Annotated in this window: 378 protein-coding genes, 2 tRNA genes, 3 rRNA genes, 7 pseudogenes and 1 riboswitch (2 of these 391 only partly in view); of the genes and pseudogenes, 199 read left to right on the forward strand and 191 right to left on the reverse strand. The window is 48.4% G+C overall.

Going from position 1 to position 461,373, the window contains the following annotated elements; all coding sequences use genetic code 11:
• The 10 genes from lpdA to VN23_RS10100 form a co-directional block, all read right to left on the reverse strand.
• A protein-coding gene (gene lpdA / locus VN23_RS10055; protein WP_046351230.1) for a dihydrolipoyl dehydrogenase crosses the window boundary here: on the reverse strand, positions 1–77 show its 5' portion. The gene continues 1,360 nt to the left of window position 1, outside the view; the window shows 77 of its 1,437 coding nt (coding positions 1–77); the start codon lies at positions 75–77; the stop codon falls past the left edge of the window.
• A gap of 128 nt (positions 78–205) precedes the next feature.
• Positions 206–1,429 (reverse strand): 2-oxoglutarate dehydrogenase complex dihydrolipoyllysine-residue succinyltransferase, encoded by a 1,224-nt coding sequence (gene odhB / locus VN23_RS10060; RefSeq protein WP_046351229.1) that lies wholly within the window; start codon positions 1,427–1,429, stop codon positions 206–208.
• Between the two features lie 97 nt (positions 1,430–1,526).
• Entirely contained in the window at positions 1,527–4,349 is a 2,823-nt protein-coding gene (locus tag VN23_RS10065) for a 2-oxoglutarate dehydrogenase E1 component (RefSeq protein ID WP_197433101.1), read from the reverse strand.
• Positions 4,350–4,625: 276 nt separating this feature from the next.
• On the reverse strand, positions 4,626–5,912 hold the full coding sequence (gltA, locus tag VN23_RS10070; protein WP_046351228.1) for a citrate synthase: 1,287 nt from the start codon (positions 5,910–5,912) through the stop codon (positions 4,626–4,628).
• Position 5,913: 1 nt separating this feature from the next.
• Entirely contained in the window at positions 5,914–6,192 is a 279-nt protein-coding gene (locus tag VN23_RS10075; protein WP_046351227.1) for an FAD assembly factor SdhE, read from the reverse strand.
• Positions 6,193–6,385: 193 nt separating this feature from the next.
• Positions 6,386–7,087, reverse strand: coding sequence for a succinate dehydrogenase iron-sulfur subunit (locus VN23_RS10080; RefSeq protein ID WP_046351226.1), 702 nt, complete (start codon positions 7,085–7,087; stop codon positions 6,386–6,388).
• Positions 7,088–7,105: 18 nt separating this feature from the next.
• The gene (sdhA, locus tag VN23_RS10085; protein ID WP_046351225.1) at positions 7,106–8,869 is read right to left on the reverse strand and encodes a succinate dehydrogenase flavoprotein subunit; all 1,764 of its coding nucleotides are present in this window, start codon (positions 8,867–8,869) and stop codon (positions 7,106–7,108) included.
• A gap of 3 nt (positions 8,870–8,872) precedes the next feature.
• Positions 8,873–9,220 carry a succinate dehydrogenase, hydrophobic membrane anchor protein gene (sdhD, locus tag VN23_RS10090; RefSeq protein ID WP_046351224.1) on the reverse strand — a complete coding sequence of 116 codons (348 nt, stop codon included), beginning with the start codon at positions 9,218–9,220 and terminating at the stop codon, positions 8,873–8,875.
• A 67-nt stretch (positions 9,221–9,287) separates the two neighbouring features.
• Positions 9,288–9,662, reverse strand: coding sequence for a succinate dehydrogenase, cytochrome b556 subunit (gene sdhC, locus VN23_RS10095; RefSeq protein ID WP_046351223.1), 375 nt, complete (start codon positions 9,660–9,662; stop codon positions 9,288–9,290).
• A 145-nt stretch (positions 9,663–9,807) separates the two neighbouring features.
• A complete protein-coding gene (locus VN23_RS10100; protein ID WP_052746512.1) occupies positions 9,808–10,530 on the reverse strand; it encodes a GntR family transcriptional regulator in 723 nt (240 codons plus the stop codon).
• Between the two features lie 401 nt (positions 10,531–10,931).
• Here VN23_RS10100 and VN23_RS10105 point away from each other — a divergent pair, with 401 nt between their 5' ends.
• Positions 10,932–11,912, forward strand: coding sequence for a malate dehydrogenase (locus tag VN23_RS10105; protein ID WP_046351222.1), 981 nt, complete (start codon positions 10,932–10,934; stop codon positions 11,910–11,912).
• A 111-nt stretch (positions 11,913–12,023) separates the two neighbouring features.
• Here the strand turns inward: VN23_RS10105 and nagE are convergent, their stop codons facing one another.
• The 6 genes from nagE to VN23_RS10135 form a co-directional block, all read right to left on the reverse strand.
• Positions 12,024–14,036, reverse strand: coding sequence for an N-acetylglucosamine-specific PTS transporter subunit IIBC (gene nagE / locus VN23_RS10110; protein ID WP_046351221.1), 2,013 nt, complete (start codon positions 14,034–14,036; stop codon positions 12,024–12,026).
• 585 nt (positions 14,037–14,621) lie between these two features.
• Positions 14,622–14,771, reverse strand: coding sequence for a cytochrome bd-I oxidase subunit CydX (gene cydX / locus VN23_RS10115; protein WP_062654873.1), 150 nt, complete (start codon positions 14,769–14,771; stop codon positions 14,622–14,624).
• Between the two features lie 63 nt (positions 14,772–14,834).
• Complete coding sequence (gene cydB, locus VN23_RS10120; RefSeq protein ID WP_082752722.1) at positions 14,835–15,968, reverse strand: cytochrome d ubiquinol oxidase subunit II; 1,134 nt, start codon at positions 15,966–15,968, stop codon at positions 14,835–14,837.
• A 9-nt stretch (positions 15,969–15,977) separates the two neighbouring features.
• Positions 15,978–17,534: a cytochrome ubiquinol oxidase subunit I gene (locus tag VN23_RS10125; protein WP_197433102.1), complete on the reverse strand. Its 1,557-nt coding sequence runs from the start codon at positions 17,532–17,534 to the stop codon at positions 15,978–15,980.
• 131 nt (positions 17,535–17,665) lie between these two features.
• Entirely contained in the window at positions 17,666–17,866 is a 201-nt protein-coding gene (gene cydP / locus VN23_RS10130) for a cytochrome oxidase putative small subunit CydP (protein ID WP_046351218.1), read from the reverse strand.
• 4 nt (positions 17,867–17,870) lie between these two features.
• On the reverse strand, positions 17,871–18,422 hold the full coding sequence (locus VN23_RS10135; protein ID WP_046351217.1) for a GbsR/MarR family transcriptional regulator: 552 nt from the start codon (positions 18,420–18,422) through the stop codon (positions 17,871–17,873).
• A 212-nt stretch (positions 18,423–18,634) separates the two neighbouring features.
• Here VN23_RS10135 and VN23_RS10140 point away from each other — a divergent pair, with 212 nt between their 5' ends.
• Positions 18,635–19,147: a TIGR00645 family protein gene (locus VN23_RS10140; RefSeq protein ID WP_046351216.1), complete on the forward strand. Its 513-nt coding sequence runs from the start codon at positions 18,635–18,637 to the stop codon at positions 19,145–19,147.
• 149 nt (positions 19,148–19,296) lie between these two features.
• Here VN23_RS10140 and fliJ read toward each other — a convergent pair whose 3' ends face one another.
• From fliJ to VN23_RS10230, 19 genes and pseudogenes are all read right to left on the reverse strand, one after another.
• On the reverse strand, positions 19,297–19,728 hold the full coding sequence (fliJ, locus tag VN23_RS10145; protein ID WP_046351215.1) for a flagellar export protein FliJ: 432 nt from the start codon (positions 19,726–19,728) through the stop codon (positions 19,297–19,299).
• A 25-nt stretch (positions 19,729–19,753) separates the two neighbouring features.
• A complete protein-coding gene (fliI, locus tag VN23_RS10150; protein ID WP_046351214.1) occupies positions 19,754–21,151 on the reverse strand; it encodes a flagellar protein export ATPase FliI in 1,398 nt (465 codons plus the stop codon).
• The gene (locus tag VN23_RS10155) at positions 21,144–22,073 is read right to left on the reverse strand and encodes a flagellar assembly protein FliH (RefSeq protein WP_046351213.1); all 930 of its coding nucleotides are present in this window, start codon (positions 22,071–22,073) and stop codon (positions 21,144–21,146) included. Before VN23_RS10155 ends, fliI begins: the two co-directional genes overlap by 8 nt.
• Positions 22,073–23,068, reverse strand: coding sequence for a flagellar motor switch protein FliG (gene fliG, locus VN23_RS10160; protein WP_046351343.1), 996 nt, complete (start codon positions 23,066–23,068; stop codon positions 22,073–22,075). Before fliG ends, VN23_RS10155 begins: the two co-directional genes overlap by 1 nt.
• A 70-nt stretch (positions 23,069–23,138) precedes the next feature.
• Positions 23,139–24,863, reverse strand: coding sequence for a flagellar basal-body MS-ring/collar protein FliF (gene fliF, locus VN23_RS10165; protein ID WP_046351212.1), 1,725 nt, complete (start codon positions 24,861–24,863; stop codon positions 23,139–23,141).
• A gap of 114 nt (positions 24,864–24,977) precedes the next feature.
• Positions 24,978–25,301: a flagellar hook-basal body complex protein FliE gene (fliE, locus tag VN23_RS10170; protein ID WP_046351211.1), complete on the reverse strand. Its 324-nt coding sequence runs from the start codon at positions 25,299–25,301 to the stop codon at positions 24,978–24,980.
• A gap of 165 nt (positions 25,302–25,466) precedes the next feature.
• The gene (locus VN23_RS10175; RefSeq protein WP_046351342.1) at positions 25,467–26,825 is read right to left on the reverse strand and encodes a sigma-54-dependent transcriptional regulator; all 1,359 of its coding nucleotides are present in this window, start codon (positions 26,823–26,825) and stop codon (positions 25,467–25,469) included.
• A gap of 14 nt (positions 26,826–26,839) precedes the next feature.
• Positions 26,840–27,922 (reverse strand): protein-glutamate methylesterase/protein-glutamine glutaminase, encoded by a 1,083-nt coding sequence (locus VN23_RS10180; RefSeq protein ID WP_046351341.1) that lies wholly within the window; start codon positions 27,920–27,922, stop codon positions 26,840–26,842.
• Between the two features lie 15 nt (positions 27,923–27,937).
• Positions 27,938–28,546 carry a chemoreceptor glutamine deamidase CheD gene (gene cheD, locus VN23_RS10185; RefSeq protein WP_046351210.1) on the reverse strand — a complete coding sequence of 203 codons (609 nt, stop codon included), beginning with the start codon at positions 28,544–28,546 and terminating at the stop codon, positions 27,938–27,940.
• Positions 28,543–29,388 (reverse strand): CheR family methyltransferase, encoded by an 846-nt coding sequence (locus tag VN23_RS10190; RefSeq protein WP_442905454.1) that lies wholly within the window; start codon positions 29,386–29,388, stop codon positions 28,543–28,545. The genes cheD and VN23_RS10190 overlap by 4 nt, the downstream gene beginning before the upstream one ends.
• 179 nt (positions 29,389–29,567) lie before the next feature.
• Positions 29,568–30,692, reverse strand: a pseudogene (locus tag VN23_RS22110) (methyl-accepting chemotaxis protein); the annotation flags it as partial.
• An 846-nt stretch (positions 30,693–31,538) separates the two neighbouring features.
• A pseudogene (locus VN23_RS22115) lies at positions 31,539–32,429 on the reverse strand (PAS domain-containing protein); the annotation flags it as partial.
• Positions 32,430–32,451: 22 nt separating this feature from the next.
• Complete coding sequence (locus VN23_RS10200; protein ID WP_046351208.1) at positions 32,452–32,937, reverse strand: chemotaxis protein CheW; 486 nt, start codon at positions 32,935–32,937, stop codon at positions 32,452–32,454.
• A gap of 36 nt (positions 32,938–32,973) precedes the next feature.
• A complete protein-coding gene (locus VN23_RS10205) occupies positions 32,974–35,142 on the reverse strand; it encodes a chemotaxis protein CheW (protein WP_046351207.1) in 2,169 nt (722 codons plus the stop codon).
• A gap of 32 nt (positions 35,143–35,174) precedes the next feature.
• The gene (locus VN23_RS10210; RefSeq protein ID WP_046351206.1) at positions 35,175–35,540 is read right to left on the reverse strand and encodes a response regulator; all 366 of its coding nucleotides are present in this window, start codon (positions 35,538–35,540) and stop codon (positions 35,175–35,177) included.
• A gap of 123 nt (positions 35,541–35,663) precedes the next feature.
• Complete coding sequence (locus VN23_RS22120; protein WP_052746511.1) at positions 35,664–36,860, reverse strand: methyl-accepting chemotaxis protein; 1,197 nt, start codon at positions 36,858–36,860, stop codon at positions 35,664–35,666.
• Positions 36,861–37,119: 259 nt separating this feature from the next.
• Positions 37,120–38,841 (reverse strand): ATP-binding SpoIIE family protein phosphatase, encoded by a 1,722-nt coding sequence (locus tag VN23_RS10220; protein WP_046351205.1) that lies wholly within the window; start codon positions 38,839–38,841, stop codon positions 37,120–37,122.
• Between the two features lie 8 nt (positions 38,842–38,849).
• Positions 38,850–39,155, reverse strand: a complete 306-nt coding sequence (locus VN23_RS10225) for an STAS domain-containing protein (protein ID WP_046351204.1) — start codon at positions 39,153–39,155, stop codon at positions 38,850–38,852.
• A gap of 85 nt (positions 39,156–39,240) precedes the next feature.
• The gene (locus VN23_RS10230) at positions 39,241–40,422 is read right to left on the reverse strand and encodes a sensor histidine kinase (protein WP_046351203.1); all 1,182 of its coding nucleotides are present in this window, start codon (positions 40,420–40,422) and stop codon (positions 39,241–39,243) included.
• A 235-nt stretch (positions 40,423–40,657) separates the two neighbouring features.
• Here VN23_RS10230 and VN23_RS10235 point away from each other — a divergent pair, with 235 nt between their 5' ends.
• The 6 genes from VN23_RS10235 to VN23_RS10260 all read left to right on the forward strand — a co-directional run bounded on the left by VN23_RS10235 (position 40,658) and on the right by VN23_RS10260 (position 47,135).
• Complete coding sequence (locus VN23_RS10235; RefSeq protein ID WP_046351202.1) at positions 40,658–41,608, forward strand: chemotaxis protein; 951 nt, start codon at positions 40,658–40,660, stop codon at positions 41,606–41,608.
• Positions 41,609–41,637: 29 nt separating this feature from the next.
• Complete coding sequence (locus tag VN23_RS10240) at positions 41,638–42,576, forward strand: chemotaxis protein (RefSeq protein ID WP_046351201.1); 939 nt, start codon at positions 41,638–41,640, stop codon at positions 42,574–42,576.
• Positions 42,577–42,635: 59 nt separating this feature from the next.
• Entirely contained in the window at positions 42,636–43,025 is a 390-nt protein-coding gene (gene cheY / locus VN23_RS10245; protein ID WP_046351200.1) for a chemotaxis response regulator CheY, read from the forward strand.
• A gap of 198 nt (positions 43,026–43,223) precedes the next feature.
• The gene (cheZ, locus tag VN23_RS10250) at positions 43,224–43,856 is read left to right on the forward strand and encodes a protein phosphatase CheZ (protein ID WP_197433103.1); all 633 of its coding nucleotides are present in this window, start codon (positions 43,224–43,226) and stop codon (positions 43,854–43,856) included.
• Between the two features lie 42 nt (positions 43,857–43,898).
• The gene (locus VN23_RS10255; protein ID WP_046351198.1) at positions 43,899–45,806 is read left to right on the forward strand and encodes a chemotaxis protein CheA; all 1,908 of its coding nucleotides are present in this window, start codon (positions 43,899–43,901) and stop codon (positions 45,804–45,806) included.
• A gap of 108 nt (positions 45,807–45,914) precedes the next feature.
• Positions 45,915–47,135 (forward strand): EAL and HDOD domain-containing protein, encoded by a 1,221-nt coding sequence (locus VN23_RS10260; RefSeq protein ID WP_046351197.1) that lies wholly within the window; start codon positions 45,915–45,917, stop codon positions 47,133–47,135.
• A gap of 141 nt (positions 47,136–47,276) precedes the next feature.
• On the opposite strand, the gene adk is transcribed toward VN23_RS10260, so the two are convergent.
• Genes adk through VN23_RS10290 form a run of 6 tightly spaced genes read right to left on the reverse strand, consistent with a single transcriptional unit; the run spans position 47,277 to position 51,003 of the window.
• Positions 47,277–47,933, reverse strand: coding sequence for an adenylate kinase (gene adk / locus VN23_RS10265; protein ID WP_046351196.1), 657 nt, complete (start codon positions 47,931–47,933; stop codon positions 47,277–47,279).
• Positions 47,934–47,958: 25 nt separating this feature from the next.
• Positions 47,959–48,729, reverse strand: coding sequence for a 3-deoxy-manno-octulosonate cytidylyltransferase (kdsB, locus tag VN23_RS10270; protein WP_046351195.1), 771 nt, complete (start codon positions 48,727–48,729; stop codon positions 47,959–47,961).
• Positions 48,726–48,908, reverse strand: a complete 183-nt coding sequence (locus tag VN23_RS10275) for a Trm112 family protein (RefSeq protein WP_046351194.1) — start codon at positions 48,906–48,908, stop codon at positions 48,726–48,728. Before VN23_RS10275 ends, kdsB begins: the two co-directional genes overlap by 4 nt.
• A 16-nt stretch (positions 48,909–48,924) precedes the next feature.
• The gene (lpxK, locus tag VN23_RS10280) at positions 48,925–49,929 is read right to left on the reverse strand and encodes a tetraacyldisaccharide 4'-kinase (protein WP_046351193.1); all 1,005 of its coding nucleotides are present in this window, start codon (positions 49,927–49,929) and stop codon (positions 48,925–48,927) included.
• 33 nt (positions 49,930–49,962) lie between these two features.
• Positions 49,963–50,385 (reverse strand): ExbD/TolR family protein, encoded by a 423-nt coding sequence (locus VN23_RS10285; RefSeq protein ID WP_046351192.1) that lies wholly within the window; start codon positions 50,383–50,385, stop codon positions 49,963–49,965.
• 9 nt (positions 50,386–50,394) lie between these two features.
• Positions 50,395–51,003 (reverse strand): MotA/TolQ/ExbB proton channel family protein, encoded by a 609-nt coding sequence (locus VN23_RS10290; protein WP_046351191.1) that lies wholly within the window; start codon positions 51,001–51,003, stop codon positions 50,395–50,397.
• 507 nt (positions 51,004–51,510) lie between these two features.
• Here VN23_RS10290 and xseA point away from each other — a divergent pair.
• Entirely contained in the window at positions 51,511–52,866 is a 1,356-nt protein-coding gene (xseA, locus tag VN23_RS10295) for an exodeoxyribonuclease VII large subunit (protein ID WP_046351190.1), read from the forward strand.
• A gap of 69 nt (positions 52,867–52,935) precedes the next feature.
• Here xseA and VN23_RS10300 read toward each other — a convergent pair whose 3' ends face one another.
• Positions 52,936–54,108, reverse strand: a complete 1,173-nt coding sequence (locus VN23_RS10300) for a PilT/PilU family type 4a pilus ATPase (protein WP_046351189.1) — start codon at positions 54,106–54,108, stop codon at positions 52,936–52,938.
• Between the two features lie 360 nt (positions 54,109–54,468).
• Between VN23_RS10300 and VN23_RS10305 the strand changes: the two genes are divergently transcribed.
• The 3 genes from VN23_RS10305 to VN23_RS10315 are packed head-to-tail and all read left to right on the forward strand — an operon-like array spanning position 54,469 to position 56,337.
• A complete protein-coding gene (locus VN23_RS10305) occupies positions 54,469–55,398 on the forward strand; it encodes a Nudix family hydrolase (RefSeq protein WP_046351188.1) in 930 nt (309 codons plus the stop codon).
• Positions 55,399–55,401: 3 nt separating this feature from the next.
• The gene (locus VN23_RS10310; RefSeq protein ID WP_052746510.1) at positions 55,402–55,827 is read left to right on the forward strand and encodes a hypothetical protein; all 426 of its coding nucleotides are present in this window, start codon (positions 55,402–55,404) and stop codon (positions 55,825–55,827) included.
• Between the two features lie 6 nt (positions 55,828–55,833).
• A complete protein-coding gene (locus VN23_RS10315) occupies positions 55,834–56,337 on the forward strand; it encodes a YgjP-like metallopeptidase domain-containing protein (protein ID WP_046351187.1) in 504 nt (167 codons plus the stop codon).
• Between the two features lie 97 nt (positions 56,338–56,434).
• Here VN23_RS10315 and cysG read toward each other — a convergent pair whose 3' ends face one another.
• The gene (gene cysG / locus VN23_RS10320; protein ID WP_046351186.1) at positions 56,435–57,817 is read right to left on the reverse strand and encodes a siroheme synthase CysG; all 1,383 of its coding nucleotides are present in this window, start codon (positions 57,815–57,817) and stop codon (positions 56,435–56,437) included.
• 185 nt (positions 57,818–58,002) lie between these two features.
• Here cysG and VN23_RS10325 point away from each other — a divergent pair, with 185 nt between their 5' ends.
• On the forward strand, positions 58,003–58,305 hold the full coding sequence (locus VN23_RS10325) for a c-type cytochrome (RefSeq protein ID WP_046351185.1): 303 nt from the start codon (positions 58,003–58,005) through the stop codon (positions 58,303–58,305).
• A 231-nt stretch (positions 58,306–58,536) separates the two neighbouring features.
• A complete protein-coding gene (locus VN23_RS10330) occupies positions 58,537–59,292 on the forward strand; it encodes a type IV pili methyl-accepting chemotaxis transducer N-terminal domain-containing protein (RefSeq protein ID WP_046351184.1) in 756 nt (251 codons plus the stop codon).
• A gap of 37 nt (positions 59,293–59,329) precedes the next feature.
• On the opposite strand, the gene VN23_RS10335 is transcribed toward VN23_RS10330, so the two are convergent.
• The 4 genes and pseudogenes from VN23_RS10335 to VN23_RS22285 form a co-directional block, all read right to left on the reverse strand.
• Positions 59,330–59,881 (reverse strand): putative metalloprotease CJM1_0395 family protein, encoded by a 552-nt coding sequence (locus tag VN23_RS10335; protein ID WP_046351183.1) that lies wholly within the window; start codon positions 59,879–59,881, stop codon positions 59,330–59,332.
• 232 nt (positions 59,882–60,113) lie between these two features.
• Positions 60,114–62,165, reverse strand: a pseudogene (gene recG / locus VN23_RS10340) (ATP-dependent DNA helicase RecG); the annotation flags it as partial.
• A gap of 93 nt (positions 62,166–62,258) precedes the next feature.
• Entirely contained in the window at positions 62,259–63,635 is a 1,377-nt protein-coding gene (locus tag VN23_RS10345) for an ATP-binding protein (protein WP_052746509.1), read from the reverse strand.
• Entirely contained in the window at positions 63,628–63,750 is a 123-nt protein-coding gene (locus VN23_RS22285) for a hypothetical protein (RefSeq protein ID WP_257722045.1), read from the reverse strand. The genes VN23_RS10345 and VN23_RS22285 overlap by 8 nt, the downstream gene beginning before the upstream one ends.
• Before the next feature lie 863 nt (positions 63,751–64,613).
• Here VN23_RS22285 and VN23_RS10355 point away from each other — a divergent pair.
• Positions 64,614–67,277 carry a TonB-dependent receptor plug domain-containing protein gene (locus VN23_RS10355; RefSeq protein ID WP_052746508.1) on the forward strand — a complete coding sequence of 888 codons (2,664 nt, stop codon included), beginning with the start codon at positions 64,614–64,616 and terminating at the stop codon, positions 67,275–67,277.
• A gap of 151 nt (positions 67,278–67,428) precedes the next feature.
• On the opposite strand, the gene VN23_RS10360 is transcribed toward VN23_RS10355, so the two are convergent.
• The 11 genes from VN23_RS10360 to VN23_RS10410 all read right to left on the reverse strand — a co-directional run bounded on the left by VN23_RS10360 (position 67,429) and on the right by VN23_RS10410 (position 85,471).
• A complete protein-coding gene (locus VN23_RS10360; protein WP_062654875.1) occupies positions 67,429–68,580 on the reverse strand; it encodes an ABC transporter substrate-binding protein in 1,152 nt (383 codons plus the stop codon).
• A gap of 8 nt (positions 68,581–68,588) precedes the next feature.
• The gene (locus VN23_RS10365; protein WP_052746507.1) at positions 68,589–71,453 is read right to left on the reverse strand and encodes an NHLP bacteriocin export ABC transporter permease/ATPase subunit; all 2,865 of its coding nucleotides are present in this window, start codon (positions 71,451–71,453) and stop codon (positions 68,589–68,591) included.
• Complete coding sequence (locus VN23_RS10370; protein WP_082752729.1) at positions 71,446–73,653, reverse strand: NHLP family bacteriocin export ABC transporter peptidase/permease/ATPase subunit; 2,208 nt, start codon at positions 73,651–73,653, stop codon at positions 71,446–71,448. Before VN23_RS10370 ends, VN23_RS10365 begins: the two co-directional genes overlap by 8 nt.
• Before the next feature lie 9 nt (positions 73,654–73,662).
• Positions 73,663–74,931, reverse strand: coding sequence for an NHLP bacteriocin system secretion protein (locus VN23_RS10375; RefSeq protein WP_046351179.1), 1,269 nt, complete (start codon positions 74,929–74,931; stop codon positions 73,663–73,665).
• A 5-nt stretch (positions 74,932–74,936) separates the two neighbouring features.
• Complete coding sequence (locus VN23_RS10380; RefSeq protein ID WP_197433078.1) at positions 74,937–76,433, reverse strand: TolC family protein; 1,497 nt, start codon at positions 76,431–76,433, stop codon at positions 74,937–74,939.
• A 119-nt stretch (positions 76,434–76,552) separates the two neighbouring features.
• The gene (gene lanKC / locus VN23_RS10385; protein ID WP_046351177.1) at positions 76,553–79,270 is read right to left on the reverse strand and encodes a class III lanthionine synthetase LanKC; all 2,718 of its coding nucleotides are present in this window, start codon (positions 79,268–79,270) and stop codon (positions 76,553–76,555) included.
• 142 nt (positions 79,271–79,412) lie between these two features.
• On the reverse strand, positions 79,413–79,595 hold the full coding sequence (locus tag VN23_RS10390; RefSeq protein WP_046351176.1) for a hypothetical protein: 183 nt from the start codon (positions 79,593–79,595) through the stop codon (positions 79,413–79,415).
• A 329-nt stretch (positions 79,596–79,924) separates the two neighbouring features.
• The gene (locus VN23_RS10395; protein ID WP_052746506.1) at positions 79,925–80,956 is read right to left on the reverse strand and encodes an ABC transporter substrate-binding protein; all 1,032 of its coding nucleotides are present in this window, start codon (positions 80,954–80,956) and stop codon (positions 79,925–79,927) included.
• 20 nt (positions 80,957–80,976) lie between these two features.
• Entirely contained in the window at positions 80,977–83,001 is a 2,025-nt protein-coding gene (locus tag VN23_RS10400; protein ID WP_052746505.1) for an MFS transporter, read from the reverse strand.
• 2 nt (positions 83,002–83,003) lie between these two features.
• Entirely contained in the window at positions 83,004–83,663 is a 660-nt protein-coding gene (locus VN23_RS10405; protein WP_156455177.1) for a hypothetical protein, read from the reverse strand.
• 1,208 nt (positions 83,664–84,871) lie between these two features.
• Entirely contained in the window at positions 84,872–85,471 is a 600-nt protein-coding gene (locus tag VN23_RS10410; protein ID WP_046351174.1) for an arylesterase, read from the reverse strand.
• Between VN23_RS10410 and VN23_RS10415 the strand changes: the two genes are divergently transcribed.
• The 3 genes from VN23_RS10415 (at position 85,470) to VN23_RS10425 (ending at position 89,179) form a co-directional block, all read left to right on the forward strand.
• Positions 85,470–86,162: an ABC transporter ATP-binding protein gene (locus tag VN23_RS10415; protein WP_046351173.1), complete on the forward strand. Its 693-nt coding sequence runs from the start codon at positions 85,470–85,472 to the stop codon at positions 86,160–86,162. The genes VN23_RS10410 and VN23_RS10415 overlap by 2 nt on opposite strands.
• Before the next feature lie 82 nt (positions 86,163–86,244).
• On the forward strand, positions 86,245–88,698 hold the full coding sequence (locus VN23_RS10420; RefSeq protein ID WP_046351172.1) for an ABC transporter permease: 2,454 nt from the start codon (positions 86,245–86,247) through the stop codon (positions 88,696–88,698).
• 151 nt (positions 88,699–88,849) lie between these two features.
• Positions 88,850–89,179, forward strand: coding sequence for a hypothetical protein (locus tag VN23_RS10425; protein WP_046351171.1), 330 nt, complete (start codon positions 88,850–88,852; stop codon positions 89,177–89,179).
• Between the two features lie 51 nt (positions 89,180–89,230).
• Here the strand turns inward: VN23_RS10425 and VN23_RS10430 are convergent, their stop codons facing one another.
• Entirely contained in the window at positions 89,231–92,011 is a 2,781-nt protein-coding gene (locus VN23_RS10430) for a M16 family metallopeptidase (RefSeq protein ID WP_082752731.1), read from the reverse strand.
• Between the two features lie 247 nt (positions 92,012–92,258).
• On the opposite strand from VN23_RS10430, the gene VN23_RS10435 reads away from it, so the two are divergent.
• The 5 genes from VN23_RS10435 to VN23_RS10455 are packed head-to-tail and all read left to right on the forward strand — an operon-like array spanning position 92,259 to position 97,331.
• Positions 92,259–92,717: a MarR family winged helix-turn-helix transcriptional regulator gene (locus VN23_RS10435; protein ID WP_046351169.1), complete on the forward strand. Its 459-nt coding sequence runs from the start codon at positions 92,259–92,261 to the stop codon at positions 92,715–92,717.
• Positions 92,714–94,750, forward strand: coding sequence for an FUSC family protein (locus VN23_RS10440; protein ID WP_046351168.1), 2,037 nt, complete (start codon positions 92,714–92,716; stop codon positions 94,748–94,750). The genes VN23_RS10435 and VN23_RS10440 overlap by 4 nt, the downstream gene beginning before the upstream one ends.
• Positions 94,751–94,790: 40 nt before the next feature.
• A complete protein-coding gene (locus VN23_RS10445; protein ID WP_046351167.1) occupies positions 94,791–94,988 on the forward strand; it encodes a DUF1656 domain-containing protein in 198 nt (65 codons plus the stop codon).
• A gap of 3 nt (positions 94,989–94,991) precedes the next feature.
• Complete coding sequence (locus VN23_RS10450; RefSeq protein WP_046351166.1) at positions 94,992–95,909, forward strand: efflux RND transporter periplasmic adaptor subunit; 918 nt, start codon at positions 94,992–94,994, stop codon at positions 95,907–95,909.
• Between the two features lie 9 nt (positions 95,910–95,918).
• Positions 95,919–97,331, forward strand: a complete 1,413-nt coding sequence (locus VN23_RS10455; protein ID WP_442905442.1) for an efflux transporter outer membrane subunit — start codon at positions 95,919–95,921, stop codon at positions 97,329–97,331.
• A 63-nt stretch (positions 97,332–97,394) separates the two neighbouring features.
• Here the strand turns inward: VN23_RS10455 and VN23_RS10460 are convergent, their stop codons facing one another.
• Positions 97,395–97,775, reverse strand: a complete 381-nt coding sequence (locus VN23_RS10460) for a RidA family protein (RefSeq protein ID WP_046351164.1) — start codon at positions 97,773–97,775, stop codon at positions 97,395–97,397.
• Positions 97,776–97,988: 213 nt separating this feature from the next.
• Here VN23_RS10460 and VN23_RS10465 point away from each other — a divergent pair, with 213 nt between their 5' ends.
• From VN23_RS10465 to VN23_RS10480, 4 genes are all read left to right on the forward strand, one after another.
• Positions 97,989–98,492, forward strand: coding sequence for a Spy/CpxP family protein refolding chaperone (locus tag VN23_RS10465; protein ID WP_046351163.1), 504 nt, complete (start codon positions 97,989–97,991; stop codon positions 98,490–98,492).
• 294 nt (positions 98,493–98,786) lie between these two features.
• Complete coding sequence (locus tag VN23_RS10470) at positions 98,787–99,473, forward strand: response regulator (RefSeq protein WP_046351162.1); 687 nt, start codon at positions 98,787–98,789, stop codon at positions 99,471–99,473.
• Between the two features lie 609 nt (positions 99,474–100,082).
• Positions 100,083–101,306: a HAMP domain-containing sensor histidine kinase gene (locus VN23_RS10475; protein ID WP_046351161.1), complete on the forward strand. Its 1,224-nt coding sequence runs from the start codon at positions 100,083–100,085 to the stop codon at positions 101,304–101,306.
• Between the two features lie 256 nt (positions 101,307–101,562).
• Positions 101,563–102,315 (forward strand): PEP-CTERM sorting domain-containing protein, encoded by a 753-nt coding sequence (locus VN23_RS10480; RefSeq protein WP_046351160.1) that lies wholly within the window; start codon positions 101,563–101,565, stop codon positions 102,313–102,315.
• A 71-nt stretch (positions 102,316–102,386) separates the two neighbouring features.
• On the opposite strand, the gene VN23_RS10485 is transcribed toward VN23_RS10480, so the two are convergent.
• On the reverse strand, positions 102,387–102,878 hold the full coding sequence (locus VN23_RS10485; protein WP_046351159.1) for a GNAT family N-acetyltransferase: 492 nt from the start codon (positions 102,876–102,878) through the stop codon (positions 102,387–102,389).
• Positions 102,879–102,881: 3 nt separating this feature from the next.
• Positions 102,882–103,664, reverse strand: a complete 783-nt coding sequence (locus VN23_RS10490; RefSeq protein ID WP_046351158.1) for a substrate-binding periplasmic protein — start codon at positions 103,662–103,664, stop codon at positions 102,882–102,884.
• A gap of 124 nt (positions 103,665–103,788) precedes the next feature.
• On the opposite strand from VN23_RS10490, the gene VN23_RS10495 reads away from it, so the two are divergent.
• The 3 genes from VN23_RS10495 to VN23_RS10505 all read left to right on the forward strand — a co-directional run bounded on the left by VN23_RS10495 (position 103,789) and on the right by VN23_RS10505 (position 106,082).
• Complete coding sequence (locus VN23_RS10495) at positions 103,789–104,325, forward strand: chorismate--pyruvate lyase family protein (RefSeq protein WP_046351157.1); 537 nt, start codon at positions 103,789–103,791, stop codon at positions 104,323–104,325.
• Between the two features lie 152 nt (positions 104,326–104,477).
• Positions 104,478–105,338 (forward strand): 4-hydroxybenzoate octaprenyltransferase, encoded by an 861-nt coding sequence (gene ubiA, locus VN23_RS10500; protein ID WP_046351331.1) that lies wholly within the window; start codon positions 104,478–104,480, stop codon positions 105,336–105,338.
• Between the two features lie 63 nt (positions 105,339–105,401).
• Positions 105,402–106,082 (forward strand): hypothetical protein, encoded by a 681-nt coding sequence (locus VN23_RS10505; RefSeq protein WP_052746503.1) that lies wholly within the window; start codon positions 105,402–105,404, stop codon positions 106,080–106,082.
• 42 nt (positions 106,083–106,124) lie between these two features.
• On the opposite strand, the gene VN23_RS10510 is transcribed toward VN23_RS10505, so the two are convergent.
• The 5 genes from VN23_RS10510 to VN23_RS10530 form a co-directional block, all read right to left on the reverse strand.
• On the reverse strand, positions 106,125–106,673 hold the full coding sequence (locus tag VN23_RS10510; protein WP_046351156.1) for an NUDIX domain-containing protein: 549 nt from the start codon (positions 106,671–106,673) through the stop codon (positions 106,125–106,127).
• A gap of 132 nt (positions 106,674–106,805) precedes the next feature.
• The gene (locus VN23_RS10515) at positions 106,806–109,253 is read right to left on the reverse strand and encodes a glycogen/starch/alpha-glucan phosphorylase (protein WP_046351155.1); all 2,448 of its coding nucleotides are present in this window, start codon (positions 109,251–109,253) and stop codon (positions 106,806–106,808) included.
• Positions 109,254–109,348: 95 nt separating this feature from the next.
• Entirely contained in the window at positions 109,349–110,785 is a 1,437-nt protein-coding gene (gene glgA, locus VN23_RS10520) for a glycogen synthase GlgA (protein ID WP_046351154.1), read from the reverse strand.
• Between the two features lie 294 nt (positions 110,786–111,079).
• A complete protein-coding gene (glgC, locus tag VN23_RS10525; RefSeq protein ID WP_046351153.1) occupies positions 111,080–112,348 on the reverse strand; it encodes a glucose-1-phosphate adenylyltransferase in 1,269 nt (422 codons plus the stop codon).
• A gap of 161 nt (positions 112,349–112,509) precedes the next feature.
• Positions 112,510–114,123 carry an NAD(P)/FAD-dependent oxidoreductase gene (locus VN23_RS10530; protein WP_046351152.1) on the reverse strand — a complete coding sequence of 538 codons (1,614 nt, stop codon included), beginning with the start codon at positions 114,121–114,123 and terminating at the stop codon, positions 112,510–112,512.
• A 721-nt stretch (positions 114,124–114,844) separates the two neighbouring features.
• Between VN23_RS10530 and VN23_RS10535 the strand changes: the two genes are divergently transcribed.
• Both VN23_RS10535 and VN23_RS10540 read left to right on the forward strand, forming a co-directional pair.
• The gene (locus tag VN23_RS10535; RefSeq protein WP_046351151.1) at positions 114,845–116,860 is read left to right on the forward strand and encodes a bifunctional 2',3'-cyclic-nucleotide 2'-phosphodiesterase/3'-nucleotidase; all 2,016 of its coding nucleotides are present in this window, start codon (positions 114,845–114,847) and stop codon (positions 116,858–116,860) included.
• 63 nt (positions 116,861–116,923) lie between these two features.
• Complete coding sequence (locus VN23_RS10540; RefSeq protein WP_052746502.1) at positions 116,924–117,670, forward strand: tetratricopeptide repeat protein; 747 nt, start codon at positions 116,924–116,926, stop codon at positions 117,668–117,670.
• Between the two features lie 60 nt (positions 117,671–117,730).
• Here VN23_RS10540 and VN23_RS10545 read toward each other — a convergent pair whose 3' ends face one another.
• The 3 genes from VN23_RS10545 to VN23_RS10555 form a co-directional block, all read right to left on the reverse strand.
• On the reverse strand, positions 117,731–118,771 hold the full coding sequence (locus VN23_RS10545; RefSeq protein WP_062654877.1) for an IS481 family transposase: 1,041 nt from the start codon (positions 118,769–118,771) through the stop codon (positions 117,731–117,733).
• 235 nt (positions 118,772–119,006) lie between these two features.
• Positions 119,007–119,801: a 2,5-didehydrogluconate reductase DkgB gene (dkgB, locus tag VN23_RS10550; RefSeq protein WP_046352116.1), complete on the reverse strand. Its 795-nt coding sequence runs from the start codon at positions 119,799–119,801 to the stop codon at positions 119,007–119,009.
• Positions 119,802–119,805: 4 nt separating this feature from the next.
• Entirely contained in the window at positions 119,806–121,017 is a 1,212-nt protein-coding gene (locus VN23_RS10555) for an MFS transporter (protein ID WP_046352117.1), read from the reverse strand.
• Between the two features lie 96 nt (positions 121,018–121,113).
• Between VN23_RS10555 and VN23_RS10560 the strand changes: the two genes are divergently transcribed.
• Positions 121,114–121,989 (forward strand): LysR family transcriptional regulator, encoded by an 876-nt coding sequence (locus VN23_RS10560; RefSeq protein WP_046352118.1) that lies wholly within the window; start codon positions 121,114–121,116, stop codon positions 121,987–121,989.
• 57 nt (positions 121,990–122,046) lie between these two features.
• On the opposite strand, the gene VN23_RS10565 is transcribed toward VN23_RS10560, so the two are convergent.
• On the reverse strand, positions 122,047–124,773 hold the full coding sequence (locus VN23_RS10565; protein ID WP_046352119.1) for an ImpA family metalloprotease: 2,727 nt from the start codon (positions 124,771–124,773) through the stop codon (positions 122,047–122,049).
• A gap of 408 nt (positions 124,774–125,181) precedes the next feature.
• Between VN23_RS10565 and VN23_RS10570 the strand changes: the two genes are divergently transcribed.
• A complete protein-coding gene (locus tag VN23_RS10570) occupies positions 125,182–126,642 on the forward strand; it encodes a catalase (protein ID WP_046352120.1) in 1,461 nt (486 codons plus the stop codon).
• Positions 126,643–126,802: 160 nt separating this feature from the next.
• Here the strand turns inward: VN23_RS10570 and VN23_RS10575 are convergent, their stop codons facing one another.
• Positions 126,803–127,249, reverse strand: a complete 447-nt coding sequence (locus tag VN23_RS10575; protein WP_046352121.1) for an SRPBCC family protein — start codon at positions 127,247–127,249, stop codon at positions 126,803–126,805.
• A gap of 85 nt (positions 127,250–127,334) precedes the next feature.
• Positions 127,335–128,336, reverse strand: a complete 1,002-nt coding sequence (locus VN23_RS10580; RefSeq protein WP_046352122.1) for an NAD-dependent epimerase/dehydratase family protein — start codon at positions 128,334–128,336, stop codon at positions 127,335–127,337.
• Between the two features lie 104 nt (positions 128,337–128,440).
• On the opposite strand from VN23_RS10580, the gene VN23_RS10585 reads away from it, so the two are divergent.
• From VN23_RS10585 to VN23_RS10600, 4 genes are all read left to right on the forward strand, one after another.
• Positions 128,441–129,328 (forward strand): LysR family transcriptional regulator, encoded by an 888-nt coding sequence (locus tag VN23_RS10585; RefSeq protein ID WP_046352123.1) that lies wholly within the window; start codon positions 128,441–128,443, stop codon positions 129,326–129,328.
• Between the two features lie 226 nt (positions 129,329–129,554).
• Complete coding sequence (locus VN23_RS10590; protein ID WP_231743239.1) at positions 129,555–130,007, forward strand: disulfide bond formation protein B; 453 nt, start codon at positions 129,555–129,557, stop codon at positions 130,005–130,007.
• Positions 130,004–130,648: a DsbA family protein gene (locus tag VN23_RS10595; protein WP_046352124.1), complete on the forward strand. Its 645-nt coding sequence runs from the start codon at positions 130,004–130,006 to the stop codon at positions 130,646–130,648. The genes VN23_RS10590 and VN23_RS10595 overlap by 4 nt, the downstream gene beginning before the upstream one ends.
• A gap of 137 nt (positions 130,649–130,785) precedes the next feature.
• Entirely contained in the window at positions 130,786–131,223 is a 438-nt protein-coding gene (locus tag VN23_RS10600; RefSeq protein WP_046352125.1) for a hypothetical protein, read from the forward strand.
• Between the two features lie 246 nt (positions 131,224–131,469).
• Here VN23_RS10600 and VN23_RS10605 read toward each other — a convergent pair whose 3' ends face one another.
• From VN23_RS10605 to VN23_RS10620, 4 genes are all read right to left on the reverse strand, one after another.
• Entirely contained in the window at positions 131,470–134,313 is a 2,844-nt protein-coding gene (locus tag VN23_RS10605; RefSeq protein WP_046352126.1) for a DUF4132 domain-containing protein, read from the reverse strand.
• A 3-nt stretch (positions 134,314–134,316) separates the two neighbouring features.
• Entirely contained in the window at positions 134,317–134,721 is a 405-nt protein-coding gene (locus tag VN23_RS10610; RefSeq protein ID WP_046352127.1) for a hypothetical protein, read from the reverse strand.
• Between the two features lie 271 nt (positions 134,722–134,992).
• Positions 134,993–135,277: a hypothetical protein gene (locus VN23_RS10615; protein WP_046352128.1), complete on the reverse strand. Its 285-nt coding sequence runs from the start codon at positions 135,275–135,277 to the stop codon at positions 134,993–134,995.
• A 150-nt stretch (positions 135,278–135,427) separates the two neighbouring features.
• Positions 135,428–136,390 carry a LysR family transcriptional regulator gene (locus tag VN23_RS10620; RefSeq protein WP_046352129.1) on the reverse strand — a complete coding sequence of 321 codons (963 nt, stop codon included), beginning with the start codon at positions 136,388–136,390 and terminating at the stop codon, positions 135,428–135,430.
• A 212-nt stretch (positions 136,391–136,602) separates the two neighbouring features.
• Here VN23_RS10620 and VN23_RS10625 point away from each other — a divergent pair, with 212 nt between their 5' ends.
• Positions 136,603–138,030 (forward strand): MFS transporter, encoded by a 1,428-nt coding sequence (locus tag VN23_RS10625; RefSeq protein WP_046352130.1) that lies wholly within the window; start codon positions 136,603–136,605, stop codon positions 138,028–138,030.
• 260 nt (positions 138,031–138,290) lie between these two features.
• Here the strand turns inward: VN23_RS10625 and VN23_RS10630 are convergent, their stop codons facing one another.
• From VN23_RS10630 to VN23_RS10655, 6 genes are all read right to left on the reverse strand, one after another.
• Complete coding sequence (locus VN23_RS10630; protein WP_046352131.1) at positions 138,291–138,845, reverse strand: hypothetical protein; 555 nt, start codon at positions 138,843–138,845, stop codon at positions 138,291–138,293.
• Between the two features lie 338 nt (positions 138,846–139,183).
• Complete coding sequence (locus tag VN23_RS10635) at positions 139,184–140,683, reverse strand: multicopper oxidase family protein (protein WP_046352132.1); 1,500 nt, start codon at positions 140,681–140,683, stop codon at positions 139,184–139,186.
• A 12-nt stretch (positions 140,684–140,695) separates the two neighbouring features.
• Positions 140,696–141,118 (reverse strand): DUF411 domain-containing protein, encoded by a 423-nt coding sequence (locus VN23_RS10640; RefSeq protein WP_046352133.1) that lies wholly within the window; start codon positions 141,116–141,118, stop codon positions 140,696–140,698.
• Positions 141,119–141,205: 87 nt separating this feature from the next.
• On the reverse strand, positions 141,206–141,520 hold the full coding sequence (locus tag VN23_RS10645) for a hypothetical protein (protein ID WP_046352134.1): 315 nt from the start codon (positions 141,518–141,520) through the stop codon (positions 141,206–141,208).
• Positions 141,521–141,616: 96 nt separating this feature from the next.
• Positions 141,617–142,219, reverse strand: coding sequence for a hypothetical protein (locus VN23_RS10650; protein WP_052746606.1), 603 nt, complete (start codon positions 142,217–142,219; stop codon positions 141,617–141,619).
• A gap of 365 nt (positions 142,220–142,584) precedes the next feature.
• Complete coding sequence (locus VN23_RS10655) at positions 142,585–144,393, reverse strand: pre-peptidase C-terminal domain-containing protein (RefSeq protein WP_046352135.1); 1,809 nt, start codon at positions 144,391–144,393, stop codon at positions 142,585–142,587.
• Between the two features lie 469 nt (positions 144,394–144,862).
• Here VN23_RS10655 and VN23_RS10660 point away from each other — a divergent pair, with 469 nt between their 5' ends.
• Complete coding sequence (locus VN23_RS10660) at positions 144,863–145,459, forward strand: glutathione S-transferase family protein (RefSeq protein ID WP_046352136.1); 597 nt, start codon at positions 144,863–144,865, stop codon at positions 145,457–145,459.
• Positions 145,460–145,732: 273 nt separating this feature from the next.
• Here VN23_RS10660 and VN23_RS10665 read toward each other — a convergent pair whose 3' ends face one another.
• Positions 145,733–146,692, reverse strand: coding sequence for an NAD(P)H-quinone oxidoreductase (locus VN23_RS10665; RefSeq protein WP_046352137.1), 960 nt, complete (start codon positions 146,690–146,692; stop codon positions 145,733–145,735).
• 269 nt (positions 146,693–146,961) lie between these two features.
• On the opposite strand from VN23_RS10665, the gene VN23_RS10670 reads away from it, so the two are divergent.
• Both VN23_RS10670 and VN23_RS10675 read left to right on the forward strand, forming a co-directional pair.
• Positions 146,962–147,870, forward strand: coding sequence for a lipase family alpha/beta hydrolase (locus VN23_RS10670; protein WP_046352138.1), 909 nt, complete (start codon positions 146,962–146,964; stop codon positions 147,868–147,870).
• Entirely contained in the window at positions 147,870–148,790 is a 921-nt protein-coding gene (locus tag VN23_RS10675) for a lipase secretion chaperone (RefSeq protein ID WP_052746607.1), read from the forward strand. The genes VN23_RS10670 and VN23_RS10675 overlap by 1 nt, the downstream gene beginning before the upstream one ends.
• A 328-nt stretch (positions 148,791–149,118) precedes the next feature.
• Here VN23_RS10675 and zapE read toward each other — a convergent pair whose 3' ends face one another.
• Positions 149,119–150,270, reverse strand: a complete 1,152-nt coding sequence (gene zapE, locus VN23_RS10680; RefSeq protein ID WP_046352139.1) for a cell division protein ZapE — start codon at positions 150,268–150,270, stop codon at positions 149,119–149,121.
• 304 nt (positions 150,271–150,574) lie between these two features.
• Between zapE and VN23_RS10685 the strand changes: the two genes are divergently transcribed.
• Complete coding sequence (locus tag VN23_RS10685) at positions 150,575–152,194, forward strand: methyl-accepting chemotaxis protein (RefSeq protein ID WP_052746608.1); 1,620 nt, start codon at positions 150,575–150,577, stop codon at positions 152,192–152,194.
• Positions 152,195–152,241: 47 nt separating this feature from the next.
• Here the strand turns inward: VN23_RS10685 and VN23_RS10690 are convergent, their stop codons facing one another.
• Positions 152,242–152,775: a gamma carbonic anhydrase family protein gene (locus VN23_RS10690; RefSeq protein WP_046352140.1), complete on the reverse strand. Its 534-nt coding sequence runs from the start codon at positions 152,773–152,775 to the stop codon at positions 152,242–152,244.
• Positions 152,776–152,899: 124 nt separating this feature from the next.
• On the opposite strand from VN23_RS10690, the gene VN23_RS10695 reads away from it, so the two are divergent.
• The 6 genes and pseudogenes from VN23_RS10695 to VN23_RS10720 all read left to right on the forward strand — a co-directional run bounded on the left by VN23_RS10695 (position 152,900) and on the right by VN23_RS10720 (position 161,044).
• Complete coding sequence (locus VN23_RS10695; protein ID WP_046352141.1) at positions 152,900–154,063, forward strand: imelysin family protein; 1,164 nt, start codon at positions 152,900–152,902, stop codon at positions 154,061–154,063.
• 192 nt (positions 154,064–154,255) lie between these two features.
• Positions 154,256–155,659, forward strand: a complete 1,404-nt coding sequence (locus tag VN23_RS10700) for a di-heme oxidoreductase family protein (protein ID WP_062654879.1) — start codon at positions 154,256–154,258, stop codon at positions 155,657–155,659.
• Between the two features lie 550 nt (positions 155,660–156,209).
• Positions 156,210–157,202, forward strand: coding sequence for an imelysin family protein (locus VN23_RS10705; protein WP_046352143.1), 993 nt, complete (start codon positions 156,210–156,212; stop codon positions 157,200–157,202).
• Entirely contained in the window at positions 157,162–158,232 is a 1,071-nt protein-coding gene (locus tag VN23_RS10710; protein WP_197432906.1) for a DUF1513 domain-containing protein, read from the forward strand. Before VN23_RS10705 ends, VN23_RS10710 begins: the two co-directional genes overlap by 41 nt.
• 279 nt (positions 158,233–158,511) lie before the next feature.
• Positions 158,512–158,922, forward strand: a pseudogene (locus VN23_RS10715) (DUF1016 N-terminal domain-containing protein); the annotation flags it as partial.
• 88 nt (positions 158,923–159,010) lie between these two features.
• Positions 159,011–161,044, forward strand: coding sequence for a M3 family metallopeptidase (locus VN23_RS10720; RefSeq protein WP_046352144.1), 2,034 nt, complete (start codon positions 159,011–159,013; stop codon positions 161,042–161,044).
• A gap of 258 nt (positions 161,045–161,302) precedes the next feature.
• On the opposite strand, the gene VN23_RS10725 is transcribed toward VN23_RS10720, so the two are convergent.
• Positions 161,303–163,216 carry a S9 family peptidase gene (locus VN23_RS10725; RefSeq protein ID WP_046352145.1) on the reverse strand — a complete coding sequence of 638 codons (1,914 nt, stop codon included), beginning with the start codon at positions 163,214–163,216 and terminating at the stop codon, positions 161,303–161,305.
• 230 nt (positions 163,217–163,446) lie between these two features.
• Here VN23_RS10725 and VN23_RS10730 point away from each other — a divergent pair, with 230 nt between their 5' ends.
• Both VN23_RS10730 and VN23_RS10735 read left to right on the forward strand, forming a co-directional pair.
• On the forward strand, positions 163,447–164,076 hold the full coding sequence (locus tag VN23_RS10730; RefSeq protein WP_046352146.1) for a class I SAM-dependent methyltransferase: 630 nt from the start codon (positions 163,447–163,449) through the stop codon (positions 164,074–164,076).
• A gap of 97 nt (positions 164,077–164,173) precedes the next feature.
• Positions 164,174–165,448 (forward strand): leucine-rich repeat-containing protein kinase family protein, encoded by a 1,275-nt coding sequence (locus VN23_RS10735; RefSeq protein ID WP_046352147.1) that lies wholly within the window; start codon positions 164,174–164,176, stop codon positions 165,446–165,448.
• Between the two features lie 26 nt (positions 165,449–165,474).
• Here VN23_RS10735 and VN23_RS10740 read toward each other — a convergent pair whose 3' ends face one another.
• From VN23_RS10740 to VN23_RS10760, 5 genes are all read right to left on the reverse strand, one after another.
• Complete coding sequence (locus VN23_RS10740) at positions 165,475–166,596, reverse strand: HD-GYP domain-containing protein (protein ID WP_046352148.1); 1,122 nt, start codon at positions 166,594–166,596, stop codon at positions 165,475–165,477.
• 36 nt (positions 166,597–166,632) lie between these two features.
• A complete protein-coding gene (locus VN23_RS10745) occupies positions 166,633–168,996 on the reverse strand; it encodes a response regulator (protein WP_052746610.1) in 2,364 nt (787 codons plus the stop codon).
• Between the two features lie 843 nt (positions 168,997–169,839).
• Positions 169,840–169,953, reverse strand: a 5S ribosomal RNA gene (gene rrf / locus VN23_RS10750).
• Positions 169,954–170,084: 131 nt separating this feature from the next.
• Positions 170,085–172,974 (reverse strand): 23S ribosomal RNA (locus tag VN23_RS10755).
• A gap of 332 nt (positions 172,975–173,306) precedes the next feature.
• Positions 173,307–174,840 (reverse strand): 16S ribosomal RNA (locus VN23_RS10760).
• The 16S, 23S and 5S rRNA genes sit together here, the layout of an rRNA operon.
• A 357-nt stretch (positions 174,841–175,197) precedes the next feature.
• Between VN23_RS10760 and grxC the strand changes: the two genes are divergently transcribed.
• The 4 genes from grxC to VN23_RS10780 all read left to right on the forward strand — a co-directional run bounded on the left by grxC (position 175,198) and on the right by VN23_RS10780 (position 177,448).
• Positions 175,198–175,455, forward strand: a complete 258-nt coding sequence (gene grxC, locus VN23_RS10765; RefSeq protein ID WP_046350868.1) for a glutaredoxin 3 — start codon at positions 175,198–175,200, stop codon at positions 175,453–175,455.
• Between the two features lie 103 nt (positions 175,456–175,558).
• Positions 175,559–176,029, forward strand: a complete 471-nt coding sequence (gene secB, locus VN23_RS10770; RefSeq protein ID WP_046350867.1) for a protein-export chaperone SecB — start codon at positions 175,559–175,561, stop codon at positions 176,027–176,029.
• A complete protein-coding gene (locus tag VN23_RS10775) occupies positions 176,010–176,456 on the forward strand; it encodes an SH3 domain-containing protein (RefSeq protein WP_046350866.1) in 447 nt (148 codons plus the stop codon). The genes secB and VN23_RS10775 overlap by 20 nt, the downstream gene beginning before the upstream one ends.
• Complete coding sequence (locus VN23_RS10780) at positions 176,453–177,448, forward strand: NAD(P)H-dependent glycerol-3-phosphate dehydrogenase (RefSeq protein ID WP_046350865.1); 996 nt, start codon at positions 176,453–176,455, stop codon at positions 177,446–177,448. Before VN23_RS10775 ends, VN23_RS10780 begins: the two co-directional genes overlap by 4 nt.
• 86 nt (positions 177,449–177,534) lie before the next feature.
• Here VN23_RS10780 and VN23_RS10785 read toward each other — a convergent pair whose 3' ends face one another.
• Both VN23_RS10785 and VN23_RS10790 read right to left on the reverse strand, forming a co-directional pair.
• Complete coding sequence (locus tag VN23_RS10785; protein ID WP_046350864.1) at positions 177,535–178,905, reverse strand: DUF1501 domain-containing protein; 1,371 nt, start codon at positions 178,903–178,905, stop codon at positions 177,535–177,537.
• A gap of 8 nt (positions 178,906–178,913) precedes the next feature.
• The gene (locus VN23_RS10790) at positions 178,914–180,707 is read right to left on the reverse strand and encodes a DUF1800 domain-containing protein (protein WP_052746466.1); all 1,794 of its coding nucleotides are present in this window, start codon (positions 180,705–180,707) and stop codon (positions 178,914–178,916) included.
• A gap of 398 nt (positions 180,708–181,105) precedes the next feature.
• On the opposite strand from VN23_RS10790, the gene VN23_RS10795 reads away from it, so the two are divergent.
• The 5 genes from VN23_RS10795 (at position 181,106) to aroA (ending at position 185,415) form a co-directional block, all read left to right on the forward strand.
• Complete coding sequence (locus VN23_RS10795) at positions 181,106–182,026, forward strand: branched-chain amino acid transaminase (RefSeq protein ID WP_046350862.1); 921 nt, start codon at positions 181,106–181,108, stop codon at positions 182,024–182,026.
• An 87-nt stretch (positions 182,027–182,113) separates the two neighbouring features.
• Entirely contained in the window at positions 182,114–182,314 is a 201-nt protein-coding gene (locus VN23_RS10800; protein ID WP_046350861.1) for a zinc-finger domain-containing protein, read from the forward strand.
• A 132-nt stretch (positions 182,315–182,446) separates the two neighbouring features.
• Positions 182,447–183,454 (forward strand): lipopolysaccharide heptosyltransferase II, encoded by a 1,008-nt coding sequence (waaF, locus tag VN23_RS10805; protein WP_046350860.1) that lies wholly within the window; start codon positions 182,447–182,449, stop codon positions 183,452–183,454.
• Between the two features lie 53 nt (positions 183,455–183,507).
• Entirely contained in the window at positions 183,508–183,918 is a 411-nt protein-coding gene (locus VN23_RS21495) for a hypothetical protein (RefSeq protein ID WP_082752741.1), read from the forward strand.
• Positions 183,919–184,125: 207 nt separating this feature from the next.
• Positions 184,126–185,415, forward strand: coding sequence for a 3-phosphoshikimate 1-carboxyvinyltransferase (gene aroA, locus VN23_RS10815; protein WP_046350858.1), 1,290 nt, complete (start codon positions 184,126–184,128; stop codon positions 185,413–185,415).
• A 70-nt stretch (positions 185,416–185,485) separates the two neighbouring features.
• Here the strand turns inward: aroA and VN23_RS10820 are convergent, their stop codons facing one another.
• Together VN23_RS10820 and VN23_RS10825 are read right to left on the reverse strand one after the other, a co-directional pair.
• The gene (locus tag VN23_RS10820) at positions 185,486–186,208 is read right to left on the reverse strand and encodes a substrate-binding periplasmic protein (protein WP_062654881.1); all 723 of its coding nucleotides are present in this window, start codon (positions 186,206–186,208) and stop codon (positions 185,486–185,488) included.
• 194 nt (positions 186,209–186,402) lie between these two features.
• Complete coding sequence (locus tag VN23_RS10825) at positions 186,403–186,813, reverse strand: hypothetical protein (protein WP_156455179.1); 411 nt, start codon at positions 186,811–186,813, stop codon at positions 186,403–186,405.
• Positions 186,814–187,302: 489 nt separating this feature from the next.
• On the opposite strand from VN23_RS10825, the gene VN23_RS22125 reads away from it, so the two are divergent.
• The gene (locus VN23_RS22125; protein WP_231743240.1) at positions 187,303–189,012 is read left to right on the forward strand and encodes a glycoside hydrolase family 19 protein; all 1,710 of its coding nucleotides are present in this window, start codon (positions 187,303–187,305) and stop codon (positions 189,010–189,012) included.
• 156 nt (positions 189,013–189,168) lie between these two features.
• On the opposite strand, the gene VN23_RS10835 is transcribed toward VN23_RS22125, so the two are convergent.
• On the reverse strand, positions 189,169–190,794 hold the full coding sequence (locus tag VN23_RS10835; RefSeq protein WP_046350856.1) for a methyl-accepting chemotaxis protein: 1,626 nt from the start codon (positions 190,792–190,794) through the stop codon (positions 189,169–189,171).
• A 741-nt stretch (positions 190,795–191,535) separates the two neighbouring features.
• Between VN23_RS10835 and VN23_RS10840 the strand changes: the two genes are divergently transcribed.
• Positions 191,536–194,031: an adenosylcobalamin-dependent ribonucleoside-diphosphate reductase gene (locus VN23_RS10840; protein WP_046350855.1), complete on the forward strand. Its 2,496-nt coding sequence runs from the start codon at positions 191,536–191,538 to the stop codon at positions 194,029–194,031.
• A 633-nt stretch (positions 194,032–194,664) separates the two neighbouring features.
• Here VN23_RS10840 and VN23_RS10850 read toward each other — a convergent pair.
• The 3 genes from VN23_RS10850 to VN23_RS10860 form a co-directional block, all read right to left on the reverse strand.
• Positions 194,665–195,261 (reverse strand): hypothetical protein, encoded by a 597-nt coding sequence (locus VN23_RS10850; RefSeq protein WP_156455181.1) that lies wholly within the window; start codon positions 195,259–195,261, stop codon positions 194,665–194,667.
• Between the two features lie 141 nt (positions 195,262–195,402).
• Positions 195,403–197,643 carry a PhoX family protein gene (locus tag VN23_RS10855; RefSeq protein WP_046350852.1) on the reverse strand — a complete coding sequence of 747 codons (2,241 nt, stop codon included), beginning with the start codon at positions 197,641–197,643 and terminating at the stop codon, positions 195,403–195,405.
• 330 nt (positions 197,644–197,973) lie between these two features.
• A complete protein-coding gene (locus tag VN23_RS10860) occupies positions 197,974–198,753 on the reverse strand; it encodes a hypothetical protein (protein ID WP_046350851.1) in 780 nt (259 codons plus the stop codon).
• Between the two features lie 287 nt (positions 198,754–199,040).
• Here VN23_RS10860 and VN23_RS10865 point away from each other — a divergent pair, with 287 nt between their 5' ends.
• The 3 genes from VN23_RS10865 (at position 199,041) to VN23_RS10875 (ending at position 201,553) form a co-directional block, all read left to right on the forward strand.
• The gene (locus tag VN23_RS10865; protein WP_046350850.1) at positions 199,041–199,385 is read left to right on the forward strand and encodes a YnfA family protein; all 345 of its coding nucleotides are present in this window, start codon (positions 199,041–199,043) and stop codon (positions 199,383–199,385) included.
• Between the two features lie 133 nt (positions 199,386–199,518).
• Positions 199,519–200,934, forward strand: a complete 1,416-nt coding sequence (gene aspA / locus VN23_RS10870) for an aspartate ammonia-lyase (RefSeq protein ID WP_046350849.1) — start codon at positions 199,519–199,521, stop codon at positions 200,932–200,934.
• 232 nt (positions 200,935–201,166) lie between these two features.
• Entirely contained in the window at positions 201,167–201,553 is a 387-nt protein-coding gene (locus tag VN23_RS10875) for a VOC family protein (protein ID WP_046350848.1), read from the forward strand.
• Positions 201,554–201,725: 172 nt separating this feature from the next.
• Here VN23_RS10875 and VN23_RS10880 read toward each other — a convergent pair whose 3' ends face one another.
• Positions 201,726–203,768: a S46 family peptidase gene (locus tag VN23_RS10880; protein WP_046350847.1), complete on the reverse strand. Its 2,043-nt coding sequence runs from the start codon at positions 203,766–203,768 to the stop codon at positions 201,726–201,728.
• A 330-nt stretch (positions 203,769–204,098) separates the two neighbouring features.
• Here VN23_RS10880 and VN23_RS10885 point away from each other — a divergent pair, with 330 nt between their 5' ends.
• Entirely contained in the window at positions 204,099–204,632 is a 534-nt protein-coding gene (locus VN23_RS10885; RefSeq protein ID WP_046350846.1) for a DUF2087 domain-containing protein, read from the forward strand.
• 184 nt (positions 204,633–204,816) lie between these two features.
• Here the strand turns inward: VN23_RS10885 and VN23_RS10890 are convergent, their stop codons facing one another.
• From VN23_RS10890 to VN23_RS10900, 3 genes are all read right to left on the reverse strand, one after another.
• The gene (locus VN23_RS10890) at positions 204,817–207,582 is read right to left on the reverse strand and encodes a M16 family metallopeptidase (protein ID WP_156455182.1); all 2,766 of its coding nucleotides are present in this window, start codon (positions 207,580–207,582) and stop codon (positions 204,817–204,819) included.
• Between the two features lie 195 nt (positions 207,583–207,777).
• Complete coding sequence (locus VN23_RS10895; protein ID WP_046350919.1) at positions 207,778–209,178, reverse strand: L-serine ammonia-lyase; 1,401 nt, start codon at positions 209,176–209,178, stop codon at positions 207,778–207,780.
• Between the two features lie 375 nt (positions 209,179–209,553).
• A riboswitch (glycine riboswitch) is annotated at positions 209,554–209,638 on the reverse strand.
• A gap of 171 nt (positions 209,639–209,809) precedes the next feature.
• Positions 209,810–210,247, reverse strand: coding sequence for a nuclear transport factor 2 family protein (locus tag VN23_RS10900; RefSeq protein ID WP_046350844.1), 438 nt, complete (start codon positions 210,245–210,247; stop codon positions 209,810–209,812).
• 355 nt (positions 210,248–210,602) lie between these two features.
• Here VN23_RS10900 and gspG point away from each other — a divergent pair, with 355 nt between their 5' ends.
• The 13 genes from gspG (at position 210,603) to VN23_RS10965 (ending at position 222,261) form a co-directional block, all read left to right on the forward strand.
• Positions 210,603–211,019 carry a type II secretion system major pseudopilin GspG gene (gene gspG / locus VN23_RS10905; protein WP_046350843.1) on the forward strand — a complete coding sequence of 139 codons (417 nt, stop codon included), beginning with the start codon at positions 210,603–210,605 and terminating at the stop codon, positions 211,017–211,019.
• Between the two features lie 19 nt (positions 211,020–211,038).
• A complete protein-coding gene (locus VN23_RS10910) occupies positions 211,039–212,211 on the forward strand; it encodes a type II secretion system F family protein (RefSeq protein ID WP_046350842.1) in 1,173 nt (390 codons plus the stop codon).
• Positions 212,208–213,908, forward strand: a complete 1,701-nt coding sequence (locus VN23_RS10915; RefSeq protein WP_046350841.1) for a GspE/PulE family protein — start codon at positions 212,208–212,210, stop codon at positions 213,906–213,908. The genes VN23_RS10910 and VN23_RS10915 overlap by 4 nt, the downstream gene beginning before the upstream one ends.
• A gap of 174 nt (positions 213,909–214,082) precedes the next feature.
• Positions 214,083–214,865, forward strand: a complete 783-nt coding sequence (locus VN23_RS10920; RefSeq protein WP_046350840.1) for a hypothetical protein — start codon at positions 214,083–214,085, stop codon at positions 214,863–214,865.
• 76 nt (positions 214,866–214,941) lie between these two features.
• Positions 214,942–215,466, forward strand: coding sequence for a hypothetical protein (locus tag VN23_RS10925; protein ID WP_046350839.1), 525 nt, complete (start codon positions 214,942–214,944; stop codon positions 215,464–215,466).
• On the forward strand, positions 215,463–216,008 hold the full coding sequence (locus VN23_RS10930; protein WP_046350838.1) for a hypothetical protein: 546 nt from the start codon (positions 215,463–215,465) through the stop codon (positions 216,006–216,008). Before VN23_RS10925 ends, VN23_RS10930 begins: the two co-directional genes overlap by 4 nt.
• Positions 216,005–216,538 (forward strand): hypothetical protein, encoded by a 534-nt coding sequence (locus VN23_RS10935; protein ID WP_052746464.1) that lies wholly within the window; start codon positions 216,005–216,007, stop codon positions 216,536–216,538. Before VN23_RS10930 ends, VN23_RS10935 begins: the two co-directional genes overlap by 4 nt.
• Before the next feature lie 106 nt (positions 216,539–216,644).
• Positions 216,645–218,600, forward strand: a complete 1,956-nt coding sequence (locus VN23_RS10940) for a secretin N-terminal domain-containing protein (protein WP_156455183.1) — start codon at positions 216,645–216,647, stop codon at positions 218,598–218,600.
• A gap of 2 nt (positions 218,601–218,602) precedes the next feature.
• On the forward strand, positions 218,603–219,097 hold the full coding sequence (locus VN23_RS10945; RefSeq protein ID WP_046350837.1) for a type II secretion system protein: 495 nt from the start codon (positions 218,603–218,605) through the stop codon (positions 219,095–219,097).
• Between the two features lie 316 nt (positions 219,098–219,413).
• Entirely contained in the window at positions 219,414–219,794 is a 381-nt protein-coding gene (locus VN23_RS10950; protein ID WP_046350836.1) for a type II secretion system protein, read from the forward strand.
• Positions 219,766–220,338 (forward strand): type II secretion system protein, encoded by a 573-nt coding sequence (locus tag VN23_RS10955; protein WP_197432907.1) that lies wholly within the window; start codon positions 219,766–219,768, stop codon positions 220,336–220,338. The genes VN23_RS10950 and VN23_RS10955 overlap by 29 nt, the downstream gene beginning before the upstream one ends.
• 173 nt (positions 220,339–220,511) lie before the next feature.
• The gene (locus tag VN23_RS10960; protein ID WP_082752743.1) at positions 220,512–221,156 is read left to right on the forward strand and encodes a glutathione S-transferase; all 645 of its coding nucleotides are present in this window, start codon (positions 220,512–220,514) and stop codon (positions 221,154–221,156) included.
• Positions 221,157–221,232: 76 nt separating this feature from the next.
• Positions 221,233–222,261, forward strand: coding sequence for a LacI family DNA-binding transcriptional regulator (locus VN23_RS10965; RefSeq protein WP_046350834.1), 1,029 nt, complete (start codon positions 221,233–221,235; stop codon positions 222,259–222,261).
• Between the two features lie 186 nt (positions 222,262–222,447).
• Here VN23_RS10965 and VN23_RS10970 read toward each other — a convergent pair whose 3' ends face one another.
• Both VN23_RS10970 and VN23_RS10975 read right to left on the reverse strand, forming a co-directional pair.
• Positions 222,448–223,077, reverse strand: a complete 630-nt coding sequence (locus tag VN23_RS10970; protein WP_046350833.1) for a glutathione S-transferase N-terminal domain-containing protein — start codon at positions 223,075–223,077, stop codon at positions 222,448–222,450.
• Positions 223,078–223,176: 99 nt separating this feature from the next.
• A complete protein-coding gene (locus VN23_RS10975) occupies positions 223,177–223,386 on the reverse strand; it encodes a 2-hydroxymuconate tautomerase family protein (RefSeq protein WP_046350832.1) in 210 nt (69 codons plus the stop codon).
• A gap of 166 nt (positions 223,387–223,552) precedes the next feature.
• On the opposite strand from VN23_RS10975, the gene mutL reads away from it, so the two are divergent.
• The 5 genes from mutL (at position 223,553) to miaA (ending at position 228,362) form a co-directional block, all read left to right on the forward strand.
• The gene (gene mutL / locus VN23_RS10980) at positions 223,553–225,499 is read left to right on the forward strand and encodes a DNA mismatch repair endonuclease MutL (RefSeq protein WP_046350831.1); all 1,947 of its coding nucleotides are present in this window, start codon (positions 223,553–223,555) and stop codon (positions 225,497–225,499) included.
• A 246-nt stretch (positions 225,500–225,745) separates the two neighbouring features.
• Entirely contained in the window at positions 225,746–225,991 is a 246-nt protein-coding gene (locus VN23_RS22130) for an AbrB/MazE/SpoVT family DNA-binding domain-containing protein (RefSeq protein WP_046350830.1), read from the forward strand.
• The gene (locus tag VN23_RS10990; RefSeq protein ID WP_046350829.1) at positions 225,992–226,330 is read left to right on the forward strand and encodes a type II toxin-antitoxin system PemK/MazF family toxin; all 339 of its coding nucleotides are present in this window, start codon (positions 225,992–225,994) and stop codon (positions 226,328–226,330) included.
• Between the two features lie 110 nt (positions 226,331–226,440).
• The gene (locus tag VN23_RS10995; RefSeq protein ID WP_046350828.1) at positions 226,441–227,208 is read left to right on the forward strand and encodes a hypothetical protein; all 768 of its coding nucleotides are present in this window, start codon (positions 226,441–226,443) and stop codon (positions 227,206–227,208) included.
• Positions 227,209–227,426: 218 nt separating this feature from the next.
• A complete protein-coding gene (miaA, locus tag VN23_RS11000; protein WP_046350827.1) occupies positions 227,427–228,362 on the forward strand; it encodes a tRNA (adenosine(37)-N6)-dimethylallyltransferase MiaA in 936 nt (311 codons plus the stop codon).
• Here the strand turns inward: miaA and VN23_RS11005 are convergent.
• The 3 genes from VN23_RS11005 to VN23_RS11015 form a co-directional block, all read right to left on the reverse strand.
• Positions 228,359–228,820, reverse strand: a complete 462-nt coding sequence (locus tag VN23_RS11005) for an MgtC/SapB family protein (RefSeq protein WP_082752745.1) — start codon at positions 228,818–228,820, stop codon at positions 228,359–228,361. The two genes, miaA and VN23_RS11005, sit on opposite strands and share 4 nt — an antisense overlap.
• Before the next feature lie 112 nt (positions 228,821–228,932).
• Positions 228,933–229,607 (reverse strand): MarC family NAAT transporter, encoded by a 675-nt coding sequence (locus tag VN23_RS11010; RefSeq protein ID WP_046350825.1) that lies wholly within the window; start codon positions 229,605–229,607, stop codon positions 228,933–228,935.
• Between the two features lie 76 nt (positions 229,608–229,683).
• Entirely contained in the window at positions 229,684–230,934 is a 1,251-nt protein-coding gene (locus VN23_RS11015) for a 6-phosphofructokinase (RefSeq protein ID WP_046350915.1), read from the reverse strand.
• 235 nt (positions 230,935–231,169) lie between these two features.
• On the opposite strand from VN23_RS11015, the gene VN23_RS11020 reads away from it, so the two are divergent.
• The 10 genes from VN23_RS11020 (at position 231,170) to VN23_RS11065 (ending at position 242,873) form a co-directional block, all read left to right on the forward strand.
• Complete coding sequence (locus tag VN23_RS11020; protein ID WP_046350824.1) at positions 231,170–232,264, forward strand: response regulator; 1,095 nt, start codon at positions 231,170–231,172, stop codon at positions 232,262–232,264.
• A gap of 9 nt (positions 232,265–232,273) precedes the next feature.
• Positions 232,274–234,421 carry a PAS domain-containing protein gene (locus VN23_RS11025; protein ID WP_046350823.1) on the forward strand — a complete coding sequence of 716 codons (2,148 nt, stop codon included), beginning with the start codon at positions 232,274–232,276 and terminating at the stop codon, positions 234,419–234,421.
• The gene (locus VN23_RS11030; RefSeq protein ID WP_052746462.1) at positions 234,418–238,329 is read left to right on the forward strand and encodes a PAS domain S-box protein; all 3,912 of its coding nucleotides are present in this window, start codon (positions 234,418–234,420) and stop codon (positions 238,327–238,329) included. Before VN23_RS11025 ends, VN23_RS11030 begins: the two co-directional genes overlap by 4 nt.
• Positions 238,330–238,598: 269 nt before the next feature.
• Positions 238,599–239,108 (forward strand): GNAT family N-acetyltransferase, encoded by a 510-nt coding sequence (locus VN23_RS11035; RefSeq protein ID WP_046350822.1) that lies wholly within the window; start codon positions 238,599–238,601, stop codon positions 239,106–239,108.
• Between the two features lie 38 nt (positions 239,109–239,146).
• Positions 239,147–239,569, forward strand: a complete 423-nt coding sequence (locus VN23_RS11040) for a hypothetical protein (RefSeq protein ID WP_156455184.1) — start codon at positions 239,147–239,149, stop codon at positions 239,567–239,569.
• 86 nt (positions 239,570–239,655) lie between these two features.
• Positions 239,656–240,501, forward strand: a complete 846-nt coding sequence (locus tag VN23_RS11045) for a GIY-YIG nuclease family protein (RefSeq protein ID WP_046350820.1) — start codon at positions 239,656–239,658, stop codon at positions 240,499–240,501.
• Between the two features lie 79 nt (positions 240,502–240,580).
• Complete coding sequence (locus VN23_RS11050; protein WP_046350819.1) at positions 240,581–240,856, forward strand: hypothetical protein; 276 nt, start codon at positions 240,581–240,583, stop codon at positions 240,854–240,856.
• A 75-nt stretch (positions 240,857–240,931) separates the two neighbouring features.
• A complete protein-coding gene (locus VN23_RS11055) occupies positions 240,932–241,627 on the forward strand; it encodes a DUF2711 family protein (RefSeq protein ID WP_046350818.1) in 696 nt (231 codons plus the stop codon).
• Between the two features lie 183 nt (positions 241,628–241,810).
• Complete coding sequence (locus VN23_RS11060) at positions 241,811–242,212, forward strand: hypothetical protein (protein WP_046350817.1); 402 nt, start codon at positions 241,811–241,813, stop codon at positions 242,210–242,212.
• A gap of 325 nt (positions 242,213–242,537) precedes the next feature.
• On the forward strand, positions 242,538–242,873 hold the full coding sequence (locus tag VN23_RS11065; protein WP_046350816.1) for a hypothetical protein: 336 nt from the start codon (positions 242,538–242,540) through the stop codon (positions 242,871–242,873).
• Positions 242,874–243,695: 822 nt separating this feature from the next.
• Here the strand turns inward: VN23_RS11065 and VN23_RS11070 are convergent.
• Both VN23_RS11070 and VN23_RS11075 read right to left on the reverse strand, forming a co-directional pair.
• A complete protein-coding gene (locus VN23_RS11070) occupies positions 243,696–245,309 on the reverse strand; it encodes a methyl-accepting chemotaxis protein (protein WP_156455185.1) in 1,614 nt (537 codons plus the stop codon).
• 238 nt (positions 245,310–245,547) lie between these two features.
• Positions 245,548–247,011 (reverse strand): amino acid permease, encoded by a 1,464-nt coding sequence (locus VN23_RS11075; RefSeq protein WP_046350815.1) that lies wholly within the window; start codon positions 247,009–247,011, stop codon positions 245,548–245,550.
• Between the two features lie 226 nt (positions 247,012–247,237).
• Here VN23_RS11075 and VN23_RS11080 point away from each other — a divergent pair, with 226 nt between their 5' ends.
• From VN23_RS11080 to tsgA, 3 genes are all read left to right on the forward strand, one after another.
• Entirely contained in the window at positions 247,238–248,551 is a 1,314-nt protein-coding gene (locus tag VN23_RS11080) for a Na+/H+ antiporter family protein (protein WP_046350814.1), read from the forward strand.
• 1,051 nt (positions 248,552–249,602) lie between these two features.
• The gene (locus tag VN23_RS11085; RefSeq protein ID WP_046350813.1) at positions 249,603–250,433 is read left to right on the forward strand and encodes a purine-nucleoside phosphorylase; all 831 of its coding nucleotides are present in this window, start codon (positions 249,603–249,605) and stop codon (positions 250,431–250,433) included.
• 2 nt (positions 250,434–250,435) lie between these two features.
• Entirely contained in the window at positions 250,436–251,632 is a 1,197-nt protein-coding gene (gene tsgA / locus VN23_RS11090) for an MFS transporter TsgA (RefSeq protein WP_046350812.1), read from the forward strand.
• A 107-nt stretch (positions 251,633–251,739) separates the two neighbouring features.
• Here tsgA and VN23_RS11095 read toward each other — a convergent pair whose 3' ends face one another.
• From VN23_RS11095 to VN23_RS11115, 5 genes are all read right to left on the reverse strand, one after another.
• Positions 251,740–253,899: an EAL domain-containing protein gene (locus tag VN23_RS11095; RefSeq protein ID WP_052746460.1), complete on the reverse strand. Its 2,160-nt coding sequence runs from the start codon at positions 253,897–253,899 to the stop codon at positions 251,740–251,742.
• 2 nt (positions 253,900–253,901) lie between these two features.
• Positions 253,902–254,447: a heme NO-binding domain-containing protein gene (locus tag VN23_RS11100; RefSeq protein ID WP_046350811.1), complete on the reverse strand. Its 546-nt coding sequence runs from the start codon at positions 254,445–254,447 to the stop codon at positions 253,902–253,904.
• Positions 254,448–254,667: 220 nt separating this feature from the next.
• Positions 254,668–255,699, reverse strand: coding sequence for an FUSC family protein (locus VN23_RS11105; protein WP_046350810.1), 1,032 nt, complete (start codon positions 255,697–255,699; stop codon positions 254,668–254,670).
• A gap of 82 nt (positions 255,700–255,781) precedes the next feature.
• Complete coding sequence (gene msrB, locus VN23_RS11110) at positions 255,782–256,186, reverse strand: peptide-methionine (R)-S-oxide reductase MsrB (RefSeq protein WP_046350809.1); 405 nt, start codon at positions 256,184–256,186, stop codon at positions 255,782–255,784.
• Between the two features lie 292 nt (positions 256,187–256,478).
• The gene (locus VN23_RS11115) at positions 256,479–257,291 is read right to left on the reverse strand and encodes an alpha/beta hydrolase (protein ID WP_046350808.1); all 813 of its coding nucleotides are present in this window, start codon (positions 257,289–257,291) and stop codon (positions 256,479–256,481) included.
• A 63-nt stretch (positions 257,292–257,354) separates the two neighbouring features.
• Here VN23_RS11115 and VN23_RS11120 point away from each other — a divergent pair, with 63 nt between their 5' ends.
• From VN23_RS11120 to VN23_RS21980, 3 genes are all read left to right on the forward strand, one after another.
• On the forward strand, positions 257,355–257,681 hold the full coding sequence (locus VN23_RS11120; RefSeq protein WP_046350807.1) for a hypothetical protein: 327 nt from the start codon (positions 257,355–257,357) through the stop codon (positions 257,679–257,681).
• 138 nt (positions 257,682–257,819) lie between these two features.
• Positions 257,820–259,721: a molecular chaperone HtpG gene (htpG, locus tag VN23_RS11125; RefSeq protein WP_046350806.1), complete on the forward strand. Its 1,902-nt coding sequence runs from the start codon at positions 257,820–257,822 to the stop codon at positions 259,719–259,721.
• A 301-nt stretch (positions 259,722–260,022) separates the two neighbouring features.
• Positions 260,023–260,160 carry a hypothetical protein gene (locus VN23_RS21980; protein WP_197432908.1) on the forward strand — a complete coding sequence of 46 codons (138 nt, stop codon included), beginning with the start codon at positions 260,023–260,025 and terminating at the stop codon, positions 260,158–260,160.
• A gap of 144 nt (positions 260,161–260,304) precedes the next feature.
• Here the strand turns inward: VN23_RS21980 and VN23_RS11130 are convergent, their stop codons facing one another.
• The 3 genes from VN23_RS11130 to VN23_RS11140 all read right to left on the reverse strand — a co-directional run bounded on the left by VN23_RS11130 (position 260,305) and on the right by VN23_RS11140 (position 262,245).
• Positions 260,305–260,883 (reverse strand): hypothetical protein, encoded by a 579-nt coding sequence (locus tag VN23_RS11130; protein ID WP_046350805.1) that lies wholly within the window; start codon positions 260,881–260,883, stop codon positions 260,305–260,307.
• A 91-nt stretch (positions 260,884–260,974) separates the two neighbouring features.
• On the reverse strand, positions 260,975–262,036 hold the full coding sequence (gene hisC / locus VN23_RS11135; RefSeq protein ID WP_046350804.1) for a histidinol-phosphate transaminase: 1,062 nt from the start codon (positions 262,034–262,036) through the stop codon (positions 260,975–260,977).
• 124 nt (positions 262,037–262,160) lie between these two features.
• Positions 262,161–262,245 (reverse strand) — tRNA-Leu (locus VN23_RS11140).
• Between the two features lie 274 nt (positions 262,246–262,519).
• On the opposite strand from VN23_RS11140, the gene VN23_RS11145 reads away from it, so the two are divergent.
• A complete protein-coding gene (locus VN23_RS11145; RefSeq protein WP_046350803.1) occupies positions 262,520–263,014 on the forward strand; it encodes a hypothetical protein in 495 nt (164 codons plus the stop codon).
• A 181-nt stretch (positions 263,015–263,195) separates the two neighbouring features.
• Here the strand turns inward: VN23_RS11145 and VN23_RS11150 are convergent, their stop codons facing one another.
• Positions 263,196–265,214 (reverse strand): LTA synthase family protein, encoded by a 2,019-nt coding sequence (locus VN23_RS11150; protein WP_082752751.1) that lies wholly within the window; start codon positions 265,212–265,214, stop codon positions 263,196–263,198.
• Between the two features lie 429 nt (positions 265,215–265,643).
• Here VN23_RS11150 and VN23_RS11155 point away from each other — a divergent pair, with 429 nt between their 5' ends.
• Positions 265,644–266,336, forward strand: coding sequence for a DUF502 domain-containing protein (locus VN23_RS11155; RefSeq protein ID WP_046350802.1), 693 nt, complete (start codon positions 265,644–265,646; stop codon positions 266,334–266,336).
• Positions 266,337–266,568: 232 nt separating this feature from the next.
• Entirely contained in the window at positions 266,569–267,720 is a 1,152-nt protein-coding gene (yiaY, locus tag VN23_RS11160; protein ID WP_046350801.1) for an L-threonine dehydrogenase, read from the forward strand.
• 519 nt (positions 267,721–268,239) lie between these two features.
• Here yiaY and VN23_RS11165 read toward each other — a convergent pair.
• The 7 genes from VN23_RS11165 to VN23_RS11195 form a co-directional block, all read right to left on the reverse strand.
• Positions 268,240–268,638 (reverse strand): hypothetical protein, encoded by a 399-nt coding sequence (locus VN23_RS11165; protein ID WP_046350800.1) that lies wholly within the window; start codon positions 268,636–268,638, stop codon positions 268,240–268,242.
• A 627-nt stretch (positions 268,639–269,265) separates the two neighbouring features.
• Positions 269,266–270,072 (reverse strand): Crp/Fnr family transcriptional regulator, encoded by an 807-nt coding sequence (locus VN23_RS11170; protein WP_082752917.1) that lies wholly within the window; start codon positions 270,070–270,072, stop codon positions 269,266–269,268.
• A 786-nt stretch (positions 270,073–270,858) separates the two neighbouring features.
• Complete coding sequence (locus tag VN23_RS11175) at positions 270,859–273,207, reverse strand: catalase (protein WP_046350799.1); 2,349 nt, start codon at positions 273,205–273,207, stop codon at positions 270,859–270,861.
• A gap of 209 nt (positions 273,208–273,416) precedes the next feature.
• A complete protein-coding gene (locus tag VN23_RS11180; protein ID WP_046350798.1) occupies positions 273,417–273,938 on the reverse strand; it encodes a hypothetical protein in 522 nt (173 codons plus the stop codon).
• A 16-nt stretch (positions 273,939–273,954) separates the two neighbouring features.
• The gene (locus VN23_RS11185; RefSeq protein WP_046350797.1) at positions 273,955–274,377 is read right to left on the reverse strand and encodes a BON domain-containing protein; all 423 of its coding nucleotides are present in this window, start codon (positions 274,375–274,377) and stop codon (positions 273,955–273,957) included.
• A gap of 152 nt (positions 274,378–274,529) precedes the next feature.
• Entirely contained in the window at positions 274,530–274,910 is a 381-nt protein-coding gene (locus VN23_RS11190) for a PRC-barrel domain-containing protein (protein ID WP_046350796.1), read from the reverse strand.
• Positions 274,911–274,987: 77 nt separating this feature from the next.
• Complete coding sequence (locus VN23_RS11195) at positions 274,988–275,176, reverse strand: hypothetical protein (protein ID WP_046350795.1); 189 nt, start codon at positions 275,174–275,176, stop codon at positions 274,988–274,990.
• A 496-nt stretch (positions 275,177–275,672) separates the two neighbouring features.
• Here VN23_RS11195 and rlmD point away from each other — a divergent pair, with 496 nt between their 5' ends.
• Together rlmD and VN23_RS11205 are read left to right on the forward strand one after the other, a co-directional pair.
• Positions 275,673–276,977 carry a 23S rRNA (uracil(1939)-C(5))-methyltransferase RlmD gene (rlmD, locus tag VN23_RS11200; protein WP_046350794.1) on the forward strand — a complete coding sequence of 435 codons (1,305 nt, stop codon included), beginning with the start codon at positions 275,673–275,675 and terminating at the stop codon, positions 276,975–276,977.
• Positions 276,978–277,160: 183 nt separating this feature from the next.
• Positions 277,161–277,589, forward strand: a complete 429-nt coding sequence (locus tag VN23_RS11205; protein WP_052746458.1) for an META domain-containing protein — start codon at positions 277,161–277,163, stop codon at positions 277,587–277,589.
• A gap of 136 nt (positions 277,590–277,725) precedes the next feature.
• On the opposite strand, the gene bioH is transcribed toward VN23_RS11205, so the two are convergent.
• Together bioH and VN23_RS11215 are read right to left on the reverse strand one after the other, a co-directional pair.
• On the reverse strand, positions 277,726–278,505 hold the full coding sequence (bioH, locus tag VN23_RS11210) for a pimeloyl-ACP methyl ester esterase BioH (RefSeq protein WP_046350793.1): 780 nt from the start codon (positions 278,503–278,505) through the stop codon (positions 277,726–277,728).
• A 113-nt stretch (positions 278,506–278,618) separates the two neighbouring features.
• Positions 278,619–279,254, reverse strand: a complete 636-nt coding sequence (locus tag VN23_RS11215) for a Vat family streptogramin A O-acetyltransferase (RefSeq protein WP_046350792.1) — start codon at positions 279,252–279,254, stop codon at positions 278,619–278,621.
• 259 nt (positions 279,255–279,513) lie between these two features.
• On the opposite strand from VN23_RS11215, the gene VN23_RS11220 reads away from it, so the two are divergent.
• The 4 genes from VN23_RS11220 to VN23_RS11240 all read left to right on the forward strand — a co-directional run bounded on the left by VN23_RS11220 (position 279,514) and on the right by VN23_RS11240 (position 285,225).
• Entirely contained in the window at positions 279,514–281,394 is a 1,881-nt protein-coding gene (locus tag VN23_RS11220; RefSeq protein ID WP_052746457.1) for a methyl-accepting chemotaxis protein, read from the forward strand.
• A 366-nt stretch (positions 281,395–281,760) separates the two neighbouring features.
• Positions 281,761–283,002, forward strand: a complete 1,242-nt coding sequence (sstT, locus tag VN23_RS11225) for a serine/threonine transporter SstT (RefSeq protein WP_046350791.1) — start codon at positions 281,761–281,763, stop codon at positions 283,000–283,002.
• 224 nt (positions 283,003–283,226) lie between these two features.
• Complete coding sequence (locus VN23_RS11235) at positions 283,227–284,795, forward strand: MFS transporter (RefSeq protein WP_046350789.1); 1,569 nt, start codon at positions 283,227–283,229, stop codon at positions 284,793–284,795.
• Positions 284,782–285,225: a MarR family winged helix-turn-helix transcriptional regulator gene (locus tag VN23_RS11240; protein ID WP_046350788.1), complete on the forward strand. Its 444-nt coding sequence runs from the start codon at positions 284,782–284,784 to the stop codon at positions 285,223–285,225. The genes VN23_RS11235 and VN23_RS11240 overlap by 14 nt, the downstream gene beginning before the upstream one ends.
• A gap of 163 nt (positions 285,226–285,388) precedes the next feature.
• On the opposite strand, the gene VN23_RS11245 is transcribed toward VN23_RS11240, so the two are convergent.
• From VN23_RS11245 to VN23_RS11260, 4 genes are all read right to left on the reverse strand, one after another.
• Positions 285,389–286,516 (reverse strand): MalY/PatB family protein, encoded by a 1,128-nt coding sequence (locus tag VN23_RS11245; RefSeq protein ID WP_046350787.1) that lies wholly within the window; start codon positions 286,514–286,516, stop codon positions 285,389–285,391.
• Positions 286,517–286,770: 254 nt separating this feature from the next.
• Positions 286,771–287,916 carry a trans-sulfuration enzyme family protein gene (locus tag VN23_RS11250; protein ID WP_046350786.1) on the reverse strand — a complete coding sequence of 382 codons (1,146 nt, stop codon included), beginning with the start codon at positions 287,914–287,916 and terminating at the stop codon, positions 286,771–286,773.
• Positions 287,917–288,037: 121 nt separating this feature from the next.
• A complete protein-coding gene (locus VN23_RS11255; RefSeq protein WP_046350785.1) occupies positions 288,038–289,432 on the reverse strand; it encodes a pyridoxal-phosphate dependent enzyme in 1,395 nt (464 codons plus the stop codon).
• A 10-nt stretch (positions 289,433–289,442) separates the two neighbouring features.
• Complete coding sequence (locus tag VN23_RS11260; protein WP_046350784.1) at positions 289,443–290,438, reverse strand: isopenicillin N synthase family dioxygenase; 996 nt, start codon at positions 290,436–290,438, stop codon at positions 289,443–289,445.
• 497 nt (positions 290,439–290,935) lie between these two features.
• On the opposite strand from VN23_RS11260, the gene VN23_RS11265 reads away from it, so the two are divergent.
• The 6 genes from VN23_RS11265 to VN23_RS22140 all read left to right on the forward strand — a co-directional run bounded on the left by VN23_RS11265 (position 290,936) and on the right by VN23_RS22140 (position 294,633).
• Positions 290,936–291,646, forward strand: coding sequence for a substrate-binding periplasmic protein (locus VN23_RS11265; RefSeq protein WP_046350907.1), 711 nt, complete (start codon positions 290,936–290,938; stop codon positions 291,644–291,646).
• A 209-nt stretch (positions 291,647–291,855) separates the two neighbouring features.
• The gene (locus tag VN23_RS11270; protein ID WP_046350783.1) at positions 291,856–292,632 is read left to right on the forward strand and encodes a transporter substrate-binding domain-containing protein; all 777 of its coding nucleotides are present in this window, start codon (positions 291,856–291,858) and stop codon (positions 292,630–292,632) included.
• A 96-nt stretch (positions 292,633–292,728) separates the two neighbouring features.
• Positions 292,729–293,397: an amino acid ABC transporter permease gene (locus VN23_RS11275; protein ID WP_046350782.1), complete on the forward strand. Its 669-nt coding sequence runs from the start codon at positions 292,729–292,731 to the stop codon at positions 293,395–293,397.
• Positions 293,342–293,701, forward strand: coding sequence for an MFS transporter (locus tag VN23_RS22290; RefSeq protein WP_257722026.1), 360 nt, complete (start codon positions 293,342–293,344; stop codon positions 293,699–293,701). Before VN23_RS11275 ends, VN23_RS22290 begins: the two co-directional genes overlap by 56 nt.
• A gap of 59 nt (positions 293,702–293,760) precedes the next feature.
• Positions 293,761–294,243, forward strand: a complete 483-nt coding sequence (locus tag VN23_RS22260; RefSeq protein ID WP_250637122.1) for an MFS transporter — start codon at positions 293,761–293,763, stop codon at positions 294,241–294,243.
• A gap of 21 nt (positions 294,244–294,264) precedes the next feature.
• Positions 294,265–294,633 (forward strand): hypothetical protein, encoded by a 369-nt coding sequence (locus tag VN23_RS22140; protein WP_231743241.1) that lies wholly within the window; start codon positions 294,265–294,267, stop codon positions 294,631–294,633.
• A gap of 25 nt (positions 294,634–294,658) precedes the next feature.
• Here the strand turns inward: VN23_RS22140 and VN23_RS11285 are convergent, their stop codons facing one another.
• Positions 294,659–295,426, reverse strand: a complete 768-nt coding sequence (locus tag VN23_RS11285) for a substrate-binding periplasmic protein (protein ID WP_062654883.1) — start codon at positions 295,424–295,426, stop codon at positions 294,659–294,661.
• A 276-nt stretch (positions 295,427–295,702) separates the two neighbouring features.
• Here VN23_RS11285 and VN23_RS11290 point away from each other — a divergent pair, with 276 nt between their 5' ends.
• The gene (locus VN23_RS11290; RefSeq protein WP_046350780.1) at positions 295,703–296,713 is read left to right on the forward strand and encodes a M14 family zinc carboxypeptidase; all 1,011 of its coding nucleotides are present in this window, start codon (positions 295,703–295,705) and stop codon (positions 296,711–296,713) included.
• Positions 296,710–297,447, forward strand: coding sequence for an alpha/beta fold hydrolase (locus VN23_RS11295; RefSeq protein WP_046350779.1), 738 nt, complete (start codon positions 296,710–296,712; stop codon positions 297,445–297,447). The genes VN23_RS11290 and VN23_RS11295 overlap by 4 nt, the downstream gene beginning before the upstream one ends.
• Here the strand turns inward: VN23_RS11295 and VN23_RS11300 are convergent.
• From VN23_RS11300 to glgB, 5 genes are all read right to left on the reverse strand, one after another.
• A complete protein-coding gene (locus VN23_RS11300; protein WP_046350906.1) occupies positions 297,430–298,155 on the reverse strand; it encodes a 1-acylglycerol-3-phosphate O-acyltransferase in 726 nt (241 codons plus the stop codon). The two genes, VN23_RS11295 and VN23_RS11300, sit on opposite strands and share 18 nt — an antisense overlap.
• Before the next feature lie 302 nt (positions 298,156–298,457).
• A complete protein-coding gene (locus VN23_RS11305) occupies positions 298,458–299,120 on the reverse strand; it encodes an OmpA family protein (RefSeq protein ID WP_046350778.1) in 663 nt (220 codons plus the stop codon).
• 374 nt (positions 299,121–299,494) lie between these two features.
• A complete protein-coding gene (locus tag VN23_RS11310; RefSeq protein WP_046350777.1) occupies positions 299,495–301,120 on the reverse strand; it encodes an alpha-D-glucose phosphate-specific phosphoglucomutase in 1,626 nt (541 codons plus the stop codon).
• A 476-nt stretch (positions 301,121–301,596) separates the two neighbouring features.
• Complete coding sequence (glgX, locus tag VN23_RS11315; protein ID WP_046350776.1) at positions 301,597–303,624, reverse strand: glycogen debranching protein GlgX; 2,028 nt, start codon at positions 303,622–303,624, stop codon at positions 301,597–301,599.
• 330 nt (positions 303,625–303,954) lie between these two features.
• Positions 303,955–306,135, reverse strand: a complete 2,181-nt coding sequence (gene glgB, locus VN23_RS11320; protein ID WP_046350775.1) for a 1,4-alpha-glucan branching protein GlgB — start codon at positions 306,133–306,135, stop codon at positions 303,955–303,957.
• Positions 306,136–306,188: 53 nt separating this feature from the next.
• Between glgB and cysE the strand changes: the two genes are divergently transcribed.
• The 13 genes from cysE (at position 306,189) to VN23_RS11385 (ending at position 317,297) form a co-directional block, all read left to right on the forward strand.
• Positions 306,189–307,016, forward strand: coding sequence for a serine O-acetyltransferase (gene cysE, locus VN23_RS11325; RefSeq protein ID WP_257722051.1), 828 nt, complete (start codon positions 306,189–306,191; stop codon positions 307,014–307,016).
• Between the two features lie 142 nt (positions 307,017–307,158).
• Positions 307,159–307,644 carry a Fe-S cluster assembly transcriptional regulator IscR gene (gene iscR, locus VN23_RS11330; RefSeq protein ID WP_046350773.1) on the forward strand — a complete coding sequence of 162 codons (486 nt, stop codon included), beginning with the start codon at positions 307,159–307,161 and terminating at the stop codon, positions 307,642–307,644.
• Complete coding sequence (locus VN23_RS11335) at positions 307,641–308,855, forward strand: IscS subfamily cysteine desulfurase (RefSeq protein ID WP_046350772.1); 1,215 nt, start codon at positions 307,641–307,643, stop codon at positions 308,853–308,855. The genes iscR and VN23_RS11335 overlap by 4 nt, the downstream gene beginning before the upstream one ends.
• 161 nt (positions 308,856–309,016) lie before the next feature.
• The gene (gene iscU / locus VN23_RS11340; protein WP_046350771.1) at positions 309,017–309,397 is read left to right on the forward strand and encodes a Fe-S cluster assembly scaffold IscU; all 381 of its coding nucleotides are present in this window, start codon (positions 309,017–309,019) and stop codon (positions 309,395–309,397) included.
• An 85-nt stretch (positions 309,398–309,482) separates the two neighbouring features.
• On the forward strand, positions 309,483–309,806 hold the full coding sequence (gene iscA / locus VN23_RS11345) for an iron-sulfur cluster assembly protein IscA (RefSeq protein ID WP_046350770.1): 324 nt from the start codon (positions 309,483–309,485) through the stop codon (positions 309,804–309,806).
• Between the two features lie 198 nt (positions 309,807–310,004).
• Complete coding sequence (gene hscB / locus VN23_RS11350; RefSeq protein ID WP_046350769.1) at positions 310,005–310,538, forward strand: Fe-S protein assembly co-chaperone HscB; 534 nt, start codon at positions 310,005–310,007, stop codon at positions 310,536–310,538.
• Between the two features lie 150 nt (positions 310,539–310,688).
• The gene (hscA, locus tag VN23_RS11355) at positions 310,689–312,545 is read left to right on the forward strand and encodes a Fe-S protein assembly chaperone HscA (RefSeq protein ID WP_046350768.1); all 1,857 of its coding nucleotides are present in this window, start codon (positions 310,689–310,691) and stop codon (positions 312,543–312,545) included.
• A 134-nt stretch (positions 312,546–312,679) separates the two neighbouring features.
• Positions 312,680–313,018 carry an ISC system 2Fe-2S type ferredoxin gene (gene fdx / locus VN23_RS11360; RefSeq protein ID WP_046350767.1) on the forward strand — a complete coding sequence of 113 codons (339 nt, stop codon included), beginning with the start codon at positions 312,680–312,682 and terminating at the stop codon, positions 313,016–313,018.
• A 78-nt stretch (positions 313,019–313,096) separates the two neighbouring features.
• On the forward strand, positions 313,097–313,291 hold the full coding sequence (gene iscX / locus VN23_RS11365) for a Fe-S cluster assembly protein IscX (protein WP_046350766.1): 195 nt from the start codon (positions 313,097–313,099) through the stop codon (positions 313,289–313,291).
• A 250-nt stretch (positions 313,292–313,541) separates the two neighbouring features.
• On the forward strand, positions 313,542–314,513 hold the full coding sequence (locus tag VN23_RS11370) for an HD-GYP domain-containing protein (RefSeq protein ID WP_052746455.1): 972 nt from the start codon (positions 313,542–313,544) through the stop codon (positions 314,511–314,513).
• 202 nt (positions 314,514–314,715) lie between these two features.
• Positions 314,716–315,978, forward strand: a complete 1,263-nt coding sequence (locus VN23_RS11375) for an aspartate carbamoyltransferase (protein ID WP_046350765.1) — start codon at positions 314,716–314,718, stop codon at positions 315,976–315,978.
• A 340-nt stretch (positions 315,979–316,318) separates the two neighbouring features.
• On the forward strand, positions 316,319–316,633 hold the full coding sequence (locus tag VN23_RS11380; protein ID WP_046350764.1) for a DUF2322 family protein: 315 nt from the start codon (positions 316,319–316,321) through the stop codon (positions 316,631–316,633).
• 52 nt (positions 316,634–316,685) lie between these two features.
• A complete protein-coding gene (locus tag VN23_RS11385; protein WP_046350763.1) occupies positions 316,686–317,297 on the forward strand; it encodes a lytic transglycosylase domain-containing protein in 612 nt (203 codons plus the stop codon).
• A gap of 34 nt (positions 317,298–317,331) precedes the next feature.
• Here the strand turns inward: VN23_RS11385 and VN23_RS11390 are convergent, their stop codons facing one another.
• From VN23_RS11390 to VN23_RS11400, 3 genes are all read right to left on the reverse strand, one after another.
• Positions 317,332–318,018 carry a Crp/Fnr family transcriptional regulator gene (locus VN23_RS11390; RefSeq protein ID WP_052746454.1) on the reverse strand — a complete coding sequence of 229 codons (687 nt, stop codon included), beginning with the start codon at positions 318,016–318,018 and terminating at the stop codon, positions 317,332–317,334.
• Positions 318,019–318,054: 36 nt separating this feature from the next.
• Positions 318,055–318,825: an exodeoxyribonuclease III gene (gene xth, locus VN23_RS11395; RefSeq protein ID WP_046350762.1), complete on the reverse strand. Its 771-nt coding sequence runs from the start codon at positions 318,823–318,825 to the stop codon at positions 318,055–318,057.
• A 305-nt stretch (positions 318,826–319,130) separates the two neighbouring features.
• Entirely contained in the window at positions 319,131–319,322 is a 192-nt protein-coding gene (locus VN23_RS11400; RefSeq protein ID WP_046350761.1) for a hypothetical protein, read from the reverse strand.
• Positions 319,323–319,515: 193 nt separating this feature from the next.
• Between VN23_RS11400 and VN23_RS11405 the strand changes: the two genes are divergently transcribed.
• The 4 genes from VN23_RS11405 to VN23_RS11425 all read left to right on the forward strand — a co-directional run bounded on the left by VN23_RS11405 (position 319,516) and on the right by VN23_RS11425 (position 325,355).
• Positions 319,516–319,992 carry a hypothetical protein gene (locus tag VN23_RS11405; protein ID WP_046350760.1) on the forward strand — a complete coding sequence of 159 codons (477 nt, stop codon included), beginning with the start codon at positions 319,516–319,518 and terminating at the stop codon, positions 319,990–319,992.
• A gap of 215 nt (positions 319,993–320,207) precedes the next feature.
• Entirely contained in the window at positions 320,208–323,324 is a 3,117-nt protein-coding gene (locus VN23_RS11415; RefSeq protein ID WP_062654885.1) for a caspase family protein, read from the forward strand.
• Entirely contained in the window at positions 323,321–324,808 is a 1,488-nt protein-coding gene (locus VN23_RS11420; RefSeq protein ID WP_046350757.1) for a caspase family protein, read from the forward strand. The genes VN23_RS11415 and VN23_RS11420 overlap by 4 nt, the downstream gene beginning before the upstream one ends.
• 4 nt (positions 324,809–324,812) lie before the next feature.
• The gene (locus tag VN23_RS11425) at positions 324,813–325,355 is read left to right on the forward strand and encodes an OmpA family protein (RefSeq protein ID WP_052746453.1); all 543 of its coding nucleotides are present in this window, start codon (positions 324,813–324,815) and stop codon (positions 325,353–325,355) included.
• Between the two features lie 236 nt (positions 325,356–325,591).
• Here VN23_RS11425 and gltS read toward each other — a convergent pair whose 3' ends face one another.
• A complete protein-coding gene (gene gltS, locus VN23_RS11430; protein ID WP_046350756.1) occupies positions 325,592–326,794 on the reverse strand; it encodes a sodium/glutamate symporter in 1,203 nt (400 codons plus the stop codon).
• A gap of 282 nt (positions 326,795–327,076) precedes the next feature.
• On the reverse strand, positions 327,077–327,445 hold the full coding sequence (locus VN23_RS11435; RefSeq protein WP_046350755.1) for an Mth938-like domain-containing protein: 369 nt from the start codon (positions 327,443–327,445) through the stop codon (positions 327,077–327,079).
• Between the two features lie 149 nt (positions 327,446–327,594).
• Between VN23_RS11435 and VN23_RS11440 the strand changes: the two genes are divergently transcribed.
• From VN23_RS11440 to VN23_RS11460, 4 genes are all read left to right on the forward strand, one after another.
• A complete protein-coding gene (locus VN23_RS11440; RefSeq protein ID WP_046350754.1) occupies positions 327,595–328,833 on the forward strand; it encodes a pyridoxal phosphate-dependent aminotransferase in 1,239 nt (412 codons plus the stop codon).
• Positions 328,834–328,850: 17 nt separating this feature from the next.
• Positions 328,851–330,161, forward strand: a complete 1,311-nt coding sequence (locus tag VN23_RS11445; RefSeq protein ID WP_046350753.1) for a homoserine dehydrogenase — start codon at positions 328,851–328,853, stop codon at positions 330,159–330,161.
• Positions 330,162–330,592: 431 nt separating this feature from the next.
• Entirely contained in the window at positions 330,593–332,005 is a 1,413-nt protein-coding gene (thrC, locus tag VN23_RS11450) for a threonine synthase (RefSeq protein WP_046350752.1), read from the forward strand.
• 847 nt (positions 332,006–332,852) lie between these two features.
• Positions 332,853–334,568 carry a hypothetical protein gene (locus tag VN23_RS11460; protein ID WP_046350750.1) on the forward strand — a complete coding sequence of 572 codons (1,716 nt, stop codon included), beginning with the start codon at positions 332,853–332,855 and terminating at the stop codon, positions 334,566–334,568.
• 557 nt (positions 334,569–335,125) lie between these two features.
• Here VN23_RS11460 and VN23_RS11465 read toward each other — a convergent pair.
• The 9 genes from VN23_RS11465 to VN23_RS11505 all read right to left on the reverse strand — a co-directional run bounded on the left by VN23_RS11465 (position 335,126) and on the right by VN23_RS11505 (position 344,777).
• Positions 335,126–336,226 (reverse strand): ABC transporter ATP-binding protein, encoded by a 1,101-nt coding sequence (locus VN23_RS11465; protein WP_046350749.1) that lies wholly within the window; start codon positions 336,224–336,226, stop codon positions 335,126–335,128.
• Positions 336,227–336,307: 81 nt separating this feature from the next.
• Positions 336,308–337,147, reverse strand: a complete 840-nt coding sequence (locus VN23_RS11470; RefSeq protein ID WP_197432909.1) for a carbohydrate ABC transporter permease — start codon at positions 337,145–337,147, stop codon at positions 336,308–336,310.
• 18 nt (positions 337,148–337,165) lie between these two features.
• Positions 337,166–338,041, reverse strand: coding sequence for a carbohydrate ABC transporter permease (locus VN23_RS11475; RefSeq protein ID WP_046350748.1), 876 nt, complete (start codon positions 338,039–338,041; stop codon positions 337,166–337,168).
• Positions 338,042–338,135: 94 nt separating this feature from the next.
• Positions 338,136–339,380 carry an ABC transporter substrate-binding protein gene (locus VN23_RS11480; RefSeq protein ID WP_046350747.1) on the reverse strand — a complete coding sequence of 415 codons (1,245 nt, stop codon included), beginning with the start codon at positions 339,378–339,380 and terminating at the stop codon, positions 338,136–338,138.
• Between the two features lie 178 nt (positions 339,381–339,558).
• Positions 339,559–340,821, reverse strand: a complete 1,263-nt coding sequence (locus tag VN23_RS11485) for an ABC transporter substrate-binding protein (protein ID WP_046350746.1) — start codon at positions 340,819–340,821, stop codon at positions 339,559–339,561.
• Between the two features lie 488 nt (positions 340,822–341,309).
• Complete coding sequence (locus VN23_RS11490) at positions 341,310–342,050, reverse strand: GntR family transcriptional regulator (RefSeq protein ID WP_046350745.1); 741 nt, start codon at positions 342,048–342,050, stop codon at positions 341,310–341,312.
• A gap of 21 nt (positions 342,051–342,071) precedes the next feature.
• Entirely contained in the window at positions 342,072–342,950 is an 879-nt protein-coding gene (locus VN23_RS11495; RefSeq protein ID WP_046350744.1) for a BadF/BadG/BcrA/BcrD ATPase family protein, read from the reverse strand.
• 351 nt (positions 342,951–343,301) lie between these two features.
• Positions 343,302–343,985, reverse strand: coding sequence for a phosphoadenylyl-sulfate reductase (locus tag VN23_RS11500; protein ID WP_046350743.1), 684 nt, complete (start codon positions 343,983–343,985; stop codon positions 343,302–343,304).
• 15 nt (positions 343,986–344,000) lie between these two features.
• Positions 344,001–344,777 (reverse strand): sulfite exporter TauE/SafE family protein, encoded by a 777-nt coding sequence (locus tag VN23_RS11505; protein WP_046350742.1) that lies wholly within the window; start codon positions 344,775–344,777, stop codon positions 344,001–344,003.
• 120 nt (positions 344,778–344,897) lie between these two features.
• Between VN23_RS11505 and cysB the strand changes: the two genes are divergently transcribed.
• The 9 genes from cysB to VN23_RS11550 all read left to right on the forward strand — a co-directional run bounded on the left by cysB (position 344,898) and on the right by VN23_RS11550 (position 354,489).
• Positions 344,898–345,833: an HTH-type transcriptional regulator CysB gene (gene cysB / locus VN23_RS11510; RefSeq protein WP_046350741.1), complete on the forward strand. Its 936-nt coding sequence runs from the start codon at positions 344,898–344,900 to the stop codon at positions 345,831–345,833.
• A gap of 84 nt (positions 345,834–345,917) precedes the next feature.
• Positions 345,918–346,736, forward strand: coding sequence for a hypothetical protein (locus tag VN23_RS11515; protein WP_046350740.1), 819 nt, complete (start codon positions 345,918–345,920; stop codon positions 346,734–346,736).
• Positions 346,737–346,825: 89 nt separating this feature from the next.
• The gene (locus VN23_RS11520; protein WP_046350739.1) at positions 346,826–347,371 is read left to right on the forward strand and encodes a GbsR/MarR family transcriptional regulator; all 546 of its coding nucleotides are present in this window, start codon (positions 346,826–346,828) and stop codon (positions 347,369–347,371) included.
• Between the two features lie 110 nt (positions 347,372–347,481).
• A complete protein-coding gene (locus VN23_RS11525) occupies positions 347,482–347,871 on the forward strand; it encodes a thiol-disulfide oxidoreductase DCC family protein (protein WP_046350738.1) in 390 nt (129 codons plus the stop codon).
• A gap of 46 nt (positions 347,872–347,917) precedes the next feature.
• On the forward strand, positions 347,918–349,177 hold the full coding sequence (locus tag VN23_RS11530; protein WP_046350737.1) for an SDR family oxidoreductase: 1,260 nt from the start codon (positions 347,918–347,920) through the stop codon (positions 349,175–349,177).
• A gap of 115 nt (positions 349,178–349,292) precedes the next feature.
• Positions 349,293–349,760: a DUF2269 family protein gene (locus VN23_RS11535; RefSeq protein ID WP_046350736.1), complete on the forward strand. Its 468-nt coding sequence runs from the start codon at positions 349,293–349,295 to the stop codon at positions 349,758–349,760.
• A 23-nt stretch (positions 349,761–349,783) separates the two neighbouring features.
• A complete protein-coding gene (locus VN23_RS11540; protein WP_046350735.1) occupies positions 349,784–351,226 on the forward strand; it encodes a TIGR01777 family oxidoreductase in 1,443 nt (480 codons plus the stop codon).
• Positions 351,226–351,762 (forward strand): DUF4166 domain-containing protein, encoded by a 537-nt coding sequence (locus VN23_RS11545; protein ID WP_046350734.1) that lies wholly within the window; start codon positions 351,226–351,228, stop codon positions 351,760–351,762. Before VN23_RS11540 ends, VN23_RS11545 begins: the two co-directional genes overlap by 1 nt.
• A gap of 279 nt (positions 351,763–352,041) precedes the next feature.
• On the forward strand, positions 352,042–354,489 hold the full coding sequence (locus VN23_RS11550) for a PEP-utilizing enzyme (RefSeq protein ID WP_046350733.1): 2,448 nt from the start codon (positions 352,042–352,044) through the stop codon (positions 354,487–354,489).
• Positions 354,490–354,575: 86 nt separating this feature from the next.
• Here VN23_RS11550 and VN23_RS11555 read toward each other — a convergent pair whose 3' ends face one another.
• The gene (locus VN23_RS11555) at positions 354,576–355,427 is read right to left on the reverse strand and encodes a penicillin-binding transpeptidase domain-containing protein (protein WP_052746452.1); all 852 of its coding nucleotides are present in this window, start codon (positions 355,425–355,427) and stop codon (positions 354,576–354,578) included.
• A gap of 367 nt (positions 355,428–355,794) precedes the next feature.
• Between VN23_RS11555 and VN23_RS11560 the strand changes: the two genes are divergently transcribed.
• The 6 genes from VN23_RS11560 to VN23_RS11585 all read left to right on the forward strand — a co-directional run bounded on the left by VN23_RS11560 (position 355,795) and on the right by VN23_RS11585 (position 364,358).
• Positions 355,795–357,369 carry a hypothetical protein gene (locus VN23_RS11560; RefSeq protein WP_046350732.1) on the forward strand — a complete coding sequence of 525 codons (1,575 nt, stop codon included), beginning with the start codon at positions 355,795–355,797 and terminating at the stop codon, positions 357,367–357,369.
• A 477-nt stretch (positions 357,370–357,846) separates the two neighbouring features.
• The gene (locus VN23_RS11565; RefSeq protein ID WP_046350731.1) at positions 357,847–360,015 is read left to right on the forward strand and encodes a glycoside hydrolase; all 2,169 of its coding nucleotides are present in this window, start codon (positions 357,847–357,849) and stop codon (positions 360,013–360,015) included.
• Between the two features lie 516 nt (positions 360,016–360,531).
• Positions 360,532–361,083, forward strand: a complete 552-nt coding sequence (locus VN23_RS11570) for a cysteine hydrolase family protein (RefSeq protein WP_046350730.1) — start codon at positions 360,532–360,534, stop codon at positions 361,081–361,083.
• Positions 361,084–361,231: 148 nt separating this feature from the next.
• Positions 361,232–362,128, forward strand: a complete 897-nt coding sequence (locus VN23_RS11575; RefSeq protein WP_046350729.1) for an EamA family transporter — start codon at positions 361,232–361,234, stop codon at positions 362,126–362,128.
• 106 nt (positions 362,129–362,234) lie between these two features.
• Entirely contained in the window at positions 362,235–363,179 is a 945-nt protein-coding gene (locus VN23_RS11580; protein ID WP_046350728.1) for a GlxA family transcriptional regulator, read from the forward strand.
• Between the two features lie 420 nt (positions 363,180–363,599).
• Complete coding sequence (locus VN23_RS11585) at positions 363,600–364,358, forward strand: hypothetical protein (RefSeq protein ID WP_046350727.1); 759 nt, start codon at positions 363,600–363,602, stop codon at positions 364,356–364,358.
• Here VN23_RS11585 and VN23_RS11590 read toward each other — a convergent pair.
• Both VN23_RS11590 and VN23_RS11595 read right to left on the reverse strand, forming a co-directional pair.
• The gene (locus VN23_RS11590) at positions 364,355–365,212 is read right to left on the reverse strand and encodes a hypothetical protein (protein WP_156455187.1); all 858 of its coding nucleotides are present in this window, start codon (positions 365,210–365,212) and stop codon (positions 364,355–364,357) included. The two genes, VN23_RS11585 and VN23_RS11590, sit on opposite strands and share 4 nt — an antisense overlap.
• A gap of 276 nt (positions 365,213–365,488) precedes the next feature.
• Positions 365,489–366,064: a 3'-5' exonuclease gene (locus VN23_RS11595; protein WP_046350725.1), complete on the reverse strand. Its 576-nt coding sequence runs from the start codon at positions 366,062–366,064 to the stop codon at positions 365,489–365,491.
• A 256-nt stretch (positions 366,065–366,320) separates the two neighbouring features.
• Here VN23_RS11595 and VN23_RS11600 point away from each other — a divergent pair, with 256 nt between their 5' ends.
• The 9 genes from VN23_RS11600 (at position 366,321) to VN23_RS11640 (ending at position 375,135) form a co-directional block, all read left to right on the forward strand.
• The gene (locus tag VN23_RS11600) at positions 366,321–367,535 is read left to right on the forward strand and encodes an NAD(P)/FAD-dependent oxidoreductase (RefSeq protein ID WP_046350724.1); all 1,215 of its coding nucleotides are present in this window, start codon (positions 366,321–366,323) and stop codon (positions 367,533–367,535) included.
• Positions 367,536–367,608: 73 nt separating this feature from the next.
• The gene (locus VN23_RS11605; RefSeq protein ID WP_046350723.1) at positions 367,609–367,899 is read left to right on the forward strand and encodes a putative quinol monooxygenase; all 291 of its coding nucleotides are present in this window, start codon (positions 367,609–367,611) and stop codon (positions 367,897–367,899) included.
• 217 nt (positions 367,900–368,116) lie between these two features.
• Entirely contained in the window at positions 368,117–368,560 is a 444-nt protein-coding gene (locus VN23_RS11610) for a MarR family winged helix-turn-helix transcriptional regulator (protein WP_046350722.1), read from the forward strand.
• Between the two features lie 153 nt (positions 368,561–368,713).
• Complete coding sequence (locus VN23_RS11615) at positions 368,714–369,133, forward strand: organic hydroperoxide resistance protein (protein WP_046350721.1); 420 nt, start codon at positions 368,714–368,716, stop codon at positions 369,131–369,133.
• 484 nt (positions 369,134–369,617) lie between these two features.
• Entirely contained in the window at positions 369,618–370,346 is a 729-nt protein-coding gene (locus tag VN23_RS11620) for a YebC/PmpR family DNA-binding transcriptional regulator (RefSeq protein ID WP_046350720.1), read from the forward strand.
• Between the two features lie 101 nt (positions 370,347–370,447).
• Positions 370,448–372,259, forward strand: coding sequence for an adenylate/guanylate cyclase domain-containing protein (locus VN23_RS11625; protein WP_046350719.1), 1,812 nt, complete (start codon positions 370,448–370,450; stop codon positions 372,257–372,259).
• A 10-nt stretch (positions 372,260–372,269) separates the two neighbouring features.
• A complete protein-coding gene (locus VN23_RS11630) occupies positions 372,270–372,785 on the forward strand; it encodes an SH3 domain-containing protein (RefSeq protein WP_052746451.1) in 516 nt (171 codons plus the stop codon).
• Positions 372,786–372,787: 2 nt separating this feature from the next.
• Complete coding sequence (locus VN23_RS11635; protein WP_052746450.1) at positions 372,788–373,648, forward strand: M48 family metalloprotease; 861 nt, start codon at positions 372,788–372,790, stop codon at positions 373,646–373,648.
• A gap of 191 nt (positions 373,649–373,839) precedes the next feature.
• The gene (locus VN23_RS11640) at positions 373,840–375,135 is read left to right on the forward strand and encodes an aminopeptidase P N-terminal domain-containing protein (protein WP_046350718.1); all 1,296 of its coding nucleotides are present in this window, start codon (positions 373,840–373,842) and stop codon (positions 375,133–375,135) included.
• Positions 375,136–375,198: 63 nt separating this feature from the next.
• Here VN23_RS11640 and VN23_RS11645 read toward each other — a convergent pair whose 3' ends face one another.
• The 3 genes from VN23_RS11645 to VN23_RS11655 all read right to left on the reverse strand — a co-directional run bounded on the left by VN23_RS11645 (position 375,199) and on the right by VN23_RS11655 (position 377,220).
• Complete coding sequence (locus tag VN23_RS11645; protein WP_046350717.1) at positions 375,199–375,438, reverse strand: DUF2789 domain-containing protein; 240 nt, start codon at positions 375,436–375,438, stop codon at positions 375,199–375,201.
• A 176-nt stretch (positions 375,439–375,614) separates the two neighbouring features.
• Complete coding sequence (rlmF, locus tag VN23_RS11650; protein WP_046350716.1) at positions 375,615–376,598, reverse strand: 23S rRNA (adenine(1618)-N(6))-methyltransferase RlmF; 984 nt, start codon at positions 376,596–376,598, stop codon at positions 375,615–375,617.
• 166 nt (positions 376,599–376,764) lie between these two features.
• A complete protein-coding gene (locus VN23_RS11655) occupies positions 376,765–377,220 on the reverse strand; it encodes a hypothetical protein (protein ID WP_046350715.1) in 456 nt (151 codons plus the stop codon).
• A 584-nt stretch (positions 377,221–377,804) separates the two neighbouring features.
• On the opposite strand from VN23_RS11655, the gene VN23_RS11660 reads away from it, so the two are divergent.
• Positions 377,805–378,305: a DUF3016 domain-containing protein gene (locus VN23_RS11660; RefSeq protein ID WP_052746449.1), complete on the forward strand. Its 501-nt coding sequence runs from the start codon at positions 377,805–377,807 to the stop codon at positions 378,303–378,305.
• Between the two features lie 66 nt (positions 378,306–378,371).
• Here VN23_RS11660 and VN23_RS11665 read toward each other — a convergent pair whose 3' ends face one another.
• The 6 genes from VN23_RS11665 to VN23_RS11690 form a co-directional block, all read right to left on the reverse strand.
• Positions 378,372–378,647 carry a DUF5710 domain-containing protein gene (locus VN23_RS11665; RefSeq protein WP_052746448.1) on the reverse strand — a complete coding sequence of 92 codons (276 nt, stop codon included), beginning with the start codon at positions 378,645–378,647 and terminating at the stop codon, positions 378,372–378,374.
• A 53-nt stretch (positions 378,648–378,700) separates the two neighbouring features.
• Positions 378,701–379,252, reverse strand: a complete 552-nt coding sequence (locus VN23_RS11670; protein WP_052746447.1) for a PqiC family protein — start codon at positions 379,250–379,252, stop codon at positions 378,701–378,703.
• Positions 379,249–380,928, reverse strand: coding sequence for an intermembrane transport protein PqiB (gene pqiB, locus VN23_RS11675; RefSeq protein WP_082752756.1), 1,680 nt, complete (start codon positions 380,926–380,928; stop codon positions 379,249–379,251). The genes VN23_RS11670 and pqiB overlap by 4 nt, the downstream gene beginning before the upstream one ends.
• Before the next feature lie 54 nt (positions 380,929–380,982).
• Positions 380,983–382,206, reverse strand: a complete 1,224-nt coding sequence (locus tag VN23_RS11680) for a paraquat-inducible protein A (protein ID WP_197432910.1) — start codon at positions 382,204–382,206, stop codon at positions 380,983–380,985.
• Positions 382,207–382,426: 220 nt separating this feature from the next.
• Complete coding sequence (locus VN23_RS11685) at positions 382,427–383,026, reverse strand: YSC84-related protein (protein ID WP_052746446.1); 600 nt, start codon at positions 383,024–383,026, stop codon at positions 382,427–382,429.
• A 459-nt stretch (positions 383,027–383,485) separates the two neighbouring features.
• Entirely contained in the window at positions 383,486–384,124 is a 639-nt protein-coding gene (locus tag VN23_RS11690) for a peroxiredoxin (RefSeq protein WP_046350892.1), read from the reverse strand.
• Positions 384,125–384,558: 434 nt separating this feature from the next.
• On the opposite strand from VN23_RS11690, the gene VN23_RS11695 reads away from it, so the two are divergent.
• Entirely contained in the window at positions 384,559–385,884 is a 1,326-nt protein-coding gene (locus VN23_RS11695; protein ID WP_046350714.1) for a YncE family protein, read from the forward strand.
• Positions 385,885–386,029: 145 nt separating this feature from the next.
• On the opposite strand, the gene VN23_RS11700 is transcribed toward VN23_RS11695, so the two are convergent.
• The 3 genes from VN23_RS11700 to VN23_RS11710 all read right to left on the reverse strand — a co-directional run bounded on the left by VN23_RS11700 (position 386,030) and on the right by VN23_RS11710 (position 388,477).
• Positions 386,030–386,713, reverse strand: coding sequence for an amino acid ABC transporter permease (locus VN23_RS11700; RefSeq protein ID WP_046350713.1), 684 nt, complete (start codon positions 386,711–386,713; stop codon positions 386,030–386,032).
• A complete protein-coding gene (locus VN23_RS11705) occupies positions 386,710–387,444 on the reverse strand; it encodes an amino acid ABC transporter permease (RefSeq protein ID WP_046350891.1) in 735 nt (244 codons plus the stop codon). The genes VN23_RS11700 and VN23_RS11705 overlap by 4 nt, the downstream gene beginning before the upstream one ends.
• A gap of 229 nt (positions 387,445–387,673) precedes the next feature.
• The gene (locus tag VN23_RS11710; protein ID WP_046350712.1) at positions 387,674–388,477 is read right to left on the reverse strand and encodes an ABC transporter substrate-binding protein; all 804 of its coding nucleotides are present in this window, start codon (positions 388,475–388,477) and stop codon (positions 387,674–387,676) included.
• A 289-nt stretch (positions 388,478–388,766) separates the two neighbouring features.
• Between VN23_RS11710 and VN23_RS11715 the strand changes: the two genes are divergently transcribed.
• From VN23_RS11715 to VN23_RS11770, 12 genes and pseudogenes are all read left to right on the forward strand, one after another.
• Complete coding sequence (locus tag VN23_RS11715; protein ID WP_052746445.1) at positions 388,767–389,549, forward strand: M949_RS01915 family surface polysaccharide biosynthesis protein; 783 nt, start codon at positions 388,767–388,769, stop codon at positions 389,547–389,549.
• Positions 389,550–389,906: 357 nt separating this feature from the next.
• Positions 389,907–390,527, forward strand: a complete 621-nt coding sequence (locus VN23_RS11720) for a hypothetical protein (protein ID WP_046350711.1) — start codon at positions 389,907–389,909, stop codon at positions 390,525–390,527.
• Positions 390,528–391,329: 802 nt separating this feature from the next.
• The gene (locus VN23_RS11725; RefSeq protein WP_046350889.1) at positions 391,330–391,908 is read left to right on the forward strand and encodes a recombinase family protein; all 579 of its coding nucleotides are present in this window, start codon (positions 391,330–391,332) and stop codon (positions 391,906–391,908) included.
• Between the two features lie 586 nt (positions 391,909–392,494).
• Positions 392,495–392,791, forward strand: coding sequence for a hypothetical protein (locus VN23_RS11730; RefSeq protein WP_046350710.1), 297 nt, complete (start codon positions 392,495–392,497; stop codon positions 392,789–392,791).
• Between the two features lie 715 nt (positions 392,792–393,506).
• Positions 393,507–393,848, forward strand: a complete 342-nt coding sequence (locus VN23_RS11735; RefSeq protein ID WP_156455188.1) for a hypothetical protein — start codon at positions 393,507–393,509, stop codon at positions 393,846–393,848.
• Positions 393,849–393,896: 48 nt separating this feature from the next.
• Positions 393,897–394,202 (forward strand): hypothetical protein, encoded by a 306-nt coding sequence (locus VN23_RS11740; protein ID WP_046350708.1) that lies wholly within the window; start codon positions 393,897–393,899, stop codon positions 394,200–394,202.
• A 257-nt stretch (positions 394,203–394,459) separates the two neighbouring features.
• Positions 394,460–394,720 (forward strand): annotated as a pseudogene (locus VN23_RS22145) (PAAR domain-containing protein); the annotation flags it as partial.
• A gap of 275 nt (positions 394,721–394,995) precedes the next feature.
• Positions 394,996–395,607, forward strand: coding sequence for a hypothetical protein (locus VN23_RS11750; RefSeq protein WP_046350707.1), 612 nt, complete (start codon positions 394,996–394,998; stop codon positions 395,605–395,607).
• Positions 395,604–396,281 carry a hypothetical protein gene (locus VN23_RS11755; protein WP_046350706.1) on the forward strand — a complete coding sequence of 226 codons (678 nt, stop codon included), beginning with the start codon at positions 395,604–395,606 and terminating at the stop codon, positions 396,279–396,281. The genes VN23_RS11750 and VN23_RS11755 overlap by 4 nt, the downstream gene beginning before the upstream one ends.
• Positions 396,268–396,840 carry a hypothetical protein gene (locus VN23_RS11760; protein WP_046350705.1) on the forward strand — a complete coding sequence of 191 codons (573 nt, stop codon included), beginning with the start codon at positions 396,268–396,270 and terminating at the stop codon, positions 396,838–396,840. The genes VN23_RS11755 and VN23_RS11760 overlap by 14 nt, the downstream gene beginning before the upstream one ends.
• Positions 396,837–397,391, forward strand: a complete 555-nt coding sequence (locus VN23_RS11765) for a hypothetical protein (RefSeq protein ID WP_052746444.1) — start codon at positions 396,837–396,839, stop codon at positions 397,389–397,391. The genes VN23_RS11760 and VN23_RS11765 overlap by 4 nt, the downstream gene beginning before the upstream one ends.
• Complete coding sequence (locus VN23_RS11770; protein WP_046350704.1) at positions 397,388–398,014, forward strand: hypothetical protein; 627 nt, start codon at positions 397,388–397,390, stop codon at positions 398,012–398,014. The genes VN23_RS11765 and VN23_RS11770 overlap by 4 nt, the downstream gene beginning before the upstream one ends.
• 392 nt (positions 398,015–398,406) lie before the next feature.
• Here VN23_RS11770 and VN23_RS11775 read toward each other — a convergent pair whose 3' ends face one another.
• Together VN23_RS11775 and VN23_RS11780 are read right to left on the reverse strand one after the other, a co-directional pair.
• A complete protein-coding gene (locus VN23_RS11775; RefSeq protein ID WP_156455189.1) occupies positions 398,407–399,999 on the reverse strand; it encodes a DUF6538 domain-containing protein in 1,593 nt (530 codons plus the stop codon).
• Between the two features lie 62 nt (positions 400,000–400,061).
• Positions 400,062–400,138: transfer RNA gene (locus VN23_RS11780), tRNA-Arg, on the reverse strand.
• A 146-nt stretch (positions 400,139–400,284) separates the two neighbouring features.
• Here VN23_RS11780 and VN23_RS11785 point away from each other — a divergent pair.
• Both VN23_RS11785 and VN23_RS11790 read left to right on the forward strand, forming a co-directional pair.
• Positions 400,285–401,034 (forward strand): c-type cytochrome, encoded by a 750-nt coding sequence (locus tag VN23_RS11785; protein ID WP_046350702.1) that lies wholly within the window; start codon positions 400,285–400,287, stop codon positions 401,032–401,034.
• 222 nt (positions 401,035–401,256) lie between these two features.
• Positions 401,257–401,577, forward strand: coding sequence for a DMT family transporter (locus VN23_RS11790; RefSeq protein WP_046350701.1), 321 nt, complete (start codon positions 401,257–401,259; stop codon positions 401,575–401,577).
• Positions 401,578–401,628: 51 nt separating this feature from the next.
• Here the strand turns inward: VN23_RS11790 and VN23_RS11795 are convergent, their stop codons facing one another.
• Positions 401,629–403,077, reverse strand: coding sequence for an aminoacyl-histidine dipeptidase (locus VN23_RS11795; RefSeq protein ID WP_046350700.1), 1,449 nt, complete (start codon positions 403,075–403,077; stop codon positions 401,629–401,631).
• 818 nt (positions 403,078–403,895) lie between these two features.
• On the opposite strand from VN23_RS11795, the gene rarD reads away from it, so the two are divergent.
• Both rarD and VN23_RS11805 read left to right on the forward strand, forming a co-directional pair.
• Positions 403,896–404,789, forward strand: a complete 894-nt coding sequence (gene rarD, locus VN23_RS11800) for an EamA family transporter RarD (RefSeq protein WP_046350699.1) — start codon at positions 403,896–403,898, stop codon at positions 404,787–404,789.
• A gap of 297 nt (positions 404,790–405,086) precedes the next feature.
• Positions 405,087–407,930, forward strand: a complete 2,844-nt coding sequence (locus VN23_RS11805) for an IPT/TIG domain-containing protein (protein WP_046350698.1) — start codon at positions 405,087–405,089, stop codon at positions 407,928–407,930.
• A gap of 43 nt (positions 407,931–407,973) precedes the next feature.
• Here VN23_RS11805 and VN23_RS11810 read toward each other — a convergent pair whose 3' ends face one another.
• Positions 407,974–408,546, reverse strand: coding sequence for a PEP-CTERM sorting domain-containing protein (locus VN23_RS11810; protein WP_046350697.1), 573 nt, complete (start codon positions 408,544–408,546; stop codon positions 407,974–407,976).
• A 351-nt stretch (positions 408,547–408,897) separates the two neighbouring features.
• Here VN23_RS11810 and VN23_RS11815 point away from each other — a divergent pair, with 351 nt between their 5' ends.
• The 4 genes from VN23_RS11815 (at position 408,898) to VN23_RS11830 (ending at position 415,167) form a co-directional block, all read left to right on the forward strand.
• A complete protein-coding gene (locus VN23_RS11815; RefSeq protein WP_156455191.1) occupies positions 408,898–409,278 on the forward strand; it encodes a hypothetical protein in 381 nt (126 codons plus the stop codon).
• Between the two features lie 435 nt (positions 409,279–409,713).
• Positions 409,714–411,006 (forward strand): lysophospholipid transporter LplT, encoded by a 1,293-nt coding sequence (gene lplT / locus VN23_RS11820; protein WP_046350695.1) that lies wholly within the window; start codon positions 409,714–409,716, stop codon positions 411,004–411,006.
• On the forward strand, positions 410,999–412,114 hold the full coding sequence (locus tag VN23_RS11825) for an efflux RND transporter periplasmic adaptor subunit (protein ID WP_046350694.1): 1,116 nt from the start codon (positions 410,999–411,001) through the stop codon (positions 412,112–412,114). Before lplT ends, VN23_RS11825 begins: the two co-directional genes overlap by 8 nt.
• Positions 412,111–415,167 (forward strand): efflux RND transporter permease subunit, encoded by a 3,057-nt coding sequence (locus VN23_RS11830; RefSeq protein WP_046350693.1) that lies wholly within the window; start codon positions 412,111–412,113, stop codon positions 415,165–415,167. Before VN23_RS11825 ends, VN23_RS11830 begins: the two co-directional genes overlap by 4 nt.
• Before the next feature lie 381 nt (positions 415,168–415,548).
• On the opposite strand, the gene VN23_RS11835 is transcribed toward VN23_RS11830, so the two are convergent.
• The 5 genes from VN23_RS11835 to VN23_RS11855 all read right to left on the reverse strand — a co-directional run bounded on the left by VN23_RS11835 (position 415,549) and on the right by VN23_RS11855 (position 424,208).
• Entirely contained in the window at positions 415,549–416,862 is a 1,314-nt protein-coding gene (locus VN23_RS11835; RefSeq protein WP_046350692.1) for a sodium-dependent transporter, read from the reverse strand.
• Positions 416,863–417,103: 241 nt separating this feature from the next.
• Positions 417,104–418,420: a sodium-dependent transporter gene (locus VN23_RS11840; RefSeq protein ID WP_046350691.1), complete on the reverse strand. Its 1,317-nt coding sequence runs from the start codon at positions 418,418–418,420 to the stop codon at positions 417,104–417,106.
• 456 nt (positions 418,421–418,876) lie between these two features.
• Entirely contained in the window at positions 418,877–420,193 is a 1,317-nt protein-coding gene (locus VN23_RS11845; RefSeq protein ID WP_046350690.1) for a sodium-dependent transporter, read from the reverse strand.
• A gap of 479 nt (positions 420,194–420,672) precedes the next feature.
• Positions 420,673–423,435, reverse strand: coding sequence for a collagenase (locus VN23_RS11850; protein WP_052746443.1), 2,763 nt, complete (start codon positions 423,433–423,435; stop codon positions 420,673–420,675).
• 185 nt (positions 423,436–423,620) lie between these two features.
• Positions 423,621–424,208, reverse strand: coding sequence for a HutD/Ves family protein (locus VN23_RS11855; protein WP_046350689.1), 588 nt, complete (start codon positions 424,206–424,208; stop codon positions 423,621–423,623).
• Between the two features lie 115 nt (positions 424,209–424,323).
• Between VN23_RS11855 and VN23_RS11860 the strand changes: the two genes are divergently transcribed.
• Positions 424,324–424,662, forward strand: coding sequence for a YkgJ family cysteine cluster protein (locus tag VN23_RS11860; protein ID WP_082752761.1), 339 nt, complete (start codon positions 424,324–424,326; stop codon positions 424,660–424,662).
• A 57-nt stretch (positions 424,663–424,719) separates the two neighbouring features.
• On the opposite strand, the gene VN23_RS22445 is transcribed toward VN23_RS11860, so the two are convergent.
• Both VN23_RS22445 and VN23_RS11865 read right to left on the reverse strand, forming a co-directional pair.
• Positions 424,720–424,812 (reverse strand): zinc-ribbon domain-containing protein, encoded by a 93-nt coding sequence (locus tag VN23_RS22445; protein ID WP_082752762.1) that lies wholly within the window; start codon positions 424,810–424,812, stop codon positions 424,720–424,722.
• Between the two features lie 6 nt (positions 424,813–424,818).
• Positions 424,819–425,109 carry a hypothetical protein gene (locus VN23_RS11865; RefSeq protein ID WP_062654888.1) on the reverse strand — a complete coding sequence of 97 codons (291 nt, stop codon included), beginning with the start codon at positions 425,107–425,109 and terminating at the stop codon, positions 424,819–424,821.
• A gap of 133 nt (positions 425,110–425,242) precedes the next feature.
• Here VN23_RS11865 and sbcD point away from each other — a divergent pair, with 133 nt between their 5' ends.
• From sbcD to VN23_RS22295, 6 genes are all read left to right on the forward strand, one after another.
• Positions 425,243–426,466, forward strand: a complete 1,224-nt coding sequence (gene sbcD, locus VN23_RS11870) for an exonuclease subunit SbcD (RefSeq protein WP_046350687.1) — start codon at positions 425,243–425,245, stop codon at positions 426,464–426,466.
• Positions 426,463–429,858 (forward strand): exonuclease subunit SbcC, encoded by a 3,396-nt coding sequence (gene sbcC / locus VN23_RS11875; protein ID WP_046350686.1) that lies wholly within the window; start codon positions 426,463–426,465, stop codon positions 429,856–429,858. Before sbcD ends, sbcC begins: the two co-directional genes overlap by 4 nt.
• A gap of 683 nt (positions 429,859–430,541) precedes the next feature.
• Positions 430,542–431,576 (forward strand): hypothetical protein, encoded by a 1,035-nt coding sequence (locus VN23_RS11880; protein ID WP_052746442.1) that lies wholly within the window; start codon positions 430,542–430,544, stop codon positions 431,574–431,576.
• A 589-nt stretch (positions 431,577–432,165) separates the two neighbouring features.
• Positions 432,166–433,236, forward strand: coding sequence for a ribosome small subunit-dependent GTPase A (gene rsgA / locus VN23_RS11885; protein WP_046350685.1), 1,071 nt, complete (start codon positions 432,166–432,168; stop codon positions 433,234–433,236).
• 157 nt (positions 433,237–433,393) lie between these two features.
• On the forward strand, positions 433,394–433,861 hold the full coding sequence (locus VN23_RS11890; RefSeq protein WP_046350883.1) for a DUF1097 domain-containing protein: 468 nt from the start codon (positions 433,394–433,396) through the stop codon (positions 433,859–433,861).
• Positions 433,862–433,963: 102 nt separating this feature from the next.
• Positions 433,964–434,089, forward strand: coding sequence for a hypothetical protein (locus tag VN23_RS22295; RefSeq protein ID WP_257722027.1), 126 nt, complete (start codon positions 433,964–433,966; stop codon positions 434,087–434,089).
• A gap of 151 nt (positions 434,090–434,240) precedes the next feature.
• Here the strand turns inward: VN23_RS22295 and VN23_RS11895 are convergent, their stop codons facing one another.
• A complete protein-coding gene (locus VN23_RS11895; protein ID WP_231743244.1) occupies positions 434,241–435,347 on the reverse strand; it encodes an extracellular solute-binding protein in 1,107 nt (368 codons plus the stop codon).
• Positions 435,348–436,038: 691 nt separating this feature from the next.
• On the opposite strand from VN23_RS11895, the gene VN23_RS11905 reads away from it, so the two are divergent.
• The gene (locus tag VN23_RS11905; protein WP_052746440.1) at positions 436,039–437,037 is read left to right on the forward strand and encodes a nuclease-related domain-containing protein; all 999 of its coding nucleotides are present in this window, start codon (positions 436,039–436,041) and stop codon (positions 437,035–437,037) included.
• Between the two features lie 420 nt (positions 437,038–437,457).
• Here the strand turns inward: VN23_RS11905 and VN23_RS11910 are convergent, their stop codons facing one another.
• From VN23_RS11910 to VN23_RS11935, 6 genes are all read right to left on the reverse strand, one after another.
• Positions 437,458–438,774, reverse strand: a complete 1,317-nt coding sequence (locus tag VN23_RS11910) for a DUF6531 domain-containing protein (protein ID WP_046350683.1) — start codon at positions 438,772–438,774, stop codon at positions 437,458–437,460.
• 115 nt (positions 438,775–438,889) lie between these two features.
• On the reverse strand, positions 438,890–439,576 hold the full coding sequence (locus VN23_RS11915) for an Imm26 family immunity protein (RefSeq protein WP_046350682.1): 687 nt from the start codon (positions 439,574–439,576) through the stop codon (positions 438,890–438,892).
• A 60-nt stretch (positions 439,577–439,636) separates the two neighbouring features.
• A complete protein-coding gene (locus VN23_RS11920) occupies positions 439,637–440,323 on the reverse strand; it encodes an Imm26 family immunity protein (RefSeq protein WP_052746439.1) in 687 nt (228 codons plus the stop codon).
• A gap of 19 nt (positions 440,324–440,342) precedes the next feature.
• The gene (locus VN23_RS11925; RefSeq protein WP_052746438.1) at positions 440,343–444,809 is read right to left on the reverse strand and encodes an RHS repeat-associated core domain-containing protein; all 4,467 of its coding nucleotides are present in this window, start codon (positions 444,807–444,809) and stop codon (positions 440,343–440,345) included.
• A gap of 72 nt (positions 444,810–444,881) precedes the next feature.
• Positions 444,882–448,217, reverse strand: a complete 3,336-nt coding sequence (locus VN23_RS11930) for a type VI secretion system Vgr family protein (RefSeq protein ID WP_082752764.1) — start codon at positions 448,215–448,217, stop codon at positions 444,882–444,884.
• A 734-nt stretch (positions 448,218–448,951) separates the two neighbouring features.
• On the reverse strand, positions 448,952–450,256 hold the full coding sequence (locus VN23_RS11935; RefSeq protein ID WP_046350681.1) for a MarR family winged helix-turn-helix transcriptional regulator: 1,305 nt from the start codon (positions 450,254–450,256) through the stop codon (positions 448,952–448,954).
• A gap of 816 nt (positions 450,257–451,072) precedes the next feature.
• Between VN23_RS11935 and VN23_RS11940 the strand changes: the two are divergent.
• A pseudogene (locus VN23_RS11940) lies at positions 451,073–451,612 on the forward strand (integrase core domain-containing protein); the annotation flags it as partial.
• Between the two features lie 34 nt (positions 451,613–451,646).
• Here the strand turns inward: VN23_RS11940 and VN23_RS11945 are convergent.
• From VN23_RS11945 to VN23_RS11960, 3 genes and pseudogenes are all read right to left on the reverse strand, one after another.
• Entirely contained in the window at positions 451,647–452,588 is a 942-nt protein-coding gene (locus VN23_RS11945) for a YiiX/YebB-like N1pC/P60 family cysteine hydrolase (protein WP_046350680.1), read from the reverse strand.
• 165 nt (positions 452,589–452,753) lie between these two features.
• Positions 452,754–453,907 (reverse strand): annotated as a pseudogene (locus tag VN23_RS11950) (IS3 family transposase).
• A gap of 71 nt (positions 453,908–453,978) precedes the next feature.
• Positions 453,979–454,329: a hypothetical protein gene (locus tag VN23_RS11960; protein ID WP_156455192.1), complete on the reverse strand. Its 351-nt coding sequence runs from the start codon at positions 454,327–454,329 to the stop codon at positions 453,979–453,981.
• Between the two features lie 291 nt (positions 454,330–454,620).
• Between VN23_RS11960 and VN23_RS11965 the strand changes: the two genes are divergently transcribed.
• The 5 genes from VN23_RS11965 (at position 454,621) to VN23_RS11985 (ending at position 459,390) form a co-directional block, all read left to right on the forward strand.
• The gene (locus tag VN23_RS11965) at positions 454,621–454,872 is read left to right on the forward strand and encodes a hypothetical protein (protein WP_046350678.1); all 252 of its coding nucleotides are present in this window, start codon (positions 454,621–454,623) and stop codon (positions 454,870–454,872) included.
• A 270-nt stretch (positions 454,873–455,142) separates the two neighbouring features.
• The gene (locus VN23_RS11970; protein WP_156455193.1) at positions 455,143–456,192 is read left to right on the forward strand and encodes a cyclic GMP-AMP synthase DncV-like nucleotidyltransferase; all 1,050 of its coding nucleotides are present in this window, start codon (positions 455,143–455,145) and stop codon (positions 456,190–456,192) included.
• Complete coding sequence (locus tag VN23_RS11975) at positions 456,189–457,817, forward strand: ThiF family adenylyltransferase (protein WP_046350676.1); 1,629 nt, start codon at positions 456,189–456,191, stop codon at positions 457,815–457,817. Before VN23_RS11970 ends, VN23_RS11975 begins: the two co-directional genes overlap by 4 nt.
• A complete protein-coding gene (locus tag VN23_RS11980) occupies positions 457,802–458,299 on the forward strand; it encodes a Mov34/MPN/PAD-1 family protein (RefSeq protein WP_052746437.1) in 498 nt (165 codons plus the stop codon). The genes VN23_RS11975 and VN23_RS11980 overlap by 16 nt, the downstream gene beginning before the upstream one ends.
• Complete coding sequence (locus VN23_RS11985) at positions 458,296–459,390, forward strand: SAVED domain-containing protein (protein ID WP_046350675.1); 1,095 nt, start codon at positions 458,296–458,298, stop codon at positions 459,388–459,390. The genes VN23_RS11980 and VN23_RS11985 overlap by 4 nt, the downstream gene beginning before the upstream one ends.
• Positions 459,391–459,688: 298 nt before the next feature.
• Here the strand turns inward: VN23_RS11985 and VN23_RS11990 are convergent, their stop codons facing one another.
• On the reverse strand, positions 459,689–459,907 hold the full coding sequence (locus VN23_RS11990) for a hypothetical protein (protein ID WP_197432911.1): 219 nt from the start codon (positions 459,905–459,907) through the stop codon (positions 459,689–459,691).
• A gap of 377 nt (positions 459,908–460,284) precedes the next feature.
• On the opposite strand from VN23_RS11990, the gene VN23_RS11995 reads away from it, so the two are divergent.
• On the forward strand, positions 460,285–460,824 hold the full coding sequence (locus tag VN23_RS11995; protein ID WP_046350673.1) for a protein-tyrosine phosphatase family protein: 540 nt from the start codon (positions 460,285–460,287) through the stop codon (positions 460,822–460,824).
• 538 nt (positions 460,825–461,362) lie between these two features.
• Here the strand turns inward: VN23_RS11995 and VN23_RS12000 are convergent.
• A protein-coding gene (locus VN23_RS12000) for a Cap15 family CBASS effector (protein WP_046350672.1) crosses the window boundary here: on the reverse strand, positions 461,363–461,373 show its end. 628 nt of this gene lie beyond the right edge of the window; the window shows 11 of its 639 coding nt (coding positions 629–639); its start codon lies beyond the right edge, outside the window; its stop codon occupies positions 461,363–461,365.

A 461,373-nucleotide genomic window follows, 5' to 3' on the forward strand; every position in this document is an offset into this window, starting at 1 on the left:
AGCTGTGAGGCGCGAATCGCAGCCACATAGCCACCAGGGCCGCCGCCGATTACAACAACGTCAAATTCTTTGCTCATGGTTTGGAAACCTTTGAGAAAGAGCAAGGGCGTGATCAACGCCCCGACTCTGTGATTCAATATTTAGCGATATGCCACGGCGGGTTACGCGATAAAGCCGCTAACCCGCCCTACAACATTCACATTAATTAGATATCAAGCAGCAAACGCGCTGGATCTTCAATCACTTCTTTGATGGCAACCAGCGACAACACAGCTTCGCGACCATCAATGATGCGGTGATCGTAAGACTGGGCCAGATACATCATCGGGCGAATCACCATTTCACCGTTTTCTACCACTACACGCTCTTTGGTCGCGTGCATGCCCAGAATGGCAGATTGTGGTGGGTTGATAATCGGTGTCGACATCATCGAACCGAAAGTACCGCCGTTAGAGATGGTGTAAGTACCACCCGTCAGCTCTTCAATGCCCAGCTTGCCGGCTTGCGCACGCTTACCGAAGTCTGCAATGGTTTTTTCGATTTCAGCTAGGCTCAGCTGATCCGCATTACGAATCACTGGCACCACCAGACCACGCGGGCTACCTACGGCCACGCCGATATCAAAGTAGCCGTGGTAAACGATATCGTTACCATCAACGGATGCATTCACAATCGGGAATTTTTTCAACGCGTGAACCGCAGCTTTAACAAAGAAGCCCATAAAGCCCAGCTTCACGCCGTGGTCTTTTTCAAATTTATCTTTGTATTTATTACGCAGATCCATCAACGGCTTCATATTGATTTCGTTGAATGTGGTCAGGATCGCGTTAGTTTGTTGCGATTCGAGCAAGCGCTCGGCCACACGCGCACGCAAACGGCTCATCGGCACGCGTTGCTCCGTACGATCACCCTGCTGCTGTGCGGCAACAGGTGCCGATGCAGGCGCTGCCGATGCTGCTGGTTTTGCCAAATGGTTCTGTACGTCTTCTTTCAATACACGTCCACCACGGCCAGTGCCGCCGACTTCAGCCGGATTCACACCCGAATCTGCGGCCAGTTTTTTAGCCGCTGGCATCACTGCTGTGCCAAAGCCAATCGCGCTGGCTGAAACACCGGCTTCTTTAGCCACTGCATCAACGCGGATTTGCTCGCCCGCTGCTGTAGAAGTATTAACCGGTGCAGCAACAGTCGCTTCAGTATCAATTGTTGCAATGAGTTGCAAGCTACCAACAATTGCACCTTCTTGCTGAACAATCGAAACCAGAACACCCGCTTGTGGCGCGGCGATTTCTAACACCACTTTGTCGGTTTCAATGTCGATCAATTGCTCATCACGGGCAACGGCGTCGCCTACTTTTTTCTTCCACTGTAATAGTGAAGCTTCAGAAACGGATTCAGGCAACTGCGGTACGGTAATTTCGATAATCATTTTGTAACTCCAAGGATCTGGCGAGTAGGTCAGGTGGGTTAAACCACCCTGTTTATCCATTAGATGTTGAATAAGGCGGGTTTTCACCCGCCCTAAATTACAGAGTCATTGCTTCTTCAACGAAGGATTTAAGCTGTGCAGTGTGCTTACTCATATAACCCACAGCTGGCGACGCCGACGAGGTACGGCCTGCATACAGCAGGGTTTGCTTAGGATGCATGCACGCTTCTAAGCGATGGCGAATCTGATGCCATGCGCCTTGGTTACGTGGTTCTTCCTGTACCCACATCACTTCACGTGCGTTCGGGTATTTCTCGATTTCAGCTTTTAGCTCTTCCGTTGGGAAGGGATAAAGCTGCTCGATACGCACAATCGCGATGTCTTTAATATCGCGCTCCGAACGGCCTGCCAGCAGGTCGTAATACACCTGACCTGCACACATCACGACGCGCTTCACTTTCTTCGCGTCCAGATTACCCTGATCGCCAATCACCGAGCGGAATTCACCCTTAGTGAAGTCTTCAATCGGGCTGGATGCCATTTTCGCTTTCAAGAGCTTTTTGCTCATAATGATGATCAGCGGCTTACGGCTTGGGCGCAGCATCTGACGGCGTAGCGCGTGGAACATTTGCGCGGCCTCAGACATCATCAGCACTTGCACATTGTGCTCTGCACATAATTGCAGATAGCGCTCAACGCGGGCTGAAGAATGCTCTGGGCCTTGGCCATCGTAGCCGTGCGGCAACATCATGGTCAGGCCACATAAGCGGCCCCATTTTGTTTCGCCAGAAGTAATAAACTGATCGATCACCACTTGCGCGCCATTGGCAAAGTCACCGAACTGCGCTTCCCAAATCGTGAGCTCATCCGGCGCAGAGCAGGCATAGCCGTATTCAAAAGCCAGCACCGCTTCTTCGTTCAAAATCGAATCAATCACAGTAAAGTTGGCTTGTTTCTCAGCCAGATGCTGCAATGGAATATGAACGCCTTGATCCCACTTCTCACGATTTTGATCGTGTAAAACAGCGTGGCGATGATTAAACGTGCCACGACCGCAATCTTCGCCCGAGATACGCACGGCGTAGCCTTCGGTTAGCAGCGTTGCATACGCTAAATGCTCGGCCATACCAAAATCAACCGGCTGCTCGCCATTCACCATGGCGATGCGCTCCTTAATGATTTTTTCTACGTTTGAGCGCAGCTTGAAATCATCAGGGATTTTGGTGAATTTTTCAGTTAAGCGCAGCAAATCAGCCTGCGGCACAGCAGATGCCACCGGATGACGCCAATGCACGCCCATATAGCGAGAAAAATCAATGGCGTGCGAGCGCTTGTAATCCGTCAGCGTGGTTTGCTCTACATGCTCGCCGCGATCCAGCGCTGCACGATATTCCTGAATCAGGCTATCCGCTTCGTCGCTCGTAACTACCCCTTCGGCAATCAGGCGATCAGCATATTTCTTGCGTGCGCCCGGATGCTGACCAATTTTTTTGTACATCATCGGTTGAGTCACAAACGGATCGTCCGCTTCATTGTGACCAAACTTACGGAAGCACACCAAATCCACCACCACATCGCGGTGGAATTTCATGCGGAATTCCAACGCAGCTTGCATCACCAGAATCACGCTTTCAGGATCATCGCCGTTCACGTGGAAAATCGGCGCTTCAACCATTTTGGCGATATCGGTACAGTAAATCGTCGAACGGGTATCGCGGGTATCGGACGTCGTGAAACCAACTTGGTTATTCACCACCAGATGCACCGTACCACCTGTGCCGTAGCCTCGGGTGTTGGCTAGGTTAAACGTACCTTGGTTGGTACCCAAACCAATAAAGGCCGAGTCCCCATGAATCAGTACCGGCAGCACTTGCACACCCAGCTTATCGCCGCGACGTTGCTGACGCGCACGCACCGAGCCTTCAACTACAGGGTTGACGATCTCAAGGTGGGAAGGGTTAAACGCAAGGCTTAAGTGAATAGGGCCGCCGGGAGTCGGGATATCCGCCGAGAAACCCATATGGTATTTCACGTCACCGGAAGACAAATCGCTGACCGAGCGGCCTTCAAATTCGCTAAATAAATCACGCGGCTGTTTGCCTAGCGTGTTCACCAGCACATTGAGACGACCACGGTGGGCCATACCGATAATCATTTCTTGCACACCCACTGCGCCCGCTCCTTGCACTAAGAAATCCAGTGCAGGGATCATGGAATCGCCGCCTTCAAGCGAGAAGCGTTTTTGGCCGACGTATTTTTTATGCAGGTATTGTTCTAGTGTTTCTGCCGCAGTCACTTTTTGCAGTGTGCGCTTTTTTTGCTCTATACCGTAGGCAGGTGTTGAGCGACGGGATTCAAACCACTGCTGCACCCACTTGCGCTGTTCTGCATTGGTGATGTGCATATATTCCAGACCAATACTACCGCAGTAAGTTTGCTTTAAAAATGCAATCACTTCGGCAAGGGTGGCGCGTTCCATCCCTGCAATATTGGTACCAAAGGTGGTTGCCATATCGGCATCGGTAAAGCCATGGTGCTTGGCATCTAGCTCGGGCAAACGCGCCTGATCCATACGCTGCAAAGGATCGAGACTCGCTTGGCGCGAACCCATAATGCGGTAAGCAGAGATCAGGCGAAGCAGATTAACCTGTTTACGCGTAGCTTCTTCATCGACTGCGCCACCTTGCTGTACATAGCGGGGCTGGCGAGTCAGTTGGCGGAAGGATTCCTCGATTGGTGCTCGTGGAATATCACGATCAACCACACCAGGGCTTTGCTGCATCTTATCGAAGTAGGAGCGCCATTCCTGATCAACCGACTGTGGATCACTCAGGTACTGCTCGTAAAGCTCCTCAACGAAAGGAGCATTCCCGCCAAAAAGGTGGGAATTAGACCTCAACTCTCTCATCATCGCCGTCATCAAATCCAGTAATTTAGCAGGCTTAACACCATGCAAGACCGCCGCCTCTTGGCGAGGCGGCTCAAAACCAATCTATTACAATGTAGGGCGGGTGAACCCCGCGGGGTTTGCCCGCCCTACAAAACTTCCAAAGAAGTTACAAACGTAGCGAGAAGCCCAAGGGCAAGGCATCCGCAAGGGGGGCCTCGGCCACAATCTCGAAAAACCGGAATTTACTTTTGTAAATGAGGATTTTGAGAGATTTTTAACGCAGCCATTGGGGTTCGCAGTAGTTTGCTAGCCGCGCTGATCTGCGGGTACGTAATCACGCTTGGTCGCACCAGTGTATTGCTGGCGCGGGCGGCCAATTTTCATGCCCGGATCCGCAATCATTTCATTCCAGTGGCTGATCCAGCCCACAGTACGTGCCAGTGCAAAGATCACGGTAAACATCGGCACAGGAATACCTAATGCAGACTGAACAATACCTGAGTAGAAGTCGACATTTGGATACAGCTTGCGTTCAATAAAGTAGCTGTCTTCCAGCGCAATTCTTTCTAACTCCATCGCCAGTTTGAATTTAGGATCGTCTTGCAGACCCATTTCATTCAATACTTCGTAGCAAATACGGCGCATCACGCTGGCACGTGGGTCCATATTTTTATATACGCGGTGACCAAAGCCCATCAATTTATGAGTCTTGGCTTTTACGCCTTCCATAAAGGCCGGTACTTTATCGACCGAGCCAATTTCATCCAGCATCAGCAAGACGGCTTCGTTAGCACCGCCGTGCGACGGGCCCCACAGGCAAGCGATACCCGCTGCGATACATGCAAACGGATTAGCGCCGGACGAGCCAGCCAAACGAACCGTCGATGTCGACGCATTTTGTTCGTGATCGGCATGCAGGGTAAAGATCACATCCAAGGCGCGAACCAGCACAGGGTTAGGCACGTATTTCTCGCACGGAGTCGAGAACATCATGTGCATAAAGTTGGCGGTGTAGCTCAAGTCATTACGTGGATAAACGAATGGCAGGCCTTGGTTGTAGCGGTAGCACATTGCGGCAATGGTCGGGATCTTAGAGATCAGACGGAACATCGCCACTTTGCGGTGCTCTTCATTATTGATATCCAAGCTATCTTGGTAGAAAGCGGACAAAGCCCCGACCACACCCACCATCATCGCCATCGGATGCGCATCACGGCGGAAACCGTTAAAGAAACGGGTCAGTTGCTCATGCACCATGGTGTGGCTCATCACGGTCTTATTGAATACAACGCTTTGCTCTGCTGTTGGCAACTCGCCGTTGATGAGCAGATAGCACACTTCCAGATAATCGCTTTGTTCTGCAAGCTGCTCAATCGGGTAACCACGGTAGTAAAGCTGGCCCAAATCACCATCGATATACGTGATCTTGGATTCACAGCTTGATGTCGCCAAAAAGCCAGGATCGAAAGTAAACATACCTGTCTTGGAAAATGCGCGGATATCCACCACGTCAGGCCCAAGCGTACTCGGCAACACGGGCATTTCTAGCGAATCTTTGCCGTCGTTGTAAGTCAGTGTGACTTTCTTTTCCATATCAAATAGCTCCTGGGGTTTCGGTTTGTACCGCTTGTCGTTGTGCGCTTCGTACTTGTTCCAGCATCGGTCTAAGCCGCTCGTCTGGGCATTCTGTCTTGCAATTCAGGTAATCAAGCAGATCGTTATCAGACAGTAAAAGAAGATCCTGAAAAAGAATCAAATCTGCCTTGGATAAAGTCGGAAGCACCTCTTTTACAAATTTTTCCAACTGTAAATCGACTTCTAAAAGGCCACGGCGCGAACGCCAGACTATCCGTTTCAATTCAATTTCATCCATCTAAGCCCACCCTTACCATCTCTTACGATCGAGCATTGGATATTTACAAACACCTAGAAACGTCTGTAGACACAAGACTAGAGAGCACAGCGCCCACTGAGAAATACAAAACCTTCAAGCAAAGAGAAAAACCTTTCCTCTTTTTTTCTCTGTGTTCTCTGTGTCTACAGACCTTTATGTTTTTTACCGCTGATTAGCTCATGCGCTTAATCATTAAATCTTTGATCTTGCCAATGGCTTTGGTTGGGTTGAGTTCCTTAGGGCAAACATCAACGCAATTCATAATGCTATGGCAACGGAACAATCGATAAGGATCTTCCAGATTATCCAGACGCTCGTTGGTTTTTTCATCGCGGGTATCGGCAATAAAGCGGTAAGCTGCCAACAAACCAGCAGGGCCTACAAATTTATCCGGATTCCACCAAAATGACGGGCAAGATGTTGAACAGCAAGCACACAAGATACATTCGTACAGGCCATCTAACTCTTTACGATCTTCCGGTGACTGCAAACGCTCACGATCAGGCGGTGGGTTATCGTTTTGCACATAGGGCTTAATCGAATGATATTGCTTAAAAAACTGTGTCATATCCACGATTAAGTCACGAATCACCGGCAAGCCTGGCAGCGGGCGAATTTCTACCGGTTGCTTCAGGCTGGCAATATCAGTAATACAGGCTAGACCATTTTTACCATTGATATTCATTGCGTCTGAACCGCAAATTCCTTCGCGGCAAGAGCGACGAAAACTCAGGCTATCGTCTTGAGCCTTAAGGCGAACCAGGCCATCGAGCAACTTCTTGTCGGATGGCTCGAGTTCAACGTGAAAATCCTGCATGTATGGCTTAGCGTCCACATCAGGGTTGTAGCGATAGAGCTTGAAATGCATCTTCATCGGGTTCTCTCCTGATGCTTAATAAACGCGTTTTTGCGGTGCGATGTAATCGACCGTCAGCGGCTTGGTATGAACTGGCTTGTAAGACAAAGTGCGTGTTTTGCCATCAAACATCGTGTGCTTCATCCACTCATCATGACGATCAGGGAAATCATCGTGCGCATGCGCACCACGGCTTTCCTTACGTGCTTCAGCACAAATCAAGGTAGCAACAGCCACTTCGATCAAGTTATCCAGCTCCAGCGCTTCAACACGTGCGGTGTTAAATACTTTGGATTTATCTTTAATCTGCGTGCGCTTCACACGCTCAGCCACGGCTTTGATTTCTTCAACGCCCTTGGCAAGGTTCTCTGAGTTACGGAATACACCCGCACGCAGTTGCACCACTTTTTGCATAGCATTACGCACATCCGCCACTTCTTCGCCGCCGGTTTGATTTTCTAAACGAGCCAGACGAGTAAGGGAGAAATCAGCCGCATTGGCTGGCAATGGGCGTAGCTCCGGGCGCTCGTTCTTGATGAAATCAATAATCGAATTACCCGCCGCCTTACCAAACACCACCAAATCAAGCAGTGAATTGGTACCCAAACGATTCGCGCCGTGCACCGAAGCGCAAGCACACTCCCCAGCGGCGTAGAAGCCTTTTACGCGCACTTCCGGATCGTCACCAATCGGCGCAACCACTTCACCCTTATAGTTGGTCGGAATACCGCCCATCTGATAGTGGCATGTTGGCACAACTGGGATTGGGTCTTGAATTGGATCCACACCGGCAAATTTAATCGCAATTTCACGAATACCTGGCAGGCGCTGCTTAATGATGTCCGGACCTAAGTGATCGAGCTTTAGCAATACATGGTCTTTTTCTTTACCACAGCCACGACCTTCCAGAATTTCCAAGGCCATTGCACGGGAAACCACGTCACGGGACGCCAAGTCTTTGGCGTTCGGTGCGTAGCGTTCCATAAAGCGCTCGCCCTCAGAATTGAGCAAGATGCCGCCTTCGCCGCGCACACCTTCGGTAATCAATACACCCGCACCGGCCACGCCAGTTGGGTGGAATTGCCAAAATTCCATATCTTCAAGCGGAATACCTGCGCGCACAGTCATGCCGAGGCCATCGCCCGTATTAATAAAGGCATTGGTGGACGCTGAGAAAATACGACCTGCACCGCCGGTAGCAAACAACACGGCTTTGGCGTGGATAATCGACACTTCACCGGTTTCCATTTCCAGCGCAGTCACACCCACCACTTCGCCTGCTTCATCACGAATCAGATCCAGCGCCATCCATTCCACAAAAAATTGAGTATTGGCGCGAACATTACGCTGATAAAGCGTGTGTAACATGGCGTGACCAGTACGATCGGCTGCAGCACAGGCGCGTTGCACCGGTGTCTTGCCGAAATCGGCCATATGGCCGCCGAATGGACGCTGATAGATTTTGCCGTTTTCCAAACGATCAAACGGCATACCAAAGTGCTCAAGCTCAACCACAACTTCGGGAGCCTGACGGCACATAAATTCGATGGCGTCTTGATCCCCCAGCCAGTCCGACCCTTTAACGGTGTCGTACATATGCCATTCCCACTTGTCTTCCTGGACATTACCAAGAGAGGCGGAAATACCACCCTGCGCCGCAACGGTGTGCGAGCGGGTTGGGAATACTTTAGATAAAACAGCGGTTTTTAGACCGGCTTCAGAGAGCTGCAATGCGGCACGAAGGCCTGCGCCACCTGCACCCACAATGACAGCATCGAATTTACGAATAGGAACGGTCATCGCTTATGCACCCCACACAACTTTAATCATATAAACCAAGCTACCTGCCAGCCATAACAGCGTGAGCACGTGCATCGTTAAACGCAAACCAACATGCTGCAGGTAATCCATCCAGATATCACGAATCCCAACCCATGCATGCCAAAGCAACGCAAACAGGCTGACTGTTGTGACCACTTTTACCCAAGTAAAGGCGAAAAGCTGCTGCCAGGCTTCAAATGAAGCGCCATTGGCCAGCAAAATAAACGCAAGCACACCCAAGGTGTAAACCAGCATAATCACAGCGGTAACACGCTGAACCAACCAATCCCGCAAGCCGTAATGAGCTCCGACTACCTCACGATTAATCATTGCACTCCTCCATCACACAGCACCAGCAAGCCGATCTGGCCGCAATAGGCCCCGACTACTTCATGATTTACCATACCAACGCTCCGATCACGACGGTCAGAGCCAGACTCACAACCAGCACCAATTTTGCGGTGAGGCGTGCAGTTGGAAGATCCAGACCTTTATGAATATCCAGGAAAAGGAATCGTGTACCCGCACAGACATGGTGCAGATAGGCCCACAGAATACCGAGGAGGGCAATTTTCATGAGGGGATGTGAAATACAGGATCTGAATGCATCAAAACGCTCGGCAGAAGACAGGGAGCCTTCCAGAGCGTAGAGCATAAAGGGAATCGCCAGAAACATCAGCGCGCCACTGACGCGATGAAGAATGGAGATAACCCCTGGCAAGGGAAGACGAATCTTCGCTAGATCCAGGTGCTTGGGGCGTGTTTTTTGCATGCGCACTTCCTCTTTAAGTTTTACTACTGTCAGCGAGCATCAAGCAAAAACACTGCCACTCACAACACTGACCGGCCATTTACTAACTGACTGACTCAACAACCAAACTCTACCCTAGGTGGGTTTCACCCTTCCTACAGCTCAACTAGGCTCGCTCAGGCGGCGCCTGAAACGCCAACTGCTCTGATCTAAACCAAGCCACACTCCAAACCTGCGCTTTGCCATCAAAATCTCTGGCTAAACGCACAAGCTGGAGCAAAGGTTCGTGCACTTCAATTTGCAGCAATCTGGCTTCTGCACTAGCGGCAGGAATGGCCCGATAGCGTATTTCGCCATCTTTTAAGCGCATCCCAAAATCACGCCAGCATAGTTCACGCAAATTGCCGCGTAACTCTCTAATTCTGCGCATTTCCAAATTCGGGAAATTGGCTTCTGGCAAAAACATCTCTTCAAGGCCAATCACAGCACCTGCTACGCGTAATAAGCGCCGCACTTGCCACAAGGCTGCACCGCGCCTTAAACCTAAAATCTCTGCTAATTGCTCGCCCGCATGAATCCGCACACAACCGAGCATTTCAATTTTTGGCTTTTCACCGCCGTAGCCAGACAAAGGGACAAACATGGCCTGAGCGAGAAAATCGCTCGCATCAGAAACAAAAGTACCCACACCTTGCCGCCGGTACAGCACACCATCGGCCACCAACACATCTAAAGCTTTGCGCACGGTGCCCTGACTGACTCCAAAGCGGTGCGCTAAATCATTTTCACTCGGCAAACTTTCATCAGTCCCCCACTCACCGGCGTCTACCGCCGTAGTGACTTCACGAATAACCTGACGATAAAGAGGGATGGCTGCAAGTTTGCTCATTGAGGATAGGTTGCTTTTTATCATGTTGTAGCATCATAGTCTACTACAGTCTTATATAAGACAAAAGATACACAACAATATATTTCATCTCTTGGCAAAACGCGCGCAAAGCGTGAAGACGCGTGATAAACTTTCACCGCTAGACTTATGCTGTAGCTAAAACACACTCTAAACCGTGTAAAGATAAGCGTGCGGGGTGTAGTTGCATCGCCATTTAACAAAAAAGCAACACGATCAGCTTGGGTTTTGCACTACAAAGAATAAGGAGTGAACTTATCCAAGCAGCATGCTATTTAAGTGTCTGTTTTTTGTAGTATGAAGCGGTCGTTCTTTCTTTTTTAAAGTAAGAGTTGAATCACCCCTGCATCGCTCACACACAAACCAATATCGGAGTCATCCACATGAAGTCACCTATTCGCGTTGCCGTTACCGGCGCTGCCGGCCAAATTGGTTATAGCCTCTTATTCCGTATTGCATCTGGCGCGATGCTGGGTGCGGATCAGCCTGTGATTCTGCAATTGCTTGATATCACCCCTTCCCTGCCTGCGCTTAACGGCGTAGTGATGGAATTGGATGACTGCGCATTCCCACTATTGCAAGGCATTGTGCAAAGTGATGATCCAAAAGTAGCGTTTAAAGATGCAGACATCGCCCTTCTGGTTGGTGCACGCCCACGCGGCCCAGGCATGGAGCGTAAAGACCTGCTCGAAGCCAACGGTGCAATCTTTACTGCGCAAGGTAAAGCACTGAATGAAGTGGCATCACGTGATGTAAAAGTACTAGTAGTGGGCAATCCAGCCAATACCAACGCTTATATCGCCATGAAGAATGCGCCGGATCTAAACCCGGCCAACTTCACCGCCATGATGCGTCTGGATCATAACCGTGCGCTGACACAGATCGCTCAAAAGACAGACAGCGTAGTCACTGATGTCAACAAGATGATCATCTGGGGCAATCACTCTGCTACCCAGTACCCAGATCTATTCCACGCAACTGTAAAAGGCCAAAGCGCTTCTGCCCTGATCAACGATCAAAAATGGTTAGAAGCTGACTTTATCCCTACCGTTCAGCAGCGAGGCGCAGCCATTATCAAGGCGCGTGGTTTATCGTCAGCTGCTTCTGCTGCCAACGCTGCAATTGACCATATCCGTAACTGGGTACTGGGCACAGCAGATGGTGACTGGGTCACAATGGGCGTACCTGCAAATGGTGAATACGGCTATAGCGATCTGATTTTTGGTTACCCAGTAACATGTAAAGATGGCAAATACACCATCGTTGAAGGCTTGGAAATCAGCGCCTTTAGCCGCACACGTATGGATGCCAGCGCGAAGGAACTATCCGAAGAGCGCGATGCAGTGAAGCACTTGCTCGGTTAATTGAATCTGGCTTCCAACAGGGGCTAGCCCCTGTTGTATAAAGTGCACCGCGTTTAAGTGGTACAAAAAAAGGCGAACCCTCGGGCTCGCCTTTTTGATACCCACTAAAGCTTACTTCGCCTTAATGGTATACAGGGCTGTTTTACCTGCTTCTACATGACCTGTTGCAAAATCAATCACGCTATCAAACTGATCCACATTGCTCAATACAACAGGGCTAATGATAGATACGGCATGTTGGGTCAGGTATTCAAGATCTAGCTCTAGCACAGCATCACCCGCTTTCACGCGTGAGCCTTGCTCAAGCAGACGAGTAAAGCCCTTACCACCCAGTTTCACGGTATCCAGGCCCACATGCACAATCAGCTCAGCGCCGTTATCAGCAATCAATGCAAACGCATGATTGGTATTAAAGATTTTAGCAATCACACCATCCACAGGCGCTACCACCAGCGAACCAGTCGGGCGAATCGCCAAACCTTCACCCACGGCTTTACTAGAGAACGCCGCATCTGGCACTTGCAGTAAAGTCACCACTTCACCGCTCATTGGCGCAAGTAAAACCAAATCGCCCGTTACTTTTTTTGCAATAGCAACCGGAGCAACAACCGCATTGGCAGCGGGCGCTGCTGCAGGTGCCTCAGCACTGATCCCTTTACCTGCTAATAGCTGGCTCATACGCGTTGCAATCAGCTCAGCTTTAGGTCCAACAATAATCTGAATATTTTGCTTATTGAGCTTAATCACACCCGAAGCGCCAAGACGCTTAGCGGCGGCCTCGTCAACAACAGCGGTATCGTTCAGAGTTAAACGCAAACGTGTAATGCAAGCATCAATGGCTACAACATTTGAGCCACCACCAATCAAGCTTACATACGCATGAGCCAGCGAATCTGTATCACCACTAACAGGCGTATCATCTGCTGCCGCGCCTTCTTCTTCATCTTCCTGGCCCGGCGTCTTCAGATTGAAGAACTTGATTGCAAAGCGGAAGCTGAAGTAATAAATAGCGAAGAATGCAAACCCTTGCACAATCAGCATCAGAATATCTTTAGCCAGCGGATTTTTAGTCGACAGCACCAAATCAACCAGACCCGCGCTGAAACCAAAACCAGCAATCCATTGCATGCTCGCAGCAATATAAACAGATACACCTGTCAACACCGCGTGCAGCAAGTAAAGCAAAGGAGCGACAAACATAAAGGAGAATTCAAGCGGCTCAGTCACACCGGTAAAGAACGCAGCAAAAGCAGCCGCAATCATCAGGGATGCAACACGTGCTTTGTTTTGCGGCTTAGCTGCGTGATAAATAGCCAACGCCGCACCCGGCAAACCGAACATCATAATCGGGAAGAAACCCGCTTGATACATACCGGTTACACCCAATACAGCCTTACCTTCAGCAAGGGACTTAGCGCCACCCAGGAAGTTAGGAATATCGTTAATACCCGCAACGTCAAACCAGAACACGCTGTTCAGAGCGTGATGCAAGCCAACGGGAATCAAGAGACGATTAAAGAAGGCGTAAATACCTGCGCCAGCCGGGCCCATGCCCATAATGCTTTCACCGAAATGCACCAAACCGTTAAATACGATTGGCCAGATGTACATCAACGGGAAAGCAACAACCAGCATCACCACCGAAGTGACAATAGGCACTAAGCGACGGCCACTAAAGAAAGCCAAGGCTTTATGCAGCTCAACACCGCTAAAGCGGTTGTAGAGCTCAGCAGTAATTACACCCACCAAAATACCAACAAACTGGTTGTTGATTTTGGCAAAGGCCTTAGGCACTTGATCCAAAGGAATACCTTGGATCTGAGAAACCGCACCGGGAGACAACAACGTTGTCAGTACGTAAAAGCCAACCAAACCCGACAAAGCGGCTGCACCGTCTTTATCTTTCGACATACCGTAAGCAATACCTACGGCAAACAAAATCGACATATTGTCGATAATGGCCGCGCCCGATTTGATCAGGAAAGCAGCTAATGCACTATTGCTACCCCAGCCATTTGGATCAATCCAATAGCCGATACCCATTAAAATGGCGGCGGCTGGCAACGTTGCCACCGGCACCATCAGCGCACGGCCGATTTTCTGTAAATAGCCCAGAATATTCATCACATCCCCTTTTTATCTTGCTCAAGCAACGAGTGTCAGCGTAGCTATAATCGTTGAGTAACCATTTTGAAGTGCAAGGTGGCAAAGTTGCGCAAAACTCGTAAACGAAACTAGTCGATACACCTTACATCGCCAAACATGCTGGATTATTCACTGCACGGTAGTAATTGGCAATCAAAAGATAAACAAGCCGGTACTTTAAAATGACTTGTGTTAACAAATAACAAAAGCATGAAAAAGATTAAAGCTTCACATTAAAATCATCAGGCAAAATTCATTCACATCAAACCAATGCTTTATAAATAAACAACAGCAAAAAACCGCATTATCAATCACTGATTTATGCATATTGAAATCTACAGAACTCATCGTTTATCAGTATTGAGCTAACTCAAATGGCGAGATTATTTCACCCCATACTTACCTTTCTTTACATTAATTCCCTTGTAGCAATACGAATAATGAGCCACTGCAACAAATTATTACAAAGCCATCTGCAACACGCAAAAAGAAACAGCCCGCAAGCGGGCTGTTTCTTTTTAAATACACACATATTTATTTGACATAAAACAAGAAAGACTTAAATCACTTATTTTTTACATATTTTTCAAAGCGCTCCTGCGCTTCGCTCTCTTTCTCACCACCAAAAGCATGGGTGCTTTCAAACCACATCACATTAATCAAGCCAAATGCCAAAGCCAGCCCTACGCCAAGTATCCAAGAAAAATACCACATTATGCCCACTCCTTTGAGTGCATTGCTTCAAACCTCGCCACGGCGAGTGCTTTTGGAAATACATTAATAACTATGCGTATCATTTTGCAGACGCTCAACGGTCACCGGCCCACGCATCACCCGATACACCCAAGCCGTATAGACCATAATAATCGGCACAAAAATGACCACCACAGCCAGCATCACGCCCAAGGTTTTTTTACTTGAGACCGCATCCCATACCGTTAGGCTAGAAGCCGCGTCTAAAGTCGATGGCAAAATAAACGGAAACAAAGCAATCGCTGTAGTACACAGCACACCGATACTCGCTATGCCACTAAGCATAAAGGCCGTGTACTGATATCGCCGCCAGCTAGCGAAAGCCGCCAGAAGAGCAGCAAACACTCCCGCTCCCGGCACGAGCCAAGCCCAAGGATAAAGGTTAAAGTTACTTAGCCATGCCCCTTTCACAATGGCAACCGTTTTATTCAGCGGATTTAACACATCGCCCACCGCCCCCATGCTAACAATCTGCCAAGCGTCTAATTGCTTGAGCCATACCCCGCCCAAGGCAAACAAAATAGCCATTATGCATCCGGTATAGATCGCCACACTGATTGCACGGCTTTGCACGGCATCCCTGGTTTTGACCGCCAGAAACGTTGCACCATGCAAAACCAGCATGGCAATCGCCACTAAGCCGCAATACAAGGAAAAGGGATTTAATAAGTCATAAAAATGTCCTGCGTAACTCACCCTCAAGCTATCGTCAAATTGAAATGGCAAGCCGATAAATAAATTACCAATCGCCACACCAAACACGAGTGTTGGCACAATACTACCCACAAATAAAGCCCAATCCCAACCATTGCGCCAGCGTGGATCGGCTAATTTACTACGGTAATCAAACCCTGCCGGCCTCAAAAATAAAGCAAACAGCACAAACATCAATGCCACATACATCACCGAAAATGCGGCGGCATAAAGCAACGGCCAGGCAGCAAAGAGCGCCGCCCCAACCGTCACCAGCCAAACCTGATTTCCTTCCCAAGTTGGGCCCACTGAATTAATCACCAAGCGGCGCTCATCATCGGTCTTGCCCACAAACGGCAAAAGAATCGCCACACCTAAATCAAAACCACCAGTGAGCGTAAAACCGATGAGTAGAAAAACCATCAGAGCCCACCAGATTAATTTTAATACTTCATAATCAAGCATGATTTTCCCTTAAGCGTGCACAGCAGATTGTTCACCAAAATAGCGGCCCGTATGCAAACTGGCTGGCCCAAGCCGGATATATTTCAGCATTAAATACATTTCAATAAAGAATAATGCTGAATACATTAAAAATAAGCCCGCCATACTAAAGTGCAATTGCCCACTGCTTAGCGCAGATGCCGACATAAAGGTGGGCAATATGCCCGATATGGTCCACGGCTGCCGGCCATATTCAGCCACAATCCAGCCCGCTTCAATAGCCACCCAAGGCAAAGGAATAGACCAAACAGCAAGGTGCAATAACCAGCGCTGTGGTGCGAGATTTCTTCTGGCCAAAAAGTAAAATGACATTGAGAAAATAAAGAGGAATAACATTCCCAATCCAACCATCACGCGGAAAGACCAGAAAATAGGCGCAACATTAGGAATAGTATCGGCAGCTGCTGCTTTAATTTGTGCAGGCGTTGCATCCACCACATTGCTAGTATATTTCTTTAGCAATAAGCCATAACCTAAATCTGCTTTATGTGCTTCAAAATCTACTACTGCCGATTTATCCCCTGCCTTTAATCGCGTTAATGCGGCATAGGCCTGAATACCACTTTTAACTCTTTGTTCATACTCTATTTTTAAATCTTTAATACCGGTTACTTTTTCTGTTGTTGAACGGGTTGCAATTAAACCCAGCGCATAGGGAATGCTGACTTCAAAATCAACACGCTCTTCTTTTTGATTAGGAATACCAAATAAAGTCAACGAAGCAGGCGCAGGCTGAGTATCCCACTGGCCTTCCATTGCAGCCAGCTTCACCTTTTGTACTTCACCAGTGGTGTAGCCCGATTCATCCCCTAAAACAATCACTGATAAAATAGAGGCCAAACCAAAGGCCGAGGCGATGGCGAAAGATCTAAGGGCAAAGCCGGTATCGCGCGCTTTTAATAAATACCAGCTAGAAACGCCCAATACAAACATAGATGCAGCAACATAGCCCGCTGCCACGGTATGCACGAATTTAACCTGCGCTACTGGGTTAAAAAATACCTCTGCAAGATTAGTTAACTCCATACGCATAGTGATGTAATTAAATTCTGCCCCCACAGGATTTTGCATCCAGCCATTGGCAATTAAAATCCATAAAGCCGATAGATTTGACCCCAGTGCCACTAAGAAGGTCACGCCCAAATGCTGCACTTTTGAAAGCCTATCCCAGCCAAAAAAGAATAAACCTACAAAGGTTGATTCTAAAAAGAAAGCCATCATGCCTTCAATTGCCAAAGGTACGCCAAATATGTCGCCAACATAATGAGAGTAATACGCCCAATTGGTCCCAAATTGAAATTCAAGGGTTAAGCCTGTCGTCACGCCCATTGCAAAGTTAATACCAAATAACTTGCCCCAAAAACGTGTCATGTCTTTATATATTACTTTGCCTGTCATGACATAAGCGGCTTCACAGATCACTAAAATCCATGACAAACCCATTGTTAAAGGCACAAATAAAAAATGGAACATCGCAGTTAAACCAAATTGCATGCGCGATAATTCCACCACTTCAGCGGCGGGGATCATAAAAATATCCTATGTATTTGGAGCGCTAAAAAATGATTTCACAATGACTTAAACATGCAGAATCATAAGAACATCTTATTTATTTTAAATACCACGCAATCACACCATCATGACTCAAACAATAAAAGTCATAAATCATCTTTGTAAAGAGATGCAGGGGCTGATGCGGCATTCATAAATCGCTCAGCGATCATGGGCTCCGGAACTAGCATATGCCGGGCAACTGGCTCAGAAAAAAAACTTTTCCAAATCACAAATAACAAGGCCACTTTAATCAGCAGCACGATGGTGATTTCCTGCCATAAAGGTATATGCTTCGCTATTCGCATTGTGTTACTCCCGTTTAGCCGGACGCAGATGCCCGGCAAAGCTCAAGACTTTCTGCACTTTTGAGCCTAAGCGCATTAAGTTTTCCAGGGTTTCCGGTGAAAGATGCTGCACTTCATCAAACCAGCCGGTGGCCAGCTCGATCAGCTCGTGCATTTCACGCATACGTTTTTGGGCATGCCGATCTTCATCGCTCAGTGCCTCATCCATCAGCGCATCACGCAGCAGAGTGAGCGTGGGCTCAATTTCCCGCTTACGCTTCTCTTCTACAAGTGATCTGAAAATCTCCCACACATCCTTGGGCGTTTCAAAGTAATCACGCCTATCCCCCGGCTTATGCACTAACTTGCATAGCTTCCAGGACAGCAGCTCCTTCATGCCCATACTGACATTTGAGCGGGAAAAGCCAAGTTGCTCGGCAATTTCATCGGAATTTAAAGCTTTGGGTGAAAGGAACAGCAGCGCATACATTTGCCCTACCGTGCGGTTCACCCCCCAACGGCTACCCATTTCGCCAAAGTGCAAAACAAAGCGCTCGTTGATCGGTGAGAGGTTCATGAAGTTTTCCAATTTTCAGTAATTACTGAAATTATAAGAACTTCTTTGATTCTACGCAATGCAAAACTCAAGCCACAGGTGCATGCCTGTGAAAAATTCGGACCAAGCCCCAGAAAACCATTCACACATGGCCGTGCTGCAACGCCATCATTCAGCTACAACTAGATCTGTGCATATTATTTACAGGCGTAAGCTTATTTTGGAGACAATCAATGCAAAACCCTGTTGAAGAGATTTTGGAAAGAGTCATTTTTCAGAGCAGATGGCTGCTCGCGCCATTTTATCTAGCGCTGATTCTTGGCTTGCTGGCTCTGTTTGCCAAAATGATCAAAGAGTTATTGGGTATGTTTAATGCGCTGATTAATTCAGATGGCAATCTGATCATTGCCATTTTGGGGATGGTGGATGTAACTTTAGTGGCTAATCTATTATTAATAGTGATTTTTAGCGGCTATGAAAATTTTATTTCCAAACTCGATATCGCCCATAGCTCGGTAGACAAGCCATCATGGATGGGAAAAGTAAGTTATGCCGATTTAAAACTCAAGCTGATTGGCTCAATTGTGGCCATTTCGGCCATTGATTTGCTTAAAGCATTTATGAATATCAAATCCGTAAATCATACTGAGCTGGCATGGCTAATTGGCATTCACCTTACCTTTGTGGTTTCAGGAGTCATGTTTGCCATTATGGATAGAATTGCTGCGGGAAGCCCCAAGCACTAAAATCAAGCGGCTTTATACTTAGCTCAAGCTGTAAAAAAACGACTGCTTAAAAATAAGGCAGCCGTTCTTTTCACTTATTAATCAGAGCGCTCATACACTTATCCACATCTTATCCTTGTTTAAACCGCCTCAAAAGGTGGATAAAAAAATCAACGCGGGCGTGGGCGCGTATTGAACTCATCATTCATGCGCTGCTCATTGCGCAATTCTTTTTGCATTTCTGCTGATAAATGCCGCTGTTTTAAAGCCTCAAATGCTTTTACTTTTTTCTCGCACTCCAGCCATGCATCCCGCTGAGCCTCATACGCTACCAGCAAGCGATCAATTTCTTGTTGCTGTACCAAGGCCACATCATCCAGTTTTGCCAAAAACAATTGAAAATCACGCCACTGGATAATACTCATCCCGCCCTGACCGCTATCCAGCAAGCGCGCACGGTATTCAACGCGGTACTGATCTACCTGATCCAGCTTGCCTTGTGCACCCAGCCAGAGGGCTTGAGCAGTCTGCATCCGACGAGCAGCCTCTTCACGCGCATCAATAGCAAGCTCTAATAAAAAGGCAAAACGAAATTGAGCCACGGCTAAAACTCCTGAAACAAGCAGATCACATCAAGAGCTGATAGAGCTTCATTCTAGCCCCATCATAGCGTTCGCACTCGGCAATACCCTGTTGCAAAAAGGCTTCAAAGCTAGGATTACGCCGAATGGCTTCATCCAGCACCGGATCAGAGCCTGGCACATAAGCCCCTACACTGATTAAATCCCGGCTGCGCTGATAGCGGGAATAGAGATATTTAAAGCGGCGGACCACAGCGAACTCTTCGGGCGAAATAATATCGTTCATCACCCGGCTAATCGATGCTTCGATATCAATTGCTGGGTAATGCCCAGCTTCCGCCAGCTGGCGGCTAAGCACAAAGTGGCCATCCAAAATCGCCCGTGCATTATCCGCAATCGGATCCTGTTGATCATCACCCTCAGATAAAACAGTATAAAACGCAGTAATTGAGCCACCACCTTCTTCGGCATTACCCGCACGCTCTACCAACTGAGGCAAGCGAGCAAAAACGGATGCCGGATAGCCTTTTGTGGCGGGCGGCTCGCCCACAGCCAAGGCAATTTCACGTTGCGCCATGGCATAGCGTGTCAGCGAATCCATAATCAGCAGCACATGCTTGCCCTGATTTCTAAAATACTCGGCAATCGAAGTGGCATAAGCCGCTCCATAAAGCCGTAATAAAGGCGGCGTATCGGCAGGCGCTGCCACGACTACCGAGCGCTTTAAGCCTTCATCGCCCAGAATATTCTCAATAAAATCTTTCACTTCACGGCCACGCTCGCCAATTAGGCCCACCACCACCACATCGGCCGTGGTATAGCGCGCCATCATGCCCAGCAACACCGATTTACCCACACCAGAGCCTGCAAAGAGGCCCAAGCGCTGACCTCGCCCAACCGTTAACATGGCATTAATCGCCCGCACACCCACATCCATCACATGCTTCACTGGCTCACGCGTCATCGGGTTGTAGGGGCGTGCAAACAGCGGCATATAGTCGTCGTGCTCGATCCGGCCTTTGCCATCAAGTGGCCTGCCTAAGCCGTCTAAAACGCGGCCAAGTAGGCCCCAGCCTACCGGCATCTGACGGCCATGATCTTCTAAACGGCGCTGAGGCGGACGCGGATGACCATAATCAGGCACCCACGCTTCAACATCTTCATGCGGCACCACCTGCGCGCCAGGCTCTACACCATAGATTTCGGCAATCGGCATTAAGAAGAGACGATCTTCATTAAACCCCACTACCACGGCTTCTACCGAAGCACCGCTAGGCGTCATCACATCGCAAGATGAGCCAATAGCCAAGCGCAAGCCCACGGCCTCAAGCACCAAACCCGATACTCTGACCAAGCGCCCACGCGGCAGCCACGGGCGCATCCAGCGTACCGCGTCTTTACAATCGGCTAGATACTGGCTGCAGCCATGGAGTGCTTCAGTCATGAGGGTCGGATTCAGTCGATGTTTCCTGAACGGCAGCGGGGAGTTCTTCTGCCAAAGCAAGATCTACTGAAGCAGAAACCTCCTCAGCAGCAAGCGGCGCTGAGACATCATCAGAGGATGCCGCAGGGCTTACTTCCTCAACAAGGGATGCAAGATGCTCCTCGCGCGCATTCCACATTAAATCACCGCGATCGTTGCGACCTAAAACACGCAAGATATTTTGCCAGCGCACCGGCAGGGATAAATCAACCGCAGAATCAGGCGTATCAATCCGGCAACCGCCCGCTTCGATATGCGGATCGGCCAATAAACGCCAAGTATCACTAGGCAGATCGCCCCCCAGCATGCCAGCGATAGCCGTTAAATCTTCGGGATTTAAAAAGACACGCGAAGGGGATCGTGCAGCAGGCAGACTTGCCAGTACTTCACGCAAAATAGGCAATAAACGCTCCGGCGCATGGTTTAATTCTTCTCTCACCATTTGCCGCGCAATCACGACGGCCAGATCAAGCACTTCATTGGACAGCGCCGCTTCTGCTTTTTGCAATGTCATTTCAACGCTGGCCAATACTGCACGCAGGCGATTTGCTTCGTCCTCGGCCACCAAGCGCCCAGCCTCTAAGCCAGCCTCAAAGCCTTCGCTTTGCGCCTGTTGGGCAATCGCTTCTATCTCTTCTGCGGTAGGAAAAGAAACATCGGCACTTGAAACATCGGCCGATTCTGCGGGCAGCTGCTCTTCATCTTCTGATTCAGCGCTTAAATCACCTTCAGCACCTTGCGCTTCGGGCTCATCCAGAGGCTCATCGCTGACTTCTACTTGCTCGATGGCTACGGCTTCAGCCTCTGCCTCGTGCAAAGAAGCTAACTCCCATTTTTCCCAAGCACTTAATTGCTCGCGTGGAATCACGCGTGGATTACTCATTATTCAACTAATCCTTCATCACCCTTACCACCCAGCACAATCTGACCTTCATCAGCCAGACGGCGAACGATTTTAAGGATTTCTTTCTGCTCAGCCTCAACTTCAGACAACTTAACCGGCCCACGCGCTTCTAAATCATCACGCAACATTTCGGCGGCTCGTGAAGACATATTTTTGAAAATCTTTTCTTTAAGCGCCTGGCTGGTTCCCTTAAGAGAAATCACCAAGGAATCAGATTGAATTTCACGCATCAACAGCTGAATACCCCGGTCGTCAATATCCAGAATATTATCGAAGGTAAACATCTTGTCTTGAATTTTTTGGGCCAGCTCAGGATCGTAATCACGCACACTGGCAATCGCCGATGCTTCAACCACACCGCCCATAAAGTTAAGAATATCGGCCGCCATTTGCACGCCACCCATAGCGCTTTTCTTTAGCTTATCGGTGCCTGACATCAATTGAGTCAACACATCATTGAGTTCTTTCAAGGCAACCGGCTGCACGCCTTCTAGCGTGGCAATCCGCAGCAATACATCATTACGCTGGCGCTCAACAAAATAGCTCAGGATTTCTGATGACTGATCTGATTCTAAATGCACCAGAATAGTGGCAATAATCTGCGGGTGCTCGTTTTTAATGAGCTCGGCAACGGCCGATGAATCCATCCATTTTAACGATTCAATCCCGTTATTATCATTGCCTTGCAAGATACGATCGAGCAAATTGGCTGCTTTATCAGTGCCCAGAGCCTTGGTCAATACCGAGCGAATATATTCATCCGCAGCACCTAAATTGGCACGATTTTGCGTTGAAGCAATAAACTCCGCCAAAACCACATCGATCTCTTCACGTTTAACGGCATCCATTCCGGCCACCGCAAAACCCAACTTCTGCACTTCCTTAGGCCCTAAAAATTTAAACACTTCAACGGCAACATCTTCGCCTAAGGTCATCAATAAAAGAGCGCTTTTACGCACTCCTTCTTCACTTATATCGGCAGCCATGGTTTGCTCCTCAAGGCGCTTTAAATATCATAAAACGGCTGCTCTGCTGCAGTTCAGGCTAAGACTTCTTATTAGGATCTCCGCCTTTATCATCCGCATTCAGCATCCATTCGCGCAAGATGGTCGCTACCATACGCGGATCATCTTTGGCCAGCTCTTTAGCCTGCTGCAAGAGCTCGGCGTAAGCGGCCATACGGTTCTGATTTTCATCCTCTTCAGGATTTTGCTCATCCGCACTTAATCTCTCGCCATCCGGTCCAAGCGTCTCGCCAAAATCCAACTCTTGAATACGTGCCTCTTCGCGCGTTTTGGCCATGTCTTTCATCAGCGGGCGCAGCACAAAGAACAGCAAATAAAGCACAACAATGGCAATCAATGCCAATTTACCCACATCGGTGGCATTGGTTTGAATATACGCCAACGCCTTATCCTGCATTTTCTTTTCTTCAAGCGGTAAAGAATCAGCAAATGCCGCATTCACCACATTGACAGAATCACCACGCTCCTTGTTGTACCCTATCGCCTCACGCACCAAATTATTGATTTGCGTCATTTCTTGTGGGCTAAACGGCAGGTAAGTCATCTTCCCTGTTTTATCTTTACCGGGCTTGTAGTTGAGTACAACCGCAGCAGAAAGGCGCTTTACTCCCCCTACCTGTTGCTTTACATGCTGAATGGTTTTATCCACTTCATAGTTAATAGTGGCTTCTTTACGACTGTTGGCCGTGCCCGTAACGCCAGCTTCAGAAGCGCCAGAAGCTGTGGGAGCCGTAATCGGCGCGGCAGCCGCTCCTGGCGGCTGATTCGACAGTGCCCCCGGCACGCCACCGGCTAATTCATTACTGGATTTACCCTGCTGATCAAGCGTTTGCTGACTACGCATCGCCGAGCTATTGGGCGGAGAATTAGGTTTAAAAGATTCTGATGTTTGCTCGACTTCTGCAAAATCAATTTGTGCCGTGATTTCCGCTTTTACATTTTCTTTGCCCACCAATGGCGCAAGAATCGTTTCAACGCGCTCAACGAAGCCTTTTTCTACATGCTGTACATAAAGTAATTGGCGCGGGTCTAAATTGTTCTGGCTCATTTCAGGCAATTTAGATAATAAATTACCGTCCTGATCCACAATGGTCACATTTTTAATCGGTAGCTCTGGCACGCTGGATGAAACTAAATGAATAATCCCCGCCACCTGGCCGCCATCCAGAATTCTTCCCGGATGCAGCGTCAGCATGACAGAAGCCGTTGGCTTTTGCTGATCGCGTAAAAAAACCGTTTGTTTAGGCATGGCCAAATGCACACGGGCTTTGCCCACTGAAGCCACAGTTTCAATTGAACGCGCTAATTCGCCTTCAATTGCGCGCTGATAATTAACCTGTTCTGCAAATTGCGAGACACCAAATTTTTGATTATCTAAAAGCTCAAACCCGGCATTGCCCGATTTAGGCAATCCTTGTGCGGCAAGCTTTAATCTAACGTCATAAATTTTATCGGCAGTAACAGAAATTGTGCCGCCCGGATCCAGCTTATAGGGCACATTCATTTGTTGCAGAGATTGAACGATGGCGCCGCCATCTTTATCGGGGATATTGGTAAAAAGAACCCGATAAGCCGGTTCTTTTGACCACAGCATATTGCCAACAATTAAAGCAATCACAGCTGCGACTGCAATCATCAGGCCGATCCTTCGCCCAGACGAAAGCGCAGCGAAGCGCTCACGCGCCACCCCGAAGCCTCTTGCTGTGATCAGATTATTATCTGCCGCTGCACTTACCTCTGCCATACGTCGAAATCCCATGCAGGCTTTAAAGAGCCTGTCTAAATTCTAGTCTAAATATTTCATCGATGCTTTCACGAAATATTCAGGCCAGCTAAGGCTCTGAACAAAACCCGGGCTTTAGACCTGCATACTCATGACTTCCTGATAAGCACTGACTAGCTTATTGCGCACCTGCACCATCGTTTGGAAAGAAAGGCTGGCTTTTTGTAACGATACCATCACATCTTGCAAATTAGCTTCCGGCGCTCCCGATTGAAACGCGAGTTGCTGTGCTTGAGCATCTTGCTGTACCTGATTCACTTGATCCAAGGAGGATTTAAGCATAGACGCAAAATCCGGCGCGCCCGCAACGGGCTGTGCCTGTGATGCAGCCTGCCCCCCTGCAAGTGCAGACATCGCTTTTAGTTCGCCAAGAACCTGATCGATTCCTTGCACGCTCATGACTTATATCCCCTTTTAAGCAGTTAATCAATTGATCTGGCGATGAACACCAGCCTAAGCCTTGATGTCAGTAAAAAAATGCCAAAAGCCCTTGATTAATGCCTTGTTTTAAATTGTAGGTGCTTAGACTTAGCTACTGCAAGCAATTCCTGAGCCACCTGCGCCTTAAATAGATAAATCCGGGTTTTGTTCGCGATACTGCTGCAATTTATAACGCAAGGTTCTTTCGCTCATCCCCAGCTTTTCTGCGGTCGATTTACGTGCCCCCCCCAGCGACTTGAGTGTTTCCAATATATGCCTTTTTTCCAGCTCTTTGATATCACTCACGACAACCGGCGAATCAGGCAGCGGCAAGACCTCGGCCACAAGCGGTGCACCGGCAATATTTGCCGCCTTACCCGCTCCGTGCTGCGGCAAATACAGATGGTCGACCGCAATTTCGTCCCCAGGGGCCAAAATAAGCGCACGCTGCATCACATTATCTAGTTCTCGGATATTTCCTTCCCACGCATTCGCTAAAAGCGCAATCTCTGCCCCTGATGACAAAACCGGTACACGACGCTTTTGTCTTGCGGCATGCCTTGCCAGCATCGCTTTTGCCAAGGGCAAAATATCACTACGCCGCTCACGTAAACTTGGCAAATGCAAAGGAAAAACATTCAAGCGATAAAATAAATCTTCACGAAAACGACCTGCCACTACTTCCAGCTTCATATCGCGATTAGATGTTGCCAAGACCCGAATATCAATCCGAATCGGCTTACTCCCCCCCACCCGCTCTACTTCACGCTCTTGTAATACCCGTAGCAATTTAGCCTGTAAAGCCAGCGGCATTTCTGAGATTTCATCGAGTAATAAAGTGCCGCCATTGGCCTGCTCAAACTTTCCCAGATGCTGGCTTGCCGCACCCGTAAAAGCGCCTTTTTCATGCCCAAACAAGGTGGATTCTAATAACTGCTCAGGAATTGCAGCGCAATTAATCGCGACAAAAGGGCGGTGCGCCCGCTCGCTATTACGGTGCAAAAATTGCGCCAAAACTTCTTTACCCGTCCCCGACTCTCCCGTAATCATGACGGAAGCATCGGACAGCGCTACACGTCGCGACATTTCTAATAAGTTCAACATGGCCGGATCTTCAGCAATGACTTCTTCATCATCACTATCTGGCAACATGTATTTAGCCACTTCCTGAAGCAGGCGATCAGGCTCAAAAGGCTTAGGCAGATAATGGCAAGCGCCAGAATGCAAGGCAGCCACGGCTTTTTCGATAAGCCCATAGGCGGTCATTAAAATAACCGGCAGATAAGGGTAAAGCAGCTTAATTTCCTGCAACAGTGTTTCGCCATCCATAGGCTGCATTTGCACATCAGACAACACCAAGCCAACACGATTTTTTTCTAACACACTGAGTGCATCGCCGCCTTCTTCGGCCACTAAAACAGCATACCCTCCCAACTCAAGCGTATCGGCCAGCGCTTCTCTCAGGCTATCGTCATCTTCAACAATTAAAATCGGTAAGCTCATCAGGTCTTTCACTTTCAGATTCGTACATTACGCCCGCCATGCAGCGTTAAAAATGCCAGCACACGAGTGGAAATATCTTTAAGCGGCAGTGTTTCATGCACGCCGCCCAGCGCAATGGCTTCTTTGGGCATACCAAACACCACACAACTCGCTTCATCCTGCGCGTAGTTATATGCACCTGCCTGCTTCATTTCCAGCATGCCCACAGCACCATCTTTGCCCATACCCGTCAGAATCACGCCAATTGCATTCTTGCCGGCCAGATTAGCCACCGATCTAAATAAAACATCCACGGAGGGGCGATGTCGGTTGACCGGCTCTCCCTGCGAAAGATGGCAAACATAATTGGCACCAGACACCCCAAGCATTAAGTGAGAATGACCAGGTGCAATATAGGCGTGCCCAGGCAAAACACGCTCGCCGTGCTCTGCTTCTTTAACCGTGATGCTGCATAAAGAATTCAGCCGGTTAGCAAATGATTTAGTAAACATTTCCGGCATGTGCTGAGCAATCAGTATTGCGGGAGCATCAGGCGGCATGGGCATTAAAAATTCTTTAAGGGCTTCAGTTCCCCCTGTGGATGCACCCACAATAATCAGCTTTTCTGTTTTTAATATCGGCCGGGACACTTTAGGCAGGACCACGTCTGCTGAATTATTTGGCATCACATTGCTGCTAAACATGGGCTTCACTTTTGCCTCCGCTGCGCAACGTATTTTTTCCCGAATATCATCGGCATATCCTTGAATTCCACGCACAATATCTAATTTTGGCTTGGCAATAATATCTACAGCGCCTAGCTCTAAGGCGCGAAGAGCCGCTTCTGAACCCTGTTCAGTTAAAGAGGATATCATAATCACTGGTGTGGGCTTAAGCCGCATTAAACGCTCGAGAAATTCCAGCCCGTCCATTTTAGGCATTTCGATGTCTAGCGTAATCACATCGGGGTTTAGCTGGCGAATTTTTTCTCTGGCAATAATAGGATCTGGTGCGGTGGCAATGCATTCTAAATCAGTCGTTTCATTAATAATTTCTGTTAATAGATTCCTCATTAGTGCGGAATCATCAATCACAATCACTCGTATCTTTTTTTTCATGGCTCTATTCCACATTTAAAACAGATCAATATCTCCACCCTGCTTGGCATATTGAAGCCTAGAGCTATAATCTTTTTCCCGCTCAACAATTGTATTGTTATGCACAGCCTTGAGTTTTTTGACTAATACACGACCGGTTTGCGGAAAAAAATAAACTTTACGAGGAAAAACATCAAGCAAATCCTCTGACACCACCGGTATTCTTTCTAAATCTAAAAAAGACCGAACAAAATCAACATTTTTCTGGCCGATATTTGAAACAGTAAAACCGCGTAATACATTTCCTCCGCCGAATATTTTTGCTTCGAGTGAGCTTTTAGATCCACCCATTTTCATAATCTGATTAATCAGCATTTCCATTGCATACGTGCCATAGCGCGTGGCCAAACCTGCCATAGCCGTTGCTTCATCCGCCGCTTCTGGCAACATAAAGTGATTCATTCCACCAACACCGGTTTTTCTATCCCGGATACAGGCAGCCACACAAGAGCCCAATACCGTTACGAGCAGCATATTGCGCCCGGTTACATAGTATTCTCCCGGCAATAATTTAGCGGCATCGATATCAAAGCTTTTATCAAAATAGAGCGTTGGTGCTAAGACCTCTTCATATCCCTTGCTCATTTTGATGACCCCCACTCATGAATCGCCTTATCAGTCAGCCGATATACAGTCTTACCGCAGGAGTGAAACCACTCTGACATATGATGCAGATTTTCTGAATGCCCCACATATAAGAAACCATTCGGTTTTAATAATCGTCCCATTTTTTCCAGCATTACGCGCTGAGTGGCCTGATCAAAATAGATCATGACATTACGACAAAAAATAGCATCAAAATAAGGCAACAATGGCCATGAATGCGCCAGCAAATTAATTTGCTTAAATTCTATCATTTCTCTTAATTCGCGCCTTACTCTGGCCTGCCCTGTATTTTCTCCTTTTCCTTTCAAAAAAAATATTTTGCATCTTTCAGTAGAAACTTTATCCAGTTTATCCATTGAATAAATGCCACTTCTGGCTTTGGCTAGTACTTGGGTATCTAAATCTGATGCAATAATTTCTACATTAGGCTTCAGACTGCCATAAGCCTCAATAGCAGTCATCGCCAAAGAATAAGGCTCTTCCCCTGTACTGGAGGCCGAGCACCAAATACGCACCGGTCCGTGCAGTTTCTGCAATTGATCAGAAAGCATGTCGAAATGATGCTTTTCTCTGAAAAAAAAGGTCAGATTAGTCGTCAGCGAATTCGTAAATTGTTGCCATTCTTCATGTTTGCGATCTGCTTCTAAAAAATCTAGATAGTCACTGAATTTTTCTAAATTCAAGGCCCTCAAGCGTCGTGCCAGCCGGCTATAAACCATTGACTGCTTACTTTCATTGAGCCGGATTCCCGCCCGTGCATAAATAATACTAACCACACGGCGAAAATCAGCATCAGTAAATACAAAATCCTGCTCACGCATATTGCTCATATTGGCGAACTCATCAAATAGCGAGGGGAGGCCGAGAGCACCATCAGCATTTTTCCATCAATGATATTTATTTAATGGGATAGACATGGGCACACAGCTTAATCACCGATCAGGGCATGCAAGAAGGGCTGATCGGCATAATCTGCCCCAAGCTAATGGTGCTTAGTCCATTAAAACTCTTCCCAATCACCATCATCTGCCGTAGGGCTAGGCAATTTTTTCCCTGTACTCGCTAATTTTTTCGATGCGGGTGCCTGGCTAAGCTGAGGCGCTTTAAGTGCTGTGGTGGCACTACGTGGCGCAGCGAGCTGTTTAGTAGCAGCACCTGCATGCTGATAAGCGGCACCTACTTTAAACACAGCAATTGCATCAGCCAAGCTACCTGCCTGCTCTTCCAAACTCTCGGCAGCGGCCGCAGCTTCTTCAACCAGAGCTGCATTTTGTTGAGTGTTCTCATCCATCTGCACCACAGCCTGATTAACCTGCTCAATCCCTGAACTTTGCTCGGCACTTGCTGCAGAAATTTCACTCATAATGTCGGTTACACGGCGCACAGCAGTCACCACCTCCTGCATTGTGCGGCCTGCTTCATCAACCAGCCGGGACCCCGATTCAACTTTAACTACCGAATCGCCAATCAAAGATTTAATCTCTTTGGCTGCCGCCGCAGAACGCTGTGCCAGATTACGCACTTCACTGGCTACCACAGCAAAGCCCCTTCCCTGCTCACCTGCTCTGGCCGCCTCAACCGCAGCATTCAAGGCCAGAATATTCGTTTGAAAAGCAATACCATCAATGACCGAAATAATATCGACGATTTTCTTAGCACTATTATTGATTTCAGACATGGTTGAAACCACCTGCTCAACCACCCCGCCTCCTTTGACAGCGATATCCGATGCGCCAATCGCCAACTGATTCGCTTGTCTGGCGTTCTCCGCATTTTGTTTCACTGTACCGGTCAGCTCTTCCATACTCGACGCGGTTTCTTCCAAGCTGGCGGCCTGTTGCTCGGTGCGGCTGGACAAATTATTATTTCCTGCGGCAATTTCTTGTGATGCCGTATTAATTAAGCCAACTGAATCTTTAATTTGCATCACGATTTCGGATAAGCGCTCGCCAGTTAAATTGCAATCGTCTTTTAACTGCCCCAGCGTCCCTCGGTAATCACCACTAATCGTTTCAGACAAATCGCCTCTGGCCAAAGCACCAAGCACCCTCACCACATCCGCCAAGCCTTTTTCATTAGACGACATCAGTTGATTCATGCCCTCACACAGCTTTAAAGTAAAGCCTTCTTTGCCTTCCATCTTGGCGCGTTTAGAGAAATCGCCATGAATGGCCGCAGCATCAACAATTGCTGCAATTTCAGCCTCAACAGCCACTTCCTCAGTGCGATCCAGCCATTCAACAACCGTGCCTTGCCGCACACCATAATCATCATTTACAGGATTAGCGATTAATTTAAAAATACGCCCGCCCACCACAATTTCAGTCATGTAGGTGCTGCGTAAATGAGTCAGCATATCTCGCTGATGCACAGGATTTTTATGAAAGACATCAACGTTTTGCCCCATTAAATTACTCACATCAAACTGGGGCAACACTTTGCGCAATTCATTTTGCGCCGCACTCAACATGCCCATGACCGATTTATTCATGTAAATAATTTCGCGCTCATTATTGGCAATCATTACATTGGTAGTGCAACCATCCAGTGCCGCCTTGATCCGGGCATTTTCAGCCGCCAGCTGGCTTGCCTTCGTGCTCGCCGCCAGCTCATCAGTAAGATCCTGCCACTCCACCACCGTACCCAGCCTTGATTTAGTTTTAGAAAATACAGGTGTCACCAAAAGCCGGAAAGTACGCCCGCCCAAAACCAATTGAGCCTCGTGCGTTGATTGCAAAGCAGATAGTAAATTTCGCTGATAAGCAGGATTCTTATGGAATATATCAATATTACTGCCGAGCACTTTTGAAGCAGAAAACTGCGGAACATCTTTGCGAATGGCTGATTCTGCATTCATCAGCATTTTGTTCATCGAATCATTGGTATAAATAATATTAAAATGCTCATCGGCCATCATGACATTAGTTGATGCTGCATCCAGTGCAGATTGCAAATTAGCGCTCTCTACCGCCTCAGTCATATCAGATGCATACTTAACCACTTTATACGGCTTACCATTCACATCAAACAAAGGGTTATAGCTTGCCTGAATCCATACCTTTTTACCGCCCTTACCAACGCGTTGATAAATACCCTTATCAAACTCACCCCTTCTTAATTTATCCCAAAAGCTAGTATATTCCTGCGATTGTCGATAAGCAGGGTCAACAAACATACTATGATGCTGATCTTTAATTTCATTTAAGTTATAGCCAAGACAATTCAGGAAATTTTCATTCGCCGTTAATATTCTTCCAGTTAGATCAAATTCAATGACGGCCTGTGCTTTTCCAACCGCAGCATCTTTTGCCTTTAGCTCATTAGCTAGATTAATTAATTCAGTCACGTCAGTGGCAAGTTCAACCACCTTATAGGGCTTTCCATTGCTATCCAGCACGGGATTATAGCTAGCTTGAATCCAAATCTCTTTACCGCCACGACCGATTCTCTTATATGTGCCCGTATCAAACTCACCGCGCCTCAGCTTATCCCAAAAAACGGTGTATTCTGGCGATATTCTTTGTGACGGCTCAAAAAACATACTATGGTGCTGATCTTTAATATCGCTTAAATTATAACCCAGACAGTTCAGAAAATTATCATTGGCAGTCAATATACGGCCAGTTAAATCAAACTCAATCACCGCTTGTGATTTATCAATTGCATTCGTTTTTTCTTTTAACTCTTGTAGTGCTCCCTGCAAACTAATTATTTGTTTTTTATTTTCTTCTTCTTTTGCAGGATCAAATGCCAGCTCAGCCTTCATGGCTCTCGATTTTAATTCCTGTACTTCATCTTGCAAACTAAGAATCTGTCTTTTCGTTGCTTCTTCTTTAGCCGGATCTGAAAAGAAATTAAACATAACATACTCCTTGGGTCATCTATTAAACTGTTACGGCAACATGATCAACCAATGCCATATCACTGCTGGTCATTAATTTCTCAATATCAACAAGGATAATCATGCGTTCCTCTAAGGTGCCTAATCCTTGAATATAGGCAGTATCGAGAACCACACCGAATTCCGGAGCCGGTTTAACGTGATTAGCCGCCAAAGTTAAAACATCTGAAACACCATCAACCACTATCCCCACAGTTCTGCTTGCTACATTAAGAATAATAACAACAGTAAAATGGTCATACATAATATTGCCAAGCCCGAATTTAATTCTTAAATCAACAATCGGTACAATATTGCCACGCAAATTAATCACGCCTTTAATAAAAGCAGGCACATTAGCGATGCTTGTCACTGCATCATAACCTCGAATTTCCTGCACTTTTAAAATATCAATGCCGTACTCTTCATTACCCAGCGCAAATACCAGAATTTCCCGGGCGGTATCTGGGTGATCTAAGCCATTGTCCATCTCTAGCCCTCTTTAAATAAACAAGATTAGAAACACTTAAGCAACTGCCCGAATTAAGCCTTGACTAATATGAACCAACTGCGCCACATCTAAAATAAACGCAACATGGCCATCCCCCATAATTGTTGCACCTGCAACACCCGGCACTTTTCGATAATTAGTTTCTAAGTTTTTAACAACAACCTGATGCTGGCCCAATAGATCATCGACAAACATCGCTACTTTTTCCCCCTCGGCCTCTAAGATAATCACTAAGCCTTCGTGAAAATGAGTCACCTTAGGAGGAACATTAAATATTTCATGCAATGCAATTAAAGGCAGATACTCCCCACGAACGTTAATCACCCGCCCTTTGCCTGCCATTGTTTTCACTTCATCAGGCCTAGGCTGTAAAGACTCAATAATAAAGGCCAAAGGAATAAGATAAATTTCTTCACCTACTGAAATCGACATGCCATCCAAAATAGCCAAGGTAAGCGGCAATCGGATACTCATGGTCGAGCCAATGCCATACATAGAACTAATTTCAATACGCCCACCCATAGATTGAATATTCCGGCGCACCACATCCATGCCTACACCACGGCCGGATACATCGGTTACTTGAGCAGCAGTGGAAAAGCCTGCTTCAAAAATAAGTAACCAGACTTCACCATCGGTCATCGAATCGCTGACCGCAATATCACGCTCTCGTGCCTTAGCCAAAATACGCTCACGATTAAGACCTGCACCATCATCAGCGACTTCGATCACAATATTGCCACCCTGATGAAACGCCCTTAACGTAAGCGTCCCGGTAGGAGATTTACCTTTAGCGATACGCTCATCAGGCAGCTCAATCCCGTGATCTAAGCTATTTCTCACCAAATGCGTTAATGGATCGGATAGTTTTTCAATAAACCCTTTATCTAATTCAGTGCTTTCACCAATCAGTTTTAATTCTATTTTTTTATTTAGTTTTCCGGCTAAATCTCTCACTAATCGAGGAAACCGGCTAAATACAAAAGAAATAGGCATCATACGAATCGACATCACCGATTCTTGCAGCTCACGCGTATTGCGCTCTAGCTGGCCGACACCTGAAAGCATATTTTCATGAATAACCGGATCAAGATTAAGCGCGGTTTGTACCAGCATGGATTGCGTAATCACTAATTCGCCCACTAAATTAAGCAGTTGATCTACTTTCTCTACACTTACCCGTATCGAAGTATCTGCAGCGGCAGCAGAAGGTTTGACTACGGCACTGGGCGATGCTTTAGATTTTGCAGCCTGCGGTTCAGGCTCTTCTGATTTTGCTTCTTTTATAGGTGCACTTGTGGCGGCAGTGAGCACTTGAGGCCTTGGCTCAAAAAAACCATAACCAACACCATCGCTTACCGTTTCAGCAGCAGCTTCAATACCAACTTCTGTAAAGAAACCATAGCCTTCTCCATCCTGAGACACGGGCGCAGGTTTATCATCCGTAAAAAAGCCGTATCCTTCACCATCTACTAAACCAGCCGGTTTAATAGGCTCAATATCTGTAAAGAAACCATACCCCTCTCCATCGCTTAATTGACTGACTTCGGCGGGCGTATTTTCTGATAGTGAATAGGCAATCTGAATTCTTGAAGGCTCAATTGCAAATGCCAAAGTATCGATAATTTCTTGTGGCAACGCGCTACTTAATATTTGATAGGCCCAATTTTTTTCCGCCCCGCCCTCAATGACAGCAACCAATTCCCCATATCCCTCAAGTGCCCTAATCACGGCTTGAGCATCAAATTCATCACCAGCGGCCACGACAATTTGCAGCCCTGATTCTTCGGCTACGGATTCATTTGCAAATTTTTCCAGCAGGCTGGTTATTTCTTTTGCCGCCTCCAGATCAGCGCTACCGCCATCTCGGTGAGCGGATAAAATATTTTGCAAGACATCACCACTGCGCAAAAAAACATCAATCATACCTGCGCGCAGATCAAGCTCATTTTTGCGGATTCTATCCAGTAAGTTTTCTAAGATATGTGTTACAGCGGCTAAATCAGTAAAACCAAAAGTTGCTGCGCCACCTTTAATCGAATGTGCGGCACGAAAAATAGCATTTAAGTCTTCACTATCCGGCTCATCCAAACTCAGCTTAAGCAGAATGGATTCCATCGTTGCAAGATGCTCTGCAGCTTCATCAAAGAAAACTGCAATAAACTGGCTCATATCAATCGCCATACCCCCTCCTTCTGCGACGAGCAGCTAAAACACTAGCCGATCACTTTTCGCACAACTTCGAGCAATTTTTGAGGATCAAAGGGTTTAACGAGCCAGCCTGTTGCACCTGCCGATTTGCCTTGCATCTTCATTGCATCGCTAGATTCGGTAGTCAGCATCAGCATCGGAGTCGATTTATATTGTGGCGTAGCACGCAAGGTTTTAATCAGCGTTAAGCCATCCATTCCCGGCATATTCTGATCAGTTAGAATTAAATCAACTTGCATTTTCTTAGCTTGCTGTACACCCAGATTACCATCACTGGCTTCAAACACATCGTAGCCGGCACTTTTAAGAGTAAACACCACCATTTGCCGTATGGATGCAGAATCATCAACTGTCAGTATTTTTTTAGCCATATACCCTCCAACTATGTATGAGTAGCGATATATTCGTTTAAATAAACAAATATTCATTCCTTATTTTTATATAAATAATTTATACAAAAAATATAGCAGATAGTGCATTTCACTTAAAAAATTTTAAAATAAATCGATATCTCCACTGCTCATATTCTCCTGAGCAACAGGATTTTTATGCATCTCATCGGCAAGTAATATTAACCGCTCGCCTAAAGCCTGTAATTCCGCTATTTTTCCCTTCCACGCTTTAGCCGGGTTTTTCTGATTTGCAATATAGCCATAAATTAATGCAAGCGCCTCATGTATTTCTGATTGTGCAACAATTCGGCCCTTAGCATGCAATAACAATTGATTTACTAAATCTTGAAACTGTAAGCCCCTCACTGCATTAGAAACCCCCGTTTCAACCTGAACCGCAATTTTTGCTAATTCATTCACAACGAATTCAACATTCTTATTCATCTCACCAATACTAGACATGGTTTGCTCAACTTGCACTTTTGATTGCATTGATTTACTCATATCCTGCGAGGCCAATTTCATAATAGCCTCCTCTGCTATAGCTACTGAAGCATGAATTTGCCGCACATTACCGCGAATCTGCCGACTAAAGTGATTTGTGCGCATTGATAGCGTTCTGACTTCATCGGCCACCACGGCAAACCCTCTACCTGCTTCACCCGCCCGGGCAGCCTCAATTGCTGCATTTAATGCCAGTAAGTTAGTTTGTTTAGCAATTGCTTCAATTTCACTTAATACCCCAAGCACTTCTTCTACCACGCGGCCAACCTGCTCCATTTGATCAACAAGGCCCATTGCCGTGTAAGAGTTAGAAATAATACTATCTACAAAGGTCGTTAAAATGCCTGATGTTTCCGTGACAAAACTTTCAAAACCATTGCCTTGTTCTCCTGCTGTATGCTTAAACAAAGATTCTGCCATTTCTTTTTGTAAGCGGGATTGATCAGCAATTTCAACAAACCCCGTAAGTAAAGCAGGAATTGCATCGGCAAATATTTCAATTGCTCTTTTTAATTCATCATCAGCCAGTTTTAATTGAGAAACCGAAAACAACCCCATATCAGACTGCTTTTGCAATGAGCCTCCCATATGTTGTAAATCTATAAATTGCTCTTTTTCTAAATCAACTATGGCGTCTTGCTTGGTTAATTTAATGATCAGCAATGACCCCCAAGCAGCAATTAAGCCAAAACAAGCCAATAACCAGGATGACGGCTGGCTCCATGCAATAAGCAATATGACTACACTTACAAAAAATGCAAATAGAATAAGAATAGTCAGGGGCTTTGTAGTCATAAACAACCTCAGATTCAATACGCGCAAGCAGTACGTCTACCGCTTCGTAGAATAAAGATAGCTTATCTGGCTAGAATTGAAACCCAAACCATTATCAAAACACAAAAATATAGATGGGAAAAAGCGAAGTAAAAAAATAAACTTGCAATAGAAATTTCAGAGAAAAAACAAATATGGCCTTTATTATTTCAAGGCCAAAGAGAGGATGATTTCTATCAAAAGAAGATACAGCAAGGGAGGGATAAAAAAATCAAAACAATTATGCCGCTTCTGTACGGGGAATATAATAGGCAACCACTTCATTGCCTGTACCGTGGTATTGCGCCGAAGCACAAAGTGATCTAACTAATGCAATCCCCCGACCAAATGCAAACTGATGATTTAATACATCACCACTGATATACAACTGAGCCCAATCAAAACCTGGGCCACTATCTTTTACTCTAATTCTAAGCACGTCTTTGCCATCATAATGTAAGCCTGTCAGATCAATTTCTATCCGGCCTTCAGTTAATTTTTCTAAGCGATTGGATCGCTCCAATAAATACTGCTCCATCCCATCAACGCCACGCTTCATCGAAGAATTAAGTCCTAATACTCCATGATCCAAAGCGTTCACAAACAACTCAGTTAAGATCAAAAAAACATCAGACTGGCTAAAAGCTAAAGAACGAACACCGCCAATAAAATTCATCATAAAAGGAACAGTATTAATATGCCGAATCTCATCCACTCCCAATGCCACACTATAGCGCCACGCGCTTTCACCCAAAGCCGCCAAAGTAGAGATATTGACTTCTTCGGCAACGGGAAAAACCCGCTCTTTAGAAACCGGCGTGATCTTATCGCCAAAATAAGCTAATACCAGCGATATATCATCATGATGGGCTTCGCCATCTAAAAATGCAGCCAAATCACCACGGGCATGAACCAGCCGCTGCTCTGCAGGCACTTCTGCCAATACATTGAGTAGTCGATCTAAGCCATAATCTCCTTTACTGGAGTGGCGCGCTTCAATCAGGCCATCTGAATAAGCCACCAAACAAGCAGGCTCATTAAAATAATAACGATCCGTCATCACGTCCATGGCATGCGTGGGCACAATCCCCAGCGGCAGATGAGAGGACTTCCATGCATGTTGCACTTCGCCTGTTGGCGAAATGACATGTACTGACGGCATACCGCCATTCCATACCTCAATACAGCCTGCTGATTCATCAATTGAAATCAACACCAGCGCCACAAAACGACCAACGGGTAAAACTTGCCTGACTTTATTATTCATCTCGATCAAAATATCTGAAATGGTATAGCCCTTTTCTGTCATGGTATAAAAGGGTTGTGTCAGTGGAAGCACATTCAAGGCGGCGGTTAAACCATGGCCGATACCATCTGCCAACATCAAATAAAGAGCCTGCCCAGGGGTGCGTGCCGCAGCAATTAAGTCGCCGGAAAGGCTTTCTGCCGGAGAGAGATAGTATTCAAACTGGGGGTCGTACAGTAATTCGGCATTAACCATTTGCTCCATTAAATGGCTGACCACACGCTTTTCTTCTTCTGCGCGATCATAATAGTCTGCCAATTTAACCGACTGCTCTCTCACTTTTCGGTTTAACTCTAGAGTGCGACTAAAGGCTTTTAGCTTTGCTTCAAGTACACGAAAGTTAACCGGCTTATTGATGTAATCATCCGCGCCCTGTTCAATCGCTTCTGCCAGCTTATTTTCTTCGCCTACACCGGTTACAAACACAATCGGCACCCATGTTTCATTGGCCTCATGTTTAATTGCAACCGCCGCCTCTAAACCTGACATAACGGGCATCATCATGTCCATTAAAACTAAGTCAGGTCGTTCGAGCCGCCAAATTTCTAGTGCTTCCAGCCCGTTGCGAGCCTGAATAGCCTTATGCCCTAGCGCCTCGACAAAGCGAGAGATCAGTAAGAGTACAGATTCAGTATCGTCAACGACCAGAATTTTCATTGTAAGCTTTAACGGATGATGAAAATTTTACCAAAACAGGCAATATCTAAAACCTGTTTGACCGAATCCCTACAATTCACCAGTGCTAAGCTTTTACTGGCAGCACCAATTTTTTCTTTTAACAACAACAGCATGCCCAATGCAGAGCTGTCCAGATAGTTAACATTCTGAAAGTCTACAAGCACTTCTTTAATGCTGGGATTACTAATTAATGTTTCGCACACCTGACGAAACTCGCGGTGCGCACTGAAATCGAACTGTCCGGAGAGGACTACACGGCCCACATCCCCTTCAATCTGCACAGTTGGCGTCATACAAACCTCAACTCCATGAAAGTTACATGTTTAAAATCACTACAAAAAAACAAGATATGGGAAAGATAAATATGCCATCTTGCTTTCATACCTTAGTCGGGCAATACAAAACTGGCAACCGTATCGTAAACGAACTACCGATTCCAAGGTTAGAATTTACGCCAATCTCGCCACCTAAGCGAGCCAGTAGATTGCTAACAATGGCCAGCCCAAGACCTGTGCCCTCTTTTCTAGTGGTAAAAAATGGCTCAAACAAGCGCTCTTGCACCTCTAAAGACATCCCGCAACCTTGATCCTCCACCTTTAACTCGGCCATATTTTCTTGCCTTGCAAGCGAGAGGCGAATAATACCGCCTTGCTTAGAGGCCAGCCGAGCATTGTCAATCAGATTGGTCACACAGCCGAGTAGCTCTTTATGATTGGCATTGACGGCTAAAATTTCATGCTCTGCGGCAATCTCCAAAACACATTTTATTTCACTGGCTTGCAACTGTGGCTGCATTAATTGCTGAGCCTCCCGCAACAAACCAGAGAGTGTCACCGCCTCCATAGGGACATCATGCCCCCTCACAAAGCTCAACATATTCTGAATTAGCACCTCTAAATGCCTGAGACGCGCTAAATTTTTTTGTCCGAATTTTTGCCGGTCGTTGTCACTTAATGCCGGTTTCGCTAGGTGTGTTGAATAAAGCAATGCGGTTGCTAGGGGCGTCCGTAGCTGATGTGCAAGACCTGCAGCCATTTCACCCATTGCGGCTAATCGCTTGTGTTGCGTTAATGCCCGCTGCAATTCCCAAGTATCGCTAATATCATGCACCAGCATGATTTTGCCATATTCTCCCGGCATATCATTCAAAACGATACGAATACGCCGTTCACCCTCCACCGATTGTGACAACCATAAATCGGGAACATTCGTGGGCTCTAAAAACTCACTAACGTACTCTTGCCACACACTGCCCAGCGCTAAGGTTTTCATCATCAAACTGGCGGCGGGGTTAAACTCCACCACCACCCCCTGTTCATTTAATTCGACCACTCCACCCGGTAATCGCTCTAGCAATAGAGATAAGCGCCTGGACAAAGCCGCTTTTTCATCAAGCTCCCGGCGCAAATTACCATTCGCAATTTCCAATTGATCCGTTAAAGAAACAACTTGCTGCTGCAAATCTGCGTAAGCGAGACTAAGCTGATTTGAAGCTTCGGTAAAAAGCGAAAAAGCGCTTTCTAACTCTCGGGGATCAATAGTCATTTTGGGATTGGGCATATAACACCTTTCTTGTTGCTTTTTTGTTTTTACATTATAAAGTGACTAGACAGTCAAGCAAAACAATGATCTACCCACAAATTCATAAACTCAGTCATAATATTAGCGAAAGTTTATTTAGTTCCTGTCTTACGGCTATAATTGCTTCTTTTTTGTGTTTGTACAGCTGCTTCCTAAATGTTCCATCCCACACACAGTCGGTTAAGGATACTTAAACGCAGCTTGGAGCCACTCCGTGTCTGACTTATTAAAAAATATTGATGCTCGCACAAAGCTTGCTGGTACCAACAAGCTAGAAATTCTTTTATTTACTCTCGGACAGGATGAGCGAACCGGCCGAAGGGAAAATTTCGCCATTAATGTTTTCAAAGTTCGAGAAGTGATGCGAACGCCTGAAATCACTAAGGCGCCTGACATGCCTCCCTCCATTGAAGGTATGGTCAGCTTACGCGGCACACTAGTTCCTGTCATTGACCTTGCCAGATATGCGGGCATAGCAACAACAACACGCCCAGAAATTATGATTGTTTCTGAATACAACGGTCATACACAGGGCTTTTTGGTTGAAGCGGTTGACACCATTTTGCGCCTCGACTGGTCACAAATGCGCGTCCCCCCCGATATGCTGATGTCGCAAATGGGCGGCTTGGTTGTAGCCGTCACCGAGCTGGAAAACAACAAGCTTGTCATGATGATGGATGTAGAAAAGGTACTGGCTGAATCTGTGCCTGGCTCGGATAAAATCGACCCCGATACTTTAATTCAAGATCAAAGCCTCACCACAAAAACAGTATTTATTGCAGATGATTCCGTTGTTGCTCGTCGCCAAATTGAAATGACGCTTGATGCAATGCATATCAAGCATGTCTCTACCATTAATGGCAAACGAGCTTGGGATGAATTACAACGCATTGCTCAATCTGCAGATTTACAAGGCAAACTTGTTAGAGACATGATTCATTTGGTACTGACTGATGTAGAAATGCCTGAAATGGACGGCTACATGCTTACCAAATTAATTAAAAGTGACCCACGCTTCTCAGGCATCCCCGTATTAATGCACTCATCGTTATCAGGGGCCTCCAACCAGAAACTAGGGCAGTCAGTCGGTGTAGATGGCTATGTTGCAAAATTTGAAGCACATCGACTATCTGAAGCGATTGCCAATTTTTTACTTAAAGAATAGAGCACCAAGAACAACAGCGGAGGTCATTCATGTCCAGTAATTCGACCAATTTACTTGAAAGCATTGATGCGCGAACCAAGCTGGCTGGTTCCAATAAAATGGAAATCCTGCTGTTTACCTTAGGGACACGCGAAATATTTGGCATCAATGTTTTTAAAGTACGCGAAGTATCGCAAACGCCAAAAATTACCAAAACACCCAATATGCCCTTAGGTGTTGAAGGCGTTCTTTCTTTGCGTGGTAATATTATTCCGGTCATTGCGCTGGCAAAATTTGTAGCAACGCAAGAAACACCATCGGCAGAAGCCACTAGCACGATGATTGTGACGGAATTCTCCAAGCATACTCAAGCGTTTTTGGTTCACGAAGTAGACAGAATTATCCGTGTGGACTGGGATAAAGTCCGCGCACCGGAAACAATGCTGGCGGGTAATCAGCAATTAATTACCGCTTTAACTGAATTGCCCGATGGCAAACTTGTTTCCATATTAGATGTGGAACAAATCTTGGCCAGCGTTATTGGTGAGCCAATTATTCCTGATTTACAACGCGCGGCCATCAACCCGGAAACATTTATGTTTTTTGTGGATGATTCTATGGTGGCACGTAAAGAAATCATTAGTGTACTCGACAAAATTGGCGTGAAATATCATCAAGCCAATAATGGCCGGGAAGCATGGGATAAATTACAAAACTTGGCTAATCGCGCCACACATGACGGCGAACGCCTGCGTGACAAACTAAAAATGATTTTAGTCGATGCTGAAATGCCTGAAATGGACGGCTATGTTCTTACCAAACATATTAAGTCTGATAATCGTTTCCAAGGTATTCCTATCGTAATGCATTCATCCTTGTCCTCAAATGCAAATAGAGCAATGGGAAGCAGTGTTGGCGTTGATGCATATGTGGCAAAATTCGACCCAGTCATTCTAGCCGATACCATCACACCCTTATTGGTTGGTTAGTTTCGGATTAATAAAAACAAGCCGTTTGCACATTAAACGCAAACGACATGGAGTAACACATGGCAGATAGTAACCTGCGTATTTTAGTGGTGGACGACTTCTCCACGATGCGCCGTATTGTGCGTAACCTTTTAAAAGAACTGGGCTTTTCTAATGTTGACGAAGCCGAAGACGGCCAAGTTGCCTTACATAAGCTAAAGAATGGTTCTTTCGAATTTGTGGTTACTGACTGGAACATGCCTAACATGACAGGGATTGAACTGCTGCGCGCTATTCGCGCAGATGCCCAGCTCAAGCACTTACCCGTCATGATGGTGACCGCAGAAGCAAAAAAAGAAAACATTATTGAAGCGGCTACGGCAGGCGCAAACGGATACATCGTAAAACCATTCACAGCCGCCACATTGGATGAAAAACTGAAAAAAGTTTTCGCCAATATGAGCAAGTAGAACAAGAACCCGACAGACGCACCGGAGGCGACTGTGAACGATCATGCACTAAATAGCGGAGATTCCGCTGACCTAGAAGCACTATTCGATAGTATCGTTCATTCCAATCAGGATGGTGAGCCCACGGAGTCTGCTCCAGCGCCGGTTGAAGTTAGCCTTGCTATAGCATCCCCTGCGCACACGTTGACTGCTGAAGAGATGAACGATCCAGCGCGTGCTATGTTTTCCCACATTGGGCAGCTGACACGAAAATTGCACGATACACTCAAAGAGCTTGGCTTAGATAAATCGCTGGAAAAAGCGGCTACAGATATTCCAGATGCACGCGATCGACTTTCTTATATCGCCACGCTGACAGAACAAGCCGCCGATCGAACCCTGAATGCGCTTGATGCAGCAAAGCCTATTCAGGACAAAATCAGTGATGATGCAAAAGCCCTGAGTGGTCAGTGGGATAAGCTTTTAGCCAATCAGCTCTCTGTCGATGAATTTAAAGCACTGGTTGAAAAAACTAGATCGCATTTAAATGAAACGGTGAATGGCTCAGATCAAGTCAGCAGCAAGATGTTGGAAATCATGATGGCACAGGATTTTCAGGATCTGACCGGGCAAGTCATCAAGAAAGTGCTGGATATGTCCAAGCAGATGGAAGCCCATCTGATGGACTTCTTGCTGCTATTTTCCCCGCAAGGCACTGTCCGGCATGATCATCCCAAAGCAGATGATGATGCCTCGCTGCTAAATGGCCCAGTTATCAATCCAGAAGGTCGTACGGATGTTGTAGCCAATCAAGGGCAAGTGGATGACTTGCTGGAAAGCTTGGGCTTCTAGACGCCTTTAAATTGAATAAACGCAACCTTTGGGGGAGCGAAGATGAGCACTGACTTTGGCGGCATGGAAGATCTGCTGCAAGATTTTTTAACAGAAGCGTCTGAGCTCCTGTCTGAAGTCGACAACAAGCTGGTTGAGCTTGAAAAACGACCAAATGATAAAAATCTTCTGAATGATATTTTCAGAGGCTTTCACACGATCAAAGGGGGAGCAGGTTTTCTGAATGTCGATGCCATGGTACGCCTTTGCCATCGCACAGAAAATCTGTTTGATAAGCTGCGCACCCTGGAGCTTGTGCTAACGCCAGAAATCATGGATACCATCATGGCGGCCACAGGTGTGGTACGCGACATGTTTGGTGCCTTGGCCAAAGGTGCATTGCCGAGCAACGCGCCTGAAGAACTGATCGCTGCTCTCGATGCCGTACTCGAAGGTCGTCCGCTTGAAACTGTAATCGCGCATATTGCTCCGGTAGTGGCTGCTGCACCGGTGGCGGTTGCCCATAACCCAGCAGAAGGTCCAGACTGGAACTCGCTTTATAATGCCTTACTGGGCAAAGAAGGCACACCTAGCCCGCAGTCTGTTGAGCCTATTAATGTCGTACAGCATGAGCCTGCAGCCATGGAACAAGTTGTTACTAATCCAATGAATAGCTTAAAACCCGCCCCTGTTGCAAAAGCACCTGCCGCGGTAGCTGCGCCTCAGCAGCAACAGCAGCAAGTTGCAGCGGCCCCCCAAGAAGCCACGATCCGCATCGACACGGTGCGCTTAGATCAGGTACTTAATTTATCAGGTGAAATTGGCCTGACTAAGAACCGCCTGACCACCCTGCGCACTGACATCATGGCAGGGAAGATGGATAGCAACACCCTCAAGGCAATGGATGAAGCCATTAGCCAGCTTGATCTCTTAGTAGGGGATTTACAAAATGCGGTGATGAAAACCCGCATGCAGCCTATTGGCCGCCTCTTTCAAAAATACCCACGTTTAGCACGTGATTTAGCACGTCAGCTTGGTAAAGATGTAGAACTGGTTATTTCTGGTGAAGAAACCGAGCTGGACAAAACCATGCTCGAAGATTTGAATGACCCGCTCGTCCACTTGGTGCGTAATGCCGTTGATCATGGCATCGAAACCATGGAAGACCGCAAAACCAGTGGCAAGCCAGCCAAAGCCATTGTCGAACTCTCAGCCACTCAGGTGGGCGATCATATTCTGATTGCGATTACCGATGATGGCCGTGGTATGCGCCCGGATGTGATCCGTAAAAAAGCCGTTGAAAAGGGCTTGATCGACATCGAAACAGCCAATAGCCTCGATGATAAACAAAGCCTGCAGCTTATTTTCATGCCTGGCTTTTCAACCAAAGATCAAGTTTCCAGCGTCTCTGGCCGTGGCGTCGGGATGGATGTAGTAAAAACCAATATCCAGCGCTTAAATGGTCGGATTGATATTCAATCCATCGTAGGCGAAGGCTCGCGGTTTACCATTTCCTTACCGCTAACCCTGGCGATCTTGCCAGTACTGGTTGTTCGTGTTTGCGGCCAGCCCTTTGCTGTGCCTCTGGCCATGGTGCGGGAAATCATTCCGATTCGTCACGAACAAATTCAGGAAGTGTCGGGCAGAGCCACCATTGTGGTTCGTGACGAAATTCTATCGGTACGCTCCTTAGCCAGCCTGTTGGGCTGGGAAGAGGTACAGATCCCTCAGTTTGGTGTACTGATGCAATCGGCCGAGCACTCATTTATTCTGGCTGTAGACAGCTTTATTGGCCGGGATGATGTGGTGATAAAACCACTCCAAAATATTCGGCCCAAAGGCGTTGCAGGTGCAACCCTATCCGGTGATGGCTCTGTAGTGTTGGTTCTGGACATGGAAGATCTGCTTGGTGCAGCCGATGCAGACAACTCAGCCATCCGCACTTCACGCTTCATTGAAAAAACCACTTAAGTTTTTTTTATCCACAGTTTGGGGGTAACACCCCCCAAACATAGACCGTTGATACTATTGACCAGTGCAAATGTCATTTCGATATCGCGTACAGGGTGTTTCTAAAATATGACGCAAGACCACGCTTTTATCGGCCGCCAGCCTATTCTGAATCGCCAACAAGAAATTATTGGCTACGAGCTATTATTTCGACTAAACAAAGATGCTGTAAGCGCTAACTTTTCCAGTGATATGCAGGCTGGCACCAATGTGCTGGTCAATACCCTGAGTAATATGGGTACAGATTGGTTAGTGGGCAATAAGCTTGCATTTATTAACGTTGCTGAATCAATGCTCGAAAGTAATTTTTTAGAGCTGCTCCATCCAGAGCGCGTTATTTTAGAAGTCGTTGAAACAACAGAAGCAACTCCGCAATTACTTGCTCGTCTGCAAAACCTTAAAGACTTAGGTTTTTCAATTGCGCTTGATGATTTTGTTCTTAGCCCGCAAACCGCCCCTTTCTTAGAATTTGCTGACTATATCAAACTGGATATTCAGTTGCTTGGTATGGCGCAAGTACCTGCGCTTTCCAAAGAATTGCGCTGCTCCAAAGCATTGCAAGTAGCAGAAAAAGTAGAAACTAAAGACGAATTCAAGCAATGCATGGACCTGGGATTCGAATGTTTTCAGGGTTATTACTTTGCGCACCCGGAAACACTCGCCGCAAAAGTCATTAATCCAAGCTATGCCAATATTCTTAATCTGCTGAATATGCTGCGTAATAATGCAGAATTAAAAGACATTGAAAACGCGCTTAAGCGAGATGTAGCTTTGTCATTCAAATTACTGCGATATATTAATTCTGTTGGTTTTGGCTTATCGTGCGAGATTCAATCATTCCGCCATGCAGTTACAATTCTGGGCTATCAAAAGCTCTATCGATGGCTCACCCTGCTGCTTGTGACTGCAGGCGCAGATAATGGCTCACCACCCGCCCTTTTAAAAACGGCGATTACCCGTGGCCGTTTGGTTGAATTATTAGGATCGCATTTGCTTGACGGGCAAGACCGAGATAATTTATTTATTGTCGGTGTTTTCTCTTTGCTTGATGTTCTGCTTGATATGCCGATGGATAAGATCTTGGAAACGCTGATTCTTCCTGAGAACGTAACCGATGCATTAATGACCAGAACCGGTATTTACGGCCCGTTTTTAGCGCTTGCAGAGGCTTGCGAAGATCCAAACATGTCAGAAGTTCCCTTTTTATGTGAACAGCTCCAGCTCACACCTGACATGCTTAATCGCTCACATGTGCAAGCACTTAAATGGGTTGAAGATCTAGGCGTTTAAGTTGCAGCAGGTCTATGCAAAAAAGCCGCGAAAATCGCGGCTTTTTTGTGGCCTGAACCCAATAGCCCAGACAATAAACTAAAGAGAGTGGCTTACTGGCTTAGCCCCAAAAAGGGCCAAGCCAGAGCACACCGCCAGCAATTACTCAGCCAGCGCAGCAAACAACTGATCGCGAATCGCTTCAACTTGGCCTACGCCATTTACTTTCACGTATTTAGGCGCAGTTGCATCGCCGCTGGCCGCCATTTCACCATAGTAACCAACCAATACCTCAGTCTGCTCATGATAAACCGACAGGCGCTTTTTAACGGTTTCTTCTTCATCATCTGCGCGCTGAATCAGCTCTTCACCCGTTACATCATCCTTGCCTTCAACTTTAGGCGGGTTGAATTTAACGTGATAAGTGCGGCCAGAGGCCACGTGCACACGACGGCCAGCCATACGATCAACGATGGCCTCATCAGGGACATCGATTTCTACAACATAATCAATCACCACGCCCGCTTCTTTCATGGCGTCTGCTTGTGGCACCGTACGCGGAAAGCCATCAAACAAAAAGCCATTCGCACAGTCAGCATCTGTAATGCGTTCTTTCACAAGACCAATAATGATGTCATCACGCACCAAGCCACCCGCATCCATAATGGATTTGGCTTCCAGACCCAGCGGTGTTCCCGCTTTTACGGCAGCACGCAACATATCACCGGTAGAGATTTGCGGAATATTGTATTTTTCTTTGATATAAGTGGCTTGCGTACCCTTACCGGCGCCTGGTGCACCCAAAAGAATGAGTCTCATTGTTTTTCCCTAGTGGTTAATATTTTTAGATTTTGGATAAATGGGCAAAAGCATCACGTACGCGCGCTAAGTCTTCAGGTGTATCGACGCCAGCCAGAGGAGCATCAGCAGAAATATGTACACCAATGGTGTAACCATGCCACAGCACACGCAGTTGTTCCAGCGCTTCAATCGATTCGATGCAAGATGGCGACAGTTTTTGGTAAGTACGCAAAAATTCTGCACGATAACCATAAATACCAATATGACGTAAGGGCGCTAATGCCTCGGGCAAGACCGATTGATCTTGCATAAAGGCATCGCGCGGCCAAGGAATAGGCGCACGGCTAAAATACATAGCACGCTGCTTGACATCTAAGACCACTTTTACCGCATTAGGATTCAAAAAATCAGTTGCGCTGGTGATGGCATGACAAGCTGTTGACATCGCTAGGCTATTATCGGCAATCAGCTTAGCAGCAACCGCATCGATCAATAGTGGGTCAATTAAAGGCTCATCGCCCTGCACATTCACGACCACTGCATCATCAGGCAAAGCTAAATGATTAATCGCCTCAGCAAGGCGATCTGTGCCGCTAGGATGATCACCGCGCGTCATAATGGCACGATAACCAGCAGCCTCGACCACCGATCTAATCTGCTCATCGTCTGTCGCCACGCAAACCAAGCTAGCTGATGATTTAAGCACCTGTTCAATCACCCGCACAATCATCGGCTTACCACCAATATCAGCCAAAGGCTTATTGGGCAGGCGAGTGGATTTAAGCCGCGCCGGAATCAGTGCTACAAAACTCACTGCACTTCTTCCAGTGCATCAAGCTCACGCGCTTCTACTTGTAGCATGACAGGAATGCCATCTTTAATTGCAAAAGCCAACCGATCCGCTTTGCAAATCAATTCTTGTTGGCTTTTTACATAAGTCAGCGGGCCTTTGCAGACCGGGCAAACTAAGATTTCCAGCAATTTTGCATCCATTTTATTCTCACTCAATTTACGTATTTTTTTGCATGCGACTCGCCAAAGATTGGGCGATGAGCGTTATTTTATTGCTCAGCCAGCTCGCCAGATCAGGCGTCAAGCTTGCGCTCACCGGCAAAACCCATATTCTAACATCTGCGAGCGCCGCTAGCTTTACCGCATCTTTCTCTGTTACCACGATGACATCCGCATCAGGCAGATCATCAGCGCTAAATAAATGATGGTCTGGAAACGCATGCTCTGTAAACACGAGGTCAAGCGCTTTTAAGCTATCAAAAAAGCGTACCGGATTACCAATACCACAGACGGCCGCCACACGTAAACCATGCCACGACGTTGGCGCAGCCCCCACCAGCGAGTAAATATCCCCAGGCATGAGCGACATCTGAAACGAATGAGCGTGCTCAACCGGCAAACCAGCGCCATTCACAATCACGGCATCAAGCTTGCCAAGCCGCGTCACCGGCTCACGAAGCGGCCCTGCGGGGATCAAAGCACCATTCCCAAAACCACGCGCACCGTCTACCACGCAAAGCTCTAAATCACGCTGCAGGCGGTAATGCTGCAAGCCATCATCGCATAACAACACATCCACTTCCGGATGAGCCGCTAATAGAGCAAGGCCCGCTGCGGCACGATCTTTAAAAACATATACGGGCACATTACTTGCTCTGGCCAGCAAAATAGGCTCATCCCCGCTTAAGCGAGGATCAGTCTCGCTGCTCACGCAAAGCGGAGCCTCTGCCTTACCACCGTAGCCACGAGAAATAATTCCGGGATGATAACCAAGGGCCTGCAAACTTTTTGCAAGATAGATAGTGAGCGGAGTTTTACCTGTGCCACCAGCAGTAATGTTACCTACCACAATAACCGGCACCGGCAAGCGCACGCTCTCTTTTAGGCCTGCACGAAACAAAGCACGCCGGAGCGTGCCAAGCGCAGCAAAAAGCCAGGACAGCGGCCTGAGCAAAAAAGAGAGCGGGTGCCAGGATGTATACCAAATCCGATCAATTAGCATCGGCACCTCACGCCCACTTTTAAAACATGATACCTATTTAGCATTCGTCTGCGTTGCAAACGTCAGCTTGCCATAGCCCGCCAGACGCGCCGCTTCCATGACATTCACCACGCTCTGATGCGCGCTTTTTGCATCGGCATTGATGATAATCATCGGATCCGGGTTTTCACCCGCAGCACGACGCAGCAACAGGGCAAAATCATCTGCCGTACTAAATGTCGCGGCATTGCCATTCACGCTGTACTGGCCATTGGACGACACCGCCACATTAATCGACTTGGGCTGATTGTCTGCCGTTTTTTCAGCATCTGCCGTTGGCAAAGTGATTTTTAGCTCGGCAAACTTGGAGTAAGTCGTTGTTGCCATCAGGAAGATCAAAATCACCAGCAACACGTCAATCAACGGCACAAAGTTAATTTCTGGCTCTTCGCGATTACGGCCTTTACGAAAATTCATGGGATGCCCTTAATTTCGTTCGCCGTGCACAATTTCAACCAGCTTCACTGCTTGCTGTTCCATATCAACCAGATAACTATCTACCTTGGTGCGAAAGAAGCGATAAAAAATCAGTGCAGGTACGGCGACCATAATCCCGAAAGCCGTATTGTAAAGCGCCACAGAAATACCGTGCGCCAAAGCCGCCGGATTCGCCGCGCCTGTAGGCGCCTGTGAGCCAAAAATTTCGATCATACCGATAACGGTACCAAACAGACCCAGCAGCGGCGTAACCGCAGCCAAAGTGCCCAGCATAGGCAAGTAGCGCTCTAATTCATGCGACACTGCACTGCCCGTTTCTTCAATCGACTCTTTCATGATTTCACGGGAGCTGCGAACATTTTTTAAGCCCGCAGACAATACACGCCCTAGTGGGCTATTGGCCGAGAGTTTGGTCAGCATCTCAGCGCTCACACCGCGGCTGCGATATTCCTGCACAACACTCGCCAGCAAACCTTTTGGTAGGATTTGACTCTGACGCAAAGTCAGCAAGCGCTCAATGATAATGGTGACGGTAGCAATAGAAGCGGCAATAATCAGCCAAATCGGCCAGCCGGCCGCTTCAATAATAGCAAGCATAGTAATTTCATCCTGGACGCGATTAGAAGCGCGTCACTTTAACGGGAATCAGGGTCTGGGGGAAGCGCCGCACTCAAGAACGGCTCTTTTCACTAAGAAAAATCAAGATCTGCCCAAGACGGCTTATCAATCAGGACAAGGCTTTGTTTTGTGCGAACATAGCACCCAGACAGCTGAGCGCATTATAAAAAACCAGTCAACAAAACAAGCCAAGCTGCGATTTAAAAGCAGAACTTCCCAAACAATAATATGGCCTAAGCCCGTGATCTAACATGGTTTTTTATTTGTCAATACACTGTGGATAACTTTGTGCACAAAATGCAAAATATGCGCAAATAGATCAGAATCACGGATGTAGGCTCGACTAAACGAGCTACACAACCATTCACTAATAGATAATAAAATCAACAAGTTAAAACAAAATCCTCTACTACAACTCTCACAACCATACGCAAATCGTTAGTTTGCGCCATTTTGTGGATTAAACAGAGCCGAATCGAGATTGTCATGAATTTGTCAAGTACAAACAGCGTCATTTTAACCGTCTCGGAACTCAACCGCCGCGCCAAAACTTTACTGGAAAGTAGTTTTCCTTTGTTGTGGGTAGCCGGTGAGATTTCAAATTTTAAACGTTACGATTCAGGACACTGCTACTTCAGCATAAAAGATACAAATGCTCAAGTAAGGTGCGTGATGTTTAGAAATCGCGCTGCTTTGCTTGATTTTCAGCCCAGAGAAGGGATGCAAGTCGAGGCACGTGCGCTGGTCTCTTTATACGAAGCCCGCGGTGATTTCCAGCTGACCATTGAAGCTTTACGCCCGGCCGGTTTAGGCGCTCTGTTTGCCGCTTATGAAAAATTAAAACAAAAACTGGAAAACGAAGGTTTGTTTGCCTCTGAGCGCAAAAGAGCCTTGCCCGTTTTTCCACGTGCAGTAGGCATTGTCACCTCCCCCGCAGCGGCCGCGCTTTCTGATGTGATTGCTGCACTGCAACGCCGCATGCCCAGTCTGCCAATTATCCTTTACCCCACACCAGTACAGGGGCTGGATGCTGCACCGCAAATTGCCAGTGCTATTCATAAAGCAAGTGAACGCAAAGAAGTAGATGTATTAATTGTGTGCCGGGGCGGTGGCAGCTTAGAAGACTTATGGGCCTTTAATGAGGAAATCGTTGCACGCGCTATTGCCAGCTGCACCATGCCAGTTGTAAGCGGTGTTGGGCACGAAACTGACTTCAGCATCGCTGATTTTGTCGCGGATATACGAGCGGCCACCCCCACAGCAGCAGCAGAATTAGTGAGCCCAAACCGCAGCGAATGGCTGGCAAGACTGGAGCGCCAGCAGGGCCGTATGCACCGCGCTATAGAGCGCCAAATCCAAAGCAAAATGCAGCAATTGGATGGCGTATCAAGACATTTGCAGCATCCGGGCGAGCGTTTACACCGGCAAAAAACACATCTGCAAGAATTAAGCCGCCGCCTGCAACTTGCCCCCGCCCGAACACTGGAAAAAAATCATTACCGCCTCAAACAGCTTTCGCTTAACTTAAGCCACTTAAAGCCTCATCCCGCCCGCCAGCAAGAGCGCCTACAGCATTTATCCCGCCAGCTTTTGCAAGCCATGCCACGCCAGCTAAAACAGCAGCGACAAAAGCTAGCCATGCTCGCTGCACGCCTGGAGCCATGGAACCCGCAATCCGTATTGGCCCGTGGCTACACTCTGGTCACCCGGCCAGACGGGCAGCTTGTGCGCCATGGTGCTCAACTTAAGCATGACGAGCTGCTATTACTGCAATTTGCCGATAGCACTGCGGATGTGCGGGTCATTAAAAACTTAGGGGAGCAGGGAAAGCTGGGAATATAGCCCCAGCGACTTGGCATCGCCCTAGCCACTAAAGTAAACCGACGGACGAATACCTTTTGTAGATGCCGATTACTCGGCCTTGCCCTCATCTTCTTCAGGCTCTGCTTCAGCCACCAAGCTTAAATGCCCTAATTCATCATGAGAAACGCTGGTACTGTCTTTACTTTTTAATTTAACCCGCAAGCGTAATTCATTAATCGAATCGGCATTTTTAAGCGCTTCTTCAAGGCTAATCCGGCCATCTTCGTATAAATGAAACAGCGCCGAATCAAAAGTTTGCATGCCTAATTCTTCAGACTTCAGCATGGCCGTTTTCACACCGCCTACATCACCTTTAAAAATCATATCCGCCACTAAAGGTGAATTAAGCAAAATTTCAATCGCTGCAACCCGCCCTTTTCCATCTGGCGTTGGAATCAAACGCTGAGAAACCATGCCGCGCATATTCAATGATAAATCCATATAAATTTGCGGATGGCGCTCTTCAGGGAAGAAATTAACAATTCGCTCCAAAGCCTGATTAGCGCTGTTGGCATGTAAGGTGCCCATACATAAGTGCCCTGTTTCGGCAAAAGAAAGAGCATATTCCATGGTGTCCCGATCGCGAATCTCGCCAATTAAAATCACATCGGGCGCTTGCCTTAAGGTGTTTTTTAGTGCTGCAAACCAATGCTTGGTATCTCGCCCTACTTCACGGTGAGTCACTAAACAATTTTTGCTTTTATGCACATATTCAATCGGGTCTTCAATGGTAATGATATGGCCGTGAGTATTTTGATTACGATAATCAATCATTGCCGCCATCGTGGTCGATTTACCCGAGCCAGTGCCGCCCACTAGCAGCACCAAGCCACGCTTAGCCAGCACCACGTCTTTTAAAATGGGCGGTAATTTCAACTCATCAAAATCGGGAATTTTGCTGGTAATAACCCGCAGTACCATGCCGACTTTTTCTTGCTGCATAAACACATTAACCCGAAAGCGACCGATACCTTCGGGGTTAATAGCAAAATTGCACTCGTAATCCCGCTCAAATTCTTCAACCTGATCGGGCCGCATGATTGAATAGGCCAAAGCCTTGGAAATCACACCATTTAATTTTTGATTTCCAACCGGTGTTAACCTGCCATTGATTTTCATCGCAGGTGGAAAATCATCAGCAATAAAAAGATCAGACGCTTTATGCTGCAACATCATACGCAGCAAATCATTGATTGTTTTACTGGCTTGTTCTGGAGCCATTTTTAGAACCTTTACACAAAATCGTTTTAGCCCCGCAAGAGGGAAAGGCAAAACTCACAAGAAACACACACTTTCTGATGAGAAGCTGCTGACAGCGTAGTTGCTTCCACGCACCGTTTCTTCCTGAATTAGCAATTAATCAGATAAGACGGCGACATAATACACATGCATTTACTTACAACCAACACAGGTAATGATGCAGGAAACACCCTAGAACACACACTCAACACCTAATTCTTCAGATAAAAAATGGCCGTCCCCTCCCTTGGCCAGCACTCAAAATCCCAGTTTTCACATCGCACACGGCGAGGAGTGATCTTCCTGTAAAATGCGCCCCATCCAAGCCCCATTCAAAGACTTATGCGCAAAATTACTCATGTTGCAGCTGGCATTTTACTGCGTGCCGATGGCTCGTTTTTGCTCGGCAGCCGCCCTGTCGGCAAGCCTTATGCAGGTTACTGGGAGTTTCCCGGTGGCAAGCTGGAAAGCGGCGAGACCGAGCTAGCGGCACTAAAACGTGAATTAGTCGAAGAAATGGGCATCGCCGTCACCGCGGCCACGCCGTGGATCGTGCAAACATTTGACTATCCCCATGCCAGTGTAAGACTGTCTTTTTTCCGGATTAGCGATTGGGAAGGCGAGATCACCGCGCATGAAGGTCAGGAGTTCGCCTGGCAAGTACCGGGCAAGCTGAATGTTTCACCGATTCTGCCTGCCAATGGGCCTATCCTGCGCGGCTTGGCCCTGCCTGACGTAATGACAATTTCTAATGTGGCCGAGCTGGGAGAGGCGGCCTTTTTAGAAGCGCTCGCAAAAAACAAACCACACTGGCTGATTTTGCGCGAGCCGCAGCTTGATGCCGCACAATACCGATTACTCGCAGAAAAAGTGCTCCGTATTTGTAAACACCAACAAACCCGATTGATGCTGCATGACGATGCTGAGCTTGCACTGGCACTGGGCGCAGATGGCGTGCATTTACCTGCACGCGGCCTGCTTAAGCTAAAAAAACGACCTGCGCTCGATTGGGTAGGTGCATCCACCCATAATGCAGCCGAATTAGGCGCTGCCAGCGGCCTCTCTCTCGACTACGCGCTGCTAGGGCATATTAGCGACACCCCTTCACACCCCGATGCCGCACCGCTAGGCTGGGATGGCTTTGATGCACTGCTCAAGCAAGGCTGGCCGTTTCCTGTCTATGCTTTGGGCGGCATGAAGCACAGTGATCTAGCTATCGCCATGCAGCACGGCGCACACGGAGTGGCCTTAATGCGCGCAGCCTGGGTTTAAATCATGAAAATCATTAAAATAACCCTTACTCTGCTGATCGCATTGGCACTCGCTCTGGCGATACTTGGCAATAAATTTGGCTGGTTTACACCAGATAATGAGCCGGAGGCACGGCTCGATTGCCCTGTTTTCAGCGAGGGTTGCGTCTTTCACTTTGAAGAAGAAAATTACAAGGTAAAAAGCCAGGAGCCCCTCAGTGCTAATAAACCAGTGCAATTGCTCGTCACTGGCAAGGCAAAAATCATCCGTGCCAGCTGGCAAATGCAAGGAATGGAAATGGGCCCCAATAACTATCGCTTGCTGAGCAATGATCAGCAGCATTGGCAAGCCCAGACCGCCCTGCCTTTTTGCACCAATAAGCGCCAGGACTGGTTATTAAAACTCGATATTGATGGCCGCCGCATCGCCATTAGCACTGCGAGCAATTAAGCCACAATGAATCAGCTTAAATATTTAGCAGCCTACCCTGCCGCAATTCAAACTCAGGTTCAGCAATTATTAGACAATAACCAGCTTGCGAGCGTTATTTTAAAAAAATACCCAACGGCTCACGATATCAGAACCGACAAAGCACTCTATGACTATGTGCTTGATATTAAAAACGATTATTTACGCAAAACCGAGCCGGTTAGCAAAATTGCTTTTGATAGCAAAATTCATGTGATTAACCATGTGTTGGGCCTGCATACCACCATATCGCGGGTACAGGGCAGCAAACTCAAATCAAAACATGAAATCCGTATTGCTTCGATATTTAAAGAAGTGCCTATTGAGTTTTTAAAAATGATTGTGGTGCACGAGCTTTCGCATTTAAAAGAAAAAGAGCACGACAAGGCTTTTTATAAATTATGCGAATATATGGAGCCGCAATACCACCAGCTGGAATTTGATTTGCGTTTATACCTCACGCAGGTCGAGCGCTATGGGAAATTGTTTTAAAGCGGTGTTTGGATGGGACTTAAAGCTTAGCGTACTGCACCAAATGATCACGGCACATCGTGATCATTTGGTGCAGTACGCCCTACCTTTTCAGATACTAATCCGCCAGCCACTTTAGCTTATCGTGCAGGCTGACAACCTCGCCGATAATAATCAGCGCAGGGGGTTTAATGCCAAGATCAGCCACCTTTTGCGCCAAATCACTTAAAGTACCCACCACCACCCGCTGCTTCGAGAGCGTGGCTTTTTCGACCATTCCGGCAGGGGTGGCTGGGTTTCTTCCGTGTTTGATGAGTTGCGCGCAAATTTTCTCGACCTGCGCTACGCCCATATACACCACCACCGTTTCAGTGGGGCTGACTAAACGCGGCCAATCCAGCTCAACTTCTCCATCACGTCGATGGCCCGTTACAAAAGTCACCGATTGAGCGTAATCACGATGGGTAAGCGGAATCCCTGCGTAGCAAGAAGCACCTGCCGCCGAGGTAATACCCGGCACCACTTCAAAGGCAATGCCCGCGTCGGCCAGCTCTTCGATTTCCTCGCCACCACGGCCAAAGATAAAAGGGTCACCGCCTTTTAGGCGTAAAACTTTTTTACCCGCTTGGGCATAGCGCACGAGCAGTTGATTAATTTCTTCCTGCGGCACGGCATGATTATTGGATTTTTTCCCCACATACACACGCTCCGCATCGCGACGTACCATGTCTAAAATCGGAGCAGAAACTAGATTATCGTAGAGCACCACATCGGCCTGCTGCATCAGCCTGAGGGCACGAAAAGTCAGCAAATCAGGATTACCCGGGCCACAGCCCACCAAATATACCGCTCCTTGTAAGGGCGCATCGGCATCTGCCTTGATGGCCGCACTTAATGCGCGCCGCGCCGCATCATGCTGGCCTGCAAACACCATATCGGGAATGGGGCCTGCCAGCGTTTTTTCCCAAAATTGCTTACGTGCATCTACACTCGTCAGTGTTTGCTTCACTTCCTCACGAAAGTCGCTGGCCATTTGTGCCAAATCACCATAGCCATGCGGAATTAAAGCTTCCAACTGGCTACGCAGCTGCCGTGCTAAAACCGGCACGCCACCCGATGTCGAAATCGCAATCATCAAGGGCGATCGATCCACAATGGCAGGCGTAATAAAGCGGCAGCTGGCAGGATCATCCACTGCATTCACCAAAATACCGCGTGCTTCACAGGCCTCAAACACTTGGCGATTGATCTCCTCACTATCGGTAGCCGCAATCACTAAGCGCATGTTTTGTAGCTGTGATTCATGAAAGCCTGTTGCCTCATAAATCAAGCTCCCTGCTTGTACCGCTAAAGCTAGTTCGTCACAGAGCTCAGGTGCAACAACGGTGATCCTGCCGCCCGCCGCAGCAAGCAGGCGTATCTTACGTGCAGCGACATCGCCTCCACCAATCACCAGACAATATTGATCGCGTAAATTTAAAAAAAGCGGGAAGTAATTCATATACAAATAACCTTAAAATCAATTACTGCTTAGTTTGAGCCAGTCTTTCTATTAATGCAAAATCACTCCCTGCTATACATATGACTTAAATCAAATATAGTGGGGTACAACTCATGTTTAACTAGCGAAGAAAAGCATGCTGTCTGCATTTTCTTTTAAATAACATGCCACAAAAGGCCCTTCCTATGAAAAAAGCCCTGTTATTACTTTGCTTATTCAGCGCCAGCAGCGCTTTTGCGATTAGCCCTGCTGATTTAGCTAAAGCCAAAAATTGCTTCGCCTGTCATGCTCCGGATAAAAAACTGATTGGCCCTGCATACAAAGAAGTCGCCGCAAAATATAAAACAGATGCAAATGCTGTCACCAAAATAGCAGCCAAAATTAAGAAAGGGGGCAGCGGCGTCTGGGGCAGCATGCCCATGCCGCCTAATGCAGTGAGCGATGCTGAGGCAAAAGATTTAGCCCAATGGATACTCAGCTTGAAGTAAGAAACCAGCAGCATAAAAAATGCTCACAACACATACCAGCTGCATAGATCAAATAGAATAAATGGGTAATTTACCTGCTACTACGCATCAGTAGATAACGATAAGATCCGTCTTTCTGAGTATTTCTGCTCAATATTTTAGCCCCCGATCCAGCTAATGCTGGGCGGGGGTTGCTTGTTTTGGCTCAGGTGCTAAACCGAAATATGATTTTTTACTAAAAGAGATTTTCTTATGCGTGCCCTTTTCCTAATACCCCTACTTGCTTTACCCCTATTTGCCCAAGCTACCGTACTCCCACCTGCAGCAGCAATCAGCACAATCGGCAGCCAGCGTATGCTGACACAGCGCATTGTGAAGGCCTATTGCCAGCAAGGACGAGGCATTAACGCCAATGCAGCCAAGCAACAAATTAATAGCTCAATTACTCAGTTCTCCAACCAGTTAGCCAATTTACTTGAAAGCGCCACCGTACCGGAAAGCATTGCCGCAGTAAAAAAACAAGAAACACAGTGGCAAACTTTCCGTGCATTGGCACAAACACCACCAAAAGTAGAAACTGCCAAGCAATTGGATGATCTTGCCGAAAGCATGCAATACGACGCCGGTGAGCTAGCCAAGCGCTTAGAAACGAGCTTTGGTAAGCCACAGGGTAAATTGATCCGCATTGCGGGCAGAGAACGCATGCTCAGCCAGCGTCTGGCTAAAGCAGCCTGCCTGCAAAGCTGGCGTGCTAACCCTGCACTTAAGCTACAGCAAGCTCAGTCTCAAAAAGAATTTGCTGCGGGCTTAATCACTTTACGTGCCTCATCAGAAAATACCCCCGCCACTTTAAAGCAACTGGATCTGGCACAGATGCAATGGGTGTTTTTAGAAAACGCACTCAGCGGGCTGGATAGCGAAGCCGACAACAATATCGCCACAACCAGCGAGCGGCTGCTTGAAGTGATGGATAAGCTCAGCAATCAATACGAAAGACTAGGAAATTAATAAGAAGCTGCTGCGGGCTAAAATAGCCGCAGCACAATTAAGCAGAGAAAGCTAAAGCGCTGTTTGAATATTCATTTTGCCCATAACGAGCCGCGAGTTTTTGCTCTGTGGGGCTGCGTTTAGCAATCTCTGCCTGAGCAGCTTGTGCCATAGCGGCAGCTGCCGCCGCAATGGCGCGATCTGCCCCGCTAGGATCTGCTGGCGCTAAAGCCGCCGCTTGAATGATTCTGGCTTTGCTTAAAGTTTCTTCCGGAGTGCGGCCCGGACTCACATCGATTTTAACCTCGCCCCCTACCGCATAACGCTTACCATCCGGGCCAGATTCCATGGAATACGAAGCCCCGCTCGTTGCCAATCCACCTGCTGCCGCTAAATGAGCTTGCTCGTGCTGGCGAACTTCCCGATCTCGCTTCGCCATTTTTTCAACAGTGGCTAGCTCTGCTTCGCTGAGCAGATCACCATTAGGCTTGGTTTGTGCTGTTTTGGATGGAGTACTAGCGTCTTGCTCTTTGACGTAATCAACACTCGTCCCGCGGCCTTGATTCAGGGCGCTATTAGATGCTGTAGAAACTCCGCTGATGCCGCTCATGATCGTCAGTATTTATGCGATATAAATAAATTATACCCCAGTAAAAACACAAAAATACCAACCTTTGATCAGCCAATGCTTGCAAATTACTTTGAAATTAGAAACAAAATTTAATTCACGCCCCACACAACACAATAACTTGTGCTTCCTACATGGCAATCAAACCTTTAACACATAGGCATGATACTGGCTTAGTTTAATGGCCATGATCAAAAACCGAGCATCACTCGTCCTACACCTTCAGCAGCATTTCCCGCCCTGGCAACCAGCGATCTAAATGCAGCAGTGCCGTTGGCATATGGTGGGCCAGTAAGTCTTCGGCCACGGCCCGTGCTTCTTCGAGCAAATCAGCATCTTTTTCCAGATCGGCAAAACGCAGCATCGGCACGCCCGACTGCCGCACGCCTGCTAGCTCACCTGGGCCACGAATTTCCATATCCTGGCGGGCGATTTCAAAGCCATCGGTATTTTCATAAATCACCCGCAAGCGAGACTTGGCCAGCTCGCCAAGCGGCGTAGTGTAAAGCAACACACATAATGAAGCATGCGCCCCGCGCCCTACCCGACCACGTAACTGATGCAATTGCGATAAACCCATGCGCTCGGCGTGCTCGATCACCATCAGGCTAGCGTTCGGCACATCGACGCCGACTTCGATCACTGTGGTGGCGACCAGAACTTGTACTTCATTCCTTAAAAAAGCCGCCATCACTTCCGCTTTTTCAGCCGTTTTCATGCGGCCATGCACGAGGCCTACAACCATACCCTCTAATTCTTCGGTCAACTGCTGATGCGTATCCACCGCCGTTTGCAATTGCAGGGCTTCAGATTCCTCGATCAGCGGGCAGACCCAATACACTTGGCGGCCTTCTTCAACCTTTGCGGCGATACGTTGGATAATTTCATCCCGCCGCGCATCGCTGACTAGCTTAGTCACAATTGGAGTGCGGCCAGGTGGCAGCTCGTCGATCACGCTGACATCAAGGTCGGCGTAATAGCTCATCGCCAAGGTGCGCGGGATCGGCGTGGCGCTCATCATCAGCTGATGCGGGCTACCACCTTTTTCACGCAGCGCCAATCTTTGCGCCACGCCAAAGCGATGTTGCTCGTCAACAATCGCAAGCCCCAATTTTGCAAAAGTCACGCTGGCCTGAAAAATAGCGTGCGTACCCACCACTAAGGGCGCAGTGCCCAAGGCGGCGTCTTCAATCGCATTGCGTTTTGCTTTTGCACCCAAAGAGCCAGCCAACCAAGCCACTTTGATGCCTAGTGGTGCAAACCATGCGGATAATTTATTAAAATGCTGCTCGGCCAGAATTTCGGTCGGGGCCATTAAGGCCACTTGATAACCCGATTCAATCGCTTGGCAAGCCGCCAGTGCCGCCACAATGGTCTTGCCCGAGCCGACATCGCCCTGCAACAAGCGCTGCATAGGGTGAGGCTGGTTTAAATCGTGGGTGATTTCTTTTAGAACGTTGCTCTGAGCGCCGGTTAAAGCAAAGGGCAGACTCGCAAGTAAGCGAGCAGCCAACTCGCCCTTGGGTGCAATCACCGGCGCGGTACGCTCACGCCTTGCGGCATGGGCGGTACGTAGGCTCAATTGCTGCGCCAACAGCTCATCAAACTTCAAGCGCTGCCAGGCTGGATGCGTGCGCTCGGTTAGTAAAATATTGGGGATATCTGGGGTCGGCGAGTGAAGTAACTGCACGCTGGAGGAAAAATCCGGCAAGTTCAGCGGGTCCGTTACCCATGACGGCAGGGTGTCGCGCAAATCGCAGTGCTTTAGCGCAAGGCGAATCAGCTTGCCAAGCTGCAGTTGATTCAAGCCCGCCGTGGTCGGATAAATCGGCGTTAAGGCTTCGTTCAGGCCCTGCTCATTGGCGGCGCGTATTTTGGGGTGCACCATCTCGTCGCCCAAAAAACCACGCCGAATCTCGCCATAGAGGCGCACGGTTTTACCTACCGCCAGCTGCTTAGCGACGCTGGGATAAAAATTAAGCAAACGCACATTCAGCGATCCGCCCGCGTCGCTCACCCGCGCCACCAGCTGTTTGCGTGGCTTATATTGCACCTCGCACGATTCCACTGTGCCTTCCACCAGCACTGATTGCCCCATCGGTGCGTCGCGCATGGGGTAAAGATGCGTTTCGTCTTCGTAACGCAGCGGTAAGTGCAGCACCAGATCAAAGGGGCGTATCAGCCCTAGTTTTGTAAGGCGGCTTTTTAGTGCTTCGGGTAAGGCGGCTAGATCCATGACTTTTGAACGATCGTTCGATTGAGCGCTACTTTAGGGCATTCGTGGAGTAAGGGAAAGGGAAGATAAGGCAATCTATTAAATAAATACACTCTTTACCCTGCAAAAATCCATAAACAAGGCTTAGATCCCCAAGCGCTGCTCCATCGCATAGAGTGGCAAAATCATTTCAAAAATAGCACCTTCGCCAGCTGGGCTGCTTACGCTGATGCTGCCTCCCAAAATAGACCGAACAATGTTGTAGCTGATATGCATCCCTAGGCCGCTGCCACCCTGCCCAAAGCGCGTGGTAAAAAATGGCTCAAAAATCCGCTCCAAGTGTTCGGCCTGAATACCCCGGCCGTTGTCTTTCACAATCAACACAATATGCTGCTTATCTTTGGGCCGCCCTACTATGCTAATCAGCCCATGCATTTGCCCGTCCAGCCCATGCACAATGGCGTTGATAATTAAATTGCTGAGCACCTGGCCAAAAGCACCGGGGTAGCTATCCATTATCAGGCCATCAGTAATATCAACCTCTAGCTGATGGCCCGCGCCCCGCAGCCGGCTGGATAACATCAGCACCACATCTTCACACCCGGTACGTAAATCAAATGAGCGGCGCAAATCAGAGGTCTGATCGACTGCCAGCTGCTTAAACCGGGCAATTAAATCTGCGGCTTTTACAAGGCAACGCATTAATAAATCTGAAGACTCTGCAGCGCTCTGGCAGTAGCGCTCTAAATCTGAGCGACGCACCGAACTTTGCTGCACTTGTTGCAAAAATTGTGTGCTTTCATCCCGCAATGTGCTGGCAACTAATAAGCTATTGCCAATGGGGGTGTTGAGCTCGTGCGCCACGCCTGCAACTAAAGAGCCTAACGAGGCCAGCTTTTCGCGCTGAATAAGCTCGCCTTGTGTTTGCCTTAGCTCGCTTAAAGCCTGATCTGCACGCCTTTGTGAGGCTTCGGCAGCAGCGTAGGCGGCGGCATTATCAAGTGCAATGGCACCATAAGCACAGAGCGCCAGAAAAATAGATAGCTCACGCTCACCATAAGCATCAGGCAACGAGGTTTGAATCGACATCACCCCCAGTAATCGCTCGCAAACAATTAAGGGTGCATATAACAGGCTTCGTGTATCCAGCGTGCCGGGGATCAAGGTTTTTTGGTCGTTATCAGGCTCTAAATGAATCACAACCGCCTGCTGTTCACGGGCGCAGCGGGCAATATTTGATTCAGGTAAATCCAATGGCACGATAATTTGGGATAAGGGCTGGCCCAGTTCCATGCCAAACACCATATTCAGGGCCCGCTGATCATCATCGAGTAAATACACGACAAAGCTGCTGGCATCCAAAAGATGATGCACATGGCGATGCAAGGCCCCAAAAACATCCTTGATATTTAAACTAGCGGTGATCTCGCGCCCTATCGTGCCTAACGTTTCCAGCGTGGCACTCGTTTCTTTCAGCGCCACAGCCACCCGCCGGTGATGCTCTGTTTCTGCATCAATCACGCTGGCGCAAATGCCATGCTAGGTGAACCAAGGTTTGCAGCCTTGCCAAGCCCGCTTGGAATGCCAGCTGGCTTTCCAGCGCCTTCACATCCTGACTCAGGATAAATAATTCCATTGCGGCTACCTATGCTCACCCCAGGTTGAGGCCCATGTTCTGCATGCACTGCCAGCATTACAGTTTAGGGGTAAGAATTCAAGCCTTTAAGCGGTGGGGCTTTTAAGGGCGGGCAAGCAAAACTATAGCTCTCAGCATCCCTATTTAAGGCATCGCATCGAACAAAGACAGGGCGAGGAAAGGACCAACAAGAAGCATAAAAAAGCAGTCGGCAGAATATGCTTAACAAGCAAAGGTTTGAGGTGGATATATTTCTGATTTATTTAACATACGGCAATTAACTATTTTTACGTTGCAAATAAGCAACACAAAAACAAGGAAAATCCCGCACACCACGAACAAAAAAATAAAACACAACAACAAGTCAATAGCAATTAATAACAAATTAACTTGAAAGCTTAGCATGAATGAATTGTTTTTCATGTTTTTAGTGGCATAAAAAATAAATGCCGTCAAGAAAAAAACCAAAATTCCCCTTCATTTTCTTAAAGTATATTTTCTTCATACTTACCGATATTGAAATACAATCAACACGGAAACAGCAATAAAGCATTAAATTTAAATCATTGATTTAAAACATTAATTTTCAAATAAAACGACAAAAACAACATCACATTATTTTCACAAAAAATAACAAAAATCAGTAAAAACAAACCATAAAACTCAAATCTCCCTACTGGTTTCTTCCAGCTCTTTTGCACTTTGACTCTTGTGCTTTCCTGCTTTTTTCTTGTTACATTTGGTTACATTGTGAAAATTCACAGATGCTAGTTTTCCGATAGTTGCCGCTTGAAAAGTAAATAGACCAGCCACTGTTTCAAACAGTATGCAAAAAAAAATATTGCCAAACTAATGGGGGATACATGATGCAAATGAAAAAAATGGCTATTGCCATCGCCATGATAGGCGCTGGTGCCATCGTCAATGTGCAGGCAGCCGAAACCGTCAACAAAGTTGAACGCGTTGAAGTCACAGGCTCCAATATCAAACGCACCGCTAAAACAGGCGCAACCCCTGTACAGGTGATGAGCCGCCAAGAAATCGCCAAAACCGGTGCCACCACCGTGGCCGAGCTGGTTGATAACCTAGCCTCCAGCAATAATGGCTATGCTCAGGCACAAGCCGTGGGTGACTCGGGCAAGCCCGGTTTCTCTGGGGCCAACTTACGTGGCCTAGGCACATCTAAAACGCTGATTCTGGTCAATGGCCGTCGCATGGCCAACTATGCTTTTGACAGCGCAGGCGTTGATTTGAATTCCATTCCGCTGGGCGTGGTTGATCGGGTTGAAATTGTCAAAGATGGCGCATCTGCCGTTTACGGTACCGATGCCATTGGCGGGGTAATGAACTTTATCCTGCGCAAAAACTTTGTTGGCGCAGATATCGGCGGCGGCATTGAGCAAACGTTTGACGGCGGCGGTGAAGTCAAAAAAGGTAATTTCACTTTTGGCTTCGGTAATTTAGATGAAGATGGTTACAACCTCTTTATGGGGCTGGATGTATCCAAGCAAGAAGCGCTGGCCGCTAAAGATCGCAGCTATTCCAAAACATCTTATATTCCTGATAAAGAAATCAATAAGACATCGGGTAATACCTTCCCTGCCACCATTATTAATGGCCCAGGCGGCAAGCAAGTTAACGTGGGATATTTAACCGGCTGTGATCAACCCAGATCACTGCCAGTAGTAAATCCGAGCTTCGCCACTGGCGGGAATTGCCGTTTTGATTACGCCAGTATTATTGATATTGTTTCACCGCAAGAGCGCCTTTCCTTTTATAGCAAGGGCACTTTAAAAGTAAATGACAACACCCAAGTATTTGCTGATTACTTATTTACCCGCAATGTAGGGACTTATTCCTCTTCCCCTGTGCCTGTTTCAAGCGCCACAACTTTTAAAGGCGATGATTTAATTTATCCAGCGAATGGTAAATATGACCCTTACAAAGGCACACTGGGTGATTTAAAACTGCAATGGCGCGGTATTGATACCGGCGCGCGTGAAAATGAAGCAACGTCCGATCAGCATCGCTTTATTGTGGGCGCCGAAGGCGAACTAGCCGGCTGGGATTATCGTGGTGCCTTGGTTTATGCATCCAATAAAACCGAAGATAACTATACCAATGGCTGGGTATATGAAAGTAAATTACTACCCGCAATGATGACCGGCGTCATTAATCCATTCGGCCCGCAAGATGCAGCAGGAAAAGCCGCACTGGAAGCCACTAAAATCACCGGCAAAGTGCAAAGCGGTGAAACCACAAATAAATCAGCTGATATTCAGTTTTCTAAAGAAATTTATGAATTAGATGCCGGTAAAGTGGGTTTTGCTTTTGGTGGCGATGTGCGCAAAGAAACCTACACCTTCACACCTGAAGCCATTTTATCCAGCGGTGATATTTTAGGCGGCGGTGGTAACCGCCAATCCACCAAGGGCGAACGCCTGGTTTATGCCGGTTTTGCCGAAATGGTTGTACCCATTCTGAAGAACCTAGAATTACAAGCGGCACTGCGTTACGACCATTACGACGATATGGGCAGCACCACCAATCCTAAACTAAGCTTTCGCTATCAGCCGATTGATGAAGTCGTCTTACGTGGCTCGATCAGCACGGGTTATCACGCCCCCACACTGGATGATTTAAACCGCCCGACTAGCAAAACCAATACCGGTGGTAGCTACGACGATCCGGAACGCTGCGCGACCACTAAGAGCGATCTTGATTGCAATCTGCAATTAAATCTAATGCAAGGTGGCAGCAAATCACTAACACCTGAATTATCCGCCAATTACACTTTTGGATTTTTGGTTGAGCCAGTCAAAAATATCTCCTTAGGTATTGATTACTGGAATATCAATATCAAAGACCGGATCGACACTATTTCCGACTCCACCATCATGGGTAATTACGCCAAGTACAAAGATAAAGTGGTACGTAAAACACGCACCGCAGCTGATATTGCAGCGGGCTTGCCTGGCTTGATCGACTACATAGATTCTAAATCACAGAATCTGGGCGAATTACGTACCGATGGGATTGATGTATCTTTCCTTGCTGCAACGCCTAAAACGGAATATGGCACTTTCCGTCTGGGTGTAGAGGGTACATACACCATTACCAATGAATATCAGCGCGAAAAGAATGGCGATTTCTTTGATAGCGTTGGTCAATATATCGACCTAGGCATGAACCCGCGCTGGAGACACAATCTGTCTCTGTCTTGGAATATGGCCGAATGGGGTGCATCACTGACGAATAACCTAACCTCCAGCTATATCGACCAGAATCAAATCACAGATCCAACATCAGGAAATACCGTTAACCGCACTGTTGAGGCTTATAGCACTTGGGGCCTGCAAGGCACGTACCGCACCAAGCACCTCGAGCTGACTTTAGGCGTGAAAAACCTGTTTGATACCGACCCGCCTTTCACTAATCAGGCAGATCACTTCCAGGTGGGTTTCGATCCTAAATATACAGACCCACATGGCCGCAGCTGGTATGCCAAGGCTAATTACAAGTTCTAACTTTTTGATTTAAATCCTTGCTGAATGTAAAAGAGGCACGCCATTCAGGCTTGCCTCTTTTCATTATGTTGCCCCCAAAAAATTCGGTACCTATTTATTCAGACTTCCGCATCAAGCCGCACAGCTTTTTACTTCCCCTACTCTGGAATATTTACTTAGGCGGTGCAGCTTTAAAGTACTCAAACTTCCCCCCACGAACCACCACCTTAGCAAGCCGCTTCCCCACTAGATCACCCTTTGCACTATAGCTATCGACCCCTGTTACACCATGCCAATTTCGAGTAGCGCGAAGCGCTGTTGCCACCTGATCAGGCACCGTGCTATTGGCCGTCTTCATCGCCTGCGCAAGCAGCTTTAAGGTGTCATAGCCTTGCGCCGCAGTGCTATCCGGAAAAGTACCAAATTTCTTTTTAAATCGCTTACCAAACTCAAACACTTCAGGGCGAGGATCATCCATATTAAATAAGGAAAAGACCACCGTACCTTCTGTGCTTTTTCCTCCTAGCTTGATCAGCTCCGGTGAATCCAAACCAGCGCCACCAAATACCGGCACTTTCATGCCTGCCGCACGAATATCATGCAAAATTTGCGCACTCTCTGGCAAAGAGCCAATTAAGAAAATAGCATCCGTTGCTAAAAAAGAGCCCCAATCCGCCAGAATAGCCGCATGATTACCCCCCCCCATATTATAGGAGCGGCGATCAGCAATCGTCATTCCCAGCTCATGCGCCCGCTGCTCAAAATAATTAGCTAAATCAACGCCATAATCATTTTTAATATAATAAATAGCGATTCTTTTATATCTTTGCTCTGCGGCGTAATCAGCAATCTGCCGCCCTTGATCCCGATTACCGGGCAGGCTGCGAAAAGTGTATTTTCCTCCCTGATCCGTTATTTTTTGTACGCTAGCCCCAGGTGTAATCATCACCAAACCTGCCCGTTCGTAAATCTGCGCAGCAGGTGCTGCAATATACGAATTCAGATGGCCAATCACGGCGGCCACATTAATATCATCTGCAATTTCCTGAGCCACTAAGCGCCCCTTAGTCAGAGAAGCAGCGTCGTCCTTTAGCAAAATTTTTACTTTTCTGCCTAATACACCACCACTTTGATTGAGCTCTTCAACCGCCAGATTAATACCATCAAGTAAAGTGGTTTTACTTGAGTTCATTGGCCAAGCCACTGCAATCAGCAGCTCGTTTTTTGTTTCTGCCAACCTTTCAGCCCTTTGCTGAGTTAGATTTTTCTGTTCACAGCCAGCCAGAGCAAGAGCAACCCAAAAAACAGAAATCACTTTTCTCATAAAAATACCTAGGCAATTTGACGTTTGGCAAGGTCAGCAAATAAGCCTTCCTCTCGGATTAACTGCTCGTAATTTCCACTCTGTACAATCTTGCCCTTATCAAGCACATAAATTCGATCGGCATTGATAATGGTGCTAAGCCGATGGGCAATCACCACACGAGTGGCGCTGAGGCGATCCATGCTGGCACTCACCAATGCCTGGCTCTGATTATCTAAAGCACTGGTCGCCTCATCAAAAAAGACAATTTTTGGCTTATTGGCAATCGCTCTGGCAATCAATAAGCGCTGCCTTTGCCCCCCGGATAAAGTGCCACCGCCATCGCTCACGACGGTATGCATTCCCATCGGCATCGCGTTGATATCCTGATCAAGCCCGCAAGCCCTTGCCGCATCCCAAGCATCAGCCAGCTTTAAGGACGTTGAACCAATAATATTGCTAAAAATATCCCCGCTCATTAAGCGGCCACTTTGCAAGACAACCCCAAGCTGACGGCGAATTGCACCCATATCCACATCGGCCAGATGATGATCGTCGTAATACACCCCGCCATGAGTGGGTATTTCAAAACCCAGCAACAGACGCAGCAGCGTTGATTTGCCCGAACCAGAAGCCCCCACCAAAGCAATAAACTCGCCCGGCTTAATGCTCATCGACACATCATCCAGCACCAGCGGCGCATCAGGAGAATAAGAAAAACGCAAATGACTGAGCTCAATTCCGCCTTGCAAAACACCGGGATAAGCCTTGCAATTATCAACTTCTGGCATGGTCTCCAGAATGGGGCGTGTGCGCTCATAGGTAGAAACAATGCCGAGTAAATCAATTCCTGTTTTCACAAGGGACAGTGCCGAGCCCAGAAAAATCGTCCATGCCGCGGAAAAAGCAATAAAATCTCCCGTAGATAATTTAAGGCCCGCTGGCTCTGCCATAGTAAGCGCAAGGCAAGCAAAAATAAGTGCACTTGATGCCACAGGGAATGCGGCACTAAACACACTATTTAGATTAGCCAGCTTACCGGCACGCATGGCCAGCTGCTTTTGCGCGGCAAAACCTGCCGCCCAATTAGCAAAAGCCCGTGATTCAGCGCCGGTCATTCTTAGCTTACTAATGCCGCTTAAATATTCTAAAACCAAGCCAGAAAGCTGGCCATTCACCCCTGCCATTTCACGATTTGCCTGCACACTAAAGTAGCCCACAGCAAAATTAAACAGCACAGCAACCATCACCAGCAGCAGGGCTACCAGCGCCAGTTTTATGCTGTAATAAAATAATAGAAAAATATTTAACACCGAAAACAAGCTGCTAATCAGCGTGGAAATCATCGTTCCCGACAATGCCTGCCGTATCTCATTAATTCCGTTAATCCGCGTCGCCAGATCCCCCGCAGAGTAATCACGAAAAAAGGGCACTGGCAAGGCAAGAACCCGATCCCACACGGCCGCCTGTAAATCACTGCTCGCCCGCCCTTCTATCCTCAGCATGGCTAAAGCACGGGTGGCCTCAAATAACAACGTCACCAAACCCACAATAAAAAGAATAACCACCAGTTGCACCATCTGCCCGTAGTCTGCCGCAGGGAAAACACTGTCAAACAAATGAGCACTGATAATTGGAATAGCCATTCCCAGTAATGCGCTGGCGCAGGCAATGGCCGCTACAATAAAGATATCTTGGCGCACACCCGAAAATACGAAACGCAAAATATCAGCAAGGGCTAGTTTTTTGGAAGGTAAGCCCGCATAAAAAACATAGGCAAAAGGTGCAAGTTGCTCTGCGAACACCGTATTAACTAATGATTTTTCACCGCTCAGGGCATGCACGACCTGATACCCACCACCACGCAATGGCAAAGCCGCAAACATCTCTTTGCTTTCTTCAAAAAAGACCAAAAGCGGGCCATTATCGTGCCGCCACCATTCACCTTTCAGCGCAACAATACGGGTGCGCACACCAGAAGCCTGAGCAATCCCTCGGACAGGGTCTCTAGACTGTGCCGCTGAAGAAGGTGCCGCTTTAAAATCAATACCGATGGTCGCGCCGATTATTTTGCAAGCCCGCAAAACTTGATCATCACGGCTGCCCTCGATGCCATGCAGAGCAGCGGAGCTGAACAAGGATACAAACCGGCTCAGCGCATCACTCATGGCCTTGCTACCCAACGCACTTTTCATTTGCAGCCGTAACAGCTCTTCCTCATCCCTACGCTGTTTTTGCTCTCTAAATGCTTGTATCAGTAGCCCAAAAAAAGCGTGCACCCCTGCCAATAGCGCCTCAGGACGCGCACTAAGCTCATCACTCTGAACAAAATTCAGCTTGCTATCTGCAGTCAGTGCCAAGCAGCTATTAAGGGGCAGAGGCAGTAAAGTGCCACCACTGCATGGGTATTGATTGAAATAAGCGGCCTGGCCTTGAAGCAGCTCAAACCAGACACCCGGTCGATTCACCGCAAGCATTACGCTTTGGTCCTGGCTGTGATAGCTCGCCTCATCCCCCACAACCTGGTAGCTTGCTGGCATTTTTTCACTGAATGCACCTGCCAAATGAGCGAGCAGTGGCTCGAACAAACAGGCGCTAGCCTCTCCCTGCGTCAGCGCGTCCTGCCACACCTCTTTAGCCACGGTCCAGTACACCGCGCCGGGAGCCACCTGAAGCCAGAGCTGTTCCGTGCCCAGACTCGCAAGCGGTGGAAAAATAAGCAGCTCGCCAGCCTCCGCCGAGAACATAAATGTTCTAGCCCCACCTTCACTGGCATACATCACATCTGCACCGCCATCTTCAAGCAAGTAGACCCTCTCAGCCGATACCTGCACCAGCCCTGCCTCGCCTCGCACACCGCGTTGCAGCAACTGCTTTTGCATCGTCTCACTCATTGGCAATTAGCTTCCTGTAATGACCATCCAATTCAATTAATTGCTGATGAGAGCCTCTCTCAATGACTTTGCCCTTATCTAACAAAATGATTTCATCACAATCTCGAATCGAGCTCAGGCGGTGTGCAACAATCAGGCAGCTACAGGCACGGCGGCGCAAATGACTGTCGATCATTTTCTCTGTAAGCGGATCAAGTGCACTGGTGGCCTCATCCAAGACTAAAAGGCGCGGATTAATAGTAAGTGCGCGTGCTATTTCCAGACGTTGGCGCTGGCCGCCGCTAAAATTATTACCCCCTTCAGCCACAACGCTGTCATAACCGCTGGGGCGGCTTGAAATAATGTCATGCACACATGCGTCTTTGGCCGCTTGCACCATATCGGCAAGGGGTGTGGTGTTATCCCACATACTTAAATTGTCACGAATGCTGCCAGAAAAAAGCGCGATATCCTGATCAACCGAGGCGATGGAGTTTAATAACTGCTGGCGCGGCCAGTCATTTCTCGCCTTGCCATCGAATAAGACACTCCCTTCCCAAGGCTCATACAAGCCAACAACTAATTTAGATAAAGTCGATTTTCCACAACCTGATGCCCCAACCAGCGCCACACGTTGCCCGGGCTTAATCGTCAGATTGAAGTTTTCCAACAAAGGAGGCTCAAGTCGGCTATAGCCAAAAGTAAGATTACGCAGCTCTAGATGCCCTTCTAACTTAGCGAATAAAAGTGGCTCACTGGCACGATTCAAGGCCACAATGTCTTCGCATGGATAGCGCATCACATCATCCAGCCTGTCCATATCTCCCTGAAAACCTTGTATTTTTCCACCCAGAGCAACAAGAGCACTCATCGGATTAACAAAGCTGGCGACCAAAGCCTGAAAAGCCAGCAGCATTCCGATGGTCATTTCTCCCTGCATCACACGTGCGCCGCCTATGCCCAGAATCAGCGCACCATTAACAGCAGTCAAAAACTTGGGTAGTAAATCTAAGGAGATCGAAGTGCGGCTCATTTCCTGCATCGAATTCATTAACCGCGCCTGATAACCCGCCCAGCGGCTAAAGAAATCTGACTCTGCGCCGGATGCCTTCAGCGTTTCAATCAACATCAGGCCATTCATTGAGGTGCCCAGCACCTTGCCCCGATCAATAGAGAGCTTCTGATTAAGCTCAATGCGCCGTTTTGACACATAACGCAGCACCAGCACATTAATCAATACGATGCCTATGCTGATCAGGCTCATAGCCACATCGTAAAACAGCATAATCACGGCAAAAAACAGCGCAGTCATCACGCTAAGCAAGGCCGAGACGAGGTCTTCCGACAAAATATTTGCCACCCGATCACTGATGCCCACCCGCCCACCAATATCGCCCGCTGAGCGCTGGTGATAAAAACCAAGTGGCAAACGTAATACATGCCAAAAGAACCTAGATGAAGTGCTTAAAGAAATCCGCATTTCTAATTTCAGCAAATAATACTTTTGCAGTGCGCTTAATACAGCAAGCAGTAAGGCCGTTAGCAGCATTCCGCTAATCAGCGGCCACAACCAGCTGTTGAGTCCCCCGACCAAGACCTGATCGATAAACACGGAGGTAAACACAGGAATCACTAAGCCCGGCACAACCAGCGCCACACCTAATAAAACTAAATAACTGAGTGCAGCCCCCGATCCGCTAAGGCGGCTCTGCAAGCTATCACGCATACGGCGCGGCTGGCCTGAAGGGACAAAATCTGGCCCTGGCTCAAAGGTAAGCACTACACCGGTAAATGACTGATCAAACTCTGCCTCGCTCACCGCACAGCGCCCCTTGGCAGGGTCATTCAAAAGCACTTTATCCTTACTGAAACCATCCAGAACCACAAAATGATTAAAATTCCAGAACAAGATCATGGGCAGGGGCATCGCCCTCAAATCGGCGGGCTCTTTACGAAAACCATTCGCCAGCAAGCCATGCTGTTGCGCGGCCTTCACCACATTAAGCGCTTTGCTGCCATCTCTTGAAACGCCACAATCAAGCCGTAATGTCTCAAGCGGAATATATTTTTTGTAATGGGCCAGAATCATCGCCAATGATGCGGCCCCACATTCCACGGCCTCCATTTGCAACACCACAGGCGTATTTGCCTTACGCCTTGCCGAAGTCGCTTTGCAATATGCAAGCAAGGCCGGCCAGATCGTGCTCAGTTTTTTTAACATGGCGCGTCCTTAATCCAAACCCATGGTTTTTTTAAGAATGGGCAGTACTAAGCTAATGGGCCTTTGCTCAGAAAGCGTAATGGTGGCTGAGCACGATGTACCGCTCTGAATAGAAAATGGCGGTCCCTTGCGGGTAGACCATTCATAGTGACTAATATTTTTTGAAGAAGGCTTAAGTGCCGCCAACACCTGAATCGGCGCCAATGTGCCACTTAATTGCTGAACTAGTTTTTCATTCGCAAACACCCGCATCAAGCCCTGATCTGTGGATGGGTAATCGGCAACCGAAGTAATAAAAGCAGGCAAGAAACCAAACTCTTCACGCTTGGCAGTACTAGGGCTGATTTCTACCTTCATCCCTGATCTGATTTTTTTGCCATCGGCAGCGGGCAAATAGATATAAGCCTCAATCTCGTTAATATCGACACCTGTTGGCTCCACACTAATCAGATGAGTGCCCCGCTCTACCAATTGCCCTTCTGCCGCCTTTACCTCCAGCACACGGCCCGTATAAGGACTGATAATTGAAGTGAAATTTTTAGCATCTCGGTGCATCAAGGCTAGCATGCGTTTTACATCGTCCAACTGATTCATCGTCTGGACAACTTCATGATCACTTTGCTTTTTTCCCTCCAGCCGAGTGACTTCCAACTGCTTAAACTGCCCTTTCACCGTTTCCGCCTCTAACTGAACAGCGGCCAGCTCCAGCTGAGAAGCAATCAAAGTTTGCTTGGTAATTAAGCCCTGCTCAAACAAGCTGCTCTGGCTATCAATGCGCTCTTTCAAAAGCTGAGCCCTTTGCTTGGCTGACGCCAGCTGACGATCCAGATTTTGCACCTGCTGTGCCATTGTGGCTTCAAGTAGTGCCGCGCTTTTACCCGCCATAGCAACGGCCTGTGCATGCTGTGCTTCAACTTCTTTTAAACGTGCCTCACTACCCTTAATTTTTTGTAATAAATCGTATTGCTCTAAACGACCAATAATCTGCCCGCGCGTCACCGTATCTCCTGCCTCTACTGCCAGATCAGATAAACGCCCGCTCGCCGAGCTTGTTTGCACAATAACGCCACCATTTTTTACCAGAATGCATTGCTGCCCAAGCATCTTCGTCGGTAGCACTCCCAAAACAGACCACACCAGTACCGTCACTAATAAGAGGCCTATACCCGCAAGTGCAATCCACCCCTTAAATGAAGTCACCTGCAATAAGCTATCCAGCTCTTCAGGTGAAGATAAACGATTGAGTGCAACCTGCCTGAAAATGCCTTTTTTGATCATGACGTTTACTTGGCTCTCAAGGAGGGAAGAAAAGTGATCAATGGCCCTAAACCCGCCAGATCATTCATATCAAGTGACAACATATCGTTACCCCCTGCTGCAGGTAAAAAAGTCCCTGTTTCAAAGCGCAATCTCGCCAGCGCACTGGCGTAGGCTAGCTGGAGCTGCAAATAATTCACCCTGGCACTCACAAACCGCGCCTCGGTATTGATCACATCAATCAAAGTGGATATGCCATTCTTTTGCTTAATCACTTCCTGGCTCACCGCCAGCTCGTACAAAGACAAACCCTCTTTGGCCAGCTTTATTTGCTCTGCTGTATTAAATAAAGACTGCAAAGCTGTTTCCACTCCAGTTGCAATGCCAATGCTTAAATCCCGCTGCCGCAGCACCAGCTGCGACATCAGCGCCGAGTGCTCTTGCACCGCACCATTGGCTGCATTATTTTGCATAGGGAATTGAAAATTCAGGCGGGCAAATACCGAAGGCGTGGCTTGAAACTGGCCAGATTCCGCCGCAAAACTATAACGCCCCCCACCCTCAGAAGCCTTGGCATAGCCCAGCCCAAGCGTAAGATTCAGCTGCGGTTTTAAACGATCTTGCACCGCCTGCATCTGGCGTTTAGCGGCCTCCAACTGCATGGCCAAGGCCTGAATATCCGGGCGCTGTAGCAAAGCTGCGGCGCTCATCGCATCGACATTCAAAGGGTAGGCAATATCCAGCACAGCAGGCAGTGCATCACTCGGCTCTGGCAATTGCCTAATGCCAAGCGCATCCAGCCCCAGCAAACGACCTAATACCGTTCTTGCTTCAGTGCTCGCCAACACGGCAGCCTGCCGCCGCGCAACCTTGTCACCATGATCGGCCTTGAGCAAAACCAAATCAGCGCGTGGCTTTTCAGCAGCATCGACTAACTTTTGAATAGAGAGCAGCAAGCTCTGGCTGCGCTCTTCACTACTGATCGCCACTTTTTCCAATTCAACGCGATTACGATAATTCCAATATGCCAAAATCGTGTTGTAAAGTGTTTGAGAAATGCGATCGCGCAGCTGATAACGGCTCAGCTCAATATTCAGCTTTGCCACATCCTCCTCTGCTGCAATTCCCTCCGGGCCACTGCCTTTAAGCAGAGGAACAAGCAATGAAATATCTAATTTAAGCTGATTCTGCTGAGCACGCCCCATGCCCTCATCATTCGCCATTGCATCAACACGGCTACTCAGAATCATTCCATTACGCAGTGGCTTGCTTAAGCCTAATTGATAGCCACTATTAATTAACCCGAGATCAGGATTATTAAATTGTGGCGTAATTTTTTTATCGTAATTAAGTAAAGACGATAAAACCCAGTCAAATTGACCTACGGCTTGTAAATGCTGGCCCTGAGCAATAGCAATATAATGTTCTTGAATTTGTATATCTGTATTTTTCTTCAAAGCATGATATACAACATCAAAAATATGCAATTCAGCAGAGCTTGCATTCATATTCAATAAAAACAAAAAAATCCCATTGAGAATAATGTTAATTTTTGTTTTTTTAAAAATCATAATAAATCCCGAAAATCAAGCACTACGTCATCCACAAATGTACTGGATATTGCAGCCTCCGCAGCAAGCATTTAGTCACAGACTGCAACGGGCATATCACCATGCTCTGAAGAAAGATGCTCATAAATAAGCTCATCCATCATAAAGTTAAAATTCAGATCACGTTTTACTAAGCGATTCATAAATAATGCAATGCCAGCAGAACCAGATGAGTAATCAGTGCAAATTTTTGTGGGTGTTAGAAGAGGAAATGAATATCCTTGCTCCCTTTCAACTAAAAATAATTTTAATCCTTCAGCAACCCGATAAGCCAAACCTAGATACGATGCATCATTAAGGAATTCATTCGCATCCAGCATATAATTTCCAAGCCCGGCCAGCCCTGAAAATAAATCAGGTGATATGGTATATTTCTGCGAAACCGCAGGTTTTATTTTTTCAATAAGATCAAAGTATTTTTTATTTTTAGTTATTTTATAGTAACGCAGCACAACACTTGCCACTCCTGCACTACCATATGCCAAATACGGGTATAAAACATGATTAGCCATTACAGTATGACGTGGAAAACCTATTGTCCCTTCGATTTCACGCCCACACGACATATCAAAACTTAATCCGTTTTCGCCAAAAATAAGATAACGCTCATTTTTTGTCACGCAATACATATACAATAAAAACAAAGAAATACCACTAGCCCCCTCCCAAAGCCCCACCCCAATTCCTTCATTGGTGGTGCCATCCCAGGAACATCCATTTTCTTGTGTAATTGCAGCATCACAAATTATATCTGCTATTTTTATTGCCTCATTTTTATATTTTTCTTTTCCAGTTTTTGTCCATAAAAATAAATTACTCAAACCAAAACCAGCCGCACCATAACCAAGAGACATTTTTTGAAATAATAAACGATGTAAACTCGCTGCCTGTATTGCATCTTCTGCCAGTTTTTGATGTCCAAGCTCATAGAGCACCCACCCCATACCACTAGAGCCATTAAGCAATCCCGGCAAATGTCCTCCGGTATGAAACTGACGCAGTATCCAATTATTCAATTCATCCGGAATAGCGCCCTTTACTTTTTTCCATGCATAGGCAACACCAAGTATGCCATTATCTACAGCCATTGGGTCATAGACATTCGTTCCAAGCGGTAAAATTCGCTCTGATTTGGATATGTCCATTATCTGGAAGTTATAATTAAACACACCGTCTACTACTTTAGAACAATAATGATGAATATAATTAATATTGCCTACATTTAAATTAAATCCATGAATATCATCAGATTTTGTATTTTTTAACTGCTCAAGGCAGAAAGACAAATCAATTTTTTCATCAGACATAAGGTATTTAATACAATTAATATATTCAGCAGGCAAAGCAATATCTTTACTTAGCTCTGTCAAAGCCGTATTTACAAAATCATCATTAAGCTCACTTAATGTAATGTTTGGTAAAACCATTGCCATCAGAAAACAAGCCAGCGCATAAAAATCATCAGAAAAATCAATATTCACTTTACTCATACGGGAACGCTTACCAAAGCCAGGTGAAAACATATTAGTCGCTAAATCCACACCTAGCTCGACAGCACCTTCAAAATCAATTAATTTTATTTCCATTGTTACTGGATTTATAATTATATTATTTAATGATAAATCACCAAAAACAATATCATGTTTATGTAGCAATATTATTTGCTCAAACAATTGAGTTGAAATTTTTAAAATATTATCAAACCACTGCCTCATACTGGAATCAGACACCGTAGCATGAATTAATTTATTTGATTGAACTACAAACTGCCGGAGATTTTGTCCTTCAAGGAATGCTTGAACTAAAAAATAATGATCCCATTCCTCAAAGAATCCAATCGCTTCAGCACTAATGCCAGTGCCACTAATTTTTTTTAAAATACGAAATTCTTTTTTTAAACGATCAATTGTATCGACACCTTGATTGTCTATCTCAATATATGGCCTGGCTTCTTTTATAACTACATCCTCTTTGCTCAATATGCTTTTCGCTTGATATACGCCACCTGCACTTGAATATTTAATTACTGAAATAATTTCGTATTCTTCACCAATAATTAAACATTCATCAGTATTTTCTTCATCACCCTGTTTATTTTTAGCAGAGATAGGCAACTGCTTAATAAATCCATCTTTTATAAAATCGGGCAATACAAAATAGGGTGAGCGATGATCTTCAATATATTCAAATTGATCATTAAGAATACACATCTTTTTTTCACCACTCACATTGACCTCAGAAAATGAGCTAATACCACCATAGCGATAAAACAGCACGCTGGAGTCTCGGTATTGCCTATCCGACAAAATATAAGGGCCTTTTTCATTTTCTAATGCAATATAAAGACGCTCAATCAACTGCTCAAAAATAATTTGACTACTTGGATAAATCGTAATGAATTTTCCAGCTGATTGTCGTGCACATCTTTTTCTAAGAAGTGTCCATAAAATATGCGGGTCGCTCGCAAATTTAAATTCAACGCCCTGATCAAGGCAAACCATCGTCACTTTTCCTAAAATGCGTAACGCGGATTCTGGAATTGCAGAGACGTGAATCTTCCACCCCTGAACCGGAAGCACGGCCTTAGGTGATAAAATTTGTGTCCAGAATGGACCTTGGCTTAAGCGCCACATAGGCGGCAGGAGTTTTAATACAGAGTTATAATAAGACATTGAAGGTTTATATGCAGATGTGGGTACAAAAAAATCATCATTATCAATATTTTTTGTATTTTTTAATAAAGAAGTCACTTCTATGCTCCACCCTGCTCTGCTCGTTTATAAACAGCAACAACAGCGCAAAGCATTAACTCTTTGCGCTGCCTAAAATCAGAATTTATTGTTTGAATAAAATGAATAGTTAAACTTTATTCAGAACAACTATTTATTCTGCTTACTGTTGATCGTTGCTACCACAATGGTTGCTCACTGTGCTCCAGTCAGCAACTTGTTTGTCAGCAAGACCAGCACTGATTTCTGCAAGCGCTTGAAGGCTCAAAACCTTAGATTTAATATCATCTGACTTTACTTCTTGTTCTACAGCATCATTATTTTTTTGCTCAGTATTAGCAGTCATTTTAAAGTCCTTTAGTTTTGAAAATGGCATAAGCCGATCAAACAAATGAACGAGCTATTTAATTGCCTTCGTTTATACAATTGAGCCAAGCTCAAATACAATAATCTATTAAAAATAAAATAGCGTCAAGCATTAAATATTATAAATATTAATAAAAAAACACCTGTACCCTTTATGTAACAACACACAAATTTATGTATTAAAATCAATGATTTTAATACATCATATTATTGAAGTTTTTTATAATGTCACGGCTATTTTTTCAAAAAACATATTTAATCAATAAAAATAGCCGCAATTAATATGCGGCCATTAACAACATTAAAATATTACTCTCTTGCATCCCCTGCATCCATAGGCGATATCAGCTCCGCAAATTTAATAACGGCCAAAGGAGGATAAACTCCTAATTTTTTTGCAGCTCCCATATTCACTAAATAGGTAAACCGATTTAAAGAATCAATAGGTATTTTTGAGACACGCTCTTTCTTCAACAATATTTGCTCTGCCTTATACGCGGCCAATTCACCTACGTTAAAATAGGTGCTCACCAGCCCCAATAATGCACCGTCATTTCGAATAGGCGCTTCAGTGGCAGAAAAAACGGGGATTTTTGCAGCTTGTGCAACTTGCACTACCGTCCGAGCATTTTTAATCATAAATGAATCTGATGGTATATATATAAACTGTGGCTTTTTTTCTAATAATGTTTGTGCTGCAATTTTTATTCCTTCCACACTTGGTTTATTATTTTCATCCAAGGCAACTGGGGCTAAATCTAGCGATAATTTATACTTTGCTGCAATTTTTTCTAAACCTTGCACCGCAAGTACCGCATTTTTTTCCTGTGAGTTATAAATCACGCCAATTGTTTGTGTGTTACGCATTTTTTGTAATGCATTCATTTGTGCGCTAAGTGGAACTAAATGTGATGCACCCGTTAAATTTCGCCCGGATGCTTGCATGCTTTTAACCAGCTTTGCTCCTATAGGGTCAGCTACAATATTAAATACAACCGGAATATCAGTAATATGTTTATGTGGATTAACCTGACCGACTAAACCAACTACTTCTGCTGTCACCGTTGTACCAAAGGTATAAATCAAATCTGGTTTTAACTCGCGCGCTTCACTCACAAACTCGGCAATTTTTGTATTATCAGCTTGCGCATCACGAATAATAAATTCAGCAGCAATATGGCGCTGTTTAAAATAGGCAATAAATCCTTTTTCTGCATCGGTAAATCCACGGTAAAGAATCATCATCACTTTATACGGTGGTTTTTCCTTAATTTCAGCTGCTTTTAATTCAAGAGAAAAACAGAGCAAATACGTAAATAAAATAAGGCAACGAAAATACATCTGTGATTCCCTTTATTGCCTCAGCCTGCAAATGCAGTACGGGGTTGATTTAGGTCAAACAAAAAGAACATGACAGTAAAACAAGTTGCACAAATAAAAGACACCATGCCAATTCCAAAAAAAGCACCATTAAAACCAAATTGAGAGATAAGCACGCCCGCAATAATGGGCCCTAACACATTACCAAGACGCTCAATTAACCGAAAAATTCCGGTTGTGGTTCCACCCCCTACTTCTTGCACCACTTCTTTACAGAAGTCATTAATCAGTGCCAGCTGTGGTGATACACCAATAGCGTGGGCAATGCCAAGTAAAGTAATACTTGCCAGTAAACCCGCCGTGCTATCAAAAAAATAAATAATAAACATTGCTGCGGCGGCGGCATAACCACCAATACTCACAAACCATCGTAAATGGCCAATTTTATCGGCCATTTTTGCCACATAAGGAGATAAAACAATAATTGCCAAACCATATGCCATCATGACTCGACCTGTAGTGGATTGATTATTTCCAAGCAACTTTAAGTACAGAGGAACCGAGTAATACAAGAAACCTGTTAATGCAATTTTTGCAGGTACAGCAGCCAGGAAAGTAATCACAACAAATTTTTTATTTCTTAATAAGCACTTAAAATCATTAAGACTTAATTTTTTCTTTACCGCAGCAATGGCATCTGGGTTGCTGCGAAGAAAGCGCAACACAAAAATGGCCGAAGCCGCACTTAAGAGCCCAGACAATAAAATAGTAGCGTTATACCCAAGCCGATCAGCCAGAATCCCGCCAATTGCAGAGCCTGATAAAGAACCTGCAAAAAAACAAGATAAAAAGACCGCCATCCCTCTGGTTCTTTGGGCAATAGGTGTATGACTTGTCACATAGCTTTGAGTTGTAATAAATACAAGCCCATAGCCTAGGGCCGTGAGCGAGCGCCACAGCAGCAAGTCATATAGTGATTGCGCACAGGCAGTAAGAATAAGGCCCAATGTAGTCACCGCTGCTCCAGCAATAAATGCTTTGCGATGCCCTACCCGATCACTCCACATTCCCGCCCATGGCATCGATAGTGCCCAAGTAAACATAAAAATCGATATGGGTAATCCAATCACAATGTTTTTAGAAACCCCCATTTCAGGCGAATAAAACTGCCCAACATAAACGGGGAAAAACGATAAAGACAATGAGTCTGCAAAGATCAACAGAAAAAATGGCCAACGAATATGATCAACCGCAGTGGCATAAAGCGTCTGGCGCTTGCCAGGAGCATGAAACTGAAAGCCTGCCAAGCGCTGGCGAAGTAAAGCCTCCAGCCCGACTTGGCTGGCATGCTGCAACAGAGCCTGATATCGCCGATTCAATTTGGCAACAATCTGATTAAATTGCGCGCTCAATTGGCCTACCCCGCCCAAGTGATCAAAAGGGAGGTAATAGCTGAAATCACCTTGCCGAATTCGCACTAAAAAATGATGCGTCACATCAATAGGGCTTGCAATCACAAACGTTAATACAAAACGCATCAACTCCAATGCAATCAGGCTGGCCACCAACAATACCGTCATCACGTCATAAGCAATTTCTTGCACCTGCTGCTCAACCAATGCCGAACGCTGCCCCAGATGTAATGTCCCAACACGGTGATGCTTAAAAATAAGTGGCACGCTTGTATTAAAGTAAGCACCCACTTTTTGGCTTGCTGGCTCTGTAGCACGGGGTAAATCTGGCTTTTGCTCCAGTGAGTCGTAGGCACTCTGATAAAGTATATTGCCCTGTGTATCGCTCAAAACCATATAGGCGATATCGGGATTCTCTTTACGCACAGCAGTTAAAAACACCTCAACCCCGACCATTTCATCCAGTGGCACACCATAGTGATCTGCTTTTTCTATCACCTCGGCAACTGAATAGCTCACTGCTGCGACGGTCCTTGCCATTTCAGGCGGTAAATCTGTCTCAAAATGCTGCAATGCCAGCCATGATAAAAAGAGGGCCGATATCAGCAGCATGCCCCCCGCTAATAAAACCAGACGCATTTGCAGCTGCTTCACCTCTAGCCCCCTGATTGCGATAAATGGGCAGGAGTAACAGGGGATATTTCCCGCTCCAGCTCAGTCATTTTCTGGGCCAGCTGATGGCTGAGCGTTGTAAAGTCATTAATATCTTGGGCTACACTGCCGCTCAAAACGTGCTCGTCTACCTTAAGTGGGGTTGCTGCGTAGATAGAGCTGTCTATCACGCTGCTCACTTGGGCCAGCTCACCCGCAAACTTTCTAGTCAGGATATACACACCACCTAAAGTCAGTACCGTAAGCAGTACTAAAGTAAGCAACATATCCAGCACTAATTTATTTCGCATTTGGTGAGTGGCACTTTCAATCGCTAATCGGTCGTAGCCAATCACTACAGCGCCTGCCTTGATATTAAAATTATTAACGAACACCATCCCGACTTGAATGGTATCCGAAGTCATTTCTTGCCAGTATTTGCTTTCCAGCGTTTCGTTTATTTTATTTTTATAGGATGAATCATTTTTACCTGAAGCCTGTCCCTCGCCAATCACATCGCCATTTTCATCCATGATGAAAACATAATGAATACCAGAGTGATTCCGTACGAGCTCTTTAATGCTAGGCAATAAATTTAAATTCTCAGAGGGTTTAATGCCAATATTTAAGCCAGCCTCAATACTTTGGCGCAAATCCTTTGCCAAAACGAGATGCCTTGATAAACTTAAATCAAAATAAGTTTTACGATAATTTGAATAGTTAAGAAACGAAATAATTGCCAAGACAAAAGCAATAACCAGCACAAGTAATGCACTTACTCTCCACCATAAAAAATGCCGGTGCTTGTAAATGTCTTTTTCTTGATTGGCTAAAGAGACCATATCGTTTCCAAGGTAAAACCTTTTGTGATATCTATTTTATGTCATCTGTTTTAGGTGCTATGCACACCCAGTGTGCTTGTTCGGTTAAGCAGATCAAGTACTTTCTGAACATTAGCTGACTAAAAACTTAACGAATACATCCTAATCCAACAAGAAAAAACATGTCAATATTCACAACAAAACCATAACAAAAACTTAAAATGCGTGTAAAAATCAAGCATGCTACTGATTTTAAACTACTTTATGACAAAAAAATCACTTACCTTGGCATTCAAAGCCTCTTAGCAATGAAGTAAGCATATTTTAAAAATGCATTCAATTGTCATTTTCACTGTAAGACTCAACACAGGCATAGCACAGCGGTGTGATTTTAAAAAAATTGCACTAAATTCATTTTTTTTACAGAAAAAAACTTGGTAATTAACAAATTTCAACAAAAAAAGCTAAGAAAATAGCATTTAAAGCATTAAATTTAAAAAGATGATATGTAGGAGCTTCAGATAATAGTGTTGCTTTTTATTAAGAATGCCGAGCTAAATTCAAAAAAATACCATTCAAAAAAAATATCACTCCACCTTCAATTTTATTTATTCTTGTATCAAAGAAACGACAAAACACCAAAAACTTAAACATATTTTCATTTAAAACACATCAAGTAAATAAAACAGTTTTTTCAAATAATACTTGAAACGATGAATAAGAAAAACTCAGAAAATATTATCTGCATAATCCTATAAACCGAATGAACATCTATGCGATACACTTCTGTGCTGCGCAATAGAATAAGCATTCAGGACAAAAAACAAGAAAATATAAATGTGAAATCGCTAAGAAATAAAATTTATGCCAGGAAACAAACGAGGAGCTAAAAAAGCTTATTGATGCCGTTAGGCTTATAGACGCCTCCACGCCATGAAATATAGCTGGAGGTATAAGAGTAGAGAGACAAACTTATAGCGAGTTTCTTGGAGCGCTCAGTGCTCAAATAACTCTCTACTTTCAATAGATAGGGAGTTATTTGAAAAAAACCGCTACACCCCCATATCCTTTTCTACCATTTTCATTAACAAAGGCTGTGCTTCAGCCTTAGGGTGAAGCTGATCGGCCTGAAAGAGCGTGGTGTTTTTAATGACAGGTGCGAGTAAAAATGGCGTTAAGCTGATACTGTATTGCTTTGCCAGCCGAGGGTAAATCGCAGCAAAGCCTTGCGTATAGCTTGCACCATAATTAGGCGGCATTTGCATGCCGATCAGATGCACTTTAGCACCGCTGGCTTTGGCTAGTTTTATCATGCTAGCTAGATTTTTTTCCATATCCGCCAGCGGCAAGCCACGCAGGCCATCGTTGGCCCCAAGCTGCAGCAATACCATTTTGGGCTGATGTGTTTTAAGTGCCTGCGGGAACCTTGTAAGCCCGCCAGCTGTCGTTTCTCCTGACACACTGGCATTCACCACCCGCCATGCTTTACCTTGCTTAGCCAGATCTTTATCTAATAATGCAGGCCATGCAGCACTAGCTGCAATACCATAGCCAGCAGACAGACTATCACCAAACACTAGAATTAAAGGCGCTGCGGCCTGAGCCGACGCCATACACACACTAAAACCCAATACGGATACGAAACGCCACATGAATCATCCCTCAGAAATAATGCTGGCCGTGCGCGGTCTGGGTAAGACAGTCAGCACCGCAGTCGAAAAACTCGATCTCTTGCATGATATTGAATTTTCTCTGCCAGCGGGAGCCAGCCTTGCCATCGTGGGCAGCTCGGGCTCGGGCAAATCCACCTTACTCGCCCTATTAGCGGGGTTGGATCAAGCTTCACGCGGGCAAATTACGCTGGCAGGTAAAGATTTAGGCAGCTTAAACGAAGACCAGCGGGCCGAGCTGCGCGGGCAGGTTTCTGGCTTTGTATTTCAATCGTTTCAGCTGTTACCCGAGCTATCTGCCTTAGAAAATACCATGCTGCCACTGGAATTAGCAGGTAAAAAAGACGCCGCAGCCCGTGCTACAGAATGGCTGGAACGAGTAGGCTTAAGCCATCGCCTGGAACATACGCCAAGGCAATTATCGGGAGGCGAGCAGCAACGTGTTGCCTTAGCGCGCGCTTTTGCATCCAATCCGAAAATCCTCTTTGCAGATGAGCCAACCGGCAGCCTAGATGCCGCCACCGGCACGGCCATTGCTGATTTGTTATTTGAGCTAAATCGGGAAACCGCTACCACGCTAGTGCTCGTCACCCACGATGAAAAACTTGCGGCGCGTTGTGGCTGGCAATTAAGACTCTCTGCGGGGACGCAGATCGAGTTTTCAGCATCGTAATTAATTTACACAATTTCCTAGAGCGGGTGTAACCCGCCCTACAACGGCTATTAATCCGACGATTTGCCTTAACGGAAACCCCATGCATAAACTCAATTGGCGTTTGTTTTACCGCAGCTTTCAAGCCGGTGAATATCGCACCCTCTTGGCGGCATTGATTATTGCCATTGCTGCCCTCACCGCCGTGGGGCTGTTATCAGCAAGGATGGAGAAATTGCTGGCGCTGGAAGCCAATGATTTGCTGGCAGCGGATGCCGTCATCAGCTCAGATCACGCCCTCAATGCCAACTACCGGCAGCAGGCAGAACGCCTGGGTTTAAATACCGCAGAAACCGCTGTTTTTCCAAGCATGGCAGGATTTAATGGCCAAGTAATGCTGTCGTCCGTCAAGGCCGTTAGCCATGCCTACCCTTTGCGTGGGCAATTAAAGCTCGCGCCCGATGGCCATGTCAGTACCGCGCCGGAGGCGGGCACTGCCTATGCCGATGCAAGGCTGGCAGCGACTTTAAAACTCAAATTAGGCGACACACTGGAAGTCGGCCAGCTCAAGCTTAAACTCGCCGCCCTGATAGAGCGCGAGCCCGATACCGCCATGGATTTCTCTGGCCTGCAGCCTCGCCTCATGATTAATCAGCAAGACTTAGCGGCCAGCGGCTTATTGGGGTTTGGTAGCCGCGTAAAATACCGGCTACTCGTTGCTGGCCCCCCCGCCACCATTGCCACATGGCATCAGGCGGTGCAGCCCAAGCTGATGCGGGGCGAAAAACTGGAAGACGTGCGCGATGCTCGGCCCGAAGTAAAAACCGCTTTAGAGCGTGCCGAGCGCTTTTTGCGGCTCACTTCCCTGCTTGCGGGCTGCCTAGCGGCCATGGCGATTTTGCTGGCGGCACGCCGCTTTGCCACCCGTCATTTTGATACCGTTGCCCTGCTACGTACCTTGGGTGCGAGCCGTGGCACGGTGCGCACCCTGCTGCTATCGCAACTGGCCCTCCTCACGCTAGCGGCAAGCATCGTCGGCGGCGCGCTAGGTTGGGGAGCGCAAAGCCTGCTGGTGTTCAGCATTCAGCATCGCCTGCCTGCCGCCCTACCCGATGGCACTTTGCTGCCTTGGCTCATCGCCTCTTTATTGGGATTTGTGCTGCTGATGGGTAGCGCGGGGCCGATGCTGCTGGCGCTGGCAAATACCCCGCCGCTACGCGTGTTACGCCATGAGTTAGAGCCCAAAGCCAGCCTGATTTTACAATGGGCACTCACCCTGTTAGCGCTTTTATTGCTGCTCTGGTGGATTGCGGCGGAAGCCAAGCTGGCCTTGATGGTGGGCGCAGGAATTGTGGCAACGCTATTACTCGCTGGCGGCAGCGGCCTTGGCTTACTCTGGCTTTTACCACGTATCTTGCCAGAACACCCGATTAAGCTGGCGCTGCGCCAGTTGCTACGCCGCCCTGGCCTAGCCTTTGCCCAGCTAGGTGCTTTGGCGATTGGCCTCTTGGGCATCTGGCTGCTCACCGTGGTAGAGGGCGATTTACTTAAAACATGGGAAGGCCGTGTGGCGGCCGATGCGCCCAATCATTTCGCCGTCAATATTCAGCCTGAGCAAGCAGCGCAATTTGAACAACGCTTTATTAATCGACACATGCCCATACCTGCGCTGCAAAGCATGATTCGTGGCCGCTGGACCATGCAAAACAAGCAAGCCATCAAGCCGGAAAACTTTCAGGAAGACAGAGCAAAGCACTTAGCAGAGCGCGAATTCAATCTCTCTTGGGGCGATATTATGAGTGCGGACAACCGCATTGTTGCGGGTAAGTCGCTCAATGATAAACAGCCCGGTTTCTCGGTAGAGGCCAAACTTGCCACGACTTTAAATATCAAACTTGGCGATATGCTGAGCTTTGATATTGCGGGCAGCACAGTCACCGCGCCCGTTGTGAATCTACGCGAAGTCAATTGGGATTCCTTTCGAGTCAACTTTTTTGTGGTTGCCAGCAAGGCGCTTGTCGCTGATTTACCCACCAGTCTGATCACTAGCTTTCATCTCAGTGAAGCACAAAAAACCATTGTGCCCGAGCTGGTGCAAGCCCTGCCGAACGTCACGATTATTGACGTAGGCCAGGTGCTGGCCGAAGTGCGGCGGATTTTAGATTTATCTGCGGCAGCGCTGCGTTTGGTGTTTTTATTCTGCATCGCAGCGGGGGTAACGGTGCTGTTTGCCGCGCTTGACACCACCGAATCTGAGCGCGCCAGAGAAGCCGCTATATTACGAGCGCTGGGTGCCACATCGAAGAAGCTGCGCAGCGTGTGGCTATCAGAAAGCCTGCTGGTTGGCGGCATTGCAGGCTTAATCGCGGGGCTGATGGCCAGTGTAGGTGGGGTCGTGATTGGCCAGGAATTACTCGAGCTGCCTGTGGCCTTTAACTACTGGCTGCCTTTCGCCAGCCTGCTATGCGGCGCCGCCATCACCACCTTGGCCGTGCTCAGGCGCTTACATAAGCTCAGCAAAACATCGCCTATGGTTTTGCTAAGGGATGCGGGGTAATCGTGATATAGGGTGTGCAAGTCGTTTTTCTTGCACACCCTTTATAAACAGCCATCCAACTAGCCAACCCATTCATTCCCCAGCCTAAAAAAAACTGCACCCAAGCAATCAAAGGCTATGCTGAATTTAAAACAGCAATGCGGGTGATATCATGGCTTTGTTTCTTGTGTTTACTATGCTGGCCTTAGGCGTTCTTTATGCCGAGCTTTTTCATCGCGCCAGAGCACTTATCTTTCGCCACTACCCAGAATTTGTCTTAGAAAACGAAAAACGCTGGCGGGAACAGTATTATCGCTACCCCGGCATGTTTGTCGGCATTTTCAATAGCGAAGCCAATGGCATTACCGATCTGGTTTACTCCACCAGCTCGCGCCATGCTATTCCGCTCGACGACGTATGGATTTTTGACGCCCTATTTCTCAATGTATTAGCAATCAAATGGACGCTAGGCTTAATGTTTGTGTATGCGATATTTTTTTAAATAAAAAAGCCGACGCATTACGCGTCGGCTTTTGCCCATCTAATCGATGCCTTACTTTTTATTAAAATCGCCCGCATACACCACGGATAATTTTGCCGGGTCGATGTATTTCACCATCACCGCTTTAATCTGCGCCGGGCTTAAGGCTTTTAGCTTGGTTTCAAAATCTGCGCTAAATTGCATAGTTCTGCCCAAGTATAAATTACTGGCCAGAATACCCGCTAAGCTGCCGTCCTGAGTGCGCGATAATTGCATTTGCTGCACAAAACTTTCTTTACCTAGTTTAATTTCCACATCGGTAAAACCATCCTTGCGTACCCGTTCGATTTCCTCACGGATGCCTGCTTCCAGCTTGGCACGGTTTTCCGGTGCATAAATTGCGTAGGTCAAGAAACTACCTGATTCATCCTGACTAGAAACTTGTACGTTCGAGCCCCCACCGTAGCTAATGCCGTCTTTCTGGCGAATACGTTCCAGAATTCTGGAATTCATACTGCCGCCTAAAAGGTAATTAGCAAAAGCTAGCGCCGGGTAATCAGCGTGCGCTTCACCTACAGGCAGCGCAATGCGGCCAATAAAAAAGGCATTGGCTTTATCAGGTGTAGGCTGTTTAATATCTAATGGCTTATTCGGCTGAAAAGGCTCATCTAAACGGGCGTAATCTTGCTTGGCATTCCAGCTGCCATACTGCTTAGCCAGCTGAGCTTTAATCGCTGCTTCGTCAAAATCACCCACTACAGCAACTTCAGCGTGATTGGCTCCGTAAAACTCTGCCCAAAACGCTTTAAGATCTGCAAGTTTAGCGGCTTTTACTTGGGTAATTTGCTGCTCAAGGCTGATATAAGCACGTGGGTCACCCTCTGGCCAGGTATTTAAATGGCTTTTAAGCAAATCAGAAGCAATGGGTTGCGGCTCTTTACGCGATGATTCCAGCTGCGCCAATTCTTTATTAATCAGCAATAAAAACTCAGCTTCATCAAATGCAGGCTGGCGTAAAGCGTCATTAACCAAATCCAATACTTTAGGTAATTTATCTTTTACCGTTTCCACATAAACCGAAAGCTGATTAACATCACCTATTATTTGCAATTTGGCTTGTAATTGATCCAATTGCTCAGCAAATTGCTTGCTCGTTAGTTTCTGAGTGCCTCGATCAAGCATTTCAGCGGTTAAACCTGCAATCAGTGCTTTGCCATGTAGATTTTTTTCATTACCCATATTCAATGACAAACTGGCCGATACTGTATTACCGCGAGTGGATTTAGGCAAAAAAGCGTATTTCATGCCATTGGCAAACTGGCCACTGTGCGTGCGCTTATCAATGTTTTCTGGCGAGGCAACAAAACGTTCACCTTCAGCCATCGCAACACCGGGCTTAAACTGCTTAATTTGTTCGGCCAAATCAACTTTGGCAGGCAGAGGTGCGCGCTGTGGATTGGCTTCAGGAATAAATTCGCCCGTAGTGCGGTTACTGGATTTTAACCAGGTTTGCGCCACACGCTGCACATCGGCTTTGCTTAAGGCTTTGACCCGGTCTCTTAATAAGAATAATAAACGCCAATCGCCATTGCCAATATAATCAGATAAGGCTACACCCAATTGCTCCGGGTTATTAAATACTTTAGCCATATCACTATCTATCTTGGTTTTAGCACGGGCAAGCTCTTCATCACTAATCGGGTTATTTGCCAGATCTTCAATTGTATTAAGCAACACTTTCTTTGCCATAATGATGCTTTGATCATTTTTCTCCAGCGGCAATATGGCATTCTGTTCACTACGTAATTCCACACCAAACAAAATAAAGCCCGGCTCTTCCAAATTGGCCGACCATGAAAATACGCCGGTGCCTAATTTACTTTCTACGAGTGATTTATATAAACGGCCATTAGGCGTATCGCCCAGAATAATAGAGAGCACTTCAAACGCAGCATAATCAGGATGCGCCGCTGGCACCGTATGGTAGGCCGCGCCCACAAACTGGCTCTCGCCCACGCGGCGAATCACCACGCTGCGCTCGCCATCTTGCGCAGGATCTAAAGTGTACGTGTTTTCAATAATGCGCTTAGGACGAGGAATAACGCCGAATTTCTTTTCAATTAATTTCAGCGTTTGCGCGGTATCAAAAGAACCCGCTACCACAAGTACTGCATTATCCGGCTGATAGTACTTTCGCCAAAAATCTTGCAGGCGTTTGATATTGACGTTTTCTACATCGGTACGCGCACCAATCGTGTCTTTACCGTAGTTATGCCATTGATAAGCCGCAGATAAGATGCGTTGAATCAGAATACGTGAAGCCGAATTTTCGTTTTTTTCCATTTCATTGCGCACAACGGAAAACTCGGTTTTTAAATCATCACCCGAGATGCGCGAATTTACCATGCGATCGGCTTCCATAGAGATTGCCCATTCCAGGGTCTCTGGCTTAGCGGCAAACGTCTCATAATAATTGGTGCGATCCAGCCATGTGGTGCCATTAAATTGCACGCCGCGCTGGCTCATTTCTTCCCACAGCCTTGGATGCGCCTTGCTGCCTTTAAACATTAAATGCTCTAACAGGTGGGCCATGCCCGTTTCGCCGTAGTTTTCATGCTTAGAGCCCACACGGTAAGTGATATTCACCGTTGTGATGGGTTTGCTGGCATCCGGCACCAGCAATACTTTTAAGCCGTTGCTAAGCTCATATTCATTCATTCCCTCTACAGAACGAATCAGCTTCAAACCTGAAGCAGTGGCGCTGCTGCTTGCAGGAACCGCCGCCGGGCTAATGGAAGGAAGAAAGGCAAGGGCAAGCGCTAAGCTTAAAAACGTCAGGCGAGGTAGCTTCATAGTTTCCATCTTGTTAGAAAAGATAAGTGGCACATCATGACAAGGCAATAACTTACTTAAGTATGTCCATATTTAAGCATAAATTGAAAGCAATTAACGGGCTCAAACAATACTTAAGCTTGTAAAACCTAATAATGCTTCTTTTTTAGTATATGGATAAGCGGCTTTTCAGGGCATGGCAATAGTGGGAAAGCCAAATACCAAACAATTAGCTACCATGCTAACTATTAGCCATAGAGATAAATACATGGATCCCATTAAAAACCAGCTGAGCATCTCGCTCCCTAACGAGCTAACCCAGCTCTCACGCCTGTATCGCAGTGCAGTAGATCAGTGCGCACATCGCTGCGGTTTAACCCTCGCCAGTGCCTGGCCTCTGGTCTTAATCGGCCGCAATAAAGACATACGCCACGGTGTGCTGGCCGAAATGGTGGGGATAGAAGCCGCATCTTTAATCCGCGTGATTGATCGACTTGTGGCCGATCAACTTGTTTTACGCACGGAAGACCCCTTGGATCGGCGGGCCAAAATACTCTGTTTAACCGAAGAGGGACGCCAGCATGCCGGACAAATCGAGATCCTGCTTGCCGAGCTAAGAAGCCACGTTTTTTCTGACTTGCCCATAGAAGACTTAGAAGCCTGCAACCGTATTTTTAACCATATACGGCTTTCTTTGGAACAGTTTTTAAGTGAGCAAGCCGCGTGAAATTGCCCACATTTGGCGAAATATCTTTTTCGCTCAAAAGCTTTGCCGCCGCCATGCTGGCACTATATATCGCCTTTAGCATGGATTTACCCCGGCCATTCTGGGCCATGCTCACAGCGTATATTGTGGCTCACCCTTTTTCGGGAGCGGTGCGCTCTAAAGCCATTTATCGCGTGATTGGCACGGTGCTGGGCTCGATTGTCACGCTACTGCTGGTGCCCAATTTAGTTAATTCACCCGAATTACTGCTGCTAGCGCTCGCCTTATGGATCAGCCTTTGCATCTACGTCTCTTTGCTTGATCGCACCCCGCGCAGCTATACCTTTTTGCTGGCAGGCTATACCTGTGCCTTGATCGGTTTTCCCAGCGTCAGCATGCCCGGCGCAATTTTTGATGTGGCCCTTGCCCGCGTAGAAGAAATCACCTTGGGCATTGTTTGCGCCACGCTGATTCACAGCCTGATTCTCCCCGTGCCCGTAGGCCCCAACTTGCTAGCGCGGATTGATGAAGCACGGGATAAAGCAAGAACATGGATACTTGATGTTTTAAAAAGCAACAAAGATAACGATAGCGATCGACGAAAAATGGCCGGTACCATTTCTGAACTGCGCCTTTTAGCCACCCACCTGCCCTTTGATACCTCGCGTCTGAGCTGGGCCTCGGGACTAGTCAATGGCCTATGCGATCAACTCGCCTTAGCGCTACCGCTGCTTTACGCCATTGAAGACCGTAAGCTGGCACTGGGCGAGATCCCCCCTGAGTGGCAGGCTCTGCTCAATCGTATCGCCGCCTGGATTGAAGCGGGTACCAATGCCGCACAGGCTGATGCGCTTTATGCAGAAATTGCTGCGATCAAGCCCAAGGCCAGCGCGCAAAGTACCTGGCAAGATGTGCTGCTGATTAATTTGGGCACACGGCTTACGGCGCTAATTCAGTGTTGCACCCACGCAGCAGAGATTCGCCGTGCGATGAATCAGTCATCCTCGGTACTGGGCGCTGATATAGAAAAAATTCTGATCAAAACCAATACAGATAAACTGCACCGAGACCGAGGCCTTGCCTTTAGATCGGCGCTTACGGCCTTTTTGGCCATTACCCTCAGCGGCGCTTTCTGGATTGCCTCCGCCTGGCCATCGGGCATGATGGCACCGGTCATGGCCGCCGTCGCCTGCTCGCTTTTTGCCGCGCTGGATGATCCTGCCCCCGCCATTAAAGCTACTTTTATTCTGGCAGTGGTCACCATTCCCCTCTCTGCTTTTTATCTGTTAGTGGCGCTCCCTGCCACCCATAGCTTTGGCATGCTGGCGATGCTGATGTTCCCTGTGTTTTTTATTTTAGGCATTTTTATGATGCGGCCAGCCAGTGCTTTTCCTGCACTGATGATTACCTTGGTGCTGGCTAGCACACTGGCTTTGCAAGACACCGCTATGGCCGATATGAATACTTTTTTAAATAACAAATTTGGTGAATTAGCAGGTATCGCCAGTGCCCTTGTTGTAACGGGGCTCATTCGATCTTTATCGGGTGAATGGGTCGTTAATCGCCTCCTACTTGCGGGCTGGCAAGATTTAGCCAAGCTGGGTAAGGCAGCAACACCCGATAAAGGCTTTGCCTCACGGATGATAGACAGGCTGGGCTTACTTGCGCCGCGCTTAGCCACCCTGAGCGACCCCGCGCCTGCCGCCAGCGTGCTCAATGATTTACGCATCGGCCACGAAATGACCATCTTGATTCAGTATCAAGATCAGTTGCCCTTGCATATCCAGCCACTACTCACGCAGCTATCGCAATACTTTGCAGGGCGCGCCAAACAAGCGATCCCTTCTGCAAATCTGCTCAGCCAATTAGATAGCACCTTGCGTGGGGCTATTCAGGAAACCGCCTCGGCGGCACAGCTCGCTTTGATTGCCGCCTTAGTCGGTATCCGCCGCGATTTATTCCCAGATACCGTAGCAAATTTATCTCATCAACCCATCGCAGACTTATCGCAACAAGCCATAGCCCTGCCCAATCATCAGGACGAAAAACCATGATTAACCTTGCTTGTTTTCGGCCCGCTCAGGAGCCACAGCAATGATGGAAATTGAATTGTTTGGATTGTTTATGCCGCAGCTCTTAGTGCTCAGCATACTGGCCTTTCTACCTTACTGGCTCACCCGCTGGGTTTTTCAGCGCCTTGGCGTTTATCACTGGGTATGGCACCCGGCGCTGTTTGATACGGCGCTCTACGTCATCCTTTTAGGCCTTATCAACACGCTTCTATCGAGTTAAAAAATGAAAAAAATAATCCAGATTCTGATTACCTTAGCCGTAGTGGCCGCCGCCATTTTTATCGGCATGCGTCTATGGAATCACTATGAAGTAGAGCCATGGACACGAGATGGCCGCGTGCGCGCGCAAGTGATTCAAGTGGCTCCCGATGTGAGCGGCCAAGTTACCGCTGTGGCCGTGCGGGATAATCAGGAAGTAAAAGCAGGCCAGCTTTTATTTGAAATTGACAGAGAGCGATTTGCACTCTCTTTACGTCAGGCCGAAGCCGCCGTACAGGCACAGCGCAGTGCCTTAAAACAAGCGGAGCGTGAAGCCAGCCGTAATAAATCGCTCAGTGGGGTAATTTCTCAAGAAAGCATCGAGCAAACCCTTTCAAAAGTTGAATCTCTGCAAGCCGCAATGGCGCAGGCCGTAGCCAATCATGAAGTAGCCAAGCTTAATCTAGCACGCTCACGCGTCTACGCCTCAGTAAACGGCGTGATCACCAATCTGGATTTGCAAAAAGGCGGCTTTGCTACCGCTGGCAGACCCACGCTGGCACTGGTTGATCGGGATTCCTTCTATGTGGAAGGTTATTTTGAAGAAACCAAACTAGGGAAAATCAAATTAAATGCCCCCGTCACCATGAATATCATGGGGCAAAAAACTGAAATTAAAGGCCATGTAGAAAGCATCGCCGCAGGGATTGCCGATAGGGATCGCGGTGCCAGCAGCAATCTTTTGCCCAATATCAACCCCACTTTTAACTGGGTACGTTTAGCTCAGCGCATCCCAGTACGCGTGGCTATCGATAAAGTCCCGAGCGAAATCCATCTGGTGGCGGGGCAAACGGTGACGGTTAAAGTCCAGCCTGCGGACAAGGAGCATCAGGCTGCGGGGCCAGCGGCAACAGTTAGCTCCCAGCCTGCGGCAAAGAAATAAGAGATGATCATGCTAAAAAAAATACCTTTATTTACCTTGATTACCTTAGCGGGCTGTGCCGCCGTTGGCCCTGATTACCAAGGCCCAACTGCCAGCAAAATAGATAGCAGCACCGCACAAAGTGGGTTTTTAGACGCTAAAAGCGAAGCAGCCCTGCCGAAGAATTGGTGGCAGCTTTACCGTGAGCCCGCACTCAACAAGCTAGTTGAGCAAGCCTTTACCGCCAACACCGATTTACGCCAAGCGGCCGCTAATCTAGCCCGCACTCGTGCCCTCTTGGGTGAAGCGCAAAGCTTAAAATCGCCCAATATCGGCATGAGCCTTGCTCCGGGTTATGGTCGCCCTTCCGCTGCAGCCAAAGGCTTACCCAAGGCTTTGGATGATGATTTTAGCTACGACACCGGCGTGAGCGTGTCTTACCAATTTGATTTGGTCGGCAAAATCAGTAGAGGGATTGAAGCATCGCAGGCCGATAGCGAAGCCGCCAAAGCTGCCTATGATTTAGTCCGCGTCTCTGTTGCTGGCGAAACCACCCGCGCCTTTGCGGATATCTGCTCATCAGGCAGGCAGCTGCAAGTCGCCCAGCAATCAGTTAACTTGCAAAAGCAAAGCTTGGGTTTGGATGAAAAACTCTTTAAAGCAGGCCGAGGCACATCTTTAGATGTAGTTCGTTCACTCGGGCAATTGGCCCAGTTGCAAGCCGCCCTGCCGCCCCTGCAAGCACAGCGCCGTATCGCCATGTATCGCCTTGCCGTACTGACTGGCCATGTGCCTGAAGCCATCGAATCGGTCTTACCTGCGTCGGTTTTACAGTGCAATACCACACCGCAACTGGCCAGTACGATTCCTAGCGGCAAAGGCAGTGATTTACTGCGCCGCCGTCCGGATATCCGCCAAGCCGAACGCAGCCTAGCCGCAGCCACCGCCCGCATTGGCGTGGTCACTGCCGATCTTTATCCTAGCATCAGTCTGGGATTAACCGCTGGGTCCACCGGCGCTTTAGATCAATTTGGCGATAGCAACACCATGCGCTGGGGCATCGGCCCGCTGATTTCTTGGACCATACCCAATACTGGCGCAACCCGAGCCAGAATTGCAGCGGCCACGGCAGGTGCAAATGGCGCATTGGCTAAGTTCGACTCCACCGTGCTCACCGCCCTGCGCGAAGTAGAAAGCGCCCTCACCGTTTACGCTCGCGAGCTAGACCGCAATGCAGCGCTGATCAACGCAAAAAGCGCCAGCACCGAGGCCGCCAAACAAGCGCAGCAATTATATAAATCAGGGAAAACAAGCTATCTCACCGTGCTAGACGCCAACCGTAGCCTAGCCAGCGCAGAAAGCGCCCTCGCTAGCTCGAACGGCGCACTCACCAGCAACCAGATTGCGGTGTTTATGGCTTTAGGCGGGGGATGGGAGGAGTAAGTTTAAGGTGGGCACGGTAAACCGCTTTGCCCACCCTACTATGCTTTTACAAACTCAAAAACCTTAAGCGCGCAGTGCGATCACTTCAATTTCAACCATGGCGTCTTTTGGCAGACGCGCGACTTCTACGCAACTGCGCGCCGGGTAGCTGCCTGTGCCTTCAAAGAAGCGGCTATAGGCTTCATTGACTTCGGCAAAATGGTTTAAATCTTTTACAAATACCGTGGTTTTGATGATGTTGGATGCGTTCAGGCCCGCTTCAAGCAAGATGGCCGCCACATTGGCTAAGCACTGAGTGGTCTGTGCGCCAGCTGCTGCCGGCATTTCGCCTGTAGCCGGATCAATGGGTAATTGGCCGGAAGTAAAAACCAGCTGGCCAATATCTTTAGCTTGTACATAGGGGCCAATCGCTGCAGGGGCATTGCTGGTGTTCAGGTCTTTCATGGGGTGTCCTTTAGTCAAAATAAAAATCAACGCTGTATAGACAATGATAACACCCCAAGCGGCGCGGCTTAAGTGAAGGTTACCCGATGCGTTAAGAACACCAGCTACTACACATAACTTTACACAAACAACACATGCGCTTTACCTCGGTCAACTATTCTGCAGTTGTTGCAAGCCATCTTGCAAAACCAAACTACTCTCAAGGAAATCACCATGTTCAGCGCACTTAAAGCCAAATTTCAACATCGCCAGATGAAACGCCGTGCAGCTATTATTGCTGTAATGGGGCTTTCTTTAGGCGGTTTAGCTTACGCAGCAGCACCAGACAATTGCGGTGGTGGGCCAGGTATGCGTCACGGCAATCCTGAGCAAATGCACAAAATGATGCAGGGCCGCTTAGATAAAGCGCTGAAAGAAGTAGGCGCAACAGATGCGCAAAAAGCCCAGCTGAATCAACTTGCCGAGCAAGCGTTTACGGAAATGAAAACGCAACGGACCGCGATGCATGCTGATAAAGATGAGCTGCGCAAAGCCTTAAGCCAGACCACGGTAGATGCCGCACAGCTAGAAACACTGCGCGCGGCCAAGATCAAGGCAATGGATGAATCATCCCGTAAACTGACGGCGATCCTTGCCGAGGCCAGCAAAATTCTGACTCCGGAACAAAGACTTAAACTAGTTGAAAAAATGGACAGAAAAGGCCGTAAGCACGGTTAATCAGGTTTTTTAAAATGAAACCTGCTTATAAAAATGCTTCAGCTTAAAGCTGAGGGCGCAAAATCTCGAACCACAGATAGCACAGAGGAAACAACAGATTCGATGGTTTTCTCTGTGGACTCTGTGTCCTCGTTTTACTCTGTGGTTCAAGGTTTAGCGCTCGATCAAGACTAATTGAAAAATCTTGCTAATCAGAAGAGCGGTGCGCAAAAAAACGACTGGCACACCCTAGAAAAAAACAGCTTTTTTGCTATGTTTTTGCCTTAACTTGAATCGCATCGCCACAGGAATCACATGTCCAAGCAGCTTTTACTCATCGACGACGATGAACGTCTTACTGCGATGTTGGCCGAATACTTGCGGCTGCAAGGCTTTGCGGTGGACGTGGCGCACGATGGTAAACGGGGTTTAGCGGCCCTTGCCAGCCGCAGCTTTGATGCGCTGATTTTAGATTTAATGCTGCCTGATGTAGACGGCCTTGATTTATGCAAGCAGATTCGCCAGACCCAGCCGCTGCCCATTCTGATGCTCACCGCCAGAGGCGATGTCACCGACCGGATTGTAGGGCTGGAATTAGGTGCCGACGATTATCTTGCCAAGCCTTTTGATGCCAGAGAATTACTCGCCCGACTACGCGCTATTTTGCGCCGCCAAAACAACACAGACAGCAGCAACTCGCTCACTTTTGGCAATATAGAAATCGACGCCGATGCCCGCAGCGTCATGGTTGCGGGGCGAGCGTGCGCCATCACCAGCTACCAGTTTGATTTACTACTCTGCCTCGCCCGCCACGCCGGAAAAGTGCTGAGCCGCGAGCAAATTTTAGATCAGGTACGCGGTGAAACGCTGGAAGCCTTTGACCGCAGCATCGACGTACACATCTCAAAACTCCGCGCCGCGATTGGAGACGATTCCAAAGCCCCCAAACGCATCATCACCGTGCGCGGTGTGGGCTATGTATTTGCTAAAACGGAGGATTAAAAATGCCCCGCTCTGCAATAAAGCCCAAATATTGAAACACAGAGCTCACAAAGAACATGAAGTTTGAGGGAGAAAAACGAGAGCTAAATTAAGTTAATTTAATAGATTTTGAGTATCTTAAAAATGAGCAATCTGGATTCATATCGCAGCTCATAGTACGGGGCTTAAATCTCCCCTTGAAACACGCCGTAGCGAGGAACAAGCGGGGCGGGGTTTCGGCCAGAGGCAGCGAGGCACGAGCGAGTCTCGCCTGCCGCCGACTCGATTGTCCGCAGCGTAGGAGCCTTCGTGTTATTGGTGTTGTGGCTTGGCTTCGTTTCTTGGCCACACAAGAAAGGAAGGTCCAGCGGGACGCCCGCACCTAAATTAACGTGCCGAAGGCACTTAAAAGATCTTTTTGGCTTTGCCTAGCGCCTATGAAATAAAACCCATCGCTTTTGTAGAGGCGGTGCGCAAGAAAAACAAACTTGCACACCCTATAAAAACCAAGCTTTGCCCTGTTAAGTTGCCTGGGTTGGTGAAAAAACCACCAGATACGCACATCAAAAGCTGATAAACATCGGGTTTCCCCCGCCCTACATCAAATATCACCCTGCTAAAGGACTCACCGTGCGGCATAAGCTTTACTGGCAGATTTACTTTACCGTTGTTGGCAGCCTGGTGTTATTTGCACTTCTGGCGGGGCTGCTTTATCAATGGCATGACGATCCGCCGCCCAGACGCTTAATCCATGGCACGGCTAATTTGCTGGCTGCGGCGCTTCCACCTGCTGATCGGCCCATTAGCGAGCAAGCTGCAGTTTTTACCCAGCTGACTCAGGAATTCGATATCCCTATCAGCCTTTATGCAGCGAACGGACAAATGATTGCCAGCGTAGGCGAGCCTTTGGAGTTAAGGCGAGGCAAGCCACGTATTTTTCAATTACGCCTGCCCGACCAGCGCCTGATTCTGGTTGGCCGCCCAGCACATCGTGAAAAAAGCCCCGGCCTATTGGCAGGCTTTGCCATGTTGGCACTGGCCATTGCCATTGCGGCGATTCCATTGGCGCGTAAGCTCAGCCGTCGTTTAGAGGCACTTGCCAATCAGCTTGATGCTTTAGGTGAAGGGAATTTTTCGGTGCGATTGCCTGTACATGGCAAAGATGAAGTATCGCGGCTATCGATTCGCTTTAACCGCGCCGCCGAGCAAATTGCCGAACTGCTGAACGCGCACAAAAATCTACTCGCTCACGCCTCGCATGAATTACGCTCGCCACTGGCCCGTTTGCAAATGGCCGCCACCCTGCTGGGCGATCATGCCCCTGCCCATTTGCAGAAAGAACTCAGCCAGAATATCAGCGAGCTGAATGAGCTGGTCGAAGAGATTCTGCTGATGAGCCGCCTTGATGCAAGGCCAGAAAGCCTGCAAACCCAGCGCCTTGATTTGCTTGAGCTGTGCCAGATTGAAGCCGCACCTTTTCAGGCCAGCGTAGCAGGCCCCAATACCGAGATCGAAGCTGACCCGCGACTCTTAAAACGCCTCATCCGTAATCTATTAGAAAACGCCAACCGCTATGGCGCGGCACCATTAAGCATTCGTATTGATATAGAGGCCGATTGGGTGCGGCTCAATGTGTGCGATCAAGGAGCAGGCATTGCAGCAGCAGCCCAGCCGCATATCTTCGAGCCATTTTACCGCCCACCCGGCACGCCCGAGGGCAAAGGCGGCCATGGCTTAGGGCTGGCGCTGGTTAAACGGATTGCCGAGCATCATGGTGGCAACGTTGAATATCAATCGCCAGCAAGCGGGGGCAGCTGTTTTAAAGTCAGCTTTAAAAGAAGCACTCAAGCTTAATCTGCAATACATACCCATCATTTTCTAAATAGAGCACCCGCTTCTGAAGCACAGCACCTCGCTACTTGCTTTTGAACCTGCTCGCCCGCTTATAACCAACGCGGCAAATATTCTGCATCGCTTTCACAAAGGCATCACCGAATCGTCACGGCCAAGTCACACACTTTCTGCATAGTGGATATCAGTTTATATAGGGCCGAAAGCCTGCCCCGGCACGCTTTCTCTTAATCGCAAAAATTCTTGTAAGGCCATCCACATGCTGAAATCCTCACTCCTTGCACTGACTTTAGTAATCGCTACCCCTAGCCATGCCGGCCTGGCTAGCGGCGATATGGCTTTCACTACCTTTAATGCTGATGAAGATGGCTGGGCCATGGCCACTTTTGTCGATATCGCAGCCAATACCAAAATCTATTTCACAGATAATGAATGGAATGGCGCAGGCTTTAATAAAGGCGAGAGTTTTCATGAATGGCTAAGCGGTTCTGCAAGCATCACTGCAGGCACGGTGATTCGCTTTAGTGCTACAGATGATGCACGCAAGCTCTCGTCTTCCTTAGGTTTATTCAGCCGCAGCAATGTATCTGGCAGCAATAACTTTGGGCTAAGCCAATCTGCCGAAACGGTTTATGCCTATCTCGGTACATCGGCCACTGCCCCCACTACTTTCCTAGCAGCGATTTCTACCGGCGCTTTCAGCAGTGCAGAAGGTGGCTTAACAAATACGGGCTTATCGACTGGCAATGGCGCAATCCAGCTGAGAAATGGTTCTGATTTCGCGGAATACACCGGTTTACGCACTGGCCAAGCACAGATGAGCGATTACAAAGCGCTGGTCAATAACACAGGCAACTGGTCTGATCTAGGCAATGGCAACTTTGCCAATCTGGCCGCAAATACCGGCTCTTTCGGTAAAACTATCACCCCCGTACCAGAGCCTGAAACCTACGCGCTGATGGGGCTGGGCATGATTGCCTTGCTCACGCGCCGCCGTAAGCTGCGAGTGTAAAGCGGGCTATATTTTGAAAACGGGTGCATGCCAAAGCTTGCACCCGTCCTGAAGTTAGCTCCTACCGTGGCTCAATCCGCAGCCAGCCATTGATACATCACCAGCGTATCCACAAAACCCAGCTGCTTATGCCGGTAAGCTTTAGGCACCCTGCCCACCACTTCAAAACCCAGCTTTTGCCACAACGCCACTGCCACAGTATTGCTTGAAACCACGGCATTAAATTGCATGGCCTTAAAACCCAGCGCCAAAGCACGCTGCTGTGAATGCTGGCACAGCGCTTTGGCCACGCCTTTGCCTCTGGCGGCATCTGCCACCATATAGCCGCAATTGCTTACATGTGCGCCCGGTCCGCTGGCATTGGCTTTAATATAATAAGAGCCAAGCACCACGCCATCTTCCACCGCTGCATAGGTTTCGGCAGGCAGTGTGCACCACAGCTCAAATGCTTGCTGCTCGTTTAAATCAGGGTCAAATGCATAGGTTTCTTCTGCTTGAATAATTGCAGAAAATACAGACCAAAACTGAGAGAACAATTCGGGGGTCATTGCAACTATATTCATTGATCACTTCTCGCGTAAATAAACAGGGATGCGCTTTTTAAAAAGCTTATCACGCTCATCCCCAATATTTTTCCAGATACAAATGGCCAGCTTGGGATGCTCGGCATAAAAAGATTTACTAAAAATTAAAAAGTAATCTTTTGTGCTGATATCCGGCTCTAAGCGCTGTATTTTTAATTTTTTATTCTGCTCTAAAAAAGCATCACCCAGATGTTGCTGCGTCGCATAAGCATCAATACGGCCTGCCGTTAATTTGGCAAAGTTATTTTCGATACTAAGCGCCTCTTCATAGGGAATATTTAATCGCTCTAGATCTTTAACAACCGACCACCCCATATTTGCCCCCACTTTGCCCTGCAAACCCGTCAACCCCTTGCCATCCCAAACCAGCTTCGATGCTCGGTTTACAAAAAAAGCATAGCGCAGAGTCGTTAAGCGCTGGCTATGATCGGGCAATTCATCGCGCATAGGATAAACAGCAAAGGCGGCGCGCTCCTCCGTATATGAGAGCATTAACACGCCTTGAATCAAATTACTTTTTAAACTATTCAGTAATCGCAAAGGGGGATAGCGTTCTATCTCTGGCAAAACGCCACACTGTGTTGCTGCAGCACGTGCCTGCTCAATTGCAATCCCTGGCAAAGCCTGCAATTGTAAACTATCGCCCATAATATAAGGAGGAGATGATTGCTGATTCACCCCGATACGCAGCACAATCTCTGCCTGTGCTGCTGCCACTGGCAAGCTCGCCAAGACACCTATTCCAAGAAATTTTGCTTTATTCATTTTTCCAGCTTAGCAGCAAAGCACAAAGACTCCTCTTGCTAATCACATCAAACCGACAATGTGCCTGCACACAAGCAAGCTGACACTGCTTATAATCTAGCCTCTGCTCACCCTGGCCACTTTTATGTCTTTGCCGCAATACTGGCGCACCCCGCTCTGCCTTGCTCCCCGCCCTTTACACCCCTGGCTTACCGAACGCGGCTCTCTTACCGCCATGCTGATGGCGCATTTTCCTGAGATCTCGGTACAAGTGATCTTTCAAGGCTGGCAACAAGCGCATTGGGATGAAGCAGCTTGCTTAAGTAGAACAGCCAACAGACAAAATATGGCCTGCCGCGAAGTCGTCTTAAAAAGCAAACGCACCTCGCTGGTTTACGCACATAGCATCACCACGCCTGCCGCCTTACATAAAGGCTTCCATCTATTTGGCCGTAGTGGCAGCCGCCCGCTAGGTGCCTTGCTATTTGCTGACCCCACTATCTGCCGCTCTGACCTTAGCTGGTGTTGCATCGATCCACGCCATCCACTCTGGCAAAAAGCTCAGGCCGCCGTGGGATCATTACCAAAGAAACTATGGGCAAGGCGCTCGATATTTTATGCAGGCCACGACAAACTACTGGTCACCGAAGTATTTTTGCCTGCACTATTAGACAGCGCTTAATAATAAGATAGCCAAAACCAGCAGCCCACCTTCAGCGCAAAATACCCCCAAGATGTAAGTAATTACTTTCTCTTGCGAAAAGGCCATAAACCTTGACGCCAGCGCTTTCCAGCAGCAAAGTAAGCGCACATTTTTTGAAGCTGACTCACCCTATGCTATCCCGACTTCCTGCTTTCGCCCGCCTGATGCGTATCGACAAACCCATCGGCACTTTATTGCTGCTCTGGCCAACATTATGGGGGCTATGGTTTGCCAGCAATGGCCGCCCCGACCCGATGCTGCTGCTGATTTTTTGCCTAGGCACCTTTTTAATGCGCGCCGCTGGCTGCGTGATTAACGACTATTGCGACCGAGATTTTGATGGCCATGTAGAGCGCACCCATGCTCGGCCCTTAGTCTCTGGCGAAATCAAACCTAAGGAAGCGCTATTGCTGGCGGCTGCCTTAGCACTCACCGCATTTTTACTGGTGCTGCCTTTAAACCGGCTGACGCTACTCCTCTCTATCCCCGCCGTATTTCTAGCGGGCTCTTACCCACTCACCAAACGTTTTCTAGCCTTACCGCAAGCCTATTTAGGCATCGCCTTTGGCTTTGGCATCCCTATGGCCTTTGCCGCCCAAACGGGTGACGTGCCCGCTTTTGCCTGGATCTTACTGCTGGCCAATATTTTATGGACCATCGCTTACGATACCGAATACGCCATGGTCGATCGGCCTGACGATTTAAAAATCGGCATTAAAACCTCGGCCATCACCTTTGGCCGCTTTGACGTGATCGCCATCATGCTCTGCTTCACAGGTTTTATCGCCCTGATGGCATGGCTAGGCATAGAGAGCCAGCGCGGCGTGATTTATTTTATTTCCCTGCTCATCTCAGCAGGCTTAGCACTCCAGCAATACAGCCAGATCATCGCCCGCGAACCAGCAGATTGCTTTAAGGCTTTTTTAAGTAACAACCGAATTGGCGCGGTGATTTTTATGGGCTTGGTTTTAGATTATGGGCTTAGCCACTGATTTCATAGAAAGTAGAGGCCTACCTTTTACGTAATAAGCCCCCTTCTACTGATGGAGACCCCAATGAAAAAGATCATTACAGCACTACTTATCACCTGCCTAAACAGTGCCGTTTTTGCAGAAGTGAAGAATACAAAAGACTTACCTGGCCATTATTATTTGCAAGGGGTACGTGAAGTGGGCTCCGAGCTATTGCTCGGCAAGGATGGTCAGTTTCAATGGATGATGAGCTATGGCGCGGTGGATCAATACGCCCAAGGTACCTGGCTAGTGGACAAGGGCAACGTTTTGCTCGTCTCCACCCCTGCCGCAGAAAACCCCAGCTTTCGCCTGTTTACCGAAGATGAAATGCGTATCCGTAAGCCCGCAAAAGCGGGCACTTGGGTAGCGATTGTAGGTATACCCCAAGTTGGGCCGACACCGGGCGTTGCAGTGAAATTTGAAAGCAAAACAGGTAAGACGCTGACCGCCATCAGCGATGCAAATGGCGATGCCATCGTTGATATGCCTGATAGTGAGGAATGGATGCGAGCAGGTTTACGTGGCGCAAAAAGCAAAAGTGACTGGCAATGGTTTGCGATTCCCGCAGAGCGCAAAAAAGACCGGATAGCTGCTTTTGCAAACAGCGATGAAAGCCAAGCCAGGCCCGCTACCTTTGAAAAGCTACAGCTAAAAATAGAAGAAAAAGGCCTGCGCATCAGCGACCAAGAAGCGATGCCTCGCGGCCTTTATACCAAGCAATAACAACACGTAAGCATAGAGCTTGCCTGCAAGCTCTATGCTTAATCAGCCACGCAGCATCTTCTCTGCCCAGAAAATCCCACTAACCGTTTTACCATCAGTAATCGATCCATCCAGCACACCTGCAATTAGATCATCGAGGCTCACCGCTACGCATTCTACAAACTCGCCTTCGTCGAGCTGAGGCTTGCCCGCCGTGAGATTTTGCGCCAAATAAAAATGAATTTCTTCATTTGTATAGCTAATGATGGGATGGTGAACACCTAGCTTTTGCCATTCTTGCGCGGTATAGCCGGTTTCTTCCAATAATTCGCGCTTGCCGCAAGCCAGTGCATCTTCACCGGCATCAAGCTTGCCAGCGGGGAACTCCAGATACACGCGGTGCATAGGGTAGCGATATTGCCGCTCCATCAAAAGTTTGCCATCGGGCAGCACCGGAATAATCATCACCGCACCGGGGTGGATCACATATTCACGCGTGGCATGGCTACCATCGGGCAGGCGCACGGTATCGCGATTGATATGCAAGAGCGCGCCATCAAACACCCGCTCGCTACTGATTTTTTCTTCGATTAAATGTTGATCTTTTTGCATGGATTCCCAGCGGGTTGATAATTAAAAAGTTCTGTAGACATAGAGGACACAGAGAAAAACGAAGATAAATCACGGTGTTTCTATGGCCTCTTCCCCTTATTTGCCCTCAATCGAACCATACCGCAACAGCGATTACAATTTAACACTGCTGCTATTCCAGATTTTACGCGCATATTCGCTGATGCTGCGGTCCGATGAAAAGCGCCCCATTCCGGCCACATTCAGCAGGGCTTTTTTATGCCACTCCAATGGCTTTAGATACAGCGCATCCACTTTGCCCTGCACTTTTACATAATCTGCAAAATCTGCCAATAATTGATAATGGTCGCCCCAATTGACCAGTAAATCAAAGATAACTCGATAGCGCTCTGGCTCATCGGCACTAAAAAAGCCGGATGCTATTTGATTTAATACTTCATGCAAGACTGGATCGGTCTCATAAATCGCACGGGGGTCGTACGATTCTTGCCGCAGGCGCTGCACATCGTCGCTATTATTACCAAATATAAAAATATTATCTGCGCCCACCGCTTGGCTAATTTCTATATTTGCACCATCCAAAGTACCAATCGTTAATGCGCCATTTAATGCAAATTTCATATTTCCTGTGCCCGATGCCTCAGTACCTGCGGTCGAAATCTGCTCGGATAAATCTGCAGCGGGGATAATGATCTCAGCAAGGCTCACGCTGTAATTAGGAATAAACACCACTTTCAGCTTATCGCCCACTCTGGCATCGTGATTAATTTTAGCGCCCACATCATTAATCAGGCGAATTAATAATTTGGCCATTTTATAAGCCGATGCGGCTTTCCCTGCAAAAACAACCACTCTTGGCACAATAGCGGCATCTGGATTTTTTAGAATAAAGTTATAGCGGGTAATCACATGCAATACATTAAGCAATTGCCGTTTATATTCATGAATGCGCTTTACCTGTATATCAAATAAAGCGTCAGGTGAAACAATACCACCGAGATGCGTAGCGATATAGCGTACTAAGCGCTCTTTATTGGCCCGCTTAGCCACCATAAAATCGCCAATAAAACCCTCATCTTCAGCCAAGGGCTTTAGCTCGGCCAATTCATCTAGGTTAACCCGCCATGTTCTGCCTATTTTTTCGTCAATCAAGGCAGCTAAAGGCCGATTGGCTTGAGCTAGCCAACGCCTTGGCGTAATGCCATTGGTCACATTGGTAAAGCGCTCTGGATAAATCCGCGCAAAATCAGCAAAGATGGTCGATTTCATTAATTGAGAATGCAGTGCCGAAACACCATTCACTTTATGGCTAGCCACTACAGCAATATAAGCCATACGAATTTTTCGCTCGCCTGATTCATCCACCAAAGAAACGCGGCGAATCAAATCTGCATCATCCGCAAAGCGCTGTTTAACCTCAGCGAGAAAGCGCTCATTAATCTCAAAAATAATTTTTAGATGTCGGGGCAGCCAATGGCTAAACATCTCTACCGGCCAGGTTTCCAGCGCCTCGCTCATTAAAGTATGATTGGTATAAGAAAAAATTTTCTGTGTATATCCCCAAGCCGTGCCCCAATCCAAGTGATATTCATCAATTAAAATACGCATTAATTCTGGCACAGCCAATACAGGATGGGTATCGTTTAAATGAATGGCAGTTTTATCGCTAAGTTGATTAAAATCTTCATGGGTAAATAAATAGCGATGCACAATATCTTGCAAAGAAGCCGAAACAAAAAAATACTCCTGCCGCAATCTAAGCTCTTTGCCATGCTGGGTAGAATCGTCAGGATATAAAACTCTGGATACATTTTCGCTATGATTTTTTTCTTCTACCGCTGCAAAATAATCACCCTGATTAAACATATGTAAATTAATACTGCGTGAAGCCCTCGCCGACCAAAGCCTAAGCGTATTGGTAGCCGTCGTTTGATAGCCGGGAATAATATAATCATAAGCCATCGCCAATACATCTTGCGTATCCAGCCAATGCACCACATTACCTCTTGTTTCTATTCGCCCGCCAAATTGCACTACATATTGAATTTCATCCCTTGGGAATTCCCATACATTTAAAGCAGACAACCAGGTATCTGGTGCTTCAACCTGCTGGCCATCAATAATGCGCTGCTTAAACATTCCAAAATCATAACGTATGCCATAGGCAAACCCCGGCACGCCCATTGTGGCCATTGAATCTAAAAAACACGCGGCCAAACGCCCCAAGCCGCCATTACCCAACGCCGCATCAGGCTCGTAATCCAGAATCTCATTTAAATCCACACCCATTTCATCAAGCGCCGCTTTCACCGGCTCGAATAATTCCAGCGCCAATAGCGCATTGGATAAAGCGCGGCCAATTAAAAACTCCATTGATAAATAATAAACCCGCTTTAAATCCTGAGAATACTGCGCCCGTGTGGTGCGCATCCAGCGCTCTACCAGCCTATCCCTTACCGCCAAAAAAGTCGCATTCAACCAGTCTTTAGGCTGAGCCACAATCGGGTCTTTGCCAATAAAAAACACCAGCTTATTGGCAATGGCATGCTTTAAAGCATCGCTATCATTACCGGGAGAATCGTATTCAAAAGAAACCGTCATTGGGTGCTCCTTTAAAAAACGCGTGGAATCGTCGCCCTAGCTTAGGGTGTGCAAGTCGTTGTGCACCGGCTCTCTGTACCTACAGACCTTTTCCCTCATTCATTCATCAACTTTTCATACAAAGCCACATACTGCGCGGCTGCTGCGCTCCAGCCAAAATCGGCCTGCATGGCGCTACGGCGGGTGGCTTTCCAGTCTTTAGGGCGATGCCAAAGGATAAAGGCGCGGCGCAGAGCGCGGGTCAGGGCGGCTACATTAAAATCGTCGAAGACAAAGCCGGTGGCGCTGGCGTCTTCTAAGTTTTCCAAGCTGCAATCAATCACAGTGTCGGCAAGGCCACCAACCCGGCGCACTAGCGGCAAAGCGCCGTATTTCAGGCCGTAGAGCTGGGTAAGGCCGCAGGGCTCAAAACGGCTGGGCACGAGTAGCACATCGGCGGCGGCCATGATGCGGTGCGAGCAATCTTCGTCGTAGCCAATTTGCACGGCAATTTGCGCAGGATGAGCTGCGGCAGCGGCTTTAAATGCATCTTCCAAGGCCGCGTCCCCACCGCCTAACAGCACAAACTGCCCGCCACGCTGGGTGATTTCATCCAGCGCGGCCAGCACCAGATGCAGGCCTTTTTGCTCGGTAAGGCGGCTGACTACAGCAAAGAGCGGCTGATCGCTGCTTGGCTCTAAGCCCATGCGCATTTGCATATCTTGCTTGCACTTAGCCTTGCCCTGCATTTTTTCCACGCTGTAATTAGCGGCGATCAGTGGGTCGAGAGTCGGGTTCCAGACCTGATCGTCTACGCCATTCAGAATGCCTGTCAGATCTGCTTTTCGGGTTCTGAGCAGGCCATCAAGGCCGCAGCCCTGCTCGTCGTGGGTAATTTCGCTGGCGTAGCGTGGAGATACAGTGCTGATATGGTCGCAAAAATACAGCCCTGCTTTCATAAAAGAAATCTTGCCGTGAAACTCGATGCCTTCCAGCGAAAAAAATTCAGGCGGTAATTCTAAGCTGGCAAAGGCCGAGGCCGGAAACACGCCCTGATAGGCTAAGTTATGCACCGTAAACACGCTTTTTGCAGGCCGGCCCGCAGCCACTAAATAAGCGGACACAAGGCCCGCATGCCAATCGTGGGCATGCACCAGCTCTGCCCGCCAATAAGGATCTAAGCCACTGGCAAGCTGTGCCGCCACCCAGCCCAATAGGGCAAAACGCAGATGATTATCGCTATAAGGCTGCTGGCCCACATCGAGGTAAGGGCTGCCGGGTCGATCAAAGCAATGCGGAGCGTCGATCACATACACGGCAATGCCGCTGGCGGTATGACCAAATAAAATTCTAATCGGCCCCGCCATGCTATTCACGGCGGCCACTTCGCCATCAATATTGAGCCCAGCCAGAATCGCCGGAAAGCCAGGCAAGAGCACGCGCACATCACATCCCAAATACCCCAGCGCCAAGGGCAAAGCCCCCGCCACATCAGCCAGCCCACCGGTTTTTAACAGCGGAAACAGCTCGGCACAAACATGTAACACGCGCATAGATGGCTACCCTTGGATTGGTTTTAGCAAACTTCGTAAACATAAAAGCCCCCAAACCCAAATCTTGAACCACAGAGAACACGGAGGACACAGAGAAAACCAAACGATTCAAAGATAATATGTCCGCTTTAAGCTTTGACTAGAGATCAACACAAACAAGGCAAGCCATGATCCCCGAGTGTTTTTATCGGAAATTCAACGAAAATGACGCTATTTCAAAAATAGGACGTATCAGGTTTTCTCCGTGAGACTCCGTGTTCTCTGTGCCCTCCGTGGTTCAAGATTTGGGTTTTATCACAGCTTCGCCAGCATTTCTCTTGTCACCAGCACGACACCGCCTTCTGAGCAGTAAAAGCGGCGCTCGTCTGCGCTGCGATCCTCGCCGATCACAGTGCCCTCAGGGATTTGGCAGCCTCGGTCTATCACACAGCGACGCAAGCGGCTGGAGCGCCCCACAGTGACCGAGGGCAAGATCACCGCCGAATCGATGGTGCAAAAAGAATGCAAACGGACTTTAGAAAACAGCACCGAGTTATTCACCAAAGAGCCAGAAACAATGCAGCCGCCAGAGACAAGGGAGTTGAGTGTCATGCCGTGGCTGCCATTGATATCCTGCACAAATTTAGCAGGGGAAAGCTGCTCCTGATGCGTCCAGATCGGCCAGTTTTTATCGTAAATATCCAGCTCAGGCAGCACCGAGGCGAGGTCTAAATTGGCCTCCCAATACGCGTCTACCGTGCCAACGTCTCGCCAATAGGGGGCAGCACTGGCGTCGCTCGATACGCAGGATGCACTAAATGGATGAGCCAGTGCACGGCCTTCGGCCACAATGCGCGGAATAATATCTTTACCAAAATCGTGGGAAGATTCTTCATCGGCCAGATCTTCGGCCAGCATGCGATTAATATAATCGGCATTAAAAACATATACGCCCATCGATGCCAAAGCTTTATCGCTTTTATTGGGCATGGCGGGCGGATCGGTGGGTTTTTCAATAAAGGCGGTGATTTTTCGCTCTTCATCCACCGCCATTACGCCAAAGGCGGAGGCTTCAACCCGATCGACTTCGATGCAGGCAATCGTGCACGCGGCGTTGTTTTCTACATGATCGAGCAGCATGCGGGAGTAATCCATTTTATAAATATGGTCCCCCGCCAGAATCACCACATATTGCGCTCTGTAGCTGCGGATAATATCCAGATTCTGAAATACCGCATCGGCCGTGCCGCGATACCAGTGTTCTTCGTCCACTCTTTGCTGAGCGGGCAAAAGATCAATAAATTCATTCATTTCATTGCGCAAAAAAGACCAGCCGCGCTGCAAATGCCGAAGCAGGCTATGCGATTTATATTGGGTAATCACGCCAATTCGGCGAATACCTGAATTAAGGCAATTAGACAGGGCAAAATCAATAATTCGGTATTTGCCACCAAAATGCACCGCAGGCTTGGCGCGGTGATTGGTTAAGTCTTTTAAACGAGAGCCACGGCCACCGGCCAGCACCAGCGCCACGGCCTGATTAGGGAGCTGGCGAGCCAAAACCAGCTTATCAATTGCTTCCATCTCACCACTCCCATCTGCCTACTTATATGAATACTAAGCAAGCTTGAGAGTAATTTCTTAGAAAGATGTTTAATCAGGCGCATCAACATGCCCGTGGGCACCAAAGTGCCCACGGTTTTACACCCAATACTGATGTGTTTTACGCTGGTTTTATTTTAGATTTAAGACCGTGTATTCAAAATACTCAAAGCCACCGCTTCGGCAATTTTAATACCATCCACACCGGCAGATAAAATTCCACCCGCATAGCCTGCACCTTCACCGGCAGGGAATAAGCCCTTGGTGTTGATGCTTTCTAGCGTGTCGTTATCGCGCTTAATCCGTACCGGTGACGAGGTGCGGGTTTCTACGCCGGTAAACAGCGCGTCACTCATGCCAAAGCCTTTAATTTGCTTATCAAACGCTGGCATCGCTTCGCGAATAGCGGTAATCGCGTATTCAGGCAAGCAATCGGCTAGGTCAGTTAAATGCACACCCGGCGTATAGGAAGGCACAACCGAGCCAAACTCGGTAGAAGGCTTGCCAGCCAGAAAATCGCCTAGCTTTTGCACTGGCGCTTGGTAAGTGCTGCCACCGGCTTCAAAAGCCTTACTTTCCCACTTACGCTGTAGCTCAATCCCTGCCAGCGGATGACCTGGGAAATCTACTTCTGGCGTAATCCCCACCACAATCGCCGCATTGGCATTGCGCTCATTACGCGAATACTGGCTCATACCATTGGTGACCACACGGCCTGGCTCGGATGCTGCGGCCACCACCGTGCCACCGGGGCACATACAGAAGCTATATACCGAGCGGCCATTGCTGGCGTGGTGAACCAATTTATAATCTGCAGCACCTAAAATCGGATGGCCTGCGCTTGGGCCAAAGCGGGCGGTATCGATCAAGGCTTGCGGGTGCTCTACTCGGAAACCCAGCGAAAACGGCTTGGCTTCCATATACACGCCCTGCTCGAATAGCTTGTAGAACGTATCGCGCGCGCTATGGCCAATGGCCAGCACTACATGTTTGGAATGGATTTTGTCGCCATTGGCCAGCTCAACGCCTTCAACCTGACCATCGTTCAGAATCAGCTGCTCTACCTTGCTAGAAAAACGCACTTCGCCGCCCAGCTCAATAATATTGGCGCGCATGCTTTCAACCATGCTGACTAAACGAAACGTTCCAATATGAGGCTTGCTGACATACATAATCTCGTCTGGTGCGCCCGCTTTTACAAACTCTTGTAAAACTTTATGGCCTAAATGCTTAGGGTCTTTAATCTGGCTGTAAAGCTTGCCGTCAGAAAACGTACCCGCGCCACCTTCACCATATTGCACATTCGATTCAGGATTCAGCTCACCCTTGCGCCATAAGCCCCAGGTATCTTTTGTGCGCTCACGCACCGCCTTACCGCGCTCAAGGATAATCGGCTTAAAGCCCATTTGCGCCAGCAATAGCCCCGCAAATAAGCCACAGGGCCCCGTGCCGATTACCACAGGGCGATCAGTTAAACCTTCCGGCGCGTGGCCCACATATTGGTATTCAATATCCGGCGAGATCATGATGTGGCGATCAGCACTCAAGCGTTTAAGCACCGCAGCTTCGTTTTTGACTTCTGCATCAAGGGAGTAGATCAGCAGAATGGCCGCACGTTTACGCGCATCGTAGCTGCGCTTAAAGATCGTAAAGCTGATCAGATCAGCTTCAGACACAGCCAGCCGCTTGAGCAGTGCTTGTTTTAGCTCGTCCGTCGAATGATCGAGCGGCAGTTTTACTTCGTTTATTCTTAACATTCTGTCTTTCCGAAATTCAAGGTGCGCGTAGGTGCTTGATTTGATTATTTTAGGCCACGCCTGAAATAATCAAACAAAGTCACGCCGCGCGGATTCAACCCGCTATTTTGCCGGTTTTCTGCGCATCGTGCAGAACTATGGCAGCGCAAATAAACCCGTCAGCACATCTGCCCACCCAAAAATGTTAAATCTTTTAAACACACAGGCTTAAAGACCTTGATTTTACGCAGCTCTCTTGCTTGGTAAAAAAGCGTTCCTACAAAATAAGACGGGTGAAAAATGCCAAATAATTGGTGAGAAAAACGGCGGGTTTCACCCCCTACAAAGACTATTTTCCTTAACAAAACGGCTCAAGTTGATACCCATAGAGGCACGTTTATCTTTCCCAACGCTGCAAGCTAGGGTGTGGACGAGTGCGCATAAAACTGCCCCCTAACTTCTGTAGCTTGAGAAATACTATTTCTTTGGGACCGCCTTCTCGCATGAAAAATTAAGAAACTCGTAATTAAAAACTAGAGAGGTGTAAGATCATCGAATAATTAAGTGCTTCTTTTGCTCATTGTTTAGCAAATTTTTGCTTTTTTTGATTGTTTCAAAGCATATCCAACCCAAGGTCACAAAAAATTAACCTAACTGCAACACAAAGATAGTCTTGCTGCAAACTTTAAACCTTACTCTCGCGCCTCAACACAAGAACCCAATAACAGAAGAGAGAAAAGCAATGCGCATCACATTATTAGCCAGCTTAATTTGCAGCTCCTTAGTATTAGTAGCGTGCAATGACAGTGATACAGACACGCCCGTTAGCCCGCCGGCTACGCCAACTGTTGCCGCAGGCACCAAGCTTGATTTAGCGGTACTACAAACCACCGATTTGCACGCCAATGTGCTGAGCTACGATTACTACAAAACCACCGATGACACGACGATTGGTTTTGAGCGTACCGCCACCCTGATCGATGCCGCACGTAAAGAAAATCCAAATAACTTACTCTTTGACGATGGCGACACGATCCAAGGTAACTCACTCTCTGATTTCCAAGCGCAAATCGAGCCAGTAAAGTGCGATTCCCAGCTCGCGATTCATAAAGTCATGAGCCACATGAAATATGATGCAGGAAATATCGGCAACCACGAGTTTAACTACGGCCTGAAATTCCTTGGTCAAGTGACAGGCAATGCCATGAAAACCGGGCCAGAAGCAGGCCAAAACTGTAAAGGGCCGGATTTCCCCTTGATGGTCTCTAATGTGAATAATGCGGGCGATGGCAAACCGCTATTTGCACCTTATGTGATTCTGGAACGCACCTTTAAAACCACGGATGGCAAAGATATCAAGCTGAAAGTCGGCGTAATTGGCTTTACCCCACCAGGCATTATGAACTGGGATAAGCGCAATCTTGAAGGCAAAGTCACCGTCTTACCTGTCGTAGAAGCAGCCAAGAAATACGTGCCACAAATGCGTGCTGCAGGCGCAGATATTGTGGTTGCGCTTTCACACGGCGGTATTTCTGATGCGCCTTACAGCCCAGAAATGGAAAACGCGGTGTATTACCTAGCAAAAGATGTACCGGGTATTGATGCCATTGTGTCTGGCCACTCGCACAGCTTCTTCCCTGATGGCAAAAACTATAAAGACATCAAGAACGTCGACAATGTAAAAGGCTTGGTCAATGGCGTGCCAACTGTCATGGCGGGATTTTGGGGTAACACACTCGGTGTATTGAAATTAAACCTAGAGTTTGACGGCAAAGCGTGGAAAACCAAAAGCTCACAAGGCGAGCTAAAATCGGTTAGCACGAAAGATGCTGCAGGTGTAGCCACCACCGTAGCCGCAAAAACCGAGATTGCTAAGCTGGTAGAAAAAGAACATCAAGGCACAATCAAATACGTGAGTGCTGGGGTGGGTAAGAGCGAATACCGCATCAGCTCTTTCTTCTCGCAAGTGGGCCCAACAGCAGCAATGCGCCTGATTAATCTGGCACAAGCTGACTATGTAGCCAAGTTTGTGAAAGCCAATTTACCGCAGTACGACAAGCTGCCTATCCTGTCTGCCGCTGCGCCGTTTAAAGTCAACTTCCGGGGTACTGGCTTTACCGACATCATGGCCGGTGATGTGGCAATCAAAAATATTGCGGACCTTTACCTTTACCCGAACACACTGCAAGCCGTAAAAATCAACGGTACTGCGGTGAAGCTTTGGCTAGAGAAATCAGCAGAACAATTTAACCAAATTGACCCTGCTAAAACAGCCAATCAAGACTTAATCAACAGCGCATTCCCATCGTATAACTTTGATCAAATCGACGGCATTACTTATGAAATCGATGTGACCAAAGATAAAGGTAGCCGCATTGTTAATCTAAGCCTCAATGGTAAAGCGCTTGATCTAAAAGCCGATTTTATCGTGGTCACCAATAACTACCGTGCCAGCGGTGGTGGTGGATTTGCGGGCCTAGATGGCAGCCAGATCGTGATTGATAGTGGCGGCGATGCCAATCGCGACATCATCGTTAATTACGTCAAAGAGCAAAAAACGCTGACACTGGCAAAACAAGGCCCAGTGGCAAACTGGCGCTTTGCCAAGGTCAAAACAGCAGGCAAAGTGCTGTTTGAAACCTCGGCAGATGCGGCAGCAGCCAGCGTAGCCGCTCAGGACAAAATCAACAATGTTTCGCTCGACTCTACCAAGGCGGATAAGAGCGCAGCGGTATTTAGCATTGATCTGAGCAAGTAATGATTCGCTGATCGTTTGATTTAAAAATCCTCAGGGCGCAAGCCTTGGGGATTTGGAGTTTTTATGAAAGCCTTATCCAAACCCATACTTGCCCTTGTTGCCATCACACTTTTAGCCATTGGCGGCATCGCTATCAAGCAATATCAACAAGGCCAGCAAGCGCGTGACTTAGCCATGCCCGATGAAGCAGTTCAACAATTACGCTTCGATGCAAAGGATGGCAAAGCACGTTTACTTGAATTGGCAACACAAGGGCATCCGCTCGCCGCCAGGCTGATTGCAGAACAAGTAGAAGACAAACACGCCGCCGCCCGCTGGCTAGAGAAAGCGGCCGAAGCGGGAGACTCAAAAGCGCGTTATCTACTCGGCATGGCCTATTTAAAAGGCGATGGCGTGCCTCAAGATGCACAAAAAGCACGGCTCTGGCTAAGCACTGCAGGGGATATTGGCATCTATCGTCTAGGCATGATGACGCTCAAAGGCGAAGGCGGAGCGAAGGATCAGGCTAAGGGAATCGCTATGGTGCAAACCGCTGCAAAAAACCACGACCCCGCAGCAATCTACACCCTCGGTAATTGGCATCGCTACGGCGACTATCTAAAACAAGACGACAAGAGCGCACTCCAGCACTACAGAAACGCGGCCAACTTACAATATGTACCCGCCCTGCAAGAGCTAGCACTTGCTTATGAAATGGGTGAAATGGGCTTAGATATCAACCCCGCCCAAGCCCACAGCCTCAGCGAAATGGCAGGGCATATCAGCCGCTGCAAACAAAACCATGAGCATGAAGTTAAGGTGTTTGATTAAGCTGTAGAAGTTCAGACCTGATCTGACAGTCCCCGTTTTGATTAGTGCCGGATTGTCAGATTAGTTTAGATTGTCGACCTTCTCCTTCCAGAGTGATTTGCCTTCTAACAACGTCTGCAGCGGCGTCCTGCCGCAGCACATTTTCCCTTGATGCGTACGTTGGCGGTTGTAGTAGTCCAGCCATGCATCCAGATCCGTTTGCAGCTCGTCCAGTGACTGATACAGCTTACGCCTGAAGGTCACTTGGTAAAACTCTTGCAGAATCGTTTTATGGAAGCGCTCGCAAATACCGTTCGTTTGTGGATGCCGCACTTTAGTTTTGGTGTGCTCAATCTCATTGATCGCCAGATACAGCTGGTAATCATGCGTTTCGGCTTTGCCGCAATACTCAGTGCCACGGTCGGTCAGAATGCGTAGCATCCCCATTTCCTGCTCGGCAAAGAACGGTAGCACCCGGTCATTGAGTAAGTCTGCGGCAGTGATCGGCGTTTTGGTGGTATAAAGTTTGGCAAAGGCCACTTTGCTGTAGGTATCGACAAAGGTCTGCTGATAAATCCGGCCAACCCCTTTGATGGTGCCGACGTAAAACGTGTCCTGTGAGCCCAGATAACCTGGATGAGCCGTGTCAATTTCGCCATGTGCGACATCATCATCCTGTTTACGTTCCAGTGCCGCAACTTGAGCCTCACTCAGCACGATTTGCTGTTCAGTAACCTGCTTCTCCAGTGCATGCAAACGCTGTTTGAACGAAGCCAAATCATGCCTGAGCCAGATTGAACGCACACCAGAGGCAGAGACAAATACACCGCGCAGCCGGAGTTCGTTGCTGGTGCGTACTTGTCCATGGGCGGGCTGCTCAGTGGCATACGCAATGACGGCGGATTCTGTTGCCTCATCGACTCGGTTCTTGGGATTGGGTTTGCGGCGATTGGCGTCGAAGAGTGCTTCGATGCCACCGTCTTCAACCGCATGTTGATAGCGATAAAAGGTATCGCGCGACAGCCCCATCATTTTGCAGGCTTTGGATACGTTGCCCAGTTCGGTGGCGAGATTGAGCAAGCCGATTTTGTGCTTAATGAAGTTTTGGTTTAGATTAGCCATGGGGTTACTCCTGCGCTTGCGCGCTGTTTTGAATAAAGATTCGCACCTCTATCAAAACGGGTAACCCCACCTACTGGCAAGGCCTACTGTCAGATCAAGTCTGAACTTCTACAATTAAGCCTCCCTCGCCTCTAGCCGTTTAATCTCAAACAGCCGACTTGTAGGAGTGGTTTTAGCCAAGAAAGCGTGATGTATTAGATAACATCAAAGCTAAAGCCACTCCTTATTCCCTGCCTTAATCCCACACTGGCCCAAAATCAGGCGCAACGATGCGCTCGTTTTTATCTAGGCCTGCAATGGCTTGCATCTCTGCCGCCGTAAGCCTCAGCTCGTCCGCTTTTAAATTACTCATCAGATTGCTGCGCTGGGTAGAAGAAGGAATCACACTGATGCCCTGCTGCAATAGCCACGCTAAAGCAATCTGCGCGGGGCTAACTTGATGGCTGGCGGCAATTGCTTGCAATACCGGATCTTGCATTACCTTGCCGTAAGCAAGCGGCATATAGGCGGTAAGCGCAATGCCTTGCTGCTGGCAAAATACCCGCACTTTGTGGTTTTGCAAAAAGGGATGCAGCTCGATTTGCTGATGGGCAATGGCCTCTGCGCCAATCGCATCAATCGCCTGCTGTAAATAGCTCAAAGTAAAATTAGACACGCCAATTTCACGCGTTAAGCCCTGCTGCTTAGCCAGCGCCAGTGCTTCCATATACTCCGCCACAGGCAGTGCATCGGAGGGCCAGTGGATCAAGGTGAGATCAAGCTGATTCGTTTGCAGCTTATCTAAGCTGATTTTTAAACTATCTATCAGCTTGTTTTTGCTCAGATTAGCCGTCCATATTTTTGTAGTCAGATAGAGGCTATCCCGCTGAATGCCGCTCTCTGCAATCGCCTTACCCACCTCGGCCTCGTTTTCATAAATCTGCGCGGTATCGATATGGCGATAGCCAACTTCCAAACCTGTTAATACCGAATCGATAACGATTTGATCTTTCAAACGGAATGTTCCCAAACCAATTTTTGGCATATTCATATTTTTAACTCCAGTTTTTGTAAGCAATTTGTTGATTCATTTCTTTGGCCGTATTGCCAAGTTTTTTATCCAGCACCCCAGACCATGTTGTCAGCGCCAAAGCACCCAGCACCACCACGCCGCCTATCCACGGCGTAGCCAGCAAACCTAAGTGTTCGACAATCAAGCCGCCCGCCCAAGCGCCGCCTGCAATGCCCACATTAAATGCCGCAATATTCAGCCCTGACGCCACATCCACCGCATGGGGCGCATCGCGCTGGGCCTGTTGCACCACATAGACTTGCAAGCCGGCCACATTGCCAAACGCCACTGCGCCCCAAGCCAACACCGTTGCCACCACCAACACAGGCGAATGCACGGTAAAGGTCAACACAAATAACACGACTGCCAGCAGACTAAAGATCATTTGCAGAGCGCGAATGGGGCCTTTCTGATCGGCTAATTTGCCACCCCAGATATTGCCCACCGCCACTGATACGCCATACACCAGCATCACCAGGGCCACACTCGATGGCGCAAACCCCGTGATCTGCTCCATCAGCGGTGCTAAATAAGTAAACGCCACAAATGAGCCGCCATAACCCAGCGCCGTAATGGCATAAACCAAGAGCAGCCTTGGTTTTTTAAGCACAGCCAATTGCGCCAAAATCGAAGATGGGGCCGCCTGTGGCAAGTTGTTAGGCACCAGCAGCAAGCTACCCGCAAAGGCCATCACGCCTAAAATAGCCACCGCTAAAAAGACCGACTGCCAGCCAAATATTTGCCCCAGCCAGGTGCCCAGCGGTACGCCGGTGACCAAGGCAACGGTTAATCCCGAGAACATCAGGGCAATCGCGCTGGCGGCTTTTTCCTTAGGCACAAGGCTGGTCGCCAGCGTGGAGCCAATCGAGAAAAACACCCCGTGCGCCAAACCGGTCAACACCCTTGCTGCCAGCAGCGTGGCGTAATCCGGCGCTTGCCATGCCAATAAATTACCCAAGGTAAACAAGGCCATCAGCCCCAGTAATAAAGGCTTGCGCGGCACGCGGCTCGTTAAGGCAGTCAGCAATGGAGCGCCGATGGCCACGCCCAGTGCGTAAAAGCTGACCAATAATCCCGCCGAGGGCAGCGAGACCTGCAAACTGCCCGCCAGAGTTGGAATCAGCCCAACAATCACAAATTCTGTAGTGCCGATGGCAAAGGCGCTCAGAGTAAGCGCCCAAAGTGCTAGAGGCATTGTGTCTCTCCAATAAATGAATGCACCGATTGTCTACCCTTGCCGCACAGAGAAAAATAGGCTCTACTGACATTCACTTGTGACTGGAAGTCAACAATGCTTCATCTCGATGCCCTGCTTACCTTTGTGACTATTGTCGATACCGGCTCGTTTTCTGCCGCTGCCGAGCGCTTGGGACAAACGCCATCGGGCGTCAGCCGCTGCTTATCAAGGCTGGAAAAACAACTGGGCATCAGCCTGATTAGCCGCACCACCCGCCGCCTTGATCTGACAGAAGAAGGCCGCTGGCTATTAGATAAAGCACGGCAAATCTTAGCCTCTCTGGCCGAAACCGAAGCCACGCTCACCGCCAGCCAAGCCCAGCCCTCTGGCCTGCTACGCGTGAATGCCGCCACGCCGGTGCTTAATCATTTGATCGCCCCACTGGCGGCTGGCTTTATGGCCGCCTACCCCAAGATTCAGCTGGAGCTGATCGGCGCAGAGGCGGTGATTAATTTAATTGAGGAGCGTGCCGATGTGGCGATTCGCATTGGTGAGTTGTCAGATTCCACCCTAAATGCCCGCCGCTTGGGGGAAAGCCAGCTGCGCCTTGTGGCATCCCCCGGCTATTTGCAGCAGCATGGATCACCGCTCAACGAAGACGCACTCACCGCCCACAGTCTGCTTGGCTTTAGCAGCCCTGCCTCACTCAATATCTGGCCGTTAAACGGCGGCAGCGGGATGGCGATCAGCCCCACGATCAGCGCATCCAGTGGTGAAACACTGCGCCATCTGGCCCTCAATGGCGCAGGGATTGCTTGCTTGGCTGATTTTTTAATTGGCAAAGATTTGCAAGCGGGCCAGTTGCAAACCGTGCTGGGCGATGCCTCTTTGCCTTGGAAGCAAACCATTTGGGCGGTATTTTATAAACAAGGCACGCTGGCCCCCAGAATTGCCTGCTTTGTAGATTACTTAGCCAAGGCCTTAGCATAAGTCACCGCCCAATTAAAAAGCCCACGTTCACCGTGGGCTTTTCTCTGCATGCTCCTTTTATTGAGGATAGGCTGGCGTTGCTGAGGCTAAATCTAGCCATTTTCCGCTGGAAACCTGATTGAATTTTTTTTGGGCAAGCGCATAAAACTGCTCTGTGGCGAGCGGCAGTTTTAGATCGGCCACCGAATCAAGCGCGGTCTGGCTTAAAGGCAAACCATACATGGCAAAGATTTTACGCACATCCTGCCCGATAATTTTAGAGCTAAGCACATAGAGCAGCTCATGATTGCTGATGGTGTTATTGGCATAACGGCTCATGCCATATTTATTGCCCGCTTCCCATTCCTTACTCACTAAACGATCGGCCTTTGTCAGCAAGGTGAAGTAATCCATGCTGGCTTGCATGCCAGGCACCGCTTCATTGGCACGGTATTTACTGAAGAGAAACGCTAGCTGAAAATGCACCGCCCGCATCGGGTCTTGCGAATCGCCGCCCCAGAGGCGGCTTTCCATATCAGCGCGTTGTGCCTCACCGCTCTTGCCGCTTTGCCGGTTTTGCACAATATATTGATAAAGAGCAGGGTGATCAGTGATATGCCCATTATCAATTCCTGTAAGGGCGTACTGGCGCATCATATGGGCACTGGCAAGGATGTTGTTATCGCATTCAACCACGCAGCCTTTACCATTTAGCTCGATATGCATCACGCGCTGCACGGTGTTGTGGCCCAACTCGTGAGCGTGTCCCCAGCCTGTGCCGCTGATACCGGCAAAACCATCCGAAGGATTTCCCGAGCACAAATAGCCGCAGGCGGCTATCCAGCCCACAAAATGCTGCACGCCCGGTGCACGGTGGATTGGCCCCTCGCACGTCCAGCCTAGTTGGGTGCATAGCGTGGCGACATTGGCCGACATCGGCATATTGCTATAGCCATTGGCAATATGGTTTGAATCGAACAACATACCTTTGATTTGATCGACGATATAGACTTTAGGGTCCAGATTGCCCATCGCCTCATTGGCATAATTAATGGTCTGCTGAATTTCACCGCCCACAAACTTAGCAGTTTGCCAGCCAAAATCTTTGCGCTTTAAGGCGGCAACCGCCTCGTTAATATCCGCATCGCTTTGCGCCTTAGTGAAGTCAAAATGCGAATATTTGGCCGCGCCACGGATCTTTAGCTTCACACTCTGGCCTGCAGTAGCACCCGCATAATTTAAATAAAGCGGGCCGCCAAAAGGGCTGACCAAGGCTGTTTCACCGCTCGCTTTCAATGGCAAAGTAAACGACTGCGGATGGCGTGGCCGCTTATAACCCTCGCTCACCGCATCGGTCAACGGGTTACCCCAGCTACGCAGATAATTGCTTTGCACGCCCAGCTTGCCGTTGCTTGTCAGCACCTCGATATAAACCGGCTTACCCGGCACAGCAGCACGGCCAATCGCCGTTACGCCATCGGCCTGAGCAATCGTCACTTCAATCGTTTCGGCACTGCTGCTTACCGGCAATTGCTGCGCAGCCTGCGGCATAAAATCACCCTGCCCCGCCTTGGCAACGGTGGTATTCGCCCGGTTAAAAGCCAGCCATGAATCAGAAGCATAGGTACGCAAAAACTCGGCAGGCTGAGTACTGCGATTCATTTTGCCGTACTCGATATCCGGGCGGTATAGATCGGCCCACAAAACCAGCAGCTGATGAAGATCGGCAGTGGCCTCTGCAAACACCTCGCCACCCGTACTTTGCAAGCTCGCCAATTCTTTATGTATCGCCGTAATCGCATCGGCAGATGATGTGTCTTTGCTTAAATCGAGGCTTAAGCTAGTGCTGCCCAGATGCTGGATAGCTTGTATCAACAGCGCTAACTTATCGCCCTGCTTGAGGGTATCGCTCAGCGTGCGCTGGCTGCCTACCGACATCCCTGCCGTGCTTGCAAAGTAATTACCGCCATAGCCGCCCAAATCCATGCCCAAGGCTTGCAATACTTTACGCCCGCCTGCCGAATCACCCCAGTTTGGGTGCATATAGATGATGACTTTGCCGCTTTCTAAATATTTGCGTACCTGGCGGCTTAGCTCTGCATCGTCTTTTACCCCTGCGCCAAAAAACAAGACATCGGCATCTTGCCAACAGCTATTGTTACTGGCGGCTAAATCGCAGGCCACGGCTTGCGGCGTTTTGCCCAAGCGGGTCAGCAGCTTGGTCACAAGCTTGGCATCGTAGCCAGCCGTTGCAAATTTAATCGTGGCGGGCAGTGGCCCAGCCGCTTTGCCCGTCACTGCCCAGTTAAAGGCGCGACTAAACAAGGGGAAATGCTGGTTTTCTTTTGACTGATCGGCCATCCAGGCCAAGACATCAGCGCCATAAGCCAAACCTCTTCCCTTGCCATATTGGCTAATGGCCGCCATGCCCCGGCCCTCATCCGACCAAACTAAAGGGGTGGCAATAGTCGATAGGCTTGGAGTAATTAAATTGCTGTTTTTGCTTAAATTAATCGTTAGATCAAGGCTGGCACTGCCATAAATATCGCTCAACGCGGCATTGTTCTGCTGCTGATAACGCTGGGCCAACACTAAAGCCTGCTGCAATAAAAGCGCGCGATGAGAAACACTTAAGCCCGCCGTACTGCCATTCTTAACTGCAGTCGCAATTAAACTTGCATCGTTGCTACTGATTGGCACGCTGGCTGTGGATGAGGCCGTAGCCGGTGAATCAGAGCCGCCACTGCCGCCACAAGCAGTGAGCATGCCCATGATCAGCATGCACAGAAGAGATTTATATTTCATCAGGGAAAGTGCCTCGTTGAAACTGCGCGATTCGCTCTAGCCCGTAGACAAGAGCGACATTAGATTTTCATGATATTACCAAGCACGTCCAAGCTATGACATTGGTGTTTCTAATCAGCAGAGGTAAAAAAATCACCTGGCACTGCCCTGCATAAAACCCCTGCCGTTTATCAGGCTTAGCCGCCATCTGCCGTAACTTGGTCAAAAGTAATACAGACCATAGGGCATGGCTTGATAAAAACTATCAATCACATTTAAACAATCAATTTGTTTTAGCTATCATAAAAAACCATAATCGGTTTCAACAAGGAGCCACCATGCAGCAACCCACACTCAGGGAACTCTTTTGCGAACTGCTTGCCAGTCTGGTCTGGATGCAGTGATCCCAAATCTAAGAGGAAGAAAATCATGTCATCGAAAAAACTCACCACCCAAGCAGGCGCACCCGTTAGCGATAACCAGCACGCACTAACAGCAGGCCCGCGCGGCCCGATGCTGATGCAAGACGTTTGGTATATGGAAAAGATGGCGCACTTTAATCGTGAAGTGATTCCAGAGCGCAGAATGCATGCCAAAGGCTCGGGCGCTCACGGCACATTTACGGTAACCCACGACATCAGCGCCTACAGCAAAGCCAAGATTTTTTCTGAAATTGGCAAAGAAACCCCGCTATTTATGCGCTTTTCTACCGTAGCCGGTGAGCGCGGCGCAGCGGACGCCGAGCGAGATATTCGCGGTTTTTCTATGAAGTTTTATACCGAGGAAGGCAATTGGGATTTAGTCGGTAATAACACACCGGTGTTCTTTTTACGCGACCCGCTGAAGTTTCCTGATCTAAACCACGTGGTGAAACGTGACCCGCGCACCAATATGTTTAATGCCAATTCACAGTGGGATTTTTTCTCCAGCCTGCCCGAAGCGCTACACCAAATCACTATTGTGATGAGCGATCGCGGTCTGCCAAAAAACTACCGCCAGATGCACGGCTTTGGTAGCCACACTTTTAGCCTGATTAATGCTGAAAATAAACGTACTTGGGTGAAATTCCACTTTAAAAGCATGCAAGGCATTGAGAACTACAGCAATACAGAAGCCGCAGCTGTGGTAGCTAACGACAGAGAAAGCTCGCAGCGCGATTTATACAACAGCATTGAAAACGGCGATTTCCCGCGCTGGCAAATGTGTGTGCAGCTAATGACAGAAGCCGAAGCCGATAACTACGCAATCAATCCCTTTGATCTGACCAAAGTATGGCCACACGGTGATTTTCCGCTGCATGAAGTCGGCATACTGGAGCTAAACCGCAACGCAGAAAACTACCATGCCGAAGTCGAGCAATCGGCGCATAACCCAGCCAATGTCGTGCCCGGCATCAGCTTCTCACCAGATAAAATGTTGCAAGGTCGTTTATTTGCTTACGGCGATGCACAGCGCTACCGCCTTGGCGTGAACCACGGCCATCTGCCGGTAAACGCACCTAAATGCCCATTTCACAATTACCACCGTGACGGGCAAATGCAAATGGGCAATTACAACGGCAGCGCCTATCCAAGCTACGAGCCAAATAGCTTTGGCGGCCCGGTTGAAGACCCAAGCGTGGCCGAGCCGCCTTTGGCCATTCACGGCAGCGCCGATCGATACAACCCGCTGCAAGATCAGCCGGATGATTACATCCAGGCCGGTAATTTATTCCGCTTAATCGGCAAAGACGCTCAAGAGCGCCTGCTGGACAATATGGCCGGTGCGCTCAGCCAGGTTACTGTAAAAGAAATCCAGATCCGCCAGCTGCGCCACTGCTACAAAGCCGATCCAGCTTATGGTTTGGGATTAGCAAGCCGCTTGGGAATTAGCGAGGCTGAGATTAAGTAAGCGGCATAGATTTAAAAACTCAAAGCCGAGTAAAACTTCATCCCACAACATAGCAACTTAGGGCGCACTGCGCCGGGCAAGCTGTATCGCCCGGCGCAGTGCGCCTTGCTTACTACAACATATGAAAAAACAGAACAAACCACATTCAGTTAATGATTCGCTAGCCCGAAATCTCTGGCTCAACCAGTGTTGCCAATTGCAAAAGTGACTCTTGCCAGCCGAGATAGCACATTTCGGTGGGGATCATCGCGGGGATTCCATCTTGCACGATGCTAATCTCGGTACCACATGAGCGCTTGCTTAACACCACGGTTACCTGCATTTCCCCTGGCAAGTTTGGATCATCAAATTTATCGGTGTAGCGAATTCGCTCAAAGGGGATGAGTTCGAGATACTCGCCACCAAATGAATGAACATCCCCAGTCGTAAAATTCGTAAACGACATCCGAAAAGTGCCACCTGCTTTCGCATCCATATGGTGAACCTTGCATGTAAAACCGTATGGCGGCAGCCACTTCGCCATCGCGTCCGCATCCAGAAAAGCCCGATAAACACGCTCTGGAGGCGCACGAAGTACACGATGCAAACGTACAGTGCCTGTAGTCATTTTGATTCTCCAATGGTTAGTGAAAAACGAATAAATCAAATATTCAACGATCAAAAAAAGCAACCCAAGTATCAGATGCAATGAGCTAGTGAGTTTGCGCCAGCTCAGAAGCGATCTGCCCTAAACATCCAAGACCACGCAAGGTTGCTTCGACGGCCTCATCTAAGGGCGTGTGCGGCTCCCGACCTAAAGTTGCCACTAAATTTATGTTGCTCATGCGCACGGGGTGACGCCAAAGATAGCGCATATCAAGCAGCTCACGCAGCGTTTCAACAAACGGTGACATCAGGCGTATAAGCCACCATGGAAAGCGGCGAAGCTTGGGCCGAAGGCCGCCATGAGCTTCGATCACACGGCTAATTGCGGCCGCCATTTGCGTACCATCTGCATCCCAATGCCCTGCCATATGGAAGTTGGCAAAAGGAGCGAGTTTATCCTGACACGCCAGCAGCTCGACCATAGCCCGAGCCACGTCCGGCAGATAAGACCATTGATGGCCGACTCCTTGATCATTTGGCTGCGCAATCGCCATCACCGCCTTCCCCGGTTTGATCAGCCCTTGTGAAAACCAATTATTGCCCACTCTGGGGCCAAAGAAATCGCCGGCTCGCACAATAATGACGCGCGCGCCGCGATGTGTGGCGGCTTGCAAGCGTTGTTCCAGCTCAACACGTATTTCGCCTTTACGCGTCAGAGGACGCTGCGGCGCATTTTCACTTAGCAAGGGGAAGGCATCAAAGCCGTAATTATAGATTGTGCCCGGCAAAACAATAGTTGCGTGTTCAGCCACAGCCGCAGCGATTGTGTTCTCAAGCATGGGCAGCACCAGCTCCGCCCACTTGCGGTAACCGGGGGGGTTCACCGCATGCACAATGGCAGAACAACCTCGTGATGCCTCAAGAACATCATCTCTGTTCAGCGCATCGCCACGAATCCAGCAAATACCATCCTTTAATTCCACCGGCACCGCCATCCCCCGCTTGAGTGCCCGCACCTCCCAGCCTGCATCACGCAGCTGGAATGCGACTTCCCCGCCAATCCCACCTGTTGCACCAAGTACTAAGGCCACTTTATTTGTGTTTACCATGATCGTTCTCCACGTGTTTGAATCAAGTTACGATGGAGGAATTCTGAAGGGGACTGTGTAAAAAAGAAATTGCCTAACTTAGTACAGCTGCTATACATTTATGTATGGACAATAACATTGCTTGGGAGCTCTATCGCTCTTTTCTTGGCGTGCTGCAAGAGGGCTCACTCTCTGGAGCAGCACGCTCCCTGGGTATCACCCAGCCCACGGTGGGCAGGCATATTGCTATGCTTGAGAAATCACTGGGCCTTGCGCTGTTTACGCGCTCACAAACGGGCTTAATACCCACGGAGGCCGCACTTGCCACTCGCGGCTATGCCGAATTAATGAAGAGTGCAGCCGCGGCATTTCAACGAGCCGCCGAAAGTCAGGGTGAAGGAGTAAAAGGGACGATAAGAGTATCAGCCAGCGAGGTGATCGGCGTTGAGGTTCTGCCAGCAATCATTGCAGATCTACAGCAGCGGCATCCCCAGCTAAAGGTTGAGCTGGTTCTGACCAATCGTTTACAAGATCTGCTACACCGGGAGGCCGATATTGCGATTCGTATGACGGCCCCCCAGCAAGCCTCGCTGATTGCACGGCATGTTGGCGCTGTGGCGCTTGGTTTGTACGCTCACCAAAGCTACCTGGAGCAGCGTGGTTTCCCTCAAACGCTTCATGATTTAGCAGAGCACTTGCTCATTGGCTTTGATGAAGAAACGCCCTTCATACGTGCCGCCCGCGTGCACCACCCCGAATGGAAACGCCAGACGTTTTCTCTGCGCACCGATAGTGATATTGGCCAGCTGGCACTGATCCGCTCGGGCTGCGGCATTGGAGTGTGCCAAGCCGCACTCGCTCAGCGTGATCCCTTGCTTATTCGGGTGCTGCCTCAGCTTTTTGAATACAAATTAGAAACCTGGGTCGTCATGCACGAAGACCTGCGCCACAGCCCGCGCTGCAAAGAGACATTTGACGCACTCGTTAAGGGGCTGGCGAGCTATGTTAGCTAACGGTGCATGGCCGACAGCTAAGTGAATCAACAATCTGCATCATCCCAGTTAGTCCAGTTAGTCCAGTTACTTTAGAAAACCTGCCTCGCCGCAAAACCATCAGCAAAGCATGCATCTCGATCAACAAACCTGATCACAAAAAAAACCGGCTACTAAATTGTCTTGAACCCTAAGCCAAAACTCAGGTCTATTCCTTTTTTCCAAACATGCACACAAAAGGAATACTTTGCCTTATCGCCCTTCCACCCCCGCCCACGCTAGCGATCCGGCCTGCTGGATGCTTATTTTTATTGCCTGGCTGATCGCTGCCAGCAGCACACTAGGTGCCTTGTTTTTTGGTGAAGTAATGGGTATGCCACCCTGCACCCTGTGCTGGTATCAGCGGATTTTTATGTTTCCACTGGCGATCTTCCTGCCGCTGGCGCTGTTTCCACTCGACACCAAGGTAGCCCGCTATGCCTTGCCCTTGGCACTAATCGGGCTGGGTTTTGCGGTTTTCCACTGGTTTTTACAGCTGGGTTTTATTTCGCCTTCCGCCAGCCCTTGCGCCCAAGGCTCATCGTGCTCTGAAGTAGAAGCCGAATGGTTTGGCTTTCTCACCATGCCACTCATGTCGGTCTGCGCCTTTGCGCTGATCAGCATTTCTTTATTCGCAACATTTGTTCAGGGTAAAAAATGAAGCAAAAAATTATCTTTATCTCCGCAGCGCTGGCTTTATTGGCACTGTTTGTTGTAAGTACGCTGATATTTAAAAATAAACAGCAATCTGCTGCCCAAGCTCATGTTCAGGTTAATCAAGAAGCCTTAATGCGGATGCATTCGCCCATTATTGGCGCGCAAAATGCAAAAGTGACTATTGTTGAATTTCTTGATCCCGCCTGCGAAGCTTGCGCAGTGTTTTATCCCTTTATCAAAGAGCTGATGGCCAAAAATCCGGAGCAAATCCGCCTTGTAATTCGTTACGCCCCATTGCATCAAGGCGCAGAACAGGTGATTGCCGTATTAGAAGCCGCACGCAAACAAGGCAAATACTGGCCCGCACTTGAAACCCTGCTTGCTACGCAAGATCAATGGACAAAAAATCATCAAGCGAATGTCGATCTCGTTCTACCGCTGCTCGCACCCTTGGGGCTGGATATGGCGCAATTACAAACCGATATGCAATCCAGCGGCATTCAAATACTGATCCAGCAAGAAATAGCCGACGCGCAAGCACTGGGCGTGAATAAAACGCCAAGCTATTTTGTGAATGGCAAGCTACTGCAAAGTTTTGGTTATCAGCAATTGAGTGATTTAGTCGATGAGGCGCTCAAAAAGTAAACAAACTGCACCAAGAAAACTAGCCCTGATGCGTACGCTGGGGCTGGTTTTTTGTGCGTTTTTTGCAACTCACCCCCAAACTGGCCTTTCGAATAAAACGAGCTAAAGTAAATAAAAATACAGCGCTGGAGAGGGTGATGCTTAAACCACTGCAAGAATGGATTTGCGATAGCTGCGGCAAAACAATTACATCGCCTAATGAAGGCTACGTCATCTGGCAGCACGATAGCAATCAGCACGATTTTGATTTTAAAATCATCCATAAGTTTGTGTGCGAGCCGCCATCCTATCCCTCATCCGTCCCCCTGAATGATTTCTTAGGCAGCAAAGGCAGCACCTATTTACTTTCGTTTATTAGCCTTGGCAAAATCAAAGCACGCGGCCAATACCGCAATTATTGCCATGTGCTTGATTTCGACGAATTCGTCGATCTATACCGCCGCGTACAAATCCCCTATTACGAAGAAGCGCGCAAAAAATTTAATAACCCTCAATTACTGGCCGATATGGAAGACGCCAGCGAAGTACACCCCTATCAGGAAGATGTGCTGAAGCTGATTATTGAAAAGTATTGAGGGGTGTTTAAATCAAAAGGCATAAATTGAACTAGATTCCAATTGCCCAATAAAAACTAACCATTAGAAACAAATAAAACACACCCGATATCTATCGAACAAACGCCGCTAAGCATTAGATAGCGGCGTTTGTTTGCGACCTCGCTTTGGGTCTGTTCGGAAATACTTAATATTCAGCGCCAGAAACAATAAATCCCAGAAACAGTAAATCAATTTGCATTCATTTAGCAATGCCCTCCATCCAGACTATTCCCTGCCAGCGCCTTCTCCCACAACACCCTTTATTTGCTGCAAGATGCTTTCGTCTTTGATTTTATCGTCGGCCAGCAACAAGACTATTTTGCTAATAATTTCACTGCTGCGATGATCACTTTCTTCAAAAGGAAGCTGCAGTTTGGCCACACTCTGCCCTGCAGGAATAACACACAAGTAAGAACCCGGCTCAATATGAATATGAGCGCTGGCAAGATTGATACGATAGTTGCTCAAATGCCCTTGCAAATGCACCTGCCGATCTTCGATACGAATGCGCTCGCCGCCTAGTGCTGGCTGTAGCGCTTTAATTAATGCTCTTCTTGCCGCAACCGTTTCGCTGGAGCTGTATTCTTCGCTTCCACTGCTCATTGCACGGGCAATTAATAAATCCAGATCGCGCATCGCTTCACTAAAAATCAGCGGGGGCACTGCAGTTAATGCCAAAGCCTCGCCATTCCGAGTAAAAGTCACGGCGCTCGTTTGCAAGGTATCCACTTCGGTGAAGTAGTGATATTTAAAATCAAAATCAAAATGCGCAGACACATCCCCCACAAAGCGCTTGGTATGCGTTGCTTCTTCAGCCCATCGGGAAGGACGCCAGTTTCGGCTTTTAAATATGCCCTGAGCAATTCGGGTAGATACCCAGCGCCCGGCATAGCGCTGCGATTCCGTAGCGGCTTCAAGCTCAGCGGGGGTAGGCACATAGAGCTCACGAAACACCTGCTTAAAGGGTTGCTGCAGCTTAATCAGAACAGCCCATTCCTGCCATTGTACGAGGCGGCCATTTGCCAGCCATTCGATCGGGTGCGCCAGACGCAGGCCACCTTCAATTATTTCAACACCAGTAGGATGCGCAAGCACTCCAGCACGATAAACACCGCAATGCCCTGCTTCATCCACCCAAACAAGTTGGTGAATAAGTGCGCCCAAAAGCGGATGCTCAATTCCTAGCTCTATTTGTGCAATGCTCAGCCAGCGCTGTTCCAGCAAGTAGGTTTCCAGCACCTGAATAAAGCGAGTGCGCTGTGCTTTGAGCTCCTCCCACAGCTCTTTAAGCTCAAGCCAGGCAGGCTCTTTTTTAATTCCGGCAGGCACGCTGGCGAGGCATTTTCCTTTGCTATTTAAAAAGGCAGGGCCAGAGTCCGAGCCTTTTAACTCGATCCAAACACTGTAATCACCGATTTTTTGCTCTGAGAACAAAAACTGTAAGGCATCACCCAGGCTGGCTTCCATCTGCCATTCCAGCTCGCCAAGGCTACTAAAACCCGCATTACTGGCTAAATTAATCAGCCCGGATTGCACAGCCGCACGCTGATTGCCCTGCCGCTGAGCGCCATATTGATTGGCAAGCTGATAAAGCTCTTTTAGTTGCAGATAACGCGTCCGGCATTCGTCTTCGTTTTTCAGGGGTAAAAGACCGAGCGCCATCATCGGCACATGGGCGTGCTTACTGATTGCGGATTTTTCCAGTGCAGCCGCCCCCTCTCCAACAATGGCTCCGAGTAATTTCGCCAGATCTGCCGGCCAATAGTGCTCTTTTAACCAGGCCCAATCATCAAGGCTCAGTTCGCCAAGCAATGGGCGCGCAGTATGAATATCTATCGTGCCAAATGCCGGTTCAGAATCTGCGTCGTGAGTGGCCAGATAGCTAAAGCACCAATGGCGTAAGGCCTCAAGCTGCGCCTTGCCCAGTGCCTTAAATAATAAAGGCTCTATCAATGCATTCCGGCTTTGCAACAAAATCTGCACAATTTTTGGCGGGTAACTTTGTAAGCGGGTGAGCAACACATCAGCGGTTTCATCAGGATCAAAAGCCGTAATATGTAAGTACCGAGACCAGTATGAACTCAGATTGTTTTGTTCCGGATTGGCCAGCAAATCATCTGCAACCCAGAATAAAGCCCGTGCACTGGCCAGCTCAAAATAGAGCTCCTTATCCTGAGGCTCGGAATAATCCAACATCTCCGCTAAACCGTGCCTGTGCAATAAAGTAAACAGCGTCTCACGCAATAGCAAATAAGCACTCGGCCAATCTGCATAGCGCTGTGCCAACAGCTCCATCGGTGCAAAAGCAGGATCATTCACACAAAAACGCTGCAGATCATCGCACGCCAGCCATTGCTCTTTAGCCGCATATGCCACACAACAGCGAATCCGCCGCATCATGGGGGGCATATAGCTCAAAGACCCAAAATCATCTTTCAGCTCTACCGGCAACACCCGCTCACTGGCTTGCTCCTGCCACAAACCTTCCTCATTAAAGTACAGCTGGCCTGCCACAATTTGCTGTGTAAGCACGGATAACTGAGCATACTCTGGCCAGACATGCTCCTCCCAAAAAGCCGCGCCCAAAGGAATCAGCCCGCGGCGTATACCGCAAGCCACGTAGGCCAGCGTCTGCCTTGCATAATCGCGGCACCACTTTGCTTCAAGCAGATCTAATTTTTCAGATTTTCTCAGGGCATATTTGAGCAACCATACGGTAAGCTGCAGCAATACAGCCTCACGATCGAATAAAGTATCATTCGTTTTTACATAAGCCCCGTCCATTTGAAAGGCACGATGTTGCAGCAGCAAAGCGTCTGCATTTAATGCCGCCAAAGTGAATAGCCGGTCACTTTCCCCACACTGGGCACGCACTGCGGCCTGCCAGTGCATAAAGTGCTCATCCCTGATTGCATCCCAATAAGATTCACACACATCGGCCCATTGGCGGAACTCGCTTTGCGGGCGTTTCACCTGCGCGAAAGCCGCATCAATATCCAGCGCCTGCGCGGTGGCATTAAGTAAAACCGACTGCTGTGCAAATAAAAATTCCGGATTAAATTTCAGCATGGTTTAGCCCCCGACCAAAGGAATGAGCCGGATAAAGAAAATAGCCAATGCAGGGTGGAATGTAATCTCTGTATCAAGCGATTCAATCTGCCTATCCCCCGCCAGCAGCAAAAAACGGCGCTGCTCAAATGCAGCCAACGCCAGCTCAAGCTCGTGCCTTGAATCCAGCTCCACACTTGCCAGCACGGGCAGTGCAATACGCCCACTCTGGTTCATTGCAGCAATCTCCGTTTCAGACAGGTATTGAGGCCGAACAGCGGGCCTGAGCGCCGCCTGACGACACTGCTCCAGCACCGTTTGCCGAATCAGCTCACGCGCACTGAGCGTTGTACCAAGCAAAGCCAGCTGAATTTGGAAATTTGGCGAAGACGGGGTGGTTGATTGAAACTCAACAGTCACATTTTTCATTAGAAAGCTTAGACAGGTTATTTCTAAGCTTGAAACTTAACGGATTAATAAGCGAAAGGGAAGTTATATGGACTGCAATTGTAGGGAACACACATGAGGGCCATCTCATGTGCAGCGACAAAGTACATCGTAAAGCTCAGCGTTGAATCACCAGTAATATACAGCTGAAACTACTTGTAGTATTCACTTCGCGTCATTTCCAAAACCTAACGTTTAACTTAATTCATACCAACACAGCGTCAATTTAAATAGAAAACTAAATACAAGATACTTACAATATTCGAGCGCCATGTAAGTAAAGGCCGATGCGCTCTGCAACATTCACAAAGCTCTCAATCCTAGCACTGCGGTCTATAGAATCTTGGGTGGGGTACAACTCATTTAATAACTCAATCATTACCTGCCTAAAGTCATCCGTCGGTATTGCTGTTCCTAAAACAGAAAAAACACCATGCAGTGCCTTATGAAAACGCCTTTCGTCCAGTGAATGCCCACTATCCCAAGTGGATACGAGAAGCCATGGTCTTAATTGCTCTTTAAGTGCTTCTAAATTCATAGGAAGACTCCCCACTCTCTGTTTTACCTAACATTTATTACTGAACCAAATCCAAATACTTCAAGCCGGTATAGCATATGTTTCTGACTAAATTTTTACATCAAACAAAAGTAAAACATCACTATAACTTGCGCACTAAACAGGCCAATCTTAAATTGCATCAGCATGGTATTGGGCGCCATCAGCAATGCAGACCACTCTGCGTTCCCCAGTTTTTTTCTCTAGCCCCCCACAAACCTCAAAAACCACGCCTCTCAGCCAGCGATGCGCGAGGTCGGCTTCCATTCTGGGGTGCCACAGCATGGAGATAGTGATTTCTGAGGAGGGGAAAGGCAGGGGGAAGCGGTGCATTCCGGCGCTCAGGGCTTGTGTGTGGCGCTCTGGCACGGTGGCGATCAGATCTGTGGATCTGGCGAGTGCCAGCGCTGCGGAAAAATCGCTGACGATGGTGGTGATTGTCCGTGTGAGGCCCAGTGGCTGCAAGGCTTCGTCGATCAGCCCTCTATCCAGCCCGCGCCTTGAAACCAGTACGTGCGGGCTGGCGGCAAATCGCTCGGGGGTGATTTCCACTTGGCTAAGCGCATGCCCCATGCGCACCACGCCGATAAAGTGATCCCTGAATAAGGCTCGGGTGCGTACCTCGGGACCGGTAGTTTCGCTGATCACGCCGGTCTCTAAATCAACCGAGCCATCACGCAGCGAGGCACTGTCTTTGTTTAGCTTTTGCACAAAGCGCAGCCGCACGCTGGGGGCTTCTGCACTGATGCGAGCAATCAGTGCAGGGCCAAAATTCTCTACAAAACCATCGCTACTTCTTAAGGTAAATGTTCTGGCTAGCTCCTTAAGATCGAGTTGATTGGCGGGGCGGAGCACGGCTTCTACCTCTTGCACCAGCTGGCTAACTTGCTCCCGCAGCTCAAGTGCGCGCGGCGTAGGCACAAGGCCGCGCCCGGCTCTGACCAAGAGCGGGTCGCCCATCGTATCCCGCAAGCGCGCCAAGGCACGGCTCATTGCCGATGGGCTAAGGCCGAGCCTTTTGGCAGCTTTAGCCACACTGCCCTCAGCCAGCACGGCATCAAGCGTGATCAGTAGATTGAAATCCGGAGTCGTCATGCTGGGTATTATATTTTGCTATGGCGTTAAATGCATGAATAAAGTGCAAGCAACGCGTCTTCCGCCATAGCAAATATGGGGCTATCTTGCAGGGAGCGGCTTTTGTAGGACGGGTGCAACCCGCCCGACTTGGTATGAAATAAAACGGCGGGTTGCACCCGCGATGATTCGATGCCTCAGCCAGCACACACCCAACAGCAAGGAAGTTCACTTTGAAACCTGCCCCATCCCATCCAGCCGTCACGCAAAGCACAGCCTCAACCCGCTGGATACTCGCCAGCCTATCGCTAGCAATTTTGTTGCCATCGCTGGGCACAAGCATCGCCAATGTGGGCTTGCCGACTTTGGCACAGGCGTTTAACGCGTCTTTTCAACAGGTGCAATGGGTGGTGATTGCTTACCTGCTGGGCATCACAACTTTAATCGTGAGCGTGGGCAGGCTGGGTGATCTGGCTGGCCGCAGGCGGCTGCTATTAGCTGGGATTGTGCTATTTACACTCGCCTCTATCCTATGTGGCATCGCGCCAACGCTCAATTGGCTGATTGCCGCTCGCGCAGTTCAGGGCCTGGGGGCGGCCATGATGATGAGCTTAGCCATGGCTTTTGTGGGCGAGGTGATTCCAAAAGAAAAAACCGGCAGCGCCATGGGGCTACTGGGCAGTATGTCAGCCGTGGGCACAGCGCTAGGGCCATCGCTAGGCGGCGTATTGATTGCAGGGTTGGGCTGGCAGGCGATATTTCTAATTAATATTCCACTCGGTGTCCTCGCTTTTGTGCTGGCGCAGCGCCATTTGCCGCTTGATCGGCCTATTGCCCAGCGTCCGCGCTTTGATCACCTTGGCACGCTTTTACTCGCCTTTACACTTGCGGCTTATGCGCTGGCTATGACGATGGGGCGAGGCCATTTTGGGCTACTGAATGTGGCCTTATTATTGGCTGCGGCTTGCGGAATCGGCCTGTTTATACTCGCCGAAAAAAACGCAGCCGCCCCTCTGATCCGCTTAGATTTATTACGCAATGTTGCGCTGAATACCGGCCTTGCCATGAGCGCACTGGTCGCCACCGTGGTCATGGCAACGTTGGTGGTGGGGCCATTTTATCTGTCCCGTGCATTTGGGCTGGACGCCGCCCATGTAGGGCTGCTGATGTCCATCGGCCCCATCGCCGCCGCATTAACAGGGATTCCTGCTGGCAAAATAACAGATCATTTGGGCACTCTGCCCTCCACCCTGATCGGGCTGAGCAGCATGGCGATCGGTTGCTTTGCTCTGGCTCTGCTGCCCGCATCATTGGGCGGCTATATCGCCCCCATGGTACTGATCACCAGCGGCTACGCCCTATTCCAAACCGCGAACAATACCGCTGTGATGGGAGAAGTGAGCAAAGATCAGCGCGGCCTGATTTCCGGCCTGCTTAATCTGAGCCGTAACCTTGGCCTGATCACCGGCGCATCCCTAATGGGCGCGGTGTTTGCTCTGGCAGCAGGCACAAACACCTTTAACACTGCCAGCCCCGAAGCGGTGGCTCACGGCCTAAAAATCACCTTTGCTCTTGCTGCAGGGCTGATTTTTCTGGCGCTTTTTATGGCGATTAAGGTTCATCAATGTCATGAGAGCAGAAGCCAACTTACAGCACCTTAAGACGGGTCGCTATATTGCTTAGCAAAACCCACATTTTGAAACACGAAGGCCTCAGAGAACACGGAGTTTCACGAAGACAAGAAGCCGAGCGCATTGCGTCCTTAGACATTGAATACGATAACAATGATTAACTCGAGGGAGTGACCAAAGCAGGTCATGCTTTAGCTAGCTAGTGCAATGCACATGGTTTAGACGTACGGCAAAAACCTAAGCCTAAGGCTAAGGCTTTAATATTTTTTAAGGACAGCCCACAGTATTTCTCATGAAAAATACTTCCTCAATAGCTCCTTAATATCGATACCAACCCCATAGATTGTTGGGCGTAACATGAATAACTCTTTCGTCCCCATACTGTCCGCAGCCTTGCACTCAAACTCAACTGTAAGTGAGGCTTTCTTCATATGGTTATTCATTCGTTGCACCCATTGTTCTCGAATTTGGGCAGGCATTCCTCCCGGCAAGCACGCGGTGATTGGCTCTACAATTGAATCGTAGGTTTTTTCAATGAAGGCATGCTGCTCCATAACAACCGAGTTAAATATCGGCACTACATATGATGTCTTATCACCACCATCGGCAGGCTTTAACACGGCGAGTTTCCCAACTACATGAGCCTCAACCAAGCAACATCTAGCCTTAAACTCGGCAAGAAAAAAGTCAGCAACTTTTCTCAATGTGATCGTTGAGTTCAACATTCCTCGTTCAATCATCTCTTCCTGCAAGCGAACGAAATTAACTTGAATTTCATGATTTCTATCACCAAAATCCAAGCCCATGATCTGGCGAAGATACAGCTCAAACTCGGTGAACGTCATCTTACAGCTCCTTGAACTTGCTTATAATCATAGGATGGCATGGCTCAAACCAAGCAATTACTGAATCAAAAACAAGCAAAAAATGTCGTAATGCTGAATATTAACTGTCATCACAGTGAAAATTGAACACTTTACTAAAACAACCTGATCAACGTAAAAATTGACTGTTTACTACAATTTTCGCGCTGTACTGGCTGTTTTAAACCACTCTTTAGTAAGAGTACCAAGAGCCTTATAACGAAAGCGCTAAAAAAAGTTTTTTTAACTTTGGCTAGTGTGTATTGGTGAAACCCGCAGGCAAATACACGGGCTTCACGCTACTGGTAAGTAAGAAACCCTCACTTCACCAACACCTGCCCCATCATGCCCTGCCCTTCATGCTCCAGAATATGGCAATGGAACATGCGTAAGCCACGGTGTTGCTGGGTGATTAAAATGCGAGCACTTTGGTAGGGTTTTAGATTAAAAGTGTCTTTATAGGCTCGCCACGGGGCGAGCGTGGTTTTGCCTTTGAGTGTGGTATCGATCACCTCAAACTGCGTACCGTGAATATGAAAAGGGTGATCCATATGCGAATCATTCACGATCTCCCATAGCTCGGTGTCGCCAAGACGGCTATTCAAATCGACCCGCTGCATATCGTAGCTTTTGCCATTCACTAAGAATTGCATGCTGTGTTGGCCGCCTTCCATGCTCATGATTTCGCTAAATACCACGCGTTTTTTGGCCACAGGTTTGATCTTTGGCGGCAAGGTGCGTAAGCGCTCTGGCAGTTTGGCAACGCTATCTTGGGTAAATTGAATGCTTGCCAGCTTGATATCACGCTCAGGCGCTACCTTGCCCATTTTGCTTCTGTCATAAGCCAGCGCCATCAAGCTGACGGCCCCGGCTGGCCCTGCCACTATCCATTCGGTCCGCTCGCCGGGTGCAAGCAGCAGCTCGTCCATTTCTTGCGCCCGCTCTAAAAGACCACCGTCACTGCCGACCAGAATGATTTTTCTGCCAGGAATAGCCAAGCGTAAATAGCGGGCGCTGCAGGCGTTCCAGATGCGCCAGCGCTGCGGATCCCCAACCGTGATCACAGGCTCTCTCTGGCCATTCACCAGTGTAAACTGCCCTTCACGGCCATTCATCCAGTCGTTCATATTGTTGTCTGGAATGCTGCCATCGCTTGCTAAGCGCAAATCAGAAATTACCAGATGCTGCTCGGGCAGATGCGCCAGCACATCGTTTTTAGCCCGCACAATAAAGAGCCCCGCTAAGCCGCGATACACCTGCTCGGGCGTATCGCCATGCGGGTGCGGGTGATACCAATACGTGCCTGCTGACCCTAGCGGCAGAGTAAATCGATAAAGCCGCTCGCCGCCTGCTGGCACGGCATCTTGCGGATTGCCATCCTGATCGGCGGGCACGGGCATGCCGTGCCAGTGCACGGTGGATGCTTGCGCCAGCTTATTCACAAAGCGAATTTCTACTGTGTCCCCCTCAAAAGCCTCGATCAAAGGGCCGGGAATGCTGCGGTTATATGCCCAGACCACGGTTTTTTTACCCGGGATCAGCTCTGCTTCAAATGGCTCGGCGGTGATGGTTGCGGCAACCACGGCAGGTTTGGGGCTGAGATTAGGCAGGCGAAACAAAATAGCGTGCGGATTGCCAGCCGGCAGCGCCTCAACAGGCAATAAGCTGATATTTTCCGGGGCCATTTTAAGCGGCATGGCGGGCGTGCCAGAGGCGTGCGCAGCGTGTTTGCCATGACTCATCGCCGCCCAAAGTGGATTTGAGGCCAAAGCCAAACCGGTCGAACCTAAAGCTGCGTGTAAGAAGTGTCTGCGATTCATGATGCTTAGCCCTTATTCAACAGAAAATAGCTTAGGCTCGGTAGCATTGCCTAGCTGATAAATCTTTAAAGTGCCTTTAATTTCCGGCCCCATGCCTGGGGAGTTTTGCGGCATACCCGGTGCGCTAATCCCTGCAATGGCGGGCTTTTCACGCAGCAATTTTTGAATCGCCGCCACCGGCACATGGCCTTCTACCGTGTAATTAGCAACACGAGTGGTGTGGCAGCTGGCCAGATTGGACGAGCCATACTGCGCTTTAATCGCCGACATATCGTTGCTATTAATGGCTTTGACTTTAAAACCATTTTTTTCCAGATATTTCGCATACTCTTCGCAGCAGCCGCAAGTCGGGCTTTTATACAAAGTGGCATTAATCGCCGCCAGCGCAGGCTGGGCCAATACGACTAACGCAAGGGTAGATAATAATTTTTTCATGACAAGATCACCCAATCAGCCAGCCGCAAGACAGCCGCTGGCTAAAGCAAGATTATTCAAAAAGCAGAGAGATAATTTGGGCCTGAATCAGGCCAATTGTGGTGGCTTATCGGGCGAATCAAGGGAGGGATCGGGCAATAGCTGCAGCGCCACGCGATTAAACACAGACTGTATGGCAAGGGGCTTAGAAAAACTTAAAACAACAGGAAAACCGAGGTAATGGCTCAGGCAAGATTGCAGGCAATCGGCCATTAACAGCGTTTTATCAGTATGGCATTTGTCGGCAGCAGGCATTTGCATCGTGTGGCAAGCCTTGCTGGGCGCGGGCGCAACCCAGCCTGCCATGGCCGTATTCAAGGCCAAGACTGACAGCAACAAAAAGAAAAGCCACGCTTTTTTCATGAGGTTGATTGTATCACTGCAAGATTGGCTGACCAGTTTAAAAAGTAACACTGGGCTTACAACTAAGAACAAATGCCCAACCAATACGAATACACTTCAGCGAATTTCAGCGCTTTCCACTCGAAACAACTCACAAGCACCCGCGCCAGTATCATCACGAGTCAGCGAAGACTGCCAGCGCCAGCCATCGGGCGCACTCACTTCAACCAGCTTGCCGCGCAAATGAATCACTTGGCCTGGCCTGGCCCCTTTCAATATTTTTTCGATCTGAGCATCCGCCGGAATCATATGCATATTGGCGCTATGACTTGCGATCTCCTCAGGCGGGCGAGGTGGCTGATTTTCCCAACGATAAAAGTAAAAACGATTGCCCTGAGAAATACTTAAATCAGACAGAACTTCAGAATCGGACATCGATCCCCACCCCAAAGCCAAATCGACTGGGGACAAATCAGCTTCGCGACCACTGGAGTACATTTCTTTAGCCAATACGCGTGCTTCAATATCAAAATCCGCTAAGGCTTTGATCGTGTAATTATCTTTTTGCCAGACCTCACCGCGATCAAGCATGCTTTGCACGGGATCACGCTGCACCAAAACGCCATTAGCTTGACGAATCGGTTTCTGTGCGCGTTGTTGGCATTGATACCAACCTCCCAATACAATCACAACAACGAAAAACCAGCGCCAAGAAAACATGAGTGTCCTATTTAAAATAGAGTCCTCATCATACCAAAGTCATAGGCCACTTTCGCTATTCGTCTCTAAATCGCATGCCTAAGTAACTGGCCCACTAATAAATTGAAATGAACAAAGCCCAAGGTGGGGCAGTTAAGATTTCTCAGCATAGATTTGAAGAACTCATTCACTTGGCGCCTTTTTGTAAAGATATACAGTGCCCAATCCCCCTCGTCCCCTTTGAAAAAGGGGGACGAGGGGGATTTCTGCACTATTCGGGCGATTCTTGTCGTTTCTACCTCCTCTTTTCTTCCGTGAAACTCCGCGTTCTCTTTAGCCTCCGTGTTTCAAGGTTTGGTTTTTACTACGTAACATCGCCCATTACATCACTTACTAAAACTGGCACTCACGCTTAAAGCCGAATACGCGGCATAGCCATAGATGCTTAAGTAATATTTACCGGCCGCTGGCTGATTAAGGCTGCATGTTTCATTGCTGGTGCTGCCATCCGATTTACAAAGATTGCTTGTGCTTGTGGCACGCGCGCCTAGCTGTGCGTATAGATCAGCATCGCCATTCCCCCCGGCAATACTAAACTGCAGCTTAGTCATGCCTGCCGGCACATCAATCACATAATGCTTCCAGCCCCCTGTTGTACCAACCTGCCCTATCAGTGGCACGCCGCTCTTTAATACCGGATCGGTATCCACCACCTTACCCAGCAAAGCGCCTTTAATTGCGTAATAACCTAAGGACGAATAATTTGAAAAACCATGCTGCGGCGTGCCCTCTGCTCCTCCTTTAATCACAAGACGATAATTACCCGCCGCCAAGGTTTGATTATTAAACTCTGCCGAACGATTCACCGACAAATTGCTGCGGGCAACAATTTTATTTGCGCTGTCATAAACCAATGCTTCTATATCCAACATACGCAGATATTCAATCGGATCAATGCTTGCATTTAGAGTACCGGCCGAATTTAAGCTAAACATAAAACTATCACTATCTGTATTACGCTCAATCTGGCCAAAATTGCGTTGCGGATTAATATCGCCATTCGCTTCAATCAGCAATGGCTTGCCACTCTGATTATCATCCACAGCATAAGGCACCGATTCTTCCACATTCATAATATTTAAATCATCTTCAAAATTACTTGCGGTATTGTATTCGCCCTTGCTCCAGGTAAATAGTTGATTAGCCCAGCTGCCCCCCATCCAGTAATTGCCCATAATCGGCCCCCACTGAAAAGCAGGAATCCCTTCAAAATACTCACCCCCACTACCGCCATGATCGTGCAACATGCCCATTTGATGGCCCACTTCATGCGCAGCCGTCATACCAATGCCATAGCCGTAATCAAAGCCAGCCGATGAATTGCGATACAAAGTGCCCGCTGCCGTAGTACCAAAAGAATGCAGCGGCGCATTGGAGCGGCCATCTTGATTTACATAGTTAAGAACACCCGTGCGGAGCAAATTATTCGCTTTGGCCGCGTTATAAACGGCCAGATTGGTCGTGACATTCATATTCAGCATTGAATACTGGTCAGCAACAGATTGCCATGTACGATACATTTGTTCTTTTGTTACGCCATTTAAAGGCGTTGATCCATTCATCACAGCGGCTGTATTTAAATAAAACACATAGGGGCTGCCTGGTTTACTTTCCAACCTTGTAACATCTTCATTCTGATAAGGGCCAATATGTGGAGCCTGGCGCAACGCCATTGGACTGTATTTAGGATGCGAAACAGCAATATTGGCAAACGCCTGGGTTTGTATAGGAAAACGTTCATCCAGATCAGGATAAATTTTGCTAATCGGCACTTCTTTTGCAGATACAATCCCCTTGCTATTGGTGGTGTATTCAAATGCTCTTTTACTATCGTGCAAAACTAAATAGCCATATAATTTTTGCTTGCTGCCCTTTAATACAAACACAGAATTTTTAGAATCAATCGCCGTACCCGTCACCGACAATACGCCATTTTTATAAAAATAATCCCTGATATTAGCCCCTAAATTTACCCCGCCTAAGGAGCGAACCAGCGCAGACTGAGGGTTACTATTCTGTGCAATAAAATGATTAATCACCGCTTCTGTACTACCCATTTCAACGCTGGCGCCCTCCTGGGCATGGGCCCCAAAACTGGCAAAAGTAATCGCGATCAGTGCAGTAAGTTTGCTCATTTTTATTCCTTTCAGAGGAGTAGGATTGATACTTTAGCTCTGCTATTGATTCACTTATGGTTAAGTAGCCCACCGTAAATGATTAGCAATTAACCCTAGCAGATCACCCCCTCTTAGCAAGAAAGCCATTAACGCTTTACATAAAAAACAACTCAAACCCAAAAGACATTATCTTCATACAAATCAACAACTTGAACTTAAAATAAATTAATCAATTAATTTACTAGCTGAGTTTTTAGCTATTTATCTAAAAAACCAAATCCACATTTAGCATCCAATATTTATTAATTATCTATTTAAGGCTTTTTATGCTAGTAAAATGGATTATTTGCCACACGCCTTATGCTGCACAGGCGCGATTCTTACAGTGGCAGCGTTCATCTGGTACTTATTCCATAGAGGGCCGTGTAGAGTAAGTACGACAAATAACACTCAAGATTTCAAACCTATTCTTAAACAAGAGCCCCTCATGCAACTATTCGGTAGCACCGATTCCGGTCATTCTTATAAAGTCAGATCTTTTCTGCTTTTAACAAACACACCCCATGATTACCAATGGGTCGATTTAAGCAATAAACCCTCAGCATTTTTAACCATCAGCCCCTTTGGCGAAGTACCGGTTCTGCTTGATCAGGGACAGGTGTTTTGCCAATCGAATGCAATCTTGATTTATCTGGCGCAAACAAGCGGGCAATTTACGGGTGGAGAAGAATGGCAAGGCGCTGTGGAATGGCTATCTTGGGAGGCTAACCGAATTGGCTTTAGCTTGCCTAATTACCGCTTTGCCCTACATTGGCAACCCCAGCCGGCGGAAGTGATGCACTATTTAATGCTACGAGTGCAGGCTGATTTAAATATGCTGAATGATAAATTGGCGACCCATGAGTTTCTTTTAGAATCAGGGCCAAGTATTGCGGATATTAGCTGCTCGGCTTATTTATTCTGGCTGGATCAAGTAGGAATTAATGTGGCTGATTATCCAAATATTAAACGCTGGCTTGCGGCCATTTGCCAACTACCCGGCTGGAGCCATCCGGATACAGCAATGATACCAAGCCCGGATTAAATAAGTGCTTTCGTATAACATCCTGCATTTTAAAAGTATGGAGTTTTCATAGTGTGTGAAACGACGACATCGTTGTGCACCAAGGACGATGCGCAAGAAAAACACTTGCATACCCTACAAAAACCACAGGATTTGGCATTAAAAATACCTGATCACTTATGCAGAACGACTTAACTCTCATTAAATCGTCATCCCCAAATGTTGTTATCGAGGATCCAGCAGCGCAACTGGATTCCCGACAACTTCACGCGGGAATGAGGACATGCCCAGCTTTTAAGAAACTTGCAGCAGCACTTTGCCAATATTTTGATTCTCTGCAATATATTGATGGGCAATGGCCGCTTCTTGCCAATTAAAAATACGATCAACCGTTATTTTTAATTGCCCGGCAACAATGGCAGGTGCAATTTTATCCCTGAGCGCCGTGGCTAATTTTGCTTTTACTTTTAATGGCTGGGCTCTAAGGGTTGATCCTGTCAGGCGCTGGCGTTTCATTAAGAGCTGGCCCAAATTAATTTCTGTGCTCACTCCTCTTAATAAGCCAATCAGTACAATTTGCCCATCGATATTCAAGCAAGCCTGGTTTTTTGCCAGGTAATCCCCACCTACACCATCCAGAATCAAATCTACCCCGCCTGCTTCTTTAACCATTGCGGCAAAGTCTTGCTGCTGGTAATCCACCACCAGATCAGCACCTAGCTGGCGGCAAAACGCGGCTTTCTTAACGCCACCTGCGGTCGTTGCCACCCACGCGCCCAAGTATTTAGCCAGCTGAATACTGGCAGCCCCCACGCCACTTGCCCCTGCATGGATCAAGACGCGCTGGCCCACTTCCAGCTTGCCAATTTCAACCAGATTAAACCATGCCGTCATCCATACTTCGGGCAGGCTAGCTGCGTCAGTAAAAGACAAATTCGCAGGTTTTTTAATCGCAAGCGCGGATTCCAGCAGGCAAAACTCAGCATATGCGCCACCACCTACCAGCCCCAGCACCTCATCACCCACAGCAAAATCGACCACGCCCTCGCCCAGCTCAACCACGATTCCGGCTACTTCTAAACCCAGAATATTTGAATCCCCAGCCGGTGGTGGATAGCGGCCTGCGGCTTGCGCTAAATCGGCGCGATTAATCCCTGCTGCTTGTACACGAACTAATAATTGCCCAGCAGCAACTTTTGGCAAAGCCGCATCCCCAAGCAATAGGGTTTGATTTTCTTGAATGACAGCGCGCATAGCTACCTGCTTAAGGTGAGAGGTAAAAAAGGAGCAAAGCCAGCTGCAAGCAGCTTGGATGTACTCCTTCTGATATGGCGGCAAAGGCTTAAAAATCAATAGTCAGTAAAATGTCAGCTTTTTATTACAAAATAATTGCTGTTTTAAATGGGATTAATCAAACATTTGTTCTATGACGTAAGCATGCAGATTAAACAGGTGTTTGATCTTGTTTTAAACGCGCCGCACGCGGTGCTCTTTCAGCCTTTTCAAAGGCCCAGGAGTTTGGGATGAAATTTTTTCTGTCATGCTTGCTACTCGCCCTAACCACACCCGCTATGGCTGCGGGCTATACCGAAACACGGCACCCCATTGTCTTGGTGCATGGTTTATTTGGCTTTGATCAGATGTTAGGTGTCGATTATTTTTATAAAGTGCCGCAAGCCCTGCAAGCCGACGGGGCAAAAGTATATGTGGCCCAAGTCTCAGCAACCAACTCTAGCGAGCTACGTGGCGAACAGCTTTTAACGCAAGTAAAACAAATCTTAGCCATCACCGGCGCAAGTAAAGTCAACCTGATCGGCCATAGCCACGGCGGCCCTACCACGCGCTATGTGGCTTCGGTGCGGCCTGATTTAGTCGCATCAGTGAGTAATATTGCAGGAGTAAATAAAGGCTCTAAAGTAGCGGATGTGGTGCGTAAAGCCACGCCGCCCGGCTCAATCAACGAAGCAACCGCCATTTTGATTGCTGAAGGTTTGGCCAAACTCATCGGGCTGGTCTCTAAAGACGGCTCGCTACCGCAAAGTGCCAATGCAGCACTCGATTCACTAACAACCGCAGGTGCTGCGAAATTTAATGCCAAATTTCCGGAAGGCCTACCGCTTGGCGCTTGCAATGAAGGTGCCTATCAAGTAAATGGCGTTCGTTATTACTCTTGGAGCGGAGCCAGCCCGGTGACCAATGTCTTTGATGTCAGCGATGCCGCCATGGGGCTCACGTCACTCGCTTTTAAAGAAAAAAACGATGGCTTGGTTTCATCTTGCTCCAGCCATTTAGGCCAAGTGCTGCGCGACGATTACCGCATGAATCATCTGGATGAGGTCAATCAGTTTATTGGTATTGTTAGCCTGTTTGAAACCAACCCAGTTAGCGTCTTTCGCCAGCACGCTAACCGCCTGAAAAACGCAGGCCTCTAATGCTGCGCTGGCTATTTGCTGGCATGGTGGCCACCGTTTTATTGGTGGCTGCTGCGGCCTGGTCACTCAAGCCTGAGCAGACCATCGCTCAGGTGGCTGCCACAAAGCCTGCCATTGCTTTTGCCCCCTCCCTGTCCGGCACCGAGGCTGATGGGGAAATCGCTCAGGGCAAAGGTGATTTGCAGCTTAATCAGGCCTTATTGCTGCGCTTTGATTATTATCTGGCGACAGTGGGAGAGCGCCCACTAGCAGAGATCATGGCCCAGATTGCACAAGATTTAGATCGGGAGCTAAAACCTGAAGCCGCTAAAGAAGCAAAGCGCATCCTAGCCCAGTACATTCAGTTTAAGCAGGCCTTGGCTGCACTGACTAACAACCCTGCACTCGCCGGGCAAAGCCTGGAAACCATGCGTTTACGCCTTGCCGCCATTCAAAATACGCGCAGCCGTTTTTTTAATCGTCAAGAAATTAGCGCTTTATTTGCAGAAGAGGATCTGCAACATAATGTGCTGTTAGATCGCTTAGCCATTAATCAGGATGAGCGATTAAGTGCTGCGCAAAAAGCCCAGAAGCAAGCTGCACTCGACGCCCAGCTCAGCCCTGCCGCACAGCAAGCAAGAGCCATGCTGGTGCAACACCTCTCGCTGGCCTCACGGATTGAATCGGCCAAGCAAGCTGGAGCCAGCACCGAGCAACTGCGGCAAATACGCAGCCAGAGTGTAGGGGAGGAAGCTGCAAACCGACTTGCCGCCTTGGATAAGGAAGAAGGCCAGTGGCAAAGCAAAATCGATACTTATTTAGCGGCAAGAAGCCATGCACTCAGCACCGTAGCCCCCGCTGAGCAAAATACCGCCATACAAAAACTGCGTGATCAGTATTTTTCGGCGCAGGAACAAAAGCGCTTGGGGGCGTTTGAGTAGGGAGCGTTGGATTGCGAATGTGTGCGCAAACCCCAATCTTTAACCCCTTCGGCCCCAGTAGAACACGGAGTTTCACGGAGAAAACAAGGTTTGAATTAAGTTGCTTTCTAGGTTTTGAGTGTTTTAAAACCCAGCAGTTCATATCACAGCGAGTAGCGCGGGACTTAAATATCCCTTTGAAACACGCCGGAGCAAAAAACAAGCGGGGGGGGGATCGCTTAAGAAGAAGTATCCAGTTTCGTAGGGTGTGCAAGTCGTTTTTCTTGCGCTCCGACTTCGTCGTTGTACACCCTACGAATTATCAACTCGCCCAATGCTATATGCCAAACTAAGTCTCACTAATCCCCGTTAACTGCGCCGCAATCGATTGGTGCGGCAGGGCGAGATATTCCTCGGCCTGCATTTCAGTTAAGCGGCTGGCGGTGCGAAAAAACTCGCTGGCTTGCACACCGTCTTGGTAAAGATCATCCACTGCTACTTCCGCCGAAATAATCAGTTTTACGCGATGGTCGTAAAACACATCCACTAGCCAGGTAAAACGCCGCGCTTCGGACGCCTGATTACTCGCCAGTTTAGGGATATCAGACACGATCACCGTGTGATAGGTGTGCGCAATTTGCAAGTAATCAGCTTGTCCGCGGGTATCGCCGCAAATCGCAAAAAAATCAAACCACACTACGCCCGCCGCAACCCGCTTAGCTTTAATGGTGCGCCCTTCAATTTTTAGCTGAGGTAATCCGTCTTTACTGGTCGCCATCGCCGAAAACAAGCTATCCAACTCCGCCGTACTTTCTGCAGTATTGGGCGTGAGATAGGTTCTGGCCTGGGTGAGCGTACGCATACGGTAATCATTGCCACCATCCAGATTAAACACATCCAGCGTGCTATTAAGCAAAGCAATAGTCGGTAAAAAATTATTGCGCTGCAAGCCATGTGGATACAGGCCATCCGGTGGGTAATTAGACGTCGTCACCAGTACCACGCCACGCTTAAATAAATGCTCCATCAGGCGGCCCAAAATCATGGCATCCGCAATATCGGAAACATGAAATTCATCAAAACACAGCACGCGTACCGATTTGGCAATCTTAGTGGCCACCGCCGCCAGCGGATCAGTTTCACTTTTTAGCTGACGCAACTCATGGTGAACTTCTTGCATAAACTGATGAAAATGCAGCCGTTTCTTACGCTTATAAGGCAAAGCCGCATAAAATGCATCCATCAAAAAGCTTTTACCCCGCCCCACTCCTCCCCAGAAATACAGGCCACGCGGTAAATCGGGCTGCGGCAACAGTGATTTGCCAAACAAGCGGCTACGTTTGGTTTTGAAAAGTAATAGCTGATGGTAAAGCGCATCCAGACGCTCGATTGCCTCGGCCTGAGCCGGGTCAGGAATAAAACTCGGGCTGGCGCTCAAGCCTTGATACCAAGCCTTAGGGCTGGTGCCTTGCGTTGGCGGAGCAATTACATGCTGGGACATTACTAAAACCTGTCTGAGAACGAGACTAGATTATAAAGCCAGCGCGTTATTTATCCATTTGATTCTTTCTTTAAAACTTTGTTCCTTTTCACTCTTTTAGCTCACAAAAATCAGCCACTGGGAATTCATGCCGTTTAACAGGACAAACTGATAAACACCGCTTGTTTTCTGATATTTACAACTTACAACTCCCTATAAGTACTTTAGGCAAGCTATGACACAACTGTCATTCGCCCTTAATATGAATGAAGCAGATGTTGCCCGCTTTTGACCACAGCCATTGCTTCTGCGAAAGGATTTCGTCATGCATAATATGAGGGTAAAAAACAAGCTTTTTCTTGGCTTTGCTGTGGTTTTAATTCTGCTGGCCTTTATGGCCTTGCTTAGCTTAAAAAGCATGGGACAAATTGACGATGCAATTCGAGATTTAATGGAAGATCGTTATCCGAAAATTGCTATCTCGAATGAATTAATGGCGCTCACACTGGATAGCGGCAGGCAAGTTCGCAATATAGCCCTGTCTGACGATAAAGAAGATGATGTTAAAGCAATCGGCATCCTAAATGAAAATAGAAATAAAACCAAAAATAAATTACTCGACCTAGAAAAAAGACTCAGTACACCTAAGGGCAAAGAGTTATTTCAAACAGTAAGCCAGTCTGTAAATTTACTCGATAAAAAATTCGATGAGTTTCTAAAAATATCTGACGATCATGCAGCAGCCTGGCCCTTTATTAAAACCCAAATTGCCCCCAACAATAATGCCTATGTAAAGGCATTGCGCGAATTAGCCGCTTTTCAAGAAGAATTAATGGAAAAAGGTAAAAACACAGCCTATGAAAGCTATGCATCTGCCAGAACGGTGGTCATTACGGCCAGCTTAGCTGCACTGGCATTAGGTATTATTATCGCTTTATATATAGCCAATTTAATCACCGCACCTTTATTACAAGTGGCCGAAGTAGCCAAACAAATAGCTGCGGGCAATCTTTCTTATAATTGGCAAAATATAAAAATCTATAAAGACGAAATTGGTCATTTACAAAGCGACATTAAAGATATGCAAAGCAGCCTCTGCGGTATTATTCAAATGATGACTGATAATGCGCAATCTGTTTCATCAGCAGCCAGAGAGCTGGCCGCTGCATCGCAACAAGTCTCTGCCAGCACCGATCAGCAAACATCCTCAGCCAGCTCGATGGCAGCAGCGGTAGAAGAAATGAGCACGAGCATGGATCAGGTGGCATCCAATACAGAAGATGTAGGTAGCCAGGCACGTGAAGCAGGCTCTTTGGCCGAATCTGGCAGCAGTGACGTGCAGGCCGCAGCCAAAGAAATGGAGAAAATCGCCACCGATGTTGGCAGTGCATCTGAGAAAATTGAAGGCTTGGGTAAACAAATTGAAGAAATCGGCAGCATCGTTGTGGTCATTCGTGAGGTAGCAGACCAAACTAATTTATTGGCGCTCAATGCTGCGATTGAAGCGGCCAGAGCAGGCGAGCAAGGCCGTGGCTTTGCTGTGGTTGCCGATGAAGTTAGAAAATTAGCCGAACGAACCACTTCATCTGCAGCGCAAATCACCAGCATGGTAAGTGCTATTCAACAGGGGGCGCACGACGCCATCGGCAGTATGCAAAATGGCCACCGCCGAGTAGAAGACGGCCTTACGCTTACAAATCAGGCACGAGAAAGCATCTTAAAAATAAACAATAGCAGCCACGATGTGATGGGGTCGGTCACTAATATCACCGATCAAATGCAGGAACAGCGCACAGCCGCACGCGAGCTGGCGCTCAGCGTAGAAAGAATCGCCCACATGACAGAAGAAAATGCGGTAGCCGTACGCAGTATGAGCTCGTCTATTTTGGGATTGGATGAGATGGCCAAACAACTCACCACCTCGGTCACACGCTTCCGCTTATAAGTAATCCACGAGGAAGCTCATCGTCCCCATCAAACCAAGCGCACGCTCTACCCCGCATCCCGATACTTCGCCATCAGCCGCACATAATGCGCGGCTGAGTAATTAAAATTAGCCAGCTCGGCCTCATTCAATAGGCGTTTTTTCTCTGCGGGGCGGCCCATATACAACCAGCCGGATTCAAGACGGCGATTAGGCGGCACAAGGGAGCCCGCGCCAATCATCACTCGATCTTCAATCACTACTCTATCCAGCACAATCGTCCCCATACCAATCAGGCATTCATCCCCGATAGTACAGCCGTGCAACATCACGCCGTGGCCAATAGTGACCCGCTCGCCAATCACCAATGGCGCGCCTTCCGGATCATCGGCGCGTTTGTGCGTCACATGTAACACGGCACAATCTTGCACATTACTGTCTTTGCCGATGCTGATTGCATTGACATCGCCACGAATCACCGCGCCCGGCCACACCGAGGCATTTTCACCCAGCACCACGTCACCGATTACTTGTGCCGAATCATGTACCCATGCACCCGCTTTTACTTCGGGCTTGATGCCATCGAATAGGCCTATTGCCATGATTTTTATCCCCTAAAAAAAGCTTATTGTAAGCGATCACCTACAAAATATTTACAATAATCTATTGCATACATCATAAGAATCATTATCATTCCGTCTTTATGTCATCTGCTTGAGACCACAAATGAAACGATTGAATCAAATTCTTTGCGGCGCAATTGCCGCAGGCTTCTTTGCAACAGCCCTGCCTTCTCAAGCAGCAGACATCACCACCCGCGCCGTGCTGGAGCAATATTCCAGCATTGTGCATGCCAGCTATAGCGATAGCGTAGCCAGCGCCCGTGATATGCAAAAAAGCATTGATGCCTTTTTAGCTGCGCCCTCACAAGCAGGCTTAGAAGACGCCCGTAAAGCTTGGCTGGCCGCGCGTGAGTTTTATTTGCCCACTGAAGTTTATCGCTTTTACTCTGGCCCGATCGACGACGCACAGGGCCCAGAGCCACGGATTAATGCATGGCCGATTGATGAAGGCTATATCGATTTTGTAAAAGGCAAAACAAAATCAGGCTTTGTAAACAACCCGAAAATCGCCATCACCAAAGAAAAATTAAAATCACTGAATGAGCGTGGTGGTGAAGAAAACATCTCTACCGGCTGGCACGCCATCGAGTTCTTGCTCTGGGGCCAGGATCAAAATGCCAATGGCCCGGGGGACAGGCAATTTACAGATTTCGTCGACGGTAAAGCACCCAATGCCGATCGCCGCCGCCAGTACATGAAAATCGTCACCGAGCTATTGATTGAAGATCTGGAATCGGTCACCCAGCAATGGCAAGCCAGCGGCAATAACTTCCGCAAGCAATTTGTTGCAGGCGACAAAGCCAGCCTGAAAAAAGCACTGACCGGCTTAGGCGTACTCACCCGTGGCGAGCTAGCAGGCGAGCGTATGGAAGTGGCAATGGATACGCAAAATCAGGAAGATGAGCACTCTTGCTTTGCTGACAACACCCATCGCGACATTATTGGCGATGTAATCGGCATGCAAAATGTATGGGAAGGCCGCTATACCGGCCGTGATGGCAAAACACTGGAAGGCGCCAGCCTGAAAGCCCTCGTTGCCCAGAAAAACCCGGCCATTGCAGAAACAATCAGTACAGATATCGCTAACACTTTGAAATTATCCAAAGAAATTCAAGCCCCGTTTGATCAAGAAATCATTGGCAAAAAAGATGCCCCTGGCCGTAAACGAGTACAAGCCGTGATTGATGCTTTAAAGAAACAGGGTAAAAACCTCGTGATTGCAGCGGAAAGCTTGGGTATTAAACGCTTAAGCACCAAAGCACCTTAACAGCTGTAACTCCTCAGAGAATCAAAAGTAGATAAGCACGAAACGGATCTTGGTTTTCTCCGTGAAACTCCGTGCCCTCTTGTTCTCTGTGGTTCAAGATTTGGGTTTTGTTCGCAGACCTAAGTTGGTACTAATTTTTGGCCCTAAGGTGATTTATCGCCTTAGGGCCGTTGCCGTTTAAAAAGTGATTCCATGCAAAAACAGACCATCAAACTGGCCGCGCTCGCGGCTACCTTACTCACTACAGCCGCCATCGCTTATAGCGCCACCAGCCTACTCGCCGCCTTTGAAACAGGCGAAGACAGGCCGGGAGGCAATGCAGCCACCGCAGATGATCACGGCCGCAATGCCTTTTCACTGAGCGCCGATGCGCTGAGCGAAAAAGACAAAACCACTTTTGTGATTGGCAATTCGTTTTTTAAAAAAGCATGGGTCGCCGCCCCCGCCTCCACCACCGCCAGAGATGGATTGGGGCCGCATTTTATTGCCAGATCCTGTGGGGCATGCCATAGCCAGGATGGCCGTGGCACACCACCCGACTTTAATAATGGCATTCAGGAAGATCAGCCCTTATCGCTACTGCTGCGCCTGTCTATCCCCGGCGACAAGCCCGACCCCAATTACGGCGGCCAGTTTAATAACGACGCCATCGACAATGTGAAGCCCGAAGGTAAGGTGCAAATCAGCTACCGGGAAATACCTGGCCACTTTGCGGACGGCGAAAAATACAGCCTGCGCGCACCCACTTACACCCTAAGCGATCTGGCGTATGGCCCAGCCCACCCGCAGCTGATGATTTCACCACGGGTCGCCCCGCAAATGATTGGCCTTGGCTTACTGGAAGCCATCAGTGAAAAAGACATTCTGGCCAATGCTGCTAAGCAAAAAGCAGAAGGCTTAGGTATTAAAGGCGCGCCCAATTATGTGACGGACGCCTATGCAGGCAAAACCATGTTGGGTCGTTTTGGCTGGAAAGCCAATGTCGCCACCATTGCCCACCAATCTGCAGGCGCATTTAATGGTGATATCGGCATTACCTCCAAGCATTTTCCTAAAGAAGAATGCATGCCCACCCAAAAAGATTGCATACAAGCCCCCCATGGCGGCAAGCCAGAAATTGACAGCAAAACGCTGGATAAAGTAATTTTATACAGTCGCACCCTCGCCGTGCCTTCCCGCAGAGATCCACAAGATGCCGCAGTCTTGCGCGGCAAACAGGTATTTAAAGAAAGCAACTGCGTAAGCTGCCATACACCCAGCTATACCACAGCCCACTTTAAAGCCGTGCCCGTGCTTTCAGGACAAAAAATCTGGCCTTATACCGACCTGCTACTGCACGACATGGGCAAAGGCCTAGCGGATGGCCGCCCGGATGGCCTTGCCAATGGCAATCAATGGAAACCCCCGCCACTCTGGGGTTTAGGCTTAGTGCCTGCCGTGAACAACCACAGCAACTACCTGCACGATGGCCGCGCACGTAATTTAATGGAAGCCGTACTCTGGCACGGAGGAGAAGCAGAAAACGCCAAGCAAGCCGTACTGAAATTATCCAAGGCCGACCGGGACAACCTCTTGAAATTTTTGCAGTCTTTGTGATTTAAGGCATCGACATATCGTGAAGCGGATACAACCCGCTGGGTTTCTTGTTTTATGCCAAAGCTGATGGGTTTTAACTCTAAGAGCGCTAACCAAAAGATCTGATCATCGTAGGGTGGGTTAGGCCGCGCTTAATGCTCATTAGGGCACTGATTTATTTCGGCCGTAACCCACCATGACACTGCGCTGCGGTGGGTTACGGCCAAGATATGACAGCGCCCTATTAAATATAATTCCTAGCCTAACCCACCCTACGGATACTTGCTCATTTCAACTTGCATAGATACTTATGCCCGCGGGGAGCCCGCACCTAAATCAACGTGCCGAAGGCACTAAAAAGGTCTTTTTACTTTGCTTGGCGCACATGGGGTAAAGCCCACCAAACTTTGGCATGAACTACTAAAAAAACAGCGAGTTTCACCCGCCCTACGAAATCCAAAGACTTGCAATCGTGTTGTAGTCTTATGAATAAACGTCAAAATTCATAAAAAAAAGCCAAGCACCACATAAGCCAAGCCACACACTAGCTACGCTCTACAAGGAAAAACCAATGAATATTAAATGGATCATTTCCACCGCCCTGCTGGCCTTTTCCACCATCAGCCATGCCGAACCTTTGCAGCCCACTGCCGAATTCAGCACGCGCTGGATAGCGGACGCCTATTTGCCTCGGCATCACACACTGCTTAGCGCGAGTGAGCGATTTGCGGATAGCAGCAAAACATTTTGCGCAGCCCCTAATGAAAAAGCACTAAGCCACACCCGTGCCGCTTGGAAAAAAACCGCTATCGCCTGGCACGCTATGGATGCGGCCCCTGCTGGCCCGATTTTGCTAGAGCGCACGGGCCGCAAAATCGACTTCTGGCCTACCCGCCCGGATGATATCGAAGCGATGATTCCCAAGGGTTTAGACGAGCGAAATGTCGCTGCGCGGGGCCTACCCGCAGCCGAATACTTACTCTGGGGCAATAACGATCCCAAGGCACAGCTCGCCAAGCTTAAAAACCCTGAGCGCTGCCAGTATCTTGTTGCCATCAGTGAGCGCATTGTCAGCGACATCGCTCTACTCAATACCGGCTGGCAAAACTATCACGCCCAGCTGGGTGCAGAAAATCCATTTTTTAGAGAAAACCTGCTGCCAGAAACTTTTAATCTGATGCTGGGTGCGCTGGACAGCCAAACCAAACGCTTACCTAAAGAAGCCAAAGCGGAGGCTTTTGCCGAATGGCGTAGCGGCATTGGCAAAGACAGCTCCATCGCCGTACTCAATGCCATTGAGCAAACCCTGTTTAGCCCCAAATCAGGCATCACCCCTTTGCTCACCCAAGCAGGCAAGCCGGAAATTGCCTTGCAGGTAAAAAAAGCCTTTGCCAATGCCAAAGCAGCCCAAGCGGCCATCCCCGCCGCGTTTAACAGCCCAGCGGCCGCAAGCGCCCGTAGCAAATATCTGGCCAGCATTCAGGCGCTCAAACATAGCATCGAAGCCGGGGCGGCCGAAGCACTTGATCTCACGCTTGGGCTATCTGAATCTGATGGCGATTAACCTGCCCCGCCGCCGCCTGCTGCAAAGTCTGGCGCTCTTAGCTCTGCCGCTGCCCGCATGGGCGGCTGGTGAAGCAGCGCCCGTTTTACTTGCCGCCCAGCTGAGTAAAAACTTTGGCGCAGTCGGAGGAAAAACGATAGTCACCCCCACGCGCGGCCACGGCATCATCCCCATTACAGGCAATGAAGCCATCCTCCTTGCACGCCGCCCCGGCTACTGGATGATGCGCATTAACTGGCAAACGGGAGAGATCATCCGGCAAGTTGCCGCCGCAGAAAACCGCCACTTCTTTGGCCACGCCGTGCTTAGCTCCGATGGCCGCACCTTACTCACTAGCGAAAACAATATCCAGACCGGCCAGGGCATCATCGGCCTTTACCACCCGCAAACCCTGCAAAGACTTGGGGAGCTGCCCAGCCACGGCATTGGCCCGCACGAGCTGCTGTTTATCGATAAGCAAACACTAGCGGTTGCCAACGGCGGCATCCTTACCCTGCCTAAGAGTGGGCGTGAAAAGCTGAATCTGGCCAGCATGCAGCCCAGCGTAGTGCTGCTCGACTGGCCATCGGGGCAAAAGAAAAATGAGTATATTCTGCCTGACACGGACCTTAGCCTGCGCCATCTGGCCCTCAGCAGTGATGGCACACTCGGCATCGCCATTCAGGCCGAATCGCCAAGGGGGGACAGCGTAGACGATGCGCCACTCTTGGCCATCTTGCGAGACGGCAAGCTAAGCCTCGCTGAGACCGTGCCCGGTCTGGGAGGCTACGCCGCCAGCATAGCCGCCGTTGGCACGCAATTTATCCTCAGCTGCCTTGAGGGCAACGCGCTGGCTATTTGGGATAGTCACGGCAAAGCCCAAAAACAATGTGGACTGCTGCGCCCCGCAGGCATCGCCCCATGGGGAGATAAAGCCTATATCAGCACCGAGCTGGGCGTGATTACCCTGCTTGATCCACAGAACGGCACGCTTACGCCAGTATCCAGCCACCCCGGCATCAAATGGGACAATCATCTGATTGTGGTTTAAAAACCAAGCGCTACTGTGTACAAAAACCCAAGTCTTGAACCCTCAATCCCACAGAGGACACAGAGTTACACGGAGAAAATCTCATTTTTTCTGTTTTTCTCCGTGGCTTTCCGTGTTCTCCCTTTCCTCCGTGGTTCAAGATTTGGGTTTTGATGTGGGGTATAACTTCCACTGAGCTGTACTAGCAAATATGGGACAAACCATCCATTCATGGCTTGAAATAAGGGCGTACCGCTCGCATCTACTCAACTTGCTGCGTAAGCCTTTCGGAAAGTATCCATGAGTCAGGAAACACCGCCTTCTTTAAGCCCTCCGCCATCTGGCTATGCCGCATGGCTGATTGAGCTTAAAACGCGTATCCACAGCGCCCAACAACGCGCGGCGCTGGCGATTAATCGCGAATTGGTGCTGCTGTACTGGCAGATTGGCAAGGATATTTTAGAACGCCAGGCCAATGAGGGCTGGGGTGCGAAGGTGATAGAACGGCTAGCGCATGATTTGCGTACCGCGTTTCCGGAGATGAAAGGCTTTTCATCGCGCAATCTTAAATATATGCGCGCTTTTGCTGATGCCTGGCCTGATCCGGCAATTGTGCAGCAGGCTGCTGCACAATTGCCTTGGGGACATAATTTGCTACTCCTTTCAAAACAAAAAGACCCTGCACTACGCTTAGCTTACGCACAAAGAACAAGAATTAGGAGAATGGCTTTAGCCTTTTTCCCGAACAACATGATTCGCGGCTAAAGCCGTTCCTAACACACCACCACAGAGCCATCACATGAGCAATCCACTTCTCGATCTAAGCGGTAAATTACCCGACTATCCAAGCGTTAAACCTGAACACGTCAGCCCGGCGCTGGACACACTCTTAGCCAGCTCCGCTGCCGCTGTTGCCGCTGCCGAGCAAGTCCAGAACCCAACATGGGCCAGCTTTGTAGAGCCGCTGGATGCTGCGCTGGAAAAACTCAGCCTAGCCTGGGGCGTAGTTGCGCATTTAGAAAGCGTGGTTACCACGCCTGAGCTGCGTGAGGTTTACAACGCCAATATCGCGCGCATCTCCAACTTTTATACCGAGCTGGGCCAGAATGAGCTGCTCTATGCGCAATACAAGCTGATTGCTGCCAGCGCCGAATTTGCCAGCTACAACGCGGCCAGAAAAACCATTATTGAAGACACACTCAGGGATTTCCGCCTGAGCGGTGCAGAGCTACCCGAAGCGCAAAAACAGCGCTTTGCCGAAATCGCCGAAGAGCTGTCCGAGCTGACGGTTAAGTTTGGCCAGAACGTGATGGATGCCACCGATGAGTGGGGCCTTTATATTGAAGACATCGCAGAATTAGATGGCCTGCCGCAAGACTGGTTATCTGCTGCCAAATCCGCTGCGACCGCCGATGGAAAAACCGGCTACAAAGTCACGCTAAAGCAGCCCAGCCAGGGCCCGGTGATGCAGTTCTGCAGCAACCGCAAACTGCGCGAAACGGTTTATCACGCCAATGCCACCCGTGCCTCAGAATTTGGCCCGGAAGAGCGCGACAACGGCCCGCTGATTAAACGCATCCACGCCTTACGTACCGAAGCCGCACAATTACTGGGCTTTAATAACTATGGCGAAGAATCACTGGCCACCAAAATGGCTGACACGCCTGCTGAGGTTGCAGAATTCCTGCGCAATCTGGGCCACGGCGCTAAGCCTTTTGCTGCCAAAGATCGTGCAGAACTTAAAACATTCGCTAAAGAACAGCTCGGCTTAGACGAGCTGGCCGTCTGGGATTATGGCTACGCGGCCGAAAAACTCTCTGAAGCCAAATACGCCTTCTCTGCCCAAGAAGTAAAAGCTTACTTTACCGAGCCCACGGTTTTATCTGGCCTGTTTAAAGTAATTGAATCCTTGTACAGCCTGCGCTTTGTGAAAGCCAGCGCCCCTGTATGGCACCCAGATGTAAACTACTACGCCCTGCAAAACCTGGATGGCAGCGCGGTGGGTGGCTTGTATCTGGATCTGTACGCACGTACCGGCAAGCAAGGCGGCGCATGGATGAACGATGTCCTCAGCCGCGATCGCAAAGGTGAGGAATTACAAAACCCTGTTGCCCTCGTGGTATGTAATTTCTCTGCCGGCGTAGATGGCAAACCAGCCCTGCTGACACACGACGATGTAATCACCCTCTTCCACGAATTTGGCCATGCCCTGCACCACCTCTTAACCGAGGTCGATGAATCCGGCGTATCCGGCATCAACGGCGTGGAATGGGATGCAGTCGAATTGCCTAGCCAGTTTATGGAAAACTTCTGCTGGGAATGGCAAGTCTTACCTGATCTAACTCACCATGTAGATAGCGGCGCAGCACTGCCACGCGAGCTATTCGACAAAATGCTGGCGGCAAAAAACTTTATGAGCGGCAGCGGCATGGTTCGCCAAGTTTTGCTCTCGCTATTTGATATGGAGCTGCACGCCAGCACCGATGCCATTGACGCCGCCATGCAAAATGCCGCACTGGTGGCCGAATTCGAAATGCCGGTCGCCCCAAGCTATAACCGCTGGTTTAACACCTTCAGCCATATTTTTGCCGGTGGCTATGCGGCGGGTTATTACAGCTATAAATGGGCGGAAGTGCTGTCTGCCGACGCCTATTCTGCTTTTGAAGAAGCCGCTGCCACTGGCAAATCCATCCTGGACCCCGCCACTGGCGCACGCTTCAGAAAAGAAGTGCTCGCCATGGGCGGCAGCCGCCCAGCGATTGACTCCTTCACGGCTTTCCGTGGCCGCAAACCAGAAGTAGCGGCTTTGCTGAGGCATAATGGTTTGAATTAAGGGAAGGGCTTGGGTATGCGAAAAAAACCCACGTCTTGAACCACAGAGGGCACAGAGAACACGGAGTTCCACAGAGAAAAGCCTTATTTAAATTTGTGTCACTTCATGTTCTTTGACTACACAATCTCAAGCATTAAGCCTTCGTAGGGCGGGTGAAACCCGCGAGCAATGCTGAAAAATATGCGGGTTTCACCCGCCCTACGATTGACATGCTTTATAGATAAACGGGCCATCTAGCCCGTTTATTCATTCTTCCCCCTACTTCAAATACGCCTCCAAAAACCGAATCGAATGACCAATCGAATAAACGCGATTTTCGCGCTTGGCAGCGCCGTGGCCTTCGTCGGCAAACAGCATCAGCTCGGCTGGTACATTGCGTTTTTGGGCTGCCTCATACATTTGCACCGCTTCGCCCACAGGCACACGCGGATCGGACACGCCTTGAATCAACATCAACGGGGCAATCAGCTTATCGATATGGTTAATCGGCGAGAGCTGAATTAAGGCATCACGATCTTTCACCGGATCGCCATATTCAGCGATGCGCAGCGCACGGCGATAAGGCGCGGTGTTTTGTAAGAAGCTCATAAAATTAGAGATGCCCACAGTAGAAACGCCTGCATCGTAGCTGCCCGCAAACATTGTCATCCCCGCCAGGGTGGAATAACCACCGTAGCTGCCGCCAATAATCCCCACCTTCGGCACTTGGCCTCCCTTGCCCCACTTGGCGCGGATATGGCGCGAGGCGTCTTCGATATCGCTCACCACCTGCAGGCGTTTTGGGCCATCGTCCATCGCCAGCCACGCTTTGCCATAGCCATCCGAGCCACGCACATTTGGCTCGGCAAAGATAAACCCTGCGTCTACATAGAGCTGCGCCACAGGGGAAAAGCCTGCCTTGATTTGCGCTTCCGGGCCACCATGAAAATGCACCACTACCGGGCAAGTGATCGTTGCGCACTGGGCAGGCCATCGCACAAACATCGGAATCGGCGTGCCATCTCTGGCGGGATAAGTCTCTAAGCTGGCTCTGGCAAAGCGCTGTGTATCGACTTCCGGGCTCATGGCCTGCTGCCACTGCACCAGCTTGCCAGTCGCCCACTCATAGCGATAACTTAAGCGTGGCGACTTGGCCGTTTCTGCGCTAATCAGGCTAAAGCGCCCATCTGGGCTGTGCCCGCTGATAATGACATGATCAGCGTCTTTAAATGAGGGCAGCTTAATCGGCTGCAAATTGCTGGCATCCAGCGCAAAGCTGCGGGTATAGCCCGCTTCGTTCACGCTATAGCTAATATGCCTGCGGGATTGATCCAGCTGAAAACTGCTCACACCCCAGTTTATCTCTGGAGAAATCGGCTTAAACTGGCCTGCTTTCCATTGATAAAGGCGGCGGAAGTTACCGAATTTAGATGTTTGCACAATCAGCTCGTCAGCACCTGCGCCATAAGCAGCCTGATATTCTTCTTTTTCATTCTGACCAAACAGCGGCTTTAGCTCGCCATTATTGAGCTCGTAATATTCCGCAGCCAAATTAGTAATGGTTTTTTCCAGTAAGATGCGCCCATGCCGCTGATCTGCAATATTCCACAAGCCCGGCTGATCGAACACCACTTGTTTTGTGCCACTGCTGATATGAAATCGATACAGGGTGTAGCTGTCTTTTTGCTTATCATTGGCGCTGTAATACACGTACTGATTATCGTCAGAAACAAAAGCGAAACGAGTTTGCACACCGGCTATATGCTGAATTGCTTTTAAGGCACCGCCCGCTGCAGGCTGCAAATAAAGGCCAGGATTTTCTTCGCCCTTGCGATCACGCTGAATCACTAAGGTTTGCCCGTCGGGGCTAATCCCCGCAATTTGCGTCGCATCCTCTCCACCCGTCATTTGCACCGGAAAGCGCTGCGGGCCATCCAGACGCCAGACCTGGCTCACCCCCGTTACCCGCCAGTTAAAATACAGCCGCGTGCCATCGGGGCTAAGTAGGCCCGCTGAGGGGCTGGAAATATCCAGCATGCTTTGAATGCGCCGCGATAAACCTGGCTCCAATGGCTTGGGGCGAAAGGCTTCAATGGTCTCTTTACTGACACTTTCAGCGCCTAAACCCGCATAATCAATCGCATAGGCGGGGCTGCTGAGCAAAACGCCCAAGAGCAAGGAGTGGATTTTCATTTGCTTCCTATTTAATCGTAACGGTTCTGATGAACTCAGACCTAAAATCTGTAGATGCAGAGAAAACATAAAAGGCGAGTATGTAATAAGACAAAGAGGCGCAAGGCAGCTGCATGGATTAATTACAGCAGAATAACTATTAACCCAGCCTATCATCAGCCAGATTAAAGAAATATCGATCTTCCGGCAACTGCGGCTAGCACCAAGAAGCTACATTTATAGAGAACACAATGAGCTCAGAAACACACAATCCGCTCACCCTGATTAGCCAGCAAACACTGGCACACTATCAGGCCAATGCAGAAAGCTTCAAAGCAGGCACGGCGGATCATGATGTCAGCCAGAATATTGCGGCACTGCTCCGTCATATCCACACCGCCGCTCCTTTCGATATTCTGGATTTTGGCTGCGGCCCCGGCAGGGATTTAAAACAGTTTGTAGCACTCGGCCATCACCCCGTAGGCCTCGATGGCACTGCCCGTTTTGTGGAAATGGCCAAAGCAGAGTGTGGCGTAGACGTTTGGCAGCAGGATTTTCTGGCACTTAACTTACCAGTTGCTCGCTTTGACGGCATCTTTGCCAACGCCGTTTTATTCCACATCCCCAGCCAGGAGTTAGCACGGGTATTAAGCCAGCTCCATGCCGCACTCAGGCTGGGCGGCGTGCTGTTTAGCTCCAACCCACGCGGCGATAATGTAGAAGGCTGGAATCAAGGCCGCTATGGTGCGTATTACAATCTGGAAACGTGGCAAAGCTATTTAATCGCCGCAGGATTTATCGAGCTAGAACACTACTACCGCCCTGCTGGCCTGCCACGAGAACAACAGCCTTGGTTAGCCAGCGTTTGGCGGGCCATTTAATACCACGTTTAGCGCATCAATACCTGTATGTTTTTAGCTGCACTACCCTGCTCTTTACTGGATAATCCCCCTCTTTCTTTCGCCCTGCCATTCTTGCATGCACACACTGTCACAACTTCGCTCTGGGCAACTCAAAGGCATTAAGCGTCTGGATTTATCTTGTGGGCTGACCACTTTCCCGGAAGAAATCTTTTCCCTAGCGGATTCCTTAGAGATTCTGAATTTATCCGGCAATGCGTTATCCTGCCTGCCCGATGATTTACCACGACTAAAATCTTTGAAAGTGATTTTTTGCTCAGACAATCAATTCGATCATTTGCCTGAAGTGCTAGGGCGCTGCAGCAAGCTCAGCATGGTGGGATTTAAAGCCAATCAAATTCAAACAGTCAGCGCAGCGGCTTTGCCATCAGAACTACGCTGGCTGATTCTTACAGACAATCAAATCAGCCATTTACCCGCCGAGCTAGGCCAGTGCCATGCCTTGCAAAAACTCATGCTGGCCGGTAACCGGCTGCAATCCTTACCCGAAACGCTAGCCGCTTGCAAAAATCTGGAGCTGATCCGTATCTCTGCCAACCAGCTTCAAGCTTTACCAGACTGGCTATTTAGCTTACCTAAATTGGCATGGCTGGCCTTTGCAGGCAATCCCTTCTGCCCAACGCCTGCAGCACAGCACGCACCAGCAATTCACTGGCAAGATCTAGAGGTGGCCGAGCAGTTAGGGGAAGGCGCTTCCGGTGTGATTTACAAAGCACTGTGGCAACAAGAAAAACCCAGAGCTGTCGCACTCAAGCTATTTAAAGGCGCACTCACCAGCGATGGTCTGCCCCAAAGTGAGATGGCCGCATGCATCGCAGCAGGAGAACATCCCAGCTTAATTGGTGCCATTGGCCAGGTAGAGCATCCCGATCAACACTCGGCGCTGCTCATGCCGCTGATTGATGGCTTTAGCAACCTTGCCGAGCCGCCAAGCTTAGAATCGTGCACCCGTGATATCTATGCTCAAGATCAGTATTTCAGCCTAGAAAACACATTAAAGATTGCCCATAGTATTGCAGCCGCTGCCGAGCATTTACACGCAGCCCATATTCTGCATGGCGATTTATATGCGCATAATATTTTAATTAGCCCAGAGAATGAAACACGATTAGGCGATTTTGGCGCGGCGTCTTTTTATACCCCTGAGCAAAACTTGCTCCAGAATATTGAAGTACGCGCTTTTGCTTGTTTATTAGAAGAATTACTTAGCCGTACACAGGGATCAGCGGCGACTTTAGATAAGCTGGCTAATCTGCAAATAAGCAGTGCACAAGCCACAATCAGTGCAAGGCCCTCATTTTCAGAAATAAAGAAAATACTAAGCTCTTTATAAAAAAGCATCATTAAAACACTCTCGTTTTAATGATGCTCAATCTCATCATCAGCGAAAAGAAGAGAAATATCCGGAAAGGATTTTTGAATCCGCAATAAAGCGCCAACCACGCTAGGATCAAAATGTGAGCCACTACCTTTTACAATAATACTCATCGCATCTTCATGCGAAAAAGCAGGTTTATAAACCCGCTTAGAAACCAAAGCATCATAAACATCAGCAACCGCCATTAGCCTTGCCGATAAGGGAATATCCTCTCCCTTTAAACCTTGTGGGTAGCCGCTACCATCCCATTTCTCCTGATGGCTATAGGCAATTTCACGCGCATAATGCAAAAATTTATCTTCTTTTGTTCCTAAATAACTCTCTACCGAAGTAATCACATCCCGCCCATAAACAGTATGCATCTTCATTAAATTAAATTCTTCATCGGTCAGCTTACCCGGCTTTAATAAAATATGATCAGGCACACCCACCTTGCCAATATCGTGCATAGGCGCTGATTTATAGAGCCACTGTATATTTGCCGGTATTAATTCATCACTAAACCGCGGGTCGTCCGCCAACTCCAAAGCCAAAAGAGCCACAAAATGCTGCGTGCGCCGCAAATGCTTACCTGTTTCGTTATCACGTGTTTCTGCTAAAGACGCCATAGCCAAAATAGTAGCTTGCTGTAAATGGGCAAGCTCACGCGTCCGCTCTTGAACTAAATGCTCTAAATATTGATTCTGATTTTTCAAAAACACCTGAGCCGCTTTTAAAGCCAGCTGTGTCTGTACCCTTGCCAATAAAATAGAAGGAATAATTGGCTTGCTAATATAATCCGCCCCCCCCACAGAAAACCCCTCCTCTTCATCTTCTATTGCTGTTTTTGCAGTCAGAAAAATAACCGGTATATCTTCTGTTTCTTGGTTTGCTTTTAATCTTGTGCAAACTTCATAGCCATTCATATCCGGCATCATCACATCTAATAAAATTAAATCTGGCCTTGGATCTGCAAGTACCAAACGCAAAGCCACCTCGCCATGATTGGCCACTTTCACACGATATTTATCCCGCAACAAACCATTAAGCAACATTAAATTGTCTGGCGTATCATCCACCACCAGAATAGTTGATCTATTTTCCTGCATTTGTAACGGATCCATATCTACTCCTTACAGCACTAAGCATTCTGCATTAAATCAAACTGGAAACTGATTCATCCATTGAAGCGCATCATTAAATGCAAACTGATTAATAAGTCTTAACAATTCATGGCTCCGTCCTGCCCATAAGCATTCAAACTTCTGCTGATTCTCTTCAAAAAATTCACCCGCTGATGCATCCCCTTCCTGCAATAGCCGCTGCAAATCGTCAAACAACTGCTTCTTATCCTCCATACTTAATATCATTTCGTCCATAGACAAAATAGCAGTCACTTGCGCCTGGTTTTCTTCTGGAACAATATAAAAAAATCGAAGAGCATCCAGCAAACGAGCCGCCACATCAGCAACATCATCCAGTATCTCTAAGATAATTACTCTCGCCTCACCCTGCCCAAGTGCAAACTCAAGTTGTCCGGATACTTTTTGCAATTCATTTGCACCGATTGTTGCTGAAATTCCCTTAATTGTATGTGCATGCCGCTTCGCATCAACCCAATTACCTTCAGCAATCGTTTCAGTAAGGCTTAACTGAATTTTAGGCATTTCGTCTAAAACTTTAATTAATAAACGCCGATAAAAATCCGGGTTACCCATCGCATACTTCAGCCCCATCACCATATCCAAACCGGCAATTTCCAATGGAAGGCCTTGAATAGCAGAACCATGATTATCTTCAGCCTTAACCGCTGCTGCCTGTGGGATATCCCGTTTTACTTCCGGCAACCATTGAATCAGTTTTGCAATTAATAAATCCGGGTCAATAGGTTTAAGCAAATGATCGCTCATTCCAGACTCTAAACTCATTTTCTTATCTTCATTCATTGCTAATGCAGTCAAAGCAATAATTGGAATATCTGCCAAATAATGACCAGCACGTATTGCCTTAACAGCACTCCAACCATCCATTACAGGCATTTGAATATCCATCAAAATCAGATCAAAAACCTCTTTTTCTAAAATATCAAGTGCCTGTTGCCCATCACAGACCACCATCACCTGCATTCCCGCATCCATTAATATTTCACTAGCAACTTGCTGATTTAATGAATTATCTTCTACCAATAAAATACGCGATCCATAGCGACTTGCCAGAGCTTGACGCTGCTGATTCTTCAATAGCGCAGGCGATGCTAATTCCACGTCCTGCTTGTCCTTTTTTAATGAAAGACTAAACCAAAAACAACTCCCTTTATTTTCCTCACTCTTTAACCCAATACGCCCCCCCATTAAGCTCACTAATTGCTTAGAAATAACTAAACCTAAACCAAGTCCGCCAAATTTTCTGGTTGCCGAAGTATCTGCCTGGGCAAAGGCTTGAAATAACTGAGCTTGCTGCTCATGACTCACTCCTACACCGGTATCAACAATTGAAAATTTGATACTCACCTCATCATGACTTTCTGACTCAAGCTCAACCAGCAACTCAACCTGCCCGCAAGTAGTGAATTTCACGGCATTTTCCACCAAATGCAGTAAAATTTTCTCTAAACGCTTAGCGTCTCCTATTAGCACGGAAGGTAAATAATCAGGCGTTTTCAACAGTAAAGAAAGCCCTTTTTCCTTGGCTTCAACCGTTACTTTTTCAAGCACACTATTTAATACACTATGCAAATCAAAAACAAAAAGATCCAACTGTAGTTGGCCTTCTTCCATTTTTGAAAAATCGAATATATCATTAACGATATTTAGTAAATGCTCGCTGGACCTCTGAATAACTTCAATATAATTTTTTTGTCTGATATTTAAATCGGTTTTCAGTACCAGATGAGTCATCCCAATAATGGCATTCATAGGAGTACGAATCTCATGGCTAATGTTTGCCAGAAAATCTCGTTTTATTCTTAAAGTTTCATCTAATATTTGCTGAATACGCTCTTTTCCTCTTGCTGCATCATGCAAGAGAGGGTTCGCCGTAATAAGCAGGCAAACATTTGCACCTTCACTACTTGGGTGAGGCAATAAGCCCAGCCTCATTTCAGCATCAAAAAAGCCGCCCCCCAAGCATGACCAACTAAATAAGCTGGCTTCAGTTAAGCTATCCGTATCACTCATGAGAGTAAAACTATCCAATTGCTCTAGAAACTTGGCTCTTTGATCTGGGATGAGCAATTGTTCAATCGCCAAACCAAACAGCTTAATTTCAGGGTAAGCAAATAGGCTAATTGCCGCTTTATTGGCCCAAACAACCTTACCATCTGCCCCCAGTAGCAGCATGACTTCTACTGAAAAATTACAAATACTCCTATAGTTTTCCTCAATATCCAACTGTCCCTGCTTACTCTGCTCTAAAGTGCGCCCATGTAAATCAGCCACTTCAGCAAGCTTCTGCTGAAAATCTGCCGACACGCCCATGTCTGGCAGCAATGTTATTTGAGTTTGCACACCACATACCCCACTCATTAATCCCCCTATAAGCCACCAAACTCAAGCTACCCATTAATGGCTGCAAGAATGAACACGGTTTACTTCCTAAAGCACTGAGTAATAAAGCATAGTAGATGCTTACACCAATATGCTGACAACATTAATTCTAGATCAAAATTTTAGATAATTCTGCACCCATGAAAATTCAAAAATAAAAACCAGAATAGAATGCTTCATTACAGACAAGCATAATTCCAAGCTGGATATGCCGCTATATTTTAAAAAGAGATTAAATAAAGTAAAAAAAGAAAAGCAAGGCCAGCTGATCAGCTTATTAAGCAGCGATCAAATACTTAATATGGGTGCATAGCACATAGCATGACTTGTAAGCCTGCTTCAGCGTATGCGATAGATCAATAACCGCTTCGTATATAGGCCAACAATCTGTGCGCAAGATCCCATATCTAAGCCGAGTTAGCGACGTAACTTATTAAAAAAAGCCCAACTAGTGGGCGCAGAGAAAAGACGTAGCCATATGGGTCGGGTTAGTGGCTCGAACGTGCGAGGTTTAGCTCGCGTAGGTTGAGTTAGGGGCAGCAATTCCTGGCCCACCTACACCCATTCACCCCAACCGCCCAAAACGAGCTGGCGTTAAACCTTGCAAACACCGGCGAATAAACCATAAAACGCATGAAGAATGTCAGTTCTCCGCAGGTCGGGTTAGCGGTCTGCGTGCGAGGTTTACCTCGCTCAGCGTGCATAACCCAACAGCAAACCGCAGAGGCTTGATTTTGTAATTGCACTACAGCGGCTTTCCTTTCGCGCAAAGCAAAACCCCCGCCTCTTTCGAGTACGGGGGTTCTGTTTACTGCATAAGGTGTCTGGCAATGACCTACTTTCACACAGGTAATCTGCACTATCATCGGCGCTAAGGTGTTTCACTGTCCTGTTCGGGATGGGAAGGAGTGGGACCACCTCGCTATGGTCGCCAGACTTTAACGGGTTAACACGTTGTGCTTATTGCTCCACAACGCATTCAGTTCAATAGAAGAAGTAATTCAATACTCAAACTTAACTCTTAATCTGGGTAGATTATACCGTCGCGCACACGCGTCTCAGGTTATAGGATCAAGCCTTACGGGCAATTAGTATCGGTTAGCTTAACACATTACTGCGCTTCCACACCCGACCTATCAACGTCCTGGTCTCGAACGACCCTTTAAAAGGCTTAAAGCCTTGGGGAAATCTCATCTTGAGGCGAGTTTCGCGCTTAGATGCTTTCAGCGCTTATCTCTTCCAGATTTAGCTACCCGGCGATGCCACTGGCGTGACAACCGGTACACCAGAGATCTGTCCACTCCGGTCCTCTCGTACTAGGAGCAGCCCCCCTCAAATTTCCAACGCCCACTGCAGATAGGGACCAAACTGTCTCACGACGTTTTGAACCCAGCTCACGTACCACTTTAAATGGCGAACAGCCATACCCTTGGGACCGGCTACAGCCCCAGGATGTGATGAGCCGACATCGAGGTGCCAAACTCCGCCGTCGATGTGAACTCTTGGGCGGAATCAGCCTGTTATCCCCGGAGTACCTTTTATCCGTTGAGCGATGGCCCTTCCATTCAGAACCACCGGATCACTATGTCCTGCTTTCGCACCTGCTCGACTTGTCTGTCTCGCAGTTAAGCCGCCTTATGCCATTACACTATCAGTACGATGTCCGACCGTACCTAGGCGACCTTCGAGCTCCTCCGTTACAATTTGGGAGGAGACCGCCCCAGTCAAACTGCCTACCATGCACGGTCCCCGATCCGGATAACGGACCAAGGTTAGAACCTCAAAGGGGTCAGGGTGGTATTTCAAGGACGACTCCACACAGACTAGCGTCCATGCTTCAATGTCTCCCACCTATCCTACACAAACCACTTCAAAGTCCAATGCAAAGCTACAGTAAAGGTTCACGGGGTCTTTCCGTCTAGCAGCGGGGAGATTGCATCTTCACAAACATTTCAACTTCGCTGAGTCTCAGGAGGAGACAGTAGGGCCATCGTTACGCCATTCGTGCGGGTCGGAACTTACCCGACAAGGAATTTCGCTACCTTAGGACCGTTATAGTTACGGCCGCCGTTTACTGGGACTTCAGTCAAGAGCTTGCACCCCATCATTTAATCTTCCAGCACCGGGCAGGCGTCACACCCTATACGTCGTCTTTCGACTTTGCAGAGTGCTGTGTTTTTGATAAACAGTCGCAGCCCCCATTTCTCTGCGACCCATTTCTGCTCCAGCCGCAAGGGCCTTCACATACTCTGGGCTCACCTTCTCCCGAAGTTACGGTGATAATTTGCCGAGTTCCTTCTCCTGAGTTCTCTCAAGCACCTTAGAATTCTCTTCCTACCCACCTGTGTCGGTTTGCGGTACGGTCAATATAAAGCTGAAGCTTAGAGGCTTTTCTTGGAAGCATAGGATCAATCACTTCAGTCCGAAGACTTCGTCGTCACGTCTCAGCGTTAAAGCAGCCCGGATTTGCCTAAGCCACACGCCTACTCGCTTAAACCACCTATTCCAACAGATGGCTGACCTACCTTTCTCCGTCCCCCCATCGCACTTTACATCGGTACGGGAATATTAACCCGTTGTCCATCGACTACGCATTTCTGCCTCGCCTTAGGGGCCGACTCACCCTGCGCCGATGAACGTTGCGCAGGAAACCTTGGGTTTTCGGTGTGCGGGCTTTTCACCCGCATTATCGCTACTCATGTCAGCATTCGCACTTCCGATACCTCCAGCATCCTTCTCAAGACACCTTCGCAGGCCTACGGAACGCTCCTCTACCATATGCACATCGTGCATATTCGCGTCTTCGGTTATCAGTTTGAGCCCCGTTACATCTTCCGCGCAGGACGACTCGACCAGTGAGCTATTACGCTTTCTTTAAATGATGGCTGCTTCTAAGCCAACATCCTGGCTGTCTATGCCTTCCCACCTCGTTTTCCACTTAACTGATTATTTGGGACCTTAGACGGCGATCTGGGTTGTTTCCCTCTTGACCATGGACGTTAGCACCCACAGTCTGTCTCCCATGCTCGCACTTGACGGTATTCAGAGTTTGCCATGGTTTGGTAAGTCGCGATGACCCCCTAGCCATAACAGTGCTTTACCCCCGTCAGTGATACATGAGGCACTACCTAAATAGTTTTCGAGGAGAACCAGCTATTTCCAAGTTTGTTTAGCCTTTCACCCCTATCCACAGCTCATCCCCTAATTTTGCAACATTAGTGGGTTCGGACCTCCAGTGCGTGTTACCGCACCTTCATCCTGGCCATGGATAGATCACTTGGTTTCGGGTCTACGCCCAGCAACTATGCGCCCTATTCGGACTCGGTTTCCCTACGCCTCCCCTACTCGGTTAAGCTTGCTACTGAACGTAAGTCGCTGACCCATTATACAAAAGGTACGCAGTCACCCCATTTTTCAAGGGCTCCCACTGTTTGTATGCATCCGGTTTCAGGTTCTATTTCACTCCCCTCCCGGGGTTCTTTTCGCCTTTCCCTCACGGTACTGGTTCACTATCGGTCGATGATGAGTATTTAGCCTTGGAGGATGGTCCCCCATCTTCAAACAGGATTTCTCGTGTCCCGCCCTACTTGTCGCATGCTTAGTACCAACCAATCTTTTTCGTGTACGGGGCTATCACCCACTGTCGCCAGACTTTCCAGACTGTTCCACTAAAGTTTGATTTATCACATGCAGGCTCTTCCCATTTCGCTCGCCACTACTTTGGGAATCTCGGTTGATTTCTTTTCCTTCGGCTACTTAGATGTTTCAGTTCGCCGAGTTCGCTCTACACTGCCTATGTATTCAGCAGTGAGTGACCCAAAAGGGCCGGGTTTCCCCATTCGGATATCTACGGATCAATGCTTATTTGCCAGCTCCCCGTAGCTTTTCGCAGGCTAACGCGTCCTTCTTCGCCTATCATCGCCAAGGCATCCACCAGATGCACTTAGTCGCTTGATCCTATAACCTCAAACACGTGTTGCACTCTATTCGTCAATGAAGACGAGCAAAGCGATTCACATCCTTAAAGTATCTGATTTCGCTTTGTTTGCGACATCGATCATTCAGTTCTGACTTCGAATAATCGATTTTGATACAATCTACCCTTATTTATTTCTAAATTTGAGTATTACTTCTTCTATTTTTTTAAAGATCAATTTACTGTCTTGCTGATTTTAGAAATCAGAATTAATGTGACTTTGATAAGCCCTATTAATTCCGAATCCTATTCAACAATCCTTAAACCTACAGTCGATGAGTGTGAGTACTCAATCCAAAAGACTTTTCTCTTGAAAGGAGGTGATCCAGCCGCAGGTTCCCCTACGGCTACCTTGTTACGACTTCACCCCAGTCATGAATCCCACCGTGGTAAGCGGCCTCCTTACGGTTAGCCTACCTACTTCTGGTGAAACCCATTCCCATGGTGTGACGGGCGGTGTGTACAAGGCCCGGGAACGTATTCACCGCGACATGCTGATCCGCGATTACTAGCGATTCCGACTTCATGGAGTCGAGTTGCAGACTCCAATCCGGACTACGATCGGTTTTATGAGATTAGCTCCACCTCGCGGCTTGGCAACCCTCTGTACCGACCATTGTATGACGTGTGAAGCCCTAGCCATAAGGGCCATGAGGACTTGACGTCATCCCCACCTTCCTCCGGTTTGTCACCGGCAGTCTCCTTAAAGTGCCCAACTAAATGGTAGCAACTAAGGACAAGGGTTGCGCTCGTTGCGGGACTTAACCCAACATCTCACGACACGAGCTGACGACAGCCATGCAGCACCTGTGTTCAAGTTCCTTGCGGCACTCCTCTATCTCTAAAGGATTCTTGACATGTCAAGGCTAGGTAAGGTTTTTCGCGTTGCATCGAATTAATCCACATCATCCACCGCTTGTGCGGGCCCCCGTCAATTCCTTTGAGTTTTAGCCTTGCGGCCGTACTCCCCAGGCGGTCTACTTCACGCGTTAGCTGCGTTACTAAGGAACGAATTCCCCAACAACTAGTAGACATCGTTTAGGGCGTGGACTACCAGGGTATCTAATCCTGTTTGCTCCCCACGCTTTCGTGCATGAGTGTCAGTATTAGCCCAGGGGGTTGCCTTCGCCATCGGTGTTCCTCCGCATCTCTACGCATTTCACTGCTACACGCGGAATTCCACCCCCCTCTGCCATACTCTAGTTGAACAGTTTGCAATGCAATTCCCAGGTTGAGCCCGGGGCTTTCACATCACACTTAATCAACCACCTGCGCACCCTTTACGCCCAGTAATTCCGATTAACGCTTGGACCCTACGTATTACCGCGGCTGCTGGCACGTAGTTAGCCGGTCCTTATTCTTCCGGTACTGTCATCCCCAATGGATATTAGCCACTAGGATTTCCTCCCGAACAAAAGCGCTTTACAACCCGAAGGCCTTCTTCACGCACGCGGCATTGCTGGATCAGGCTTGCGCCCATTGTCCAAGATTCCCCACTGCTGCCTCCCGTAGGAGTCTGGACCGTGTCTCAGTTCCAGTGTGGCGGATCGTCCTCTAAGACCCGCTACAGATCGTTGCCTTGGTGAGCCTTTACCTCACCAACTAGCTAATCTGATATCGGCCGCTCTAATAACGAGAGGTCTTGCGATCCCCCTCTTTCCCCCTCAGGGCGTATGCGGTATTAGCTATCCTTTCGGATAGTTATCCCCCATTACTAGGTACGTTCCGATATATTACTCACCCGTTCGCCACTCGTCAGCGGTGCAAGCACCCTGTTACCGTTCGACTTGCATGTGTAAAGCATGCCGCCAGCGTTCAATCTGAGCCAGGATCAAACTCTTTAGTTTAATCACTATGCTAGTACTTACTGGCTTACTTTATTCAGAGCAACCATCGCTGGTTACTCCTTACTAATGCAAGCACTTGTTTCGCTTCCAAATCAAGCACTCACACTCATCGACTGTATTTTTTTAAAGATCGTTTCGCCACTGCTCGAACACTGTGTTGCTGTGTGTGCTGCAGCGAGAGGCCGAAATATACCTACTCGACCCAATCAGGTCAACATCTGAGTAGCAACAAACCCTAGGAAAATAGCTAAGTCATTGATTTGCATAAAATCGACTATGACTTAAAAATTCGACTTGTAGAATCACAAACTGCCCTCATCTATTATTTAATCTAAAAGATGGTTTTAAGGACCCAAAATGGCCAATGTTTTAATGTATAGCACCGGGGTCTGCCCTTACTGCGTGATGGCTGAACGTTTATTAAATAAAAAAGGCGTCACCGAGATTGAGAAAGTGCGCATTGATCTAAACCCAGAGCGCCGCGATGAGATGATGACGCGCACGAACCGCCGCACCGTGCCGCAGATTTATATTGGCGAGCGCCATATTGGTGGCTTTGATGATTTAGCTGCGCTAGATCATGCTGGTGAGCTGGATGCTTTACTGGCCGCGTAATACAATCAAAGCAAGATAGACGGTAGCAATCTGCCCCGAAATCGTGCGATGATTTCGCCTCAAGTTTTACCCCACCAATATAAATAGAAGATAAGGATTTGCCATGAGCGAACAGAACCAAGAGCTTCAGCCCGTTTTTGCTATTCAAAAACTGTATGTAAAAGACATTTCGCTTGAATCCCCAAACTCACCGCAGGCCTTTCTAGAACAAGCTGAACCCGAATTTAATATTCAGTTCCGCAATCAGGCTCGCAGCTTTGACAATGGTTTTTATGAAGTATCTTTAACCGTAACTGCTCAAGCTACCGTAGAAGATCGTACTATTTTCTTGGTTGAAGTAACCCAAAACGGTTTATTCAATATTGAAAACGTCCCTGAAGGTGAAATGGATCCGCTACTGGGCATTGGTTGCCCAAGCATTCTGTTCCCATACCTGCGCGAAGCGGTTTCTGATTTGACCACGCGCGCGGGCTTCCCACCGCTGATGTTGCAACCGATCAACTTTGAAGCAATCTACTTGCAGCAGCGTCAGCAAGCAGAAGAGCAGGCAGCAAATGCACAAACCACTCATTAAACTGAGTGTGATCGCTGCGTTGGTCTTATCTGCCAACGCGGCTTTTGCTCTTGAATACCGATCCATTGCCCGCCATGGCGTCGTTTTATCAGAAGCACCTGGTAATGAAGCTAAAAAGCTATTTTTAGCCAGTAAAGGCACGCCGCTGGAGCTGCTTACTGAACAGGGCGACTGGGCCAGGGTGCGCGATCGCACCGGCAGCTTAGCCTGGTTGAAAAAAAGCGACCTATCCAGCAAGCACACAGTACAAGTATTACGTAACGCGCCCGTATATAAAGCCGCTGATGCAAAATCAGCCCTTCTTTATCGTGCGGGTAAAGATTTGTTACTGGACATGCAGGAAAACACACGAACCGGCTGGCTAAAAGTGAAGCACCGTGACGGCGTAAGCGGGTTTATTCGCATTGAAGAAGTGTGGGGCGTATGAAATTAGCCGTATTGGGTGCAGGCTCTTGGGGCACTGCGCTCGCCATCCGTTTTGCTGACCGGCATCAGGTTACCCTTTGGTCACGAGATATCAATCAAGCGCAAGAAATGCAAGATTTGCGTGCTAACCCTCGTTATCTGAGTAATGCGATTTTTCCCGCCTCATTGTCTGTTACTGGCGACTTAGCCTGCGCCGTACGGGATGCTGAACTGGTTTTGATTGTTACACCAATGTCAGGCTTACGTACTTCGCTTAAAGCATTGCACAATTTAAATTGCAAAGCCGCCGTACTTTGGGCTTGCAAAGGCTTAGAAGCAGGCACGATGCTGTTGCCGCATCAAGTTGCCAAAGAAGAAATGGCCGATGCAGTGCCGCGCGGCATGTTATCCGGCCCAAGCTTTGCCCAAGAAGTGGCTCAAGGCCTGCCTGCTGCAGTCACCATTGCCGCGAGCGATGCACAATTTGCTCGCCACACCGTAGAAGAGCTCAATACCTCGGTATTACGCCTCTATGCCAGCGATGATTTAATTGGCGTAGAAATTGGTGCAGCCGTTAAAAACGTGATTGCGATTGCTGCAGGTGTATGCGATGGCTTAAGCCTTGGCCTGAATGCTCGTGCGGCACTCCTGACCCGAGGCCTTGCCGAAATGGCACGCTTTGCCGCAGCCCTGGGCGGTAAAACAGAAACCATGATGGGCCTTGCCGGAATCGGCGATTTAATGCTGACTGCAACAGGTGATTTATCGCGCAATCGCCGAGTCGGCTTATTGCTGGCTCAGGGCTTAAACCTGGACGATATTTTAAAGAATTTAGGCCATGTAGCAGAAGGTGTACCCACCGCACGGGAAGTATTGCGTCAGGCCAATGAGCTGGGCATTGAAATGCCGATTACTGCGGCTGTATGCAAAATGCTGTTTGAGCATATGCCCGTACAGGATATTTTATCTGAGCTCATGGGGCGCAGCCCAAAAATGGAATCAGAACGCAACTGAGCCCGCCTTTCCTAAGCAAATAAGCCAGTGCAGTTTGGCCCGCAGGCCAAACTGCTAAACCGCCTCAAATGAAGCGACTATACCGATCACGGTCCCGGCTTCATTATTCTCAAAGCATTTTCATCAAATTTTGCCAAAGTAGGTAAGACCAGATAGCGATCCGACTCTGGCACGCCAAACCATTTAGCCAAGGGCCACGCCAACTGCTCGACGGATAGATCAGGAATATAACGCCCCTGCCCCACATCATCAGCACCACCAATCACAGGCAAAGGAACCCGGCCATGAATTTGCCCTCCTGCTACAGCGCCCCCCATCACAAAATGATGGCTTGCCCAGCCATGATCCGAGCCATCGCCATTGCTGCTTAAAGTGCGGCCAAACTCAGAACCGGTAAATGTAGTGACCTGATCCTGTAAACCCAACTCAGTTAAAGCCCCATCAAATGCCGTTAACGCATCATTCAATGCTTTTAACAAAATAGGATGCTGGGAAGACAAGCGATCGTGCATATCAAAGCCGGCCAGTTGCACCATAAACACCTGCCGCTGATTACCCAGCTGGCCACGCGTGCTAATTAGCTTAGCGACCATTTTAAGTGAGTCAGCCAGTGAATTATTTGCAGGAAAAGACGTATTCAGCACCGGTGCTGCTTTAAGTGCTGCATCCAGTTGGGCTGAGGTGTTTAAACCACGCTGTGTTACTTTGACGTATTCGTCCTCCAGGTAATTATTTTTATTGCTACTCATCAGCGCTTTTAATTCACTGATATAGCTCGGACCAAACAAATTGGTCGACCCCCACAGCAAGAGCGGATTACCACCGGTGCCTACAGCAAAGCTACGCGCTTGCTGACCGCTCAGATAAAGACCATTCCCCCCAACCGAAATACAACTCAGTGCGGCATTACCATTGCCACTCAGAAACAAATCTCCCACTCGCCCACCCCAGCCTGAATCAGCGCCCTCCGCCATCGATGACATCCAATAACTTTGCTGATCATTATGCGAAAATAATTTAGGCGGTAAGACTGCAGTATGGTTTTGGTACTGGGCTTTCGTCGTAGGCTGAGCCAAAGGCCCCATATTAGCAACGATCCCTAAGCGCCCCGCTGCAAATAAAGTCGCCAAGCCGCTTAATTGCGGTGCCAGCGCCATTTGGCGGCCATCACTCAATAAACTTGCCAGAGGAAGAAGCCTGTCGCGAGGTGTAGCAATCGTCTGACGAATGTTTGCGTAGGCTTGATAACTTTGCAAATCATAGGGAACCACGGTGTTTTGGTGATCATTGCCACCTGCCAAAAACACACACACCAAAGCCTTATAATCACTGGGTGAGGCCGCCGCTGCGGCTTCACTCATCAAAGACAAATTAAAAGCCATCGGCGCAGCAACGCCTGTGGCCGCCAGCATACCGGCGCGACGTAAAAATTCGCGACGAGAAAGTGTATTATCCATCGGGATTCCTATTTCAAGACCAGATATTCTGGGTTGCTCAGCACCATTAACAACATCGCAATCACGCGGTTTTGTTTCAGGACATTAACTCTGACAGGGTTAGGATCGCTAATGGGCAACTTACTAATACTATTAATAATGGCCGTTTTAACGCCCGCACTTAGCTGCCCACATGCAAATAAAATATTAAACCGCTCAAGCAAAGCATCTGGTCGATCGGCAAGGGCGTTTTCATCGTCCAAAAAGAGCGATAAACCTGTCTCTTTAATATCGCTTTGACTTGTACCATTGGCATCGTTATACGTTCGCAAGGTACTGCTTCGCGAATCGATCAGCAAATTGTACAAATAGTTAATCAGCACAATGGTTGATATTTCCGACACGATCTGCATTTCTGGCGCAACCAGCCCTTGCTTTGCCAGCTCAGACCCTGGCGGTGCATAACCCGGTCTAAAGAAATTAAATACACTCGATGCCCCCAAAGGCACTTGCCCTATACGCCAGGCCGGATCATTCGTATTACCCAGCCGCCATGCGCCATCCGGGCTTTTATAATCCAGCGTGCGAATCAGCTGTGCCAGACGAATCATCGGCTCTCTGTGCTTACCCGCCGTTTGCCCAATCAGATCGGGGGCCTGCCTTGCCTCTGGGTCCAGTAAAATGGCCCTCAGCACCGCTTTTAAATCCCCGCGAACTTGCTGACCATTATTATTAAAGGCCATCGCAACACGAGCGATATACGCCGGAGAAGGATTGCTGCAAACAAAACGCTGTATAAGCTGCTTGCCAATAAATGGCCCTACATTGGGATGATTAAACAATGTATCCAGAGCAATTCCCAGCGAGGCCGGCCCTGACGATCCGGCGGGAATGGACACACCGAGAAAGTTTTTTTCCAAAGGAGAATGATACGCCGCTTGAAAAGCCATCGGCTGCCGCGTTGCTTCAATATCGGGATTAGCAGAATTAAACTGCAGCGGGGCAGACCAGCCTGTAAATACTCTCGCCAAATTGCTCACTGTATCGAGGGTATACGTCTCAATCGGCTTGCCATCTGCGCCTTTTTTCAGCGAACCATCCAGATTTAACTCATACAAGCCAATGGTGAACAGCTGCATCACTTCACGGGCAAAATTTTCATCCGGCCGGCGGCCTCTGCTGTCTTCTTTTATATTGCCCAGCATGCCCAGCATGCGCCCCATAGCAATACTCAGCGTGACATCCTCTAGCAACGTTCTAAAATTACCAAAAGCACTTTTTTGCAATAAATCCATAAAGTGGCTCATCACCAAGACCTTGATCGGCCCCGCCACATCGACCCCAGCATAGCTCACTACAAAAATCTCTGATAAAGCCAGTGTCATTCTTTGCCGCAATACATCCTGACCAACAATATCCTTGCCTGCAGCACTCTTGCCCACAAAAATACTTTGCCACATCACATTGGGCACGGCCTGCCAGTTCTGATAAGCCGGTAAATCACGCTCGCGTAATTCTTTGGCATACTCCCAGCGAGTCACAGGAGGGATCGTATCAAATTGCTGGCTAAGCCAAGCTTCGTAGCCACTTAACTTCAGCGCTTCCAGATCCGCAAACCGGCCACCAAAACCCGCTTGCGCTAAAAAGCGCGCCGCCTCAGCGTCTGTTTGCGGTTTGGCCACCACAGGTGATGTGATTGCGGCAGGCGCGCTTGGGTCGCTTTCTGAGCCACCACACGCAGCCAAAGCCAACGTGGCTGCCAGCGCCAGCCCCAGCTCTGTGCTCACCGGTTTTTCCGGTGCTTGTACTAAATCTGTATCCACGGCGTCTCTCACTTTATTAAAATATAAGACTTTTCTTATGTTAATTCGAGACTAAGAAAATGCGAGTTAAATAGTGATGAACGGAAGCCCCATAACTTTAAATATTTCCTACAAATTGCTTACCGATGTCATAGTAAAACGAAAGAATTTTTATTTTAAAATCAGTACAGGGCCTTTTTTGACACGCATTCTAATGACAGTACGATGACAAGACGATTACTTGTTACCATTAGTAAAAAAACAAAACTCCCCAGCCTAAGCAAAAAAAGCAGCACCTCAAACAAACAAGACCCCGCTTTCTTCACTCAACATGCAAGCCTGCCAACAGCTCCGCCTTTTTCAGTTACAATCGACGCTCACTTACTTACTCACAAACACTTTGGGCAGGAGTTTGCAATATGTCGATGTCTGACCGCGATGGCCTTATCTGGTATGACGGCAAATTAGTACCGTGGCGCGACGCGACCACACACGTTTTAACCCATACCTTGCATTACGGCATGGGCGTGTTTGAAGGCGTACGCGCTTACGAAACCCCAAAGGGCACGGCTATTTTTCGCCTGCACGATCACACAGAGCGTTTGTTTAACTCGGCCAAGATTTTCCAAATGAACATTCCGTTCAGCTTTGAAGAACTCTTCGAAGCACAAAAAACGGTGGTGCGAGAAAACAAGCTGGCTTCTTGCTACCTGCGCCCGCTCGCCTTTGTTGGCTCAGAAAAGCTAGGCATCGCTGCCACGGGCAACACCATTAATGTGATCGTTGCGGCTTGGCCATGGGGTGCTTATCTGGGCACCGAAGGCCTAGAAAAAGGCATCCGAGTTAAAGTATCGAGCTTTACCCGCCATCATGTGAATGTATCCATGGTGCGTGCCAAAGCCAGCGGCTATTACGTGAACTCTATTCTGGCGCACCAGGAAGCGGCCGCCGATGGCTACGATGAAGCGATGCTGCTTGATACCGAAGGCTATGTATCTGAAGGCGCTGGGGAAAATCTGTTTATCGTCAAGAAAGGTAAGCTCTATACCCCTGATGTCTCAAGCTGCTTAGATGGCATTACCCGTAATACCGTGATTACGCTGGCGAAAGAAGAAGGCATCGAAGTCATCGAAAAACGCATCACCCGCGATGAAGTCTATACCGCAGATGAAGCGTTCTTCACCGGCACTGCTGCCGAAGTCACGCCGATTCGTGAGCTGGATAATCGTCCAATTGGCATTGGTAGCCGGGGCCCGATTACCGAACGCTTACAAAAACGCTATTTTGACTGTGTGAAGGGTTTAGACCCACTACACGAAGATTGGCTAACACTGATTTAACAGATTTAATATTTAAAGCAGAGGGTGGAGTTTCTCTACCCTCTTAGTCTAGGGTGATTCAATCACCAAGTGCGAAAGAGAAAATCCATGGAACTCAAAGAAAATACCCAACGCGAGATCGAAGTACTAGCCAGTGATTTACCCCTGCATTGCCCAATGCCTAATATGCTGAGCTGGAATTCTCACCCACGTGTGTTCTTGCCTGTTGCCAAAAATGGCGAAGCGCTTTGCCCATACTGTGGTACGCACTACCGCCTGAAAGCCGGTGAAGTCGTTAAAGGGCATTAATTATTAAGGCAGGTTTACCTGCCGTTTTACCCAATGTGATGACGCGCTTTGGCGGGTTTCACCCGCCCTACTCACGGATGAATTGGCCAAGTTTGCGCCTAATATCACCGCCAGTTCGCCTCTCCTGAGCTTATGAAAAAAATTCTGATTATTGCCCCGGCATGGGTTGGTGACGCCATTATGGCCCAGCCCCTTTACCGACGCCTGCATCAACGCCATCCCGGCCTGATACTGGATGTACTCGCCCCCGCTTGGACACGCCCCTTACACGCCCGCATGCCCGAAGTGAGCGAATCATTCGATACGCCTTTTGGTCATGGAGAGCTCAAGCTTGGCACGCGCTGGTCTTTAGCGCGGCAAATGAAAAAGCGTGGCTACGATCAAGTCATCGTGCTACCGAATTCGCTTAAATCTGCGCTATTACCGCTATTTAGTGGCATCAAGACCCGCACCGGCTGGGTAGGTGAATCGCGCTACGGTTTTCTAAATGACACCCGCGTACTTGATCCGCTGGCCTTGCCGCAAATGGTCGAGCGCTTTGCGGCTCTTGCCGAAGACGCCGATCAACCCCTTGCCCGTCCGGTGCCCTTCCCTCATTTAGTGGTGAACGATCAAGACCGCGCCGCCAGCGCTGCCAAATTAGGCTTTGATACCAGCAAACCCATGATTGCACTTTGCCCCGGCGCAGAATATGGTCCGGCCAAGCGCTGGCCGGGCAACCATATGGCCTCACTTGCGCAAACGCTGCTGAACCGTGGTTTTCAGGTCTGTATTTTTGGCTCGAATAAAGATCGGGAAATCGCTGATGAGATTCTGGCTGGTGCGCCGGATGTCATTGATTACTGTGGTAAAACCTCGCTGGCAGAAGCCATCGATATGATGTCGCTTGCCCGCGCCGTAGTCAGTAATGATTCTGGCTTAATGCATGTGGCTGCGGCACTGGAGCGCCCGCTGGTCGCGATTTATGGCTCCAGCTCGCCCGAATTCACCCCACCTTTATCAGCCAACGCCAGAATTGTGACTTTAGATTTGGAATGCAGCCCCTGTTTTGAACGTATTTGCCCGCTCAAGCATATGAACTGCCTCAATCAACTCGGACCTGATAAGGTACTGGCAGCCTTGGATCAATTATTGGCTTAATTTTTCCGGTGCTTTACCAATAAATACAAGGCCTTGTTTGAAGAAGGATTATCATGAAAAAGCATTTCACTAAAGCATGTCTGTTATTCGCCATACTGATCTCATCAGCCGCCCATGCAGCCGATGTAGGGGTATCAGTACAATTTGGACAGCCTGGCTTTTATGGCAGCTTCAATATGGGCGACTTTCAGCAGCCACGGCTCATTTACCGTGAGCCAAGAATCATACAGCAGGTCACTGTTGTTCAACCCCCGATGTATTTGATCGTTCCACCGGGCCACGCTAACAACTGGTCCAAACACTGTCGCCGATACAATGCCTGTAGCCGGCCTGTCTATTTTGTGCAAGAAAGCTGGTACAACAATGAAGTCGTACCACGCTATCGCCACCATGATCGCAAAGACCGTCATCAGAAAAAGCATCATGGCCGAGGAAATGGGCATGGGCATGACCGTGATGATTAAGCCGTTTTAAACATTAAAACCATGCCTGATAAGGGCAAATAAGTACCATCAGCATGGTTTTAATGACGTCTGTTTTAGATGAGCCCTATTTTTGTGACACGATTTTAATCACTTAGCGCGATGATCTGCCCATCACCCCCTGATTTTTTAAACCGTAACTGCTCACAGCATGCCTGCCTGCTAAAAACCTTTAACACGGAACGACTTATGGAACACATCACCCTCGCCCCTATCGCCCGCGTCAACGGCACTGTTGCCCTGCCTGGCTCCAAAAGCATTTCAAACCGCACCCTTTTGCTTGCCGCATTGGCAGAAGGCACAACAACGGTGAAAGGGCTGCTGGCCGCAGACGATATCCACTATATGCTAGAGGCTCTGAAAGCATTAGGGATTAAATGGGAGCAAATCGGGGATAGCCGTGATTTTATTGTGCACGGCGCAGCAGGTGTTTTTCCGGTTAAAACAGCAGAATTATTCCTAGGCAATGCAGGCACGGCATTTCGCCCGCTAACTGCTGCACTTGCATTCAGCCAAGGCCATTACACCCTCAGCGGCGTGGCCCGTATGCACGAGCGCCCGATTGGCGATTTGGTTAATGCCCTGCGTGAAGCGGGTGCAGATATTGCCTGCACCGGTGTGGAAGGCTACCCACCGCTGACGATTAAGCCCGCAACATTCAACGGGCAAGTCATCAAAGTAAAAGGCAATGTATCCAGCCAGTTTTTAACTGCACTATTAATGGCGCTGCCGCTCACCGGCCAAGCTGTGACCATCGAAGTGATCGGCGAATTAATCTCCAAGCCTTATATCGACATCACGCTCAAACTGATGGCGAAATTTGGCGTACAGGTTGAGCAAAACGGTTGGAGCAGCTTTAGTATTGCCGCTGGCCAAACTTACCAAAGCCCTGGGATTATTGAAGTAGAAGGCGATGCTTCATCCGCATCTTACTTTTTAGCCGCAGGTGCAATGGGCGGCGGCAAGGTGCGCGTTACCGGCATGGGTAGCGATAGTATTCAAGGCGACAAACGCTTTGCCGAAGCGCTGGCCTTGATGGGCGCAGAGATCACCTGGGGCAGCAATTATATTGAGGCCTCACCACCGGTTAGCGGCCAGCTAACGGGCATTGATGCAGATATGAACCATATCCCTGATGCAGCCATGACACTCGCTGTGGCAGCGCTGTTTGCCAAAGGCCCGACCACACTCAGAAATATCGCCAGCTGGCGCGTGAAAGAAACCGACCGCCTCAGCGCCATGGCCACCGAGCTGCGTAAAGTGGGCGCAAGCGTGATTGAGGGCGAGGATTTTATTACCGTAACGCCACCTGAATCACTCATTGCAGGTGCAGCGATTGATACTTACGACGATCACCGTATGGCGATGTGCTTCTCGCTGGTGGCCGTCAAAGGGGTAGCGGTGCAAATTAACGACCCGCAATGCACGGCAAAAACATTCCCAACTTACTTTGAAGAGCTAGCCAAGATTTCTGCTTAAGCAAATCGAATATCAATCCGCTTTGCCAGAGGCAGGCGGATTGATCACTGCTTATCTATACGATCAGACTTTAGCGATATTGCCCCATAACCCGCTGCAACTCGTGCTTAGACTGCAAAGCCGTAATCGCCTGATTAAGCGCTTTCACTGTTATTTGCCCTGAACGGGACACCGCACACTGCCCCTTAAAGCTTCGAAGCACCGTATATGGATGCAAAGGTGTTGTCAGCTGCCCCTGCCTCTGCTGGTATTCAAGCTCAAACTGATTAATCACCAGATGCTGCACCCGCCCCGCAGCCAGCTTAAGCAGATTATTACGCATACTAGGCGCATCATCGCGTACGAATGTTGCCCCCAAAGCCTGATCCAGCTCCGAATACACATAGCCCAAAACCGTGCCGATCCGTACATTAGCAAAGGCATTCAAACTGGCTGGCTTGCCCGCCTGCTTATCACTGATCAGTAATTCCGCATTGGGGATAAAAGGCGTGCTCCAGTCAAAAGCACCGGGCAACCAGACAGGCAAATAATTGCACAGAATATCCGCATCGCCCTTTTCCAGAGCGTGTATCAGGCGCTTGCGCGGCAACAGAATAAAACGGGCTTGTAGCCCCATCTGCCCAGCCAAAGCGTGGCCCAGATCAAAATAAAACCCCGCAGTTAACTGATGATTTTCTAGCTTTGCCCAAGGCATGCTATCCCCATTTAAAACTAATACTCTTAATTCAGCCGCCGATACAAACGTCGGAAACAACATAGTAAGGAGTGAATAGCGGAGGGTCATAGCAAGCATCTACCGAGCCTTGGCGTAAGTATTTAATAATAAAATAAGAAGAAATTAGATTAAATAACATCACTCTACTTATATATTACTGAAAACTATCGAAAGCAGCCACACGCGCTTGCCTAGCAAGCGAAGCGTACCGGGGTAAAAATAATGGCAGCTCAGAAGCTGCCATTATTTTTTTGATCAAAATCCCCGCCGGTTTAGCGTTTCTTCTGCACGGCCTTTTTACCTTTGGGCTTAGCCAAGGGCGCTGTTTTGTTTGGCGCTTTCTTCTTGCTTGCAACCGGGGCCTGCTTTGTTTTTACTGACACTGCTTTTTTACCGGTGCGCTTAGCCGCTTGCTTTTTAGTCATACCTGACACTGCCGATTTCTGAACCGATCGTTTCTTGCCTGCCACACGCGCTTTAGACCGTGCCTGCTTCCCGCGATAAACCACGGACTTATTACTCGTCGCTACTGGTTTATTCACGACTGAAGTGCGTTGAATAACAGGCGCCGCAGATGGCACATCAAAGGGCAAAGGATCATCTTCTGCCTGAACACTAAAAGACAAAAAAACTGCACTAAGTAGCAAAGGGAAAAAACCGCGCATGAACATCTCGTCAGCCAAAGTGAATCAACAGCGGCCAGTATACCGGATTCAAACCCAGAGCTAGTGCTGCTCAGAAGTAAAAAAGGACCACAATCACGCTGAAAACAATACCACTTTTACCAGCAGCAGGCGAAGGTATTCACCTTATCAGGGCAAAAACAAAACGCTTGCACCGCACTTTTTTACACAGCCAGACCCAAGCTTAACCTTTTTTATCTACGTCTTTTAAAACAATATATTAGCGATTATTGGCATAAAATTGTGCCCGCAATCGCTATGCTATCAAAATAAAACAAAGGCAAAGTTAATCATCAAATACATGCGCGTAGTCATTGACATGGCAACTACAACTGCTACTATCCGCAAACCTTACAACGACAAATGAAGATACCACTTCATTGCAAAACAGACAGGTGAAAAGCCTGCAAACCTCTCTAAACCTGATCTGTGCTGATGCTTATCCCAAGTATCAGGCCACAGACTTTATTTTGGATGGAGCAAGAGACAATGAAAGCAAAGATCCGAATCACGGCCCTATTGGCCGCGATGCTGATGAGCGCCTCCCTGATGGCGGCCGACTGGAGCGCCAGCAGCACCTACACAGCAGGCGTCACCGCAAGCTATAAAGGCCAGACTTGGAAAGCCAAGTGGTGGACACAAGGTAATGTGCCTGGCGCAGAACAATGGGGACCTTGGGAATTAGTGAATGGCACAACACCTGTCCCTACGCCAAGCCCTGTTCCGACACCCGCTCCTACTCCCGTTCCAACAAAAGTACCCACAGCGGCCCCTACTCCCGTTCCAACAAAAGTACCCACACCGGCACCAACGCCAGTGCCAACACCGGCTCCTACTCCTTTGCCTACACCCGCGCCAACGCCAGTACCTACTGCCGTTCCAACTCCGGCTCCGGGCACAAACGCCTGCAAAGCAGCATGGATATCCAGCAGCAGCTACACAGGGGGCAGCGTTGTAAGCTATGCCAACCACAATTACACCGCAAAATGGTGGGTAAACGCAGCTGAAGAACCTGGCAAAAGCACTACATGGGCTGATAACGGCGTATGCAGCGGTGGCAGCACAGGTGGCGGTGCAACGCCAACTCCTACGCCATCCGATGGTATACCCACTCTCAGCCAAGCCTTAACCCGCGAAGCCGAGCTCACTAATAACGATTTTTTCCGCAAGGTAAAAGCATCGGTACGCACTGCCAGCAACGCCATTGTGGATGCCGTTGCCCCAGGTAAAAGCGATAACCCGCTGAATGTAAAACGGGTTGAAGCCCTCGTTTCTGAGCAAAAGTTTCAATACTATTTCTCAGTGCGTCACCCCAGCTATACCTATCAGCGCTTCTTGCAAGCCATCGCCAAATTCCCAGGCATTTGCGATGACTACAGCGATGGCCGCAATGCAGACCAAATCTGCCGCCGCTCACTCGCCACCATGTTTGCACACTTTGCCCAAGAAACCGGTGGCCACAGCGTCACCCAATACGGCATAGATGAATGGCGTCAGGCGCTAGTGCATGTGCGTGAAATGGGTTGCAACGAAACCGGCACAGGCTGCGGCTACAACACCGAATGTACCGACCCGGTATTTAACGGCGTATGGACCTGCGGTAAGAACGCTGACGGCAGCTTTAAAAAGTACTTTGGCCGTGGCGCTAAACAGCTTTCATACAACTACAACTATGGCCCGTTCTCGCAAGTGATGTTTAGTGGCGACCAAACCAAGCTATTAAATGAGCCGGATCTGATTGCAGAAAGCTGGTTGAATATGGCCTCTGCCACTTTCTTCTTTGTGTATCCACAGCCACCAAAACCATCGATGCTGCATGTGATCGATGGAACTTGGGTGCCTAATGCACAAGATAAGGCGCGTGGCTTGGGTAATGACTTCCCAACCACCATTCAAATTATTAACGCCGAATGCCAGGACGCCACCTTAAAACCAGCGGCTAAAAATCGCATCGACTACTACACCGAGTTTGCGCGTGATTTAGGCTGGGATATCAAGCAAGAATCGATGAAGTGCACCGGCATGCAGCGCTTCGAAAAAGGCAGCTCCGCCGCCTACCCTATTTTCTGGGAAAAAACCTGGAATGCAGGGCAGGATAATCAGTGCCAGCTGGTTGATTATCAAACCCCATACAACGCGCTAATCGAAGGCAATTACGTGAAGTGCGTGGAAAAAAACTGGAATGTGAAGCTGAAATAAACGCCTCCGTTTTATTCCATACACTCATTCAAGCTTAAAAATTTAAAAGCCCCTGCGTCTTATCAGCAGGGGCTTTTTTTGTCAGGCTCATTAAGGATCAGACTTAACGGACAGAGCTTGATCAAGCCTTGATCGATCAAGCAACAATCAGCAAGCCTAAAGCTTAAATTTTGCAGCCGCGAGGGTAAGCTCACGCGCAAGCTCGTCAAGGCTGCGAACCTGCTCATGGGCCGCCTGCACAGAAGCATCGGATTCTTCCACCATCTGGGCGATCCGCTCCACATTGCCTGCAATACTATTACTCACCTGACTTTGCTCCTGAGTTGCATTTGCCACATCACGGGTTTTCTCTAAAGTGGCACGTGTCACTGTATTGATCTCACGTAAAGCTGAAGCCGCTTTTTCTACCAGATCAACACCCAGTGCAACCTGAGTTTGCACGCCATCCATCGAGCCTGCAGCAATATCCGTGTCTTCCTGCACCGCACGAATCGTACGGGTAATATCTTGTGTTGCACCGCTTGTACGCTCTGCTAATTTACGCACTTCATCGGCCACCACAGCAAAACCCCGACCCTGCTCGCCAGCCCGTGCAGCCTCAATAGCGGCATTCAGGGCAAGTAAGTTGGTTTGATCGGCAATTTCTTTAATCACGGCACTCATACTATCAATTTCGCGAGAACGCTCCACCAAACCACGAATCAAACCCGCTGCAGAGCTAATGTCACCCGAAATACGGCGGATCTCATTGGCGGCATGCTGCGCCATTTTTTCCCCCTCAGTAGCCAGCTCCGCAGCCTGCTGCGAATTGACTTCCGTTTCCCTGGCACTGGATGAAATATGGCTGATACTCACCGTCATTTCTTCAATTGCCGCAGCAGTGGAAGACGTAGCCTCCGAAGTCATCTGACTACCCCGACTGATTTGCTCCGTTTCTTTATTCAATTGCTGGGATGCATTAGACAAAGTGGACGACGCCTGATTAAAACGCCGCACCATATCATGTAAACCCTGCTGCATAGAGCGCATAGAGCCCATTAAGCTATCGCTACCTGCCTGTGTTTCAATCTGCCGGGATAAATCACCATTCGCAATGCCCTGCGCAATATCCGCAGCATCTTGAGGCTCCCCACCCAGTTGCCCTAAAATACTACGCATCGTACTCAATGCCAGCATCCCCATAACGGCAAGAATCACCAAACCTGCCACCAGCATCTTTATTGCACTATTCCAAAACAAGCGATCAATATCATCTAGATAAAACCCGGTGCCGGGAATCCAGCCCCAAGGCTCAAATTGAATCACGCCGTTTAGTTTTGGATATACCGTTTTATCCTCGCTTCCTGGCCGTGCAACATAGGTTAAAGCAAACGCTTTACCGTCTTTACTTTCAGCCAGGCCATCACGAATCACCTGAACTGCAGTTCTGCCATCCGGCGATTTTGCCCCCGGATCAGGCTTACCCATACGCTTGGGATCAATGTGAAATACAAAAGTATCATCTGTCATGCTACGAATAAAGAAATAAGTACTGCCCGCTCTTTGCGCAGCCAATGCCTCTTTAGCGCGGCTTTGCGCCTCTTCACGGCTCAACTTTCCACTGGTTTCTAATCCCTGAAAATGCGTCAATTGCGCTTTCGCTAAATCCAGCAGCTGAATAATTTGCGCACGTCGCTCCTGCATCATGCTTTGACGCAGCTGGAATAAACTGCCAACGCTCACAATGATAATGCCCAAAAATGCGGCAATCACAATAATCCAAATCCGTGTTCTTAGTTTCATTTTTCGCGCATCCTTCGGTGAAAATCATGCATGCTAAAAAAAAAGCTTAAGATCAAACACAAAAAGACAATCAATATAACAATAGCCAAAATAAGACAGCGTGCTTATCTTTTTTACGCAATGCCAGAAGATCCTAATTACCTTTATAAAAAATAATTTACAACATACCCAAGATCACGCCCTCTATTTAAATTCCGCAAAAAACAACAAAAGAACGACATACGTAAATTATCTTACCAAGCACTAGTGTAATACTATCGCCTCAACACCAAGCCTTTATCAATCGATATAAAACCATTCACTTGATATTTTTAGTAAAACAAACAAACCAGCGCCATTGAAATAAACCATAGAAATCACAGCCATTTATTAAACATTAAAAAATTATATTTTAATTAATTAAAAAAACGAAAATATATTATTTTATCAATAGTAAATGCATCCAGAAAAACCCTAATAATTCATTTTTTTTAAAAAATTGAGCAAAACAAACAGAATGTCACTAATGACACAAAACAACATAGCCCCTAATCAAGCTCAGCTAAACGTCGTAATATGCGCAGGGCGAGCAAAAAAACAAACGATGTTGGTAAAAATCACACCGCTATCATGCCATCTGGCAAGAGCACAATTGAAAACCTCTCCATCTTGTTACACTGATCGGATATTGCTTTTGAGCAACGGAAAGCATAAAGAAACCTGCTATATTGCCCCGCCCCCAAAAACCATGATGCAGTACGCATGACACCGAATACGATTAATTATTTAGGAAATACCAATATGGCTCCGCAAGAAATTTCTCTGGATGTATTACTAGAAAAGTACGCCAAGGGCGAAGAAGCCTCGATTGCCGATGTGCAAGCGCGTGTCGCCAGTGCCTTGGCCAGCGTAGAGCAGCCTGATTTAAAAGCTTACTTCGAAGAGAAGTTTTTGTGGGCGCAGCAAAATGGCTTTGTACCGGCTGGCCGCATTAACTCTGCCGCGGGGATGGATTTACGCGCCACGCTGATCAACTGCTTTGTGCAGCCGGTGGGCGATTCGGTTTCGGGCAGCACCGATGGCAAGCCAAGTATTTATACCGCGCTCTCTGATGCAGCAGAAACCATGCGTCGTGGCGGTGGTGTGGGCTACGATTTCTCGACAATTCGCCCTAAAGATTCGCTGGTACGCGGCACACGTTCGCGTGCTTCTGGCCCCGTTTCATTTATGCAGGTGTTTAATGCATCGTGCTCGACTGTTGAATCGGCTGGTGCACGGCGCGGTGCGCAGATGGGCGTGTTGCGCGGCGATCATCCGGATATTCTGGAATTTATCCGCTCTAAAGATCAGGGTGGACTGACTAATTTTAATATCTCGATCGGCGTGACCGACGAGTTTATGGAAGCCGTTAACCAAGACAAAGACTTCTGCCTCGTGCACAAAGCCGAGCCTTGCGAAGAGAAGATCACAGCCGGCGCTTATCAGCGTGAAGACGGCCTGTGGGTACATCAAACCATCCGTGCACGCGAGTTGTGGGAAGAGGTGATGAAATCCACTTACGATCACGCCGAGCCGGGCATCTTATTTTTATCCCGCATGAATGCGGATAACAATCTGTATTACTGTGAAACTATCGAAGCCACCAATCCTTGCGCCGAGCAGCCTTTGCCCGATTACGGCTGCTGCTGCCTAGGCTCGATCAACCTCACCCGCTTTGTCACATCGCCTTTTAGCAAAGAGGTGGGGTTTGATTTTGAAGGTTTCCAAGCTGTGGTCAGCATCGCCATTCGCATGCTAGACAATGTATTGGAAGCCACCGCTTGGCCGCTGCCACAGCAAAAAGCCGAAGCCATGTCCAAACGCCGCATTGGTCTGGGCTATTTAGGCTTGGGTAGCACGCTGGTGATGATGGGCCTGCGCTACGATTCCGATGCTGGGCGTGCGCTTGCCCAAAAGATTTCAGAAATGATGCGCGATGCGGCTTATTTGGCATCGGTGGATTTAGCCAAAGAAAAAGGCGCATTCACGCTATTTGATAACACTCAATATCTAGCGGGTAACTTTGCCAAACGTCTGCCTAAGGCGATCCGTGCGGCGATTGCCAAGCATGGCCTGCGCAACTCGCATCTCTTATCGATTGCCCCCACCGGCACCATTACGCTGGCCTTTGCGGACAACGCCTCTAACGGTATCGAGCCTGCTTTCTCCTGGGTTTACAACCGCAAAAAACGCATGAGCGACGGCACAACGCAAACTTATGAAGTGGCCGATCACGCTTGGCGCTTGTATCGCCATATGGGCCACGATGTATCAGATGACAGCAAATTGCCTGAGCCTTTTGTCACCGCGCTGAATATGTCAGCTAGCGATCATATGAAAATGCTGGAAGTCGTGCAGCCCTTCGTTGATTCGGCAATTTCTAAAACGGTTAATGTCCCCGCCGATTATCCCTACGCTGATTTCCAAAACCTCTATATGGATGCATGGCGTGCGGGGCTAAAAGGCCTAGCCACTTACCGCCCAAACAGTATTTTAGGCAGCGTGTTGTCAGTCGCTGAAGCGCCGGTTGCTGTGGCAGAAGAAGAGCAAATCCCCGATGATGATTTGCTGCGCAAGCAGTTTGATCGCCGCCCGAATGGCGATCTGGAATCGGTGACTTCTAAAGTGGCGTATATGACGTACGAAGGTAAGAAAGTGGTTTACCTCACCGTCAGCTTTATCCATATCACCGGCATGGTGGGTGGCGAGTTGGTCACGATTGAGCGCCCATTTGAATTCTTTATGCCTGCCAGCCAAAAAAGCGAAGATCAACAGTGGATCACCGCCAGCATGCGCCTCTTATCCATGGCGGCACGCTCGGGCGGCTCGATCGCTAAATCGCTGGCCGATATGCGCGAAGTAAGCTGGGGCAAGGGCACAGTTCGTTGCGGCATGATTAATAAGGAAGACGGCTCGCAAGCGCCTTTATTCCACGAATCTGAAGTGGCCGCGATTGGCTATGCCCTGCAGCAAATCCTCACCAAACGTGGCTTCTTAGATGCGTCCGGTAACCAAGTGCCTACCAAGCTACTTGCATCACGCTTTAAAAATAAACATATGGCCTACGTAATAGACGATAGCCAGTATGAAGCCCCTCTGGCCCCAGTAAACCCAATCGCCACCGGCAAAAAATGCCCGGAATGCGGGGCTTACGCCTTACAAAAAATCGACGGCTGCAGCCGCTGCGTATCCTGCGGCTTTGTTGGAGCGTGTGGTTGATCTAGATAATCTGTAAGCATTAAAAGGCCCGCTATTTGCCAAGAAATTGGTTAAATAGTGGGCCTTTTTTTGTGCCCTATTTTTAGATTTAGGGGATGTTTGGGAGGAAAAACCCAATCATCTCAACTTAAGGAAATGTTTTTCGTAGGGCGGGTGAAACCCCATACGCGCTAACCAAATTGTTTTTTCATTAGAAAACAGCGAAAAAACACAATAACCACGCTCTTCGCATAGGGCTTAAAAATCCCCTTGAAACACGCCGGAGCGAGGAACAAGCGGGGCGGGGTTTCGGCCAGGGAGCGAGGAACGAGCCAATCCCGCCTGCCGCCGACTCGATTGTCCGCAGCGCAGGGGCTTTCGTGTTTCGTGGGGTCGCCTTCTTTGGCTTCGTTTCTTGGCGAAGCAAGAAAGGAAGGCCCCGCGGTGGCTAACCGCTCCAAAATCAACCTGCCGAAGGCACTAAAAAGATCTTTTTGACTTTGGTTAACGCGTATGGGCTGAAACCCGCGAGCGATGCTGAAAAATACGCGGGTTTCACCCGCCCTACAGAAGATGCAATACATGTCAAAAACATCGCTTTATGCCTATAAAACTACCTTTGCTCTCGATCAAACCCTCGGTCATCACGTAACTCTAAGCGCAAGCCAGCTCAAAAATTGGGGCGAGCGTAGATAAAACAGCTTCTATTGCGGCGGTGGTTTTATCGCTCAGCGCATCCAGCGATTCGGCCTCTTGTGTCAAGAAATCATGGCTTAAAACAGGCAAACCATCGCCTAGAGCCTTGCGGTCCTTTTTGTGCTTGGCTTCAATGGCGGCGGCTCTTTCTAAGCTAGCCGCTAGCTCTGGATGGCTGGCTTGGATTGCACGAAGCACAAAGAGCTGGCCGCCCTTGCCTTCACACTTATCTTGCTTTAACAACAGCGCAGCGCCGACTAGGCGATGGGCTTTATCCATGCAGGCCGTAAGGCGGCACAAAAAATATTCTTCGTGGTAACGATAAATGGCTGCAGCATTGGCCACGCTTGGCGAGATATCACGAACAAACGCCACGGCAAGACGCATGGTTTGTACGTCATGCTCTAGCTCCTTGATTTTAATCAGCAAGGCATGAGCATAAGTCTCTTTAGGGCTAGCCTTAAAACGCTGGCCTTCATCAACAGACTTCAGCATGGCTTGGTAAGAGGCCCAATAGGGGCGAAGACTTTGCAAAGCAGGGTGTTCGTTCAGCATGGGTTCTTCGAGAATGCGTAAAGCGGTGATTATCCCAGATAATGCCAAACAATAAAAAAGCCAAATGAATTAGAAAATCTAATCCATTTGGCTTGTTTGATACGCTTGGTAAGACTCAGCGTTTAAGATGACTAGCGAAGATTAAGAACCAATACGGCCGCCATCATTTTTAGTAATCACGATCGTGGCAGAGCGTGGGCGCTTACCTGCACCGTAGCCTGCATTAGCTGGCCATTGACTGGTGTATTTAGTTGGATCCGCAATATTTGCTAATGCAGTACCTTCACCCGGATGCTGGATATTGATAAAGATCGCCTTGCCATCCGGTGTTTCACACAGGCCGGTGATTTCGCAATCTTTTGGGCCAACCAAGAAACGTTTTAGCTTATCTGCTGCAGGCGCTGCACCAACCTGTGTGACCACATCCAGCTTCGTACCGTCTTTCTTAGTGTGGCTCAGTGTTTTAGCCGCGCCATCGCCTACCTTGCCCGGAATCGCTGCCAACATCATGCAGTTAGTCACATCAGTGTAAGCGCCATCATCGGTCTGAATCCAACAAATACCAGTATTTGGGCTGAATGCCAAACCATCCGGGCTAGAGAAGTCTTGATCATCAGTCAGGTTAGATAGATTAATCAGGCCCTTGTCTGCGTCGGCTTCTGCACCAAACAAGTAAACATCCCAGATAAATGCGCCTACTGTTGCGCCTTCTTTTGTGCGCAGAATATGGCCATTTGGATTGCCCGTGCCTTTAACACCATCAACGTCTGCATAAGCACGTGGGTTGGCATTATCTGGTAGCAGCTGAGATGAGCCCGTTGCATCCACATTACGATTACTGTTATTAGTCAGGGTTTGATAGAACTCACCTGTTACTGGGTTAACGCCGCCCCACTCAGGGCGATCCATCTTGGTAGCACCTACTGCATCACCAGCCAAGCGTGTGTTCACACAAATATCGGCCAAGTCAGCAAATTTATAGCCAGCAAAAGCGGCAATCTTGGCATTAGACATCGACAGCTCTACCCACTCACCCGTGCCATCAGCATTAAATTTAGCCACATATAAAGTACCTTCATCCAGATACTTATCACCTGTTGCCATGCGATCAGCTGGGTTGGCATCTGCCGCAACCCATAAGGCTTTAGACACAAACTTGTACATATATTCATTGCGCGAATCATCGCCCATATACACAGTCAGTGGCTTGCCTACAGCAGGAATACCAAATGCTGCGCTTTCATGAGCAAAACGGCCTAATGCGCTGCGTTTTTTCAATGCTTTAGTTTTGTCATAGGCGTCCATCTCAATGATGTAGCCTTGACCGTTTAATTCATTGCGATAGTCATCGCTGCCATTGGTAGATGCACCTGTCTTGCTGATATTCCAGCGTGCGTATTGATCAAGCGTACCGCCGGTCTCCCAACCATGGCGTGAAGAACTACCTGCATTACGGCCATAACGCTTGAGCGAAGTCACGCTCTTATCGTTAGCACGGGCCGTATCGTCGCTTGCAACACGGAAGAAATAGCCAGCCCAGTTTTCTTCACCAGACAGGAAAGTGCCCCAAGGCGTTTTACCCGTACCGCAGTTATTAATCGTGCCACGAGTTTTTGTAGCATCTGCCGAGTATTTGGTGATCAAGAGCGCATTGCCGCGCGCCGGGCCAGCAATCTCTACTGGGGTCAACGGCGTAACACGGCGGTTAAATGCCGAGCTTTGTACCGTGGCCCATTTTTTATCAGCCACTTTGACTTCCACAACCGACAAGCCATGGATAGCTACTTCTTTATCTACTTCAGCAGCCGGGCGTGGCAGGGTCGTTGTACCGCCATTGGCATGAATAAAGTGCGATGAAAGTTTTGAATCGGTAGTCGCTTCATGGTTCATCGCCAGCAGCGCACGATCAGCAGCAGATACAGACGGCTTGCCAGCCGCATCCAGACCAAAGTATTCCATACCATCATGGTGATCACCGGCGCGATTATCAAAATCGCCATCCGTACCATCATTTTTGTACGCTGGAGTGGCGGCAGTCAGCGGATCACCCAGAGCATAAATAATTTGTGCACTATAACCCGTCGGAATCACTACTTTATCCAGCAAGCTTTTACCCACAGCGGTAAAGCCAAGTGCTGCCAATACCGGATTCAAAGGAGTAGGCGGCGTAGTTGGTGACACAGGAGCAGTAACAACATCATCGCTATCACTCAAACTACAGCCTGTCAGCCCCAAGCCCATTCCGCCAACCACTGCAGCGCCTGACAAGCTCATTCCTAAGAACCCACGACGGCTCATCACCCTTTGCTCAAGGATAGAATCGAAAGTCGGATTACAGGAGTGGTTAGAATTTTCTTCGTTGAAATTATTAGACTTGGACATGGAATCTCGCCTGCTCGGTGAAAAAGCCCACACTCTAAAGCCCAAATATGACATTTTTACGTTAGAAATATGACAAACAAAAGAAAGGGCTTCCAGCTGTAAGGCAAGAGAGCAAAGCAGCGCCAGCAAACCTTACCTTTTCAAACCGATACAATGCCTCAAGCGCAGAAATGCTCATGGCGCTTTGCTCGCAGTAAGGCCAGCCCCTGATGCGCACAGATTTAATTAAAGAAGCGAATCGCTTTTTAAAAAATAATACAAAAAAACCACCGCCCCTTTTAGGCAAAATTTTTAGCTGCTCGTACGATATGTGATGGCATCACTTCTTCCTTACTGATTTTTCACTTCTTTCAACCAGCCAATTTCCTGCGCGGTTTTCTCGCCAATTAATGTGCGGCTTAAATCTTCTGGAATTTTTGCCAATACTTCACTCAGTGGAATTCTACCGCCCATTATTTCTGCATAGCCTTGAGGATAGCGCGGTGCTTTATCCGGCTCGGCAAAGCCATCTGGATAAAGAGGCAGATTGCTATTTAAATCGTATTTATCGGTAGCATTCAGTGTATGCAGCAGCTCGTGTCCCACAATCACTAAGTTTTGCTTGGCATATGCTTTAGCCGCAAATAAATTAATCCGCCCAATGCGGCCTTTATTCAGCGCAGTAGAATGGCTGAGTTGCGGATGCGTGGTCGGGTCGTAATACAATAAATACAGACGAATATCCGGTGGCACGCTGACTTTAGGGCTGTTATTCCAGGCAAAATATCTGAATTTCAAACTCCAAAGCATCGTATTTAAAATATGGCCATCGCTCGGCGGCACAGGGGGAATCTCTTTCACTTCTCCCCCCAATTGAAATTCAAAGGGTCGGTGTATATTCAGCTGATATTGCTTAGCCTCTGCGGCAAAATATTGCGTTAAAGGCTCAAAATCATCTTTATTTAAGCTCTGCAAATAAGCACTTACTTCAGCACTACCGCTTACATTCACCGGATATACGGCCACATATAAGTTTTTCTTCCATTCCAGCACACCTTTATCCAGCCACGTGAATTGCGCCACCTTAGCCAGAATCAGCAATAAAATCACGATTCTTATCTTCTTCCACATACAAAGCCTGTTTTTTATTAAAAAAGGAGCAAAGCAAAATAAGCTTTACATTCATATTTATTGCAGCAGCCATTCTTCAAAACGCACGGGCTGGCGTCTGGCATGCAATGATAAAACACCCTGATTAAGTCTTTTCACGGCAATAGTAAGCTAAATAGGTGGATCATTTACGATTGATCCAATAAGCAGCGGCAAAGCTGCCATATCAAGCATGGCCCCGGCTCCACTACAATCATTGCCTTTTACCTACACATCCTGATACACGCAAGATGCCAACAGGCCCCAATATGGATCAAAGCTCCTTTTTTCTAAAAACCATCGCCCTATTCACCGCCACCGCCATTGCAGAAATCATTGGCTGCTACCTGCCTTATCTATGGCTGCGTAAGGGTGGATCAGTGTTTTTATTACTGCCAGCCGCACTCAGCTTAATGATTTTTGTTTGGCTACTGACTTTGCACCCCGCAGCAAGTGGCCGTGTTTATGCCGCTTACGGTGGTGTTTATGTCTGTATGGCGGTGCTATGGCTTTGGCTGGCAGACGGCATTATGCCGGATCGCTGGGATATTATCGGCAGCCTAATTAGCTTAATTGGCATGGCGGTCATTTTGCTCGCCCCCAGAGCAAATTAAATCAAGCGCCATTCGTTTTATGCCGAATAAATATAACCTTATCCAGCACTTCCCTATTAAGCAAGATATTGAGTAATATCATCATTATAAAAGCACTCACTGCTAATATCATTCTTTGTGGAGGTTTTATCTGATGAAAAACGTTAGAATCGAGCACGATTTATTAGGCGAAAAAGAAGTTCCCTTTGATGCTTACTATGGTATTCACACCCAACGTGCCATAGAAAACTTCAAGATATCGCAAGCCAAGATCAGCGATAACCCCATTATGGTAAAAGCATTAGCCAAAACAAAAAAAGCCTGCGCCTTGGCCAATGGTGAAATTGGCACCATAGAAAAGAAAATTTCAGAGGCGATTGCTAAAGCCTGCGATGAAATCATTAACAATAACCGCTGCTTAGATCAATTCCCCAGTGATGTATTTCAAGGCGGTGCAGGCACTTCGGTGAATATGAATGCCAATGAAGTCATTGCCAATTTAGCCTTAGAATTACAAGGCCATGCTAAAGGCGAATATCAATTTATTCACCCCAACGACCACGTAAATAAATGCCAATCGACTAATGATGCCTACCCAACCGCATTCAGAGTGGCCCTGTACGAGCACCTGCTGATTTTAATGCAGCATATGGAAACACTGCAGCAAGGCTTTATTGTTAAATCGATTGAATTTAAAAATGTGCTTAAAATGGGCCGCACCCAGCTGCAAGACGCAGTGCCCATGTCTTTAGGCCAGGAATTTCACGCCTTCGCCACCTTAATCAAAGAAGATATTCGCCTCATTGGGCAAATTAAAAATCTATTGCTCGAAATTAACCTAGGCGCTACCGCCATTGGCACAGGCATTAATGCCCCCGCCGAATACCGTGCAATTGCGGTAAAAAAACTCTGCGAAATCACCGGCTATGCCTTTACTTCATCCGAAGATTTAATTGAAGCCACGTCTGATTGCGGCGCTTATGTGATGGTTTCTAGTGTATTAAAACGCACCGCCACTAAGCTATCGATGATATGCAATGATTTACGCCTATTATCATCCGGCCCGCGGGCAGGCTTAAAAGAAATCAATCTGCCCGAATTACAAGCTGGCTCTAGCATTATGCCCGCCAAAGTAAACCCAGTGATGCCAGAAGTGGTGAATCAAGTTTGCTTTAAAGTAATTGGCAATGATTTGACCATTACCCTAGCGGCAGAAGCAGGGCAATTGCAACTCAATGTGATGGAGCCAGTGATTGCATCGTCCTTATTTGAATCCATTCATTTACTACAAAACGCCATGCTGGGGCTAAAAGAAAAATGCATCGATGGCATTAGCGCCAATGTAGAAACCTGCCGCCGCAATGTACTCAATAGCATCGCCATTGTGACCTACCTCGATCCCGTATTAGGCCATGCAAAATGCGATGAAATTGGCAAGATTTGCGCGCAAACAGGGCAAACCGTGATCGAAGTGTGCTTAGAGAAAAAACTACTTAGCCAAGCACAATTAAACGATATCTTCTCAAATGAAAACCTGCTTAATCCGCAGTATTTGGGTAAGCGGTATTGATCCTATTAAAGCCTTAATACCAAGGCCTAGATAAAAAACCCCAATTCTAATTAATAAGATTGGGGTTTTATTTTGAAATATGGTGCAAGCCACAGTGACCAAGCTGAAAGCAAATTAAAAGTGGGCAAAAACCACAAAACAGAACGATCGTTCTGTTTTAATTGGCGACCCAATTGATTCATGCCATACTCCATAGCACATCTTTGATTAAACATCGTGTAAGGAGCAAGTCATGCAAAACTATGTCACTTTGGGTGCCAATAATCATGAAGCATCATGCGTTTTCTACGATGCGGTATTAGCCACCATCAATTGGCGCTCCCATATGAACTTCCCCGGCTGGAAGGCATATTCGAGTGAAGGGCTGGGTGAAGGCTTGATTGTTTGGGTAGCCAAACCATTCAACTCAGAGCCTGCCACGGCGGGCAATGGGGCGATGGTCGGCTTTGCCGCTAGCTCACGCGAGCAAGTCGATGCCTTTTATGCTGCTGCTATTGCCAACGGCGGAACGGACGAAGGCGCTCCCGGACTGCGCCCTTATGGCCCCAATTGGTATGCCGCTTATGTGCGAGATTCCGTAGGCAATAAATTAGCCATTGTTTGCACAGAGGCGGTCTGAGTTTGAAACGCTTATAGCGTATTCACCTTTAGAGCGTAATCAACCTATTTTTTTAACAGACCTTATTACGCTATGACCATATTGAATTGATAGGAAAAATGTTGGGTTGGGTTGGGTGGAGGGGGTGAATTGGTTTGGCGTACTGCGCTTCGCTTCGAGTACACCTACGACGCTAATTCACCCGCAATTCCTTAGCCAAATGTGGCGCTGCGTAGACTTGGTCTAGGGTATATAAAATGGCCTGCGCATCGACCGACAGGGCTCTGGCGGTTTCGTCAGTATAGGCAAAGCGCCCGCCTAGGCCTTCTAGATTGCCGTCAAAAATCAGCCCTACCCATTCGCCCTTGCTATTGACCACCGGGGATCCGGAGTTGCCGCCGATAATATCGGCGGTACTGGCAAAATTAAGTGCGGTGCGTGGGTCGAGCTTGCTGCGTTTTTGGGCAATGGTTTCGGCCAGATCAAAGGGAGCTTTACTTGCAAAGCCATCGGCTCGAGCGAGCAGCCCGCCGAAAGTGGTTTTCCAAGGTGTGGCAATGCCGTTAGAGGTGTAAGCCGCTGCCTTACCGTAAGACAGCCTTAATGTACCTGTAGCATCAGGCGGTAAAGCCTTACCGTAAATTGCAAAGCGAGCTTGGCCTAGCTTTTCTGCCGCTTGCTTAATTGGCGTTTCTACCTGCTCTTCTTTAAATTTAAGCAACTCTCGGCGCAACGGATAAACAGCCAGTGCGGCTTTAATCAACGGGTCTTCTGAGGCTTCAATCGCTTTTACGCCACCTTCCAATAAACGCACCCGCTCTTTTCGCTCATTGATATGGCTTTTCTTAACCACCGCCTCTGCCCAAACAATCGGCGACTTTTTGCCCAAGGTGGCTTGAATAAAGGGATGATTTTCCCCCAATAAATCGAGCGCTTCATTAATCCCTGCGGCAAGGCGGATTGTTTCCAATTCTTTGTAAATCGGCACATCTGCACGTAAATTGCGCTCCAGAGCGCTAATTTTCGCATCGCGATAAGCACTTAGGCGCACGGAATCGGGCAATTGGCGCTCGAAGGCGAGCTCGACTAATTTGCCCGCCTGATCAAACAAGGTGCGATGCCCATAACCCACAGCCCAAAATTCCTTGGCTTTGGTTAAACCTTTAGCCGTTGCCGCGTCGATATCCGCCCATGGGTCTCCTGCTAAGCCTTTTTGCTGATAAGCCTGACGAAATATCGCTTCGTCAGCTTCTTTACGCGCCATCAGGAGCGGTTCTTTCAGCGCTGCATATTCACCCAGTAAGGCTTTTTGCCAGTTTTCTGTACTAGATAGCACATTCAAAGCTTGCCGCGTGGCTTCAGGGGAACGCTTAGAAAACGCATGCAAGAGCTGTTGCTGCATTTTTGCACTCGCCAGCTGAATCGGCATATTGATATCACGCAGCGCTTTAAGTTGCGCCAGCGTTTGCAAACGATCCGTGTTGCCCGGATGCCCAACCACAAACACCGCATCACCTTCGCCTACCGGCTTATCAGCCATTTTTAAGTAGTGCTTTGGGGTAACAGGCTTGTCATTTTCATACACCCGAAACAGCGCAAAATCGAGGGCAAAGCGGGGGTAGACAAAATTATCTGCGTCCCCGCCAAAAAATGCGGCCTGATATTCTGGCGCAAAAGCGAGGCGCACATCGCTCCATTCTTTAAAGCGATACAGGTGGTAGAGTGAGCCGTGATAAAGCGAAACCACTTCGCACTGCAAGGCGGTGGATTGCTTACATTTGCTTTCTAAGTCAGCGATTACCGTCTTACGCAGCGCTGTGCGCTCTACATCATCTTTGCCCACGGCTACCGCTGTGCTCACCGCCTCGCTCACATCATCGCTAGAAATCAGCACTCGCGCCATCCCGCCGGGGCACTTTAATTCATCACTGATTTTTTTCGCCACATAGCCATTTTTTTGTAAATCGCGCTCGGCGGTAGATAGCTTATCGATACAACTCATCGCCACATGATGATTAGTCAGCATTAGCCCATCTTTTGAAACAAAAGAGGCTGAGGCGCCAAAATTAACGGCAGCTTGCTGTAAATGCGCAAGTAATGCGGAGCTTAAAGTGCTGCCATAGCGTTGTTGCACCAAGGCGCTAGGCGGGTTATCAAAGGTCCACATCCCCTCATCGGCAAAAGCCGATATGGCTAATACCATCAAGCTGCTTAAATAGGCGTAGCGCTGCTTCATCTTGTATCCCCTGTTAACGGCCCTTATGCTTGGAGCCTATCGATCTACTTACAAATTATTTAAGTATTTTAAGGTGAGGGGTAGATACGAGCAAGCAAATGTCATAAAAAACTAGAAAATACTTACCTCAACTTGAATAAAACCCATGGATTGAGCTATGATCTGCCTCAGGTCTGCAGCTCACCTAGGCGTCGCCAGTTCATATGAACCACGCTAAACCTGCCATGGCGAAAAAATCATTTAATCATTGCTTGGCCCGAACCCTAGTGCCAGGCCGTAACGGCGACCAGCGGCAGTCTTTCAGACTTAGGCACGACAGGAGATTCGACCATGTCGCGCACTACTTATCCTTTTTATACTTCCGATATTTCGGCACTCGCCCGCTCGCTCAAACAGCAATGGGCGCTTGAGCCTGCCGCCCCCGGGCACTTGCAAATCCTAAATATGCTGGCGCGCGCCGCTGGCTTTAGTAATTTTCAGCATTTACGTGCGGCGGCAGAAGCGCCCGTACCCGTAAGCAATACCCACTCCCCCCTGACCAAACGCTTGCTTCGGTATTTTGATGAGCAAGGGCGTTTGATGCGCTGGCCTACGAAGTTTTCCGAGCAGTTGCCCTGCATCTGGCCGATCTGGGCCAGCTTCCCCGCCCAGCTGGAAATGAGTGAAAAAGCCGCGAATGAATGGATTAAAAGCGCAGAAGCCATCGGCGATCACGTACTGCTACGCCGCGAGCTGGTGAATTACAAACTCATTACCCGAACCCCAGATTGCCGCATTTACCAGCGGCTGGAGCAGGATATTCCGGAGGAGTTGCTAGAGTTTATGGCCGAGATTGAACGGCGTAAGGTGGCGCTCGAGGATTAGGCCTACCTTCTTCGCCTGATAGTTTATAGGCTGCACAACGATGAAGTCGTTGTGCAGCCAAAACGGTAAGCAAGAAAAACCATTGCACACCCTATAAAAACCAATCTTTTCTTTGACCTTAGATTGGCAGGATTGAATTTCAGCTACCCTACAACGCGATAAAGTAGCAAACCCAAACTACAGCTCAATCTCCAGCCAAAGCCGTTAAATCTGCGGTATTCAAGCAATTAAAATTGCCCACTGCCCAGTAATTTTGGCCTAGCCAGCCCTTCGCGTATTGATGGATATATTCAGGGGTAAAGCTAGCAAAATCAGGCGTGCTGCCTTTTACTGAGCCATCAATCAACCAATACCAGGATAAAGCTTCGGCATTTTGTATGGGCTTATTTCTTCGCTCTTGCTGTGCTTTAAGCAATATGGCACGCACATTTTTCATTTCATTAATCGTCGGCGCTTCATTACGCAAACGGGCAATTTCAGCGACAGTAATTTTGGCGGCCTGATCACATTGTTTAATGTCGGTTTGATAAGCGACGGACAGCAGCAAACCTTGCCACGCAGTCAGCTCAAAATTGCTATACACACCATATGTTTCCCCGGTGTTTTCGCGTAATGCCTGCCACAAACGCTGTTGCACAAGCTGGCTTAAGAAACGGGCGACGCCCTCGCTGCCCGAATTGGCAGGCATCGGCACATAAGCATGCCAAAAACGCATAGACAAAGGCTGAGAAATCGTTTGATGAATTTCATTTCCCCGGCCATGGGCTAACGGCTCTGGCTTAAATACCACCACATCTTTAACTGGCAAACTGGCGATGTACTGCTCAATCAAATCCTTATTACGCTTATTATTTGTCACCCCGCTCAGCACAAAACGAAACGCTCGCGGATTACCAAATAAACTATTTCTCGCCTCAACGAGCTCGCTTAATGACGCATCAAAATTGTAGATTTGCCAGTACGCAGGATAAGGCCACTGCGAGCCGTAATGCTTTTCGTTTAAGCCGGTATATAAAGAATTTGAATTGCTAACCATCAATTGATAGGCTAAATCTTGGCTTAGCTTGGCTGCTGCTTTGTCGTCTCTTGTTGCTGTCCAAGCCAGATATTGCAGCTGCAACAGGGTTTCGATATCTACCGCATCCACTTCACCCGCTAGCCCCTGCTGATCTGCATATACAAAGGGATAAAACTTTAATTCGGTCTGTGACGATAATCTTTGCCTTAGCTCGCTACCGCTAAACTCACCCAATCCGGCCTGATTTAAATACTGCACCAGCGTTAACCCCGCTGGGTACAGTTTTTTAGTCAGCGCCGCCATACCACCTGCAGCCCGGGCAGAAAAGCCAACTCGATCTCCACCGCCTTTAGGCGGCGTGATCAACACCTCAATTCCATTACTTAATTTAAATATGGTGCCCTCGGTCGTCGGCTCGCTCTGCTCTGACACAATTTTTCCAGCCAACGGCTGCTGAGCAAGAAGCGGCTTATTACTCACTTCCTGAACTAGATTTTCCAATGGCTCGGCTCGCACCGCATCAACAATGTTTTGTGCCGTCTTCTCAAAAAATACCGAATAACTATTCACTGCAGGTGGCAATAAAATCGTAGCCACTTGATCTGGCGACAATAGCAAGCGCTTTAACTCATCTTGTAAAACGTCGGAAGTGGTGGCCGCAAAAAATATTTTAAGCTGCTGAAACATTCCAAATGAATCTCTGGCTGTTTCACCAAATTGAGCGTACTTCTGCAAACGATAAATCCAATCGCTATGACTTGAGAAACTGGACTGACTTTTGCGATAAATCTCAAAGCTACGATAAAGCTCTTGCTGGCTAAAACCAAAGCGTTTAGCTCTTTCCAGCTCGCGATATAAGGCTTGCAGCGCCTCTTTCATTTGCTTATCTTTAACCGACACCGACAGGGTAAATTCAGTTTGGCGAGTAGGTAAGCTCGTACCATGCCCATTAAAATAATTGGCATCGACAAAAGGGCTGCCTTCTTTTCTAGCTTGTACACTCAGACGTTGTTGCAATAAGGTACCCAACATACCGCGTTTGAAGTTGCTAAACGCCGCATCTGCATCAGTCATCGATTCCGCGGGTAAAGCCCAGCCCCATACCGCTTGTGGGTGAGCAATTCCCGGCACATCGCGGTGGCTAAAAAAACGCAAACCACTTGCCGCTGCTGGATGGGCATAGCCTATGGGCGCAGTGCCTTTTTCTATACCAGCAAACAGTGCCTTAATTTTATCCTCTGCCTCTTGCGGCTTAATATCACCCGCAATCAGCAACGTCATCCGCTGTGCTTGGTATTCACGCTTATAAAAAGCTTTTATTTTTTCAAGAGGGATCTTTTTTACAATATCAGCATCACCAATCGCCAAACGCTTTTGATATTGCTCCGAGGGATAAATCGCTTTAAGTAGGGACTGGTAAAAATCAGAACCAAGCTGGCGAAGGCGACCTTCATCCAGCACCACTTCCCGTTCCAGCTCTAATTCGGCCGCATCCAGCTCAATGCCATTTGCCCAATCAGCAAGTAGTTGCAAAGCTTGTGGCAGCGCCTCTTGCGAAACACTGATTTGATAATTGGTCCACTCATGAAAAGTAAACGCATTCATATCGCTGCCAAGGCGCATGCCCTGGCTTTCTAAAAAAGATTTTAATTGCTGCGGCCCAAAATGCTTCGTTCGGCGAAACGCCATATGCTCGAGCAAATGCGCCACACCACGCTCATCATCCGCTTCACTCAGCGATCCTGCATTAACCAATAAGCGCAATTCCACCTTACCCGCAGGCTCGGCATTGGGCTTGATATAGTAGTTCAAACCATTGGCCAGCTGACCGTGACGAACATCGGAGGGTAAAAGAGGAAGTATTTCCAGCTTACTATCTGCCGCCTGCACATTGCCGATCAAGCCAAGTAGCAAGCAAAATATTATTTTCAAAATAACCGCCACAATCTTTCAAAGACTGCAAATATTACGGCAGGTTATGTCAATAATCAATCAGCATTAAATATTTAATATTAGCGAGTACATTGAAGCGAATCGATATGCAAACAAACATCAAAAAGCAGTCTTGATCAAACAGGCATAAAAAAACGGCAGGTTTCCCCGCCGTTTTTTAGGTGCTAAAAAAAATCAGCACTCCACAATATTCACCGGCAATTCAATCATATTAATTGCCAAGCCACCGCGGGCGGTTTCTTTGTATTTGGTGTTCATATCGCGGCCAGTATCGCGCATGGTTTTAATCACCCGATCAAGCGACACAAAGTGTTGACCGTCGCCGCGCAGCGCCATGCGGGCGGCATTAATCGCTTTGATCGATGCCATGGCGTTGCGCTCAATACATGGCACTTGCACAAGGCCACCGACCGGATCACACGTCAGGCCAAGGTTGTGCTCCATGCCAATTTCTGCGGCGTTTTCGACTTGCTCGGGCGTGCCGCCCAAGACTTCTGCAAGCGCACCTGCGGCCATCGAGCAAGCGGACCCCACTTCCCCCTGACAACCGACTTCTGCACCAGAGATAGAAGCATTCAGCTTAAACAAAATACCTATCGCGCCCGCCGTCAGGAAGAATCGCACAATGCCGTCATCAGTCGGATTCGGTGTAAAGCGGGCGTAATAATGCATCACGGCAGGGATAATCCCTGCTGCGCCATTGGTAGGCGCAGTCACCACTCGGCCACCACCCGCGTTTTCTTCGTTGACAGCCAGCGCGTATAAATTCACCCAATCGAGCACGGTAAGCGGATCACGCAGCGCGGCTTCTGGGGATGCCAACAGTTTTTGATACATATCGGCGGCGCGGCGTTTTACTTTTAAGCCGCCGGGTAAAATCCCCTCATGCTCGCACCCCCGTTTTACACAGGCTTGCATCACCGCCCAGATCTCCAGCAGGCCAGCGCGAATTTCGTCTTCGGTGCGCCAAGCCAGCTCATTTTCTAGCATGATCTGGCTAATGGTTTTGCCGTGGCGCTCGCACAGCGCAAGTAGCTCGGCACCGCTCGAAAACGGGTGCTTCAGCTCGGTCACGCCGGGAGGGTTAAAGCCCGCATCCACAGCGGCCTCATCCACCACAAAACCACCGCCTACCGAGTAATAAGCACGCTTAGAGACGCTCTCGCCAGCGGCATCAAAGGCTTCAAAAATCATGCCATTCGGGTGAAATGGCAGTGTTTTGCGCTTATGCAAAATGAGGTGTTCGGCCTCAATAAATTGAATTTCATGCTTGCCGAGCAGATTTAACTTTCGGCCTTCACGAATGGCCGCGACCATCTCATCGACCTTTTCGGTGTCCACAAGGCGAGGCGATTCGCCCTGCAAGCCGAGTAAAACCGCGATATCCGAGCCATGGCCTTTGCCCGTGGCACCTAGGGAGCCAAATAACTCGCTTTTTACTTTGGCGACTTTCTCAAGGATGCCGTCTTTCTCTAAACGACGAGCAAAGGTACGCGCAGCCCGCATCGGGCCAACGGTGTGCGAGCTGGATGGGCCTAGGCCGATCTTAAATAAATCAAATACGCTAATTGCCATTTTATGTATCTCGGGTAATGCCTGCTGCTGCGCTGAGTGCATGCTCGAGTCGCTTGCAGGCTATTGTTAAGGTCTGTTTTTTTAATAGATTGTTTTTACGGTATATCGTTCAGCTTAATCGCAAAATGAGGCGACTAAGCGTTGTTGTTTTTCACATAGTGGTAAGCAAGCTTCACGGCTTAACGGATGTAATCCATGGTTAGAGATGCAAAGCGGCTAAGTTTGAACAGGGCGAAAAAGGATGACAGTGCCCGCTCAGCGTAAGCCGAACGATGCCCCTCTGTCCTTTTGCCTGAGAGATTGCGGCACGATGCAGCACATCGGCCATGCTTCCTTCGGCGAGGCAGGCTAAACCTACCTTCTCTCCAGATTGCCAACGCCATCACAGTTCTTTTGCCTGAGAGTTTCTGGGGCGATTCCCCTTCGGCGCTGTGCTAACAGTCTCTCCTGCAATGGCTGCGGCAAGTCTTTGCGATCAAACCAAGCACGGCCGCGTGGCAGCAGCCAATCTATTGAAGCTTGCACTGGCTGTCAATTCATGATTAGCACTAGAGCTCAATAAAAAGCCCCACGCTGACAATATGCATGGGGCTTATTAATAAATACGCAGCAATACGGCTGCTTAAATCACTTAAAACATGCCATTACCATTGGCATCTTTCTCTGGCACAGCCTGAATCACATCCCAATGCTCGATAATCTTGCCATTTTTAACGCGAAAAATATCCACAATCGCCACGCCACGCTCACCGGCTTTATCTTGAGAGTGAACATGCAGCATCACCAAATCACCCTCTGCAATCACCCGCTTAATCACAGTACGGGAATTCGGTGAATTAGCTTTTATATAGCGAATAAAATCCTGCAAAGGCTGCACACCATTTGCTACTTCCGGATTATGCTGAATATAATCTTTAGCAATAAACGGTAAAACACCCTCGGCATCCAACTTATTAAATGCAATATCGTAAAACTTAAGCACCAGCGTTTTATTTTTCTCTTCCTTAGGCCCGGCCATCGCCGTTGCTGCCAGCAAACCTAATATCATCGTAATGAGTAATTTTTTCATCTTAAATATCCTTTAGCTGCGTATTTAAACAAAAAGCAAAAAATGAAGAGCACCCGCCCTGCAAACTATAGCTATTTCTTAAAAATATCACACTCTATTACCCGGCTACGTTAGCAAGAATCAACAGCTAATAACCAGCACTTATACCACCTTACTAACTAACAAATTCGCCAATTCACAGCCACACAATCTACTCTACTCAGCTAGTCGTAATGCGTACTTCAAGCCCGGTATTTTTCCATCTAGGCAAAAGCTAAGAAAAAGGCTTGATCCCGCAAGAAGCGCCGTATTACGATGCGGGGATAGAAGATGAAAGGCGGCTCCTGCTAGCCTTCACGGGAAGAGACAAAAAAAAATGAAAAATCATCGCCTATCCAGAGGTTTCACCCTACTGGAATTACTCGTTGTTTTGCTGATTATTGCCCTGCTTGCCGGTTACGTTGGCCCCAAGCTGTTTGGTGAGGTAGGCAAAGCCAAGACTAAGACTGCGGCAAGCCAGATGAAATCGATTGCCGATGCACTCGATCATTACCGCCTTGATACCGGCCACTACCCAAGTACCGAGCAAGGCATCAATGTGCTGACCAAAAAGCCAAGTGACGAGCCAAAGTGGCAAGGCCCTTATTTGATGAAAGACGTGCCAGCAGATCCTTGGGATAGGCCTTACGTTTACAACAAACCGGGCGAAAACGGCCGCGACTACGATTTGCTGACCATGGGCGCAGACGGCAAAGCCGGTGGTACGGGCGAAGACACCGACGTTAGCTACTAATCTATAAAGCCCCGCCCCCATGCGCTACACCGTTAAAGCCTTGCAGGCAGGCAAGCTGCTGCAGCTGGATCTCGACGCCGCTAATGAAAGCGAGCTAAAGGATAAGCTGACGGCGCAAGGTCAGCAGTTTTTATCTGCCAAGGCGCACAGCAGCTTTAAACTCTCCACCAAAGCATTTGACCTATCGCTGTTTACCCAAGAGCTGATCGCGCTTTTGCAAGCGGGGCTGACGCTAGTTGAAGCAGTAGAAACGCTTAAAGAAAAGAGTGCGCAAGATACCCATGGCGATGTATTAAGCCGCATGATTGAAGGCCTGTACCAAGGCTTACCATTATCTAAAGTACTGGCGCAAATGAACCAGCACTTCCCGCCTTTATATATCGCCACCGTTAGCTCGGCAGAAAAAACCGGCCACCTTGCAGATGCGCTGGGGCGTTATCACCATTACGAATCCCGGCTGGCTGCAGTTAAAAAGAAGGTTATTTCGGCGGTGATTTACCCGCTGGTAGTGATTGGTATTGGCGGCGGCATTATGCTGTTTTTGCTGTTTTATGTGATCCCAAAGTTCAGCCAGATCTATGCTTCGATGAAAAACCTGCCTTTTGCCGCGCAAGTGATGCTGTGGTGGGGGGATTTGGTGCACAAGCATGGCTTGATAATGTTTGGCGGCTTGGTGCTTAGCGTGGTGTTGGCGGTGTTTTTGCTGCGCACCGAGGCGGCAAAAAGTGCTTTGCGTGAGGCCTTTTGGCGCTTACCGCGTTTAGAGCAATACCGGCGCTTATTTTCGCTGACGCGTTTTTACCGCACCGTGGGCCTGCTGCTGGCTGGCGGAATTTCGGTGGTGCATGCGATGGAACTGGCGGCGCAGTTATTGCCACTAAAAATGCAGCTTGGCTTACAGCAAGCCTTGGTCGATGTGAAATCGGGCCAAGCCCTTTCGCAAGCCCTGCCCCGCTATCAGCTGACTACACCCGTATCAGAGCGCTTACTGCGCGTGGGGGAACAAAGCGGCGAGCTAGCCACCATGTGCGAGCGCTCGGCGCAGTTTTGCGATGAAGAGCTAGAACGCGCCATCGATATGTTTACCCGCCTTTTTGAGCCCATTTTAATGTTGATTATTGGTGTACTGATCGGTGGAATTGTTTTTCTGCTGTATATGCCGATTTTTGAGCTGGCTGGGAATATGCAATGACAGATGCCACATATATGCCAGCGATGACTGAAGCGATCACAATCTCTTCAGCCAAGCTCAGCCTCGAGCTGATCCAAACATTACGCCAGGATCAGGCCCCGCTTGCGCCGCGTTTGCAACAAGTATTGCAACTTAGCGACGCAGATTACGGCGAGCAACTTAGCCGCTTTCTTGGCCTGCCGTTTTTAAGCCTCGATGCCATCAGCGCGCTTAGCCCGCGTTACGATCTACTGCCTTACGGCGAAGCCGTGGCAAGGCAATGCCTGCTACTCGATGGCACAGATGGGCTGTGCGTAGTATTGGCTGATCCTTTCGATGCCGCGCTGCGCAACTGGCTACGCCAACGTTTGTCTGTAAGCTATCAAACTGCTTTTGCTCATCATCAGGCACTACGTACTTACTTAGAACAGTTTGAAACCTCACACCGAGCGATGGATCAGCTAGGGGTTGGCGAGCAGAGCGAAGTCAATCAGGACGGCATCGTCGAGATTTCACTGGCGACCTTAGCTGCAGATAAAAAGCCTGTGGTCAAACTGGTGAATTCCACGCTGTACGACGCGCTTAAAGCCAAGGCTTCTGATGTGCATATGGAAAGTACGCCAAATGGCTTAACCATTAAATATCGTATCGACGGCGTGCTGCTGCATATTGGCGGCGCAAATGGCTTGGAAACCGCCGAGCAAGTAATTTCGCGGATTAAGGTGCTGGCCGATCTGGATATTTCAGAGCGCCGCGTGCCGCAAGACGGGCGCTTTAAGGCAAGGATTAATGGCCGCGAAGTGGATTTTCGCGTCTCCATCATGCCGTCCATTTACGGCGAAGATGCCGTGCTGCGGGTATTAGATAAGCAAAATGGCGGCGATGCTTTTAAGCAGCTGCGTTTAGATATTCTGGGCTTTGATGATGGCACGATGGCGCGGATCAGAAGTTTGGCGCGTGAGCCTTACGGCCTGCTGCTGGTCACTGGCCCTACCGGCTCAGGTAAATCGACCACGCTTTACGCCACGCTTTCTGAGATTAATACCGGCGAAGAGAAAATTATCACCATTGAAGATCCGGTGGAATACCAGCTACCCGGTGTATTGCAAATTCCTGTGAACGATAAAAAAGGCCTGAGCTTTGCCCGCGGCCTGAGATCGGTGCTGCGCCATGATCCGGATAAGATTTTGGTAGGCGAAATTCGCGATGGCGAAACCGCCAATATTGCCGTGCAAGCCGCGCTAACCGGCCATTTGGTGCTCACTTCCGTGCACGCCAACAATGTGTTTTCGGTGCTCGACCGCTTTATTCATATGGGCGTAGAGCCGAACAGCTTTGTGGATGCGCTGATCGGCGTGGTGGCCCAGCGCCTGATTCGTAAAGTGTGTCTGCACTGCGTGGTGGATGACGAACCCGATGAAGAGCTACTCGCCACATCGGGCTTAAACAGCGAAATAGTGAAAGGCTGGCGATTCCGTAAAGGCGTTGGTTGTAAGGCTTGCCGCAATACCGGCTATCAGGGGCGTAAGGCGATTGCCGAGGTATTGCGACTCAACGACGAGCTAAAGCAAGCCATTGCCAGCCGCGCGCCAGCCGTAGAACTCAAACAACTCGCCGCACGCTTTGGATTTTTGTCGATGCGCCAGCAAGCTTTGGCCGTCGTTGCCAGTGGAGAAACCACATTACAAGAAATTAATCGCGTGACTTTTGTGGATTAAGAATCCTTAGATCTGTAGACACAGAGAACACAGAGTTTAAAAGCAGCATACGGAGAAAAGCATAAGAAGGTTTTCTCTGTGTGCTCTGTGTTCTCCCTAATCTCTGTGTCTACAGAACTTTTAAGCTTTTGAATGATTTTATTTATTGCCTAACCACTTTGCAGGAAAGCAATCGTGTCCCCTTTATGGATTGAGCATAGCGTTTGGCTGGCGAGCAAGAAGCTGACTTTGGCCAGCCAGCCGCGCTTACAAAAAGCAGATAAGCAATGGGCGTCGACCACGGTTGATGCACAATCTGCTGCGCTGGCTTTGCAGCAGCGTCTGGAGACTCGTCCTAAAAGCAGCATCAGCACCTTAAATATACTGCTCAGCGGGGATTGGGTCCGTTACGCCGTGCTGCCTTGGCAGGATGGCCTGTATCAGCCAGACGATTGGAATGCTTACGCACGGCTGGTTTTAGCTCAGCAATTTGGTGGCAGCACCGATGGCTGGCGGCTGTGTATTCATCCTGCAGGCTTTGGCGAATCACGCTTAGTAGCGGCTATGGATGAGGCGATTTATCAAGTGATGATCGAGCTGGCACGCGTCAATAAGCTGAGATTACTCGGTGTGCAGCCGCTGTTTGCTACCGTATACCAGCAGTACCGCCGCCAGCTTAAAGCTGCCGAATTTGCACTGGTGATTACCGAGGCCGATCAGCTTTGCTGTGGTTTTTGGCGGGATGCGGCATGGCAAGGCATTGTTAGCCTGCCGCTTAGTCAAGATAGCCATGCGCTACTCGATGGCGGTATGGCGGCGCTATTGCGTCAAGCGGCTATGCTAGCGCAAGTGTCTTTACCACCGCAAATTTATATCAGCTCGTCCAACCACCCACTCGCCAAACTCAGCCTACCGCAATGCGAAGTCAACTATTTAGGCGCGGTCCATCCTTTATTTGCTGGGGATTTGGCGATATGAGCATCGTACAAAGATACGCGGGTTTCACCCGCCCTACGATATTGCCCCCGCATCGCGATCAACCGGACCTCGCCGCATGAAGCCCATGCAACTCGACTTTCATCGGTCCCCCAGCTCAACGCCTTGGCTGGGTTTAGCCCTTGTCGTAGCGGCAGTGATTGCCCTGCTTTGGGTGATGACTCGCCTTGATATCAGCGATCAGGCACGCCAGCAATTGGATGCACGTGAGGATGAGATCAGTTGGCAGCGCCGTCGCCTTGATGAGGCGCAGAATAAAGAGCAAAAAGAAGCGCCGACCAATGCCAAGGTTTTGGCTGCACATCAGGCACAGCAACAGGCCATCGGGCCGGTGCTGGCTGTATTGGAGCAAACCTGGCAGCCTACTCTCGCCTATACCCGCATTGATCTGGCAAGTAACGAGCATCTGCTCAAGCTGGATTTGGAAGCAAAAACCCTTGCCGATGCGTTGGCATTGATCGATAACCTAGGCAGCACCAAGGGCATAAAAACGGTGTCTTTATCCCGGCACAATATGCGTGTGAGCGATCTATTTCGCCCTGTGCAAGTCAATCTGGATATCACTTGGGAGCCGCGGTTATGAATACGCAGCGGCTCATACAACAGGGTATTTGGTATCTGCGCCAGTGGCGGCAATATGCGGGGATTTTGGCCATTGCAGGCTTGGTTTTGCTGCTGCTGGCTGGGGCGCTTTATGTGCAAAAGCTAAAGCCCATCCAAAAAGATTTAGAACGCCGCGAGCTGAGCTTGCTGGAGGCAGCGCGCAAACTTAAACAATCATCATCCAGCGCGTCTGCCACCGCCAGCAGCGTGGCAGATCGTCTGCCACAATCGAATCAATTTACCGCGTTTTTACTCAAGCTCAATGAACTGGCCGAGCAAAAACATATTGTGCTGCAGCAAAGCGATTACAAAGCCACGCCCGAAGTGGGCGGCGAGCTATTGCGCTACGGTTTGCAATTCCCTGCCAATGGGCTTTACCTGGATATTCAGCAATTTATTACTGAATTAGAAAAAATGCCCGGCGTGCGTATTGAGACTTTAAATTTATCGCGCCCGCAAATTAGCGACGCCATGCTGAATGTGCAGATTGAAATGTCGTATTTAAGCGAGGTGCAGCCATGATCTCGCGCCCGCTACAAATTGTTTTGGCGGTCACCGTTTTACTCACGCTTTACTCTGCCTGGCAAGATAGCCAGCCCGATGACACACCTGCCCACCGCCAACAGCGTGCGGTAGCCGCCAGTGAAGCGAGTGCTAAAGCATCTGCCGTTGCAGCACAAGCATCGGCAACGTCGGCGGCCAGCAGCGTGGCGGTGAATTTATTCCCGATCCAAACTTGGCAGCCGCCCCCACCACCGCCGCCTAAACCCACGCCCACACCGAAACCTACGCCAACCCCGCCGCCAGTGGCACCGCCTTTGCCGTTTAAAATAGTGTCGACCTGGCATGAAGGTAAGATCGATTACGTGGTGCTTGAAGCAAACGGCCAGCAAATGGTGGTTTGCCAAAGCTGCAATGCCCTTGGCCGCGTGCAAAAAGGTGAAGTTTTACTAGGCTCGTGGCGAGTAGATCAAGTCACCCGCCAGCAAATTATTTTTACATTTATGCCGCTGAATCAGCAGCAGGTGCTGTCCTTAGGAGCGACGCCTTGAAAACGCGCTCTTCGTGCCAGTTCAATCAGCAACCTATTTTTCCCCTGCCGCTCAAGCAGCTGCGGATGCTTTCTATTGGAGCAACACTTTGAAGCGCGCTTTTAGCATGACTCTTATCGCGGCCAGCTTGCTGACTGGCTGTGCTGCCGACATGGCCCGCAAGCAGGGTGAAAGCCTCATTTATCAAGGCGAAGTAGAACAAGGCTTGCAGCTTTTAAAAGAAAAATCCAAGCTTTATCCCGATGATATTATGCTGCGCGCCAGCTTTCAGCGGCAATTAGACAGCACGCTTAATCTCTTGCTCAAAGAAGCCGACAATGCCCGTGCGCGTGGCGATATCGAGCTGGCCACAAATCGCTATCAACAGATGCTTTCTCACGATAAGGGCAATTACCGTGCGGCCGAAGGATTAAGGCTGGTAGAAATCGCGGCGCGTCAGGATTCCATGCTCAAATATGCGCGTGAAATCAAAGACAATAAACCCGAAGAAGCGCTGGATGTTTTAGCGCAAATGCTAATCGATAATCCGCGCAATACGCAGGCGCTCAGGCTGAGGGATGAAATAGAAAGCCGTAAAACACGCGAAGCCACGCTACGCCCCGGCTTGGCGCAATCTTTAAAAAACCCTATTTCTTTGCAATTTAAAGATCAAAGCCTCAGTAGCGTCTTTGATATTATTTCGCGCATTGGCAAAGTGAATTTTATTTTTGATCGTGATGTTGCGCCCAATTTACGCACCACCATTTATGCGCACGATAGCAGTGTTGAAGATGTGATCAATTTGATTTTGACCACCAATCAACTCGATAAAAAAATATTAAATGAAAACACTATTTTAATTTATCCAAAACGCCCGGATAAAGATCGAGATTACAAAGATTTGGTGATGCGCACCTTTTATTTATCTAATGCCGATCCTAAGCAAGTATTGGCCATGATTAAACAAATGGTTAAAACCAAAGATGTGTATATCGACGAACGTTTATCCATGCTGGTGATGCGCGATACCCCGGAAGCGATTGCCGTGGCCGAGCGCCTCATTGCCGCACAGGATTTACCGCAATCAGAAATTATTCTGGATGTAGAAATTCTGGATGTCAGCAGTACTGATTTACTCAATATGGGGATTCAATACCCGGATACGATTTCCGCCTCCCTAGCCCCCATCAACAATATTACAGCTATCCCAGCCACAGCTGGCGCAATAAGTTTAGATCGCCTGAACAGTCTGAATAAGAGCGATGTACTGGTTAATCTGGGCAACCCCGTAATTAGCGCCAATCTGTTGCACCAGAAAGGCACAACCAATATTCTGGCGAATCCCAAAATTCGCGTTAAAAACCGGGAAAAAGCCAAAGTGCAAATTGGCGAACGTGTCCCTGTAGTCACCACCACCAATAATAACGGCACCACATCTGAATCGATCACCTATCTGGATGTAGGTCTCACATTGAATGTAGAACCCACGCTCACCATTGATAACGATATCAGCGTAAAAGTATCGCTCGAGGTTTCCAATGTCACCGGCAGCATCACCACCCGCAATGGTCTGATCGCTTATAAGGTAGGCACGCGAAATGCCACCACCAATATGAGCGCCCGTGATGGAGAAACCCAGGTGCTGGCCGGTTTACTTTCGCGTACCGATCAAACCACTGGCAATGCGTTGCCGGGGCTGGGCGAGCTGCCGGGGCTGGATCGACTCTTTGGCAGCAAGAAAAACGACAATAGCAAAACCGAGCTGATCCTCCTGATTACGCCCCGTGTGGTGCGCAATCTGGCGCTACCATCACCGCATATCACCACCTTTGATAGCGGCACCGAAGGAGCCATCAGTACTAATCCACTGCGCTTGCGCACCAGCTCTAGCATTAAAATCAATAGTAATGCAACTGGCAGTGTCATGATGCCGGCACCTCAACCCATCATGCCGCAAGCCGTGGTTGAGCCCGTGCCACAAGCAACTCCTGCGCCTGTCCCAGTGCCACAACAAGCAGCAGAAGACAACACCCAGCCTGTTGCTCCGCCGCCGAGCCGTGGCAATGGGATGGGACGCCGCTAAGCATGTTCTTTAAGCAATCACGCCATCGGCTTGCTCACGGCTTTACTCTGATCGAGCTGATGGTCACCCTCACCATTCTGGCGGTACTGGCAACCGTAGCGATGCCACTCTCGCAAATTGCCGCCACCCGCCAGCGGGAAGAAGAACTGCGCCGTGCGCTATGGCAAATACGCTCGGGTATTGATGCTTACAAGCAAGCGGCAGACGAGGGACAAGTTAAAAAGAATATCGATGATAATGGCTACCCCCCCAATTTGAGCGTTTTAACCGCCGGGGTAAAAGACGCCAAAGACCCCAATGGTAAAATGATCTACTTTTTACGCCGCCTGCCCAGAGATCCTTTCTGCGATTGCCCAAGCAGTAGCGACGAAAAAACATGGGGCCTGCGCAGCTACACCAGCCCACCCGACTCCCCACAAGAAGGCCGCGATGTGTTTGATGTGTATTCCCTGAGTAGCGGGATTGGGATGAATGGTACGGCTTATAAAAAGTGGTAGATAATATTAGTCACTCTTGAAACACGGCATTTGTAGGTTGGGTGAAACCCGCCGATTTATATCATTCTATAAAGGCAGGTTTCACCCTAACCCTATCAACTTATGGGGAATTTGTAGGTTGGGTTAACAGGCTTTATCGCGTAACCCAACATTCTTTTGCGGCTAAATGTTGGGTTAGCTGGTTTATCCGCCCTTAAAATAAGCGAATAAACCAGCTAACCCAACCTACAAAAACATCAAGTCCCGCGGGTTTTGCTTAAGTTGATAGGATTGGGTTTCACCCGACCTACGAAACAACATCATCAATAGGACCACCATGGCGCATGAGTCGTCTTCAAAACAGGGCTTTACCCTGATCGAGCTGCTGGTCGTGCTTGCCATTATGGCCAGCCTGCTCACCCTTGTTGTGCCACGCTATTTTCAGCAAACCGAACGCGCCAATGAAACCGTACTTAAGCACAATTTAGTGGCCATGCGTGATGCCATCGACAAGTTTTATGCCGATACGGGCCACTATCCCGCCACCATTAACGAATTAGTCAGCAGCAAATACCTGCGTGAAATGCCGATGGACCCAATAACCGGCAAAAATGATGGCTGGCAAATGATCCCACCAGAAAACGCCAGCGGCGTATACGATGTAAAAAGCAGCGCAGAAGGAAGCGGCAATGATGGCTCGGCCTACAATAGCTGGTAAGCAACAAGCTGGCTTTGCTTACGATTCCACCATGCACAGGCAAGGCTCTAGAATTCTGACAAGCCAATCTTCACTAGGTAAACAGTCAGGGTTTGCTTACGCATGGGCGCTGATGGCCGTGTTGATCATGGGCATTTATCTCGCCCAAGTCGGTGAAGCATGGCAAAACCGTGCCCAGCGCGCCAAAGAAGAAGAACTGCTTCGCGTAGGCGCTGAAATCCGCCGGGGCATCAAGCTCTACAGCGAGCAAAATATGATGCAAGGCACGCAATACCCCAAAACACTGGAAGAACTGGTGCTTGATCCACGCACCCCTGCACCAAGACGCTTTATCCGCAAAGCCTATAAAGACCCAATGACTGGGGAAGACTGGGCCTATATCACCGCCCCCGGTGGTGGCTTTATGGGCGTGTATAGCAAGGCCGCTGGCAAGCCCTTAAAGCAACACCGCTTCCTCGGCGACTTTGCCAGCTTTGCCAATCAAAATACCTATCAAGATTGGATATTTGCCAACTGGCCAAATGGCAAGGCGCTGAAAAAATAAATCACAAAGGCAATGCAGACTATTTAACGAACAGATGCGTGAAATACAGCAAAAATTGGCCTTTCAACAATAAATCTGCCTTAAATCTAGCAAGCAGCTAACATCTGGCAAGCTGTGACTCTACAAACAGCCTGCAATCTGTATCATCACGCAAAAATATTAAATCTGATTCTATGCTACCTATTCTTTATTCCTTCCGCCGTTGCCCGTACGCCATGCGTGCCAGAATGGCCATTCAATATTCTGGTATTCAAGTTGAATTGCGCGAAATTGTGCTGCGTAATAAACCCGCAGCATTACTCCACGCCTCGCCCAAAGGCACGGTACCTGTTTTAGTATTAAATAATGGGCAAGTCATCGAGCAAAGCCGCGAAATTATGCAATGGGCATTAGAGCAACACGATCCACAGCAATGGCTTTGCAAAGAGAATGAAGCGTTAAATCAGCAGATTGCAGAACTGATCGATCATAGTGATCAGATATTTAAAATTTATCTCGATCAATATAAATATGCAGACCGCTACCCCGCTCACCCCCAAGAATATTATCGCAGCCAAGGCGAGCTCTTTTTACATGATTTAGAAACACGGCTGGCGCAGACTTCTTTTTTACTGCTTCAGCAAATATGCTTGGCGGATATTGCGATATTTCCGTTTATTCGCCAATTTGCAAGCGTTGATCCGGAATGGTTTGACACCGCCCCCTACCCAAAGCTAAAGCAATGGCTGGCTTTTTTATGTAACAGTGCTGATTACCAAAGCGTGATGCAAAAATTTTCTGTCTGGCAATCGGGTGATCTGCCTTTTATTTTTCCCTAAATCACAAATACGCAATCCAAGCTGCTGTTTTTTCGGTAACCTTGCGACTTGAATGTGCATTAGAAACTGAGTCATTGTGAGCCAATTTATACGCCTAACAATGGATGACATTGCCCGTCTGGCTAATGTATCCAAAACCACGGCTAGCCTCGTGCTAAATGGACGCTCTGCAGAATACCGCATTGCAGAATCCACCAAGGAGCGCGTGCTGGCGATTGCCCGCGAGCATCATTTTCAACCCTCGCAGTCGGCCAAAACATTAAGATCGCGCAAAAGTGGCACTTTAGGTTTACTTGTGCCCGAGCTAAGCAACTTTGCCCACGCCAGCCTCGCGCAAGCTTTAGAACCACTATGCAGAGAAGCAGGCTATCAGCTGCTTGTGATGAGTAGTAATGAACAAGCGGCGATGGAAACAGCAGGCATCGAGCATCTGCTCACCCGCCAGGTAGACGGCCTGATTGTGGTGCCTTGCAGCAGCGATGCCACGCAATATTTAAAATGGTCTCTGCGCCTGCCGCTGGTCTTTGTCGATCGCCATATCAAAGACTGCCCAATTCCCTTTGTCGTCACCGACGCCATCGACGCCGTCACGTCACTGGTGATGCAAACCATCGCCAAGGGCAGTAAAGAAGTCGTTTATTTTGGCGGACAAGCCGATTTATCCCCTAGCCAGGATCGCCTTGCGGGCTATCGTAAAGGCCTTGAATTAAGCGGTGTGGCAGAACAAGAGCACTGGGTCTGGCAAAGAGATTACCTGCGCCCATCGGGCTACAGCATGATGGCCGAATGCTATGAACGCCTTGGCCACTATCCCGACAGCCTGTTCACCGGCTCGCTCACCCTGCTGGAAGGCGCGCTGGCCTATATCAACGAAAAACAAAATGGCATGCCCAAGCACTTAATGACTTTTGACGATCATAATCTGCTCAACTGCCTGCCTTGGGGCATTCAATCCATCGTGCAAGACAGCCAGCAACTCGCCAGCGAAAGCCTTGCCCGTGTGTTAAAACTGATGCAGGGCGAAGCGGTAGATTCGATCTGGGTTCCGGCAAGCTTGCATCAGCGCTTAGACACAACACGGAGCGAGCAAGCTGCCCCGCATTGACATCACCAGCGCGGTTAACTGATCGGCCGCTACCCCTACCTTGATAAAAGCCCACTTTTCGTGGGCTTTTTTACCTGCCACGCTTCAGCACGGCTGCCGTACTATGCATAAAACACGCCTTACCCAATACGGCGCAGAAAATATTTAATCAAAAAATAAGGGAGCAAATGCCCCCTTTAGAATTAATTAGTTAATTTCTTTTGCCAAGGCATAAGCCCGCTGCACAGCTGGCCGCTCTGAAATAGTGTTAAACCAGCGCTTTAAGGCGGGGAAATCATCCAGATTTTGTCCTTGCTGAGCATGGGGGACAATCCACGGATAGCAGGCCATATCGGCGATGGAATATTCACCAGCAATAAAATCTTTATCGGCCAAATGTTTATTCAACACCGAATAAAGCCTTGTGGTTTCGGTGATATAGCGATTAATTGCGTAAGAGATTTTTTCCGGGGCGTAGAGCGAGAAATGATGGTTCTGCCCAGCCATTGGGCCTAAACCGCCCATTTGCCAGAATAACCACTGCTGCATGATTTGCTTAGCGCGAAAATCTACAGGCATAAATTGGCCGGTTTTCTCTGCTAAATAAAGCAGAATCGCGCCCGATTCAAAGAGCGCAATTTCTTCTCCGCCATCGGCCGGATCATGATCCACAATCGCAGGAATACGGTTATTCGGAGCGATGCGCAAAAAATCTGGCGCAAATTGCTCGCCCTTGTTGATATTGATAGGGTGGACACGATAATCCAAGCCCGCTTCTTCCAAAAATATCCGTACTTTATGGCCGTTAGGCGTCATCCAATAATATAGGTCGAGCATTGCATATCCTGAGGCAAGGGTTGTATGGAAAAACCAGCCAGCAGCGCGGCTGGATTCCCGCCAAAGGTAAGCGGGAGTGACGAGGGTTTATGGCAATGCCTAGTTTCCTTTCGCCAACGCCCTTAATTGCGTCACGCTTTTACCTGCATGGCCCCAGTTATCGGTATCCACCTCATCAATAATCACAAAGGTTGTCACTGGGTCTTTATTTAAAACACGCACTAACACATCGGTCACGCCTGCAATCACTTCAGCTTTTTGCTCAGCCGTCGCGCCATCGCGCGTAATTTGAATATTTACAACGGGCATAGTGATTCCTTTCAATGAATGAAGTAGCTTGTGAATAGATCAGGGCACTCAGCAAAATTGCAACGCCCAGCGCAGCCATACAGCAAAATCCACCTTGTAATCATGCCAAAGGCTTACAAGGAATACACAGGTATAATCGATTTTCACTCTATTGCCGCCTGCTCCTATGCCACGTATCCAGCAACTTCCCGATCACCTGATTAACCAAATTGCCGCAGGCGAGGTGGTTGAGCGTCCTGCTTCTGCATTAAAAGAATTACTGGAAAACAGTCTCGATGCAGGCAGCCAGAATCTCACCATCGAGCTGCTGGCAGGCGGCACCAAGCTGATTAAGGTGATCGACGATGGCTGCGGCATTGCCAAAGACGAGCTGCCCTTGGCACTGCATCGCCATGCCACCAGCAAAATTCGTGATCTGGACGATTTGCAAAAAGTGGCCACACTGGGTTTCAGGGGTGAAGGGCTGGCGAGTATTGCTTCTGTATCAAGGCTTACGCTGAGCAGCCGCGAGCAAGGATCAGATTACGCATGGCGGGTGGATGCAGATAATGGCCATGTCAGCGAGCCAGAGCCTACCTCGCTCAGCCAGGGCAGTACCATTGAGATACACGAGCTTTACTACCAAGTACCTGCGCGGCGTAAGTTTCTAAAATCCGAATCCACCGAATTCGCCCATTGCAGCGATATGGTGCAACGCCTTGCACTGGCCAACCCCGGCGTGCAATTCACGCTCAGCCATAATGGCCGCGCTCAGTTGCGGCTATTGGCGGGCGATTTGTCCAAGCGTGCTGCGGCGATTTTAGGCGATGCTTTTGTGGCGTCCGGCGTGCAGGTTGATGAAGGTTTCGGTGGGCTGCGGCTGTGGGGCATTACCGGCTCGCCCACGCTGGGAAAATCCAGCCGCGATGCGCAATATTTCTTTGTAAACGGCCGTTTTGTCAGGGATAAAGTGGTGCAGCACGCACTGCGTGAAGCCTACCGCGATGTATTACATCACGATAAACACGCGGCCTACTGCTTGTTTTTAGAGCTGGACCCTAAAGGCGTGGATGTCAATGTTCACCCTACCAAGATCGAAGTACGCTTCAGGGAATCGCAAGCGATTTACCGCTTTATGCTCACCAGCCTGAAAAAAGCGCTGGCCGGAACACGCGCAGGCACGGTACCTGCTGGGATTGATCCGGAAACCGGCGAAATCGCCGCGCCAGACTCTAGTGTCATGGCCCCAGCCCCCGCAATGACGCCTAAAAATTACGCAGAAATGGCGTATAAGCAAGGCAATTTCCAGCCGCAGCCGCGTGTGCAAGCCCCGATGGCCTTTTATGACACGATGTTTGCAGATTTAAAGCGGGCACCGGGCGAAGCAAACCCAAGTGATTCAAGCTGGACACCCGAGCCATCGCCTTCATTCAGCAGTGACACCCCTGAGCGCAAATTCGCTCCCGCTATTCCTGCTGGTGCACTAATGCCCGCCGCTGCAATATCCCCCGCTGCCACCGCGCCTTCCCGTGCCAGCGATTCGGAAACCGTGCCGCCGCTGGGTTTTGCACTCGGCCAGCTGCACGGCATCTATATCCTTGCGCAAAATGCCGAGGGGCTGATCGTGGTGGATATGCACGCCGCGCACGAGCGGGTGGTGTACGAGCAGCTTAAAAACGCGCTCGATCTGCATCAAATGCCCACCCAGCCACTGTTGATCCCGCATGTTTTTGCGGCCGATAAACACGATGTAGCCACAGTTGAAGATCACGCTGAAACGCTGGCCGCGATTGGTTTCGAAATCTCAGTGCAATCCCCTACCCAGCTTGCCATCCGCTCCCTGCCCATGCTGCTGAAAGACGCCAACCCCATCGAGCTGGCGCAAGCGGTGCTCAAAGATATTCGCATGGTGGGCGCGAGCGAAGTATTAGCAGGCAGGCAAAACGAGCTACTCGCCACCATGGCCTGCCATGGCTCGGTGCGCGCCAACCGTAGCCTCACCATCACCGAAATGAACGCGCTCTTACGCCAGATGGAAGCCACCGAACGCAGCGGCCAATGCAATCACGGCCGCCCCACCTGGTTTCGGATGACGCTGAATGAATTAGATAAAATGTTTATGCGTGGACAGTAAAGTGGGCGCAATTAGCCATACAAAACCCAAACCTTAAACCACTTCGATCCAGGAGAACACGGAGGGCCACGAAGAAAAGCATAATGAATAAGATTCTCTCCGTGCCGCTCTGAACTTTCTAGGTTCAAGATTTGGGTTTTATGCTTCACCCAAATATCCACCTAGCAGGTTGAAACCGCCAAAAAGTTTTACTTTTGTATAACTATATGTTTTACTTTAGTAAAACAAATCCACAAGGAGAAGGTGATGGGAACTGCTGCTTTACGTCGCTCCGGCGGCTCGCTGATCATGGTGATTCCTCCTGCTTATGCTGAGCAAAATCAGCTAGTGGCCGGTGATTTTGTGCGCTTCAAAATTGAAGGTCATCGCCTAACGGTAGAGCCTAAGCGCCAGCGTTTTGATGCGGCGGCACTGCTAGCCGAAACCCCTGCTGAATTTATGAGCATGCCTGAATGGGATTCGCTTCCCCTTGTAGGGCAGGAAATTTGGTAAATGTTTAATCCAGGCGACATTATCCACCTTGATTTTGATCCCGCTGCCGGTCAGGAAATGAAAGGCCCACACTTCGCCCTCGTGCTATCCCTTGGTGCTTTTAATCAATCTGGGCTGGTCGTGGTTTGTCCTGTGACACAAGGTCAGCAACTCATGGCACGAAGCGCTGGCTTTGCGGTTTCCCTAATGGGTTGCGGCACTGAAACACAGGGCGTTGTGTTAAGCCACCAAGCTAAAACACTAGACTGGCGAGCACGCAAAGCCAGCCGCAAAGAAAGTGTGCCCGATGATATTTTGCAAGACGTGCTTGATCGATATCGCTCTATTTTTCCCGAATAAACATGACCGCCAATATACCCACCTTATACAAAACCCCGTGATATCAAGGGTTCAAGATTTGGCTTGTGTAATATCGTTGTCATCTGCCCCTGTATTCAAAACGAGCCCTCATGCCCACCAGCGCTTTAATCGTTAAACTTTTTGCCGCCCCGCTGCTTATCGGCGCGGCAAGTCTTGCTGGGCGTCGCTGGGGACCGCAGATTGCGGGTTTGCTGGGCGGCTTGCCGCTGGTGGCTATTCCGATTGTGCTGGCACTGTGGCTGGAATACGGGCCTGAATATGCGATCAAAGTAGCCGGGGCTGCATCGGCGGGGCTTTGGGCCAATGTGGTGTATATGCTGGTGCTAGCCCACGCCAGCCGCTACTTTTCATGGCTGGGCACCATTCTTTGCGGCTGGGCAGCTTATTTGCTCACTGCTTTTCTCTTGGTTTGGAGCGGCCTTGCCGTGTCATTCATCGTCAGCATTAGTGTGTTGGCGGGGCTGTGGATTGCGATTTACTTTATCCCCAGACCAGAGGCCATCAATAACTCTTCGCTACCCAAGATTGAGCTGTATGCCCGCATGGTGGCGGCACTGTTGCTGGTGTTGGCGCTTTCCAGCCTCTCTTTACTCTTAGGCAGCACCATGACAGGCGTATTAGCTGGTTTTCCCGTCGCCGCCACGGTGATTCCTGCATTTACACTGGCCAATGCCGGCCGCAATGCGCTATTACTGCAATTACGCGGCTTTTTAATGGGGCTGACAGGGTTTAGCATGTTCTTCTTGGTCTGGACGCCAATGGCAAGCCATATCGGCCTGTTGGCCTTTATCCCCTCCCTGATTGCCGCACTCGCCACCGGCATTCTGGTCAGATTTTTAAGCCATCATTTTCATTGAAAACACACAAACCTAAGGTCTGTAGACACAGAGAACACGGAGAAAACCGTAGGGCGGGTGAAACCCGCGAGCAATGCTGAAAAATACGCGGGTTTCACCCGCCCTACAAAATCGGCAATACAACTTTGCTTTTCTCCGTGAAACTCCGTGCTCTCTGTGGTTCAAGATTTGGGTTTACTAAAACCCACTATTTTTAATTTTTATAAAGTTATCTCGCCATGCCGCACTCCTCTCCCGCCATTTTCTTAATGGGCCCTACCGCCAGTGGCAAGACCGCCAGCGCGATTCATTTGCTGGAAAGCGGCTTGCCGGTGGAGTTGATTTCGGTCGATTCGGCACTGGTGTTTAAAGATATGGATATCGGCAGCGCCAAGCCAAGTAGTGATGAGCTAGCCCGTGCGCCGCATCATTTGATTGATATTATTTCACCGGAAGAGGCTTATTCTGCCGCGCAATTTCGGCGTGATGCGCTGGCTTTAATGGCCGAGATTACAGCGCGTGGCAAGGTGCCGGTGCTGGTGGGTGGCACCATGCTGTATTACAACACCTTGCAACACGGCATTCATGAATTACCGCAAGCGGATGCGGCGCTGCGGGCGCAAATCCATGAAGAGGCGGCGCTGATCGGCTGGCCCGCCATGCACACCAAACTGGCCGCTATCGACCCGATCACTGCTGAACGCCTTAAATCAACGGATGCGCAGCGCATCGAGCGTGCTTTGGAAGTCTGTACGCTGATGGGCAAAAAAATGTCGGATTTACTGGCCGAGCCTGCCAGCGGCGCTCTGCCCTATCGCCTGCTTAAAATCGCCCTGCTGCCGCAAGACAGAAAATGGCTGCACGATCGCATTGCGCTGCGCTTTGATCAAATGTTGGAGTTGGGCCTGCTTGATGAAGTGGCCCGCTTGCGAGCAAAATATGATTTGTCCTTAGAGCTGCCGTCGATGCGCTGCGTGGGCTATCGGCAGGCTTGGGAATATCAGGATGGCTTGGTGGATTATCCAACCATGCGCGAAAAAGGCATCGCCGCAACCCGCCAATTGGCTAAACGGCAGCTGACCTGGATGCGGGGAATGGATGATTTGCTGGAGATTAATTGCCAAGGAAGTGATTTGGCAGAGCGGGTAAAGGCAGCCGTTGCGGCCTGGCTTTAATGTGGTGATTTATCATCGCGCCAGCACTGCATCCGTCTTTCGGCCCAGCGCTCTAATGGCCCGCCCAGATTAATCACCAGCAGCGCTAAAATCACTACAAACACGGCAATATCCACATAGCCAGCACCACAGGCCAAGCCTATTGCCGCCGTAAGCCAGATTGATGCGGCAGAAGTCAGGCCCTCCACCATATTATCGTTGCGATGCACAATCAAACCTGCTCCCAAAAAGCCGACGCCCGTAATCAAGCCTTGAGCCACACGGCTAAAGGCTTGGGCATCGTCATGGCTGATCACACCATTTAAGGCAATCATCAGCGCCGCTCCTAGGGATACCAAGGCATGGGTGCGCACACCGGCTGGCTTTTTATGCATAAAGCGATTAATGCCAATCAGCCCGCCCAAAAAAACGGCCAAAATTAAGCGCAAAAAAATATCAAAATCTAGCAGCATCCTCATAAAACCTCACCGCCGATGAACTGCAAGAAAATATCGAAATCTGAAAGCATTCTCATAAAACCTCACCATTGCTGATTGAGTAAGCCAGATATCAAGATAAAGCATAAAGTGCTTAACGCGGCATAAAGCTTGCGTCGTGCAGCAATTCACCCACACCATTAATAAAAAACTGCACACCGATACAAATCAGCATAAAACCCATAATTCTCGATATAGCACTAATTCCTTCATCCCCAAGCACCGCAAATAAACGGCTAGCGGCGCGTAAGGTTAGCCAGCAGATAAATGCTGTGGCGGCAATGCCGAGTATCAAGAGAAAATAGCCAGCCAAAACGGGAATATGTCTTTGCGAATGCAAGGTAGAAGACATTGAAATCACTACCGCAATCGAGCCCGGCCCTGCCATCGAAGGCATGGCGAGCGGCGTAAAAGCAATTTCACGTCTGGCGCCTAACTCAGGCTCATCGTCAATTTTTGGTTGAGAATCAGGAAACAGCATCCTGAACCCCAAATAAATCACCACCATCCCGCCTGCAATACGTAAGCCGGGGATAGAGATATTAAAGAAATCCATAATCAAGCCCCCTGCCATCAAGAAGGTGATTAAGATTCCTGCCATATAGTAGCAAGCCAGTTTGACCTGCTGCTTTCGCTCTGCATCAGATAAATGCACTGATATCCCAGGCAAAATAGCAGCGGTAGAAAGTGGATTAATAATCGGTAGCAAAGCCGTGACCGTAGTCAGGATGTAAGACAGGTACTCCAGTACCAAGCGAAATAGGGTCATCTTGTCCACGCAAAAAAGGGAAGCGTACACTCTAAAAGTGCCCTTCCCTTTTATTTAGATCAAGAATAGAGAAAGTTTACGCCGCCGTATTAAACGCCTCTAGCTTGGCTTCGACTACGGAAAAATTCCACACTGGGTAAGCAGGCAAGCCATTTACATAAGGAGGAATCGCCTCGCCCATAATCAAAGGTGCAAAATAGGTGCGCGCTGCTGGCGTGATATGAAAGCCATCGGCGCGGATATATTCAGCAGGCAGGTGTTTCTCGTGATTCGCCACTTCTTCCAGCTTCACCGAGCCAATCGTCCAAGCATAAGGCGCGTCACTGGTGCGAACGATGGTAGGCATCACGCCACGCTCACCGGCCAGTGCAAACTTCACGGCGGCAGTGCCCACGGCCATGGCTTGATCCACATCAGTTTGCGAGGCCATATGGCGCGCTGCACGTTGCAGATAATCAGATACGGCCCAATGGCATTTATGACCTTGGGCGGTTTTGATCAGCTGCGCCAAGTAAGGCGCTACACCGCCCAGCTGCGCATGACCAAAGGCATCGGTGCCACCCGCTTCGGCAACGAACTTGCCTTCAGCATTTTTAATCCCTTCCGCAGCCACAATCACGCAATAGCCTTCACGGGCAATGGTTTCTTCAACAGCCGCAAGGAAAGTAGCCGCGTTAAATGTGACTTCCGGCAGCAAAATCAGGTGCGGTGGCAAGTTGCCTTCGCCCGATGCTAGGCCGCTACTTGCGGCAATCCAGCCGGTGTGACGGCCCATGACTTCCATAATAAATACTTTGGTACTGGAGCCGCACATCGACGCCACATCCATACCCGCTTCGCGGATGGATGTGCCCACATATTTAGCCACCGAGCCAAAGCCGGGCGAGCAATCCGAATGCGGCAAATCGTTATCAATGGTTTTAGGCACATGAATTGCGGTGAGATCATAGCCAAGGTATTCGGCATGCGCGGCAATTTTTAAGCAGGTATCAGCAGAATCGCCACCACCGTTATAAAACAGATAGCCAATATCGTGCGCGGCAAAAATTTCAAACAAACGAGTCAGCTCACGGCCAAAGCGCAGCTTATGGCGGCAAGAGCCAAATGCACCGCCAGGGGATGCGGCCAGCGCGGCCAAATCGGCTTCACTCATGCAGGCGGTATCAATCAGCTCTTCGGCCAACACACCTAATACCCCGTTTTTGGCAGCAAATACGCGGCCAATCTGATCCGGATGAGCGCGGGCGGCTGCAATCACCGCAGCAGCGGATGCATTAATCACAGGGGTTACACCACCCGATTGGGCGTAAAGCGCGTTTCTGGCCATGAGCGTTTCCAAAAGATAAATTCTAGGCGCGTATTTTGCGCGTTGCAGCATGTTTAGTCATCGGGGCTTTTTGCATTAGGGTTTTTCAGCATGGCAAAAATGCAAGATAACTTACACCAACTGCCTTACTAAAATACCGAAGAGCTGCTACACGCAACGAGATGCCAAAAACTCCTCATCTTTTCTCTTCTGATAAATCTATACTGCAGATCAGCGCCTTTTTAATGGGGGCCGTATGTTTAATGAAAGTAATTACACGATATTAGTTGTTGATGATCTATCTGAAAATTTACTAGTAATTAGTAATTTGCTGTCTCCACACTACCGTGTGCTTGCTGCACCATCGGGAGAGAGGTGTCTGCGCATCCTTGCCACCCAAGCTTTACCCAGCTTAATTTTGCTGGATGTCATGATGCCGGGCATTGATGGCTATAGCGTACTCAAGCAGCTACAGGCCATGCCAGAAACACGGGATATTCCCGTTATTTTGCTTACAGCTCTGGCTGATACAGGCAGCGAGGAGCTGGGCTTGCAGCTGGGTGCCGTCGACTACATCATTAAGCCGATTAAACCCAGCATTGTATTGGCAAGAGTGCGCACCCAGCTGGAAGCCAAACAGGCACGCAGCTGGCTTAAAAATCAAAATGCGGCGCTGGAAGCAGAGATTTCACGCCGTATGGCTGAAAATGAGATTACCCAGCAAGTGAGCATCCGCGCGCTCGCCCATCTTGCCGAAACCCGCGATCCTGAAACAGGCAACCATATTCTTCGCACACAAAGCTATGTGTACTTATTAGCGCTCAAGCTGCAAGAACACCCGCGCTTTGCCGAAACCTTAACCCCACGCTATATCAATGTACTCAGCCGATCTGCCCCGCTGCACGATATTGGCAAGGTAGGGATTCCTGATTATATTTTGCTCAAGCCCGGCAGCCTAAGCGCAGAAGAATGGCTGATCATGAAAACCCACGCCCAACTGGGCAGCGAGGCCATTGAACAAGCCGAACGCGATATCGAGCAACCCGTCGCGTTTCTCACTTTAGCGAAAGAAATTGCCCACTGGCATCATGAAAAATGGAATGGCAGCGGCTACCCGGATGGATTAGCGGGCGATGATATTCCGCTCTCCGCACGGCTGATGGCGCTGGCAGATGTATTTGATGCGCTGATTTGCCGCAGGGTTTACAAGCAAGCGCTACCTTATGAGGAAGCTAGACTGATGATTAAATCGGGGAGTGGCAAGCATTTTGATCCTGATATTGTGCAGGCTTTTCTCGATCACTTTCCAGAATTCACCGCCATTGCAGAACGTTATACAGACTGTGTCTAGGATACAGCGATGCAAAAAGAATTTAATCAAACCTTATCTCACATTCTCAAGATTGCACTCACTTATGCTGCAATCGCAGGGCTGGGTGTAGTACTCAGCAGCAAAATAATAGAGATGCTGTATGCCCCGACACATTCCTTTGAAGGGCTGACAACGCTCAAAGACTGGCTGCTGATCGTTTACAGCGTATTACTGCTCTATGTGATGTGGAAGCGCCTGCCCGAAAGTGAAAACGGGCTCAATCCAAAACAACATACCAGCTATGGCAACAAACTAGGGATCTCATTTTCTCTGTTAGCGCTGGTGATTCTATTGCTCAGCGGCGCGGGCATTGCCTATCGGGTCAGCCAGATAGAAAAAATAAACGAAGCCAGAATACAAATCGTCACCGATGTAAAACTCAGGCAAATAACGGATTGGCTAAAAGAGCGGGAAGGTGATGCAGAGCTACTCAAAACTAGCCAAATCTACGCCACGCTCTATCAAAACTGGCATCAGACAGATGATCTAAGCAGCAAATTAAAGCTGCTTACCCGGCTGGAGCAATTTGGCAAAATCAAAGGATTCAGTGCCGCCAGCCTGCTAGATTCCGAAGGGAAACTGCTCTGGAGCTCATCGCTGCCCGTATTACAGAATTTGCCCAACTATCACGCTACGCTGCACACCGCGGCTCAATCAAAAAAAGTGCAGAGAATCGGCCCCTACCCCGACGCTAAAGGCCAGCCCAGCTTAGATTTTATTGCCCCGCTTACCGCCATAGCCGGGCCAACGCCCTTTATTGTTTTGCATAACCATACCGATCACTGGCTCTCTGCCATACTGCAAACACAGCCCCTCCCCGGGCCACGCAGTGAATCTTTATTATTTAATAAAGAAGACAATCAACTGGTTTTATTAAACGGCCCTCATTTTGGCCAAAAAATACCTGCCATCCTCCCCTTGCAAAGCACCCAGCGTTTACCAGATAACCTGCCTCTGAGCAAAACGCTTAGTGGCAAGATCATCCGCCCTGGCAAAACCATGGGCATCCTTCGTGCAGTGCCCAATAGCAACTGGGTTTTACTCACCCAAATAGATCAATCCGCGCTTTACAGTGAGATCATCAAAGATTCTCTGTGGATTAGCTTGGCCGCACTATTAGCACTGCTCATGATGCGTACCGGCTATGTGATCTTGAAGCAGCAAGAACAATTAGTTTTAGCCACCAATATGCGCCAATTACAAACCGAGCATTTGCAGTCTGTAAAACTACTCTCCACCATTGCAGACAGCTCTGAAGACGCCATTTTTGCCAAAGACCTTGAAGGCCGCTACATCCTGTTTAATCGCGCGGCCTGCCGTTTTGTAAACCGGCAAAGCCAAGATATTCTAGGACTGGATGACAGAGCGATTTTTCCGCCGGATCAGGCGGAAATGCTGATGGATCTTGGCAAGCAAGTCATTCTCCGCAATACCGTCATCACGCAGGAAGAAGTGCTTGATATGCCGAATGGCCAGCGCATTTTTCTGGGCACTAAAGGGCCACTTTGCGATGAAAAAGGCAATACCATCGGTATTTTTGGTATTTCACGTGATATCACCGAACGCAAGCAAGCCGAAATGGTACTCAAAGAAAACGAAGAACGCTTTCGCGCTTTGGTAGAGCAATCACTGGCCGGCATTTATATTATTCAGAAGCACCGCCTAAGCTATGTTAACCCCGGATTTGCCAGGATATTTGGTCACGAAGACGCTCAGGCCCTGATCGCCATGGGACAGATTGAAGAGCTGGTCAGCCATAAAGACAAAGAACGAGTCCGTGGCCTTATTTTGCAGGCTGAAAATGGTGAGCTCAGTGATGTTCATTTCACTTTCACTGGACTTCAACGCAGCGGCACGCAAATTGAAGTGGAATTTTATGGCCGCAAGGTCGATGACAAAGGCCATCCGGCACTCATTGGCTTATTACTGGATATCACCGAGCGCAAAGCGGTGGAACACACGCTCACCCTCCAGTCAGAAGAATTGCTTCAGCGCAATGCCGAGCTGGAGCGCTTTAACCAAGCCATGGTAGACCGGGAGCTGGAAATGATTGAGCTCAAGCGGCAGATCAAGGAATTAAGTCTTTATCAGACTGCAAATAACAGCCCCGATCCTCTTCTGGCCAGAAAATCATGAAAGGCCTGAATCATTACAGCGCCCGTGCTCTGTACTCAAAGCGCCACCTGCTGCTGATCTACCTGCTTGCCATTATTTTGCCTTTGCTCATGCTGTGGGTAAGGAGTGAAATTACAGTTACTTTTGGCGAACAGCCCTTACTCATTCTTTTTATCTTGCCCATTATCATCAGCGCCTATCTGGGTGGATTTATACCCGGCCTGCTTAGCACCTTGATTGCAGCGGCCTGTACTGCTTACTTTCTCCCCCCCATCGACAGCTTTGCCATCAGCACGCCACACGATCTGATGCAATGGGGAATGCTGCTTATCAATGGCCTTTTATTAAGCTTTTTTAGTGAATTTCTGCATCGCTCCCGCCGCAATGAAACTGAACGCTGGCGGGAAATGAGCGCCATTCAAGATCAATTACTCCAAAGCGAGCTGCGCTTTCAAGCCACTTTTGAACAAGCAGCAATGGGCATTGCACTGGTTTCCCCCAATGGGCAATGGCTGCGGGTTAACCGCAGATTGTGCCAAATCACAGGCTATAGCCAGGACGAGCTTTTATCGCTGACATTTCAAGATATTACCCACCCAGCCGACCTACAGGATGACCAGCATTTTGTTGAACAAATGCTGGCAGGCCAGCTAGAAACATATGCCATGCAAAAACGCTATCTATGTAAAGGAGGAGAAATCACTTGGGTAAACCTAACCGTTGCCCTTGCCTGGAAAAAAAATGGCGAGCCCGATTACTTTATTTCGGTCATTGAAGATATCCAGGCACGTAAACAAGCCGAAGCCGCACTCAAAGAAAGCGAATTCATCTTAAAAGAAGCACAGCGGCTGGCCAGAGTTGGCAGCTGGAGCTGGGATATTGCTAGCAATACACACCTTTGGTCAGAAGAGGTTTATCACATATATGGCCGGGACCTCGCCTTACCCCCCGCGGTATTCCCCGAAGTACAACATTACTTCAGCGCCAAGAGCTGGATAGAGCTGGTTAAAGCGGTTGAGATCTGCCTTGCAGATGGTACGGCTTATTCTTGTGATGCGGAGGTGATTCGCCACGATGGAAATCATCGCTGGATCACCGCGCGGGGCAAAGTAAAGCGTGATCAAAGCGGAAAAATCATCGAGCTACACGGCACGATACAAGATATTACCGAGCGTAAACGCGCCGAAATAGCCCTGATCAATAGCCAGAACGAGGCTTTAGAAAAGCAAGGTCGGGCCAGGCTGGCAGCACTTAATCTGATGGAAGACGCCATGTCTGCCCGCTCGCATGCCGAAATAAGCAATGCCGCACTCAGAGAAAGCGAGCAGCGTTTACTCATGGCGCAAGAAGGCGCACATGTAGGGATCTGGGATTGGGATTTATCAAACCATCAAATCTACTGGTCGCCAGAATGCGCCAGACTCTATGACGTGGCGGCCAATACTCCGATCACAATCGCGCTCTGGCGAAGCAAAATTTATCCTGTTGACTTGGCACGCATTGACGCCCGGCTTAAAAATCGCCCAGCCAATGAAGAAGCTTTTGAAGTGGAGTTTCGTATCCGCCAAAACTCTGGCGAAATCCGCTGGCTGGTTAGCAAGGGGCGAGCCCAGTACACCCCTTACGGTAAAGCCATCCGTATCTCCGGCATTGCCTTAGATATCACTAAAAACAAACAGAACGAAGAGCAATTACGTAAATTATTTCTGGCCGTGGAGCAAAGCCCGGAAAACATCATCATTACCGATGCTGATCTCTGTATTGATTATGTAAATACCTCTTTTGTGCAAACATCCGGCTATGACAGAGACGAAGTCATCGGCCAGCCCGCGCATATTCTGCAATCGGGTCATACCCCGGAAGCCACCTATGCCGCGCTGAATAAAGCACTGCTGCTGGGCGTGCACTGGCAGGGTGAATTTATTAACCGCCGCAAAAATGGGGACGTCTATACCGTACTGGCCTCGGTTTCCCCTATTCGTCAGGACGATGGAAAAATCACCCATTACTTAGGAATACAAGAAGATATTACCGAGAAAAAACGCCTGAGCGTCGAGCTGGACCGGCATCGCTTTCATCTTGAAGAGCTGGTTTCAGAGCGAACCATCCAGCTTGCCGAAGCACGTGAAAAAGCCGAATCAGCCAATCATGCCAAAAGTGCTTTTCTGGCCAATATGAGCCATGAAATCCGCACGCCCATGAATGCCATTCTTGGCCTAACTCATTTACTCAGACGAGACGGCGTTACCCCGCATCAGGCCGAGCGGCTCAGTAAAATTAATAATGCCGCCCAGCACCTGATGTCGGTGATCAACGATATTCTTGATTTATCTAAAATTGAAGCGGGCAGGCTAGAGCTGGAGCAAAGCGACTTCTCGCTTATCGCCCTCTTTGATAATGTGTGCACACTAATCAACGATGCAGCGCTTGATAAAGGGCTAAATATCGAAACCGATACCGGCCGGGTGCCTGCATGGTTACATGGCGACGCAACCCGGCTACGCCAAGCGCTGCTTAATTACGCCAGCAATGCCATTAAATTTACCGAGCAAGGCCATATCATCCTGCGTGCTCGGGTAGAAAACGAGCAAGAAAACAGCCTGCTACTTCGCTTTGAAGTAGAGGACACCGGCATTGGCGTTAATGCAGAGCAAGCCAGCAGACTATTCCAAAACTTTGAACAAGCCGATGTATCCACCACACGCAAATACGGCGGTACCGGCCTGGGCTTAGCAATTACCCGGCGTCTGGCAGAAAGAATGTGCGGGGAAGCAGGCGTAAGACCGGCTGCGGGCCAAGGCAGTATCTTCTGGTTTACCGCCGTGCTGACAAGGGGCATCAGCCCGCAGATCGCCCCCGTCGAGCTTGCCTCCGGGCAGATGGAGTCCGAATTACGCAACCATGCTGGCGCGCAATTATTATTGGTTGAAGACAATGACATCAACCTGGAAGTCATCCTTGATCTGCTCAATGAAAGCGGCCTGATCCTTGATACCGCGGTAAACGGGCAAGAAGCACTAGAAAAAGCCAAAGTAAATCACTACGATCTGATTTTGATGGATATTCAAATGCCGGTCATGGATGGCCTTGAAGCCACCATCGCGATTCGCGCTCTGCCTAATGGAAAAAACATCCCGATCATCGCCCTTACCGCCAGCGCCTTTGATGAAAACAAACAAGCTTGCGAAGCAGCGGGTGCCAATGGCTTTATCAGCAAGCCCGTCAACCCGGAAGCCTTATTTGAAGTACTGCTCAAATGGCTGCCCCAATGCCAGATAACAGGCTCAGTGCCTGCGCCTGATGCCAGCCGGGCAAAACGGGCCAGCGAGCATATTTTTTACGAGCGCGAGCTGGCCGAACTAGCATCTCATCCGGGGCTTAATATTACAGAAGCACTAGAAAGGCTAAAAGGAAACGCTGCGAAATACCTCGATTTACTACGCCGCTTTCTAGAATCGCACGCTGGCGATATGACCTTACTTGAGGAGCATCTGCTCAAACAAAATAACAGCGAAGTCTTGCTGATCACACACACACTAAAAGGCGCAGCAGCTGTTTTAAGTATAGAGAGCGTGGCCAGTCTAGCCGAGCAGTTAGAATTCGCCTTACACAACAAAGCCCCCGCAGCAGAGCGAGATCGACTACTCCACGCCATCAATCATGAGCTCACCCAGCTAGACAGCGTGCTGAATCCACCGCCAGTAGAACAAACCTACCCGCTGCCCCAGCTGCTCACCAAGCTGGAAAACCTGCTCAGCCAGAACGACACCGCAGCCATTCCGCTTTTTGAGCGACACGCCGAACAATTTTTTAAAGCACTCGGCACCGGCGTTCAAGCGCTTGCCCGGCAAATTGGCCAGTTTAATTTTGAAACCGCCCTGGACACCTTACACAGCCTCATCGCTGCCGCACACCTTCAAGATGACTAAGCAGCCACTCTTTATTTAAACAAGATGAGGCGAAACCAGATAAGCCTGCTCGGCACGCAAACTGTAGTGTTATGTACGCAGTCGATCGCACACCTGATTCAAAACACGCCCCCCAAACATTGAGTCAATCTGGTGTAATATAGCGAAAAAATATGTCAGGTGGCGCCCAGCAAAGCACTTCACGGAGCTTCGTTTTTATACAGCACAGATGGTGGCTGTTCTGCCGTTTCAGGGTGTCTACAACTTGCTAAACCACACACTAGGCGTCCATGCTCATTCCCGCTCTCAAGTCGCAGCGCTTGGATCTCATTCCGCCCGATCACCACTGTGATTCGGCGTATCAGCGCTTCTACACCGATGCCGAGGCATCAGCAGCTTACGGCGGCCCTCTTTCGCCAGCTGTCGCATGGTCTCGCCTGGCGTATGACATCGGTGCCTGGCATCTGCAAGGGTTTGGCGTTTGGGCTCTTCGCCGCCGCGAAGACGCAGCGATCCTTGGTGTTTGCGGATTTTGGCAAGGGCGCGGCTGGCCGCGCGAGCTCACTTGGTGGCTTCTTCCCGAAGCACGCGGCCAAGGCTACGCCCTTGAAGCGTCGCTGGCCGTAATCAGGCATACCTACGCCGAGTTCGGTTGGGAGGCAGTTCAAACTTACTGTGCCGATACCAATGAACCGGCAAAGGCCCTCATCCTCCTTCTGGGCGGAGTACCAGTGGCGAGGCAAGCGTTTCCTGATGGCAACGATCGCAATATCTATCAAATTCCGTTGCCAGCGGCCTAAGCCCTCTGCCGAAAGGACGTCTTGCGCTAGAGCACATATTGGAAAAACGTATGGCAAGCAACGCACAAATGACAGGAATGCGTGACGTTTATTTGGTTGCAGCAGAGTTGTCTAGACTCGGCTTCATAGTCTCACCGACATCAAGAAGTGCTGCCGGTGCGGATCTACTTGTAACAGATCAGAAATACCAAAATGCATTCTCTGTACAAGTCAAGACCAACGCCAAGACTTTCCACTTCTGGTTAATAGGAAAGAAGGCACAAGAGACTGTATCTGAAAGCCATATATATGTCTTAGTCAACATCCGCCAGAAAAAGGGAGGAGAAGAAATTGAGTACTACGTCGTACCAAGCAAGATATTAGTAAAGAATGCAATCCATGATGGAAATTGGCCAAACATGCCTATGTCAGCCGTTAAAAATCTTCAAAACAAGTGGGATGTCTTTGGCGCCCCCATTTGAAGCACTCTAACCCAGCAATCCACACAGACGCTACGCGATAAAGCCTCGCGGAGCCCAGTGACCTCTACGTTATACGGATTCATCACATGGCTAGCGCAACAATTAAAATATTTCTTGCTCATGGTGACCCAAAACGGTTACGAACCGCAGAGCTGTCAAACTGGACAGGCAAGGCGGTTGCAGGCCCTCGAACAGAATTCGACAGCATTCTCGCTCGCGAAGAGGCGACGAATGCAGGTGTGTACTTTTTGACGGGAATGGATACCGAAACGGGAAAGCAAGCTCTATATATTGGAGAGGCTGAGTCAATTAAGAGTCGCCTCAAAAGCCACCTTGAAAAGGACTTTTGGAATCAAGTTGTTTTCTTTACAAGCAAAGACGAGAACCTGACCAAAGCACATATCCGATTTTTGGAAGGCCGCCTCATAGACGAAGCAAAACAATCTGGACGAGCCGTTCTGAAGAATGCACAATCTAGCGGCGCGAAGCTCCCTGAGTCTGACAGAGAGGATATGGAGGTGTTCTTAGAAAAAATGCAGCAACTTCTCCCAGCACTTGGCGTAGAGGCTCTAGTTCCCACTGTCGCAATAAACCCTCCCCCTGGTTCGTATGAAATGCTCTTCTGTGAGCTCAAGGGGCTGAAAGCATCAGGATACTTAACCCCAAACGGAATTGTTGTGGTTTCTGGCTCCAATGCGGTATTGCAGGAGCGCGATTCGGCCAAAAAATATCCGTGGGTCATAGCGCTACGACAAAAACTAAAAGATGATGCCACCCTCATTTCTGATGGAGAGAGATTACTTTTCACAAAAGATACGGAATTCGCGAGCCCAAGCGCTGCGGCCGTAGTTATCCACGGAGGAACAACCAATGGGCTGACTGCATGGAAAAACGCACAAGGAAAATCGCTCAAGGAAACCGAATCCATATAATAAACCGTTCCAACGGATCGTCAAAAAACGGCTCTTTTTCCTGTTCGCGGAACTCCAACATTAGGTCTCTCCAGCCCCTATGACTACCACCACCGATCAAGCGAAAATATTGGCTTTTACCGTTTATGAACTACGTCTGCTTTTAGCCAAGCATTTAGGTAGCAATGCTGTTGGTGAGCCATCGGTTCGCGCAGCAGCACATCTTGCCTATGCACTACACAATCAAGCGTTAGCTGTACTTGAGAATCGACAGTTCAACCCAACAGAGGCCATCGAAGCAATCAAAATAGTTGACCTAATGTTCGGAGAGAATTTTGTACAACAGTTTTCAGAGCTTTCAAACCGCGAGATCTAACATGGTGCTCAGCCTCGCTCCCTTCGGTTGCTACGCGATAGTTAGCTCTACGTTAGGCTTCACAAAGGGCCACCAATGAGCATCCGCGTTCTCCCATCTTCGGATCGATATGCAGTCTGCCCATATGAGGGCTCGGTTCTGTCGTTCTTCGAAGGCACCTTCGAGGCCGCCTACGTATTGCTGCATCCGTTCTTGCGCCCACACTCGATATCGATCCATCAGTTTCAGTCGGAGACGTACCCAAGCAGAGAGCAAATCTGTAAATCCTGTGATGCGGTCACTTGGGCTGACCTCCAGCGCCTTAGCGGTTTGAAATCAATCAACGAGGTAGACATCGCGCTTCGCACGCGAATTGGAGGGCTAAAGTCAAACTTTACAAGGCTGGAACTGGCAAAAACCCTGAAAACGGCCCTCGAAACAGAGGGAATTGTAGAGCCGGATGAGGGCTCATTCTCCGAGCTAACCCACAACAAAGTACTGACATTTATACAGAGCCAAGGCTATGAATGGGTTTGGATTGGCGATGAATTCTGTACTGAGCGAAAACTACATTGGATTGAAGACTTGAAGGCTCCGGACTCAGAGGCCACTCAACAACAACACTGCAATGTTTTTACTCCTGACAAGAAGCTGCTATGGACAACCCATTGGGATAGTCACTTCTCATTCTTTTGTGGTTCGCACCACACCGTTAAAGCACTCGCACACGACGCAAACTTTGAAGGTTTTGAATGCAGCCAATCTACTGAGGTCTATTGGAGTGTACGGTAATGCCTAACCCGGCAGCCCTATAGACCGGGTTAGGTTTATCAACCCGCGCTGAATTATATTGCCAAACACAAAGCACCGACTTACTTGCTTACCGCTCAGCTTAATGCCCAGCCTTAATCGTGGATTACGCCTGCGGCTAACCGCTCTACAGAACTCCAACATTGGCACCTCTAGGTTAAATTAATGAGCTACGAAGAAGAAACCGAGGACGTACCGTTCACAGCCGAAATAGAAGCTGAATTTCGGCAGATTGCTCGTGGCCGAGCTCCTGTCAAGCTGGCACAGCTAGCAGAAGCCCAAGGCGACACCGACGCATTTGCTCACCTGCCCTCTGCAGCAGCAGCGGCGTTCCATCTTGAGCAGTTTGCCGATGCCAAACAATTTGCCGAACGTGCGCTAGCCTTGGCACCAGCGTTCAAAGAGAACTGGAACTACGGCAACGCCATTCACTGCGGCCACAGTGCTTGGCCTTCTCGCTCTCAATGCTCAAAACGATACCACCGCAATCAACGAGCTATACGAATCCGGCAAAACACTAGGTTCGCCGCAACTCAATACTTTTGGGCCGACGATGCAGCTTGCTAAGGCGCTTCTAAGAATCGGCCATATTGAGCCAGTATTGACGTACCTGAACCAATGCCGGGCGTTCTGGGAAATGGGAGACACTTGGCTCGACCTCTGGGAACGCAAAATCCGAGAAGGCCATGTCCCTAATTTCTTTCAGCACAATTATGTGTAAACGAACACCCAATGTGGCACACAACCTCGCGCTTCCTTCGGTCGTTGAGTAATCCCCCGTCCCCCTTACAATTAAACAGAAAAAAACATCAGGCAATATATTTAATATGAATGTAAAATCCGACACCATAGCTACCTTAAACATCTATAAACATATTTAAAAGGTAAAAAAATGGATTTTGAATCCACCTCAGCCACTAACATTTTGGCATTTGGCTCTTTAATTACATCAACTATAGTAGCCATTTTATTTTTCATAGATAGACGCAATACAAAATACAATATCGCTAATGAATACTTAAATCAGCTTCTAACTTGGCACACTGCTGTTATTGATGTACTTATTACATTACGATATACCTCAGAGCAAATAGAAAACAAACAAGAGCTGCTGCTTAAATTGTCTTCTTTAATTGAGCAGGGTAGATTTTTTTCCCAAATATTATCCGAAATGATTTTGGAAAAGATAACCCATCTGCATATCGTGGATATCGAAATCTTGCCCTAGATTTTCTTGTAGCGTCATATAATATCTACCAAAAACCCAACTCTAAACAATATGAAAAGCAAGCCGTTTTACTGCAAAAACTATTCACATCAATTGTCTTCGAAATCACCCGCCCAAGAGAGCGACTTAAAACTATTAAAAGCCTTACTGATCAGTATTTTGTAAACAATATTTCAATAGAAGATCTAGAAGACCAGAATCACATAAATGTGATACGCAACTTTATGAATAGACCATAATAAATTTTTGATACATTTCAAAAACTGGTGCCCCCTCCCCAAAAAATACATCACAAAAATATGGGATCAGCCCTGCCATTTGGCACAAGTAACAAACCCAATTCTATCAACTTATGCAAGCTTAGCAGACTAAGTGTTTTTCGTAGGTTGGGTTAACAGCTTTATCGTGTAACCAACATTCTTTTAAGCCTAAATGTTGGATTACACGAGTTTACCCGCCCCCAAATAGACGAATAAACCAGCTAACCCAAACTACAAAATCATCATTTCCAACAGATCTTTCTTTTAACGAATTGAATAGGCATTACGTAAAATAACTTTATTTAAAGCGCTAAAAAAAAATGCCCCAACCCAAAAATGAATTACACCCCAAAAGTTGGACACCCGTCCATATTTTTAGCGCTTAATCCCGCTGACTGCCTAAATCCAGCATCACCAAGGAAATAAACATACTTGTATTCCTATAAATTTATACGCAAACCAAATCATAAAGAAAAATAGGATACCAATATAGGTTGCGTAGAGAACAACAATAACAACCCGTACATTTCTCATCAAATGCAAGACCTGCCCTCATCACCTTTTACACCCGGTAATAAGCAATCGCCGCATCCAGCTCACTGCTTAGCTGCCGCAAACGCGCACCTTCATTGGCGGTATTTTGAGCAACAGAGCTGCTTTCCTCCGACATCTGCGCCACTCGTTCCACCTGCTGCGCCATCATATGGCTAGCCGAACTTTGTTCGCGCATGGAGTCACTGATTTCACTGACCTGCACCACCACCTGATCGGCGTTCTGACGAATACTGGCAATCGCCGTGCTCGCTGCTTGAGCGCATTGCACACCATGTTCAACTTGTTTAACCGCATGTTGCATACTCAAAACAGTGGCATTCGCTTCACTTTGAATCGCACTCACCGTAGAGATGATTTCTCGCGTTGAAAGACTGGTTCGCTCGGCAAGCTTACGGACTTCATCTGCTACCACAGCAAAACCACGGCCTAGCTCCCCCGCCCTCGCCGCTTCAATCGCGGCATTGAGTGCTAATAAATTAGTTTGATCAGCGATATCTTTAATCACATTCACAACGCTATTAATGCTGGCTGTGCGCTCTTTCAGCGATTCAATTTGCTCTGCTGAAACACGCACATCCGCAGCTATTTGTTGAATACTCTGAATGGTGCTTTCAATCACATCACCACCACTTGCGGCCATCTTGCCTGCTTCACGCGCTGTGCGATCACATTCATTAGTCCGATCTGCAACCAGGCCAATACTAACGGTCACCTCCTCTACCCCTGCAGCCATGCTTGATGCCGCACCACTCACATGCTGCGATGCACTAGATAGCTCATGGCTACTTAAAGACAGCTCACTCGCCGTGCCTGTTACATCACGGCCAATTCGATGTAACTGCTGCAAGCTGCCTTGCAGTGTATCGAGCAAGCCATTTAAAGCATTCAGCGATTCAGCAATTTCATCATTTCCTATCACTTTCATACGCTGGGTGAAATCGTAATTTGTCCCTAAATTAACTAAAAAAAGGCGTAAATCCTGTAATGGCTTTTTAATGCCTTGGGTAATCCAAACACCCAAAACAAAAGCCAAAAGCAATAAGGCCCCACCCACAGTTAATGACGTAGTAATTGCATTGGATATCTGGGCTTTTACATCACTACTGGCCTCTTTGGAATAATCACGGTTATGTGCTTTTGCAATATCTAAGGCAGTAAAAAACTTTTCAGCTTGTGGGGTAACGCTTTTAGAAATATAACTGCGCGCGTCCTCTGGGGGCAGGGTCAGTGAAAAGCGTGCGCCTTCTGCAATCAGTGGCTTTAAAATGGCAAACTCTGCCACGGCCGTGGCTAGATTCTTACGATCAATATCATCATCAGCAAATTTTTCATAGCTTTGTAAAAGACGATCAACGTCTACCAGTAAGCTTTGCATTTTATTGATGTGCATCTGTTTCTGCTGAGGATCCGCTTCAATAATGTGGCTTAATTCCAAACGACGAGCCCCCATAAAGGCAAGCTCGGCATCATTAAGCGTCTCTAAGGAGGGCATTACATTTGCCACCACCTCTTCAACCAGCACATTAATTGCACTCAGCTTTAAAAAGCCAACCATAATCAACAGCAATATAGATATTGCTGTAGTTGCCACTAATAAAGTGAGCCGGTGAGTAATTTTCAAGGTTATTTCCAAAAGTAAATGATTAAAAAACACCTCACAATCTAATCTTAGCTTTTTAGACTTTCCCTGCAAGATATTTAATTACACAATGCGTGCTACGGTGCGGGCCTTTCTTAAAAATTCTATCCACCTTATTGAGGAACAGGATGGTGGGCCAGTAAAAACATTCTATTTCAAAGGTACTAAAAAAAAACGCCCCAATCAAAGATCGGGGCATTTTTGGAGCTATTTTTAGCGCTTAATCCCGCTGGCTGTCTAAATCCATCGTAGCCAAAGTTACAAATTTGCTTTTATTCTTATAGCGATAAGCAAACCAGATTGCGAAGAATAAAGGGATACCGATATAGGTTGCGGTAACACTAGCCCAATCTATTTTACCGGCCATAAAGGCCTGGTAATTCTGGCCCAGCATAATCACCATACAGAGTGCAAAAGCAAAGAGCGGCCCGATCGGATAAAAGCGGGAACGATAAGGTAACGCGCTTAAATCGCGGCCTTGGGCGATATAGCCTTTGCGAAAGCGATAATGGCAAATGGCAATGCCTAGCCAGGCAATAAAGCCCGTCATACCCGAGGTATTTAATAGCCACAGATACACTGTTTTATCGCCAAAAATAGAAGCAAAGAAGCACAGCATACCCACTACTGTCGTAGCGTAAAGTGCGTTTCTTGGCACGCCATTATTTGATAATCTGGCAAATATCTTAGGCGCTTTGCCTTCGGTGGCTAAGGAATACAGCATGCGCGTAGAGGCATACATGCCTGAATTACCTGCCGATAAAATGGCGGTTAAGATCACGGTATTCATTAAGCTGGCGGCAAAGGCAATACCAGCGTTTTTAAATACCAGAGTAAATGGGCTAACGCCAATATCAGAGACATCGCCCTTTAATAGATTAGGATCGGTATAGGGAATCAACAGACCAATAATCAAAATGGCAAATACATAAAACAGCAGAATGCGCCAGAAGACCTGCTTAATAGCACGGGGGATATCTTTTTCCGGGTTGGCTGATTCACCAGCAGCAATACCGATTAACTCCGTGCCCTGAAAAGAGAACCCGGCAATCATCGCCACCCCGAGCATGGCGGGGAATCCCCCTACAAAAGGCCCGTCGCCCATGGTGAAGTTTTCCAGCCCCACCGCGTGGGTGCCTTTCATAATGCCAAATACCATCAAGAGGCCGGTGCCGATAAATACAATCACCGTCACTACTTTAATAAGAGAGAACCAGTATTCCGCTTCGCCAAAGCCTTTTACCGAGATAAAATTCAGCGCAAACATAATCCCTAAAAATAAGGCACTCCACATCATGCCGGAGCTATCGGGAAACCAGAATTTCATCACCATGCTGGCCGCAGCCAGCTCTACGGCAATCGTTACCGCCCAGTTGTACCAGTAGTTCCAGCCCAATGCGAAGCCAAAGCCCGGCTCAACAAATTTAGCGCCATAAGTAGAAAAAGAACCAGAGACCGGCATATAGGCGGCCATTTCGGCAAGGCTGGTCATTAAAAAGTAGACCATCAGCCCAATCACAGCGTAAGCAAGTAAAGCGCCGCCCGGCCCGGCTTGCGCAACGGTTGCACCAGAAGCCACAAATAGCCCAGTACCAATCGATCCGCCAATGGCGATCATGGTGAGATGGCGGGCGCGTAAATTACGCTTTAGCCCATGGGCCTGACCTGTATCTTCTCCAATCATTACTTATTCCTTTTCTAGCATTAAAGCACTTTAAAACATTGCAAAATACAACAGAAAATACCGCCCAATAGGCAGCGGCGCGTGATACTAGCACCAGAAAAGCATTTCTTACACAGATAAATAGCTGATCGGGAATAACACCGTTTTGCGGAAAGTTCACCATTTCTTGCAGCAAAAATTTCCATCGCGGGTTAAAGTCCGGTTTTTTTCCCCACCGAATCCACTTATGAATGCCGTCTTAATTGCCGTCACGCTGATGCTGGCACTCTCTCTTAGCCGCGTTAATGTGGTGATCAGCATTTTAGTGAGCGCAATGGCTGGTGGCCTGTTTGGCGGGCTGAATATTGCAGCAACGCTTGCCGCGTTTAATTCTGGCCTAGGTGGTGGCGCAGGCATTGCGCTGTCTTATGCCCTCTTGGGTGCATTTGCACTGGCACTGGCCGAATCGGGCCTACCGCACGCCATGGCCGATGGCCTTGCTAAACTGGCGCAGCAAAGCAGCACTGGCACCAAAGTAAAATGGGGAATTATTCTGGCGCTGCTCTGCCTTGCCATTGCCTCGCAAAATATTCTGCCTATTCATATTGCCTTTATTCCGCTGGTGGTTCCACCGCTGCTCTACACCTTGGCCAAGCTGAAAGTCGACCGGCGTTTGTTGGCCTGTATTCTGACTTTTGGTTTAGTCACGCCCTATATGGTTTTTCCTGTGGGCTTTGGCGAAATTTTTCTACAACAGATTTTGCTCGGCAATATTGCAAAATCGGGCTTAGATGCCAGCCATGTGGATGTAATGCGCGTGATGGCATTGCCTGCGCTAGGCATGGTGACGGGTTTGCTGATCGCCGTGTTTATCAGCTACCGCAAACCGCGCCAGTACAATATTGATGCCATTGCGGCTGTCGAGCGCGAAGACGTCCACTACAGCCGCCGTAGCCTTTTTGTGGCAGGCCTTGCGATGGTGGGCACATTTATCACCCAGCTTTATGCCGATTCCATGCTGTTTGGTGCGCTAGTCGGTTTTGTGATTTGTGTATTGGGTGGTGCCGTGCCACTCAATAAAGCCGATGGTGTGTTTGCTGAAGGCATGAAAATGATGGCGGGGATTGGCCTGATTATGATTGCGGCCTCCGGCTTTGCCGAAGTACTCAAAGCCACAGGGGACGTCACCAGTCTGGTTAAGCACTCCATGCAATATATCGGCGGTAATAAGCCGCTCGCGGTGTTCTTAATGCTGCTAGTTGGCTTGGTTGTGACGCTGGGTATTGGTTCTTCTTTCTCTACCGTACCCATCCTCGCCACCATTTATGTACCGCTCTCCATCCAGCTTGGGCTTAGCCCTGAAGCCATTGTCTGCCTGATTGGTACGGCAGGTGCGCTGGGGGATGCAGGCTCTCCGGCTGCAGATTCCACTCTGGGACCAACGGCAGGTTTAAATATCGACGGCCAGCACGATCATATGTGGGATACCGTGGTGCCAACTTTCCTGCACTTTAATTTGCCGGTGCTCGCTTTTGGCTGGGTCGCAGTGATGATCCTTTAAATATTCACATGCAAGACGGGCACAAAAATATTGCTGATTATGCCTCTTGCTCAATGAGCCCTGTGTAAATGGATTGCTTGATAGCCAGGCTTGGTTGTTGAATTTGTAGGGCAGGTGAAACCTGCGAGCAATACTGAATAAATACACGGGTTTCACCTCACCCCTATCACCTTAAGCGAAACCCACCAGAGGGATGCTCCCGTAGGCTGGGTTAGCGGGTTTGTTCGCCGATTTTAGGCGGACAAAACTGCGTAACCCAACATCTTTTCGTAAAAGAATGTTGGGTTACGCGGTACATCCGAGCTTAGTAAACCCCACACGCAGACTGCGAACCCAAGCTACGAATTCACCTTAAGTTGATAGGATTAGATTTCACTGCCCTGCGATATTTATAATGAGATTGAGCAGCGGCATAATCAGGTCAATAACTAGCTGCTAAACATTCATTTACCCCTCTGCAAGAGGTAAATAAATAAAGCACATAATGGCATTGTTCTCTCAAAGCACCGCATATTAAATTCTTAAATAGCCACTATGTTATTGATTATATAAGGCATACCCAATTATAAGCACCTCAATTAAGTAGTAAAACTACTTTTTTTACGGATTAAAACCACTTAAATCAGTCGATAAATAATTAGTCTATAAGCCAAGAAAAACCGACAATCTGGCTCTCATAAAAATACTGAAGCCATTATTTAAATACCATTGATTAACATCAATAAGCCTCAGAAATAAGCCCACGTTCGTCGGCAAGTCACAAACACTAATTCACTGTATTTAAAGGATTATTTTTTATTTAGTCCTTCGATGTAATTACTTCACCTTATGCCTGATCGATAACTGATAATAGAGAATCGCCCCTTTTAAAAAATCGACCACGAGTCTATCGGTTCATTTAGCAAACAAAATCCCGTACAATCTGAATCAGACAGACTTGATTTAAAACAATCCAGACTTTAAATCAATCGATTACAAATACACCAGAGCTAAAAAAAAAACCATATAACTTTTAAAACACACACAATAATCAAACAACAGGATTCCCACCATGAATAACGTTCGTCATGAAGAAGCCAAGCTTTCTGCGGCTCATCTGCAAAAAGCGTTTACTCATACCATCCCGGAAACAGCAGTGATTCTGGGCTCCGGTCTGGGCGACTTCACCAAAATCGTTAAGGTATTAGAAAGTATTTCTTACGGCGACATCCCACATTTCCCGCAATCTTCCGTAGCGGGCCATAAGGGCAAGCTGACCATTGCTGAAGTGGCAGACGGTAAAAACGTACTGATTATGGAAGGCCGCTTTCATTACTACGAAGGCTACACCCCACAAGAAGTCACTTTCCCGATCGCTGTGTTTAAAGAACTGGGCATCAAACAGCTTATCGTCAGCAATGCGGCAGGCGGTTGCAACCCTAGCTTTACCGCAGGTGACATCATGATCATCGACGATCATATCAACCTGACCGGCAATCACCCACTGATCGGCAAAAACGACGATGCATGCGGCCCACGTTTCTTAGATCAAACTGCACCTTACTCGCCACGCCTGATTGCACTGGCTGAATCGCTTGCGGCTGAATCTGGCGTTGCGCCTAAGAAAGGCACGTATGTGAAGATGACTGGCCCCACTTACGAAACACGCGCTGAAATTAAAATGGTTCAATCCTACGGCGCGGATTCAGTAGGAATGTCAACCGTATACGAAGTGATTATGGCTAATTACTTTGGTATGGAAGTGCTGGGCATTTCTTGCATTACCAATATGGCGACCGGCCTAGCTAAAACGCATCACAACCACGCTGCCGTGGTGGATGTGGCCAATAGCGTATCCGAGAAGTTTTCTAAGTGGGTTAAAAACATTGTGGTGGCTCTGTAATCATGGACGTTCAAAAAGACTCTAAACGCAGATTAAATCTGATCGCTTATGTATGTTATTTCTTTACAGGCGCTTTAATCACCACACTGGGCTTGGTGCTTGGCCCGGTATCCGCCGCGTTTAATAAAGACCCTGGCTTTATCGGCCAGATGTTTACCCTGCTGAACTTTGGCTTGTTTGTGCCGATTCTGGTGGGCGGTGTGCTGATGCAGAAATACAGCATCAAATCACTGTTGGCGATTGCTTCTGCCGTGACCATCGCACTGACCGTGGTACTGACCGTTGTGCCATCGATCACGCTGTTTGGTTTTACAGTACTGATGATTGGTGCTGCAGCCGGTATCACCATGGCCGTGGGTAGTTATTTAGTGGTGCGGATTAATCCGGATCCTAAAGATCGCTCATCCAGCCTGATTTTCACCGACTTTTTCTTCAGCTTTGCAGGTGTGGTATTGCCGGTGATTCTGGGCTATCTGTTTAAGCACAACGCCAGCTGGCTGGTGATGTACTTCCTGATGTCGGCTATTTCTCTGCTTCTGATTGTGTTGATCGCTAAGGCGAAATTCCCAACCGTAGAGCGTGAAGTGAAATCGGAAGATGGCACTGCAGTTAAAGAGCCTTGGGGCAAAGCCATTTACTACGTATGTTTCGCCGCCTTTGCGTTTATTTACGCCGAGCTGGTATTCACCATGTGGCTGCCCACTTATCTACAAGATGCTGTAAAACTGCCCGTAGATACCGCTGCGCTTTACGTCACGCTGTACTGGGGCTCTAAGGCTACTGGCCTGTGGCTGAATCATTACACTGTGCGCTATGTGCAACTGCGTACCTTCCTGATTGCTTCGGCCATCGTGGGCACAGCCAGCATTGCAACGATTGCTAACGTGCCACAAGCCACCGTAATCGGTGTTGCACTGGTTTGCTTTGGCTTCTTTAACTCAGGTATTTACTCTGGCCTGATCAGTTACGGCAGCTTGCAAGTTAAAGTGTCTCCACCAAGCCTGATCTCAACGATCCTGACTTGCGGTTCAGTTGGTACACTGATTTTTGCTTCTGTTTCAGCGTATATCTTCTCGAACTACGGCCTGCACTGGGCGCTAAATTCTTCCGTGATCGTGTATGTATTTGCACTGATCGGGATTATTCTGGCAGGCTCATGCAGTAAAGCAGAAGAACTACACGGCAAGCTGGGCCTCTAAGCTCCGCCCTGCCCCATAAAAAACGCCCCTTGGAAGAAATCCTGGGGCGTTTTTTTATAACTGATTATTTAATCAAATAAATCACAGTTGCGATGTAATCCCCCCGTCTAAGCGCGCAAAGTATTCATTAATGCAATCAGCTGCGCCGGATCAAATGGTTTTTGCAAGAAGTGCTCTACGCGGGCGATATTGATGGCTTCGCGCAGAACAGCTAAATCGGTGCTGGCGGTAATCAGAATACGCACGGCGGTAGGCTGAAGCGTTTTGGCTTTTGCCAAAAAGGAAATTCCATCTTCGCCGGGTAATTGGTAATCACAAATAATGGCAGAAAACTGATACTGAGCAAGGCACTCTAATGCCGCTTCGGCGCAATCTAAATAGTGCACATTTAAGGGTAAAGTAGTCAGAATCACCTGAATGACATCCAGAATAATCGGGTTATCATCAATCACCAACACGCGCAGCGGAGAAACAATGGCTTGTAGTTTTTTGGTATCCAGCACACACATTTGCCGCAACATCACCACCAGCTCCTTGCTGGGCAAGGCTTTTGAAATCCAGTACCCCTGAATCAGATGTGCGCCCAGTTCGAATAAAATTCTGGCTTCTTCTTCGGTTTCTACACCCTCAGCCAGAGCCTGCATCGATAAGCTGCGGGCCAGTTGAATAATCGTGGCAACAATGGCTTTATCATGAGGACTCTGGCTTAAGCCGCGCACAAAAGACTGATCAATTTTAAGCCGCTCAGCCGGAAAGCGCTTTAAATAACCCAGGTTAGAATAGCCCACGCCAAAATCATCAATCGCCAGCGCCACCCCAAGCGCTTTAATACGGCCAATGATATCCAAGGCCATTTCCGGATCGCTGATGGATAAACTTTCGGTGATTTCCAGCTCCAGACACTCAGGTGGAATACCATGGCTGGCAAGCGTGCTTGCCACTCTGATCACAATATCGTCGTTAACCAAATCTAAGGGTGATACATTCACCGCCACCCTTACCCAGCCCAACCCCTCCTGATGCCAACGCAAAATTTGCTGGCAGGCCGCTACCATAACCCATGCGCCAATATCGCGGATCAAGCCTACTTCTTCAGCGAGGGCAATAAATGCGCCGGGAAACAGCAGGCCGTAATCGGGCGATTGCCAGCGTACCAAGGCTTCAACACTGACCAGCATGCCGGTGCTTAAATCCACCTGTGGCTGATAGTGCAAAACCAGCTCGTCATTACAAATCGCATAGCGCAAGCGGCTTTCTAAAAGCAGACGCGAATCCAGTGCCTCCTGCATATGCTCGGTAAAATAACAAACTGCACTGCCGCCGCTTTCTTTTGCGTGATACATGGCAATGTCAGCGCGCTTTAAGAGCATTTCTGCATCACAACCATGTTCCGGATATTGTGCAGCGCCAATACTGCTGCCCAACACCTGATCAATACGATCCAGCCGGATGGGCTGCAGCATCACATCCAGCAAGACCTGCGCCATTTGCCTGCGCTCCAGCACACTGCGGGTGGGTACCGCCACCACAAACTCATCTCCACCCAGCCTTGCCGCTACACCACCAGCCAAAGGAAGCGCCTGCAAGCGCCTTGCTACTTCACACAGCACCACATCGCCAGCGGCATGGCCCATGCTGTCATTAATAAATTTGAATTTATCCAGATCAATAAAAAACACGCTCAGACCCGCGCCATGCATTCTGGCCGAGGCAATATACTGGCCGAGTCTTTCTAAGAAGCGCTGGCGATTAGGCAAACCAGTCAGCCCATCGTGAGTGGCCTGATAGCGAAGCTGCTGATGCAGACGGCGTTGTTCAGACACATCATGCAAGATGATAATCCGCGCCGGGCTGCCCAAAAAAGCGCTACTGCCAATAATAATGTGTACCGCCGAAAACTCGCCATTGGCCCTGCGCATCAAAATAGCGGCGTCTTCCTGTAGCCCCTCGCTCATCGGATCAATGGCATCATCCACCACCATGCTGAGCCAATTGCGGCCAATCAGATCTGACTCCTGCGCAAAGCCTAATAACTCTACGGCGGCCGGATTAGCCAGTGCAACTTCCCCGCTATTTTGTGCCAATAGCACGGCGCAGGGCATTCTGGAGAGCACATCAAAAAACTCCTGCTCTTCTGCCGTTCGCAGCTTTTCATACGCCAGCCTTAAAGCCTCTGTACGTTCCTCAACTAAACTTTCAGCGTATTGCCGCGCTTTTTTCTCTCGCTCGATTGCGCGGCGTAATACGCCTTCAAGCTCCTCACTCATGGCTAAGCCTCATACACAATAAACTCCGCCACTTGCATTTCGCCCTCATCAGCAAAATCTGTGCGGCTTACTTTGGCTTTTCCGCCATAGTGCGTCACACAGCCCGCAATCATGCCCTCGGCTAAATCTGCCAGATGGCGACGGGAACGATAACGCAATCGCAAAGAACCATCTGCACGCCGCTCTGTTTCCAGCTTGGGCAGGTCTGCATCAGGGTAAATTCTGCGTACTTCCACATGAATCTGCCCTTCAATACTTTCTAAAAAAGTATAAACATCGGGCATAGCCCGTAATAATTCCGATCGCTGCGCCACAAGTTTGCCAAATAAATGCTGACCAAACCCTCGCACCAAATCTGGCACAGGCGTACCACAGCGCGCTGACAAAGCCACTACCATCGCTATCAGCTCTTGAAAATCATAATAGCCGGCAGCCGTATAGGCCCCGCCCGAAGCGGGATTAGCCACCGTGATCATTTCATCAACCGCAACAATGCCCTGCTCGGATTCAACAAAATTAATAAACTCATTAAATACAAGACCTTTCATGATAGCTCCCCACTGCTGAATATAATCATATTCACAACTCAGCATGGATGAGAAGCAAGATAAGTTCAAACCTTACCTTTAACTATCAAGCACTTACTCCTTACACGAGTCAGCTTAAAGAATATCTCCCCATCAATGCAGGGGCGACGGGCAGCAGCACCTTGGAAAACACAGATGTGTTTTCCAGATAACAAGGCTTGAGCCGCAATAAAAGGAGAAATTAAACGATGGGCTTGCCGCGCTTATCAAAATAAGCAGGCTTAAAACGAATAAACAACAAGGAACCAAGACCAGAGAGCACGCAAGCAATAATGGTGTTTTCTACCCGCGCCCGCACCAAAGTATGATGCTCGCCACCAAAATCTAGCAGCACCATCACCAGTGCCGTAATAGGGATCACCGCCAGCCAGTAATTGCGCTCTAAGCAGATTGGCGTCACCGCGGCTAATACCACCACCATCGCCGCCAGTTGCCATTCGGCTTGGAAAAAATGCAAAACGGCCCAGCCCAATAAAGCACCAATCATTGAGCCAATTAAACGCTGCACCATGCGATCAATCGTGAGCTTATTATCGTAAACCGTCACCAGCACCACGGTCAGCGGCACCCAATAGGCACGCTCTAGCCCAAGGCCATAGCCAATTAAATAAGCCAAAACTACTTTGGCGGCAAAGTAAAAAGCAAAAATAGAATTATTATGATTGCGCCGCAAAATACGACTCATGGCTTCATACAGCATCGGGCCATTTTTAGGCTCTGGCGCACGAAATAGGCAGCGATCTAATAAAACTGCGAGGATACCTGAAGCACCACCCAGCAATAAATAGGTGCCCGCTAAGGGAGAAAGTAAGGGGGCGCTATCACCAAACAAGAAAGCAATCAGCCAGTATTTACTCATCATTTCTACTGAGTTACCCGCGCCTTGCAGCCAACCAGTAAAAATCGCAAACGCCAGCAAAAAGGCCAGCGGTGCGCCTTGCACATAATGCCCTGCTACTCCGGCTATCCCCGCAAGCAGCATGCCAACGGTCATGTACACCATTACCGTGATCCGTTCCGAGGTATTGCCACCATTATCAACAAACATGGTGTAAAACCCAGCCACCGCACCATACACCGCCGGTAAAAACTCGCCGCGTACCAGCGCAATCGCAAGCGGCAAACCAACCGCAATCATCACCCGCAACACCCGTCTCCACGGAATGCCCTGCTGCGGTTTAATCGCCAGCATCTGAACCAGCTGTGTCTGCATATAAAGCCCTTTAAATAAGGGGGAGAATTTTACTGCTTAAGGCGATTCAGGCTGTACGAGCGATTGCCGTAAAAAATAACAACTAATCGCTGCCGTGAGGCTTAAATTCAATCGATACCGAGTTAATGCAATAACGCTCACCCGTAGGCATAGGGCCATCTGGGAAAACATGGCCCAAATGCGCATCACAACTGCTGCAGCGCACTTCCACCCGTATCATGCCGTGGCTACCATCCCTGATCCGCTGAATATTGGCCCCTGCCGCCTCAGCCCAAAAGCTTGGCCAACCGCAACCTGCATCAAATTTGCGCTCTGATTCAAATAGCATCGCACCGCAGCAAATGCAGTGATACTTGCCGCTGCCTGTTTGGCGATAATGCTCACCCGAAAACGGCCGCTCGGTGCCGCCTTCTCTGGCTACTCGATACTGCTCGGCACTGAGCTGCTCACGCCACTCTGCATCGCTTTTCTTTATTTTTTCGCCCATCTTAAAACTCCACTACGTCTGGCTAGGTAGAAATTACATCTAAAAAATTCTGTAGACACAGAGATCGGTGAGAACACTGAACACACAGAGAAAAAATTCGTAGTGTGGGTGAAACCCGCGAGAGATGCTGAAAAATACGCGGGTTGCACCCGCCCTACAAAGTCATTCCTCATCATTCGATGGATTTAATCCTCTGGATACGTCAGATCCAACCACTCGTGTATTTCTTTGGCGACTTCCATTTTGTGAAAATCAGCCGTCATTGCATCGCCGCAAGCCCCTACCTACTTCATCAATCTTGCGGATACGTTAGCTCCAGCCACTCGTGTATTTCTTTGGCGACTTCCGTTTTGTGGAAATCAGCCATCATGGCGTGTCCGCAATCTTCAATAATAATGGCCTTGGTGTGCCAAGCACTGGCGCAAGCGTGGCTATCGCTCGGCGGAATCAGCTGATCGGCCCCTGCCCCCAGCACTAGGCAAGGTAATTTAGGGCAATTAAACCCGGCAAAGGGATGCGGGATCGCCATTTCGGTCAGGGCGCGCATTGATTCTGGCTGTGCCCGCGCCGCAAAATAATCCACCATCGCCCGATCTGTTTTAGATGAAAACAATAGCTCGCGCACAAAGCTTGGGTTGCCTGCTGCGGCAGCCCCCTGCCATTGAAACTGGCCTAAATCCCAGAGCAAATTAGGCTGCGAAGTCACCAGATGAGCAAACGAAGCCGCTACGCCATAGGGGGCCACGCTGGCCAGAAGCACCAGCCCAGCCACCTTGGCCTGCTTTGCCACACGCTGCGCCACAAGGCCACCCATCGAATGCCCGATTAAAATCGGTGGCTCAGGCAACGTAGCCATCATGTCCAAGATATCTTTTACATAATCATCAATACCAAAATGATCAAGCTTTTCTCTACCCATGCTGCCTGCATGACCACGTAAGCTGGGCACATATACATCCCAGCCTGCTTCTGTAAAATAAGGCAGGAAATACCCTTCCCAGCACCAAGAGCCTGCGTAAGCGCCATGAATCATGAGTAAAGGTGGAGCGTTCTTTCGCTTATTTGCTGCGTCAGCCTTTAAAATCTCAAGTGTGTAAACGCTCATATATACTTTTTTCCCAGCCCGCTTAAACTAAATACGCAGCTCATCATTATTTAAGGATCCACAATGCCCTACATCTCACGAGATTCAAACGGCCACATTAGCGCTGTTTTTCGCGACACCCATGCAACCGCCAGCGAGTTTATTTCGCTGAATGCGCCAGAACTGGTGAGTTTTATAGGTGCTCCTGCTAACACAGAATTATTTCATTCATTAGATAGCGATTTAATTCGTGTTATTGAAGACGTCATCGACGCACTTATTCGTAAAAACTTAATTTTACTGACAGATCTTCCGCCAGAAGCACAGACCAAGATTTTGGCCAGACGTAATCTAAGACAAAGTCTGCCACAGAGTACCAGCATCCTCTCACCCAACGATGGTTTAATTTAATCAAGCTGCAAATGCTGATCAGCAGGTGCCGCTGGTCTGGGCAAGATGTTTAAATTTAGCGCCCTGCGGGCTTGAACGGTAGCCGGCTGGCCCCATTTATCAAAACATCCTTGTTCACTTAATAAGCAGAGCACTTCAATGGCAAAAGAAACACTGGGCTTCCAAACCGAAGTTAAACAGCTCTTACAGCTGATGATCCACTCTCTCTACTCTAATAAAGAGATTTTCCTGCGCGAGCTGATCTCTAACGCATCCGATGCTTGCGACAAGCTGCGTTTTGAAGCACTGAATGATGCAAGCTTGTATGGGGATGATAGCGAGTTAAAGATCAGCCTTTCCTTTGACAAAGAAGCACGTACGCTGACGTTAAACGACAACGGTATCGGCATGAGCCGTGACGAAGTGGTTAAAAACATCGGCACGATTGCCCGCTCTGGCACCAAAGAATTCTTTGGCAAGCTCTCTGGTGATGCACAGAAAGATGCCAATCTGATTGGCCAGTTTGGTGTGGGCTTCTACTCAGCCTTTATCGTCGCCGATAAAGTCACGCTGACCTCACGCCGCGCGGGTGAAGCCACCGCTACCCAATGGGAATCTGCGGGCGATGGCGAATTTACGCTGGAAGAAGTGGCTAAAGAAGGCCGTGGTACAGAGATCGTGCTGCACCTGAAAGAAGGCGAAGATGAATATCTTTCGGACTGGAGCTTACGCTCGATTATCCGCAAGTATTCCGACCACATCACCCTGCCGATCTTTATGCCTAAAACAGCCGGCTACGATGATGAAGGCAATGTCACCCCGGCAGAGGGCGTTGAAGCGGTTAACCAAGCTTCCGCACTATGGGCGCGCGCCAAGTCAGAAATCAGCGACGAGCAATACACCGAATTCTACAAACATGTGTCGCACGACTTTGAAGCGCCACTGGCTTGGAGCCATGCCCGCGTAGAAGGCAAGCAAGAATATACCGAGCTCTTGTATATCCCAAAACGCGCGCCGTTTGATATGCACGACCGTGAACGCCGCCATGGCATCAAGCTCTATGTGCGCCGCGTATTTATTATGGAAGACGCAGAAAAACTGCTGCCACAATACCTGCGCTTTGTTCGTGGCCTGATCGACAGCAGCAACTTACCGCTGAATGTGAGTCGTGAAATTCTGCAACATAGCAAAGACATCGAACAGATTAAGCAAGGTTGCGTGAAGAAAGTACTGGGCTTGCTTGAATCTATGGCTAATTCTGACGATGCAGCCGAGCAAGCCAAGTATGTGACTTTTTGGGAGCAATTTGGCCGCGTCATGAAAGAAGGCGTTGCCGAAGACTTCGCCAATAAAGATCGCATCGCAGCCTTACTGCGCTTTGCCTCATCACACAGCGATAGCACCGAGCAAAATGTCAGCTTAGCCGCCTATGTTGGCCGCATGAAAGAAGGTCAGGACAAGATCTACTTTATTACAGCGGACAGCTTCGCTGCAGCTAAAAACAGCCCGCACCTTGAAGTCTTCCGCAAGAAAGGCATCGAAGTGCTGCTGATGAGCGAGCGCGTTGACGAATGGATGATCTCTGGCTTAACCGAATTTGACGGCAAAAAGCTGCAATCCGTCACCAAAGGTGAGCTGGACCTTTCTCAATTCGAAAACGAAGAAGAGAAACAACAACAGGAAGCTGCCGCCAGCGAGCTAAAAGACGTACTGGATAAAGTCAAAGCGGTACTGGGCGACAAAGTAAAAGACGTACGCGTCACCAACCGCCTGACCGACAGCCCAGCTTGCATCGTGGTAGAAAATCAGGATATGAGCGCCAACCTTGAGCGTCTGTTGAAATCTGCCGGTCAGGATGTCAAAGGCAGCAAGCCTATTCTGGAAATCAACCCAGAACATATGCTGGTGAAAAAGCTGAAAGCTGAGCTGGAAGGCGAACGCTTTAGCGACTGGACCGAACTTCTGTTCGATCAGGCACAACTAGCAGAAGGCGCACAGCTGGACGACCCGGCCACTTTTGTTAAGCGCTTAAATAGCTTGATGATGTCGGTAGCGGCTTAAACCAGCTTTAAATAACCGTTTGCGAAAACCTAAATCTTGAACCACGGAGAACACAGAGTTTCACGGAGAAAAGCCAGAAAAATGATTTTCGATTCTTCCCTGTTGTTGCTCAGTAGCCGTGTTCACGCATCCGAGTTATTTTAAAAAACTAAGGCCAGCTTTATGCTGGCCTTAGTATTGCCCCCCCATCACCCACTAAGCCTAAGCCCTTATTAATCACATTCAAGCAATGCTTTCCCCCTTTCATCCCAATATCGCGTAGGCTGGCTGCGCCAAATGGCATAACGCAGGAATAAATATCATGGCTAAGGGTCAGGCGCGCAGCAATCGCGAAACTAAAAAACCAAAGAAAGATAAAGTAGCCACCACGCCCGTGACTACTTTTGGCAATGCAGCCGCACAAGCTAACGCGCAAATTAACGAAGCAAAAAAGAAATAAACCACGGCGTATGCATGCCATGGGATGAACCACCCAGAATATGTCCCGTATTTATTTTGCACCCCATGCAAAATAAATAATATGCACACAAAAAATGGCCGCTCTCTTATAGACCGGCCATTTTCATATCAAACTCAAGCTCATTTAAAATAACTCAATATCCCCTGATTCCAGCCCGCTGTTTTCCTCGCTCTGCACAGGCACCATACTGGCCGCCAAGGAAAGTGCCTGGCGGATATCCATGCCATTTAAAATATCGTCGAATAGTTTTTTCTCTTGCTCCATCGAATACTGCGAGCGGATCCGATCTTGCAGCGCCATCCATTCCGACGGCACATAAAGACGGTTGCGATCAGAAACCAGCTCAGCCAACCCACTGATCGTGCCGCAAACATGGTCTAAGCGTTGTGATAATCGATCATAAAACTGAAAGGAAATCACCGCCTGCATATTGCGCTGGCCAATTTCTGCAATCTTGCCATCTAAATCAAGCTGCGCTGGTAAGGAAGACGCTTGGGCCAACAGATCATTGCGCAAGGCTTCAATACGATCATGGGTATCGGCAAAAGAAAACGCGAGAGCATTGAGCGATGCATTGCTCTCTGCCACCGCGTGTTTGACTTGGGCAACCGCAATACCTAGCATCAACATGGTTTCGCGCACCTGGCTCCAGTCTAAATCTGGATTACGTGCGGCAGAACCACCAGCAGGAAGTTCAATCATATTAAGTACCAAAGAATGGCATAACACTCAATTTATAGATTTAAACTCCCCAGCTTGCTCAAACAATCTTAAGCAAGCTTATTAATGGCCCTTAGAAAGGCAGCAACTCTTGTAAGGCCTCTATCAGGGCAGCGCTTTCTTTATCCGTGCCTATGCTAATGCGTAAAAACTGATCAATACGATGCTGCTTAAAGTGCCGCACAATAATCGAGCGTTCACGCAATGCCGCAGCCAATTGCGCCGCATCATAATCGGCATGGCGGACAAAAATAAAATTAGCGGCCGAGGGCAAGACTTCAAAACCCATCCGCGCCATGGCTTGGCTTAGATGCTCACGCGTCGCAATAATGGCTTGGCACGTTTGCTGAAAATACGCCTCATCCGCAAAAGAAGCCGCAGCCCCAGCCAAAGCCACTTTATCCAGAGGGTAGGAATTAAAGCTATTTTTAACCCGCTCTAAGGCTTCTATTAAATCTGCGTGACCCGCTGCAAAGCCCACCCTTAAACCCGCCAAAGAACGCGATTTAGACAGCGTTTGCACCACAAGTAGATTGGGGTAGCGATTCACAAGGGAGATGGCGCTAACCCCGCCAAAATCGATATACGCCTCATCCACCAGCACCACTTGCTGAGGGTGGCGCTGTAATAAAGCTTCTACTGTATCAATAGGTAGTAATTTGGCAGTCGGGGCATTGGGGTTGGGGAAAATAATCGCGCTACAGGGCTGATCGTAATCATCAATATTGATGCCAAAATCAACATCAAGCAGCACTTGGCGATACTCAATGCCATATAGGCCGCAATACACTGGGTAAAAGCTATAGCTGATATCAGGAAATAGTAGCGGCGCATCGTGCTTTAGCAGTGCGGCAAAGGCATGAGCCAAAACCTCATCCGAGCCATTACCCAAAAACACCTGTGATTTTTCCAGACCATGATAATCGGCAATCGTCGCTTTTAAATGATCGCCATTTGGATCGGGGTAAAGCCTGAGCGTATCGGCCAGCTCGCCCTGCATGGCTTGCAATACTTTAGGCGATGGGCCGTAGGGATTTTCATTGGTGTTGAGCTTGATGAGGTTTGTCAGCTTGGGCTGCTCTCCCGGCACATAGGGCGTAAGCGTAGTGACCAGCGGGCTCCAGAATGGGCTCATATCTCGGACTCGTAAGGGATCAAGACCCTATCTTATCAGGCCCACTCTACCCAGACCCGCGCCAATGCAAAAAAGCCTGATTCTTTTGTAAGAATCAGGCTTTTTAATATTTTACTCTTTTAGATGGTGCCGACAGAGAGACTCGAACTCTCACAACCGAAGTCACTACCCCCTCAAGATAGCGTGTCTACCAATTTCACCATGTCGGCATTCAAATACTTGCTTCAGCAGAAGCAGAGAGGGACGCATAATAGTATAAAAAACTAAGCACGTCTACACCTAACTTGAAAAATGCTAAAAAAAATACACCCGCAGATTAAAACCTGTGTAATCCGCAGATCAAACCATTTAATTATTTACCCTGAGCTGCTTGTCATTAGAATAGCAGCAGGTATAAGTAGTCCGCCTTATTTCTAGCAAGCTAAAGCCGCTACTAGGGCGCAACGACCTTATCCCATTTTAATAAAAAGAGGAGCCATTTATATGAGTCAAACATACACCCTGATCGCCCAAGCCTGCAGCCAGCTACCCGAAGGCCTGCGCCAAAACGACGGTATCCGCCAAGCCATTGCGAGCATTAAAGAGCGCTACCCAGAATGGCTGCAGATCAGCGCCCACGATATTCAAGAATTAAGCCAAATATCAAAAACCCTAGCCCGCGCCCTGAGCAGCAACAACACCGGCCACATTACCCTACAATTTGCCCCACTATGCGAGGTATCTAGCGAGCTATTTAAAGAAGTAAAAGATATCCGCAAAGAAATCAAAGGCATCATCAGCGATAACGAACAAGCCCTGCTAGACGATAATGTGGGCGCACTGGCCTATGTGCCTGAATTTCGCCGCTGCATGGGCCCCGCGCTGGCCCGCTCGATTGTATTAAGAAACTTCGCCAATATGGTCGACGCCGTACTCCTAGCGCAAATTCAGTATTCTGATGAAAATGTGGAAATCGAATTATTAATTGAAGCGGCGTAATTTACACCTACACGCAAAACGCCACCTTGATGAGGTGGCGTTTTTTATTGGCTGCTAACGTTACATAGTAAAACCCAAATCTTGAACCACGGAGGCCACAGAGAACACAGAGTTTCACGAAGGAAAACAGGGCTTGAATATCAATTAGCCGCCAAGGAGCACATTGCTCCCTCACAACTGATTACTTCCCCCCACTATGCGTCAGCATATAGTCCGACACCGTGTAGTAATCCCTTAATTGCTGCTTCATTCTGTCGGCAATCTCTGGATGCTCGCTGGCTTTATCTACCGATGGCGTATTGGATTTCATATCAAACAGGCCGCCGCTTTTTTGGCTGACTTGCATAATGTAATACCAGTCTTTATCCAAGATACCAATCTCGCCGCCTTCATCGGGGTAAATCGTAAAGGCAAAGCGAGAAGCATCAAAACGTGGATCAAGCAAATCGCGGCCCATGCCTTTATTTATATATGACAAATTAAACAGCCCTGCGATAGTTGGCAGGATATCGATTTGCGAAGCGGTTTTGTCGTAGCGAGCCGGCTTCAATAGCTTAGGTGCGTAAAGTACAAAGGGCGTATGCACCGAAGAAAGCTTTAAATCCTGAAACGCACGCGGCACATTGGGGCCTACATCGTGGCCCATGGCGCGAATGCCGTGATCGCCAAAGAACACAAATACCGTATTATCGAAATAAGCCTCTTTCCTTGCCGCTTCCATGAATTTTTCTATGCAGTAATCCATGTAGCGGAATGAGTTATATTCATCCACCGCAGCAAAACCATTGGCATGCAACTCGGCAAGGCTCGGGTTTTTTAATTTAAAATCTGTATCTTCCGCCGGAATGGTATAAGGGCGATGATTACCTGATGTTTGAATCACGCTAAAGAATGGGCCTTTCTTTTCCCTGAATACCTTATTGGCCTCTAGGAATAGATTTTTATCCGAAATACCCCATACATCATTGCGTGGCGAGCTATAGCTTCCTTCCTCGTGAATCTTTAAACCCTCAATATTTTTAGTCAGTACCCCGCGTACATTGGCCCAAGTGGTACTACCGCCAATAAAGTAATCTTTCTCATAGCCTTTAAAGGCATTAATTAATACATTTTGATTTACAGCAGCCGGATTGCGGCTGGATGTATCTCTTAAATCTACATCAGGAACACCGGATAAGCCCGCAAAGATACCGCGTGCCGTGCCAAAGTGTGGAGTGTAAAGATTATCAAACCAGATACTTTCTTTGGCCATTTGGGTAAAGAAAGGCGTGGTTTCTAAGGGGTTACCGTAAAGGCTGGTTTTGTAGCCTGAGAACGATTCCAAATAAACCATCACCACATTGGGCTGGCCTTTAAAAGCATTGGCCTTAGGCTTGATATGGCGCTCAAAATTCAGCGTTTTAGCATCGGGATGATCCACGCCCAAATACGCGGCAATTGCAGGATAAGCCGCCCGCACATCGTCAATCGAATAGGTGTCTTTGGTATACGACATGGTGTCGAAAAAATTTAAAGCAGGGTTCAGCGCCACAGCGGCAGCAAAACTATTGGTGCTGTAATAAGCATCGCTCCAGCGCAGCGGGTATTGCGAAAACTTGCCGTGAATTCCCAGCAAAGCAGCCAGTACGGACACCAGCACAAGTAAGGACGTTTTCCACTTACCTGCTTCCCAGCCCGCAAAGCACGAAACCCAGCGCATCAAGCCCGCCACACCCCATGTCAGCAAAGCTACAGACAAAGCCCAGACCAGCGTTAGCTTGCCCACAGGATAAGTCGACCAAACCATCCCGGCTGATTCATCCAAGTTATATAAGAAATTCAGTACGCTGGCAGAAAGCTTAACGCCCAGATAGGAGTAATGGGCAAAGTCGACCATATGGCTAAAAATCAGCACAGCAAACACCAGCGCAAACCATACTAGCCATAGCCGTCTGGCCAACCCTTCTTTAAAAGGAGTGGTCAGCTTAAAGCCCCCCAGTAGCAACATCGGTGCAAGACTTAACAGGCCCAGGCGCAAATCAAAACGCGCCCCCAGCAATAAAGATTCCGCCAATAAATGGCCGGGCAAAGGATCGGCCTTATTGCCAAAAGCAGTAGCAAAGCCAAGCCGGATCAAGATGCCCAAGGCAATAAAGACCAGTATATAGACGGCGGTAAAGCGGAATAAGCGAGGGATGCGCATGGGCTGTGTAGGGTTCATTTTCTAGAAGCGCAATTCTACCTGATGTTTTGAATGTGCCCACCCCATATTGCAATCAAGTTGCATTAACTACAATCGACCACGCTTGCCCACAATGCCTGCTAAGCCCTGCCCGATAACAACACACCCGTCCAAACTAAAGCCGCCCTACACCTCATCCAATCGGCTGGAGCACCTTTAAAAGCAAGAGATTTGCTACTTTGGCTGGCCGTAAATCAAGCTTGCTCATCGCAATAGTAACAAGAAGTCATTACATCTTTTCGCCATAGAGGGCACATTGTGAAGCCGTCTCTACCTGCTAAATTTACCTAAAAAAAGTGAAAAATAGGCAAATCCGATCATTTTGCCAGCGGCCAGACTTTGAGCTATCAGCCTAAACAGATAGGGAGTTAGAATGGCGGCACAAATTTTAGCTCACCGGAATATTCAATGATCAAGCGTAGCCTTGAAAGTGTCGTCACCACCTGGCTGGCTGGCCTATTGGCCCTGCTGCCCCTTTTACTCACCATGGCTTTGCTAGCGTGGGTGGTCAAGATGCTGAATAATTTTCTTGGGCCACAAAGCATGGTTGGGCAACTATTTGCCCTAATGGGCCAGCCCATCGTTGATCACCCTATTCTGGGTTATTTAATCGGCTGGGCCATGCTGATTGGCGGGATTTACCCGCTAGGGATTATTGTACAATCCAAGCTAAAGAGACATCTTGCCTATTTGCTTGATAAAACAGTCAGACGAATTCCGGTGATTGGTGCTTTGTATAATACGGCAGATCGGTTTGTTGGCTTACTCGATCAAAAAGAAGACGCAGATATTGGCTCGATGAGCCCGGTGTGGTGTTTATTTGGCGGCGATGGCGTTGCGGTCTTGGCCCTGATGCCCAACCCTGAGCCCATCGAAATCGAAGGCCGCATCTATCAAGCCGTTTTAGTGCCCACGGCTCCTGTGCCAATTGGTGGAGGGTTGCTCTACATCCCCAAGGAATGGATACGCCCAGCCAATATCGGTGTAGATAAGCTCACCAGTATCTATATGTCGATGGGCATTACCCCACCGCCATCGCTCAAAAAATCCGCACAATCTGCCCCAATGGTTTATCCCGATCCTAAGCAGCTGGTTGATTAAACGAATATGACGAAGTAAAACCCAGATCTCGAAACACAGAAAACAAGGAGAAAATCAGTTTGGAGCTTACGTTTTACGCATACCGAACGGCATCCCCATACGCAGTAAGATAAAGGGACGATTGTGCTCACGCGCGAATAGCCCCCAACTTACCATCTTTCTTTGATCTGACACAAACCCTGCAATAAGCAAAATGATTAAGCTCAAATTTTGACCTGCAGGCAGATCCGCCATGACTACTACCGCATTCTTTATTCCAGCAGTAAATCTAATGGGCGCTGGCTGTCTTAAAGACGCAGCAAACACCATTCAATCCTACGGCTTTAAAAAAGCGCTGATTGTGACCGATACCGTGCTCAATAAAATTGGCATGGTGGCAAAAGTGTCCGAGCTGCTAGGCCAGCATGGCGTGGTATCGGTGGTATTTGACGGTGCTCAGCCCAATCCCACCATTGGTAATGTTGAAGCAGGCTTAAAGTTACTCAAAGAAAACGACTGTGATTTTGTGATTTCCCTAGGTGGCGGCTCACCCCACGATTGCGCCAAAGGCATTGCACTTTGTGCCAGCAACGGCGGAAAAATCGCCGATTACGAAGGCCTCGATCAATCTAAAAAGCCGCAGTTACCGCTCGTTTCAATCAACACAACAGCGGGTACGGCCAGTGAAATGACCCGCTTCTGCATTATTACTGACGAATCACGTCATGTAAAAATGGCGATTGTAGATAAGCACACCACACCTATTCTTTCGGTAAATGATCCTGAACTGATGCTCGGCATGCCAGCCAGCCTGACCGCCGCCACCGGCATGGATGCACTCACTCACGCCATTGAAGCCTATGTTTCCACCATCGCCACGCCGGTTACCGATGCCTGTGCACTCAAAGCGGTGACTTTAATCAGCGACAATCTGCGTCACGTGGTCTCTGACGGGCAAAACCTACAAGCACGCGAGCAAATGGCTTACGCGCAATTCCTAGCGGGCATGGCCTTTAATAACGCCTCGCTTGGTTATGTACACGCCATGGCCCATCAATTAGGCGGCTTTTACGATCTACCACACGGCGTATGCAATGCGGTGCTATTGCCACACGTGCAAAAATTCAACTCCCGCATCGCCGCCAAACGCCTCGGCGAAGTCGCCCACGCCATGGGTTGCGATGTGCGCTTCTTATCAGACGAAGCCGCCGCCGAAGCCTGCCTTGCCAGCATCCGCCAGCTTGCAGCCGATGTAGGCATCCCCGTTGGCCTGACTGAGCTAGGCGTAAAAGAAACCGACTTCCCAACCCTCACCGCGAATGCACTGAAAGACGCCTGCGGCTTTACCAATCCGATCCAAGCCACGGCAGAAGAAATTACTGCGATTTATAAAGCCGCAATGTAAAACGCAAGCGAAATCAATTCGCCTTAAAACAATAGATAACGCCGCATGCAAAGACAATTTGCTTGCGGCGTTTTTAATTTTTTACAGGTGCAGCACAGCAAAACCCAAATCTTGAAACACAGAGAACATGGAGTTTCACGGAGAAAACAAGGCTTGAATTAAGTTATTCTGCAGGTTTTAAGTAGTTTAAAACCCAGCAATTTGATTCGTATCGCAGCTGGTAGCAAGGGGCTGAAATCTCCCCTTGAAACACGCCGGGGTGAGGAACAAGCGGAGCGGGGTTTCGGCCAGAGGCCAGCGAGGCACGAGCGAGTCTCGCCTGCCGCCATCGCTCAAAAAATCCGCACAATCCGCCCCAATGGTTTATCCCTAAGCAGCTTGTGATTAAACAATTTTCCCGTCCTCTTTTGCCAATACCAAGCGCTGAAATTAAATAGCGCTGACTTTGCAATTAACAATTGCTTCAGTCAGCGCTATTTACATCATGCAAAATAGATCTTCGCCATCCATTATTCATAACTAAACAGTATGGGTATTCCTATCCGCAGGCCGATATATGCATAAAGCTTGCAGGCAAACATTTAATGATCGGAAATAACGCACTGACCCCTGCTCGCTGGCATTGAGCCAGTATTGCATTGAGCTTCCCCAGACACTTGAATTGAGCTTTGCAAAGAAATTCAAGTCATCGCCAAACATGGTCAGTACATTTGCAGCACGATCATCTTCCGAGGTAGCTGAATCAGCAATTTCAGCATCCATCTTTGGATACTGCGTTTCAGCTTGCTGGATAAACTCTTTAAACGCGGTAGGTTCTGGGGAAGGCGTTGAGGCCATCCGCGTAGGATCAACACTGCTATTAAAATTTTGCTGTGCCCGTGGTGTTTCACCAAGATTTATCTTCTTTTCGTCGCTCATTATGACCTCTGAGTGGATAAGGCACATCGCAATCGTTGCTGTGCCAACACAACGATTATGGCAAGCGTCTTGGGTGAGTTCTGTACGCTAGCTCTCATAAGCGATAGATACCCCCAACAATTTCTTATACTTCCTCCCCCAAAAGTCATTTTTACAAAAATTCCATTTCTCGATCCCTCTCAAATTGTTGTCATAAAAACACCTACGCAGTATCAGCCCACGTTCTACAATCCTTTTTACTGACTATGTTCGCAAGCAAACAGAAGGCCCCTTCATGGCAGCCCACCATAAAAAAGCCGCTGATCATGCGAAACAAGCCAGTAAAATTTATACAAGCATGCAAGACAATGATGAATCTGATGATAAAAGCTAATTTATCCCTTAAACCGGATATACAGCATTAATCCGACGCTCACTACTTTACAAACCCTTCTATTTAGTAAAGGTTTGAACTGATTTCCAATTATTCCCCAAGCGCTGAATGAATAGTTCATGGTAATGAAAAAAATCATTGAGCAAGTCAAATTGGGCATTTAAAAAATACTAATCTAATTTCGTTTTAAGTGAGCTTTCGGCAAAACTATTAAGTGTAATGATCTAATTCCAACACACACCTTTATAGATGCGTCATCCAGCTAAACGAGAAACAAAAACACCAACCGTAGTTTTTGAGCGTGACTTCCTAGCCACCCTCAATGGTAATGGGTTTGTGCTTACGGGAAGAGTGTGTTCTGGCAATAGACGATTAAATTCTTTTTTAACCACTTGATAACACTCGCAGGAACGTTTTTCTACGCCTTTGCGATCTAACACGATGATATGCCCGCGGCTGTATTGAATTAACCCAAGCTTTTGCAAATTGCCGGCCGCTTCGGTAATGCTTTCTCGACGAACTCCCACCATATTGGCAATTAACTCATGTGTCATCGTGATTTTATTTCCAGATAATCGATCTAAAGTAAGCAGCAACCAGCGGCAAAGTTGCTGATCTAAAGAGTGATATCGATTGCACACTGCCGTTTGTGCCATTTGCATAATCAGTGCTTGGGCATAATGCAGTAATAAATGCTGCATTGGCCCGGCTAAGCAAAATTCACTTTTAAGTAGATTCGCGCGCAATCGATGTGCCTGCCCCGCACTTTGTACAACGGCACGACTTGGCGTACTGCCCCCTCCCATGAACAAGGAAACGCCGACCAAACCTTCGTTACCAACCCCCGCAATTTCGGCAGAAGAACCATTTTCCATAATGTATAGCAATGAAACGATTGCTGTAGTTGGAAAATAAACATGCTGCATATTGCAGCCAGGCTCGTACAAAACATTACCTAAGGGCATGCTGACTAGCTCGAGATGCGGAAGCAGCCGGGCATAGACGTCTGCAGGTAAATTGGCAATAAGATTATTTTGGCATGTGGTATGAAGACTGGACATCATATATTACCTCCTGTTCCTATAGCTGTTTCGACAAATAACGACTAAGCAAATTTAACGTCAGTTATACGTCAAACTTAAAGGCGCATTATGTGCGTAACCGAACATAGAGAATAAAAACAACACAAATTTATTTTTAATATTCTTACATGAAAATAACTATATAAAAAACAATAAAGATTATTTTTTCATAATTAACAGAAGCAATTTATTATTTATGGAGGCTCTGAACAAATGCCTGTACCAGAATAATAAAAATTTAAACAGTAGATCGCACATAAAAAAATCAGGCCTGCCATAAGATATGGACAAACCTGATTATGCCTCTTGTTAAAACTATTTATAAATATCATAGAGCAAGTTAAAAATGCGTATTTATTCAGCATTGCTCACGGATTTCACCCCAATCCTATCAACTTACGAAAATATCATTTACCGTTGGTTTTGAATTGAGCGACGGGTTTAACGAATGTACTTCGTGCTAGAAATAATGAGCATTGCCATAGGCTAATTACGTATTAAAAATTAAATGAAAACTAAAGTTTAAAAAAATAATTGTGATTCTTCAGGTTTACCAATTGAGAACATGATGATTTATTTTTAATTACCGTAGTTATGATTTTCTCAGAGCTTACGTAAGGTCTGTTGACATTTAATTCGCAATTGCGCTGGGCCGGAAAACGGCTAGGCACAAGGAATGCGACAAAGGTAATAACAAGTAATTACCGAGAAGCATAACGCAGTGACTAGCCGTTTTCCGGCCCATAGGAAAAGCACCAACCATCATCAAATAAGGGGTGGATCCAACTCACGAGCGGGATGACGATGCTTACCTACCGCAACAAAGAAGGCTGCCACACTCTCATCAAGCGCATCCACACTGGCTGCCTGCAAAACGCCTGGATCAGTTTTACCTGATGGTAGTGTGATCGTGATACCGGCTTTTTCGAGCAAGGCTTTCGATGCACCAAGGGCAAGAATAGTCTTGCCATGGCGATACTGATTGGTGACGAACTCCAATGTCTGTCCATATCGAGCCAACAACGCAACGCCCTTCGCACCATCAGGTAAGACCAGCGCGTCAAACAATACCGATGATGAATTCTCCAGCGTAGCCGTTGCAAGCAGTAATGTGCCATCAGCAGTTTGCACAGCACCCAGCCGGGGGGCAATCATGCAGGCTACGGCACCTTCGGCAGTGAGCGCGGCTTGTATGCTCATAACAGAAGCCCCATCAACACCATCAGCAACGAGAATGGCAACCTTGCGCGTGCGAATATCACCCGCGCCAGGTAGCGCAGTCAGTGAAAGAGCGGGCGATATCGTCACTTCCGGGGTAATCACTTTTGCCAGTGCCTTAGGCATATTTTCAGGCACGCTGACACCCAGCCCAACTGCGATTTTTGTGGCCATATCGACAGACACATTCATCAACGAGGCCAGCATGCGCTCGCGAATGGCTGGCACGGTGAGCTTGCTTAGTTCGAAGCGAAAGCCACCGATGATGTGCGCCTTTTCAACCTCAGTCTGACTCTCATAGAACAAAGTCGCTTGGGTGTAATGGTCGGCAAACTTTTCTGGCTTGCCGCGCAACTTATCGCTTTCGAGCGGCTGCGGGAAGGATACAAAACCCGCCGCACCCGCTTGAAATGGGCAACCGCCGCCTAGCGAGTTGGGCTCGTAGGCAACTCGGCCGCGGGGTATGGCTTGGCGATGCAAACCATCGCGCTGGTTATTGTGGGCAGGTACCAGCGGTGCATTGATAGGAATCTCATGAAAATTTGCCCCGCCTAGCCGGGTAATCTGGGTATCGAGATAGGAATGAATACGACCAGCCAGCAGCGGATCATTGCTGAAATCAATCCCGGGCACCACATGCGCCGTGCAGAAGGCGACTTGCTCGGTCTCGGCGAAAAAATTATCAGGATTACGATTAAGCACCATGCGGCCAACCGGCGTCACCGGCACTAGTTCTTCGGGGATCAGCTTGGTGGCGTCAAGCACATCGAAGCTGAAACTTTCGGCTTGGGCTTCAGTGAAAATCTGAAGACCAAGCTCCCATTCCGGGTACTCGCCCGATTCAATTGCATCCCAGAGATCGCGGCGATGAAAATCGGAATCAGCTCCGGCGATCTTGACCGCCTCGTCCCAAACAAGCGAATGGGTGCCAAGTTTGGGTTTCCAGTGAAATTTAACGAAGTGAGAATCTCCATTAGCATTGATCAGCCGGAAAGTGTGTACACCGAAGCCCTGCATCATGCGCAGGCTTCGAGGAATACCGCGATCAGACATCACCCACATCAGCGTATGCGTGGTCTCCGGCATCAGTGAGGCAAAATCCCAGAAGGTATCGTGAGCAGAGGCAGCTTGCGGGATACCGTTATGTGGTTCGGGTTTCACGGCGTGGATCAGATCCGGGAACTTCATCGCGTCCTGAATGAAGAAAACCGGGATGTTATTACCCACTAGATCCCAATTGCCCTCATCGGTATAGAACTTGACCGCGAAACCACGCACATCGCGCGCCGTATCAACTGAGCCTCGCTCGCCAGCGACGGTGGAAAAACGAACGAAGACGGGGGTAACCTTGCCAGCGGCCGCAAAGGGCGCTGCACGCGTGAATTCAGTTAGCGCCTCATAGGCTTCGAAATAGCCGTGCGCGGCCGAACCGCGGGCATGTACGATCCGCTCCGGAATGCGTTCGTGGTCGAAATGAGTAATCTTCTCGCGCAAGATAAAGTCTTCAAGCAGAGTCGGTCCGCGCAGCCCCACTTTCAGCGAATTCTGGTTGTCACCGACTGCAACGCCTTGATTTGTCGTCAATACCTGATCAGTGGCGTCGGTGCGTGCTAAATCGAGCGAGACGGCTCCGCCGCCAGTCTTCGCCGAAAAATTGGATTCACTCAGGGTACTGCAGGATGTCAGCTCAGACGTTGATTCGAGTGTCTGCCCAACGGGCGGCAAGATGGCATTGTCACGCCCGAATTCCTTGGGTTTGTTAGCGTTGAAGGGCATTAACCTAGCGAGTTCCTCGATGGCAGCGGCTTGCTGTGCAACCGTATTGCGGGGGCTGACATCCGTGGCGGTGACATGCTCGTTGTTGGCAGCGATAGGTTTGACAGTCGTCTTTTTCATTAAGGCCTCCTGAGTGATTAATCATCGAAGCAAGCAAGTGAATGGGCTGGACGGTCATTGCGTTTTTCTTGTGGCAAATCTAGCGCAATCCTGAAACGGATAATGAGCAACGCTCCAACTTGATGCCCTTTGTTTTGACAAGGCATTGGGAAGCCCAACAGCACCGGGTGGGTGCTGTTGGGCAAAGTTTTGTGGTACGAAACTGCAAATCAGTTCGGTACACGTGCTTCTGACGTAGATTTAATGTCTTCAGCCTCTGCCCCTTCGTAAATCTCCTTGACTCTTTTTACTTGCTCGCCGTCGTCGGTGTGCACCGAAATAAGCACATTTCCACTCTGGATTTTCCCGTCGTACAACTTAGCTTCATATTCTGGAATGCCCATTCCAACCAGACCACCAATAATTCCACCTGCAGCACCCCCTACAGCGGCTCCCCCCAAAGCAGCCATAATGGGGCCCGCAGCGATAAACGGGCCAACACCTGGAATAGCCAAGCTGCCAATGCCGGCTAACCAACCCAGAACAGCTCCGACACCCATGCCTGCAACGCCACCGGTCGCCGTGCCTTCGGGTAATTTGGTGTTTTGCTCATGGGCAAAATCCCGAGTGCCCAATTTATCAGGCATAAGCACAGAGATATCACTGCTTAGGAATCCGGCACCTCGCAAACTACCCACAATGGCTTCGGCCTTAGCCCGATCTTGGGCAATACAATAAACTGCGTTTTTCATGTGTGTCTCCTAAGGGTTATTTGGTTTTGACATCTAACTGGTTTAAAACGCTAGTCACACCAGCAACCTGCTTCGCGAGGTCCCCGAGCTTGTTCTTTTCGCTTTCGTTGTCGACTGGCCCACGCAATGTCACGACGCCATCCCGAGCGAGAATTTTTACATTCTGGCCAGAAGTCGACAGCGTGTTGTCATCCACGACGGTACGCCTGACGGCTGCCAGCAGCTTGCGATCTTCCTTACGATTTGATTGCATCTGCGGCGTCAAGGTGGCACCGCTCTTATCCCGAACATTCATTTCGGTATTGTCTACACCCCACGCTGAGGCCTTCTCAACGGAGATTGAAGACGCTGTTCTCGTTGTGGATTGTTCAGCCCAAGCAGAAACACTGAGAACACTGAGTACAAGGGTGAAGCTGATTAATTTCGCTAAGTTATCCATTTAGTTTTCCCCAAGGGTAAGCAGTTACCGAAATAAAAGTACCGCAGGAAATAGGGCGCCTCTGTGCGGTACTCCCCATCCATGCCTGTGTGGTTTGCTTTTGCCCAGACACACATGCGCCGTGTTAAATCAGAACAGCTACCGATAATTAACTACAAGGTGTAGTAAGAATGGATGCTCTTTCGCCATGAGTCATCAGCCATATTCGGCCAACTATCAGCATCAAACCCTGGGGCTTTTTTAAGCATTTCTTCTTCTACATCTAATAAGAGACGCTTGTTTTCTGTGTCAACCGTAAATGCACTCCATGGGATTGCAAACAGCTTTTCACCTAAACTAAAAAGCCCACCAAATGACAAGACGGCGTAGCAAATACTCCCATCTTGAATGTCGATCATGATTTCCTTAATACTTCCAAGCTTATTGCCATTTTGATTGTAAACATCGTCACCACTGAGCGTGCTGGCGCTTAATACTCTTGATTTAAATCGGCCTAATGTCACCAAATCTGCATTGATAGTTTCGTTATTCATTTCGTGCTCCTGCGAATACAGTGAAAAAAAACAAAGATTTGATTACTACATTGGGATCAGAAAAAGTCCTAAGATATTTATTTGCTTTTACTGTCTTTACTAGCATCCTTAGGCTTTTGTTTTTTATCACTATTGGCAGCTTTGGTTTTGCCCTCAGCGTTTTGAGTCTTTCCCTTTTGATCTAAATCCTTGTTAGCAACAACCTTACCGCTAACTTCTTTACCTTTAGCTTCTTCGACGTGATTTTTGGTTTGATCTTTGTTCATGGTGAACTCCAGAATTGTCATTAATCGGTGTGTATATGAGCACATGTCTGTTCTTGCTAGAGCTCACCATTCAAATAGTAGAGATGATGTTAAAAGCGATCTGTACGCTGGCGCGCATAAGGTATTCATGAGGCTCTCACGAGCACAATGAAGAGTTGAAGTGTTGTCATCGACGATTATTTACCCCAGCAGATCACTTGCTAAATGAACGGGGGTCACGGGATTCAGACTATTGAGAGAAATGAACTATGAAAAAACACTCGAATTTCCCTATGATTTGATATTTATGCTCTGGTAAGTTTTAAACTAAAGCATCTTTATAAACAGAAAAATACTGAACTAAGCCAAGCAAGCTCATTTGATACGGCGTAATGCGCGTCGCTTTTATCGCTATCCAAAACCATCATGCTGTATGGCAGCCTTTCATCCCTTGCGGCCCCCAGCTCCCCCACTCCCAAGCCTGCTATAATCCACCGTTTTACGCGATGGCCTTACCATGACTGCTCCTGCCAAAATTGAATCCTTAGACTTTGAAGGCCACGGCATTGCGCGCGTAGAAGGGAAGACGATTTTTATTGATGGCGCCCTGCCACGAGAAACCGTCAGCTATAAAAGCTATCGCATTAAGCCGCGTTTTGAAAACGCCGAAGCCACCCAAATCCATACGGCCAGCCATATGCGCGTTAATCCGCCCTGTCCGCACTTTGGTGTGTGTGGCGGTTGCAGCATGCAGCATATGGAATTTACCGGCCAGGTAGCGGCCAAGCAGCGAGTGCTGGAAGACAACCTGAAACGCATTGGCAATGTAAAAGCCGAAATGATGTTGCCGGCGATTTATGGCCCGGAATGGGGCTATCGCCAGCGGGCGCGTTTGTCGGTGTCATTTGATGCGAAGCAAAATGAAGTGCGGCTGGGCTTTTTTGAGCGGCGCTCCAAAGTGATTGCGGCGCTAAATGAATGCCGTGTTTTACCGCCGCATATTTCCAAGCAAATCTTGCCGCTGCGTGCACTGATTAAAAGCTTATCGATTAAAGATCGCATCCTGCATATCGAGCTGGCCGTCGGGGAGCATGTGGATATTCTGGTGCTGCGCACGCCAGTCGCCCCCAATAAAGCCGATCAGGCTTTGATTAAAAAATATGCAGATCAGTGGAAAATACAATTCTGGCTGCAGGCAAAATCCGTTGAAGCGGCCGCGCCGTTTTACCCGCTCGACGCGCCACAGCTCAGCTACAGTATTCCCGAGTTTGGCATTGTGATGCGCTATAAGCCCACCGAATTCACCCAGGTAAACCACCGCATCAACCGCACGCTGGTGGCGCGAGCCATGAGTTTGCTTGATCCACAAGCTGGAGAAGCGATTGCCGACTTTTTCTGTGGCGTGGGCAATTTCACCCTACCCATTGCAAAAAGCGGCGCCAAAACACTGGGAATGGAAGGCTTGCAACAGCTGGTCGATCGCGCCAATGAAAGCGCCAGCGATAATGGCCTGAGCGACAACACCCATTTTAAAGTGGCGAATTTATTTGACATGACGACAAGCTGGCTGAAAAAGCTTGGTCATTTCGACAAGATGCTGATCGATCCGCCAAGAGATGGCGCGCACGAGCTGTGTAAATCCATCAGCGCCCAAAACGGCCCACGCCGCATCGTCTACGTATCCTGTAACCCATCCACCCTCGCCCGCGATGCCGATGTGCTGGTGCACGACAAGGGCTACACGCTCAAAGCAGCGGGGATTGTGAATATGTTCCCGCATACGGCGCATGTGGAGAGTATTGCGTGGTTTGAGAAACACTAAATCATTAGAACGAAATCAATAAAAAATGCGAAGCAAATCTTCGCGTTTTTTATTAGCATATCCACGGCAAATACTACCGAATGCCACTTAATACCTCGCCTCTATCGTACCCACTCAACTAAGCTTTAAGCGGTTTAAATCTATGCTGAGCATCTTGCCAGCTGCACTCTATGGATATCAAATATGCGTAAATTATTGCTTAGCTCCGTTCTTGCTCTTGGTTTATCAGCCTGTGCCAGCGTGATGCCCTCTTCACCCGCCTCCCCAAGTGCTGCCGCCAGCTTTGATGGCGAGTGGAATATCGTCAAAGTGAACGATAAAGCCGTAAGTAGCGATAGCAAGGCGATGCTGGCTTTTGACGCAAAAACCATGCGCATTACCGGCTTTGATGGCTGCAACCGGGTGATGGGCAGCTTAAAAGATGAAAATCAGCAGCTTAAAGGCATGCTGGCCTCCACCATGATGGCCTGCATGGGAGACGACAATAGCGCCATCAGCCGTGCTGTTGGCCAGACCTTTGCTGAAGGCGCTAAAATAAAAGTGCTGGAAGCCGGTAAGCTGATCGAGCTAAAAAGCAAAGATAGCTCGCTGACTTTGGGTAAAAAGCTTTAAAAGGAATAAAGTGATTTTCGTAGGAGTGGCTTTAGCCGCGAAAGTACTGCGTATAAAGACATTCACGGCTAAAGCCGCTCCTACGCTGCAGCATCGAAGGTGCGCATTCGTTTTTCTTTCGCACCGCTCGCACCTACTACATCCCACCCAGCAAAAACCGCCGCTGCGCTTCGATAAAATCGTCCAGATGTGAGGCAAATGGCACATGGGCTGCGCCGCTGTGAACAATCAGCTCGGCCTGTGGCAAGGCCTTGGCCAACCATTCTCCTGCCCCCAATGGGGTGAGCGTGTCGCGGTTGCCAAATTGTAATAATACGGGGCAGGTCAGCTGATGCATTTGCTGGCGTAAATCGGTATCGCGCAAAATCGCTAGGCCTTCCTGCAGTGCAGCAAGGCTAGGCTCGCCATGTAGGAATAATTCCTGACTCAACGTTTTAGCCAAGGCCCGCGCCTCTGCGCCGCCTTGTACTTGCAGGCTGATAAAGCGCTTGAGCGTGCCTTGCCAATCTGCGGCGAGGCTTGCGGCAAACTGGCTCATGGTGGCTGGGGCCATAGCAGGCTGCCAGTCTTCTCTCTGCATAAAACACGGCGTGGAGGCTATCAGGCTGAGTGAGCGGATCTTATCCGGTGCCGCCATTGCCCAGCGGCTGGCCACCGCGCCGCCCAAAGACCAGCCCACCACTTGCACCGGTCTTGGAAAAGCCGCATCCAGCTCGGCCACCATATGCTCCAGCGATAAAGGTGCAGTACTTGTGCTTTTGCCATGGCCAGGTAAATCCACCAGATGCAGGCAAAAATCATTGCTCAATGCTTCTGCCACTGCGCGCCAAACCGTGCTATTCATCGCCCAGCCATGTAGCAAAACCACATCCGGCCCACGGCCTATTGATTCAATATGTAAGAAATCACTCGCCATTCATTTAAACCCTGAAAACATCAATGCCCATTTTAAAACACAAAAAACCAAGCTTAGAAAGACTTTGAGTGATTTAATTTCCTCTTCCGCAGGCGCGCCCTCACCTCAAAGTGTTACAAAATCACCGCCCCCAATGCTTCAATATCCCCTGCCATAATTTCTGGCAAATGCTGGCTAATGATATCTACCGGCCAATTCCACCAAGCGATTTCTTCTAGCCTTGCCACTTGATCTAAGGTAAAGCGGTGCTTAATCAGCTTGGCAGGATTACCGCCCACAACGGTATAAGCGGGCACATCACGGGTAACAACGGATCGGGATGAAATCACAGCGCCGTTGCCGATTTTCACCCCTGGCATAATTAAAGCGTCGTAGCCTATCCACACATCGTTGCCGATCTGGGTGTCACCTTTGTAGGGAAAATCGGAAAGTGGTGGCGCAGATTTTTCCCAGCCATTGCCAAAAATTTGAAAAGGATAGGAGGAGATGCCAGAGAGCTTGTGGTTGGCGCCATTCATAATAAATTTCACGCCCCGGGCAAGGGCACAGAATTTACCAATGATGAGTTTGTCGCCAATAAAGGGGTAGTGATAGAGCACATTACGTTCAAAGTTTTCCGAATCTTCCGGGTCATCGTAATAGCTGTAATCCCCGACCACAATATGAGGATTGTTGATGGTGTTTTTAATAAAACAAATCTGGGGAAATCCATCCATTGGGTGTTTATTATCAGGGCTCGGGCCGTGCATAAAGACTCCTTGGGCAGTTTTTAAAACGTGGGATAAAGATGACGCCTATAGAAGAGAAATTCAAGGCCTGATCGTTTAGCACAAGCTAACTATCTTGCTTAGTTTGGGGCATAAGCAACCTGTATTTATGCCAAAAGAATATTGTTTATTTAATTGGCATTTGTTATTAATACCCATCAAGCTATTTAAGCGTATTAGATTATTCTAACAACATAAGAAAAGAGGATAATTGCAGCGAATTCTCTTTACTTTCAGGTACATGATGCAATCGATCAGAAGTAAAATTACGTTATTAATCGCTTTATCCATGCTGTTTGCCACCATCAGCATCACGATTATTACTTGCCTCAATATCCGCAACCATACCTACGCCGAAGCCGAGCGGGAGATTGATTCGGTCGCCGCCGCACAGACAGCATTTATCAGCAATTGGCTGGATGCACGCAAGCAGGTGGTTAAATCAGCGCTACGCCATAGCGGCGAAGAAAACATCAGCCTTTATCTGCAACAGCTGGCCGATGCGGGCGGCTATAGCCTGATGTTTGAAGGCGATGGCAGCACAAAGGCCATGATGTATTCGGTGCCAGGCCAAAGCAAACCCAGCCCGGATTATGATCCGGCAGCCCGCCCCTGGTTTATTCAAGCCAAGTCCAGTAATGATGTCATCGTATCCGAGCCTTATCGTGATGCAGATCCAGCAATTAAAGAGCTGGTGCTTACTTTGGCGCAAAAAGTAAACAATCAGGAGAAAGTGCTGGGCGGCGATATTATGATTGGCGATTTGGTTAAATCCACGCTTGCCATCAAATTAGCCGGTAAAGGCCATGTATTTTTAATGACCAAGGAAGGCAAAATCATCGCCTATCCTAAGTCAGGCTTTGAGCTAAAACCGATTAGCGAGCTTATCCCTCGCTTGGAATCCAGCCAGTTTTCTGCACTGCAAAACAAATCAGAAGTTTTTGCCATTGGCGACGATGATTACATCGTTCAGCTATCGCCCATAGCAGGCAGCGACTGGCTGCTGGGTGTGGCCTTGGATAAATCTGAAATTGATGCCCCGCTCAATCACCTCATTATGGTGATTATTGTGGCTGTAATTTTAGTGCTGATCGTAGTGATTCTATTTTGCACCGCCTATCTACGCCGCCTGTTGGCTGGCTTATTACAGATTCGCGATGCCATGCTGGATATCTCGCAAGGTGAAGCCGATCTGACCCGCCGTATCCCAAGCAAAGGCAATGATGAAGTAGCAGAAACCGCACAAGCATTTAATCGCTTTGTTGATCGCTTAAACGCACTCTTCCTCGAATTACGTCGCGAAGCGATTACGCTTACTGGCGGCGTGAGTGAAGTGAGTGGTTCGGTGCTTAAACTGGCCAATGATTCACATAATCTGGCCGATATCTCCAGCTCGAATGCAGCAGCGATTGAAGAAGTCAGTGTCAGCATCTCGCATATTGCCGAAGCCGCGCGTGAAACCGATGCTTTAGTCAGAGAAGCCGCAGGTGCATCGCATCATGGCAGCGAAAATGTGCTGAAAATCAGCGAAGAAATGGCGCATACCCGCCAATCTGTCGGCGATTTATCAACGCTACTGGCCTCACTAGAGCATCGTTCGCAAGACATTACCAAAATCACCAATGTCATTCGCGAGATTGCCGATCAAACTAATTTGCTGGCACTCAATGCCGCAATTGAAGCCGCCCGTGCGGGTGAGCAAGGCCGTGGCTTTGCCGTGGTGGCTGATGAAGTACGCAAGCTAGCTGAGCGCACTGGTAAGGCAACCATGGAAATCAGCCAGATGATCGGCGATATCCTCAGCGAAACAGGCTTGGCAGTGAGCAATATGCAAACCACCGTGAAAGCCGTTGATGTAAGTAGCTCGCTGACGCATGCGGCCAGCAAGCAAATGCTGCTGATTGGCCAATCTATGCAGCAAGTTACTGAGCGTATCAGCGAAATTGCGTTATCAACCGGTGAGCAACAAAACGCCACCACCGCGATGGCGCAAAGCACCGAATCAATTAACGGGCAAATTATGGATTCTGATGCTGCGCTGCAATCATCGATGCAAACCTTAAAAATGCTCGATGGCCTAGCCAAAGATATGCAAGCTACCTTTAACCGCTTCAAGCTTTAAGTGAGCTGGCGTACTGCCCAATCGGCGCAGTACGCCCTTCTTTAAGGACTGCTTTCAATAGACGCTCTGACACTTTATTAACTTTTCTGATAAATACTTAATTAATTCTTATGTATATCTGACATATCTATATTTAATTGCAGAATACAATTCAAATATCATGCTTTTATTTAAAATTGGTAATATCACCGCGTAAAAAATGCCTTTTGCTAAGGCAATCCCCAGTTGCCGCTTTGTGATTTCCATTTTATTCTCAGCACCCAGACTTCCCCTCTACGCCAATTCAGAATAACAATCACTCATCTCCTGCAGGCCCTTTAGTTCATCCTATAGATGGCGTGAGAATAAAACAGCAAAGGAAACACGATGCAGCAGACACAAAATCCGCTACTTAGGCTATTCAATCGCAGCGGCCTTGTTAGCCAGATTATGCTAGGCCTCATCGCCGGTATTGCACTGGCTTTATTTTTTCCTGCTGCGGCCCAATCAGCAGGTTTATTAGGCAGCTTATTTGTCAGCGCCCTAAAAGCCGTTGCACCGGTACTCGTCTTTGTTTTGGTGGCCGCTTCAATTGCCAACCATAAGCCTAGCCAGAAATCGAATATGCGCCCGATTCTGGTTCTTTATTTATTTGGCACATTTGCAGCAGCCGTGGTGGCCGTAGCTGCCAGCTTTTTGTTTCCATCCACACTGATTCTGGTTAAACATGCAAGCGATATCACCCCGCCAAGCGGTATTGTAGAAGTGCTGCGCAGCCTTTTACTCAGCGTGGTTGATAACCCGGTAAAAGCGCTGATGAATGCCAACTTTATCGGTATTCTGGCCTGGGCCATTGCCTTGGGTGTGGCGATGCGCCATGCCAATGACACCACTAAAACCGTTGTAAGTGATTTATCCGGCGGCATCTCGGTGATTGTAGGTGTAGTGATTCGCTTTGCCCCGCTCGGTATTTTTGGCCTCGTCGCCTCGACCATTGCCGAAACCGGCATCGAAGCTTTGCTTACCTATGCCCACCTCTTATTAGTACTGATCGGCTGCATGCTGTTTGTAGCACTGGTCATGAACCCGGCCATTGTGTTCTGGAAGCTGCGCCGTAATCCTTACCCACTGGTCTTTGCCTGCCTGCGTGAAAGTGGCGTTACCGCTTTCTTTACCCGCAGCTCTGCCGCGAATATCCCTGTAAATATGGCGCTATGTAAAAAACTGGGTCTGCACGAAGACGATTATTCGGTATCGATTCCACTGGGCGCGACCATCAATATGGCGGGTGCGGCGATTACGATTTCTGTGCTGACACTGGCTGCAGTGCATACTCTTGGCATACAGGTTGATTTACCTACGGCGCTGCTGTTAAGCGTGGTTTCTGCCATCTGTGCCTGCGGTGCATCTGGCGTAGCAGGTGGCTCGCTACTGCTGATTCCTATGGCGTGCAGCTTATTTGGCATTTCTAACGATCTGGCCATGCAAGTAGTTGCCGTGGGCTTTATTATTGGCGTGTTGCAAGATTCGGCCGAAACCGCACTGAACTCATCAACCGATGTGCTGTTCACTGCCGCGGCTTGCCAAGCGACAGAGCACAAAACCCAGCTGGCGTTTGCTGAACGCTAAGCGATAGATTACTCAGGCAAAGCGCAGCTGGTCTGCGCTTTTTTGTGGGCGAGAAGATAAAAAGCCACTTAAGCACATCCAACTTAAAGCCGAAGGCAGAGCAAAATATGGCTTTGTATGCAATGAACAAAAAAACCAGCTTGCATCGCCTAAGAAGCAGGTAAAAGTACCTTTCCCTTTGCCATAGCAAGCTGTGATAATTAATTGACCAATCAATCATTGCTATGTCTATTATGTTAAATCAACATCCCGCACGCACCTTTCGCCAATCCCTGCTTGCCATGCTGGGCATTTGTTTTGTGATTATGATGGTGGCGCTTGATCAAACCATTGTGGCTACCGCCCTGCCAACAATTGTCGCCGAGCTGCATGGTTTTGAGCTGTACGCTTGGGTATCCACCGCCTATTTGCTGGCATCGGTGGTGACTATTCCTATCTTTGGCCGCTTAGGCGATTACTACGGACGCAAGCCTTTTGTGGTGGTCGCTATCGTGACGTTTACGCTGGCATCGGTGCTGTGTGGCGTGGCCAATAGCATGCTGCTGCTGGTGTTAGCCCGTGCGTTGCAAGGTATAGGCGGCGGGATGTTGGTTGGTACAGCTTTTGCGTGTATTCCCGATTTATTCCCCGATAGCAAAGTGCGCTTGCAATGGCAGGTGATGCTGAGCGCCGCCTTCGGGATTGCCAACGCCATTGGCCCGAGTATCGGCGGGCTGCTCACCCACTATGTCAGCTGGCGTGCTGTATTCTTTGTAAACATCCCGGTTGGCTTATTGAGTGTGATTTTTGTAAGCCGCTTTCTGCCACGCTTAAAGCCTAAGCACGATACAAAAATCCGCCTTGACTGGCTGGGCGCGCTGCTGATTACGCTATTTTTAGGCAGCTTGCAGTTATCCGTAGAATGGTTACCTGAGCAAGGGCTGAGCGTGCCGGTTATCAGTGTCTTGATCACATGCTTAGTAGCGGGATTTTTGGCCTGGAAACAGGAAGCCAATAATGAGCACGCCATGCTGCCCTTCGCCCTGTTCAGAGACCCCGCCCTTGCTGCGCTGTTCAGGCTGTCGCTCCTGATGGGCTTTACCATGTTTGCGATCTTGTCCTACGCCCCGCTTCTTTTACAAGGTGGTTTTCATTTATCGGCCAGCCAGGCCGGGATGCTGATTACACCGCTGGTGGTCTGCATTACCTTTGCCAGTATTCTTAACGGGCGGATTGTGCCGCATCTGCCAAGGCCGGAAGCCATGCTTTATTTAGGCTTTGGCCTACTGCTGATTTGCGTGATCGGCATGATGAATATCACCCCGCAAACCGCGCATCCATTGATTATTGGCCTGATGGCTTTAGGGGGCTTGGGGCTGGGATTTATCATGCCCAACCTCACTATTTTTGTGCAGGAAACCTGCCCGCGTAAAGACTTGGGGATCAGCACCGCGCTGCTGCAATCGCTGCGGATGATAGGCGGGATGCTCAGCACCGCGCTGGTTGGATCGATCTTAAGCTGGCGATACGAGCACGATATTAATCAGCAGTTTGCCAAGCCCGTAGCCAGCCTGATGAATAACCCGCAAGTATTGGTCAATCTTGAAGGCCAGCACGCGGTTATCTTGCAAATAAATGCCTTGGGCGAAGATGGCTTGCAGCTACTCGAGCAAGCCCGCGCCACACTTAGCCACGCCATTCAAAGCAGCCAATGGCTAGGCATCGCCGCCGTGCTGTTTGCCTTCTGGTGCCTGCGCCGCATCCCTCGTATTCAATTTAAACAAGCCATAGAGCCCCAGCATGACGCCACATGAAGCCGAACAACTCAAAGTATTACAACAACTGGGCCGCAGCTATCGCACCATGCTGGGCGCATTTGAATTGTCCGTAGGCCAAGGGCTAACGCGCTGGCGCATTTTAAACCAGCTGCATAAAGAAACCCAATGCTCACAAAAATGGCTGATTCAGCAACTAAAAATGGACCCCGGCTCGCTCACCCGCCTGCTTAAAGCCATGGAAAAAGAAGGCTTAATCCAGCGCAGTAACGATCCGCAAGACAACCGCCTCAGCAACGTTATCCTCACTCCGCAAGGCCACGCCGAAGTAAACCAGGCCCTGCCCAAACGCAGCGCATTTTTAAGTGTGATATTGGAAGAGTTTAACGACGAAGAACTGCTGGCTTTTCAGGGCATGCTAAATAAATTAGAGCGGGGATGTGAGAAGGCGGGACTAAGGGATTTGTAAAATACACTTTTCAAAATAAGATCTACTGTTCCACAGAGTAAAACGAGGACACAGAGCACCCATCAGGGCTCGCTTCTCTCTGTGAAACTCTGTGCTCTCTGTGTCCTCTGTGGTTCAAGATTCAGCTCTCTATCAAGGCGAGAAAACCTTGCCCGCATATCACTTAACGCAGTGATTCAATCCGCTTTAAAGCCGCTTTCAGCGTCACACTCGGGCAGCCGAAGTTGAGGCGCACAAAGCCGGGCAAGCCAAAATCGCGGCCATCTGACAGGCCCACACCCAGCGCTTCAAAGTGCGGCAGCGGGTTGATCGGGCCTAGCGCACTGGCATCAATCCACGCCAAGTAAGTCGCCTCGGGCAGGGTGATTTTTAAGCGCTCAGAGCCCGCAAACCAATCCAGTAAAACATCTCGATTTGCCCGCAAAGTGGCGATCAGCTCAGCATGCCAGATACCATCGTCGCGGTAAGCGGCTTCGGCGGCGGTAAAAGCCAGCAAATTAACCGATGGCACGATGCCTGCCATCTGCTTTTGAAAGCGGGCACGCAGTGCCGGATCAGGAATTACCGCTAGCGAGCAGCCTAAGCCTGCGATATTCCATGTTTTGGAGGGTGCAAGCAGGGTAATGGTTTGCGCGGCAAAACTAGCATCAAGCGCCGCCAGAGGCTGATGTTTCAAGCCTTCTGCCAGCAGTAAATCGCAATGAATATCATCCGAGCAGATGATTAAATCGTGGCGGCGGGCGATGGCAATCAACTGGGTCAGCTCGTCCGTATTCCAAGCTCGGCCTACCGGATTATGCGGATGGCACAGCAGCAGCAGCTTGGTTTTAGGCGTGATCGCTGCTTCCAGCGCTGCAAAATCCCATTCCCATGCATTATTTTTTTGCAGCAAGGGCACGGTCAGCAGGCTGCGGTTGGATAGGCCCGGCGCACGTAAAAAGGGTGGGTAGATGGGCGTGGCGGTCAGCACTTCATCGCCCGCCTCGCCCACGGTGCGGCAAGCCAAGTTTAAACCTTGCACCAAACCCGGCAGCCAGACAATCCAACTGGCATCGATCTGCCAGCCGTAATGCTGCGCCGCGTAAGCCTGCACCGCCTCTACCAGACTATCTGGCGCATCGGTATATCCAAACACGCCATGCGCCACACGCTCTTGCAAGGCCGCCATAATGGAAACGGGGCTGGCAAAATCCATATCGGCCACCCACATCGGCAGGATGTCTTGCCCTGCGTATTTATTCCATTTCTGGCTGGAGGTCGCGCTGCGATCGATGGGTGTTTGGAAATCCATAACAAAATCCTTTTACAAAATAGTAAGCAAAGGATAACGGTTTAAGATGGCACTTGATAGCTACAGATCAGCATCAACAAGGGTATACAACTAGCAGCCTGTCGTACTTAAGCGATCGTAACGAGGGAAAGTCCGGTTTGAGACAGATTTAACGGATTTTTGAGGCGAATAGCTGGCTATTCAACGAAAAAATGCGTTATATATGGCCAAATCCGGCTTTTCCGCAGTAGATCAGCCTTAAGTCCGGCAGGCTGCTAAGCCGCCAACGCTTGTTCTAAATCAGCAAGCAAATCTTCAAGGCCTTCAATCCCCACTGACAGGCGAATCAAATTATCGCTAATTCCTAATTTAGCGCGGCGCTCTGCCGGCACCGAAGCATGCGTCATTCGCACAGGCTGGCTGATCAGGCTTTCTACACCGCCTAGGCTTTCTGCCAGGGTAAATAACTTGGTATGCGTCAGCACTTGATGCACATCGGCGTCATCCCCTTTCAGATAAAACGACACCACCCCACCACCGCCTGCCATTTGCGCTTTGGCCAGTGCATATTGCGGATGGCTTTCTAGGTAAGGGTATAAAACGCGCTCAACGCGCGGATGCTGCTCCAGCCACTGAGCAATGCGCAGGGCATTGTGATTATGCCGCTCCATACGGATCGCCAGCGTGCGTATGCCTCGCAGCGCTAAAAAGCTTTGAAATGGGTCGAGCACCGCGCCGATGGCATTTTGCAAAAAGCCCAGCTGCTCGGCTAGCTCGCTGTTCTCTCCCACCACCACCGCACCGGCGATCACGTCAGAATGACCATTTAAATATTTGGTTGCCGAATGCAGCACGATATCAACACCATGCTCCAGCGGCCGCTGCAAAGCAGGCGAAGCGAAAGTATTGTCGGCCACGGTAAGCAGGCTGTGCGCCTTGGCAATCGCCACAATGGCGCTTAAATCACTCAGGCGATTCAGCGGATTGGACGGCGTTTCAATCCAGATCATTTTAGTTTCTGGCTTGATGGCCGCTTGCAGCGCTTCCAGATCGCCAGTCGGCACATAAGTGACTGTTAAGCCTGCGGTACGCTGTTTTACTTTTTCAAATAAACGCCCGCTGCCACCATATAAATCATCTACCGCCACTAAGTGGCTATTTACCGGCAACAGCTCTAATACCGTAGTAATGGCGGCCATCCCTGATGCAAAAGCATAGCCACGCGTGCCGCCTTCTAAAGCGGCAATCGCTACTTCAAAAGCATCGCGCGTTGGATTACTGGAGCGCGAATATTCATACTGATCCGGCTGACCGGGGGATGGCTGACGGAAAGTGGACGAGGCGTAAATCGGGGTATTGATTGCACCCAGTGGATCGCGATGCAGGCCGCTGATGACAGCAAGCGTTTCAAATGTGCTCATGGGATGGCTCCTGGAGGCGTTAGTTTTTTAATCTTTAGATTTATGGAGAGCCTTTGCGGCGTGCTGCGCTCCTGCTGGGCGATGCAAACATCGCACGCGGCGCTTCGAGTACGCCCTACGCTCAATGTGCAGCTGGGCTTAAAGCAGCTTCACTCACAAACTTCTTGCGCCAGAAGGCCAGTAAATCGCTTTGGGTAATCAGGCCATAAAAGCGTTTTTTATCAGCAATCACAGCGATTTTGTCGTCATTAAACACTTGCAATAGGTCACGTAAGGACGTATCAGGAGCCAAGGTTTTAACATTGCTGCTCATGGCGGCGCGCACCGGCATGGCAAATTGCTGTGGCTCGCCGTGCACTGACAATAACAAATCCCATTCGTCGATAATGCCAACGATTTCGCCGTTCTCCAGCACCGGCATTTGCGATACATCGTTGCTGCGCATGCGCTGCCAAGCTTGGGAAAGCGACTCGTCAGGGTCGGCAATCAGTGTGGCACCGCTGGCGTGCGGGCGGCTGATCAGATCGGCCAGATTGCCCGCTTTAGCGTGCTCAATCATGCCCTGATCGATCATCCAGTGATCATTATACATTTTGCTTAAGTATTTATTGCCACTGTCACCAATAAATGTCACCACGCGTTTAGGCGTGGTTTGCTCGCGGCAATAACGTAGCGCAGCAGCCAGCAGCGTGCCGGAAGATGCTCCGGCAAATAAGCCTTCGGCCTGCAGCAGGGCGCGGCCGGTTTCAAAGCTTTCTTTATCGCTGATCCGGTAGCTGCGTTTAATTGCGCCACCTTCAAATTGTGGCGGGACAAAGTCTTCGCCAATCCCTTCCACCAGCCAGCTGCCTGCCGTGCCAAATGCGCCGGTTTCTACATAATCCGCCAGAATCGAGCCAACTGGATCGGCCAGCACAAACTCAGTTTGCGGGGAGGCTTTGGCAAAAAAACGCGATAGCCCAGTTAATGTGCCACTAGAGCCAACGCCCACCACTACCGCATCCACTTTTTCATCAAGCTGCCGCCATATTTCTGGCCCTGTGGTTTTTTCATGCGCGGCGGGGTTGGCCGGATTAGTAAACTGATCGATGTAAAACGCGCCTGGAATCGATTGCGCCACGCGGCGAGCTTTATCCTGATAATAATCAGGGTGGCCCTTGCCCACATCAGAGCGGGTCAGAATCACTTCTGCCCCCAGCGCCTGCAAGTTCAGTACTTTTTCGCGGCTCATTTTATCGGGCACCACCAATACAGTGCGATAGCCCTTGCGCCCCGCCACCAAAGCAAGCCCCAGGCCGGTATTACCCGCAGTCGCTTCAACAATCGTGCCGCCGGGCTTAAGCTGCCCGTTTTGCTCGGCCGCTTCAATCATCGACAATGCAACCCGATCTTTAATCGAGCCACCCGGATTCTGGTTTTCCAGCTTAATAAACAGCCGGCACAAGCCTGTATCAAGCTGAGTAATTTCGACGATAGGGGTATTGCCAATCAAAGACAAAATAGATGCTGAACTCATAAATACTCACTTAATGAACGGCAAGCGCAGAAGCTGCGTTATCAGAATAATGCCGCGCTGCCACATCAAGATGCGAGCGCATACGGCCTTTTAAAACATTTTCGCCAACATGACTAAATAGCGGATTGGCCGGATCACTCGCCTCACCCAGCACTTCCTGGCTAAGGGCCGCCGGAAGCTGCAGCAGCGGCACGGTGGCATCCAGCCTGGGGCCCATAAAAAAAGCATAAGACAAGCGCTCAACCCCAGCCGGTGGCGACACCACCCTATGCACCGTGGCGCGTAAATAACCGTTGGACGACAGCTCTAACAGCTCGCCAATATTCACCACAAAGGTGCCAGGAATCGGCGGCGCATCCAGCCAGCCCTCTGCGGTGGCCACTTGCAGGCCAGATTGGGCATCCTGCATCACCAGCGTGAGCAAACCCGCATCTTTATGCGCTCCCACCCCCTGCTCTACCTGCTTTGAGCCCGGGTAGCGAATCATTTTCAGATGCTGAAAAGGCTCACCATGGTAAAGCGGTGCAAAAATATCGGCGGGCTGGCCCAAAGCCAGCGCAAAAGCCTGCATTAAGCGCTCGCAAATATCGCTTAAAGCATCCTGCCAAAGCAGCAAGCCTGACTTCAGTGCGGGCAAACTGGCAGGCCATTGATTCGGCCCACGCAAGCGCCGCCATAGAGGCTGCGGATCAAGCGCAGCAAGCCCTTCATTCATAATATCGAACTGCTCACGCTGATCGGCACGCCCCGCAGTTAGCTCACCACCAAGGCGGGTATAGCCTCTGAAATGCGGCGAATTAACCATCGCCACGGCCGTTTTTTCGGCATCACTCAGGGCAAAAAATTGCTTAGCCAGCAACAGCATATCTTGCTGGTATTGCAGGCTAAGCCCATGGCCACGCAAATAAAAAAAACCGTAATCCTTTGCTGCAAGGCGCAAATCACGCAAAAACACATTACGATCTGCGCTATCAAATAAGGCTAAATCCAGTACAGGCAAACTCATTTAAAACACCTCTCAAACGGCTTTATCACAAGGTTTTAAGGCTCCTTTGCTAAGCAGCATCGACAAGAGGTTTGTAAGATATTGAACATAAACGGCCCCTTAAGTCACAAAAAGTTATTTATTTGTAACTTTTTAGAATAATTTGATCTATGTCGTTTAGCTTATCTGTTTTTTATATCATTTGGCTATAAAAAATTATATTAATAGCTCTTTTTTACACAAATCGCCGCACAACGTTAAGCCAGGCCTTGCATTCACTGATTCATTAAAAAGGGAAGAAGGCTGGCAAAGTCATCAGGCGAGGCACTGTCATCCGCGGCTCACAAAACAAGCACTGGCGGCGTTGTGCTTTCTTTATGGAGGGTCTAAAACAAGAGCATTAGCAAAGCCCCAGAGCAAGCTTTACGAAGATGCCCATTTCTTGCTGTGGTTCTCCGTTTTAAGCGCCTTCCCACTTGTGAATGGGTTTTGTGGTGATGCCTTATTTGGATAAAAAAATGAAATACATTCTCTTTTTATTCAGCCTGATCATTGGGGCAGACCAGACAAAGGCACTCACTTTGACCACAGAGGATTACCCACCCTTTAATATTGTGGATACTAAAACCCAAAAGGTAAGTGGTATTTCCACAGAAAAAGTCAGCGAGGTAATGCACCGAGCCAAAGAAAATTACACCATCACCCCTTATCCTTGGCTAAGAGCTTATCAATTAGCGCAAAAAGAATTCGATACCTGTGTTTTTTCAACCACCCGCACACCAGAGCGTGAAGCGCTATTTAAATGGGTTGGCCCCTTAGTTAAAAATAATTGGTATATATTTGCAAAAACGGATGATATACGCAGGCCAAAAGATTTAAAAGAATTAAAAACATATTCAATTGGTGCATATCGGGGGGACGCAATTGCAGAGTTTTTAATAAAAAATGGATTTAAAACTGACCTAGCCAAAGCGGATGAAGATAATCCGCAGAAACTAATAGGAAACCGCTTTGATTTCTGGGCCAGCGGAGAGCTGCTGGGCTTAGCCATCATCAAGAGAAAAAAGATGGAAAATAAAATAACGCCAATATTATTATTTAACCAGACCGAAATGTATTTAGCTTGCAATTTAAAACTAAGCCAGGAAAAAATAGATTTATATAATAAAATATTACAGGATATGGATAAGGATGGCACCAATTTGGCAATAGAAAACAAATATCGCTGATTAACACATTCTGTAAACAATCTGTATTAAAGCCCATCATTATCCAGAACACTACTCTCTAGGCAGACCAAGTACTAACTCCTAACTCTCCTTACGCTGTCTGGGCAAAATTACCATGTCATTGATAAGCAAAAAATCTATTCAGCCTTGTCCAATTATGCGAATATTGCATTTGAAAGCAAAACATTAGACCAACAAGGAATATAGATATGCGCAAATTCTTACTAGCAGCCAGCCTCTTAGGCTTTGCTTTACACGCAGGCGCAGCCGATTTACTCGATACCGTAAAGCAACGTGGCACCCTAAAAATTGCCGTTGAAGGCACTTACCCGCCGTTTAACTACAAAGAAAACAATGAATTAACCGGGTTTGAAGTAGAGCTGGCAAAAGCCCTGGCACAAAAAATGGGTGTAAAAGCAGAATTTAGCACCAGTGAATGGAGTGCGATGCTGGCAGGTTTACAAGCAGGCAAGTTTGATATTGTGATCAACCAAGTGGGCATCACCGACAAGCGCAAGGATACATTTGACTTCTCCGAGCCTTACACCCTCTCCAGCCCGCAACTGATTGTGCGTAGTAATGAAACACGCGTTTTTAAAAGCCTGAGTGATTTAAAAGGTAAAAAACTCGGCCTAGGCCAAGGCACAAACTATGCAGATATCGCCAAGGCTGTGGGCGGAATCGACGTTAAAACCTACCCCGGCTCGCAAGAATATTTACAAGATTTAGCATTGGGCCGCATTGATGCTGCCCTTAACGATAGTCTGCTGATCCCATTTATTGTAAAGAAAACCAAGCTGCCACTAAAAGCAGGTGCACCTCTGGGTGATATTGAAAAATCAGGTATTCCTTTTGCAAAAGGCAATCCTAAGTTTAAGGCTTCACTCAATAAAGCCTTGGCGGATTTACAAGCAGATGGTAGTTTCACAAAAATCTCGAAAAAATGGTTTGATCGGGATGTAAGCAAACCGCCTGTTGCGCAATAAAATATCATTGCAGATTCTAGGCACGCCTGTATCTGCCTGATAAGCAAGACCTACGCCCCCAGTGACAACCGGGGGCTTTTATTTTTGGAGTGATTAATGGATTTACCCGGTTTAATTCAGCTGCTTAAAGATGCCTTTCCTATCCTGCTGCACGGCGCAGGCTATACGCTGTTTCTGGCTTTGGCATCCATGCTGGGTGGATTGCTGATCGCCATACTGGTTGTCATTATCCGGCTGAGCAAGATACCCGTGCTGGCTCAGTTAAGCGCTGTGTACGTCAGCTGTATCCGCGGCACACCGCTTTTAGTTCAGCTCTTTGTGATTTATTTTGGTCTGCCAAGCATTGGCATTCAATTTGAGCCACTGACAGCAGGTGTACTGGCACTTAGCCTGAATGTCGGTGCATATTTATCTGAAACGCTGCGTGGCTCTATCAATGGCATTACACAGGGCCAGTGGGATGCGGGTAAAAGCCTAGGGCTGACAAACAGCCAAACGCTGCGCTATATAGTGGCGCCGCAAGCTTTACGCTTGGCAGTACCCAGCCTTTCTAACAGCCTGATCAGCCTGATTAAAGATACCTCACTGGTTTCGGTGATTTCGGTCAGCGAGCTGATGCTAGCAAGTAAAGAAGTAATTGCCACCACCTTCCAGCCTTTTCCTCTTTATTTAGCTGCGGCAGCGATTTACTGGGCACTCAGCGCCTCGTTTGAAAGCGTACAAAGAAAGCTGGAAGAAAGACTTAACAAAATGTATATCAGATAAACGCACAGCCCCCACCGGATGGAAGCCTGTCCATAAGCGAGTCCACCAGCTTACGCAAAAGCAAGGCAATTATTCATTCTGGTTTACCCGCGTGCTCAGCGCGAGTGGCTTCCAGATTTTGTCGGTTGCGCTGGCATGGCAGGTGTACTCGCTAAGCCACCAGGTTTTAGATCTTGGCCTGATCGACCTTGCCCAATTTACACCGTGTCTTTTGTTTATGCTCTCTGCAGGCGATGCGGCTGAGCGCTATGACAGGGGCCGTATTGTGGCCATCAGCCAGCTGGTGCAAGCGCTGACTGCCTGAGCGCTTGCCTATATTGCACTCAATCACAGCTTGGGCGTGAATGGATTTTTCTGCTGGCAGTGATTCTGGGCACAGCCCGCACCTTTGAAATGCCAGCCCTGCAGGCTCTGCTACCAGGCTTGATTCCAGCGACACTGTTACCCTCCGCTTTAGCTGCGTCCTCATCCGGCATGCAAGCCGCCACGATTATCTCGCCTGCTCTGGGCAGTTTTTTATACGTATTGGGTGTCAGCAGCGTGTATAGCATCAGCGCTGCGCTCTATTTACTGGCGCTCTGGCTGATTATGCAATTACCCGCCGCCTTACCCAGAGCCATCAGCAGCGAGGCAGCCTGCCCGCCTTACTGGCAGGGATACGCTATATCCGCAGCAAACCCGAGCTGCTCGGAGCCATCTCGCTTGATCTCTTCGCCGTTTAGCGGAGCCACCGCCCTGCTGCCAGTTTATGCCCGGGATATCCTGCTCACCGGCCCGGTGGGGCTGGGTGTATTACGCTCTGCACCTGCGGTTGGCGCCTTAGGGATGTCCATCTGGCTGGCCTAGTAGTGCCCACCGCAGCGGCGAGTGGGCAAGCTGATGTTTGCTGCCGTGGCGCTTTTTGGCATCACAACCATGGTGTTTGGTGCATCCCGCTCATTGAGCTTATCTCTGCTGGCGCTCGTTATTCTGGGGGCAAGCGATATGACCAGTGTGGTGATCCGCTCATCCCTGGTACAGCTGGAACCCCCAGATGAAATGCGGGGCAGAGTCAGCGCCGTCAATGCCCTTTTTATTGGCGCATCCAATCAGCTGGGGGATTTTGAATCAGGCCTGACAGCCGCCGCATTCGGCACCGTGCCATCGGTCATTATGGGGGGGGGCAGGAACCCTGCTGGTAGCAGGCATCTGGATCAAACAATTTCCGGCGCTTGCAAAAGAGACCGGCTTTATTAAAAAGGTAATACGGCCCACAGGATAATTACTGGGTATATTCATTAATCATTTTCGTAATAATGCCGGTTTTTTTCAACTCTTCAACGGCAGCATTCATTTTTAAAATAAAGTCTTCTTTTTCAGGCCACTTATACTCACTGCTATACGCAATAAATACGTCTTCTTCTGAAATTTCTGCGACTTCAATTAATTTTATTTTTGATGCATCAAAGGCATCCTTCCATTTTTTCAAGCTGTAAATAACAGATAATCTGTCATTAGCATAACAAGCGATCCGCCCCACCAGTAATTTCTTAATATTTGTATCATTGCCTTTCACCTCCTCAATACTCAGCCTACCTGTTTTAACCGCTGCCACCATTTTGTCACCCAGTGTAAATCCAAGATTAACGCCAATAACCAAACCATAAAAATCTTTTGGAAACGCTTTACGAGTGGGGGAAATCATATCTTCCCGACAAAACAACACCACGCGCTCCCGGTAAACGGGCACAGAATAGGCCTGTATATAACGGCGTTCTTTATTCAGATAAGGCGGAAACAAAGCAAAAACACGGCCATTTTCAATACCTTTCAAACCACGCTTCCACGGAACAGGCTGCAGCTCCAGCAAATAATCAGGTGCCAGTTTTTCTGCAACAAGCTTTAAAAAATCAACATAAATACCTTTATATTGCCCGTTTTCAATATAAGAATAAGGTGCATAGTCATCATCGCCTTCAATAATCACTTTCTCTGCCGCAGATATTTTTGCGGCAAAAAATAAAAGCATATAAGCAATGAAAAGCCTCACCAGCTGACTCCTTATCCGGCGGCTAAAAGCAATACATCATCCAAACTTCCGCCTTCAGAATAGCCCATGATGTGCGTTTCCGCCTGAGCCATAGTACGCAACACAAACAGATAAGCCGCTGATACCCGCTTCTGTAGCCGCAGCCTGTTTCCACTAAAAATCAAGACCTTAAAAACCACAGAATCGTTTTAACCGCGGATTTAAAACCTGCACGCATCAGGCAAGTCACTTACTATCAAGTATTCTGACTGAAACTGACCACTGAATAGGTAAGCCATGCTGCAATTACCTGAACTGATTGAGCTGGAAGAAATCATCCTGCAAGCAGGTGATGCACTCCATTTACAACAGCATGGTGAAGTCAAAAGTGCAGAGATCAGCTTTCCCCTTTACAGCATCAGTATGGGCAACCAAAAACCCGAAGCGCCCGTGCTTGGTTTTTTTGGCGGCGTGCACGGGCTGGAGCGCATTGGCAGCCAGATTGTGCTGGCTTTTTTACGCTCTTTATTAGTCAGGCGGCGCTGGGACAGCAGCTTGCAGCGCAAATTGGAAACCATGCGCCTTGTGTTTATGCCGCTGATTAATCCAATCGGCATTGCCCGCGGTACCCGCAGCAACGGGCATGGCGTCGATTTAATGCGTAATGCCCCGGTTGAATCTTGCGAAAAAACCTCTTTCCTCGTGGGCGGCCACCGCATAAGCCACCTTTTACCTTGGTATAGGGGCGAATTTAATTCACCGATGGAATTAGAAAACCAAGCACTTTGCAGCGTGGTTAAAACCCAATTACTCAATAGCCCGTTTAGTGTGGCATTAGATTGCCATTCTGGGTTTGGCTTAAAAGACCGGCTCTGGTTTCCCTATGCCCATACCCGCACGCCGTTTCCCAATTTACCTGAAATCTACGCACTTAAATCCCTGTTTGATCAAAGCTATCCGCACCACCCCTATGTAATAGAACCACAGGCTTTGCAATACTGTACTCACGGTGATATTTGGGATTATCTTTATCAGGAAAACCAAGGAAGCGGCCATTTGTTTTTACCGCTCACTCTGGAACTAGGCTCTTGGCTATGGGTTAAAAAAAACCCACGGCAATTAATGTCTCTGCTTGGTCTATTTAATCCCATTGTGCCCCACCGCCAGCAAAGAGTATTACGCAGCCATTTATTACTATTTGAGTTTTTATTACGTGCAGTACACGATCATCGCCATTGGCTACCCAAAACTAATCATTATTTAAACTGCAAAGAAGAAGCAGAAGCTTTGTGGTATGGCATATTATGAAAACCTGGGTTCTATTACGCGGCTTAATGCGGGAATCCCGCCATTGGGGCGCTTTTATTCCCAAGCTACAGGCCCAATACCCCGAGGATCAAATCATCGCGATTGATTGGCCTGGTAATGGGGTATTGCATCAAGAAAAAAGCCTGAGCCATATCAGCGATATGGTCGCCCATATTCGCCAAACGTTAGCAGAGCAACACATTAGCGGCCCCTTTTATATACTGGCTATTTCCCTAGGTGCAATGGCTGCCGTGGCTTGGGCCAATGCATTTCCTCACGAAATACGTGCTTGTGTGCTGATCAATACCAGCTTGCGGCCCATCAATCCTTTTTACCACCGATTGCGGCTGCAAAGTATTCCGGCTTTAATTCGCTTATTGTTTAGTAATGTACAAGGCAAAGAAAAAATCATTTTAGAACTAACGAGTACAAATAAACCACAGGCTGCATTAGAGCAATGGATTCAGTTTCAAAAACAATTCCCTGTTTCCAGCAGCAATATTCTGCGCCAATTAACGGCAGCGATACGCTACCGAGCCCATCAGCCCAATGTGCCGCTCTTACTACTATCCGGGGCCAAAGATAAACTCGTCAGCCCTGCCTGCTCGCAAACACTGGCCTCTAAATGGCAAGTGCCCTGCCGGGTTCACACAGAGGCAGGGCACGATTTACCGCTGGACGACGGCGATTGGGCATTAAAGCAAATAGAACAATATTTATCGGGCTTGCATTAATTGCTCATCCATCGCTTGAATACACGCCTGCATTTGATTGCGGCATTCTTCAATCAGTGCGGGCAAATCATCCTGCGTTAAACCTGCTGTAGGAATGGGAGCGAGCGATTTCATCAGCACATCAGCCCCATGCCAGCAATTAAGCTGCATATGATTCATATAAGTACTCACGCATACCGGCAAAATAGGCACACCCGCACTAATCGCCATTTGGAATGCACCTTTTTTAAATGGCAATAAACCACGGCCTTTATTACGCGTGCCTTCTACAAATACCCAGATCGACGTATCTTGATGCTGCAAGGTATCGGTGGTCGATAGCATGGCTTTTTTAGCCCGCTGCGCATTACCACGATCGATCAGTACATTGCCAGCCAGCCAGAATAACTGACCAAAAAATGGAATCCACTTCAGGCTTTTTTTACCAATCGTCACGGTGCGCGCAGGCACCACGCCGCCAAAAACAAATAAATCATAATTCGATTGATGATTTGCAATAATCACGCAAGAGCGCTGATGTTCTAGCAAGCCTTCTACGTCTTTTCTCACTTTAAAGCCAAGAATGCGCATGGCAGGCAAGGAATAAAGACGACCACAAAGCCGGCTGTTATCAGGATTAAATGGGCGGCACAGGCCAATCAGGATGCCGATCATGCCTGCCACAATAAAGTGCACCGACATCAAAAGCATTCGAAGGGAATAAAGCATAAAAGCGCCCACAGTAAGAAAGGGCAGCAGTGTACGGATCTACGGCATTTTTCACAATCAAAGCCGCCGAATGGCTAAACCTGATCAGATCAACAATAAATAGAAAGCGCTAAAAATCTTAAGCCACAAAGAACACAAAAACCACCGCTTGTCCTCAATAGGGGAAGACAGGGCCAAACAAAGCTTTTGATTGCCGATATGGACGATCAGTAATCATTCTTTGCGATCAAACCCTATGGCCATCTGTGTTCTCTGCTGCTCAAGATTTAGCTTTATATAAAATATTGCTACGCCATCAAGCCTTATGCAGCAACCGGCACAATCCGTAATTCAACACGGCGATTTAAGCTACGGCCTGCTTCAGTATCATTGCTAGCACGCGGCTCTGCCTTACCTCGGCCAGATGCATCAAGACGAATGGCATTCACATTGCGGCTCACAAAATAATCCGATACTGCCTGAGCGCGGCGCTCGGAAACGCTTTGATTAATGGCAACGCTACCAGTGTTATCGGTATGGCCCACAATAGAAACACTGGTTTTGCCGTACTGATTCACAATTTTGGCAATTTTATCGAGTGTCGGGGTATAAGCAGATTTAAGGACCGAAGAATTGGTATCAAAGCCGGTATTGGATGTCATGCTGACCAACAGGGATTGATCGGCCATTTTTTGTACAGTGATATCGCCACGCTGAATTTCTGCCGCTAATTGCTGCTGAAAATCTTTAGTTTGCTTATCCATATAGTAACCAATGCCACCACCAGCCAAGCCACCGCCCACAGCACCAATCAATGCACCCTTGCCACGGTTATTATGATTAATTGCAGCGCCAGCCACCGCACCGCCTACCACACCGATCAAAGCGCCCAGCTCGGTTTTGTTTAAATCGCGCTTTTCCCCCAGATCATTGGTGGCACACGCTGAAAGCGTTAACGCAAGAATAAGAGGAAGGGTGATACGCATGCCAACTCCTTTTAAATATCAAACCCGGCACCACTTATTAAAAGCGATGTTGATTCAATATTGAACTCAATGAATAAAGCCTGATTGTAAACGGCTTAGACTTAAAATCATTCAAAAGGATTTGGGTATATTACCCATCGGGTATAAGTATAAAATTATATTACTTTTTATAAACAAAACCTTAAACCCCCAAGGCCATTCAAAAGCACAAATAAAAAAGAGTAAAGAACGACAAAAAAGAGAAGAACCTCACAGCCACCACCCAGCATGGCCTAGCGGTGCGTCAGGCAGATTATTTAAGCTGAATAGATAAATGCTGATTTACATCGCCCAAAACCACAATGCAAATCAGCAAGGAAGCACCACAAGCAGGCTTAAGTCACAACCGTAGGCTGAACCATGCCGGTAAAAGATTTAATTTGTGCAAGCTCGCGTGAAACCGCAATTAAGTCAGCGAGAGCCGTCTGCGTTTCCACACTGTGCCGGACAATATCCGCCTGATATTTTTCCAGATAAACCCTTAGCGTCGCCCCTGCCGTGCCTGTACCTGAAAGCCGGTAAATAATCCGATCACCATTAGCAAAAATAATCCGCACACCCTGCTTGGCGCTATGCGAGCCATCGACCGGATCATCGTAAGCAAAATCATCGGCAAGGCTCACCACTTGGCCGCCCAAGCTCTGCCCTGCCAACTCGGGCAAACGTGCTCTGAGTGCGGTCATCAAGCTTTCCGCTGCATCGCTGGCGATCTCTTCAAAATCATGGCGGGAATAAATATGGCGGCCAAAACGTGCCCAATGTGCGGTAATGATTTCCTCGACCGATTTACCCGTCACCGCCAGCAAATTCAGCCAGAACAACACTGCCCATACGCCGTCTTTTTCCCGCACATGATCCGAGCCTGTGCCGTAGCTCTCTTCACCACAGAGCGTCACCTTGCCCGCATCGAGCAGGTTGCCAAAAAACTTCCAACCCGTTGGCGTTTCATAGCAGGCAATACCCAGCGCTTTAGCCACGGCATCCACCGCTGCGGACGTCGGCATGGATCTAGCCACACCGGCCAAACCTTTGCGATAGCCCGGTACCAAAGTAGCGTTGGCAGCCAATACGGCTAGGCTGTCCGATGGTGTAACGACAAAGTTGCGACCCAGCACCATATTCCGGTCTGCATCACCATCGCTGGCCGCGCCAAAGTCTGGCGCATTGGTCGCAGACATAGCGGCAATCAGCGCGGTGGCATGGGCGGGATTAGGATCGGGATGATGGCCGCCAAAGTCTTCCAGCGGCACGCCATTCACCACCGTGCCACGCGGCGCGGCGAGCAGACCTTCGATAATCTCCACCGCATAAGGGCCAGCGACTGCCGACATGGCGTCAAATTGCATACGGTGGCCTGCAGCAAACCATGCGCGGATCGCGTCAAAATCAAATAAGTCCTGCATCAGCACGGCGTAATCGGCCACAGGATCGATGATCTCCACCGCCATGCCTGCCACGCTAAGGCTGCCTAATACGTCTAAATCTAAATCCGCTGCATCACTGATCTGATATTGGCGGATAGTCGTGGTGTGCTGGTAAATGGCTTCGGTGATTTTTTCTGCTGCGGGGCCACCGTTATCAGTATTGTATTTAATGCCAAAATCGCCATCCGGCCCACCCGGATTATGCGAGGCCGATAAAACAATCCCGCCCGTAGCCGCGTATTTGCGAATCACAGCGCTCGCCGCTGGCGTAGACAAAATCCCGCCCCGCCCGAGAATCACCTGAGCGACACCATTGGCAGCAGCCATTTTCAAAATAATCTGCACCGCCACACGATTATAAAAACGCCCGTCCCCACCCAACACCAGCGTGCCCCCCTTAAGTGCGGGCACAGCATCAAAAATAGCCTGTACAAAGTTTTCTAAATAATGCGGCTGCTGAAAAACGGTGACTTTCTTGCGTAAGCCCGAAGTACCAGGGCGTTGACCAGCAATAGGCTGTGTGTGGATGACTTTCAAACGGTATTCCTTATTGAAATGAATGGGGTGATCTCGCGAAAACCCCAATCTTGAACCACGGAGGACGCAGAGGACACGGAGTTTCACGGAGAAAAGCAATTGAGCAACTACGGAATGCTTCGCGATTCGTACTTATGAGCTAGTTAAATTTGATTTTACCTTTGCAAACTACGAAAAACATAATGACCACACTCTCTGCACGGGGCTTTAGAATCCCCTTGAAACACGCCGAAGCGAGGAACAAGCGGGCGGGGTTTCTTTGATGCCTGTTTGAGCGAGCCTGCGAGCGAGTCCCGCAGCCACCGCTCGATTGTCCGCAGATGAGGGCCTTCGTGTTTCGTGGGGCGGCCTTCTTTTGGTTCTTTTCTTGGCCGTTCAAGAAAAGAACGCCCCCACGGTGGCTACCGTTCCTAAATCAACGTGCCGAAGGCACTAAAAAGATCTTTTTAACTTTAGTTCGCCACATGGAGTGAACCTCAACTACTCTCCAAAATCGTCACGCTCCTTGCCGCAACGCGGCAATCGTGGGGGTTGATTTCTGATTCGGCGTCCCCTGTGCTAGCTAGTCTCAGGCTCCACATCCCTGCTGGCAAGCGAAAATGTACTTGGTGAGCAGATGCATTAATCATGATCAATAAACGCCCGCCTAGCTGTACCATCATCGCCCTGCCGCCTGCATCTTGCCAATCGTGCGAATGCAGCGGTGCGCCAGATGGGTTGAGCCATTCCACATCGGCCCTGCCCCATTCATCATGAACGCCTGTCCACCAGCGGCCAGACATCAACACAGAGCAGGATTTACGAATCGCGATCAGCTCGGCCACGTATTCAGCAAGGCCCGGCTCAGCCTGCTGCCAATTCAGCCAATTGATTTCATTATCCTGACAATACGCATTGTTATTGCCCTGCTGCGTATGTCCCAGCTCGTCACCCGCCAAAAACATCGGCGTGCCTTGTGCTAACAAAACGGTCGCCAGCATAGCTTTCATCGAACGTAATCGCAAGATATTCACGCCCGCGTCTTTGCTTGGGCCTTCTTCTCCGCAATTCCAGCTTAAATTATGATTATGCCCATCACGGTTATGCTCTTTATTGGCCTGATTATGTTTGTGGTTATACGAAACCATATCGCGCAGATTAAAGCCGTCATGGGCGCAAATAAAATTCACCACCGATACCGGCCGCCGCCCCTGGTGATGAAATGAATCGCTAGATGCAGCAAAGCGCTGGGCAAAGAGCGCGCGGTGCACACCATCGTGCAGCCAGAATTTGCGCATCACATCACGAAACTGATCTGACCACTCCACCCAGCCATTTGGAAAATGCCCAAGCTGATAGCCGCCGTGGCCAATATCCCAAGGCTCGGCAATGAGTTTCACACTCGATAAAAGGGGGTCTTGCTGAATAGCAATAAAGAAGGGTGCTTGCGGGCTAAAATGATGATCGACCCGGCCTAAGATTGGCGCTAAATCAAATCTAAATCCATCCACATGACATTGGCTCACCCAATAGCGCAGGCTATCCATCACCATTTGCAAAACACGCGGGTGACTTAAATTAAGCACATTGCCGCAGCCGGTCCAGTTTTCATATTGATCGAGCTGGCCCTGCCTTAATACATAGTAATTGGCGTTATCAATGCCCCGCCACGATAAAGTGGGCCCCATATCGCTCGATTCTGCCGTGTGATTAAACACCACATCCAGCAATACCTCGACACCAATACCATGCAGCGCTTTCACCATATCGCGAAATTCAGATAAAGGCGTAGTGCCTTCCCGCCCCGACCAATAATGCGTTTCTGGGGTAAAAAAACCGAGGCTGTTATAACCCCAATAATTACTTAATCCCTGCCTTAATAAATGCGATTCATCTAAAAAGAAATGCACGGGTAATAATTCAATTGCTGTAATGCCCAGCTTTTTTAAATGCGCTAATACGGCGGGATGCGCCAAACCGGCATAGCTGCCGCGAATATCCTCTGGTACATCCGGGTGCAGCATGGTCATGCCGCGCACATGCGCTTCGTAAATCACCGTTTCCACCCATGGCGTGCGCGGCGCTTTCTCGTTTTCCCAATCATAAGGCTCGGCAATTACCTTGGCTTTTAAGGCAATCGCCGCATTATCGATCGGGTCTAGTGCAGTGGGCTGATCTTCCTGATAGCCAAAGCTACGTGGATCATTATTAAACTCGCCCACAATGGCGCGAGCATAAGGATCGAGCAACACTTTGTTAGGGTTAAAGCGATGGCCCTGCAAAGGCTGGTAAGGCCCATGCACGCGGTAGCCATAAACCAGCCCAGCAGGCGCATCCGGCAAATAGCCATGCCAGATATCGTTAGAGCATTCAGTTAGTTCAAAACGCGCGGCTTCATTGATGCCTGAAGCATCAAACAGGCAAAGCTCTATCCGCGTGGCATGCTCAGAAAACAAGGCAAAGTTAACACCATCACCATCAAAGGTTGCTCCCAATGGATACGGCGTTCCTTCTTCCAGCTTCATAAGTACTCCCTTTTTATTACGCAATATAAATGGCTAAACCTTGAACCACAGAGGGCACAGAGAACACAGAGCGCCACAGAGAAATTCACAAAAAAGATTAATCATTTATGGCATATTTATTTTTCACTAAAAATCCAACATTTTCTTTTACCCAAACAACCATCAACTATTTATTAAAAATGCATTCCTCTGTGAATCTCTGCGTCCTCAGTGTTCTCTGTGGTTTAAGATTTAACAATCCTTCAAATATACAAACCGCCTAAATATATGGATTAGCTGGTTTCATCGTTCACAACAATGATACAAACCAGCAAATCCAAGCTACATTATTTATTCACCCAGCCACTTTAAATAGATCGTCGCTAAAGGGGGAATGGTGAGGCATAAAGATTGCGGATATTGCTGGCTGGCGATGTTTTCGCTCTGGCATTCGCCATTCCCCACATTGCCGCCTTGGTAATACATCGAATCGGTATTAATGATTTCAATATAGCGCCCCGCCTTGGGCACGCCTACTCGGTATTGATAGCGCACTTCAGGGGTGAAGTTGCTAATAATCAACACAAAATCATCGTTATTTTCAGCATGGCGGCTAAAGGCGAAAATTGAATTCCGTGCGTCATTGGCAATAATCCAATTAAAGCCGCGTGCTTCGAAATCAATTTGATATAGGGCGGGCTGGCTTTGGTAAGTTTGGTTTAAATCTCGCACCAAGGCTTGCACGCCGCGATGCCATGTTGATTCAAGCAAATGCCAATCTAGACTATGCTGATGCGACCATTCCCTAAGCTGCGCCCATTCTGATCCCATAAATAAAAGCTTTTTACCCGGATGCGCCCACATAAAGGCGTAATAGGCGCGCAAATTAGCGAATTGCTGCCAGATATCCCCCGGCATACGGCTTAATATCGAGCCTTTGCCATGCACCACTTCGTCGTGCGATAACGGCAATACAAAACGCTCATCAAAGGCATACATCAGGCTGAATGTCATTTGATCGTGATGATGTTGCCGATAAATAGGATCGAGCTGCATATAGCCTAGGCTATCGTGCATCCAACCCATATTCCATTTGTAATTAAAGCCCAGCCCGCCTCGATTGGCTGGCTGGGTGACGGCAGGAAAAGACGTCGACTCTTCGGCAAAAGTCACCGCATATTGGCATTCGCTGGCGAGGATTTCGCTCATTTCACGCAAAAAGGCAATGGCTTCTAAGTTTTCCCGCCCACCTAATTCATTCGGGATCCATTCCCCTACCTCACGTGAATAATCGCGGTAGAGCATCGACGCTACGGCATCGACTCGTAAGCCATCCACACCAAAGCGCTCTATCCAATACAGGGCATTGCCAATTAAATAATTTTTAACTTCATTGCGGCCATAATTGTAAATCAGCGTTTTCCAATCATGATGAAAGCCTTCCTTTGGATCGCTGTGTTCAAACAGGGGCGTGCCGTCAAATTGCGCCAAGCCAAAACCATCGCTCGGAAAATGCCCCGGCACCCAGTCAAGCAAAACGCCCAAGCCCATTTCATGTGCGGTTTGCACAAAAGATTTAAAATCCTCCGCACTGCCCAGCCTTGCCGTCGGCGCGTACAAGCCCAAAGGCTGATAGCCCCATGAGCCATCAAAAGGAAACTCGCTGATGGGCAATAGCTCCACATGCGTAAAGCCCAGCGCTTTAACATAGGGAAGCAACTGCGCGGCCAACTCATGCCAGTTGAGGCTACGATGGCCGTCTTCCGGCACGCGCCGCCAAGAGCCTAAATGAATTTCATAAATGCTGATGGGTGCATCGCCCTGATTCGCCGCCCGCCTGCCTGCAAATTCAGGCACTTTGGGCAAACATCCCGCCACTTTGGAAGCTGTGCCGGGGCTCAGCTCGGCGGCAAAGGCGTAAGGGTCGGCCTTTAGATGACGAGCGCCCGCCTGATCAAGAATCTCGAACTTATAACAAACACCTTGCGGGGCGGCGGGAATAAAAATCTCCCATACGCCGCATTCCTGCCGCAAACGCATGCCATGTCGGCGCGCATCCCAAAGATTAAAATCTCCGACCACCGCGACCCGCTGGGCGTTTGGTGCCCACACAGCAAAAGCCACGCCGCTTACGCCATCTATTTCCTGCGGATGAGCACCCAGTTTTTCAAAGGGGCGATGATGCGTGCCTTCACTTAATAGCCATACATCCATCTCACCCAAAATCGGCGCAAAACGATAAGGATCGTCCAGCAAAACTTCTTGCTCACCCCACTGCACCGCAAGGCGATAGCTAAATGCTTTTTTGCGCCGAGGGATGCGGCCAGCAAATAAGCCTCGCTCGTCAATCTGGCTTAAGGATGCAAGACGGCGGCCTGTTGCGCTATCAATCACCACACAAGCACCGGCCTCTGGCAAAAATGCCCTCACGCAAAGCGTGCTGCCATCCAGATGCATGCCGAGCACGGCAAAAGGATCGCTGTGGCAGCCACTGCAGATTGCCTCTACTTCATTAAAATTAAGCCCGCTCATAAATGCCTGCGTAATATCCGATTAATCCTACAATTTCGCTTTCATCATAGCCACTGCCTCCAGTAAGCGCTCCCCTTAGTACTCAAAGTCGAGTAAAATGCTCAACTTTAGCCCCAGCTGCTTACCCCACTATGCTTGCTCGCCTGCGTGAAAATATCTCTGTGGTCTTCGACCGCGACCCTGCCGCCCGCAATATTCTGGAAGTGGTCTGCTGTTATCCGGGGTTTCATGCGCTTTCACTGCACTTAGTAGCGAATGGTTTGTGGCGAAGGGATTGCAAGCTACTAGCGCGGATGGTGTCGCACTTTTCACGCTTTATCACCGGCATTGAGATCCATCCAGGCGCAACGATTGGCCGCCGCGTGTTTATCGATCACGGCATGGGTATTGTGATTGGCGAAACCGCAGAAATTGGTGACGATTGCACGCTTTATCATGGCGTAACGCTAGGTGGCACGTCTTGGAATAAAGGCAAACGCCACCCTACTTTAGAGCGCGGCGTGATTGTGGGCGCAGGCGCAAAAATCCTTGGCCCGATTACCGTACACGAGGGCGGCAAAGTCGGCTCGAACGCAGTGCTAGTCAAAGACGTCCCTCGCAATGCCACCGCAGTGGGCATTCCCGCCCGAATTATTGAAGAAGCAGATAAATCCAGGGCGGCGAAAGCCGAGCAAATGGGCTTTTCAGCCTATGGTATTTCTGCCGACATGAATGACCCCATCGTAAAAGCCATTCACGGCATGCTCGATCATTCGGTTTGCACCGATAAGCGCATCGAAGCCATTCTGGCCAAGCTTGAACAGCTTGGCCTCAATTGCGAGGCAGAACGCGCAGAGGGCGATCAGTTTGATCCAAGCTATCTCAACCGGATTGTGGATTAAATGTTTGGGAGAGGGGAGTCGAAACAGATCACCACTCACTTCTCCCTCATATAAGCCACCTACTCCCAACTTACGCCCCCTCATTAATACTTGACTAAATCACTCTGGTATTTTAGGATTGGCCTGTAATGAGAGGAAAATCATGCGACTGACGACCAAAGGCCGTTTTGCTGTAACGGCAATGCTAGACCTTGCACTGCGAGAATCCGCAGGGCCGGTAACGCTTTCCGGCATTAGTGAACGCCAACATATTTCGCTCTCCTATCTAGAGCAACTGTTTGGCAAGCTGCGCCGACGCGAGCTGGTAGACAGCGTACGCGGGCCTGGCGGCGGCTATTGCCTGGCCAAAGACGCCAGTCTGATTACCGTTGCCGATATTATTTTAGCGGTGGACGAGCCACTGGACGCCACCCAATGTGGCGGCAAAGAAAACTGCCATGACGAAGGACGATGTATGACGCACGACCTTTGGGCGAGTCTGAACAGCACGATCTTTGATTACCTCGCCTCGATCAGTCTGGCGCAGTTGATAGACAAACATCAGGCCAAGCAAAAACGCTGCAATGACAGCATTTTACTCGGCAGTATCAAGCCTTCTCGTATTGAATCCGGAGCATCCGCAAAATGAGCGCGACCAAACCTATCTATCTTGACTACTCAGCCACCACACCGGTTGATCCACGTGTAGCCGCCAAGATGATTCCCTGTTTAACCGAGCACTTCGGCAACCCGGCTTCACGCTCACACGCCTTTGGCTGGGAAGCAGAAGCTGCGGTAGAAGAAGCGCGTGAACAGGTTGCCGCGCTGGTTAATTGCGATCCAAAAGAAATCGTCTGGACTTCCGGCGCAACCGAATCCAACAACCTAGCCTTAAAAGGTGCAGCGCACTTTTACCAAGCCAAAGGTAAGCATTTAATTACTGTAAAAACAGAACACAAAGCCATTTTGGATACCATGCGCGAGCTGGAACGCGAAGGCTTTGAAGTCACTTATTTAGATGTAAAAGACAACGGCCTGCTTGATTTGGATGTGCTGAAAGCCGCCATTCGCCCAGACACCATCCTGATCTCGGTGATGTCGGTGAATAACGAAATTGGCGTGATTCAGGACATCGCCACCATTGGTGAAATTTGCCGCGAAAAAGGCATTATTTTCCACGTGGACAGCGCGCAAGCCACTGGCAAAATCGCCATCGACTTAAGCGTATTAAAAGTCGATTTAATGAGCTTTTCAGCACACAAGACTTACGGCCCTAAGGGCATCGGCGCGCTGTATATCCGCCGCAAACCACGTATCCGCTTAGAAGCACAAATGCACGGTGGCGGACATGAGCGCGGTTTCCGCTCTGGCACACTGGCTACGCACCAAATCGTTGGTATGGGTGAAGCATTCCGCATTGCTAAAGAAGATATGGGCACCGAGCTGGAACGCATGCGTATGCTGCGCGACCGCCTGTGGGCAGGATTGTCCGACATCGAAGAAGTCCACCTGAATGGTGATATGGAACAACGTGTTCCACATAATCTGAATGTGAGCTTTAACTACGTTGAAGGTGAATCACTCGTGATGGCATTAAAAGAGCTGGCCGTATCCAGCGGCTCTGCGTGTACATCGGCGTCTTTAGAGCCTTCCTATGTATTGCGGGCCCTTGGCCGCTCGGATGAGCTGGCGCATTCGTCGATTCGCTTCACCATCGGTCGCTTTAATACCGTGGAAGAAATCGACTTTGCGATTGCCCTGATCCGCAGCAAAATCGGCAAACTGCGCGAGCTGTCGCCGCTTTGGGATATGTACAAAGAAGGCATAGACATATCCACAATCGAATGGGCTGCTCACTAATCTGGCGCGCCTCGCCGTCCTGAGCTGCGTTGCAAAGTAGCTCGTTTACAATTGTAAACGTCGCCACTTTGCGCCTTGCTCAGAACAGCGATCCATCGCCAGAACAAAGTTGACTTAACAGCAAACCAGTACCGTAATAACCGAATCAAGAGGCACACAAAATGGCATACAGCGAACAAGTTCTGGATCACTATGAAAACCCACGTAATGTTGGCGCGTTTGAAAAAGGCGACGACACCGTAGGCACTGGCATGGTGGGCGCTCCGGCCTGTGGCGACGTGATGAAGCTGCAAATCAAAGTGGGCGCAGATGGCATTATCGAAGATGCCAAGTTTAAAACCTACGGCTGTGGCTCGGCGATTGCATCGTCGTCCCTCGTTACCGAATGGGTAAAGGGCAAGACGCTCGATCAAGCTTTGAGCATTAAAAACACACAAATTGCCGAGGAATTAGCGCTGCCACCGGTTAAAATCCACTGCTCTATCCTGGCAGAAGACGCTATTAAAGCAGCGGTAGCAGATTACAAAACCAAGCACGGTTAATACTGATGTGGTTCACCTAGCGGCGTAATAGTCCGAAAAACACCTCGGACTTCACGCCCTAAGGTATTTATTGCGAGGCAAAAAAATGGCTCTTACATTAAGCGAAAGCGCAGCAACCCATATTTCCAACTTTCTAGCAAAGCGTGGCAAAGGTCTAGGCGTGCGTTTGGCCGTTAAAACCTCAGGCTGTTCTGGCATGGCGTATAAGCTCGAATTTGTCGATATGGCCAAAGAGGAAGACCTGGCGTTTGAAAGCTTCGGCGTAAAAATCTTCACCGACAGCAAATCACTCGCCTATCTAGACGGCACCGAGCTGGACTTCACCAAAGAAGGTCTAAACGAAGGGTTTAAATTTAATAACCCCAACGTTAAAAACGAGTGCGGCTGCGGCGAAAGCTTTAACGTTTAGTACGCAAATGCAGAAAACCTTTAAAACCATAAATCTTCAACACGGAGCTCACGGAGAAAAAAACGAGAAAAACAAACTAGAGAACACCCACTCTAAAATTAGTTTTTCTCAGTGTAACTCCGCGGTCTCCTTTTCCTCCGTGGTTTAAGATTTGGGTTTTAAAGCCGCATTTCATCCCCTTCCCCGCCAAAAAATGCCATGAACTTCGACTTTACGCAAAACCACTTCGCCCTTTTCGACTTACCTGCCCAGTTTGCCCTCGATCAGCGCAGCATTGACAGCAATTACCGCTCCTTACTTGCAACTTATCATCCTGATCGCTTTGCCAGCGAAAGCGATGCCATGCGCCGTATGAGCTTGCAGATTGCCACTCAAGTCAATGAAGCCTATCAAACGCTCAAATCGCCGATCAACCGTGGCCGCTATTTATTAAAGCTGGCCGGCGTCGACACGCAGGAAGAAAGCAATACCGCTATGCCGATTGATTTTTTAATGAATCAAATGGAATGGCGTGAGGCGATTGGCGATGCAAAAGCCACGCAAAATATTGAAAGTCTGGAAAATATCGGCAGAGAGCTCGCCGCTGAAACCAGCGCGCTAGAGCAACACCTTGCCAGTCTGCTGGACGAAACCCATGATTTAAGCGCGGCAACGGTTGCCGTGCGTAAACTTCGCTTTATGGAAAAATTAGAGCAGGAAATTGGCGACGCCATCGAAACCCTGCTGTTTTAGTCGCTCATTATCAGAGCGCTAAAACCCACCCTTGAACCACAGAGGACACGGAGTTACACAGAGAAGACTTGATGAAATGATCCGGTTTTACCTCGTGTTTTTTGCGAACCTGAATAGTGACAGCGCACCAAGCTATCTTACGGATGAAACATGGCCTTACTACAAATTTCTGAGCCTGGAATGTTTGCCGAGCCGCATCAACACCGCCTCGCAGTAGGCATTGATCTTGGCACGACCAACTCCTTAGTCGCCTCAGTAAAAAGCGGCAGCGCCGCCTGTTTACCCGATGAGCAAGGCCGCACTTTGCTGGCGTCTGTGGTGAACTATGGCAAGGATGGCGCAATTCACGTGGGCAGCAGCGCACTGGCGCGCCAAAACGATGATCCAAGCAATACCATCAGCTCGGTAAAACGTTTTATGGGCCGTGGTATCAATGATATTGCCGACTTAGCCACGCCTTACCGCTTTGTGGACGAGCCGGGCATGCTTAAAATCGCCACCCGTGCAGGGATTAAAAGCCCGGTCGAAGTCTCCGCCGATATTTTACGCGCACTCAAAACCCGCGCCGAGCAAAGCTTGGGTGGCGAGCTAGTTGGGGCTGTCATTACCGTACCGGCCTATTTTGACGATGCACAGCGCCAGGCCACAAAAGATGCTGCCCGCATCGCTGGCCTGAATGTATTGCGCTTACTGAATGAACCCACCGCTGCGGCCATTGCCTATGGCTTGGATAATGGTAGCGAAGGCACTTATGTGATTTACGATCTAGGTGGCGGCACCTTTGATGTGTCCATCTTGGAGCTGACGCGTGGCTTGTTTGAAGTGCGCGCCACTTCGGGCGATTCAAAGCTGGGTGGAGATGATTTTGATCACCGCATTTACTGCTGGATTTTGCAAGAAGCAGGCTTATCCGCACTGAATGCCCACGATGCCCGTGTGTTGCTAACTCGCGCCCGTGAAGCCAAAGAAGCGCTTTCTGATCACCCCACTACCCGCATCACAGCGGTGCTCAGTGAAGGCGTTGTAGTTGATGTGGAGCTGAGCGTAGAAACCTTCCACCAGATCACGGCCACCCTTGTCAGCAATACCATCACGCCTGTGCGTAAAGCTTTACGCGATGCCAAGCTGCAAGTCAGTGATATCAAGGGCGTCGTCATGGTGGGCGGCGCTACTCGCATGCCGCAAATCCGCCATGCCGTAGCTGATTTCTTTAAGCAAGAGCCGCTTACCAATTTAGACCCCGATAAAGTCGTTGCCATTGGCGCGGCGATTCAGGCCAATGTGCTGGCTGGCAATAAGGGTGAAGATGAATGGCTGCTGCTGGACGTGATTCCGCTTTCCCTTGGGCTGGAAACCATGGGCAATCTGGTCGAAAAAATCATCCCTAGAAACAGCACCATTCCTACCGCCAGAGCACAAGAATTCACCACCTTTAAAGATGGCCAAACTGCCATGGCCATCCATGTATTGCAGGGCGAGCGCGAGCTGGTGAGCGATTGCCGCAGCCTGGCACGCTTTGAGCTGCGCGGTATTCCGCCCATGGTGGCAGGCGCTGCGCGAATTCGCGTCACCTTTCAGGTGGATGCCGATGGATTATTATCCGTTGCGGCAAAAGAACTCTCATCAGGGGTTGAGGCCAGCATTATGGTGAAGCCTTCTTACGGCCTATCTGACGATGAAATCGCCACCATGCTGACCGACTCTATGCAATATGCCAGTGCCGATGTGCAAGCGCGTAAGCTGGCCGAAGCACTCGTTGATGCCGAATCCATCTTCAATGCCAGCACAGCCGCGTTGGAGCAAGATGGCGATTTACTTAATACTGAAGAGCGAGCAGCTATTAAAGCCAGCTTGCAGCTGCTACTAAGTAGCATGCAGGACAAAGACGCCAATGCCATCCATACCGCCACCGAAAAGCTGAACGAAGCAACAGGCGACTTCGCCGCTAAACGCATGGATGCTGCGGTAAAACGAGGCCTAGCTGGCCAGAATATTGCAGAGATGTAAATTCTAAAACCCCAAAATCTGTAGACACAAAAATCAGTAAGAATACAGAGCACACTAAGAAATTCATTAAGTGTTGCTTGGAAAGATTCAAGAGTGGGTTTTTGTGTAATGAGCCGCTATACCAAGGATGAATCATGATTCAAATTGTAGTTCTGCCCCACCCCCAGCTTTGCCCTGAAGGTGCAGTGCTGGAAGCCGAAGCGGGCACGTCGATTTGCGATGTGCTACTCGCCAACGATATTGAAATCGAACACGCTTGCGAAAAATCCTGTGCCTGCACCACCTGCCACGTGATTATTCGTGAAGGCTTTAAATCGCTTGCGCCATCTGATGAGCTAGAAGACGATATGCTGGATAAAGCATGGGGCTTAGAATCCGAATCTCGTCTTTCCTGCCAATCGATTGTTGAAGATACTGATTTAGTAGTCGAGATTCCTAAATACACGGTCAACCACGCGCGCGAGCACCATTAATTTACGGCCTACCTGTGCCGCTAGATCAAATGGCACGGAACCCGACATCTGATCGTAGTGACGAAAAAGGATTCAATCATGAAATGGACAGATTCCCGCGAAATTGCCATTCAACTGGCCGATAAATTTCCTGATCTAGACCCTAAAACCGTGCGTTTTACCGATTTAATGCAATGGGTTATGGAATTAGAAGGCTTTAATGACGATGCCAAACACTGCGGCGAAAAAATATTAGAAGCCATCCAGCTGATGTGGATGGATGAAGCAGACTAACAAAAACACAAAATGGCTGCAGCGAACCGTGCAGCCATTTTTGTATGCAGAAAAAGCAAGGTATATTGCGCTATGCTCATTGGCAGGCTAGCCATTAAAAGTGCAGCGCTTCAAACCGTGTTCAATTACTGCCACAGCTTGCAAAAATGCTTGAATATTAATTTTTAATAAACATGATTCAATTATCATGGCACTCCTTCTCCTTGCTATTTATTCAGCTAAAATGACAAGGATATATACGGAGCTTTGCATGGCCACATCACCCCGCCCAAGCGGACAGAAAGTATCGCGTCCCGCATCGGCACCCCGATTCGTTTTTGAATCACGCGCCGCACTTGATCGAATCTTAAGTAAGTCAGAAACTTACTCAGGGGTATTCCCTAGCCATATCGGCACCATTGCGGATCACCTCGGCCGTGCTTGCGATCTAAATCGCAATGTAGTGATTGGCATGATTATGCTGCGCCAGGATGGTACCTACGCAATCCGGCATGCCATTAATGTGGCCTGTGTGGTTGAGCTGGCACTACGCGACTTAGGCCGTTCGCCCACAGAACGCCGGCCAGTGGTCGCCGCGGCACTGACCATGAATATCGGCATGTATGCCATTCAGGAAAAACTATCAACCCAATCCGGCCCGCTCAGCGATGAACAAAGGCTGATGATGCAGGTACACCCGGTAGAAGGCCGTGATCTGCTGCGTAAATTAGGCGTGACTGATCCGCTCTGGCTAGATTATGTATTGCAGCATCACGAAATACCCGACGGCAGTGGCTACCCTCAGCAACTCTCTGGCGACGCGATTCATTTTGAAGCCCGGCTGATTGGTATTGCCGACCGCTACTGCGCCATGCTCACCCGTAATGCCTGGCGACGCGGGCAGCTTTCAGATCTCGCCCTGCTGACCTCGCTCACCGGATCTGCCAATAGCATCGATGTAAAACTTGGCCGGCTGTTTACCCAGACCATGGGGCTTTATCCGCCAGGCGCCGTAGTGCAGTTACTCAATGGCGAGGTCGGCATTGTGAAACGCCCGGGCCGTAGCGAGCAAACCCCTATTGTGGCCGCCATTTTTAATAAGGAATGGCACCCCCTGCTTGATATTGTTGAAAGAGACAGCGAAGACATCGACTACAGCATTATTGGCGTGATTGAAAGCCAGCGCGTAGCAGGCTTAATCCCAATGGAAGACGTCTGGGGTAGCGATGCGGCGGGTGCGTAAAGCACTTATTTTGCACATAGCTCAAGCAGCTCTTGCCGCTTAAAACCCGCTTAGTTAATCCATTAAAATACAAAATCCACACCTATACAGCGCTGAGCAATCATTAATTTTCCGCTCGCCTGCATATAAAACGACACAAAGCGTATTGCACACGCCCTAAAAAAAGCACACAATCCACGCAATGTGTAGATAAGGTGCCACCATGCAATCCGCTCAACAAACCATTCTTCGCGATGCCATGCGTCTGCTCAACCTCACCCGTGATGCGCTCACCGAGCGTTTAGGCGTGAGCCGCCGCGCTTTAGATAGCTGGTTACTGCCCAATACTTCCAACGAACACCGCAGCATGCCCACCATTGTTGAGCGTTTTCTTGCGGAAATCCTCAGCCAGCACACCCTAACCACACAGAGTGTAGATATGCCCCAAGCACATTGGGCACCTCACCTCCTCTCTGTAGAGCAATTTTCACGTGAATCGGTAGAAGAGCTATTTCGTATCGCCGATATCATGCAGCCTGTCGCCCGGAGGCAAAAAACCTGCCGTGTGCTCGAAGGAGCCGTGCTGGCCAATCTATTTTTTGAGGCCAGCACCCGTACCCGCATCAGCTTTGGCGCAGCATTCTGCCGCCTTGGTGGTTCGGTTTGCGATACCACCGGTTTTACTTTTTCATCGATGGCCAAGGGTGAATCAATTTACGACACCAGCCGCGTCGTTAGCGGCTACGCCGATGTGATTGTGGTGCGCCACCCCGAGCAAGGCGCAGTAGCCGAATTCGCCCAGGCCAGTAATATCCCCATCATTAACGGCGGCGATGGCCCCGGCGAGCACCCCACTCAAGCGCTGCTTGACCTTTACACCATGGAGCGCGAATTTTCGCGCCTCAATAAGCTCATTGATGGCAGCCACATTGCGCTAGTTGGCGATTTAAAACATGGCCGCGCTGCGCATTCACTGGCCAAGTTGCTTGGCCTCTACCAAGGGCTAAAAATCACCCTACTCGCCCCTGCTGGCCTCGAAATGCCCAGCAGCATTCTGGATGCAGCCAGCCGCAATGGAAATGTGATTGAATGCACTGATAATCTGGTAGCAGGCTTGGCAGGCGCAGACGTCATCTACGCAACCCGTGTACAAAAAGAGCGTATGCAGGGTGAAGTAATGGAAGGCTACGGTGAAAACTTCCAGATTAATTTGCGTGCCGTTGATACCTTCTGCAAGCCCGATGTGATTGTGATGCACCCGCTGCCCAGAGACAGCCGCTCCGGTGCCAATGATCTCTCCACCGATTTAAACCAAGATCCAAGGCTGGCGATTTTCCGCCAGACCGACAATGGCGTGCCCATCCGCATGGCCATTTTTGCCAAGCTATTGGGCGTCGATCAATTAATACAACACAGCTTGCGTGATATCAGCTGGCTACATCCGCAAAAACTAGGCCCCAATGATGCCTCGTTTGACGAGCTATAGCCCTACTCAAAAAGCGTCATCCCCGAGTACTTCTTTCGGAAATCCAGCACCTCTGCTGGATCCCCGATAAGACCATTCGGGGCTGGCGGATAGATTATTTTGAGAAATAAACATCGACCAAGTCATATAGAATGTGTAAGTCGTTTTTCTTGCGCACCGAGCCTCTGCGGGCAACAGCTGCGTCGTTGTACGCCCTATAAATATCGCCTCACTCCATGAGCAAACCTTAACTTAATGCCTACTTGTCCGTGCTACTCTCTGCGTGGGCACGGACGTGTCCCCCACCGTGTTGTGTTTTTCCGTAACGTAATTTCATTCAGTCATAAACACAGGATTTCCCATGCTTTTTGCCGATGTACTTGCCAGCCTGCCCACTATTGATCATTTATCCGCGCTTGAATTACTTGATGGCGAAACGGTGCTTGCACTCATTGAAAATAAACCCGGCCAAGCAGGTAGCTTGCGCGTTTATCATGCCCTGTACCAAGAATTTGGTGCCATCAACCCCATTGCAGCAGCAAAAGGCATCCGCCTTTATGCAGAGCATAGCCAAGATGCGCTGACCTTCCCCGGAAAGCACCCAAATATCGACCGTTTAATCGCTTTAGCGAACGATGGCCAGCCCTTAGCCGTAAGATTAATTGCCGCTTGTTGACCAATTCAAGCGATAAAGCTACATTCCAAGCTGATTAATCAGAAAAAATCCCATGTTTAAGCGCTACTATTTTTTAATTAGCTTGGTTTTTTGCAGCTTTGCCTACGCGGGCGCGCAAAAAGAAGAGCAACTCTCCTCGAATGTGCAAACCTCGATGCAAAGATCGATTAATGACGGGCAATCGCCCAGATTAGTCTTTGCAAGCCCAGCCGAGGGGGAAGTCTGGCTTGCGGCCATGTCGGCCCGCTTAGCCAAGCGCATTCCCGATGAATTTATCCGTCGCACCCTACTCACCGCCATTCATTACGAGGCCAGTCGCGCGGGTTTAGACCCGCAGCTCGTTTTGGGCTTGGTGCATGTGGAAAGCGGCTTTAATCGCTATGCATTATCGGTAGTGGGTGCAAGGGGCTTGATGCAGGTTATGCCTTTCTGGCAAAGATCGATTGGTAGCGGCACGCATAATTTATTCGATATGAATACGAATTTGCGCTACGGCTGCACTATTTTGCGGCATTACCTTGATATAGAAAACGGCGATTACTTCCGTGCATTAGGCCGCTATAACGGCAGCCTTGGCCGTGCCGAATATCCTAATTTAGTCTACGGCGCATGGAAGAATTACTACGCTTATGCGGATTCGGGCACTAAGCTGGCTGAGAAATAAAACAATGCCGAGCATAGGCTCGGCATTGTTTTACTTAAGTAGAATAAGGATGCCCGGGTAGTTGATCCATCTGCACCAAGCGAATAAAACCCATATCCATCTGAACCCAGCCGTATTCCATCCATACGCTCAGCTGTTTATTTACACTTTCACGGCTAGAGCCCACCATATTGGCCAGCTCTTGCTGAGTGAGTTTTAAATCAATCAGCACGCCATTTTCATCTTTAATACCATGCTGCTTAGCCAGCTGCTTGAGCGTTTTACCAAGGCGCTGAGGCAAGTTCAAAAACAGCGTGTCTTGCAAAAAATCATCCACATTACGCAGGCGCTGGCAAAGCGCAGAAATCATCTGATGCATTACCTTAGGGTGCTGCTCCAGATGCTGCATCACGCTATCGCGGCGTAAAACCAGCAGCTCACAAGGCTCTAACGTTTCTACCGTGGCCGTGCGCAGGCCGCCATCCAGCATGGCGATTTCGCCAAACATTTCTCCGGCTTCCAGAATGCAAATGGTTGCTTCTTTGCCTTCATCGCTGCTGCGCACCACTTTTAAACGACCATGCAAAACCGCAAACATCTCATCCCCCACCGAGCCCTGCACCACCACCATTTGCTTAGCGCGCAAGCTGCGTAACTCAGTCTGAGTAGCCAGCTCAGTTAATTCTGCATAACTTAAATCGCAAAATAAACTGCTACCCGATAATAATTTAGCCTTATCCATACAGATTCTCTTTGGGGTTTATTTACTACATATAGCTTAAATCGACAGGCTGGCAATCACCGGCGTGTGATCAGACGGCCGCTCATTTTTTCTAGGCTCACGATCAATCACGCAAGCACTGCATAAAGGCACTAATTCTTTCGATAATAAAATATGATCTATTCGCATACCGGCGTTCTTTCTAAACCCAAAACCACGATAATCCCACCAAGAAAACGACTTCTCCGGCTGATCAAATAAACGATATGAGTCCGTTAAGCCTAAATCTAGTAAAGCCTGAAATGCATCGCGCTCTGGCTCTGAAACTAAAACCTGCCCTACCCATTTTGCCGGATCATGCACATCGATATCATGGGGAGCAATATTATAATCACCCAGCAAGGCTAATTTTGAATGCACGGCCATTTCTGTTTTCAACCACGCCGTCATCGCAAGAAGCCAAGATAATTTATACGGGTATTTATCTGAATCTAATGATTGGCCATTAGGAATATAAGCACAAACAAGGCGTACCCCTTTTACCGTAGCGGCAATCAGGCGAACCTGATGATCGACAAAACCGGGGATATTCACCACCACATCGCTGATTGCTTCCCGTGCAATAATCGCCACGCCGTTATACGTTTTTTGTCCGGCAAACACCACATGAAAACCCGCAGCCTCTATCACTGCCTGCGGGAAATTAACGTCTTCCATTTTTGTTTCTTGCAGGCAAAGCGCGGTGACTTCCGGATTAGCCGCCAACCACTCCAACACCTGCGGCAGCCGCACTTTAAGGCTATTCACATTCCATGTAACAATTTGCATAATGCGCTGTATTCCTTTGATTCAATCAACTTATGCGGCCATTCTAGCTAAACAAGCCCAGCTATTTAACTTTATTCTTGCACAGAATCAAAATAGCCTCATTAAGCACATATTGTACTGAAGGTTTGCATCAGATAAATAGGGGCTCTAATGCCAACTATTACGCATTCATCATTAATGCCTCAGCCTCATCAAGACTAGTCAGTGTACGGGTCAAAAACGAAAAATAGATTAAACCACCCAATACCATGGCGCTATTTAGCAAAAAACCACCGTTTAAGGTGGTTTTTAATACTGAGCAATCACTATCGATGAGATAAATCCAGCGCCTGAAAAATAGCTAGAAATTGATGCTGCCCCACATGAAATTTGCAAAGAACCGGATTTTCCAGCTCGTCCGAGCTGCCTGGAAAGCCCTCAATCGTATAAGCGGTCTTGATGGTTCTGCCCTTGTCAGCGGCGTGGAATACTCTTTCCCCAATATTAAATGACTCCATCTCACAAATTCCTTTCATTACAGTTTCAGGAGTAATCAGCTTATCCTCAATATATCTTTCTAGATAGCCTTATCCCCTTGACTGGAAACAAAGAAAGCGCAAACAAGCTCCAGCACGATAAACCACTCCGCCCCCTAGCAAGGCGCAATTTCACTGCTAAGATGACTTATCCTATTTTTATGCTGGGGCTGTTATGTTGCGTTGCATCTTAAGTGGAACACTCATTCTACTGCTGGCCGCCTGTGCCTCTGGCCCCAACGAAGCGATTTCTAAACCACAGGCAGATATTAAATTTGTGGATTACAAAGGTTTCGATCGGGATTTAATCAACTCACTGAATGCCCCCCTGCCTAAAATTCAGGTCGCATTTTATGAGCAAATCACTCCTAATGCCCTGCCCGAACGCGTCCAGAAATGGATGGCCGCAGTAGAAGCCAACGGAGGTAAAGTAGATATCACCGTGCCAAAATCTAATTCAACAATTTCTGCCAAAAGCCCTCTACTTATTATTAGTGTGATTACCTCGCTTTGGTCGGCCAATAAAATGGTGCAAGAAGTCAGTGGCGAGGCACAATTTAATGCCGCCAGCCTCTACAACGCCGAAGTCATTTTAAAATACGATGAAAGCAATAAAATGGTGATTGATAAAATCATTTTCCATAAAAAATAAACGCCCCCGACAATTCAATAAGAGCCATGCCCACATCTGCATGGCCCGTAAAATAGCGCTGCCTGCCATATATCAACGAAATCCCCGCCTGCTTTTAACAATATGATCCAGCCCGCCTTTTCATCGCCAAGCACTGCATAAATTACCCGCCAAATTTTGAGCACTTCTATAGTGAGGGAAGTCGTTTTTAACGGCATCAAAGGCAGAAGTGCAGCATGAAACGCTTTATTCTTCTCGCTCTTCTCTCCACATTCCCCGCATGGGCATGGGGTGAAAGTGTGCCGGTGCTGCGTTTAGATACGCCCCAGCACCACGCCCCTATCCGCCGCATTGCCGTTGATGCCACAGAGCAATGGCTACTTACTGCGGGCGACGATAAAACAGCCCGCATCTGGCAGCTGCCTGCAGGTAACCCCGTTGGTGTATTGCGAGTGCCTGTTGGTACAGGCTTTGAAGGCCGGCTATATGCCTTAACGATCAGCCCGGATGGTAAAACAGTCGCCATCGCGGGGGATACCGGCGCAGCCAATGGCCCGATGCGCGTGTGGTTTTTTGATCGCGCCAGCACCCGCCTCATTCGTACCACTCTGCTGGGCCCCGGTGAAATCAAGCAATTGCGCTACTCACCTGACGGGCAAACGCTGGCCGCCTGCACAGCGACCACCCCTACTTTGTGGCTGATCTCTGCCCAAGGCAAAGTGCTGGCTAATCAGTCACTGCAAGGCAATTGCTATGGAATGGATTTTTCGCCGCAAGGATGGCTGGCGATCAGCGAATTCAATCGCAAACTATCGATCTGGCACTGGCGCAATGGCGAGCTTAAGCCATTAGCCGAAACACGCGATTTAGCAGGCGATTTACCCGTGAGTGTGGCTTTCTCTCCCGACGGGCAAAAGCTAGCCTTAGGCTATGTGGATATCCAAGCACCAGTGGACATCTGGGATAGCAGCCAGCTCAGCAATGGCCAACTCAAGCTGTTGCAACGCTTTAAAAATAACGATCTCAGCTTTGGTGCACTCAGTAATGTTGCTTGGTCATCCAACGGGCAAAACCTTGCAGCAGCGGGCAGCGCTTATCGAAAAGAGCCTAATTACGTACTACGTCGCTGGGACCTCGCCAATGGCCGCACCACCGATTTAGTCATCAATAGCAATACCGTGACGGCATTGCGCGCTTTGCCCGATGGCAGCCTGCTGTTTGCAGGATTTAATGGCCGCTGGGGCAGAGTTTTTAGCGATGAGCGTATAGAAACACAGCCACTGGCCATCGCCGATTTACGCGGCGCAGATCATCTACAAATAGCGAACGACGGCTTGGTGGTGCAATGGACTTACCAATACGGCGAGCAAACAGCTTGGTTTAATTTGCATGAACGGATTATCCGCATGGGCCGCGCGCCCAATAGCCTACAAAGCGCCTCAACACGCGGCTTTGGCTCTTGGGAGAATCACCGCCAGCCCGAGTTTGCAGGTAAATCGATCGCACTGGCTCCTGGCGAGTCCTCCCGCAGCGCGGCGCGGCTAGGCGATGATGGCCTGCTTGGCGCTGATTTTTTTATTCGCAGGTTAGATACCAACGGCCAGTTACGCTGGCAGATTCCCAGCGGTGGCGAAGCAAGGGCGATTGTGCCCACTGCCGATAATAAACGTTTTGTCTCTGCGCATAGCGATGGCACATTGCGCTGGTATCAGGCTTCGAACGGCCAACTTTTGCTCTCGCTCTTTTTGCACCCCGACGGCATACGCTGGGTAATGTGGACACCCCAAGGCTATTACGATGCCAGCCCCGGCAGCGATCAGCTATTGGGTTGGCAAATTAACGGGGGGCCAGACAGCCAGCCCGATTTCTTCCCGGTAGGGAAATTTCGTAAAACTTATCACCGCCCCGATGTGATCGATGAATATCTTAATGGCTGGGATATTGATCTAGCCATTAAGGCCGCCAATAACGCCATTCTTGCCGAGCAGCTCAGCCCGCCCAAGCCTGCCCCTCTATCGATCAGCCAGATTTTACCGCCAGTGGTGGAGCTCATGTCCCCCGGAGAAATCACCACCGCCGCCGACCAGCTCGCCATTGATGTGGTAGTACGCAGCCCGGCGGATGCCAAAGCACAGGTTTTAAAAGTGCGGGTGAATGGCGTTGAATCAGATATCAAAAATCAGATTGATGCCAGCAAGCTTGCCAACGGCCAGCCCATGCGAATTAGCTTTCCTCTGCCTGCACAAGCCGCCAGCGTGACCATTATATCTGGCAGCCCCAATGGCTTTTCGCCCGTTGCCTTGCTGCGGGTTAACCGGCCTCCGCTTCCGCAGCCTACGCCCACGACTATCCCCGTGCCCGCAGCCACGCCCATGCCCAGCAAACTGCCTGTACCGGTAGCCGCAACGCCGGCCCCCACGCCAAGCAAAATAATAAACCCGCCCATCATTACACCCGTCCCCAGCAAGGTGATCGCCCCTGCGCCCGCTATCCCTACTCCGACTAAAGTAGCGATCGCTACACCAGCCCCTGTGCCAAGCAAGATCACCACAGCAAGCCCTGCTCCCTTGGTATTAAAACCATCCCTTCCTGGCAAACCCAAGCTTTTTGTACTGGCCGTGGGGGTCAGCAAATATGCTAATCCAGACTACGATTTAGGCTTGGCAGAAAAAGATGCCCGCGACTTTAGTCGCAGTATGGAAGCACAGCGCAAGGGATCGCTCTATGGTGAGGTGTCTACTTTATTGCTCACCGATAGCAAGGCTACCCGCAGCCAAATACTGGAAGGGCTGAAATGGCTGCAAAGCAATGTCAGCAATAAAGATACTGCCGTGCTGTTTTTAGCCGGGCATGGCGTTACCCGCAAAGACCGGCGCTATTTCTTTTTACCGCACGATGTAGACACCAAGCGCCTTGATGAAACCGCCGTCGCCAACGAGCAATTTACCGAGTTTATTGCCCAGACCAAGGGGCAGCGCATTTTCTTTATCGATACCTGCCATGCGGGGAACGCCTTGGGCGGGCGGCGTTTTAGCCATGATATCGGCCAGATCGTGAATGACTTATCGTCAGATGAAAACGGCGTGGTGGTGTTTTCGTCCAGCACCGGCAAGCAGCTTTCGCAAGAGAACCGCGATTGGGGCAATGGCGCTTTTACCAAAGTTTTGGTGCAAGGCATCAATGGTGCAGCCGATTTTCGTAAAACCGGCTGGGTAACACAAAAAGGGCTGGATTTTTACTTGTCGTCCGAAGTGCCCCAGCTCACCAAGGGCGAGCAAACGCCCTTTACCATTATTCCGTTTGGCATCCCGGATTTTCCGATTACGGAACGCATTAAAGGAGTATCAAAATGAATAAATGGCTCCCGCTACTGGGCCTGCTGCTGCTCGGTTTACAGCAAAATGCATGGGCTGAGAAAAAAGCGCTGATTTTTACCGTTTCAGAATATCCCAAGCATATTGGCACACTGCGCGGCGTGCGCTACGACGCCGAAAATGCCCGCCAGCTCGCCAATGCCATGGGAGTAAATGATAGCAATATCGTGCTTTATAAAGACGCCCAGCTCGATTTAAAAGGCATGCGCAATGCGCTGGAGCAATTTGCCAATGGCGTAAACGAAGGCGATCAAGTATTTTTTTATTACTCCGGCCACGGTGGACAGCAAGTAGTGCAAGGCGGTACACGCTGTGCCGTAGGCTTAATCAGCGTAGATGGCAAGATTTTGCTAGATAGTGAGCTACAACAGTTTTATCAAAAAATAGAAAATAAAACCTCGCAACTGCTCACCTTTGTTGACGCTTGTTTTTCAGGTGGGATTTTCAATAATGTGGTTACCCGCTCGCTGGATCAACCCAAAATCAGCCCCAAATTTTGGGGGGGCAGAGAAGTCAGCAGTAAAAGCCAGGCAGTATGCGACAAACCCATCAATGTATTAACCCGCGCCATTGACGAACACCAAGCCGATTCGGGCAGCATCAATCATGTGTATATCACCGCATCGCGCGAGAATGAGATTTCATTTGATGAAGAAAACAGCGGCGGCATGGTCACCGTGGCTTGGCGGCAATGCCTGAAATCAGCGCCTGATCTGGATCGCAGCGGCGCGCTATCCGTCGCCGAAATACAGCAATGCGCGCAAAAAAAACTAGAAGACCGGCTTGCTGGAACCAGTGATTTTAAAGCCAGCAATATCACGGTAAGGGGCAAGCGCGAATCGGTCTTTCAACTCATTGCAAACCCCAATGCCCCCAAACCACAAGCCCAGCCCACAATCAGCCCCGCAGAAAAACCAATCGTTGTTGCCTCGCTGGCCCCTCAAGTACCGAGCGCCATCAACCTGCAAGCCACGCTAAATGACCTTTACCAAAGCCGGGATGAGCGGCGAACTGTAAAACTAAAAACCAGTAAGGAAGGAAGCTACCACATTGGCGATGCGCTTAGCTTTGAAATACAAAGCAGCCATTCAGGCTATGTATATGTGCTGATGGTGGGATCAGACAACAAAACCTTTGACATGCTCTACCCCAATCAACTGGCCATTAATAATTTCCTGAATAAATCCTCGCCGCTGCCTTTGCCTAGCAAAGGCTGGAAAATGAGATTAGCCGAGCCTGCGGGCAGCAACCGCCTGTTAGTCATAGTCAGCGATGCACCCCGCGATTTTTCCCAATTAAGCTATCAAAAAATTGGGCCATTCTCTATTTTTAATGGCACAGCAAGCAGCCAATACGATTTACAAAGTGCCATGCAAGCGCTATCCCCCAAGCAAAAATGCGATAGCAGAGTAACGTGCACTTCATCCTACGGTGCAGCCTTGCTTGATATCACTGCGGAGTAACATCATGAACACCAGAATTTTACTCACCCCCCTTATCCTTATCCCGCTTTTATTCAACAGCTACGCCGCCGAGCCGAAGAATAGCGAACAAATGATTGAATCGCTGCTACCCAAAACAATGACACGTAATATTGTGATTGAAGAAGATGGCGAAGTAGCCCCGCCCAGCCAACAAGCAGGCAACCCCAGCATTTCGATTCCCATCGTGTTTGAATACGGCTCCAGCCGCCTCACCCTCGGCAGCCGCCGCACACTAGACACCATCGCCCGAGCGCTGAATCACCCCAAACTGCAAGCCTATCAATTTTTAATTGAAGGCCACACCGACGGCAAAGGCAGCAGCGAAACCAATCAAACCCTATCAGAAAAACGCGCTGCCGCCGTGCGAGACTACCTCAGCGGCCCCCGCCATGTAGAGCAAGTACGTTTACTTGTAATCGGCAAGGGAGCAAGCGAACTCCTCCTCCCCGACGAGCCCTATGCCGCAGCCAACCGCCGGGTGAAATTTGTCAATGTGGGGAAAATACAGGGAAATAAAACGGAGTAAATATCAAGATGGATGAGTGATCAAATCACGTAGGTACAAACCACGAAGTGTTTCGTACCTATCGTCGTTCAAAACGTATCACTATTCCAATTTAAGTGCATAGGGTAAATAGGGTTGGTTAATTATTCATCTCACCATGCCATTCAAATGCACTACTTATCACCTTCCCTCTTTAAAGCCATAAAAAAGCCTCACCCAAAGGTGAGGCTTTCTCATTCATCTGCTTAATTATTTAATCACCCATAAATCGGCAGCAATAAAAATAGCTTAATCAAAATCGCATTAGCAATATCAATAAAGAATGCGCCAACCATGGGCACAACTAAGAAGGCGATGTGGGAGGGGCCGAAGCGTTCGGTTACGGCTTGCATATTGGCGATGGCGGTAGGCGTAGCGCCCAGGCCAAAGCCGCAGTTACCGGCGGCTAAAACCACGGCGTCGTAGTTTTTGCCCATCACGCGGAATGTAACAAAGATAGCGAAAAGCGCCATCACGATGGCTTGCACCGCGAGAATGCCCAACATAGGTAGCGCTAATGAGCCTAATTCCCATAAGCGCAAGGTCATTAAGGCTATGGCTAAAAACAGTGACAGGCTTACATTCCCTAATACCGATACGCCGCGATCAAAGACTTGGTAAAGACCTAATGCAGATAAACCATTTCTCAGCACCACACCAATAAAGAGCACACATACGAAACCCGGTAATTCAAGGGCAGTTCCCTTTAATAATGTTGCGAGTGCCGATCCCGCCATCAGGCTCACAGCAATCAGGGCCAGTGTTTCGATAAAGACTTGGGGGGTAATCAGGCGCACAGCATGTGGCTGCTCAAAGGGGGTGGGGCTATCGTCGCTATTATGTTCAGAGCCGGGGATTTGTACTTTTTTAACCAGATAACGCGCAACCGGCCCGCCAATTAAGCCGCCCATCACCAGACCAAATGTGGCACAAGCCATGGCGACTTCGGTGGCGGATGCTAAGCCGTATTTCTCGCTAAACACGGCACTCCACGCAGCGCCCGTGCCATGCCCGCCCGACATGGTGATTGATCCGCCCAATAGGCCAAGCAGAGGGCTGATACCCATAGCGCTGGCGGCGGCAATCCCGACGATGTTTTGCATCATCAGCATGGAAACCACCACGCCGGTAAAGATAACGAGGGTGCGGCCGCCTTTTTTCAGGCTGGCAAGATCTGCATTCAAGCCGATACTGGCAAAGAATGCGAGCATCAACGGCGTTTGCATGCCGGTATCAAACTTGACTTCGGCCCCAAAACTCAGCCGTCCAAGCAGCAGTAAAACAGCGACCAATAAGCCCCCCACCACAGGCTCGGGGATGCTGTAATTACGCAGCGGCGGTGACCACTCAACAATTTTTCGCCCTAATAATAAAACCAGCGATGCTGCGACTAAAGTACCGTAAAAATCGAGTTGAAGCATATTCACCCTTATTGTCTTTATATAATCAATGACATTGAAATATTACATAAGAATATTTAGCTGCTTTATTCAGGTCGTGATTAAACAAGTCATTTATATTTAATACAAGCGAGGAAAACCCGACTGAAATCCCGTAATTCGTCATAAAGGTAAAAATAACCAAGGATAAATGACTATATCTATTTACTTCATGCCATTGCCATAGCCAGCGAGGGCTGCGTTATTCCAAATAAATAATTATATGGTATTAAATATAACGATTCACCGCATTTACGCTGCAAATTAATTATGCACAATCAGCGCCACTACCTTGCGATCTTCCGAAGTCAAAATATTAAAGGTGCGGCATAGTGCGCCGGTATCCATCACATCCAGACCAATATGCGCGGCGGCTAGTGCACTATAGAGCCGCGGATGTGGAAAGCGAATGGTTTTTCCTGTGCCCAATAAAACCACTTCAGGCTTATACGCCAGCACCGCAGTAAAATCGGCCTCAGTTAAATCATCAAAGCCCAAAGGCCGCCAAACATGGACCTCGCTAGCGGTAACCAACACATTGCCCTGATATTGCTCGGTATTCACCCGCACAAAATCGTCACCATAGCCTGAGAACTGATTCAGATTTTCGATGGCGGTATGTTGTAATTTCATGATGATTTCCCAATTAAAGACTCTGTATTTTAACTTAATCGCTGACGGATACGTTTTTGTATTCATTTTTTTGTTTTCGTAATCACATTAAGTGCAGTACAGCGCAATCTTTCGTTAGAATATAAGGTCCTAGCCTATAAGCCGCTGCCATGACTACCATTCTTAAATCAAACAAATTACAAAATGTCTGTTACGAGATTCGTGGGCCTGTTCCTGAGCGAGCCCGTCAGATGGAAGAAGAAGGCCAGCGTATTATCAAGCTGAATATCGGCAATCTGGCGCCGTTTGGCTTTGATGCCCCCGAAGAAGTGGTGCAAGACATGATTCGCAACCTGCCCAATTCCGCAGGCTATGTCGATTCCAAAGGCCTGTTTCAGGCACGTAAAGCAGTCATGCATTACACGCAATCCAAAAATATTAGCGATGTGACGGTAGACGATATTTATATTGGCAACGGCGCATCCGAGCTAATCGTGATGGCCATGCAGGGCCTGCTCAATGATGGCGATGAAGTCTTGGTACCGATGCCGGATTATCCGCTCTGGACAGCCGCAGTCAGCCTGGCAGGTGGCACGCCACGCCATTATCTATGCGATGAAGCCAATGAATGGTACCCATCGCTGGAAGATATTCGCAGCAAAATCAGCGCCAAAACCAAAGCCATTGTAATTATCAACCCGAATAATCCAACGGGTGCTTTATATCCTGATTCGCTGCTCAAAGACATTATTCAAATTGCGCGTGAACATAGCCTGATTATTTACGCCGATGAAATCTACGACAAAGTGCTTTACGACGGCGCAACGCATACCTCAATTGCCTCTCTGGAATCAAAAGAGAAGGATATTTTGTTTGTAACCTTTAACGGCTTATCCAAAAATTATCGCGCTTGTGGCTTTAGAGCGGGTTGGATGTTTGTCTCTGGCAATAAGAAAATAGCAAAAGATTATATCGAGGGATTGAATATCCTCGCTACCATGCGACTCTGCGCCAATGTGCCTGCCCAATACGCCATTCAAACCGCGCTGGGCGGATATCAGAGCATTAATGATTTAGTCAAACCCACAGGCCGTCTCGCTAAGCAACGCGATCTGGCCTACAAGCTGCTCACGGAGATCCCGGGAGTAAGCTGTGTAAAACCAAGAGCAGCGCTCTATATGTTCCCTAAGCTGGATCCGGCCATTTACCCGATTGCCGACGATCAGCAGTTTATTTTAGAGCTATTACAAGAAGAGAAAGTGCTGCTGGTGCAAGGCACAGGCTTCAACTGGCAAACGCCTGATCATTTCCGCGTGGTGTTCTTACCCAATCTGGATGATCTCACTGACGCCATTGCCCGCCTTGCCCGCTTCTTAGCAAACTATCGAAAACGTCACGGCACAGATTAATCAGAGGAATAAAACAAATGAAACCCATCAATGTAGGTTTATGCGGTGTAGGCACTGTAGGCGGCGGAACAGTTACGGTTCTGAAAAGGAATGCCATCGAAATTACCCGCCGCGCAGGCAGGCCGATTGTCATTACCATGGCAGCCAACCGTGATCTAGTCCGTGCTCGTGAGCTATGCGGTGATGACATCACCCTGACAGACGACGCTATGGATGTAGTCAACAACCCAGACATCGACATTGTGGTAGAACTCATTGGCGGCACCACCATCGCCAAAGACCTCGTCTTGGCTGCCATTGCCAATGGCAAGCATGTAGTCACCGCCAATAAAAAACTGATCGCCGAATACGGCAATGAGATTTTCGCCCGCGCTACCGAAAAAGGCGTGATGGTTTCATTTGAAGCCGCCGTAGCCGGTGGCATCCCGATTATTAAAGCGCTGCGTGAAGGCCTAACCGCCAATAAAATTGAATGGGTGGCGGGCATTATCAATGGCACATCTAACTTTATCCTGACAGAAATGCGCGATAAAGGCCTTGCCTTTGCCGATGTATTAAAAGAAGCGCAACGCCTTGGCTATGCCGAAGCTGACCCTACTTTTGATATCGAAGGCCACGATGCCGCGCATAAGCTCACCATCATGAGCGCGATTGCCTTTGGCATTCCGGTGCAATTTGATAAAGCTTACTTAGAAGGCATTAGCAAGCTGTCCGCCATTGATATTCAGTACGCACAAGAGCTGGGCTATCGCATCAAACTGCTGGGCATGACTCGCCGCCGCGAGCAAGGCATTGAGCTACGTGTTGCCCCTACGCTGATCCCTGCCAGCCGCCTGATTGCCAATGTAGATGGCGTGATGAATGCGATTTTGGTGAAGGGCGATGCCGTCGGTGCCACCATGTATTACGGCCCCGGCGCAGGTGCCGAGCCAACAGCGTCTTCCGTAATTGCCGATCTGGTCGATATCACTCGCCTGCATACCGCAGACCCAGAGCAACGCGTGCCGCATCTGGCTTTCCAGCCATCGCAAATTGCTGATCTGCCGATTCTGCCGATTGATGAAATTGAAACCTGCTACTACCTGCGTATCAATACTGAAGATAAGCCTGGGGTTCTGGCCGATATCACCCGCCTACTTGCCGACAACGATATTTCGGTCGACGCCATGTTGCAGCGCCCGATTGCTGGCGAAGCCCGTGCCGATATCATCATCATCACGCATCTGGCCGTCGAAAAACGCGTCAACACCGCCATCAAAGGCATCGAAGCCCTGCCAAGCATCACCGGCGCAGTCATCCGCTTACGCCTTGAGCATTTGAACGGCTGATACCAATCTAAAATTCTAAATCTGAAAGTTCTGTAGACACAGAGAACGGTGAGAAAAGCAAAGGCGAGAAAAAGCTGAGAAAACTGTCGTTGATGAGGCAAGGTAGGGCGGGTGAAACCCGCCGCTTTTGCAATATATTTGGTAACTACTCAGGCATTCAAACAAAACCCAAATCTTGAACCACAGAGAACACGGAGGACACAGAGTTCCACGGAGAAAACCAAGAGAAATAATCTTTTTTTCTACCTTTCGTGTTATTTGTGAGTATCCGCTTGGTTTTTATCGCACCTGAGTAGTGACTATATTTGTTGTATAGCGGCGGGTTGCACCCGCCCTACAAAACTCAAGTTTCATTTGGTTTTCCTCGCCTTTGCCCTTCTCCGTGTTCTCCGTGTCTACAGACTTTAGGGTTGATTAAAGGTCTAAAAATCATGCGCTATATCTCTACTCGCGGCGGTATGCCGCCTCAGTCTTTTTCAGCCATTTTGCTCGGCGGCTTAGCGCCCGATGGCGGCTTGGTGATGCCTGAAGTGTGCCCGCGCCTTACGCAGGCCGATTTAGAACGCCTCGCTCCCCTGCCCTATGCTGAGTTGGCTTTTGAAGTGATTCGTCTGTTTGTCGACGACATCCCCGAAGCAGATTTAAAAGCACTAGTCGCCAAGACTTACACCGCCGAAGTATTTGGCTCCGCCGACATTACGCCGATCAAAACACTGGCTCCTAATCTGCATCTGCAACAGCTCTCTAATGGCCCAACGCTGGCTTTTAAAGATATGGCGATGCAATTGCTGGGCAATCTATTTGAATATGTGCTGGCGCGTGACGATAAAGAAATCAATATCGTCGGCGCAACTTCGGGTGACACCGGCTCGGCGGCGGAATACGCCATGCGCGGCAAAAAGGGCGTGAATGTATTTATGCTCAGCCCCGCTGGCAAAATGAGCCCCTTCCAGCGCGCACAAATGTTTAGCCTGCAAGACGCCAACATCCACAATATCGCGGTCAAGAGCATGTTTGATGCCTGCCAAGATATGGTAAAAGCCATCAATAACGATGCGGCGTTTAAGCAAGATTACAAAATTGGCGCGGTCAATTCGATCAACTGGGGCCGTGTAGTGGCGCAGATTTGCTACTACTTCAAAGGCTATTTTGCCGTGGCCAAAACGGTGGGCGAGCCGGTGGATTTCTGTGTGCCGTCAGGCAACTTTGGCAATATCTGCGCAGGCCATATGGCGCGCCAGATGGGTCTGCCGATTCGCCGCCTGATTGTGGCTACCAATGAAAACGATGTGCTGGACGAGTTTTTCAGCAGCGGCGGCTACCACCCACGCGGCCTTGATCGCACTTTCGAAACATCCAGCCCATCGATGGATATCACCAAGGCTTCTAATCTGGAACGCTTTGTCTTCGATTTGCTAGGCCGCGATGCAGGCAAATTATCCACCCTATGGAAAGGCATCGATGCTGGCATCGGCTTTGATTTAAGCGCGGACGATTTCGCCAAGATGCGCGATATCTATGGCTTTAGATCCAGCCGCAGCACCCATCAAGACCGCCTCGATAATATCCGTAGCGTGTTTGAGACTTACGGCGTAGAAATCGACCCTCACACCGCCGACGGCTATAAAGCAGCCATCGAGCATAGGGATGCCAACGTCGCCATGGTCATCCTCGAAACAGCCCTGCCCGCCAAGTTTGAAAACACCATGCTGGACGCCATCGGCCAAAAACCACAACGCCCGGCGGCCTTGCACGATCTTGAAAAGTTACCGCAGCGCTTTGACCTCCTAGAAGCAGACGTGGCGGCGCTTAAGGCTTATTTGGTGGAGCGGATTAAAGCCTAAAACCTGTTTTTCGTAGGGTGTGCAAGTCGTTTTCCTTGCGCACCGCTTTTACCAGCTGCATTGCCATTAAGCAAAAAGACCTTTTTAGTGCCTTCGGCACATTGATTTTGGAGCGGTAGCCACCGCGGGGGGCTTCCTTTCTTGAACGGCCAAGAAACGAAGCTAAAGAAGGCCGCCCCGACCAGCACGAAAGCCCCCTCATCTGCGGACAATCGAGCGGCGGCTGCGGAACTCGCTTCGCTCAAACAGTCCTCGCCGAAACCCCGCCCGCTTGTTCCTCGCTTCGGCGTGCTTCAAGGGGACTCCAAAAGCCCAGTGCAAAGATCGAGATCAATATGCTTTTTCGCTGTTCGCTAATCAGCCCTGTAGGGCGGGTTAGCCGGAGGCGTAACCCGCGATTGGCTGAGTATTCAGCTGGGCAATAAGTAAATGAGCAAGTGGAGCAAGGGGGTCAGGTCTTACATTTTGCATAGGATAAAATTTACAGTGGTTTACAAAGCAAGTTAAATTAATTACTTCATGTCAAATGTAAGACCTGACCCTATGATATTCTGGCTGGCTCATGCAGCAAGGCAGAAGAACTACACGGTAAGCTAGGCCTCTAAGCTCTGCTCTACCCCATAAAAAACGCCCCATGAGAAATCTTGTGGCGTTTTTTTATTGCTCAGATTTGCTCATCGTTTGATGGAGCAAAACCCACACTTGAACCACGGAGGGCACTGAGAACAGTTTCACGGAGAAAAACGAGGGATTAATGACGTCAATCCTCATTTAAACCTTTCAAAAAATTAAAGTATTAGAAAATATTGCCGATAGTTATTAAAACATATAAGTAAGGCTATCTGGTATGAGTATGTCTATCCATCGCAACACACCTACCCAATCAAATGTCATCGACTTTATTGCGCAGGAAAACAAAAAATTCAAGCCGCAAGTGGAGGCACTCAATGCAACCAACACCTCGCCCTCTACCGTGGTAAAACTGCATCAAACCAAAGACAAAAACCTGACGTATGAAAATATCAAGCAGGAAAGCATAACGACTTGGGGCAATTTACCGCTGGATACTATCAGCCTACAGCTCTCGCAAAATTTAACAGCCAATACCGCACCCGATCGATTAAATGGGCTTGGAGAAGCGGCACTTAATTACTTTGAATCGGGCAAAGATAATTACAATCAATCGCTGATTAACTTCTCTACCCCAAGAGCAATCAAGGGCAATCCCGACACCCATGCCACTTATACTAAGCTGGTACAAGATCGATTAGAGGGCGCGCCCACCGATCAAGTCACTTTAAGCCTGCAAACCAAATCAGGAACAAAAGTTGATTTGCAAATTAATAGCTTGGTTAATGAAAAGGTGAACTACGACAAAGATAATTGGGTCATAGCCAATGGATTATCGATTGATATCAAAGCCAGCGCAGAATTAAGCCAAGAAGAGCGTGATGCACTGGTCAAGCTTGCATCCGGCTTAGAAAACGCGATTCAAGGCTTAAATTTAGAAAAACCACAAACGGATATTGCAGGGCTTTTACAATTTGATCCTGATGTATTTGAATCAATCGATCTGAAAGCAAAATTTAACGACCCTGCCAATAGCCCGTTTGTTTTTGAATTTAAAGCAGATAAGAATCAACGGCATTTAAATGTCGAGCTAGCTAAAAACCTACAAAAAGACAAAGTAGGTGGCAAATTTGAAATTGATGTTGATCTAAAAAATCCTGAGCTGATGGCGGGCGAGGCGCAAAAGAAAAAATCAATGGACAATTATCTAAAGCAAGTAGATCAAGCGGCAAAGAGAGGCAATAATAAAGAAGATGTGATTGATATCTTTAAACAATCTTTCGCCAGCGCGCACCAGCTTTACCCTAAGGCACAGTTTGCTGAAGTTAAAACAGATAAAAAACCGACTGATACGCTGATTACAGCGACAAAACTAAGTGAAAAATTAGCGGACCAAGATTTGGCTGCATTAAGTGGCATGGCTGATTTTAAAGTCAAACTCAATATCGAAGGAAAAACAAATCCAATGCGCATTGCTGAAGTAGAGTTTTTAAATTATCAAATGTCACAAGAAACAAGAATAATTGGCAAAGAAAACAGGCAGATTAGCCAATTACAGAAAACAGATTTAAGTGCCCGTTTTCATACTCAAATTGATTCAGACAAGCCCGTTCAGCTCACCGATAAAAAAGCTTCACAAAACTACGACCTTTATCAGATCCAAGATCATGCAGAAAGCCTAGTAACCCTAAAGTACGATAAAGATCGTATTATCAAGGCGAATATAGAAAAATCAGCCGATCAATCGACTCATTTTGAAAGATATTTATTAGGTAAACAAACCAAAGACAAAAAAACCAACCATAACCAAACTGCAAGCAATGATTTATTGCCGCTCATAAAGTCGCTCATCAAAGATCAAGCTTCCACCGGCTCTATATATCGTCAACAAATACTACTTCAGTTAAATAAAAATATCGGCTTAGAAACAAACCCAGATCGATTAAAAAAAGAAAGAGAATTAGAACCTAATTTAATATTTTCTAGCATCTAACTTTTAAAAAACCAAGAATTTGCTCATGACTCACTTTACGTTTCCGATAAGTACTTTGGCATAACATGCCTACACTCTTCAATCATACGTTTTTCTTAGGGTGTGAGCGCAAAGGGCTGGTGCGCAAGAAAAGCGCTTGCAAACCCTAAGAGTTCACACGCCTTTGCATTTAAAAATGCCTGATAATTTATGCCGAACTACATACAAGCACTCGGGAGTGACGTAACGGGAATCCAAGCAATCCTATCAAGGTAAGTTAAACAATATTCGTAGGGCGGGTGAAACCCGCGAGCAATACCCAAAAATTCGCGGGTTTCACCCGCCCTACGATAATTCAATGCTTGTGCGGCAGCAGCTAGCTCAGCATGTAGGTTGGGCATGCTTTATCTGCCCAACAAATTACGGAACATAACTAAATGTTGGGCTGATAAAGCGCTAGCCCAACCTACGTTCATTTCTCTGTTTTCTTGCACAACCAACCGCTATCAATATGGCGCACAATAAAAAAAGCCCGGCAAATCAATTGCCGGGCTTTTTTGCGTATCCAATTTAAAGGATTAAACGCGTTTTAGTGCAATACCCTGTGCATCAAACAAGAGGCAATTCTTTTCCGGGAATACCACATGGATATTGTCGCCAAATTTAATCACATCTGATTCAGCAGGCAATTTCATGCAAAGAATTTCACTGATGCCTTTCACCTGGATATACGCCAATACGATATCACCCAGATGCTCAACCAGATCAACACGGGCAGGCACAGAGTTCACTGCATCGGCCGCGGCCAATTGCATATGCTCAGGGCGAATACCAATGGTGACTTTGTCGCCCACTTTGCAAGACGAAGCATCTACTGCAGCACGGATCTGAATGCCATCTGGCAAGCGAACGTGGGCAGAGCCTTTTTCAATGGCCACCAGATCGGCTTCCAGCAAGTTCATTTTAGGCGAGCCTAAGAAGCCTGCTACGAAGAGATTCGATGGGTTTTCATACATTTCTAGCGGCGAGCCAACCTGCTGAATCACACCGGCGTTAAACACTACGATACGATCGGCCAGTGTCATCGCTTCTACCTGATCATGTGTTACATAGATCATGGTGGTTTTGAGTTCTTGGTGCAGCTTGGATAGCTCAACGCGCATTTGCAGGCGCAGGGAAGCATCCAGGTTAGACAAAGGCTCGTCAAACAAGAAAACCTTTGGATTACGCACAATCGAGCGGCCAATGGCCACACGCTGACGCTGGCCGCCAGACAAGGCTTTTGGCTTGCGATCTAATAAATGGGTCATTTGCAAGACTTCGGCGGCGCCTTTTACACGCTGATCGATTTCTGCCTTAGATGTACCGGCCAGCTTCAGTGCAAACGCCATATTGTCGTACACGCTCATATGCGGGTAGAGGGCGTAAGACTGGAACACCATGGCGATACCGCGCTTAGACGCGTGCAAATCATTGGCAACCACATTGCCAATTCTGAGCTCACCTTCGGTGATGTCTTCCAGACCTGCAATCATGCGCAGCAAAGTGGATTTACCACAGCCTGAAGGGCCAACGAAAACCACAAACTCGCCATCTTTGATTTCTAGATCCACACCCTTAATCACACAAACATCTTTGGTGTAGTTTTTCTTAATTTTACTTAGCGTAACCGAAGCCATATCTCGATTCCTTGCAAACTTGTCTAAATGGGGTAGCAAATACCCGCCGAAAATGCCCCGTGGGGGCAACAGGCCTATCGATTACTTCACCGCGCCATCCATGCCGCCGATAAAGAAACGCTGGGTAAAGGCAAAGAAGATCAATACGGGAATAACAGTCATCACAATCGCCGCCATCACCATGCTGTATGAGGTTGCAAATGGCCCGGTCAGGTCATTAAACACCCCTACTGCCAAAGGCAATTTATCGCGTGTTGAAATCACAATTGAAGGCCAGAGGTAATCATTCCAGGCATTCACCAGCGAGAAAATCCCCAGTGCCGCAATGGATGGACCAGATACAGGCACCATCACACGCCATAGAATTTGCATCTCGGTTGCGCCATCAACCCGTGCAGCATCGACCAGATCTTGTGGCACAGCTTCAAACGCCTGCTTCATCAGGAAGATACCAAAGGCTGCAGCAAAGTTAGGCACAATCACGCCCAGATGGGTATCTAGCAGGCCCAAGTGCTTCAGGGTAATAAAGTTAGGAATAATGGCCACTTCAGATGGCAACATCATTGTGGCAAGAATCGCCACGAAAATAAAATTACGCCCCGGAAAACGCAAACGCGCCAATGGGTAGCCTGCCAAAATAGAAATAAACACCACGCCAATAATGCTTTCAATGGTAATCAGCGTTGAGTTTTTCATGTAAACCATAAATGGCATTTCATCAAATACACGCTTAAACCACATCAAGCTCAGATCTGTAGGCCAGAAAGAGCGAGGGAAAAGCCAGGTATTTGACGGATCCGCCGATAAGGCCACCGACAATGCCCATAAAAAAGGGAAGGTAGTGAAAATCGCAAAGGCGACCAGACCCGCATACTGCCCGGTCAGCGTCAAAGCGGTTTGTAGTTGTTTACCCATAGCCATGATTTCTTAATCCTCGTGTTATTTCTTTTCGCCCAGGAAGCGAAATTGAATGGCCGCAAGAATCATGCAGAAGAAGGTTACAACAAGACCAGCCGCCGCAGCACGACCGAAGTTGTAATTGCGAAATGCCTGATCGTAAACGTAGAACAGGGAGGTATACGTATCAGCCTGGCCCTTGGTTAAGATAATCACTTCCTGGAAAGTCTTTAAGGCAGCAATGGTCGACATCAGCGTACAGAGCAGGATCGTCGGCTTAACCATCGGCACAGTGATTTTCCAGAAACGCTGGAATACATTGGCACCATCTAAAATAGCGGCTTCTTCAACTTCTTTTGGAATCGCTTGCAGGCCTGCAAGGTATAAAACCATAAACCAGCCAATCCCTTTCCAGAAGGTAAACAGCATCACACCATAAAGAGCGATATCAGGATTACCCAGCCAATCGACCTGGCCTTCAGATCCTTGAGGGATCACATGAATCATTTGCAAAAACCACGTCAGAATACCGTCGTACTTATATACGTTAATCCAGACCACACCTGCAATAGAAACAGCGGTAATCACGGGGATATAAAACGCGGCACGAAAGAATGTCATCCCTGGCAATTTGTTATTCACCAGTTTTGCAACTAATAACGCTGCAACTTGAATCACCGGCACAATCAAAAGATAAAGTAATGAATTTTTGAGTGCTTGATGAAAAAGCTCTTCTTCATAAATATATTTAAAATGCGCAAAGTTATTCCAGGTAGCAACACCATCTGAAATACTGTAGTCATTAAACGCTAAATATGCGTTATAACCTACTGGCCAAAAGGTAAATATACCCATCAGAATAAGGGCAGGCGCCAGAAATAAATAGGCAATGCCTGTATAGCTGCTGGAGTTTTTCACGGCGCTACTCGACTGTAATGATAATATTCGGGAAAAAACGGAATTACCTATTAGATAACTCCGTTCATTAGAACATAAAACGGCTAATTATTTTTTACTTCTTTAGCTTTTCGTTCCATGCTGCTGCTGCTGTATTCAATGCATCTTTTACAGATTTACGACCTTCAACTGCGCTTTGAATTTCTTCTTGCAGTTTCTTAATCATCACTGTTTCGTCTGGCAATGTACCTGGAGTTAATGTCAGGGTACGTGCATTGTCCATCGATTTAGCCGCTACAGCGCGAGCACGGTCAACAACGTCTGCGCTCTTAGCACCAGACTGGAAGTATGGATCCAGATTGGCTTTCTTAGTCGAAGGCATGGTTGATTCAGTGGCTTTAGAGAACGCAAGTTGTTGTTCGTCGTTCGTCAGGAAGATGCCCAGCTTGGCTGCAGCAGCAGGATCTTTTGTGCCCTTAGGAATAACGAAATCCATCATCCATGAACCCAGATTCAGCTTACCTGCATCCAATGGGAATGGCGCAACTTCAGTCTTGTCGTAGATGGCTTTAGCGTCTGTTTCTGTACGCTTCAGGCCTTGAGCGGCTGTCGTCATCATGGCAATCTTGCCGCTGTTATATGCAGCGATTTCTTGCTCAAATGCCATTTTGAATACATCTTTAGGCATAACACCGGCTTTGTACAGATCAGCAAAAGTCTGAACAAAAGCAATATGCTTAGGCGAGTTAAATACAGCCTTGCCATCGGTTACAACTGGCAAGCCAGCGTAGTAAAAGAAGCCAACCATATCGCTCATTTTAGGAGCGAAAGCAGCCTGGCCTGTTTTTGCTTTAATTTGCTTACCCATTGCCACAAATTCAGCAAAAGTCTTAGGCGCTGCTTTAATACCGGCTTTAGCAAAGATGTCTTTGTTATAAGCAATAATTTGTGTGGAGTTATACCAAGGGAAGGCAAACATCTGGCCTTTCACTTGTACATCTTTCACTGCATTAGTCGAATAGGCGGCTTTAGCAGCACCCAAGTATTGATCGATAGGCAAGATGAGGCCTTGCGCAGCAAACTCATGCACCCAAGGCACATTAAAGTTAACCAGTGCAGGTGGATTGCCAGCAGCAATCGAAGCAGTCAGCTTAGGCTGAATCTGATCCCAGTTCATATCAACCCATTTCGCTTTCAGGCCTGGGTTGGTTTCATTGAACTTAGCTGTTGCTTGTTCAAAGTAGGTATTGAACTTTGGTTGCAAGTTCATCGTCCAGAATTCTAATTCTGTATCAGCAGCTTGTGCATTAACACCAGCAAACAACGCCGCACCAACGATTAACATTTTTTTCAGCTTCATCTTGTCTTTCCTCTTGGGTTTTTCGACAAATATTATATGGATTTAAATCCACACTTTTATATTACCGCATTAACTAAATTGCTATTCCAATCCAGCTTGCGGTTTTTTTATTCTTCCGGGTAATCCTATCAGAGATCACCCGGAAGAATTTGATTCAAAACAGAATAAAATTAAATCATTATTTCTTTGCAGCAGTAAATTTCTCATTCCAGAATTTAGCTGCGTCATCCAATGCGGCTTTCACTGGTTTACGGCCAGTAATTGCTTCTTGAATGGCTTCATTTAATTTCTTATTCATTGCTACATCATCAGGCAAGCCCGTTACAGTCAGTGTGCGTGAAGCCTTAATATGTGTTGCAGCCACTGCCGTGCCTTTCTCTACCGGGTCTGCTGATTTAGCACCGGCCTGGAAAAAAGCATCGTCCAGCGATTTATTAGTCGAAGGGAAAGTAGAAGACGCTTTAGCAAAGGCCAGCTGCGCATCATCATTAGTCAGGAATTTACCCAATTTAACTGCGGCATCTACATTCTTAAAGCCTGTTGGTACCGACCACATAAACAGGAAACCACCCAGAGGTGTTTTGCCGCCAGCAATCGGGAAGCCCGCTACGCCAGTGCCTTCATAAACCTTTGGTGCATCTGTTTTAGTACGCTTGATGGCGTGCGCGCCATCGGTAAACATGGCTAGTTTTTGTGCACCATAAGCAGCAATGCGCTCTTCAAATTGCATTTTGAAAACATCTTTCGGGAAAGCACCCGCAGCATATGCGGCTTTAAATTGCTCAATATATTTCACATGCGCTGGGCTATTAAAGACGGCCTTGTTATCTTTTACAACGTCCAAGCCTTCATACAAAAACCAGCCGGAAGTATCTTCATCCAGCTTAGGCGCAAAACCACTCACACCTGTTTTTGCTTTAATTTGAGTGGCTACTTTCAATAAATCGCCAAATGTTTTTGGCTCTTCTTTAATGCCCGCTTTAGCAAACAAATCTTTGTTATAAAACAGCACGCCTGTCACTTGGTACCAAGGCATGCCGTAAATTTGCTTATCGCCCACATAGGTTGCATCTTGCATCGCACCAGCGGTGTAAACATTTTTAAAACCAGCAACTTGCTTAGTAATCGGCTGAATCATTTTTGACTGTGCAAATTGATCCATCCAAGGCTTAGGCAAGTTCACAAGACCGGGCACATTGCCGCTGGCTACCGCAGTAATCACTTTTTGCTGGAAAGCATCCCAACCCACATCAACCCATACCGCTTCTACTTCGCTTTGCGAAGCATTGAACTTGGTGGTGAGCTCTTTCATGGTTGCATCGTACTTTGGCGAAAGGCTGTTAGACCAATATTCCACCTTTACTTTTTCTGCAGCTAAAGCACTCATGGTTGTTGCAGAAAAAACTGCAGCAGATACGGCCAAAATGAATTTCAATTTCATTACTGCATCTCCAAAGTAGATCGTTTCGCTAGCTCAAAAGGCAGGCGCGGTAACCATCGTTAAAAATGACGCTTTACGTCAATTTATCTATAAAAAAGCCAATACCATTTGAAAATACGCCTCTGTAAAGAGGCCAATCCTTTTAGCCTATGCCCTCTCTGCATCTACCCACCTAATCGCTAAAGTGGTATCAACGAACGCATGAGCAAATCACCGAAAAGTGGCTTTAAACAAGGATTTTGCGAAGTTTATCATCTATAAATCGCTTCAAACTGGACTTAGCGTTTTTACTTACGCGGACTCAGATTACAACAAATTAACAAGATGGTGAATAGCCAAAGCAAAGGGTAGATGGCATAAGGAGCAGACAGACGGGGGATAGGGGAAATGGCCCACAAAAACAAAATGTAGGCAACAACAAACAATTTATAATTTCGACTACAAAAAAAAGTGCGCATTGTGAAAATTTACTAATAGTTAACAACAACTTACTTATTAAGCTCCACTACAAAATCGTAGTAATCATTGCGAAAATACGAATGAGTGAGCTCAATTGCCGTGCCGTTTTCCAAATATCCAACGCGCGTTAAATGCAGCATAGCGTCCCCTGGTGCCACATCAACTAAATCAGAAATGGCTTGAGTGGCATTGATTGCGGCAATGTTTTGTATCGCACGTACAACAGACAAGCGAGCGTTGCGCATATATTCATACAAGGAATCGCCCACTGCATTGGGGTCGGGCACAAAGGTAAATGGCAGAGTGGTTTCTTCTAATGCCATCACCACATCATTAGCCATTCGCACGCGTTGTAAGCGGCTGACACGGCTGCTTGATGCCAGATTTAACTTAAGCTGCTCTTCTGCATTAGGCAGCACAACTTCACGCTTTAACCAGCGCGAACCGGGTGTAAAGCCGCGTTGCTTAAGCATTTCAGACAAATTAGTCAGCTTATTCAGCGGCTGCTCTAATTTAGGGGTGATATAAGTGCCCGCTCCGTGCCGCCTCACAATCAAGCCGTCAGCCAGCAGAATATCCAGCGCTTTTCTTGCTGTAACCCTTGAAACCCCAAGGATTTCGCACAAATTGCGCTCTGAGGGCAAAGGCTCATCAGCCAGCCAAAAGCCGGCATGAATCGCAGCGGCCAGCTTATGACCCAGCTGTAAATAAAGAGGCGTAGCGCTATCTGCATCAGGCCGTAGTACGAGTAGTTTTTGTTGCGGCAGCATTATCGCCTCTTATTAGTTAGATCAAACCACAGTTTGGTAAATCAAAATTAAAGCACCTGCACACGAATCTTTTTGCGGGCGCACCGTACTGGCTAAAAAAGCAGCGGGAATAAACGGGCGCAGCGCTTCAGATAAACCGCCACCACAAATGGCCAGCGGCAGATCAGGGTTGCGCTGACGTAAAGCACGGCCGATCTGCTCGATTTCCCCGCCTGCTTCTTGTAAAAATGCACGAGCATACTCATCACTCGCACCAAACTCCACCACCACGGGCGATAAAGAAGCACACTCGCCCTGCTTCATTTGCCCCATCCAGCTAAATACTTCAGCCTTGGTGTGGCCGGTAATGGCGAGCAATTTACGGCCAAAATCCGTCACCGGGCGACGGCCATCTATCATGCGTTGTACATGATTAATCGCTTTAAGACCCAAAAATGCACCACTGCCTTCATCTGAAGTTGGAAACCCCCAGCCGCCCACCTCAAGCCGCTGACCATCAGGCAACCATGCCTCACCAATCGAGCCAGTACCAATAGCAATAATCCCGCCATGCTGGCCATTCGTTGCGCCCAGCAAAGTAGAAAAGCCGTCTGTTTCTACCACGATTCTGGCAAAGCCCGGATTCTTTTGTTTAAATTCTTCAGCCCAAACGGGGTTATGCACACCCGACATTCCCAAACCCAATGCACACTTCGCAAAATCCGGCTCAGCAATACCCAGTTTGGCAAAGCCTGCTTTAATGGCCTGCGTAATATGCAGCCAAGCTTTATCCACGCCCTGCCCCAGCGCGGATGCTGCCCCGTCGCTACGAACCATTTCTATGCCATCCAAGCCTGCAATACAAATACGCGTCCCTGTGCCGCCACCATCTACACCGATTAAATATTGAATCTTGCTCATCTGGAGTCTCTTCATCTTGTTATGGTTTAATTTTAATACCAATGAAAACAATCTGGTAATACCAATTCAACATCCATAAACGGTGAAATCCGCTTAATTTTTACAGAAAACATGCAAAACAACGCCCTGCATGCCGTACCAATCTAGACAGAGCACTAAACCATGTCAATGGCTTAAGCACGGTTTACTCTCGCTTTATACTGCTAAGCTTGTTATTTTTTAAATGAATCAATGCCTTATGGGCGCCATATGGCGATGTGAGTGAATAGCAACGCACCATTGCCAGCGTGCATAGCCTTTGCGGCAAGAAACAGTAGCCAAAAAAAATGCCCGCTGATGCGGACATTTTATTTATTTTTTTACATGCAAACCACATTCTTTATTTTCCGGGTCTTCCCACCACCAGCGCCCTGCCCGCACATCCTCGCCCATAGAAATAGCGCGTGTACAGGGCTCACAGCCAATCGAAGGGTAATGCTGATCATGCAAGGCGTTATACGGCACATTATTGTCACGCAAATACGCCCAGACTTCTTTTTCTGTCCACTCGATCAGCGGATTAAATTTTTCTAAACCATTCCCACTATCAAATTCCTGATTACCCAAATCAGTGCGCGTAGGCGATTGCTCACGGCGTAAACCAGTGACCCATGCGTTTTTACCCGCCAACGCACGCTTTAAAGGCTCCATTTTACGAATCTGGCAACAGGCTTTACGCAGCTCAATTGATTCATAAAAGGCGTTAATCCCGTGTTGGTTTACAAAACTTTCAGTGGCGCTTGTTTGCGGAAAAAACACCTGAATCGGGTGGCTTGGGTATTGCTCTGCAGATTTTTGCATCAGGGCATAGGTTTGCGCAGGCAAACGGCCGGTATCCAAGCTAAATATTTCAATGCCCACTTGATGCTTAGCGATTAAATCGGTGATCACCATATCTTCTGCACCCAATGAATTAGCAAATACGGCAGGGCTATATTCATCGGCGATTTTGTGCAGCAATGCAATCGTCTCGGCTAGTTTCTCTTCAAAGCTCATCTCTTGCTCCTTCACTCAAAATACCAGCTTACCGCCAATCATCACTAACATCACCGCCAAACAGGGGCGCAGTACTGATTCCGGAATCCGGCCAGTTAAATGGCTACCAAAGTAAATGCCCGGTAAAGAGCCTATTAATAAATACATCAGCAGATGCCAATCAATATTGCCAAGACCCGCATGACCAAGCCCAGCCACGAGGGTGAGCGGCACTGCGTGTGCAATCTCTGTACCCACCAGACGCGAAGTTGAAATCAAGGGATAAAGCAGAAATAAAGCCACCGTACCCAAAGCCCCTGCACCAATCGATGTGAGCGTCACAATCACGCCCAAAAACAAGCCGACCAGCACAGTCACGGCATTAAGCTTACGAGGAGGTAAATGAAACCACGATGAGGCGTGGCGATGCCCCCATTTTAAGAGCTGAGGCTTAAAAATAATGGCAACCGCAGTTAAAAGTAGTGCTACGCCCAAGCCCTGTTTAATCAGTGAATTAACTACGCTTAAATCAGAATGCAGATTACGCAACACTAACAAGGTAAGCAGCGCTGCGGGCACACTGCCTGCGGCCAGCCAGCCGGTAATCTTCCAATCAATATTTTTCTTTTTATGATGAACAAAAATACCGCTGCCCTTGGTAATAGCGGCGTAGAGCAAATCCGTGCCTACCGCCGTGGCCGGGCTAATCCCGAACCAGAGCAAAATGGGCGTCATTAATGAGCCGCCCCCTACTCCTGTCATACCGACAATAAAGCCCACCAACAGCCCAGCGACGATATATCCGAATTCCATGATGTCGCCCAATATCTAAATAGTTCGCCAGCATAGCAACTCGTTTTATAATTCCATAGACGAATATGTTAAGATTTTATACGAATGGGTTATTAGATAATTTTTGTGAAAGGATTTGCCATGAAGTTGCAACAGCTGCGCTATCTAGTGGAAGTGGCTAAACAGGGCCTGAATGTCTCTGAAGCCGCCGAGAAGCTCCACACCTCCCAACCTGGCATTTCCAAGCAAATTCGCCTATTAGAAGACGAGCTGGGTGTGCAAATTTTTATCCGCAACGGCAAGCGTGTTGTGGATGTAACCGCACCGGGCAAAGAAATCTTGCGTATTTCCGAGCGCATGCTGATGCAAGCGCAAAACTTAAAGCGCATCGGTGAAGACTTTGTGAATGTGGAAGGCGGCAGCCTCACCATCGCCACTACGCACACTCAGGCACGCTACGCCCTGCCCGCTACCATTCATAATTTTATGCTGCGCTACCCCAAGGTGCGCTTATCCATTAAGCAAGGCAGCCCAACCCAGATCAGTGAAATGGTCGTAGAAGGCGCGGCCGATATTGCGATTGCCACCGAAGGGATCGATCATTACTCCGAGCTGGCGATGCTTGATTGCTATAACTGGAACCGCAGCATTGTGGTGCCTGTGGGCCACCCGCTCACCCAGCTTGATCGCCCCATTACGCTAGAAGACGTCGCGGCCTGGCCACTAATTACTTACGATTTTGCCTTTGCAGGGCGCAATAAAATCAATCAGGCTTTTGAATCGCGTGGCCTCACACCCAATGTGGTGCTTACCGCCATTGATTCAGACGTCATCAAAACCTATGTAGCTCTTGAGCTGGGTATCGGCATTCTGGCAACCATGGCATTTGAAGCAGATCGTGATCAGCAGCTTGTTGCCATCGATGCCTCACACTTATTTAATGAATCCACCACCCGCATCGGGATTCGCAAAGACGCCTATTTACGTGGCTATGCCTACGACTTTATCGAACTATTCGCCCCACATCTCAGCCGTAAAGTAGTCCAAGCTGCCTTGATGTGTGATAGCGAAGAGTAATGATATAGGGCGGGTAAACCCCGCCCTATAAACAGCCTTTTTAATAAAGCCCACCTCTTATTCGCTAGCCCATCGTCTCCTCTCATGCAGCCATTCAGCTCCCCCGAAAAATACGCCCTGTTAAGCGCGCTCTCTGATCTGGAATCTGGCTCGGTGCGGCAATGGTTTTTTCTGGAGCTGGCCGCACTAGAGACAAAAGGGCCACGCTCTAAACGCGCCCGGTGCTGGATTTTTTTATTGCCAAAGCTGGGGCCTGCACTGCTTGCCCCACTCCTTATCAAGCGTGGCATACAGGGTGCGGCGCTTTACCTGCCTGCGGCCCGGCACCGGTTTGATCTCATCCGCCAAAGCTTAAATGATGCGCTGCTACTAGCCATTAGCCTGCTCGCTCTGCTGGCGGGCTTTGATCGCCTCACCGCCTCTTTGCAATTTGCGCTCTGGCTGCTGGCCATCTGTGGCGCAGCTTGGCAAATCTGGCGCACCCGCAGCACACTGGCGGTTAACACCGCCGATAACACCCTGCCCGGTGCAGAAGCCAGCCTTGGCCTTTACGGCATTTTAATAGCAAAAGAAATCGACCCGTCTCTTGCCCAGCGCCTCATTAAAGACTTGCGCCAGGACATCAGCAGCCATTTGGCCGCATTACAAAACCAGCTACCAGAGTTGGCCCCTGCCACAGGCACACCTTATGCACAGGCATTTAAAGCCATCAGCTGGTTTATCCCCCTGCTGCCCTCCGCATGGCTACTGGGCTTTATGCCCGCCGCTTGGGGATGGATCATTTGCTGCCTGCTGCTGATCACCCTGTCCTACCTCATCAATCGTCAATGGCAAACCCCGGCCCTGCTCGCACTCAGCGGCCTTTGCGTTTATGCACTGGCCAAACTGGCGCATTGGTTATAAGCAGCTAAGCCACATTCCTCTACATTTCACTTGCATTCCATCTCCATTCGGCGTCTAATTTCTCTAAATACAGAAATAAAGGAAATAGCATGAAGCTCAGCCCAACTATGGAGAAATACATCGTTCACTGGGGCGAGATGGGAACGAAATGGGGCGTGAACCGCAGCGTAGCCCAAATTCATGCCCTGCTGTTTCTGGTCAACAAACCACTAAATGCAGAAGAGATTGTTGAAACACTCGGGGTTGCCAGATCCAACGTCAGCAATAGCCTGAAAGAATTACAAAGCTGGGGGCTGATTAAAGTGCAGCAGGAAATGGGCGATCGGCGAGATCATTTTGTTGCCCTGCAAGATGTGTGGGAAATCTTCCGTGTGATCACCGAAGAGCGCAAAAAGCGCGAGCTGGATCCCACACTGATCGTGCTGCGCCAATGTGCCATTGAAGCCGAAACCGACACCGAAATCGAAGCCGCCACCCGAGTCAAAATGGATCAGGTGCTGGAATTTTTAGAAGTGCTACTACATGGCTACGATGACTTTAAAAACCTGCCACCCAGCGTATTGATCAAGCTATTAAAAATGGGCGGAAAAATAGGCCAGCTGGCGGCGATGTTTGGCAAAGATGAAGAGAAGTAATGGGCGTGTAGATCAATCAAAACGCCATCTTTTAAGAAGCAAAATGTTGGATGGACACAGCGTGCCCACCCTACAAGGCAACATATCATCAATGAATAAGGAGCAGCACCATGCCACGCTACGAGTTATTTTATGATCACGCCTGCCCGATGTGCCGCTTTGAAATGCTTAGGCTTAAACAACGCGATATCAAGCAGTGCTTTACCCTGATTGATATCAGCTCAGCCGATTTTGATGCCAGTAGTGCGGCAGCCAGCTTGCTAGAGATGCAAACTTTATTGCATATCCGCCGGGATGACGGTCAGATTTTAGTCGGCATCGATGCCATTGCCGCGCTCTATCAAGCCATAGGCCGCGATTGGTGGACAGGGCCTTTAAAATGGCAGGCAACACGCGGGATATCTGCCTGGATTTACTCACGCATCGCCCGTCATCGTTACCGTATCAGCGTTTGGCTCGGTTTTACTGCGAAGTGCGATAGCAAATCTTGCCGGATTTAAACATTTACCTATTTATTTCTCTTATTACAGAAATAAAGGAAACACAATGAACATCTTACTACTCGGCCATGGCCTCATTGGCAGCCATCTGAGAGATGTGCTGCTAGTGCGAGGCCATCAAGTACGCTTACTCAGCCGCCATGCTCTGGCCCATGCTGAATGCGAAGTGATACAGGGCGATTTTGCGGCGCTGCAAAACGCGGCAGACTGGCTGCCGCTCTTAGATGGTATCGATACCGTGATTAACACGGTGGGGATTTTTGCTGAGTCGGCTGGGCAATCTTTTACGGCTTTGCATCTTGCAGCACCACAGGCGCTCTTTGCTGCCTGCGAGGCCAGCAAAGTCAAAAAAGTGATTCATCTATCCGCATTGGGTGCCGCAGCGGATGCACCGACGGCCTACTGGCGCAGCAAGGGGCTGGGGGATGCGGCCTTACAGCAATCAAAGCTGAACTGGACCATCGTTCGCCCCTCATTAATTTATGCGCCGGATGGGGTGAGCAGCCGCGCTTTTTGCACCTTAGCCAGCCTGCCCCTGCTGCCCAATTTACAAGGCGTGGGCAAAGTACAGCCTGTGCATTTGCAGGATGTTTTAGCGCTACTGATCAAGCTGGTCGAGCAGCCTGTAGCGCAGCAGCAAATCATCAATGCCGTTGGCCCACAAGCCATGCCGCTTACGACCTGGTGGCAGCAGCTCAGGCAGGGAATGGGTTTGGGCCGTGCGATCACCCTGCCTGTTGCTGCATGCTTACAGAATATTGCGGCTAAATCGGCTCTGTTACCACTGTTTCAGCCCGATAGCCTGACCATGCTGCGGGCTGGTAATTGCAGCGATGCCGACACTTTTTCGGCAATCTTAGGCCGTGCCCCGCAAGCCGCCAAGCCAGTAAACGGCATAGCACGGGATGCCTTGCTCGGCTGGCTGCTACCGCTGCTTAAATTATCAATGGCCCTAGTTTGGCTTGGCACCGCGGCAGTCTGCTTATGGGCATGGCCACGGGCAGATAGCTATCAGCTACTGGCCGATGTAGGCATTCCCGGCAACTGGCAGCCGCTGCTTTTTTACGGATCGGTAGCGATGGATAGCTTGTTTGGGCTGCTGTGCTTGCTGGATTTGCTGGGCGTACAAACACGCAGCTGGCGCTTGCAATGGCTGCTGGTATTGGCTTACAGCATCATTATCGCCATCAAACTGCCACAGTTTTTATGGCACCCCTTTGGCCCGCTGCTTAAAAACCTACCCATCATGGCGCTGCTACTGATGCTGGATTTGCTTTCACCAAGCAAGACAAAACCCAAATCTTGAACCACGGAGAAAACCAAGGGCTTAAATCGAAATCAGCAACACTTGATCCGCATCAGTCAGTCTTCTCTGCAAATAAAAACACGTTTTACAAAAAATCTTAACGAGGCAAAGCAAAATGGATTACTACCTGACTTTCAAACTGCTACATATTTTGTCCGCCACGCTGATGTTTGGCACGGGCCTTGGCACGGCGTTTTATATGTTTGTGACCAATCGCAGTGGCAATGTGCAAGCCATTGCCGTGGTTTCCCGCTGGGTAGTACGGGCGGATTGGTTATTTACCACGCCTGCCGTGATTTTTCAGCCCATCTCGGGATTGCTGATGGCGCACTGGTTGGGCTATCCACTGACGGCAAACTGGCTATGGATTTCGATGGCGCTTTACGCCCTCACCGGCGCTTGTTGGCTGCCGGTGGTATGGATTCAACTCAAAATGCGCGATATGGCGCAAATCGCCGCCAAAGAAAATACCGAGCTACCCGCAAGCTACTGGCGCTATGAACGGATCTGGACAGCGCTTGGTTTCCCCGCCTTTATCAGCCTGATCGTGGTGTATTGGTTGATGGTAAATAAACCTTTTTGATCGCAGCTTATAAGGGGTAAATCATGCAAATCATTTTGTATTTATTGGTACTGCAGGGGCTGATGGGCGCTTTTGACACGATTTACCATCATGAGCTCACCGTTGCCCTACCCGGCAAAAAAACAGCTCAGCGCGAGCTACGCCTGCATGCCATCCGCTCCAGCCTATACGCGGTGGTGTTTGCTGGGCTGGCTTGGTTTGAATGGCGCGGCCTGTGGCTATGGGGCTTATCCGCGCTCATTCTGATCGAAATAGCACTCACGCTCTGCGATTTTGTTGAAGAAGACAAAAGCCGCCTGCTGCCTGCCACCGAGCGCGTCACCCACACCATTCTGGCCATGAACGGCGGCGCACTCTTTGGGTATTGGGCCATCAGCGTGGCTCCTCTCTGGGCCAGCCAGAGCACAAGCTTACATTTAGTCAATTACGGTCTGTGGAGCTGGGTATTAAGCCTGTTTGCACTCGGCGTGGGTTTATCCGGGATTCGGGATGGATTCGCCAGCTTAAAACTTTATAAAGAGGCCAAAATCATGACAAGCAATCCTTTTCTTAGCCTCCCGCAGCAACGCATTTTAATCACGGGTGGTACTGGATTCATTGGCGGAGCACTTTGCGAGCACTTACTCGCCGCTGGGCATAGCCTCTGCCTGCTTAGCCGCAATTCACAGGCCACCAACATCCGGTTTCAAAGCAAAGTACGCGCTTTTTCCAGCTGGGAGGATCTTTCTTACAAAGAAGAATTTGATGTGATCATCAATTTAGCCGGCAGCCCGGTCGCCGGCCCGCGCTGGAGCGATGCCCGCAAAAAAGCCTTACTGGCTAGCCGGATTGGCACAACAGAAGGATTGCTCGGCTGGCTAGCAAGGGCCAATCACAAGCCCAAGGTATTAATTAATGGCTCGGCCATTGGCTATTACGGCTGCCGCGGCGATGAGGCGCTGGACGAAAACGCAGGCACACAAAAGGAATTTATGTCGCAACTTTGCAGCGAATGGGAAGCCGCAGCATGCAAGGCCGAAGCCTTTGGCCTGCGCGTCGTTCGCTTGCGCCTTGGCCTTGTATTTGGCCCCGGTGGTGCACTGCCCAAGCTACTACTGCCGTTTTACTTTGGCCTTGGCGGGCGCATGGGCGATGGGCTGCAAGTGATCAGCTGGATACACAGAGACGATGTTTTAGCGGTGATTGCACAGGCCATTAACGACCCGCAATTGAGCGGCGCTTACAATCTCAGCGCGCCCGAAGCGGTAAGCCAGGCGCAATTTGCCCAAACAGCTGCGCGCCTCTTACGCCGCCCCCGCTTTTTTACCACCCCAGCCTGGCTGATCGACACACTCGCCGGAGAAATGGGTGCACTCTTTACCAAAGGCCAGCGGGTAATTCCCAAACGCTTGCTCGACGCGGGTTATCGCTTTAAATACCCTGATCTGCAGAGTGCATTACAAGCCCAGATTAAAGGAGGCCACTGATGCCACTCCTTTATCAGCAAGTGCTGGGCAAAGACTTTGGCCTGCTTAGCCCCCTGCTGCAAACCCTGCACGGGGCCGAGCAACAACTCTGGCAAGGGCAGGCCGATGTAAAGTGGGGCAAGCCAATATTTATCCGCAGCCTGCTTTACCTTGCGATGCGCTTAGGTATTTTGCCAGCCGAAGGGCAAAATGTGCCCTGCCAAGTTAGAATTCTGCAAGATGCAAAAGGTGAAGTCTGGCAACGCCGCTTTGCACACAGCCCCATGCAGTCCCGCCAGCGCTGGCGTAATAGCGAGCTTTGGGAGCAAATGGGCCCGCTGGCGCTGCAATTGCATAGCCAAGTCTGCGAAGGCCAACTCTTACAAAGCAGCCAAACAGCCCGCTACTTCGGCCTGCCGCTGCCCCTGCAAGTTAAAGCCAGAGAATGGGCCATCGCTGAAGTCATGCATTTTGACGTTGAAATTGGCTTTAAAAAAGGCGGCATGATTTTGCATTACAGCGGAGCGTTAAGGCAGAAAAAACACTTAAGCCACTAATTTAAATAAAAATACTGAAATATAGGGAACACACTCCCCTACTGGCATAAGTATCTTCATAGGTTTGTTCCCCCCTTTGAAAAAGGGGGCTAGGGGGATTTTGCATTGCATATCTTTACAAAAAGACAGCAAGCCACACAAAGGCAAATCCCCCTCAATCCCCCTTTTTCTAAGGGGGAAGCAAAACCAATACCTTAAGTGAACGGCATTACTCTGTGGCCTCTGTGTTTCAAAATATGGGCTTTGCTCTGCAACTTCAGTTATCCAACAAAGAACACCATGAAAAAACTATACCTGCTGGCCGGCAATGGCAGTGCAAGCGACTGGTGGGGCGATGTCTTGCCGCATTTCACGCAATATCAGCCCGCCCCCATTGAGCTGCCCGGCTTTGGCAATAATCGCGATCCACTCCCCGACTCCTTGCACGGCTTGTCGCTGGCACTAGAGCAACAGCTAGAGCCGGGACACGCCATTTTGGCGACGGGGATCAATGCCCTGCCGGTTTTGCATTTACTGGTACGCCGCCCCGGCTTTTTTTCACGCGTGGTTTTACTCTCCCCGGTAGGCGTTTTGCTCTGGAAGCGCCGCTTGCCACGGCTGATGGCCCTGCCCGGCTTATTAACGCTGGTGCAAACCCTGCTCTCCCATGCGCCCAAGCTATTTTCAGGGCAATTTGCTGCCACAGGCTTTACGCCAGATTACGCAAGAATTGCCAATGGCTATCGCCGCTGCCGCGCTTTCAAGCCTTATTTTCGCTGGGTGCAGCCCGATTCTGCCCTCACCCTCTTTGATCAAATCACCGATCGCATCGAGCTGATCTGGGGAGAGGCAGACAAAATCGTCAGCCCCGCTCACGCCGCCGCATGGGAAGCCGTGCTCTGCCGCGCCGAGCTATCCGTCACCCTTCAGGCGGGCTGGGGGCATTATCCTTTTTGGCAGCATCCGGCCGACTTTGCTCAGTGGCTAGAGGCTGGGCCCGCTGGCTTTGCCGCGCATACCAAGGCAGGGCGTTTGCTGCTGGCCAGCCACGCCGCTTTGCCCGTACCCGGGCTGATCAGCATTGAAAGCCCTGATGACCCACGCCTTGCGCCCTTTTTGCAGCGAGGCGCGCCGCACGGCTGGGCAGTACGCTCATCCGGGGATGATGAAGACGGTATTGATATCGCCAATGCCGGCCGCCACCAAACCTTTTTGCGCGTCGCCTCCGCCGATGTAGCCCAGCGCAGCGCGGAGATTTTTGCCAGCGGGGTGCGATGCGTTGCGGTGCAGCGCATGATTCACCCCACTTTATCCGGCGTTGCCTTTGTGCGCCCGCTTTCGGCTCAGATCGAATGGGTAGAGGGCCACTTGGAAGGGCTCGTTGATGGCACAGCCCATCCATCGCAGCTGCTGCTCTCCCGCATGGGCGGCGGCTGGGGAGCACAGCCTAAGCCCATTAAGCTCAGCCCTGATGCCAGTAGCCCTAGCCAAACCCAGCTATGGGATTTTCTGCAAGCTATCGTTGCAGCGTTTCATCAAGCCCATCTGGATATCGAATGGGCTTGGGATGGTGAGCAGTTCTGGATGCTGCAAGCACGGCCGGTAACGGTCTACCCTTGGCAGCGCTGGCTGACTTCGGCCAATATCGACGAGATTTTGCCGGAATCCCCCAGCCACTGGATGGAAATGGCCCAGCGTGGCGCGGCCAGCAGCATTCCCCATGTCTATGCCCGCTGGGATACGCGGGTGCTGGACGATAACGAGAAATTTAGCGCGCTCTACCAGGATGCCAGCTATATCAATAGCGATCTGTTTTTGGCCCGAATGTTCGATTGGGGGATGGATGGCGCGCAATACGCACGCGAAGTAGGTGGCAGTACGCCCGCCATGCCAAAACGCCCCCTACGTTGGCTGATCTCCTTGCCGGTATTTATCCGCATGCTGTTTGCCAGCAGGCAAGCCATTAATCAACTCGATAAAGGCCTAGCAAAGTGGCAGGCCGAGCTGCACACGCTTTGCGAAAACCCACAAAGCGATCAAGCCGAGCAACTGGCCCGCTGGTGGCTGCGCTTTTATTGTTGGCTGGTGCAGCAAAATCTTTGTATTGCTGCAGCACTGGCCAGCAGCGGCGGCGATTTCTTAGGCCGCCCCGCTACGGTCTACCAAGCCATTACGGCCAGCACGCACCGCCTGCCTTGGGAAACAGACCCCGCCACACCGCGCCCACAAGGCATGTCCCCCGCTTTGCAAGCTTTAGAGCGCTGGCCTGCTGCTATTCGCCTCGCGCATCGCCTTGGCCTGCCCGGTATGCGCGGCTACTACAGCCAAGTACGCGAGCATTTTCGCGATCAGCTGATGCGCTTGTTTTTTCAAATGCACCACGCAATGCCAGCAGAGCAAGCCGCATACTGGTTCAGCCCCGTGAATAGCCCCAGAAGCCGACGTGGCAGCTTCTGGCAAACCGGCTCAGCCGAGCTGGGCCAAAGCACAGCACTGCTAATTTACCCCGGAAAAGTCAGTGGCATACTGGGCAGCGATATTTTGCTGGTCGATACGCTAGACCCCGGCCAGCACGCCCATTATCGCCAGGCCAGCGCCATCATCGCCCGCTCCGGCGGCATCTTATCGCACGGCTCCACCCTGCTGCGCGAACTAAAAATCCCCTCCGCCATCCTGCCGGACATTCCTTCGGAATGGCTAGGGAAAAGAGTCTGTTTGAATAATGGGCAACTGAATTTGCTTGAGTAATGCCTATGAATACAAGCCTCAGAGCGAGCAATGATGATTGCTCTGAGGCTTGAGTTGACTTAAAACAATTCACTATTGTAATTAGCTCATTTAGCAGAAAAATAACTATTTAATAATTTAAGCGATATTTCTTTGACAATGGGGCCACCTGCTTTATTTTCACTCGCCTTAGGCTGAGTTTTATCCGTTATATTACTCACAAACAGATATTCTTTACCTGCATTTTCAACCATACCAATATACCAGCCGTCACGCATTTTCCCGTTATTCTGGCCATTATCACTTCTATTTTTCCAGCCGCTGCCCGTTTTTCCGTAATAATCTGCGCCTTGGTCTAGTTTACCTGCGTAAATAATTTTCTTTGTTTCTTCCATCGCTTCATGGCTAATGGGCAAAGTGCCATTTGCAAATCTTTGCAATAAACTCATTTGCTCTTGCGCCGATATTTTTAAACTACTACTCAACCAGGCATGCGTTAAGCCGTTATTTTTTCCTTTATCACCTGATAAATCCTGATTACCATAATTAAATTGAGCAAGGTATTTCTTTATTTTATCCACGCCCAGCTCAGGTGAAATTTGCTGCGAAACCCAGACGACTGAGTATTTTTCCCAGCTGGCGGGCGTTTGGTCCTGGCTCCAGCCAGGTAAATCATAGGGCTGACCATCCCATTTAAATACTGTGTTTTTATTTATTACACCCGCATCAAAAGCCATTAAGGCCAAGGGAATTTTAAATGTAGAATTAGGTGGGATGCGCTGAGCACAACGATTATCTGGATTATATTCAGCTACCATTTTCTCACTGCTATTATCGTAAAGCATAAAACAGCCATTATAGCCACTAAAGGCTTTTTTATAATCAGGCTGAAACGCTTGGGCAGACTGAATTAAAGAAAACATCATCCCTGCCAAGAGCAAACTATTTTTTAAAAACATATTGAATTCCTTATTGATAAATGTGCTTATTAATCGTGATAAGCATAGTAATCAATGTGGCATCCTTTGGTAAATATGCTATTTTGTAACCTATGTAACCTCATAATAAATTGATCAATATATAATAATTGTATTTTTATTGTGATATTGTATTAACATTAAAGCAGAATTTACACACTCTGGCCTATCAACTTAGCCAGAAGCCATAATTAGACCGCACAATAACGAGCATTGAATCATTGTAGGGCGAGTGCAAGCCGCGTACTTTTCAACATTGCTCGCGGCTTGCACCCGCCCTACGAAATATTTCACTTAAGTTGATAGGATTGTGTGAAGTCCCCCTTCCCCGTTAAATTGCTTTCTTTAAATGACTGATACAACCGTGACTCATCGCCTAACACCCATCGTGATTGAACTATCGACACCTTACCAAGTAAAGGGAGTGCCAATACGCTATCAATCGCTGTGGTTGTTAGTACGCATGGTGTACGCCCAGCAAGTAGAAAAACACCCCTTAACTGCCGCCACTATCCGGGCCAACTTTCCGAAAGCGCAAGCCATCCGGATGCTAATTTCGCGTGCGTTTGCTGAATTTTCACGCATACAGATCACGGTAGGCTGGGGCCATGATCAGCAGCAAGATACCTCGTTATTAAGCCCTTCACAGCGTAGCCGTGGACCATTCTGGCTGACGATAGCAAGCTTAGAATGCTTAGAATTTACCCAGCATGGTGTGAAACTTGCACCTGTCTCCCTGGCATCTTTTTTAGGATTACAAGCTTCTTCACTACCAAGAATGGGGATGATAGGAGAGCGTAAGGGGGTAGATTATGTGATGCAGGATATGCGCTTTTGGCAGCACCTTACCCAAGGCATGCGTGAAGGTCATGATGGCTTTGCCCGGCCGGCCAGATCCCGTGATAGCGAGCCGTTTTTCCTTGCACAACAATGTGCCCACGATGATTTTCAACAGGCGCTGGCCTTGATGAAAGCCAGTCTGGCATGGCGACGAAGCGATTTAGTATCAGAGAGCAAACAGGCCCTAAGCCGCTTTGAACATATTATTGCAGTGGGGCAATTAGCCAGTGCCCGGCCCACCTTTGCAGCAATGGCGCAAATTGTGCACGCATGGGATCGCTATACCCATAGTGATATTGAAGCGGCACGGGTGCTGCTATTGCAGCTAGAAGCATCGGCCACACTCGGCCCCGTGGTGCGCTACAACCCGCGTGTGCGTTTTGAGTACCTTAATTTAAGTGCCTTGCTGTACAAATATGATGCAATGAGCGAAGGCGGAGCACTGCGACAAGAATCCGCCGATGCGGCCTTGCAAGCGCTCAGCTACGCATTAGAAGCCGCTTGCGAGGCGGATTCTATCGACGCCGTACAGCATGTGGCCGCAAATATCGGCTGGTGCCTATGGCTGTTTCGCCAGCTCAATCTGCTTGATCAGCCCCTAGCTGCAGTCCAAACCCAAGCAATGCGCTGGCTTGGGCTATCAGAATGGATTTGTGATCGTTTTGGCGTGGGCAGCGCCTCGGCCTGGAATACCATTTTTATCTTGCGTATTGCACGCGGCAATTGTCCGCCTGAAGGAGCGGCCTCCTTAGAAGCATTTCGTTTACAGCAGCCGCTGCCCTTAACAGCAGCGGCTGCTGCCTTACAGCCTTTCTCTGCCCCTTTTGCACCCAGCAAGGGCTTTAGCAATTGGTTTTCATGGGCTCAATTTAGCTTAGAGGAGTACGACAGCGGCCGCGTCAATTTCCCACCTTTGCAGCTGGCCAATCTCTTGCTGGAAGCCGCATGGTTTTGCGTATTTGAGCAAGGCGCCTGCCTCACCGCGTATCAAATTGTCGAGCGATTACGTGCCTTGCTACTTGAATTACGCCCCGGCGAGCGAATATTTTTTCGTGATGCTTTAGCAAGTGTGCCCTTGCCCTAATACGCATGCTTAACAATAAATCAGCGATCATATTTATTTGTATTACAAGCTATTTATTTAAAATAAAATATTTAATCCCCCAGCAATGATGCTAATAAATTCAAACAAGTGGCATAATCAAGTACACCTTTATAGGCAAAACACCTTAATAAAAAACGAATGCCTATCCTCTGGATAAAACCAACATTCAATTACACTTTATTAATAAAAAAAATCTCATTATGTCTCTTGTTCAATAAGCTCTGTGTAGATGGGTTTCTTGAGATCTAGGCTCGGTTTTTGAATTTTCAGGATGGATAAAACCCGTAAGCAATGCTGAATAAATACGCGGATGCCACCCGCCCTCAGATATACGCAAGAGACATAGAAAAAATGTAAATAGAATTCTCTCTTTATTTCCATAGTAAATTAACACATTGCCAATGAGGCTTATATTTCTACAATGGGGTACGGTCAACCAAAGCAAACAGATTCCCCATGCGCACTTCCATTATTGCCCTGCTTGCGTTCAGCCCCCTCGCCCAAGCGCTTACCTTAGAAAACCACGATTGGAAAATTGATATCAACCCAGCCACGCTGGCCACCACAGCCAAGCTAGCCGACGGGGTGCTGCTGCCACTTTCATTACCTAATCAAGCCGCCGCAGTAAGCCAGCTTAAACAAGATCTATCACAAGCCAGCTGGCAATGGGGAGATGGCGTAAAGATCGACGCCGCCTTAAAAGGATCGGTGCTAGCGCTCAAATTCAGCAGCAGTAGCAGCGGCCAAATCAACTGGCCCATCATCCCGTCCGGTGCTAAAGGCCTGCTGCTACCACTATCTGAAGGCAGCTATATTCCTAGCCAAGATGCCGCATGGCGTAAGGCTTTAAGCGATGAATATGCAGGCATCAATACCACCGAAGGCCTTAGTTTGCCGGTGCTGGGGCTGGATTATGGCAAGCAGGTGGTCTCAGTCTTATTTGCCAATCCATTTAATAATGAGCTGAATTTTTTGCCAGATACAAAGGGCATAGCGATTAAAGCCAGCCATGATTTCACTAAGCTGGATTTTCAGCGCCCCTATGAAGTACAAATCGCCCTCAATGGCAGCGACTGGCTTTCCCCCGCCAAACGCTACCGCCAGTGGGCTAAAGACAATGGCAAGTTTGTGCCACTTAAAGAAAAACTAGCCGCAGCACCCGATGGTGAAAAACTCATCGGTGCTAGCCATGTTTATGTCTGGGGCCAGCGCCAGCTTAGCCCGAGCGATGTCAAGGATTGGGCGAATTTAAACGCGGCGATTCTGGCAGCAACAGAGATCAAGCTTGATGCCGTGGGCCAGAAATTACTCTTGGCGAAAGAGATTAAACCCAATCATTACGAGCAGGACGTTTTGCTCAATAGCTTGGATGAGGCGCTTAAAAACCATATTAAAGGCAGGGACGCCGCCGCATTTAAGGCACGTAAAGCATGGCTGGTTCAACACTTGGGCAAGGCGCTGACAGATCCACAAACATGGGGTGAAGGCACATCGAGCAAGATGGTGGCCGCGCTAGAAAAAGCAGGCTTGCCTAGGCTTTGGATCGGCTTGCCGCAATGGGAAACAGGCTTTGCCAACCCGGAAGCCATCGCTGCTGCGCGTAAGGCGGGCTATCTGATTGGCCCCTATGATTCTTACGATACCGCCCTGCCCGATGGCAATAGTAATCCAGACTGGAACTCGGCTCAGCTTGGGCAAGATGCCTTTTTGCGCTGCGGCATTATGCTTAAAAATGGCAAGCGCAAAACCGGTTTTAAAGGTGAAGGCGTGTATGTCAATCAGCAATGCGTTCGCCCTTTGCTCGAAAAGCGCGTCCCCGCCATTCAAGCCGCCAGCCCTTATAACAGCTGGTTTCTCGATGTAGCCGCCACCGGCATGATTTTTGACGATTACGACCCAGCCAAGCCCACCTCAGAAGCACAAGACGCCCAAAACCGTGAAGACGGCATGGCATGGATAGGCAAAAAATTGGGCATTATTGTGGGCTCAGAAGACGGCCACGCGGTGGCTAATAGCCAGGTCGCCTTTGCCCACGGCATGCAATCTCGAGGCTTTGGCTGGGGTGATGCTGACATGCGCAAAAACACCACCTCGCCTTATTATCTAGGCCGCTGGTGGCCGGACAACCAGCCCGAAACATTCTTTAAAACAGTATCGATCAAGCCCGAATACCAAGCGCTATTTTTTAACCCGGCCACCCGCGTGCCGCTGTTTCAGGCTGCGTTTCACGACAGCATCGTGACCACGCATCATTGGTCGCTTGATCTGCTTAAATTCAAGCAAACCCGCGCCAGCACCGAGCTGATGGAGCAGCTTTACAATGTGCCGCCACTGCTGAATCTCAACTTGGATACCAACGCCAAACGCCTGCCTTACCTCAAGCAACTCGACGCCTTTTTCCGCCCCTTGCATCAGCGCTTGGCCTATCAGGCCTTGACGAATTTTAGCTGGAAAAACAGCGACGGCAGCGTGCAGGAAACCCAATTTAGCGATGGCACCCGCCTGATCGCCAACTTTGGCAGCACCTCGTTTAAAGAAGGAAAACATAGCATTGCGGCGCTCAGCATATTAGCCATCTTGCCCGATGGTAAAACGCTGACATTTCAATCGCCGAAATGGCCGTGAAGGGATAGGTAGGCTGTGGGCTGGGTGAAACCCATACTGTAATCTGCAAGCAACGAAAAAATGTACTGGCCACGCTCTCTGCACGGGGCTTAAGTATCCCCTTGAAGCACGCCGAAACGAGGAACAAGCGGGGCGGGGTTTCTTGATGCCTGTCTGAGCGAAGCGAGTTCCGCAGCCGCCGACTCGATTGTCCGCAGTGAGGGGCCTTCGTGTTTTTGAGGTTGCGGTTTTGCTTACTTTCTTGGCCGTTCAGAAATCAAATACTTCGCGGGGATGCCACACCTAAATCAACGTGCCAAAGGCACTAACAAGATCTTTTTGAACTTGGTTAGCCCATGTGGGTTGAACCCCGTCGATTCTAGCACTCAAGCCTCAAGTCGGTGAGTAAACAACAGCCCTAACACCCCAAACCACAATGGCGTAATCCGTCCCTAACTTGGCCGATCAGCCCATTACCGCAAGGTATGGGCTGTATTAATCTCTGTCTTATCCCAGCACCACAGATAGAGAGCAACCATGTCAACCACAGCCCTAATCGTCATCGATGTACAACAATCCTTTTTATCTCGCCCATTCTGGGTAGAAGATGATGTGCCTGCTTTTCAGCAAAACATCAGCCAGCTGATCGAAGCCTGCGTGGCAAAAAATGTCCCAATCGTGCATATTTTTCATGTTTCCAGCGGCCCGTTTGCACTGGAATCCGGCTTGGTCACACCACTTCACTGGATGCCGCCGCAACATGATGTGGTGTTTCATAAGCATGTGCACAATGCTTTTAGCGATACCGGATTAGATTACTGGCTGCGTAAACGCAAGATCAGTAAACTACTGATTACCGGCATACGCACCGAGCAGTGCTGCGAAACAACAGCAAGGATTGGCAGTGATATGGCTTATGAAATCGACTTTGTAACCGACGCCACCCTCACCTTCGCCATGACTCACCCCACCACAGGCCGTACCCTGAGTGCCGATGACATCAAAGAAAGAACCGAAATCGTACTCGCTGGGCGTTTTGCCAATATTATAAGCACAGCAGATTGTGTGGCGGCTTTGTCCGCAATGTGATGTGTAAGGCGGGTGCTTACCCGCGAGCAATGCTGAAAAGTACGCGGGTTTCATCGCCCTACACACGCTGTTTAACCCATTACCCCAGCATCTGTGCCTACTTAAAGCAATAATTCCTTGCCACAATATAAGGAAACAAGGATTCCAGATGAAACCCAAAGACCTATTACTGGCCCTATTGATTGTATTGATCTGGGGAATTAATTTTGTTGCGATTAAAGTGGGCCTAAATGGCACTCCTCCGCTTTTATTGGGGGCGATGCGCTTTGTCTTAGCCGCCCTGCCGGTGCTTTTTATCGCCTGTCCCAAAGTGCCACTCAGGCTTTTTCTGGCTTATGGGCTAACGATTTCTGTCGGGCAATTTGCCTTTTTATTCTGTGCCATTCATTTGGGCATGCCTGCTGGCCTCGCCTCGGTGGTTTTACAAGCACAGGCTTTCTTTACGCTGGTTTTTTCTGCACTCCTGCTTAATGAGCGCTGGAAAAAAGCGCAGCTGGCAGGGCTGATTTTAGCCAGCTTGGGGCTTGCTTTTATTGGCGCAGCCCATGGGCAGAATATGACGCTGCTGGGCTTTATTCTTACACTGAGCGCATCAGCCATGTGGGCCACCGGCAATATTGTGACACGCAAAGTAGCAGCCACAGGCCCGGTCAATATGTTTGCCTTTGTGGTGTGGGCCAGCCTTGTGCCGCCACTGCCCTTTTTAGCACTCTCTTACCTCATCGAAGGGCCTGCGGCCATTTTTAATGCGCTAAACCACTTCAACTGGACATCGCTCGCAGCCGTCGCCTACCTTGCCTGGGCGGCCACCCTGCTCGGCTATGGCTTATGGGCCCGCCTGTTTAGCCTTTACCCTGCCAATCAGGTTGCACCCTTTAGCCTGCTGGTGCCTGTGGTTGGCCTCATCACCGCCTACCTTGTGTTTGGCGAAACGCTCAACACCCAGCAATGGGCAGGCTCGCTCTTACTGATGTCGGGCCTCTTGATTAATCTATTTGGCGGGCGAATTAAAGGGATGATTTTGTTAAAGCTAAAACGAGCCTGAGTACGCATTCCATCATTCGTAGAGCGGGTGCTTACCCGCGCATTTATTTAACATTGCTCGCGGGTAAGCACCCGCCCCACATAAACAGAGCACGATAAATCCCACCATGAAGCGCTACCCCATTTACTTTGTCCTGACCCCGCAATTTTTATTGCTTGATTACGCAGGCCCTGCCGAGGCATTCAGGATTGCAGCTGGGCTTGGCGCGCCCTTTGATTTGCACACGGTTTCCCCCAGTAGCACACTTATTTGCTCGCTAGGTTTAGAAATTGCCAACTTAGCCCCCTTGCCCGAAAGCATGCCTGCCGGGGCCTTGGTGATTTTATGCGGCGTAGTCAAATCAGCCGAGCATTACCAGCTGCCCGAGGCGCAAACCGTGGTGGATTGGCTTAAAGCGATCTCTGGCCCCGATCTGCGCATTGCCTGCATTTGTTCCGCAGCCCAGCTTGCCGCCCGTGCCGGTTTACTGGACGGCAGACGCTGCACCACGCACCACACCTTAATCGAACGCCTACGCCAGCAAGCGCCTTTGGCCCGTGTAGAAGACGACCGGATATTTATCGAAGATGGCCCGATTTTTAGCAGCGCTGGCATTACCGCAGGCATTGATCTGGCGCTGTTTTTAATCGAAAAATTAGCCGGCGCGCCGATTGCGCAAGAAGTAGCGCGGCATATGGTGATTTATCTGCGCCGCAATGGCCAGGATGCCCAGCTCTCACCGTGGCTGGCGCACCGCAGCCACCTGCATCCCAATATCCACTGCGTGCAGGATGCCATTAGCCGCTCACCTGAAAAACACTGGAGCGTCGCCGATCTGGCTGCCATTGCCCTGATGAGCGAGCGCAACCTTAGCCGCCTGTTTCGCCAGCATGCAGGCGTAGGCATGGTGGAATACCAGCAAAGCCTGCGCATCGCCCAAGCCAAAAACCTGCTCGAAAACCCAAGGCATAGCTTAGAAAAAGTAGCTGAATTAGCAGGATTTAATTCAGTCAGAGACTTCCGCCGCGTATGGGCGAAGTTTGAAACAGGTTTGCCAAGAACACCGCTATAAATAAGCTATAAAAAAACATCAATACTTATTGAATTAAAATTAAAAAATCAGCACAAGCATTTCCTCTCTACTCACCAAACCCGCAGCACGCCTGCTGTATTCGCTTGCCCAAACAACACAGCCCTTCAATAAATAATCTTCAATTTTTAAAAACAATAAGCTAATCTATTTACAATAATCGCATTAAAACTCCGAGTGATTCATTTTTTAAAGCATAAAAAATAAATAAAAACCCTAGCATTTAATCGACAATAAAAACAACCAACACCCAACTTATATTAACTTGTAAGAAAAATATTTAAATAGCTATTTACCCATAAATAAAATATAAGGCATGATGAATGATTAAAGCAGATATCTGCTATCGCACTAGCCGCTTTATATTGTTTTAAAACTAACTTAGATAACGAGAAATACGCTATGCACTATCTATTAAATACGAATACCAAAAAACCTTGGGCAAAAATACTCAGCAGCTTTTGCTTACTTAGCCTGCTTGCCGCCTGCTCCAGCATGCCAGCCCCAAAACAAAGTGAGACTTCAAGCGCCCGGCTTGGCACGCAGTGGGGTGAAGGGCTGGAATCAAACGTTCACCATGTGCAAGCCAGCCGCATCACCCCGCTTCAAGCAGAGCAAGTAGCCTCCATCGCTTATCGCGAAGCCAGAGCCCTGAATCAATCGCTGCCCAACGCAGCACGCCAGCTCAACTTGCCTTTACTGCAAGGCGCTATTGAATGGTCGGTGCTGGATGAAAATGATCGCCCTATTCCGCTCCTGCGCACCGCACAAGGCCAGATCTTGCTAGGTGGAACAAATGGCGCACGCTACACGCTTAAATTTCAAAACCTGAGCAACCGCGATTTTGAAATTGTGACTACCGTAGATGGGCTTGATGTGCTCAATGGCCAGGCAGGCAGCCTAAACAATACCGGTTATCTGCTTAATGCACACCGCACGCTCTCTATTCAAGGGTTTCGTAAGAGCCAGGAAGAAGTTGCCGCTTTTCGCTTTGCAGCACCTGATCAAGCCTACGCCGCCAATACCCAAGCAGGCGACACGCGCAATATTGGCGTGATTGGGGTAGCGATATTCCGGGTGGCTTTAAAAGACCGCTCCAAATCGCCGCAGCCCAATCCATTTCCGGCAGATAGCACTTACGCAGCACCACCAAGCTACTAAAACTCAGGCGTCGGATTTTTACCGCTCACTAACAGGTACTTTCCTTCACGATAGCGAAACAGCTGCTGCTGTTTAATGGGCGATAAAATGGAATCCACTACGATAGTGGATTCCTCCTCCCCCACCTCAGCCGCTATTTTTTCAATGGTCTTTTGCTCTTCAATAAAGCCAGAAAAACGAATCAGTAAATCCCCCGGATTTTTACCATTGGCCTTAATCGCCCAGTCGCTTTTTACATCAACACAATTAATCGATGATTGAGCACTTTCAACATGACGATAGCGAATCACTTTATTTACAGGCTGCTTTAAAATTTGCTCGCAATCACCCCGCACGCCCATTGTATCGGCTGCGATACGAATCGAATGCTTCAATAGGCTTTTAACTTTTTCCCCACCTAATTCATACAGCATTAAATCTGTAAAACACGCCCCCTGAAAGCAATCACCTGATTCCACCCCAAGCGCAAATTGATTGGAGCTCAATTTTACAACCTTGCTTTTGCCTATTGAGCCAAAAGCGCCAATCCAATCAAGCTGCGTCTGCTGCCCATCGGCATACCAGCGGCCATCCACTTGTTTAAACCAGAAAGCACTGATTAAACCTGCTAACAAATGCCCAGATACGGATTCGCCTTGCTGATCAAGGGGTGAGGCCGAAGTAATCAGCACCGCACGATTGCTATCCAGACGAATCAGCTGCTCTGTGGACATTTCAAAAAGATAAGCCGATGGCTCTTTCCCCTCTGTAGTCTCAACTAAATACTCAGGAATTTCGCCGTCTTTTTTATCCAGCTTCAGCGCTTGAATTTGTGGTTTATTCTGTTTTTTCCATGAAGGAAAAACCAGCTGCATCAATAGATTTCTATCTAATTTCTCGGCTGAAGGAGCTTGTTTAGAGCAAGCACCTAAAGTGCAGCAAATCAAAAATAATACTAAGTTTCTGAACAACAAAACACACTCCTTCACAATTTGATTAAATCTAACTCAGAAGAAACAGTTTAAAAGTAGCGGCAAAGCAGTGATCTCTCGCCATTTTAAAGACGAGTGAGTTCCAGCATTTGAATTGCCTGACATTTTTATAAAAATAATGGCTTAACGTGATATCTATAAGACTGAGTAATCAAAAGCTCAGCCCTGCAATGCCAACCACTTTCGATACACCAACAGAGCCACTTGCGCATCATCTGCCGCGTATTTTATTTGCCGCTCATTTAAAGGTGACGCAGCCCAGTTGGAGGTCGAAACTTTTTTAGATTTTTGTAAGCGCATCCCAAAATATTGCGCCACTGCTGATTTAGCCCCCACATCACCGCGCTCTGCTCCACGTAATGCTCTGGATAAATCTAAAACATGCTTGGGCAAGATATCCAGCTTGGCGTGCAAGCGCTTATGATCATCGCTTAAGCCAAAGCCCACTTTTAAAATTTGCGGCGATTCAAGCACCGCCTTCACTACCACCGTAGTGTGGCCCGCAGCCACCACAGGAAATAAAAACACCTGCGTATCCGTCGCCAGCTGAATTAAATGTGGCCCGGTAGATTGCTGGCCTTTAAAAAAAACCGGCTTAGATTCGGTATCAAAGCCCAGTACATCAGCCACTTGCAAGGCTACTAAAGCCCGCTCTGCATCAGGCAAAGATTGCACTAAATGTACATGGCTAAGAGAAATACCGGGATAGGGAGGGAGGATAATGTCTGGATTCATGGGCAGTTAAAAAGGCGAGGATTTATGAAAAAACAAAGAGACTTCTAAGCGAGTATATCGAGAAATATAATCAGATAGCATCCGACTATAACTGAATGCCAGCAAGCTAAACATCCTGTAAATCACCATCAGCTCAAAACCAAGCCGTCGTCATAAAAAAATAATAGCCTTTTTTTAAAGCCTATCTTTTAAGACAATAACTGGTTTACCAGCTACAAACAATAAAACTGACTACTCATGTAACAAAGGAGAAGGTATGTTTGATATTGTGATTATTGGTGGTGGTGCAGCAGGCCTAGGGGTGGCGCAGGCGATTTACAAGCGGCAGAAAGGGTTGAAAATTGCAATTGTGGAGCCTGCTGCACAGCATTTTTATCAACCCGCGTGGACGCTGGTGGGTGCAGGGGCGTTCGATATTAAGCAAAGCGTTAAGCCCATGAGTAAGGTGATGCCGCGCTTTGTAAAATGGATTCAATCTGCGGCAGCAATCTTCCATCCCGATCAAAACAGCATCACGCTAGAGAATAAAGATATTTTGCAATACCGTACTTTAATTGTATGCCCCGGCTTATGCTTAAATTGGTCTGCTATTGAAGGGCTGGAAGAAACGCTGGGTAAAAACGGGGTAACTTCCAATTATCGCAGCGATTTATCTCCTTACACATGGCAATTAGTGCAGCAATTAAAAAGCGGCGTAGCTTTATTTACCCAATCGGCCATGCCGATTAAATGTGCTGGCGCGCCGCAGAAAGCCGTTTATTTATCCTGTTCTCACTGGGAAAAACAGCAGACGCTCAGCAATATCAAGGTGCATTTTCATAATGCAGGCGCAACGCTATTCGGGGTAGCCTATTTTATTCCTATTCTTAAACAGTATATGGATCGCTATCGGGTAAATTTAAGTTTTTCCAGCAATTTAATCAAAGTAGATGGCGAAAAAAAAATAGCAACTTTTGCAAACACTCACTCTGATGGGAGCATCACTTTTACCGAATCAGCCTTTGATATGCTGCATATTGTGCCACCACAATGCGCCCACCCTTTTATTGCCAATAGCCCGCTGGCCAATGCAGCCGGCTGGGTAGATGTAGACCCCCATTCCTTGCAACATATACGTTATGCCAATGTTTTCTCATTAGGCGATGCAGCTTCCAGCCCCAATGCTAAAACAGCCGCAGCTATTCGCAAACAGGCCCCGGTTGTTGCCATTAATATCATTAGTTATTTATCCGGATTAACAAGTAAAGCAATTTATAATGGCTATGGTGGCTGCCCACTTACAGTAGAAAATGGAAAAATTGTACTGGCTGAATTTGCCTATAACGGCGAGCTTGATCCTACATTTAAATTTCTGGCACCCCATATTCCAAGAAGATTTAACTGGTTTATCAAGCGCCATCTCTTAGCCATTGTGTATTGGCATGGATTATTACGCGGCAGAGAATGGCTGGTTAAAACGAAAGTAGAATAATAAGGAATTAAACTAAGCCTTTAGCCTGCAGCTAGGTTTTTATCACGCTAAAACGCCTCCCATAAGGATCTCTATGAGCAACCCTCTGTTTGTATTAGCCACTATCATTGCCAAACCCAATCACGCCCAGCAAGTTGCCGATGCCATTCGCTTGGCCTTAGCGCCTTCTCGACAAGAAGAAGGCTGCCATCGTTACGATTTGCTGCTTGATAATCAGGACAATCAGCGCTTTATTATTCAGGAACAATGGCAAAATAAGGCTGCGCATAATGCGCATATGCTCACTGCACATTTCAAAACCTTAGTAGAGTGCATTGCGCCTTTGGCAAGCATTGAAGTGACGAAATTAAGCTTATTGGCTTAATCAATACAGGTCAGGGCTTTATTTAATTAAGCCACTGGCCGCTTTTCCATCATGTCTTTTTAAGCTTTGCGGGAAGTGCCAATCAACGATTCTCCGCAAAGCGCATACCAAACAACAGCGGGGCTGGCATGACTCCCTTTTATAAATTTGATCGTACTACCCCCATCAGGCACGCTAAACTAGTATCTGCTTCTTCACACCCGCCAGAAAAAATAATATGGAATCTGATTTAGATTTACTCAGCCTTGATAAGCAATTTTGCTTTTCTTTGTATTCTGCCTCGCTGGCGATGACCAAAGCTTACAAGCCGCTGCTAGAAAAAATTGGCCTCACTTACCCGCAGTATCTGGTGATGCTGGTGCTATGGCAGCACGACAATATTTTGGTCAAAGACATTGGCGAAGCGCTGTTTCTGGATTCCGGTACGTTAACGCCGCTGCTTAAACGTATGGAAAGCGCCGCACTGATTACCCGTCAGCGCGATAACAGAGACGAACGTCAGGTGCGTATCACCCTCACACCCAGTGGCAAGGCCCTTAAAGAAACAGCTCAAATGATTCCTGTGCAGCTTTTATGCGCCAGCGGGCAAAGCACCGAAACGCTCATGCAGCTGCGCAGCCAGCTAGCCCAAATTCGTGATGGCCTGAACACACGGCACTAAAAAACGTATTCCTGCTGGTGATATCAAGCATCCAGCCCGCCCTGATGCCGTTCTTTTTACACAATTAAGTTGTACACAATTTAATTGTGTAATATAGTTAATCCATCGACCTGACAGGGCCGCTACTTTTCGATAAAAACCAAGGAGCATCCTATGCAAATTCTTTACACAGCCAATGCAACAGCAAACGGTGGCCGCGATGGCCGCGCAGCTTCTGACGATCAAAAACTCAATGTGCAATTAAGTACGCCCAAGGAACTAGGCGGTGCAGGTGGCGAAGGGACAAACCCTGAGCAATTATTTGCAGCGGGTTACTCCGCCTGCTTTATCGGGGCAATGAAGTTTGTTGCCGCCGCAGGGAAAATCGCGCTGCCAGCAAGCACATCAGTCAATGGTTTAGTGGGAATTGGCCCAAATGGCCAGGGTGGCTTTGGTTTACAAGTTGCGCTGAATGTATCTATCCCCGGCATGGAGCGCAGTGCAGCTCAAGAACTCGTTAATAAGGCGCACGAAGTTTGCCCTTATTCAAATGCCACTCGCGGCAATATTGAAGTCACCCTCACCCTGCTGTAATTTATTCGCCCTTATCCATGCTGGTTGATGGCGGGCTACTTATACCGGTGCACCGGTTTTACAGCCAAGGTACCCACTTCAGATACCCTGGCAAAATAAAACGAAGGAAGCTCTGATTAAATCGTCATCCCCGAATGTTTTTATAGGCAATCCATTGCAAATACTGCATTCCCGCCTGCACAGAAATGACGAAACTAAATAAATCAGAGTTTCCCCAGATCAATCAGCATTTAAGTCATCAAAAAAGTAACTTCCTATCCGCTCCAGATTAAGAGCCAATAACAATTACCTCCATTGGCAGGAATGTAATCGCGCTTCATCACTTGTAAACCACAGGCCATTTACCCACTATTTGCCCCAGATCAAGCAAATAGCTCGGCTTTTTTGCCGAATCCGCTGCAAGCAAAGAATCCCCCTCTCCTCCTTCTGCCCTCTCTCTGCTAAAATCCGTCATTAAACTTCGGCTTTAACAGGACATTCGAGCATGGCAGGTCACTCAAAGTGGGCAAATATTCAGCATCGTAAAGGTCGCCAGGACGCCAAACGCGGCCAGCTCTTTACCCGTCTGATTAAAGAAATTACCGTTGCCGCCAAAATGGGCGGCGGCGAAATTGAAACCAATCCACGTTTACGTCTGGCGATTGATAAAGCCTACGACGCCAATATGCCAAAAGACAATGTGCAACGCGCCGTTGAACGTGGCTCGGGCAACTTGGAAGGCGTGGATTACGTTGAATGCCGCTATGAAGGTTATGGCATCGGCGGCGCAGCCGTAATGATTGACTGCCTAACCGACAACCGCGTGCGTACCGTGGCCGAAGTGCGTCATGCCTTTGCCAAGTGCGGCGGCAATATGGGCGCAGATGGCTGCGTATCGTTCCAGTTTAAACACTGCGGCACACTGATTTTTGCTCCCGGCACACCAGAAGACGCGCTAATGGAAGTCGCTCTGGAAGCCGGTGCGGACGACATCATCACCAATGATGATGGCTCTATCGAAGTGATCACTCCGCCTTATGAATTTATTACCGTAAAAGAAGCGCTGGAAAAAGCAGGCTTTAAAGCGGAAATGGGCGAAGTCACCATGAAGCCGCAAGCCGAAACCGAGATCCTCGGTGACGATGTGGCAAAAATGCAAAAACTACTTGATATGCTAGAAAACCTCGACGACGCACAGGCTGTGTACACCACAGCGGTAATGGACGAAGAGTAATCGCTGGCTAGCACCCGCATATCAAGAAAAAAAGCCTGCAGAAATGCGGGCTTTTTTATTGAGCGCTATAAAGATCAGGAAGCATCTTTACGGGCGCAGTCATGCTGCAACGCTTTTCCTACCTTTCTATCTTTATTCTGCTGAGCAGCTTGCTACTGCTGGATTACGGCTGGCTGAATTATAGCGCTGTGATTGATGATCGCAGCGGCGACTGGCTGCTGGAGAAAAACGCCAACCGCCGTGCTGCATCTACCGATATTGTAATTGTCGATATCGATCAGAAAAGCTTAGAAACCATGAATGAAGTAGCTGGCAGCTGGCCTTGGCCACGCGCAATTCATGCCGAGCTACTGAGCGCGATAGCCGCGCATCAGCCCAAAGCCATTGTGTTTGATGTACTGTTTAACGAGCCCGATACTTTTCGTGCCGATAGCGATCAGCTATTCAGAGACACTGTTTTACAACAGCAAAATATCTATCTGCCCAGCACACTCTTGGTTGATGGCATAGGCGCAAGGCTCGCCGATCTACCCGCTATTTATGGCCTAAAAAAAATGCCGCAAGCTAAGCCAGATGCGCGTGCGCCACTGCTGCTGCCACTGGTGCTACCGCCCGAAACCTGGCGCGGTGGCCTGATTAATTTTAAAAAAGATCCAGATGGCATCGGCCGCCATTATTGGATTTTTGCCGAAACCCAAGGCTGGCGCCTCCCCTCTTTGCCCTCCCGCTTAGCCACAGATTTCAACTGGCCCCAGCCCCAGGGCAACGATATCCGCATCAACTGGTTGCAAGCCCACAAGCACATCAGCTATAGCGATCTCTATTTTGATTTCAACCGCGAAAAACCACAGCGCCCGGCTGATGAGTTAAAAAATAAGATCGTCCTCATTGGCACTGCCGCACCGGGCTTGCAAGATTTGCGCCCTACGCCACTTTCTGCCAATTTTCCCGGCGTCGAGATTTTAGCCACAGCCATTGATAATTTACAAAATGGCGATTGGTTGCAAACCCCTGCCCGAGGCTATTTTGCCCCGCTGGGGCTAGCCTTAATGGGCCTGCTGTTCTTAGGCTTTCAGCACAAAATTAACACCCTCTATTTAGGCGGCGCTTTACTGCTGATGACCTTAGCCGGGTTAGCTATTTTCTGGTTTGGCCTAAGCCGTAATCAATACTGGTCTATCGCCTCTGCCAGTGTATGGGCCTGGGTTTATTACTGGCTGGCCGCCCTATTTGCCTATCTGGCAGAAAAAGCTCAGCGCGAGCAGGCAATCAACCTGTTCGGGCGATTTCTAGATCAGCGCGTGGTGAAGCAATTGGTGGCACAAGGCGAAATACACAGCAGCCAGCAAGCAGAATCGCGTGAGCTAACGGTGTTGTTTTCTGATATTCGCGGCTTTACCACACTCTCTGAAACGCGCACACCGGAATATATCGTCAGCCTGCTCAACCGCTATTTCTCCCAGCAAGTCGAGATTATTTTTCGCCATGGTGGCACGCTGGATAAGTTTATTGGCGACGCCATTATGGCGTTCTGGGGCGCGCCAATGAATGACAGTGAGCACGCCAGGCATGCCGTTGCCGCTGCCATCGAAATGTCGGCCGCACTGGTTAAGTTTAAAACCGAGCTAACCGATTTAGGCGCTGATTTTGATATCGGCATTGGCCTGCACACCGGCCCTGCCGTGGTGGGTTTTATTGGCTCGGATGCACGCTTGGATTACACAATTATTGGCGATTCTGTCAATTTAGCCTCACGTATCGAAGGCCTCACCAAGGGCATCTCGCGCGTTCTGGTATCCGATGCCACGCGGCTAGCCTGTGATCAGCACTTTGCTTTTGTACCGCACGGCAGCTTTCATGTGAAAGGCCGCGAGCAAGAAGTCGAGCTGTTTGAACCCCGTTTAAATTCGTAAGGAAAACATCATGAACAAAGGACTATGGCTGCTACTGGCCTTAAGCAGCAGCGCAGGAGCCGAGACCGCCAGCGTCATTCGCGATTCTGATCTACGCGATAAACCTTTTCTAGATGCTGCCGTGATTGGCCAGCTCAAAAAAGACAATGTGGTCGATATCCAGATGCGCCAGGGCGCATGGATGCAAATCAAGAGCGATAGCAAACTCGTTGGCTGGATTAAATTGCTCAATGTCAGAACAGGCCGAGCGAGCGAGGGTGGCACCAGCTTAGCGTCATTAAACCCCTTTAAAACGGGGTCTTCTGGCAGCACGGTTACCACGGGCGTCAAAGGACTTTCAGCCGAACAGCTCCAGAATGCCCAACCCAACCCTGAAGAACTCAGCAAACTAAAAAACTACACGGCAAGTGACTCGGATGCGCAAAAAAGCGCGGCTAAAGAGCAACTGATCGCGCAGGAAGTGGCGTATATCGCCATGGATAAAAAACCAGCCAGTGATGACACCCCAAAAAACAGGAGAAACTAATCATGCGTATCCGCCTAATGATGCTGGCCTGCTTATTCCCTGCTGCAGCCTTTGCCTTCGATTTTGGCAAACTGGATATCAGCAATTTAATCGACGGCGTAAAAAACACCGCCGACGCCATGCATAAAGCCACTCCGGCAGAGGAGCAGGAAATTGGCTCTAGTGCTGCCTCACTCTTACTAGGCGCAGCTCCGCTGGTGGCCTCCCCTGCCTTACAGCAATATGTAAACCAAGTGGGAATGTGGATCGTCAAGCAATCGGAGCAGCCCAATATGGTGTTCCACTTTGGCGTGATAGACAGCCCAAATATCAATGCATTTACCACACCCGGCGGTTATATCCTGCTTACCAAAGGCCTGTTTGATACCTTTCGCAATGAGGCAGAGCTGGCTGGCGTATTGGCCCACGAAATCACGCACACGCTCAAACGCCACCATATGCAAGCCATTGAATCCGGAAAATGGCAAAAGGTAGGCGGAAATATCGCCAAAGCGGGTGCTGATAACGTTAAAAATAGCGCCGCTTCACAGCTGGTATCGCTCAGTAGCCGAGGCGCTTTAGAGCTTTTCGTTCGCGGCTTAGATAAGGGCGATGAATTTGAAGCAGACATCGGTGGCATGGTTTTAGCCGCCAGAGCAGGCTACAACCCTTATGGCTTAGTCTCGGTATTGCAAACACTGGGCAATATCAACCCAGCAGAGGGCACAATTGCACTAATGTTCAGCACCCACCCCAGCCCCAGCGATAGGCTCAACACCATTGAAAGCGTGATTGGCGACAAATTAGAAAATTACGCCGGTGGCGCAGAAAGCACCAAGCGCTTTCAAACCATTAAAGCATCGTTGGGCGGGGCAAAAAAATAAGCCCTCGCTGCTTAGATCGGGTTAGCAGTCTGTGTGCGAGGTTTACCTCGCTCAGCGATAAGCGCGTAACCCGACAATGCTCAATCAACTCAGCCCTCCCAACACAATAAGTAAAATCCACAAGTAAGTAAAAATACGTGCTGCGCTGCGCCTCGCCGTATAATCTGCCTACCTTATTTGGGATAGCCGCCATGCAGCCTTACGTAACCCGCCGTGCAACCTTGTCCACACGCTTAGCTGCTGGTGTGGTTATTGTGCCGAATACGACAGAAATTATTCGCAATGCCGATACAACTTATCCGTTTCGCTATGATTCCGGCTTTTATTACCTCACTGGTTTTAATGAGCCGGATGCCGTTTTTGTTCAGGTCATCGGCGCGACAAGAACGCAAAATATCTTGTTCTGTCGCCCCAAGGATTTAGAGCGCGAAATCTGGGATGGCCATCGCCACGGCCCTGATGCTGCCCGCGAGCTGTTTGGCTTTGATGCGGCTTACTCCATTGAAGAGCTCGACAATAAAATGGTTGAGCTATTACAAAACCAGCCCCGCCTGCACACTGCTTTTGGCCAAAATGCCGCATGGGATAACCGGGTTTCCAGCTGGGTTAACGGTGTGCGTGCCAAGGTGCGCAGCGGCATCACCGCCCCGAATGAAATCGCCGATGTGCGCGGCACGATTGCCGAAATGCGTTTATTTAAAGATGAGTTTGAAATCGCCCTCTTGCGTAAAGCAGGGCTGATTAACTCTGCAGCCCACGTTCGCGCCATGCGCTTTGCTCGCCCAGGGCAAATGGAATACGAAGTAGAGGCCGAAATCCTGCACGATTACTATCGTCAGGGTAGCCGCTTTCCAGCTTACTCCAGCATTGTGGCCTCGGGTGCTAATGCCACCTGCCTGCATTACGGCGATAATAATCAGCGCATGAACGACGGCGATTTACTGCTAATTGATGCCGGTTGCGAAATCGGCGGCTATGCATCGGACATCACCCGCACTTTCCCGGTAAATGGCAAATTCAGCGGCCCGCAAAAAGACGTTTACGAAATCACCCTCGCCGCCCAATACGCCGCGCTCGATGTTTGCCGCGCAGGCAAAAGCTGGAACGCGCCACACGAAGCGGCTGTGCGTGTACTGGCTCAAGGCATGATTGACTTAGGCTTATTACAAGGCTCGCTCGATGGCGCGCTTGAATCGCTGAGCTATAAGCAGTTTTATATGCACAACACCGGCCACTGGATGGGCCTCGATGTGCATGATGCCGGCGCTTATAAAATCAAAGGCGAATGGCGTAATCTGGAAGCAGGGATGGTGATGACAGTAGAGCCGGGTTTTTACATCCGCCCAGCCGCCAATGTGCCCAAGCACTTTGAAAACATTGGTGTGCGTATCGAAGACGATGTGCTGATTACCACGAACGGCATGGAAAACCTGAACGCCAGCTGCCCAAAAACCGTGGCAGAAATTGAAGCGATTATGGCAAGGTAAGGTAGCAAGTAAAACCCGCGAATTTGCTTTAAAAAAGAGATAAAAAAGCAAATACGCGGGTCTCTAGGGCATTGCCCGCAAAGCCACATCAAGCTGATCAATGACTTCGGCCCAATCAGCGTCTTCTTCAAGCTCTTCCTGCAAAAACGCAGCCTGACTCGCCGTCCAGAACGGGGCCTTAATTAAGGAAAAATGAGGAGCCAGTGGCGCGTGCAGCATAATAAACGCCGCAATATCGTCATCGCCTGATGCCAGACCAAGTTGAGCAAACAGAGCATTAAGATGATGGGTAAATTTTTCCACGGGCAACTCCTGCAAAAAGAGATTGAGGCTTATAGCTTGGCTTAGCGATATTCAAATAAGCAAACTATCTGCCAATCGACAAGACCAAGGTCAAGTTTTACACACGTAAACAACAAAGCAAAACCCCCTAAATTGCTGATGGGCTTCAGCTTTGCTCCAAAAATAGCCCCTATAGCCTATCGGGCGCGCCAGCGGCTTTTTGCCCATAGTTTTTGCTCGGCTTCGGTCATGAAGCTCCATGCCACCACCCGGCTGATTTTATTCCCTTGCGCCATATCCAGTGTTTTAACCTGAATTGCGCCAATTCTTTCTAAGGCCTGATAAACCAGCGGCAAGTTGTCTTGCTTGGAAACCAAGGTAGAGAACCACAGGCATTGCTGCTTAAACGGACGGCTTTGCGAAATCATGGTGCGTACAAAGCGCATTTCGCCACCTTCGCACCACAGCTCATTACTTTGGCCGCCAAAATTAAGCACCGGCGGCGGCAGGCCTTTACCCTTGGCGTGGCCCGTACCTAGGCTACGTAATTTACGACGTGTACCACCAGCAGCATCCGCAGCAGAGGAATGAAACGGCGGGTTGCACAGGGTAAATTCAAATAAATCAGTAGGCTGAATTAGGCCTTCAAAGATATTTTCTGCATCTACCTGATAGCGGCAAACAAGGCCGTCTTTTAAAACTTCATTGCGCTCAAAAATCTCATACGCATTATCCAGCGCCAAATCGTCCGTATCGCTGCCGACAAACTGCCAGCCATAAGCCACTTTACCCAGCATAGGGTAGATGGCATTCGCGCCCACACCAATATCCAGCACCTGCACGGCAGCGCCACGCGGCACAACGCCTTTATTGCTGGTGGCGAGCAAATCAGCCATGGTGTGTACATAATCTGCTCGACCCGGAATCGGCGGGCAAAGGTAGCCTTCTGGTAAGCCCCATTCTTTAATGCCATAAAAGTGGCTGAGTAAGGCGCGGTTTAGCGTTTTTACTGCGGCCGGATCAGCAAAATCAATCGATTCATCGCCATAGGCATTGGGGGCCACAAAGGGCGCCAGATCCGGGCAACTGACGATCAGCGCAGGGAAATCATAGCGGCCACGATGAAGGTTACGCGGGTGAAGATTGTTTTTAATAGTGGGGAGTTCTTTTTTTTCAGACATTGTAGCTGCTGCCGTACGGGGTAATCATTGGCCGAACCTTAACAGAAATGGGAAGTTGCCAATATGTAAACCGGCATTTAGATCTGTTAGGCGGGATAAGGCGGGAATCATACTGCCATCCATCATGCAGAAGCACTACGCGGAGCCCCGCTCCGCGCATTGCACTTTATTCAGTGGCTAAAAACGGGCGTGTTGCAAAATTCTGGGCAATTTTTTCCAACTGGCGAAGTGTATCGCCGCGCAAGGCATGAATGCCATTATCGCCTTGGAAATTAGCACGCACTGCGGCAGAAAAATGTTCACGCAGCCATTTACTGGTTATCTCGACGGCTTCATCGCTGTCCGAGCCTTCAAACCACATGCTTTGTACGTGGGCAGGATCATAAAAAATGGTTGATTGCACATCGACCACCGGCACCTTCACTGCAGCTTTATCGCTCCAGCGAACACAGGCAAGTAATTGCACACTGCCTTTTTTGCCGGCCGGGGTTTTAATCACCCAGATGCGATCAGGGAAACTTTCGCTCAGCTCAGCCAGTTTGCCACGAGACGAACGAAACCAGCCAATGTGCCCAGCAGCCATGTCTGCTTTTACATCTTTCCAATAGTACAAAACATCCATATTGAAGACTTCCTTAGTTCGTTAAACACTTACATCCTTTGCAGGCTGATTAGCCACGCTCAAGCTTTGCAAGATTAAAGATTCTTGCCGCTAGATTAGCGCAGGCCATTTAAACCCAGCCGCCCTTTAAGAAGGTAACTTAAAAAGCACTCACAAATCCAACGATCATTACAATTTGTTGTGTCTAAGCGATAACTCTTCTGCATTTTTTAATCTGCAACCACAAAACAGCGCTGATTTATGACAAACACACAGCGCGTCTTATCTATTATCTAAAGCGGTAAAAATACATATTAAATAGTATAAACAAACAATGACTCAAACCATGACTCCACGCCATGTGGATAATTTACTTGTTCAGCTACAGAAACAGCTTTAAGTTTATCCCATTATCAAGCAGATAAGCGCATCAAGCAGTGCCTATACTCAGCATGATTGAGTTTTTATCTGAATGTTTTTTAAGCGATGGATCGATTCATTAAGTACTCCGGCATAAAGCTGCGGGTAATACGCTGTTTTAAAAGTCTTTATTTTAAATCTTAATTAGATAATCAATCAATTAAGTAAATAATTGGAGCAGAAAAATGCAGAAAATATTACTCAGCTTAAGCCTGTTTACCCTGATAAGCAGCAATACATGGGCAGGGGACGCCAAAATAACTTGGCAAAATCCTGAAAAATACAGCGATATCCGTGCCTCGCATGAAGTGCAAGAGCGCTTTCAGGAAAAGCTGTTTAAACATTTTGATAAAGTATTTACCGAGCTAGCGGCTCAATTACCCGCAGATAGCAGCCTAGACATCACGGTAACAGATTTTGATTTAGCCGGAGAAATTATTCCGCGCCCCGGCAGTAGCGTGAATGAAGTCCGGATTATTAAAGAAATTTACAGCCCGAAAATCACGTTTAATTATGTATATACCCATAAAGACCAGATTGTCTCTGGCGCAGAAAATTTACGTGATATGAATTATATGTCCGGCGTTGCGCGATCCAGCCACAGGGCAGAATTTGAATACGAAGAAAAAATGCTTAGGAAATGGTTTGTTAAACTGCAAAAAAACAAAACATTTCCTATTCAATAAAATAGCACCCCCCGAAATAAATCTATCCTAGAGCGTCTTCGGGGGGATCAACTCAATCCTATCAACTTACTTCAAAATAATATCGTGCTCCGTTACTTCCCAAGGCGGCTCACCGTAATCTAGCCCTCCTAATCTAGGCAGCGGCTTTGCAGAAGGCGTTTTTTCAGCTGAAGCTTGTGGAGCAGCAGACGCAGCCACTTTTTCATCTATCCATTGCAAATACGGGCTTAGGTCCGCTTTATCAACGATATACCACACCTTTTTTGCTGCATCCCATTTTGCGCCCAAAGCCTTTGCACTGTCTTTTTCGGCAAAAGGCACTTTCAAATTCACCCGCATCATCGATTACTCTTTAGCTATTTATTAAATATATCAATTCAGCCTCAAACACGGCGCTATAAATCCTTACTGATATTCTGGCTTAAGCGATCCAGCCCCTCGCTCAAAGCCAGCACCAGCGCATCATACCCTGCCCCCTGCTGCGCTACTTCCAAGTAAAAAGGCGATTGCATTAAGAGCTTTTGCTCTGCATTACGTAAGCTCCAACGCCCGCCAAGCAACGCCTTACCATCATCCCGACCATTAAACTGGCTTAATTCTATGGTTAGCGTGCTGATTCGTGCATCGGGGGCAGAGCCCAGCCAAAGCTGGCGGGGCTGGTATTGCTGCATTCTTGCGACCAAAACCCGCTTCACGCCCTCTTGCACTCTTTCTGCCCACAGGTTTTGCTGGGCCAGCGTCAGCCCCACCTCGCCCTGCTGATAGGCAATCCCACCCGCAGACAAGAAATCAGCCAGTTTAATATCCACTAATACAACAGGGCGATCAACGCTGCTTGCAGGCGCTGGCGGTAAGGGCACATCAGGCAAGCGATAATAGCGGGTAACAGGCACGCTGCTGCAAGCCGTAAGCAAGCACAACAGCGCTAAGATGATACGCGTTTTCATGGCTTAGCCCCTTTAGGCTGAACATCCTCTTGCTTGCGATCAAACAAGAGTACGTTGGGTTTTTCATTCAGCGTGCGAATCACAGGCCGTGCTTCTTGTAAGACTTGATTCACGCTCTCTAAAGTGCGGTTTAGCTCCCCATAAGCAGCAGATTGCCCGGAGTAATCGCCCAAGGTGCTGTTTAAGGTGTTTAAAGTATCCTGAACCTTACTTAAAGTACGTTGCACTTCATCAGGCAGGCCTTGTATCTGTGGCTGCCGGACAAAATCATCCAGCGTTTTAACCAGAACACGGATATCACCAGCAAGCTTGCCGGTTTCATCCAGTGTTTTATTGCCCTGCTCCAGCACGCCTTCAAGCTTCAGGCCATTGAGCTTATCAAGCAAAGCGATGACTTTGTTTTCAATTTGGACCAGGCCACCATCGCCGGTAGGCAGGATGGGCAGGCCGGCGTATTTATCCAGCACTTTTGCCTGCGGCTTGCCACTAAAATCAACGTCAACATATAAAGAGCCCGTCAGCATATTGCCATTTTTAAGCTTTAATACCATGCCGCTGCCCACCTGGGTGGCAATCACTTTACGCCAGTAATCATCGCTCTCGTTTTCTGCCCCGGTAGCCAAACGCCCAAGCTCTAAATAAATCAGCACAGGAATACCATGATATTTGCGGGTTTTATTTTCCAGCTTAGGAATGGCATAAGGCACCGCACCAACCGTACCAATCCGCAGCCCCCTCAGCTCCACCGGAGCGCCGGGCTTTAAGCCGCGCACCGAGTCACTAAAGAGCGCGATATAAGGCAGGCGGCGCTCAAACTGGCGCTCCAGCGAGCTGGCTTCATCAGAAAACAAAGTAAACGCACTCTGATCTTTAACCTGCTCGCCCAGGGGCATATTTTCCGGCACACCAAATGCAACGCCACCAGACAATACGGATTCCAGCGAGCCGGCATTGAGCTTAATCCCATCTGCACTGAGTGCCAGCTGCACACCACTGGCCACCCAAAAGCGTGAGTTCTCTGTAACCAGACGATCATAGGGGCGCTGAATAAACAGGCGGTAATTCATTTGCCGCTGCTCAGGATCAAACTCGGCTTTCTCTACGCGGCCCACTTCAAAGTTCTGATACAAAATCGGGTCGCCCACACTCAGCACCTTTACGCTGCGGCCAGAGAGCTGCAAGCGCAGCCCCGGCACATCGGCAGCCGTCACGGGTGGCTCATTCAGCACAATAAATTCATTTTGCAAATTCTTTGATTTACCCGGATTAAGCTGAATAAACGATCCCGACAAGAGTGTTGATAATCCACTGATACCACTGCGATCTACCCTTGGCTTAACCATCCAAAACTGGCTGTCTACATTTAATAAATCACGCGCTTCCAGATCCAGCCTTGCGGTAACGCGAACCCGATTTTTGACCGAATCCAGCTCCACATCGATCACCTTCCCCACATTCACCGACAAAACCTTCACCGTAGTTTTGCCGACCTCAATCCCCTCGGCGTTAGGCATATACAAAACGATTTCCGGCCCCTGATGCCGCCATGTGTCGTACACCATCCACGCCCCCACCAAGAGCGCAACCAAAGGCACCAGCCAAATCAATGAAACCCGCCTTAGCCAGCCTATTTTTGCTTGTGGTAGTTCCGCGTTTTTTTCTACTTCATTTTCCATCGGGATAATCCTGTCAGTCCTGCGCGCAGGCAGAAATTCATCACAAATTCATGCTTATTTATTTTCATTAGAAGGATGTGCATCCCAGATCAGGCGCACATCAAAACTTAAAGCAGCCAGCATGGTAAATACCACTACGCCAGCAAAAGAAACCGCGGCTACGCCGGGAAATACCGACATCAACTTACCCATATGAATTAAAGCCACCAAAATCACCACCACAAACACGTCCACCATCGACCAGCGCCCAATCAGCTCGGTCATGCGATACAGCTTGGTGTAGTGCAATGCGCTTTTACCAGGCTTGCTTTGAGCTGCAATGCACAGCAAAGCAATCGAAATAAACTTCACCAGCGGCACCGCCACGCTGGCTACAAAAATAATGACGGCTACCGGATAGGAACCCATATTCCATAACAGCACTACCCCTTCCAAAATAGTAGAAGGCACACTGTCCCCCAGTGATTCGGTAATCATAATGGGGTACACATTGGCAGGCACATAAAGCGAAACGGCAGTTAGCAGCAAGGCCCAGGTCATGGCCACACTATGCGGCTGGCGCGAATAAATTTTGGCGTGGCAACGCCCGCATTTCTCTGCGTTGTGAGCGTTAAAAAAGCCACACACTGGGCAAGACTTTGCCCCTTTCTCCCGCAGCTGCTGCGCAGGTAATCCTTCTAAATGATCTAATTGAAAACCAAACCAGTGCACATCAAATACCGCTACCGTTTTAGTCAGTGCAATCGAGAACAATAACATCGCCCAAAATGACAAACCCAAACCAATTTGTGCCAATGAAGCCAGCTTAATCAAGCTCACTAAAATACCAATCACAAATACATCGGCCATCATCCACGGCTCTAGCCGTATTGCTAAACGCAATACGCTGCGCATACCCGGAAAATGTATTGACCATTTCAGCGCCATTGCCAAATAAATCACGGCACATAGAAACATCGCGGGGGTAAGTAATACACAGCTCAACAATACATTGGCCACAATACCAAAATCTGCTTCAACCAGAGCCTTTGCGCTACTGAAAAAAGTCATTTCACTTTCTACACCGGCAATATGCAAATTAAGCAAGGGAAAAGCGCAGCTTAATAGCAATAAAATCAGTGCAGTAAGCGCATAAGCCATCGGTGTATCAAATGGATGGAGCGGCACGCTACATAGATGATGACCACAGCGCACGCAGCTTGCTTGCTGCCCGGCGTGTAATTCATCCAGCTTTTGCAATAAATCGCACTGAGCGCAGCGCACATCATGAGCAGGCAAAGCCGACTGTTGCCTATCCACCGCTCGGGAATAAGCAAAAGTATTAAGCCACGTGAATGACCTGCGAATAGATTTAAATTTTGTAAACAAATTAGAAAACATCCGAAGCTAAAACACCAATGGCCCGCAAATTCTGCGGGCCAAATGCCAGTTTCCAACACGAGCCTAGCTGCGCATCAGCGCGCATCCAGCAAACTGTACCAGAGCACAAGCTCAATACTTATTTCTTATTCAACTCATCACTCACCATATATTTAGAACCATTCACAGTCGCTTCTGCTGTCAGGCCATTTTCGGTGAATTGATACACAAATACATTCTTGGCCAAATGCTTCGCCCCAGCGATTTGAACGCCTGTTTTGCCAGCCTTAGCGGCCGCGCCTGCTTCACCGCTTGCACTCCAGCCAGAGGAGATAAACTTGTTATAGGCTTCATTGCTGGTGAATACCCAAACCTCGCGCGTTTCTTTTGCGCCCAAGCCAATACCCAGCTTACCTTGCAGCATATCCATATACGTGCGCTTGCCCGCGGCAACGGCTACCCCATCCCCACCGCCGATCCCCACAAACATCGCCTGAAAGCCACCGGTGCGAAACACTGCATAAGCCGAAGCTTTAGCAATCTGAGATTTTGCATTAGGAAATTGTTTATAAACCTGAGCCAGCGTTTCTTGCGCCGCATGATCAATCATAGCGCGTCGCTCTGTCGGTGTCTTTTGCTCGGCAGATGATTCCATACTGCCCGGCTTAACAGCAGAATCGGCCAACACAGGGAAGGCCAGCAATGTAGTGATTGCAAATATCGTTGAACGTAATCGCATAATTAAACTCCTGATAAATTTAAGAAACTTACTTACAAAAATGTAATTTAAGCATTTTAAAATAATTCAGTCTTTAACTATTAGCCCCGTTATTAAGATACCTACAAGCTAACATGTTTAAGGCGGGCAAAGTAAAACACAAATAGTAAAAAATATATGTCAATGCATTCTGATTTTTAATGTAAATATGTCACAACCAATCATCAAAATATTATTTTTTCAAAAATTGAAAACGTATTTCATATTTAATGATGCTATACATAAAAAAATAAATTTTTATTCAAGCAATAAATATTCGCCACATTGAATTAATAGTCCGTGTAGCACATTACAATAAAAAAACACCGCCTCCTAAGAAGCAGTGTTTTAGCAAGAATTAAAAAATAACTAATAAATCACCACTGATAATGCAGCAAAAACCGCACAGAATAGCCACGGCTATTATCCAACGGGGCCAGCTTAACGATTTGGCTGTGGCGTTAAACGCAAATAAGGTCGAATGGCTTTATAACCTTTGGGAAAACGCTGGGCAATTTCATCAGCATCTTGCAAGGAAGGAATAATCACCACATCGTCGCCATCTACCCAATCGGCGGGCGTGGCTACTTTGTGATGATCCGTCAGTTGCAAGGAATCAATCACGCGCAGGATTTCATTAAAGTTGCGGCCCGTGCTGGCTGGATAAGTCAGTGTTAAGCGGATTTTTTTGGCTGGATCGATAATAAATACCGAGCGAACCGTTAGATTAGCTAAAGAATTGGGGTGGATCATATCGTACAGCTCGGCCACTTTGCGATCCGCATCGGCCAGAATAGGGAAGTTAACTGAGGTATTTTGCGTTTCATTAATATCGTTAATCCAGGCCACATGCGATTGCAGCGTGTCTACACTGACCGCCAGTGGTTTTACATTACGCTTTTTAAATTCTTCCGCCAGCTTGGCCGTTTTACCAAGCTCGGTTGTGCACACTGGGGTGAAATCAGCAGGGTGAGAAAACAGCACCACCCACTGCTCGCCTGCCCATGCATGAAAGCTAATCTCGCCTGCAGACGATTGCTGAGTAAAGTCGGGAGCCACATCACCTAAACGTAGTGTCATTTGATATTTCCTTTGATTAAACAGCATCAGCAAAACGCCTTGCCTGCGGCTGATTCTACCCAAGCCAATAAAAACAAAAAGCAATATATAACGATAACTTTATTACTTTTTATATCAAATATTTCACGCTACCCACCCACATCCCAGCCCTTGTGCAAGCCCATTCCCCAAGTTTTTACCTCAAAAAAATCTTACTACACCAAACACATCTGATGACCCCTTCCTCGCTGAAGAAGCCTAGATACGATCTGGATATCGGTCTGGCTAAATCCGCGATCCAATCCAGAGTAGCCCTAGCAAAACGCTTATTAGCACTCAAGTACTATGTATATACAAATCTATTATTTGTTGACAGCGGCTATCATTCATATACTATTTGGAAATATAAAATTAAATCAATATTCCAAAAAACTCATTAAATTTATCGGATCATCATGCCTGCCTATATAAACTCCGCTCAATCATTTAACTCCGGCCACCTGCTCAAGCATCCAAAACTTAAGCTAGCCGCAGCCCTGCTCTCTGTTGCCTTAATCAGTGCTTGCGGCGGTGAGGATAGCACCGAGCCTGTCGCCAGCGCTCCAGCTCCTGTCCTTAGCCCGGCAGAAAAGTACTCTGCCCTTTTAGAAATCCGTACTCTGGGTAACCCAGGCAAGGTGGCCACCACCAAAGATGGTAATACGGTGTTTTTATCGGTCAGCACCATTGTGGATTCGGCCACGCAAAAAGAAGGCAACGGCGGGATTGAAATCTTTAAAAAGACCGCCACCGGCCTCGAAAAAACCGGTTTTATCCCGGTTAACTCTATCTATGCACACGGCCTGACTGTCTTGCCTGATCAATCCACTCTGGCTGTTGCCATTGGCAATGCCGGGCTGGCATTAATTGATATTCAGGATGCACTTAAAGGCAAAGCTAACCCCGTTTATATTGATCTGGGTAAAAACGCAGGTACTTTTGATCTGGTCAGCACGCCAGACAGCAAATACATCTACACCGCCAATGAATACGGCGTGGCAGCAGGGGCAAGCACACCGGGTAATGTGGGTGTGATTGAAATTTCTAAAGATGCACGCGGCAAAGCCAATGGCAAATTGCTCGGCCAGATCACCACTGGGGCCAGCACCATAGCCGGCATCGCCATTACACCCGATGGCAAGCGCGTTTATGCCGTCAGCCAGATCCTTTTGCCCAATAACACGCTTAAAGTAGCCGGGCTGAATAACCCCGCCATTACCAAGCAAACGTGCGTGCAGGGCGACCCGAACAAGCCATATCCACACGGCATTTTAACGGTGATTGATGCGCAAAAAGCCATCACTAGCCCAAGCCCGGCAGCCGTGCTTAACAATATCGCCGCAGCATGCTCCCCGGTGCGGATTGCGGTAACGGCTGATCAGAAAAAACTATGGATTTCAGCACGCGGAGAAAACAAAGTGCTGTCCTACGATATCGCAGCCTTAGAAACCACCCCGGATCAGGCATTTCTGAGCGCCATAGATTCAGGCGGATCGGCCCCTGTGGGCATTCACCTGCTCGACAACGATCAAGTCATTGCCGTGGCCAACTCGGATCGCTTTAGCAACACCGGCAAAGCCGCTAATTTAACCCTGCTAAAAACCAGCGCAACCGCCAGCAGCCCAAGCATTAAAACCCTGCAAACCGGCCTGTTCCCCCGCGGGCTAACGGTCTCGCCCGATGGCAAAACCATCTACCTGACCAATTATGTATCAAGCACCCTACAGCTGATCGCAAACTAAAAAACCGGGCAATCACGAAACTGGCTTTGTGATTGCCCTTAATACATTGAAACAGCATTTTGCTAGACTATCTACCCGCAAGCTGCAGGCTTATCAGATCATTCACTTAAAACACCAACGAAATACTCAAGCCCCACTTTTCCATTTACGCCGCACCCAAACGCCCGGCCAGCACCCGCTTCCCCAGCCATTGCACGGCGGTGCATAGCAGCAAATACACCAGTGCAATAAAGCCGAAAACTTCCAGCGGGTAGACTTGCTCGCGGCTGTTGACTTGGCTGGCAACGAAGGTAAATTCGGCCACGCCAACGATATAGGCCAGTGAGGTGTCTTTCACCAGCACCACCCACTGATTCACAAAAGATGGCTGCACAATACTTAGGGCTTGCGGCAGGATAACGAGGCGCAAGACTTGATAGCGATTCAGGCCGCTGGCGTGAGCGGCTTCCCACTGGCCATCCGGCACGGCGCGTATGCCCGATTGCACGGTGTAGGCGAGATATGCGCCAGACACCAGCGACAGCGCGGCAATCACGGTGAGCACGCCGGGGATGTCGATGCCAAAGGCAATCGGCAGTAAGAAGTAGCACCAGAAAATCAGCAGCAAAACGGGGATAGCGCGCAACAGCTCGCAGACGGCCAGTAAAATTCGCCGCAGCCAGCCTTGGATGAGCGTGAGGCTGATGCCCCAGACCAGCCCTAAAATACTGGCGAGGATGGCGGCACTGGATGCCAAAATCAGGGTAAGAGCGATGCCGCCCAGTGGGCCGTTGGGCCAGGCGCCGACAAAAAAGAACAGCAGATTATTGCTAATCACAGCGGTATTCATGCCCATCTCCGCAGGGGTTTTGCTACAGGGCCAGCTAAAGTGCGCTGCACCAGCACAATCAGCAGCACATAAAACACGCTGGCCACGGCAAAAGATTGGAATGTCAGCAGGGTTTGGGCGTCGATCTGGCGTGAGCGGTAGGAAAGCTCCATCACGCCAATGGCCATGGTGAGTGAAGTGTTTTTAATGGTGTTCAGCCATTGCCCCAACAGCGGCGGCCATGCGGTTTTAATCGCCTGCGGCCAAATCACCCAGCGCAAAACATCCAAGGGGCGCAGCCCCAAGGCCCGGCCCGCATTCCACTGGCCCTGGCCCACGGCATTCATGCCAGAGCGGATATCTTCGGCAATAAACGCCATAGCGTAGAGCGATAAGGCCACCCATGCGGCGATAAACTCAAACGATGGTAAGCCAAGAAAGAGATCCCCTGCCTGCCAGAGCACATGCGGGCTATTTAGCCAGAGCATCCAATCCTCGGGCAGCAAGGAACCCACAGCAAAATACCAAAACAGCACTTGCACCAGCAGCGGAATATTACGGATCAAATGATGTGGCAGCGCCAAAACCCGGTTGCGTGATTGATGGCGGGCAATACCCAACAGCACGCCAGCAACAGTGCCCGCAAAAATCACGGCCACAGAAAGTAATAAAGTAATCAGCAAGCCTTGGCCCAGCGTCAGAATATGCGGCCAATCCAGCCAGCCATTGCCCAGCCATGCGGGGGGATTCATTTCCCTTACTCCAATAAAAAAATGCGCAAGGGCGAACCCTTGTGCTAAAAAAGTCGATACTAGGAGAAAAACAATGTCTAAAGCGCAGGTAAAGCTCATTACGACACAGCCTGTTTCATCCGTAAATCACAAATACCTGTTTACTGCACCTTCAAAAAAACATTTACAGCGACTTTGCAAATAACCACCTCATTTGCAACGCTCAGAGAGAGAGATCGCTTAAACCGGATTAAACCTTGTCACCAATCTTAAAATCACGCGGTAAGGCTGCACGACTTTTCGGGCCGAACCAGTGATCATAAATCTTTTTTGCCTGACCTGATTTCTCTAGCTCCAGCAGGGCATCGTTTACCTCTTTGCTCAGGCGCTCTTCGCCACGCGGGATACCAATGGCCTGATATTCACGCGTCAAAGCAAAAGGGGAAATCTCGTATTTAGTTTTATCCGGCGCATTAGCCAACAGTGCCAGCAGCTTGGCGTCATCCTGGGTAATGGCTTGCACGTTGCCATTACGTAGTGCGGTGAAAGCTAATGGCGTATCGTCATAAGCCACTACCGGTGTGCTTGGGTATTTTTCGCGCAGCAGGGTTTCTTGGGTAGTGCCTTTATCTACACCAATACGCAGCTTGGCGATATCTGTCGGAGTTTTAAGCAGGCCTTTTCTGGCGATAAACTTTTGCCCGGTGGCAAAATAAGGGGTGCTGAATTCAACCTGCTTACGGCGCTCCTCCGTTACCGTAAAGTTAGCCGCGACCAAATCCACTTTATTTGCGGTGAGTAAAGGAATGCGATTAGCCGGATTAGTCGCCAACAGCTCCAGCTTTACCCCGAGCTTTTTGGCGATCGCCTGTGCGATTTCCACATCAAAGCCCACCAGCTGGCGGCTGGTTTCGCTTACAAAACCAAAGGGTGGATTGCTGTCAAAAGCGGCCACACGCAATACACCCGCTTTTTTGATGTCATCCAGCTTATCTGCCAAGGCAGGAGCCGCAATGGTTGTAAGGATCAAAGCTAGTAATAGAGAGCATTTCATGATTTATTCTCTTATCAAGTTTTATTTAAAACTGAGGTGAACCTTAGCTTTAAGATTCAGAATTTGGTAATCAACCGCAATGAATGCATCATGCCTGACGTAGTAAATAATTAAAAAGAATTTAAAATTTGATTTATATAATTAAATAGAATATAAATCACAGAGATCTTTACGGACTAAAGAGATGTATGGCTTTAGCAGATCTTGCGTAAAATGCGCTAAAAGCGCTTTTTTGATAAAGAATCATGAAAGTTTGAATCAATAGTTTGGGCATAAGGAGAATATCCAGATGCGATTTTTATTAGCGATGCTGCTGGCTCTTACGGCATGCACGCCAGCTGAGCAACCGATGCAGACTGATAACAGCCATGCTTCTGCTCCCCTTGTTTTGCCAAGCGAAGTAAAAAACATCCCGGCCGGAATCAGTATTCAGGGCAAGCTACTGCGGGCATTACGCTGGCAGGACAAAAGTGGCGATAATATACTGCTGCTCAGCCAAGCTGAGGGTGATTTTCAACCCTCTGAAGATGGATCTGATGATGTGCGTGATGCACATGTCTACGCAGCACATTATCAGCTGAATGCAAACAAACCACGGCGCCTGTGGTTGCTGCAGGATGGAGTGGAGCAGTGCATGTTTGATGTGGCGGCTGCGTTTGATCCAGCCGCCACCCGTGTGGCAGATTTGGATGGTGATGGTGTTATGGAAACCATGATTGCTTACAGCCAGACCTGTACCAGCGATGTCAGCCCGCATAGTTACAAGCTTATTTTGCATGCAGGCAAGGCTAAATACGGGCTGCGGGGTACAGACCGTTTCGGTGTAACCTGGCGGGATGCAGATACGGGGCAGCTGTCAGGTACTCCACTACTTGCTGATTGCAGCCGCAGCAGCCAGCAAGCTCTGCTTAACAGCAAGAAAACCGCTGGCTTTGACGAGCTGCCTTTGCCTGGCTGCTATGCCGATGAAAAAGATTTTGCCGGAGCACCCCCTGCATTTCTCCCCGCCATGCGCCAGCAGTGGCACAAGCTAATGCAACAACAGGATGCTGAATGGCGCAAAAACCTATAGATCATAAGCTAGGTTTTACAGCAGGAGCCAAGGCCAGTGGCAACAGTAGCGGTTTCAGATTAAATAAGCGGGGCATAGGTTTTCCTTGTTTAAGCAATGAGTGCATGTAAACAAAAACGACCTGCCGTTTTAAATCAACACAAAGAATATTGATCGATACTTTAATACCTATTAGATTTATAAAAGACGCAGCAGCGCATCAAAAAGAGACAAAGTGCTTATCCTTTAAATCATTAAGGAACACAAAAAACGCTCAATTAATGAGCAGGATTGTGCTCAATTGCCAAACAAACACTGTGACCTATACTGCTAATTACTTTTTAAAGCTCTTCAAATGTCTGACATATGGAGTTAGAAATGCCATTTGACATCAATACCCCCATAAACCAAGGAAATGGCCCCTTATGCGGTGCTGCATGCGCTGTTTTTGTCTCACACTGGCTGGCAGATCAAGATCTAACTATTCCTGTAGACCCCGCCGTCCTGCTTGGGGGAACAGTCGTAGATGAAATCCGCTTAGCAATGAATGCCACAAGCACTTGCTCTTGTACTGATAATCTTGGCAGCACACCTGCCAACATCGCTTCTTATCTCAAGCGGCTTCATCCCAATGCGCGGATTTATGCTCCTACGGAAATGCTAAGTAACTGGTCAACCCGTCCCTGGTACCCTGCTTTGCGCTTAGGCTTACAGACAAGCTGCAACCTAAATTGGTCTTGCGGTTGCTCTTGTGCCCTTCCGGGCGGGGCTTTGGGCGTTGACTTTCTAACCATCAGCATGATCAGTAAAGCCCTCGCCTGCCCATTTTTTTCCAGCGCTTATTACGAAGGGCATTTTATCGTGCATACCGGCATTGACCGGATCATGGACCCTAACGGACAAATCCTTATCGGCGCCAATAAAGACCAGTACCTCTCTGGCGGCTACTTCAGCCGAGGCTGGGCATCAGTCGGGCTAGACTTGCATATCTACCGGTAGCACAGCCGATCCCAAATGCAAACAGGCCATCCAAAACATTACTTTCTGACAATATATATTTGTAAGAAACAAACAAATAGCGACAGATAAGAGAAAAAATTTAAAAGGAAAAAAGAAGAAATTTGTTTAGAGGTAAAACAAGACAGAAAAATACTAGAACAAGAAAATACAGAGGGCATGTAAGCATAAACCACTTTTTCTGATGGTTTAAACTCATCCTAATCGCGGTAAGCCTTGATTTAATTGATATGAGATTGGTGCGCCCAGTAGGAATCGAACCTACGACCTTCAGCTTCGGAATAACCATTTCTATACACCCTAACACCTTGATTTTTATTGGATATATTTTAACATGTGAGCACCTAAAAACCACCTAATAAAACACTCAAAAACATCAAGCCGCATCACCTGAACACTAAACCCCTAGAATTTTTATACCGAAAATTTCCGTAAGGGGACTTAACTAAACACCAGCGCCCACAATCCCCCATGCCGCCCCTGCTGTTTCTTTAATAGAGAAAACCTCCTCAAACATTCAGCAATGACAAGGAAGCGCTCTCAATAGCCCAAGGCATAGACCACAGCAGCACATAGGCGTAGACGAAAGCAAGTTTTCTGGCGTGTACCTTGATGCACCACACCGTCCCGCGTCATGAATCAACACCGCCTCACCCGTATTGAAAACGACCAGATACGATACAGCTTAAAAGTGCATCACAAAGCGTATTGTAAATCCTTACTTTTAGTTTCAATACAGATGATTGATAATACACCCATTCCAATACACCAATACAGCCCTCTTATGACCCGCTTCTTCTCTTACTCCCGCGTATCCACTGAAGAACAAACCACAGACAACCAATTACTAGAGATAGAGGCCGCAGGCTTCACCGTAGAGGCACATAGGGCCATCGTGGAGTGCATCAGCGGCAAGACAAGCGCAATGAGCCGCCCTATGTTCACCATGCTATTAAACAAGCTAGAAACAGGCGACACCTTGATAGTGACCAAGCTAGATAGATTAGGGCGTGACACTGTGGACGTGCTGGCAACTGTAGCGACGCTGGAAGCTTCAGGCGTTAGGGTCTATTGCTTGGCTTTGGGTGGCATGGATTTAACCAGCCCAGCCGGTAAGATGACCATGACCGTATTAGCCGCTGTAGCTCAGTTTGAGCGTGATTTACTGATAGAGCGGACACACGCAGGGCTTGAACGTGCCAAAGCAGCAGGCGTAAAGCTAGGGCGCAAGGTTGCCTATACGCAAGAGCAGGCAGACGCAGTGAAGAAGGACATACAAGAGAACAAGCTTTCTATCAGGGAAGCAGCAAGGGTGCATGGAGTGACGGCAAGTGCAGTGCAGAGAATGCTAGCTTCTAAGTAGTGGCGTAATGGGTATGCTTAGGTGTGCTCAGTTTTGGGCATACCCATAGAGGTGACTCCAAACTTGGATGCGTGCACCTAGAATAAGAATATGCATCCATTATTGCCTATCTGTAAATTACCCCTCGACCATATATGCTTGATATGTAAACACCACGCCACAATTCAATTAAACACACAATACGCCAATGGTATTTAAATAAATTTGTTATTTTTACAGATTAATTACCAGTAAATCGCCTTATTTCCAAACAAGGGATTATCGCGACTCCTCCACAAGTCCCCACAACATTAACGCTACAGCCGCCGCATCAGCACCGCATATAGAAACGATTCAATACATCATATATTTTCAATATGAGATACAGAATCCCTATAAATAATCCCTCGCCACATTCCACAAATAGTAAGTTACATCCAAACAAGAGACAATTGCATAAAATTAGGCACATTGCTAAGCTGTGTTTTCAAGTAAATTCTTATATGCCTTGTCTATCCAAACCTAATGCAATGGAGGAAAAATACTAATGTCTAATCCCTTTGGAAACCCTTTAAGTTTGCCTCACGGTCGACCAAAGAAACACCCAATGTACCGCCGCACCAGCAAGGGGCAACAATTTTACACAGAGCCAGAATTAGATTCATTAAGAGTAGCCGCAAAATTAAGTAAAGTATCCACCGCACGATTTATTCGTGAAGCGGCATTATGTGCAGCGGAACAAATCGCAGAAGCCGCACGAATAGGTGGCCGTATAGTCAGAGCCATTCCTGAATCACTAAAGAAACAAAAAAAGCGCAGGTATGATTTACAAGACAAACCGCAATGGCAAGACGACGCAGCGGCTTGGAGACAAGCAAGAGAAGCACAAGGCAAGCCCGTTTAGTGACTCATAAACTACATCTAAGCGGCTATTGATAAGTTACGCACAAGCCCACAAGACAGACGTAAAAACATTACAGCAAGCCATTAAACTACCCGCGTACATGATTGTATTATTAATTCATCAATACAAATTTACGCTTGAATATAAACACGTAAAGAGACGCTAACGCTCAATAGACCCTAACCTATTATTTATAATGAATTAGTCGTACTACATATATGCAAGTTAGATATCACCACCAAGGTAATCACTTTCACTACACTTCAAGCTAATCTTACCAAGGGTCTAATTAGTTACGTAGTAACGATGTGCTTGAGCGTTACATTAATGCACCTCTATTATTTTATTATTAATAAATAATCCTTATTAGTTCTCTCTCTTTAAGTATTGCTTAAAGTAACGTAGTCAATACGCAGTACAGTGACACTTTAAGTTAACACACAGCCAAGGGTCTAACTAGGAAGCTTCCGTTTTATATTTAAAAACAATAACAAGGGCAGAAGAATATTAATAATGACAATCATCCTTCTCGCCACGCTTAGCGCCCACACTCAAGCAATAACTTACAATAAAAGAAAGACACAAACGTCCTCTCTATATATTTGTGCAAGTCAATAACCACGGGGCCTACAGAGGATAAATTGGCCTTTCGATAAACTTACAAAAATAGGACGTAACTCATTACATGCCAAGCTCTTCCGCCACATTCACCAGAATGACCCAACTCGAAGCACGAATTTACCAACTTATAAAAAAGAAGCCATTTGAAGCCCACCCCAAACACACGCTAACAACTAAAACAGATGCAGCGCTACGGACTGTTACACGGGCTTTATCCACACTAATAGCCATCGGGGCAATCAGCCGCGCAAAGTTCATCAGAGGAGCTTACGTATTCAATCCACGAGGCATTGGAGTAAAAACAAAGGCTATGCTTAAGCAGCGATTAAAACAGGCAGAGTACAACTATGCCGCTGCAAGCAACAAAATCGCCCCAGCACCCCACACAGAACACCTCGCAGATGATACGAAAGTCTTGCGCTCAGAATTCACATAAGTAGAAACTATCGCCGCAGGGGCTAACTCGGTACAGCAGGAAGCAATCATGATTACCCTATCCCTACACACCTTCGCTACTCTTGAAATATCCCGCCGTCACTTTTACTTCCAACTATGCCACCTAGATGTACTTATTGAGAAAGCGTATATGTGCACCCCCTCCTTACGTAAAATGCCTCAAGATGACATTACGTCTTTAGACCTCGCTTACGGTCTTTTGTTTGATGGCCTAGGTTTAAGCGTGACTTTAGAAGTGACTAAGCCTATAGCGCCAAATGATGCAAAGAGCCGTAAAGCAATTGCAGAAAGCAAAGAGATTAAGCGCTGGGAAAGACAGTATTACTACGGCTAAGGCGCTGTAGGTACACCACCTACCGGCTAGAGCTAACAATTAAGCAATCAGATAACTAAATGAGAGGCACAGAGGCTATTACGTCCTGTGCCTCTTTTGCATTAGAGAATGGGTCTATTACGCAACCACACGCCCTAGTCTTGATGTGCATTAATTACGCCTATGCTTCTACCCAATACACCATACCTCTTATTGTTAAACTAGTAAGCGAGGCTTAAGATTGCCGTACTAATCTTGATTTCCCATAGGCAGTAGGCATGAAAAGAGTAATACGCATAGGCGACCAAACCAGCCACGGCGGTGTAGTAGTAAGTGGAGCCGCGCATAGTAACTTCTTTGGCAAAGCCGTTGCACGCGTTGGGGATATGGTTAGCTGTCCAATTCAAGGACACGGCTCTTGCCCAATTATTGAGGGCGACCCTTCGTGGAAGGTTGACGACAAGCCCGTTGCATTAGAGGGCCATAAGACGGCATGTGGAGCTGTTCTAATCTCATCCATGCCAGAGGTAGGGCGTTCGTACGAAGGCAGCGGCGCGGCGTCTTCAGATGCAGCTAGTAACGCAGGGAAAGCTATTGCAGCAGCAGCGGCTATAGCGGCGGCAACTCAATCCCCCGAAGATGAACTAGAGTATTACTTCATGGCAGTAAGTGAAGATGGCACACCATTAAATCTCGCATACCGCATAGATTCAGGTAAAGAAAAACTACACCAAGGGCTACTCAATGCCGACGGCGTTACTTCTGCATTTCCGATGAAATCAAAAGGTGATGCTACTTTCTGGATACCTCAAGCATGAGTCAATTAAACGAAAATACAAAGAAACTGGCGGCTATTGCCTACGGTGAAGCTTCCGCATTAAATTTACCAGCAGAAATTGGAGGCATAGCCTTTGCTGTAGCAAATCGCGCAAGAGCTTGGGGAGACAAAACAATAAATCAATTGCTATTAGCAGACCCTAATTATACATACGCCATTTCAGACGGAAACCCACGATTTAAACGCCTAATGGAGGCCACTCCCGAAGCAATTAGCAAAGATACTGGCATGGCCTTAGCTTTGGATTGTGCGACTAAAGCAATAGCTAACCAAGGGGATGACCCATCCAATGGAGCTTATTGGTGGGATGGTGTTGATTTTAAAACCAATTACAGAAATCACCCCAAAGTAAAAGATGGTTTTCAATTTGGCGACCCTGCACATAATATTTTTAGCGTCGAAGAAAAAAGCAAGCCTGTTACTATTTACTGGAAAGTTAGAAATAAGAAAACTCACAAAGAAGTAAACTCATCAGTGCGTGGCACATACGAATACGTGTGGAAATCAACAGCAGCACACGGCAAGACTATCTTTTGGACACATAACGAAGAATACCTAACAGCAACGGGAGGCAAAGAATACAGATGAGACATAAAGCCCCACTAGCCAGCTTATTACTCTTAGCCTCTTTCGCAAACGCTGGAAATACTTATGATGGGTATGAGAACTACTATTCCACCTTATCCGGCACTATTTTTAAATCCGCAGATAAACATGAGCTTGAAGCATTTAGTACACCCCCCAATGAAAACATAAAATACTCATGGAGTGGGAAGATTGAAGGTCAACAACGCCATGTATCAATCAGCAATGGATTAATTAGCATTGACGGTAAGTATTTAAAAACAGCTAAAGCAAGGGCCTTTCCTAACGAAACGACAAGCAGAGAGGACTTGGGAAGGAACACCGACGTTTATTTATCAAAAGACTATACCTGCTTTGAAAGTGTTTCTCCATCGGCCAGCGGAACAGCAATCAGGCACACATCGGTATATTTAATTAACCACAAAGAAAAACCTGTTGTCTTTTTAAAACTACCAAGTCTTTTTGCATCTTGCACCGGAATTCGCATCACCCCTCAAGAGTTAATTACTTTTAATAAAATTGAATACCAATACGAAAAAGGGGAAGATTACCCTAGCGGCGTAAAATTCACCGAGTACACAACCAATAAACGACAATTTTACAAATCAAAAAAAGAAGCGATAGGTAAATTTATCGAGCCAGATAACGTATACAAATTCACAATTGAAAGCGAATAATATTTCATTATGGCTTAGGGTCACTACAAGTAGCCTTGCCCTAGCCTCATTCACCCATGCTGCCGAGGTCGTAAAAACCTGCCGCCTAGACCCTAAAACACAAATCTCAATTGTGCGTGACGCTAAGGTATACGACACACACGTTTATTACCTAATAGGGAAAGACAGGAAGAAACTACCTTTATTCGGCAACGTAGAGAACTCCCGAGGGTCATCCTTGCATATTGCTTGTGTTGGCAAAAAGGCACGCGCATTAGTTATTTCAGGGGAATTTACAGCCAACGCTCTACAAGGGATCGTCTTCTCTTATGATGCCGACGCAAATAAAATAGAGCGTTTAGATTTTGCAGAGAAAAGCAGACCCAATTGGCTTTACCTTGGGGCCAAAGAACATTTATTAATAATAAACACCAATGGTCTTGGTGATAGCGATAAGAAATACACCATCTACCGGTACACAAGAAAGAGTACGGGAGATGCAACGATAGAAAACACCAACCAATTACCATCAACTGTCGCTTTTGATGCAAACACTTTATACAGAGAAGATTTAAAATGATTGCTAAACTGTTTCAACCAAAAAATGACCTATCTGAAATCTACACAGCCCATCTACTTTCAAAAGAGGGGGTTAATTTAATTAAATTTCCAATTAAAGACTCCTTAGTAGATCAGGGGGTTTACGCATATCGTCTTCAATTTATGACATCAGAGGCCAACGCAAATGTATTAATTTTCCTCCTTGCATCTACATTTAATGGGGTGAAAAACAATACATTTCAAGAAGGCTATTTCAAAAACGACAAAGGAGAGTCTATTAATTTTTCTGTAAGAAGTGAATTCAACGGGGCGGTAATTGAAATGATTACAAACTCTATTCCACTTCTAAAGGTTATAGACTTATTGAACTTAACCCCTTTGCCGCCTTGGGTAGTCTTCCCCCATATAGGCCCTACTGCACTAGGAGCACTTCAGGGAGACGTTGCATACTGGTGGACGTGGTTCTGGTCGCCATTCTGGGATAATGCCAGCAATGAAGAACAAGAAAAATACTTACTAAATAACAATGGAAGCACTGAATGGATAGAAGCAATTAGAGCGATAAAATGAAACCACCATTCCACCAAGGGAAATTATTAAGCGTATTAATACTCGTTCTATTAGTGTTAATGTTCTTAATTGTTTATGTAGCGTCTACGTCTTTAAATTCAGGCCCAAGCTCCCCAGCGTGGCAAGGGCTTATCTATGCATTTCTCTTGCCGAGCCTAGCGCCATATATACCTTTAGTCATTAATGTTGGCTTAGGGCGCAGTAGAAAAGAACAACTAATGGGTATTCTAGCTACAAGTATTGGGTATGCAATATATTTACCATATGTGTTAAGTCATTTAACCTTTACAAATAATGACCCGTGGTTATGGATGGTGACTGTAATCAGTGTGTCGTTATTAATATCAATAGCAACAACAATATGCAAGCAGGAACAGGTACACCGCGACTCATGCCAGTTACTTACCGACCTCACCCCAAGCCAATGGAAGGTGGTCACAGGTAAAGCCCCACGGGATGCAATGACCCTAGACGACCGCAAGCGATACTTAGCAGGCTATGGCTTCATGGCTAATTTGTATTGTTCAGGCATGACATGGGAAGAAACCAAAGAAATGGCAGCAAGGATGTACGCCAAATGTGTAAGCAGTGCTAATTACCTGCGACACAAATTTGTGTGTTAGATCAAAGGAGGCAGCGCCTTATGATGCAGACAACCAAGGAAGCCGCATGTAGACCCCTCAACCAACCGCGCGACCCTTGCTTATATTGCGAACGACCTGATTAAGTCGGCCTTTGTGCCTGTAGCTGAACTATTGCAGCTCACTAGGTGGCCACAAGGAGCGAACCAAGGTACGCACCTAAACACTAAAGGTGCGTACCGCAGAGGCAATGCCTCCCCCTCCAATCCAGAGCGTCCCCATACCAAGGCTTCGCCCTCACAATATGATGTACGTATGTATTAGGGTGTGTGGCCTTTCCGTAGCTTGATGAACCACCCACATCTCCCCGTCCTACCATCGACCGCTTAAAGCTCTCAGCCATATCAATACCACGCAACCACGTTTCTACGTGCTCACTTTAGCGGTTCATTCATACGCTTCACCACATCCACAAGGTACTTCACATCGTCCAAGCACTTAGCTTTAGCAAGATACGTTTTAGACCCTTCACCACTACCAGCATGCCCCATAATCTGACCATATTCTGCTTCTGGAACACCAGCACGGGCCGCTCTTGTAATAGCAGCACCACGGTGAGAGTGAAACACTAAGCTTTTACCGTCTTCATCAAGCGATAGATCGGGATGACAGGCGACCATAAAGCGGCGGTAGTTAGTCGATAGCTTGCCGGATTCCCCTTTATAGGAAGCATCTTGTGCGAACAGGTTTACATCAGGTTGCCATTGCTTGCCTGTAAGTTGGTCTATCGGCCATATAGGTGTCGGGACAACTCGCTGGGAATCCTTATTCTTTAATGTACGCCTCTCAGTGTTGCGAATAAGAATACCAGCTACCCTGCCCTTCTCAATCAAGTAGTCATCAGGCATTAAGCCTACAACCTCATTAGCCCGCATTCCCGTATAGGCCGCGATAATCAAAGCTTGGTCTAACTCAGGTCTACCAGACTGACCAGATAATGCAGATTGAACAAGAAGACGGGTCTGTGCAGGTGTATACACGCCCCTGTTATCTTCTTTATCACTGATATTAATTAAGCGCGTTAAGTCGTTTCTGCTGACCTTATCCCCCGCGTATTTCATCACCGCTTTACACACACTAATGTACTTATTCAAAGAAGAAGGCAGCACACCATCATCCATGAAAGTTTCTTGCAGACGCTCCCAATCTTCCAAAGTCCTTGCGTAAACATCCTCTGAACCCCAAGCATCATTCATGCGCTTAATAATAGTATTGAAGTATTGGCGGTTAGTAACTTGCGACCCTTCAGACCAGCGCCCTGTTTTAACTTGCTGTGCTGCAAGATTGGCGGCTAAGTCCTTAAAAAGCACCAGCGGCTTTAACTCTACGCCAGTAGGCTCTATCTTATTAAGAGACTCTGAAATAGACGCCTCTGAGCCGGTACGGTGTACCTCTAATGTTGAGTCAGGAATCAACAAGCCCTTGATAGGCTCCAAGCTTCCCTGAGCGTGTGCTTCAAGCTGGGCATTACTCACCTCCAAGATAGCTTGGTGCTCTTCCCTTGCTTCTTTGAACTCTTCCCCTGTTGCATACCGAATAACACTCTGGCTTTGCTTAATCTGGCTTTGAATCGCTTCAATAGGAGGTAAACCCGTATCAATGGTCTGTCGTGCAAGTGCTTTCAGCGTGTTTTTATATTCATCCATATTACTGGCCTCAATAGAAGTAAAAGAAGTGAAGGCCGTAGATATAGCTTGCAAGCGTTTTGTTGCGGTTAGTTCACTATCGGTCTGTAAGGAGAATACCAAGAAGTGCTTACGCTGGGACTGTGCAAAGTAGCGCACAGCAGAGGACGGAACACGCATCCGTAGGAAATAATTACCACCGGATTTATGCAGCAAAACAGGCTTGATGCGAGCTAGCGTAGGGATACGCACACATTTACGCACACCAATACATACATCATCAGTAGGGAACGGGACAGACAAAGGAAGGGATAAAAAGGGAGAACTAGCACCAATACGCACACCATAAGCCACGTAAGAGGTGGCACTTGGCACAAGTGTAGCGTCTAAGTCTTTGATTTGATTGGTGCGCCCAGTAGGAATCGAACCTACGACCTTCAGCTTCGGAAACTGACACTCTATCCAACTGAGCTATGAGCGCACTACAGGAAGGACCGCATAATAACGTGTTTATGCGCCTCAGTCTACGTGTAGGCTTTGTTGCTTGCTGCAAAATGTCGGTATAATCACCCTCAATCGTATATGGTTTTATTTCCAACTCATGAACTTACATAAAAAGGGATGACAATGAGCGGTAGCAACGTGAAAGCGTCAAAGGGCATTGCTGGCATGATTCTGGCGGCAGTGATTGGGGTGCCGCTATTTGTTTATCTGCTTATCAAGCTGTTTACCTCAGGCAGCGGCGTTGATGTAACGCGCTCCACCATGACCACAGAAGCCGTTTCTGCACGCTTACAACCTGTAGGCAGCATCAAGATTGTAGATGGTGGCCCTCCGGGCTCTAAAAATGGTAAAGCGGTTTACGAAGCGGTCTGTTTGTCCTGTCATGGCACTGGCTTGGCCGGTGCACCTAAATTCGCCGATGCTGGCGCTTGGGGGGCTCGTATTTCTAAGGGCTTTGAAACGCTCTGGACCCATGCAATCAAGGGCTTTAACGCGATGCCTGCTAAAGGTGGTGCAGCAGATTTAACTGATGATGAAGTCAAACGTGCAGTGGCTTATATGGGCAATGCGGTTGGTGCTAAATTTGAAGAGCCAAAGGTTGAAAGCGCTGCTACCGGTGCCGCTATTGACCCAGCCACTAAGGGTAAAGAAATTTACGATTCAGTTTGTATGGCTTGCCATGCAGCTGGCTTAGCAGGCGCTCCGAAATTGGGTGATAAGGCGGCTTGGGCTCCACGCCTGAAAGACGGCGTTGAAGGTGCCATTGCAATTGCCACTAAGGGCTTAAATGCGATGCCAGCCAAGGGTGGCTATAGCGGAACAGATGCAGAATTCGCTGCTGCAGTTCACTATATGGTGAATAACAGCAAGTAAGATTTTGTCCTTCAAAAAAAGCGGGCATGCTTTGCCCGCTTTTTTACGCCTGTACAGCCACTATTTCCCTTGTTCTTAGGCCTCGCATCAAAGAAAATACCGCCTTATCTATGCTATTGGTTTAATTCGATTACTCGCTTAAGCAAAATGGCCTACTCCGTATTTCTTCCGGGTTTCCGATACGGAGTGATCGATTAGCCCGTGGTGTGCAAGGCACTATTTATGTTTAGCTATTGGTTGGTATTAGGCGTTGCTGTATTTACTGAGATTGTCTGGGCTTTATCATTAAAATATATTCAATTAAATCCTAACCCTTGGGTTGTGGCGGGATCAGTTACTTTATCTTTTTTAAATATGGCATTACTTTCTTATGCCATGAAAGGAATTCCTGCCGGTACAGCTTATGCAATCTGGACCGGGCTGGGTGCAGTGGGCGTAACAATTGGCGGGATTATGCTATTTGGTGATCCGCTCGGTTCTACCCGAATTTTCTTCTTATGCCTGATTGTCAGCGGCGTAGTTGGCCTGAAAATGGCGAGCTAAATAAAAAGGCCTGCTTATTAAAAAGCAAGCCTTTTTGCATATCAAACAAACTTAAGCTTTAGGCACGGCAGCTAAAGCATCTACCAGCAATTCCCAGAAAGAAACCACTGAGGCAATTTCTACCCGCTCATCCGGGGAATGCGCACCTCGAATCGTTGGGCCAAAAGACACCATATCCATTTTTGGATAAGCCGCCCCAAGCAAACCACATTCAAGCCCAGCATGAATCACTTGCACAGCGGGTGTTTCACCATAACGCTGCTGATACACATTTTGCAGCAAAGCTAAAGCAGCCGATTTCAGATCGGGCGTCCAGCCCGGATATTCGCCTTCTTCTTCTACCGCACAGCCACCTAAACGGCCAACCGCTGTAATTGCGTCAGCCAGCTCACGCATACGGATATTTTTAAGCGACCTCACCATTAAAACGGCCTCAAAACGCCCGTTATCAATTGTTACCACGCCTAAATTATTGGAGGTTTCCACCACGCCCGGCAGCGATTTACTCCAGCAGCGCACACCATGTGGCAGGGCCAGCAACATATCAAGCGCTAAACGCGCATGAGCCGTTATTGGCACTGTATCCGCCGTAGAAGGCTTTAAGGAAATCGTTAGATTTGGATCTGTACCCGCTAATTCATCACGGAACAAGGCCTGATAACTATCTACAATCTCTGCCAAGCGCGGTGCATCACAGGCTGCCACCGAGATTTTAGCGAAAGCTTCGCGTGCCAAAGCATTGCGTAAAGTGCCACCATTAAAGGACACCAGTTTGGCTTCAATTTCACGGCTGGCTGCATTCATCACCCGGGCCAGCAAACGAATTGCATTGCCACGCTCCAGATGAATATCCACACCCGAATGCCCGCCCACTAAGCCGGTTAGCGAAATCTCAAAAACATCAAAACCAGCAGCTAAAGGCTCGGTGCTTAATTTACGTGTCAGGGTAATATCCACCCCGCCCGCACAACCCACATACACCTCGCCCCATTCCTCTGTATCCAGATTAAGTAATAGCTGGCCTTGCAAGACACCTGGCTCCAGCGCGCGTGCGCCTGTCATGCCGCTTTCTTCGTCCACAGTGAGCAGTACTTCCAGCGGGCCATGTGGCAAATTACTTTCCAGCATAGCTAAAGCCGCCGCTACACCAATACCATTATCTGCACCCAGCGTGGTGCCTTCGGCATGGACCCAGCCGTTCTCAACCCGGGTGCGGATAGGATCAACCATAAAATTGTGAGCGTAATTGGCATTTTTTTGCGCCACCATATCTAAATGGCCCTGCAATACCACGCCTTGCCGATCCTCCATGCCTGCCGAAGCAGGCTTTCGGATAATGAGATTTCCACCCTTATCAATTTGCACGGCCAAGCCACGCTCTAATGCCCAGGCACGAAGATGATCACGCAAAGCGGATTCATGACGTGACGGACGAGGAAAGCGACAAATAGTGTCGAAATGACGCCATAAAGGCTGTGGGGCAAGATCTGTAATTACCATGATTAATCTCAGTCAATAACAGGATATAGTGATTTGCCATACAAACGAGGCAAAACGGAGTTATAGAATTCCAAAGCAATCTGCTAAAAGCTTGGGATAAATAAAAAACGAAGGAAAGCCGTCATAGTGTCATTTTTAATTTTTTTTATAATAAGGCACATCATGCAAAGAATTATTTTACAAATAGATGACAAATCAAAGCTTGTTTTTTTCAAAAAATGTAATGAGCATGCCGTTTAATGTATTAACCTGCTTTGTAGCTTATAAAAATAATGCTTTAAAACAACAAACTAAAACCAGCACACGATCAGCGTTAAGAGAAAAATAGAAAACCGAGATGCAAAGTAAGGTATTTTAATTATAAAAATCCAGTGTACTTAGCCAAATCTACTTTTCTCAGCAAGAACACAAGTTGAAAGCGCAGCAGACAATTTCACTGTATATCTATTTTATTTACTTTTCCAGCAGCAAAACTAACAAATTTTTTCCTGATAATCCAGCTCACAAGCATGTTCTAAAATAATAATCAAGACTTCAGATGCAGCAAATAATGTGCAGACTTTTAAACAGGCCTCCAGCAAACTGCTTATTTCAAATCATAAATGCTGGCGGGCATTATATATTGATTATCTTTACTGTTAAAAGGCGGGATAACAGGGACTGCGAAAGCCGCATGACAAGTGGTATTATCAAGGCTCATTTTTTTAAACAATCAAAACCTTAAAAAATGCTAAACATTCATTTTTTGGTTATTTGCTCTTGACCTACCCAGCTACAAAAACATTTTTTAATCCCTTATCACCGTAAAAAGATAACGTATGCTCTCAGGCCAAGGCTTATTACTCTCGCTTATTGCATCGCTGGTTTTTTCTGTTTTAGGCTGGTATAGCACTCAGCTCACGCCTTTACAGGGCTTAGACATTTTTGCTTGGCGCATTGTCTGGACCGTGCCTGCGATGCTGATCTTACTCGCCCTACTCAAACACGGCACTAAAATGCGCAGCACGCTAGCGCGGTTTAAGCACGAACCCATTCTTTGGCTTGCTTTACCTGTTAACGCGCTTTTATTGGCAATCCAACAACTGATGTTTATGTGGGCTCCGCTTGAAGGGCGCTTGCAAGAAGTATCACTGGGCTATTTTTTATTACCCTTGGTCATGGTGCTGGTTGGTTTTTTTATTTACAAAGAACGCCCCAGCCGCTTGCAATGGCTTGCAGTGTGCTTTGCCTTAGCGGGCGTTTTACATGAGCTTTGGTTAACAAGGGCTTTCTCTTGGGTAACACTGGTGACCGCACTGGGCTATCCGCCCTACTTAATGATACGCAGAGCATTGCATCTCGACCCATTTAGTGGCTTTTTGCTTGAGACCCTCTTTATTTTACCAGGCGCAATTGCGCTCCTTTACCTGCACCCCGCAGCCACCGATGCTTTACAAAGCGCGCCCCAATTATGGTTTTTACTGCCTTGCCTTGGCATCATGACGGCAACCGCTTTTGTCTGCTATCTAATGGCCAGTAAATTACTCACTATTGGCCTGCTTGGTATTTTGGGTTATGTAGAGCCCGTACTACTGTTCTTTATCTCTTTATTTGTGCTGGGCGAGCCTTTCAGTGCCTCAGGGTTAGGTACTTATATCCCAATCTGGTTGGGCATTATGCTGACATGCTGGCAAAGCGCTCAGACATTACGCCGCCAGCGGCGAAACGCTTAGCTTGCAAGCTAGGGTATTCATCGTAGAGGAATATGGGCTCTGCTTGCCATGCAGATAAAATACCTAGCTTGCCTTGGCCAATTCATTTCTATTTTTCTATTTAAATTCATAAAGATAGCAAACGTTTAATTTTAATTGACACATTACTTTCACAAATAAAAAGCCAATGTATTAGAAATTACTTACGTACTTTATATTACATAAACAGCTGTTTGATTTACATAGAATGCGCCAACTCATTCGGCATAATAAACAGCAGATCGTCTGAGCCTCCTCTAATACCCCTCAGGACAATCTGTGTTTTCAAACATTAAAAAACTCGCGCAAAAAAAAACCAGCAAGTTATTCCTCACTTCAAGCATTGTTTTAATCACGAGCGCTTGTGGTGGTGGAGGTGGCTCAGACGCACCTAATGCAAGCCCCGCAGCCACGCCACCCATTAATTCAGTCGGGCCAGTTGGCAGCACCCCCACAAATACGGCAACCCCGGTTGCCCCTGCTCCAACACTCCCTCCTGCCCCGCCTTTTGCAATCGACAGTATCAATCCGCTTGAAGCAAGCGAGGGCAATACGATTACCATCAAAGGGATCGGCTTATCTCAAGTCAAAAAAGTCTTTATTGATCAGGCAGAGCTGCCTTTTAAAGTGATCTCTGAACAAGTGATCGAGGTGACTCTCACGCAAGCTGCGCAATCAGGCATGCTCACTCTGCATAAAGAAGGCAATGTTGTTCAGGCCGCCCAGAAAATTACAGTTTATGGACCGCAAATTGATGAGCTATCGAGCACCGAGCTCAACACTGGCGATACACTGACGCTGACTGGCAAACTATTAAATCAAATTAAAAGTGTGCGGCTGAGTGGCGTTATTTTGCCCAAAATCAGCCAATCCAATAATAAATATTCCGTAAGCATTCCGGCGGCGGCACGCTCAGGTTTTATCAGCTTTGAAGATAAAAATGGAGAGATACAAACATTAGCTCAGGTTGTTCAGATTTGGCAGACCGTGGCTCAACCCGTACTGCGCCCTGCCGCAGGGCTGCCAGGGCAGACAATCAGCTTGCTTGGCCAGGGAATGGAGCAAGTTGAGCAAGTCTTGTTTGCCAATAAGCAAGCAGCCCATATTCAAGGCCGCGCAGATAGCCGCCTTGATGTCATCATTCCCGAAAACGCACTGAGTGGCCCCTTGACTTTAATCTGGGGAAAACGCAGCTTACAAAGCAATACACGTTTTGAAGTCACCCCCCTTCTCAATATCAGTGCAATGAGCCCCTTAAGCGGCCCCGTTGATAGCCAAATCAACTTATCAGGCCAAGGATTAGACACAGTAAGCAGCGCCACTGTGGGGGGCAATAGCGCCAGAATAATCAGCAAAACATCCACTCAGCTTACCCTGCAAATTCCTGCCAACGGCAATGGCGAAGTGGTATTAAAGGCAGGTACGCAAACTATTTCTGCCGGAAACTTTAAGCTGGTCGCCCTACCACCTACTGTAGTGCCCCCGACTAAACCGACGATTAATTTAGAAAGCGTAGCCGTAGTACAAAATTACTCGCAACTCATTGGCGAGCCATACCAGCGCTTAGTCCCCGGCAAAACGACGATTGTTCGCGCCAGCCTCACCACCAACACCAGCAAGCTGGCTAGCCCACGCGTTTGGCTCAGTGCCTCACTCAATGGTCTTCCACAAGGCCAGCCCCTGGAAATGAGCGGCCCCGCTTTTATCCCAGCATCAGTGGCCCGTGCCCAGCTGGCCCAAAGCTTTAATGTAAAATTACCTGAAAAATGGATTAAATCCGGCCTAAGCCTGCGCGTCGATGTTGATCCTGAACAGAAAGTAAGCAATGGCTCAAGCAAAAGTATTAATCCCATTGTTGGTCAATCCACCAATATGGATTTAGTGCTGGTTCCCTTACAAATTGATGATGATGGCAAAGGCAATCGCATTAGCGCCAAAGCCCCCGACGAAATGGCTGTGCGACAAATGCTGAGTAATATTTTCCCGCTCGCCAGCAACTCGCTCAATATCAGCTTTCGCGCTCCGTATAAGCTCACCACAGTCGGCTCAACCACCGAAATGAAAAGCATCGATAACGCCAATACGGGTTCGGCAGGCTGGAACAAGGCACTTTCTGAACTAAGCCAGCTGCGTATTAAAGAAGGTAGTGGCCGTCATTACTATGGCTTAGTTCCTGATCCCCGATTTAGCGGTGGTATTGCAGGGCTGGGCTATGTCAATCCAATTGGCTCAGGCAGTGCAAACAGCACCGCCATTGGGCTGGATGCCAATTACGATAACGACCTAAAAACAATGGGGCATGAGCTGGGGCACAATCTAAGCCGGCCTCACGCGCCTTGCGGTGGGGTGCGTAATCCTGACAAATCATTCCCTTATTCTGATGGAAAAATCGGCAACACCCTGCCCTTTGACCCTCTAAGCAACACATTGCTTACGCTGGACGAAGATAATAATAGCGACATCATGGGGTATTGCGATGGACGATGGTTCTCTGACTACAATTACGCCAAGGTACAAGAGTTTTTAGAGCAGCATAATTACGCACTCGCCCCCCAAGCTGCAGGGTATACCCTGCCGATGAATCTGATCGATATATCAGGCAGCATTAGTGAAAAAGGAGTGAGCTTTGACCCTATCTCCTCGCGCAGCGGCAATATAAAAGCTGTGACGAAAGGCGATTACGAGCTGCATTTAATTCGTGCAAACGCCAAACCCATTATTCAGCGCTTTAATCCGGTGGAAGTAGCTGATGCCCGTGGCGCAGTAGCGCACTTTTTTATCAGCGTGCCCCAGCTTGGCCCCTTGGCATCCATTGAAATTTGGCATAAAGGTAAGCGATTAGATAGGCAGCAAGGCCAAACTCGTGCAGGCGCTACAGCCAGCCCCCCAAGCGGGGCCAAAGTGCAATGGCAGGAAAATGCAGGTAAGTTGGTGATGAACTGGGATATCAAACAATACCCCTATTTAAGCGTGATGCATCTTGGCAAGTCACGCCAATTACTGGCGAATCAGGCGCAAGGCGGAAAAATTGTGATTGATTTAGCAGGCGTACCCGCTGGCGGGCAGTTTGAACTTTCTTTATCAGATGGTTTAAATCCAAGCCTGATACGATTACAGCGCTAATTAAATAACCGGCCGCAATTCGAACAGCTGGCCGGTTATTTTTTCAGACCCGTTTACGGCGCTTAGCCACTATCACAGCAAGTAAGCCGAGGCCCATAAGGGCATAAGTTTCAGGCTCTGGCACAGCGGCAACATGTATATTGTCGATCACTGTTTCTGATGTGCCGGGTTCGCCAAAGAATTTCAGCTTGGTAATGCCTACCCAGTCAAACACAATATGGCTTGGAGCGGCTGTGCCAGAGAATACGCTTCTAGAAAAAGTGAGTGTATCGCCGATATAACCTTCGAAGTGGGTTATTCCCGCTACCAATCCTTTGGTGACATACATATCACGCAAAGTAAAAGCCGTTTCACGCGAAAACGAGGCAGCAAGACCATCTTGGTTATATGCAATATTAGGCCCGGAAACCACGCCACGTTCAAAACCTGAATTTGGCACAAAAGTACCATTCATCGAAATAAAATTTGACCAGTTAAAACCTGCATAGCCGTTATTAATCACGGCACTGTCTTGCCCCAGAGTATCAAAATTAATCAGCTGGGCAGAAACAGTTGAAGAGAATGTTGCTGAAAAAAGGAATAACACATTCAATGCAAAAGATTTAAAAGTATTCATATCCACTCCAGAAGATTACGCTTATATATTAATTTAATTACATGCATTCATTTGTTTGATTTCAAGTGTAGAAATAACTCTAGCCGACAATTAATTAATTATCAAACAATAAGAATTCATTTCCATATATAAGTAATTACTCATTTTATAATTAACTCAAGCAATTTCACTTTAAAAAGCAAAACAAAAACCAGTGCAGTGAGCTTATTATTTTAATTAATGAGAATAAATCAGGCGATGTGAATGACATATATCTGCCATTTGGTGTTTTTCCCTAAGGGTACTTTGCCGCACAACACGATCATTGCATTCTTTTATGATCAGTCGGTTCACACTAACATGGCACACATTATGAAAACCTTTGCCCTGGCTGGCCTACTGATGCTCTGCCTTGCCAAAATAAGCTATGCGGGTCAATGGCAGGAATTAGGCAGCACACCCGAAGGCAATCTGATTTCGGTACTGGATACCCAGATCCGAAAAGGAGCAATCATCACTACCCGCATCCGCAATGATTTATCAGAACCCAAGCTAACAGAAAACGGCAGCATTACCCGTATCGAAGCAGACTTACAAATTAATTGCAGCAAAAAAACAGTCTCCCCAATTCGCACCTTTTTGTTTGATGACAAGGGGAGTGCTGAGCTTTCAGTTAATGTACGAGGCGGGCGGGACTTTATAAAGAAGAATGAAGATAGCTCTTTTGGCATGGCCATTAAAGAGCTGTGCTAAAAGCAGATCTATATTAAAAAGCCACTACAGCAGCATAAATACTTAAACACAGAAACTATTATCGTTCCCGCTAATCACACCATCACACAAGTCGTTTGATCAACTGAACGGGTTGCACGCGTCATGACCAGGGCTATAAGTCATCGGTACGCAAAAACTACAACTTACTAACCAAACAGCACAAATATGTTAAATCAATTTATATTACTTATTCGGCAAACTCAGAACAAACGGCTCAATCTTTAATCCAACTTACAGTAAGCCTACCTAAGTACCAGCAGGATCGGCCAAATCAACGCAGCCTTAGATACATAGCCCTTATGATGAGGGCAGCCAAGCAGAGAGCATAAGCTAGCTCAATGCAACAGCGATAATGCCGTTATATCGCGTTTCGTGATATAAACCCCACACTATAAAAAAGGGTACTGTTCCAAGATGAATCGTGGATTTTTCATTATTCTTGGCGCGCAATTTTTATCTGCGCTTGCTGACAACGCCCTCTTCTTTGCTGCGCTTGCGCTACTGAAAGAGCAACATTCACCCGAATGGCATTTATCAATGCTGCTTTGGTGCTTTACGGTGTCTTATGTCGTCCTTGCCCCCTTTGCAGGCTCTTTTGCTGATTCCATGCATAAGGGTAAGGCAATGATGATTTGCAATGGCATCAAGCTGGCTGGTTGCCTAGGAATGCTGGTTGGCCTGCCACCGATTATGGCCTATGCCTTAGTTGGCTTTGGCGCTGCGGCTTACTCCCCTGCCAAATACGGCATCATCACCGAATACCTACCGCATGAAAAACTCGTTGCAGCCAATGGCTGGCTAGAGGGTGCAACCGTCAGCGCTATTATTTTCGGCACCATTTTAGGTGGTTTGCTTGCCGGCTCGCACGTTGCCCCTTGGCTTAACAGCACCGTACTAGGTGAGTTCTTCTCCCCTGCCACTTTTGCGATTGCCGCAATTATTTTGCTTTATCTGGCCGCATCCTGGCTGAACTGCTACATCCCTAAACTAAATGTAGAACTAAAGCCGCTGCAGCTTCAGCCTGTTGCGCTTATTAAAGAATTCTGGGAATGCGTCGCCAAGCTTTGGAAAGACCCTCAAGGCCAGTTATCCTTAGGCGTCACCACGCTCTTTTGGGGTGCTGGGGCCACCATGCGCTTGGTCGTATTGAACTGGGCCATTATTTGGTTGAACTTTTCCATGGAACAAGCGACTCAGCTAGTCGCAGTAGTTGCATTTGGCATTGCGGCAGGCGCAATCCTTGCCGGCCATTGTGTTCCGCTCAAAAAGGCATTTAGCGTACTACCTGCAGGGATTGCCATGGGGATTATGGTGATCGGTATGCTGTTTGTTCACAATATTTGGCTTGCTGCATTTCTGATGTTTATTGTGGGCTGTTTATCAGGCTTCTTTGTAGTGCCATTAAACGCCATGTTGCAACACAGAGGTCATACACTCATGGGTGCTGGCCACTCTATTGCCGTGCAAAATTTTAATGAGAATATTGGTATATTAGTAATGGTAGGGATTCATGCCCTGATGGTGAAATACCTTAGCCAGCCCGTTACCGAAGCTGCGAGTAAAGCCGTGGCGCATCAATTTCAAATCAGCGGAATACCGCCTATGTACGCCATCATTACAGGCTTTGGCCTGATGGTGGCCCTGACTATGATTGCGATCACCGTACGATTCCGGCGCGGTGTTCGTGCTGGAATTATGAATGACTAAATATAGCCTGACCCTCCTTGCCTTAGCCCTTGCTGGCTGCGGTAAAACAGCAACAAAAGAACAAGCAGAACGCCCGCCACAACAGGTTATTGCCACCACAACTCAAACGGCTGATATTGCACTTCATTTAAGTGCCCAAGGCCACGTTAGCCCGCTTGATCAGGTAGAAGTACGCCCACAAAAAAACGGACTCATTAGCAAAGTCCATTTTAAAGAAGGCGATCAGATCAGCGCGGGCCAACTTTTATTTAGCCTGGACGCACGGGAAGACGAAGCCAATGTGCGCCAAGCCATTGCCAAACTCGCACAAAACCAAGCCCAGCTTGCTGCGGCAGAGCGGGATTACACCCGCTCTAAAGAGCTGGCCGCACAAAGCTTTATTTCTAAAACCGCGCTCGACAATGCCCAAAGCAAATTAGAAACCCTACAAGCCACACTGGCTGCAGAACGTGCAGCGGTGGATGCGGCCAGAATAACGCTCTCTTATTCGCAAATCAGAGCACCACTGAGTGGACGAGCTGGCTTGGTTGAAGTCCATACCGGTAGCTATGTGCAGCCCAGCATTGCCATCCCCCTCGTGACCATCAGCCAGCTCGACCCGATTACCGTGGCTTTTAGCCTGCCTGAGCGCGATCTTGCCACCTTGCAAAGTGCCCCCAGACCAATTTTAGTAAGCGCTTCTTTGTATGATGGCAATACGCTACAAGGCAAGCTGAGCTTTATCGATAATGCGGTCAATTCAAGCTCGGGCACCATTGCCTTAAAAGCAGAATTTGCCAATCCTAAAAATCTGCTCTGGCCCGGTGCTTTTGTGCCAGTAAAAGTGGCTGCTGGCACACTTAAAAATGCCGTGGTCTTGCCGACTCAAGCAGTGCAAACTGGCCCGGATCATCGCTTTGTATTTGCCATTCAGGCAGATCAAACGGTGAAATCAATTCCGGTCGAATTGCTGCAAGTCGAAAACGAGCGTGCTGTGGTCAGCGGCATAGGCAGCAATATCAAAGTGGTAAAAGAAGGTGGGCAAAATCTGCGTGAAGGCAGTAAAGTTCGCGAAGCCAAAAAGCGTGACGCAAGTGCGCCGAAAACTGCCGCCAGTGCCGCAAAATGAATATCTCCTTACTGAGCATTAATAAGCCCATCGCAACAACACTCCTGTGGCTGGCTATCGTTGTAGCCGGGGTAGTGGCTTGGTTTAATCTGCCGATCTCTGCCCTGCCCTCTTTTAATATGCCCACCATCGAGGTGTCTGGCAGCTTACCCGGTGCCAGCCCGGAAACGATGTCGACTTCGGTGGCTACCCCACTCGAAAAGCAATTTTCAACGATTCCCGGCCTTGCCGTCATTACCTCGAGCAGCACTCAGGGCAAGGTATCGCTGACGCTGGAATTTGACGCCAATCGCAATATCGATGATGCGGCCGTTGACGTACAAGCTGCGCTCTATCGCGCTTCCCGTGGCTTGCCTAAAGATATGACCAGCCCGCCGAGCTACCGCAAAGTAAACCCTGCGGATGCACCGGTGCTAATGGTGGGGATTAACTCGCCATCGATGAGCTTGGCCGAGCTGAACGATTACGGCGACAACCTGATTTCCCCCACGCTCTCTACCCTGAATGGCGTAGCGCAGGTCACGATTTACGGGCAAAAACGCTTTGCTGTACGGGTGCAAGTTAATCCGGAGCGATTGGCCGCAAGGGATATGACGCTGGCCGAGCTATCCGCCGCGCTGAAATCCGCCAATGCCAACAGCCCTGTTGGCCAGCTCGACGGCAAGCGCCAAGTGCTGGCGCTACAAGCCAATGAACAGCTTAAAAACGCCGCCGACTTTGCCAACTTGATTGTTGCGCAAAAAAATACGCAACCGGTACGCTTAGCCGATGTCGCCACAGTAGAAGACAGCGTGCAAGACGTGAAAAGCGGCAGCTGGATTAATGGCGAACGCTCGATCGTACTGGCCGTGATGCGCCAGTCCGACGCCAATACCGTGGCCGTAGTTGATGCCATTAAAGCCGCCTTGCCGCAGCTTAAATCGCAAATGCCTGCCTCGGTAAATGTGCAAGTCTTGAACGACAGATCGCAATCTGTGCGCGAAGCGATTCACGATGTCAACCTCACCATGTTGCTGACCATGCTGCTGGTGGTGAGCGTAATTCTGCTGTTTTTACGCCGTGCTGCAGCCACACTGATTCCGGCCTTATCGCTACCGATCTCGCTGATTGCCACCTTTGCACTGATGCACTGGCTGGGTTATAGCCTCGATAATATCTCGCTGATGGGGCTGACCATTGCCATTGGTTTGGTGGTAGATGATGCGATTGTGGTGCTTGAAAACATCATGCGCCACGTTGAAAACGGCATGAAGCCCATGGAAGCCGCCATTCAGGGCGCACAAGAAGTCGGCTTTACCGTGGTATCGATTTCGGTATCACTGATTGCCGTGTTTATTCCGATTTTCTTTATGCCCGGCACCATTGGGCTGCTGTTCCATGAATTTGCCGCCGTCGTCACCTTAGCGATTATGGTATCTGCCGTAGTGGCGCTCACGCTGATCCCGATGCTGGCCGCACGTTATATTAAGCACGAAACACCGGACGCCCATGTGCCCGCATGGAGCCGCTTTTTTGAACGGGGCTTTCATCGCGTGCTCAGCGGCTATCAGCGCACACTGGATTGGAGCTTAGGCCGACGCAAACTGATGTTAGCTGTTGCGCTTACCACCTTTGTGCTCACTGCTTGGTTATATCAATCCATGCCCAAGGGTTTTTTTCCTGAAGAAGATATCGGCCAGATCCAGGCCAGCAGCGAAGGCCCGCAGGATATTGCCTACCCTGCCATGCTGAAATTGCACACCGAAGTCGCCGAGCGAATTCAAAAAAACCCCAATGTAAATGTGGTGGTTTCCAGCTTATCTAGCGGTAATCGTGGCCGGATGTTTATTAGCCTCAAACCTCGCAATCAGCGCCTTTCTATGGAAAAAACCGTAGCCAGCCTGCGTAAAGATACCAGCGGCATTACCGGCATCTCGGTGTTTTTTAACCCGACACAAAACTTGAAAATTGGCGCGCGTAGCTCCAAAAGTCGCTACCAATACACCTTGCAAGCCGTGCAATCGGACGAGCTAAGTGATTGGTCAGACAAGCTGATGCGTGCCATGCGGCAATCGCCTATTTTTACCGAAGTCACATCAGACACCGAAAAGCGTGGCCTACAAGCAAGGCTAAATATCGACAGAGACAAGGCGCAAACCTTGGGCATCGATATGCAAAACCTGCGCGAAACGCTGTATGGCGCGTTTGGCGAGCGTGAAATCAGCACCATTTACCTGCCGCAAGACAGCTACTCAGTACTGATGCAGCTCTCTGATGAATATCGCACTGATGAATCGGCGCTGAATAAGCTCTATGCCCGCAGCAATAGCGGCGTACTGGTGCCGATCTCGGCCTTTTCCAGCGTCGAGCGCATCATGACCAATAACGCTATCAACCACCAAGGCCAGCTGCCTGCGGTCACGTTGTCGTTTAATATGGCCGAAGGTAAAACGCTCTCCGAAGCAGCAGCCAAGATCGAAGCCCTGAAGCAAGAAATCCAGCTGCCATCCAAAGTGTTTGGTGCTTTTGCAGGGGACGCAGCCGTATTCCAGCAATCCCAAAACACCCAGCTCTGGCTGATTTTGGTGGCCGTGGCAGTGATTTATGTGATTCTAGGCGTGCTGTATGAAAGCTGGATTCACCCGCTTACCATTCTGGCGGGCATTCCTTCCGCTGCAGTTGGCGCGCTCATTGCGCTGGCTATTGTCGGCCTGCCGCTCACCTTTATCGCCATGGTTGGGATTTTGCTCCTAATTGGTATCGTCAAGAAAAACGCCATTATGATGATCGACTTTGCGCTAGAGGCCGAGCGCAAAGAAGGCAAAGCGCCAGTGGATGCGATTCGTGAAGCCTGCTTACTGCGTTTTCGCCCCATCATGATGACCACCCTCGCCGCCATTATGGGCGCCATGCCCATCGCCATTGGCATAGGCGCAGGTGCTGAACTGCGCCAACCTATGGGCGTGGCGGTGGTTGGTGGCCTAGTGCTATCGCAACTCATCACCCTCTACATCACTCCCGCGCTCTACTTAAGCTTTGACGGCTTGCAAAAGCGCTGGCAAAAAGCCAGATAAGACAAAGGCCAGCATCTCTGCTGGCCTTTGTCTGTTGAATACCTATTGTTGCGGCAGTTTCTTTGCTTAAAATTTAATCAGTCAAAAAAGCCACCTTCAGATCAAGCACTTGCCTCACTTATCCACAGAGCACTCACAAGCTTGTGCCACTGGATCTGGGATAAACGGTAAGGTTATCCAAATCGTCATGCCCGCGCATATTTATCAACAATTCAGTCGCTTCGCTGGATCCCCGATCAATACCTTCGGGGATGACGGGCTAATCAACGTGGGAATTCAATTCGTCATTCCCGAGTGCTTCTATCGGGAATCCAATCGCCCCGCCAGACCCCCGAAAATTGCATTCGGGGAAGACGGGCAATGAATCTGAAGTAAGCCCCTTTACAGGTTGTAAACCAGAATCAAAGCAATCAAAGCCGGCGCCACGATGCGGCACATCCACTTCATTCCCCAGTTTAAAACAGGGCTAAGCTCTAGCTCGGCTTCGATCACTGGCCAGATTTTCCAGCCTGCAAACAGCGCCGTGCCGATGCCACCCAAGGGCAACAGGATATTGGATGCGCTGTAATCCATCAGCTCAAACACATTGCGGCCAAACCATTTGTATTCGCCCAGCACGCCAAACGAGAGCGAGGCGGGAATACCGGCCAGAAACACCAAGAGGGTAATCACACCGGTGGTGGCTTTACGGGGCAGATTCCATTCATCAATCGGATACACCGCGATCAGCTCAAGCAAAGAAACTGAAGAGGTGAGCGCAGCAACTAAAAGCAGAGCGAAGAAAGCGGCGGCAAAAAACTGGCCAAAGGGCAGATGATTGAACACCACGGGCATGGTCATATAGGTGAGGCCTGGGCCTGCTGCGGCATCCAAGCCAAAGGCGGTAATGGCAGGGAAAATCATCAGGCCTGCCAAGATAGAGGTCATGGTGGTTAAGCCCGTTACCCACATCGCGGCATTGGTCAGCTTTACATCACGCCCAAGGTAGGAGCCGTAAGCCAGCATGCAGCCCGCGCCCACCGACAGCGAAAAGAACGCCAAGCCCAGCGCATCGACCAGCATTTTTGAATTAACTTTAGAGAAGTCCGGCGCTAAAAAAGCCACCACGCCCGCCCCTGCACCTGGCAGCGTTAAGGAGCGAACAATCAGCGCCAGCATCAGCAAAAACAGCGCAGGCATCAGCACCTTGCCCGCCCGCTCAATGCCTTTTTGAATACCGAACATCACCACAATCAAGGTGAGTAGTGCAAACACGGCATGGGTGATAATCGGCTCGATGGGGCTGGATACATATTGCCCGAATAGAGCGCCCAAGGCCTTGGGATCGTTACTCATCACTCGGCCATCGAGGGCGCGCAGCAGATAGCCGATGGTCCAGCCACCGACCACGCTATAGAAAGAAAACACCGTTAAGCCGCACAGCACGCCGATATAGCCGACGGCAGACCAGCCCTTGCCGCCCAGCTTTTTAAACGCGCCCACAGCACCACATGCCGCAGCGCGGCCAATGGCGATTTCGGCCAGCATCAACGCAATGCCCAGCGTAAAAGTAATCAGTACAAAAATAAGCAGAAACGCACCGCCACCATTCATGGCGGTAACGTAAGGGAATTTCCAGATTGAGCCTAAACCCACCGTTGCCCCTGCGGAGGCAAGAATAAAGCCGAGTTTAGAGCTCCATTGCGAACGAGACATACGCTATTCCTAGTAGCGGCAAATAAACCCAAAGCCATTTGCCAAATAAATCTGCCACCGAATGCGCGAACTAAATAAAAGGCCGCCCTTTCGGCGGCCCCATAGATCAATACCCAAGGTGCCGCACTAATTAAATGCGCCACCAAGTTGCTGAGTGATTGAGATTGTTCGTATTCATGCTTTTAGAATGCCTTGTAAGGAGACTGGCCGTCAAGTAGCAATTTTTCCTTGCAGCAAGTGTTTACAGATTTTTCACTAGCACCGTGCAGATCAAGATTGGCGCAAGGTAGCGGCAAGTCATCAGCCAAGCCTGTCTCTTCCAGCCTTTCAAGCCGACTTCATCCACCAACGTGTCCCCCGCTTTCCAGCCCGCCAGCAGCGCTAAGCCAATCCCGCCCACAGGCATCGCCAGATTAGATACAAAGTAATCCATCGCATCAAAAATACTTTTGCCAAAGATGCGAACATCAGACCAGACACCAAACGACCACGAAGCCGGAATACCGCATAGGAACACCGCCAAGGCGATGCCGATCAGCACGGGGCGGCGTGGCAGTTTTAGATCGTCAATAAACCAGATCGCGATCAACTCCAGCATTGCTACCGATGAAGACAAAGCCGCTGTGGCCAGCAGGGCAAAAAAGGCAATGGCAAATAGCTGGCCAAACGGCAGATGCATAAACACCACCGGCATGGTCATAAAGGTCAGCCCCGGCCCTGCTGCAGGGTTTAAGCCAAAGGCCGCCACCGCAGGGAAAATCATCAGCCCAGCAAGAAGCGCAATCATCACCGCCAGAAACACCACCCATAGCGATGCAGAAAGAATTTCCTCGCTGGAATGCATATATGAGCCATAAGCCACCATCGCCCCCACGCCCAAAGACAGCGAGAAAAACGCCAGTCCTAAGGCCTCCACCACCATCGAAGGATTAACGCGGCTCCAGTCTGGTGCTAAAAACTGCACTACACCGGCCCATGCGCCCGGCAGCGTTAAAGAGCGCAGCATCAGGATCAGCATAATAATAAACAGCGCAGGCATCAGCACCTTGCCCGCCCGCTCTATGCCTTTCTCGATGCCGCCCAGCACAATGCCTAAAGTGGCCAGCGTAAACAGCGCGTGGGTAATCAAGGGTTTGATTGGATCAGATACAAAGCTGCCAAACATCGCTTCTAAGGCCTTAGGATCGGCACTGAGCACACAGCCATCGATGGCCTTGCCAAGGTAGGCAAAAGTCCAGCCGCCCACCACGCTATAAAATGAAAACAGTACAAAGCCTGCGATTACGCCGAGCAGCCCCAAGAGCGCCCAGTGCTTGCCGCCTACTTTTTTAAATGCGCCCACCGCGCCATTGGCCGCCGAGCGGCCCAAGGCAATCTCGGCCATCATCAATGCCAGGCCCAAGGTAAAGCTAAAAATCAGAAACAACAGCAAAAATGCCCCGCCACCGTTCATGGCCGTGACATAAGGAAACTTCCAAATCGCCCCCAGCCCAATGGCCGAGCCTGCCGCCGCCAGAATAAAGCCCAAACGCGAGCCCCAAGCATTACGTGTAGTCATAAAACATCCTGCGTGTTTTTAATAAATGAGCCCGGGGGCACGATGCAAATCTAAAACAAGGCTTTTTTTAGTGCCTTCGGCACGGTGATTAGGTGCGGGAATCCCCCGCGTGGGACTTACTTTCTTGCTTCGCCAAGAAAGTAAGCAAAGAAGGCGACCCCGACCAGCACGAAACCCCTCACTGCGGACAATCGAGGCGGCGGCTGCGGGACTCACTCGCTTCGCTCGCTCAAACATCCTCGCCGAAACCCCGCCCCGCTTGTTCCTCGCTTCGGCGTGCTTCAAGGGGAATTTAAGCCCCGTGCTATCAGCAGCGATACGAATTCAAGTTACATAGTTTTGACATGCTCAAAACAAAATTAAAACGACTTAACTCTAACCTGCTTTTCTCCGTGCCCCCCCTACCCTCTGTGATCTAGATGGTTCAAGATTTGGGTTTAAATTCTCCTAAAGCATTCAAAGATTCTTCACCAAAATCACCGCAATGGATAAAGGCGCGACTACGCGGCAGCTCCATTTCAGGCCGAAGAGTGGCAGGCCGGCTAGGCCGGAGTGCTCTTCCAATAGCGGCCATACGCGCCATCCTGCGAACAGTGCCACGCCGATTCCGCCTAGCGGCATCATCACATTGGAGACGCTGTAATCCATCAGATCAAAAATAGTTTTGCCAAAGAACTTCACATCCGCCCAAGGGCCAAAAGATAGCGATGCGGGGATACCACAGAGGAAAACTGCCAGGGACAAGCCAAGAATCACTTTGCGGCGTGGCAGTTTGTATTCATCCAGAAATAGCGTGGCAATCAGCTCGAGCATCGACACCGAAGACGTCAGCGCAGCCACCGAGAGCAGGGCAAAGAAGGCGATGGCAAAGATTTGTCCAAAGGGCAGGCTGGCAAACACCACCGGCATGGTCATAAAGGTCAGGCCCGGGCCTGCACTTGGATCAAGCTTAAAGGCAAACAGCGCGGGGAAAATCATCAGCCCGGCCAAAATCGCCACGGTGCAAGAAAGCCCCACCACCCAAGCTGCGGAGTGCAATACCGGTGTTTCTTGCTTTACGTAAGAGCCGTAAGCAATCATGCCACCCGTGCCTAAAGACAGCGAGAAAAACGCCAGACCCAAGGCATCGACGACCATAGCAGGAGTCAGCTTAGAGAAATCAGGAGCAAAGAAAGCCACCACGCCCTGCCATGCGCCGGGCAGCGTCAGCGAGCGGGCGATCAAAATCAGCATGATGATAAACAGGCCGGGCATCAGCAATTTGCTGGCGCGCTCAATGCCTTTTTCGATGCCGCCAATCACAATGCCCAGCGTCGCCAGTACAAATATGCCGTGGGTCAAAATCGGCCAGAAAGGATTAGATACATAATGCTCGAAAGTATCTTTTAGCACCTTGGTGTCGGTAGTCAGCACCGAGCCATCCATGGCCAGCGCAAGGTAAGCCAGCGTCCAGCCGCCCACTACGCTGTAAAAGCTGTAGAGCACAAAGCCCGCAAAAATTCCCATCATGCCAATCAGCGGCCAGGATTTACCCGCCAGCTTGCGAAACATCCCGACAGGCCCCGTTTGCGCGCTACGGCCCAGCGTAAATTCCACCACCATTTGGGCAAGGCCCAGGGTGAAGCTAAAAAATAAAAACAGCAGTAAAAACACGCCGCCGCCATTCATGGCAGTCACGTAAGGGAATTTCCAAATGGCCCCAAGGCCAATGGCCGAGCCTGCCGCAGCAAGCACGAATCCCAGCTTAGAGCCCCAGTTAGAGCGAGTAGTCATGATGTGGTCCTTTTTTTTGTCGAGCTCAAGAACCAACAAATCAGGCAGGCCAGAATGCAAAAAGGCCGCCTGATTTGGCGGCCTTGGATGCTTTAATCTGTGTGTTTCAGATGAACGCGACCCATCGGGCTGCCAGTGGGCAAGCCAGATAATAATAAGAATAAACGCGGGTCAGATTCATCATAGTGGGCGCATCTTCGGCCGTGTAAGGGTGGGCTGTCAAGCCAAAACAAGGCGAAGGGCTTGTTGGAACAGGACGATTTACTTACTAAAAACCATGGCTTGATGGTCGTCTTAAAAACTGTAAAAAATCATTAATTACAATTAGTTAAAACTTATAAAACCCCCAAAATATGTTCAAAAACAGCCTTGGCATTTTAAAGTGCGCAAGGCTGTTTCTGGTAATAAGACCCAAGAATATAATCAATTGAACCAACTTATCCCGCAATACTCAGCAAGATTAAATCGATCAAATCCACTTAAGCCCCTGCCCAGCAAGCCTCTTCACTTTGATTTACTGGTTTTGCATCCAGCACCACACGGATATCTTTGAACTCTGCCCCGCGCTGCAGGCGAACAGTAATGCTGTCTGCCAGCCCTGCCTGATCTGCATCACGCCGATAGGTGAAGCTGCCATATTCAGCAAAATTAATCCGCCCAAGCTTGGCCGAATTCACCAGCACAAAGCGATCAAGCTGCTGATTAGCCTTTAGCGTAACGCGCAGGCAACGGCCTGTGCCACTAAAGCGCGTTTGCAACAAGGCCAGAGTATTTGGATTAACGGGTGGCGATGTTGGCGTAGTGGTTGGCAATGGGCTAGGCCGTGTTGGAGGCGCAGTCGGTTTTGGTACAGCCGTTGGCGTGGGCCGTGTTGGCGGGCTGGTCGGCACCATTGTTGGTTGAACTGGTGGTGTCGGCGTAAGAGTTGGCGCTGGGCCCGTGCCCTTAGCCAACGGGCCTTCGCAGCGCAACGCCGCACGATGCGCATCCAGCTGATAATCGCTGGCAAAGCAATTAACAGCCAGCATATTATTGGCGCGGCCTTGCAAGTTTTGCAGCGCTTTATTCAACAAGACTTCGCTTTCCTGATGTGCTTGTGTCAGCGTGCTTGCACGAATGCCTAAGGAACCTGTGCATTCAAAGCGGCGCAGCTCGCTGCCTGCCCCTTCCGCCCAGATACGGCAAGCCACAGGCAGCTCCTTGCTGATTAAAGCCTGAATGTGTGCCGCATCACCCAGCTGCCAAGCCGATTGAGCCAGCCAATCGATGCCCTCGATGGTTGAGGTGTCTCCCAGCTTGCCTGCACGTTGTAAAGTGACCTGCTGCTCTACAAAGTCTTTAAACCGAGCGCTTAAGGCCGTATCAGCACCTAAGCGTTTAACCAGCGCATCAAAACCTTTTACATCGTCTCTTCTTAATTGCAGCAGCACATCGGCCAGAATACCTGGCTCATTGCGATGCAGAAAGTAGAACCACAGCGCCGAATGGCTGTAGAAATCCCAGCCATCGCTATAACTGGAACGCATAATTTGCGCTGGCGTTTGAAAGCTGGCTGGCCAGTTATTCGCTACCACATCCACCACATGGCCGCGCACTTTAATGCCCTCACGCGAAGTGCTCCACGCCATAAATTCGGCAAAGCCTTCGTCATACCAAGGCATACGGCGGCTATCACGGAAGAATTCGCTGGATCCCCACATGCCGGGCTGAATAAAGCGGCCGGATAAATAATGCACATATTCGTGGCGGACAAGCTCTTCTAAAGACAGCGTGCTTTCCTGACTGGTGCGCTCAAAGGTATAAAAAGTAGCGCCGTTTTCAATATAGATGCCACCGTTATCGGTGGATAAATCGTTGAGTAAGCCCTGATAGCGGCCGTAGTCGGTTTTTGTACCGTAAATCACCATGCGTAAACGTGCATTTGGATCATCTTTAACTGGCTCGCGTACACCGCTTACCCGCTTAAGCTGCGCCTCAACCTGCTTCATGGCGTAATACAGCGGCTCTACTTCCTTGCGGCTTAGCGGGGTTTCAAATACCAGATTGCCATTATCAAATGACCAGCGATTTGGAAATAAGCGGGTTTTAAGCTCAGCTTCGGCATTGCAAATATTGTAACGATCGCAAGGCACTTTAGCGATTTTCTTCAAGGCATATACAGCTTCTGCCCAGATTGCCGAATAACGCTCTGCACTAAGATGGAGAGCTACCGCAGGCTCGGCCAAGGGCGTCGTTTTTGGGTAAAGCATAAAGCGGCCGGTTTCACGCAGCGTGTTTAAAAACATCTGCTCATCCACAAACGCCGCCCGGCCCTGGCGCAAAATAGCCGCCAAAGACGTCACTAAACCATCGAGCTGGCCAGCGGCCACCTTCTGATCAAAGCCGCTCTGGCCATGCATATTAAATAAAGTAGTTTGCATAGGATGCAGCGCAAACTGGGCATAGCTTTGTTTGAGCGGGCCACGGTAATGGCCAAAGAATGTAGCAAGGAGCGGAAGTGCATATTCTGGCTGGCGCACCGAATCAGCCAGAATCATCGTCTCGCTCACGGTTTGCCGCGCATCATTCTGGCGCAACCATGCTTCATTCGATTGAGATGCGGCTTCTACCGGGTTCATCCACAATGCCGGATTATCAGCCAGCGCACTCACCACCTGCATGACAGGCTGATCCACCAAGCGGCCATATTCGCCCACTTCTTTAGCATGGCTGTACTGGGTGAAATAGCCTGCTTTTAAAAAAGTCGCCAAGGGCCAGAGGCCATTGGGCTTACGCGGATCCCACTGGCTGGCGCGCAAACGCGCCTCCTGAGCCACAGCCTGCATATTTACAGCCGAGATCACTGGGTAGGTTGCAGCGTCACCATCAAAAAGACGGTTAATGCATCGCCCCTCTACCGTAGCCACATAGCTAGCCAAGGCCGCGCCAGACAAAGTAAACAAGCGCTGATCACATTCTGCATAAATGAGCGCTGCCGATGCACCCATCGCCTGCCCCCTAGCCTTATTAGGCGGCCATATTGTTGCCCCGGCCTGAGGCGGCAAACCAAAAGGACGGCTAGGCTGCTCGCCCAGAACAGGGGCATGCTCTGATTGCCCCTGCTGGCTTGCTGCGGGTGGCGGGCTGGCCTCCGCCGCACCATCGCTGCCCGTCGTTACGCAAGCGGCCATCATGCTGGCAAGTGCAATGGCCAGCAAACCAGCCTGTGTACTTCGCTTATTTATTAACTTTTTTACACGCATAAGTCAGTTCCAATGAGTAAAGCTTACAAAATCAGAACATCATTATCTTCTTATGTGTTGTTTAAATAAACAAATTTACACAAAAAAGAAAGAAATAAACATAAATATCGAAAGTAAATACACAAACTATTGTAAGCAATATTACCTATCCAAGTAAAAAACCAGCAGAAAAAACAAGGTATCACTCAGCATTTTTCCAACTCAGCCACCAGAAGGCACACCTCGCCATAGGGAACTAACAGCCACTCGCCAGCGTCGTCTGCACTGAGATACAAGCTATCAAAAGGCTTTAAAACAAACTGCAGCTCGCCCTTTCTGCACAACACAGACTCCCCCGCAGCCAAAAATAATAAACTGCCCTCCCCGGCAAAAGGCCATGCCTCAGGCTGGCTGAAAATCTGCTGACGTAAACAATGCTGATATCTGCCGCGCCGCGTCATTACATTAAAATCAAGTACTTCACCCTGCAATAAACGCGCATAAACTTGGGTTTCGCCAGCAAAACGTAGCGGCTCGTCTCTTGGCATCAGCTGCAACGGTGCTTGATCAGCAAATTGCAAAGCCAGCCCCTTACCCGCCAGCAAGGCAAGGCTGCGATCAATACCCGTGAACTCTGAAAAACCACCATCCACCCCCACCGTGGCCATACTGATGCGCCAGTCAAAATCAGCCAAGCTAGCGTCTTTCGGAAAAATAACGATTTCTGACGTTAGCCCGCCGCCGTTTTTCCAAGCTTGCACGGGTAAATCAGAGTGACGCAATACGCTAGCCATACGGGATCCTTTATTTATCTCTACAAAAAATATCAAAATCTGCCATATTACTGACACAATAAAAAAGCAACCTATAAGAAAACCAACCTAGTACTACCTCGGCAGGCTATCCACAATGAGTCATGATTGCCAGAGCTGTGGCGCGTGCTGCGCTCACTTTCGGGTTTCGTTTTACTGGGGAGAAACCGATTCTGCCCCTGGCGGCATAGTGCCTGCCAGGCTCACCATACCTATCCATTCTATTTATGTCGCCATGCGCGGCACAGACCGCCATCCCAGCCATTGCATCGCCTTAGCAGGAAAAGTGGGCGAACAAGTAAGCTGCGGCATCTACAGCCAGCGCTCGAGTAGCTGCAAAGAAGTGATGGCTGGGGACGAGCAATGTAATAAGGCAAGGCGAGCTTACAATCTGGGCCCGATTATTGATCGGCCCAGTCGTATTGAGCTGGTTTAAAGTAATTATCAATATATTTCACTATTTACCAGAGCGAAATTTTAGAAAAGAACATACCTACTCAATAAGATGAGTACTACAGGAGAGGCAATATACTGCGCCTTCGCTAATACTTGCCCCACAATGCGGACATTGCGCATTGGAATGCAAAAATGGCTATTTCTTTGGAACATCTGCAGCTTGATGCTTAAAAAAATATTTTACTAAAAAAAAAGCCAAGCATCCTATAGCAGAAGAAATAATAAAAAAAGGAAAGAAAAAAACAGAAGCCCAAATAAAGTCGTATTTAAAGATAATTAAGTAGTAATAAAATATAATGGAAAAACACACCACCACAATAACTACAGCCAAGAAACGCCATTTTATAATCCAAAGAAAAGAAGGGATTACAAAAACAGCCAAGGATACAATAAAAACTAAAAACCAGAAATAAATCACGTCAAACATTACGCGCCTCAAAATTAATTTTGAAAAATCATTAATTTAAATTCATGACTCAATGCATGTATTAATATTCAACAAGACAAATAACACATATTAGCGGCATGATATGGCATTTACTGCCCTCCATCCCAAATACATGAAAATCATCCACACCTCGGACTGGCATCTGGGCCAGCATTTTATGGGCAAGACGCGCCAGGCTGAGCATCAGGCTTTTTTAGACTGGCTGCTGGCTAGCGCAATCACCCACAATGCCGATGCAATTCTGGTGGCAGGGGATATTTTCGATACGGGTTCGCCGCCTAGTTATGCCCGCGAGCTTTACAACCACTTTATTGTGGCCCTCAGCAAAACCGGCGCTAGGCTGATTATTTTAGGGGGGAATCATGACTCGGTTGCCACTTTGGGCGAAAGCAAATCACTGCTTGCCGAGCTAAACACCAGCGTGATCCCCGGAGTGGCAGCGGATCAAGCTACGCAGGTTTTGCTGCTCAGGCAAAAAGACGGCAGCGCTGGAGCCGTTTTATGCGCGATTCCTTTTATCCGCGCGCGCGATGTGCAGCAAAGCGTGGCGGGGCAAAGCAGCGATGAAAAGCAGCTCAGCTTGCAAGAGGGTATTTTTCAGCACTACCAAACGCTATATCAGCGTGCATTGGATACGCGCATGGAGCTAGGATTGCCAACCTTGCCCATCATCGCCACCGGCCATCTCACCACGGTTGGCGCAAGCGCCAGTGAATCGGTGCGTGAGATTTATGTTGGCGCGCTGGAAGCCTTCCCCACCAGCGCCTTTCCACCTGCTGACTATATTGCGCTGGGGCATATTCATCGCCCGCAAAAAGTCGGCGGCTTTGAGCATATCCGCTACTGCGGCTCGCCGATTCCACTAAGCTTTGATGAAGCTAAACAGGCCAAAGAAGTGCTGCTGGTCAGCTTAAACCATGAAGGTTTACAAGCAGTTGAGCCACTCGCCATCCCTCGCTTTCAAGCGCTTATCTCCTTACGCGGCAACTTGGCCGAGCTGGAATCAGCCATCGGCGCCTTGGCAAGTAAGGAATCAAAAAACGAATCGATCTGGCTGGAAGTGCTGGTCAGCAGCGATGATTACCTTAGCGACTTACAAAGCCGCATAGAAGAGCTGACTAAAGGCACGCAGATAGAAGTGCTGCGCATCCGCAGAGAGCGCGGTAATGCTGCCAGCACTTGGCAAGCGGATAGCAAGGAGACCTTGGCCGAGCTAAGCCCTGCCGATGTATTTGCCCAGCGCATCGCCAGCGAAGAAATCAAAGCGCCACTCTTGATCGAGCTGGAAAAACGCTACGCACAAACCGTCACCATGTTGCAGGAGGCCAAGGCATGAAGCTGCTTAGCCTGCGTTTAAAAAACCTGAATTCTTTAAAAGGCGAGTGGAAAATCGACTTTACCGCCGCCCCCTTTAAAGATAATGGCCTGTTTGCCATTACCGGCCCCACCGGCGCAGGTAAAACCACCTTGCTGGATGCCATCTGCCTAGCGCTTTATCACCAAACCCCGCGCATGAGCAGCATTTCGGCCAGCAGCAATGAGCTGATGACCCGCCACACCAGCGATTGCCTTGCTGAAGTAGAGTTTGAAGTGAAAGGCAGCCGCTACCGCGCTTTCTGGAGCCAACGCCGTGCGCGTAATCTGGCCAGCGGCGCATTGCAAGCGCCCAGAGTGGAGCTGGCAGACGCCACAGGCCAGATCCTGAGCGATAAGATTAATGAAAAGCTCAAACTCACAGAAGGCCTAACCGGCCTTGATTTTGGCCGCTTTACTAAATCCATGCTGTTGGCACAGGGTGGCTTTGCGGCCTTTTTAAATGCCGCCGCCAACGAGCGGGCAGAGTTACTGGAAGAGCTGACCGGCACCGATATTTACGGCCAGATTTCGCAATCTGTATTTGAGCAAACCCGCAGCAGCAAGCAAGCACTCGACCAACTGCGCGCCAAAGCATCGGGTGTAGAGCTGCTTAGCGAAGAGCAGCGTACCGGCTTACACCAGGAAGCGTCTCACTTAGCCCAGACCGAGCAAGCGCTGCAAAGCCAGCTAAGCCAGGTGCAAATCAATCGCCAATGGCGCGAAGCGCTGAGCAAGGCCAATAGCCAACACGCTGACGCTCAATCTCGCCAGCAAGAAGCCCTTGCCGCTCTTGCCAGCGCACAGCCGCAGCTTGATCAACTCGCCCGAAGCGAGCCTGCAGCCAAGCTGCAACTGCCTTACAGCGCATTAAGCCAAGCCACAGAGGCACTTGCCCACACCGAACAAGAGCTGCAGCAGCTAACAGCAGAACAAAGCAGCGCACTTAAGGAACACAGAGCCAAGCTATGGCAAGCTCTGCAACTGGCCAAGCAAATCAGCCAGCAGAGCCGCACCCAGCTCAGCCAAACCCAAGCAGCGCAGAGCGCATTAATCAGCAGCCAGAGCGCTGAGCACGCAAAATTGGGCGAGCAACTGGTGGACTGGCGGGCGCAATTTTTAAGCTTAAATACGCAAGCAGGCGAAATCAGCAGGCTAGCAGCAGCAATCCATCAACAAGATATTCAATCGTTGATCAAGCAGGAAGCTGCACTGAGGCTAAGCGTTACTGGCAAGCAAACAGAGAGCCAAGCGGCGGCACAGGCAGAAAACACCGCGCAAGCCGCATGGCTGGCCCTGCTTGCTGGCAAAGATGAAGCGGCTTTTTGGGAGCAAAAACAAAGCTTACTTGCGCGTGGCGTAGACATCGCAAAGCTCGCCGAGCTGGAAAATAGCCGCAAAAAAACACAGCAACAGTCTGCTCTGCAGGCAACAACGCTCGCCGAAAAACAAGCTTTACTAGGCAACAAAGAGCTGGCACTGGCGGCGCTAAGGCTGACATTTAGCGATTTAAAACAGCAGGTCAATGATAAGAAAAAATTGCTAGAGCAAGAGCAACGCATTCAAGGCCTGGAAGCCTACCGCCAGCAATTGCAAGCCGATGAAGCCTGCCCGCTCTGCGGGTCTCTTGAGCATCCGGCCATTCATGATTACCAGGCGCTGAATGTTTCTGCCACTGCCGCCGCACTGGACGCCAAACAAGCCGAGTTAGACAAGCTTACCGAAGAAGGACAAGCGCTCAGGGAAAATAAGGCTCAGGTAGAAGCAGAAATCAGCGTACTAGAATCTCAACAACAAAGCAGCGCAACCCTAGCCGCAGAGCAACTACAACAGTGGAATTTGCTTTGCAGCAAGCTGGCCGTCCCCTCGCCTGATTTAGCCACACTGAGCCAGCAACACGCCGCCGCCGTGCTCGCCGCAGAAGCTGCCTTAAATCAGCTTAGCCAAAATAAGGCGCAGCTTGAGCACGCACAAAAAGTAAGGCTCTCCGCTGATAAAGCACTCAGCGACAGCCAGCAAGCTTTGCAATTGCTGACGCAAAAACTGGAAAACACGCAGGCTCATCTGCAAGATTTAATCCAAAGGCAGCAGCAGCTCACTGAGAAAATGGCCACCCAAAGCGAGGCCTTGCGCCTATCTCTGCCCGAACAAGCACTGCCTACGGACAGCAACGCCTGGCTGCATGCGCAAGAATCGCTATGGCAAAGCTGGCAGACCACACAGCAACAGTTGCAACAACTGGCACAAGATTTAATCATCCAGCAGCAAGCGGTAAAAGCGGCTGAGCAGTTAGAGCAAACTTGGCAACGATGCTGGCAGGAAACGGATGCAGCCCCGCAAGCGGCACTGGCTGACTCCCGCCAAGCCGAGGCCGATTTAGCCGCTTGCACCGCACAGATCAGCAGCCTGCAAGATCAGATAAGTCAGCAAAAGGGGCGGGAAATCACCCTGCAAAAGCGCAAGCAAGAGCATGAGGATCAGCGGCAACACGCTAGCAGCGCATGGCAGGCCGCGCTGGCAGCCAGCCCTTTTGATGATGAAGCCGCTTTTATGGCCGCACGCTTGGAAGACGATCAGCGCAATGCATTAAGCGCGCTAAAACAGCAGCTCGATACCGCGCTGATCACCGCCAATACCCTAGTCAGCAGCGCAGAACGAAGCTTAGAGCCGCTGCTTGCTACGCCAAAAACAGAGCTAGCTATGCCACAGCTGGATGAGCAGCTAACCAGCCTCAGCGCAGAAATCACCCAGCTTGCCCAGCGGCAAGGTGAAATTCGCTACGCATTGCAGGAGGACGATGCAAGGCGCAGCGGCCAGTCGGCGCTGTTTGATGAGATCGCGGCCAAGAATGTGGATTACGATTACTGGCAGCATCTCAACAGCCTGATTGGCTCGGCCGATGGTGCAAAATATCGCAAATTTGCACAGGGCTTAACGCTGGATCATTTGATTCATCTGGCCAACCGTCAGCTAGAGCGCCTGCATGGCCGCTACCAGCTGCTGCGCAAAGGCGAGCTAGAGCTGGGAATTATCGACACCTGGCAAGGCGATGTGGCGCGAGACACCAAAACGCTCTCGGGTGGCGAAAGCTTTTTAGTCAGCCTAGCGCTGGCCTTAGCGCTGTCTGATCTGGTTAGCCACAAGACATCGATTGATTCGCTGTTTTTAGATGAAGGCTTTGGCACGCTAGACGGCGAAACGCTAGAAATCGCCCTCGACGCGCTCGATCACCTCAATGCCAGCGGCAAAATGATAGGCATCATCAGCCACGTAGAAGCCCTGAAAGAACGCATCCCCGTGCAGCTGAAAATCCATAAATCAGCAGGGCTGGGGCTGAGCCAAATGGATAAGCAATATGCGTTTTCAGGGGGGTAAATGTAGGGTGGGCACGGGTTTGTGCCCACGTGCGTCAAGTTAAACAGTTTTGTAGGCAGGGTGAAAGCCCATATGCGCTAACCAGTTTGCTTTTACATCACTGATGTTACGCAACAAAAACCCAAATCTTGAACCACGGAGTTTCACTGAGAGAACCATTTTGAATAGAGCCGTTAATTGGGTTTTGAGTAATTTCAACCTAAGCAAAGTTGTTTTTATCGCAACACCTAGCACGGGGCTTAAAAATCCCCTTGGAGCACGCCGAAGCGAGGAATAAGCGGATCGGGGTTTCGGAAAAGGGGTAGCGAGGCAGCGAGCGAGCAGCCTTTTTCGCCGAGCCGATTATCCGCAGAGAGGGGCCTTCGTGCTGGCCGGGGCGGCCTTCTTTGGCTTCGTTTCTTGGCCGCGCAAGAAAGGAAGATCCAGCGGGACGCCCGCACCAAAATCAACGTGCCGAAGGCACTAAAAAAATCTTTTTTTGTTTTGATCAACGAACATGAGGTGAAACCCGCCAGATTGCGATAAACACGGCGGGTTTCACCCGCCCTACGAAAAAACGCCCAACTTGATGCGTATTGGGTGGACACGATTTTGTGCCCCACCCCAGCCCCCACCTCTCATCCCCTCTGGCATAAATTATGCTGCTCGCTACTTTCCTTCCGAATTTACTAAAGGGAAATATCATGCGTATCGCGCAGAGTGATTTAAAGCTGACTAGCCATCAGGCCAGCAGCAGCGAAAGCTGGAAATCTTTGCAGGTGGCAGAGGGCGATGCCTCCACTGATCCATCAAAAGACCAGTTTGCAGCTTTCTTTAATCAAGAACTCAAAGCCATGGCTAGCTTACTTCCACAAGCAGAGGCCAAGCAGGCAGATGCCAGCCAAGCTGTAGACAAGAGTAAAGAGGAGCGTTTTCAATCACTATGGGAAATGCTGTTTGGCAGCCATCCCACCAGCAAACCGGCCACACCTTGCCCTGAAAATACCACCCCTACCAACAGCAGCACGGATACAGCAAGTGCCGCCTCAGCCCCTATCAAGCCTCAGCCCATCACAATCAAATTCTTAGCTGTTGAGCATACCAAGACCAGTGAAAGCTGCAGCTTTAATGCCAGCGGCAAGGTTTGCCTGAAAGATGGCAGTACGCGGCAATTTGACGTTGGCTATCAGAATGCACAGAACACAGAAAGCACACGCATCGTGGGTGCAGAGTGGCTTACGCTAAAAGATCCGCTTGTTGTCGATATGGGGCCAGCCACCACTAAGCTCAGTCAGCAAAGTGTGGATTTTGATTTAGATAATGATGGTAAAAAAGAAAGGATGCGCCTGCCTGATGCCAACTCTGGCCTGCTGTTTTTAGACCGAAATCATAATGGTGTGGCCGATAATGGCAGCGAGCTATTTGGCCCACAAAGCGGTAATGGCTTTAGCGATCTGGCCAAGCTAGACGATGACCACAATGGCTGGATAGACGAGGGCGACGCGGCTTATACGGACCTAAAACTCTGGCAGAGCGGCGATCAATCAACCGGGCGGGTTCAAACGCTGGCGCAAGCGGGTGTAGGTGCAATGGCCACAGCCAGCGTGCAAACCGAATACGGGCTTAAAGAAGATGACGAAGTACTGGGCCAGATTCGCGCGAGCAGTGTATGGCTTGGCGAGCATGGCGGAGCAGGCAGCGTGCGGCAAATTGATCTGGCCACCAAGCCGGCCGCCTGAAATGTGATTTCATTAAAAACAACACAGGGGGCAAGTGATTACGCCCCCTCATATCACTTAAGGCTAAGCAAATATTACTTAATCAAATGCCCCAGGAAAGCATAAGCAAAGCCAAAGTAGATAAATACGCCGAGTAAATCCATGATCGATGTAATCAAAGGCGCGCTTCACGTATTAAATTTCAGCGAAAGTACTTGTAATTGAGTTCGATCCCCTATTTTAAAAAAAGGAAATGGGGGCATAGGAACAACTCTAGCCATGAAAGCGCTGTGTATAAAAACATTCGCGGCTAAAGCCGCTGCTATACGTTGCAGATCCTTAAGTTGATAGGATTAAGCAGCCAGCTGAATGCTTTCATCATCTTTGCAACAGTCTTCCTCATCCTGCTTGACCTTGACGACGACCCAGCCTAAATTGCCACTTCCATTCACCGACCGAGGACAAGCCATGAATACATTCGCGCCTATTTCCACTTCGGTCGGATACCTTAGCAAAGTTTAAACCGCTCTTCCCCTATCCGACCGACCCAGCTTCTTGCCCGGCAGCCATCGCTGCATGTGGCTTTTTGACTCGTCTTTCGGATAAGACCATGTACCCCTCTATAGAAAAACTACGTGCTATCGGCTTCGATCAGCATGCTTTACAAGCTTTACATACTGCTCAATCAGAACAAAGCCCCAGCCAGCCTGCGCTGCAACTCGCCCGCATCAGTAATATTCAACGCGATCGAGTCATGCTGCACGATGGCGAAACTGAAAGCCCAGCACGGCTGCGACCTGCGCTGCATCATGAGCTGCAAGCCAGCGCTGAAACACTGGCCGTGGGCGATTGGGTGCTTTTTAGCCAGCAAGATGAGGCATGTGTAGAAAGCATTCTCCCCGCAAGAAATCGCCTAAGCCGCCGTAATGCCGAAGGGCAAAGACAGACCTTGGTCGCCAATATTGATTTGGCTTTGCTAGTCATGGGCCTAGATCACGATTTTAATTTGCGCCGCTTGGATCGCTATCTCACCCTGTGCCTATCTAATGAAGTGATACCGCTACTGGTGCTTAGCAAGGCCGATTGCTCGCCGCAAGCGGCAGAAAAAATTGCACTGGCCCGTGCTCACCTGCCCGCGCATATCGAGCTACTGGCGCTGGATGGCCGGGGCGATTTGGCGAGGGAAGCTTTATTGCCTTGGCTGACTGCTGGCCAAACCGTGGTGCTGCTTGGCTCATCAGGCGCTGGCAAAAGCACGCTAAGCAACACACTTATCAGCGCCCCAGTGCAAGACACCGGCGCAGTGCGCATGGACGATAGCCGAGGGCGGCACACCACCACCTCGCGCAGCCTACATCTTTGTCCCAATGGCACTTGCATTATTGATACACCCGGCTTACGTACGATCAGCCTAGATAGCGATGAAGCAGGCATCCACGCCGCCTTTGCCGATATTGCCGCACTGGCTGCGCATTGCCGCTTCAGAGATTGCCAGCACAGGGACGAGCCAGATTGTGCCGTACGGGAACAAATCAGCAGTGATCGCTTAAAAAGCTTTCATAAATTACTAAGGGAGCAAGGCAGAGAAAGCCAAACCCCATTGCAAAAACAGGCGCAGCTGGCCGCGTGGAAAATACGCAGCAAAAGTGCTAGAGCACAGCGTAAAACCCAGATCGATTAAGTCAGTAGCCAGTGGCTTTAGCCGCAAATACTTTTAGCAGCAACGCTTTCGCGGCTAAAGCCACTCCTACAAAAATCATCATGCAAACAGAAACTAGATTTTAATCAAAGAGAAAGCCGCTTAATCCGCTACACTTCGGCCTTTTTTGCTGATGACTATGAATCCTCTTTTAATGATTGCCATCACCACCGGCGTTCTTTCAGGCCTTTGGGGCTGGGTGGCGGTGTCTTTTGGTTTATTAAGCTGGGCAGGATTTTTAGGCTGTACGGCTTATTTTGCCTGCCCACAAGGCGGCGTGCGCGGGCTGCTGCTCAGCACATTAAGCTGCTGCAGCGGTGTATTTTGGGCAATGGTGATTATTCAAGGTAACGCTTTTACCTCTCAGCCAGAGGTAGCAGGCTATCTGCTCACGGGCGTGGTGGCGTTTTTGATGTGTATTCAGGCTAAGCAACGCTGGCTGAGCTTTATACCGGGTACATTTATTGGCGCTTGCGCAACTTTTGCAGGGAGTGGTCACTGGCAGCAGGTGAGTGCTTCTTTACTCATCGGCTTGGCATTTGGCTATGCCATGAAAAACAGCGGCTTATGGCTAGCGAAGTTAAACCATCGCTCACCCAAGGATTAACACAAGGGTTATATTTGCTTAAATCTGGCTTTTATATCTCTTACATCGGCCTATACTAAAAGTGTGCTGCGCATTTGCCAGCGCCCTAAAAGGAATAAAGCCATGAGCAAGTCTAAACAAAGCGTTAAAGAAACTAAAAAGCACCCACTGCTAAGCGCTAAAGAAAAGAAAGCAGCTAAACAAGTGAAGAAACACGCCGGCGATGCCGTGCCTATGCTTACGAAATAGATCAAATTGCACACACTATTTTTGATATGCGAGGCGTTCGGTATCGAACGCCATGCTATTAAACCCAGCTAAACATTGATCAATACCGCAATAAGCTCACCAAACTTTCATTTAAACATAAGCAGCTTCGTATATCTTGGCGCCTCAGAGCTTAAACTACCGGCTTTTTTGGCCTGCTATTACCGTTTTTGCCATTACCGGAACGGATTCGATCCCAATATTGAGTGCGTAAAGAGAAATCTTCGGATGATTGAATCCAAATAATTTTATCCCGGGCGCTTATATTCGATTTAACCAAAGTATTAGACAAACCCTGACGCTGCGTGAGCTGATTGCTCACCATTTTATCCAGCGTAAAATTAATCCATTGCTCTGCTAATGGCTTATTTCTAGCTTTAATACTAATCGCCCAACAATCAAGCCAAGCCAAAGCACCTTCTTTAGGTACGATATAGCCTACATCTGCCCCTGCCGCACGCAATAATTTAAACTGCTGATTACCATAATTAGCAAACATCAAAGCAGCTTTGTTTTTTATAAAGGCCTGTGTTCCTTCTTCCGGACTATTATAAAAAAAAGGATTTTGATCACGTAATTCCAGCAAGCGATTAACTGAATGTGCCATTTCATTTCTAGATAAATTAAATGGATCTTTAATGCCTATTGTCAGTGCAGCAAAACTAAAATTATGATTACTGCCATCATGTAAAACAACTTTACCTTTATATTTTTTATTCCACATTTCGCTCATTGATGTGGGGGCTTGTTTTATTTGATTTTTATCATAAATCAAACCCATTTCAGAATATGCAAAAGGAATAGCATATAAATAGCCATCTCTGTTAATGCTTTTAATTTTATCTAGTTTTCTAAATCTAGCCAGCTGATGTCTGGTATTAGGAATGCGAGCCGCTCTTATCGGTGCAGCGATCGATTGATCAATATAACGCTGTAATTCTGCCGTATTAGCCGCAAAAACATCAAAAAATTCCCCTCTGTTTTTGCTCAGCTTTTCCCACAAAGCCTCATCCGTATCAATAAAGGTGACCTCTAGACGGGCATCGTGACGCTTTTCAAATTCGCTCACCCAATCCGGGTCTGCATAGCCTGGCCAAGCTAAAACACGCAGCACCTCAGCCGCCCAAACGGCGGACGACGCACTGATGCACACCACCCCAAACGCAGAACGCAAAAAGAAGCGCTTCATTTCAACTCTCAATCTAAAAGGCACCTTATGAAAAATAAATATAATAGGCAATAAATAGATTTATCTTATTTACTGCCTATTATAAATCCCCAAAGTAAGCAACTCAAGAAAAACAGCAAAAAAACCAATCTAGCATATTTTAAAATATGATTATTTTTTCTATTTATTAGTAAAACTTATTGTTTAAAAAAGAAAAACAAACAAACCATCTTAAATATTTTATATAAATATCACATTCATATTATAAAAAAATTAACCAAACGAAGTTTATCTCATCTATCATTAATTAAGTAGGTAGTAAGCAATTAATCAGAAAAAACAAAGAAATCATACTATGCCACGTACATTCAGCCAAGCCTCAAAAACGGAACAAAACGCTAACGAGCTACAGTGAGCAAACAAGAAAACCCATGTGCTTTACCTAAAATAAGTATAGATAAAGGGCAAACAACAAGCCCCAGTAGCCTAGTAATTTAAAACTGAACAGTTGCCATTGCCAGATCCCCCCTAAACCTCCGCCGTACAAGTGTCTGCCTTTCGTGGTGCATTCGCGCAAAACCAGATAAAGCTGCTGGCATAGCCGCTTGGGCTCAGGCCAAGATGACATACAAGCGTGTATCACCCTCGATACCATTAAAAAAACCAAAGCTTACAAAAATTATTCAAAACAATGACTACAAAAACAATATTACAAAACATATAATTAAGGATGTAAAACAACAACCATACTTAAAACTGACTAATGATTATCAAAAATACTGACGATAAACAGCTACAGCTCGATGAACTCAAGCGCTTAACCACCCTCCCCTCAATCAGCAGCAAACAACGAGAGCAAATCGAGCAGGAAATTTATCGCCTACAAAAAGGTCATCAAGGCGAAAAAGACAGCGCATATGAAATTGATTTTTATTTAAAAGAATCAAAAAAATGGGCCGTCATTCATGATTTGCGGATTGAGCATAAAGGACGTGTTGCACAAATTGATCACCTTATTATTAATCGCTTTCTGGAAATATTTGTAATTGAAACAAAGAATTTCTCAGCCGATTTACAAATCAATGAAGTAGGTGAATTTACTGCTTGGTATCACAAAAAACCCATAGGTATTGCCAGCCCTCTCGTTCAGAATGAAAAACATATCGCTGTATTAAAAGACTTAATCAACAGCTCGCCTATGCCCACTCGGCTAGGCATAAGCTTAACTCCCTCTTTTTCTAATATAGTAATGGTAGGTAATCATCAGCGCATTACCAGACCTAAAAAAATAGACAGCCAGAATATAATTAAAGCTGAACAAATCAAAGATTGGCTAACAAAAACCAATGTAGACAATACAAGCGTCATTCATATATTTAGCAGCATGGCTAAGATGGTCAGCGGCGAAACAGTAATGGAAATCGCGGAAATGATTGCCAAGCAGCATTGCCCATTGACGCCTGATTACAAAGCAAAATTTGGAATTAATGAAACAGCAAACGATGCCATCCACCAAACAATAGAAAAAAAACCTGCTGCTGAGTCCACAAATAAACTCACCACATCCAAGCTGGCAGCCAAACTAGGCATGAGTACTCAGCAATTTATTGATAAATTAATTATGGATGGCTTACTTGAACAAACAGGAGAAAAAACCCAATTAAGCGACAAAGGAAAGCAAGCCGGAGGCGAAGCAAAAATCAGCCAAAGATTTGGAGCATATTATATTTGGGATGAAGCTATGGCTGATTGCAAAAAATAATGAGCTAATTTAATAAATAACACAGATTTCAAGTTAAATGGGCCTGATTATGCCTCTTGCTCAATGGACTCTGCGTAGATGAATTTCTTGAGTGCTGGGCTTGGTTTTGAAATTTGTAGGGCGGGTGAACCCCACGATCGATGCTGAATAAATATGCGGGTTTCACCCGCCCTACAATATTTATAATGTTACTAAGCAAGCGGCATAATCAGATAAATAGATTAAGAACAAATACGCTCTTGCCTCAGCATAACTAAGCAGCGCTCAGCATCAAATTGCAATTTGGCCTCGGTGCCATCAGCCTGTTTAACGACCAACAGACTGCCATCGCTGCCATAGCGATATTGGGTGAGATGGCCGCTGGGTAAATAGGCCAGTTTCTTTATGCCGCCTTTGGCATCTTTAATCGCGGTAGGCGCCCTACGGGTTGTAACTATAGCGGGTGGCGTATTGCTTAGGATCGATTTCTTTGAGCAGATTGCCTTTGTCGTCGTATTCGCGCAGCCAAATATTGCCCAGCGGATCGGTAATGCGGATCAGTTGGTCTTTATCATCGTAAGCCATCTGCACGGTGCTATCGTCGGGGCGAATATACAGCAGCAGATTATCGTTGGCATCGTATTCATAACGATCTGAGCTGCCATCGGGATAAACGTGTTTGACTAGGTTTTTATAATCATCGCGAAACAGCCATTCTTCGCTGTTGTCGGGATAAATAATGCGGTAGGTGTAGCCCAGCGCGTCAAAGTAATAGAGCGTTTCATCGCCATGTGCATTGCGCACGGTGGTGAGGCGAAGGTCGTCGTGCCAGCTTAGGCGGATCTCATTGCTGCCATCATCTGCAAACTCACGAATGGCTTTGGATGTAGCGCTGCTGCCATCCCATTCCAGATTAACCCCGCGGCCAGTGCGATCGGTGTAGCGGGTAATCAAGTGGTTTTTATATTGATAATCACGCTGATTGCCGTGCTCATCTTTGGCGCTGATTAAATCACCGTGTTCGTTGTAGCTGTACTCAGCCAACACGCGCCCAGCTGGAAGCTCTTTGCTAGGTGGGGTGCTAATACGGCTGATTTTGCCCGCCGCATTACGCTCAAATTTTGCGCTGCTACCGCTGCTTAAATCTATTTGCTGTAATAAACCCGCCGCATCGTAACTCAATGCCAACGTATTGCCCGCACGGTCTTTAAGCATGCGCAGCATAAAGCGGGATTCGTAGCGCTCGTACACCTCCAGCAATTCATGGCCACGGGTAATGGTCAGCAGGTTTTCATCCAAACGGCTGAGCATCAGGCCTTCAGTGCGGTCTTGATGGTGCTCGCCCACTGCAAGCGCTGGGTAATCCAGGCTACGGCCATCCGCATCAAAGTGACGCAAGATGGGGCCAGATTCTTCGTTAATTAAATCAAAGCGAGTAGATAGCGGGGATGTCCAGCGTGCGCCTAGCTCGCCCTGATCATAAGCGGCCAGCCTAGAGTTATAAGTACGTTGCCAAACTAAGGGCATTACACCGTTAAGGCTAAAATCGGTGTGGCTAAACACCTCATCACCCAGTGCATAGCCAATGGATTTTTTACTGCGTGATTTGCCTTGGGTTTTACATTCTTTGCAGCCATTGGGGCTGAGTTTTGCTTTAGCATCGGCCAAGCCCATGATTTTGCTAACAATAACCGGCTTAATGCTGTTGTTTAAGTGGTTGAGTAAATTGGTAAGCGTTTGTTTAACTTTATCGCTCAATAGCGCCGAGGCAGCTTTAGAGGCAAAGAAAGCGAATTTAACTTTACTCTGACCCCAGTTATTCAGAGTTCTTCTTAAACAAATAGAGAGCAATATTATTGCCCCCCCCATTTATTTATTTATTTTTTAATGCGTCGGTAATCAGTTTTTTAATGTGAGCATCATCATAGTATGTATACATTCTATGGCCGAGGGCTTCCTCTTTGCTAATATCAAATCTAGAATTATCAACTCGCACGCCTTGGAGCTTGCCAGGAGTGCCTGTAACAAAAAATACGTCATTGAATTTTTCAGAGACAACATAATTAGGCGTTTTGTCTATAATTAGCCATTCGCCTTCCGATCGACATTCAAATAAACCATATGGGTTAAGTATTACGGGGCTAATCAGCCATTTATCTGCATAGTTTGGGTCGAATATAGGCTGGGCAGAGAAATAATCATAGATTTCCGCGATCATTCCCATGCCTAATTTTGAGATCAGCCTACCAAAACCATAACGCTGTTCATCATAACGGAAGGCAAATAAATCCCCCGGTACAGGTTTAAACCGCTTTGGCCGTTTGGCCGTTTTTAATACGACTTGCTTAATTTCAAGCTCTTCCATGCCACTGGCAATCTCATCATCTACATTTACTTTAAATGCCAGCGATAAGGCGTATTCAAGCTCAAGCAGGGTTGGTTTTCTGCCTAAGTCCTCGATATACTCATGGCTCAATTCTTTTAAAAAATGCCGTATTGAATCCAGCACCGCATCACCAATAACGGCATCTTTTTGATCGGGTATATTCCACCAGCCCATTTTTTTCTCCCGAGTTCTTCTATAAACAAACAGGGAGCAATATTATTGCCCCCCGTTTGTTTATTTATTTTTTAATGCGTCAGTAATAAGGTCTTTAATCTGAACATCAGAGCTGTAGGTATATCTTCTATGGCCAGTGGCCTCCTCTAAGCTAATATCAAAATCAGAGTTGTTCACTCGTACGGCTTGGAGCTTGCCAGGGGTACCAGTAACAAAAAATACATCATTGAATTTGTCAGGGACAACATAACTAGGCGTTTTCCCTATAATTAACCATTCACCTTCGTTTCGACATTCAAATAAACCATATGGGTTAAGTACTACGGGGCTAATCAGCCATTTATCTGCATAATTTGGGTCGAATATAGGCTGGGCAGAAAAATAATCATAGATTTCCGCGACCATTCCCATGCTTAATTTTGAGATCAGCCTACCAAAACCATAACGCTGTTCATCATAACGAAAGGCAAATAAATCCCCCGGTACGGGTTTAAATCGCTTTGGCCGTTTAGCCGTTTTTAATACGACTTGCTTAATTTCAAGCTCTTCCATACCGCTGGCAATCTCATCATCTACATTTACTTTAAATGCCAGCGATAAGGCGTATTCAAGCTCAAGCAGCGTTGGTTTTCTGCCTAAATCCTCGATATATTCATGGCTAAACTCCTTTAAAAAATGCCGTATTGAATCCAGCACTGCATCACCAATAACGGCATCTTTTTGATCGGGTATATTCCACCAGCCCATTTTGTTTTCCTTGTCTATTTTAACGGTTTAAGTGTTTAATTTCATTGTTATATGCATTTTCAAAGTGCTGCTGCCTTTTGGGGCAGCGTGTTGAATTCTTATGGTCAAATGAGGCAACTTTGTTTCCTCTTTCGTCATAAGTTGTTGCTGTGCTTAAATCTTGTCCAATAGTCCCTGTTTTGGTGCCATGATGCTCAATATTAGCCTGCTCAACACCACGGGCAGTACCATAATCTACATCTCTCCTTATTGGTTCCATGGTCCCTCCTGCTAAGCGCCCACTTTTACCATGTTCTATATTACGTCTATCCAAATCATCCGTTATGCCAACGTAATAAGGAGAGTCGCCTCGGTCTTGACTTTTACCAGGTTCATATAATCCATATACGTTATATCCAGGTGCTGTTTCATGCACCAATCCAAACGGATCAATCCACCCAATCGGATTCGGCGCATATTGGTGTAAATTTCTGCCGCCCGCTAATTTAATCGGGTCACTACTAATAAACCGACCAATCTCAGGATCGTAATAGCGATAGCGGTTGTAATGCAATCCACTTTCTTCGTCGGCGTATTGGCCTTGGAAGCGTAGCGGATTGTTGATGCCTGCTGTTTTAGCCGCTTCGCTGATAATGGTTTTTGCTTCGCCCCACGCTTTATATTCCGCGCTCCACGCAATTTCGCCGTTTTCATCGCTGAGCGTTTGCGGCGTGCCGAGGTGGTCTACGTGGTAATAAGCGGTGTGTTCTTGTTCGCTATCGTTGGTGGAGACGATTTGCGCCAGCGGTACAAAGCTGTTGGGCTCGAACAGGTAGTGGCGGGTGTGTTCGGCGGTTTTTTCCAAGGCGATCACGTCGCCGTCCCAGATGAATGCTGTTTGGCCTAGTGCGTTTTCTTTGCCGATGCGGCGGCCAAAGGCGTCGTAATAATATTGTGTTGCGCCTTGGGCTGTTTGCACTTCACTCAGGCGGTTAAAGCCGTCCCAGCTTAGTTTGGTGATCTGTTCACCGCGTTGTTTTTCGGTGAGATTGCCGCGTGCGTCGTATTTAAAGTGGGTGCCTGCGTATTGTTTCAGCAGGTTATCCAGAATGCGCGGTGTTTGGCTGGGTAGGGTGTTTTCTGTTTTGCCTGCGCTGTCGAGCAGATTGCTGGCGGGATCAAAGGCAAAGGTTTCATGATGTTTTGGTGTGTTGGCGGCGAGCAGCCTGCCTACCGGATCGTAGCGGTATTGCGTTTCACCTTTGCGGCTGTCTTTAATGCCCAGCAGTTGCCCCACCGGATCGTATTGATAGCTGCGGTTGCTGCTGGTTTTGCCGCTGAGTGTTTGCTGCAGCATGCGGCCCATTGGGTCGTATTGGGTATGGCCTTGCAGCTGGTTGGCGAGTTTGCGGCCGGTTTCGCGGTGTAGCTTATCGCGCTCAAAGCTGGTGATTTCTTGCTTATTCCACAGCATGCCGTGCACATGGCCGCTGCCGTAAACCAGCCAATCGGTGCGCTGGCCGTCGGGGCGGATGCTGGCGATGCGGTTGCCCAGCTCGTCGTATTCGTGTTGCCAAATATGGGTTTGGCTTTGGCCAAAGAGCTGGTACTGGTGCTCTTCACGCGTTAAATCGCCCACTTCATCAAAGTTAAACGCCACTTGGCTAAAGCGGTTTTTAGCGATGGCAAGGCGGCCAGCCGGATCGTAGCGGAATGATTCTTTGCTGCTGCCGGTTTTACGTTGCGCCAAGCGGCCTGCGGCATCGTAGTTAAGCTGGGTAAGCTGGCCTGCTTCGTTTACTTCTAAGAGCTGGCCGCAGGCTTCGGCATAGTGGTAGCGGGTGGCTTTGCCATCAAAGCTGTTTTCTTCGATTAAGCGGCCAACAGGATCGTAGCTAAAGCGATATTGGGCGCTGTTTTCATTTTGCAGTGTGGTCAGCCTACCCAGTTTGTCGTAGCGGTAGGCCAGCTCTTGGCCCATAGCATCAACTCGGGAATGAATCCGGCCTGCTTTATCGTAGCCATAGCGGGTGCTGCGGCCTAGGGCATCGGTGTGCGATAGCAAACGGCCTTCGGCATCAAAGTGCAGCTTGGCTTCGGTGCCATCCGCCTGTTTAACAGCCTCCAGCCGGCCATCGCTGCCATAGCGATATTGGGTAAGGTTGCCTGCTGCATCTTGGGTTTCTAACAAGCGGCCATTGGCATCGTAATGCCATTCGGTGCAGGAGCCAGAGCAATCGGTAAAGCTGGCAAGCTGGCCGTTGGGTAAATAGGCCAGTTTTTTTGTGCCACCTTTGGCGTCTTTAATCGCGGTAGGCAGGCCCTGCGCGTTGTAGCTGTAACTGGTGGCGTATTGCTTAGGATCGATTTCTTTAAGCAGATTACCTTTGTCGTCGTATTCGCGCAGCCAGATATTGCCCAGCGGATCGGTAATGCGGATCAGTTGGTCTTTATCATCGTAAGCCATCTGCACGGTGCTATCGTCGGGGCGAATATGCAGCAGCAGATTATCGTTGGCATCGTATTCATAGCGATCTGAGCTGCCATCGGGATAAACGTGTTTGACTAGGTTTTTGTAATCATCGCGAAACAGCCATTCTTCGCTGTTGTCGGGATAAATAATGCGGTAGGTGTAGCCCAGTGCATCAAAGTAATAGAGCGTTTCATCGCCATGTGCATTGCGCACGGTGGTGAGGCGAAGGTCGTCGTGCCAGCTTAGGCGGATCTCATTACTGCCATCATCTGCAAACTCACGAATGGCTTTAGATGTAGCGCTGCTGCCATCCCATTCCAGATTAACCCCGCGGCCAGTGCGATCGGTGTAGCGGGTAATCAGGTGGTTTTTATATTGATAATCACGCTGATTGCCGTGCTCATCTTTGGCGCTGATTAAATCACCGTGTTCGTTGTAGCTGTACTCAGCCAACACGCGCCCAGCTGGAAGCTCTTTGCTAGGTGGGGTGCTAATACGGCTGATTTTGCCCGCCGCATTACGCTCAAATTTTGCGCTGCTACCGCTGCTTAAATCTATTTGCTGTAATAAACCCGCCGCATCGTAACTCAATGCCAACGTATTGCCCGCACGGTCTTTAAGCATGCGCAGCATAAAGCGGGATTCGTAGCGCTCGTACACCTCCAGCAATTCATGGCCACGGGTAATGGTCAGCAGGTTTTCATCCAAACGGCTGAGCATCAGGCCTTCAGTGCGGTCTTGATGGTGCTCGCCCACTGCAAGCGCCGGATAATCCAGGCTACGGCCATCCGCATCAAAGTGGCGCAAGATTGGGCCAGATTCTTCGTTGATTAAATCAAAGCGGGTAGATAGCGAGGATGTCCAGCGTGCGCCCAGCTCGCCCTGATCATAAGCGGCCAGCCTGGAGTTATAAGTACGTTGCCAAACTAAGGGCATTACACCGTTAAGGCTAAAATCGGTGTGGCTAAACACCTCATCACCCAGCGCATAGCCAATAGACTTTTTACTGCGTGATTTGCCTTGGGTTTTACATTCTTTGCAGCCATTGGGGCTAAGTTTGGCTTTAATTTGCGAGCTGACTTGCTCAATCACTTGTTGGGCGCGCTTAGCCACCACTTTCGTTGTTTTGCCTGCAGCCACGGCACCCGCTGCGGCTTTCTTTTTGCCCTTAGTGATTGCGGCAAGCAAGATAGTCAGTAAAGAAAACAGGCTTTGTTTTGCTTTAGCATCAGCCAAGCCCATGATTTTGCTAACAATAACCGGCTTAATGCTGTTATTTAAGTGGTTGAGTAAATTGGTAAGCGTTTGTTTTACTTTATCGCTCAATAGCGCCGAGGCGGCTTTAGAAGCAACCGTCGCTACTGCCTTACGATAAAACTTGCACGCTTCGCCAAAAAAGCTACCTAAACGAATTGCTGGATTGCGAACAAACTCCCCCTTGCTGGGTGCTTTGCCCGCAGGAACACGGTATTTGCCTAATGTGCCGTTGATAAGTTGCTTAAGAAAGGTGGTGAATTCTTCAATCACTTTAGAAACGAAGTTAGCAACTTCTTTCATCATGGGTGAAATCACATTCAGCATCTTTGTAACGGCGTCTTCCGCTTTTTGAGCTAATGCTTCGCTAGCCAAAATATGGCTTACGATAACGTCGACCAAGGCAGGGCCTACTGTTTTCCCGCTACGGATTAAAGCCTGCCTTACGCTGCCAAGCACCGGACGCATTGATATACGTAGTGCCGCCGTGCCCGGAGCGGGGATCAAGCCTATGCCATTAATGCCCACCCCCATCCAATCCCCAAAATCCCCGCCTTCTTTCTTTTGCGAAATATCATAAAGATTGACCAGCATATCCCCCGCAGCAATGAGATTACCAACCACGGGTAAGGCACTGGCTACTGTTTGTAAATCATCAAGAGAAACATGGTTATCAGAAACCTTCTTCAGCCATGTATCAAAGCTGCCTATGGCAGATCGGGTATCAGCGACAGTTTCTTTGCCATAGGGTGCATGTGCTACTTGTCTTGTTTCGCTCATTGAGGCGAAGTCTCCGAATATTTATAAGCCAGCATGGTTTCAAACCATGCCTGTGTTGCATAGGCCAGGTGATTACTTCTTGAGCGAAGCGAGCATTTGTTTAACTTGCTGGGCTTGTTGAGCCGAAGCGTTGGCTTGCCCAACAGCAGAGCTGATTTCTTTTGGCATATGGCTCATTGCTTGGCCCGTAGCAGCTTGTTTTGCCGCATCCATTGCTTGGCTAGGGTTTGAGAATGTGCTTGCTATGCCTTGAGCACTGCCAACCGCAGAACCCACCTCCTTAGGCAGGTAGTTCATTGCTTGGCCCGAAGCCGCTTGTTTGGCAGCATCCATCGCCTGCTGAGGGTTCATTGATGCAAGTGTATTTACCATTTGAGCACTGCCAATGGCTGAGCCTATGCCCTGAGGGACGTGGCTCATTATTTGGCCTGCTGCAGCCTGCTTGGCGGCATCCATTGCCTGAGCAGGGTTAAGCGTAGATAGCGTGCTTGCCATGCCCTGAGCTTTTGCCACCGCAGGTAATAAGCTGCCTAATTGTGCGGATGCTTGTTTGGCAATGGCATCTGTATCTATTTTGCTTGGAACATCTTTTAGCAGCGGAGTCTCAAAAGTGCCTGTGGGTGCTTTTGTTTGGCGTGGATCACTTAAGAACCGAGCGCTGACGGCACCCATCGGCAAGCCAGCAATAACGGCATAACCTTTATCATCCAGCATGCCTTTGTGAACCTGGCCTTTTAAGTCGGTCACAATATATTGGCCGCCTTTAATGGCCTCAGCATTTTGGTAATGATGGAATAGCTCTAGCTGCCCAAGGCCATCTTTACCTTTAAATGTTGGCATAGGCACGCTTTGGCTCTTCGGCCCGCTCCAATCATGGCTGCCGCCCTTAATACTGACCTTCCCCGGCGCATGCAGCTCGATTTTGCCGTCTTTGATGCGGATATAAGCGCCACCGGCGGTGAGCAGGATTTCTTGTTTGGCGTTGAAGAGGCCCTTGCCTTTGATGGCGGTGAACCTGGCATTCTTGTCGGCGGTGATTTCGATATCGTCGCTTTGGGCCTGCATTTGCAGTTGGCCTTTGGCGGCGATCAGTTTCATAACGATTTTGTCTTTAATGCCGCCGGTAAACAGGCTGATGTGTGATCCCACGTTGTGTATCCAGCGGCGGCCGGTGCTTTGGTTGGTGTCACGCTGGGCGACTTGATCGAGGTTGCTGCCTGCGCTGAGGGTCTGGCTTTGCGGGGTGGTGATGGCTACACCATCCTCGCCGTGCAGCAGGATGATTTTTTGCAGGCCTGCCTGCTCTTTGGATTTGCTTTTGCCGTCTTTATCGGTGTTGCTGCCTGCTTCAAAACTTTTGCTGGCGTGTACGTGATGGTAAAGGTGGCCATGGGTGGCTTTGTCGCCTGCGCTATTGTCGGGCTTGACGGTTTGATCGTCGTCACCGGTTTCGATGGTGTCGGCGAGTTGTTTGGTCGCGTATTCGCCGAGGTTTTTGGCGATTTCTAAGGCGGATTCGAGCTGGCTTTGGGCGGGGCTGCGGTCGAGTTGCTTGCCGCTGGCGCCGCCTTTGGCTTCGGTGCTGATTAATAGGCCGCTGGCGCGGATTGCACCTTGTTTGTCGGTGCGCAGCTCAAAGCCTTCACCGCGTGGCTCGCCTTTTCCGTCGGTGCGCGGATGGATTAAATAGCCGAGGTTGAGCTGGGTTTTGCCGTGCTCGCTGGATAATTTGGTGCGAACTTCGCCTTTTGTATCATCAAACAGCAGCTCGCCGTATTGGCCGCCCTCAAATTCTTTGCTTTTGATGCCAGACAGCGTTTTGTTGGCAGGCAAAGCGCCTGCGCCGCTGAAGGTGGGCACAGGGTGGCTGCCGTTGTGGACCACGGCAGTGACGATGGGGCGGTCGATATCGCCTTCGATAAAGTCGACCAGCACTTCCTGCCCGATGCGCGGGATAAACTGGTGGCCAAAGCCTGCTCCGGCGGATGGCATGGAAACGCGTATCCAGCAGGATGATTTATCGTCGAGGTTGGCTCCAAACTCCGGGTGCTCGGCGGCACGCTGCCAGTGGAACTGCACTTTTATCCGGCCTTGCTCGTCGGTATGGACTTCCGATCCGGCAGGGCCAACCACGGTGGCGGTTTGTACGCCAAAGCTTTTGGGCTTGCTCAATGCTTCGTGGGCAAAGCGCGGAGTAATCGGCTGGCCGCGTCTTTGGGCAGTGAAGTCGGCTTGGTAGGGCTTGGCATCTGCCGAGCCAGTAGCCAGCAGGCTTGGAGACACTTGCAGTAGTTGCTGGGTAAGATCCACTGGCAGATTATTCTGCGCGGTGAACTTTAGCTCGGTAATGGCGAATTCGCGCTGCTCGGCCGCATCCCATTCGTGGGCGGGGTGGTCTTCTAATCTGAACCATTGCCCCGCTTGCAGGCTGCGCAAAGTGCCAGAGCCGGTGAAGGATTTTTTCTGGCTATCTAAAGCTTGCTGGCGCAAATTAGCATAGTGGCTTAGGCCTTCTGCATCACTAGCGTAATAGTGGGTTTGGGCGTCGTAATCTTCAAAGCTTGATTGGATTTGCTGCCCGCCATCGCCTTGGTCTACAGCGCTATGGTCAGCTGTGTGGCTGGTGCTGGCAGCTTTGTAATTAAAGCTGGCAAGCGATACCGAGCTGCTGCCTACCTGCCGCTGGCTATTCCATGTCGTAAGAGAATCGCTCTCCTCCGTCGCATCAGCGCGGTGAAAGCGTACCTGGCTGTCTTGCGCCTCGGGCACGGCAAAAGCATCGTCAAAGATAACAAGCTGAACCTGAGGATTGTCACCCGCCTGATGAGCAAAACGCCATGCCAAGCCTTCCTCTTGCATCAGCCTGACTAAAAAGTCGTAATCAGATTCGCGGTATTGCAGGCAATAAGAGCGTGGCCCGTGCGTGCCGGATAATTTGAAATCCAATGTTTGCACCGATGCAAATACAGGGTTTTTAGCCTGATGCTCGGCTAAAACCTGCTTCACGATATCCGGCACGGATAAATCCTGGAACACGCGGGAAGTGCGGCGGTATCTAAGTAATGCAAACGGTGGCTCTACCGTCAGCGAGTACTTTGCAAAGCCCCCATCAGAACCGAGTAACTGCGCCTGCGAGATCACTCCGCAACGCTCAATCTCGCTGCCATTGGCATCGGCCACAGTCAAAACAACCGGCAGGCCAAGCAGAGATTTAAGCTCTAAGCTGCCATCGGGGGAAAGGCAATCAATCTGGTAGCGATAAGCCTGATTCATCCCCTCGCTGCCGCTGACTTGCTGCGGCAACAACTGCCCGCCCCACGCCGCCCCGTCGCCAAGTTGCAGGCTGATAAGGCGTTGATCCTGATTAAAGGCCGCGGCAAAAGAAGCAAGGAGATCACTAGGATTCATAAAAATCAGCAGCTTAGATGAATAGAAGCCGCAATATTACACAATGCTTCGACTAATTACACCTTTCCGTTGTTTTTACTTACTATAATAATAAGCACTTTAATTTATTGACGTTAACCACAACGCTTTATGACAAGCGAAAGCCCCCTTCCTGCCAACAGCAAAACCCAAATCTTGAGACACGGAGGACTCAGAGAACACGGAGAAAAACAAAGACGGAGTAAAACCGTTTGGCTTGGCTTGGCTTGGCTTGGCTTGGCTTGGCTTGGCTTGGCTTGGCTTGGCTTGGCTTGGCTTGGCTTGGCTTGGCATATTTTCAGCACCCAACCATTTAAATTTATATCGCAGCGCATAACACGGGGCTTAAATCATCCCCTTGAAGCACGCCGAAGCGAGGAACAAGCGGGCGGGGTTTCGGCGAGGACTGTCTGAGCGAAGCGAGTTCCGCAGCCGCCGCTCGATTGTCCGCAGTGAGGGGTTTCGTGCTGGCCGGGGCGGCCTTCTTTGCTTACTTTCTTGGCCGTTCAAGAAAGTGAGTCCCCCGCGGGGGATTCCCACTCCTAAATCAACGTGCCGAAGGCACTAAAAAATAAAGAACAAACAATCAATTCAATTTATTTAAGCAAAAACAGGCCAACTTAGGTGATTTATTCAGCAAAGCTACCTATTTTTTACAATTGCACGTTGGGCAAATAAACATGCAAAACTTACCGAGCTACCGAACAGAATTCATATTAATTTGCGCCTAAATTAATTATTGGATGAGTTCGATAAATGGCTAAGTACCCCTTTGGGGTGACATGCATATTTTTTCTACGACTGTCATTATCATCAATGGAAATAGAAATCAAACCTAAACTATCTAAGTTTTTTACATATTGACTAAAATTACTCGCATTACTAACACCAAGCGATTCCATATCTTCAGATGAAAAATCCCCTCCGATTTCTTTAGCCTTAACTAGAACCTCCCATATTTTTTGAGTTGCATATTTTCTAGCAAGCTTTTCAGCATCTAAACTTTCTTCCAGTAGCCACGTTCTGAAAAGACTAGCTTTACTTGATGCATCCGTTGGTTTCTCCTCTAAAAGGAAAGCCCAAGTACAATACTTATCTATATAGCCCAAAAGCTCCCTTAGGTTCTTATTAAGTATTTTATATAAGTCTTCAAAATCTTCCATATCAAATGGAAGATAATAAGCAGCGTTATCTTGATAAACTAAAATTCGAGAGTTTAAAATATCCTTAGCCAACTCAGGCTTTAAACTATCTACTTTATAAGTTGTCTGCAAAAAGCCATTTATTCGAGGAGAGGATGTTGCAGGAATAATCCCATTGGCTCCACATAAAACCCATTTAATGCCATGAATATTAAGTACCGTATCCCTTAATTCTTCTAGTTTTTTTCTAGCTTTAATTGAAGTTTGCAACAATTCCATATTATCAATAACACAGACAATAGCACCATCATTACCATTTGGAAACAATTCCCTAAGCCAACTTTCGATAATTTTCTCAATACCATTCTCTGAAAATCCAATTGATTCATTAGGAGTTTCCCCACCAGAAGCAGAAATAGGACCTAGGCCCAATCCTTTATTTGAAAATGATGGCTTATTCAACCAGTTATCCAAAGAATCAATATTCGAAAAATGAAAATATTGCGTATGAAAAGAAAGATCGCACCTCTTTAGCAGTAGTGTTTGTGCAACCGCCAACAAAACTTGCCTCCTAAAATCATAAATACTTATATCTTCAGACAATTGGAATGACTCAACGCAAGGAATAATTAACAGCCCCCTTTTGTTCGCAATAAATTCATTGTATTGTTCAAACACAGCAACATTAACTAAACTAGTTTTCCCAACACCTATTGCACCATCAATGCATGTCCATTTTTCACCAATAGATAAAAGAATTTTTATTTTTTTTAATTCTTTATCTCGACCAACTAATAGCGCCTTTCCTTCCTCATTAGCTCCTAATGAAGAAACTGAAAATGGATTTTCTTTAAAACCCCATTCCTGATAAATACTCATAATTTTCCCAAAGTAAAAAGCACACAATAAAGTGTGCTTGCCTAACTAATAACTCCGAACGACACATAGTCCTTCATTCTCCATAACGACAAATCAAAGAGTTATTATTAATAACGACACAGCCACACCGATGAAAGCGACACATACCCCTTCATTTTTCGATGAAGTGACACATAGTTACTCATTATTATTTCCGTAGCTAACGAACACACAATGAACGCTCACTTCAAGTGATAAATGAAGTAGCCTGAAATCAGTAGACACGCTTGTTTGGTAAACTTTGAGCCAACAGGAGTGAGAAATAAGCAAGAAAATAACGCAAAGCCATACGCCGGAATTTCGGGCGGAAGCGATTAAGTTGGTTTTGGGGATAAAATTTTCGGAGGCCGAGGCCACTGCGAGACTAAATATGAATCAGAGCACGCTGGCATATTTAGTCACACAAGCCCGCAAGGCAGGTAAAAGTACTTCTGCGGAGACCTGAACATCCAGTGTCTCGGACTTGATGGCAGAGGCTCGGCAATTACGCGAAGAACTGGTCTAAGCCCGGATGGAGCGCGATCTCCTAAAAAACAGCGACAGCATACTTTGCCAAGGAGTCACTGCCCGGAACGCGTTCGTGAAGCAATGGTCATCTCAATATCCGGTCAAGCTGTTGTGCCGGATTTTGGCGGTGTCTCGCTGTGGTTTTTACGCATGGCAGAAACGGCCACCTTGCCGCCGCGCGCGGGAAAATGAGCGTTTACGAGTAGAGATTCGGGTGCACACAACAAACTCGACGGACTTACAGTGCCAAGCTCTTGCTTGATGAACTGCGATTTAGAATTAAATCTGCGGATTAAGCCTAAAAAACGCTTAGAACGCGAAACGCCAGCGACAAAAAATGAAACATGGTCGATGGACTTTATGCACGATCAATTGGCCGATGGCCGCAGCATTCGCTTATTTAACGTGATTGATGGTTTTAATCGGGAAAGATTAAATATTGAAGTCGATTTCTCTTTGCCAGCAGAACGGGTAATATGCAGCCTGAATCAAATCATTGAATGGCGCGGCAAGCCTAAGCGAATTCGATCAGATAATGGCCCTGAATATATTAGCCATCTGCTAAAGAATTGGGCGGAGCAACCATCGATTGAGTTGACCTATATTCAGCCTGGCAATCCACAGCAAAATGCATATATTGAGCGCTATAATCGCACCGTGCGTTATGAATGGCTGGCTTGCGATGGTTTTGAAAGCGTTGCCGAAGTACAAGAAACTGCAACGCAATGGCTCTGGACTTACAATAACGAACGCCCAAATATGGGATTGGGCGGCATCACCCCGAAACAAAAACTGGCATTACATGCCTAGCCTCTACTTTTAAGTGAACTTAAAAATGGGCGGATTACCCAGCCAACTTAGCAGAAAGCTTTTTCTTAATCGACCTTTCCATTGAAAGAGAAAATTCATTAAGCACCTCTGTATCATTACGCTCCCAAGCGTCTTGCCAGCGCGCCAATAAGTGAGAATTTCCCGCAATTATTGGGTCATGCGGCGAAATATCAATGTAGCCGTTCCTGACTAAATATCCTTTGAAGTCAAGGAGGCAGTACTCTTCTGCAAGCATCGATGGCCCCCACATGTTAGGAGTAAAGTATTCGTGCTCCATACCTGGCACTCCTGAGGCCCGTAGCGTTTCCATGACAAAAGCAGAACAAAATAGAGCCTGATCCTTTTGCATTTTAGAGAAAAGTCTTCGATACAAACGTACAACCCAACCTCCACTATGAGCAGATGTCATCCTCGGTGGAAAGCTCCAAACATTGCGCAAATGACGAATTTGTCTCCACGGTAATAGGGCGGCAGCAAAGTCATATTTCGTAAGCACTTTAGATTGAGCAAATTTAGTTGCTTGCTTCATGTAAACTGGCCTTGAATGCATGGCTGGCTGTGTAAATACGGAGACATAAGCGTAACGACTACAGAATTCATTAACTGTAGTAGTAGAAACTCCCGCATTAGGCATTGCCTCATACACCAAACACTCCTCCTCTTTGCCGCCTATCAAAACTATCCCACAGTGAGAATAGGCACCTCCAATTGCCATTTGAATAAATGATTTATTTTTTAAATCCAATTTACTACTTTCTGGCGATGCGCCAGCACCAAACAGTATGCAACCTTCAGAGATAGCCTTCTCTTCAAGAAGCTTTGGGGCATCAGCCATCCAAAGTCCACCAACGGACATTCTTTTTAAATTGGCACGACGCTCCATACTGCCCTGAATAATGCGGCCATGCCATCGTGAATACCAGCCACCAAAAAGTCTGGCCACAGCATCCTTCATAACGCCCCCTAAAATAAAAACATCATTCCTATAGAAATAAACAATCCCCTGATGAAAACCAAAATTGTTTCACACATCACGCCCAAGGCCGGGATTATCCAACTCGGAAAAATATATTATCTAGGCCAACAATTTTTCAAGGTTAGATGAATTGCCCCGGCTTTTCTAGACACTTCCGAGCCGTTCGAAATACTGCTTTTCATACTCTACTGGTGATAACCCATTATTGAAACTATGGCGTCGCCTGGGGTTGTAAAACATCTCGATATAATTAAACACATCCCGACGCGCATCCTCTCGGTTACAGTAGGTTTGTCGTTTGATTCGTTCCCGCTTCAATAACTGGAAGAAACTTTCCGCGACCGCATTGTCATGGCAATTGCCACGCCGACTCATGCTTGGCTTTAGATTATGCGAACGCAGCAGATCCTGCCAATCGTAACTACTGAATTGACTGCCTTGATCTGAATGCACGAGCACTTCTTGCTTGGGTTGACGCCGCCACACGGCCATCAACAACGCTTTAATCGCTAATTCACGATCCATCCGTGCACCCATCGACCAACCTACAACATGTCTTGAGAACAAATCCAATACTGCGGCCAGATAAAGCCAACCTTCATGCGTGCGAATATAGGTAATGTCGGTTACCCAAACTTGATTGGGTGTAGCGACATTAAATTGCCGGGCCAAATGGTTCGGTGCGGTCACTGTGGGCTTGCCACCATAAAAACCACGTCGACGACGATAGCCTGTTTGTGAACGAAGGCCAGCCAAGCGCATTAAGCGCGCAACGCGATGCTTACCGCATTGTTCGCCCATATCATGCAAGTCATCGTTAATCTTGCGATAGCCATAGACGCCGCCGCTTTCTTGCCACGCTTCAGTGATGATTCCAGTCAAGCGCTGGTCATCCATCGTGCGCAATGATTGAGGATGCTGCAGCTATGCATAGTAGCCGCTCGAATGGACTTGCATCATCTGGCAGAGCCGCCGAGCCGAATGGAGTGCTTGATGGTCACGAATGAAGGCGTACCTTCCCCGGATAGTTTGGCAAAGTACGCGGCGGCCTTTTTTAGGATGTCGCGCTCTTCAGTCACTCGGCGTAGTGCGGCTTTAAGTTGCCGAATTTCATCTTGGTGTGCAGTTGTTTGCGCATGTTCTGGCAAAGGCGCGGTGTAGCGCTTAATCCAGCAGTAGATACTATGCCCAGAAACCCCAAGTTGTTCAGCGACTTCTGCGACAGGATAGTTGCGTTCTGTCACTTGCTTGACTGCTTCGATTTTGAATTCTTCGGTGTAGCGATTGGATTTACTCATAAGACCTCCTAATAACCTCATTTTGAGACTCTTTAGGTGTCTAGGAAACCCGGGGCGATTCAGTGATGTCCTTAGCTATTAGACTCACGATGTCGTTTTCTAATTATTTCTAAGCGCTCTTCAAGTGACAAAGCTCGTGATTTTGGCTGATCAAATGGGAATAGAAGATTTAAATAGTGACAGCGATCTAAAGCACTGAGTGCTTTCAGAAATGTTTCTAGGTGCCCTTGTCCGTATGTTTCAAGCCGCTTATAAGTTCTTAAGGCAATGCCAGCTCGTGCAGCAAATTGCACTTGTGACTCTTTGCGCAATTTACGACTCCGCCGAATTTTTGCAGCTAAATATGCACACAGCTCCTCATTAGAAGCTTGTTTTAAGTGCTGAGATTCTTGTTCAGGGGTCATTTTTTTGAAATAGGCCAAATTTGGCACCATTGTAGCGAGTGTTTAATTTCGCTGTTAACAAATATCAAGCAACCTGCTAGCATTAGTGTTGTTAACTAATAAAAAACACTACATCTTGTGTTTTTGTTTAGAAACCACGCAAAAACCAAAGGCCGACATGAAGTCGGCCTCGGGAGTTTCTTAAACTGCTTGAGAACAATCTGAATTAGATCGCTTCAGTGGGGACTGCAAGCTTACCTCTGATAAGGATCATTCTCAATAGGCGGTGATGGAAGGCGTGTACACCCACATCAACGATGAGATTTCACAATGGCTAATTTAAAGACAACTGGTAATAAAGCTGCAACGGCAGCTTCTAAAACCCTGAATAACGGTTCTACAGGCGCAAATTCGCGCACAGCCGCAGCAAGTGCACTTTCTCAAACACATACACCACAGAAACAGACATCTGCCGCCGCCGCAACTGCTGCATCTAAAGTTTTAAGAGACGGCCGAACCAGCACGACCTCAAAATCAGCCGCCGCCAGTACACTTGCGCAAGCACGTGGAGGTAAAAAATAAATATCAATTTGGCCTACTTAAGAATGCAAGCAACAAATGGAGGTTAGATTGATTTTGCCGTATTTGATGCAAAGTCAGTGACTAGTGATCATAGCGCGCATTTAGCCCAGCTAACAAACTCCGCTCGCCAATCAGGGCTAAAAGTTGATCAATCTGCTTTGGCATTTCAATCAAGTGGAAGACTACAGTTTGTTGATGATAAATATCTAACTATTGAAGGGGAGGCAATACTCCCCTCTTCGTACCAAGTAACGGAGTCATTACATTTAATTGAACGTAAATATTTTTCAAGCAAGAAAGCCAACAAAAATTTGTAAACAATTATACGGTGATAACTACATGGCTTATGCTCAAACCCAGTTCGAAAAATTTCATACAGAAATCTTACTTGGATTCGATGAAAGCACCACCCTACGTGAGCGTAGAGATGCTCTTTTAAATGATATAAAAAACTGCATCAGCTCTGATGCCCCAGCCTATAAACATTTCATGCAGGGCAGCTATGCTTTATCAACAGGGGTAACTCCTTTAAATGGCAATCCTGACATGGATATTGGCCTGAGCTTCGATTGTTCTCCCGATGATTATGAAGACCCGCTCACATTAAAGAAGTTTGTCCGTGACGCTTTAACGCGCAACAATCGTACAGTCACAATTCGTCGTCCATGCGTGACGGTGACATATTTTAAAGACGGCGAGGCAACTCACCATATTGACTTGGCAGTTTACTCATCGAATTCAGATGGACAAACACAGTTAGCTCGCGGCCGGGAAAGCGACCCCAAAGCTGAGCGGGTATGGGATGCATCTGAAGCGGAAGAGCTAACCGAATTGATTGTTGACCGTTTTGAAGGCGATGATCGAAATCAATTTCGCCGTGTTGTACGTGCATTGAAGCGCTGGCGTGATGAGAAAATCGGACATAAAAATGTGCCAAGCATTGGCATCACAGTGTCGGCCTATCAGTGGTTCTCCCCAAGTTATGATTCAGTCGAGGGCAAACCACGTGATTTAATTGCTATACGGAATCTAGCGAATCAAATGCTAGCCAATTGGAATAGTTCACGCCTCGAAGTTAAGTTACCAGTTGCTTCTTATGCCGATCTATTTGAGCGCATGACACAAATTCAAATGGATGATTTCAAATCTAAGCTTGAAACATTGCGTGATGCACTAAATGAAGCCGAAGCCCAACCTGATACACACGAAGCCTGCAAAATTCTCAAAAAGCAATTTGGCAATGATTTTCCTGTTCCAGAAAAAGCGGATTCCACTAAGAAAACCTCCGCAGGAGTTAGTATATCGGGTCGCTCTGCATGACCTCAAAGCAGCGAACTTTTATTGCTGATGTTAATCACGCACTGGTTAGTATTGGTGCGTTAGATATTGACTTTAAGGTTGTGAAGACAAAGCCTGTATGGACGTTTTCCATTACGGATGAGCTTAGCTGCTGGCCACTAGAATTACATCCATGCGACTGGGGGATTCAAACGCTTCCTGACATTAAGTGGAAATCAGCTGTCCAGTTTTGGGGATGGCCGCACATCAGCATCGGCGGCGACATCTGCGTGAGTGACAGTGAAGGGCTAGAGTATGACCCTGACGATGTTTTAGGAGTGCTTAAGTGGCTTGTAGAAAAAGCGACTAAACAACTGCGTGAAAATCATGCAATGGATGAAAACGCACGTTTAACACTATTTGCTGACGAAGTTGAGGGTTACGCAAAAAATGCGGGCGCAACCTCGGTTGAGTTAGGCGAAGCACTAGACCCGCAAAAAACGCTCTATGCAGAAGTTTATCGAAAAGATAAAGGCTTGAAAGCGACCTCTGTTGTAAAACGAGTAAATACGGGCACCACGAAGCTTGAAAATTGCCAGCAAGAACGGATTGGGCTTCTAGATGTAAGGCTTAATCAACTTCCAAGTTTGGATAAAGAACTCAACGCTAATTGGTGGGCAGATTTTTTGGGGCGCTTAAATGAGCCGCAACACTCCCAAGCAACATCAAAAGAGTTTAATGGTTTGATGCTACGCATTCCTAATGCGTATGGGTATGCCCTGATCTTGATTTATTGGGGGAAAACGCCTCAATCCAAGTCTTGGCGAGCAGTTGTACATGTCCCGCAGCGCCGAGATCATGACTACTTAGTACGCCGCACTGGCGCCGCTCCATTGACTCAACATGTCGTTATTGTAGGTCTAGGCTCAATCGGATCAAGAGTCGCGGAGCATTTGGTTTTGGCTGGTATTCGCAAACTAACCTTGATAGATGAAGATATTTTCAGTGCAGACAATCTTGGCCGCCATATTCTTGCTCAAGACTCAATTGGCGAAAGAAAAGTTGACGCTGTGGCCAATCAACTTCGTAACCGAATGCCAGGTGTTGAGATAAATCCAATTGCAAAAAATGTGCTAATTTCTTTTGCGTCCAATCTTCCAACTGATGCCAGCGCTATTGTGCTTGCCACAGGCAATGCGGCACTAGAACGTAGTATCGTTCGCGACGCATTTTGTAAAAACTGGCCGCAGCAAATTATTTCAACCAGCGTCGAAGCTGGTGGACTGGGTGGACATGCTATCGCTATGCGCTCAGACACCGCAGGATGCTTAGATTGCCTTTATATAGATCCAGAAACACAAGCAGCAACAGCAGAAATGCGCACCTCACTCATCGAATCAGGACAAATAATTAGTCGCCAATTGACTGGCTGTGGTGCATTTACTCCATATTCATCGATTGATGCAACGCGTACGGCATTACTCGCCTCCGATCTGGTTCTTTCAGGACGTATTGTTTACTCACGCTGGGCGGGAGATGGCGAGTTGGCTCATCGCGAAGGAATTGCAACTTCCCATACCTATCGGGCATTACGTGACTTACGAATCCCCTCCACATTAAAACCAGAAGAGTTTGCACAAGCAGGATGCCCATGCTGCGGCGAGTAAATTCAGGCCATTTGATTTGGCAAGCACCAAACGGTTCTGCTGGCACGCTATCGCCAGAATTAATCAAATTTCTTTCCAAATGGAAACAAACACGGTTTTGGTCAAAAGAAGCTGGGGGGCTATTACTTGGTTTTGTCGATAAGGAAACTGATGGTTTATTAATTGAGTCGGCAACGAAGCCAGGAGCAGGTGATAGCTGTGGGCGAACCAGCTTTTATCGTGGTTCACGCCACCAAAAAGATGCTGAAGAATGGAATCGCGCCACAGGTGGCCGAGGAACTCAGCTAGGGCTATGGCACACCCATCCAGAGCCAACGCCACAGCCTTCAACAACAGATTTAGAAGATTGCCGAAAAGTCATTGAAACAGGCTCATTTGCAGTAGGTGGACTGCTTTACATCATCGTCGGCACAAACAGTATTGGCTGCTGGTTCGCTAAATATAAAGAACCTCTTATTTTATTAGGATATTTTGAACCATGAGCATAGGCACATTTTTAAATCGCATTCTAAATATATTACAAGAATTCGGTGTTCTCTACTTACGAAGAACGCCTGCTGGTATGTTTATGAAGTATGGTGTTTTACTAATGCTTGGAGGGCCTTTATTAAATATTTCCGTGAGCTCATATTTTAAAGATGACAAGGGCAATTTTATAAAAGCCTCTTTGAATTCGTCCGAGCCTATTTGGTGGATAAGTGCCGGTTGCTTTGCACTAGGTTTCATATTTACAGCAATTGGTGGCTATTTAGCATGGCAGAATTACCGTATCCAGCAACGTAAACGAATTATTGCCATTGAGGTTCGTGGGCTAACACAATCGGTTGATAGCCCTTTGGTCGCCGCAATTCCAATTCTAATTTTGGGGCAGCGCGAAGAACTTCTCATAGATGTACGCAACTTGGTAGATGGCACACCAGCGCAACGTCAAAAAGCACTTAATTTGGTAAATCTCTTACCTGAGCGTTTAACTCAGTTAAAAGCTGGCCGTGATCGCAGTGATCTGAGCGTATATGCTGGTGGAGTTGCATCAGTACCACTGCTGTTTCTTGCTGGCACCTTGCTAGCATCTGAAAGTGCAATCAACTGGATGGAGTGGGATCGAATTGCATCTCGCTGGATCTCGCCATCTGACGGGGAGGATGTTGGGACTCTTGCACCAGTAACTTACTCTGAGTCAGCAGAGAGTGTGGTATTGGCTATGGCGATTTCATATCCGATTCGTGATTCCGATTTGTCATCGGCCTTTCCAAATTTACCTGTCGTTAGAATGAGCCTTGCGACCCCCTCTTTAGCAAAAGTTTGCGATGAGTCGTCAATCAAAATGATTGCGGCCGCATTTATGCAAACAATAGCTGTACTTCAAGGGCAAGGCGTTCGCCAAATCCATTTGGCACTTGCTGCACCCAGTATTTTAACACTGCGCCTAGGTACTTATTTTGCTCCGCGCAACATGCCTAAACTAATTGTTTATCAATTTCAACAAGCTCAAGTAAACAATCCTTACCCTTGGGGCGTACGAATGCCTGATTCGGAGATAGGCGAAGGCACTTTATATTATCAAGCACTATGAATTTCGTAGCATTACACTTTTTACTTAGGTTTTTCTAATTATCTGCCTGGCTGATCAGTACATTAATGCAAATACTAAAATCACTTGGCAATGCCATCGGGGCCATATCAGGGATGCTATTCCGAGCATGATTCTTAAGGGACATTGGTGTCAGCAATGTAGCTTTTTAAGACAGATTAAAAGTCCCCATAGCAAGGCACAAAAAAGTATGTGTTTTCTGAATGGCATGGCCCTTAAAGCAGGTGTTTAAAAATTAACACTTTGCGTAGTTGAGGCAGGTGGCCAAATAAGGGAGCCTCTATTCATCTGAGCAAGGTAACTCTATTTTTTGCAATTGCACTGAACCATTATCCTGAATCTGGAAATCAAGCACGTCTCCCTCGACCCACCCCATTTCTTCCAATAAGCCATCAGGAAAGAGCAAGATGCCATCGCCGCGACCATAACCAGCGCCTTGAATTGTGGTAGACCACCTTTTAGCCGCCACCATTGTCCTTCCTCCAAATAAAAATGCCATTCCAAGATATGATCTGACCAGCGTGCGGCACTTTAATTAATATTGTAAATGGCAGCTATGCCATTTACTCTTCAAGCGAAAAATATACTTCTAAATCAAATGTAAGAACAAATTATGTACCTTTTGCTATAGGCAACGTAGCACAACCAATCAATTTTTGTGATGGTGGGGCGGTGCTACAATGGACTTGCATTGAGCTTTTGAGCGAGGCTGTTATTACCTAGTTATGGCTGCATGGGGCTTTTCTGAAGCGGATGGTGCCATAGCAGCCGCGTGGATTTAGACTAATCACTCATTGGGCATGGCAAATGTCATGTTCACAGATCATCGATCGATACTTGATTATTCCTTAAAGCTGTTTGAGTCAGGAGTTTGAAATGGAATACCCTAATCAAAATTGTTATTGGGTGAAAGTAGGACAATTGCTGGCGGGTGAATATCCACGTGATCAAGACCTCAAAACATCCCAACAAAAATTGCAAAAATATCTACATACTGGTGTGAGTTTTTTTGTGGATTTAACGCAAGAAGGAGAGCTTTCTCGCTACGATGATTTGCTGCCAGAGTTCGCCTTAAATGGCCTGCCCGTTGAATACGTACGCTTTGCCATTCCGGATAAATCAGTTCCTAGAAACAAACTGTTGATGCTGGCCATTCTGGATTCGATTCATCATGCAATCGGGCAGGGACATTGTGTTTATGTTCATTGCTGGGGTGGAGTTGGGCGAACAGGTACCGTGGTGGGATGTTACTTAGTTGAAGGAGGGATGTCAGGGCAAGACGCGCTCATTCATTTACAGCAACTATGGTCGTCCGTCGATAAAATACATCGCCATCCAGCATCTCCTGAAACACAAGAGCAAAGGCAATGGGTCTTAGATTGGTCTAGCAATCAGGCGATGCATGAGGGCACGTGATAATCATCGCGCGCCTGGTCCATAATGCACGTGACTCTTGATCTTTCGTGCTTATGCCTTTTAAAACGATGACTGTATTTAGGGGGGCCCTAGAGAAAACACTTCAATTCTAGGGTTGAGATATTAGCCTCGTAGCCTTGATCTAATCAGCATTTCATATCCTGTAACTGATTGAAGCTTTTTTATGTAAATCGTTTGCTCCAGGCCCCTATTGACTTTTCTCCCTTCGGAAAAGTGAGTCTTAGGAGTGCTTCATTCAGTGATCGATATAAAAACGCCCGCCAAGCGCAGCCGGAACGGTGGCAACTACCCACTGACAGAATCATTAAACAAGAAAAGCAAAACATTAAAGATCGCCAAAATCGTAAGAACAACTCTACTATGTTGGCAATTACCGATGAGGGCAGCAGCGGGGCTGATCCTTGCCGCCTGAACTCAGCGCTAATCCAGCCTTGGCTAAAAATTCAGATCGCACAGAGGCAGCCAGAGCCCTCCCGACGCGCACGGAATTGACTCAGCTATTTATTAACAACTGCGATCACAACCTCT

The organism is Janthinobacterium sp. B9-8, assembly GCF_000969645.2.
Classification (GTDB): Bacteria; Pseudomonadota; Gammaproteobacteria; order Burkholderiales; family Chitinibacteraceae; genus Iodobacter.

What these genes read in the sequence shown, in the direction of transcription:
- VN23_RS10690 (WP_046352140.1), bottom strand. Translation starts at nt 152,775, where the DNA reads ATGGCAATAGGCCTATTCGATGGCATCAAGCCCGAAGTAAAAGCGGGT.
- bioH (WP_046350793.1), bottom strand. Translation starts at nt 278,505, where the DNA reads ATGGCGAGTGATTTCTTACATATTGAATCAATAGGCCGTGGGCCGGAT.
- glgC (WP_046351153.1), bottom strand. Translation starts at nt 112,348, where the DNA reads ATGGAAGCAATTGATAAGCTGGTTTTGGCTCGCCAGCTCCCTAATCAG.
- VN23_RS11420 (WP_046350757.1), top strand. Translation starts at nt 323,321, where the DNA reads ATGAATAAATGGCTCCCGCTACTGGGCCTGCTGCTGCTCGGTTTACAG.
- VN23_RS11275 (WP_046350782.1), top strand. Translation starts at nt 292,729, where the DNA reads ATGGATTTACCCGGTTTAATTCAGCTGCTTAAAGATGCCTTTCCTATC.
- VN23_RS11290 (WP_046350780.1), top strand. Translation starts at nt 295,703, where the DNA reads ATGCTGCAATTACCTGAACTGATTGAGCTGGAAGAAATCATCCTGCAA.
- VN23_RS11065 (WP_046350816.1), top strand. Translation starts at nt 242,538, where the DNA reads ATGGATTTTGAATCCACCTCAGCCACTAACATTTTGGCATTTGGCTCT.
- rsgA (WP_046350685.1), top strand. Translation starts at nt 432,166, where the DNA reads ATGTACCCCTCTATAGAAAAACTACGTGCTATCGGCTTCGATCAGCAT.
- VN23_RS11095 (WP_052746460.1), bottom strand. Translation starts at nt 253,899, where the DNA reads ATGAGTGAGGAGCTTGAAGGCGTATTACGCCGCGCAATCGAGCGAGAG.
- VN23_RS10600 (WP_046352125.1), top strand. Translation starts at nt 130,786, where the DNA reads ATGCTTAAACCACTGCAAGAATGGATTTGCGATAGCTGCGGCAAAACA.
- VN23_RS11575 (WP_046350729.1), top strand. Translation starts at nt 361,232, where the DNA reads ATGAAACCCAAAGACCTATTACTGGCCCTATTGATTGTATTGATCTGG.
- VN23_RS11380 (WP_046350764.1), top strand. Translation starts at nt 316,319, where the DNA reads ATGCTTTTTGCCGATGTACTTGCCAGCCTGCCCACTATTGATCATTTA.
- VN23_RS10840 (WP_046350855.1), top strand. Translation starts at nt 191,536, where the DNA reads ATGACACCGAATACGATTAATTATTTAGGAAATACCAATATGGCTCCG.
- VN23_RS10190 (WP_442905454.1), bottom strand. Translation starts at nt 29,388, where the DNA reads ATGCGTGAGCAGGATTTTGTATTTACTGATGCTGATTTTCGCCGTGTG.
- VN23_RS11255 (WP_046350785.1), bottom strand. Translation starts at nt 289,432, where the DNA reads ATGAGTTCAGCATCTATTTTGTCTTTGATTGGCAATACCCCTATCGTC.
- VN23_RS10880 (WP_046350847.1), bottom strand. Translation starts at nt 203,768, where the DNA reads ATGAAGCAGCGCTACGCCTATTTAAGCAGCTTGATGGTATTAGCCATA.
- VN23_RS11460 (WP_046350750.1), top strand. Translation starts at nt 332,853, where the DNA reads ATGAGTATGTCTATCCATCGCAACACACCTACCCAATCAAATGTCATC.
- VN23_RS11150 (WP_082752751.1), bottom strand. Translation starts at nt 265,214, where the DNA reads ATGAACCCTACACAGCCCATGCGCATCCCTCGCTTATTCCGCTTTACC.
- VN23_RS21495 (WP_082752741.1), top strand. Translation starts at nt 183,508, where the DNA reads ATGAAAAAGCATTTCACTAAAGCATGTCTGTTATTCGCCATACTGATC.
- VN23_RS10515 (WP_046351155.1), bottom strand. Translation starts at nt 109,253, where the DNA reads ATGACGGTTTCTTTTGAATACGATTCTCCCGGTAATGATAGCGATGCT.
- VN23_RS10445 (WP_046351167.1), top strand. Translation starts at nt 94,791, where the DNA reads ATGATGGAAATTGAATTGTTTGGATTGTTTATGCCGCAGCTCTTAGTG.
- VN23_RS11130 (WP_046350805.1), bottom strand. Translation starts at nt 260,883, where the DNA reads ATGATTGAACTTCCTGCTGGTGGTTCTGCCGCACGTAATCCAGATTTA.
- VN23_RS11180 (WP_046350798.1), bottom strand. Translation starts at nt 273,938, where the DNA reads ATGAAAAACGCAGTTTATTGTATTGCCCAAGATCGGGCTAAGGCCGAA.
- miaA (WP_046350827.1), top strand. Translation starts at nt 227,427, where the DNA reads ATGCCGCACTCCTCTCCCGCCATTTTCTTAATGGGCCCTACCGCCAGT.
- aspA (WP_046350849.1), top strand. Translation starts at nt 199,519, where the DNA reads ATGAAAAACGTTAGAATCGAGCACGATTTATTAGGCGAAAAAGAAGTT.
- VN23_RS10695 (WP_046352141.1), top strand. Translation starts at nt 152,900, where the DNA reads ATGAAACGATTGAATCAAATTCTTTGCGGCGCAATTGCCGCAGGCTTC.
- VN23_RS10460 (WP_046351164.1), bottom strand. Translation starts at nt 97,775, where the DNA reads ATGAAAGACCTGAACACCAGCAATGCCCCTGCAGCGATTGGCCCCTAT.
- glgB (WP_046350775.1), bottom strand. Translation starts at nt 306,135, where the DNA reads ATGAGCGGGCTTAATTTTAATGAAGTAGAGGCAATCTGCAGTGGCTGC.
- VN23_RS11480 (WP_046350747.1), bottom strand. Translation starts at nt 339,380, where the DNA reads ATGAAGCTGAAAAAAATGTTAATCGTTGGTGCGGCGTTGTTTGCTGGT.
- VN23_RS11560 (WP_046350732.1), top strand. Translation starts at nt 355,795, where the DNA reads ATGACTGATACAACCGTGACTCATCGCCTAACACCCATCGTGATTGAA.
- VN23_RS10860 (WP_046350851.1), bottom strand. Translation starts at nt 198,753, where the DNA reads ATGTGGAAGAAGATAAGAATCGTGATTTTATTGCTGATTCTGGCTAAG.
- VN23_RS11105 (WP_046350810.1), bottom strand. Translation starts at nt 255,699, where the DNA reads ATGCAGACACAGCTGGTTCAGATGCTGGCGATTAAACCGCAGCAGGGC.
- VN23_RS11850 (WP_052746443.1), bottom strand. Translation starts at nt 423,435, where the DNA reads ATGCGTGTAAAAAAGTTAATAAATAAGCGAAGTACACAGGCTGGTTTG.
- VN23_RS11265 (WP_046350907.1), top strand. Translation starts at nt 290,936, where the DNA reads ATGAAATACATTCTCTTTTTATTCAGCCTGATCATTGGGGCAGACCAG.
- VN23_RS10850 (WP_156455181.1), bottom strand. Translation starts at nt 195,261, where the DNA reads ATGCTGAACGAACACCCTGCTTTGCAAAGTCTTCGCCCCTATTGGGCC.
- hscA (WP_046350768.1), top strand. Translation starts at nt 310,689, where the DNA reads ATGGCCTTACTACAAATTTCTGAGCCTGGAATGTTTGCCGAGCCGCAT.
- sbcD (WP_046350687.1), top strand. Translation starts at nt 425,243, where the DNA reads ATGAAAATCATCCACACCTCGGACTGGCATCTGGGCCAGCATTTTATG.
- VN23_RS11790 (WP_046350701.1), top strand. Translation starts at nt 401,257, where the DNA reads ATGTTTAGCTATTGGTTGGTATTAGGCGTTGCTGTATTTACTGAGATT.
- xseA (WP_046351190.1), top strand. Translation starts at nt 51,511, where the DNA reads ATGAATTTGTCAAGTACAAACAGCGTCATTTTAACCGTCTCGGAACTC.
- VN23_RS11710 (WP_046350712.1), bottom strand. Translation starts at nt 388,477, where the DNA reads ATGAAATGCTCTCTATTACTAGCTTTGATCCTTACAACCATTGCGGCT.
- VN23_RS11195 (WP_046350795.1), bottom strand. Translation starts at nt 275,176, where the DNA reads ATGAACAAAGATCAAACCAAAAATCACGTCGAAGAAGCTAAAGGTAAA.
- VN23_RS10940 (WP_156455183.1), top strand. Translation starts at nt 216,645, where the DNA reads ATGACTCTTATCGCGGCCAGCTTGCTGACTGGCTGTGCTGCCGACATG.
- VN23_RS11880 (WP_052746442.1), top strand. Translation starts at nt 430,542, where the DNA reads ATGCGTATCGCGCAGAGTGATTTAAAGCTGACTAGCCATCAGGCCAGC.
- VN23_RS10670 (WP_046352138.1), top strand. Translation starts at nt 146,962, where the DNA reads ATGAAATTTTTTCTGTCATGCTTGCTACTCGCCCTAACCACACCCGCT.
- VN23_RS10490 (WP_046351158.1), bottom strand. Translation starts at nt 103,664, where the DNA reads ATGAATAAAGCAAAATTTCTTGGAATAGGTGTCTTGGCGAGCTTGCCA.
- VN23_RS11770 (WP_046350704.1), top strand. Translation starts at nt 397,388, where the DNA reads ATGAAACCACCATTCCACCAAGGGAAATTATTAAGCGTATTAATACTC.
- sdhA (WP_046351225.1), bottom strand. Translation starts at nt 8,869, where the DNA reads ATGACCGTTCCTATTCGTAAATTCGATGCTGTCATTGTGGGTGCAGGT.
- VN23_RS11525 (WP_046350738.1), top strand. Translation starts at nt 347,482, where the DNA reads ATGCCACGCTACGAGTTATTTTATGATCACGCCTGCCCGATGTGCCGC.
- VN23_RS10725 (WP_046352145.1), bottom strand. Translation starts at nt 163,216, where the DNA reads ATGAAAATCCACTCCTTGCTCTTGGGCGTTTTGCTCAGCAGCCCCGCC.
- iscR (WP_046350773.1), top strand. Translation starts at nt 307,159, where the DNA reads ATGCGACTGACGACCAAAGGCCGTTTTGCTGTAACGGCAATGCTAGAC.
- cheY (WP_046351200.1), top strand. Translation starts at nt 42,636, where the DNA reads ATGGCAGATAGTAACCTGCGTATTTTAGTGGTGGACGACTTCTCCACG.
- VN23_RS10155 (WP_046351213.1), bottom strand. Translation starts at nt 22,073, where the DNA reads ATGAGTAATCCACGCGTGATTCCACGCGAGCAATTAAGTGCTTGGGAA.
- VN23_RS10180 (WP_046351341.1), bottom strand. Translation starts at nt 27,922, where the DNA reads ATGAAAAAAAAGATACGAGTGATTGTGATTGATGATTCCGCACTAATG.
- VN23_RS11655 (WP_046350715.1), bottom strand. Translation starts at nt 377,220, where the DNA reads ATGGATGTTTTGTACTATTGGAAAGATGTAAAAGCAGACATGGCTGCT.
- cydB (WP_082752722.1), bottom strand. Translation starts at nt 15,968, where the DNA reads ATGCTTGATTATGAAGTATTAAAATTAATCTGGTGGGCTCTGATGGTT.
- VN23_RS11165 (WP_046350800.1), bottom strand. Translation starts at nt 268,638, where the DNA reads ATGAGCGACGAAAAGAAGATAAATCTTGGTGAAACACCACGGGCACAG.
- VN23_RS11735 (WP_156455188.1), top strand. Translation starts at nt 393,507, where the DNA reads ATGACCCAACTCGAAGCACGAATTTACCAACTTATAAAAAAGAAGCCA.
- VN23_RS10275 (WP_046351194.1), bottom strand. Translation starts at nt 48,908, where the DNA reads ATGGATGCAAAATTGCTGGAAATCTTAGTTTGCCCGGTCTGCAAAGGC.
- VN23_RS10580 (WP_046352122.1), bottom strand. Translation starts at nt 128,336, where the DNA reads ATGGTAAACACAAATAAAGTGGCCTTAGTACTTGGTGCAACAGGTGGG.
- VN23_RS11085 (WP_046350813.1), top strand. Translation starts at nt 249,603, where the DNA reads ATGAATAACGTTCGTCATGAAGAAGCCAAGCTTTCTGCGGCTCATCTG.
- VN23_RS10435 (WP_046351169.1), top strand. Translation starts at nt 92,259, where the DNA reads ATGGATCCCATTAAAAACCAGCTGAGCATCTCGCTCCCTAACGAGCTA.
- VN23_RS11435 (WP_046350755.1), bottom strand. Translation starts at nt 327,445, where the DNA reads ATGAAATTACAACATACCGCCATCGAAAATCTGAATCAGTTCTCAGGC.
- VN23_RS11750 (WP_046350707.1), top strand. Translation starts at nt 394,996, where the DNA reads ATGAGTCAATTAAACGAAAATACAAAGAAACTGGCGGCTATTGCCTAC.
- VN23_RS11155 (WP_046350802.1), top strand. Translation starts at nt 265,644, where the DNA reads ATGATCAAGCGTAGCCTTGAAAGTGTCGTCACCACCTGGCTGGCTGGC.
- VN23_RS10465 (WP_046351163.1), top strand. Translation starts at nt 97,989, where the DNA reads ATGTTCAGCGCACTTAAAGCCAAATTTCAACATCGCCAGATGAAACGC.
- VN23_RS10305 (WP_046351188.1), top strand. Translation starts at nt 54,469, where the DNA reads ATGCGCAAAATTACTCATGTTGCAGCTGGCATTTTACTGCGTGCCGAT.
- VN23_RS11715 (WP_052746445.1), top strand. Translation starts at nt 388,767, where the DNA reads ATGCGATTTTTATTAGCGATGCTGCTGGCTCTTACGGCATGCACGCCA.
- VN23_RS10065 (WP_197433101.1), bottom strand. Translation starts at nt 4,349, where the DNA reads ATGACGGCGATGATGAGAGAGTTGAGGTCTAATTCCCACCTTTTTGGC.
- VN23_RS11300 (WP_046350906.1), bottom strand. Translation starts at nt 298,155, where the DNA reads ATGCTTTATTCCCTTCGAATGCTTTTGATGTCGGTGCACTTTATTGTG.
- VN23_RS10495 (WP_046351157.1), top strand. Translation starts at nt 103,789, where the DNA reads ATGTCTTTGCCGCAATACTGGCGCACCCCGCTCTGCCTTGCTCCCCGC.
- VN23_RS11445 (WP_046350753.1), top strand. Translation starts at nt 328,851, where the DNA reads ATGAAACCCATCAATGTAGGTTTATGCGGTGTAGGCACTGTAGGCGGC.
- secB (WP_046350867.1), top strand. Translation starts at nt 175,559, where the DNA reads ATGAGCGAACAGAACCAAGAGCTTCAGCCCGTTTTTGCTATTCAAAAA.
- VN23_RS11635 (WP_052746450.1), top strand. Translation starts at nt 372,788, where the DNA reads ATGCGTATCCGCCTAATGATGCTGGCCTGCTTATTCCCTGCTGCAGCC.
- VN23_RS10560 (WP_046352118.1), top strand. Translation starts at nt 121,114, where the DNA reads ATGCTTCATCTCGATGCCCTGCTTACCTTTGTGACTATTGTCGATACC.
- cheZ (WP_197433103.1), top strand. Translation starts at nt 43,224, where the DNA reads ATGAACGATCCAGCGCGTGCTATGTTTTCCCACATTGGGCAGCTGACA.
- VN23_RS11935 (WP_046350681.1), bottom strand. Translation starts at nt 450,256, where the DNA reads ATGAGTATTTATCAGGAATGGGGTTTTAAAGAAAATCCATTTTCAGTT.
- VN23_RS11930 (WP_082752764.1), bottom strand. Translation starts at nt 448,217, where the DNA reads ATGAATCCTAGTGATCTCCTTGCTTCTTTTGCCGCGGCCTTTAATCAG.
- VN23_RS11685 (WP_052746446.1), bottom strand. Translation starts at nt 383,026, where the DNA reads ATGCGATTACGTTCAACGATATTTGCAATCACTACATTGCTGGCCTTC.
- VN23_RS10390 (WP_046351176.1), bottom strand. Translation starts at nt 79,595, where the DNA reads ATGACTGCTAATACTGAGCAAAAAAATAATGATGCTGTAGAACAAGAA.
- VN23_RS11740 (WP_046350708.1), top strand. Translation starts at nt 393,897, where the DNA reads ATGATTACCCTATCCCTACACACCTTCGCTACTCTTGAAATATCCCGC.
- VN23_RS11865 (WP_062654888.1), bottom strand. Translation starts at nt 425,109, where the DNA reads ATGTTTGACGTGATTTATTTCTGGTTTTTAGTTTTTATTGTATCCTTG.
- VN23_RS11705 (WP_046350891.1), bottom strand. Translation starts at nt 387,444, where the DNA reads ATGAATCCCCCCGCATGGCTGGGCAATGGCTGGCTGGATTGGCCGCAT.
- lpxK (WP_046351193.1), bottom strand. Translation starts at nt 49,929, where the DNA reads ATGCTAATTGATCGGATTTGGTATACATCCTGGCACCCGCTCTCTTTT.
- VN23_RS11625 (WP_046350719.1), top strand. Translation starts at nt 370,448, where the DNA reads ATGCTGCAACGCTTTTCCTACCTTTCTATCTTTATTCTGCTGAGCAGC.
- VN23_RS10915 (WP_046350841.1), top strand. Translation starts at nt 212,208, where the DNA reads ATGACAGATGCCACATATATGCCAGCGATGACTGAAGCGATCACAATC.
- thrC (WP_046350752.1), top strand. Translation starts at nt 330,593, where the DNA reads ATGCGCTATATCTCTACTCGCGGCGGTATGCCGCCTCAGTCTTTTTCA.
- VN23_RS11075 (WP_046350815.1), bottom strand. Translation starts at nt 247,011, where the DNA reads ATGATTGGAGAAGATACAGGTCAGGCCCATGGGCTAAAGCGTAATTTA.
- VN23_RS11920 (WP_052746439.1), bottom strand. Translation starts at nt 440,323, where the DNA reads ATGGGCTGGTGGAATATACCCGATCAAAAAGATGCCGTTATTGGTGAT.
- VN23_RS10820 (WP_062654881.1), bottom strand. Translation starts at nt 186,208, where the DNA reads ATGCTTGCTATGACCCTCCGCTATTCACTCCTTACTATGTTGTTTCCG.
- VN23_RS11690 (WP_046350892.1), bottom strand. Translation starts at nt 384,124, where the DNA reads ATGACACTACGTTTAGGTGATGTGGCTCCCGACTTTACTCAGCAATCG.
- VN23_RS10430 (WP_082752731.1), bottom strand. Translation starts at nt 92,011, where the DNA reads ATGAAGCTACCTCGCCTGACGTTTTTAAGCTTAGCGCTTGCCCTTGCC.
- VN23_RS10300 (WP_046351189.1), bottom strand. Translation starts at nt 54,108, where the DNA reads ATGGCTCCAGAACAAGCCAGTAAAACAATCAATGATTTGCTGCGTATG.
- VN23_RS10210 (WP_046351206.1), bottom strand. Translation starts at nt 35,540, where the DNA reads ATGGCTAAAAAAATACTGACAGTTGATGATTCTGCATCCATACGGCAA.
- VN23_RS10075 (WP_046351227.1), bottom strand. Translation starts at nt 6,192, where the DNA reads ATGGATGAAATTGAATTGAAACGGATAGTCTGGCGTTCGCGCCGTGGC.
- VN23_RS11405 (WP_046350760.1), top strand. Translation starts at nt 319,516, where the DNA reads ATGTTGCGTTGCATCTTAAGTGGAACACTCATTCTACTGCTGGCCGCC.
- VN23_RS11390 (WP_052746454.1), bottom strand. Translation starts at nt 318,018, where the DNA reads ATGGATAAGGCTAAATTATTATCGGGTAGCAGTTTATTTTGCGATTTA.
- rlmD (WP_046350794.1), top strand. Translation starts at nt 275,673, where the DNA reads ATGACTGCTCCTGCCAAAATTGAATCCTTAGACTTTGAAGGCCACGGC.
- VN23_RS11550 (WP_046350733.1), top strand. Translation starts at nt 352,042, where the DNA reads ATGAAAAAACTATACCTGCTGGCCGGCAATGGCAGTGCAAGCGACTGG.
- VN23_RS11765 (WP_052746444.1), top strand. Translation starts at nt 396,837, where the DNA reads ATGATTGCTAAACTGTTTCAACCAAAAAATGACCTATCTGAAATCTAC.
- VN23_RS10565 (WP_046352119.1), bottom strand. Translation starts at nt 124,773, where the DNA reads ATGAAATATAAATCTCTTCTGTGCATGCTGATCATGGGCATGCTCACT.
- VN23_RS10970 (WP_046350833.1), bottom strand. Translation starts at nt 223,077, where the DNA reads ATGCTCGACCTATATTATTGGATGACGCCTAACGGCCATAAAGTACGG.
- VN23_RS10335 (WP_046351183.1), bottom strand. Translation starts at nt 59,881, where the DNA reads ATGAGCGGCATCAGCGGAGTTTCTACAGCATCTAATAGCGCCCTGAAT.
- VN23_RS11785 (WP_046350702.1), top strand. Translation starts at nt 400,285, where the DNA reads ATGAGCGGTAGCAACGTGAAAGCGTCAAAGGGCATTGCTGGCATGATT.
- VN23_RS11610 (WP_046350722.1), top strand. Translation starts at nt 368,117, where the DNA reads ATGGAATCTGATTTAGATTTACTCAGCCTTGATAAGCAATTTTGCTTT.
- VN23_RS10310 (WP_052746510.1), top strand. Translation starts at nt 55,402, where the DNA reads ATGAAAATCATTAAAATAACCCTTACTCTGCTGATCGCATTGGCACTC.
- VN23_RS11495 (WP_046350744.1), bottom strand. Translation starts at nt 342,950, where the DNA reads ATGAGCAAGATTCAATATTTAATCGGTGTAGATGGTGGCGGCACAGGG.
- lplT (WP_046350695.1), top strand. Translation starts at nt 409,714, where the DNA reads ATGAATCGTGGATTTTTCATTATTCTTGGCGCGCAATTTTTATCTGCG.
- VN23_RS11400 (WP_046350761.1), bottom strand. Translation starts at nt 319,322, where the DNA reads ATGGAGTCATTTAATATTGGGGAAAGAGTATTCCACGCCGCTGACAAG.
- VN23_RS10175 (WP_046351342.1), bottom strand. Translation starts at nt 26,825, where the DNA reads ATGAGCTTACCGATTTTAATTGTTGAAGATGACGATAGCCTGAGAGAA.
- VN23_RS10200 (WP_046351208.1), bottom strand. Translation starts at nt 32,937, where the DNA reads ATGGACAATGGCTTAGATCACCCAGATACCGCCCGGGAAATTCTGGTA.
- VN23_RS10285 (WP_046351192.1), bottom strand. Translation starts at nt 50,385, where the DNA reads ATGAATTTTCGTAAAGGCCGTAATCGCGAAGAGCCAGAAATTAACTTT.
- VN23_RS10415 (WP_046351173.1), top strand. Translation starts at nt 85,470, where the DNA reads ATGAATCATCCCTCAGAAATAATGCTGGCCGTGCGCGGTCTGGGTAAG.
- VN23_RS11050 (WP_046350819.1), top strand. Translation starts at nt 240,581, where the DNA reads ATGACTACCACCACCGATCAAGCGAAAATATTGGCTTTTACCGTTTAT.
- VN23_RS10740 (WP_046352148.1), bottom strand. Translation starts at nt 166,596, where the DNA reads ATGGATCCGTTACAAATGCAGGAAAATAGATCAACTATTCTGGTGGTG.
- VN23_RS11515 (WP_046350740.1), top strand. Translation starts at nt 345,918, where the DNA reads ATGCAGCCATTCAGCTCCCCCGAAAAATACGCCCTGTTAAGCGCGCTC.
- VN23_RS10975 (WP_046350832.1), bottom strand. Translation starts at nt 223,386, where the DNA reads ATGCCCGTTGTAAATATTCAAATTACGCGCGATGGCGCGACGGCTGAG.
- VN23_RS10605 (WP_046352126.1), bottom strand. Translation starts at nt 134,313, where the DNA reads ATGCTGAAATTTAATCCGGAATTTTTATTTGCACAGCAGTCGGTTTTA.
- sdhD (WP_046351224.1), bottom strand. Translation starts at nt 9,220, where the DNA reads ATGATTAATCGTGAGGTAGTCGGAGCTCATTACGGCTTGCGGGATTGG.
- VN23_RS10700 (WP_062654879.1), top strand. Translation starts at nt 154,256, where the DNA reads ATGCAAAAACAGACCATCAAACTGGCCGCGCTCGCGGCTACCTTACTC.
- VN23_RS22120 (WP_052746511.1), bottom strand. Translation starts at nt 36,860, where the DNA reads ATGACTACAAAGCCCCTGACTATTCTTATTCTATTTGCATTTTTTGTA.
- VN23_RS11640 (WP_046350718.1), top strand. Translation starts at nt 373,840, where the DNA reads ATGCAGCCTTACGTAACCCGCCGTGCAACCTTGTCCACACGCTTAGCT.
- dkgB (WP_046352116.1), bottom strand. Translation starts at nt 119,801, where the DNA reads ATGAATATGCCAAAAATTGGTTTGGGAACATTCCGTTTGAAAGATCAA.
- VN23_RS10585 (WP_046352123.1), top strand. Translation starts at nt 128,441, where the DNA reads ATGGACAATAACATTGCTTGGGAGCTCTATCGCTCTTTTCTTGGCGTG.
- VN23_RS11020 (WP_046350824.1), top strand. Translation starts at nt 231,170, where the DNA reads ATGTTTAATGAAAGTAATTACACGATATTAGTTGTTGATGATCTATCT.
- VN23_RS11660 (WP_052746449.1), top strand. Translation starts at nt 377,805, where the DNA reads ATGCAGAAAATATTACTCAGCTTAAGCCTGTTTACCCTGATAAGCAGC.
- VN23_RS10545 (WP_062654877.1), bottom strand. Translation starts at nt 118,771, where the DNA reads ATGGCTAATCTAAACCAAAACTTCATTAAGCACAAAATCGGCTTGCTC.
- VN23_RS11860 (WP_082752761.1), top strand. Translation starts at nt 424,324, where the DNA reads ATGAGTCATGATTGCCAGAGCTGTGGCGCGTGCTGCGCTCACTTTCGG.
- VN23_RS11025 (WP_046350823.1), top strand. Translation starts at nt 232,274, where the DNA reads ATGCAAAAAGAATTTAATCAAACCTTATCTCACATTCTCAAGATTGCA.
- VN23_RS10370 (WP_082752729.1), bottom strand. Translation starts at nt 73,653, where the DNA reads ATGTTAAAAAAACTGAGCACGATCTGGCCGGCCTTGCTTGCATATTGC.
- VN23_RS11500 (WP_046350743.1), bottom strand. Translation starts at nt 343,985, where the DNA reads ATGAGCTTTGAAGAGAAACTAGCCGAGACGATTGCATTGCTGCACAAA.
- VN23_RS22125 (WP_231743240.1), top strand. Translation starts at nt 187,303, where the DNA reads ATGAAAGCAAAGATCCGAATCACGGCCCTATTGGCCGCGATGCTGATG.
- VN23_RS11540 (WP_046350735.1), top strand. Translation starts at nt 349,784, where the DNA reads ATGCAAATCATTTTGTATTTATTGGTACTGCAGGGGCTGATGGGCGCT.
- VN23_RS11670 (WP_052746447.1), bottom strand. Translation starts at nt 379,252, where the DNA reads ATGAAAACGCGTATCATCTTAGCGCTGTTGTGCTTGCTTACGGCTTGC.
- VN23_RS10540 (WP_052746502.1), top strand. Translation starts at nt 116,924, where the DNA reads ATGAAAGCCTTATCCAAACCCATACTTGCCCTTGTTGCCATCACACTT.
- VN23_RS10100 (WP_052746512.1), bottom strand. Translation starts at nt 10,530, where the DNA reads ATGAGCAAACTTGCAGCCATCCCTCTTTATCGTCAGGTTATTCGTGAA.
- VN23_RS22295 (WP_257722027.1), top strand. Translation starts at nt 433,964, where the DNA reads ATGAGCAAGTCTAAACAAAGCGTTAAAGAAACTAAAAAGCACCCACTG.
- VN23_RS11915 (WP_046350682.1), bottom strand. Translation starts at nt 439,576, where the DNA reads ATGGGCTGGTGGAATATACCCGATCAAAAAGATGCCGTTATTGGTGAT.
- VN23_RS22130 (WP_046350830.1), top strand. Translation starts at nt 225,746, where the DNA reads ATGGGAACTGCTGCTTTACGTCGCTCCGGCGGCTCGCTGATCATGGTG.
- VN23_RS11845 (WP_046350690.1), bottom strand. Translation starts at nt 420,193, where the DNA reads ATGACTACTCGCTCTAACTGGGGCTCTAAGCTGGGATTCGTGCTTGCT.
- VN23_RS11815 (WP_156455191.1), top strand. Translation starts at nt 408,898, where the DNA reads ATGAAAACCTTTGCCCTGGCTGGCCTACTGATGCTCTGCCTTGCCAAA.
- cysB (WP_046350741.1), top strand. Translation starts at nt 344,898, where the DNA reads ATGAAGTTGCAACAGCTGCGCTATCTAGTGGAAGTGGCTAAACAGGGC.
- VN23_RS11600 (WP_046350724.1), top strand. Translation starts at nt 366,321, where the DNA reads ATGTTTGATATTGTGATTATTGGTGGTGGTGCAGCAGGCCTAGGGGTG.
- VN23_RS11035 (WP_046350822.1), top strand. Translation starts at nt 238,599, where the DNA reads ATGCTCATTCCCGCTCTCAAGTCGCAGCGCTTGGATCTCATTCCGCCC.
- VN23_RS11535 (WP_046350736.1), top strand. Translation starts at nt 349,293, where the DNA reads ATGGATTACTACCTGACTTTCAAACTGCTACATATTTTGTCCGCCACG.
- VN23_RS11810 (WP_046350697.1), bottom strand. Translation starts at nt 408,546, where the DNA reads ATGAATACTTTTAAATCTTTTGCATTGAATGTGTTATTCCTTTTTTCA.
- VN23_RS10365 (WP_052746507.1), bottom strand. Translation starts at nt 71,453, where the DNA reads ATGAGTGAGACGATGCAAAAGCAGTTGCTGCAACGCGGTGTGCGAGGC.
- adk (WP_046351196.1), bottom strand. Translation starts at nt 47,933, where the DNA reads ATGAGACTCATTCTTTTGGGTGCACCAGGCGCCGGTAAGGGTACGCAA.
- VN23_RS10615 (WP_046352128.1), bottom strand. Translation starts at nt 135,277, where the DNA reads ATGAATTTAGAAGCACTTAAAGAGCAATTAAGACCATGGCTTCTCGTA.
- fliF (WP_046351212.1), bottom strand. Translation starts at nt 24,863, where the DNA reads ATGGCAGAGGTAAGTGCAGCGGCAGATAATAATCTGATCACAGCAAGA.
- VN23_RS11795 (WP_046350700.1), bottom strand. Translation starts at nt 403,077, where the DNA reads ATGGTAATTACAGATCTTGCCCCACAGCCTTTATGGCGTCATTTCGAC.
- VN23_RS10635 (WP_046352132.1), bottom strand. Translation starts at nt 140,683, where the DNA reads ATGAATCGCAGACACTTCTTACACGCAGCTTTAGGTTCGACCGGTTTG.
- VN23_RS11665 (WP_052746448.1), bottom strand. Translation starts at nt 378,647, where the DNA reads ATGATGCGGGTGAATTTGAAAGTGCCTTTTGCCGAAAAAGACAGTGCA.
- zapE (WP_046352139.1), bottom strand. Translation starts at nt 150,270, where the DNA reads ATGTCCCAGCATGTAATTGCTCCGCCAACGCAAGGCACCAGCCCTAAG.
- VN23_RS11595 (WP_046350725.1), bottom strand. Translation starts at nt 366,064, where the DNA reads ATGAATCCAGACATTATCCTCCCTCCCTATCCCGGTATTTCTCTTAGC.
- VN23_RS11825 (WP_046350694.1), top strand. Translation starts at nt 410,999, where the DNA reads ATGACTAAATATAGCCTGACCCTCCTTGCCTTAGCCCTTGCTGGCTGC.
- VN23_RS10505 (WP_052746503.1), top strand. Translation starts at nt 105,402, where the DNA reads ATGAAAAAGATCATTACAGCACTACTTATCACCTGCCTAAACAGTGCC.
- VN23_RS10720 (WP_046352144.1), top strand. Translation starts at nt 159,011, where the DNA reads ATGAGCAATCCACTTCTCGATCTAAGCGGTAAATTACCCGACTATCCA.
- msrB (WP_046350809.1), bottom strand. Translation starts at nt 256,186, where the DNA reads ATGGGCGAAAAAATAAAGAAAAGCGATGCAGAGTGGCGTGAGCAGCTC.
- VN23_RS11190 (WP_046350796.1), bottom strand. Translation starts at nt 274,910, where the DNA reads ATGAATAACGAAACTATCAATGCAGATTTGGTGACATTAGGCCGATTT.
- VN23_RS10240 (WP_046351201.1), top strand. Translation starts at nt 41,638, where the DNA reads ATGTCCAGTAATTCGACCAATTTACTTGAAAGCATTGATGCGCGAACC.
- VN23_RS10330 (WP_046351184.1), top strand. Translation starts at nt 58,537, where the DNA reads ATGCGTGCCCTTTTCCTAATACCCCTACTTGCTTTACCCCTATTTGCC.
- VN23_RS11695 (WP_046350714.1), top strand. Translation starts at nt 384,559, where the DNA reads ATGCCTGCCTATATAAACTCCGCTCAATCATTTAACTCCGGCCACCTG.
- VN23_RS11620 (WP_046350720.1), top strand. Translation starts at nt 369,618, where the DNA reads ATGGCAGGTCACTCAAAGTGGGCAAATATTCAGCATCGTAAAGGTCGC.
- VN23_RS10395 (WP_052746506.1), bottom strand. Translation starts at nt 80,956, where the DNA reads ATGTATTTTCGTTGCCTTATTTTATTTACGTATTTGCTCTGTTTTTCT.
- cydX (WP_062654873.1), bottom strand. Translation starts at nt 14,771, where the DNA reads ATGTGGTATTTTTCTTGGATACTTGGCGTAGGGCTGGCTTTGGCATTT.
- VN23_RS11530 (WP_046350737.1), top strand. Translation starts at nt 347,918, where the DNA reads ATGAACATCTTACTACTCGGCCATGGCCTCATTGGCAGCCATCTGAGA.
- VN23_RS11975 (WP_046350676.1), top strand. Translation starts at nt 456,189, where the DNA reads ATGACCTCAAAGCAGCGAACTTTTATTGCTGATGTTAATCACGCACTG.
- VN23_RS11250 (WP_046350786.1), bottom strand. Translation starts at nt 287,916, where the DNA reads ATGAGCACATTTGAAACGCTTGCTGTCATCAGCGGCCTGCATCGCGAT.
- VN23_RS10705 (WP_046352143.1), top strand. Translation starts at nt 156,210, where the DNA reads ATGAATATTAAATGGATCATTTCCACCGCCCTGCTGGCCTTTTCCACC.
- VN23_RS10855 (WP_046350852.1), bottom strand. Translation starts at nt 197,643, where the DNA reads ATGTCCAAGTCTAATAATTTCAACGAAGAAAATTCTAACCACTCCTGT.
- VN23_RS10595 (WP_046352124.1), top strand. Translation starts at nt 130,004, where the DNA reads ATGAAGCAAAAAATTATCTTTATCTCCGCAGCGCTGGCTTTATTGGCA.
- VN23_RS10955 (WP_197432907.1), top strand. Translation starts at nt 219,766, where the DNA reads ATGATGGCTCGGCCTACAATAGCTGGTAAGCAACAAGCTGGCTTTGCT.
- VN23_RS10080 (WP_046351226.1), bottom strand. Translation starts at nt 7,087, where the DNA reads ATGAAGATGCATTTCAAGCTCTATCGCTACAACCCTGATGTGGACGCT.
- VN23_RS11985 (WP_046350675.1), top strand. Translation starts at nt 458,296, where the DNA reads ATGAGCATAGGCACATTTTTAAATCGCATTCTAAATATATTACAAGAA.
- VN23_RS11590 (WP_156455187.1), bottom strand. Translation starts at nt 365,212, where the DNA reads ATGCAGCTGGTTTTTCCTTCATGGAAAAAACAGAATAAACCACAAATT.
- VN23_RS10355 (WP_052746508.1), top strand. Translation starts at nt 64,614, where the DNA reads ATGATGCAAATGAAAAAAATGGCTATTGCCATCGCCATGATAGGCGCT.
- VN23_RS10910 (WP_046350842.1), top strand. Translation starts at nt 211,039, where the DNA reads ATGCGCTACACCGTTAAAGCCTTGCAGGCAGGCAAGCTGCTGCAGCTG.
- VN23_RS10675 (WP_052746607.1), top strand. Translation starts at nt 147,870, where the DNA reads ATGCTGCGCTGGCTATTTGCTGGCATGGTGGCCACCGTTTTATTGGTG.
- VN23_RS10450 (WP_046351166.1), top strand. Translation starts at nt 94,992, where the DNA reads ATGAAAAAAATAATCCAGATTCTGATTACCTTAGCCGTAGTGGCCGCC.
- VN23_RS11545 (WP_046350734.1), top strand. Translation starts at nt 351,226, where the DNA reads ATGCCACTCCTTTATCAGCAAGTGCTGGGCAAAGACTTTGGCCTGCTT.
- waaF (WP_046350860.1), top strand. Translation starts at nt 182,447, where the DNA reads ATGAAAAAAATTCTGATTATTGCCCCGGCATGGGTTGGTGACGCCATT.
- VN23_RS11170 (WP_082752917.1), bottom strand. Translation starts at nt 270,072, where the DNA reads ATGTCCAGTCTTCATACCACATGCCAAAATAATCTTATTGCCAATTTA.
- VN23_RS10225 (WP_046351204.1), bottom strand. Translation starts at nt 39,155, where the DNA reads ATGACGCCAACTGTGCAGATTGAAGGGGATGTGGGCCGTGTAGTCCTC.
- VN23_RS11005 (WP_082752745.1), bottom strand. Translation starts at nt 228,820, where the DNA reads ATGAGGATGCTGCTAGATTTTGATATTTTTTTGCGCTTAATTTTGGCC.
- VN23_RS10865 (WP_046350850.1), top strand. Translation starts at nt 199,041, where the DNA reads ATGGATCAAAGCTCCTTTTTTCTAAAAACCATCGCCCTATTCACCGCC.
- VN23_RS10665 (WP_046352137.1), bottom strand. Translation starts at nt 146,692, where the DNA reads ATGCGCGCTGTCATTCAAGAAAATCAAACCCTATTGCTTGGGGATGCG.
- VN23_RS10885 (WP_046350846.1), top strand. Translation starts at nt 204,099, where the DNA reads ATGTCGCGCACTACTTATCCTTTTTATACTTCCGATATTTCGGCACTC.
- fdx (WP_046350767.1), top strand. Translation starts at nt 312,680, where the DNA reads ATGATTCAAATTGTAGTTCTGCCCCACCCCCAGCTTTGCCCTGAAGGT.
- gspG (WP_046350843.1), top strand. Translation starts at nt 210,603, where the DNA reads ATGAAAAATCATCGCCTATCCAGAGGTTTCACCCTACTGGAATTACTC.
- cheD (WP_046351210.1), bottom strand. Translation starts at nt 28,546, where the DNA reads ATGAGCAAGGGATATGAAGAGGTCTTAGCACCAACGCTCTATTTTGAT.
- VN23_RS10610 (WP_046352127.1), bottom strand. Translation starts at nt 134,721, where the DNA reads ATGAAAAATGTGACTGTTGAGTTTCAATCAACCACCCCGTCTTCGCCA.
- VN23_RS11245 (WP_046350787.1), bottom strand. Translation starts at nt 286,516, where the DNA reads ATGGATTTCCAAACACCCATCGATCGCAGCGCGACCTCCAGCCAGAAA.
- VN23_RS10425 (WP_046351171.1), top strand. Translation starts at nt 88,850, where the DNA reads ATGGCTTTGTTTCTTGTGTTTACTATGCTGGCCTTAGGCGTTCTTTAT.
- VN23_RS10795 (WP_046350862.1), top strand. Translation starts at nt 181,106, where the DNA reads ATGTCGATGTCTGACCGCGATGGCCTTATCTGGTATGACGGCAAATTA.
- VN23_RS10135 (WP_046351217.1), bottom strand. Translation starts at nt 18,422, where the DNA reads ATGAACCTCTCACCGATCAACGAGCGCTTTGTTTTGCACTTTGGCGAA.
- VN23_RS11240 (WP_046350788.1), top strand. Translation starts at nt 284,782, where the DNA reads ATGACGCCACATGAAGCCGAACAACTCAAAGTATTACAACAACTGGGC.
- VN23_RS10230 (WP_046351203.1), bottom strand. Translation starts at nt 40,422, where the DNA reads ATGCCCAATCCCAAAATGACTATTGATCCCCGAGAGTTAGAAAGCGCT.
- VN23_RS10290 (WP_046351191.1), bottom strand. Translation starts at nt 51,003, where the DNA reads ATGCTTGCTATTATTGAAGCGGCCGGCTGGCCGATTTGGCTGATTATT.
- VN23_RS10775 (WP_046350866.1), top strand. Translation starts at nt 176,010, where the DNA reads ATGCACAAACCACTCATTAAACTGAGTGTGATCGCTGCGTTGGTCTTA.
- VN23_RS11080 (WP_046350814.1), top strand. Translation starts at nt 247,238, where the DNA reads ATGAATGCCGTCTTAATTGCCGTCACGCTGATGCTGGCACTCTCTCTT.
- VN23_RS10105 (WP_046351222.1), top strand. Translation starts at nt 10,932, where the DNA reads ATGAAGTCACCTATTCGCGTTGCCGTTACCGGCGCTGCCGGCCAAATT.
- VN23_RS10655 (WP_046352135.1), bottom strand. Translation starts at nt 144,393, where the DNA reads ATGAGCAAACTTACTGCACTGATCGCGATTACTTTTGCCAGTTTTGGG.
- VN23_RS11120 (WP_046350807.1), top strand. Translation starts at nt 257,355, where the DNA reads ATGCCCTACATCTCACGAGATTCAAACGGCCACATTAGCGCTGTTTTT.
- VN23_RS21980 (WP_197432908.1), top strand. Translation starts at nt 260,023, where the DNA reads ATGGCTAAGGGTCAGGCGCGCAGCAATCGCGAAACTAAAAAACCAAAG.
- ubiA (WP_046351331.1), top strand. Translation starts at nt 104,478, where the DNA reads ATGCTATCCCGACTTCCTGCTTTCGCCCGCCTGATGCGTATCGACAAA.
- fliE (WP_046351211.1), bottom strand. Translation starts at nt 25,301, where the DNA reads ATGAGCGTGCAAGGAATCGATCAGGTTCTTGGCGAACTAAAAGCGATG.
- VN23_RS10930 (WP_046350838.1), top strand. Translation starts at nt 215,463, where the DNA reads ATGAATACGCAGCGGCTCATACAACAGGGTATTTGGTATCTGCGCCAG.
- VN23_RS11425 (WP_052746453.1), top strand. Translation starts at nt 324,813, where the DNA reads ATGAACACCAGAATTTTACTCACCCCCCTTATCCTTATCCCGCTTTTA.
- VN23_RS11370 (WP_052746455.1), top strand. Translation starts at nt 313,542, where the DNA reads ATGGCCACATCACCCCGCCCAAGCGGACAGAAAGTATCGCGTCCCGCA.
- VN23_RS11905 (WP_052746440.1), top strand. Translation starts at nt 436,039, where the DNA reads ATGATTATCAAAAATACTGACGATAAACAGCTACAGCTCGATGAACTC.
- VN23_RS11055 (WP_046350818.1), top strand. Translation starts at nt 240,932, where the DNA reads ATGAGCATCCGCGTTCTCCCATCTTCGGATCGATATGCAGTCTGCCCA.
- VN23_RS11565 (WP_046350731.1), top strand. Translation starts at nt 357,847, where the DNA reads ATGCGCACTTCCATTATTGCCCTGCTTGCGTTCAGCCCCCTCGCCCAA.
- VN23_RS11375 (WP_046350765.1), top strand. Translation starts at nt 314,716, where the DNA reads ATGCAATCCGCTCAACAAACCATTCTTCGCGATGCCATGCGTCTGCTC.
- VN23_RS10530 (WP_046351152.1), bottom strand. Translation starts at nt 114,123, where the DNA reads ATGTTAAGAATAAACGAAGTAAAACTGCCGCTCGATCATTCGACGGAC.
- grxC (WP_046350868.1), top strand. Translation starts at nt 175,198, where the DNA reads ATGGCCAATGTTTTAATGTATAGCACCGGGGTCTGCCCTTACTGCGTG.
- VN23_RS10645 (WP_046352134.1), bottom strand. Translation starts at nt 141,520, where the DNA reads ATGAAAAAAGCGTGGCTTTTCTTTTTGTTGCTGTCAGTCTTGGCCTTG.
- VN23_RS11260 (WP_046350784.1), bottom strand. Translation starts at nt 290,438, where the DNA reads ATGAGTTTGCCTGTACTGGATTTAGCCTTATTTGATAGCGCAGATCGT.
- VN23_RS10780 (WP_046350865.1), top strand. Translation starts at nt 176,453, where the DNA reads ATGAAATTAGCCGTATTGGGTGCAGGCTCTTGGGGCACTGCGCTCGCC.
- VN23_RS10685 (WP_052746608.1), top strand. Translation starts at nt 150,575, where the DNA reads ATGCATAATATGAGGGTAAAAAACAAGCTTTTTCTTGGCTTTGCTGTG.
- VN23_RS10315 (WP_046351187.1), top strand. Translation starts at nt 55,834, where the DNA reads ATGAATCAGCTTAAATATTTAGCAGCCTACCCTGCCGCAATTCAAACT.
- VN23_RS11465 (WP_046350749.1), bottom strand. Translation starts at nt 336,226, where the DNA reads ATGGCTTCGGTTACGCTAAGTAAAATTAAGAAAAACTACACCAAAGAT.
- VN23_RS11990 (WP_197432911.1), bottom strand. Translation starts at nt 459,907, where the DNA reads ATGGCATTTTTATTTGGAGGAAGGACAATGGTGGCGGCTAAAAGGTGG.
- iscA (WP_046350770.1), top strand. Translation starts at nt 309,483, where the DNA reads ATGGCTCTTACATTAAGCGAAAGCGCAGCAACCCATATTTCCAACTTT.
- glgA (WP_046351154.1), bottom strand. Translation starts at nt 110,785, where the DNA reads ATGCGCGTGTTACATGTTTGTGCCGAGCTGTTTCCGCTGTTAAAAACC.
- VN23_RS10620 (WP_046352129.1), bottom strand. Translation starts at nt 136,390, where the DNA reads ATGACGACTCCGGATTTCAATCTACTGATCACGCTTGATGCCGTGCTG.
- VN23_RS10325 (WP_046351185.1), top strand. Translation starts at nt 58,003, where the DNA reads ATGAAAAAAGCCCTGTTATTACTTTGCTTATTCAGCGCCAGCAGCGCT.
- VN23_RS11385 (WP_046350763.1), top strand. Translation starts at nt 316,686, where the DNA reads ATGTTTAAGCGCTACTATTTTTTAATTAGCTTGGTTTTTTGCAGCTTT.
- VN23_RS11945 (WP_046350680.1), bottom strand. Translation starts at nt 452,588, where the DNA reads ATGAAGGATGCTGTGGCCAGACTTTTTGGTGGCTGGTATTCACGATGG.
- VN23_RS11010 (WP_046350825.1), bottom strand. Translation starts at nt 229,607, where the DNA reads ATGACCCTATTTCGCTTGGTACTGGAGTACCTGTCTTACATCCTGACT.
- VN23_RS11335 (WP_046350772.1), top strand. Translation starts at nt 307,641, where the DNA reads ATGAGCGCGACCAAACCTATCTATCTTGACTACTCAGCCACCACACCG.
- VN23_RS10205 (WP_046351207.1), bottom strand. Translation starts at nt 35,142, where the DNA reads ATGGCGATTGATATGAGCCAGTTTATTGCAGTTTTCTTTGATGAAGCT.
- VN23_RS10935 (WP_052746464.1), top strand. Translation starts at nt 216,005, where the DNA reads ATGATCTCGCGCCCGCTACAAATTGTTTTGGCGGTCACCGTTTTACTC.
- VN23_RS11630 (WP_052746451.1), top strand. Translation starts at nt 372,270, where the DNA reads ATGAACAAAGGACTATGGCTGCTACTGGCCTTAAGCAGCAGCGCAGGA.
- VN23_RS11100 (WP_046350811.1), bottom strand. Translation starts at nt 254,447, where the DNA reads ATGAAAGGTCTTGTATTTAATGAGTTTATTAATTTTGTTGAATCCGAG.
- VN23_RS10945 (WP_046350837.1), top strand. Translation starts at nt 218,603, where the DNA reads ATGTTCTTTAAGCAATCACGCCATCGGCTTGCTCACGGCTTTACTCTG.
- VN23_RS11145 (WP_046350803.1), top strand. Translation starts at nt 262,520, where the DNA reads ATGAGTCAAACATACACCCTGATCGCCCAAGCCTGCAGCCAGCTACCC.
- VN23_RS10640 (WP_046352133.1), bottom strand. Translation starts at nt 141,118, where the DNA reads ATGAAAAAATTATTATCTACCCTTGCGTTAGTCGTATTGGCCCAGCCT.
- VN23_RS10835 (WP_046350856.1), bottom strand. Translation starts at nt 190,794, where the DNA reads ATGAAACTAAGAACACGGATTTGGATTATTGTGATTGCCGCATTTTTG.
- rlmF (WP_046350716.1), bottom strand. Translation starts at nt 376,598, where the DNA reads ATGTCTGAAAAAAAAGAACTCCCCACTATTAAAAACAATCTTCACCCG.
- VN23_RS11835 (WP_046350692.1), bottom strand. Translation starts at nt 416,862, where the DNA reads ATGTCTCGTTCGCAATGGAGCTCTAAACTCGGCTTTATTCTTGCCTCC.
- VN23_RS11855 (WP_046350689.1), bottom strand. Translation starts at nt 424,208, where the DNA reads ATGGCTAGCGTATTGCGTCACTCTGATTTACCCGTGCAAGCTTGGAAA.
- tsgA (WP_046350812.1), top strand. Translation starts at nt 250,436, where the DNA reads ATGGACGTTCAAAAAGACTCTAAACGCAGATTAAATCTGATCGCTTAT.
- VN23_RS10510 (WP_046351156.1), bottom strand. Translation starts at nt 106,673, where the DNA reads ATGCAAAAAGATCAACATTTAATCGAAGAAAAAATCAGTAGCGAGCGG.
- VN23_RS11015 (WP_046350915.1), bottom strand. Translation starts at nt 230,934, where the DNA reads ATGGCCAGAAACGCGCTTTACGCCCAATCGGGTGGTGTAACCCCTGTG.
- VN23_RS11965 (WP_046350678.1), top strand. Translation starts at nt 454,621, where the DNA reads ATGGCTAATTTAAAGACAACTGGTAATAAAGCTGCAACGGCAGCTTCT.
- VN23_RS11605 (WP_046350723.1), top strand. Translation starts at nt 367,609, where the DNA reads ATGAGCAACCCTCTGTTTGTATTAGCCACTATCATTGCCAAACCCAAT.
- VN23_RS10995 (WP_046350828.1), top strand. Translation starts at nt 226,441, where the DNA reads ATGCCCACCAGCGCTTTAATCGTTAAACTTTTTGCCGCCCCGCTGCTT.
- VN23_RS10470 (WP_046351162.1), top strand. Translation starts at nt 98,787, where the DNA reads ATGTCCAAGCAGCTTTTACTCATCGACGACGATGAACGTCTTACTGCG.
- VN23_RS10875 (WP_046350848.1), top strand. Translation starts at nt 201,167, where the DNA reads ATGCAAAACTATGTCACTTTGGGTGCCAATAATCATGAAGCATCATGC.
- VN23_RS11730 (WP_046350710.1), top strand. Translation starts at nt 392,495, where the DNA reads ATGTACCGCCGCACCAGCAAGGGGCAACAATTTTACACAGAGCCAGAA.
- VN23_RS11580 (WP_046350728.1), top strand. Translation starts at nt 362,235, where the DNA reads ATGAAGCGCTACCCCATTTACTTTGTCCTGACCCCGCAATTTTTATTG.
- VN23_RS10735 (WP_046352147.1), top strand. Translation starts at nt 164,174, where the DNA reads ATGCACACACTGTCACAACTTCGCTCTGGGCAACTCAAAGGCATTAAG.
- VN23_RS10895 (WP_046350919.1), bottom strand. Translation starts at nt 209,178, where the DNA reads ATGGCAATTAGCGTATTTGATTTATTTAAGATCGGCCTAGGCCCATCC.
- VN23_RS10455 (WP_442905442.1), top strand. Translation starts at nt 95,919, where the DNA reads ATGCTAAAAAAAATACCTTTATTTACCTTGATTACCTTAGCGGGCTGT.
- sstT (WP_046350791.1), top strand. Translation starts at nt 281,761, where the DNA reads ATGCAGCAGACACAAAATCCGCTACTTAGGCTATTCAATCGCAGCGGC.
- yiaY (WP_046350801.1), top strand. Translation starts at nt 266,569, where the DNA reads ATGACTACTACCGCATTCTTTATTCCAGCAGTAAATCTAATGGGCGCT.
- VN23_RS11045 (WP_046350820.1), top strand. Translation starts at nt 239,656, where the DNA reads ATGGCTAGCGCAACAATTAAAATATTTCTTGCTCATGGTGACCCAAAA.
- VN23_RS11415 (WP_062654885.1), top strand. Translation starts at nt 320,208, where the DNA reads ATGAAACGCTTTATTCTTCTCGCTCTTCTCTCCACATTCCCCGCATGG.
- VN23_RS10900 (WP_046350844.1), bottom strand. Translation starts at nt 210,247, where the DNA reads ATGAAAAAATTACTCATTACGATGATATTAGGTTTGCTGGCAGCAACG.
- VN23_RS10555 (WP_046352117.1), bottom strand. Translation starts at nt 121,017, where the DNA reads ATGCCTCTAGCACTTTGGGCGCTTACTCTGAGCGCCTTTGCCATCGGC.
- nagE (WP_046351221.1), bottom strand. Translation starts at nt 14,036, where the DNA reads ATGAATATTCTGGGCTATTTACAGAAAATCGGCCGTGCGCTGATGGTG.
- VN23_RS11995 (WP_046350673.1), top strand. Translation starts at nt 460,285, where the DNA reads ATGGAATACCCTAATCAAAATTGTTATTGGGTGAAAGTAGGACAATTG.
- htpG (WP_046350806.1), top strand. Translation starts at nt 257,820, where the DNA reads ATGGCAAAAGAAACACTGGGCTTCCAAACCGAAGTTAAACAGCTCTTA.
- VN23_RS10570 (WP_046352120.1), top strand. Translation starts at nt 125,182, where the DNA reads ATGTCATCGAAAAAACTCACCACCCAAGCAGGCGCACCCGTTAGCGAT.
- VN23_RS11205 (WP_052746458.1), top strand. Translation starts at nt 277,161, where the DNA reads ATGCGTAAATTATTGCTTAGCTCCGTTCTTGCTCTTGGTTTATCAGCC.
- VN23_RS10960 (WP_082752743.1), top strand. Translation starts at nt 220,512, where the DNA reads ATGCTACCTATTCTTTATTCCTTCCGCCGTTGCCCGTACGCCATGCGT.
- VN23_RS10220 (WP_046351205.1), bottom strand. Translation starts at nt 38,841, where the DNA reads ATGAAAATTCTGGTCGTTGACGATACTGAATCTGTACTCTTACTGATC.
- VN23_RS11520 (WP_046350739.1), top strand. Translation starts at nt 346,826, where the DNA reads ATGAAGCTCAGCCCAACTATGGAGAAATACATCGTTCACTGGGGCGAG.
- VN23_RS11830 (WP_046350693.1), top strand. Translation starts at nt 412,111, where the DNA reads ATGAATATCTCCTTACTGAGCATTAATAAGCCCATCGCAACAACACTC.
- VN23_RS10255 (WP_046351198.1), top strand. Translation starts at nt 43,899, where the DNA reads ATGAGCACTGACTTTGGCGGCATGGAAGATCTGCTGCAAGATTTTTTA.
- VN23_RS11490 (WP_046350745.1), bottom strand. Translation starts at nt 342,050, where the DNA reads ATGCTGCCGCAACAAAAACTACTCGTACTACGGCCTGATGCAGATAGC.
- VN23_RS10650 (WP_052746606.1), bottom strand. Translation starts at nt 142,219, where the DNA reads ATGTTTTCTTGGCGCTGGTTTTTCGTTGTTGTGATTGTATTGGGAGGT.
- VN23_RS10785 (WP_046350864.1), bottom strand. Translation starts at nt 178,905, where the DNA reads ATGGATAATACACTTTCTCGTCGCGAATTTTTACGTCGCGCCGGTATG.
- fliI (WP_046351214.1), bottom strand. Translation starts at nt 21,151, where the DNA reads ATGACTGAAGCACTCCATGGCTGCAGCCAGTATCTAGCCGATTGTAAA.
- VN23_RS11470 (WP_197432909.1), bottom strand. Translation starts at nt 337,147, where the DNA reads ATGGCTATGGGTAAACAACTACAAACCGCTTTGACGCTGACCGGGCAG.
- VN23_RS11270 (WP_046350783.1), top strand. Translation starts at nt 291,856, where the DNA reads ATGCGCAAATTCTTACTAGCAGCCAGCCTCTTAGGCTTTGCTTTACAC.
- VN23_RS11720 (WP_046350711.1), top strand. Translation starts at nt 389,907, where the DNA reads ATGCCATTTGACATCAATACCCCCATAAACCAAGGAAATGGCCCCTTA.
- VN23_RS11220 (WP_052746457.1), top strand. Translation starts at nt 279,514, where the DNA reads ATGATGCAATCGATCAGAAGTAAAATTACGTTATTAATCGCTTTATCC.
- aroA (WP_046350858.1), top strand. Translation starts at nt 184,126, where the DNA reads ATGGAACACATCACCCTCGCCCCTATCGCCCGCGTCAACGGCACTGTT.
- rarD (WP_046350699.1), top strand. Translation starts at nt 403,896, where the DNA reads ATGCTCTCAGGCCAAGGCTTATTACTCTCGCTTATTGCATCGCTGGTT.
- VN23_RS11725 (WP_046350889.1), top strand. Translation starts at nt 391,330, where the DNA reads ATGACCCGCTTCTTCTCTTACTCCCGCGTATCCACTGAAGAACAAACC.
- VN23_RS10800 (WP_046350861.1), top strand. Translation starts at nt 182,114, where the DNA reads ATGGAACTCAAAGAAAATACCCAACGCGAGATCGAAGTACTAGCCAGT.
- VN23_RS11925 (WP_052746438.1), bottom strand. Translation starts at nt 444,809, where the DNA reads ATGAGCGAAACAAGACAAGTAGCACATGCACCCTATGGCAAAGAAACT.
- sdhC (WP_046351223.1), bottom strand. Translation starts at nt 9,662, where the DNA reads ATGCAAAAAACACGCCCCAAGCACCTGGATCTAGCGAAGATTCGTCTT.
- iscU (WP_046350771.1), top strand. Translation starts at nt 309,017, where the DNA reads ATGGCATACAGCGAACAAGTTCTGGATCACTATGAAAACCCACGTAAT.
- iscX (WP_046350766.1), top strand. Translation starts at nt 313,097, where the DNA reads ATGAAATGGACAGATTCCCGCGAAATTGCCATTCAACTGGCCGATAAA.
- VN23_RS11030 (WP_052746462.1), top strand. Translation starts at nt 234,418, where the DNA reads ATGAAAGGCCTGAATCATTACAGCGCCCGTGCTCTGTACTCAAAGCGC.
- VN23_RS11840 (WP_046350691.1), bottom strand. Translation starts at nt 418,420, where the DNA reads ATGACTACACGTAATGCTTGGGGCTCGCGTTTGGGCTTTATTCTGGCG.
- VN23_RS11890 (WP_046350883.1), top strand. Translation starts at nt 433,394, where the DNA reads ATGAATCCTCTTTTAATGATTGCCATCACCACCGGCGTTCTTTCAGGC.
- VN23_RS10535 (WP_046351151.1), top strand. Translation starts at nt 114,845, where the DNA reads ATGCGCATCACATTATTAGCCAGCTTAATTTGCAGCTCCTTAGTATTA.
- VN23_RS11585 (WP_046350727.1), top strand. Translation starts at nt 363,600, where the DNA reads ATGCACTATCTATTAAATACGAATACCAAAAAACCTTGGGCAAAAATA.
- VN23_RS10420 (WP_046351172.1), top strand. Translation starts at nt 86,245, where the DNA reads ATGCATAAACTCAATTGGCGTTTGTTTTACCGCAGCTTTCAAGCCGGT.
- VN23_RS10730 (WP_046352146.1), top strand. Translation starts at nt 163,447, where the DNA reads ATGAGCTCAGAAACACACAATCCGCTCACCCTGATTAGCCAGCAAACA.
- VN23_RS11115 (WP_046350808.1), bottom strand. Translation starts at nt 257,291, where the DNA reads ATGAGCGTTTACACACTTGAGATTTTAAAGGCTGACGCAGCAAATAAG.
- gltA (WP_046351228.1), bottom strand. Translation starts at nt 5,912, where the DNA reads ATGGAAAAGAAAGTCACACTGACTTACAACGACGGCAAAGATTCGCTA.
- VN23_RS10745 (WP_052746610.1), bottom strand. Translation starts at nt 168,996, where the DNA reads ATGAGTGGGGTATGTGGTGTGCAAACTCAAATAACATTGCTGCCAGAC.
- VN23_RS10575 (WP_046352121.1), bottom strand. Translation starts at nt 127,249, where the DNA reads ATGACTACAGGCACTGTACGTTTGCATCGTGTACTTCGTGCGCCTCCA.
- VN23_RS11295 (WP_046350779.1), top strand. Translation starts at nt 296,710, where the DNA reads ATGAAAACCTGGGTTCTATTACGCGGCTTAATGCGGGAATCCCGCCAT.
- VN23_RS10990 (WP_046350829.1), top strand. Translation starts at nt 225,992, where the DNA reads ATGTTTAATCCAGGCGACATTATCCACCTTGATTTTGATCCCGCTGCC.
- VN23_RS10360 (WP_062654875.1), bottom strand. Translation starts at nt 68,580, where the DNA reads ATGAGAAAAGTGATTTCTGTTTTTTGGGTTGCTCTTGCTCTGGCTGGC.
- VN23_RS10950 (WP_046350836.1), top strand. Translation starts at nt 219,414, where the DNA reads ATGGCGCATGAGTCGTCTTCAAAACAGGGCTTTACCCTGATCGAGCTG.
- VN23_RS11505 (WP_046350742.1), bottom strand. Translation starts at nt 344,777, where the DNA reads ATGGAATTCGGATATATCGTCGCTGGGCTGTTGGTGGGCTTTATTGTC.
- VN23_RS10375 (WP_046351179.1), bottom strand. Translation starts at nt 74,931, where the DNA reads ATGATCAAAAAAGGCATTTTCAGGCAGGTTGCACTCAATCGTTTATCT.
- xth (WP_046350762.1), bottom strand. Translation starts at nt 318,825, where the DNA reads ATGCAAATTGTTACATGGAATGTGAATAGCCTTAAAGTGCGGCTGCCG.
- VN23_RS10485 (WP_046351159.1), bottom strand. Translation starts at nt 102,878, where the DNA reads ATGAATATAGTTGCAATGACCCCCGAATTGTTCTCTCAGTTTTGGTCT.
- VN23_RS11175 (WP_046350799.1), bottom strand. Translation starts at nt 273,207, where the DNA reads ATGAAAAAGACGACTGTCAAACCTATCGCTGCCAACAACGAGCATGTC.
- VN23_RS11755 (WP_046350706.1), top strand. Translation starts at nt 395,604, where the DNA reads ATGAGACATAAAGCCCCACTAGCCAGCTTATTACTCTTAGCCTCTTTC.
- odhB (WP_046351229.1), bottom strand. Translation starts at nt 1,429, where the DNA reads ATGATTATCGAAATTACCGTACCGCAGTTGCCTGAATCCGTTTCTGAA.
- VN23_RS11235 (WP_046350789.1), top strand. Translation starts at nt 283,227, where the DNA reads ATGTCTATTATGTTAAATCAACATCCCGCACGCACCTTTCGCCAATCC.
- VN23_RS11485 (WP_046350746.1), bottom strand. Translation starts at nt 340,821, where the DNA reads ATGAAATTGAAATTCATTTTGGCCGTATCTGCTGCAGTTTTTTCTGCA.
- VN23_RS11440 (WP_046350754.1), top strand. Translation starts at nt 327,595, where the DNA reads ATGACTACCATTCTTAAATCAAACAAATTACAAAATGTCTGTTACGAG.
- VN23_RS10480 (WP_046351160.1), top strand. Translation starts at nt 101,563, where the DNA reads ATGCTGAAATCCTCACTCCTTGCACTGACTTTAGTAATCGCTACCCCT.
- VN23_RS10410 (WP_046351174.1), bottom strand. Translation starts at nt 85,471, where the DNA reads ATGTGGCGTTTCGTATCCGTATTGGGTTTTAGTGTGTGTATGGCGTCG.
- mutL (WP_046350831.1), top strand. Translation starts at nt 223,553, where the DNA reads ATGCCACGTATCCAGCAACTTCCCGATCACCTGATTAACCAAATTGCC.
- VN23_RS10660 (WP_046352136.1), top strand. Translation starts at nt 144,863, where the DNA reads ATGCAACTATTCGGTAGCACCGATTCCGGTCATTCTTATAAAGTCAGA.
- VN23_RS11980 (WP_052746437.1), top strand. Translation starts at nt 457,802, where the DNA reads ATGCTGCGGCGAGTAAATTCAGGCCATTTGATTTGGCAAGCACCAAAC.
- sbcC (WP_046350686.1), top strand. Translation starts at nt 426,463, where the DNA reads ATGAAGCTGCTTAGCCTGCGTTTAAAAAACCTGAATTCTTTAAAAGGC.
- VN23_RS11215 (WP_046350792.1), bottom strand. Translation starts at nt 279,254, where the DNA reads ATGCACGGCCCGAGCCCTGATAATAAACACCCAATGGATGGATTTCCC.
- VN23_RS11615 (WP_046350721.1), top strand. Translation starts at nt 368,714, where the DNA reads ATGCAAATTCTTTACACAGCCAATGCAACAGCAAACGGTGGCCGCGAT.
- VN23_RS10925 (WP_046350839.1), top strand. Translation starts at nt 214,942, where the DNA reads ATGAAGCCCATGCAACTCGACTTTCATCGGTCCCCCAGCTCAACGCCT.
- VN23_RS10260 (WP_046351197.1), top strand. Translation starts at nt 45,915, where the DNA reads ATGACGCAAGACCACGCTTTTATCGGCCGCCAGCCTATTCTGAATCGC.
- cydP (WP_046351218.1), bottom strand. Translation starts at nt 17,866, where the DNA reads ATGCGAATAGCGAAGCATATACCTTTATGGCAGGAAATCACCATCGTG.
- pqiB (WP_082752756.1), bottom strand. Translation starts at nt 380,928, where the DNA reads ATGGAAAATGAAGTAGAAAAAAACGCGGAACTACCACAAGCAAAAATA.
- hscB (WP_046350769.1), top strand. Translation starts at nt 310,005, where the DNA reads ATGAACTTCGACTTTACGCAAAACCACTTCGCCCTTTTCGACTTACCT.
- hisC (WP_046350804.1), bottom strand. Translation starts at nt 262,036, where the DNA reads ATGAGCCCATTCTGGAGCCCGCTGGTCACTACGCTTACGCCCTATGTG.
- VN23_RS11555 (WP_052746452.1), bottom strand. Translation starts at nt 355,427, where the DNA reads ATGTTTTTAAAAAATAGTTTGCTCTTGGCAGGGATGATGTTTTCTTTA.
- VN23_RS10140 (WP_046351216.1), top strand. Translation starts at nt 18,635, where the DNA reads ATGCAAAACCCTGTTGAAGAGATTTTGGAAAGAGTCATTTTTCAGAGC.
- cysG (WP_046351186.1), bottom strand. Translation starts at nt 57,817, where the DNA reads ATGAATTACTTCCCGCTTTTTTTAAATTTACGCGATCAATATTGTCTG.
- VN23_RS11305 (WP_046350778.1), bottom strand. Translation starts at nt 299,120, where the DNA reads ATGCGTATCACCCTTCCTCTTATTCTTGCGTTAACGCTTTCAGCGTGT.
- glgX (WP_046350776.1), bottom strand. Translation starts at nt 303,624, where the DNA reads ATGAAGCTGGAAGAAGGAACGCCGTATCCATTGGGAGCAACCTTTGAT.
- VN23_RS11570 (WP_046350730.1), top strand. Translation starts at nt 360,532, where the DNA reads ATGTCAACCACAGCCCTAATCGTCATCGATGTACAACAATCCTTTTTA.
- VN23_RS11185 (WP_046350797.1), bottom strand. Translation starts at nt 274,377, where the DNA reads ATGGATAACTTAGCGAAATTAATCAGCTTCACCCTTGTACTCAGTGTT.
- VN23_RS22285 (WP_257722045.1), bottom strand. Translation starts at nt 63,750, where the DNA reads ATGGAATTATTTATCCTGAGTCAGGATGTGAAGGCGCTGGAAAGCCAG.
- VN23_RS10630 (WP_046352131.1), bottom strand. Translation starts at nt 138,845, where the DNA reads ATGACGTTCACCGAGTTTGAGCTGTATCTTCGCCAGATCATGGGCTTG.
- gltS (WP_046350756.1), bottom strand. Translation starts at nt 326,794, where the DNA reads ATGCTTCAACTCGATTTTTACGGTACTTTAGTCGCAGCATCGCTGGTT.
- VN23_RS11700 (WP_046350713.1), bottom strand. Translation starts at nt 386,713, where the DNA reads ATGAATACCGCTGTGATTAGCAATAATCTGCTGTTCTTTTTTGTCGGC.
- VN23_RS11060 (WP_046350817.1), top strand. Translation starts at nt 241,811, where the DNA reads ATGAGCTACGAAGAAGAAACCGAGGACGTACCGTTCACAGCCGAAATA.